This is a genomic window from Acinetobacter sp. CAU_H_60 (assembly GCF_058599385.1).
Genome location: NZ_CM178653.1, coordinates 1,037,384 through 1,498,756 on the forward strand (window position 1 = coordinate 1,037,384; position 461,373 = coordinate 1,498,756).

Annotated in this window: 410 protein-coding genes, 9 tRNA genes, 1 other RNA gene and 5 pseudogenes; 259 read left to right on the top strand and 166 right to left on the bottom strand. The window is 42.0% G+C overall.

Annotated elements, in window-relative coordinates:
• The first annotated feature begins 361 nt into the window (after positions 1-361).
• The 10 genes from uvrB (at position 362) to proB (ending at position 11,738) form a co-directional block, all read left to right on the top strand.
• Positions 362-2,383 carry an excinuclease ABC subunit UvrB gene (gene uvrB, locus AC4MBN_RS04825; RefSeq protein WP_034170047.1) on the top strand — a complete coding sequence of 674 codons (2,022 nt, stop codon included), beginning with the start codon at positions 362-364 and terminating at the stop codon, positions 2,381-2,383.
• Positions 2,384-2,525: 142 nt separating this feature from the next.
• Complete coding sequence (locus tag AC4MBN_RS04830; protein WP_004782725.1) at positions 2,526-3,125, top strand: lipocalin family protein; 600 nt, start codon at positions 2,526-2,528, stop codon at positions 3,123-3,125.
• Positions 3,126-3,292: 167 nt separating this feature from the next.
• A complete protein-coding gene (gene rarD, locus AC4MBN_RS04835) occupies positions 3,293-4,225 on the top strand; it encodes an EamA family transporter RarD (RefSeq protein ID WP_491880758.1) in 933 nt (310 codons plus the stop codon).
• Positions 4,226-4,358: 133 nt separating this feature from the next.
• Positions 4,359-6,125 carry a hypothetical protein gene (locus AC4MBN_RS04840; protein WP_491880759.1) on the top strand — a complete coding sequence of 589 codons (1,767 nt, stop codon included), beginning with the start codon at positions 4,359-4,361 and terminating at the stop codon, positions 6,123-6,125.
• A gap of 239 nt (positions 6,126-6,364) precedes the next feature.
• Positions 6,365-7,822, top strand: a complete 1,458-nt coding sequence (locus AC4MBN_RS04845) for a glyceraldehyde-3-phosphate dehydrogenase (protein ID WP_004782721.1) — start codon at positions 6,365-6,367, stop codon at positions 7,820-7,822.
• Between the two features lie 210 nt (positions 7,823-8,032).
• Positions 8,033-8,407: a winged helix-turn-helix transcriptional regulator gene (locus AC4MBN_RS04850; RefSeq protein ID WP_125278388.1), complete on the top strand. Its 375-nt coding sequence runs from the start codon at positions 8,033-8,035 to the stop codon at positions 8,405-8,407.
• A gap of 29 nt (positions 8,408-8,436) precedes the next feature.
• The gene (locus AC4MBN_RS04855) at positions 8,437-8,667 is read left to right on the top strand and encodes a hypothetical protein (RefSeq protein ID WP_205683241.1); all 231 of its coding nucleotides are present in this window, start codon (positions 8,437-8,439) and stop codon (positions 8,665-8,667) included.
• Between the two features lie 126 nt (positions 8,668-8,793).
• Positions 8,794-9,027, top strand: a complete 234-nt coding sequence (locus AC4MBN_RS04860) for an SPX domain-containing protein (RefSeq protein ID WP_419374437.1) — start codon at positions 8,794-8,796, stop codon at positions 9,025-9,027.
• Positions 9,028-9,371: 344 nt separating this feature from the next.
• Positions 9,372-10,577, top strand: coding sequence for an Obg family GTPase CgtA (gene cgtA / locus AC4MBN_RS04865; RefSeq protein ID WP_004782712.1), 1,206 nt, complete (start codon positions 9,372-9,374; stop codon positions 10,575-10,577).
• Between the two features lie 27 nt (positions 10,578-10,604).
• The gene (proB, locus tag AC4MBN_RS04870) at positions 10,605-11,738 is read left to right on the top strand and encodes a glutamate 5-kinase (protein WP_005234922.1); all 1,134 of its coding nucleotides are present in this window, start codon (positions 10,605-10,607) and stop codon (positions 11,736-11,738) included.
• 62 nt (positions 11,739-11,800) lie between these two features.
• Here the strand turns inward: proB and AC4MBN_RS04875 are convergent, their stop codons facing one another.
• Positions 11,801-12,397 (bottom strand): phosphatase PAP2 family protein, encoded by a 597-nt coding sequence (locus AC4MBN_RS04875; RefSeq protein ID WP_491880760.1) that lies wholly within the window; start codon positions 12,395-12,397, stop codon positions 11,801-11,803.
• A 165-nt stretch (positions 12,398-12,562) separates the two neighbouring features.
• Positions 12,563-13,264, bottom strand: a complete 702-nt coding sequence (locus AC4MBN_RS04880) for an SIMPL domain-containing protein (RefSeq protein WP_004782671.1) — start codon at positions 13,262-13,264, stop codon at positions 12,563-12,565.
• A gap of 476 nt (positions 13,265-13,740) precedes the next feature.
• On the opposite strand from AC4MBN_RS04880, the gene AC4MBN_RS04885 reads away from it, so the two are divergent.
• Positions 13,741-15,114 (top strand): diaminobutyrate--2-oxoglutarate transaminase, encoded by a 1,374-nt coding sequence (locus tag AC4MBN_RS04885; RefSeq protein WP_419363470.1) that lies wholly within the window; start codon positions 13,741-13,743, stop codon positions 15,112-15,114.
• 3 nt (positions 15,115-15,117) lie between these two features.
• Positions 15,118-16,650 (top strand): pyridoxal phosphate-dependent decarboxylase family protein, encoded by a 1,533-nt coding sequence (locus AC4MBN_RS04890; protein WP_419374440.1) that lies wholly within the window; start codon positions 15,118-15,120, stop codon positions 16,648-16,650.
• A gap of 88 nt (positions 16,651-16,738) precedes the next feature.
• On the opposite strand, the gene AC4MBN_RS04895 is transcribed toward AC4MBN_RS04890, so the two are convergent.
• Complete coding sequence (locus AC4MBN_RS04895) at positions 16,739-17,791, bottom strand: Rieske 2Fe-2S domain-containing protein (protein WP_491880761.1); 1,053 nt, start codon at positions 17,789-17,791, stop codon at positions 16,739-16,741.
• A gap of 291 nt (positions 17,792-18,082) precedes the next feature.
• On the opposite strand from AC4MBN_RS04895, the gene AC4MBN_RS04900 reads away from it, so the two are divergent.
• The gene (locus tag AC4MBN_RS04900; RefSeq protein ID WP_491880762.1) at positions 18,083-19,513 is read left to right on the top strand and encodes an aldehyde dehydrogenase family protein; all 1,431 of its coding nucleotides are present in this window, start codon (positions 18,083-18,085) and stop codon (positions 19,511-19,513) included.
• Positions 19,514-19,567: 54 nt separating this feature from the next.
• Here AC4MBN_RS04900 and AC4MBN_RS04905 read toward each other — a convergent pair whose 3' ends face one another.
• Complete coding sequence (locus AC4MBN_RS04905; RefSeq protein WP_034703664.1) at positions 19,568-20,041, bottom strand: Lrp/AsnC family transcriptional regulator; 474 nt, start codon at positions 20,039-20,041, stop codon at positions 19,568-19,570.
• Between the two features lie 139 nt (positions 20,042-20,180).
• On the opposite strand from AC4MBN_RS04905, the gene AC4MBN_RS04910 reads away from it, so the two are divergent.
• The 10 genes from AC4MBN_RS04910 to AC4MBN_RS04955 all read left to right on the top strand — a co-directional run bounded on the left by AC4MBN_RS04910 (position 20,181) and on the right by AC4MBN_RS04955 (position 30,718).
• Positions 20,181-21,896 carry an alpha-keto acid decarboxylase family protein gene (locus AC4MBN_RS04910; protein WP_491880763.1) on the top strand — a complete coding sequence of 572 codons (1,716 nt, stop codon included), beginning with the start codon at positions 20,181-20,183 and terminating at the stop codon, positions 21,894-21,896.
• 44 nt (positions 21,897-21,940) lie between these two features.
• Positions 21,941-23,314 carry an amino acid permease gene (locus AC4MBN_RS04915; protein ID WP_491880764.1) on the top strand — a complete coding sequence of 458 codons (1,374 nt, stop codon included), beginning with the start codon at positions 21,941-21,943 and terminating at the stop codon, positions 23,312-23,314.
• Positions 23,315-23,505: 191 nt separating this feature from the next.
• Positions 23,506-24,534, top strand: coding sequence for a substrate-binding domain-containing protein (locus AC4MBN_RS04920; RefSeq protein WP_166137178.1), 1,029 nt, complete (start codon positions 23,506-23,508; stop codon positions 24,532-24,534).
• A gap of 103 nt (positions 24,535-24,637) precedes the next feature.
• The gene (gene pstC / locus AC4MBN_RS04925; protein WP_491880765.1) at positions 24,638-26,017 is read left to right on the top strand and encodes a phosphate ABC transporter permease subunit PstC; all 1,380 of its coding nucleotides are present in this window, start codon (positions 24,638-24,640) and stop codon (positions 26,015-26,017) included.
• Positions 26,017-27,408, top strand: coding sequence for a phosphate ABC transporter permease PstA (pstA, locus tag AC4MBN_RS04930; RefSeq protein ID WP_166137185.1), 1,392 nt, complete (start codon positions 26,017-26,019; stop codon positions 27,406-27,408). The genes pstC and pstA overlap by 1 nt, the downstream gene beginning before the upstream one ends.
• Before the next feature lie 13 nt (positions 27,409-27,421).
• On the top strand, positions 27,422-28,336 hold the full coding sequence (gene pstB, locus AC4MBN_RS04935; RefSeq protein WP_166137188.1) for a phosphate ABC transporter ATP-binding protein PstB: 915 nt from the start codon (positions 27,422-27,424) through the stop codon (positions 28,334-28,336).
• A 204-nt stretch (positions 28,337-28,540) separates the two neighbouring features.
• The gene (locus tag AC4MBN_RS04940) at positions 28,541-28,783 is read left to right on the top strand and encodes a hypothetical protein (RefSeq protein ID WP_004782654.1); all 243 of its coding nucleotides are present in this window, start codon (positions 28,541-28,543) and stop codon (positions 28,781-28,783) included.
• Between the two features lie 138 nt (positions 28,784-28,921).
• Positions 28,922-29,884 (top strand): protease SohB, encoded by a 963-nt coding sequence (sohB, locus tag AC4MBN_RS04945; RefSeq protein ID WP_104426322.1) that lies wholly within the window; start codon positions 28,922-28,924, stop codon positions 29,882-29,884.
• 109 nt (positions 29,885-29,993) lie between these two features.
• Positions 29,994-30,416, top strand: a complete 423-nt coding sequence (locus AC4MBN_RS04950) for a hypothetical protein (RefSeq protein WP_491880766.1) — start codon at positions 29,994-29,996, stop codon at positions 30,414-30,416.
• Between the two features lie 62 nt (positions 30,417-30,478).
• Entirely contained in the window at positions 30,479-30,718 is a 240-nt protein-coding gene (locus tag AC4MBN_RS04955; RefSeq protein WP_419363485.1) for a hypothetical protein, read from the top strand.
• A gap of 69 nt (positions 30,719-30,787) precedes the next feature.
• Here AC4MBN_RS04955 and AC4MBN_RS04960 read toward each other — a convergent pair whose 3' ends face one another.
• The 5 genes from AC4MBN_RS04960 to AC4MBN_RS04980 all read right to left on the bottom strand — a co-directional run bounded on the left by AC4MBN_RS04960 (position 30,788) and on the right by AC4MBN_RS04980 (position 35,335).
• Positions 30,788-31,429, bottom strand: a complete 642-nt coding sequence (locus AC4MBN_RS04960) for a DUF2238 domain-containing protein (RefSeq protein WP_419363487.1) — start codon at positions 31,427-31,429, stop codon at positions 30,788-30,790.
• A 91-nt stretch (positions 31,430-31,520) separates the two neighbouring features.
• Positions 31,521-32,909, bottom strand: a complete 1,389-nt coding sequence (gene purB / locus AC4MBN_RS04965) for an adenylosuccinate lyase (protein WP_034703634.1) — start codon at positions 32,907-32,909, stop codon at positions 31,521-31,523.
• A gap of 57 nt (positions 32,910-32,966) precedes the next feature.
• The gene (hflD, locus tag AC4MBN_RS04970; RefSeq protein WP_004782648.1) at positions 32,967-33,698 is read right to left on the bottom strand and encodes a high frequency lysogenization protein HflD; all 732 of its coding nucleotides are present in this window, start codon (positions 33,696-33,698) and stop codon (positions 32,967-32,969) included.
• Positions 33,699-33,705: 7 nt separating this feature from the next.
• Complete coding sequence (gene mnmA / locus AC4MBN_RS04975; protein WP_034703632.1) at positions 33,706-34,845, bottom strand: tRNA 2-thiouridine(34) synthase MnmA; 1,140 nt, start codon at positions 34,843-34,845, stop codon at positions 33,706-33,708.
• A gap of 4 nt (positions 34,846-34,849) precedes the next feature.
• Complete coding sequence (locus tag AC4MBN_RS04980; RefSeq protein ID WP_491880767.1) at positions 34,850-35,335, bottom strand: NUDIX hydrolase; 486 nt, start codon at positions 35,333-35,335, stop codon at positions 34,850-34,852.
• Between the two features lie 271 nt (positions 35,336-35,606).
• Here AC4MBN_RS04980 and AC4MBN_RS04985 point away from each other — a divergent pair, with 271 nt between their 5' ends.
• Positions 35,607-37,541 carry an acyltransferase family protein gene (locus tag AC4MBN_RS04985; RefSeq protein ID WP_491880768.1) on the top strand — a complete coding sequence of 645 codons (1,935 nt, stop codon included), beginning with the start codon at positions 35,607-35,609 and terminating at the stop codon, positions 37,539-37,541.
• Positions 37,542-37,597: 56 nt separating this feature from the next.
• On the opposite strand, the gene AC4MBN_RS04990 is transcribed toward AC4MBN_RS04985, so the two are convergent.
• Positions 37,598-39,187, bottom strand: coding sequence for an ATP-binding cassette domain-containing protein (locus tag AC4MBN_RS04990; protein ID WP_491880769.1), 1,590 nt, complete (start codon positions 39,185-39,187; stop codon positions 37,598-37,600).
• 357 nt (positions 39,188-39,544) lie between these two features.
• On the opposite strand from AC4MBN_RS04990, the gene AC4MBN_RS04995 reads away from it, so the two are divergent.
• Positions 39,545-40,060, top strand: coding sequence for a DUF1543 domain-containing protein (locus AC4MBN_RS04995; RefSeq protein ID WP_419374448.1), 516 nt, complete (start codon positions 39,545-39,547; stop codon positions 40,058-40,060).
• Between the two features lie 39 nt (positions 40,061-40,099).
• Here the strand turns inward: AC4MBN_RS04995 and AC4MBN_RS05000 are convergent, their stop codons facing one another.
• The 4 genes from AC4MBN_RS05000 to AC4MBN_RS05015 all read right to left on the bottom strand — a co-directional run bounded on the left by AC4MBN_RS05000 (position 40,100) and on the right by AC4MBN_RS05015 (position 42,922).
• On the bottom strand, positions 40,100-40,630 hold the full coding sequence (locus tag AC4MBN_RS05000; RefSeq protein WP_491880770.1) for a gamma carbonic anhydrase family protein: 531 nt from the start codon (positions 40,628-40,630) through the stop codon (positions 40,100-40,102).
• A 103-nt stretch (positions 40,631-40,733) separates the two neighbouring features.
• Positions 40,734-41,882: a D-alanyl-D-alanine carboxypeptidase PBP5/6 gene (gene dacC, locus AC4MBN_RS05005; RefSeq protein ID WP_004782636.1), complete on the bottom strand. Its 1,149-nt coding sequence runs from the start codon at positions 41,880-41,882 to the stop codon at positions 40,734-40,736.
• A 128-nt stretch (positions 41,883-42,010) separates the two neighbouring features.
• Positions 42,011-42,391, bottom strand: a complete 381-nt coding sequence (locus AC4MBN_RS05010; protein WP_004782633.1) for an MCR_0457 family protein — start codon at positions 42,389-42,391, stop codon at positions 42,011-42,013.
• Positions 42,392-42,550: 159 nt separating this feature from the next.
• A complete protein-coding gene (locus AC4MBN_RS05015; RefSeq protein WP_166138880.1) occupies positions 42,551-42,922 on the bottom strand; it encodes an MCR_0457 family protein in 372 nt (123 codons plus the stop codon).
• A 108-nt stretch (positions 42,923-43,030) separates the two neighbouring features.
• Between AC4MBN_RS05015 and surE the strand changes: the two genes are divergently transcribed.
• The 3 genes from surE (at position 43,031) to AC4MBN_RS05030 (ending at position 45,775) form a co-directional block, all read left to right on the top strand.
• A complete protein-coding gene (gene surE / locus AC4MBN_RS05020; RefSeq protein WP_166138883.1) occupies positions 43,031-43,807 on the top strand; it encodes a 5'/3'-nucleotidase SurE in 777 nt (258 codons plus the stop codon).
• Positions 43,808-43,914: 107 nt separating this feature from the next.
• Positions 43,915-44,754: a peptidoglycan DD-metalloendopeptidase family protein gene (locus tag AC4MBN_RS05025; protein ID WP_166138886.1), complete on the top strand. Its 840-nt coding sequence runs from the start codon at positions 43,915-43,917 to the stop codon at positions 44,752-44,754.
• A 91-nt stretch (positions 44,755-44,845) separates the two neighbouring features.
• Entirely contained in the window at positions 44,846-45,775 is a 930-nt protein-coding gene (locus AC4MBN_RS05030) for a LysR family transcriptional regulator (RefSeq protein ID WP_419363502.1), read from the top strand.
• A 57-nt stretch (positions 45,776-45,832) separates the two neighbouring features.
• Here the strand turns inward: AC4MBN_RS05030 and AC4MBN_RS05035 are convergent, their stop codons facing one another.
• Positions 45,833-47,044, bottom strand: coding sequence for an aspartate aminotransferase family protein (locus AC4MBN_RS05035; RefSeq protein WP_166138891.1), 1,212 nt, complete (start codon positions 47,042-47,044; stop codon positions 45,833-45,835).
• A 160-nt stretch (positions 47,045-47,204) separates the two neighbouring features.
• Here AC4MBN_RS05035 and grxD point away from each other — a divergent pair, with 160 nt between their 5' ends.
• On the top strand, positions 47,205-47,546 hold the full coding sequence (grxD, locus tag AC4MBN_RS05040; protein ID WP_034702064.1) for a Grx4 family monothiol glutaredoxin: 342 nt from the start codon (positions 47,205-47,207) through the stop codon (positions 47,544-47,546).
• Positions 47,547-47,633: 87 nt separating this feature from the next.
• Here grxD and AC4MBN_RS05045 read toward each other — a convergent pair whose 3' ends face one another.
• On the bottom strand, positions 47,634-50,285 hold the full coding sequence (locus AC4MBN_RS05045) for a Lon protease family protein (RefSeq protein WP_419374450.1): 2,652 nt from the start codon (positions 50,283-50,285) through the stop codon (positions 47,634-47,636).
• A 178-nt stretch (positions 50,286-50,463) separates the two neighbouring features.
• On the opposite strand from AC4MBN_RS05045, the gene AC4MBN_RS05050 reads away from it, so the two are divergent.
• The 4 genes from AC4MBN_RS05050 to rpmE all read left to right on the top strand — a co-directional run bounded on the left by AC4MBN_RS05050 (position 50,464) and on the right by rpmE (position 54,589).
• The gene (locus AC4MBN_RS05050; RefSeq protein ID WP_419374451.1) at positions 50,464-52,635 is read left to right on the top strand and encodes an AmpG family muropeptide MFS transporter; all 2,172 of its coding nucleotides are present in this window, start codon (positions 50,464-50,466) and stop codon (positions 52,633-52,635) included.
• A 1-nt stretch (position 52,636) separates the two neighbouring features.
• Positions 52,637-53,038 (top strand): lactoylglutathione lyase, encoded by a 402-nt coding sequence (gene gloA, locus AC4MBN_RS05055; protein ID WP_004782618.1) that lies wholly within the window; start codon positions 52,637-52,639, stop codon positions 53,036-53,038.
• A 145-nt stretch (positions 53,039-53,183) separates the two neighbouring features.
• Positions 53,184-54,161 carry a bile acid:sodium symporter family protein gene (locus AC4MBN_RS05060; RefSeq protein WP_005235005.1) on the top strand — a complete coding sequence of 326 codons (978 nt, stop codon included), beginning with the start codon at positions 53,184-53,186 and terminating at the stop codon, positions 54,159-54,161.
• A gap of 203 nt (positions 54,162-54,364) precedes the next feature.
• Entirely contained in the window at positions 54,365-54,589 is a 225-nt protein-coding gene (gene rpmE, locus AC4MBN_RS05065) for a 50S ribosomal protein L31 (RefSeq protein ID WP_004782616.1), read from the top strand.
• Between the two features lie 97 nt (positions 54,590-54,686).
• On the opposite strand, the gene AC4MBN_RS05070 is transcribed toward rpmE, so the two are convergent.
• From AC4MBN_RS05070 to epmB, 3 genes are read right to left on the bottom strand one after another with little or no spacing between them, the layout of a single operon-like run.
• Positions 54,687-56,852: an EAL domain-containing protein gene (locus tag AC4MBN_RS05070; protein ID WP_491880771.1), complete on the bottom strand. Its 2,166-nt coding sequence runs from the start codon at positions 56,850-56,852 to the stop codon at positions 54,687-54,689.
• Positions 56,834-58,579: a cyclic-di-GMP receptor FimW-related protein gene (locus tag AC4MBN_RS05075; RefSeq protein ID WP_491880772.1), complete on the bottom strand. Its 1,746-nt coding sequence runs from the start codon at positions 58,577-58,579 to the stop codon at positions 56,834-56,836. The genes AC4MBN_RS05070 and AC4MBN_RS05075 overlap by 19 nt, the downstream gene beginning before the upstream one ends.
• 9 nt (positions 58,580-58,588) lie before the next feature.
• A complete protein-coding gene (gene epmB / locus AC4MBN_RS05080; RefSeq protein ID WP_419374454.1) occupies positions 58,589-59,611 on the bottom strand; it encodes an EF-P beta-lysylation protein EpmB in 1,023 nt (340 codons plus the stop codon).
• A gap of 378 nt (positions 59,612-59,989) precedes the next feature.
• Here epmB and efp point away from each other — a divergent pair, with 378 nt between their 5' ends.
• From efp to AC4MBN_RS05095, 3 genes are all read left to right on the top strand, one after another.
• On the top strand, positions 59,990-60,559 hold the full coding sequence (efp, locus tag AC4MBN_RS05085) for an elongation factor P (protein WP_004782608.1): 570 nt from the start codon (positions 59,990-59,992) through the stop codon (positions 60,557-60,559).
• A gap of 170 nt (positions 60,560-60,729) precedes the next feature.
• On the top strand, positions 60,730-62,829 hold the full coding sequence (locus tag AC4MBN_RS05090) for a carbon starvation CstA family protein (protein ID WP_419363516.1): 2,100 nt from the start codon (positions 60,730-60,732) through the stop codon (positions 62,827-62,829).
• Positions 62,830-62,839: 10 nt separating this feature from the next.
• Positions 62,840-63,142 carry a YbdD/YjiX family protein gene (locus tag AC4MBN_RS05095; protein ID WP_004782606.1) on the top strand — a complete coding sequence of 101 codons (303 nt, stop codon included), beginning with the start codon at positions 62,840-62,842 and terminating at the stop codon, positions 63,140-63,142.
• A gap of 321 nt (positions 63,143-63,463) precedes the next feature.
• Here the strand turns inward: AC4MBN_RS05095 and AC4MBN_RS05100 are convergent, their stop codons facing one another.
• Positions 63,464-64,021, bottom strand: a complete 558-nt coding sequence (locus AC4MBN_RS05100; RefSeq protein ID WP_419374455.1) for a hypothetical protein — start codon at positions 64,019-64,021, stop codon at positions 63,464-63,466.
• A gap of 135 nt (positions 64,022-64,156) precedes the next feature.
• On the opposite strand from AC4MBN_RS05100, the gene AC4MBN_RS05105 reads away from it, so the two are divergent.
• From AC4MBN_RS05105 to AC4MBN_RS05120, 4 genes are all read left to right on the top strand, one after another.
• A complete protein-coding gene (locus tag AC4MBN_RS05105; RefSeq protein WP_491880942.1) occupies positions 64,157-65,119 on the top strand; it encodes an AAA family ATPase in 963 nt (320 codons plus the stop codon).
• Positions 65,120-65,131: 12 nt separating this feature from the next.
• Positions 65,132-66,037, top strand: a complete 906-nt coding sequence (locus AC4MBN_RS05110; RefSeq protein ID WP_419375312.1) for a DUF58 domain-containing protein — start codon at positions 65,132-65,134, stop codon at positions 66,035-66,037.
• Positions 66,038-66,048: 11 nt separating this feature from the next.
• The gene (locus AC4MBN_RS05115) at positions 66,049-68,046 is read left to right on the top strand and encodes a transglutaminase TgpA family protein (protein WP_491880773.1); all 1,998 of its coding nucleotides are present in this window, start codon (positions 66,049-66,051) and stop codon (positions 68,044-68,046) included.
• 47 nt (positions 68,047-68,093) lie between these two features.
• Positions 68,094-68,170: transfer RNA gene (locus AC4MBN_RS05120), tRNA-Val, on the top strand.
• A 167-nt stretch (positions 68,171-68,337) separates the two neighbouring features.
• On the opposite strand, the gene AC4MBN_RS05125 is transcribed toward AC4MBN_RS05120, so the two are convergent.
• The 3 genes from AC4MBN_RS05125 to AC4MBN_RS05135 all read right to left on the bottom strand — a co-directional run bounded on the left by AC4MBN_RS05125 (position 68,338) and on the right by AC4MBN_RS05135 (position 73,030).
• On the bottom strand, positions 68,338-69,915 hold the full coding sequence (locus AC4MBN_RS05125; RefSeq protein ID WP_491880774.1) for an aldehyde dehydrogenase (NADP(+)): 1,578 nt from the start codon (positions 69,913-69,915) through the stop codon (positions 68,338-68,340).
• 21 nt (positions 69,916-69,936) lie between these two features.
• The gene (locus tag AC4MBN_RS05130; protein WP_067763270.1) at positions 69,937-71,724 is read right to left on the bottom strand and encodes an IlvD/Edd family dehydratase; all 1,788 of its coding nucleotides are present in this window, start codon (positions 71,722-71,724) and stop codon (positions 69,937-69,939) included.
• A 130-nt stretch (positions 71,725-71,854) separates the two neighbouring features.
• Positions 71,855-73,030, bottom strand: a complete 1,176-nt coding sequence (locus tag AC4MBN_RS05135) for a fumarylacetoacetate hydrolase family protein (RefSeq protein ID WP_491880775.1) — start codon at positions 73,028-73,030, stop codon at positions 71,855-71,857.
• Positions 73,031-73,142: 112 nt separating this feature from the next.
• Here AC4MBN_RS05135 and AC4MBN_RS05140 point away from each other — a divergent pair, with 112 nt between their 5' ends.
• Positions 73,143-74,072: a LysR family transcriptional regulator gene (locus AC4MBN_RS05140; RefSeq protein ID WP_491880776.1), complete on the top strand. Its 930-nt coding sequence runs from the start codon at positions 73,143-73,145 to the stop codon at positions 74,070-74,072.
• Positions 74,073-74,126: 54 nt separating this feature from the next.
• Here the strand turns inward: AC4MBN_RS05140 and AC4MBN_RS05145 are convergent, their stop codons facing one another.
• Entirely contained in the window at positions 74,127-75,005 is an 879-nt protein-coding gene (locus AC4MBN_RS05145) for an SMP-30/gluconolactonase/LRE family protein (RefSeq protein ID WP_491880777.1), read from the bottom strand.
• 351 nt (positions 75,006-75,356) lie between these two features.
• Here AC4MBN_RS05145 and denD point away from each other — a divergent pair, with 351 nt between their 5' ends.
• From denD to AC4MBN_RS05160, 3 genes are read left to right on the top strand one after another with little or no spacing between them, the layout of a single operon-like run.
• The gene (denD, locus tag AC4MBN_RS05150) at positions 75,357-76,349 is read left to right on the top strand and encodes a D-erythronate dehydrogenase (RefSeq protein WP_491880778.1); all 993 of its coding nucleotides are present in this window, start codon (positions 75,357-75,359) and stop codon (positions 76,347-76,349) included.
• A 14-nt stretch (positions 76,350-76,363) separates the two neighbouring features.
• On the top strand, positions 76,364-77,737 hold the full coding sequence (locus AC4MBN_RS05155; RefSeq protein ID WP_067763279.1) for an MFS transporter: 1,374 nt from the start codon (positions 76,364-76,366) through the stop codon (positions 77,735-77,737).
• A 3-nt stretch (positions 77,738-77,740) separates the two neighbouring features.
• The gene (locus AC4MBN_RS05160) at positions 77,741-78,619 is read left to right on the top strand and encodes an NAD(P)-dependent oxidoreductase (RefSeq protein WP_419375298.1); all 879 of its coding nucleotides are present in this window, start codon (positions 77,741-77,743) and stop codon (positions 78,617-78,619) included.
• A gap of 131 nt (positions 78,620-78,750) precedes the next feature.
• Here the strand turns inward: AC4MBN_RS05160 and AC4MBN_RS05165 are convergent, their stop codons facing one another.
• On the bottom strand, positions 78,751-79,221 hold the full coding sequence (locus AC4MBN_RS05165; protein ID WP_005252359.1) for an IS5/IS1182 family transposase: 471 nt from the start codon (positions 79,219-79,221) through the stop codon (positions 78,751-78,753).
• On the bottom strand, positions 79,169-79,564 hold the full coding sequence (locus AC4MBN_RS05170) for a transposase family protein (protein ID WP_080631261.1): 396 nt from the start codon (positions 79,562-79,564) through the stop codon (positions 79,169-79,171). The genes AC4MBN_RS05165 and AC4MBN_RS05170 overlap by 53 nt, the downstream gene beginning before the upstream one ends.
• Positions 79,565-79,849: 285 nt before the next feature.
• Here AC4MBN_RS05170 and AC4MBN_RS05175 point away from each other — a divergent pair, with 285 nt between their 5' ends.
• A complete protein-coding gene (locus AC4MBN_RS05175) occupies positions 79,850-81,169 on the top strand; it encodes an MFS transporter (protein ID WP_491875942.1) in 1,320 nt (439 codons plus the stop codon).
• A 133-nt stretch (positions 81,170-81,302) separates the two neighbouring features.
• Here the strand turns inward: AC4MBN_RS05175 and AC4MBN_RS05180 are convergent, their stop codons facing one another.
• From AC4MBN_RS05180 to AC4MBN_RS05190, 3 genes are all read right to left on the bottom strand, one after another.
• Entirely contained in the window at positions 81,303-82,262 is a 960-nt protein-coding gene (locus tag AC4MBN_RS05180; RefSeq protein ID WP_491880779.1) for an NAD(P)-dependent oxidoreductase, read from the bottom strand.
• Positions 82,263-82,299: 37 nt separating this feature from the next.
• Positions 82,300-83,016: a FadR/GntR family transcriptional regulator gene (locus AC4MBN_RS05185; protein WP_419365883.1), complete on the bottom strand. Its 717-nt coding sequence runs from the start codon at positions 83,014-83,016 to the stop codon at positions 82,300-82,302.
• A gap of 80 nt (positions 83,017-83,096) precedes the next feature.
• Entirely contained in the window at positions 83,097-84,830 is a 1,734-nt protein-coding gene (locus tag AC4MBN_RS05190; protein ID WP_419365882.1) for an IlvD/Edd family dehydratase, read from the bottom strand.
• Between the two features lie 167 nt (positions 84,831-84,997).
• Here AC4MBN_RS05190 and AC4MBN_RS05195 point away from each other — a divergent pair, with 167 nt between their 5' ends.
• From AC4MBN_RS05195 to AC4MBN_RS05220, 6 genes are all read left to right on the top strand, one after another.
• Positions 84,998-86,308, top strand: coding sequence for an MFS transporter (locus AC4MBN_RS05195; RefSeq protein ID WP_216073597.1), 1,311 nt, complete (start codon positions 84,998-85,000; stop codon positions 86,306-86,308).
• A gap of 4 nt (positions 86,309-86,312) precedes the next feature.
• On the top strand, positions 86,313-87,311 hold the full coding sequence (gene araD1, locus AC4MBN_RS05200; protein WP_419365881.1) for an AraD1 family protein: 999 nt from the start codon (positions 86,313-86,315) through the stop codon (positions 87,309-87,311).
• Between the two features lie 11 nt (positions 87,312-87,322).
• The gene (locus tag AC4MBN_RS05205) at positions 87,323-88,897 is read left to right on the top strand and encodes an aldehyde dehydrogenase (NADP(+)) (RefSeq protein ID WP_491875939.1); all 1,575 of its coding nucleotides are present in this window, start codon (positions 87,323-87,325) and stop codon (positions 88,895-88,897) included.
• Positions 88,898-89,076: 179 nt separating this feature from the next.
• Complete coding sequence (locus tag AC4MBN_RS05210; RefSeq protein WP_419365563.1) at positions 89,077-90,420, top strand: OprD family outer membrane porin; 1,344 nt, start codon at positions 89,077-89,079, stop codon at positions 90,418-90,420.
• A 784-nt stretch (positions 90,421-91,204) separates the two neighbouring features.
• Positions 91,205-93,442, top strand: coding sequence for an NADP-dependent isocitrate dehydrogenase (locus tag AC4MBN_RS05215; protein WP_419374907.1), 2,238 nt, complete (start codon positions 91,205-91,207; stop codon positions 93,440-93,442).
• Between the two features lie 247 nt (positions 93,443-93,689).
• Complete coding sequence (locus AC4MBN_RS05220; RefSeq protein WP_491880780.1) at positions 93,690-94,733, top strand: metallophosphoesterase; 1,044 nt, start codon at positions 93,690-93,692, stop codon at positions 94,731-94,733.
• Between the two features lie 44 nt (positions 94,734-94,777).
• Here AC4MBN_RS05220 and AC4MBN_RS05225 read toward each other — a convergent pair whose 3' ends face one another.
• Positions 94,778-95,200 carry an OsmC family protein gene (locus tag AC4MBN_RS05225; RefSeq protein ID WP_419365566.1) on the bottom strand — a complete coding sequence of 141 codons (423 nt, stop codon included), beginning with the start codon at positions 95,198-95,200 and terminating at the stop codon, positions 94,778-94,780.
• Between the two features lie 147 nt (positions 95,201-95,347).
• Between AC4MBN_RS05225 and crp the strand changes: the two genes are divergently transcribed.
• The 4 genes from crp to clpB all read left to right on the top strand — a co-directional run bounded on the left by crp (position 95,348) and on the right by clpB (position 100,641).
• Complete coding sequence (crp, locus tag AC4MBN_RS05230; protein WP_419365567.1) at positions 95,348-96,055, top strand: cAMP-activated global transcriptional regulator CRP; 708 nt, start codon at positions 95,348-95,350, stop codon at positions 96,053-96,055.
• Between the two features lie 193 nt (positions 96,056-96,248).
• Positions 96,249-97,298 (top strand): NADP(H)-dependent aldo-keto reductase, encoded by a 1,050-nt coding sequence (locus tag AC4MBN_RS05235; protein ID WP_491880781.1) that lies wholly within the window; start codon positions 96,249-96,251, stop codon positions 97,296-97,298.
• A gap of 144 nt (positions 97,299-97,442) precedes the next feature.
• The gene (locus AC4MBN_RS05240) at positions 97,443-97,808 is read left to right on the top strand and encodes an antitoxin Xre/MbcA/ParS toxin-binding domain-containing protein (RefSeq protein ID WP_419365569.1); all 366 of its coding nucleotides are present in this window, start codon (positions 97,443-97,445) and stop codon (positions 97,806-97,808) included.
• Positions 97,809-98,061: 253 nt separating this feature from the next.
• Positions 98,062-100,641 carry an ATP-dependent chaperone ClpB gene (gene clpB / locus AC4MBN_RS05245; protein ID WP_491880782.1) on the top strand — a complete coding sequence of 860 codons (2,580 nt, stop codon included), beginning with the start codon at positions 98,062-98,064 and terminating at the stop codon, positions 100,639-100,641.
• A gap of 66 nt (positions 100,642-100,707) precedes the next feature.
• Here clpB and rlmKL read toward each other — a convergent pair whose 3' ends face one another.
• Entirely contained in the window at positions 100,708-102,912 is a 2,205-nt protein-coding gene (gene rlmKL, locus AC4MBN_RS05250; RefSeq protein WP_419374909.1) for a bifunctional 23S rRNA (guanine(2069)-N(7))-methyltransferase RlmK/23S rRNA (guanine(2445)-N(2))-methyltransferase RlmL, read from the bottom strand.
• A gap of 656 nt (positions 102,913-103,568) precedes the next feature.
• Between rlmKL and AC4MBN_RS05255 the strand changes: the two genes are divergently transcribed.
• The 4 genes and pseudogenes from AC4MBN_RS05255 (at position 103,569) to AC4MBN_RS05270 (ending at position 108,078) form a co-directional block, all read left to right on the top strand.
• Complete coding sequence (locus tag AC4MBN_RS05255) at positions 103,569-103,901, top strand: hypothetical protein (RefSeq protein WP_034170006.1); 333 nt, start codon at positions 103,569-103,571, stop codon at positions 103,899-103,901.
• A gap of 223 nt (positions 103,902-104,124) precedes the next feature.
• Complete coding sequence (locus tag AC4MBN_RS05260; protein ID WP_034702102.1) at positions 104,125-105,141, top strand: aspartate carbamoyltransferase catalytic subunit; 1,017 nt, start codon at positions 104,125-104,127, stop codon at positions 105,139-105,141.
• Positions 105,142-105,151: 10 nt separating this feature from the next.
• Positions 105,152-106,390 (top strand): dihydroorotase, encoded by a 1,239-nt coding sequence (locus AC4MBN_RS05265; RefSeq protein WP_491880783.1) that lies wholly within the window; start codon positions 105,152-105,154, stop codon positions 106,388-106,390.
• A gap of 181 nt (positions 106,391-106,571) precedes the next feature.
• Positions 106,572-108,078: pseudogene (locus AC4MBN_RS05270) on the top strand (OmpA family protein).
• A gap of 56 nt (positions 108,079-108,134) precedes the next feature.
• Here the strand turns inward: AC4MBN_RS05270 and AC4MBN_RS05275 are convergent.
• The 8 genes from AC4MBN_RS05275 to AC4MBN_RS05310 form a co-directional block, all read right to left on the bottom strand.
• Positions 108,135-109,547, bottom strand: coding sequence for a short-chain fatty acid transporter (locus AC4MBN_RS05275; protein ID WP_491880784.1), 1,413 nt, complete (start codon positions 109,545-109,547; stop codon positions 108,135-108,137).
• A gap of 97 nt (positions 109,548-109,644) precedes the next feature.
• The gene (locus AC4MBN_RS05280) at positions 109,645-110,283 is read right to left on the bottom strand and encodes a CoA transferase subunit B (protein WP_004782495.1); all 639 of its coding nucleotides are present in this window, start codon (positions 110,281-110,283) and stop codon (positions 109,645-109,647) included.
• A 2-nt stretch (positions 110,284-110,285) separates the two neighbouring features.
• Positions 110,286-110,990, bottom strand: coding sequence for a CoA transferase subunit A (locus AC4MBN_RS05285; RefSeq protein WP_419365574.1), 705 nt, complete (start codon positions 110,988-110,990; stop codon positions 110,286-110,288).
• Positions 110,991-111,090: 100 nt separating this feature from the next.
• Complete coding sequence (locus tag AC4MBN_RS05290) at positions 111,091-111,993, bottom strand: hydroxymethylglutaryl-CoA lyase (protein WP_491880785.1); 903 nt, start codon at positions 111,991-111,993, stop codon at positions 111,091-111,093.
• On the bottom strand, positions 111,990-113,984 hold the full coding sequence (locus AC4MBN_RS05295; RefSeq protein ID WP_491880786.1) for an acetyl/propionyl/methylcrotonyl-CoA carboxylase subunit alpha: 1,995 nt from the start codon (positions 113,982-113,984) through the stop codon (positions 111,990-111,992). The genes AC4MBN_RS05290 and AC4MBN_RS05295 overlap by 4 nt, the downstream gene beginning before the upstream one ends.
• 19 nt (positions 113,985-114,003) lie before the next feature.
• On the bottom strand, positions 114,004-114,798 hold the full coding sequence (locus AC4MBN_RS05300) for an enoyl-CoA hydratase/isomerase family protein (protein WP_491880787.1): 795 nt from the start codon (positions 114,796-114,798) through the stop codon (positions 114,004-114,006).
• 12 nt (positions 114,799-114,810) lie between these two features.
• Positions 114,811-116,412 carry a carboxyl transferase domain-containing protein gene (locus AC4MBN_RS05305; protein WP_491880788.1) on the bottom strand — a complete coding sequence of 534 codons (1,602 nt, stop codon included), beginning with the start codon at positions 116,410-116,412 and terminating at the stop codon, positions 114,811-114,813.
• Positions 116,413-116,447: 35 nt separating this feature from the next.
• Complete coding sequence (locus tag AC4MBN_RS05310) at positions 116,448-117,620, bottom strand: isovaleryl-CoA dehydrogenase (RefSeq protein ID WP_004782484.1); 1,173 nt, start codon at positions 117,618-117,620, stop codon at positions 116,448-116,450.
• A 146-nt stretch (positions 117,621-117,766) separates the two neighbouring features.
• On the opposite strand from AC4MBN_RS05310, the gene AC4MBN_RS05315 reads away from it, so the two are divergent.
• From AC4MBN_RS05315 to AC4MBN_RS05335, 5 genes are all read left to right on the top strand, one after another.
• Positions 117,767-118,402, top strand: a complete 636-nt coding sequence (locus tag AC4MBN_RS05315; RefSeq protein WP_004782481.1) for a TetR/AcrR family transcriptional regulator — start codon at positions 117,767-117,769, stop codon at positions 118,400-118,402.
• Positions 118,403-118,499: 97 nt separating this feature from the next.
• On the top strand, positions 118,500-120,188 hold the full coding sequence (locus AC4MBN_RS05320; RefSeq protein WP_491880789.1) for an AMP-binding protein: 1,689 nt from the start codon (positions 118,500-118,502) through the stop codon (positions 120,186-120,188).
• A 242-nt stretch (positions 120,189-120,430) separates the two neighbouring features.
• On the top strand, positions 120,431-121,102 hold the full coding sequence (locus AC4MBN_RS05325; protein ID WP_491880790.1) for a class I SAM-dependent methyltransferase: 672 nt from the start codon (positions 120,431-120,433) through the stop codon (positions 121,100-121,102).
• 62 nt (positions 121,103-121,164) lie between these two features.
• Positions 121,165-121,962, top strand: a complete 798-nt coding sequence (locus AC4MBN_RS05330) for a thioesterase family protein (RefSeq protein WP_491880791.1) — start codon at positions 121,165-121,167, stop codon at positions 121,960-121,962.
• A gap of 83 nt (positions 121,963-122,045) precedes the next feature.
• Complete coding sequence (locus AC4MBN_RS05335; RefSeq protein WP_491880792.1) at positions 122,046-122,822, top strand: Rossmann-like and DUF2520 domain-containing protein; 777 nt, start codon at positions 122,046-122,048, stop codon at positions 122,820-122,822.
• Between the two features lie 44 nt (positions 122,823-122,866).
• Here AC4MBN_RS05335 and trmB read toward each other — a convergent pair whose 3' ends face one another.
• Positions 122,867-123,583, bottom strand: a complete 717-nt coding sequence (trmB, locus tag AC4MBN_RS05340) for a tRNA (guanosine(46)-N7)-methyltransferase TrmB (RefSeq protein WP_125279238.1) — start codon at positions 123,581-123,583, stop codon at positions 122,867-122,869.
• A gap of 149 nt (positions 123,584-123,732) precedes the next feature.
• Positions 123,733-125,178 (bottom strand): SulP family inorganic anion transporter, encoded by a 1,446-nt coding sequence (locus AC4MBN_RS05345; RefSeq protein WP_419365582.1) that lies wholly within the window; start codon positions 125,176-125,178, stop codon positions 123,733-123,735.
• 216 nt (positions 125,179-125,394) lie between these two features.
• On the opposite strand from AC4MBN_RS05345, the gene AC4MBN_RS05350 reads away from it, so the two are divergent.
• From AC4MBN_RS05350 to AC4MBN_RS05360, 3 genes are all read left to right on the top strand, one after another.
• The gene (locus AC4MBN_RS05350) at positions 125,395-126,006 is read left to right on the top strand and encodes a glutathione binding-like protein (protein WP_004782472.1); all 612 of its coding nucleotides are present in this window, start codon (positions 125,395-125,397) and stop codon (positions 126,004-126,006) included.
• Between the two features lie 157 nt (positions 126,007-126,163).
• On the top strand, positions 126,164-126,745 hold the full coding sequence (locus AC4MBN_RS05355; protein WP_491880793.1) for an NAD(P)H-dependent oxidoreductase: 582 nt from the start codon (positions 126,164-126,166) through the stop codon (positions 126,743-126,745).
• 15 nt (positions 126,746-126,760) lie between these two features.
• On the top strand, positions 126,761-127,072 hold the full coding sequence (locus AC4MBN_RS05360; RefSeq protein WP_419374920.1) for a putative quinol monooxygenase: 312 nt from the start codon (positions 126,761-126,763) through the stop codon (positions 127,070-127,072).
• A 40-nt stretch (positions 127,073-127,112) separates the two neighbouring features.
• Here the strand turns inward: AC4MBN_RS05360 and AC4MBN_RS05365 are convergent, their stop codons facing one another.
• The 6 genes from AC4MBN_RS05365 to AC4MBN_RS05390 all read right to left on the bottom strand — a co-directional run bounded on the left by AC4MBN_RS05365 (position 127,113) and on the right by AC4MBN_RS05390 (position 130,927).
• Complete coding sequence (locus AC4MBN_RS05365; protein WP_491880794.1) at positions 127,113-127,838, bottom strand: hypothetical protein; 726 nt, start codon at positions 127,836-127,838, stop codon at positions 127,113-127,115.
• A 307-nt stretch (positions 127,839-128,145) separates the two neighbouring features.
• Positions 128,146-128,928: a thiazole synthase gene (locus AC4MBN_RS05370; RefSeq protein ID WP_034702140.1), complete on the bottom strand. Its 783-nt coding sequence runs from the start codon at positions 128,926-128,928 to the stop codon at positions 128,146-128,148.
• A gap of 17 nt (positions 128,929-128,945) precedes the next feature.
• Positions 128,946-129,143, bottom strand: a complete 198-nt coding sequence (thiS, locus tag AC4MBN_RS05375) for a sulfur carrier protein ThiS (RefSeq protein WP_005235073.1) — start codon at positions 129,141-129,143, stop codon at positions 128,946-128,948.
• A 39-nt stretch (positions 129,144-129,182) separates the two neighbouring features.
• Positions 129,183-129,548 carry a DUF423 domain-containing protein gene (locus AC4MBN_RS05380; protein ID WP_419374922.1) on the bottom strand — a complete coding sequence of 122 codons (366 nt, stop codon included), beginning with the start codon at positions 129,546-129,548 and terminating at the stop codon, positions 129,183-129,185.
• Positions 129,549-129,682: 134 nt separating this feature from the next.
• Complete coding sequence (gene rpoH, locus AC4MBN_RS05385; protein WP_004782464.1) at positions 129,683-130,552, bottom strand: RNA polymerase sigma factor RpoH; 870 nt, start codon at positions 130,550-130,552, stop codon at positions 129,683-129,685.
• Between the two features lie 141 nt (positions 130,553-130,693).
• Entirely contained in the window at positions 130,694-130,927 is a 234-nt protein-coding gene (locus tag AC4MBN_RS05390) for a sulfurtransferase TusA family protein (protein ID WP_175968201.1), read from the bottom strand.
• A 381-nt stretch (positions 130,928-131,308) separates the two neighbouring features.
• On the opposite strand from AC4MBN_RS05390, the gene AC4MBN_RS05395 reads away from it, so the two are divergent.
• On the top strand, positions 131,309-131,524 hold the full coding sequence (locus AC4MBN_RS05395) for a cold-shock protein (protein ID WP_004782461.1): 216 nt from the start codon (positions 131,309-131,311) through the stop codon (positions 131,522-131,524).
• Positions 131,525-131,620: 96 nt separating this feature from the next.
• Entirely contained in the window at positions 131,621-132,772 is a 1,152-nt protein-coding gene (rhlB, locus tag AC4MBN_RS05400) for an ATP-dependent RNA helicase RhlB (protein WP_004782458.1), read from the top strand.
• Between the two features lie 59 nt (positions 132,773-132,831).
• Here the strand turns inward: rhlB and AC4MBN_RS05405 are convergent, their stop codons facing one another.
• Entirely contained in the window at positions 132,832-133,209 is a 378-nt protein-coding gene (locus tag AC4MBN_RS05405) for a hypothetical protein (RefSeq protein WP_034170065.1), read from the bottom strand.
• A 265-nt stretch (positions 133,210-133,474) separates the two neighbouring features.
• Between AC4MBN_RS05405 and AC4MBN_RS05410 the strand changes: the two genes are divergently transcribed.
• From AC4MBN_RS05410 to AC4MBN_RS05470, 13 genes are all read left to right on the top strand, one after another.
• Entirely contained in the window at positions 133,475-134,053 is a 579-nt protein-coding gene (locus AC4MBN_RS05410) for a nitroreductase family protein (protein ID WP_004782456.1), read from the top strand.
• 33 nt (positions 134,054-134,086) lie between these two features.
• On the top strand, positions 134,087-135,160 hold the full coding sequence (locus tag AC4MBN_RS05415) for an NAD(P)H-dependent glycerol-3-phosphate dehydrogenase (protein WP_419365587.1): 1,074 nt from the start codon (positions 134,087-134,089) through the stop codon (positions 135,158-135,160).
• A gap of 73 nt (positions 135,161-135,233) precedes the next feature.
• A complete protein-coding gene (sixA, locus tag AC4MBN_RS05420) occupies positions 135,234-135,689 on the top strand; it encodes a phosphohistidine phosphatase SixA (RefSeq protein WP_419365588.1) in 456 nt (151 codons plus the stop codon).
• 30 nt (positions 135,690-135,719) lie between these two features.
• Positions 135,720-136,862, top strand: coding sequence for a type II secretion system protein GspL (gene gspL / locus AC4MBN_RS05425; RefSeq protein WP_491880795.1), 1,143 nt, complete (start codon positions 135,720-135,722; stop codon positions 136,860-136,862).
• Positions 136,862-137,341: a type II secretion system protein M gene (locus AC4MBN_RS05430; protein WP_004782448.1), complete on the top strand. Its 480-nt coding sequence runs from the start codon at positions 136,862-136,864 to the stop codon at positions 137,339-137,341. The genes gspL and AC4MBN_RS05430 overlap by 1 nt, the downstream gene beginning before the upstream one ends.
• A gap of 90 nt (positions 137,342-137,431) precedes the next feature.
• Positions 137,432-138,433, top strand: a complete 1,002-nt coding sequence (locus AC4MBN_RS05435; RefSeq protein ID WP_005235085.1) for a quinone-dependent dihydroorotate dehydrogenase — start codon at positions 137,432-137,434, stop codon at positions 138,431-138,433.
• 5 nt (positions 138,434-138,438) lie between these two features.
• Entirely contained in the window at positions 138,439-139,020 is a 582-nt protein-coding gene (locus AC4MBN_RS05440) for a CvpA family protein (protein ID WP_005235088.1), read from the top strand.
• A 24-nt stretch (positions 139,021-139,044) separates the two neighbouring features.
• Positions 139,045-140,580 (top strand): amidophosphoribosyltransferase, encoded by a 1,536-nt coding sequence (gene purF, locus AC4MBN_RS05445; RefSeq protein ID WP_491880796.1) that lies wholly within the window; start codon positions 139,045-139,047, stop codon positions 140,578-140,580.
• Between the two features lie 91 nt (positions 140,581-140,671).
• A complete protein-coding gene (locus tag AC4MBN_RS05450) occupies positions 140,672-142,561 on the top strand; it encodes a M48 family metalloprotease (protein WP_491880797.1) in 1,890 nt (629 codons plus the stop codon).
• 212 nt (positions 142,562-142,773) lie between these two features.
• Positions 142,774-143,418 (top strand): hypothetical protein, encoded by a 645-nt coding sequence (locus AC4MBN_RS05455; protein ID WP_491880798.1) that lies wholly within the window; start codon positions 142,774-142,776, stop codon positions 143,416-143,418.
• 22 nt (positions 143,419-143,440) lie between these two features.
• Positions 143,441-144,421, top strand: coding sequence for a 2-hydroxyacid dehydrogenase (locus AC4MBN_RS05460; protein WP_491880799.1), 981 nt, complete (start codon positions 143,441-143,443; stop codon positions 144,419-144,421).
• Between the two features lie 85 nt (positions 144,422-144,506).
• Complete coding sequence (locus AC4MBN_RS05465) at positions 144,507-145,949, top strand: M48 family metalloprotease (RefSeq protein ID WP_419374926.1); 1,443 nt, start codon at positions 144,507-144,509, stop codon at positions 145,947-145,949.
• A 101-nt stretch (positions 145,950-146,050) separates the two neighbouring features.
• Positions 146,051-146,410, top strand: a complete 360-nt coding sequence (locus AC4MBN_RS05470) for a hypothetical protein (RefSeq protein ID WP_104426261.1) — start codon at positions 146,051-146,053, stop codon at positions 146,408-146,410.
• 80 nt (positions 146,411-146,490) lie between these two features.
• Here AC4MBN_RS05470 and AC4MBN_RS05475 read toward each other — a convergent pair whose 3' ends face one another.
• Positions 146,491-146,937, bottom strand: a complete 447-nt coding sequence (locus AC4MBN_RS05475) for a GatB/YqeY domain-containing protein (protein WP_005235099.1) — start codon at positions 146,935-146,937, stop codon at positions 146,491-146,493.
• Between the two features lie 33 nt (positions 146,938-146,970).
• Positions 146,971-147,186: a 30S ribosomal protein S21 gene (gene rpsU / locus AC4MBN_RS05480; RefSeq protein ID WP_001136722.1), complete on the bottom strand. Its 216-nt coding sequence runs from the start codon at positions 147,184-147,186 to the stop codon at positions 146,971-146,973.
• A gap of 146 nt (positions 147,187-147,332) precedes the next feature.
• On the opposite strand from rpsU, the gene tsaD reads away from it, so the two are divergent.
• A complete protein-coding gene (tsaD, locus tag AC4MBN_RS05485; RefSeq protein WP_004782431.1) occupies positions 147,333-148,349 on the top strand; it encodes a tRNA (adenosine(37)-N6)-threonylcarbamoyltransferase complex transferase subunit TsaD in 1,017 nt (338 codons plus the stop codon).
• 57 nt (positions 148,350-148,406) lie between these two features.
• On the opposite strand, the gene AC4MBN_RS05490 is transcribed toward tsaD, so the two are convergent.
• Complete coding sequence (locus AC4MBN_RS05490; protein ID WP_058951619.1) at positions 148,407-149,558, bottom strand: IS4-like element ISAbe18 family transposase; 1,152 nt, start codon at positions 149,556-149,558, stop codon at positions 148,407-148,409.
• 316 nt (positions 149,559-149,874) lie between these two features.
• Between AC4MBN_RS05490 and AC4MBN_RS05495 the strand changes: the two genes are divergently transcribed.
• The 4 genes from AC4MBN_RS05495 (at position 149,875) to AC4MBN_RS05510 (ending at position 153,270) form a co-directional block, all read left to right on the top strand.
• Positions 149,875-150,270, top strand: a complete 396-nt coding sequence (locus AC4MBN_RS05495; protein ID WP_080631261.1) for a transposase family protein — start codon at positions 149,875-149,877, stop codon at positions 150,268-150,270.
• Positions 150,218-150,688: an IS5/IS1182 family transposase gene (locus tag AC4MBN_RS05500; protein ID WP_005252359.1), complete on the top strand. Its 471-nt coding sequence runs from the start codon at positions 150,218-150,220 to the stop codon at positions 150,686-150,688. Before AC4MBN_RS05495 ends, AC4MBN_RS05500 begins: the two co-directional genes overlap by 53 nt.
• A 68-nt stretch (positions 150,689-150,756) precedes the next feature.
• Positions 150,757-151,695, top strand: a complete 939-nt coding sequence (locus AC4MBN_RS05505) for a sensor domain-containing diguanylate cyclase (protein WP_166138407.1) — start codon at positions 150,757-150,759, stop codon at positions 151,693-151,695.
• A 531-nt stretch (positions 151,696-152,226) separates the two neighbouring features.
• Positions 152,227-153,270, top strand: a complete 1,044-nt coding sequence (locus tag AC4MBN_RS05510) for a hypothetical protein (protein ID WP_419365596.1) — start codon at positions 152,227-152,229, stop codon at positions 153,268-153,270.
• Positions 153,271-153,324: 54 nt separating this feature from the next.
• On the opposite strand, the gene AC4MBN_RS05515 is transcribed toward AC4MBN_RS05510, so the two are convergent.
• Positions 153,325-154,197, bottom strand: coding sequence for an ATP-binding protein (locus AC4MBN_RS05515; RefSeq protein ID WP_419365597.1), 873 nt, complete (start codon positions 154,195-154,197; stop codon positions 153,325-153,327).
• A gap of 189 nt (positions 154,198-154,386) precedes the next feature.
• Between AC4MBN_RS05515 and AC4MBN_RS05520 the strand changes: the two genes are divergently transcribed.
• The 9 genes from AC4MBN_RS05520 (at position 154,387) to AC4MBN_RS05560 (ending at position 158,270) form a co-directional block, all read left to right on the top strand.
• Positions 154,387-155,895, top strand: coding sequence for a DUF3336 domain-containing protein (locus AC4MBN_RS05520; RefSeq protein WP_180053617.1), 1,509 nt, complete (start codon positions 154,387-154,389; stop codon positions 155,893-155,895).
• A complete protein-coding gene (locus tag AC4MBN_RS05525) occupies positions 155,867-156,709 on the top strand; it encodes a protein kinase domain-containing protein (protein ID WP_491880800.1) in 843 nt (280 codons plus the stop codon). The genes AC4MBN_RS05520 and AC4MBN_RS05525 overlap by 29 nt, the downstream gene beginning before the upstream one ends.
• Positions 156,710-156,816: 107 nt before the next feature.
• Positions 156,817-156,901 (top strand) — tRNA-Leu (locus AC4MBN_RS05530).
• 33 nt (positions 156,902-156,934) lie between these two features.
• Positions 156,935-157,008, top strand: a tRNA-Trp gene (locus AC4MBN_RS05535).
• Between the two features lie 39 nt (positions 157,009-157,047).
• Positions 157,048-157,132, top strand: a tRNA-Leu gene (locus tag AC4MBN_RS05540).
• Between the two features lie 384 nt (positions 157,133-157,516).
• Positions 157,517-157,602 (top strand) — tRNA-Leu (locus AC4MBN_RS05545).
• A gap of 352 nt (positions 157,603-157,954) precedes the next feature.
• A tRNA-Leu gene (locus AC4MBN_RS05550) sits at positions 157,955-158,039 on the top strand.
• Between the two features lie 33 nt (positions 158,040-158,072).
• Positions 158,073-158,146 (top strand) — tRNA-Trp (locus tag AC4MBN_RS05555).
• A 39-nt stretch (positions 158,147-158,185) separates the two neighbouring features.
• Positions 158,186-158,270 (top strand) — tRNA-Leu (locus AC4MBN_RS05560).
• A 145-nt stretch (positions 158,271-158,415) separates the two neighbouring features.
• On the opposite strand, the gene AC4MBN_RS05565 is transcribed toward AC4MBN_RS05560, so the two are convergent.
• Complete coding sequence (locus AC4MBN_RS05565; protein WP_004786362.1) at positions 158,416-158,619, bottom strand: hypothetical protein; 204 nt, start codon at positions 158,617-158,619, stop codon at positions 158,416-158,418.
• A 418-nt stretch (positions 158,620-159,037) separates the two neighbouring features.
• Between AC4MBN_RS05565 and AC4MBN_RS05570 the strand changes: the two genes are divergently transcribed.
• Positions 159,038-159,310 carry a hypothetical protein gene (locus AC4MBN_RS05570; protein ID WP_004786360.1) on the top strand — a complete coding sequence of 91 codons (273 nt, stop codon included), beginning with the start codon at positions 159,038-159,040 and terminating at the stop codon, positions 159,308-159,310.
• Positions 159,311-159,321: 11 nt separating this feature from the next.
• Here the strand turns inward: AC4MBN_RS05570 and gloB are convergent, their stop codons facing one another.
• Positions 159,322-160,056, bottom strand: a complete 735-nt coding sequence (gloB, locus tag AC4MBN_RS05575) for a hydroxyacylglutathione hydrolase (RefSeq protein WP_200230476.1) — start codon at positions 160,054-160,056, stop codon at positions 159,322-159,324.
• Between the two features lie 120 nt (positions 160,057-160,176).
• Positions 160,177-160,761 (bottom strand): flavin reductase family protein, encoded by a 585-nt coding sequence (locus tag AC4MBN_RS05580; RefSeq protein WP_419365600.1) that lies wholly within the window; start codon positions 160,759-160,761, stop codon positions 160,177-160,179.
• A gap of 116 nt (positions 160,762-160,877) precedes the next feature.
• Between AC4MBN_RS05580 and AC4MBN_RS05585 the strand changes: the two genes are divergently transcribed.
• Positions 160,878-161,699: a PhzF family phenazine biosynthesis protein gene (locus AC4MBN_RS05585; protein WP_419365601.1), complete on the top strand. Its 822-nt coding sequence runs from the start codon at positions 160,878-160,880 to the stop codon at positions 161,697-161,699.
• Between the two features lie 125 nt (positions 161,700-161,824).
• A complete protein-coding gene (locus tag AC4MBN_RS05590) occupies positions 161,825-164,596 on the top strand; it encodes a M16 family metallopeptidase (RefSeq protein ID WP_491880801.1) in 2,772 nt (923 codons plus the stop codon).
• A gap of 367 nt (positions 164,597-164,963) precedes the next feature.
• On the opposite strand, the gene AC4MBN_RS05595 is transcribed toward AC4MBN_RS05590, so the two are convergent.
• Positions 164,964-166,028 (bottom strand): amidohydrolase family protein, encoded by a 1,065-nt coding sequence (locus AC4MBN_RS05595; RefSeq protein ID WP_491880802.1) that lies wholly within the window; start codon positions 166,026-166,028, stop codon positions 164,964-164,966.
• A 107-nt stretch (positions 166,029-166,135) separates the two neighbouring features.
• Positions 166,136-166,531, bottom strand: coding sequence for a DUF3144 domain-containing protein (locus AC4MBN_RS05600; protein ID WP_004786347.1), 396 nt, complete (start codon positions 166,529-166,531; stop codon positions 166,136-166,138).
• A 110-nt stretch (positions 166,532-166,641) separates the two neighbouring features.
• Here AC4MBN_RS05600 and AC4MBN_RS05605 point away from each other — a divergent pair, with 110 nt between their 5' ends.
• Entirely contained in the window at positions 166,642-167,274 is a 633-nt protein-coding gene (locus tag AC4MBN_RS05605) for a hypothetical protein (RefSeq protein ID WP_491880803.1), read from the top strand.
• A 22-nt stretch (positions 167,275-167,296) separates the two neighbouring features.
• Here AC4MBN_RS05605 and AC4MBN_RS05610 read toward each other — a convergent pair whose 3' ends face one another.
• Both AC4MBN_RS05610 and AC4MBN_RS05615 read right to left on the bottom strand, forming a co-directional pair.
• Entirely contained in the window at positions 167,297-168,748 is a 1,452-nt protein-coding gene (locus tag AC4MBN_RS05610; RefSeq protein ID WP_491880804.1) for a CYTH and CHAD domain-containing protein, read from the bottom strand.
• 121 nt (positions 168,749-168,869) lie between these two features.
• A complete protein-coding gene (locus AC4MBN_RS05615) occupies positions 168,870-170,327 on the bottom strand; it encodes a CYTH domain-containing protein (protein WP_491880805.1) in 1,458 nt (485 codons plus the stop codon).
• 333 nt (positions 170,328-170,660) lie between these two features.
• Here AC4MBN_RS05615 and AC4MBN_RS05620 point away from each other — a divergent pair, with 333 nt between their 5' ends.
• From AC4MBN_RS05620 to AC4MBN_RS05635, 4 genes are all read left to right on the top strand, one after another.
• Positions 170,661-171,044, top strand: coding sequence for an Mpo1-like protein (locus AC4MBN_RS05620; protein WP_034705228.1), 384 nt, complete (start codon positions 170,661-170,663; stop codon positions 171,042-171,044).
• Between the two features lie 836 nt (positions 171,045-171,880).
• Positions 171,881-172,501 (top strand): thiamine phosphate synthase, encoded by a 621-nt coding sequence (gene thiE / locus AC4MBN_RS05625; protein ID WP_419365623.1) that lies wholly within the window; start codon positions 171,881-171,883, stop codon positions 172,499-172,501.
• 39 nt (positions 172,502-172,540) lie between these two features.
• Positions 172,541-173,842, top strand: a complete 1,302-nt coding sequence (hemL, locus tag AC4MBN_RS05630; RefSeq protein ID WP_125279557.1) for a glutamate-1-semialdehyde 2,1-aminomutase — start codon at positions 172,541-172,543, stop codon at positions 173,840-173,842.
• Between the two features lie 129 nt (positions 173,843-173,971).
• On the top strand, positions 173,972-174,388 hold the full coding sequence (locus AC4MBN_RS05635; RefSeq protein WP_491880806.1) for a GlcG/HbpS family heme-binding protein: 417 nt from the start codon (positions 173,972-173,974) through the stop codon (positions 174,386-174,388).
• 245 nt (positions 174,389-174,633) lie between these two features.
• Here the strand turns inward: AC4MBN_RS05635 and AC4MBN_RS05640 are convergent, their stop codons facing one another.
• Positions 174,634-175,434 (bottom strand): glycosyltransferase family 32 protein, encoded by an 801-nt coding sequence (locus tag AC4MBN_RS05640; protein ID WP_491880807.1) that lies wholly within the window; start codon positions 175,432-175,434, stop codon positions 174,634-174,636.
• A 159-nt stretch (positions 175,435-175,593) separates the two neighbouring features.
• On the opposite strand from AC4MBN_RS05640, the gene AC4MBN_RS05645 reads away from it, so the two are divergent.
• The 5 genes from AC4MBN_RS05645 to AC4MBN_RS05665 all read left to right on the top strand — a co-directional run bounded on the left by AC4MBN_RS05645 (position 175,594) and on the right by AC4MBN_RS05665 (position 181,401).
• Positions 175,594-176,304, top strand: a complete 711-nt coding sequence (locus AC4MBN_RS05645; protein ID WP_491880808.1) for a phosphopantetheine-binding protein — start codon at positions 175,594-175,596, stop codon at positions 176,302-176,304.
• A gap of 178 nt (positions 176,305-176,482) precedes the next feature.
• The gene (locus AC4MBN_RS05650) at positions 176,483-177,079 is read left to right on the top strand and encodes an RluA family pseudouridine synthase (RefSeq protein WP_491880943.1); all 597 of its coding nucleotides are present in this window, start codon (positions 176,483-176,485) and stop codon (positions 177,077-177,079) included.
• Positions 177,080-177,222: 143 nt separating this feature from the next.
• A complete protein-coding gene (gene rapA, locus AC4MBN_RS05655; protein ID WP_419365610.1) occupies positions 177,223-180,060 on the top strand; it encodes an RNA polymerase-associated protein RapA in 2,838 nt (945 codons plus the stop codon).
• Positions 180,061-180,205: 145 nt separating this feature from the next.
• On the top strand, positions 180,206-180,472 hold the full coding sequence (locus AC4MBN_RS05660) for a PAAR domain-containing protein (RefSeq protein ID WP_419365611.1): 267 nt from the start codon (positions 180,206-180,208) through the stop codon (positions 180,470-180,472).
• A gap of 128 nt (positions 180,473-180,600) precedes the next feature.
• Entirely contained in the window at positions 180,601-181,401 is an 801-nt protein-coding gene (locus AC4MBN_RS05665; protein WP_491880809.1) for an alpha/beta fold hydrolase, read from the top strand.
• 47 nt (positions 181,402-181,448) lie between these two features.
• On the opposite strand, the gene fabR is transcribed toward AC4MBN_RS05665, so the two are convergent.
• Entirely contained in the window at positions 181,449-182,126 is a 678-nt protein-coding gene (gene fabR / locus AC4MBN_RS05670) for an HTH-type transcriptional repressor FabR (protein WP_004786319.1), read from the bottom strand.
• 153 nt (positions 182,127-182,279) lie between these two features.
• On the opposite strand from fabR, the gene AC4MBN_RS05675 reads away from it, so the two are divergent.
• Both AC4MBN_RS05675 and AC4MBN_RS05680 read left to right on the top strand, forming a co-directional pair.
• Positions 182,280-183,344, top strand: a complete 1,065-nt coding sequence (locus AC4MBN_RS05675; RefSeq protein ID WP_491880810.1) for a ferredoxin reductase — start codon at positions 182,280-182,282, stop codon at positions 183,342-183,344.
• A gap of 14 nt (positions 183,345-183,358) precedes the next feature.
• The gene (locus tag AC4MBN_RS05680; protein ID WP_004786314.1) at positions 183,359-184,453 is read left to right on the top strand and encodes a fatty acid desaturase family protein; all 1,095 of its coding nucleotides are present in this window, start codon (positions 183,359-183,361) and stop codon (positions 184,451-184,453) included.
• A 53-nt stretch (positions 184,454-184,506) separates the two neighbouring features.
• On the opposite strand, the gene AC4MBN_RS05685 is transcribed toward AC4MBN_RS05680, so the two are convergent.
• Both AC4MBN_RS05685 and AC4MBN_RS05690 read right to left on the bottom strand, forming a co-directional pair.
• Positions 184,507-185,172 (bottom strand): HAD-IB family phosphatase, encoded by a 666-nt coding sequence (locus AC4MBN_RS05685; protein WP_419374942.1) that lies wholly within the window; start codon positions 185,170-185,172, stop codon positions 184,507-184,509.
• The gene (locus AC4MBN_RS05690; RefSeq protein ID WP_491880811.1) at positions 185,139-186,344 is read right to left on the bottom strand and encodes a DUF1615 domain-containing protein; all 1,206 of its coding nucleotides are present in this window, start codon (positions 186,342-186,344) and stop codon (positions 185,139-185,141) included. Before AC4MBN_RS05690 ends, AC4MBN_RS05685 begins: the two co-directional genes overlap by 34 nt.
• Before the next feature lie 80 nt (positions 186,345-186,424).
• Between AC4MBN_RS05690 and dusB the strand changes: the two genes are divergently transcribed.
• Both dusB and AC4MBN_RS05700 read left to right on the top strand, forming a co-directional pair.
• Positions 186,425-187,450, top strand: a complete 1,026-nt coding sequence (dusB, locus tag AC4MBN_RS05695) for a tRNA dihydrouridine synthase DusB (protein ID WP_419365616.1) — start codon at positions 186,425-186,427, stop codon at positions 187,448-187,450.
• 244 nt (positions 187,451-187,694) lie between these two features.
• Positions 187,695-188,372, top strand: a complete 678-nt coding sequence (locus tag AC4MBN_RS05700; protein ID WP_491880812.1) for a hypothetical protein — start codon at positions 187,695-187,697, stop codon at positions 188,370-188,372.
• A gap of 65 nt (positions 188,373-188,437) precedes the next feature.
• Here AC4MBN_RS05700 and AC4MBN_RS05705 read toward each other — a convergent pair whose 3' ends face one another.
• Positions 188,438-189,481 carry an NAD(P)H-dependent flavin oxidoreductase gene (locus tag AC4MBN_RS05705; protein ID WP_491880813.1) on the bottom strand — a complete coding sequence of 348 codons (1,044 nt, stop codon included), beginning with the start codon at positions 189,479-189,481 and terminating at the stop codon, positions 188,438-188,440.
• Between the two features lie 208 nt (positions 189,482-189,689).
• Between AC4MBN_RS05705 and AC4MBN_RS05710 the strand changes: the two genes are divergently transcribed.
• The 4 genes from AC4MBN_RS05710 to AC4MBN_RS05725 all read left to right on the top strand — a co-directional run bounded on the left by AC4MBN_RS05710 (position 189,690) and on the right by AC4MBN_RS05725 (position 193,296).
• Positions 189,690-190,949, top strand: coding sequence for a putative DNA modification/repair radical SAM protein (locus AC4MBN_RS05710; RefSeq protein WP_491880814.1), 1,260 nt, complete (start codon positions 189,690-189,692; stop codon positions 190,947-190,949).
• Complete coding sequence (locus AC4MBN_RS05715; protein ID WP_491880815.1) at positions 190,949-191,728, top strand: TIGR03915 family putative DNA repair protein; 780 nt, start codon at positions 190,949-190,951, stop codon at positions 191,726-191,728. Before AC4MBN_RS05710 ends, AC4MBN_RS05715 begins: the two co-directional genes overlap by 1 nt.
• A 62-nt stretch (positions 191,729-191,790) precedes the next feature.
• Positions 191,791-192,300, top strand: a complete 510-nt coding sequence (locus AC4MBN_RS05720) for a hypothetical protein (RefSeq protein WP_419365619.1) — start codon at positions 191,791-191,793, stop codon at positions 192,298-192,300.
• A 63-nt stretch (positions 192,301-192,363) separates the two neighbouring features.
• Positions 192,364-193,296, top strand: coding sequence for an IS5-like element IS17 family transposase (locus tag AC4MBN_RS05725; protein ID WP_419365521.1), 933 nt, complete (start codon positions 192,364-192,366; stop codon positions 193,294-193,296).
• Between the two features lie 211 nt (positions 193,297-193,507).
• Here the strand turns inward: AC4MBN_RS05725 and AC4MBN_RS05730 are convergent, their stop codons facing one another.
• The 3 genes from AC4MBN_RS05730 to metK form a co-directional block, all read right to left on the bottom strand.
• Complete coding sequence (locus AC4MBN_RS05730) at positions 193,508-194,719, bottom strand: YeeE/YedE family protein (protein ID WP_395525918.1); 1,212 nt, start codon at positions 194,717-194,719, stop codon at positions 193,508-193,510.
• A 250-nt stretch (positions 194,720-194,969) separates the two neighbouring features.
• A complete protein-coding gene (locus AC4MBN_RS05735) occupies positions 194,970-195,314 on the bottom strand; it encodes a hypothetical protein (RefSeq protein ID WP_180003928.1) in 345 nt (114 codons plus the stop codon).
• 337 nt (positions 195,315-195,651) lie between these two features.
• On the bottom strand, positions 195,652-196,818 hold the full coding sequence (metK, locus tag AC4MBN_RS05740) for a methionine adenosyltransferase (RefSeq protein WP_004786281.1): 1,167 nt from the start codon (positions 196,816-196,818) through the stop codon (positions 195,652-195,654).
• A 472-nt stretch (positions 196,819-197,290) separates the two neighbouring features.
• Between metK and AC4MBN_RS05745 the strand changes: the two genes are divergently transcribed.
• From AC4MBN_RS05745 to AC4MBN_RS05765, 5 genes and pseudogenes are all read left to right on the top strand, one after another.
• The gene (locus AC4MBN_RS05745; protein ID WP_419365620.1) at positions 197,291-197,674 is read left to right on the top strand and encodes a pilin; all 384 of its coding nucleotides are present in this window, start codon (positions 197,291-197,293) and stop codon (positions 197,672-197,674) included.
• A 440-nt stretch (positions 197,675-198,114) separates the two neighbouring features.
• Positions 198,115-200,103 carry a transketolase gene (gene tkt / locus AC4MBN_RS05750; RefSeq protein ID WP_180013108.1) on the top strand — a complete coding sequence of 663 codons (1,989 nt, stop codon included), beginning with the start codon at positions 198,115-198,117 and terminating at the stop codon, positions 200,101-200,103.
• Between the two features lie 135 nt (positions 200,104-200,238).
• A complete protein-coding gene (locus AC4MBN_RS05755) occupies positions 200,239-200,454 on the top strand; it encodes a hypothetical protein (RefSeq protein ID WP_004786275.1) in 216 nt (71 codons plus the stop codon).
• Positions 200,455-200,637: 183 nt separating this feature from the next.
• Positions 200,638-201,093: pseudogene (locus tag AC4MBN_RS05760) on the top strand (GNAT family N-acetyltransferase).
• Between the two features lie 129 nt (positions 201,094-201,222).
• Positions 201,223-201,810, top strand: a complete 588-nt coding sequence (locus tag AC4MBN_RS05765) for a YceI family protein (protein ID WP_491880816.1) — start codon at positions 201,223-201,225, stop codon at positions 201,808-201,810.
• Between the two features lie 47 nt (positions 201,811-201,857).
• Here the strand turns inward: AC4MBN_RS05765 and AC4MBN_RS05770 are convergent, their stop codons facing one another.
• Positions 201,858-202,574: a glutamine amidotransferase gene (locus AC4MBN_RS05770; RefSeq protein WP_419365869.1), complete on the bottom strand. Its 717-nt coding sequence runs from the start codon at positions 202,572-202,574 to the stop codon at positions 201,858-201,860.
• A 225-nt stretch (positions 202,575-202,799) separates the two neighbouring features.
• On the opposite strand from AC4MBN_RS05770, the gene yfcF reads away from it, so the two are divergent.
• Together yfcF and AC4MBN_RS05780 are read left to right on the top strand one after the other, a co-directional pair.
• Entirely contained in the window at positions 202,800-203,447 is a 648-nt protein-coding gene (gene yfcF / locus AC4MBN_RS05775) for a glutathione transferase (RefSeq protein WP_491880817.1), read from the top strand.
• A gap of 197 nt (positions 203,448-203,644) precedes the next feature.
• Positions 203,645-204,595 carry a cation diffusion facilitator family transporter gene (locus AC4MBN_RS05780; RefSeq protein ID WP_491880818.1) on the top strand — a complete coding sequence of 317 codons (951 nt, stop codon included), beginning with the start codon at positions 203,645-203,647 and terminating at the stop codon, positions 204,593-204,595.
• A 55-nt stretch (positions 204,596-204,650) separates the two neighbouring features.
• Here the strand turns inward: AC4MBN_RS05780 and AC4MBN_RS05785 are convergent, their stop codons facing one another.
• The 5 genes from AC4MBN_RS05785 to AC4MBN_RS05805 form a co-directional block, all read right to left on the bottom strand.
• Positions 204,651-205,628, bottom strand: a complete 978-nt coding sequence (locus AC4MBN_RS05785; protein WP_491880819.1) for a fatty acid desaturase family protein — start codon at positions 205,626-205,628, stop codon at positions 204,651-204,653.
• A gap of 94 nt (positions 205,629-205,722) precedes the next feature.
• On the bottom strand, positions 205,723-206,511 hold the full coding sequence (locus AC4MBN_RS05790; RefSeq protein WP_491880820.1) for a hypothetical protein: 789 nt from the start codon (positions 206,509-206,511) through the stop codon (positions 205,723-205,725).
• Positions 206,512-206,899: 388 nt separating this feature from the next.
• Entirely contained in the window at positions 206,900-208,612 is a 1,713-nt protein-coding gene (locus AC4MBN_RS05795) for an electron transfer flavoprotein-ubiquinone oxidoreductase (protein ID WP_491880821.1), read from the bottom strand.
• A 114-nt stretch (positions 208,613-208,726) separates the two neighbouring features.
• Positions 208,727-209,968: an MFS transporter gene (locus AC4MBN_RS05800; protein ID WP_004786258.1), complete on the bottom strand. Its 1,242-nt coding sequence runs from the start codon at positions 209,966-209,968 to the stop codon at positions 208,727-208,729.
• 57 nt (positions 209,969-210,025) lie between these two features.
• Entirely contained in the window at positions 210,026-211,180 is a 1,155-nt protein-coding gene (locus AC4MBN_RS05805; protein ID WP_166135179.1) for an acyl-CoA dehydrogenase family protein, read from the bottom strand.
• A 307-nt stretch (positions 211,181-211,487) separates the two neighbouring features.
• Here AC4MBN_RS05805 and AC4MBN_RS05810 point away from each other — a divergent pair, with 307 nt between their 5' ends.
• The 20 genes from AC4MBN_RS05810 to AC4MBN_RS05905 all read left to right on the top strand — a co-directional run bounded on the left by AC4MBN_RS05810 (position 211,488) and on the right by AC4MBN_RS05905 (position 243,985).
• Complete coding sequence (locus AC4MBN_RS05810; RefSeq protein WP_004786253.1) at positions 211,488-212,267, top strand: enoyl-CoA hydratase; 780 nt, start codon at positions 211,488-211,490, stop codon at positions 212,265-212,267.
• 3 nt (positions 212,268-212,270) lie between these two features.
• Positions 212,271-213,788, top strand: coding sequence for a 3-hydroxyacyl-CoA dehydrogenase (locus AC4MBN_RS05815; RefSeq protein ID WP_491880822.1), 1,518 nt, complete (start codon positions 212,271-212,273; stop codon positions 213,786-213,788).
• Between the two features lie 12 nt (positions 213,789-213,800).
• The gene (locus tag AC4MBN_RS05820) at positions 213,801-215,003 is read left to right on the top strand and encodes a 3-oxoadipyl-CoA thiolase (RefSeq protein WP_491880823.1); all 1,203 of its coding nucleotides are present in this window, start codon (positions 213,801-213,803) and stop codon (positions 215,001-215,003) included.
• A gap of 15 nt (positions 215,004-215,018) precedes the next feature.
• Positions 215,019-216,236 carry a CaiB/BaiF CoA transferase family protein gene (locus tag AC4MBN_RS05825; RefSeq protein WP_491880824.1) on the top strand — a complete coding sequence of 406 codons (1,218 nt, stop codon included), beginning with the start codon at positions 215,019-215,021 and terminating at the stop codon, positions 216,234-216,236.
• 130 nt (positions 216,237-216,366) lie between these two features.
• On the top strand, positions 216,367-217,218 hold the full coding sequence (locus AC4MBN_RS05830) for an IclR family transcriptional regulator (protein WP_125279305.1): 852 nt from the start codon (positions 216,367-216,369) through the stop codon (positions 217,216-217,218).
• Between the two features lie 676 nt (positions 217,219-217,894).
• A complete protein-coding gene (locus tag AC4MBN_RS05835; protein ID WP_491880825.1) occupies positions 217,895-230,770 on the top strand; it encodes a BapA/Bap/LapF family large adhesin in 12,876 nt (4,291 codons plus the stop codon).
• A 22-nt stretch (positions 230,771-230,792) separates the two neighbouring features.
• The gene (locus AC4MBN_RS05840; protein ID WP_491880826.1) at positions 230,793-231,251 is read left to right on the top strand and encodes a hypothetical protein; all 459 of its coding nucleotides are present in this window, start codon (positions 230,793-230,795) and stop codon (positions 231,249-231,251) included.
• A gap of 148 nt (positions 231,252-231,399) precedes the next feature.
• Positions 231,400-232,821 carry a cysteine--tRNA ligase gene (gene cysS, locus AC4MBN_RS05845; RefSeq protein WP_491880827.1) on the top strand — a complete coding sequence of 474 codons (1,422 nt, stop codon included), beginning with the start codon at positions 231,400-231,402 and terminating at the stop codon, positions 232,819-232,821.
• Between the two features lie 65 nt (positions 232,822-232,886).
• Positions 232,887-232,962 (top strand) — tRNA-Gly (locus AC4MBN_RS05850).
• A gap of 272 nt (positions 232,963-233,234) precedes the next feature.
• The gene (locus AC4MBN_RS05855; protein ID WP_004786235.1) at positions 233,235-234,212 is read left to right on the top strand and encodes a KpsF/GutQ family sugar-phosphate isomerase; all 978 of its coding nucleotides are present in this window, start codon (positions 233,235-233,237) and stop codon (positions 234,210-234,212) included.
• Positions 234,213-234,215: 3 nt separating this feature from the next.
• Positions 234,216-234,755 (top strand): KdsC family phosphatase, encoded by a 540-nt coding sequence (locus AC4MBN_RS05860; protein ID WP_034170294.1) that lies wholly within the window; start codon positions 234,216-234,218, stop codon positions 234,753-234,755.
• Positions 234,756-234,788: 33 nt separating this feature from the next.
• Positions 234,789-235,337 carry an LPS export ABC transporter periplasmic protein LptC gene (lptC, locus tag AC4MBN_RS05865; RefSeq protein WP_175967395.1) on the top strand — a complete coding sequence of 183 codons (549 nt, stop codon included), beginning with the start codon at positions 234,789-234,791 and terminating at the stop codon, positions 235,335-235,337.
• Positions 235,321-235,887 carry a lipopolysaccharide transport periplasmic protein LptA gene (lptA, locus tag AC4MBN_RS05870; RefSeq protein ID WP_004786229.1) on the top strand — a complete coding sequence of 189 codons (567 nt, stop codon included), beginning with the start codon at positions 235,321-235,323 and terminating at the stop codon, positions 235,885-235,887. The genes lptC and lptA overlap by 17 nt, the downstream gene beginning before the upstream one ends.
• On the top strand, positions 235,887-236,630 hold the full coding sequence (lptB, locus tag AC4MBN_RS05875) for an LPS export ABC transporter ATP-binding protein (protein ID WP_004786227.1): 744 nt from the start codon (positions 235,887-235,889) through the stop codon (positions 236,628-236,630). Before lptA ends, lptB begins: the two co-directional genes overlap by 1 nt.
• A gap of 140 nt (positions 236,631-236,770) precedes the next feature.
• On the top strand, positions 236,771-238,312 hold the full coding sequence (locus tag AC4MBN_RS05880) for a TolC family outer membrane protein (RefSeq protein ID WP_491880828.1): 1,542 nt from the start codon (positions 236,771-236,773) through the stop codon (positions 238,310-238,312).
• Positions 238,309-240,447: a type I secretion system permease/ATPase gene (locus AC4MBN_RS05885; RefSeq protein ID WP_491880829.1), complete on the top strand. Its 2,139-nt coding sequence runs from the start codon at positions 238,309-238,311 to the stop codon at positions 240,445-240,447. The genes AC4MBN_RS05880 and AC4MBN_RS05885 overlap by 4 nt, the downstream gene beginning before the upstream one ends.
• Positions 240,444-241,631 (top strand): beta-barrel domain-containing protein, encoded by a 1,188-nt coding sequence (locus AC4MBN_RS05890; RefSeq protein WP_491880830.1) that lies wholly within the window; start codon positions 240,444-240,446, stop codon positions 241,629-241,631. The genes AC4MBN_RS05885 and AC4MBN_RS05890 overlap by 4 nt, the downstream gene beginning before the upstream one ends.
• A gap of 114 nt (positions 241,632-241,745) precedes the next feature.
• Positions 241,746-242,345, top strand: coding sequence for an IMPACT family protein (locus AC4MBN_RS05895; RefSeq protein ID WP_491880944.1), 600 nt, complete (start codon positions 241,746-241,748; stop codon positions 242,343-242,345).
• Positions 242,338-242,955 (top strand): DapH/DapD/GlmU-related protein, encoded by a 618-nt coding sequence (locus tag AC4MBN_RS05900; protein ID WP_491880831.1) that lies wholly within the window; start codon positions 242,338-242,340, stop codon positions 242,953-242,955. Before AC4MBN_RS05895 ends, AC4MBN_RS05900 begins: the two co-directional genes overlap by 8 nt.
• Positions 242,956-243,142: 187 nt before the next feature.
• On the top strand, positions 243,143-243,985 hold the full coding sequence (locus tag AC4MBN_RS05905) for a universal stress protein (RefSeq protein ID WP_034703837.1): 843 nt from the start codon (positions 243,143-243,145) through the stop codon (positions 243,983-243,985).
• Positions 243,986-244,155: 170 nt separating this feature from the next.
• On the opposite strand, the gene AC4MBN_RS05910 is transcribed toward AC4MBN_RS05905, so the two are convergent.
• The 22 genes from AC4MBN_RS05910 to AC4MBN_RS06015 form a co-directional block, all read right to left on the bottom strand.
• On the bottom strand, positions 244,156-244,821 hold the full coding sequence (locus AC4MBN_RS05910) for an O-methyltransferase (protein WP_491880832.1): 666 nt from the start codon (positions 244,819-244,821) through the stop codon (positions 244,156-244,158).
• Between the two features lie 132 nt (positions 244,822-244,953).
• Positions 244,954-245,664 carry a D-Ala-D-Ala carboxypeptidase family metallohydrolase gene (locus tag AC4MBN_RS05915; protein ID WP_340834324.1) on the bottom strand — a complete coding sequence of 237 codons (711 nt, stop codon included), beginning with the start codon at positions 245,662-245,664 and terminating at the stop codon, positions 244,954-244,956.
• 140 nt (positions 245,665-245,804) lie between these two features.
• A complete protein-coding gene (gene fdxA / locus AC4MBN_RS05920; RefSeq protein ID WP_004786212.1) occupies positions 245,805-246,128 on the bottom strand; it encodes a ferredoxin FdxA in 324 nt (107 codons plus the stop codon).
• Positions 246,129-246,332: 204 nt separating this feature from the next.
• The gene (gene mutS / locus AC4MBN_RS05925; RefSeq protein ID WP_491880833.1) at positions 246,333-248,957 is read right to left on the bottom strand and encodes a DNA mismatch repair protein MutS; all 2,625 of its coding nucleotides are present in this window, start codon (positions 248,955-248,957) and stop codon (positions 246,333-246,335) included.
• Positions 248,958-249,246: 289 nt separating this feature from the next.
• Complete coding sequence (locus AC4MBN_RS05930; RefSeq protein ID WP_491880834.1) at positions 249,247-251,253, bottom strand: esterase/lipase family protein; 2,007 nt, start codon at positions 251,251-251,253, stop codon at positions 249,247-249,249.
• Between the two features lie 118 nt (positions 251,254-251,371).
• The gene (locus AC4MBN_RS05935; protein WP_491880835.1) at positions 251,372-252,286 is read right to left on the bottom strand and encodes an ABUW_2363 family tetratricopeptide repeat lipoprotein; all 915 of its coding nucleotides are present in this window, start codon (positions 252,284-252,286) and stop codon (positions 251,372-251,374) included.
• A 122-nt stretch (positions 252,287-252,408) separates the two neighbouring features.
• On the bottom strand, positions 252,409-253,218 hold the full coding sequence (cysE, locus tag AC4MBN_RS05940; protein WP_159122783.1) for a serine O-acetyltransferase: 810 nt from the start codon (positions 253,216-253,218) through the stop codon (positions 252,409-252,411).
• Positions 253,218-254,066, bottom strand: coding sequence for an RNA methyltransferase (locus tag AC4MBN_RS05945; RefSeq protein ID WP_200230540.1), 849 nt, complete (start codon positions 254,064-254,066; stop codon positions 253,218-253,220). The genes cysE and AC4MBN_RS05945 overlap by 1 nt, the downstream gene beginning before the upstream one ends.
• Before the next feature lie 35 nt (positions 254,067-254,101).
• Entirely contained in the window at positions 254,102-257,674 is a 3,573-nt protein-coding gene (gene dnaE, locus AC4MBN_RS05950) for a DNA polymerase III subunit alpha (protein ID WP_491880836.1), read from the bottom strand.
• A gap of 602 nt (positions 257,675-258,276) precedes the next feature.
• The gene (locus AC4MBN_RS05955; RefSeq protein WP_180003144.1) at positions 258,277-258,972 is read right to left on the bottom strand and encodes a methionine ABC transporter permease; all 696 of its coding nucleotides are present in this window, start codon (positions 258,970-258,972) and stop codon (positions 258,277-258,279) included.
• Entirely contained in the window at positions 258,969-259,994 is a 1,026-nt protein-coding gene (locus AC4MBN_RS05960) for a methionine ABC transporter ATP-binding protein (RefSeq protein WP_491880837.1), read from the bottom strand. Before AC4MBN_RS05960 ends, AC4MBN_RS05955 begins: the two co-directional genes overlap by 4 nt.
• A 72-nt stretch (positions 259,995-260,066) precedes the next feature.
• Positions 260,067-260,942, bottom strand: coding sequence for a MetQ/NlpA family ABC transporter substrate-binding protein (locus tag AC4MBN_RS05965; RefSeq protein WP_005235248.1), 876 nt, complete (start codon positions 260,940-260,942; stop codon positions 260,067-260,069).
• Between the two features lie 537 nt (positions 260,943-261,479).
• Entirely contained in the window at positions 261,480-262,028 is a 549-nt protein-coding gene (locus AC4MBN_RS05970; protein ID WP_491880838.1) for a GNAT family N-acetyltransferase, read from the bottom strand.
• A gap of 11 nt (positions 262,029-262,039) precedes the next feature.
• On the bottom strand, positions 262,040-262,879 hold the full coding sequence (locus AC4MBN_RS05975) for a TIGR02391 family protein (RefSeq protein ID WP_491880839.1): 840 nt from the start codon (positions 262,877-262,879) through the stop codon (positions 262,040-262,042).
• Between the two features lie 85 nt (positions 262,880-262,964).
• A complete protein-coding gene (purD, locus tag AC4MBN_RS05980) occupies positions 262,965-264,248 on the bottom strand; it encodes a phosphoribosylamine--glycine ligase (protein ID WP_491880840.1) in 1,284 nt (427 codons plus the stop codon).
• 147 nt (positions 264,249-264,395) lie between these two features.
• The gene (gene purH / locus AC4MBN_RS05985) at positions 264,396-265,970 is read right to left on the bottom strand and encodes a bifunctional phosphoribosylaminoimidazolecarboxamide formyltransferase/IMP cyclohydrolase (RefSeq protein ID WP_419365733.1); all 1,575 of its coding nucleotides are present in this window, start codon (positions 265,968-265,970) and stop codon (positions 264,396-264,398) included.
• A 94-nt stretch (positions 265,971-266,064) separates the two neighbouring features.
• Entirely contained in the window at positions 266,065-266,334 is a 270-nt protein-coding gene (gene fis / locus AC4MBN_RS05990; protein WP_001086304.1) for a DNA-binding transcriptional regulator Fis, read from the bottom strand.
• Between the two features lie 401 nt (positions 266,335-266,735).
• On the bottom strand, positions 266,736-267,596 hold the full coding sequence (locus tag AC4MBN_RS05995) for a DUF3426 domain-containing protein (RefSeq protein ID WP_491880841.1): 861 nt from the start codon (positions 267,594-267,596) through the stop codon (positions 266,736-266,738).
• A gap of 18 nt (positions 267,597-267,614) precedes the next feature.
• On the bottom strand, positions 267,615-268,520 hold the full coding sequence (gene prmA / locus AC4MBN_RS06000) for a 50S ribosomal protein L11 methyltransferase (protein WP_180017652.1): 906 nt from the start codon (positions 268,518-268,520) through the stop codon (positions 267,615-267,617).
• 123 nt (positions 268,521-268,643) lie between these two features.
• Complete coding sequence (locus AC4MBN_RS06005; RefSeq protein WP_180017654.1) at positions 268,644-269,543, bottom strand: bile acid:sodium symporter family protein; 900 nt, start codon at positions 269,541-269,543, stop codon at positions 268,644-268,646.
• 87 nt (positions 269,544-269,630) lie between these two features.
• Complete coding sequence (locus AC4MBN_RS06010) at positions 269,631-270,518, bottom strand: bile acid:sodium symporter family protein (RefSeq protein ID WP_491880842.1); 888 nt, start codon at positions 270,516-270,518, stop codon at positions 269,631-269,633.
• A 146-nt stretch (positions 270,519-270,664) separates the two neighbouring features.
• The gene (locus tag AC4MBN_RS06015) at positions 270,665-271,054 is read right to left on the bottom strand and encodes a hypothetical protein (protein WP_419365729.1); all 390 of its coding nucleotides are present in this window, start codon (positions 271,052-271,054) and stop codon (positions 270,665-270,667) included.
• A gap of 249 nt (positions 271,055-271,303) precedes the next feature.
• Here AC4MBN_RS06015 and mnmG point away from each other — a divergent pair, with 249 nt between their 5' ends.
• Together mnmG and AC4MBN_RS06025 are read left to right on the top strand one after the other, a co-directional pair.
• A complete protein-coding gene (mnmG, locus tag AC4MBN_RS06020; RefSeq protein ID WP_419365747.1) occupies positions 271,304-273,184 on the top strand; it encodes a tRNA uridine-5-carboxymethylaminomethyl(34) synthesis enzyme MnmG in 1,881 nt (626 codons plus the stop codon).
• A gap of 184 nt (positions 273,185-273,368) precedes the next feature.
• Positions 273,369-273,695, top strand: a complete 327-nt coding sequence (locus AC4MBN_RS06025; RefSeq protein ID WP_491880843.1) for a hypothetical protein — start codon at positions 273,369-273,371, stop codon at positions 273,693-273,695.
• 56 nt (positions 273,696-273,751) lie between these two features.
• On the opposite strand, the gene glnG is transcribed toward AC4MBN_RS06025, so the two are convergent.
• Together glnG and glnL are read right to left on the bottom strand one after the other, a co-directional pair.
• On the bottom strand, positions 273,752-275,233 hold the full coding sequence (gene glnG, locus AC4MBN_RS06030) for a nitrogen regulation protein NR(I) (RefSeq protein WP_005235270.1): 1,482 nt from the start codon (positions 275,231-275,233) through the stop codon (positions 273,752-273,754).
• The gene (gene glnL / locus AC4MBN_RS06035; RefSeq protein ID WP_180017658.1) at positions 275,220-276,329 is read right to left on the bottom strand and encodes a nitrogen regulation protein NR(II); all 1,110 of its coding nucleotides are present in this window, start codon (positions 276,327-276,329) and stop codon (positions 275,220-275,222) included. Before glnL ends, glnG begins: the two co-directional genes overlap by 14 nt.
• 350 nt (positions 276,330-276,679) lie before the next feature.
• Here glnL and rimO point away from each other — a divergent pair, with 350 nt between their 5' ends.
• From rimO to lpxA, 12 genes are all read left to right on the top strand, one after another.
• Positions 276,680-278,023, top strand: a complete 1,344-nt coding sequence (gene rimO, locus AC4MBN_RS06040; protein WP_004786172.1) for a 30S ribosomal protein S12 methylthiotransferase RimO — start codon at positions 276,680-276,682, stop codon at positions 278,021-278,023.
• 46 nt (positions 278,024-278,069) lie between these two features.
• Positions 278,070-278,798 (top strand): UMP kinase, encoded by a 729-nt coding sequence (pyrH, locus tag AC4MBN_RS06045; RefSeq protein WP_004786170.1) that lies wholly within the window; start codon positions 278,070-278,072, stop codon positions 278,796-278,798.
• Positions 278,799-278,877: 79 nt separating this feature from the next.
• Positions 278,878-279,432 (top strand): ribosome recycling factor, encoded by a 555-nt coding sequence (gene frr, locus AC4MBN_RS06050; RefSeq protein WP_005235283.1) that lies wholly within the window; start codon positions 278,878-278,880, stop codon positions 279,430-279,432.
• A 7-nt stretch (positions 279,433-279,439) separates the two neighbouring features.
• The gene (uppS, locus tag AC4MBN_RS06055) at positions 279,440-280,192 is read left to right on the top strand and encodes a polyprenyl diphosphate synthase (protein WP_179992307.1); all 753 of its coding nucleotides are present in this window, start codon (positions 279,440-279,442) and stop codon (positions 280,190-280,192) included.
• A gap of 5 nt (positions 280,193-280,197) precedes the next feature.
• The gene (locus tag AC4MBN_RS06060) at positions 280,198-281,022 is read left to right on the top strand and encodes a phosphatidate cytidylyltransferase (protein WP_004786167.1); all 825 of its coding nucleotides are present in this window, start codon (positions 280,198-280,200) and stop codon (positions 281,020-281,022) included.
• Positions 281,023-282,219 (top strand): 1-deoxy-D-xylulose-5-phosphate reductoisomerase, encoded by a 1,197-nt coding sequence (gene ispC, locus AC4MBN_RS06065; RefSeq protein ID WP_491880844.1) that lies wholly within the window; start codon positions 281,023-281,025, stop codon positions 282,217-282,219.
• Between the two features lie 3 nt (positions 282,220-282,222).
• Positions 282,223-283,578 (top strand): RIP metalloprotease RseP, encoded by a 1,356-nt coding sequence (gene rseP, locus AC4MBN_RS06070; RefSeq protein ID WP_104426204.1) that lies wholly within the window; start codon positions 282,223-282,225, stop codon positions 283,576-283,578.
• An 83-nt stretch (positions 283,579-283,661) separates the two neighbouring features.
• Positions 283,662-286,121 carry an outer membrane protein assembly factor BamA gene (gene bamA, locus AC4MBN_RS06075; protein WP_491880945.1) on the top strand — a complete coding sequence of 820 codons (2,460 nt, stop codon included), beginning with the start codon at positions 283,662-283,664 and terminating at the stop codon, positions 286,119-286,121.
• A gap of 80 nt (positions 286,122-286,201) precedes the next feature.
• The gene (locus tag AC4MBN_RS06080) at positions 286,202-286,693 is read left to right on the top strand and encodes an OmpH/Skp family outer membrane protein (protein WP_213064459.1); all 492 of its coding nucleotides are present in this window, start codon (positions 286,202-286,204) and stop codon (positions 286,691-286,693) included.
• Between the two features lie 3 nt (positions 286,694-286,696).
• On the top strand, positions 286,697-287,767 hold the full coding sequence (gene lpxD, locus AC4MBN_RS06085) for a UDP-3-O-(3-hydroxymyristoyl)glucosamine N-acyltransferase (protein WP_491880845.1): 1,071 nt from the start codon (positions 286,697-286,699) through the stop codon (positions 287,765-287,767).
• Positions 287,768-287,772: 5 nt separating this feature from the next.
• Positions 287,773-288,258 carry a 3-hydroxyacyl-ACP dehydratase FabZ gene (fabZ, locus tag AC4MBN_RS06090; protein WP_171064833.1) on the top strand — a complete coding sequence of 162 codons (486 nt, stop codon included), beginning with the start codon at positions 287,773-287,775 and terminating at the stop codon, positions 288,256-288,258.
• Positions 288,255-289,043, top strand: a complete 789-nt coding sequence (gene lpxA, locus AC4MBN_RS06095; protein ID WP_004786156.1) for an acyl-ACP--UDP-N-acetylglucosamine O-acyltransferase — start codon at positions 288,255-288,257, stop codon at positions 289,041-289,043. The genes fabZ and lpxA overlap by 4 nt, the downstream gene beginning before the upstream one ends.
• Positions 289,044-289,113: 70 nt before the next feature.
• On the opposite strand, the gene AC4MBN_RS06100 is transcribed toward lpxA, so the two are convergent.
• Positions 289,114-289,917 (bottom strand): YbgF trimerization domain-containing protein, encoded by an 804-nt coding sequence (locus AC4MBN_RS06100; protein ID WP_491880846.1) that lies wholly within the window; start codon positions 289,915-289,917, stop codon positions 289,114-289,116.
• Between the two features lie 295 nt (positions 289,918-290,212).
• On the opposite strand from AC4MBN_RS06100, the gene ffs reads away from it, so the two are divergent.
• Positions 290,213-290,309: signal recognition particle sRNA small type (ffs, locus tag AC4MBN_RS06105), an RNA gene on the top strand.
• Positions 290,310-290,609: 300 nt separating this feature from the next.
• Here the strand turns inward: ffs and AC4MBN_RS06110 are convergent.
• From AC4MBN_RS06110 to AC4MBN_RS06125, 4 genes are all read right to left on the bottom strand, one after another.
• The gene (locus AC4MBN_RS06110) at positions 290,610-291,224 is read right to left on the bottom strand and encodes a regulatory protein RecX (RefSeq protein ID WP_180017671.1); all 615 of its coding nucleotides are present in this window, start codon (positions 291,222-291,224) and stop codon (positions 290,610-290,612) included.
• A 75-nt stretch (positions 291,225-291,299) separates the two neighbouring features.
• Positions 291,300-292,343: a recombinase RecA gene (recA, locus tag AC4MBN_RS06115; RefSeq protein ID WP_004786150.1), complete on the bottom strand. Its 1,044-nt coding sequence runs from the start codon at positions 292,341-292,343 to the stop codon at positions 291,300-291,302.
• Between the two features lie 145 nt (positions 292,344-292,488).
• Complete coding sequence (locus AC4MBN_RS06120) at positions 292,489-292,929, bottom strand: RNA-binding S4 domain-containing protein (protein WP_004786147.1); 441 nt, start codon at positions 292,927-292,929, stop codon at positions 292,489-292,491.
• Positions 292,922-293,608 carry an HAD-IA family hydrolase gene (locus AC4MBN_RS06125; RefSeq protein WP_491880847.1) on the bottom strand — a complete coding sequence of 229 codons (687 nt, stop codon included), beginning with the start codon at positions 293,606-293,608 and terminating at the stop codon, positions 292,922-292,924. The genes AC4MBN_RS06120 and AC4MBN_RS06125 overlap by 8 nt, the downstream gene beginning before the upstream one ends.
• A 12-nt stretch (positions 293,609-293,620) precedes the next feature.
• Here AC4MBN_RS06125 and AC4MBN_RS06130 point away from each other — a divergent pair, with 12 nt between their 5' ends.
• From AC4MBN_RS06130 to AC4MBN_RS06140, 3 genes are all read left to right on the top strand, one after another.
• The gene (locus AC4MBN_RS06130) at positions 293,621-294,472 is read left to right on the top strand and encodes a 3'(2'),5'-bisphosphate nucleotidase CysQ family protein (RefSeq protein ID WP_491880848.1); all 852 of its coding nucleotides are present in this window, start codon (positions 293,621-293,623) and stop codon (positions 294,470-294,472) included.
• Positions 294,473-294,532: 60 nt separating this feature from the next.
• On the top strand, positions 294,533-295,282 hold the full coding sequence (locus AC4MBN_RS06135) for a histidine phosphatase family protein (protein WP_491880849.1): 750 nt from the start codon (positions 294,533-294,535) through the stop codon (positions 295,280-295,282).
• Positions 295,283-295,403: 121 nt separating this feature from the next.
• Positions 295,404-295,526: a hypothetical protein gene (locus AC4MBN_RS06140; protein WP_004786141.1), complete on the top strand. Its 123-nt coding sequence runs from the start codon at positions 295,404-295,406 to the stop codon at positions 295,524-295,526.
• Between the two features lie 140 nt (positions 295,527-295,666).
• Here AC4MBN_RS06140 and rpsT read toward each other — a convergent pair whose 3' ends face one another.
• On the bottom strand, positions 295,667-295,936 hold the full coding sequence (gene rpsT, locus AC4MBN_RS06145; protein WP_004786139.1) for a 30S ribosomal protein S20: 270 nt from the start codon (positions 295,934-295,936) through the stop codon (positions 295,667-295,669).
• A 213-nt stretch (positions 295,937-296,149) separates the two neighbouring features.
• Between rpsT and AC4MBN_RS06150 the strand changes: the two genes are divergently transcribed.
• The 5 genes from AC4MBN_RS06150 to AC4MBN_RS06170 all read left to right on the top strand — a co-directional run bounded on the left by AC4MBN_RS06150 (position 296,150) and on the right by AC4MBN_RS06170 (position 301,072).
• Positions 296,150-296,815 carry a Rossmann-fold NAD(P)-binding domain-containing protein gene (locus tag AC4MBN_RS06150; protein WP_491880850.1) on the top strand — a complete coding sequence of 222 codons (666 nt, stop codon included), beginning with the start codon at positions 296,150-296,152 and terminating at the stop codon, positions 296,813-296,815.
• Positions 296,816-296,826: 11 nt separating this feature from the next.
• Positions 296,827-297,336, top strand: a complete 510-nt coding sequence (gene rraA, locus AC4MBN_RS06155; protein ID WP_180014160.1) for a ribonuclease E activity regulator RraA — start codon at positions 296,827-296,829, stop codon at positions 297,334-297,336.
• A gap of 108 nt (positions 297,337-297,444) precedes the next feature.
• A complete protein-coding gene (locus AC4MBN_RS06160; protein WP_419365717.1) occupies positions 297,445-298,242 on the top strand; it encodes a glutathione S-transferase N-terminal domain-containing protein in 798 nt (265 codons plus the stop codon).
• Between the two features lie 224 nt (positions 298,243-298,466).
• On the top strand, positions 298,467-299,150 hold the full coding sequence (locus AC4MBN_RS06165) for a response regulator (RefSeq protein WP_180179341.1): 684 nt from the start codon (positions 298,467-298,469) through the stop codon (positions 299,148-299,150).
• A gap of 59 nt (positions 299,151-299,209) precedes the next feature.
• Complete coding sequence (locus AC4MBN_RS06170) at positions 299,210-301,072, top strand: sensor histidine kinase (RefSeq protein ID WP_491880851.1); 1,863 nt, start codon at positions 299,210-299,212, stop codon at positions 301,070-301,072.
• Between the two features lie 81 nt (positions 301,073-301,153).
• On the opposite strand, the gene AC4MBN_RS06175 is transcribed toward AC4MBN_RS06170, so the two are convergent.
• Positions 301,154-302,323 (bottom strand): ribosomal protein uL16 3-hydroxylase, encoded by a 1,170-nt coding sequence (locus AC4MBN_RS06175; RefSeq protein WP_491880852.1) that lies wholly within the window; start codon positions 302,321-302,323, stop codon positions 301,154-301,156.
• A 390-nt stretch (positions 302,324-302,713) separates the two neighbouring features.
• Between AC4MBN_RS06175 and AC4MBN_RS06180 the strand changes: the two genes are divergently transcribed.
• Positions 302,714-306,445 (top strand): BapA/Bap/LapF family prefix-like domain-containing protein, encoded by a 3,732-nt coding sequence (locus tag AC4MBN_RS06180; protein ID WP_491880853.1) that lies wholly within the window; start codon positions 302,714-302,716, stop codon positions 306,443-306,445.
• Between the two features lie 60 nt (positions 306,446-306,505).
• Here AC4MBN_RS06180 and AC4MBN_RS06185 read toward each other — a convergent pair whose 3' ends face one another.
• Together AC4MBN_RS06185 and AC4MBN_RS06190 are read right to left on the bottom strand one after the other, a co-directional pair.
• Positions 306,506-307,099 (bottom strand): Maf family protein, encoded by a 594-nt coding sequence (locus AC4MBN_RS06185; RefSeq protein ID WP_180017681.1) that lies wholly within the window; start codon positions 307,097-307,099, stop codon positions 306,506-306,508.
• Positions 307,099-307,482: a DUF2237 family protein gene (locus tag AC4MBN_RS06190; protein WP_034170328.1), complete on the bottom strand. Its 384-nt coding sequence runs from the start codon at positions 307,480-307,482 to the stop codon at positions 307,099-307,101. Before AC4MBN_RS06190 ends, AC4MBN_RS06185 begins: the two co-directional genes overlap by 1 nt.
• 141 nt (positions 307,483-307,623) lie before the next feature.
• On the opposite strand from AC4MBN_RS06190, the gene AC4MBN_RS06195 reads away from it, so the two are divergent.
• The 4 genes from AC4MBN_RS06195 to AC4MBN_RS06210 all read left to right on the top strand — a co-directional run bounded on the left by AC4MBN_RS06195 (position 307,624) and on the right by AC4MBN_RS06210 (position 311,340).
• Positions 307,624-308,811, top strand: a complete 1,188-nt coding sequence (locus AC4MBN_RS06195; RefSeq protein WP_034702596.1) for a phosphoglycerate kinase — start codon at positions 307,624-307,626, stop codon at positions 308,809-308,811.
• A gap of 150 nt (positions 308,812-308,961) precedes the next feature.
• Positions 308,962-309,240, top strand: a complete 279-nt coding sequence (locus AC4MBN_RS06200; protein WP_491880854.1) for a hypothetical protein — start codon at positions 308,962-308,964, stop codon at positions 309,238-309,240.
• Positions 309,241-309,360: 120 nt separating this feature from the next.
• The gene (gene fba / locus AC4MBN_RS06205) at positions 309,361-310,398 is read left to right on the top strand and encodes a class II fructose-bisphosphate aldolase (protein ID WP_104426189.1); all 1,038 of its coding nucleotides are present in this window, start codon (positions 309,361-309,363) and stop codon (positions 310,396-310,398) included.
• Positions 310,399-310,485: 87 nt separating this feature from the next.
• Entirely contained in the window at positions 310,486-311,340 is an 855-nt protein-coding gene (locus AC4MBN_RS06210) for an EamA family transporter (RefSeq protein ID WP_491880855.1), read from the top strand.
• Here the strand turns inward: AC4MBN_RS06210 and AC4MBN_RS06215 are convergent.
• Positions 311,303-311,530: a hypothetical protein gene (locus tag AC4MBN_RS06215; RefSeq protein WP_004786112.1), complete on the bottom strand. Its 228-nt coding sequence runs from the start codon at positions 311,528-311,530 to the stop codon at positions 311,303-311,305. The two genes, AC4MBN_RS06210 and AC4MBN_RS06215, sit on opposite strands and share 38 nt — an antisense overlap.
• Positions 311,531-311,637: 107 nt before the next feature.
• Positions 311,638-312,291, bottom strand: a complete 654-nt coding sequence (nfsB, locus tag AC4MBN_RS06220) for an oxygen-insensitive NAD(P)H nitroreductase (protein WP_491880856.1) — start codon at positions 312,289-312,291, stop codon at positions 311,638-311,640.
• A 245-nt stretch (positions 312,292-312,536) separates the two neighbouring features.
• Between nfsB and hpaI the strand changes: the two genes are divergently transcribed.
• Positions 312,537-313,331 carry a 4-hydroxy-2-oxoheptanedioate aldolase gene (gene hpaI / locus AC4MBN_RS06225; RefSeq protein ID WP_491880857.1) on the top strand — a complete coding sequence of 265 codons (795 nt, stop codon included), beginning with the start codon at positions 312,537-312,539 and terminating at the stop codon, positions 313,329-313,331.
• Between the two features lie 652 nt (positions 313,332-313,983).
• Entirely contained in the window at positions 313,984-314,202 is a 219-nt protein-coding gene (locus tag AC4MBN_RS06230) for a hypothetical protein (protein ID WP_004786100.1), read from the top strand.
• A gap of 37 nt (positions 314,203-314,239) precedes the next feature.
• On the opposite strand, the gene AC4MBN_RS06235 is transcribed toward AC4MBN_RS06230, so the two are convergent.
• Together AC4MBN_RS06235 and AC4MBN_RS06240 are read right to left on the bottom strand one after the other, a co-directional pair.
• Positions 314,240-314,965, bottom strand: coding sequence for a UDP-2,3-diacylglucosamine diphosphatase (locus AC4MBN_RS06235; protein WP_491880858.1), 726 nt, complete (start codon positions 314,963-314,965; stop codon positions 314,240-314,242).
• Between the two features lie 180 nt (positions 314,966-315,145).
• On the bottom strand, positions 315,146-315,655 hold the full coding sequence (locus AC4MBN_RS06240; protein WP_004786097.1) for a peptidylprolyl isomerase: 510 nt from the start codon (positions 315,653-315,655) through the stop codon (positions 315,146-315,148).
• 431 nt (positions 315,656-316,086) lie between these two features.
• On the opposite strand from AC4MBN_RS06240, the gene AC4MBN_RS06245 reads away from it, so the two are divergent.
• The gene (locus AC4MBN_RS06245; protein ID WP_491880859.1) at positions 316,087-317,814 is read left to right on the top strand and encodes a glutamine--tRNA ligase/YqeY domain fusion protein; all 1,728 of its coding nucleotides are present in this window, start codon (positions 316,087-316,089) and stop codon (positions 317,812-317,814) included.
• 66 nt (positions 317,815-317,880) lie between these two features.
• Positions 317,881-318,792 (top strand): bestrophin family protein, encoded by a 912-nt coding sequence (locus tag AC4MBN_RS06250; RefSeq protein ID WP_491880860.1) that lies wholly within the window; start codon positions 317,881-317,883, stop codon positions 318,790-318,792.
• A gap of 119 nt (positions 318,793-318,911) precedes the next feature.
• On the opposite strand, the gene AC4MBN_RS06255 is transcribed toward AC4MBN_RS06250, so the two are convergent.
• From AC4MBN_RS06255 to putA, 4 genes are all read right to left on the bottom strand, one after another.
• The gene (locus tag AC4MBN_RS06255) at positions 318,912-319,475 is read right to left on the bottom strand and encodes a lecithin retinol acyltransferase family protein (RefSeq protein WP_125278319.1); all 564 of its coding nucleotides are present in this window, start codon (positions 319,473-319,475) and stop codon (positions 318,912-318,914) included.
• Positions 319,476-319,857: 382 nt separating this feature from the next.
• Positions 319,858-320,082 carry a hypothetical protein gene (locus tag AC4MBN_RS06260; protein WP_004786091.1) on the bottom strand — a complete coding sequence of 75 codons (225 nt, stop codon included), beginning with the start codon at positions 320,080-320,082 and terminating at the stop codon, positions 319,858-319,860.
• A 242-nt stretch (positions 320,083-320,324) separates the two neighbouring features.
• Positions 320,325-321,407 carry a tRNA (uridine(54)-C5)-methyltransferase TrmA gene (gene trmA / locus AC4MBN_RS06265; RefSeq protein WP_419374850.1) on the bottom strand — a complete coding sequence of 361 codons (1,083 nt, stop codon included), beginning with the start codon at positions 321,405-321,407 and terminating at the stop codon, positions 320,325-320,327.
• A gap of 180 nt (positions 321,408-321,587) precedes the next feature.
• Complete coding sequence (gene putA, locus AC4MBN_RS06270; protein ID WP_491880861.1) at positions 321,588-325,343, bottom strand: trifunctional transcriptional regulator/proline dehydrogenase/L-glutamate gamma-semialdehyde dehydrogenase; 3,756 nt, start codon at positions 325,341-325,343, stop codon at positions 321,588-321,590.
• 118 nt (positions 325,344-325,461) lie between these two features.
• Between putA and AC4MBN_RS06275 the strand changes: the two genes are divergently transcribed.
• Complete coding sequence (locus tag AC4MBN_RS06275; RefSeq protein ID WP_491880862.1) at positions 325,462-325,959, top strand: Lrp/AsnC ligand binding domain-containing protein; 498 nt, start codon at positions 325,462-325,464, stop codon at positions 325,957-325,959.
• Between the two features lie 54 nt (positions 325,960-326,013).
• Here the strand turns inward: AC4MBN_RS06275 and putP are convergent, their stop codons facing one another.
• Positions 326,014-327,528: a sodium/proline symporter PutP gene (gene putP / locus AC4MBN_RS06280; protein ID WP_491880863.1), complete on the bottom strand. Its 1,515-nt coding sequence runs from the start codon at positions 327,526-327,528 to the stop codon at positions 326,014-326,016.
• Positions 327,529-327,941: 413 nt separating this feature from the next.
• Here putP and aspA point away from each other — a divergent pair, with 413 nt between their 5' ends.
• The 5 genes from aspA (at position 327,942) to AC4MBN_RS06305 (ending at position 335,669) form a co-directional block, all read left to right on the top strand.
• On the top strand, positions 327,942-329,390 hold the full coding sequence (gene aspA / locus AC4MBN_RS06285) for an aspartate ammonia-lyase (protein ID WP_419365301.1): 1,449 nt from the start codon (positions 327,942-327,944) through the stop codon (positions 329,388-329,390).
• Between the two features lie 124 nt (positions 329,391-329,514).
• On the top strand, positions 329,515-329,874 hold the full coding sequence (locus tag AC4MBN_RS06290; protein ID WP_284879946.1) for a hypothetical protein: 360 nt from the start codon (positions 329,515-329,517) through the stop codon (positions 329,872-329,874).
• Positions 329,875-329,998: 124 nt separating this feature from the next.
• Complete coding sequence (mfd, locus tag AC4MBN_RS06295) at positions 329,999-333,460, top strand: transcription-repair coupling factor (protein WP_491880864.1); 3,462 nt, start codon at positions 329,999-330,001, stop codon at positions 333,458-333,460.
• A gap of 226 nt (positions 333,461-333,686) precedes the next feature.
• Complete coding sequence (locus AC4MBN_RS06300) at positions 333,687-334,121, top strand: HIT domain-containing protein (protein WP_004786072.1); 435 nt, start codon at positions 333,687-333,689, stop codon at positions 334,119-334,121.
• 57 nt (positions 334,122-334,178) lie between these two features.
• The gene (locus AC4MBN_RS06305) at positions 334,179-335,669 is read left to right on the top strand and encodes an adenylate/guanylate cyclase domain-containing protein (RefSeq protein WP_159122747.1); all 1,491 of its coding nucleotides are present in this window, start codon (positions 334,179-334,181) and stop codon (positions 335,667-335,669) included.
• Between the two features lie 74 nt (positions 335,670-335,743).
• Here AC4MBN_RS06305 and fdx read toward each other — a convergent pair whose 3' ends face one another.
• The 8 genes from fdx to AC4MBN_RS06345 form a co-directional block, all read right to left on the bottom strand.
• The gene (gene fdx / locus AC4MBN_RS06310; protein ID WP_004786069.1) at positions 335,744-336,082 is read right to left on the bottom strand and encodes an ISC system 2Fe-2S type ferredoxin; all 339 of its coding nucleotides are present in this window, start codon (positions 336,080-336,082) and stop codon (positions 335,744-335,746) included.
• Between the two features lie 15 nt (positions 336,083-336,097).
• Positions 336,098-337,957 (bottom strand): Fe-S protein assembly chaperone HscA, encoded by a 1,860-nt coding sequence (hscA, locus tag AC4MBN_RS06315; RefSeq protein WP_491880865.1) that lies wholly within the window; start codon positions 337,955-337,957, stop codon positions 336,098-336,100.
• Positions 337,958-337,996: 39 nt separating this feature from the next.
• Entirely contained in the window at positions 337,997-338,512 is a 516-nt protein-coding gene (hscB, locus tag AC4MBN_RS06320; RefSeq protein WP_004786065.1) for a Fe-S protein assembly co-chaperone HscB, read from the bottom strand.
• Positions 338,513-338,643: 131 nt separating this feature from the next.
• Positions 338,644-338,964, bottom strand: coding sequence for an iron-sulfur cluster assembly protein IscA (iscA, locus tag AC4MBN_RS06325; protein WP_004786063.1), 321 nt, complete (start codon positions 338,962-338,964; stop codon positions 338,644-338,646).
• A 36-nt stretch (positions 338,965-339,000) separates the two neighbouring features.
• On the bottom strand, positions 339,001-339,387 hold the full coding sequence (gene iscU, locus AC4MBN_RS06330) for a Fe-S cluster assembly scaffold IscU (protein WP_004786061.1): 387 nt from the start codon (positions 339,385-339,387) through the stop codon (positions 339,001-339,003).
• Positions 339,388-339,491: 104 nt separating this feature from the next.
• Entirely contained in the window at positions 339,492-340,709 is a 1,218-nt protein-coding gene (locus tag AC4MBN_RS06335; RefSeq protein ID WP_004786059.1) for an IscS subfamily cysteine desulfurase, read from the bottom strand.
• 1 nt (position 340,710) lies between these two features.
• Positions 340,711-341,184: an Rrf2 family transcriptional regulator gene (locus tag AC4MBN_RS06340; protein ID WP_004786058.1), complete on the bottom strand. Its 474-nt coding sequence runs from the start codon at positions 341,182-341,184 to the stop codon at positions 340,711-340,713.
• A 111-nt stretch (positions 341,185-341,295) separates the two neighbouring features.
• Positions 341,296-341,946, bottom strand: a complete 651-nt coding sequence (locus tag AC4MBN_RS06345; RefSeq protein ID WP_416656551.1) for a hypothetical protein — start codon at positions 341,944-341,946, stop codon at positions 341,296-341,298.
• 205 nt (positions 341,947-342,151) lie between these two features.
• Between AC4MBN_RS06345 and AC4MBN_RS06350 the strand changes: the two genes are divergently transcribed.
• From AC4MBN_RS06350 to AC4MBN_RS06370, 5 genes are all read left to right on the top strand, one after another.
• Positions 342,152-342,631 carry a phasin family protein gene (locus AC4MBN_RS06350; RefSeq protein WP_034170344.1) on the top strand — a complete coding sequence of 160 codons (480 nt, stop codon included), beginning with the start codon at positions 342,152-342,154 and terminating at the stop codon, positions 342,629-342,631.
• A 157-nt stretch (positions 342,632-342,788) separates the two neighbouring features.
• A complete protein-coding gene (locus AC4MBN_RS06355; RefSeq protein ID WP_004786051.1) occupies positions 342,789-343,061 on the top strand; it encodes an HU family DNA-binding protein in 273 nt (90 codons plus the stop codon).
• Positions 343,062-343,191: 130 nt separating this feature from the next.
• Positions 343,192-345,057 (top strand): SurA N-terminal domain-containing protein, encoded by a 1,866-nt coding sequence (locus tag AC4MBN_RS06360; protein ID WP_491880866.1) that lies wholly within the window; start codon positions 343,192-343,194, stop codon positions 345,055-345,057.
• 153 nt (positions 345,058-345,210) lie between these two features.
• Positions 345,211-345,924, top strand: coding sequence for a hypothetical protein (locus AC4MBN_RS06365; protein WP_491880867.1), 714 nt, complete (start codon positions 345,211-345,213; stop codon positions 345,922-345,924).
• Positions 345,908-346,900, top strand: coding sequence for a hypothetical protein (locus AC4MBN_RS06370; RefSeq protein ID WP_491880868.1), 993 nt, complete (start codon positions 345,908-345,910; stop codon positions 346,898-346,900). The genes AC4MBN_RS06365 and AC4MBN_RS06370 overlap by 17 nt, the downstream gene beginning before the upstream one ends.
• 51 nt (positions 346,901-346,951) lie before the next feature.
• Here the strand turns inward: AC4MBN_RS06370 and AC4MBN_RS06375 are convergent, their stop codons facing one another.
• Positions 346,952-347,824, bottom strand: a complete 873-nt coding sequence (locus AC4MBN_RS06375) for a DUF2797 domain-containing protein (RefSeq protein WP_159122743.1) — start codon at positions 347,822-347,824, stop codon at positions 346,952-346,954.
• A gap of 35 nt (positions 347,825-347,859) precedes the next feature.
• Between AC4MBN_RS06375 and AC4MBN_RS06380 the strand changes: the two genes are divergently transcribed.
• The gene (locus tag AC4MBN_RS06380; protein ID WP_004786043.1) at positions 347,860-348,330 is read left to right on the top strand and encodes a DUF6231 family protein; all 471 of its coding nucleotides are present in this window, start codon (positions 347,860-347,862) and stop codon (positions 348,328-348,330) included.
• Between the two features lie 113 nt (positions 348,331-348,443).
• A complete protein-coding gene (locus tag AC4MBN_RS06385) occupies positions 348,444-349,118 on the top strand; it encodes a YidB family protein (protein ID WP_419365291.1) in 675 nt (224 codons plus the stop codon).
• Between the two features lie 65 nt (positions 349,119-349,183).
• Here AC4MBN_RS06385 and AC4MBN_RS06390 read toward each other — a convergent pair whose 3' ends face one another.
• Genes AC4MBN_RS06390 through AC4MBN_RS06400 form a run of 3 tightly spaced genes read right to left on the bottom strand, consistent with a single transcriptional unit; the run spans position 349,184 to position 351,152 of the window.
• Positions 349,184-349,804, bottom strand: coding sequence for an OB-fold-containig protein (locus AC4MBN_RS06390; protein WP_005235372.1), 621 nt, complete (start codon positions 349,802-349,804; stop codon positions 349,184-349,186).
• Positions 349,805-349,824: 20 nt separating this feature from the next.
• A complete protein-coding gene (locus AC4MBN_RS06395; RefSeq protein WP_373684488.1) occupies positions 349,825-350,133 on the bottom strand; it encodes a Rieske (2Fe-2S) protein in 309 nt (102 codons plus the stop codon).
• A gap of 14 nt (positions 350,134-350,147) precedes the next feature.
• Complete coding sequence (locus tag AC4MBN_RS06400; RefSeq protein ID WP_419365289.1) at positions 350,148-351,152, bottom strand: adenosine kinase; 1,005 nt, start codon at positions 351,150-351,152, stop codon at positions 350,148-350,150.
• Between the two features lie 261 nt (positions 351,153-351,413).
• Between AC4MBN_RS06400 and AC4MBN_RS06405 the strand changes: the two genes are divergently transcribed.
• From AC4MBN_RS06405 to AC4MBN_RS06415, 3 genes are all read left to right on the top strand, one after another.
• Positions 351,414-351,863: a GNAT family N-acetyltransferase gene (locus tag AC4MBN_RS06405; RefSeq protein WP_034170350.1), complete on the top strand. Its 450-nt coding sequence runs from the start codon at positions 351,414-351,416 to the stop codon at positions 351,861-351,863.
• 147 nt (positions 351,864-352,010) lie between these two features.
• Positions 352,011-354,950, top strand: coding sequence for an insulinase family protein (locus AC4MBN_RS06410; protein ID WP_491880869.1), 2,940 nt, complete (start codon positions 352,011-352,013; stop codon positions 354,948-354,950).
• Between the two features lie 22 nt (positions 354,951-354,972).
• Complete coding sequence (locus AC4MBN_RS06415) at positions 354,973-356,115, top strand: phospholipase A (protein WP_491880870.1); 1,143 nt, start codon at positions 354,973-354,975, stop codon at positions 356,113-356,115.
• Between the two features lie 65 nt (positions 356,116-356,180).
• Here AC4MBN_RS06415 and AC4MBN_RS06420 read toward each other — a convergent pair whose 3' ends face one another.
• The 3 genes from AC4MBN_RS06420 to ilvA form a co-directional block, all read right to left on the bottom strand.
• Entirely contained in the window at positions 356,181-357,521 is a 1,341-nt protein-coding gene (locus AC4MBN_RS06420) for a TrkH family potassium uptake protein (RefSeq protein WP_491875867.1), read from the bottom strand.
• Positions 357,518-358,174, bottom strand: a complete 657-nt coding sequence (locus AC4MBN_RS06425; protein WP_180017729.1) for a potassium channel family protein — start codon at positions 358,172-358,174, stop codon at positions 357,518-357,520. The genes AC4MBN_RS06420 and AC4MBN_RS06425 overlap by 4 nt, the downstream gene beginning before the upstream one ends.
• A gap of 162 nt (positions 358,175-358,336) precedes the next feature.
• A complete protein-coding gene (ilvA, locus tag AC4MBN_RS06430; RefSeq protein ID WP_491880871.1) occupies positions 358,337-359,875 on the bottom strand; it encodes a threonine ammonia-lyase, biosynthetic in 1,539 nt (512 codons plus the stop codon).
• A gap of 104 nt (positions 359,876-359,979) precedes the next feature.
• On the opposite strand from ilvA, the gene rpiA reads away from it, so the two are divergent.
• The 7 genes from rpiA to AC4MBN_RS06465 all read left to right on the top strand — a co-directional run bounded on the left by rpiA (position 359,980) and on the right by AC4MBN_RS06465 (position 366,728).
• The gene (gene rpiA, locus AC4MBN_RS06435; RefSeq protein ID WP_491880872.1) at positions 359,980-360,651 is read left to right on the top strand and encodes a ribose-5-phosphate isomerase RpiA; all 672 of its coding nucleotides are present in this window, start codon (positions 359,980-359,982) and stop codon (positions 360,649-360,651) included.
• Positions 360,652-360,791: 140 nt separating this feature from the next.
• On the top strand, positions 360,792-361,472 hold the full coding sequence (locus AC4MBN_RS06440; RefSeq protein ID WP_491880873.1) for a M48 family metallopeptidase: 681 nt from the start codon (positions 360,792-360,794) through the stop codon (positions 361,470-361,472).
• A gap of 198 nt (positions 361,473-361,670) precedes the next feature.
• A complete protein-coding gene (gene argC, locus AC4MBN_RS06445; RefSeq protein WP_419365327.1) occupies positions 361,671-362,726 on the top strand; it encodes an N-acetyl-gamma-glutamyl-phosphate reductase in 1,056 nt (351 codons plus the stop codon).
• A gap of 76 nt (positions 362,727-362,802) precedes the next feature.
• The gene (locus AC4MBN_RS06450; RefSeq protein ID WP_004786014.1) at positions 362,803-363,549 is read left to right on the top strand and encodes a DUF6776 family protein; all 747 of its coding nucleotides are present in this window, start codon (positions 362,803-362,805) and stop codon (positions 363,547-363,549) included.
• Positions 363,550-363,567: 18 nt separating this feature from the next.
• A complete protein-coding gene (gene clpS, locus AC4MBN_RS06455) occupies positions 363,568-363,981 on the top strand; it encodes an ATP-dependent Clp protease adapter ClpS (protein ID WP_034170359.1) in 414 nt (137 codons plus the stop codon).
• Between the two features lie 9 nt (positions 363,982-363,990).
• A complete protein-coding gene (clpA, locus tag AC4MBN_RS06460) occupies positions 363,991-366,267 on the top strand; it encodes an ATP-dependent Clp protease ATP-binding subunit ClpA (RefSeq protein WP_034702512.1) in 2,277 nt (758 codons plus the stop codon).
• Positions 366,268-366,374: 107 nt separating this feature from the next.
• Positions 366,375-366,728 carry a YnfA family protein gene (locus AC4MBN_RS06465; RefSeq protein ID WP_491880874.1) on the top strand — a complete coding sequence of 118 codons (354 nt, stop codon included), beginning with the start codon at positions 366,375-366,377 and terminating at the stop codon, positions 366,726-366,728.
• 79 nt (positions 366,729-366,807) lie between these two features.
• Here AC4MBN_RS06465 and AC4MBN_RS06470 read toward each other — a convergent pair whose 3' ends face one another.
• The 3 genes from AC4MBN_RS06470 to AC4MBN_RS06480 form a co-directional block, all read right to left on the bottom strand.
• Positions 366,808-367,281 (bottom strand): hypothetical protein, encoded by a 474-nt coding sequence (locus tag AC4MBN_RS06470; protein WP_491880875.1) that lies wholly within the window; start codon positions 367,279-367,281, stop codon positions 366,808-366,810.
• Between the two features lie 103 nt (positions 367,282-367,384).
• The gene (gene argF, locus AC4MBN_RS06475; protein ID WP_004786004.1) at positions 367,385-368,305 is read right to left on the bottom strand and encodes an ornithine carbamoyltransferase; all 921 of its coding nucleotides are present in this window, start codon (positions 368,303-368,305) and stop codon (positions 367,385-367,387) included.
• Between the two features lie 113 nt (positions 368,306-368,418).
• Positions 368,419-369,069, bottom strand: coding sequence for a TetR/AcrR family transcriptional regulator (locus AC4MBN_RS06480; RefSeq protein ID WP_419365265.1), 651 nt, complete (start codon positions 369,067-369,069; stop codon positions 368,419-368,421).
• Positions 369,070-369,298: 229 nt separating this feature from the next.
• On the opposite strand from AC4MBN_RS06480, the gene prpB reads away from it, so the two are divergent.
• Positions 369,299-370,183, top strand: a complete 885-nt coding sequence (prpB, locus tag AC4MBN_RS06485) for a methylisocitrate lyase (RefSeq protein ID WP_004785998.1) — start codon at positions 369,299-369,301, stop codon at positions 370,181-370,183.
• A 4-nt stretch (positions 370,184-370,187) separates the two neighbouring features.
• Entirely contained in the window at positions 370,188-371,327 is a 1,140-nt protein-coding gene (prpC, locus tag AC4MBN_RS06490; protein ID WP_005235399.1) for a bifunctional 2-methylcitrate synthase/citrate synthase, read from the top strand.
• A 78-nt stretch (positions 371,328-371,405) separates the two neighbouring features.
• Here prpC and AC4MBN_RS06495 read toward each other — a convergent pair whose 3' ends face one another.
• Positions 371,406-372,020, bottom strand: a complete 615-nt coding sequence (locus AC4MBN_RS06495; RefSeq protein ID WP_419365325.1) for an aminotransferase — start codon at positions 372,018-372,020, stop codon at positions 371,406-371,408.
• A 106-nt stretch (positions 372,021-372,126) separates the two neighbouring features.
• Positions 372,127-372,600: a CinA family protein gene (locus AC4MBN_RS06500; RefSeq protein ID WP_034702490.1), complete on the bottom strand. Its 474-nt coding sequence runs from the start codon at positions 372,598-372,600 to the stop codon at positions 372,127-372,129.
• A gap of 254 nt (positions 372,601-372,854) precedes the next feature.
• On the opposite strand from AC4MBN_RS06500, the gene AC4MBN_RS06505 reads away from it, so the two are divergent.
• Positions 372,855-373,085, top strand: coding sequence for a hypothetical protein (locus AC4MBN_RS06505; protein WP_034702487.1), 231 nt, complete (start codon positions 372,855-372,857; stop codon positions 373,083-373,085).
• Positions 373,086-373,710: 625 nt separating this feature from the next.
• Positions 373,711-373,953 carry a hypothetical protein gene (locus AC4MBN_RS06510; RefSeq protein WP_491880876.1) on the top strand — a complete coding sequence of 81 codons (243 nt, stop codon included), beginning with the start codon at positions 373,711-373,713 and terminating at the stop codon, positions 373,951-373,953.
• Between the two features lie 92 nt (positions 373,954-374,045).
• On the opposite strand, the gene AC4MBN_RS06515 is transcribed toward AC4MBN_RS06510, so the two are convergent.
• Positions 374,046-374,387, bottom strand: coding sequence for a hypothetical protein (locus AC4MBN_RS06515; RefSeq protein ID WP_491880877.1), 342 nt, complete (start codon positions 374,385-374,387; stop codon positions 374,046-374,048).
• A 581-nt stretch (positions 374,388-374,968) separates the two neighbouring features.
• Between AC4MBN_RS06515 and AC4MBN_RS06520 the strand changes: the two genes are divergently transcribed.
• The 4 genes from AC4MBN_RS06520 (at position 374,969) to AC4MBN_RS06535 (ending at position 376,728) form a co-directional block, all read left to right on the top strand.
• Positions 374,969-375,115 (top strand): hypothetical protein, encoded by a 147-nt coding sequence (locus tag AC4MBN_RS06520; RefSeq protein WP_491875860.1) that lies wholly within the window; start codon positions 374,969-374,971, stop codon positions 375,113-375,115.
• 551 nt (positions 375,116-375,666) lie between these two features.
• On the top strand, positions 375,667-375,957 hold the full coding sequence (locus AC4MBN_RS06525) for a type II toxin-antitoxin system HigB family toxin (RefSeq protein WP_034706646.1): 291 nt from the start codon (positions 375,667-375,669) through the stop codon (positions 375,955-375,957).
• A 1-nt stretch (position 375,958) separates the two neighbouring features.
• Positions 375,959-376,360, top strand: a complete 402-nt coding sequence (locus AC4MBN_RS06530) for a helix-turn-helix domain-containing protein (protein WP_419365257.1) — start codon at positions 375,959-375,961, stop codon at positions 376,358-376,360.
• A gap of 215 nt (positions 376,361-376,575) precedes the next feature.
• On the top strand, positions 376,576-376,728 hold the full coding sequence (locus AC4MBN_RS06535; RefSeq protein ID WP_004785976.1) for a hypothetical protein: 153 nt from the start codon (positions 376,576-376,578) through the stop codon (positions 376,726-376,728).
• 97 nt (positions 376,729-376,825) lie between these two features.
• Here AC4MBN_RS06535 and AC4MBN_RS06540 read toward each other — a convergent pair whose 3' ends face one another.
• From AC4MBN_RS06540 to AC4MBN_RS06550, 3 genes are all read right to left on the bottom strand, one after another.
• The gene (locus tag AC4MBN_RS06540) at positions 376,826-378,124 is read right to left on the bottom strand and encodes a Y-family DNA polymerase (protein ID WP_491880878.1); all 1,299 of its coding nucleotides are present in this window, start codon (positions 378,122-378,124) and stop codon (positions 376,826-376,828) included.
• Positions 378,121-378,678 (bottom strand): LexA family protein, encoded by a 558-nt coding sequence (locus tag AC4MBN_RS06545; protein ID WP_180179319.1) that lies wholly within the window; start codon positions 378,676-378,678, stop codon positions 378,121-378,123. The genes AC4MBN_RS06540 and AC4MBN_RS06545 overlap by 4 nt, the downstream gene beginning before the upstream one ends.
• Before the next feature lie 119 nt (positions 378,679-378,797).
• Positions 378,798-379,433, bottom strand: coding sequence for an SOS response-associated peptidase (locus AC4MBN_RS06550; RefSeq protein WP_491880879.1), 636 nt, complete (start codon positions 379,431-379,433; stop codon positions 378,798-378,800).
• Positions 379,434-379,754: 321 nt separating this feature from the next.
• On the opposite strand from AC4MBN_RS06550, the gene AC4MBN_RS06555 reads away from it, so the two are divergent.
• From AC4MBN_RS06555 to AC4MBN_RS06570, 4 genes are all read left to right on the top strand, one after another.
• A complete protein-coding gene (locus AC4MBN_RS06555) occupies positions 379,755-379,895 on the top strand; it encodes a hypothetical protein (protein ID WP_175967540.1) in 141 nt (46 codons plus the stop codon).
• 270 nt (positions 379,896-380,165) lie between these two features.
• Positions 380,166-380,507 carry a hypothetical protein gene (locus AC4MBN_RS06560; protein ID WP_419365251.1) on the top strand — a complete coding sequence of 114 codons (342 nt, stop codon included), beginning with the start codon at positions 380,166-380,168 and terminating at the stop codon, positions 380,505-380,507.
• A 1,633-nt stretch (positions 380,508-382,140) separates the two neighbouring features.
• Positions 382,141-383,241, top strand: coding sequence for a protein NO VEIN domain-containing protein (locus AC4MBN_RS06565; RefSeq protein WP_312331940.1), 1,101 nt, complete (start codon positions 382,141-382,143; stop codon positions 383,239-383,241).
• Between the two features lie 278 nt (positions 383,242-383,519).
• Entirely contained in the window at positions 383,520-384,686 is a 1,167-nt protein-coding gene (locus AC4MBN_RS06570) for an MFS transporter (protein WP_491880880.1), read from the top strand.
• Positions 384,687-384,701: 15 nt separating this feature from the next.
• On the opposite strand, the gene AC4MBN_RS06575 is transcribed toward AC4MBN_RS06570, so the two are convergent.
• Positions 384,702-386,192 (bottom strand): amidase, encoded by a 1,491-nt coding sequence (locus AC4MBN_RS06575; protein WP_419365245.1) that lies wholly within the window; start codon positions 386,190-386,192, stop codon positions 384,702-384,704.
• 49 nt (positions 386,193-386,241) lie between these two features.
• On the bottom strand, positions 386,242-387,672 hold the full coding sequence (locus tag AC4MBN_RS06580; RefSeq protein ID WP_180179315.1) for a sensor domain-containing diguanylate cyclase: 1,431 nt from the start codon (positions 387,670-387,672) through the stop codon (positions 386,242-386,244).
• A 326-nt stretch (positions 387,673-387,998) separates the two neighbouring features.
• Here AC4MBN_RS06580 and AC4MBN_RS06585 point away from each other — a divergent pair, with 326 nt between their 5' ends.
• Positions 387,999-388,445 carry a hypothetical protein gene (locus AC4MBN_RS06585; RefSeq protein ID WP_180179365.1) on the top strand — a complete coding sequence of 149 codons (447 nt, stop codon included), beginning with the start codon at positions 387,999-388,001 and terminating at the stop codon, positions 388,443-388,445.
• Between the two features lie 61 nt (positions 388,446-388,506).
• On the opposite strand, the gene accC is transcribed toward AC4MBN_RS06585, so the two are convergent.
• The 3 genes from accC to aroQ are packed head-to-tail and all read right to left on the bottom strand — an operon-like array spanning position 388,507 to position 390,784.
• A complete protein-coding gene (gene accC, locus AC4MBN_RS06590; protein WP_175967543.1) occupies positions 388,507-389,877 on the bottom strand; it encodes an acetyl-CoA carboxylase biotin carboxylase subunit in 1,371 nt (456 codons plus the stop codon).
• A gap of 18 nt (positions 389,878-389,895) precedes the next feature.
• Positions 389,896-390,312 carry an acetyl-CoA carboxylase biotin carboxyl carrier protein gene (gene accB / locus AC4MBN_RS06595; RefSeq protein WP_004785952.1) on the bottom strand — a complete coding sequence of 139 codons (417 nt, stop codon included), beginning with the start codon at positions 390,310-390,312 and terminating at the stop codon, positions 389,896-389,898.
• A 16-nt stretch (positions 390,313-390,328) separates the two neighbouring features.
• The gene (gene aroQ / locus AC4MBN_RS06600) at positions 390,329-390,784 is read right to left on the bottom strand and encodes a type II 3-dehydroquinate dehydratase (RefSeq protein ID WP_004785950.1); all 456 of its coding nucleotides are present in this window, start codon (positions 390,782-390,784) and stop codon (positions 390,329-390,331) included.
• A 1,033-nt stretch (positions 390,785-391,817) separates the two neighbouring features.
• On the opposite strand from aroQ, the gene ybaK reads away from it, so the two are divergent.
• From ybaK to AC4MBN_RS06615, 3 genes are all read left to right on the top strand, one after another.
• Positions 391,818-392,285 carry a Cys-tRNA(Pro) deacylase gene (ybaK, locus tag AC4MBN_RS06605; RefSeq protein WP_180003611.1) on the top strand — a complete coding sequence of 156 codons (468 nt, stop codon included), beginning with the start codon at positions 391,818-391,820 and terminating at the stop codon, positions 392,283-392,285.
• A 209-nt stretch (positions 392,286-392,494) separates the two neighbouring features.
• Positions 392,495-393,748, top strand: coding sequence for a YncE family protein (locus tag AC4MBN_RS06610; protein ID WP_491880881.1), 1,254 nt, complete (start codon positions 392,495-392,497; stop codon positions 393,746-393,748).
• A 64-nt stretch (positions 393,749-393,812) separates the two neighbouring features.
• The gene (locus tag AC4MBN_RS06615; protein ID WP_491880882.1) at positions 393,813-394,295 is read left to right on the top strand and encodes a hypothetical protein; all 483 of its coding nucleotides are present in this window, start codon (positions 393,813-393,815) and stop codon (positions 394,293-394,295) included.
• Between the two features lie 109 nt (positions 394,296-394,404).
• Here AC4MBN_RS06615 and AC4MBN_RS06620 read toward each other — a convergent pair whose 3' ends face one another.
• Genes AC4MBN_RS06620 through tusD form a run of 4 tightly spaced genes read right to left on the bottom strand, consistent with a single transcriptional unit; the run spans position 394,405 to position 395,796 of the window.
• Positions 394,405-394,716 (bottom strand): TusE/DsrC/DsvC family sulfur relay protein, encoded by a 312-nt coding sequence (locus AC4MBN_RS06620; RefSeq protein ID WP_005235445.1) that lies wholly within the window; start codon positions 394,714-394,716, stop codon positions 394,405-394,407.
• Between the two features lie 14 nt (positions 394,717-394,730).
• Positions 394,731-395,015 (bottom strand): hypothetical protein, encoded by a 285-nt coding sequence (locus tag AC4MBN_RS06625; RefSeq protein WP_419365237.1) that lies wholly within the window; start codon positions 395,013-395,015, stop codon positions 394,731-394,733.
• A 17-nt stretch (positions 395,016-395,032) separates the two neighbouring features.
• A complete protein-coding gene (locus AC4MBN_RS06630) occupies positions 395,033-395,383 on the bottom strand; it encodes a hypothetical protein (protein WP_005235449.1) in 351 nt (116 codons plus the stop codon).
• Between the two features lie 44 nt (positions 395,384-395,427).
• Positions 395,428-395,796, bottom strand: a complete 369-nt coding sequence (gene tusD / locus AC4MBN_RS06635) for a sulfurtransferase complex subunit TusD (protein WP_004785936.1) — start codon at positions 395,794-395,796, stop codon at positions 395,428-395,430.
• 69 nt (positions 395,797-395,865) lie between these two features.
• On the opposite strand from tusD, the gene AC4MBN_RS06640 reads away from it, so the two are divergent.
• The 7 genes from AC4MBN_RS06640 to AC4MBN_RS06670 all read left to right on the top strand — a co-directional run bounded on the left by AC4MBN_RS06640 (position 395,866) and on the right by AC4MBN_RS06670 (position 401,549).
• A complete protein-coding gene (locus tag AC4MBN_RS06640; protein WP_491880883.1) occupies positions 395,866-396,876 on the top strand; it encodes an NAD-dependent epimerase/dehydratase family protein in 1,011 nt (336 codons plus the stop codon).
• Positions 396,877-397,015: 139 nt separating this feature from the next.
• Positions 397,016-398,410 (top strand): class II fumarate hydratase, encoded by a 1,395-nt coding sequence (fumC, locus tag AC4MBN_RS06645; RefSeq protein WP_491880884.1) that lies wholly within the window; start codon positions 397,016-397,018, stop codon positions 398,408-398,410.
• 236 nt (positions 398,411-398,646) lie between these two features.
• Positions 398,647-398,820 carry a hypothetical protein gene (locus tag AC4MBN_RS06650; RefSeq protein WP_171431285.1) on the top strand — a complete coding sequence of 58 codons (174 nt, stop codon included), beginning with the start codon at positions 398,647-398,649 and terminating at the stop codon, positions 398,818-398,820.
• Positions 398,821-399,158: 338 nt separating this feature from the next.
• A complete protein-coding gene (locus tag AC4MBN_RS06655; RefSeq protein ID WP_005235543.1) occupies positions 399,159-399,650 on the top strand; it encodes a hypothetical protein in 492 nt (163 codons plus the stop codon).
• A 415-nt stretch (positions 399,651-400,065) separates the two neighbouring features.
• Positions 400,066-400,668, top strand: coding sequence for a nitroreductase family protein (locus AC4MBN_RS06660; protein ID WP_034706681.1), 603 nt, complete (start codon positions 400,066-400,068; stop codon positions 400,666-400,668).
• Positions 400,669-400,799: 131 nt separating this feature from the next.
• Positions 400,800-401,165 (top strand): immunity protein Imm33 domain-containing protein, encoded by a 366-nt coding sequence (locus tag AC4MBN_RS06665; protein ID WP_491880885.1) that lies wholly within the window; start codon positions 400,800-400,802, stop codon positions 401,163-401,165.
• 15 nt (positions 401,166-401,180) lie between these two features.
• Positions 401,181-401,549, top strand: coding sequence for a hypothetical protein (locus AC4MBN_RS06670; protein ID WP_491880886.1), 369 nt, complete (start codon positions 401,181-401,183; stop codon positions 401,547-401,549).
• A gap of 34 nt (positions 401,550-401,583) precedes the next feature.
• Here the strand turns inward: AC4MBN_RS06670 and AC4MBN_RS06675 are convergent, their stop codons facing one another.
• Positions 401,584-401,865 (bottom strand): type II toxin-antitoxin system RelB/DinJ family antitoxin, encoded by a 282-nt coding sequence (locus AC4MBN_RS06675; RefSeq protein ID WP_491880887.1) that lies wholly within the window; start codon positions 401,863-401,865, stop codon positions 401,584-401,586.
• 685 nt (positions 401,866-402,550) lie between these two features.
• Here AC4MBN_RS06675 and AC4MBN_RS06680 point away from each other — a divergent pair.
• The 6 genes from AC4MBN_RS06680 to urtE all read left to right on the top strand — a co-directional run bounded on the left by AC4MBN_RS06680 (position 402,551) and on the right by urtE (position 409,258).
• Entirely contained in the window at positions 402,551-403,318 is a 768-nt protein-coding gene (locus tag AC4MBN_RS06680; RefSeq protein ID WP_491880888.1) for an alpha/beta fold hydrolase, read from the top strand.
• 366 nt (positions 403,319-403,684) lie between these two features.
• The gene (gene urtA / locus AC4MBN_RS06685) at positions 403,685-404,923 is read left to right on the top strand and encodes an urea ABC transporter substrate-binding protein (protein WP_491880946.1); all 1,239 of its coding nucleotides are present in this window, start codon (positions 403,685-403,687) and stop codon (positions 404,921-404,923) included.
• A gap of 94 nt (positions 404,924-405,017) precedes the next feature.
• Positions 405,018-406,655 (top strand): urea ABC transporter permease subunit UrtB, encoded by a 1,638-nt coding sequence (urtB, locus tag AC4MBN_RS06690; RefSeq protein ID WP_491880889.1) that lies wholly within the window; start codon positions 405,018-405,020, stop codon positions 406,653-406,655.
• A 4-nt stretch (positions 406,656-406,659) separates the two neighbouring features.
• Positions 406,660-407,733, top strand: a complete 1,074-nt coding sequence (urtC, locus tag AC4MBN_RS06695) for an urea ABC transporter permease subunit UrtC (protein ID WP_034705328.1) — start codon at positions 406,660-406,662, stop codon at positions 407,731-407,733.
• The gene (gene urtD / locus AC4MBN_RS06700; RefSeq protein ID WP_179992534.1) at positions 407,730-408,548 is read left to right on the top strand and encodes an urea ABC transporter ATP-binding protein UrtD; all 819 of its coding nucleotides are present in this window, start codon (positions 407,730-407,732) and stop codon (positions 408,546-408,548) included. The genes urtC and urtD overlap by 4 nt, the downstream gene beginning before the upstream one ends.
• An 11-nt stretch (positions 408,549-408,559) precedes the next feature.
• The gene (gene urtE / locus AC4MBN_RS06705) at positions 408,560-409,258 is read left to right on the top strand and encodes an urea ABC transporter ATP-binding subunit UrtE (RefSeq protein WP_200228440.1); all 699 of its coding nucleotides are present in this window, start codon (positions 408,560-408,562) and stop codon (positions 409,256-409,258) included.
• An 87-nt stretch (positions 409,259-409,345) separates the two neighbouring features.
• On the opposite strand, the gene AC4MBN_RS06710 is transcribed toward urtE, so the two are convergent.
• Positions 409,346-410,050, bottom strand: coding sequence for a phospholipase D family protein (locus AC4MBN_RS06710; RefSeq protein WP_004785869.1), 705 nt, complete (start codon positions 410,048-410,050; stop codon positions 409,346-409,348).
• 249 nt (positions 410,051-410,299) lie between these two features.
• Between AC4MBN_RS06710 and ureE the strand changes: the two genes are divergently transcribed.
• The 14 genes from ureE to AC4MBN_RS06780 all read left to right on the top strand — a co-directional run bounded on the left by ureE (position 410,300) and on the right by AC4MBN_RS06780 (position 421,488).
• Positions 410,300-410,782: an urease accessory protein UreE gene (gene ureE, locus AC4MBN_RS06715; RefSeq protein ID WP_005235563.1), complete on the top strand. Its 483-nt coding sequence runs from the start codon at positions 410,300-410,302 to the stop codon at positions 410,780-410,782.
• Positions 410,769-411,434: an urease accessory protein UreF gene (locus AC4MBN_RS06720; RefSeq protein ID WP_491880890.1), complete on the top strand. Its 666-nt coding sequence runs from the start codon at positions 410,769-410,771 to the stop codon at positions 411,432-411,434. Before ureE ends, AC4MBN_RS06720 begins: the two co-directional genes overlap by 14 nt.
• Positions 411,435-411,515: 81 nt before the next feature.
• The gene (gene ureG / locus AC4MBN_RS06725; protein WP_004785864.1) at positions 411,516-412,130 is read left to right on the top strand and encodes an urease accessory protein UreG; all 615 of its coding nucleotides are present in this window, start codon (positions 411,516-411,518) and stop codon (positions 412,128-412,130) included.
• Positions 412,131-412,143: 13 nt separating this feature from the next.
• Positions 412,144-412,710 (top strand): HupE/UreJ family protein, encoded by a 567-nt coding sequence (locus AC4MBN_RS06730; RefSeq protein ID WP_491880891.1) that lies wholly within the window; start codon positions 412,144-412,146, stop codon positions 412,708-412,710.
• A gap of 43 nt (positions 412,711-412,753) precedes the next feature.
• On the top strand, positions 412,754-413,629 hold the full coding sequence (locus AC4MBN_RS06735; RefSeq protein ID WP_491880892.1) for an urease accessory protein UreD: 876 nt from the start codon (positions 412,754-412,756) through the stop codon (positions 413,627-413,629).
• A 243-nt stretch (positions 413,630-413,872) separates the two neighbouring features.
• Positions 413,873-414,175 carry an urease subunit gamma gene (ureA, locus tag AC4MBN_RS06740; protein ID WP_395526097.1) on the top strand — a complete coding sequence of 101 codons (303 nt, stop codon included), beginning with the start codon at positions 413,873-413,875 and terminating at the stop codon, positions 414,173-414,175.
• A gap of 9 nt (positions 414,176-414,184) precedes the next feature.
• Complete coding sequence (locus AC4MBN_RS06745) at positions 414,185-414,496, top strand: urease subunit beta (RefSeq protein ID WP_179992540.1); 312 nt, start codon at positions 414,185-414,187, stop codon at positions 414,494-414,496.
• 33 nt (positions 414,497-414,529) lie between these two features.
• Positions 414,530-416,230 carry an urease subunit alpha gene (gene ureC / locus AC4MBN_RS06750; RefSeq protein ID WP_491875856.1) on the top strand — a complete coding sequence of 567 codons (1,701 nt, stop codon included), beginning with the start codon at positions 414,530-414,532 and terminating at the stop codon, positions 416,228-416,230.
• 196 nt (positions 416,231-416,426) lie between these two features.
• On the top strand, positions 416,427-417,248 hold the full coding sequence (locus AC4MBN_RS06755; RefSeq protein WP_491880893.1) for a DUF2971 domain-containing protein: 822 nt from the start codon (positions 416,427-416,429) through the stop codon (positions 417,246-417,248).
• Positions 417,249-417,333: 85 nt separating this feature from the next.
• Positions 417,334-418,299: an allantoinase PuuE gene (gene puuE, locus AC4MBN_RS06760; protein WP_419365209.1), complete on the top strand. Its 966-nt coding sequence runs from the start codon at positions 417,334-417,336 to the stop codon at positions 418,297-418,299.
• Between the two features lie 142 nt (positions 418,300-418,441).
• Complete coding sequence (gene uraD, locus AC4MBN_RS06765; RefSeq protein WP_419365207.1) at positions 418,442-418,945, top strand: 2-oxo-4-hydroxy-4-carboxy-5-ureidoimidazoline decarboxylase; 504 nt, start codon at positions 418,442-418,444, stop codon at positions 418,943-418,945.
• The gene (gene uraH / locus AC4MBN_RS06770) at positions 418,942-419,262 is read left to right on the top strand and encodes a hydroxyisourate hydrolase (RefSeq protein WP_005235589.1); all 321 of its coding nucleotides are present in this window, start codon (positions 418,942-418,944) and stop codon (positions 419,260-419,262) included. Before uraD ends, uraH begins: the two co-directional genes overlap by 4 nt.
• A gap of 34 nt (positions 419,263-419,296) precedes the next feature.
• Positions 419,297-420,652, top strand: a complete 1,356-nt coding sequence (locus tag AC4MBN_RS06775; protein ID WP_491880894.1) for a nucleobase:cation symporter-2 family protein — start codon at positions 419,297-419,299, stop codon at positions 420,650-420,652.
• Positions 420,653-420,774: 122 nt separating this feature from the next.
• Positions 420,775-421,488 carry an outer membrane protein OmpK gene (locus AC4MBN_RS06780; protein ID WP_491875852.1) on the top strand — a complete coding sequence of 238 codons (714 nt, stop codon included), beginning with the start codon at positions 420,775-420,777 and terminating at the stop codon, positions 421,486-421,488.
• Between the two features lie 54 nt (positions 421,489-421,542).
• Here the strand turns inward: AC4MBN_RS06780 and AC4MBN_RS06785 are convergent, their stop codons facing one another.
• Positions 421,543-422,040 (bottom strand): ureidoglycolate lyase, encoded by a 498-nt coding sequence (locus AC4MBN_RS06785; protein WP_419365201.1) that lies wholly within the window; start codon positions 422,038-422,040, stop codon positions 421,543-421,545.
• A gap of 12 nt (positions 422,041-422,052) precedes the next feature.
• Positions 422,053-423,057 carry an allantoicase gene (gene alc / locus AC4MBN_RS06790; protein WP_491880895.1) on the bottom strand — a complete coding sequence of 335 codons (1,005 nt, stop codon included), beginning with the start codon at positions 423,055-423,057 and terminating at the stop codon, positions 422,053-422,055.
• A 213-nt stretch (positions 423,058-423,270) separates the two neighbouring features.
• Between alc and hpxO the strand changes: the two genes are divergently transcribed.
• Positions 423,271-424,428: an FAD-dependent urate hydroxylase HpxO gene (hpxO, locus tag AC4MBN_RS06795; protein ID WP_419365197.1), complete on the top strand. Its 1,158-nt coding sequence runs from the start codon at positions 423,271-423,273 to the stop codon at positions 424,426-424,428.
• 86 nt (positions 424,429-424,514) lie between these two features.
• Here hpxO and AC4MBN_RS06800 read toward each other — a convergent pair whose 3' ends face one another.
• Positions 424,515-425,867 carry an 8-oxoguanine deaminase gene (locus AC4MBN_RS06800; RefSeq protein ID WP_419365195.1) on the bottom strand — a complete coding sequence of 451 codons (1,353 nt, stop codon included), beginning with the start codon at positions 425,865-425,867 and terminating at the stop codon, positions 424,515-424,517.
• Positions 425,868-425,906: 39 nt separating this feature from the next.
• Entirely contained in the window at positions 425,907-426,848 is a 942-nt protein-coding gene (locus tag AC4MBN_RS06805) for a LysR family transcriptional regulator (RefSeq protein WP_419365193.1), read from the bottom strand.
• A gap of 281 nt (positions 426,849-427,129) precedes the next feature.
• Here AC4MBN_RS06805 and AC4MBN_RS06810 point away from each other — a divergent pair, with 281 nt between their 5' ends.
• The 7 genes from AC4MBN_RS06810 (at position 427,130) to AC4MBN_RS06840 (ending at position 435,660) form a co-directional block, all read left to right on the top strand.
• A complete protein-coding gene (locus AC4MBN_RS06810; RefSeq protein WP_419365191.1) occupies positions 427,130-428,185 on the top strand; it encodes a Rieske 2Fe-2S domain-containing protein in 1,056 nt (351 codons plus the stop codon).
• Between the two features lie 123 nt (positions 428,186-428,308).
• The gene (locus tag AC4MBN_RS06815) at positions 428,309-428,794 is read left to right on the top strand and encodes a nucleoside deaminase (RefSeq protein ID WP_491880896.1); all 486 of its coding nucleotides are present in this window, start codon (positions 428,309-428,311) and stop codon (positions 428,792-428,794) included.
• 691 nt (positions 428,795-429,485) lie between these two features.
• Complete coding sequence (locus tag AC4MBN_RS06820) at positions 429,486-430,517, top strand: BMP family ABC transporter substrate-binding protein (RefSeq protein ID WP_491880947.1); 1,032 nt, start codon at positions 429,486-429,488, stop codon at positions 430,515-430,517.
• A 111-nt stretch (positions 430,518-430,628) separates the two neighbouring features.
• A complete protein-coding gene (locus AC4MBN_RS06825) occupies positions 430,629-432,230 on the top strand; it encodes an ABC transporter ATP-binding protein (protein WP_491880897.1) in 1,602 nt (533 codons plus the stop codon).
• A gap of 15 nt (positions 432,231-432,245) precedes the next feature.
• Positions 432,246-433,340, top strand: a complete 1,095-nt coding sequence (locus AC4MBN_RS06830) for an ABC transporter permease (RefSeq protein WP_491880898.1) — start codon at positions 432,246-432,248, stop codon at positions 433,338-433,340.
• Between the two features lie 24 nt (positions 433,341-433,364).
• Positions 433,365-434,285: an ABC transporter permease gene (locus AC4MBN_RS06835; RefSeq protein WP_491880899.1), complete on the top strand. Its 921-nt coding sequence runs from the start codon at positions 433,365-433,367 to the stop codon at positions 434,283-434,285.
• Positions 434,286-434,310: 25 nt separating this feature from the next.
• The gene (locus AC4MBN_RS06840) at positions 434,311-435,660 is read left to right on the top strand and encodes an amidohydrolase family protein (protein WP_491880900.1); all 1,350 of its coding nucleotides are present in this window, start codon (positions 434,311-434,313) and stop codon (positions 435,658-435,660) included.
• Between the two features lie 36 nt (positions 435,661-435,696).
• Here AC4MBN_RS06840 and AC4MBN_RS06845 read toward each other — a convergent pair whose 3' ends face one another.
• Entirely contained in the window at positions 435,697-436,308 is a 612-nt protein-coding gene (locus AC4MBN_RS06845) for a hypothetical protein (protein WP_153561942.1), read from the bottom strand.
• Between the two features lie 797 nt (positions 436,309-437,105).
• Here AC4MBN_RS06845 and AC4MBN_RS06850 point away from each other — a divergent pair.
• The 4 genes and pseudogenes from AC4MBN_RS06850 to AC4MBN_RS06865 all read left to right on the top strand — a co-directional run.
• A complete protein-coding gene (locus AC4MBN_RS06850; RefSeq protein ID WP_491880901.1) occupies positions 437,106-438,377 on the top strand; it encodes a carbohydrate porin in 1,272 nt (423 codons plus the stop codon).
• Between the two features lie 166 nt (positions 438,378-438,543).
• Positions 438,544-440,946: a glucose/quinate/shikimate family membrane-bound PQQ-dependent dehydrogenase gene (locus AC4MBN_RS06855; RefSeq protein ID WP_491880902.1), complete on the top strand. Its 2,403-nt coding sequence runs from the start codon at positions 438,544-438,546 to the stop codon at positions 440,944-440,946.
• 232 nt (positions 440,947-441,178) lie between these two features.
• Entirely contained in the window at positions 441,179-443,329 is a 2,151-nt protein-coding gene (locus AC4MBN_RS06860) for a TonB-dependent receptor domain-containing protein (RefSeq protein WP_491880903.1), read from the top strand.
• Between the two features lie 317 nt (positions 443,330-443,646).
• Positions 443,647-443,982: pseudogene (locus tag AC4MBN_RS06865) on the top strand (site-specific integrase); the annotation flags it as partial.
• A gap of 171 nt (positions 443,983-444,153) precedes the next feature.
• On the opposite strand, the gene AC4MBN_RS06870 reads toward AC4MBN_RS06865, so the two are convergent.
• The 6 genes from AC4MBN_RS06870 to AC4MBN_RS06895 are packed head-to-tail and all read right to left on the bottom strand — an operon-like array spanning position 444,154 to position 450,977.
• A complete protein-coding gene (locus AC4MBN_RS06870; protein ID WP_419365172.1) occupies positions 444,154-445,212 on the bottom strand; it encodes a 2,3-butanediol dehydrogenase in 1,059 nt (352 codons plus the stop codon).
• Between the two features lie 21 nt (positions 445,213-445,233).
• Positions 445,234-446,019 (bottom strand): acetoin reductase, encoded by a 786-nt coding sequence (locus AC4MBN_RS06875; protein WP_491880904.1) that lies wholly within the window; start codon positions 446,017-446,019, stop codon positions 445,234-445,236.
• 11 nt (positions 446,020-446,030) lie between these two features.
• Entirely contained in the window at positions 446,031-447,431 is a 1,401-nt protein-coding gene (lpdA, locus tag AC4MBN_RS06880; protein ID WP_034705948.1) for a dihydrolipoyl dehydrogenase, read from the bottom strand.
• Positions 447,432-447,442: 11 nt separating this feature from the next.
• The gene (locus AC4MBN_RS06885; protein WP_491880905.1) at positions 447,443-448,978 is read right to left on the bottom strand and encodes a dihydrolipoamide acetyltransferase family protein; all 1,536 of its coding nucleotides are present in this window, start codon (positions 448,976-448,978) and stop codon (positions 447,443-447,445) included.
• 1 nt (position 448,979) lies between these two features.
• Complete coding sequence (locus AC4MBN_RS06890; RefSeq protein WP_491880906.1) at positions 448,980-449,999, bottom strand: alpha-ketoacid dehydrogenase subunit beta; 1,020 nt, start codon at positions 449,997-449,999, stop codon at positions 448,980-448,982.
• 15 nt (positions 450,000-450,014) lie between these two features.
• On the bottom strand, positions 450,015-450,977 hold the full coding sequence (locus AC4MBN_RS06895; protein WP_075166713.1) for a thiamine pyrophosphate-dependent dehydrogenase E1 component subunit alpha: 963 nt from the start codon (positions 450,975-450,977) through the stop codon (positions 450,015-450,017).
• A gap of 342 nt (positions 450,978-451,319) precedes the next feature.
• On the opposite strand from AC4MBN_RS06895, the gene lipA reads away from it, so the two are divergent.
• The 3 genes and pseudogenes from lipA (at position 451,320) to AC4MBN_RS06910 (ending at position 454,927) form a co-directional block, all read left to right on the top strand.
• Positions 451,320-452,294, top strand: coding sequence for a lipoyl synthase (lipA, locus tag AC4MBN_RS06900; RefSeq protein WP_491880948.1), 975 nt, complete (start codon positions 451,320-451,322; stop codon positions 452,292-452,294).
• A gap of 256 nt (positions 452,295-452,550) precedes the next feature.
• Positions 452,551-453,642 (top strand): sigma-54-dependent transcriptional regulator family protein, encoded by a 1,092-nt coding sequence (locus AC4MBN_RS06905; protein ID WP_048881925.1) that lies wholly within the window; start codon positions 452,551-452,553, stop codon positions 453,640-453,642.
• Between the two features lie 519 nt (positions 453,643-454,161).
• Positions 454,162-454,927 (top strand): annotated as a pseudogene (locus tag AC4MBN_RS06910) (IS5-like element ISAba31 family transposase).
• A gap of 260 nt (positions 454,928-455,187) precedes the next feature.
• On the opposite strand, the pseudogene AC4MBN_RS06915 reads toward AC4MBN_RS06910, so the two are convergent.
• Positions 455,188-455,566 (bottom strand): annotated as a pseudogene (locus AC4MBN_RS06915) (tautomerase family protein).
• A 190-nt stretch (positions 455,567-455,756) separates the two neighbouring features.
• Between AC4MBN_RS06915 and AC4MBN_RS06920 the strand changes: the two are divergent.
• Both AC4MBN_RS06920 and AC4MBN_RS06925 read left to right on the top strand, forming a co-directional pair.
• A protein-coding gene (locus tag AC4MBN_RS06920) for an IS3 family transposase (protein ID WP_491880371.1) occupies positions 455,757-456,916 on the top strand; the annotation gives its coding sequence in 2 pieces (ribosomal slippage) (positions 455,757-455,991 and positions 455,991-456,916; 1,161 coding nt in all).
• A gap of 73 nt (positions 456,917-456,989) precedes the next feature.
• Positions 456,990-457,280, top strand: a complete 291-nt coding sequence (locus AC4MBN_RS06925; protein ID WP_491880907.1) for a hypothetical protein — start codon at positions 456,990-456,992, stop codon at positions 457,278-457,280.
• Between the two features lie 203 nt (positions 457,281-457,483).
• On the opposite strand, the gene AC4MBN_RS06930 is transcribed toward AC4MBN_RS06925, so the two are convergent.
• From AC4MBN_RS06930 to AC4MBN_RS06945, 4 genes are all read right to left on the bottom strand, one after another.
• Positions 457,484-457,759, bottom strand: coding sequence for a BLUF domain-containing protein (locus AC4MBN_RS06930; RefSeq protein WP_491880908.1), 276 nt, complete (start codon positions 457,757-457,759; stop codon positions 457,484-457,486).
• Between the two features lie 215 nt (positions 457,760-457,974).
• Entirely contained in the window at positions 457,975-458,982 is a 1,008-nt protein-coding gene (locus AC4MBN_RS06935) for an HlyD family secretion protein (RefSeq protein WP_179993018.1), read from the bottom strand.
• A gap of 34 nt (positions 458,983-459,016) precedes the next feature.
• Positions 459,017-459,217, bottom strand: a complete 201-nt coding sequence (locus tag AC4MBN_RS06940) for a DUF1656 domain-containing protein (RefSeq protein WP_034706223.1) — start codon at positions 459,215-459,217, stop codon at positions 459,017-459,019.
• Positions 459,218-459,220: 3 nt separating this feature from the next.
• Positions 459,221-461,296 (bottom strand): FUSC family protein, encoded by a 2,076-nt coding sequence (locus AC4MBN_RS06945; RefSeq protein WP_419364242.1) that lies wholly within the window; start codon positions 461,294-461,296, stop codon positions 459,221-459,223.
• Between the last annotated feature and the right edge of the window lie 77 nt (positions 461,297-461,373).

Below are 461,373 nucleotides of genomic sequence, written 5' to 3' on the forward strand. Positions count from 1 at the left end.
TTATTCAATAAGGCACCAATGACCAAGAACAAATAGAAAAGACCCATACAAAATATGATTGTGCCCATATAGCGGAATTGGTTCTTAGTAGCGATTTCACGATAGTCTTTATCTTTCATGATTTTGCCTGTTTTTTATAATTTTATAGATCTCAATTTTATACTCATTAATGTTATATGTTTCAAAGCAATTTGGATTGTTCTGTCCCTTATTCATCAAATTTGAACTGAGTAAAGCAATATAAAATAATGACAATGATCCTGTTTTATTTTACTAAACAGAAACCTGGATAGGGATTGAGTAATTCAGTTTTACCCCCATAATAAATTGAGTCGATATCCGCAGTGAAATGATTAAAGCTATGAGTGATAAACAACCCTTTGAACTGGTGACCAATTATCAACCTGCTGGCGATCAGCCACAGGCCATTGAAAAGCTGGTCAAGGGTATAGAAAAAGGCTATCACGATCAGCTTTTGCTGGGGGTTACCGGTTCAGGTAAAACCTATACTATGGCCAATGTCATCGCCCGTACCCAGCGTCCGACTATTGTCATGGCCCATAACAAAACGCTGGCTGCACAGCTTTATGGCGAATTTAAAGCATTTTTCCCGAATAATGCGGTTGAATATTTCGTCAGTTATTATGATTACTATCAGCCAGAAGCCTATGTGCCATCTTCAGATACCTTTATCGAGAAAGATGCGGCAATTAATGATCACATTGACCAGATGCGTCTTTCGGCAACCCGTGCACTTTTAGAACGTCGCGACGCGATTATTGTCGCTTCTGTTTCTGCGATTTACGGTCTGGGTGATCCGAATGCCTATATGAGCATGTTGCTGCATGTGGTGGAAGGTGACCGGATTGGCCGTGATGATATTATCCGTCGTTTGGTCGAAATGCAGTATTCCCGTAATGAACTGGAATTCCTGCGCGGTACGTATCGTATTCGTGGTGAGATTATTGATATTTTCCCTGCCGAATCGGATCAGGATGCCATCCGGATTGAGCTGTTTGATGATGAAGTCGACTCCATTCGCTGGTTTGATCCTTTAACCGGGAAAATGATCCGTAAAGTGCCGCGTGTCACGATCTATCCTAAAAGTCACTATGTAACACCGAAAGACAATTTGGCTCGCGCGATTGAAACCATTCGAGATGAGTTAAAAGAACGTCTAGTCTTTTTCCGTGAAAATGACAAGTTGCTGGAAGCTCAGCGGATCGAGCAGCGTACCCGTTATGATCTGGAAATGATGCAGCAGCTCGGTTATACCAACGGTATCGAAAACTATTCACGTCATTTATCGGGTCGTCCGGCAGGCGAAGCACCGCCGACGCTTTTTGATTATGTACCCGATGATGCCTTGCTGATTATCGATGAATCGCACGTGACTGTTCCACAAATTGGAGCCATGTACAAAGGTGACCGTTCCCGTAAAGAAAATCTGGTGAATTACGGTTTCCGCTTGCCAAGTGCACTGGATAACCGTCCAATGAAATTTGAGGAATGGGAACGTATTGTACCGACGACCGTGTACGTCAGTGCCACACCTGCAAGATATGAACTGGAAAAATCTGAACAGGTGGTCGAGCAGGTGGTTCGTCCAACCGGTCTGATTGATCCGGAAATTGAAATCCGTCCAGTCTTGACGCAGGTCGATGATGTATTGTCTGAAATCAATATCCGTAAGGAAATGAATGAACGTGTGCTGGTAACGACATTGACCAAGCGCATGGCAGAAGACCTGACGTCTTATTTAAAAGAATACGGAATCAAGGTTGCCTATTTACACTCCGATATTGATACCGTAGAGCGTGTGAAAATTATTCATGAGCTGCGTACCGGTGTGCATGATGTTCTGGTCGGCATTAACCTGCTGCGTGAAGGTCTGGATATGCCAGAAGTTTCACTGGTTGCGATTCTGGATGCGGATAAAGAAGGTTTTCTGCGTTCAGAGCGTTCACTGATTCAGACTATTGGTCGTGCTGCGCGTAACTTGAAAGGTAAAGCGATTTTATATGCGGATCGCATCACCGATTCTATGCAAAAAGCCATTGATGAGACTGAACGCCGTCGTGCCAAGCAGATTCAGTTCAATGAAGAGCATGGTATTACACCACGTAGTGCAGTACGTCAGGTGATTAAGGAAATTGATACAGGCGAAGTGCTGGATGATGAAACTATTGAGCTGAAAGCTTCCGATCAGGCCCGTGCGATCAGTGCAGATGAACGCCATATCATGGCCGATCCAAAGATGTTCGCGAAGCATATCAATAAACTGGAAAAAGAAATGCTCAAGGCTTCAAAAGAACTACAGTTTGAGCAGGCTGCACGTATACGGGATGAAATTTTACGTTTAAAAGCACAGATGTTAAGTTAGGTCTGTGTGTAAATTACAGATTTAAATTACGTAAAATCAATCACAAACCTAACATAATGCTACAAAGTATGTCTGCTGATGCCGCTATTGTAAGTACGAAATATTCATGTTGAAAATTTTGTCCTGATCAAATAGGTATCGTATGACAACTAAAAATAATCTCCCTCATGCGGGGTTGAAACTTGCAAAAATTGCAGTGGGTGGTGCAGTTCTACTTGGACTCGGGGCTGCAACCATGGCTTATGCCAAGAACGATTCTTTACCCACTGTAGAGAAAGTTGAACTGGACCGCTATTTGGGCACCTGGTATGAAGTGGCTCGTAAACCACTTACATTCCAGAACAAGTGTGATCGTGACGTTACGGCGACGTATACATTAAATGAAAATGGTAACGTTAATGTAGATAACCGCTGTATCCAGAAAAATGGTCAGGTGACCCAATCAGTGGGTGAGGCATACATTCAGAATGCACCTTATAATACCAAGCTCAAAGTAAGTTTCTTGCCAGAGTTTATTCGCTGGTTGCCAGTGGGCCGTGGCGATTATTGGGTATTAAAACTGGATGATAATTATCAAACTGTACTGGTCGGCGAGCCTAAACGTAAATATATGTGGGTATTGTCACGTGATCCTCAACTGGATCAGAACGTGGTGAATGAATACCTGCAATATGCGCAATCTGTGGGTTATGATTTGAGTGATGTGATTCATACCAAACAGACCCAACAGGCAAGAAAATAAAAGGCCAATCGGGTTATGTATAAAAACCATGCTTCGGCATGGTTTTTTAATGCTTCTCTTTTTTGAATTATATATTTTGCCTTGCTATCACCTTTGGTCAGATGAATCTTCAAGCTTTATTTTAGACTAATCGTTATAATACGCTGGAATGATCTTGGGTTTGAAGCATGTATAAAGGCATTGCATTATCGGTATTGGCATCAGTGGTATTTGGTGTTCTTTATATATTCACGCCATTGTTGCAGCCTCTAGATAGTGAACAAACCTTTGCGTGGCGGATGCTGGCAACAATTCCATTTTTGACTGCCTTTATGTGGTGGTCAGGTGACCTCAGCCATATTACTCAAATTTTAAAACGCATTCTCAAACAACCTGCTTTTCTGATCTGGCTGATCATCAGTTCCTTGTTATGTACGACCCAACTGTGGCTCTTTTTATGGGGACCAATTAATGGTCGCGGTTTACAGGTATCCCTAGGATATTTCCTGTTGCCGCTAGTTATGGTTCTAGTCGGATGTGTACTTTATAAGGAAAAGCTGTCGCGCTGGCAGATGGCAGCAGTCGCACTGGCCATATTAGGTGTAGGACATGAAATCTGGCGGATCGGTTTCATTGCCTGGGAAACGGTGTATGTGGCACTGGCATATCCGCTGTATTTCTTTATGCGCCGTAAATTTCAGACGGATCATTTAGGCGGTTTCTGGTGGGACCTCTTCATCATTCTGCCTGTCGCGATTTATCTGGGCTTTATTCATAGCGATTCCATGCAACTGATCCTTAATGCACAGCATCTGATTTTTGCGGTATTGGGTCTAGGCTTTCTAAGTGCGTTAGGATTGGGAAGTTATATTCTGGCGAGCCGTTATTTGCCATTTGTTATTTTTGGGCTATTAAGTTATCTGGAACCAGTACTTTTGGCTTTTGCGTCTATGGCATTAGGGGAGCGGGTTGAAGCCGGCGAATGGCTGACTTATCTCCCGATCTGGCTGGCCGTCGTATTGTTGGTAATTGAAGGTATTTTGCATTTACGTCAGCAAAAGCTGAAACAACGCGAACTTATGCAAAAAGTCGAGAAGCTGGAACAATATAAAGAAAAATGATTTTATAAAATATTAAATTCCAGATCGTGCAGCTTTAATTAGACAATATTTGTAGATTGTCAGTCTAGATAATGTAAAATTCGAGACATACATCACAAAATAACAAGATATCACGATTTATTTGGGGAATTGTATGTCGGAAATCGCTATTCCATATCAGTTACGTGCCCGCCTGTCACAGCTAGAACCAAGTCTGGATCTGGAATGGCAGCGTGAACTCAGAACAGTTCTGGCTGATGTATCTGCCGAGCTTAAAGAAAGTATCGATTTTCAGATTTTAAAACCCAAAAAAATTCTCTGGGATCGTGATGCCAATCAATATCGATACCAGGCTCAACACTCGGTCGAGTTGCTCAGTCAAAAGTTTTTAAATGACCGGATGCGTTATTATGCCAGCACCTTTGCCTTATCCTTGCAAAGCCTGAAGGGCTTAAATGACAGTTTGCAGATTGCGGATTATCTGGAAAATGCACTTGAGCAAATTGATAAAATCGAAGTCGATGAAAACTTTCAGATGCAGCGTGAAAAGCTGGAACTGCGCCGAACCTTTTTGCTAAATGCTGCTGAAATTATCCGTGAACTGACGTTGCAACCTTTAGAAGGGGTGCGCCAGCTGACTGAAGAGCATGTGAAATGCTTTATTACCGAGGTGTTTATCAAGCAGCAACTCCTTGGTTATTGGTACAAACCTCTATTAAAAAAACAAACCGTGGAAATGAAACATCCGCTGTTTCGCTATTTCCTGATCAAAGAACAAGAAATCCGTCATTTTGATATTGTCCGTACTTCGCAATTTTTATTCATTGTTGCGCCAGTGATGGATGTACAACAGAATCCATATTCTATTCGCCGTTTCCTGATTGAAGAAAAGGGTGCACTTGAAGATCAGGTTTACCTGAATGTTCTTGTCCTGGATTTGAAAGAGGATATGGATGAGGAAGTGGTCGAAACGCTGAAATCACAGATGCAACGTATGGTAACCTTGCAAAGCCAGATTCATCTGGACGTGATTGATATTGTGCATGATCTGGAACAGATCTCAGAACAGAAGCTACTGCCTTTACTAGTTGAACCCATTCAGGTGGTAGAAAAAAATGCCGATGTGGTGGCACAGCGACATTTGAAAAACTTTGAGGAAATTCTGACTCGGGAATTGTTATTACCCATGCGTGATGCGATTCGTGATCATCTTTCTCATATTGAAGAATTTTCTTATCTATATTTGCACGTCCATAAAATCTTTTCTGAAATACTGGCCTATTACCGTGATTTCAAATCGCAGCCAGCGTTTATGTTTAACCAATATATCCAGAATTTTGAATATAAATTACTGGGATTTATTCGCCTGCTGGAAAAACGCAAAGGTGAAACCTTTATTCCGACCAACTCGCATGAGTGGCAGGTGATGCACCAGCGTTCCGAGCAGCCGGTCAAGGATATTCAGTCTACAATTGCAGATAATGTACAGCAATATCGGGATTTGAAAAAATATATCAATATGCTGCATCGTCAAAAGAGAGAGCATGAGAAGAAGTCCATTTTCAAGAAACTATGGACTAAGGACACTTCAGATCAGGATATTGAAATCGCACTGAACAGATTGCAGCAGTTAAAGCGCAGCATGTTCCTGGAAATTATTCAGGTTCCACGTACCTATGAAAACAGCAGTGTTTTTCTGGAATTTGAAAGTTTACAGAATCTACAGCAGGTCGAACGCCACTATGCTTTCCCATGTGGAGATAACGGTTTGACCCGCTTACCAATCCTGATTCATTTGCCAGAAACCTATGACGATTTTGATGTAGAAAACTTCAATGCATCCATGAGTCTGGACATGAATTTTTCAGCAGGAACCAAAGTGCAGCTTAATCAGGAAAATGCCATCAGCTATGAACTCTAGTTTTGGCTGAATAAACAACATTTAACAAAAATCTGGTTTTTATAGTTAATAGATGATTTTTCAAATTTTAAATGCAAAATCATCTGACTAATTACAATTATTTTCAAAATTTATAGTGAATATATCGGATTTTCGGCCAGAGTTAATCAGCTTTTGATTCAAACTTGCGGCCAATTCCATTACAATTATCGGGTTTTGAAATTTATGCTTAGATTTACAATTAATTAGAGGACGTATCTGTGAGCAAAGACACTATCGTTGCCCTCCATGCAGAGCACCAAGGTCGTTGGAAAAACCGTGAAGAACTTGCGGAACGTATGATTGCCCTAGTAGGTCAGTTATATCGTGAAAAAAATATCGTAGCTACAGTTTACGGTCGCTCTTTAATTAACCGTTCTGTAATCCAGATCCTTAAAGCGCATCGTCGTACTCGTGTACTGGACGTTGAGCTTTCTGTTGTAGACACTTTCCCAATTCTTGAAGCATTGGCAAAAGTAGAAAACATCGGTACTGCTGAAATTGATCTAGGCAAACTTGCTGTTGAATTCAAAGCAAAAGGTGGTGATGTTAACGCATTCGTTGCTGATGCTGTGAAATCACTTGAAGGCAATGCAACTTCTGTTGAAGGTAAAGACGTTGTACTTTACGGTTTCGGTCGTATCGGTCGTATCCTTGCCCGTTTGATGATCAGCCAGTCAGGTCTAGGCCGTGGCTTGAACCTGAAAGCAATCGTAGTTCGTAAATCATCTGACGGTGACCTTGAAAAACGTGCGTCTTTATTGCGTCGTGACTCAATCCACGGTCCATTCGCGGGTACGATTTCTGTAGATGAAGAAAACGAAGCAATTATTGCAAACGGTCAGTTCATCAAAGTGATCTATGCATCTAATCCATCTGAAGTGGATTACACTGCATACGGTATCGAAAATGCATTAGTGATCGACAACACTGGTAAATGGCGTGATGCTGAAGGTCTTGCTCAACACCTGAAATGCCCAGGCGCTGCTCGCGTAATTCTGACTGCACCTGGTAAAGGTGACATGAAGAACGTTGTATTTGGTGTGAACCAGGCTGACATCCTTGATGAAGATCAAATCATCTCTGCTGCAAGCTGTACAACCAATGCGATCACTCCAACATTGAAAGTGTTAAACGACAAATACACAGTGATCAATGGTCACGTTGAAACAGTTCACTCGTTCACAAACGACCAGAACCTGATCGACAACTACCATAAAGCTGACCGTCGTGGCCGTGCTGCAACATTAAACATGGTTATTACTGAGACTGGTGCTGCTAAAGCAGTTGCGAAAGCACTTCCTGCGCTGAAAGGCAAGTTGACTGGTAATTCTGTACGTGTTCCTACACCAAACGTATCTCTTGCAATCCTGAACCTGACTTTAGACAAAGAAGTTGATCGTGATGAAGTGAATGAATACATTCGTCAAATCTCAATCAATTCTAACCTTCAAGGTCAAATCGGTTATACAAACTCTACTGAAGTTGTATCTTCTGACTTTATCGGTTCTCGTACTGCAGGCGTATTCGACGCTCAAGCGACCATCACTTCAGGCAACCGTTTAACTTGCTACGTTTGGTATGATAACGAAGTGGGTTATAGCTGCCAGGTACTTCGCATTGCTGAACAAATGGGCGGCGTAAGCTATCCAAAAGTTCCTGCTGAAACAAATGCATAATTTGTAGAAGTGATCTAAAAAAGAGCCTCTTTTGAGGCTCTTTTTTATTGTGGAAGATAAAGGTGGCAAATCAGCTTTATAAAACTATTGCATTAATTGATGGAAAATTCACCTTGATGTGCCTATTTGAATCTGTTAGCTTACAAATGGTAAGTACATTGAAAATAGTAAGTAAAAACTAAAAATTGTGATCAAGAAAGGAACTCTTCAATGACCAAGTATGCAATCAGTCCATTACTGGGACAGGTGCTATCTAATGAATGTCCATCCCGTGAAATACTGGAACATCTCACCAATAAATGGTCAGTGCTGGTATTGCGCTGTTTAAGTGAGGGCGTACATCGCTTTAGTGAGCTGAAGCAGCGAATTGAAGGGGTCAGTGAAAAGATGCTGGCACAAACCTTAAAAATGCTGGAGCAAGATGGTTTTATTTTAAGAACGGTTTATCCCGTTGTGCCGCCCAAAGTTGAATATCAATTGACCATTACCGGTTCGCAAGCAGCAGAAAAAATAAACTATTTGATTGGCTGGGTAGAGCGGAGTTTGCCAGAGATTTTGGAAAATAAAGAGCGTGTTACTAAATAAAAATTAAATTGCTTTTGGGGAAGCAATAAATGGATAAGTCAGAAAATCTAGTTGCTCGATTATTGGCAGTGTACGCAATTATCCTAACTTTATGCATCGCTATTTATGCGATCTTTCAGCTTTTAGAAGTTGATCTCACTTTAGCGACTAATCTTTTGCTTTGGTCAGCTTCAATCCTTGCTCCAATAGCAGTATTGATGACTTATACGAGTTGGAGAAAACAAAAAGGTAGTGAGGTTATAGCAGAACAAGCTAAATAGCTTGCAATTTTAACGATTGAAATAGAAGGAATAAATAATAAAATTTTAACAGGATTTTGGGTCAAAAATATAGATTTTAAGAAAGCTAAAAATCTTGTAGATGAGTTCTATAGCTTAAGAATAAATATGCTAAGTTCATTCAAGTTTTTAAAAGAGGCAACTAAAGATCAGGAATTAGAAAAAAAGATCCAGCTGTTTGAACAGAAAACTTTAGGGTTTTATTCACACTATTCAGGTCTTCTTAAGCCGGAGAATATTACAAATATTTATTCCCATATACCCATGCTGAAAAGGGAGTTAGGAGATATTTTTGTTGATTTATGCGAAGAGCTAATGAAATATGCGCTTTATGAAAAATAATATAAAGAAACCTCTTAGTTTACTCATGGTTTTCTGAATATCTGTTGATCAGTTAAAGCAATTCAATTGAAAAAAGTAAAACTATAAAAATAAAGATGCTTAAACTATAAGAAGAATTACCGCAATTCTGAAATAAGTGAAAACATTTTTATAATTCTTATTTTGTATAAGTTCCTCACAATAATTTCTTGATAAATCGTCAATCTGTATCAGCTTTTTGCTTGAATAATATAAAATAATCTTAAATTGGGTCTTCCTCTTGGAAAGCTCAATAAATATAGTCGAGAAATGCTTTAAAATATGGCAGAATAGGCGGTTTTTAAAGTTTTTAGAGGATTGGCATTATGCGCTTTGTTGATGAAGCAGTCATTACCGTAGAGGCTGGCGACGGTGGCAATGGCGTAGCCAGTTTTCGCCGTGAAAAGTTCGTACCATTTGGTGGTCCAGATGGTGGTGATGGTGGTCGTGGCGGCAGCATTTATATTCAGGCTGACGACGACACGAGTACCCTTGTAGATTATCGTTATACCCGTAAATTTCGCGCTGAACGTGGTAAAAACGGTGCTGGCGCAAACTGTGCTGGTCGTGGTGGCGAATCAGTTATTTTAAAAGTTCCTGTGGGAACAACTATCGTCGATTCTGAGTCTGGCGATATTATTGGCGATCTGGTTGAAGATGGCCAGAAAGTATTAGTGGCACATGGTGGCCAAGGTGGTTTGGGTAATACTCACTTCAAATCATCAACCAACCGTTCTCCGCGTAAATGTACGCATGGTACCAAAGGCGAATTCCGTGAAATCCGTCTTGAGCTGAAAGTACTGGCTGATGTTGGCTTGCTCGGCATGCCAAACGCAGGTAAATCAACCTTTATCCGTGCAGTCTCTGCAGCAAAACCAAAAGTTGCAGATTATCCATTTACCACCATGGTACCTAACTTGGGCGTAGTGGATGCGGATCGTCATCGTTCATTTGTAATGGCGGATATTCCAGGTCTGATCGAAGGTGCGGCAGAAGGTGCAGGTCTCGGGATTCGCTTCCTGAAACATTTGGCACGTACCCGTATTCTGCTTCATATTGTAGATGTTCAACCGATTGACGGTTCAGATCCAGCTTACAATGCCAAAGCGATTTTGAATGAGTTGCAAAAATTCTCCCCAACACTTTCAAAATTACCAGTGGTATTGGTTCTGAACAAGGTCGATCAGCTTGCTGTAGATACTCGCGATGAATGGTGTAATCACATTCTTGAAGAATTGCAGTGGGAAGGTCCTGTCTTTAAAACTTCAGGCTTAACGGCTGAAGGCACTAAGGATGTGGTGTATTACCTGATGGATCAAATCGAGCAGCAACGCGAACGCGAAGTTGAAGATCCTGAATACGCAGCAGAGATGAAAGAATTCCGTGATCAGCTTGAAGCTGAAACACGTGAACAAACGATTGCTGCGAAAGAAGCTTATCGTGAAATGCGTCGCGCTCAACGTCTGGGCGGCGATGACTTTGATGATGAAGATGATGACGACAGCGACGTAGAAGTATATTACGTACGTTAATCTTTTAAAGATAAGTCTGAGGACAAGATGATAGAAGTGGTAGATGGGCAACGTCAGCTCAAGGGTTGTAAACGAATCGTTGTTAAAATCGGATCATCTTTACTCACAGCAAACGGGCAAGGTTTAGATTTAGATGCCATCTCGCATTGGGCGGGACAAATCGCGGATCTACACAATGCCGGACACGAGATTATTCTCGTTTCTTCCGGAGCTGTGGCTGAAGGTATGGTTCGAATGAAACTTGAGAATCGACCCACCGATCTACCCAGTCTTCAGGCTTGTGCTGCCATTGGTCAAATGGGTTTAATCCAGACCTGGTCAAGTGTGCTGGAAAAACACAGTATTCAAACCGCTCAGGTATTATTGACTCATGATGACCTGGCAGACCGTCGTCGTTATCTGAATTCTTGTGATGCCTTGCAGCACCTGATTGACTGGCATGTAATTCCGGTTATTAATGAAAATGACACGGTTTCTACTGATGAAATCCGTTTCGGTGATAACGATACCTTAGCTGCGATGGTCGCAGGTCAAGTTCATGCAGATCTGCTCATTATCCTGACTGATCAGGAAGGCATGTTTGACTCGGATCCACGTTCTAATCCGGATGCCAAACTGTTCCATACCGTGCGTGCCATGGATGAAAGCCTGTTTGATATGGCAGGCGGCGGCGGAAAATTTGGTCGTGGCGGTATGCTGACCAAAGTTCGTGCTGCACGTCTGGCTGCGAAATCTGGTTGCCCAACCTTGATCGCGAGTGGTGATAGTGACAATGTTTTATCGCGTCTGATGGCGGGTGAAATGTTGGGTACATTATTTATCACTGATGATGACCGTATGACAGCACATCAGCAATGGTTAGCAGCGCATTTGCAAACTGCAGGTCGTCTGGTGATTGATGATGGTGCGGTTAAAGCGATTAAAGAAAATCACCGTAGCCTGTTGCCGGTCGGTGTTAAAGCGGTAGAAGGACATTTTGACCGTGGTGATGTAGTGGAATGTGTCGATCGACAAGGTCACCGTATTGCTGTAGGACGTGTCAACTTCAGTTCGCGTTCAGCGGAAATCGTCAAAGGTCTGGCATCAGATAAAGTGCATCAGGTCTTGGGTGAAGCGCGTTCTTTAGAGATGATTCATCGAAATCATATGGCGATTTACTAAGTTATCAAGATATAAAAAATCCCGCTTTCGAGCGGGATTTTTTTGTGGCATTTGAATTAATTTTATTTAATCCAGCCCATCCGAATAAAAGGCTTAAACAGGAATTGATGAATGCTGAAAATAAAGTTCATGATTTTATTCTCATATTTCCACCAGAGCGGTAAGCCAGCAAGATTAACTGCCAAAGCAATCAGGAATGCTCCCACCATATCAATCGGAAAATGCACACCTACATAAATCCGTGACCATGCTACCAGCCAGGCAGTCCAGAGCAGGATTCGACCCAAATCACGTTGTGCTGAGAAGTAATAGGCAAAGGCAATTCCACTAAAAATACTCATGTGATTGCTTGGGAATGAACCTGTAGGGGCATGCTCAATCAGGGTTCGACCAACCTCCATGACAAAAGGGCGGGGCGTGTTTAGAACTGCAGATAATACCTCGCTAATTGACAAGGTGATTGCGGTGAAAATCACAGCTTTAATAATCCCTGTTTTGATTTCACGACTGCCGCGCAGCCAGGCAACAGCAAAAATCAGCAGAAATAAATACACCAGATCATGCGCTATCAGTCTGGCATAGTTAATCATCCAGATCGAGGCTTGGTCAGGTACATTGAGAAGATGAAATAGATACAGGTTCAGTTGATCGAGTGACATGAAGAGAGAGGGCTGACACAAATGTCCGTTACTCTAAACCGATCAAAGCTCAATTCATATCTGAGTTTGTATGAATTTGTAGCATTGATTTTTCACAGAATATTCAAGTGATAAAAAACCACCCAAAAGGGTGGTTTTTAAGCGTCTGAATAATTTCATTAAGACTTATTTAAACTGAATAGAACCATTAGCACTGACGGTCATTTTGGATTCACCTGCTGCCATTTCCTGTTCTGGAACTGCTTCGGCATAAGCAGATTTGGCCATCGCCATGCGTGGCACAGGTGGATAACCCGAATTATTGGTGTTGATATTCAGATTCACCAGTTGATAGCCCGGTTTGTTCCAGGCTTGCGCCAGACTTTGCGCACGTTGCTGGAAGTTTTTCGAAGCTTCAAGCATCAGCTCATTTTCTACTTTTTTACGTTTTGCTTCAGATACTGTGAAGTTAATCGATTCAGTCTGGAAGTTCTGTTGTAGCTCAGCAATCAGTTGCGAGGCGGCTTTAAAGTCAGTCGATTCAATCCGTACCTGCGCACGAGCACGCCATTCTCTTAACTTGCGGTTGTCGTTGTCATAGACTGGATAGGTATGCTGTGAACCGGTTTCAATTTTTACCGTAGGATATTTTTTAGCAGTATTAATGGCCTGCGTCATCAACTGATTGATTTGTGCTGCAAGCTCAGCGGGCTGTTTATTGGATTTTTCAACAAATAAATTGGCATTCATCAGGTCATTGGAAATATCGCGACTGGCTTCTGCCGAGATATTCACCACATTATAATTCAAGGTTTCTTCAGGAGCTGCGAAAGCGGCAGAAGATAATGCGCCGAGCAAAGCAAGCGCTGAAAAAGAAGAAAGACGCATTTTGTTGTCCTGTTTTAGTGGAATTGTTGGCCTTGTGCTGATCATAAAATACTAAGGTAGAAATGTGTTGATATTCCGAAATTATTGTCGTTGGATTGTTAAAAATATATTTTATTTATTGTAGATATATCGGAACCAAATGTGATGAAAATTATATACTTATTGAGATAATTGTTTGATAATTACACTGTTGTATTCATGACAACAAAATTGCATAAAATGTTTAGGCTTCCTTGTCATTACTATGCATAAAGTTGATAATTTAGACAGCAACATTTTTTGATATATTTTTTCAATAACAGTCGAGGCAAATTGATACTAAAAGTTGTTTATTTTCCTGAAAAAAACTGTATCATCCGCCTCTCCTAGTTACTGAATAGAAAATTGTCTAACTAGATTATATAAAGCACCGAGTCAAACGACCGCAAGTCACCAGACTTATTTCTTTCAACCCATATCAGAGATGGTAATTCGATATGAGCGTTTCTTCTGTAAATCCTGCCACCAATTCCACAAACGAATACTACTTGACTCGCCAAAGTCAGATGGAATCGAATGTGCGTAGTTATCCACGTAAATTACCGTTAGCGATAGCGAAAGCACAAGGTTGCTGGGTTACCGATGTTGAAGGTACGGAGTACCTTGATTGTTTAGCTGGGGCAGGGACATTGGCATTAGGCCATAATCACCCTGCGGTCATTCAAAGTATCCAGGACACACTTGCAAGCGGTCTTCCATTGCATACGCTGGATCTCACAACTCCTTTAAAAGATGCTTTTACTGAAGCACTTCTTGCTTACCTGCCAGGTGGCAAAGAAGAATACTGCTTACAGTTCTGTGGTCCATCTGGTGCAGATGCAACAGAAGCAGCGATTAAACTAGCCAAAACCTTTACTGGCCGTAGTTCAGTGATCAGCTTCTCTGGTGGCTATCACGGTATGACTCACGGTTCTTTGGCAATGACAGGTAACCTGTCTGCGAAGAACTCGGTGAATGGTTTAATGCCAGGCGTTCAATTCATGCCATATCCGCATGAATACCGTTGCCCATTGGGTCTAGGCGGTGAAGCGGGCGTTGATGCTTTGACTTATTATTTCGAAAACTTCATTGAAGATGTCGAAAGCGGTGTAACCAAGCCAGCAGCTGTAATTCTTGAAGCGATTCAAGGTGAAGGCGGTGTGGTAACTGCACCGGTAAAATGGTTGCAAAAAATCCGTGAAGTGACTGAAAAACACAATATTGTGTTGATTCTTGACGAAGTTCAAGCAGGCTTTGCGCGTTCAGGCAAAATGTTCGCATTCGAACATGCGGGTATCGAACCTGATGTGGTTGTAATGTCTAAAGCCGTTGGTGGTAGCTTGCCACTTGCAGTACTGGGTATTAAACGTAAATTCGATGCATGGCAACCTGCTGGCCACACTGGTACATTCCGTGGTAACCAGTTGGCAATGGGTACAGGTCTTGCGACTTTGCAAACCATTAAAGAACAAAATCTTGCGCAAAATGCACAAGAACGTGGTGATTTCCTGCAAGCTGAAATTAAAAAATTGGCTGCTGAATTCCCATGTATCGGTAACGTTCGTGGCCGCGGTCTGATGATCGGTGTTGAAATTGTTGACGAACGTAAACCAGCGGATCATATGGGTTCTTTCCCTGCTGATGGTCAATTAGCTGCAGCGATTCAAACCGCTTGTTTCAACAACAAACTGTTGCTTGAAAAAGGTGGCCGTAACGGTACAGTGATCCGTTTACTTTGCCCATTGATCATTACTCAAGCTGAGTGTGAAGAAGTTCTGGTTCGCTTCAAGAAAGCGGTTGCTGAAGCTCTAGTCGCAGTTCGAGGCGCATAATTCATGGTAGATTTTGCAGAACACCGTAAAGCGTTACTCTGCAATGATGCTGCATCTATCGCTGACTATGAGTCGGCGATGGATCAGGCGACCAAAGCGGTTGCAGCATGGTTGCAAAACGACAAGATGTATACCGGCGGTAGCATCAAGGAATTGCGTAGCGCAATTGCGTTCAATCCTTCTAAAGAAGGTCTGGGCGTACAAAAGTCTTTAGAGCGTATGGTTGAGCTATTCCTCAACAAGAGCTTGAAAGTACATCACCCGCATTCGCTTGCGCATTTGCATTGCCCGACAATGGTCACTAGCCAGATCGCGGAAGTGTTAATCAATGCAACTAACCAGTCAATGGACTCTTGGGATCAAAGCCCGGCAGGTTCTTTGATGGAAGTGCAGCTGATTGACTGGTTACGCCAAAAAGTCGGCTATGGCTCAGGTCAGGCGGGTGTGTTTACTTCTGGTGGTACACAATCCAACCTGATGGGCGTACTGCTGGCGCGTGATGCCTGCATCGCGAAAAACTGGAAAGACGAAAACGGCAATCCGTGGTCTGTTCAACGTGATGGTATCCCTGCGGATGCAATGCGTAATGTCAAAGTCATCTGTTCTGAAAATGCACACTTCTCTGTGCAAAAGAATATGGCGATGATGGGCATGGGCTTCCAGTCCGTTGTGACTGTACCTGTGAACGAAAATGCGCAGATGGATGTTGATGCTCTGGAAAAAACCATGGCGCATCTTCAATCTGAAGGCAAGATCGTGGCATGTGTAGTCGCAACTGCGGGTACCACGGATGCCGGTGCGATTGATCCACTCAAACAGATTCGTGAAATCACCAATAAATATGGCGCGTGGATGCACATCGACGCAGCATGGGGTGGTGCGCTGATCCTGTCGAATGACTATCGTTCTATGCTAGATGGTATCGAGCTGTCTGATTCTGTGACACTGGATTTCCATAAGCATTACTTCCAGACCATTTCATGTGGTGCATTCTTGCTGAAAGATGAGGCGAATTATCGTTTCATGCACTATGAAGCAGAATACCTGAACTCTGCTTATGATGAAGAGCACGGTGTTCCTAACCTGGTGTCGAAGTCACTACAAACCACTCGTCGTTTCGACGCATTGAAATTGTGGATGACTGTAGAAGCACTGGGCGAAGAGCTCTACGGTTCAATGATCGACCATGGCGTGAAACTGACTCGTGAAGTGGCAGATTACATCAAGGCAACTGATGGTCTGGAACTTCTGGTTGAGCCACAATTTGCATCGGTATTGTTCCGTGTGGTTCCACCAGGCTATTCAGTTGAATTTGTCGATGCCTTGAACCAGAACGTAGCAGATGAACTGTTTGCCCGTGGTGAAGCGAATATTGGCGTCACTAAAGTTGGTCAGGTGCAATCTCTGAAAATGACGACTTTAAGCCCGGTTGCAACGCTTGAAAATGTGAAGAACCTGTTGGCACTTGTGCTTGCAGAAGCGGATCGTATCAAGGATTCAATTGCGGATGGGACTTATACACCGCCAATTGCTTAATCAATTGCAGGTGAAAAAAAGGAGATCGTTAAGATCTCCTTTTTTATTGGAATTTGGCTGACACATAGATAATGATTTTTAAATAAAATTAAGCTGCAAATAAAGGACTAAAGCCTTTTTTCCTTAACAGTTTACGGTACATACTGGAGCTGCGATCTGCCGGGAAATGTGCTTCCAGAGATAAGTCTAGCGGTAAAAACTCAGGCTTCTGGTTTTCGACAATTAGGCGATCTTCTTCAAAAATCTTCAGATTAAAATCATAGGCTTCTTCGACGGGTAAGTCTTTATCATAATTACGACAGATAGGAGCAAACAGTCGGGTCTGACGGGCGGTCATCGGTGAAGCAGCATTCATAATCACCTGTTTGGCATCATTAGGGAAATGGATGGTCAGGGTCGCGGTAAAGGGCAGGCTAATTTCAAAATGTCGTAGCCATTTAAAATCTTCCTGACCGCGCTGATCTAACCCAATCGGATAACGGCCGACACTGCTGATATAGTCGGCACTGAAACCATATTCAGTTTCTGTTGTGGTGTAATTCGGGACTTCAACATCATTCGGATCACCGAAGGTATCTGGATGTACCCAGGCAAAATGGGCGACATCAATAAAGCCTTCTAGCTGTCTGCCAGCAAAACATTTGATGTCGACTTGTGGGCAAACCAGTTGCTGATAATCTGCATCATTCCAATAAGGCATCACTGGAATATTCGGTTCAGCATCTTTGTTAGCTATCAGTGAACACCAGATCAGACCATAACGTTCAACCGCGGCATAGGTCCGTAAATGAAACCGATCTGAAATTTTATGCCGTGGATGGGCAGGGATACGGTTGCATTTACCTTGCGTACCAAAGCGTAGGCCATGATAAGGGCAGACGACGCCTTGACCATCATTTTTTCCCAAACTTAAAGGCACACCACGATGCGGACAGGCATCTTTGGCTACGACCAGTTCATCCTGTATCTTGTAAATGACCAGTGGCATATCTAGCAACCTTGTCCCTAGCGGCTGTTCAGAGACATCACGGGCTAAGGCCACTGGATACCAATATTGAGCTAGGAGATGCCAGTCATGTTCTTCAAATGTCATGTGAATCGGTAAATCGGGATTGAAAACTGGAATGGTTGTGCTGTTCATGGCGCTATCACTGTGATTCTTTATTTCCAATATAGGCCAATGTGATGTTCTACGAAATTTCAAAGATCAGGACATCCTGTTGCATAAATTCGAACAGGATGTAAGGAGGAATGAGCTATAGGCAAAAAAATTAAAGGAAGCAATATTTAAAGTTCCGAAAAATGCTTCTTTTATTTTTCATGCACAAAATGTGTATTTAGGGCTTTATGCCTAATGTGATATGCAAGCTCCGTTCAGATAAAATCAGCTAATGTCAGGGAACAACAAAAATATCTGATTCAGGATGAAGAGATGACTAATTTGCATGTATCCCAACCCGTTGGCTGTATTATTCAAGGAAAAATGGTACAAGGCGGTGGCGAAAGTTTTGTGGTGATCAATCCTGCTGATGAGCAGGTATTGGCACTGTGTTCCTCTCCCTCAGAAGCACAAGTTGAAGACATCATCCGTAGTGCCGAGCAGGCTTTTCACCAATGGAAAAATACGGATGATGCAACGCGACAGTCAATTCTGCATCGTATTGCGGATCGTATTGAAGAACACCGGGAAGAATTAGCGCGTTTAGTGGTGCAGGAGCAGGGCAAACCTTATGCGCTGGCTGAATTTGAAGTCGGTGGGGCCATTGCCTGGACCCGCTATCAGGCAGAACTCAAGATTGAAACTGAAATCTTACAGGATGATGCCAATAAACGGATCGAACTGCATCATCGGCCTTTAGGGATTGTGGCATCGGTCACTCCATGGAACTGGCCTTTGATGATTGCTGTCTGGCATATCATGCCGGCAATTCGCGCTGGCAACGTGGTGATCAATAAGCCTTCAGAATTTACCCCATTGTCGACCCTTCGACTCGGTGAGCTGATTCAGCAAGAAGTTGCACCTGGAGTCGTATCTATACTTACAGGTGGCGGCGAAGTTGGTGCCAAGCTGACCAGTCACCCTGCAATTGCCAAAGTGGTATTTACCGGTTCAACCGCAACTGGTCAAAGAATCATGCAGAACGCAGCTGCGACTTTCAAGCATTTAACACTGGAACTTGGTGGCAATGATGCAGGCATTGTTTTGCCAGATACCGACATTCAGGCAATGGCAGTCCGAATCTTTCATGGAGCTTTTATCAACATGGGCCAGACCTGTGCAGCGTTAAAGCGTCTTTATGTGCATGACAGCCAGTATGATGCACTGGCACAGGAATTAGTAAAAGTCGCACAGCAACAGTCTCTGGGAGATGGTTTAGCCGAGACGACTACTTTTGGTCCAGTGCAAAACATCAAGCAATACCAAAAAGTTCAGACTATGATTCAGGAAGCCCAGGATGAAGGGGCAATAGTCATGACATCTGGTCAGAATCTACCGGATACAGGCTATTTTATTGCACCGACAATCGTAACCAATGTGAGTCCAGATAGCCGTCTGGTTCAGGAAGAGCAGTTTGGTCCGGTATTACCTTTGATCCGTTATCATGATATTGAAGAAGTACTGACTGAAGCCAACAATACGGATTTTGGTTTAGGTGGTTCGATCTGGTCATCCAATCTAGAGCAGGCGCAGCAGTTTGCACAGCGACTGAGTTGTGGTACGGCGTGGATCAATACGCATGGTGAGATTTTCCCGCATGTACCTTTTGGGGGATGGAAGCATTCAGGCATTGGTGCCCAGTTCGGACTGAGTGGTCTGCTCGAAAATACGATTCAGCAGGTTGTTCATATCAATAAAAATTAAATCAAAAAAAAGCTCAAGTTGTACTTGAGCTTTTTTCTTTTACTTTAAGATATATCAACGTAATAAAGGGCGGGCAGCCTGAAAATCAAAATGTAATTGCTTGAATTTATTTAAGACAATATAAGATTTGATATGACCAATAAAATTACAGCTCAGCAATTTTTCAGTCACAAAATTTGCCAGCATTTCCAGATTTTTAGCGCCTACTTTTAACATGAAATCTGCATCACCACTTAAAGAAAAAGCTTCCTGAATAGCTTCTTCTTCTTCAATCAATTGTTGAAAAGCGATCTTCGCTGCTGCGTCATGTGTTTTGAGATTGACCTGAACCATAGCCAAAACTGCAATTCCCAAAGCTTCAGGATGAATGCAGGCGCTATAACCCAAAATAATTCCTTTTTGTTCCAGCAGCTGACGCCGTCTAGAACATTGAGAGGCTGACAAACCGATTAAATCTCCGATTTCCTGATTCGTCAGGCGCCCATTTTTTTGCAAAGCCTGGATGATTTTCCAGTCAAATTTATCCATTGCATCCATTGCATTGAATCCTTATCCGATACACGTTTTATGTGTTTTTGAATCATTGTGACTTGCATTATGCACGAAATCAGAAAATGAAATGCAATATTCTGTAATTGAAGCATGATAAGTGATAGGGAAAATAATAATGTTTATGGAAATTGGTCAGTACCTTAATCAGCGCCTGCAAGAGCTAGGAATTCAGCATATTTTTGGTGTGCCAGGCGACTTTAATCTCTCCTATTTAGAACAGATCGAAATTGATCCGAAACTGGAATTTATTGGTAACTGTAATGAGCTAAATGCAGCTTATGCAGCGGATGGTTATGCCCGTCTGCATGGTGTCGGCGCTTTACTGACCACTTATGGGGTTGGTGATTTGAGCGCGATTAACGGCATTGCAGGTGCATATGCCGAGCAGGTTGCCATGGTGCATATTTCCGGTATCCCGCCTTTGCATGCCGTAGAGCAGGGTGCTTTGTTACACCATACCCTGATTGATGGCGATTATGACAATATCATGAACTGCATGCGCGAATTTACCGTGGCACAGACACGTTTGACTCCAGCCAATGCAGTGAGTGAAATTGACCGGGTATTAAAGCAATGTATATTGATGCGTCGACCGGTTCATATCCAGCTTCCATCGGATATTACCCATCTTCAGATTAAAGTACCTAAGCAGCCTCTGGATCTGAGCCGTCCACAGAGTGATCCAAAACTTCTGCAAGACACTGCGGCACGAATAGCCAAACGCATCAAACAGGCACGTCAGCCAGTCCTGCTCATTGACAATGAAGCAGAAATTTTCCAGCTCACCGATATGCTGCAAAATTGGGCTGAGCGCATGCAGATTCCCTATACCTGCCTGTCTACTGCCAAAAATATCATGAATGAAAGTCACCCCTTATATGCGGGCGTTTATGCAGGTGCAGCAAGCGCAGCATCGACTTGTCAGTTGGTGGAACAGTCGGACTGCCTGATCGCTATTGGACCACGTTTTACCGATGTGGCCACCGCATTTTTCTCACATCGTGTATCCGCACAAAATATGCTGTATCTGGCGGATTCCTGTCTTTGTCTGGATGGGCAGATGATCAGTGGACTGGATTTAGCTCAGTTGATCCAAGCCATCTCAAAACAGACTTTAGATGATCAACCACGTACTTTTAATCCTGCACCGAAACCATTGTTACAAACTCAACAGCTCGAAGAAAATACTGCGCTGAGCCAAACTGCACTCTGGCAGCAGATTTCTGAATTCTTGCAGGAAGATGATGTGATTGTGGCAGAAGTGGGCACTGCCAATGCAGGTTTATCAGGATTGACCTTGCCGGTGACCGCCAAGTATCTGGTTCAACCGATCTGGGGTTCAATCGGCTATACCTTGCCTGCCTTGCTTGGCAGTATGCTTGCTGCACCTCAGCGCCGTCATCTGTTATTTATTGGGGATGGTTCGATTCAGCTGACCATTCAGGAGCTTTCAACCTTATTAAGAGAAGGCTTAAAACCTGTAATTTTTATTTTAAATAATGGCGGCTATACCATTGAACGTTTGATCATGGGTGAAAATGCCAAGTACAACGATATTCAGAACTGGCAATACAGTCAGTTTGCCCAAGTCTTTTCTGCAGATACCCCGCATCAGGCTCATATAGTCAAAACCCCGGCAGAATTAAAGCGTACACTCGCACAGGTTCATCAGGCTGAGGAATTATGTCTGATTGAACTGCAACTTCCACGTATGGATGCTCCACAACGCTTAAAACAGTTTGCTGAAGTCGTGGCACGCTATGACTATGGTGAATATGGTTATAAGCAGCTAGTCGAGCAGAATACACCTCCCTACAAAAAGGCAATCTAGCAAAATGTAGAAATTAAAAAAAATTGTTCACAAGGAGTGACAATATGGATGTTGAAGATCATCAATTAAAAAAACAGCTTTCCAACCGGCATATCCAGTTAATCGCCTTGGGCGGAGCGATCGGTACAGGATTATTTTTAGGTTTATCACATACGATTCAGCTGGCAGGCCCATCAGTGCTTTTGGGCTATGCCATCGCTGGCATCATTGCATTTCTGATCATGCGCCAATTGGGTGAAATGGTAGTGCATGAACCGGTTAGTGGTTCATTCAGTTATTTTGCTAATAAATACTGGGGCAAAAAAGCAGGCTTTATTTCAGGCTGGAACTATTGGGTTCTCTATGTCTTAGTCAGTATGGCTGAGTTGAGTGCAATTGGTACTTTTGTTCAGTTCTGGTGGCCGGAGATTCCGACCTGGCTCACGGCACTGGCATTCTTCCTGCTCATGAACGGCATCAATCTGGTCAATGTCAAATTCTTCGGTGAGAGCGAATTTATATTTTCTATGGTCAAGATCATTGCCATTTTAAGCATGATCGGATTCGGGATCTATCTGCTGTTTAGCGGTTCTGCTGGCAGTCAGGCCAGTGTGACCAACTTGTGGCAGCATGGCGGATTTTTCCCTGAGGGCTGGTCGGGCTTATTGATGGCACTTGCCGTGATTATGTTTGCATTTGGTGGGCTGGAGCTGATTGGTATTGCCGCCAGTGAAACCAAAAATCCAGAAAAGACCATTCCAAAAGCAGTCAATCAGATTGTCTACCGTGTACTGATTTTCTATATTGGTGCCATTGGAGTGTTGCTATGTCTCTATCCATGGAATCTGGTGGCGCAGGGCGGTAGCCCGTTCGTAATGATTTTCCAGTCATTGAACAGCCATGGTGTGGCGAATGTTCTTAATTTTGTAGTTCTGGTCGCTGCACTTTCGGTCTATAACAGTTGTATCTACTGTAATACCCGTATGTTATTGGGTCTGGCCCAGCAAGGTAATGCACCCGCATTTTTAAAGAAAATTAACCGCCGTGGTATCCCGGTAAATGCTGTTCTATTCTCGGCAGCAGTCTCCGGTATCTGTGTATTAATGAATTACCTCATGCCGGGTGAAGCTTTCGGTATTCTGATGCTACTGGTGGTTTCAGCTCTGGTGATTAACTGGCTGATGATTTCATTAACCCATTTAAAATTTAGAAAAAGCATACAGGCGCAGGGGCAGACCACAACTTTCCCGAGTCTGTTTGGTCGCTGGAGCAATTATCTGACCATCACCTTTATTCTGATGATTTTAATGATCATGAGCTTGACGAAAGAGATGCAGATTGCTGTTGCGCTGGTGCCGGTCTGGTTGCTGTTTCTCAGTGTGCTCTATGTGATGAAATATCGTCGAAAACCAGTATTATTGCCCGAATCAAGTCACTAAACTTAAAGACCCTGAACAGGGTCTTTTTTTATGTCCATAAGGTGCTAACTGTCTATTTAATTATCATTAAAACGTCATAAAGCTGTAACCTGTCTGTCATATTCTAAAACCACAATGCATGTATCGAAACAAGTACAAAACTGAATAAAAAGTGGCGTACTCCCAAGTTGTATAAATGAGAGAGATACAGAATGCGCTTTACCAATATTGCCTTAGCTTTAGCTTTAACCGGGGCTGCAGCAACTACAGCAAATGCTGCACGAGATACAATTCAGATTGCAGGGTCTTCAACCGTTCTGCCTTATGCCAGTATTGTGGCTGAAGAGTTTGGCAATACCTTTCCGCAGTTCAAAACTCCGGTTGTCGGTTCTGGCGGTTCTTCAGGTGGTTTAAAACAGTTTTGTAATGGTGTAGGGGATAACACCATTGATATCGCCAATGCTTCACGTCAGATCAAAAGCTCTGAATTGGCAGAATGTAAGAAAAATGGTGTGAACCAGGTTCTCGAAATCAAGATTGGTTATGACGGCATCGTCTTTGCTTCAAATGCCAAAAAAGCGGCATACAAATTACGTCCACAGCATGTTTATGCTGCATTAGCGGCAGAGTTGCCGGCTAAGGGTAAAATGGTACCTAACCCATATACTCGCTGGAACCAAATCGATTCATCATTACCGAATGAGCCGATCACGCTGGTAATTCCGGCTTCGAATCATGGAACGCGCGAAGTCTTCCAGGAGAAGATGGTGGATGCAGGTTGTAAATCGTATGCTGCTATTAAGGCTCTAGCGAAAGATGCACAGAAAAAAGCATGTACCAGCTTCCGTAAAGATGGCCGTGTTGTTGAAATTTCAGGTGACTATACTGAAACCTTGGCACGCTTAAAAACCTCACCGAGCGCTGTTGGCGTATTCGGCTTGGGCTTTTACGATCAAAACCGCGATAAGCTACGTGTAGCAACCGTCAACAACGTTGCTCCTTCTGAAAATACGATTCTGAATGGTTCTTATCCGGTATCTCGTCCATTGTTCTTCTATGTGAAAGGCGAGCACCTGAAATCAATCAAAGGCCTGCAACAATTTACTGAATATTTCCTGAACAAGAAAGTTTCTGGTAAAGGTTCCAAGCTTGAGAGAGCTGGCCTGATTTCAATGTCAGACAAAGAGCGCGCAGCAGTACTGGCTAACTTTAAAGCAGGTAAAGCGGTAGTGGTGAAGTAATTCACCTTGCTTCAATCGCTGATGATGGGGTGACCTGTCATCGGCGTTTCGTGATAAACAGGTTTTTTCGAACCATGAAAATTGAGAAACCAGTGGAGAATACATGAATCTGCTACTCATAGGCGTACTTCTGGCGATTATTGCCATCGCCTATCAAATCGGAATGACTAAAAGTCGTCATCTAGCAGGTAAGGGCAATAATTCCGCAGCACTGCATTCACGTCCAGGTTACTACGGGGCGATGGTAGCACTCTGGTGTGGCATCCCTGCATTTTTAATTTTGATGGTTTGGAATCTGGTGGAACCCAGTATTTTGGAACAGGTGGTACTCAATCATTTACCTGAGCAAATCTCTGCAGGACTTGATCCGGCCAGCCTGGGTGTAGTGGTAGATCGGGTGCAGGCTATTGCATCAGGTTTTGGTGTCAATGATACCCCACAGCCGTATGAACTGGCAGCGGCAGAGCAGTTGGCGCGAGTTGCTGTTATTGGCACCTATGCCAAATTGGCCGTGGTCATTTCAGCTGCATTGGCAGGACTGGTCTGGGCCAAGCAGCGCATCAGTTCCCAGTTAAGAGCACGTAATCAGGTTGAGAAAACCATTAATATTGGCCTGGCACTTTGCTCGGGTGTCGCGATTCTGACTACGCTCGGCATCGTGATGTCAATGTTTGGCGAAGCCATGCGTTTCTTTAGCTTTGTCAGTCCAATTGACTTTTTCTTTGGCACAGTATGGGACCCGGGTTTTAGTACTTCGGGTAATGCGGAGGGCAGTTATGGTTTGCTGCCACTGCTCTGGGGCACACTGATGGTCAGTGGTATTGCCTTGCTGGTTGCAGTTCCGGTCGGCCTGATGATTGCAATTTATCTGGCTGAATATGCCTCGCCAAAATTCCGTTCCTGGGCCAAACCGACCATTGAGGTTCTGGCCGGTATTCCGACCATTGTTTATGGGGTTTTTGCCCTGATGATCATTGGCCCATTTATCAAGTCACTGGGCGCAATGGTCGGTATTCATATTAATGCCACCAGTGCACTGACTGCGGGCTTTGTGATGGGCATCATGATCATTCCTTTTGTGTCTTCATTGTCTGATGACATTATTACCCAGGTGCCGCGTGCCCTGCGTGACGGATCACTCGGTCTGGGCGCAACCAAATCAGAAACCATTCGCCAGGTCGTTATTCCTGCAGCTTTACCGGGCATCATTGGCGCCTTCCTGCTAGCAGCCTCCCGAGCTATTGGCGAAACCATGATTGTGGTACTTGCGGCAGGAAACAGCCCGCAGCTACATGGTAATCCACTCGAAGCTGTGTCTACCGTTACCATTACCATTGTCAATCAGCTAACGGGTGATACTGACTTTGCCAGCCCGCAAGCTCTGGTGGCATTTGCCTTAGGTTTAACCCTGTTTGTAATTACGCTGGGACTGAACATTATTGCACTGATAATTGTGCGTAAATATCGTGAGCAATACGACTAATGACGACTTCAAACACCACACCCCTAGATCAGTCCATTGATCCTGCTGTGGCAGCTGAACAACGTGAGCAGCGCAAACAGACCATTCAGAACTCGCTGGCAAAACGCCATCGCCGGGAAAAGGTTTTTAAGTGGTTTGGTTTTTCAGCGGTACTGGCTGGTTTATTCTTTGTCGTTTTGCTGTTTGGCAGCATTCTGGCCAAAGGTCTACCGGCATTCTGGCAAAGCAGCATGAGCCTGCCGATTCATTTTGATCCGGCCATTGTTGATATCGGAGCAAAACCGGTACAAAGAGAAAGCGAATCTCCGGCGCAGTTTGAAGAGCGTATGATCAGCTGGCAAATGGATGTCGGCATGGTGGACTGGGAAGCGCTGATCGTGAATGGCATGATAGCCCGTGATGCAAAACTGGCAGCACAGCGTGATGAGCTTAGTACGTTATACACCAGTTCAGAAGCTTATCGCCTGCGTGATATGGTCCTGAATGATCCGGCTTTGGTTGGACAGACAAAGCAAGTTAAAATTCTGGCTGATGCCAATGTCGATGTCTGGCTGGCAGGAAACATCGACCGTGATTTACCCGCAGAACAACAGCAGCTCAGTCCTGAAGTCCGCCAACTGGCAGATAAAATGAAAGCTTCTGGCGTGATTGAAAATAGCTTTAATACCAACATATTTGTCAGTCCGGACTCACGTAGCTCCCCAGCCACCTCTGGTCTGGCAGGTGCATTTATGGGCTCGCTGTTCATGATGCTAATTGTGATCTTTATCTCGATCCCGATTGGCGTAGCCTCAGCCATTTATCTGGAAGAGTTTGCACCAAAAAACTGGATTACCGATATTGTAGAAGTCAACATCAATAACCTGGCTGCAGTTCCTTCGATTGTGTTTGGTTTGCTAGGTGCAGCGATCTTTATTGGCTGGATGCATTTACCTCTTTCTGCACCGTTGGTGGGGGGGCTGGTACTGAGCTTAATGACTTTACCTACCGTCATCATTACCACTCGAGCCTCGCTGAAAGCGGTTCCGCCGTCGATTCGTCAGGCAGCTTTGGGCTTAGGTGCTTCGCGTATCCAGACTGTATTCCATCATGTATTACCACTCGCATTACCGGGGATTCTCACCGGTGCCATTATTGGTGTTGCCCAAGCCTTGGGTGAAACAGCACCGCTGCTGTTAATTGGTATGAGTGCCTTTGTTGCCAGCGTGCCTGCAACGCCGTTTGATCAATCAACTGCATTGCCAGTGCAAATCTTCCTGTGGCAGGGCAATGAACTGCGTAACTTCTTTGAAGGGCGTACTGCTGCAGCCATTATTGTTCTTCTTGCGATGATGCTGAGCCTGAACAGTCTGGCTATCTGGTTACGTAAGAAATTTGAAGTCCGTTGGTAAGAGGGGCAAAATCATGAATACAACTGAAATTTTAAATTCCTTAGAAAAGGATCCATCAGTGAATCCACAGCAAATACAATTTACAGCCGATGATGCTGCACAGAAACCAGCGACTTCATTTATCTCTCAATTGGGTCAGCAGGCAGAAGCAGCACAGGCACCCAAGTCTAGCAATGTCAAACTCAGCACCTCCGATGTCCATGTGTATTATGGTGAATCAGAGGCGATTAAAGGCATTGACCTGAACATCTATGAAAATGAAGTGATCGCTTTTATTGGGCCATCAGGTTGTGGTAAATCAACTTTCCTGCGGACCTTAAACCGCATGAATGACACCATTGATAGCTGCCGGGTGACGGGTAAAGTAATGCTGGACCATCAGGATATTTATGACCCTAACCTGGACGTGGTTTTACTGCGTGCCCAAGTTGGCATGGTCTTCCAGAAACCAAATCCATTCCCGAAATCTATTTTTGATAACGTGGCCTATGGTCCAAAACTCCATGGACTGGCCCGGGACAAATATGATCTGGAAGAAATTGTTGAGAATAGTCTGCGTAAAGCAGGACTTTGGGAAGAAGTGAAAGATCGTCTGAATCAGCCGGGTACAGGCCTGTCTGGTGGTCAGCAACAGCGTCTGTGTATCGCACGTACCATTGCTGTATCGCCTGAAGTGATTCTGATGGATGAGCCTTGTTCAGCGTTGGACCCGATTGCTACTGCAAAAGTGGAGGAGCTGATTTCTGAGCTTTCAACGCAATATACGATTGCGATTGTGACCCACTCCATGCAGCAGGCGGCACGTGTTTCAGACCGTACCGCGTACTTCCATCTAGGTGATCTGATTGAGGTGAACTCAACCGAGAAAGTCTTCACCCAGCCGGACCATCAGCTTACTGAAGCCTATATTACCGGGCGTTTTGGTTAAGAAGTTTGATCTAATGAAAGAAGGGCTAAAAAGCTCTTTTTTTATATCTAAAAATAATCAAAGAATAGGAGATATATCAATTGAATCAGTGAAATGTGGAAGAATAAACTGAATCCTATTGTACCCTAAATTCTTATAGAATATGCCGTCTTTGACATGGCAGAGCTGTCAAAAGATAGATGCTAAGAAAAGGTTGCACCCGCTATGGAAATACTCAAAAAGATGTCAGTTTTTCTGATGCTGCTGATTGCCTTAATTTTAAGCATTGGTGGTTTGTGGCATCAATTACAAGGCGGCAGCATGTTTTACACACTGATCGGATTACTGTATGGACTCAGTTTGAATTTCTATCTCAAAAAGCAGGAAAAAGCCTTATATGCGAATTCTGCTGTATTGTTCGGTGTTATTGTCTGGGCATCTTATCAGCATGGCATCAATTTTCTATAGTGTGAATTATTTTTGCCTTACTAAGACCATATGGATACTGCTCCGTTTCAGCAATTAAACAACAATATTCTATTGAAAAAAAATCATTTGACCTTATCTTAAAATGAAACCTATATAAATAATTGAGACCCGATTTTTATGTTATTTCATACCCCCAAATTACCCGCTGAAATCCGTATTAGTCACTTGAATGCGCGCATTAACGAGCAACGAAAAAAAATAGCGCAAACAACTTCATCTAAACTGGAACTTTTGCAATTGAGCCAACAATTGTCAAAAGAAGCGCGTGCGCGTAAGAAAACTAACCAGAAAATCTATGTACTTGATTTTAAAGGTGATATGGCTGCGTCTGCAGTAGAAAGCCTGCGCGAAGAAATTACCTTAATTCTATCTACAGCCAAAGCTGGCCGTGATCGTGTCATTGTACGTTTAGAAAGTCCGGGTGGTATGGTACATGGTTATGGTCTTGCAGCTGCGCAGCTGGTGCGCTTACGTGAAGCGGGTTTTCATGTGACCATCTGTGTCGATAAAGTGGCAGCCAGTGGCGGTTATATGATGGCGTGTATTGCAAATGAAGTGATTTCTGCGCCGTTTGCGATTGTGGGTTCAATTGGGGTAGTGGCACAGGTGCCGAACTTTAACCGTCTGCTGAAAGAAAACAAGATCGATTTTGAACTTTATACTGCGGGTCAATACAAACGTACGGTGACCATGTTTGGTGAAAATACCGAAGAGGGCAAAGCCAAGTTTGAAGAAGAATTGCAACAGACACATGCGTTGTTTAAACACTTCGTGGAAAAATATCGCCCGCAGCTGAATGTTGAAAAAGTGGCAACGGGTGAACACTGGTATGGTCAGGATGCCCTAGATCTGAATCTGGTAGATAAACTGCAAACTTCCGATGAGTATCTGTTAGGCCTCTTACCGCAACATGATGTGTATTTAATCCAGACCCGTAAAAAACCAACGCTGGGTGAAAAACTAGGTTTGCAAGCAGCACAAATTGCAGATTCTTTTATCCCTGCGGTGATGAATAAAGTAGTAGATACGTTAACCAAAGCCAATTCAAATCTGGTTCAGATGCGCGATCCTAAACTTTAATTCATTATTCAGTTATGAATCTAAAAGCTCACTTCGGTGGGCTTTTTTTATGATCTAAAATCAAAAAAATGTGCTATAAATAACTGACTTATAGTGGTTTTTCATTTATGTGCTCACGTTTCTTTTACTATTCGGCTTCTTCAGTATCATTTTTATTCCGATGCTATGTATGTTCTATTCTGAAGCGAAATTAACCACTGACGAATCGAAGAAAATTTTATTTTGGCTCAGCTTTCTTCCCGGCACTTCAATCTTTTTACTCTACGCATTTTTAAAGCCAGATGCTCCACCTGTGATTCCATCAGAGGACTGTGGCGTGATTCAATTTTACCAATTCAATGCTCGTCGGAGTGGTTATTTTGAGCGTGTCAGCATCCGCTTTGATGGTACTCAATATAATCGTCATCTATTTTTTGATAAGCATCTAAAGAAAATTCCTGAAGGTCATAAAGTCTGCTTTGAATATTTAGATAAGTTCAAATATCGGCATTTGGCAGAATCTAAGCTGGTTAAGTGGATTGAACCTTCATAAATATCAGCCATGGTTACTGCTCATCAGCTAAAATGCAGCATATTTCCATTAAGAGCAGAAAGATGGCCGTGGCTAAAGCATTTTTAGCAATCCAAAATTGTTACTTTAACTATGAATTTGAAGAACTGAATTTAGCGGATGATTTTCCTAAAGAGTTGCCTGTTTCTCTACGTGGAATCATGTACAGACATGAGATTCAATATCCTGATGCCACCTATTTTATTTATTACAGCGAAATATTGACGGGTAATGAATTGCAAAAAATGAAAGATGATTTTGTGCGCTATTGTCCGCCTGCATAATGTCATGCGATAAATATCTTCCGGTTCATCATCTGAAAAATTAATTCACTTGTTTTCCAGAATTAAAGCTCACTTGGATGAGCTTTTTTGATGTGATACAAACAACATGAATCCACCCGTAAACATCGCACCGACTGTTGCGAGTAACATGTCTTTATGCGCGTCCCACATATCACCTTGCTGGCCATTATAGCTTTCAGCCTGTTCGGGTGATAAGCCAATGGCGATCAGCCATTCAATCCATTCATAAATCAGACTAGTCGCCATCACGAATTGAATGACTAAAAGAAAAATAGTGAATGGCTTTTGCTGGGGTAACCAGACCTGAAACAGTCGATAAAAAACAGGATAGAGCAACAGGCCAAAAACCAGATGTACAAAACGGTCAAACATGTTGCGAGACCAGCCCATGAGAGTATTTAGGTCAAAGCCAAACAGTGTCTGAATCCAGTCATTATAAGGTACATAAGAATACAGATAATGTGCTGCAACGATATGAATGAATAAAAACAGAATATACAGATTAAAACTAAGGAAACTCAGTCCGATTTTATACAGGCAGAAAGTCAGCATACCGATCATAAATATAGTGCCGGTCTGATGCAGTAAATAGGATTGCATTTCCAGGGGGTGAATGCTGGCAATAATGATCGCAGCTACCAAAATTCCCAGGCTGATAAAATGTTTGCCGCTTAATCGATGATCCATCATCTTGTTATCTATCATTTTGTTTTAAAGTTGAAAATAATTATAAATAAAAAAAGCGAAGCCGGAGCCTCGCTTTTGGTCTTAATTGTCTAAATTAGATTTTAGAAATTAAGTCTTTAATTTGTTTTGCCTGGTCAGCAGCATTACCTGTATAAGTTGCAGGTGTCATTTCAGCCAGACGCGCACGGTCTGCAGCAGGAACAGCTTCCAGCTCATTACCATTCACGAAGCTCACCATCATGTCACGAGTCATGGCTTGACCACGAGTAAGGGCTTTAAGTTTTTCGTATGGCTTTTCAACGTTGTAACGACGCATTACCGTTTGAATAGGTTCAGCCAGAACTTCTTGCGCGTGGTCAAGATCTTCAAGAATACGAGCAGCATTCAGTTCAAGTTTACCGATACCTTTTAAGCATGCTTCAAACGCGATTAAGCTTTGTGCAAAACCAACGCCCATGTTACGCAGAACAGTAGAGTCAGTCAGGTCACGCTGCCAGCGAGATACAGGCAGTTTTTCGCCCAAGTGAGCCAATACAGCATTGGCAATACCCAGGTTACCTTCAGAGTTTTCGAAGTCGATTGGATTCACTTTATGCGGCATGGTTGAAGAACCCACTTCGCCTTCTTTCAGTTTTTGTTTGAAGAAGCCAAGAGAGATATAGCCCCAAACGTCACGGTTAAAGTCGATCAGAATCGTGTTGAAACGACGAAGCGCATCAAACAGTTCCGCCATGTAGTCATGTGGTTCGATCTGAGTCGTATATGGGTTGAAAGTCAGACCTAAAGATTCCACGAAAGCTTGAGAATGAGCAGGCCAGTTGATTTCTGGATAAGCAGAGTAGTGCGCATTGTAGTTACCTACAGCACCGTTGATTTTACCTAGCAGTTCAACATTTTTGAACTGTTTGATTTGACGAGCCAGACGGTAAGCCACGTTCGCCATTTCTTTACCCAAAGTGGTTGGGCTGGCAGTTTGACCGTGGGTACGAGACAGCATCGGCTGTTCAGCGTGAGTCTCAGCCAAAGCCACGATTGAATCGATAATTTGTTGCATAGATGCGATTAAAACATCACGGCCATTTTTCAGCATTAACGCATGAGACAGGTTATTGATGTCTTCAGAGGTACATGCAAAGTGAATGAATTCACCCGCATTTTTTAGCTCTTCAATCCCAGCAATTTTTTCTTTCAGGAAATACTCAACCGCTTTCACGTCGTGGTTTGTAGTACGTTCGATCTCTTTAATGCGGTTGGCATCTTCTTCAGAGAAGTTGGCAACGATGGCATCAAGTGCAGCATTGGTTTCAGATGAGAAAGCTGGCACTTCAGTGATTTCAGGACGGTTGGCAAGCGCTTGTAACCAACGCACTTCAACAGTCACACGAGCATGGATCAGACCAAACTCAGAAAGAAAAGGGCGCAGCGCATCACATTTGCTAGCGTAGCGTCCATCTAATGGAGAAAGTGCAGTTAAAGCGTTCATATCGATTCCCTAGATTTTGGAATTAAACGAAAAACGGTGCGCGTACAACAACATGGTTTAGATCACCTGAAACTGTAAGCGCGCGAGATTTTGGATATCCTGTAGCAGCTTGCGCTTGCCAAAAATCATGCCCCATGAACTGCCGCCAAGCTGACGCCATAAGTGCGCCATCTGCAGTCCAGTAAAGAGTGAAGCACGGATGCGGTTAGTATGACCGGAATCTTTAAAGGCTTCAGCATTGCCACGCACCATGATCCGCGGATTGATCTGGCCGGCGGTATCGACATAGGTTTGAGCGAGATTGGCAATGATGCTGGGGTGCATGTAATTGTTATCGAAGAAGGAGAGCTGTCTGAGGATTTTTTGCTGGGATTGTTCGATGATTTCAACAAACTTGGGATTACTATAGACCTTCTTTTCTAACTGAAGAAGTGCCATGGCATAAGACATTGGAAGCTTGGTCGATGAAAGTTTTGGAAGTCGGGATTTTGGGGAAGTATTAAAAGGTTGGGTAATGCTGCTCTCCAGGGTTTTTAAACCGAGGGAAATATCGGCCAGCTGATTAAAGAAGTCTAAGGTCTGGGCATTTAACTTGCCACTTGGACGGATATTTAAACTGGCTTTAATCAACTGTTCAAAATAGAAATTACCGCTTTCACCAATGCTTTGTTGTCCCGTCAATGCAGTCATATGCGTCAGCTGGGTGGCCTGAAAAACCCCCGCCAGCGCCAACGCACGATTTTGACGAACATTCAACGTTGTGGCTTGTTGAAACGGTAACTCCGTCATGCCGAAATCATCCTTTAATAAAATCAGGTTTAGGCGCATTGGTATGATGAATCACGCCACCACCTAAACAAACTTCACCTGAGTAGAATACAACGCTTTGACCTGGGGTCACAGCACGTTGCGACTCATCAAATTCAACACGAACACCGTTTGGTGTTTCTGGATCCTTGAAAATAGTACACGCTTGGTCAGGCTGACGGTAGCGGGTTTTTGCCGTACAGCGGAAACCTGATTCAGGAATATCCTGTTCACCGGCTACCCAGTCAATCGCTTCAGACCACAATATGGTACTTTGCATCAGTGGATGTTCATGACCTTGACCCACCACCAGACGGTTACCTTCAATATCTTTATGCAGTACAAACCAGGCACCTTCTTCAGCACCTTTCATACCACCAATACCGATCCCGCCGCGTTGACCGAGCGTATAGTACATTAAGCCGTGATGATCACCAACCTCTTTGCCATCTTCCAGCACGATTTTTCCAGGTTGAGCCGGCAAATATTGCTTCAGGAAGTCATTGAAGCGACGTTCACCGATAAAACAGATACCCGTAGAATCTTTTTTCTTGGCTGTAGCTAGACCTAATTCTTCTGCAATTTTACGGACTTGCGGTTTTTCAATTTCACCAACAGGGAACAGGGTCTTATTAATTTCACGACCATGAACTGCATGCAGGAAGTAAGTCTGGTCTTTATTATTGTCATAACCACGCAGTAATTGAGCATATTGCTCACCGCGTGAATTGGTCATGGTTTCGCCGCGACGACAGTAGTGACCGGTGGCAATAAAGTCAGCGCCGAGATTGATCGCATGATCCAGGAAGGCGCGGAATTTGATTTCCTTATTACACAAAATATCCGGGTTTGGGGTGCGGCCAGCAGCATATTCCGCCAGGAAATGCTCGAATACGCGATCCCAGTATTCCATCGCGAAGTTGGCAGTATGCAGTTTGATCCCGATCTTGTCGCAAACGGCTTGTGCATCGGCAAGATCTTCCATTGCCGTACAATATTCTGTGCCGTCATCTTCTTCCCAGTTTTTCATGAAAAGACCTTCAACCTGATAACCCTGTTGAAGGAGGAGAGCTGCAGACACAGATGAATCTACACCACCAGACATACCGACGATGACACGTTGTTGCATAGGATTAGGCATCCAAATTTGAAATTAAGGGAGAATTTTGGTGCTCGTAAATGAGCGATAAAGGATAGCGTTTGCCAGTTTGGGCATCCTGCACGGCTTTAATCACCAATGGGCTACGGGCACGTGCGGTTTCAACCAGTTCATCCAGCGTCATCCAGACTGCACCGACAATACCGGTATCCAGTTCAGCATTTTCATCATGGCTGATGGCTTCTGCTCTCAGGCAGAAACGGAAATAGGTACGATCCGGGAACATCGGTGGGGTATAGGTATAGATGCCGATCAGATCAGTGACATTAACCTGATAGCCGGTTTCTTCCATGGTTTCACGAATGGCTGCTTCGACAATGGTTTCACCTGCCTCAACATGGCCTGCTGGCTGATTAAATACGGTATGAGTGACACCTTCAGTATGTTCTTCAACGAAGAGGAATTTTCCATTATTTTCGACGACAGTTGCGACAGTGACGTGAGCAGTCCAAGCGGTCATAGAGGAGCACCATGGAATAAAAACTGTATTCTACAAAATTTAGGCGGCGGTGGCTATGTCGATACTCGGGATTTTAATTTAGATGATTAACAATAAAAGCATTTGGCGAAAAAGAAAGCGTAGAATATAATGGGTGCATAAAATACTAAAACAGTAATATCTGTATTCTACGCTTTAATATAAGAATTTGATTTAAAATATAATTTAATAAAAACTAGCAGTATTTCATAACAATTAAAATAAATAACACGCTTTATAGGACAGGACTCCAATGAAATTCAGAACAGACATCAATGGCCTCAGAGCAATTGCAGTGATTGCAGTCATGCTATTTCATTTTAATGCGGCCTGGCTGCCTGGCGGTTTTGTTGGGGTAGATGTCTTCTTTGTGATTTCAGGCTTTTTAATGACTGGAATCATATTTAAAGATTTAGAACATGAAAAATTTTCTATTCTGAAATTTTATGTGGCTCGTGCGAATCGGATTATTCCAGCTTTGGCCGTGCTGTGTCTGGTATTAATGATTTTTGGCTGGTTTTATTTGACGCCTTTTGATTACAAGTTATTGGGTAAGCATGCCGCGAGTAGCATGACCTTTTTATCCAATATCAGTTACTGGAAGGAATCCGGTTATTTTGAGGCAGGCACTCACGAAAAGTGGTTATTACATACCTGGTCACTTTCCGTCGAATGGCAATTCTATATGATTTATCCGCTCGTTCTCATTGCCATGCGCAAGTTTATGTCCATCCACACCATGAAATTTGTATTGTTAGCGGGAACGATTTTAGGATTCATTCTATCTGTGATCGCTACCTACAAATGGCCAAATCCGGCTTATTTCCTGTTACCTACCAGAGCCTGGGAAATGATGATCGGGGGAATTGCTTATCTTTACCCTTTGGCCCTGCAGGAAAATAAGAAAAGGTTGCTGGAAGGAACGGGATTGGCACTTATACTGGGTTCTTATTTCTTCATTTCAGCAGAAGATTTATGGCCTGGTTATCTGGCATTTTTTCCTGTTATCGGTACCTTCCTGATGATTCAGGCGCATCGAAATGGCAGCGTTATTACCAATAATATTTTTTTTCAAAAGTTGGGAACCTGGTCTTATTCTATTTACCTCTGGCACTGGCCTTTGGTGGTTCTGATCTATATCTACTCATTGCCTGAGTATTATGTATATGCAGGAATAGCACTTTCTATAGGGTTAGGTTTTCTAAGCTACAAGTATATTGAGCAGATTAAATTACCTTCATATCACCAGTGGAAAGATATTTACCGTATAAAACCGCTTTATTTTTCTCTAGTGCTCATGAACTTAGGAGTTACTTTAAATATATTTAATGGTTTTAATACAGATCTACGCCAAGGTGCAGCTTCAGAACAGGCAAAATTCTTAGATTATTATAATGAGAAATTCAAAAATTTAAGGGATGCATACTGGCTGAAATGTGATACTTACGTGAGCCTGACTGAGCATAATAGTTATGATCCTGACCCGGTCTGTATCACGAAACAAAAGGAAGGCGGGGTGTTCTTATGGGGAGATTCTCATGCTGAGGCACTTTCTTTAGGGCTGAGGACATTACTGAAATCCAATGATATCCCTTTTTATCAGAAAACCTCCTCCATTTGCCGGGCATCGCTAACCGAGATCAACTATCATAAAGGAGCTTATAAAGAAGCCTGTGATTATTCCAATAAACTGGCACTAAAGAGCATCGCAGAGCTGAAACCCAAAATTGTGGTTATCACTCAAGCCCTGAAACACGACGAAACCAATTGGGAAAATATCGGGAAAAGTTTACTTCAGCTTGGCGTATCCAATATCGTCATTGTGGGGCCAATTTCACAATGGAAACCTTCGCTTCCGAAAGTGATGGTGAAACCGAAAAACTGGAATAGTGCTGAAGATTTTATATTTGATGCCGGACTGGACTTAAGAGCAGTTCAGGTAGACGAGAAAATGAAAAAATTACAATATCCTCAGGGAATTACCTATATCTCTCTCATTGATCATCTATGTAAAAAAGATGATGTTCAGCAGCAATACAAATGTCGGATTCGGGCCGCTCAAGGAGAAGACCTGCTTCAGGTAGATTATGGTCACTTAAGTGAATCAGGTTCTTTATTTGTAGGGAATACCATATTGTCAAAATACTTATTAAATTTATATTCGCAGGGTGTGACTATAAATCAATAAGCTTATTTCCTGTGATTGATCAGCCACCTGTTGAGGTGGCTTTTACGTATATAAGTTTAATTAAAACCATTCATATTGAATACTTCAGTGATCCCGCAATCACGCACAAACTGTTCATCGTGTGAAACTAAAATCACAGCGCCTGTATAAGATTGAATTGCACTTGCCAACAAAGCTTTAGACTCAATATCCAGATGATTTTCTGGCTCATCCAATAATAAAAGTTCGGGTTGAGGAGAGACCTGGCTAAGACCTAATAACGCCACTTTCAGCTTTTCACCACCACTTAACTGAGGCAAAGGATAAGTACCTTTATCACCACGAATTCTGAGTTGGCCCAATAAATTACGCCATTCCACTTCCGGAATATCGGGATTCATCTGCCTTAAATTTTCAATCGCACTTAGTGCCTCATTGAGAAAACTAAAATTTTGATCCAGATAAAAACAGCTTCGTGCCAGAAAGATTTGATCTAGAGGTTGCTGCTTTTGTTGGGCGACCAGTTTCAGTAAAGTGGATTTACCAATTCCGTTTCGGCCTACAATATGGATTTTTTCAGCTGCACTTAAAGCAAGATTCACAGGCTGTGGAGTACCAAAAGGAAGCTGTAACTCTTTAACCCGCAGAATTTCACCAGACTGTGGTTTAAAATCTGGAAATTGAAATAGCTGAGGTTTTATCTTTTCAAGTTGCTGCTTTTGAACTTTTAACTCAGATTGTTCATTCAAAATTTGCCGTTGGTGCTGTGCCTGAACTTTACCTATACTTTGACCAGCTTGTTCCTTTTTAAAGTCTAAAAGCACTTTGGCTTGGGAATTCGAATCACGTAATTTGTTTCCGGCACGTTCCCGCTTTTGTGCTTTCATTAAAACGTCATGCTGCTTGTGCTTCATCTGTTTAATATCACGCTGACTCTGCTGAATTGACTGTTCGAGTGAAGTGACATTTTTCTGATACTGTTCAAAAAACTCCGCATAGTTTCCAGTAAAGTGCTGTAATCCATGCTCATTTAAATAATAAATATGATTAACCTGATCTAGTAAAGTCCGGTCATGACTAATGATCAACGCACCAGCAGGATGTAACTTTAAATACTCTATTAACCATGTCCGTGCTTCACGATCCAGATGGTTGCTTGGCTCATCCAGCAATAAATAATATTCAGGCTTTAAGAACAAGCTACATAAAGCAAGTTTGGTCTTTTGGCCCTCACTCAAATATTGCACAGGAAAGTCCAGATCGGTGGGTAATTGTGCTGAGCTCAACAGTTGCTGCCATTCATGCGGCAAGTGCCAACTATCCTCAAGTAGCTCATAATCCTCGAAACTGGCTGTACCATGTTCAACTTTTTTAAAAGCACGATGTAATTGACTTACTTCGAGTGCTTCAGCAATCGTAGCTGCTTTTAACCGATGCAATTGTGGTAGACAGGCATGATGTATTTGCCAGGAAACTTGGCCTGAGAAATGTGGAGAAGAATGCTGAGCCTGATGCAAAAGCTGCATAAGCAAAGACTTACCTTGTCCATTACGGCCAATTAAAGCGCTGACCTGGGCTTTAGGAAGGGTAAAATTTAAATTCTGAAACATGACTTTGGACGGGAATTCTAAAGTCAGAGTGGATATTACACATGCCTGCTGAGTCATAAATAACCTCATAAATACAGGATGCACAAAATAAAAAAGGGATTTTTTCTAGAAAAGATCAAGCCAGACGATCTATTTTGCACATCAATCTAAAAATAATCGTTGATGAGAAAAATAGACTTACTTCATTGGCGTGACTCACTTATAAGAGAAGGGGAATTTGGACCTTATTTTAATACAAATAAGCTTGCTTAAAAATAGATCAAATTAGGATTTTTTCATCCCTTGTATTGAGGCTGATTTAAGTAAATTTCAGGATTTTAAAATATGAGATGATTGACTTGAAGTTGAACGAGTAAGTTTCATTTACACTATGCGGATAAAGTTTTCTCTATTTTACTTTTAAAGGATTTTTTTATGTCTGAACTCAAGCTCTATATTGCTTTATTGGGTGGCAAGCATGAAAAAGCCAATGTAGAAGTACATGATGTAATTCCGGTCATTAGTTCAGATATTAAGACAGCTTTCCCATATTTGAAGCAGCAATGGTTTGGTGTGCAAAAAGGCCTGCATGTCGATGGCTGGATGATGATCAATGGTGTTAGCTATCAGGATCTGAATTATCAGGTTCAGGTGACGGACACACCTGTAAAACAGGATTTAAAATTATTCCTGATCAATCTGGGTGCTTATGTGCCAGATCAGTTTGGTGAAATCCATAAATATCTGGTAGTTGCTGCTAAAAATAAGACTGAAGCTAAAGCACAAGGCAAGCTGGCCATTGAAAAGACCTGGTTTAAACCTCATACCGATGCCGTGATTGATGTAGATGATTGTTTGGAACTAAACGAAATCAACCAAAAATTTGTGCGTCTGGTAGAGGGAGACTTTGAAGCCAATAGTTTTAAGAATGATTATGTGGTTATTCCTTAATTAAGATAAGGCTACGTAAAGTAGCCTTAGTTTGTCGATTTATTTGTAATGGCCTGAGACTTTCACATAGTTTTGTGCTGAATAAGGCAAGAAAGCTATTTCCTTTTCAGTCAGTGGACGCACTTTTTTGACTGGACTGCCTACATACAAGTACCCACTTTCTAATACCTTATTCGGTGGTACCAGTGAACCTGCTCCAATCATCACATCATCTTCAACAATTACATCATCGAGAATAATTGTACCGATGCCCACTAAAACACGATTACCGATGGTACAGCCATGTAATTTTACGTGATGGCCAATCGTGACATCTTCACCAATAATCAGTGGTGAACCTTCAGGTTTATCCGCTTTTTTATGACTCACATGCAACATGGAATGATCCTGTACATTCGAGTTCTTGCCAATACGAATATGATTCACATCACCACGAATGACAGCAAAAGGCCACACAGATACATTTTCGCCTAAAACAACATCACCTACGATCACCGCCATCGGATCGATATAACAGGAGTCAGCGATTTGCGGGCGAGTATCCAGATAAGGGCGAATGTTTTGGCTCATGTCAGTATCATCCTGAAAGTTTATAAGCATTATAAAATAAAAAAGCACACATTCGATGAATGTGTGCTTTGGCTTTAGTCGGAGCTAATATTGATAATAAATATTAGAACAGGTTGCTAAAGAATTGTTTGATATGATCCAGCATACGGGCAAAGAAACCAGCTTCTTCAACTGCTTTCAGCGCAACAAGTGGTTTCTCAGCAATTACTTTACCGTTTAAAGTTGCCACATATTTACCTACGACCTGACCTGGTTGTAAAGGCGCAGTCAGTTTAGGCTGAACGACCAATTGAGTTTTGATGGCATTAGCCTGACCTTTAGGCATAGTCACGTTAAAGTTTTCTGCAAGACCGATCTGAACTTCATTTTCCTTACCAAACCAGACTTTAGATTTGGCTAGAACCTGTTTAGCAGGCTGAACATTTTTGGTTTCAAAGTTCGCATAACCCCAAGCCAGAAGTTCACGTGTTTGCGACGCACGTTCATTCATGGTTGGTGCACCGAAGATCACTGAAATCAGACGAGTCGGACCACGTTTTGAAGAAGTCGTTAAGCAGTAACCGGCTTCATCAGTATGACCAGTTTTCAAACCATCTACACTTGGATCAGTATAGAGCAGGGCATTACGGTTGCCTTGCTTAATCCCGTTAAAAGTAAATTCTTTTTCAGAGTAAATTGGATAGTATTTTGAACTGTCTTTGATGATGTGCTGAGCCAAAGTTGCCATATCTTTCGCTGTCGAATAATGGCCTTCAGCTGGCATACCAGTCGAGTTGATGAAGCTGGTATTGGTCATGCCAATCCGTTTCGCTTCTTGGTTCATCATATGTGCAAAGGTACCCTCGTTCCCTGCAATATGTTCAGCCATCGCCTTAGATGCATCGTTACCGGACTGGATAATAATCCCGCGCAACATTTCTAGTGCAGTCGCCGTACCATTTAAAGGCACATACATACATGATTCTGCACTGCTACCACGGCACCATGCAGATTCATTCATGCGAACCTGTTCATCTTCAGTCAGCTCACCACTTAATAACTTCTGCTCGATGATGTAACTGGTCATCATCTTGGTCATTGAAGCAGGGGCTAATTTTTCATTTTCATTTTTTGATGCGAGAATTTGCCCTGTCTCGTAGTCCATTAGCACATAAGATTTATTATTCAATTCTGGTGGTGCAGATAAGACAGTTGCTGCAAAGCTAAAACTAGGAATTAATAATAATGCAGCAAGGGCAGTTTTTTGGGTCATTTCTAGTGGGTTCCAATATCTTGATGTAAGCACGAAGAGCCTAGCATTTTAGGACAAAGCTAGGCTGACTTCTATGGGAAACCCGGGGTTATTTCAAAAGTATTGTAAGCAATCACTCAAAAAGTGGATTATTTACTGTAGCTCACCAACTCATTGCAAATGGCCTGATTCTTTTTCTTGCCAGCCTTTTTGGCATCGCTCTGTGCTTCAGCCAGAATGTTACGGAAATCTGACTGTTTTACCATCTGGTTCAGGCGTTCTACCGGATTTTTTTGGCCCGGTAGATATTCAGTCACCAACTGATTATAACCCTGATTGAATTTTGCTTTGTCTTTGACCATGCTTGGGCAAATTTCAGAAAGGACATAAATTGCAGCCAATTCTTGCTTGGTGATTTCCTGACTCGGGGTGACTTCAATATTTTCATTTGCTGCATAAACCGAGCTGCCCCAAAGTGTCATACCAGCAACAACAGATAAACTTAAACTTTTAATTAATGTATGTTTCATCAAAAAACTCAAAAATTACATGTAGAACAATAATTTGTTAGCTTAAAGATATTTTTAAAATTGAAAAGAGGGGAAATGTAGTGAAGCTGTAGAATTATGAAGAAATGTGTAAGAGAAAAAAGACGATGCTGGCATCGTCTCATTTCAGTGAGAAAGACTTTATTCCTGATAGGCTAAAACGTCTTCACACGCTGTTTTTTGTTCGTCTTTTGCAGTCTGTTTTGCACCTTGACGCGCTTCTTCAAGCACAGTCTTATATTCACTGTCTGCCTGAAGTTTTTGATAGGTCATCGATTTGTCTGAGTATTCTTTTAGATAAGATTGAATCAGCTGCTGAATCGTTGTATCGAATTTTGCATTCTGACCAATAATGCCTGGGCATACTTCAATCATTACCTGTGCAGACGCAACATCTTCTTTCACGATCATGTCATTTTCTTCAGCTGTCAAATCATTGGCAATAACTGCAGGAGAAACAAAAGTTGCCAAACTTAAAGCCAAAGCACCCCAAAGAGAGAATTTTTTCATCATCTTAAACCATATGTATTAATGGATATCGTGCTACAAATATATATAATTCCTGAACTAATACAATGAAATGTCCTAGCGAGTCATTTTTTAGCTCAACGAGATTTTGCAGTGAATATATTAATTTCCAATGATGATGGCGTTTTTGCACCGGGTATACAGGCACTGGCGCAGGCCTTGAGACCTTTAGGACGCGTTGTGGTGGTAGCCCCAGAAAGTGAACGTAGCGGATTTTCCAGTGCACTGACTTTAGACCGACCATTAAGACCGATCCAGATTTCTCCCGATGTATGGGCAGTGAATGGTACGCCGGCTGACTGTGTCTATCTGGCCATGAATGGCTTATTTGATGTTGAATTCGATCTGGTGGTCAGCGGCATTAACAGTGGCGCCAATCTGGGAGATGATGTGCTGTACTCAGGGACGGTGGGTGCCGCATTTGAAGGTCGGCTGGCCAAACAACCTGCATTAGCAGTTTCTCTATGTGGGCAAAACGTTCGATCTTATACCTCACCAGAAGAGTATCGCATCGCAGCGCAATGGGTGCATGATTTTATTGCGGCAGGTTTGCCAACTTTGCCTGAGCGTCATATTTTTAATGTGAATATTCCTGATGTGGCTGAGCTGAAAGGAGCTAAAGTGACCTTTCAGGGACGCCGTAGCCAGTCCAAGCCGATTACCAGTCATGTAGATCCACGTGGTCGCCAGGTTTACTGGATTGGGCTATCGGGTGAAGCAGTCGCAATGCCAAAACATAAAGGAACTGAAATCGAGTCAGACTTTTTTGCAATTGCCAATGGCTATGTAAGCGTGACGCCAATTCAGATGGATGCTACAAACTATGACACACTTCACACTTTGCAAGCCCAGATTCTAAACAAAATCTAATGAATGTTATAAGTTTGTGAAAAATGAAAGCTTACAAGTATATTGTAGTAAAACTTTGCTAATCTTACTGGGTTTTTGCAACCGTATAGATGTTAGAGAGGAAGATAATGTCCTTGGTGTCACCGAAATACTTCATTCATGCTTCACCATCCAGCTTCATCAAAACTCTGGTTTTGTCCACTGTGGTTGTTTCCACATTGATTATTACTGGTTGTGCCACTAAACCTCAGGTCAATAATATGACCCGCTATGCCGCAGCGCCTGACTTCTATACGGTACGCTCTGGGGATACTTTGAGTGGCATTGCTGCACGTTATGGTCTGAGCTATATCAGTGTGGCAGAGATGAATGATATTGCTCCACCGTATCGTATTTATGTGGGTCAGTCGATTCGCCTGAAAAATAACACTACTGCTCGCCGTACTACAGCGACTCAACCTGTTACCCAAGCTGCGCCGATTCAGCGTCAAACGATTGCGATTCCAGCGCCAACCACTCCCGCTCCAACAACTGTTAAGACTACGCCAAAACCTGCCACCACTACTTCTGCACCGATTACCCCAGTATCGACAGCAGCGGGATTACGTTGGGTCAAGCCATCAAATGGTCCGGTATTACAAAACTATGATCTGGCTGCAAATATCAAAGGTACCCGTTATGGCGGTAATGTCGGAGATCCGGTCTTTGCTGCAGCAGATGGGCAGGTGGTATATGCAGCAGATGGTCTGAAGGAATACGGTAATCTGGTATTAGTTAAACATATTAATGGCTATATCACAGCTTATGCGCATAACAGTAAATTAAGCGTGAAAAGTGGCCAAAATGTAACGGCTGGTCAAAAAATTGCCGAGATGGGAGCGACTGGTACAACCCGTACTATGCTTGAGTTTCAGGTTCGCTTAGACGGAAAACCGATTAATCCAACAGCAGTTTTACCAAATAATTAAATAAATAATGCAAAACGTAAATTTCACCGTATAATACAATGAGTTGCTTTTATCAAAAGATGAAGCATCTCATAAGTTTAGAGGGGAATTTATGTTAGATCAACTTCGAGCAATGGGTGTCTTTGCTTGTGTTGTGGAAAAGAACTCGTTTAGCGGTGCTGCACGTGAGCTAGGGATTACAACCAGCGCCGTGAGTCAACAAATTCGCTCTTTAGAACAGGATATGGAAGTTGTACTTCTAAATCGTTCTACGAGAAAATTAAGTCTGACCGAAGCGGGACAAGCTTTTTTTCACAGCTGCCAGGAAATGTTGTCTGCTGCTGAGCGTGGAAAGGTTCGCATTAACGAGTTACGTGACGATCTTGTTGGTGAACTTCGTATTGTATCCTTACCGGAAGTATGCGCGAATCATGTGATTCCTGCACTTTCTCACTGGATGTCCGCACACCGTGGCCTGACAGTCCACCTGGAAACAAACAATCATGAGGTTGATTTGTTGGAAGGGCGTATTGATATTGCCCTGCGATTTGACCAGAACGATGATGACCACAACCTTCAGGTTGTGCCATTAATGCAGATTGAACAGATTCTTGTTGCTGCGCCAAGCTATATTAACCAGACCGCAATTATCTCGCGTCCTGAAGACCTGAAACACCATGATGTTTTGCCTTTAACGCATATTAAAAATCATCAGAATTTCAGTTTTCAACATGTGCATAGCGCAGAAAAGGTCGACTTTGAACTAAGCTCACGCTTTAGTACCAATAACAGCCTGGTTGCAAAAGCCATGTGCCTGCAAGGCAATGGGGTTGCCAAGATTTTATATCTTGATGTTAAAAAAGATTTATTAAATGGTTCACTGATTGAAGTCTTGCCTGAATGGAAACTTCCGCCAGTCACCCTTTATGCAGTTATGTTTAATCGAGAACAGCAACCGACTAAAGTCCTGCGCTGTCTGGATACATTGAAACAATATTTTAGCCAGATCTCTGGTGGACGTTTGTTACAAGTCGCATCGTAAATTCCCTATAAACAAAAAAGCCGCTTTAAAGCGGCTTTTTTGTTTTTCAAGATAGGTTTAAGCAAGATAAGCTTTGATCATTTTCACTAAACGTTCGATCAGTTGATCAGCCTGTTCCTGAGTAATGTTCAGGGTAGGCAACAGACGAACAACATTACCTGCAGTCACGTTGATAATGGTTTTGTACTCATCGCGTGCAATATCCACCAGCTCACCACAGTCTTTAGGCAACTCAATCCCGATCATCAGGCCGAAACCACGTACAGTCACTTGATGATCTGCAAGCTGGCTACGTAACTGCTCAACAATATATGCACCTTTTTCAGCGGCATTAGCCACGATATTTTCTTTTTGCATAATATCGATGATGGTATAAACCACGCGTGAACCCAGTGCAGTACCGCTATAAGTCGAACCGTGGTTCCCCGCAGTTAAAACACCGACACCACGACCTTGAGTCATCACGGCACCAATCGGGAAGCCATTGCCTAGACCTTTAGCAGTCGTCAATACGTCGGGCACAATATTGGTGTGCTGATAAGCAAAATATTTACCGGTACGGCCATTACCTGTTTGTACTTCATCCAGCATCATCAACCAGTTGTGCTGATTACAGATCTGACGGATTTCTTCCAGGTAACTAAAGCCTTGCGGTGCTGTATTGACACCACCTTCACCCTGGATCGGTTCAACCAGAATAGCCACGATATCCGGATGGTTAATTGCTGCTTCTTCGATAGCTTCAATATCGCCAAAAGGTACACGAATAAAGCCTTCAACCAATGGGCCAAAGCCTTGTTGAACTTTTTTGTTACCCGTTGCAGACAGGGTTGCCAGCGTACGGCCATGGAAAGACTTGTCGGCTACAATAATTTTTGGTGTTGCAATGCCTTGCATATGACCGAATTTACGCGCAATTTTGATCGCACCTTCATTCGATTCTGCACCACTGTTGGAGAAGAAAACTTCTTCCATGCCAGCGACTTCAGCCAGTTTCTGTGCTGCAGCAGTTTGCCAAGGCACTTCAAACAGGTTGCTGGTATGAATCAGGGTTGCAGCCTGTTCCGCAATTGCTTCAGCAATCACTGGATGAGCATGACCCAAACCGCAAACGGCGATCCCTGTTAAGGCATCTAAATACTCTGTACCATCTTCGGTATACAGATATGCACCTCGTCCTCGGACAAAGCTGATCGGTTGACGACCAAAGACTGGCATCAAATGTGAAGGTTGATCAGTTTGTACCGGAGCGAGGGTAATATTATTCATGACTAACTCTTTACTGTTAGGTGGAAAGAAAAACTTATATAAGCAAAAACTTGGTCAGATTTAAAGGGTAATTGTAAATAAAAATGGATTTATTACTTTAGACGTACTGTTTTTCTCTGTTTTGGGTATAATGCGAGACAGATTAGTTGAGGATTTATCAATGACTGAACAAGCACGCGATACCGAAGCGTTAATTCGTGACCAAATTGCCAAGCACGCAGTACTTCTTTATATGAAAGGCACACCACAATTTCCACAATGTGGTTTTTCTGCACGTGCGGTAGAAGCACTCAGTCAAATTGGTCGTCCATTTGCTTATGTTAATATTCTGGAAAACCCAGATATTCGTGCAACTCTGCCACAAATTGCGAACTGGCCGACATTCCCACAACTTTGGATCAATGGTGAATTGATCGGTGGTAGTGACATCATGCTAGAAATGTTCCAAAAAGGTGAGTTACAGCCTTTAGTAGAACAATACAGCCCAGCACCTGAAGCTTAATCTTTAGATTAAACTGATAGATGTAAAAAAGCGCTTCCGAAAGAAGCGCTTTTTTTATGGGTGAATAGTGAGATAGGGGGGGCAGAATTAATCTTCTGCCTGATCCTCAGATTTTTCCAGTTCTTTTGATTCAGCAACCAAGGCCTCAGCTAAGGTATCTGGATCGGTCTGAACTTCCTTTATAGGCGCCTTATCTTTCTTCTTTTTCTTCTTTTTTTTCTTTTTCTTAGGTTCTTCCTCAAACTCGGCACCATCTTCAATGGCTTGCCAGTACTCGAGTTGTTCCATCACAGCAGCAAAGATCGAGTTTTTGCTATAACGGCCTTTCTTGTCCATAGTCCCGACCGGACGTGCCATCAGGATTTCCAAAGCCTGCGCGATATTATCAATGGCATGAATATGGAATTGACCATCTTCGACTGCAGCAATGACATCTTTACGTAACATCAGATGCTGCATATTTTGTCGTGGAATAATCACACCCTGCTTACCTGTCAGGCCTTGCAACTTACAGGCATCGAAGAAACCTTCAATCTTCGCATTGACACCACCAATCGGTTGTACTTGACCAAGCTGGTTCATGGAACCGGTAATCGCCCAGGACTGGTCGATCGGTAACTGGCTAATCGCAGAAATCAGCGCTGAAAGTTCAGCAACTGTCGCGCTGTCACCATCCACCTGACCATAGCTTTGTTCGAAAGCTAAAGCGGCAGAGAAGTGCAGGGTCTGTTCACGACCAAAATGGGCTTTTAGAAAGGAGGCCATCAATAGCACGCCCTTAGCATGCAAAGAACCGCCAAGTTCTACACTACGTTCGATATCCAGAATATCACCGCCACCTTGATATACAGAAGCAGTTAAGCGTGAAGGTAGACCAAATTCAACATCTGCATAATGAATCACAGACAGCGCATTGATTTGGCCTAGACGATGACCGCGAGTTTCAATCAGTTGAGTGCCACGGGTCAGATCTTGCCAGAATAGCTCACGTAAATAGCCTAAGCGATATTTACGATGATCCAGTGCGGTATTGATATGCTTTTCTGACACCATCTTATCACCCGCTTCGAATGCATGATGATGCGCTTCACGAATCAGGTCGCCCAGCGTTAATGCATGTAGTGACAGGGAACTCTGATCTTCAGCCTGACGGCTTGAGTCGGTCAGCAGGGCAGATAATGCAGAACGGTCAAATGGTAATAATTTATCTGATTGCACATAGTCAGCAATGAGCTGCATATAGGCTTGCTCATTTTCATCATTACGTTGCAGGGTGTCGGTAAAATCGGCACGGATTTTAAAGATACTGCCTAGTTCTGGTTCAAGTTCCAGAATTTCATAATAAATTTCTGGCTCTGCCAGCAGCACCACTTTGATATTCAGCGGAATAGAAGCTGGTTCAATGGAAATGCTACCGGTGAGGGTCAGCATATGTTCTAGAGAAGAAAGCTTGAGATGCCCAGATTTTAGGGCACGTTTCAGACCTTGCCATGCATATGGCTGTTCCAGTAACTGTTCAGCTTCAAGCATCAGGAAACCGCCATTGGCATTATGTAAGGAGCCGGGACGGATCAGCGTGAAATCTGTGGTAATCGTACCATTTTGGGTCAACTGTTCCACATGACCCAATAGATTGTAATGCGTCGGGAAATCTTCAAAAATAACGGGTGTACCGCTATTTGGCTTATGGGTGACAATTACATTGGCCTGGAAGCGCGCTGGTACGCGGCTAAACTGGGCAGGGGTAAAATCATCTTCTTCCTGTTCCAGTACAATTTCGACATTATTAATAATGTCTTCAGCATATTGCTTCAGATAGTGTTCCAGACCATCGACATGCTTGAATTTAGTCAGCATCTGCTCAACGCGTGGCATGACTACCTGTTTGGCAATATCACGATTCAATACTTGAACACGGTCACGCGCATCGTCTTCCAGATCACCCAAATGAAGTCCCAGGCGTTCCAGTTTCTTGTCCATGTAACGCATGTTAGAGGCGATTTCGGCACGATCTTTATTGCTTAAAGCATTCAGATCTTCCTGAGACATTTCCTGTACTTTGTCATCTTTTAGATGAATTGGCACAAAACAATGTTCATCATTACGAGAAATCAGTTTCAGATCGAGTTCTTCACCTTCACGGGTCAGTTCGATCAGAGCGAGTTGCTGTTCATCACCCGTTTCCTGGCGAATCATTTCAATCCGGTTGTGATAGCTTTCCGCAGTGAAACGGCGCTCCAGCTGTTTTAGAATGGATTGCCAGCTTTGGTGCAGCATCGCCTGAAACTTAGGCCCCTGACCGGCTGGAAATTCCAGTGCGATAGGCTGACGAGGATTCTGAAAATTATTGACATAAACCCAGTCATTTGGTGTTTGCATGGTTTTGGCATGTTGCTGTAGCAAACGCTTCACCATGGTGCGTTTGCCGAGTCCGGCAGTACCCACGGCAAAGATGTTATAGCCTGAATATGGCAGGGCAATACCGGCTTCAACCGAAGCACGGGCACGGTCCTGGCCCAGAAAGTTATTCAAAGGCTTGATTCGCTTGGTCGATGCCGGGATTTTATCCGGATCGGCAATACGCGTCAGTTGTGCCGGTTTCAGGCATGTCTTTTCAAGGGTTGGTGTAATTTCGCTTTGTTCAAAGGCTGAGATAAGTAGGTCGGAGCTGATATTTTGTTGAGATATAGTTGTATTACTTGAAATTGAAGAATGAATTTGATCGAGTCTCTGAGTCACTGTTGAAAGTCCAAAACGAAATATGACGTGGATAAGGTTTAAGGTATACAGATTTACTTGAAAAATTCAAGCCAACATGTCAGTTTTGCCACAAAATAAAAAATCGGGCATGCGAGAAATATATAAATTTTGTTGAAAGATACGTTATTAAAGGATTGAATAGCAGCAATTGGTTTTCGTGGAAAATAACAAAGCAATGACAACACAAACGACGGGTTGGAAATCCGCATTTACAGCATTTCTGGATCGACGTGCCCTGATCATGCTGTTTCTCGGATTTTCAGCCGGTGTCCCGATTCTTTTGATTTTTTCCAGTTTGTCTTTATGGCTCGGTGAAGCCGGAATCAGTAAAAGTGCGGTGACTTTTTTCAGCTGGGCTGCACTGGGCTATTCATTCAAGTTCGTCTGGGCGCCACTGATCGATGAATTACCTGTCCCGTTTCTGACCAAAGCTTTGGGTCGCCGGCGCGCCTGGCTGCTGATTGCCCAGATTCTAATCGTGACTGCAATTTCAATTATGGCTTTTTCAGATCCGGCATTGGGGCAGGCACATTTACAGCAGATGGCATTGGGTGCAGTCTTGCTTGGGTTTTCGGCGGCAACGCAGGATATTGTCATTGACGCTTACCGTATTGAGCTGGCCGAAACCCAGATGCAGACCGTACTGGCATCGACCTATAATGCGGGTTACCGGATCGGGATGATTGTGGCTGGCGCTGGAGCTCTGTTTCTGGCGGCATATTTAGGTACAGCCAAAGGCAACTATATCTATGATGCCTGGAAATGGACTTATCTGGCGATGGCGGCGGTTATGCTGGTTGGGATTATCACCACATTGGTCATCCGTGAGCCTCAAGTGGATCGGGTACGTAAAGATTATCAGCGCAGTGATTATTTTCGTCTCGTCGGCGTGTTTTTTGTGGCAGTTATCAGCTTTGTTCTGAGCTATGTCTATTCCGGTGACTTGGTATCGAGTATCACTGAACAATGGGCGATTCAGGATACTTTTGCCTTGTTCTGTTTTGAGGCTTTACGCTTTATCGGTTCAGGTGCTGTCGCTTTCGGTGTGGGTACGATTCTGGTCAAAATGGGTGCTGTGAATAAACAGATGGCATTCGAGACCTGGGTCAATCCCGTAGCGGATTTCTTTGATCGCTATGGCTTAAAGCTGGCTTTAGTGTTGTTATTGTTGATCGGTTTTTATCGGGTCTCCGATATTATTGCCGGTGTGATTTCCAATGTGTTCTATCAGGATCTGAATTTCAGCAAGGAGCAGATTGCTGAAGCTGTGAAAGTGTATGGGGTAATTTTCTCCCTGCTTGGCGGTTTCTTAGGTGGCTTGCTGGCCCAGAAAATGAACATCATGAAACTGATGTTTGTAGGCGCGATTCTGGCCTGTTCAACCAATCTGATTTTTATTGGCTTAGTGAAGTCTGGTGAAAAGCTGGGACAGGTCGAAGTTCAGGTAGGCCAGCAAACCTTTCAGGCAGATACAGATGAAGTCGGTTACTGGAAACTGAATGTACCCACTACTGCCTTCAAAGAGGCCGAACAGATTCAGGTCCGTGCACATTATCTGAATCATCCGGCAGATGCAGTACAAGTTAACCTGCCTTATTTGCAACAGAATGCTTCGAAAGCAGCACAATTACAGCTTTTGCCTGTTACCACAGATAACCTGATCAGTGCCAATGAACAGGAAAATAGCATCGTGGTTCGCGGTCAGTATCTAGGGCCGGATTTAACTGCAGAGCAAAAAATTGTATTAGAGCTGAATGGCGATAAATTCGATGCCAAGCTGGATGAAGGGCGTGTCTTTAGTGCTGCTATTCCTGCCGAGAAACTGATTACGGCACCTATGAAGCAAATCAATGCAAGCTTAATGCAACAGGAGCAACCGATGGTTACCCAGCAGCATTCATATGCTGTGGACTTGTCGCAGACTCAGGCCAATCCGATGGATATTGATATTCAACCGATTACAATTGGAACAGGCGAGAATGTTGAAATTCAAGGTAAGGTGATTAAACCGTATAGTTCATGGTGGCTATATTTTGCAATTATTGTCGATAATCTGGCCGCAGGTCTCGCAGGCGCTGCTTTTATTGCCTTCCTGTCCAGTCTGACCAGTGTGTCCTTTACCGCTGTTCAGTATGCTATTTTTAGCTCACTCATGACCTTGACTCCTAAGATTTTAGGTGGATATTCGGGTACTATAGTGACCAATATCGGTTATCCGAATTTCTTCCTGATGACCACTTTAATCGGGATTCCAATCCTGATTCTGGTCGTTTGGGTGGCAAAATTGCTCGGTGAACACCAAAAACAATCTGTAAATAAGGATGATTAATATGCGCATGCTGCATACCATGTTACGTGTAGGCAATCTGGAACAATCACTCAAGTTCTATACTGAAGTTCTTGGTATGACTTTACTTCGTAAGCGTGATTATGAAGAAGGTCGTTTTACCTTGGCTTTTGTGGGTTATGGCGATGAAGAAAATCACACTGTGCTTGAACTGACCCATAACTGGGATACAGAAAGCTATGACCTAGGCAATGGCTACGGTCATATTGCGATTGCGGTAGATGATGCTTATAAAGCATGTGAAGAAATCAAGGCACGTGGTGGCAATGTTGTTCGTGAAGCTGGCCCAATGAAAGGCGGTGTCACTGTCATTGCATTTGTAGAAGATCCAGACGGCTACAAAATCGAGCTAATCCAGCAAGACAACAACGCACGTAATAACTAAGTGTTATAGAGCGAGATATGTGAAATGTATTCATGTATGGATGAAAATATTCCATCAATCTGAATGCATAACATGGACCCGGCATCTGTTAAGATAGCCGGGTATTTTTTTATCGAATAATAAAATTTTGAGGGAAGGACATCAGATGCTTAAACTGCTGGCATTGGACCGCTTTACGATCTTGCTCTTTGTTATGGTGTTACTGGCCAGTGTATTGCCAGTGTCAGGGCAGGCAGCTGAAGTCTTTAGCTGGATCACGACAGCAGCCATTGCGATCCTGTTTTTCCTGCACGGTGCCAAGCTTTCGCGTGAAGCCGTAATTGAAGGCTTGATGCACTGGAAATTACACACTTTGGTCTTTGCCTTGACCTTTGCACTCTTTCCAATTTTAGGCCTGCTGGCAAAGCCAATCCTATTGCCAATGCTGGGGCAGGAATTATATTGGGGATTCCTGTTTATGTGCTTCCTGCCATCAACCGTACAGTCTTCGATCGCCTTTACCTCAGTAGCTCAAGGGAATATTGCCGGTGCGATCTGTAGTGCTTCATTTTCCAATATTATCGGGATGTTTATTACCCCGATGCTGGTGGCATTCTTTATTCTTGGACAATCTCAGCATGGCTTTGATCCGACAGCATCGATTCTACAGATTACGCTGCTGTTATTGGTGCCTTTTATCTTAGGTCAGTTACTGCGTCCCTGGATTTTCCCAAAAATGCAGAAAATGCCCAAGATCGTCAAGGTATTCGATCAAGGTTCAATTCTGATGGTAGTTTATGGGGCATTTAGCAGCGCGGTGGTGGCTGGACTTTGGCGTGAAGTCAGCTTAAGTACTTTGCTCTTGTTACTGCTAGCATGTTCGGTTTTATTGACCATCGTAATGCTGTTGTCGTTATTTATTCCACGCTGGCTGGGCTTTAATCGTGCCGACCAAAAAACGGTGTTCTTTTGTGGTTCTAAAAAAACGCTGGCTAGTGGCGTACCGATGGCACAGATTCTGTTTATTGGTCAGCCACTTGGCATGATTGTTTTACCGATTATGATTTTCCATCAAATCCAGCTGATGGCCTGCGGTGTGATTGCGAATCTTTGGGCCAAACAGGCGGTACATACAGAAGAATAATTCGCTTATTGTATTTGTTTGCCGTATAATACCGCCCAACTTGTTGTGCTTAGCTCTGACGGTATCCGTCTCGGTGGGCCAAAAGAATGGTCTGTTGTGGTGTTGATCTGCCTGAATCCTGATTCTGGCCCTTCCTCAATACTTGAGAGTGATCAATTGCGATGACAGCAAAACCTTCTTTCATCTTAATGGAGTAATCGACGATGCGCGCCGATATTCACCCAAAATACGAAAAACTAGTTGCTACTTGTTCATGTGGTAACGTAATCGAAACTCGTTCAGCTGTTGGTAAAGAAACTCTTTACCTAGACGTATGCTCAGCTTGCCACCCATTCTACACTGGTAAGCAAAAGAACGTTGACACTGGCGGCCGTATCGACAAGTTCAAACAACGTTTTGCTGGTATGTCACGTTCTGTTAAACGTTAATACCCAAAATGAAAAAACGGGCTTTATGCCCGTTTTTTTGTGCCTGCAATTTAGAAAATCATTTCACGTTTCTAGATTGAAAGGCGAGTACAAGACCTTAGTGGTCTTGTACATCAATCAGATGATCCAGTTTTTTCTGGAAATAATCACCCTGAATAAAGCGGGCATCGACGTTCCAGGCATTCGCAAATAAGGTCATGTCATTCAGTTCACGAATCATGATATTCACTGGTTTGATTTCATTGTACGTGGTGATTTTTTCCTGTAGCTGTTCAATTTCAGTATCATTGTTCAGCATCTTGGTCAGTTTGCTATCCAGGCTCAGACCATTGATATCGAACTCACGTAGTAGGGTTTCACTATACATTGAGTGACCAAAGTTACGAATCGCAATCCGCGCGCCATGTTCACGTAAAGTACGTAGATATTTCTGCGCATCCTGCTGGTTCATCAGGATATCTTCTTCAGAGAACTGTAAAGTTAAAGGATGCTCGACTTTACTGCGAATAATCGTAATCAGTTTGGATATAAACTCAGGGAAAGTACGGTCTTTGAATAGTACCGCACGGTTCAGATTGACGATTAAACGGGCATCCGGATACTGGGTAATGAAGTTATGCAACTGCTTGCTTGATTCAACCAGAATCCAGCGATCCAGTTTAATAGACAATTCATCATCTTCATTGAGTTCCATCAAGGAAGAAATATCCTGCCATTTATTTTCAAAGATAAAGCCACTAGTCACCTCATACATGTAGAGGTTGGTATCTTCTTTATCATATAGCTGTTGATATTTCAGATGAATTTCACCACGTTCCAGACATTCACGCAGTGCTTTTAAGACTGGAGAGGTTGTCAGTGGTACAGTGCTGACTGCCGGACTGACCGGTATGGACTCAGACGCTGGAATAACGGGTTCTGAAACCGTGAAGTCAATGCTCGGCATTGAAATCGATTCCTGAGTCGTTGCAGGAATATCCAGAACAAATTCAGACGTTTTTTGTGCTTGTGGTAAAGGAGTAGAGAAGGCCCGATCGACTAATTCATTACAATGGCTTTCATCACGCAACTCACCGTCAAGTAGAGTATAACCGATGCGTAGATTGAGCGGATAAGTTTGCTGATTCACTGTAATAAGCTGTGGTTTGGTCAATGAACCTAACCCAACAAGTTTGGATTCTAGAATGTCTTGCGCATCTGCCTGAATGATCCCCACCAGAACATCATGTTCCAGTTTAAAGAGTGGAATACGAACCTGCTCTTTTAGAAAATTCTCAATTTCATGGAAGTAACCCATGTAGGTTGCCCAATCACCATTCAGGACTTGTGGCTCATACGCAGCAAAGGAGAAGATGATCAACGCATTGGCTTTCGCTGGTTCACGATTAAGTTCACGCTTGAGTGGCTGTAAGGTACTTGGCTTGTTTGCAACCTTTTCAGAAGAGGCACTTGCCTGAGTAGTCGCTGTATCAATCGTAATTTGTAGTGCATCTTCTTCAGCACTAGATGCCAGAAATTCCAGTTTTAATGGATTGGCAGCAGCAACATTTGGATTCGACGAAGTAATATCAAAACGGCCTAAATCAAACTGGCCCTGAGAAATCTTTTTAAAGCGGGTTTTAAAATCATTCAAATCTTGCGGCTGTAACAGGTCTAAAAGCGGCAGACCGATAATATCATCCTCGCTTTTAAGGCCAAACAGTTTGAGATAATCGGCATTAGCCTGAATATGGATGCCTTCCTGAATGGTTGCGACCGCACGGTTACTGTCTTCTACCAATGATTGTGCCTGGTTTTGTGCAGTTTCCAGTTCTTCCATTAAATGGCGCTGGGCTTGCATGGTACGGCTAAAGGAAAGGGCACGTACCAGATTCAGGAAGAAGCGGTCTGGATAATCCAGATTCAGAATGTCAAAAATGCCTTTACGGATATACTGGGCATATTGTTCAGCTTGGTAATCTTCCGGCTTTAACAAAAGAATAGGAAGGTCAGGTTGCTGCGAAAGTTGAACCAGACTTAAGGCCTGTTCATATTTCAGATCATACGCACGACCAAAAATAATTAAGTCCCAGTTAAAGTTTAACTGTTTTTCAAAAGATTGCAGATCATCAAGCAGAACGGCATCGACTTGATATTCATTGCTGGTTAAGAGATCACGGATTTGGTTATATCTAATTTGATTATCATCAATGATCAGTAAACGTGTTTCAGTACGTTTTAACTTTTTAGACAATAATGGATTTCTCACTTCAATGCTTCCCATAAATCGTGATTTCTAGTTTCATTTAATTGCTTATGTATAAAGTTTTCGATGATATCTTCTTCTTGATCATTTAATAATTCATAGTCAAAATGGATAAAACTTTGTGTAATGAGCTGCGCCTTGGTTAGGTAGATTCTGAGTTCTTTTTGGCCAAGACGTAAATGAATGGTCTGTTTTTCCCTAAACATTTGTGAGCCAGAGACAATAATACTGGTTGAGACCTGATCAAGCTGGGTCATCTGTACCAGAATAGCTGGCTGATAATTGATACTGTGTTTGTCGGTACGGGCATAGACTGCGCAAGGGAACAGTTCCTGTGCCAGAATTTCCAGGCCGATTTCCAGACTTTTATCTGCTGACTGTTTGATCCAGCGAATGACACCGCCACGCCACTGGCTTTGAGATTTTTCCTGAACCAGAATAAATTCACCAGTTTTCAGATTGGCAGGGGTAATACCTGTCCATTTAATCCGGTAACCATTAACACTGATATCGAGAACTTCAGCGGTATGAATCTGTTTGGCTTCGCGATCGAGCGCCTTGATACTGCTGAATCCGCTTGGAACGGCATTATGCATTGAGCTGACAAAACTGCTTTCGCTCTGGAAACCATAATTACCTTCCAGTTCCAGCGTTTCATTAAAGTTTTTACCCTTAGACAGATAAAAATGCGCCACCGTTAAGCCAAAGCAGATATTGATCTGTGCGGAATATTCATAACGTTCATGACGGCGTTCGACATTATTCGAAAGCAGGTTATAGATATGAAAATGCAGAGCAGGTGTCAGGAACAGTTTTTCATTACGTGACAGATACTGGGCATTTTTGCTTTGCGTACCGGTCAGGTGTTCCATCAGGTTTTGTGTCGAAATATAGAAGCTCGGCTGGAAATGCTGACCCTGATGAGAATTCAGTAAAGGCGGATGATCTTTGCTGGCATCGACCACATAACGTGACAGTGTGGTTTCTTTTGGCAGAATCTGAACCAGTTTTGCCCAGTCCGCACTGCATAAATATAAACCCTGAATTTCAGCTGGACGGATCTGATGGGTATTGAAAATATCCAGCAAAATCAGTCGTGCATAGGCTTGGGCAATATTCTGGATTTCGTGCTGGGTGCCAAGAACCTGATTGATGTTGGTCTGATAGAAATTATTGTCCATCGCACATTCCAGCAACTGATGTGCCGCCAACCACTGACCGGCGCCAGGTGTGCTATACAGCATATGCTGTTGATAGAGCAGCAGGCTTAACTGTTGCAGGCCATAGTAGATGGACACCATCCGGGCACTTTGCAGACTTTTCTTTTTGCCCAGGGAAAATAGTGAAAACTTTTGATGATTCAGCTGATGATTACAGCGTTTGGCAATATCTATATAGATCTTGGCAAAATAGCTGCGTAACAGCATGGCCAGCTCAATAATCTGGTCATTGCGATCTGTCGTGATCAGACCCTGATTGACGAAATGTTTCTCAAGACTGGCCAAAACATTTTCAAGGGTAGGGTGCAATACCTGAATCAGGTCAAAACGCAAGGTTTCCGCACATTTTAGTTCGGAAATTTCCAGTAAAGCACTGAACAGAGACTTGGATGAATTCCCCAATTGCAGGATTGAAATTCCTGCGACCCATTCCTGCAATGCTTTGGCATTTGTGGGACAAAAACTTAGCTGTTCTATGGTGAGTTCAGCCGTTGTCTGAAAAAAGTCTGCAGTATGCTTACTCATCTTTATTATTTAACTCAAAAATGTTGAAACCCCAAAAAGCGGTGTCTTATTCTTCTCGCCCGCTATTTCTCGAACTAGTTTAGGAACCAGATACCCCGGTAGGTTCGCTAAAACTTCTGTATAAATCTCATTGATGTGCTCAGCAGGTAAATCAAAATGATGCGCACCTTTTACTTTATCAAGTACATGTAAATAATAGGGCATCACGCCAGCATCAAACAAGCGATAGCTTAAATCAATCAAAACTTGAGCAGAATCATTAACCCCTTTTAATAAAACTGCCTGATTGAGTACCGTGATCTGATGCTGAACCAGCTGATTAAGCTGCTTACAGGTCAGGTCATCCAGCTCTGATGCATGGTTCGAGTGTACCACTAGAATAATACGTAGCCTACTGTTTTTTAACATGCTTAGTAGCTCTTCGTCGATCCGATTTGGGATCACAATAGGAACTCGTGAATGTATTCTTAAAAATTTGAGATGTGGTACCGATTCTAGTCGTTCAATCCAGATTTTTAATTTTCGGTTAGATAAGGTCAGTGGATCGCCACCACTCAGAATTACTTCATTAATATCTGGCTGGCTTTCCAGATATTGTTTGATATTAATCCAGTCCTCATTTTTAGGCAGGTTTTCATGATAGGGGAAATGGCGGCGGAAACAGTAACGACAGTGAACTGCACAGGCACCGGTTAAGGTCAGTAGAAAACGTGACTTATATTTATGTAGAACACCAGGCTGCTGGTTGGCCTGTTCTTCACCCAAGGGATCGGTGACAAATCCCGGATGATCTTCCAGTTCCAGATGATGCGGTAACACTTGTAATAAAAGTGGATCTAGAGGATTGCCTGGCTGCATTTTGGAAACAAAAGCTCGCGGCACACGTAATTTAAAGGCTTGAGAGGCCAGCAGAGCACCAGATAACAGCTGATCTGGAGAAAGCTGTAAAATCTGTAGTAGTTCTTGTGGATCAGTGATCAGATCACTCAGTTGCGATTGCCAATTTGCTTCTTGATATAAATACTGTGTCATGCCGGAAGATCAAAAAAAGATGAAGGCGATAGCCAGAAGTGCGCAGTTTAGCAGTTTGTCTACAGATGGGAATGTGAAAGCTGGCTAAAATTTCTCTAAACACGATCAGTTTGCTATGGTATGCAAAAGCATAGAGACATTTATGTGCTTAGAAGACTGGTTGTGCACCAGTATTGGAATAGCTGATGCTAAGTTAAGCAGTGTCAGCAAGTTAAAACCGATTTTTTCGTTGCGGCTTGGTGTATTGCTCATTTAGAATACGCAACATTAAATGAATGTGCATGTGGCAACTCATGTTCGTGTCAGACTTGCTAAATGACATTGCAACAGCCCATAGCATCAATAGCTTAAAGTTAGTAAGTTTGGAGTGAGCCAATCATGGCCTATTATTCTACGAACGATTTCAAGTCTGGCCTGAAGGTTATGCTTGATGGTAACCCATGTTCAATCATGGAAAACGAATACGTTAAACCAGGTAAAGGCCAGGCGTTCAACCGCGTTAAATTACGTAACCTTCGCAGTGGTAAAGTTTTGGAAAAAACTTTTAAATCTGGTGATTCTCTAGAAGCTGCAGACATCGTAGAAGTAGAAATGGAATACTTGTACAACGATGGCGAAATGTGGAACTTTATGGATCCTGTAACCTTCGAACAGATCGCTGCTGATAAAACAGCAATGGGCGATGCTGCAAAATGGTTAAAAGACGATTCAAATGAAAAATGTACTATCATGTTATGGAATGGCGTACCTTTAACAGTAAGCCCACCAAACTTCGTAGTATTAAAAATTGTTGAAACTGATCCAGGCGTTCGTGGCGATACTTCTGGTGGTGGCGGTAAACCAGCGAAACTTGAAACAGGTGCAGTAGTACGTGTTCCATTATTCGTTCAGCAAGAAGAAAGCGTTCGTGTAGACACTCGTACTGGTGACTATTTAGAACGTGCATAATGGTCGGAAAATAGACTATTATCAAAGGGGATGACTAAAATCATCCCTTTTTTTATGCCAAAGTCTTAGAGGAATTCGAAAGGAACAAGCGTAAAGTCGCAAGGGAAAACAGCAGTACCTCGAATAAAAAAATCACGCTGATTTATATGCTTCACAAAATGAGGGATTGAATGGAAACTTTACAACAGAAGTCAACCATGACTTCGAAAATCATCTGGCTCCTGGTAGCCATAGTCGGGGCAGTCTCCTTCGGGATACTTGCACTCAGTCGTGGTGAGCATGTGAATGCAGTCTGGCTGGTACTGGCCGCAGCCTGTGTGTACAGCATCGCTTACCGTTTCTACAGTTTATTTATTGCCAATAAAGTTTTTGAACTGAATGCACGCCGTTTAACACCTGCCCATCGTCTGGGTGATGGTCTGGATTATGTGCCGACCAATAAAAGTGTGTTATTCGGTCACCATTTTGCCGCGATTGCCGGTGCGGGTCCTTTAGTCGGTCCAATCCTTGCAGCGCAGATGGGTTATCTGCCAGGCACGATCTGGCTACTGGTCGGTGTGGTACTGGCAGGTGCGGTACAGGACTTCCTGGTACTGTTTATTTCTACTCGTCGTGACGGTCGTTCACTGGGTGAAATGGCAAAACAGGAACTGGGTACCTTTGCTGGCATTATCGTGATGCTTGGTGCGCTGGGCGTAATGATCATCATCCTTGCAGTATTGGCGCTAGTCGTTGTTAAAGCACTGACTAACAGTCCATGGGGCGTATTCAGTATTGCAGCTACGATTCCGATCGCCATCTTCATGGGGATCTACATGCGATTTATCCGTCCGGGTAAAATTGCAGAAGTTTCGATCATTGGTTTCGTATTGATGATGCTTGGCATTATCTATGGTGAAAACGTTGCACAGCATCCCTACTGGGGACAGCTATTTACCTTAACGGGTACTGAGCTGACTTGGGCACTGATCATTTACGGTTTCATTGCATCGGTATTGCCCGTCTGGTTATTACTTGCGCCGCGTGACTATTTATCTACCTTCCTGAAAATTGGTGTGATTGCCGGTCTGGCGATTGGCATTCTGTTCGCGATGCCGGAAATGAAGTTGCCAGCGATTACCAAATTTGTCGATGGTACAGGCCCAGTATTCGCTGGTTCAATGTTCCCATTCCTGTTTATTACCATTGCCTGCGGTGCGATTTCCGGTTTCCACGCACTGGTTTCTTCAGGTACGACACCGAAACTGGTCAACAACGAACGCGATATCCGGATAATCGGTTATGGCGGTATGTTGATGGAATCATTTGTTGCGATCATGGCTTTGATCTGTGCCGCAATTCTTGATCCAGGTGTGTACTTTGCGATTAACTCACCAGCGGCGCTACTAGGTACCACTGTAGATACTGCGGCTGAAGCAGTGCGTAATCTCGGATTTGTGGTAACACCTGAAGCACTGACATTGCTGGCACAGGAAGTAGGTGAGAACTCGATTCTGTCACGTACGGGTGGTGCACCAACTTTCGCGATTGGTATGGCGCATATCATTACCGAAATCTTTAACAGCCGTGAAATGATGGCTTTCTGGTATCACTTTGCGATTCTGTTCGAAGCCTTATTCATTCTGACAGCGGTAGATGCGGGTACTCGTGCTTGTCGCTTCATGGTTCAGGATACAGTTGGTATCGTGATTCCTGCGGTAAAACAATCTCATAACTTCTTCGGTAATATGCTGGGTACAGCCGTTGCTGTTGCTGGCTGGGGTTTCTTCGTTTATCAAGGCGTCGTTGATCCATTAGGCGGTATTAACAGCTTATGGCCACTGTTCGGTATTGGTAACCAGATTCTGGCTGCAATGGCATTAATTCTGGGTACAGTCATCCTGTTCAAGATGAAGAAAGAGAAATATGTGTGGGTAACAATTGTTCCAACCGTATTCCTGTTTATTACTTCAATGACAGCCGGTTGGCAGAAGATTTTCCATGAAAATCCAAAGATCGGTTTCCTGGCACAGGCAGAGCGTTTCAATACGGCAATTGCGAATAATGAAATTCTGGCACCAGCGAAAACCCTGGCTGAAATGCAGACTGTCGCAATGTCGAATCAGATCAATGCAGCACTTTGTGGTTTCTTTATGATTGTGGCGTTTGTAATGCTATTTGCTGCAATTGGCGTGATCCGTCGTGCCCTGGCGAGCCCTGTACCAACCGTAAATGAAGCAGAAGCAGTGTATCGCGATCCTGAAGACATTCAGCCTGCAAAAGGACATTAAGGAGCAGCGCATGAACTTGAAGTTTGCTAAAGGTGGAAAAGCGGTTATCTATAAAATCATCAAGATGACTGTGATGTCACAAAAAGACCTGATCCTGAACCCGAAAAATTGGTCACGGATTGCGACGTTGTGGCAGCGTTTACAGCAGAGTTTCCGCCTAATGGTGGGTGTGCCGGATTATCAGACTTATCTGGCGCATATGAAAAAGCACCATCCTGATCTGGAAGCGATGGACCCTAAAACATTTTATCGTCACTGTGTAGATTCGCGTTATCCATCTGCCGGTGGAGATATGAAGAAGTGTCCATGCTAATGGATGAGTAAAATGAGCGCCTTTCGGGGCGCTTTTTTTAATGCTTTAAAGATATAAATTTATATCTTAATTAGACTTGTTTGAATTGAGCTACTCGTAGCGGCTCGCTAAATCTATAAAAGATAGGCTTAGGTTGGTGCTCATAGCATATGTTTAATTAATTCAACTAAAATCATAACGAGTTGGATAATTAATTTAGAGAGAATTAAAGAAAAAATTTTTTCTAAAAATTTAAATATAGAGAATTCTGAATGTCTTTTGAAATTAGGATTCATGGGCTATTCCAGAACTAGTTAAGTTATTTATATTCTCTAAATAGAACTAAGTATGAGAAAGGGAATAAATAAATTTAATTTTTCCATTGTTTTTTAATTTTTCATATGCATGCAAAATGGCCTCAGAATTTTTTAGTTCACAAGCATCTGCGATCTTCTTTACGTGCTTGTCGACAGAATCTTCTCTGATCCACGTACGTAAATTATCCTCAAGTTTTTTTATTTTTTCTTCATCAGTATCGTCGGAAGTAACAGTAAATAAATAATTATTAGCTACTAGAAAGCGAGCTTTAGCCTGAACTTTCAAAATTTTTAGAGAGTGGTAATAGTAAAGTAGCATTTCATATCGATATAAGTTGGCTGGTCTGCCTGCACGCATGTTGAAATTCACTTTTTTCTCAGCGTTATTTATAAAGTCATTTCCTACACCTTGTAAAACTGCATATGCAAAGTCAGCTTCTAAGTTTGTTAAAGACTCTTGATTTTTTATTTTCTCAGATATTTTTATTAAGAAATTACCTTGATCAATACTCGTATTAAGTAGTTGTTCTTTATCGAATGCATCTTCGAATACGAAGCCTTCAAAACGCCAATTTTTACTCATAATTTATTTAGTTAAATACTTCAGCTTCAAATATTAAGCAATTTCTTAAAAAATTAGAAACTATTGTTTAATATTTAGAAAATAGCCAAATCAGTGTATGTTAATCCTACAGCATGTTTTATTAGGGAAAATATTGTGATCTGGGGCATGAAACAAAAAGAAAAGCTGGATATTGCGCACAACAATGATGAGCTTGAACAGAAGCTGGCTGATTACGCACCCAAGATTCAAAAGTTTTTCCAAGAAATTAATGCCATTGTCCTGGACAAACATGCACAGACCAGATTAGCACTATGCTGTCTGATTGCAGGCGGGCATGTCTTGTTTGAAGATTTACCCGGTTTAGGGAAGACCACTTTGGCAAGTAGTCTAGCCCATCTCGTAGGACTGAAATTTCAGCGGATTCAGTTTACCAATGACATGCTGGCCAGTGATGTCATCGGTATCAATATGTTTAACCAGAAAGAACATCAGTTCGAGTTTAAACAGGGTCCTATTTTTACTCAGATTTTGCTGGCAGATGAAATTAACCGTTCCAGTCCCAAAACTCAGAGTGCCTTGCTGGAAGCGATGGAAGAAGGCTATGCCACTGTCGATGGGATACGCTATGTATTGCCTAAGCCATTTTGGGTAATCGCGACCCAGAATCCGTTATTTCAAAGTGGTACTTATGCCTTACCTGAATCTCAACTAGACCGTTTTTTAATGCGTCTATCTCTGGGTTATCCATCCCGTCATGCTGAAAAACTGTTATTACAGCAGGAATCCCGTTTTGCCTTGATCGCCAGCTTGGCACATGTGTTTAGCGAAAATGAAGTACTGGAATTACAGCAATTGACCCAGCAGATTTTCATTAGTGAAGCGGTTCAGGAATATATGCTGGATCTTGCGGAAGAAACCCGTAAGAAACGCCAAGGTTTATCAACACGAGGTTTGCTGGCACTCAAGCGTGCAGCACAGGCGAATGCCATCATTCAGCAACGTAGCTTTGTAACTCCGGATGATGTGCAAGCCGTTTTTGTGGCAGTTGCCGCCCATCGTCTGGGGCTGAGCGATGCAGAAACATTAAATGTGATGCAACAGGTTGCAGTCAGTTAAAGGAGTCCACTCTTGGATAAAACCTGGCAAAACTGGCTGGCGAAACGCTTTCAATTTTCACAGCAAAAACGACTTTCCCAAAAGGATGTGCTGGTCTTTATTTATCAGCAGGGTTATCTGTATCTGGTTTTGATTTTTATCACCTTTATTGCTGGCGTGAATTATGCCAATAACCTGATTTTAGGTTTCTGCTTTCTGATTAGTGCAGTGCTATGTGTCAGCTTCTATCTAACCTTTAAACAGTTGCATGATCTGGATATCGAAATGGTTGCTGAAGACGTCGGACAGGTGGGTCATGCACTTAACCTGCATTTTTATTTTCAGCAAGCAACAGCTCGGCCGCGTTATCTGTATATCAAGGCCGGCAATCAGCTGGAGAAAGTTTATCTGACTGAACAAAAGCAGCATTGGGTGCTGCCTTTTTATGCGGAACGTCGCGGTAAATTTGAGTATCCGGTGATTCAGATCTATTCGGTTTATCCCTTTGGTCTGGTTCGAGCCTGGACCTATCTTTATCATCATCAGTTTGCCTGGGTGGCACCCAAAGCTCAAAGCAATACTTCAGCAAACAAGATTTATCAAAATAGCTTTGAACCGGATATGGATGAGTTCCGTGAATTACGTAACTATCAATCTGGAGACTCATTACAGGCGGTTTCCTGGAAGCAGTTTGCACGTGGACAAGGTTTATATGTCAAAGTCTTTGAACAGTATCAGGATGAACATAGCATTGAGATTCATTATGAACATATGCCTAGCCAGTCGCATGAGGAGAAACTGGGCTTAATGATGGGACTGATTGAGCAATGTGAGCAGCAGCAATGTGCATATGCGTTACATTTACCACAGGCAGAATTGCCGCAGGGAGCAGGTGAAGAACAATTGCGTAAGGCCAAACAATTATTGGCTCAGGCATAACGGGTGAATCTATGATTGATGGAAAAATCCGAATTTCGATCGTCTTGACCCTAGGCTTGATCATCCTTGCCCAAGTAGCTTTCATCCCGGTGCTGCTCAGCATTATCTTTGTCATTAGCTTACTGTGTATCTGGATTTTTCTTAAACGGCGAAAGCCATTTCCTAAAATTGGAACTTTTCTACTTACGGTTTTAGCATTAGGTAGTATTTATCTCAGCCACCAAAGTTTTATTGGAGTGGAGGCAGGCGTCGCAGTTCTTTCCACTTTTTTATTTGCCAAATCATTAGAAACAAAAAACCGGCGGGATCTGATTATCCTGTTTAATTTTGCGCTTTTTGTTGCGGCCAGTTCATTTCTATATAGTCAGTCTTTTGGTATGGCTGTTGTGATTATTCTATGCTTATTAAGCTGTCTAATTGGCTTATACCGGATTCAGACCAGTGAGTTTCAGCAGAGTCAGCAATCACCACGTATAGCCTTACAGCAAGATGCTAAATATGTCGGCAGATTTGTGCTTTATGCTCTGCCATTTTTTATTTTGTTATTCATCTTCTTTCCGCGTTTGCCACCGCTTTGGCATATCCCGATTCCAGAAAATAAAGGCGTGACCGGGATCGCAGACAGTATGTCACCGGGAGATATTGCTGAATTATCTCAATCCAATGCTCTAGCTTTCCGGATTATTGGTGATGTGAGTAAACTACCGCCACGTTCAGAGTTATATTGGCGGGCATTAGTTTTAGATGAATATGATGGACAGCGCTGGACCAGTAGCTTTATTAATCAGCAGCCTTTAATCCGTCAGCCTGGAGAAGTTGTTCCAGTATCCACATCAAGGTGGAATTACCAATATCTGGCTGCTGATCCTTCTGTGTTCTGGGTGATGGGCCTGGAAAAATCGATGCCTTTGGAACGCCGTTATTATAACCGTCAGGATTGGAGTATCGTACCAAGGCGTTTAACCCAACGAGTAGAACCGATTCATTTACAATGGCTGGGTAGTCAAAATACCGAAAGTATTTTACCGGAGCAATTTGTTCAGCGACTAAATACCCAGACTCAATCCCATTTGGACTCTCAGGCACAGCAGCTGGCACAGCGCTTATATCTACAAAGTGGGGAGGATCCGCGACGTTATATCCGAACAGTCTTGAACTGGTATCAGCAAAATCATTTTGTATATACCTTGAAACCAGGCGTACTTGGTAAAAACCGGATTGATGAATTTCTATTTAAATCCCGGCAGGGTTTTTGTGAGCACTATGCTTCCAGTTTTGTCATGCTAATGCGATATGTTGGAATCCCGGCACGTGTGGTCACAGGTTATCAAGGTGGACAATTGGCACCCGATGGGAAAAGTTGGGAGGTACGTCAGTTAGATGCTCATGCCTGGACAGAAGTCTGGATTGACCAAAGATGGCAGCGTTTTGATCCTACCGCAATGGTAGCTCCACAACGTATTGATGATGGGATGCAAAATTTAATCTCGCAAGATGAGCGAGTATGGGCAAGTAATTCTGGCTGGACATCACAGCGTAATGTATGGCTGACCAAACTAAGAGTCTGGAGTGATTATGCAAGTTACCAATGGCAAAGTAAGGTCGTGGGCTATAATGCCGAATCTCAACAAGGCTGTTTAGCGAAGCTAGGTCTAAGTTCAGTTTATTCCAGTGTGATCATTCTCATATCCGGTATTGGCATACTTATATTGCTTTATATTTTAAAAATCTATCTTAAAAACCGGCAGTTAAAATCGCCTTTTGATTATTCTATTCAGCAGTTTAATCAGTCTTTGAACAAAGATTTAAAAAGACAATCCGCGGAGACTTTTCATCAATGGATGTTAAGGCTATCTCAGCAAGTTCAGGATAAAGATCAGTCTGTATTTTTTGAAGCAATTAGACTATTTGAAAAATCAATTTATTCTGGCAGGGAATTCTCAGACCAAGATTTGAAACAATTCAAAGATTTGCTTAAAACTTGTGCGCATATATTGAAAATTAAATGAAAAGACTTGTCTTAAGATCGAAAAATTTATAATATGCCAAGCATTCTAGGTGTATAGCTCAGTTGGTTAGAGCGCTACGTTGACATCGTAGAGGTCTCCAGTTCGAATCTGGATATACCTACCAAGATTTTAAAAACCGTAACTATTTATGATAGTTACGGTTTTTTTATGCTTAATCAATAGTCTTTATAACAAAAATTTGATAATACATTTGGACCTCTATGTTTTTTAGAAGCGGGTCACTCAAATGAATAGAGTTCCCCGCCTTCTGATTATGTATGTCTTCTCTTTTTAGATACGATCCCGGGTCATTTCACCATTGACCAGTCTTAACAGATTTAGTGGATTCTCATCTCTCAATGCCTCCGGCAACAGATTTTGCGGATAGTTCTGGTAGCAGACCGGACGAAGATAACGATCAATGGCCAAAGTTCCTACAGACGTCCCTCGTGAATCGGAAGTGGCCGGATAAGGCCCACCATGTACCATGGCATCAGAAACTTCTACCCCGGTCGGATAGCCATTCAATAACAAACGGCCAGCCTTTTCTTCTAATACCGGTACTACTTCCGCGAATTCTTCCAGATCCTGATCTTCTGCAATCAGTGAGGCTGTTAACTGTCCATTCATACTGCTGAGTGCCTGAAGTAACTGTGCCTTGTCTTCCACTTCAATCACAATCGTAGTGGGTCCAAAGATTTCTTCTTGCAGAAGTTGATCACCAGCAAGCAGCAGTTCAACCTCTGCTTTGAAGAGTTGCGGTAATGCCTGCTCCCCTTGTTGCTCCTGACCGGCCAGGTGCTGAATGCCGGAATGCTCGGATAAATGCGATAAGCCAGAAACATAGCTGTTTAATGTCCCTGCATTGAGCATGGTTTGAGCCGGCTTGTTTGCCATGATTTCACTGAGCTGTTCAATGAGCCGTGTATATTCAGGTGATTTAATTCCCAGGATCAATCCTGGATTGGTACAGAATTGGCCACAACCCAGTACTACTGAATCTGCCAGCTCCTGGGCAATCTGATCACCACGGTTTTTTAAAGCTTCAGGCAGCATCAGCATCGGGTTGATACTGCTCATTTCAGCAAAGACCGGAATCGGCTGTGGACGTGCTGCTGCCATATCGCATAGTGCACGGCCACCTTTGAGGGAACCGGTAAAACCGACGGCCTGAATTAATGGATGTTTCACCAGTAAGGCACCGACAGCATTACCATAGATCATGTTAAACACCCCTTTGGGCATGCCTGTTTTCTCAACGGCACGTTCAATGGCCTGAGCCACATAGTCTGCAGTGGCCATATGCCCGCTATGGGCTTTGACCACCACAGAACAACCTGCTGCCAATGCAGAAGCGGTATCACCACCGGCGGTCGAGAATGCTAAAGGGAAGTTACTTGCCCCAAAAACGGCAACTGGCCCTACACCGATTTTAATCTGACGCAGGTCTGGTCGTGGCAAAGGTTGACGCTCTGGCAGTGCGGTATCAATTCGAGCCCCTAGAAAATCACCACGGCGCAAGACTTTAGCGAACAAACGCATTTGCCCGCTGGTACGGCCACGTTCACCTTGCAGCCGGGCAATGGGTAAAGCGGTTTCTTGAGAAATCGTATTGAGGAAGTCTTCACCCAAAGCATCGAGTTCATCTGCGATGGATTCTAAGAATAGAGCCCGCTGTTCAGGGGAAGTATGGCGGTAGGTTTTAAAGGCAGCATGGGCAGCTTCCACGGCCTGGTTGACTTCCTGTTCAGTGGCCTGAAAGAAGTCAAAAGTCAGGGCTTCACCGGTGCTGGCATTCAGGCTTTTCAGGACTTTATCACCTGCAGCGCTACGGGTGCCAGCTATAAAGTTGTGGCCAATTGTATTCATCTGATTAGTCCTAGATTCGATTTAATGAGAATGTCGGGGCAAGTTTTTGTCATTAATGACACGCATATATAAGGTTGCTGGTTCCAGACATCCACCTGTAGAAAGTTGTCCTACTAACTTGCGATACATTTCTTGCCATGGTGTTTGAGATGCAGGGTAGTCAGGTTTCCATTGTTGACGGCGGCGTTCTAATTCCTCATCAGAAACAAGTACATTTACAGAACGTTTATTTAAATCAATTCTTAAGCGGTCATTGGTCTTGAGCAATGCAATCCCACCACCAATAGCTGCCTCAGGTGACATATTTAAAATGGAAGGGCTGGCTGATGTTCCACTTTGACGACCATCACCTAAACAAGGTAAAGAATCGATGCCTTTTTTGATCAGCTCTGTAGGAGGTGCCATGTTTACGACTTCAGCACTACCTGGATAACCGACTGTACCTGCACCACGAATGACTAAGATGCAGTTTTCATCAATATTAAGATCGGGGTCGTTAATACGGGCGTGATAGTCTTCTGGCCCTTCAAAGACAATCGCTCGAGCTTCAAAGCTATTTTCATCCTGTGGATTAGACAAATAGGTTTTCCTAAAAGCCTCTCCCACAACAGACATTTTCATAATCGCACTGTCAAAGAAATTACCACTGAGTACAATAAATCCGGCGCCATGTTTAAGCGGCTCTTGAAAGGGATAAATTACATCAGCGTTTGAAGTTTTAGATTGCTTGGCAATTTCACCTATAGTCTTGCCGCTCACTGTTGCACAATCTTCATGAAGTACGCCTGCTTTTTGTAATTCATACATCACTGCTGGTACACCACCGGCACGGTGAAAACCTTCACCCAGATATTTTCCAGCAGGCATACAGTTCACAAGAAGTGGAATATTTTCACCTACACGTTGCCAATCATCTAATGTAAGTTCTATTCCCATATGACGTGCTATAGCGATTAAATGCGGAGGACAGTTGCTAGAAGCCCCTAAAGCAGAGGCAACAGCAATCGCATTCTCAAAGGATTTTTTGGTCATAATTTTTGAGGGTCTTAAATCCTCAAGAACCATTTCACAGATGCGTTTACCGGTCGCATAAGCCATTTGACCACGCTCACGATAAGGTGCAGGAATACTGGCACACGTCGGTAGAGACATACCTAAGGCTTCAGCCAAGGCATTCATGGAAAGTGCCGTGCCCATGGTATTGCAATGCCCAACTGATGGAGATGCTGAAGTGGTCATTTCCATAAACCCTTCATAATCAATTTCACCAGAAGCCAGTAAATTTCGTGCATGCCAGATCACTGTACCTGATCCGATTAAATCACCTTTATAGTGGCCATCCAGCATAGGTCCACCTGAAAGAACAATAGCCGGTAAATCGGTAGTGGCTGCTGCCATGAGGCAGGCAGGTGTGGTTTTGTCGCAACCAGTGGTCAGGACCACGCCATCAAGCGGGTAGCCATGGAGAATTTCCACTAAACCTAAATAGGCTAAATTGCGGTCAAGCGCGGCAGTAGGACGGCGTGATTGTTCTGCAATTGGATGAACTGGAAATTCCATAGGAATACCACCGGCATCACGAATACCGGCCTTAACGCGTTCTGCTAATTCTTTGTGGTGACGATTACAAGGAGTTAAATCACTGCCTGTCTGTGCAATACCAATAATTGGTCGACCGGACTGAAGCTCATCACGTGTCAAACCATAATTCATATATCGTTCAACATACAAAGCTGTCATATCTGCATGTTCTGGATCATCAAACCATTCCTGGCTACGTAAAAAAATCCGTTTACTTTGATTATTCATTTCCAGATCCTTAACTTTAATATTATGCAAATGAGCAATATGGGAAGCAGTTATTTATTTGAAAGGTAGAGACCAACCCTAAAGCTAATCATTTAGGAATACCATTCAACCTAGGGATAATATGTGAAAACTATAGTAATTCACGCTGCTTTAAATTTTGCATCAATGAGTTGATGCCGAAATTCCAAGGTGATGCTCTGTCGCTGGTCGTTACAATATTGTAAAGAGTGCCTAGTTTAGGAGTATGAATCCGTACGACATCATCAACTTTGTGGGTAAAGCCCGCTCCAGGTTTTTCTCGATCTTGGGTAGGGGCAAATAATGTTCCTAAAAATAGTACAAATCCGTCCGGATACTGATGATTTTCATTTAAAGTCTGTTGAATTAAATCTTCTGGATCACGACTAATTTGAGACATGGAACTCAAACCATTCAAGACAAAATGATCCGTTCCTTCAATTTTGAGTTCTACCTCACATGAGCGGATATCATCCAAACTAAAAGTTTGATCAAATAAGCGGATGAAAGGACCAATTGCGCATGAGGCATTGTTATCCTTAGCTTTGCTCAATAAAAGGGCACTACGTCCCTCGAAATCACGCAGATTGACATCATTACCTAAAGTCGCACCTAAAATTTTACCTTGGCTATTTGCAACCAGAACCACTTCAGGTTCAGGATTATTCCACTCTGATTTTGGATGAATACCAATATTTTGACCTGTTCCTACGGCTGCTAGAACAGGAGCTTTAGTGAATATTTCTGCATCACTGCCAATCCCAACTTCAAGATATTGAGACCACATATTTTGTTCAATTAAGTATTTTTTTAATTCAAGTGCTTTTACAGAGCCAGGCTGAATAGATTTAAGACTGTCTCCAATCACTCCCTGTACGATTTCCCGAATGTGTTGCGATTTATCCGCATCACCTGCAGCCTGTTCTTCAATTACCCGCTCCAGCATACTTGCAGCAAAAGTTACTCCTGCAGCTTTAATCACTTGCAGATCAATAGGTGCTAAAAAATAAGCTTTACTTAGATCTGGCTCAGGCAAAGTATTTGCAAAAATTTCATCAATATTCCCAATCAATTGACCTTCAATTTTAGCAAGAGCCGAGATCGGGGAATCAGTTTCTAACAGTTCAGAGATCGTATTGAAATGACTAGAAATATCAAAAACCTGATTACCTTTCAAAATCACTGGCGATGGACCAGCAACTTTATGTGGTACCCATGCTCGCCCAATTAAGCATCCTTGTGTACCATCCACTGGCAATGAATTGGCTGAATTTAATGTAAATTTCATGTAAAGCAACTCTATTTATAATTGAAATCATCGTAGAATTCCTTTCTAATAAATACCAATGGTAATAATTTAATAATTAATAACCTGTAGTTATTGGTAAAAGGATTTCTAAATGGCAGACTTAAATTATTCGAGTTTCAATAATTGGTTCAAATATAGGCACTTGGTCTTATTAGAGACTTTGGCAAGAACTAAAAATATGCATTTAGCAGCTGAACAGATGAATTTAAGTCAGCCTGCGATCAGTAAAATGCTGAAAGAAATTGAAAATATGCTGGGTTTTACTATTTTTGAACGCTTACCGAGAAGTATGCCTGTAACAGCATTGGGGCAGCATGTGATTTGTTATGCACAGCGGGTCCTGAATGATGCCAAACATTTTGTTGAAGATATTGAAATGCTGAGACTAGGTGGACATGGATTTCTTAAAGTAGGTGGAATTTTTGCTGCAACCGCGTCTGTCATTCCAAATTCTGTGATTGAGATTAAAAAGAAATGGCCATTACTCTCCATTGATGTTGTTGAACAGACCAGTGATCATTTAATGGAAATGCTCAGTGAACATACACTGGATTTAGCGGTTGGCCGATTTACCCAGGCAACACAACAGCAATTTTTTGATTTTAAGCCCTTAGGACCTGAGCCTTTTTGTATTGTGGTTAATCATGAGCATCCCTATGCTCAAAAGAAATTTTGTCAATTAAACGAACTGCTAGATTGGCCTTGGGTGGTTTACCCTAAAGGAACACCAATTCGTGAACGTATGGAAGCGGCATTTATGCGCGCAAATGTTAAAGTCCCTTTGAATACGGTCAATACCATGTCCATGCAAACTTTCCTACAGATTATACAAACTGCTCCCATGGTGGCTATGTTGCCTGAAGCAATGGTCGCTCAACAGGTGAAAGACGGGAAACTTTGCATTATAGAAACCGAGTTGATTTTAGATGCCCAGGATTACGGTATTTTGACGAGGAAAAACGAACCAATTTCAGAAATTGCACAAACATTTATAGAAATTTTATTAGAGAATACTAAATAGAATTAAATAAAATAGCACTTAGCTGGGTGAATCAGCTAAGTGCTTTAATGGCATTTAACCTTTGAAATATGTTTCGGCGACACCTTGGATACCTAATCCATAAATGGCAAATACACTACCGCGCAACTGATTGTCTCCGGGAAAACGTGGTAAAGGAGGCTGAGACATAGAGGTAACAAATAGCACGTCTAAATTTTTTCCTCCAAAAGCCAGACTGGTCACTTTTTTAACTGGCATTTCAATAATTCGATCTATACTGCCATCAGGTGCATAACGTACCAATTGGCCTGAATATACTTTTGCACTCCAGACATAACCTTCACTATCTACAGTTGATCCATCTGCTGATCCACCATCCTGCGTATCGATTTTGCTAAAAACCTGTTTATTGGTTAAAGCAGTATCTGAACTGGCATAATCATATGACCAGATTTCACCTTGCCAGGTATCAGTAAAATAGAACTTATCGCCTTTGGGGTTCCAGCATATTCCATTTGAAGTATTGATATTTTCTTCAAGTTTCTGAACCGTCATATCTGTATTTAAACGATATAAAGAGGCAGTTTTATCCTCCTCCATACGGTTCATTGATCCAAAAACGAAACGGCCTTGTCGATCTACACCTCCATCGTTTAAACGATTAAAAGGCATATCTGGTTCAGGATGATAAATAAAATCTAAATCGCCGGTATCAAAATCTAGACTATGCAGCCCATTTTCTAAGGCAACAATTGCTCCATTATGATTTTCTCGTAGTGCATAAGATCCAATCTTTTGAAGGGTTTCCCAAGCTTTCAGGCCTTTACCTTGCTCATCACAGGAAAATAATCGACCGTCAAATATATCTACCCAGAATAATCGTTGACGAACAGGATCCCATGTCGGTACTTCACCTAAACGTGTCTTAACATCAACAAATACTTTAATTTCCATTTACGTTATCCTGAAAGATTATCTCTATTTTATAGGCATTCAATTTATTGAAAAATAATATACTTTCTAAGTAAATTATAATTTAGTTTAAAAAATTACTAATGATTAAATATCAATCTTTGATAAACAGAAGTTATTAATACTAAAGTAGCGATATTCTGAAATAAAAAATAATAAAAATTAGGTATATAAGTCTTTTGCCAAAAACTTATATCGAATAACTTTTCAATATCGATATTAAAAAGTTATCAATATTGAGGAATAATTCATTGGTAATTATTAATCATCCTACTTAATTTGATGAATACACGATTTGAGTCGTCTAATTCAAAAATTAGGGAAGGATTACCTATGAATATACTCATTACTGGTGGTACGGGCTTTATTGGAAAACAGATAGCTAGAAAAATCTTGGAATTAGGGACTATCACACTAGATGGACAAGCTGCTCAATCCGTAGAAAAAATCATATTATTTGATGCTTTTACAGGAGAGGACATTCCTGAAGACCCGAAAATTCAAGTCGTGATTGGTGATATTACTGACAAAGAACAAGTATCTAAAATTACCAAAAATGTAGATGTCATTTGGCATCTGGCTGCAGTAGTCAGTTCAGCGGCAGAAGCTGATTTTGACTTAGGTATGGAAGTCAATTTATACGGTTTGTTGACCTTGCTTGAATCAGTAAGACAACACGGATCCAAACCTCGATTTATTTTTGCCAGCGGTTGTGCTGTATTTGGAGGTGCCCTGCCAGAAGTAGTTACAGATGACACGGTCGTCACACCTAAATCATCCTATGGCATGCAAAAGGCGGTAGGCGAATTACTTGTTTCAGATTATTCACGTAAAGGCTTTATTGATGGACGAGTATTACGTCTACCAACAATTGTTGTTCGTCCAGGTAAGCCCAATAAAGCTGCTTCAACATTTTTTAGTTCGATCATTCGTGAACCGCTCAAAGGTGAGCCCGCGGTTTGTCCTGTCCAGGCTGATACGCCAGTATTTATCACCTCTCCACGTCGCTGTGTTGACTCAATGATTCATGCAGCGGTTATTTCTCCCGATCAGTTATCCGATCAGCGCATTATTCCATTACCTGGTTTAACGGTGACCGTTCAGCAAATGCTGGAAGCCCTAGAAAAAATTGCAGGAAAATCTGCGGTAAATCTCGTGCAGTGGCAAGAAGATAAAACGATCCAACGCATTGTGCAAAGTTGGCCAGTAAAGGTTAAAGCTGAATACGCTGAATCACTTGGGTTCAAAGCGGATAAGAATTTTGAAAGCATCATCCAGGCACATATTGAAGATACCCAAGAATTAATAGCTGAGATAGCTAATTAAAGTGAGACAGTATTATGGAAGATATTCAAGCTAAATCTGCTCTGGAAGAGCAAACCATTAAACGTATTTCAAAAAGAATTATTCCTTTTCTTATTATTCTATTTGTAATGGCATTTTTAGATAGAACAAATATCGGCTTTGCCGCCTTGCATATGAATGATGCAATTGGAATCACTCAAACTATCTTCGGTTTAGGCGCTGGAATTTTTTTCCTTGGTTATTTTATTGCAGAAGTTCCGAGTAATGTACTTCTGCATCGGTTCGGTGCCAGAATCTGGATCGCACGTATCATGATTACATGGGGAATCATTGCTGCTTTAATGGGCCTGATTCAGAATGGAACCCAGTTTATCGTTCTTCGTTTTTTACTCGGTATTGCTGAAGCTGGCTTTTTTCCGGGCGTAATTTTCTATCTTACTTTATGGTTTCCAGCACGGTATCGTGCGCGTGTATTTGCTACATTTTATTTAGGGTTGCCGATAGCCCAGATTGTTGGTGCACCTATTTCAGTTGGACTCATGCAATGGGGTGATACTATCGGTTATGAAGGCTGGCGCATGATGTATGTGCTTGAGGGTATTCCATCCATCATTCTAGGTATCATTTGCCTTAAATACTTAACCAATACACCCAAAGAAGCTCAATGGCTCACTGCTGATCAACGTCAATGGTTAATGAATACATTAGAAAAAGAAGAGCGTGAAAAAACTGAACATGCAGATGCCCATCTAAGTAAATCAACCGTTATCAAACAAGTCTTTAAAAATCCGTTGGTATGGGTTATGGCAATTGTTTACTTTGGGATTACGTCTGGATCGAATGCAATGTTCTTCTTCTTGCCAAGTGTGCTGGAGTCATTCCGGAATACGTTTGGGATGGAAATCAGCTTAATTCAGAATGGTCTTTTAACTGCAATTCCTTATGCATTTGCTGCTGTAGGCATGATTTTATGGAGCCGTCGCTCGGATCGTAAACAGGAGCGACATAAGCATGGTGCATGTGCAGCACTTATGGCAGCGAGTGCTATTGCAATCGCACTACTTGTGAACCAGCCATGGGCCATTATCGTCGGATTTATTTTCCTGGCAATTGGAGTATTTAGTGCAATCAATATTTTCTGGACGCTCCCAGGCCAAACATTAACAGGCGTAGGTGCTGCTGCTGGTATTGGACTAATTAACTCTGTAGGTAATTTAAGTGGATTTACAGGCCCATATTTAACTGGCTATCTATATACCACTACGGGTACTTATACCATTGCATTTCTAGTTATCGCTGGGTTTGTTGCTATTGGTGGGATCGGATTACTGGTGCTTGCCCATTTAAATGGCAAGCAGGTAGCAAAAGAAAAATTAAACCTCAAAGCCCAACCCAATCAAGGAGTATAAAACATGGCAAGGATTGGATTCGTGGGAACCGGTATTATGGGCACACCTATGGTTATGAATTTAATCAAGGGTGGTCACCAGGTTCAGGTATGGAACAGGACCCTCTCTAAATTGAAAGGATTAGAAGAGGCAGGTGCAAAAGCCTGTCATCAGCTATCGGAAGTAGGTAAAGATGTTGAGCTTCTGATTGTAATGCTGAGTGATGGAAAAACCTGTGATGAAGTTCTGTTTCAACAAGCTGGAGCAGTTTCTGAACTAAAGAAAAATAGTATTGTGATTGTCATGAGTTCAATCCCGGTAGAAACTGCAAAACATCAGAATGAACGATGTTTATCTTTAGGATTAAGGTATCTGGATGCTCCGGTTTCAGGAGGAGAAAAAGGTGCAAAAGATGCAACTCTTGCCATTATGGTGGGGGGCGAAGAAGATACTTTTACTGAAGCTCAAGCAGTTCTCAATTGTATGGGTAGAGCAGTGTTGGTGGGCGCTGCCGGATGTGGAGAGCTAGCTAAACTGGTTAACCAGATGATTGTTGCGAGTACGATAGCCACCGTTGCAGAAGGATTGCTTTTCGCTCAGCAAGGAGGAGCAAATCCACATAAAGTCAAACAAGCATTGACTGGGGGATTTGCTGATTCTCCTATTTTGCAACAGCATGGTGATCGTATATTAAGGCAAAACTTTGAACCAGGAGGGGCTGCGACAACGCAGTTAAAAGATACTCATACCGCTGTAAATTATGCGAAGGAATTAAACCTAAAATTGCCAGTAGCAGAATTGGTAAATCAGCTCTTTTCAGATATGGTCCATAATGGTGATGGAGCCTTAGACCATTCAGGGTTAATTCGTGAAATAAAAAGGCTTAATAATATAGAGATATAGTTATACTTTTATAAAATAAAAAACTGGCTCTTAAATAGCCAGTTTTTTATTTTAAATCTCTTTATTTTAACTATAAAAAATATATTCCATATTTTATATCTATTTCTAAATCATTAGACCTCTTTCATAAATCATTTTTTGCTCAGTTCCAAGTTGTAGATTCCAGCGATTAAATTGAATCTCAAACCAAGCCTTTTACCTCTATTTCGATAACGCTCAGCAAGGATTTTGAAGGTTTTCAGGCTGCCAAATACATGCTCAATTCCGATTCTTCTTTTATTGATTTCTTGATTATAGATTTTCAATTCAGGATCCAATTTACAGTGTCTTTTGGCTTTTAATGGCAACAGGCTATTCGGATACAACACATAAATCCCCTGATAGCCTTTATCTGCAAGAATAAAAGCCCCAAAAGGAATCTGGTTTAAATTGCGTTTGAACAACTCGAAATCATGCACTGCACCGCGACTGGTACATAAACTCAGAATTTTCTGAGTTTTGTAGTGAATCATGGCCTGTACTTTAAAGGTATGGGTCTTTTTCTTGCCGCTATAGCTTTTCTTCTGTTTTTTTAGGCCTTTGGATTGGAATTTCCGTGGCATCCACGATCACAACATGCCAGTCGATGCCTTCGCCCTCGGGTAAATCTTTGGGTAAATTAAACAGATTGGACCGAATCAGGCAGTCTTCAACATGACGGACAATTCTTGAGGCTGTGGGCTCTGAAACCCCGTAACTCGTCGCAACGTGAAATAAGGTTCGGTATTCCCGCCAATAGCTCAGACAGAGCAGAACCTGATCCTCCAGGCTTAACTTGGGCGGTCTGCCTTTGGCAGAGACATGCTTCTGCAATTGCTCAACCATCAAATAGAAAGTTGACCATGAGATGCCTGTGTATCGCTTGAACTGAGGATCAGAAAGCTTGTTTGAATCGATGTATTTCATCCGCAGATTATGCACGAATGCTAAGAAATCCGGAGTGCAAATATTAACCAAAAAGAAGATCGTTTTTTGATTTATGAAAGATATCTATTGGTTTGATGAGAAATAATAATAGTGATAGTGCAGGGTTATCACGTACTGGCAAAATGTAATTGGATTTTAAAAATCTATAGAACTATATTTTTCTATATTTTATTTAATAGAGGGACTTTCTAATAAATAAAATTATTCAGAATAAAAATGGATGGAATTAACCATATTTAAATGGTTAATAAATAGGGAAATAGAATGAGTTTAAAAAAAGTTCATCGGCATTCATGGGTATCGCTTGTAGTCTGTTGGCTAATCTGGTTGGTGATTGCCTATGACCGTGAATTGATTTTTCGTGCAGCTAATATGATTTGTGAAGAGTTCTCTCTTACACCCACAGAGTGGGGCTATACCATTGCTGCTATTACAGTGTCTCTAGCTTTACTTAGTATTCCCGTAAGTGCCTATTGTGATTTAAAAGCACCAGGCTGGAAACGTGCAATATTCCAGTGGCCTTTGATTGTCGGATTTACTTTTCTTTCCTTACTCTCTGGCATCATGTCATTCAGTAATACTTTTTATAAGTTTGTTCTTTTACGGATTCTGGTATCTATTGGTTGTGGTGTAGCTGAACCAATTGGGGTGAGTAATACCGCAGAATGGTGGCCTAAAGAGCACCGAGGTTTTGCAATCGGTGCCCATCATGCCGGTTATCCCGTTGGCGCAATGCTGAGTGGGGTAGTGATGGCATCAATTATTTATTATTTCGGTCCTGAAAACTGGCGTTATGCATTTTATCTCGGCATCATGATTTCAGTGCCAGTATTAACATTCTGGGCTATTTACTCAAACAAGAAACGCTATGATGAATTTCATGATGCATGTATAGATCAAGGTTTTACTCCTCCTACAGAAAATACATGTTTAGAAACTAAAGCTAAAAATCCAACTGAAGTGAAGAAAGGGGCTTTAAAAAAGACATTGAAGTCACGCGGTATTTTATTTACTGCTGGTAGTACATTGATTACTCATGTGGTTTATTTGGGCTTCCTGACTATTTTTCCAGCCTATCTCTACAATATTGTAGGAATGGATCTCGCCAAAGCAGCAGGTTTAAGTGCTGTATTTACGATTACAGGGATTATGGGGCAAATTTTCTGGCCATCTTTGTCTGATAAAATCGGGCGTCGTAAAACTCTAATTCTTTGTGGTATCTGGATGGCCGTTGGTATCGCCAGTTTCTGTTTAACCCAAGGAGTGGTTTCCGTCATTATTATTCAATTAATTTTTGGTTTTTCTGCTAATGCAATCTGGCCAATTTATTATGCTACGGCATCAGATTATGCGGAGCAGGATGCTATGGGGACGGCTAATAGTATTATTACTTTTGCACTGTATGTAGGTGGGGCTATTGCGCCGATTCTGATGGGTTCATTGCTGACAAGTTTTGGTGGTTGGCATAATGCAACCGGTTATACCTTGTGCTTCATCTTAATGTCAGTCTGTGCACTGATTGGTGTGTTGCTGCAAGTTATCTTGGGTTATTTGGATAAGAAAGATCATTTAAAACCTGTTTAATTCTTATAAATCTCAACTGTGGAATATAAGAAAATTAAAGAAGAGATGTATCATTAATGATATTTAGAGGGCTGTTCATTGGGATGAACAGCCTTTTTTGAAGAATAATTTATTTTCTTGGCTAATCTCTGGACTAAACTAGATTCTGATCATGACCTAGAATATTCTGGTTTACATTACTTTCTAAAATAGAAAACAGTCGCTCTTGGGCTTCATTCGTGGCCCAGGCAATGTGTGCTGTGATCATGACATTTTGATGCTTGAGTTTTAACAAAGGATGGTCTGCTGCAGGAGGCTCCTGATCCAGTACATCCGCACCAAAACCTGCAATCTGTTGATTCGTTAATGCTTCTGCCACATCTTCACTATGAATCAAACCGCCACGGCCTACATTAATCAGGATACTGTCTTTTTTCATTTGACTGAGCACACTACGATCAATCATATAGCGTGTTTCGTCATTCAATTCACAGTGCAAGGACAGTACATCAGCAAGCTGAATTGCCTGTGTAAATGGAACATATCCTTCACGACAGGTCGTGGCATGCTTACGCTCACTAAAGATAACCTTCATTCCAAATGCTTGTGCTTTTTCTGCAAGCGATTGACCAATTTCTCCTTTGCCCACAATGACCAGATTTTTATTTTTTAGTTCACGAATGGGCGCTGCAAGATAGAAAGATACCGGACTATCTGACCAGGTTCCATCTTGGACAGCCTTAACTTGGGAGCTGAAATTTTTGATCAGGTTCATCATTAGGACCAATGCATGTTCAGCCACTGCATCGCCAGCATAGCCGCGTATATTGCAAATTTTGATATTTCTGGATTTTAATAATTCAATATCCACATGATCGTAACCTGTCGAACAAAGTGCTAATAACTTTAAGTTAGGATTATGATCGAGAATCTTTTCATCTACTTTCAGGTCACTGATGATAAGTACGTCTTGATCATGAACCTGATCATAAAACTGTTGCTGACTTAATTGCTCATATTCAGTGTATTCAACGGGAAAATTAAATTGAAATGCTTTATTTAGTAATACGCCTTTTTCAACACAAGTAACTTTTACAGTATTTACAGTATTCATAAATATAAATATCTAAACAGAGATGTATGGTCATGACTTATTTCTTAATCAAGTCATACGCCATTTTGGTATCCTCTAACTGCACCAGCGATGCATGGCGTGCAGAAAGAGGGTCTTTATTTTCAATTGCAGTTAAAATCGCTTTATGCCGAGGCAATGAGTGGTTTTGTAAATTCGGTCTTAAACTCGTAACCTGGATAGACTGCTGTAAAGGTAAAACCAGCATTTTTGACATATAAGCAAGTAAATCATTATGAGTGGCTTTGGCAATGGAAAGATGGAAATCAATATCCGGCTGGATAAATTCTTCAATTGTTGAGGCCTGTTCCATTCCTGCATATGCTTTTTTAATATGAGCAATATCTTCTTCTGTGGCTGTACTTGCTGCGATATAAGCCAGTTCTGGTTCTAATACACGACGTACAGTAGATAAAGTTTTAAAAAATTCATTTTCAGGGGTGGATTGAATGAGCCAATATAAAATATCCGGATCAAGCAAATGCCATTCTTCTTTAGGTCGCACAACTGTACCAATTTTAGGCCGAGAATAGGTCAGGCCTTTGGCATTCAGCACACGGATAGCTTCACGAAATACCGGACGACTGACTTGATATTCTTCACACAGTTCTGCCTCTGATGGCAGCTTGGCATTTTCTGGTATTTCACCAGATACGATTTTTAGACCTAATTGCTGAACAATAAGAGCATGTTGGCTTTTACTTGGAACAGGATTTTTATAGTCGGCATTACTCATATTTAACAATTGATCATTGATGACCTCATTATGGTATAGATGACCTCATGATTTCACAAGATCATCTATATTTGAGGCACTTAATGTGAATGTCGGGGTACTTCAGAGCCTCGGCAACCTACCAAAAAGTCAAAGTCACAGCCTTCATCTGCTTGAAGTACATGGTCTACGTAGAGCTGACGGTAGCCCCCGATAAAACTTGGTCTTGGTGGTTCCGGTAAATTGGCCAAACGTTGCTGCAATTCTTCATCTGAAATGTCCAGATGTAGTTTTCCAGCATAAGCGTCGAGTTCAATGTAATCACCATTTTGGACAGCAGCCAAAGGGCCGCCGGCCATAGCTTCCGGTGCTACATGTAAGACTACAGTACCATATGCAGTCCCACTCATTCGCGCATCAGAAATCCGCACCATGTCGGTAATTCCTTTTGCCAGAATTTTTGGAGGTAATCCCATATTGCCGACTTCAGCCATGCCTGGATAACCTTTTGGGCCAGCATTCTTCAGTACAAGGACACAAGTTTCATCTACATCCAGGTCTGGATCAACGATACGTGCTTTATAGTCATCAAAGTTTTCAAAGACTACTGCACGTCCACGATGTTTCATTAATTCAGGAGAGGCCGCAGAGGGTTTTAATACAGCACCTTTTGGCGCCAAATTGCCTTTAAGAATACACATGCCACCATCATTACGAAGTGGATTATCAATTTGACGGATCACTTCATCATTATAGATAGGCGAGTTTTCACAGTTTTCCCAAATACTCTGACCATTAACAGTTAATGCATCTGGATGTGGGAGCAGATTACTTTCGCCCATACGACGTAATACTGCTGGTAGGCCACCACTATAATAAAATTCTTCCATCAGGAAGCGGCCTGAGGGCTGTAAATCAACAATTGTTGGCATACCACGACCTACACGATTCCAGTCATCCAGCTCCAGATCAACCCCGATACGGCCAGCAATCGCTTTCAAGTGAATAACAGCATTGGTTGAACCACCAATTGCCGCATTAACCTTAATAGCATTCTCAAAGGCTTCTTTAGTTAAAATTTTAGAAAGACGAAGGTCTTCTTTCACCATATCTACAATGCGCATGCCAGACAAATGCGCTAATACATAACGACGAGAATCCACTGCTGGGATTGCAGCATTATGTGGTAAAGACGTGCCTAATGCCTCTGCCATACAGGCCATAGTAGAAGCAGTACCCATGGTATTACAGGTTCCTGCGGAACGTGACATACCAGCTTCCGCAGATAAAAACTCATTTAGATCAATTTTTCCGGCTTTTAATTCTTCATGCATTTGCCAGACAATCGTACCGGCGCCAATGTCTTTACCTTTATGCTTGCCATTTAACATGGGGCCACCGGTCACTACAATTGCAGGAACATCACAACTAGCAGCACCCATAAGCAATGCTGGAGTCGTTTTATCACAACCTGTTAGCAGGACAACGCCGTCGATAGGATTACCGCGAATTGCCTCTTCAACATCCATACTCGCCAGATTGCGAGTTAACATGGCAGTTGGACGCAAATTTGATTCCCCATTTGAGAAAACTGGAAACTCAACCGGATAGCCTCCAGCCTCTAAAATACCTTTTTTTACATGTTCAGCTATTTTACGAAAATGGGCATTACAAGGAGTCAGTTCTGACCAGGTATTACAGATGCCAATGATTGGTCGGCCATCAAACTCGTGATCAGGAATTCCTTGATTTTTCATCCAGCTACGATACATAAATCCATTTTTATCAGTGGTCCCAAACCATGCTGCCGAACGAAAAGGCTTTTTGTTAGACATCGCTATATCCCTATATGGTATTACTATTTAAAATATTAAAATTAAAATACAACAAAAAAAATAGTTTTAAAAGGGTTTACAACTTAAATAGTAATACTATATTTTGTCCTTACAGATTTCTCCCTAAGCATGAAGCTAAAACTAAAAATGGAAATATGGAGTCGAAGATGGATTTCGAGAAGGATGTCATTAGGAAGGTAACATTTAAGTTAATACCCGCTTTAGTGATCTTATATTTAGTTGCTTATATTGATCGTGCTGCAGTCGGTTTTGCCCATTTACATATGGGTGCTGATGTAGGAATAGGTGATGCGGCTTATGGATTAGGTGCAGGCTTATTCTTTATTGGTTATTTTCTATTCGAGGTGCCGAGTAATTTATTATTAGACAAATTTGGTGCCAGAAAGTGGTTCGCACGAATTCTGCTGACATGGGGTTTAATCACCATGGCCATGGCACTTATTCAAGGGCCACACAGTTTTTATATTCTCAGATTTTTACTGGGTGTGGCTGAAGCAGGTTTCTTCCCAGGAGTATTGTATCTGATTACCCAATGGTATCCGGTGCGTCATCGTGGAAAAATTATGGGGATGTTTATCCTGTCACAACCGATTGCCATGATGGTAGCAGGGCCTTTAGCAGGTGCATTATTGGGGATGGACGGGATCGCCAATATGCATGGCTGGCAGTGGTTGTTTGTGATGGTCGGTTTACCAGCAGTATTACTGTCTTTACCTACCTTACTTTATCTTCCAGACAATATCAGTGCTGTAAAATGGCTGAGTAATGAACAAAAGAACTGGCTTAAAAATGAATTAGTTAAAGATGAAGCTGAATATGATCAAACACGTCATGGAAATCCGCTTCATGCTTTAAAAGATAAACGTGTACTAACTCTGGCTTTATATTATTTACCGGTCACTTTAAGTATTTATGGTCTAAACCTCTGGTTACCTACCATTATTAAGCAATTTAGTGGTGGTTCAGATCTACAAGTTGGCTTTCTCTCTAGTATCCCTTATATCTTCGGGATCATTGGTCTGCTTATTATCCCTCGCAGTACAGATAAATTAAATGACCGTTATGGACATCTTAGCTTCCTATATGCCTTAGGCGCCTGTGGCATGTTCTTTAGCGCTTGGTTGACTTCGCCTGTAATGCAGCTCATTGCACTTTCTGTTGTAGCGTTCGCTCTATTTTCAACCACGGCTGTGTTCTGGACACTTCCTGGGCGCTTCTTGACAGGTGCCAGTGCAGCAGCAGGGATTGCTCTTATTAACTCTGTTGGAAACCTAGGTGGTTATATCGGCCCGTTTGGTATCGGTTTATTAAAACAATATACCGGCAATATGGCTTCAGGTTTGTACTTTCTAACAATAGTCATGATTTTTGGTTTGATTTTGACATATTTCGTCTATGCAAAATTTGAAACCAAGAAATCTAAAACAATGAACATTAATGAAAATGCTAAAGGATAGCAGCATGAATATTATTCAGTTTGAAGATCATTCTAATCAACGTGCGATAGGTATCGTAGAAAACAATCAGGTACTAAAGGTTAAGGAAATAACTACAGTTCGTGAGCTTGCACTCTTAGCTATTGAAAAAGGTCTGTCACTCGAAAAACAAGTTGAAGCATTGGGTTTTGCAGAACAACGTTATGACTATGTCGAGCTATTAAATAATCACAAAGTATTGCCTCCTTTAGATCATCCTGATGCTGCGCACTGTTTTATATCAGGAACAGGTTTAACACATTTAGGATCAGCATCTACGCGCGACAAAATGCATCAACAGAATCTGAATGATCCAGCTTCTATGACGGATACCATGCGCATGTTCCAGTGGGGAGTAGAAAAAGGTAAACCTGAAGCAGGTCAGGTAGGTGCACAACCAGAATGGTTCTATAAAGGAGATGGCTCAATCGTTGTACGTCCTGGTACAGAATTACCACTGCCTCCTTTTGCCGAGGATGGGGGTGAAGAGCCAGAAATAGCCGGTTTATATGTAATCGGTCCAGATTTAAAACCGTACCGTCTCGGTTTTGCACTAGGCAATGAATACTCAGACCATATTATGGAGCGCCGTAACTATTTATATCTTGCGCATTCAAAATTACGGTTCTGCAGTTATGGTCCGGAATTAAGAACAGGCGATCTGCCTAAGCACCTAGTAGGTAAGAGTCGTTTAAAACGTAATGGGGAAGTGATTTGGGAAAAAGAGTTTCTTTCAGGTGAAGACAATATGTGTCATAGCCTGAGTAATCTTGAATATCACCATTTTAAATACCAACAGTTCCTCAAACCAGGGGATGTTCATATTCATTATTTCGGAACAGCCACACTGTCTTTTGCAGACGGTATGAAAGCTGAAATTGGTGATGAATTTGAAATTGAAATGAAAGAATTTGGACAACCCTTAGTTAATAGATTGGCACCAACTCAACCTGAATTACCAATTGGCTCAGTTATAACTCTTTAAGGATCTTAGATATGAATTTTGGACACAACTTTATAGCAGGTAGTCGTAGTGCAGAAGGTGATAAAATCCTTAAAAGCCTGAATGCCACCACAGGTGAGGCACTGGATTTCGATTTCCATCAGGCCACCGAACAGGAAGTCAACCGTGCAGTAGAAGCTGCCCATGCTGCATTTAAAACCTATCGCCATACTTCTCCTGAACAGCGTGCTGTTTTTCTAGAAACCATCGCAGATGAACTGGATGCACTCGGTGAAGAGTTTTTAAATACCATTTCCCTGGAAACAGCTTTACCTATTGCTCGTCTGCAAGGTGAACGCGGCCGTACCAGCGGGCAAATGCGCCTGTTCGCGAAAGTATTACGTCGCGGTGATTTCCTGGGTGCACGAATTGATACCGCACTGCCAGACCGTCAACCTTTACCACGACCAGACTTACGTCAGGTCAAGATTGGTGTAGGTCCTGTTGCCGTTTTTGGGGCAAGTAACTTTCCTTTAGCTTTCTCCACTGCCGGAGGTGATACCGCTTCTGCATTAGCAGCAGGTTGTTCAGTAGTAGTTAAAGCGCATAGCGGTCATATGGCCACAGCAGACTATGTGGCTCAAGCCATTGAACGTGCCGTTGAAAAGACTGGCATGCCTAAGGGTGTATTTAATATGATCTATGGCAATGCAGTCGGTGCCTTACTGGTCAAACATCCCCTGATTCAGGCTGTAGGATTTACCGGTTCTCTGAAAGGTGGCCGTGCACTATGCGATATGGCAGCAGCCCGTCCGCAGCCTATTCCAGTCTTTGCAGAAATGAGCAGTATCAATCCAATGCTGATGTTACCAGAAGCCTTAAAAAACCGTGGTGATCAGATTGCTCAGGAGTTAGCGGATTCAGTAGTCCTCGGTTGTGGTCAGTTCTGTACCAATCCTGGATTGATTCTCGGAATTAAATCGCCTGAATATACCCAACTGATCGAGCAGCTCAGTGTAATCATGGCGAACAAGCCAGCTCAGACCATGCTCAATGCAGGTACTTTAAAAAGCTATACATCAGGTCTGTCTCATTTAGCCGAGCATGCAGGGATTCAACATTTGGCAGGTCAGGAACAGCAAGGAAACCAGGCATTACCTCAGCTGTTCAAAGCGGATGTGGAGCTACTACTTGCAGGAAATCAGTTACTGCAGGAAGAAATCTTTGGCCCAACCACCATCGTAATTGAAGTGGAAGACAAGGCACAGTTACTTCAGGCACTCAGCAGTATGAATGGACAGTTAACAGCCTCACTGATTGCAGAAGATCAGGATCTGGAAGAATTCGCGGAAGTAGTACCGGTATTAGAAGAAAAGGCTGGCCGTTTGTTGTTAAATGGGTATCCGACTGGGGTAGAAGTCTGTGATGCCATGGTACATGGTGGGCCTTATCCAGCCACTTCCGATTCACGTGGTACCTCTGTAGGAACTTTGGCCATTGATCGTTATCTTCGTCCGGTCTGCTACCAGAACTATCCGCAAAGTTTGTTGCCGGAGGCATTGAGAGATGAGAATCCACTAAATCTGTTAAGACTGGTCAATGGTGAAATGACCCGGGATCGTATCTGAAAGATAAGACATACATAATCAGAAGGCGGGGAACTCTATTCATTTGAGTGACCCGCTTCTAAAACCCATAGAGGTCTATATAGACAAATGCTTGGAATGAGTTAAGTATGAATTTATCTGCTTAGCCTAGATAACCATAATCTCAATAATAAATTAAGAAACATTTAAGGATGAATGTAATGAATACTCTTGTGAAATTTTCACTAGTGGTAGGGACACTTATGCCTTTATCACCTGAGTTATTGGCAAATGAACTATTTGAAGACGGTCAATTTGATGTAGTCAACCGCAATTTTTATTTTTATCGTGATTTTAGAAATGGAGCTTCAAATCCTTCGGGCGCAAACACACAGTTAGCAGAAGAAGATAGAGAAGGCTATCGTAGTGAATGGGCGCATGGTGTCATGGCAAGGTATACGTCTGGTTATACTGATACCGCCTTGCAAATAGGATTTGATGCGTATGGCATGGCAGCTATAAAACTATACAGTGATGAACTTAAGACTGGTACGAATTTAATAGAATTTGATCCTGTAACTGGTAAGACTAAAAGCTTTAATGGAGAAGTTGGAGGTGCCTTAAAAGTCAAATATAAAGACACTGTATTGACCTATGGTAATCAATTTCCCAATGTACCAGTATTAGCGACCAATACATCTCGATTACTCCCATCTGTGAGTACAGGTGTAACTTTACAGAATACATCTATAGATCATTTAGAATTAAATGCCGGTTATTTTTATAGTATGAATCCGGTAGATTCCACAAAGGATTTAAACTTTTTTACCACAGATTATGGCCCAGCTGCAGGTATTAAAGCTGATAGTGTTAGTTTTGCTGGTGGAACCTATAAATTACCAAACACCTCCGTAACTGCTTATGCTTCTGAATTAGAAGATGTTTGGACACAATTCTTTCTAGGTGCAAATTTCCAGCATGCTCTTGAGAATAACCATAAATTTAAAGCAGCCTTTGCCGGATATAGTAATAAAGATACGGGCAAAAAAGTTGCAGGTAATATTGAAGCAAATATTGTGTCTGGATTAGTGGGATATCAGATAGATCAACATACTATTTCTCTGGGATATCAACAGGTATTTGGCAATGAACCTTTTGACTGGGTAGGATACTCCACAATTGGCGGTAATATTTCAATTTTAAATGCAGCGCAGTTTGCCAGTTTTTCTGAAGCAAATGAAAAATCACTCCAGCTTAAATATGAAACAGATCTGAGCACTTATGGACTGCCCGGCCTAAGCTTAATGGGCCGATATATTTATGGCTGGGATGTAGACAATAGTAATAGTGACAATACCTTTTATACTCAAAGATTTATTTACGACCCTAGCAAAGACAATAAGCATTGGGAACGTAATATACAATTAGCTTATAAGGTTGCTTCGGGTTTTGCTAAAGGTATGGATATTAAATTGCGACAAGCTACCCACCGAGCGACTAAAGGCTATCGATATAATGATATTGATGAGCTTCGGGTTATTATTGAATATCCTTTTTCATTTTAAATGACTCAAAAATCTTAAATATTTTCATTTTTAAATTTGAGTAGAGTAAATTTTTCTAGGATGATTCTTTATGAATCATCCTGAAACTATTTTGAATTAAAAAATAATTTACATTGTTTATAGGCTATCCAAGGTCTAAATTACCTAAAGTCTCTTCTTGCGCTTTATAAGTTCGATTAAAAAAATGCACATAATTTAAACTGAAGAAAGAGTAGAAAGGTGATTATTATTTAGGTTGTCTTAAGTCTTCAGGATCAACTATCAATTTATCAGGTGCAGATCATAAATTTCGATAGGAAAGAACAGATCTGTTTCAATTCGCTTTTTAACCCATACTTATGGAAATTACGGCCATTGATAATTTATTTTCATGATACCCAACATGTAGATAAAAATTGATGGCAAAAAACCGAATTAAGCACACTTTAAGTTTATAGGTAAATCTGTCTGATTTTTAATTTAAGTAGTTGAATTATAATGATTAAATTATAATTCTTGGTAAAATTAAGCAAAATCTGAGAATTAACCCTCTAATGCACAAATCGCATGGTTTGGCAATGTGCCGATTCGAAAAAAGGTTCATTTTCACGTAGAATACTGCTGTCGGTGAATCACGCTGACAATTTTTACGAATTTTTCAGGCAAAGTTGAATATGTATTGATATTCCTTTGACTGAGGTGCAACCAGCACCACTACTTTCAAAGTTTATTTAAGTAACCGGTTCGCTGAAATTAGGCCAAAAGCCTGATGATCAGAAACTCAATCCAAAGCAAGGGGCTATATATGGCTGGTGGAAAGTCAACAATTATTTACACACTGACCGACGAGGCGCCATTATTGGCGACTTACTCTCTACTGCCGATCATTGAGACCTTTACTAAGCCGGCGGGCGTTGAGATTGTTAAGACAGACATCTCTGTAGCCGCACGCGTACTTGCAGAATTCGCAGACTATCTAAGCGATGAGCAGAAAGTTTCAGATAACCTGGCAGAATTAGGTCGTCTTACTCAGGACCCAGATACTAATATCATTAAACTCCCTAATATTAGTGCATCTGTTGCTCAGTTGACGTCATGTATTAAAGAACTTCAGTCTAAGGGCTATGCACTGCCTGACTATCCAGAAAACCCGACTACTGAAGAAGAAAAAGCAATTAAAGCGCGTTATAGCAAGTGCCTAGGTTCAGCAGTGAACCCAGTACTTCGTGAAGGTAACTCTGACCGTCGTGCGCCGACAGCAGTGAAAAACTACGCGAAAAAACACCCACATTCTATGGGTGAATGGAAACCTTGGTCACAAACTCACGTTTCTCACATGCAAGAAGGCGACTTCTACCATGGCGAAAAGTCTATGACTTTAGACCGTGCACGTAATGTGAAAATGGAACTGATCACTAAGTCTGGTGAAACTATCGTTCTTAAGCCAAAAGTTGCGCTTCAAGACGGCGAAATCATCGACTCAATGTTCATGAGCAAAAAGGCACTTTGCGACTTCTATGAAAAAGAATTAGAAGATTGTAAAGAAGCTGGCATCCTGTTCTCTTTACACGTTAAAGCGACCATGATGAAAGTATCACACCCGATCGTATTCGGTCACTGTGTGCGTATTTACTACAAAGATGCGTTTGAGAAACACGGTAAATTATTCGACGAGCTCGGCATTAACGTAAACAACGGTATGGCTGGTCTTTACGAAAAAATCGAATCTTTACCGACTTCTTTACGTGAAGAAATCATTGAAGATCTTCATGCATGCCAAGAACACCGTCCAGCACTTGCGATGGTTGATTCTGCAAAAGGTATTACTAACTTCCATTCTCCAAACGACGTGATTGTAGATGCTTCTATGCCTGCAATGATCCGTACTGGCGGTAAAATGTGGGGTGCTGACGGTAAACCTTACGATTGTAAAGCAGTTATGCCTGAATCTACATTCGCACGTATTTACCAGGAAATGATCAACTTCTGTAAATGGAATGGTAACTTCGACCCACGTACTATGGGTACAGTTCCTAACGTTGGTCTAATGGCTCAAAAGGCTGAAGAATACGGTTCTCACGACAAGACTTTCGAAATTCCAGAAGCGGGTGTTGCGAACATCACTGACCTTGAAACAGGTGAAGTGTTGATGTCTCAAAATGTGGAAGAAGGCGATATCTGGCGTATGTGCCAGGTGAAAGACGCACCGATCCGCGACTGGGTGAAACTGGCTGTGACTCGTGCACGTAACTCTGGCATGCCAGCAATCTTCTGGTTAGACCCATACCGTCCACACGAAAATGAATTGATCAAGAAAGTTGAAAAATACTTGAAAGATCATGACACTGACGGCTTAGACATCCAAATCATGTCTCAAGTACGTGCAATGCGTTATACACTTGAACGTGTTGCTCGCGGTCTAGATACCATTTCTGTAACAGGTAACATCTTACGTGACTACCTCACAGACTTGTTCCCAATTATGGAGCTTGGTACTTCTGCGAAAATGTTGTCTATCGTGCCTTTAATGGCAGGTGGCGGTATGTACGAAACTGGTGCTGGTGGTTCTGCACCTAAACACGTACAACAATTGGTAGAAGAAAACCACTTACGTTGGGATTCTCTAGGTGAGTTCTTGGCATTGGCTGTTTCTCTGGAAGAAATGGGCATTAAAGAAAACAATGCACGTGCGAAACTGCTTGCGAAAACACTGGATGCTGCGACTGGTAAATTGCTTGACAATGACAAGTCTCCATCACGTCGTACTGGCGAGCTAGACAACCGTGGCAGCCACTTCTACCTGGCTAAATTCTGGGCTGAAGAACTTGTAGCGCAAGACGAAGATGCAGAATTGAAAGCGAAATTTGCACCGATCGCTCAATCTCTTGCTGAAAATGAAGAGAAGATCGTGAGCGAATTGAATGCAGTTCAAGGCCAATCTGTAGATATCGGTGGTTACTATGCAGTTGATCCTGCAAAAGTAAATGCTGTAATGCGTCCAAGTGCTACATTGAACCAAATCATTGAATCACTAAACGCTTAATCAGGCTGTACTAGCTTTAAAGCTCGTAAAGTGAATAAAACCGGTGCTTAGGCGCCGGTTTTTTATTGTTTTTAGATATACATTTAGATAAGAAATGAAGAAATGAGATTTCAGTTAAGTTTCTGATCTATCGTTATTTGATTGAATAATCGAAATGATTAAAAAATAATTCTGAAATTGTTATATTGATTTAAAGTATAAACGCTATATTAAAAAAAGGTTTTGTTGACCTGGGTAGGGTAGAGCCATGAGTAATCAGATATTCATACGACAGACTTTCGATGGTCCGGTGGATATTGTTGGCGATATTCATGGTGAGATTGATGCGCTACAACAATTATTAGAAGTATTGGGCTACGATCTGCAAGGTCGTCATCCTGAACAGCGTAAACTGATTTTTGTCGGAGATCTGTGTGATCGTGGACCAGACAGTATCGCTGTCATTAGACAGGTCAAAAATTTAATAGAAAATGGCAATGCGCAATGCATTCTGGGTAATCATGAAATCAACTTGTTAACCGATACGCTACGGGAAGGCAATGGCTGGTTTTTTGGTTCACCGCATCAGGATGATCTCAAAACTTTTGATTCAGTTCAGGCTTCAAGTCAGGATCGTGCATGGATTCTGGAATTTCTAAACAGCCTGCCTTTGGCACTAGATGCACCTCATTTAAGAATTGTGCATGCCTGTTGGGATACGCAGGCAATTCAACAATTGAAATCTGTTCCTTTTAATTCAATCAGACAGGCTTATGATCATTTTGTCCTGAAAAATGAGCTTGAGTTGCAGACCTTGGGCTTTGATGAATATATTCAGAGTGAACAGCAGCAATATCAGGGGCAGTTCAAGGATCCAACAGCTAGCATTCCCTTATTAAAATATATCGCTGAGAAAGAGTTACGCGACCAGATGCAAAATCCGATTCGTACCTTAAGCTCAGGCGCAGAAAAAATTGCGCGACGACCAGTCTATGCAGGGGGGCGCTGGCGCATGATTGACCGTTTGCCATGGTGGGAGTGTTATACAGATACGATACCTGTGGTGATTGGCCATTATTGGCGAAACTTTAAAACCACCGAAGAAAAATCCGGTCTGTTTAAGCACATTGATGCCCTGCAATGGTTTGGTCAGCAGCAGAATGTATTTTGTGTCGATTATTCAGTGGGTAGGCGTTATCGTGACCGACAGCAACAGGCTGAGTATGCTCATCATCTTGGGGCTTTAAGATGGCCTGAAAATCTGGTGATTTTTGAAGATGGCCAGCAGTATTTCACTCAAAAAATGACATAAAAAAAGCAGCCACGAAGACTGCTTTTTTTAATGAAATTAGCGGATCATTCTACTTCTATAATTTCAAAATCGTGAGTAATCTCGACACCACCGTCGGACAGCATTTTGCTGGCAGAGCAGTATTTCTCAGCAGAAAGCTCTACCGCTTTAGCGACCTGTTTCTCTTTGATGCCTTTACCGCTGACCACAAAGTGTAGATGGATTTTGGTAAATACCGCAGGAATTGTATCGGCGCGTTCTGCTTTTAATTCACAGTGAACATCAGTAATTTCCTGACGTGCTTTCTTTAAAATCGTCACAATGTCAAAAGAAGCACAACCACCCAGACCGGTTAAAATCAGTTCCATTGGGCGAGGACCACGGTTTTCACCGCCATATTCAGGTGAACCATCCATGATGATACTGTGACCACTTTGAGTTTTTGCTTCAAAAGCAACATTCTCTAGCCAATGAACACTCGTTTGCATTGCAACTACCTAAAAAAAGCTATAAATTTACGAAGTAACTGTACACTAACATAAATTGGGTTGATAAGGAATTTCAATCCCACTGTGTGACAAGTTCACATTAGGTCTTGTGCGATCTATAAATTATCCATATTCGGAACTGTAAGCATGACTTCAAACTTTTCACAATTAAGCACAGACGCACTTTCGCCAGGGCAACTACCTGAATCAGTGAAAGCGTTATTAAAACGTGCATATATCAATCGCTATCCAAAACGTACCACGATCGTGGATGCAGGATCAGAATCTAAATCGCTGTATTTAATTCTGAAGGGGTCTGTATCTATCATTCTTCGTGAAGATGATGAACGTGAGATTGTGGTAGCTTATTTAAATGCGGGAGACTTCTTTGGGGAAATGGGTCTTTTCGAAGCAAATCCACAGCGTACTGCAGAAGTGCGTACTCGTGATGTCTGTGAAATTGCTGAAATTACCTATGAAAACTTTCATGAAATTAGCAAACAATATCCAGATCTAAGCTATGCAGTTTTTGCCCAGCTGGTTCGTCGTCTGAAAAATACCACACGTAAAGTGACTGACCTGGCATTTATTGATGTGTCTGGCCGTATCGCACGTTGTCTGATTGACCTGTCATCTCAGCCAGAAGCGATGATCTTGCCAAATGGTCGTCAAATCCGTATTACCCGTCAGGAAATTGGCCGTATTGTTGGGTGTTCACGTGAAATGGTCGGTCGTGTTCTAAAAACGCTAGAAGAACAGGGTATGATTGAAACCGATGGTAAGGCGATTCTGATTTTTGATGCATCGCTGGAAGAACCTGAAGTAGTAGCTGCTGGCGAGTTCGAGGACGAATAAGTCAAAAGCGTGATAAAAAGCAAATCTTCGGGTTTGCTTTTTTTATTCCTGTTTAAAAATTTCAGCCTGATTCAGAACATAACAAATTGGCACAAGCTTGTTAGAAAAGATGATTTAAGTCCGCCTTATAATTCCGATAGGCTATAGCAGACTTGCTCTTGATAAATAACAGATAAACTTAAAGGATATTTTTATGCAATTCAGACCATTGGCGGATACGGGAATCTTATTGCCAGAAATCTGTTTGGGCACCATGACCTTTGGTGAGCAGAATACTCAGGAAGAGGCTTTTCAGCAATTAGACTATGCCCTGGATCAAGGTTTATATTTCTGGGATACCGCAGAAATGTATCCGGTGCCACCCAAGCCGGAAACTCAAGGTGCAACTGAACGCATTATTGGTAACTGGATTGCTTCACGTGGTGGTCGTGACAAACTGTTTTTAGCTTCGAAAATTGCCGGTCCGTCACAAGGTGGTAGCCATATCCGTGATGGTCAGACCCGATTTGTGGCAGATGAGATTGCATCAGCAATTGATAATTCATTGTCACGTTTGCAAACTGATTATATCGATCTGTACCAATTGCATTGGCCACAGCGTGCGACCAATTTCTTTGGCAAGCTTGGCTATGGCAATGCAGAAGCTGCAGATGATCGTGCTGTCACGAATCTGGAAGAAACCCTGACTGCTTTGCATGACGAAATTAAGAAAGGTCGTATTCGTTATATTGGCCTGTCCAATGAAACACCTTGGGGCACCATGAAGTTCCTGCATCTGGCAGAGAAACTGGGATTGTCTAAATTTGTTAGTGTACAAAATCCGTATAGCTTGCTGAATCGCACTTATGAAATTGGTATGTCGGAAATTTCCAAATATGAAGGTGTAGGTTTGCTGGCTTATTCTCCATTGGCATTTGGTTATCTGACTGGTAAGTTCCGAAATGGTGCACGTCCAGCCAATGCACGTGTGACTTTATTTTCACGTTTTAGCCGTTATAGCAATCCGGAAAGCGAGTGGGCCGTCGAGCAGTATGCACAACTGGCTGAGCAGCATGGCCTGACCTTAACCCAGTTGTCACTGGCTTTCATTAAACAGCAGTTCTTCGTGACCAGTACTATTATTGGTGCGACCAACTTGGATCAGCTCAAGGAAAACATTCAGGCGTTTGACGTGAATCTTTCTGAAGAAGTCCTGCAGGGCATTGAAGCCATTCACCGTCAGCAACCCAATCCGGCACCATAATTGTTCAAGTGTTCTCTTTAAATGCCCTTCAAGTGAGGGCATTTTTGTATCAATAAAGGATCAAATTTAATGATAAACAACATAGCAAGAAAAGGATAAAGGCAGCATAATCAAAACAAGATTCATCAATAGAATTTGACAAAAATGAATAATGAAACGGATATTTCTAAATCCCAAGTATTAGCTATAGCAATATTCAACTTAGCTGAGCATTTGCAATTGCAAGAATCTGAGCTTGCATTAGTTCTGGATCTATCTGAAGCAGAATTATCGTCAATCATAAATCAAAAAGAATTAGAAGCAGATACTACCGCAGGTAAAAGAGCAATAACTTTAATCAATATCTATCAAGCATTATTTGGTCTGAATGGTGGAGACTTGAGCTGGATGCGCCAGTTTATCAATTCGCCTAACAAGCTTTTGGATGAGCAAACGCCAAGATCCTTGATACAAACAGAACATGGTTTGAGTGCAGTATTGCGATTACTAGGACGCTTGCAACCGCACTAAAGGTCTTTCTCTATTTTCTACCCATCCGAAAAATAGCAGAGTAAATTAAATCAGATATTCATTATTGATCTTCACTTTAAAAATTCTACTTTCGCTCACTTGAAATATTTTCATTGAATACCAATATTAATACTGATAACTCTGTCTTTTATTTAATTAAAGTTTTGAAAAATATATAAAAAATTATTTGAAATTTTATTTCCAGCACCCATATATCCATCAAGTAGAAAATTTGTTGTGAGGAATAACAAGAATGCGTTTTGAGAAATTTACCAATCGCTTACAGCAAACCCTTTCCGATGCGCAATCTCTGGCAATGAGCAAAGATCATGCTGCCATTGAAGGGATTCACATCTTGTCCACCTTGATGGAAGAAGCATCGAATGTGAGCTTGCTGCAACAGGCTGGAGCGAACCTGCGTGAACTGCAAAGCAAAGTACAAACTGTGCTAAATAATGTAGCTACGCTCGGCAATCCCTCTGCCGATATCAATATCAGTCAGGAAGCAGCCAAAGCCCTGCATCTTGCGGACAGTTATGCACAGAAAGCAGGAGATGAGTTCCTGTCCACTGACTGGGTATTACTGGCACTTGCAGAAACGGGTGCCACCAAAACCTTATTAAATAGTATTGGCGTAAAAACTGAAAATTTACGACAGGTTATTAATCAAATTCGAGGCGATGAAAAAGTCATGAGCAATAATCATGAAGATCAACGGGACTCACTGAATAAATATACGATTGATTTAACTGAACGTGCCATGGCAGGCAAACTGGACCCGGTGATTGGTCGTGATGATGAAATCCGTCGTACGATTCAGGTGCTGTCACGCCGTACCAAAAACAACCCGGTACTGATCGGTGAACCGGGTGTCGGTAAAACTGCGATTGTCGAAGGTCTAGCACAACGTATTGTCAATGGTGAAGTTCCAGAAGGACTGAAAGGCAAACGTGTCTTATCTCTGGACCTTGGTTCTTTGCTAGCAGGCGCTAAATATCGTGGTGAGTTCGAGGAACGTCTAAAAGCCGTTCTGAAAGATCTGGCTAAACATGAAGGCGAAATTATCCTGTTCATTGACGAGCTGCATACACTGGTGGGTGCCGGTAAAGGCGATGGTGCCATGGATGCGGGTAACATGCTGAAACCAGCATTGGCACGTGGTGAACTACGCTGTGTCGGTGCAACGACTCTGGATGAATATCGTCAATACATTGAAAAAGATGCAGCTTTAGAGCGTCGTTTCCAGAAAGTGCTGGTGGATGAGCCAAGCGTGGAAGATACCATTGCGATTCTGCGTGGTCTGAAAGACCGTTATGCGACTCACCATGGTGTGCAGATTCTGGATTCTGCAATCATTGCTGCGGCGAAAATGTCGCATCGTTACATCACAGATCGTCAATTGCCGGATAAAGCCATTGACCTGATTGATGAAGCAGCATCTCGTATCAAAATGGAGCTGGATTCTAAACCTGAAGCGCTGGATAAACTCGAACGTCGTCTGATTCAGCTGAAGATGCAGCTTGAAGCTGTGAAAAAAGATGCAGACTCTGGTGCACAAGGTGAAGTGAAACACCTGGAAGAGCAGATTGCCACTGTAGAGAAAGAGTACAGCGAATTGGAAGAAATCTGGCGTGCCGATAAAGCGCTGGTAGCAGGCAACAAAGATATTCAGGTGAAACTGGATCAGGCTCGTATTGCCTTAGAAAAAGCCCAGCGTGAAGGTGATCTAGCTGAAGCAGCACGTTATCAATACGGTGTGATTCCTGAACTGCAAAAACAGTTGGAACGTATTGAAGCGGCTGAAGAAAGTGAAGCACCAAAACTGCTACGTGACAAAGTCACTGACAATGAGATCGCTGAAGTAGTAAGTGCTGCGACCGGTATTCCTGTAGCGAAAATGCTGCAAGGTGAGCGTGACAAACTGCTGCATATGGAAGACTTCCTGCATAACCGTGTTGTTGGTCAGGAAGAAGCCGTAGTGGCTGTATCGAATGCTGTGCGCCGTTCACGTGCCGGCTTGTCAGATCCAAACCGTCCAAGTGGTTCATTCCTGTTCTTAGGCCCAACAGGTGTGGGTAAAACCGAGTTGACCAAAGCACTGGCAAACTTCCTGTTCGACAGTGACGATGCCATGATCCGAATCGACATGTCCGAATTTATGGAAAAACATTCGGTGAGCCGCTTGGTCGGTGCACCTCCAGGCTATGTCGGTTATGAAGAAGGTGGTGTGCTGACTGAAGCGGTGCGCCGTAAACCATATAGCGTGGTGTTATTCGATGAGGTCGAAAAAGCGCATCCGGATGTATTTAACATTCTGCTGCAAGTGCTGGACGATGGTCGTTTAACAGACTCGCAAGGCCGTGTGGTGGACTTTAAAAATACCGTGATTGTGATGACTTCGAACCTGGGTTCACAGGATGTCCGTGAACTGGGTGATAAAGCCACTCGTGAAGAAGTCCGTACAGTGGTGATGAATGCGGTATCGGAACATTTCCGTCCAGAGTTTATCAACCGTATTGATGAGCTAGTGGTGTTCCATGCGCTGGAAAAAGACCAGATCCGTGGTATTGCCGATATCCAGTTGAACCGCTTACGTCAACGTCTGGCAGAACGCGATATGCATCTTTCTGTGGATGACACTGCTTTCGATCAGTTAATCGAAGCTGGTTTCGATCCGTTGTATGGTGCGCGTCCATTAAAACGTGCGATCCAGCAACGTATTGAAAATGGTTTGGCACAAAGCATCCTGGCAGGTGAGTTTGGTCCTGGTGATACTATCGTCGTTCGTGGTGAAAGCGGCGAGCTGGTCTTTGAAAAATTGAAACTCAGCTAATACCAGTTTTCCTCGCAACAAAAAACCCAGCCTAGGCTGGGTTTTTCTTTATCTTATATTCACACCTTACATTTTTGGATGAGTAATTTTCCAGGCACGGTGAATTTTTTGATTACGCTTGAAGTCTGGACCAATGGTTTCATGCGTGATTTCTTCTACGTCATATAAACCTTCAATCATTTCATCCATTTCGAAACCACGATAGTTGTTCGAAAAATACAAAGTGCCGTCAGTGGTTAAACGGTTCATGGCACGCTTCAGCAAAGACACATGGTCACGCTGAACGTCGAAAGTCCCGTAGAATTTTTTCGAGTTAGAGAATGTCGGCGGATCGATAAAGATCAGGTCATATTGTTCATGACCTTCTTTCAGCCATTCAAAACAGTCAGAGGCGAAGAACTGATGTTGCTGATCGGCATGGTCTACAGTCAGGCCATTTAGAACAAAGTTCTCTTTTGACCAGTTCAAATAAGTATTAGACAAATCCACGCTGGTGGTACTCGCAGCACCACCTAAAGCTGCATGCAGGCTAGCAGTAGAGGTATAGCTGTACAGATTCAGGAAGTGTTTACCTTTGGCTTCTTTGGCAATACGCAGACGCATCTGACGGTGATCCAGGAACAACCCGGTATCCAGATAGTCGGTCAGGTTGACCAGAATCTTAGCTTGGCCTTCCTGCACGATAAAACGTTTAGACGCTGTACTTTGTTTGGTGTACTGGTTTTTACCTTCCTGACGGGCACGCGTCTTGATAAAGATCGCATCACGGCCCAAACCGGTCACGGCACGAATCGCCTGTAGAGCCAAATTGAAACGTTTTTTGGCTTTTTCAGGGTCGATTTTTTTCGGTGGTGCATATTCCTGAACATGCAGACGTTCGCCGTATAGATCAACTGCTACATTAAAGTCCGGCAGGTCGGCATCATACAAACGCAGGCAGTGAATATTTTCTTTTACTGCCCATTTTTTCAGGGTTTGCATATTCTTGGTTAGACGGTTAGCAAATTCCATCGCACCTTCAATCGGCTCGAATTGTTGCGGTTGCCAGCTTTCCAGGAAAGGACGTGTGACTGCTGCCGGTTTTACTGTACCAAAACGGATATAGATCGGCAGTTTACCGTTCATCAAACGCAGAATTTGTGGATCATTGAACGCCAAGACATCGGCCTGTTCCACCTGAGCAGCAATGACTGCCGCTTTCTGATTCGGGAAATTCTTTTGCAGCAGATTAGACAGACCCAGATACAAAGCACGGTTAGATGCCTTATCACCAAGGCGCTCACCGTACGGTGGGTTGGTGACGAAGAACACTTTCTTGCCTTCAGCCTGGAAATCTGGCCAGTCATTCAAAGTACGCTCTTCGATCTTGATCTGATCGAGGGCTGATTCAAAACCTGCCGCAATAATGTTCTGTTTAGTGGCTTTCACCGCTTCCCAGTCGGCATCAAAGGCATAGAATTTGGGTAATGGGTTTTCTAGCGCAGCTTTATGACGTTCAGCCGCTTCAGCTTTAATACCCATCCATAATTCATGATCATGACCATTCCAGCCATTAAATCCGAAACGACGCACTAGACCTGGGGCACGGTCAGTCAGAATCATTAGTGATTCAATAATAAACGTCCCTGAACCACACATTGGGTCAACTACAATATCTGGGTTGATGTCTTTCAGGCCGCCTTTTTGCAGGATCGCAGCCGCCAGGTTTTCCTTGATTGGTGCTTCAGTCATAAAGCGGCGATAGCCACGTTTATGCAGAGAATCACCGGATAAATCTAAACAATAAGTGTGTTCTTTTTTACCAGCCAGAATGTACATAGTAATTTCTGGCTGTTTGGTATCAATACTTGGGCGCTTGCCCACAGCTTCCATAAAGGAATCGACGACGCCATCTTTGGCACGTAGAGTCGCAAACTGGGTGTTGACCTTAATATCACGTTCAACGTGCAGACGAATTGCAAAGGTGCTTTGTGGTGCAAAAATCAGTGACCAGTCGAAGCTCATCGCACCTTCATAAAGCTCTTCTGCAACATCACGCGCATCGTGGGAGAATTCGATTTCATGCGTATGAATTGGCATCAGGACACGAGAAGCCAGACGAGACCACATACAGATGCGGTAAGCATTTTCAAGCGTGCCTCTGAAGGTCAGACGACCTGGGAAACGTTCAACATCCTGAACACCTAAACCTTTGATTTCTTCTTCTAATAAGGTTTCCAGACCATCGGCACAGGTGACCCAATAATTGCTTAAACGTGAAGAGGTATTCATAAAATAGAGAGACCGGAAAAGAATAAATAAAAAACTGCGTTCAGTTTAGCGTATTTTGCCTGTTAAAGCTTTGGAAATTTTTTAAAATCGAGCATATACAGCCTAGTTTTACTCATCCTAAAAAGTGCTAAATATTAACTTAAAAAGCAAACTGAAAATTTATGAAATAGCTAAGATTACACAATACCAATAGGGGGGATTTTTGATTAAATCTTTTATTTTACAGATGGATATCTGATGAATATTAAACTAATTCACAATGCTAGCTCTTCAAGTGCGACCATGTTGTATGTGTGATTTAAAAAAATAAATAATCGGGTTATTGATGTGATGGATCTGATGCAGGGTTGTTCATATGCACCTCATGGCATCAGCATTACTCTAAAAGTAAAAGCTAAAATTGGGTCACTTATGTCAAGTGATCGAGACTAAGAATTGATTAGCCAGACGAAGATCGAATCTAAAACAAAAAAGACGCTGACCTAATATTGCTCAGGGGTAGATCAGTTTTCATTCATATCAATTTATAACTCACATAACTTATTTATTAATTTTGGTACGTTTATTGCTCTATCTAATATCAATGAAGCTGTAATGCTGAGGGGAATCATTACAGCTTCATCTTTATTCTTAATTATTATTTCGGAGGGGCTTAGATGTTGGATCTTCAATTACGCAGGAATGAGGCATTTTCAATCGCTACCTTGATTTATGCACGTTTAAGACGAGTAACTGGGCGAGTAATTGATGCCATGTATCTTGCAGAAAATATCCACTATGCAAAGCATGTGATTGGGCTGGCAGAGCAGACTGAAGATCCTGAGCTTTTACATCTGGTCAACCGCTTAAAAACCACTCTAGATTTATCGTCATTTTCAGAACTGCAGGCTGAAGAACAGGCGGAAAAGGAACTGATTTCTGTGGAACCAAGCGAAGAAGATATCTACCGCGCACAGGTTTCACATCATTATATTGGCGCATTGCGCTAATTGGGGGATTGGGTGTGGATGCTCCAGACTGAAGCACTCATGTTTAAATGAAAAAACAAGCATGTAGATAAACAGGTTAAATTATCTTATTGAAAAAATACATGGGAATTTAAATTTCCATTCTTATTACCGAGATGGTTTTTGTACAACCGAGCTCTTTATCAACTATAAAGATTCGCTAATCTCTGTATAATACGTTGACTTAACGTATAAGGAATCTCTCATGCACTTGGCGGCATTGCATACACCGAGCCAGATTCAACTCAACAAAGCAGGTAATCTTAAACATTTCCTGACCATCGAAGGTCTTTCTAAAGAAACTCTTACAAAAATACTGGACACTGCGTTGTCCTTTTTTAATGACCAAAATCAGCTGATCACCAATAATTTGCTCGAAGGCAAAACGGTGATGAACCTATTTTTTGAAAATTCTACCCGAACGCGTACTACTTTTGAGGCAGCGGCCAAACGTCTGTCTGCCAACGTGCTGAATATCGATATTGCCCGTTCAAGTACCTCTAAAGGTGAAACTTTACGTGATACCTTGTGGAATCTTGAAGCTATGGCGGCAGATATTTTCGTGGTACGTCATTCATCTTCAGGTGCAGCGCACTTTATTGCCAAAGATGTCTGTCCAAATGTCGCCATCATTAATGCAGGCGATGGCCGTCATGCCCATCCAACTCAAGCGATGCTGGATATGCTGACCATTCGCCGTGAAACCAATAAAAAATTCGAAGATATGTCGATTGCGATTATTGGCGATATCAAGCATTCGCGTGTAGCACGTTCAGATGTGGCGGCGCTGCAAACCTTGGGTTGTAAAGATATTCGCGTGATTGCACCGAATACATTGTTGCCATACGGTTTTGATGATTACAGTGAAGATGTGCGCCTGTTCAATAATATGGAAGATGGCATCAAAGACTGTGATGTGATCATTACCTTGCGTATTCAAAACGAGCGTATTGATTCGCCAGCGCTGTCTTCTCAGGCTGAATTCTACAAAATGTATGGCCTGAATAAAGAACGTCTTGCCCTAGCCAAGCCGGATTGTATCGTGATGCATCCAGGACCAATGAACCGTGGTGTGGAAATTGATTCCAGCATTGCAGACGGTCCGCAATCCGTGATTCTGAAACAGGTCACTAACGGGATTGCAGTACGTATGGCAGTACTGGCTCTTGCAATGCAGGGGCAGTTACAGGAACAGGGTTTGATTGAAGCGATTGCGGTATAAGGAATAAGTCATGTCTATTGTAAAAATTGAAAATGTCCGTGTTCTAGACCCAATCCAAAACACTGATTCAGTCGAAACAGTTTATCTGGAAAATGGTAAACGTATTGCAGAAACTGCTAACGTCTCTGAAACCATTGATGGACAGGGCAAATGGCTGATGCCCACTATGGTGGACTTATGTGCTCGTTTACGTGAACCGGGCCAGCAGCAACACGGGACTTTAAAGTCTGAAGGTAAGGCCGCACGTGAAAACGGGATTCTGCATGTATTTACCCCGCCAGATTCCAAACCGATTGTGCAGGATAATGGTGCGCTGATTCATGGTCTGGTTGAAAAAGCCATGCTGGATGGCGGTATTTATTTGCAGGTGATCGGTGCGCAAACCCAAGGTTTGCAAGGTCAGCAACCAGCCAATATGGCAGGTTTAAAAAAGGGTGGTTGTACTGCGGTTTCTAATGCCAGTGCGCCGTTTGCCAATGATGATGTGGTATTGCGTACACTTGAATATGCAGCGGGCTTGGACCTGACTGTAGTGTTCTATGCAGAAGAACCTCAAATTGCCAAAGATGGTTGTGTGCATGAAGGCTTTATTGCTTCACGCCAAGGCTTGCCAATGATTCCATCGCTAGCTGAAACTGTGGCCATTGCCAAATACCTGCTCATGATTGAAGCAACTAAAGTACGTGCTCATTTTGGCTTGTTATCTTGTGGTGCATCAGTAGAACTGATTCGTATTGCCAAAGAAAAAGGCTTGCCAGTAACTTGTGATGTCGCTATGCACCAATTGCATCTGACTGACCATCTGATTGATGGCTTTAACTCTCTTGCACACGTGCGTCCACCATTACGTTCTGAATCTGACAAAGAATTACTGCGTCAGGGCGTAAAATCTGGGGTGATTGATGCGATCTGTACCCATCATGAACCCCTGAGCAGTTCTGCCAAAATGGCACCGTTCGCAGAGACACAGCCTGGATTTACTGCGTTTGATACCTATGTACCGTTTGGTATCCAACTGGTGAATGAAGGTTTCTTTACACCATTGGAATGGGTGGAGAAAGTAACGGTTGCTCCTGCAAAAGTTGCCAGTATGTTTGAGCGTTGGAAAGCGGAAGCAGGCTGGGTACTGGTTGATCCAGAACAGGAATGGACGCTGAGCAAAGAAACGATCGTTTCTCAAGGTAAAAATACACCACTGCTCAATCAAAAAGTGAAAGGTAAAGTGCTGCAAACTTTTATTGCCGCATAACACTTACATTTTGCGTTTACAAAAAGTCAGCTTCGGCTGACTTTTTTATATCTTAAATAAAATACTAGAAAAGTTAGCCCTACATAAACAGTGAAACTTTATGATATCAGTACAATTATTAACATTCCAAAGAGGGTGGATCGCTAAACTGATTAAATATTAAACATTATAAATCAGAATAATGGTGATCTTGATGAATACAGATTTAATTGAACGTTTAAAGAGTGATGTGACCGCCATTGTGCTGCAAGGTGAAACTGAACATCTATTTGCCAAGGATCAGGCCTTAGCTCAATTCTATCCTGTATTGTTAAGTATTCTTCGTGCAAGACCGGCCTGGATTGAAAGTTTAGGTCAGCAACTTAATCCCAAGATTGATGAATTATTTAATAATAATCCGACCCTAAAACAACAATTCTTGACTCAGTTAGATTCAACTGCGCCTCAAGATGAAATTGAACAGACCCTGAACCGGGCAATTGTTCCAACCATGAATTTCTTGCAGGCAGAAGCGGGTGCACCGACTGCTGAAGCAGTAGGCCATTTGTTAGATACCCATGCAGACTCGATTCAACGGTCACTTCCAGTCTGGGCTGGTCCTATACTGGCATCTTTAGGCGTATCTCCGCTTGCAGGACAAAACCTGAACCGCGCATCAGGTCTGGCTTCTGAACCGGAGGCAGAGCCGATACTGACTGAAGAGAAAAAAAGCAGTGGTGTTCTGGCCATTTATTCTCCTCGTGATTATTGCTGCGATTATCTTATTCTTCTTCCGTGGATGCCTGCGTGATGATGATCCGGATGAATTGCGAAATGCTCAGGCGGTGAGTGAAGCTGCTGCAACGAACCCTGCAATTCTAAAAATCAGTACCGGTAGTCAGGGTGAAATCGTCAACTGTCAGGTACAGATGAATGATCCGAAATATATGCAAATTCTGCAAAATGAAATCAAGCAGATCTTTAATTACAGTATTGGCTGTGGCGCAGTAGCCAATGAAAATTACCACTCAGAATTTATTGATCAAGATACGATTCCTTCAGTACTGAAACTGCTGCAAGGCATTTCAAATGTGAGTTTGACTTGGGCAGGTAATCAGGTATCTGTGCAGGCAGCGAACAGTGCAGATGCACAGCGTTTGGCAGGTCAGATTCGTGGTCTGGCTAAAAATGTAGAAGTCGTGACCCAAAAACCAGTTGATATGGATGAGGCAATCAATACAGCCAATACTGAGGCTAAAAAAGCTTTAGACGAACTTCAGATGGAGAATATTGAGGCACTGGATGTTGCTACTGCCTTAAACTTGCAAATAATTCATTTTGCGACTGGTTCTACCGAAATTCCTGAAGTGAATAAAAGCCTGCTGGATCAGACCGCTGCTTTATTGCAATATGCCAAAGATGTACGTCTAACCGTGATGGGCCATACAGATACGGAAGGCAGCAGCACTCAAAATCAGGAGCTGTCTTTAAAACGTGCCCAAGCCATTGTGAATTATCTGGTGCAAAAAGGGGTGAATCCGGCACAATTACAACCAGTAGGTATGGCGGCGAATCAGCCGGCTCAACCGAATGCAACTTCGAACGGTCAGTATCAAAATCGTCGTGTAACTTTTGAAGTTATGAGTACCGAAGACGGTCGTGTCCATACTGTAGATAATGAAGGCGTGGTTGAGAAGAAAGCCAGCTAAATCATCTTTTATCATAAAAAAGGACAAATCATTCGTCCTTTTTTATTTGTGATGAATTAAGAGAAGACAGGTGGGGTATAAGTCAGGGTTCTTCCTAGGAACCAGAGCAAGAACAGTACCAACGGAAGATGAAAGACCAGTTGGGTCACTGTAAAACCGATCACATCTTTAGCCTTTAACTTCAGGATCCCCAGCATGGGGAGCATAAAGAAAGGATTGATCAGATTAGGCAAGGCTTCGGCTGCATTATAAATCTGGACGGACCAGCCTAGATGTACTTTCAGGTCATGCGCGGCCTGCATCACATAAGGTGCTTCAATAATCCATTTTCCTCCACCAGAAGGAATGAAGAAGCCTAGAATCGCTGAATAAATTCCCATAACGATGGCAAAGGTTTCCTGGGAGGCAATCGACACGAAGAACTCGGCAATATAATGCGACAGAGAAAGATCAGCAGAATTCAGGGCATTGGTCATCATAAAGGCGATGCTGCCATAAAGCGGGAATTGAATCAGTACCCCTGAAATGGCCGGCACGGCTTTGGACACAGCATTGAGAAAATTACGTGGTGTACCATGTAAAGCTACACCTAAAATCAGAAAGATAAAGTTATAGGTGTTTAAGCTAGAGATCGCCAGAATCGGATTGCTTTTAGAAAACTCGTTAAACATCCAGACCAGACCCAGAACCACAATCAGAATACTTAAGATTGGCGAGTTTTCCAGCCAGTCACCCGGACGTTTATGGGTCACGGTTTCAGTCTTTTCTTCTTCAATCTGGATTGGAAAGTGATCAATGGTCTTGATGTGATTGCCTTTGGGTGCAGACCAGTAGGCAATGGCAATCGAGGCGATGATCAAGACTGCTGTCATGATCATGGATTGCGGCAGGAAAATCGTTTCGGTAAATGGAATTACACCGGTCAGATTATACAGAGGTTCTGGCAGGCTGGATTTGTTGGCCTGTAATTGCGCGGCAGATGAACTGATGCCGAGCGCCCAGGTTGCACCCATCCCAATAATCGCTGCTGCGGCAGCTGCACGGTAATCCATATTCAGCTCTTTACGCTGCGTCAGTGCAATCACCAGAAGTGCAGTTAGCACTGTACTCATCGCCCAGTTAATCAGGGAAATCAGTAGACTAACCGTGGCGACGAGAACGATGGCTCCACGTCCGGAATGAGGAATGCGCGCCATTTTCTGAATCAATAATTGCATCGGTTTGGAAACCGAAACTACATAACCGACCACGATCAGCATACACATCTGTAAGGTAAAGGGAATCAGACTCCAGAATCCGTCACCAAATGAAATCGCGACGTCTTGTGCCGGCGCACCAATGCCAATCGCGGCAATCGCAACGATGATGACACCCAGTAGGGCAAAGATATAAGAGTCCGGAAACCATTTTTCAGACCAGTCGCTGACGCGCATGGCAAAGCGCTGCAAGATATTTTGTTGAGTTTGCATGATTAAAATCAATTTATTCTGCATTTGTTATTAAGAAGCGGCTTTCTTCAGCCAAAAAGAAACCCTTAAAATTTTTCATTTTAAGGGCTGGGAAAAATCAGGCTGCTTTACGGAGTAAAGGTACGCCGGTGACTTTCTGAATTTCATCAAAACTGACATCGGGTGCCAGTTCTACAAGTTGAATACCTTCAGGTGTGACATCCAATACACCTAAGTCAGTAATAATCCGGTTCACGACGGCCTGGCCAGTAAGCGGAAGACTACATTGTGAGACAATTTTAGGCGTACCATCTTTAGCGCAGTGTTCCATCAGCACCACAACTTTTTGCACACCTGCGACCAGATCCATGGCACCACCCATGCCTTTGACTTTCTTGCCTGGAATCATCCAGTTGGCTAGATCACCATTTTCTGAGACTTCCATAGCCCCCAGAATGGCGATATTGACATGACCGCCACGGATCATGGCAAAGGAGTCAGCACTGGAAAAGAAAGAAGCACCTTTGCGGGCTGTCACTGTTTGTTTGCCAGCATTGATCAGGTCGGCATCCACAGTATCTGCCGTTGGAAATTCTCCAATACCCAGCAGGCCATTCTCAGACTGTAGCCAGACGTTAATATTCTCTGGAATATAGTTGGCGACTAAGGTTGGCAGACCAATACCCAGATTTACATAGAAACCATCTTCAAGTTCTTGTGCGGCGCGCTGCGCCATTTCATTACGTGTCCAAGCCATGATCAAGCCTCCGCCTTTAAAGTCATCTGTTCAATCCGTTTTTCCGGTTGGGTATTCAGTACAATCCGGTTCACATAAATGCCTGGAAGGTGAATTTCATCTGGATCAAGGGCACCGATCTCGACAATTTCTTCGACTTCAGCAACGGTCACTTTGCCAGCCATGGCACAGACCGGATTGAAGTTCTGGGCAGTTTTACGGAAAATCAGGTTACCGGCTTTATCGGCCTTGTAGGCTTTGACTAAAGCCACATCAGCAGTTAAGGATTCTTCCAGAATATAAGACTTGCCATTGAATTCGCGGACATCTTTACCTTCAGCAATGACGGTACCGACACCAGTCGCGGTATAGAAAGCGGGAATACCTGCACCACCGGCACGTAATTTTTCCGCTAACGTGCCTTGTGGAGTCAATTCTACTTCGAGTTCACCGCTTAAGTATTGGCGTTCAAATTCCTTGTTCTCGCCCACATAGGAAGAGATCATTTTTTTAATCTGTTTAGTTTCCAGTAACAGACCCAAGCCAAAGCCATCGACACCGGCATTATTAGAAATGCAGGTCAGATTTTTGGCACCGGTTTCTTTTAAAGCTGCAATGAGGGCTTCTGGAATACCACATAGACCAAAACCGCCAACCGCCAGAGTATGTCCATCCTGGACCACGCCGTCTAAAGCGGCTTTTGCACTGTCATACACTTTATTTGACATTTTTACCTCGATTTATTCTTCTCTTGCAGATCTCTTTCATCTAAAGATCTGCTGATTTCTATCCATGAGGACTTATAGAGTGTCCGGCTATTTCAAGTTTTTAAGCACAGGCTTTTTGCCAATAGGCATTGGCATAATTGGAGGGATTATTGCGATGTAGAACCTCACTGATATTACGGCTGGCCTGCATCAGGGCATCCAGTTGAATACCAGTTTCAAAGCCCATCTTGGAGAGCAGGTAATACAGGTCTTCAGTTGAAACATTGCCGGAAGCGCCTTTGGCATAAGGACAGCCACCGAGACCGGCAATAGAGGAGTCAAATACCCGAACCCCTTGCAACAATGACTGGTAAATATTGGCAATTGCCATGCCATAAGTATTATGAAAATGGCCAGCCAGCACTTTACTATCAATTTCTGAAAGACAAGCATCCCAGACGTTCTTCACGCGATCCGGAGTTGCCGTACCAATGGTTTCACCTAATGACACTTCATAGCAGCCCATATCCAGCAAGCGCTGCGTGACTTTCACGACCTGCTTTGGATCAATTGCACCTTCATAAGGGCAGTCCACCATGCAGGAGACATAGCCACGAACCTTGACATCATTAGCTTTGGCAGCGGCCATCACATCTGCAAACTTTTCAAAGCTTTCATCAATCGAGCAGTTGATGTTCTTGCGGGTAAAGCTTTCAGAAGCTGCGGTAAATACCGCAACTTCTTTACAACCCACAGCCAGCGCTGATTCAAAACCTTTCATATTTGGCGTCAGCAAACTGAACTGGATATTCGGATCTTTAGGCAAGTTGGCAAATAGCGCGTCGCTATCTGCCATCTGTGGGACCCATTTGGCTGAAACACAGGAACCGACCTCAATCGCTTGCAAACCTGTTTTCATCAGGTCGAGAATCAGGTTTTGACGGTCGTCTAGCGTTAAAGGTGTTTTTTCATTTTGCAGGCCATCACGTGGCCCGACTTCTACGATTTTAACGAAATCTGTCATGCAACTTCCTCCGCTAGAGGCTGGAACTCTACCAGTTCATCACCCGCCTTAACCTGATCACCCTTCTGGAAGTATGAGTTTGCGATAATGCCATCATGCGGAGCACGAATGGTATATTCGATCTTCATTGCTTCCAAAGTCAGCAGTACATCGTCTTTTTTCACTTTGTCATTTGCCGCGACCATAACCTGAGTAATTACACCTGGCATTGGTGCAGTCAGATTGTTTTCAGTACCTTGTTCATCCTGGCTATTAAAATCAGACTTCAGATAATTAAACTTGTAACTTTGACCATTCTGGAACAGGGTAATGCCATGCTGAGTCTGGCTAAATGACAGTTTCTGCTGCTGACCTGCAAGATTTAACTGCAGTAGGTGTTGATCGAGCAGTTCACCCTGGATATTGAGTGTCTGGCCTTCATAATTTGCCAGGAAGCCATTTTCTAGCACTTTAAAGCTCACCACACGTAAAATGTCATTACATTGTAATTTGATTGTGTAGCTACTTTGCTGATTCAGACGCCAAAATGCCTTTTGCTGCCAGACTGGATTATTGCTAGACGGGTTTTGAGTCAGACGAGATAACAGTTCAACCAAGGCTGCAGTGACCACTAATTCTGCGCTGATATCAGCAGATGGTTTGAGTAGGAACTCTTCTTCGCGTTGAATTAGGCCAGTATCGAGATGGGCATTTTTAAATGAGTCACACAGCACTAGGCGATCTAGAAAGGCAATGTTATTCCCAAGGCCATCGACATGGAACTGACCCAAGGCATGATGCATCTGGGTTAAAGCCGCTTCACGGTTTTTGCCCCAAACAATCAGTTTAGCAATCATCGGATCATAATAGGTGCTGATTTCATCACCCTCGACAATGCCACTATCTACACGTACGCTGTCATTTTGTTCTGGATAGTGCAAATAGCTGATCTGACCAATAGCAGGAATAAAGCCTTTTTCTGGTTCTTCGGCATAAACACGGGCTTCGAGTGCATGACCATGAATCTGTAATTCATGTTGCTGTTTCGGTAAAGGCTCACCGAACGCAACACGTAACTGCCATTCCACCAGATCCTGACCAGTGATCATTTCAGTGACCGGATGCTCAACTTGTAGACGGGTATTCATTTCCATGAAGTAAGCAGTACCGTCTTGCTCAACGATGAACTCGACTGTACCGGCACCAACGTAATTTACTGCACGTGCAGCATCAATTGCAGCTTGGCGCATTGCTTCAAGTTTGTCTTCTGGCATTTTAGGTGCAGGTGCTTCTTCCAGAACTTTCTGGTGACGACGCTGCACGGAGCAATCGCGTTCAAACAGATGCACGTAATTGCCATGTGTATCACCAAAGACCTGAACTTCAATATGGCGTGGCTGCACGACATAGCGTTCAATCAGTACATCTTCATTGCCGAAACTAGAACGTGCTTCGCTTTTACAGGAAGCAAGTGAACTGAGGAAATCTTCACTACGTTCAACCAGACGCATGCCTTTACCGCCACCGCCGGCACTAGCCTTGATCAGTACGGGATAGCCGATACTATCGGCTTGCTGTTTCAGGAAATCTGCATCCTGATTAGTACCATGATAGCCTGGGGTTAATGGTACACCGGCTTTTTCCATCAGTGCTTTAGAGGTCGCTTTCAGACCCATTGCTAAGATCGCATCTACTGGCGGACCTATAAAGACAATGTTGTTGTCCTGACAGGCCAGGGCAAACTGGTCATTTTCAGACAGGAAACCATAACCTGGATGAATGGCCTGAGCACCGGTAGTTTTAGCTGCCTGAATAATACGTTCAATCTGTAAATAACTTTGTGCAGCAGGCGATTCACCAATATAGATCGCTTCATCTGCCAGTTTGACATGCTGTGCCTGTGCATCGGCATCGGAATATACGGCAACGGTGGCAATCCCTAACTTTTTCGCTGTACGAATCACACGGCAGGCAATTTCACCACGGTTGGCAATTAAAATCTTTGTAAACATCCTACGATCCTTCTTGTTGTTATGCCGTGGTCTTGATCCAAGCCGGGCTTTGTTTGTTTAAAAATGCATTCAGTCCATTTTTCGCCTCATCTCCCTGGCGAACATGGGCAATATGCTGTGCGGTTTTAAGCAGCAGATCTTCAGTCAGAACCTGCTGATCAACCAGTTGAATCAGCTGTTTTGAAGCGTTTTGCGCTTCTGGCCCACCGAGTAAGAGCGCTTCAACAATCTCATCAATTTTACTGTCGAGCTGTTCTGGTGCAGTCACTTCATGTGCCAGACCAATGGTTTTCGCCTGTTCAGCTGAGATTCGCTCAGCAGTCAGGAAATAACGTGACGCCTGACGGGCGCCAATCGCGCGAATCACATAAGGGCTAATCGTTGAAGGCGCTAGACCTAAACGGACTTCTGAGGTTGCAAACTTGGCATCGGTACTGGCGATACAGATATCACAAGCGGAGGCCAGACCCATACCGCCGCCAAAAGCAATCCCATGGACACGGGCAATCGTCGGTTGTTTTAATGTCGCCAGACTTTGTAGCATTTTTGCCAGTTTAAGGGCATCAGCTTCATTGTCTGCCTGTGAGGCCTGACCGGCCTGTTTCATCCAGTTTAGGTCTGCACCCGCAGAGAAGCTTTTGCCTCGGCCTGCCAGAATCACTACACGTACATCATCACGCTGATTTAAAGACTGAAAGCAAGCATGTAGCTCTTCAATGACTTGGGTATTAAAGGTATTGTGCAATTCAGCGCGATTAATCCAGACTGTTGCTACCTGATTCTGCTGCTCGAGCTGTAAAAATTGATAGTCCATTTTTGTCACCTCTTACATGCGGAATACGCCAAATTTGGTTGGCTGGATTGGTGCATTCATCGCTGTAGCCAGACTTAGGGCCAGGACTTCACGCGATTGCGCTGGATCAATGACACCATCATCCCATAAACGCGCAGAAGCATAATAAGGATGGCCTTGGCGTTCATATTGGTCACGAATCGGCTGTTTAAACTGGTCTTCTTCTTCAGCTGACCAAGTTCCACCTTTTTGCTCAATCTGATCGCGTTTCAAAGTCGACAATACGCTAGAGGCCTGTTCACCGCCCATCACTGAAATACGCGAGTTTGGCCAGGTCCACATAAAGCGTGGCGAGTAAGCACGGCCACACATGCCATAGTTACCGGCACCAAAAGAGCCGCCAATCACCAAAGTCAGTTTAGGCACATTGGCTGTCGCGACGGCCATCACCAGCTTGGCACCATTTTTGGCAATACCTTCATTCTCATACTGACGACCCACCATAAAGCCGGTGATGTTTTGCAGGAAGATCAGCGGAATATTGCGCTGGGTACACAGCTCAATAAAATGCGCGCCTTTTTGTGCAGACTCAGAGAATAAAATCCCATTGTTGGCAATAATTCCAACTGGCATTCCATAGAGCTTGGCAAAGCCAGTGACCAGGGTAGTACCGAAACGTGCCTTGAATTCATCAAAACGTGAGCCATCGACAATACGCGCAATCACTTCACGGATATCAAACGGTTTACGTGCATCACTTGGCACAATGCCGTACAGCTCTGAACTGTCAAAACGCGGTGCTTCGATTTCATCTGCAGTTTTATTTGGCTTTTTGTTCAGGTTCGCCACAATGTTGCGGGCAATGGCAATTGCGTGTTCATCATTTTCTGCCAGATGATCGGCAACACCTGACAATCGAGTGTGTACATCACCACCGCCTAGATCCTCACTAGAAACCACTTCACCGGTAGCTGCTTTTACCAGAGGAGGGCCACCGAGGAAAATAGTACCCTGATTGCGCACAATAATGGTTTCATCTGACATCGCTGGCACATAAGCACCACCGGCTGTACAGCTACCCATTACTACTGCAATCTGGGCAATACCTAGACTCGACATACGTGCCTGATTGTAAAAGATACGGCCGAAGTGATCACGATCCGGGAATACTTCATCCTGTAAAGGTAAATAAGCACCGCCAGAATCGACCAGATAAATACATGGCAAATGATTCTGCTCGGCAATTTCCTGGGCTCGTAAATGCTTTTTCACCGTAAGTGGATAATAAGTCCCGCCTTTGACTGTGGCATCATTGGCCACGATCATGCAGGTCACCCCATTCACCTGACCTACACCCGCGACCACACCTGCTGCAGGAACATCATCCTGATAAACCTGATAGGCAGCCAGTTGACCGATTTCCAGAAAAGCCGTGCCTGGATCAATTAAATGATTAATCCGTTCACGCGGCAGTAATTTGCCGCGATCCAGATGTTTCTGGCGAGCAGTTTCTCCGCCACCCAAGGCAATTTTTTCTACTTTCTGTTTAAGGTCATCCACCAGTTGCAGCATGGCAGCCTGGTTGGTCTTAAACTCTTCACTACGTATATTGATTTTGCTCTGTAACTGATTCATGACGAACATCCTTGTTTTATTCTAAGTGTTCAGGTTTAGGCTGTTTCGTTGAAGAGCTCACGGCCAATGAGCATGCGGCGGATTTCGGAAGTTCCGGCACCAATTTCATAGAGTTTGGCATCGCGCCATAAACGGCCTGCAGCAAATTCATTGATATAACCGTTACCACCTAAAGTCTGAATAGTTTCGCCTGCCATCCAGGTCGCTTTTTCAGCGGCATATAAAATGGCACTGGCAGCGTCTTTACGCAGGCTACGGCTATGATCAGCCTTGTCACATTCAGCACCAACGGCATACACCAGGGCCTTACATGCCAGCCAGGTAGAGTACATGTCAGCAATTTTGCCTTGCATTAACTGGAATTCACCCAGTGCCTGACCAAACTGTTTACGGTCATGAATATAAGGGATCACAGTATCCATGCAGGCATCCATAATGCCTAATGGACCAGCACTGAGAACCGCACGTTCATAGTCCAGACCGCTCATCAGAACTTTAGTCCCATTGCCGACACCGCCAAGCACGTTTTCTTTCGGAACTTCGACATTGTCAAAAAACAGGGGATAGGTATTGGAACCGCGCATACCCAGTTTGTCCAAATGGGTGCCGTGGCTAAAACCTGGCATATTTTTCTCAACCAAAAAGGCAGTCATGCCTTTGGCGCCAGCTTGTAAATCGGTTTTAGCATAGACAACGAGTACATCGGCATCACCGCCGTTAGTGATCCACATCTTGGACCCGTTGAGTAGATAATGATCGCCTTTATCTTCGGCTTTCAGTTTCATGCTGACTACATCTGATCCGGCATTCGGCTCAGACATGGCCAGTGCACCGACATATTCGCCAGAAATCAGTTTTGGCAGGTAGCGCTGCTTCTGTTCTTCATTACCATTTCGCTTAATTTGGTTAACACATAGGTTAGAATGGGCGCCATAGGACAAACCAATGGATGCTGAAGCACGGGAAATTTCTTGCATGGCAATAATATGGGCCAGATACCCCAGATTGGTACCGCCATATTCCTCACTGACCGTTAAACCAAGTAGGCCCATATCACCAAATTTTTTCCAGAGGTGAGCCGGGAATTCATTGTCACGGTCAACTTGCTGGGCAATTGGGGCAATTTCCTTGGCGCAAAATGCGGCCACTGAATCACGAAGCGCAATAAGAGTTTCATCCAAACCGAAATCTAAGCTTTGTAAATTCATTCTTCATCCATCCTGAGATTATATTTGTTGTGTCCAAAAGCATTTTTGTTGTGCTTGTTTTTTTAACATACAACGAAAAATTAAAAAAGTGAACCTATATTCACAAAATGATTTACAATTCATTTTATCTGGTTGAGAATAAGATTATGAGTTATAAAAGATCATCACTGATGCAGGAACGAATGGAACAAAATCGTTTGTCGATTTTACAGTCTGCTCGTGAACTGATTACTCAAGGGGGCTTTAAAGAGGCGTCGATTCAGGCGATTGCAGAACGCGCAGGCGTTTCTACAGGGCTGGTATATCGATATTTTGAAAACAAAAGCCAGATTTTGATTGAGGTTTTGTCGGCAGCGATTCAGCACGAAGTTGGAATTCTTGTTTCCATTGCCGGGTCGGATTTGTCGCCAAAACTGAAATTGCAAAAATCTGTTACAACTTTTGTGAAACGTGCCATGAATAGCCCCCAGTTGGCGTATTCACTTATGTTTGAACCGGTTGATCCGGAAATGGAACATGAGCGTTTTCGCAGTAAACAGCTGCTTAAACAAAGCATTAAGGAAATCCTGGCCGAAGGAAAGGTGAATGGAGAGTTCGAGTTTGAAGATTTAAATACGGCAGCTTTGGGCGTGGTCGGTGCCATGACCTTTGTCGTGATTGAACCTTTGAATCCGTCCCGTAATGTGATGTTTGATCAGAACTACAAGGATCACTTTGTCAAACAGATTGCCGATTTTTGTGTTAACGCAGTACATCGACAGGAGGGAAATTCAGCAGCATAGACGCACAAAAACAGGCACATAGACAAGGTCGTCGTGGTCATAAAACAATTAGTAAAGTTGAAAATCAGAATTACAAAGAATCAAGGAGATCGATTCAATGACACAAGTACGGTTAAGCTATGCCTATGGAACCAGTAGCCAGCCTTTATTGGGCATGACGATTGGTGAAAAATTTGATCAGGCTTGCGAACAATATGCAGATCGCGATGCAGTTGTCAGTATGCATCAGAACATACGCCTGAGTTATCGGCAGCTACAGGATCAGGTCAATGCCTTTGCCTGTCAGCTGCTGAAATTGGGTATGCAAAAAGGTGACCGTCTGGCAATCTGGTCGCCGAACTGTGTGGAATGGACTATTACCCAGTTCGCAGCTTTCAAGGCAGGCATTATTCTGGTTAACCTGAATCCAGCCTATAAAAGCAATGAGCTGGAATATGTCCTGAATAAAGTGTCCTGTAAGGGACTGATCATTGCATCGCAGTTTAAAACCACGGATTATCAGGAAATCCTGACCAAAATTGCGCCTGAATTAAAACAGGCTGAAAATAAATTACTGAATGCAGAGCGTCTCCCACATTTAAAGCATGTCATTAAAATTGATGAGCAGCAGCATACTGGCATTCATCGTTTTCAGGATTTAATGCCTACACCAAGTGCTCAAGAACTGGAACAACTGCAACAGATCTCCACTGATTTGCAGTTCGATGAAACCATTAATATCCAGTTTACGTCAGGCACTACAGGTAACCCTAAGGGTACGATGCTGACCCATAACAATATTTTAAATAATGGTTACTTCGTGGGTGAGGCGATTCACTTAACTCCAGAAGACCGTGTCTGTATTTCTGTTCCACTATTCCACTGCTTTGGCATGGTAATGGGCAATCTGGCCTGTATTACCCATGGTTCAGCCATGATTTATCCGTCTGCCGTATTTAATCCGCTGGAAACCCTAAAAGCCATTCAGCAGGAAAAATGTACGGCAGCTTATGGCGTACCGACCATGTTTATTGCTGTGCTGGAACATGAGCAGTTTGATGAGTTTGATCTGACGAGCCTGCGTACCGGCATTATGGCGGGTAGCCCGTGTCCGCAGGAAATTATGCAGCGCGTGATTGAGCGGATGCATATGTCCGAAATTACCATCTGTTATGGCATGACTGAAACAGCACCAGTGAGTGCCCAAAGTTCAACTGAAGACAGTGTTGAACGTCGTGTCAGTACAGTTGGCCGTGTCCATCCGCATCTGGAAGTCAAAATTGTCGATGAAAATGGCAAGGTGGTGCCGCGCGGTCAACTGGGTGAACTCTGTGTGCGTGGTTATTCCGTGATGCTCGGTTATTGGGAAGATCAGGACAAAACGCAGGAAGTCATTGATGCAGCGCGCTGGATGCATACCGGTGATATTGCCGAAATGGATGATGAAGGCTTTGTCAAAATCAAGGGACGTATCAAGGATGTGGTGATTCGTGGCGGTGAAAACCTGTTCCCGAAAGAAATTGAAGATTTCCTTTATACCCATCCAGCGGTGTCGGATGTGCAGGTGATTGGCGTGCCAGACCATAAATATGGTGAAGAGCTTTGTGCTTGCATCATCTTGCATGAAAATGACCCATGTACCGAAGAAGCCATCCGCCAGTATTGTGCCGAGCATATTTCTCATAATAAAGTGCCACGCTATGTACGTTTCTTCCATGAATTTCCAATGACGGCTTCAGGTAAGGCACAGAAGTTCAAGTTGCGTGAATTTATGCGTGAAGAATTAAATTTAAAAGAGATTGCTTAAATTAATTAAAGCTAAGTTTAAATAGTATTTGATCAGATGACCTGGCGGCATGGATGTCGCCGTTTCATTGTATGGCAAGGATGCCATATCAATGAAACAGAGGGGGTTGGTTACTTTGCCCAGTCAAAGTAACGAAGCACCTGCACAATGGAAGAAGAATCCATCTTGCAAATTGAGGTCATGTATTTAGCAATTTCTTTAAATAGATAAAAATCTATTTCTATATAAATCAGAGTAAACAGATGGCAAAAAACTTTCACAATGAAGTGGTGGTCGCCAGTTATGATGATCATATTCGCAAACTGATTCCTGGCTATGAACTGGTACATCAGCAGATTGAAGCAATACTCAGCATTGAACTTCAAGAAACTGCACATATTTTAGTAGTCGGTTGTGGAACTGGTTATGAGCTATCTTATTTATTGCAGCAGCATCCCAACTGGACATTTACTGCAATTGATCCTTCCGCTGCGATGCTTGAGCAGGCAAGGAAGCATCTGGCTTCTATTGGAGTTGAACAACGAGTTCAGTTTATACAGTGCACCACTCAAGAACTGAATCAGCAGGATACTTTCGATGCTGCACTCGCTATTTTAGTTGCCCATTTTATTCCTGAACCTCAGAAATCTGATTTTTTTCAGGCTATCTATCAGAGTCTTAAAGCTGGCGGGATCGCGTTGACCTATGATCTGATGCAGCCTGAAGGTGAGAATGAATTAAAGGTGATGCAAAAAATGGCACAGCAAACCGGACTTAGTGTGCAGCAAAGCGAAAATATGCTGGCCAGATTGCAGCAGGACTTTTTTCTGATTTCAGCGGAAGATTCAAATGAAATTTTAACAAAAGTCGGATTTAAACAGCACAAAATTTATAGTCAAATCATGAATTATTATGGTTTTTTACTTAGAAAATAAAGATCATGAAACTTTATATGAATTTTAAAGTTTAAGAGAATAATCAAGGAAGTTTAAGAAGAATGTCAGCATATTATAGTTTGATCCAGCGCGAGCAGCATACAGATGGCAGTACTACTGCCTATTATCGTTCCAATATTCATGCTCAAGGTGCGTGGAATCCTCATGAACAGCACATGGCGCCAGCAACCGGTATTCTATGTGTTGAACTAGAACAGTTTCAGCCTAGATCAGAAATGCGCATTGGTCGGGTTGGACTGGATATTTTTGGGCTAATTGCATTTGGTGAATTTTCTATTACTACACGCATGATCCGTCCTGGCAAAACTATTGAACTGATTGAGGCGGAAATGTGTGCCAATGGAAAAACCTGTATCGTTGCTCGTGCCTGGAGGATGCTGACTTCGGATAGCCGGGCCATTGCAGGTATCGAAGATTTTCCGATTGAAAGCCCTGAGTTTTTACCGGTTTGGGAGGGTATGAGTTGCTGGCCGGGCGGTTATATTCAAAGTATTGAAACCCGTGCACATCCTGATCATCGTGCAGGCAAAGGCATTGTCTGGCTCAGAAATTCATTGGATATGGTAGAAGGACAACCGACTACAGATTTTAGTCGTTTACTCGGTATGGTCGATACCGCGAATGGCATTGTGCCACGTCAGGACCCGAATGCGGGCTGGGGATTCCCGAATCTAGATTTACAGATTCATATGTACCGTCTGCCGCAAGGTGAATGGTTGGGGCTGGAAGTAGTGCAACAATATGGTGAAGATGGGATTGGTCTCACCACTGGTGTGCTGCATGATATTCACGGGCCTTTCGGTCGTAGTGAACAGATTTTGACCTTACGTAAATTCTAAATCCGGTTCAAAAGCAAAAGGATGAATTGATTCATCCTTTTTTTATTGGCATGCTGTGCGCAATGATTCAGGAATATTGATGAATGCGGATTAGTATCATTGGGGCAGGACGAGTGGCTTATCATCTTGCCCGTGTATTGTCAGCACAACATGAAATTGTACAGATCTACAGCCGGACTCTGGATAAAGCACAGCAACTGGCTGATCAATTTAAAGTGCAAGCTATCGCTCACCTTGAGAATCTGAATCAGAATATTGATTTGATGATCATTGCCGTGAGTGATCAATCAATTGCTAATGTCATCAAACAAGTCCATCCTTACTCGCAAGATGTACTGATTGTCCATACTTCGGGCAGTACTCACCTGAATGTTCTAGCAGATGTACATGCAAAGTCTGGCGTCTTTTATCCATTACAAACCTTTAGTCTGGAACGTGAAATTGACTGGGAAAATACGCCTTTATTTATTGAAGCATCTGATCCAGAAGATCAAAAAATTCTAATTCATTTAGCAAATAGCCTAAGTAAACGAGTTTATCAATATAGTTCAGAACAACGTTTGAGCTTGCATCTAGCTGCGGTGTTTGCCTGCAATTTTAGCAACTACTGTTATGACATGGCCAAGCAGGTAGTAGATGCACAGCAGGTAGACTTTAGCCTGCTTTATCCATTGATTCTGGAAACAGCCCATAAAGCGACGCAAAATGATCCACGCCAGGGGCAGACTGGACCTGCGATGCGTGGTGATCAGAATATTCTGAATATGCATCAGCAGATGCTAGAGCAGTCTCAGCGACAAGACTTGGCAGATGTATATAAATTATTCAGTCAGCAGATTTTAGAACGCCATCAGACCTAATAAAAAAAGCGCTGAATAATCAGCGCTTTTTAGACTTATAGATATTAAGAAATTTTCTTAAAGATAAAGTCATTAATCTTGTGGCCAGCTTCGATTCCGCGACGTTCAAATTTGGTCTGTGGGCGCCATTCAGGGCGAGGGTAGCTGTTGCCTTTACCTGCCAGGTTTTCTAAACGTGGACGTTCTTCTAGAACTTCCAGCATCCACTCAGCATACGGTTCCCAGTCTGTTGCAGCATGGAAAGTACCGCCAAGTTCCAGTTTTTGCTCAACCAATGGCATGCGGTCATGAGATACAAAACGGCGTTTAAAGTGACGTTTTTTCTGCCATGGATCAGGGAAATACAGCTGAACGGTGTTGATGCTATTGTCTGGCATTTCACGAAGTACCTGAATCGCATCAGCATCCAATACACGTAAGTTCGTCACGCCAGCCATACCTGCTTCATACACGCACTGCGCAATACCCGGTACATGCACTTCGATTCCGACAAAGTTACGCTCTGGATTCGCTTTAGCCATGAGTACCAGAGAGCGGCCCATACCAAAACCGATTTCTACAGTCAGCGGACGTTCAGGATGTTCAAAATACTGACGCAAGTCACCCACCGGATATTCCAAAATTAAGTGACCATATTGTTCAAGCGCAGTACGTTGAGAGGTATTTAATGGCGCTGAGCGGCGCATAAACGTCACAATTTCACGGTGCTCGCTTAAATTGTCCAGCTCCACGACTTGCTGGTCTAATTGATCGTTCGACATAATTTTGGCAAATCTAAAAATTCAGAATGCGGTATTTTAAGTCCTGAGCGGTGCAAGTCAAACTTTTCTCGGTATTTCTCCATAAAATCGAGCCAGAGATCCCAGGCAAAATAAAAGAGCCAGTTGGCTCTTTTACAGATCAAGCTTGATCAGGTACTAAAACGGTCGATTAAAGTGCTACTGGCTTCATTTAAACCAATCACAGTCACGTCTATGCCTTGGGCTTTAAACTTCTGGATCACATTATTGAGCATATTTACTGAAGTCACATCCCAGATATGTGCATGCGTCAGATCCAGCTCAACATGATCCAGTTTTTCTTTAAAATCAAAAAACTGGTAGAACTTTTCTGTACTGCTGAAAAAGATCTGTCCAGAAATTATATAGCTACGTGAATTAGGCTTATGCAAATAAGTCGATATATGTACAGTTCTTTCCAGCTTATTAATAAAGAACAGAGCAGAGAGCAATACACCGACAAATACACCGAGCGCCAGATTATGAGTAGCAAGCACGACAATTATCACAGCAATCATCACGGTATTAAATTCTAGCGGATGCTTGCCAAACTGTTTGATTGCACCCCACTGGAAGGTGGTAAATGATACCATAATCATAATGGCTACCAGTGCTGCCATAGGAATATAAGCCAGCCAGTCTTTCAGGAAGACCACCAGACATAGTAAAAACACCCCAGCCACTAGAGTGGATAAACGGGTACGTGCACCTGAAGAGACATTGATAATCGACTGACCAATCATGGCACAACCGGCCATTCCGCCCATAAAACCGCTGACAATATTGGCCATACCCTGACCACGACATTCCTGATGTCGATTACCTTCAGTTCCAGTAACTTCATCAATCACTGTAGTCGTCATCATACTTTCAAGCAGACCTACAGTGGCTAAAGTAAAGGAATAAGGCAGGATAATCTGCAAAGTTTCCAGATTTAGTGGAATTTCTGGAAGAAGAAAGACGGGTAAGGTATCTGGAAACTGTCCCAGATCGCTCACGGTGCGTATATCCGCACCAAGCAATAACGCAAGTGCACTTAGCACGATGATACAGATCAGAGGTGATGGAATGGCTTTACCGATTTTCGGGATATAAGGAAACAGATAGATGATTACCAAACCTACTGCAATGAATAGATAACCCGTACTGTCCATCCGGTTAATTTCCGGGATTTGTGCCACAAAAATCAGGATCGCGAGGGCATTCAAGAAACCATACACCACAGCCTGCGACACAAAACGCATCAGTTTGGCAACTTTAAAAAAGCCAGCAATCACCTGAATGATTCCAGTCAAAATCGTAGCTGCAAGCAGATATTGCAATCCATGATCCTTGACCAGCGTAATCATCAATAGTGCCATTGCACCAGTCGCCGCAGAAATCATAGCAGGACGACCACCGAAAAAGGCAATGGACACGGCAATACAGAAAGAGGCATATAAGCCGACTTGCGGATCGACACCTGCAATCGCAGAAAAGGCAATAGATTCAGGAATCAGGGCCAGTCCAACCACCAGACCTGCCAGTACATCAGTCCGGATATTGGAAAACCATTCTTCTTTTTTCAGGTTAATCACGAAATATCATCTAAATTTTGAGAACCTGCGTATCTTAAACAGATACAGATAAAAATCTACACAAGATTGACTTGCAAAAGCCTGTAAATTCCTCAATATTGGATATGTAACTGTGCTGAATGACAGTTACGCTTTTTTGCAATTTACAGGTTTGATCACTTGAAAGTTTGTCAGAAGCGATTTAAAACATTGAGAAGTGTATAACAAGGATCAGAAATGAAGCTTTACTATTCGCCAGGCGCGTGCTCTTTGGCAGCTCATATTATCTTAAATGAAATTAATGTCGATTTTGATTTGGAACGTGTTGACTTAAAAACCCATAAAACAGAAAAAGGTGCAGATTATTACGAAATTAACCCAAAGGGTTATGTACCAGCATTAGAAATTAATCCGGGTTTAATTCTTACAGAAAATGTTGCAATTTTACCGTTTCTTGCTCAACACGATCCAAAACAAGATCTAATTCCACCTTCTGGCATGGGACGTGCCAAAGTGCTGGAGTGGTTAGGTTATCTAAACTCAGAACTGCATGATGCTTATGCTGTATTCTTCACTGGAAAATTATCAGATGAAGCCAAAGAAAAAGCCTATGCAGAAATTGACCGTTTATTGAGTTATATCGATAAGGCCATTGGTGAATCGGACAATGATTATCTGGTCGATGATAATTTCGGTCCGGCAGATGCTTACCTGTTTGTTCTGACCAACTGGTCGAACCAGATTGAGCATGATCTGAGTCCATATAAAAATATTATTCATATCCGCAATAAAGTTGCAGAACGTCAGTCTGTACAGATTGCAATGCGTGATGAAGGTTTGATTCCTTAATCTCAAAATTTTGAAAAAGCGCCATAGGGCGCTTTTTTTATTGCTTCCAAAGTGATTATTGATATTTAGTCAATAATGATTTGCAGATTTACTACTTTTTAGCAATAAGCAGAGTCTATATAGTGCCTGCATAAATTTTTGGTTTCAGGTTCTTCCTATGAAAAATATTTTATTAATTAATGGTGCTAAAGCTTTTGCCCATTCGAATGGTCAGTTAAATGATACTTTGGCCGAACTGGCACAAGAAGTATTAACAAAGCTGGGGTATCAGGTTCAGGTGACTCGTGCTGATAGTGAATATGATGCAAAAGCAGAAGTGGAAAAATACCTCTGGGCAGATACGGTCATTTACCAAATGCCAGGCTGGTGGATGGGTGCGCCGTGGTCAGTAAAAAAGTATATTGATGATGTTTTTACCGAAGGGCATGGCAGCCTGTATGCAAATGATGGTCGCTCACGTTCAGATGCTTCAAAAAAATATGGCTCAGGTGGCCTGATTCACGATAAAAACTATATGTTATCTCTTACCTGGAATGCACCCATGGATGCGTTTACGGATACCGAGCAGTTTTTTCATGGCGTGGGTGTAGATGGCGTTTACCTACCTTTTCATAAAGCCAACCAATTCCTGGGGATGCAGGCTTTACCGACATTTATTGTGAATGATGTAATTAAAGCCCCTGAAGTTGAAGCGTATATCGCACAGTATCGTGAACATTTAACTCAAATTTTTGCTTAATCAGGAGATATGACCATGCTAACCGTTATTGCTGAAATCATCTGTCATTCGGAACAAGATATGAAAACAGTGCTGGATTCATTTAACAACATCCGCACACAGGTATTACAAGAGCCAGGCTGTCATCTTTATGATGTCTATATTGATCATCCAGCGGTTGAGAGCCGATTACAGACTAAAGTGCCTTTTTCAATCATGATGTTTGAAAAATGGGAAAGCATTCAGCATCTGGAAACCCACATGCATAGTGTAAATATGCAGCAGCATGCTAAGGCCACTAAAGGTGCGGTTGAGAGCGTAAAGATTCGAATTTTAGAAGCGCTTTAAGCTGTAATTCTCAGTTTGAAAGAGTTTGTGATATTTAATTTTATTCAAACTTTTTCAGCTGGTTGAATTGAACCTGTTCAAGTTTCAGTGCGTAGCGGTGTTTTAAGGTAGACCATTGAACTTTGGCAGGTTGTGTCTGTTCTGCAAATTCATTTTCATCTGTTGTAGTTTTTACCTTGCCTGTTAAAAAGTTAATGCTTCGTGCTGTACTCTCACCCGAGGCACGGTGAAAATCATCTACATCATAGCCAATCAATTTAAAAGCATTATCCTGGTATCGAAAGGTATAAGTATGATTGGTGACATACCATGAACCACAGCTTAGCCAGTAATGTAAATGAACCCGAAGTACACCTTTTTGAATGCTTAAGGCTTCGGATTCACCAAGTGGATCAGTGAGGCAAGGAGACTCTACATCACCTTCGGTTGGCAAAGTAGTATTGCTAGCCGCAAGCTGATAACCATTTTCTTGCTTGAATAAAACCAAGAGTTTTCGTTTGTTGGTATTCAGAACGTGATTGCCTACACCTGCATTTGCAACAAGATTTTCGGGATTAGTATCTTCAATAATCAGCGCGAGATCTGCTTGACCGTCCTGATTTAAATCACCTTGCGCTTTTTCTAGAATTTTCCAGTTTTTCGGAACAAAAGATTGATAGCTTGATTTTAGAGAACTACCTGTCTGAGGTGTTGCACATGCACTTTGTGTAAATGCTATACACAGCAGGGTGTTAAATAGGAAAGGCAGTTTGATCTGATAAAGCATCGGTTTAAATTCCTTTTATTTATAATTTTATTGATGATCAAAGCTGAGTGATAAGTTTAGCAAAATAGGTTAAGTCATCTCTTTGAATATTGGATAGATATTTATGGTGAACTTTAAAGCTTTTTTACAAATTCAGCTATGGATTTGAAGTTCCTATTCAAATTTGTCTAAACCAAGAAGTGAACTTTTAATATTCAATCTTCAAATTTAACCTGGGTATCTAAATTTAAAAGTTCAGGAGTTTGCTGGAAACTCCTGAACAGATCGATATGATTCAAATAATCTTTTGGGCTTCTAGCCCTGATTATTATTTAAAGAAATAACCGGTTTCAGGTGAGCTGGCATTGGCCATGCGTTTGCGTGGCATACGGCCGGCCAGGAATGCTTCACGACCTGCTTCTACCGCTTTACGCATCGCAGAGGCCATCAAGACCGGATTTTGTGCTGCTGCAATCGCCGTATTCATCAGTACGCCGTCACAGCCCAGTTCCATGGCAATTGCTGCATCACTGGCAGTACCGACACCCGCATCAACCAGCACAGGCACTTTGGCATTTTCTTTAATGATCGAAATGGTATGCGGATTCAGAATCCCCAGACCAGAACCGATCAGACTGCCCAAAGGCATGATTGCTACGCAGCCCATACTTTCCAGTTCTTGTGCCACGATCGGATCATCTGAGGTATAGACCATGATTTCAAAACCGTCATCAATCAGGGTACGCGCTGCTTTCAAGGTTTCGGTAATATTTGGATAAAGGGTCTTTTCATCACCCAGAACTTCCAGTTTTACCAGGTTATGACCATCCAAGAGTTCACGTGCCAGCATACAGGTGCGTACTGCACTATTGGCATCAAAACAGCCCGCAGTATTTGGCAAAATGGTGTATTTTTCTGGTGGAACCACTGAAAGCAGGTTCGGTTGGTCCGGATGCTGGCCAATATTCACCCGGCGAATAGCAACCGTTACAATTTCTGCACCGCTGGCCTGAATGGCCTGATCTGTTTCATTTAAATCTTTATATTTGCCTGTGCCTACTAAAAGACGAGACTGGAATTGGCGTGAACCGATCTGTAATAAATCTTGCATAATTGTTCCAAGTGTTATTAGCCGCCACCGACTGCGTGAATAATTTCTATTTTGTCCGCTTCGCAAATGGGCGTTTCACCCAATCTGCTTTTAGAAATAATCATTTCATTGACCTCAACTGCAAAGCGCTTACCCTCAAGCGCCAGACTTTGAACCAGTTCCAGCAGATTCTTGCATTGAGTTTCTTGTTGTTCGCCATTGATATACACCAACATCTTGGCAACCCTCCATGATTATTGATTAAAGCATCAGACCTATTTGAGGTATTTTACGGCATTCCAAGCCAGAATTAACCAGCCAGCAATCATTAAGGCACCACCAATTGGCGTAATTGCACCTAAACCGCGCGGCAGACCCAGTGCCATGACATAGAGTGAGCCACAGAACAGGAAAATTCCCGCCTGAATCAGGAGAAAACTCCATTTGATTGGCAATTCAGGAATCACTCGGCTGATCACTGCCAGAATAAGTAAGCCAAGAGCATGGTAGAAGAAATAATCTGTGGCCGTTTGCCACCAGGCCAACTGTGCTTCAGTCGCTCGAGTCTTTAAACCATGGGCACCAAATGCCCCGAGCATGACTGCAAGCGCAAGATTCAGTGCTGAAATCGCAACCCACATTTGAATTGATCTTCCCAATAAAGTTTGCGCTTAACCTTAGCATAAAAGCCCAGGCTGAAACACGGCATTAAAAGATAAAAAAGCCTTCATATATGAAGGCTTTTCTAAGATTAGTAGCTTATTAATTCAACACGTCAGTTTGAAGACATTGCCACTTTGATTTTTTCCATTGCATTCTTTTCAAGCTGACGGATACGTTCGGCGGAAACATTATATTCAGCTGCCAGTTCATGCAAGGTTGACTTTTCATCATCCAGCCAGCGACGCTGCAAGATATTACGGGAACGGTCATCTAGCTGTTCCATCGCTTCATGCAGGGCAGAGGTGCTTTGTTCCTCATAGTCTTCATTTTCAATCAGACGTGCCGGATCATAACGGTTGTCTTCCAGATATAGCGCTGGAGCAACGTGAGTTGAATTTTCATCATCATCGTCACCTGATGCTTCAAATGCTGCATCATAAGCCGTCAATCGGCCTTCCATTTCCAGTACCTGTTCTGGTGTTACATTCAGGTCATTGGCAATCGACTGAGCTTCTTCAAGCGTTAACTTTTTAGAAGACTTTTTCAGGCTTCGTAAATTGAAGAACAGTTTACGTTGTGCTTTAGTGGTCGCAATTTTGACAATACGCCAGTTACGAATTACATATTCATGAATTTCAGCTTTGATCCAATGCACCGCAAATGACACCAGACGTACGCCCATACTCGGGTCAAAACGTTTAACGGCTTTCATCAAGCCAAGGTTGCCTTCCTGAATCAGGTCACCTTGAGGCAGGCCATAACCTGCATAACTACGTGCAATATGTACCACGAAACGCAAATGAGACATGACCAGCATTTTTGCTGCGTCCAGGTCCTGGTCGTAGTAATAGCGTTCAGCCAACTCTTTTTCTTGTTCGGCCGTTAAAATAGGAATTTGATTGACAGTGCTAATATAAGCACCAAGATTGACACCTGGCGCCGATAATGACAGGGGCATCAATTGATTGCGGCTGTCACTCATGTGTTCTCCTTGAAGTGCGGGGGATTTAACCCTTAACTAGGTTTTATCTTAATCCAAACTCTCCTCAAATAATGGATATTTGGGTAGAGAAATGTAAACTTTTATACGAGTATGGAGAGCATCCAGTTTAATTGAAAATTTTTAAGATTCAATCAGGTAGTGATACTCGGTTGCAGAAATCTGTTGAGATTCGCATTTTAACTGATGCATTTGGCAATACCGTGTAACATCAGTTTGACTATGTGGATCTGATGACTTTAGCAAGAATGTTTTGCCCTGATCTGCTTTTAATGCACGCTTTAACATCAGGAGCGGCATCGGACAGGGTTTACCCATGGCATCAATAATATGCGCTTGACCGTGGTTATCACTCATTTCCGTTTTATTCATATCGCAAAAAAGGCTATAAATATTAGCAAATAGGATGCCAAAACCCAACTATTTGGCTAAAAAGTTACATGAAATAATATATATAATTTTTCTGATATATTTTGTGAAAAAAATAACTAAATCAAAAGGAACAAAGCTAAAAAATATCTATTAATTGTCATAAACCCATGTTAAGCTCGTTGCGTATTTAGGATTTTAGATAAACAAATTGATTGTTTTTCGCCCTATACACAATGGATGTAACCGGGATTTTGTTAATAGTTTTACAGAATGATTACAAGCTTAAAAATAATATTTTCAAACTTGTTTGCTCTGCTGTTTGCAACACCGGGTGGTCCTTTTTTTAGTATCAATGAGGATTAACTTATGACAGCTGCTCGTGAACAAGGCGTAGTTAAATGGTTCAACGACACTAAAGGCTTCGGCTTTATTCAACGCAACGGCGGTGATGACGTATTCGTTCATTTCCGTGCTATTCAAGGCGAAGGCCACCGTTCACTTCGTGACGGCCAACGTGTTGAATTCAGTGTAGTTAAAGGCCAAAAAGGCTTTCAAGCTGAAGAAGTTCAACCATTAGACTAATCTTCGGATTAAGCTAATAAACGCCCCAATATAAATTGGGGCGTTTTTTGTTTATACTATTCCATCTTAGTGATTATCAAATTAGAGCAGCGCTTTATGTCATCTGGTTTTGAAACCTTAAATTTACATCCCCAACTGAAAAAGGCAATTGATGCTTTAGGCTTTACTTCCATGACGCCGATTCAGCAGAAGGTTTTAAAATTCACCTTGGCAGGACATGATGCTATTGGTCGTGCACAAACGGGTACGGGTAAAACTGCCGCATTCCTGATTAGCGTGATTAATGATTTGCTGAATAATCCGGTAAAAGAACAGCGTTATCGTGGTGAACCGCGTGCTTTGATTCTGGCACCGACTCGTGAGCTGGCATTACAGATTGAAAGCGACGCGCATGAGCTGACTAAATTTACGGATCTAAGTGTCGTAACACTTCTGGGTGGTGTAGATTTTGACAAGCAGAAAGCTCAATTGGATAAAGCGCCAGTCGATATCATGGTGGCAACGCCAGGGCGTCTGATTGACTTTGTCGAGCAAAAAGAAGTTTGGCTAGACCAGATTGAATTCCTAGTGATTGATGAAGCCGACCGTTTACTGGATATGGGCTTTATTCCATCAGTAAAACGTATCGTGCGTTTCTCGCCACGCAAAGAGCAGCGTCAGACGCTGATGTTCTCTGCAACCTTTAGCTATGATGTGTTGAATCTGGCACAACAATGGTTATTTGAACCGGTGACTGTTGAAATTGAGCCGGAAAAGAAAACCAATGCCGACGTTGAACAGCGTGTGTATATGGTCGCGAAGGCAGATAAATATAAATTGCTGCAAGACATTCTGCGTGATGAGCCGATTGAAAAGGTCATGATTTTCGCTAACCGTCGTGATCAGGTGCGTAAGCTATATGATCATTTAAAACGTGATGGTTATAAGGTGGTAATGCTGTCAGGTGAAATTGCCCAAGACAAACGCCTGAAAATGTTAGACCAGTTCAAAAATGGTAAACATAACATCATGATTGCGACAGACGTTGCAGGTCGTGGTATCCATGTAGACGGCGTATCTCATGTGATTAACTTTACTTTGCCTGAACAGTCAGATGATTATGTACACCGTATTGGTCGTACTGGTCGTGCGGGAACGCGTGGTGTAAGTATCAGTTTCCTGGCTGAAGATGATGCCTTCTATCTGCCAGAGATTGAAAAAGCGATTGGACAGAAATTACCGCTGACCCGTTTAGAAGGCTATTGCTAATCTAAACCGCAAAAAACCGCTCTTAAAGAGCGGTTTTTTATTACTGTATATATTGAAACTTATTTGGCTTCACAGCGGAACGTTAAAACAGTCTGATAATCATCATTCTGGTTCAATCCGGTATTGGTGCCGGCAATATTGCCTAATACAGTCGCAGCAGCCTGAATCATTTGTCCAGTCTGTTCATCGACTACACCTTTTAGTGCGCCATCATAAGAAGTTTTTTCATCCAGAATAATCGCAGTAGCTTTAGAGCCACAGGTTTTGCTGGCCGCATTTACTGCATTATTTTTAGAGGTCAACTGGTTTTTACCTAATCCTGTTACTTCAAACTGATTATTTTCCTTTTGAACCGCCACTGAAGTCGGGTTAGATGCACAGGCAGTTAAAAGTAGAGCTGAAGCTGCTAATCCGCTGATCGCAATTGTTTTTTTCATCATAAAATCTCGCTTGAAAACAGAACTGGGAATATTGAAACACAGTAAAAAGCACAGAATTAGGAGCTGTTGTATAAGTTTGGCAATTTTTGATGTTGCTCTATGAGAGAAAAGTGAATGAAAGAAACATTTTATTGATTCCACGGAAAATATTGTAATCTTCCTTAAATATTTTCAAGGTAAAGGTCATTGCAAGTTTCTAGAGTATTGCTAGTGGAATATGCTAATCTTGACCGTAGTTTTTAAGTTATAGATCTATAAAGCAATGACGGAATCTGTGGTCGACATCGTTCATCAAAATATTCACCAACGTCAATCAATAGGACATTTGCTGGCACCTGCGCCGAATGCCGAACAGTTAGAATTGGCATTTAAAGCTGCTTTGACAGCACCAGATCATCACCGGTTAAAACCTACTACTTTTGTGATCATCCCGGATGCGCAACGTGAAGCATTTGGTGAATTGTTATCGCAAGCACTGATAGATCTGGGTCAAACTGAATCGGCCCAAATTGAACGGGTCAAGAATCATCCCTTTCGTGCACCTTTGCTGGTACTGGCATTAACCCGTTTGCAGGATCATCCAAAAGTGCCACATTTTGAACAGATTCTGAGTTCAGGTGCTGCTATTCAAAACTTCCTGCTGTCTTTGCAGGCTCAAGGTTTTTCAACCATGTGGCGTAGTGGCGCAGTAGTAGAATCAAAATTTTTCAAGCAGTCGCTCGGTATTGGTAAAGATGATCTGGTTTCTGGCATTATCTATATCGGTACGGCGGCAAAAGCGATTGCACCACGTGCTGAAATCCAGACTCAGAATTATGTAAGTTATTGGAATCAAAACTAAGGCATTTCAAGACACAGGATATTAGAAAATAAGATGTCAGAATTAAATTTTACCGATTTGATTGAACCGGTGGCGGTCAACCAGAATACGGCTTTAAGAATTACAGTTTTAGGCGGTGGTAGTTTTGGTACTGCGATGGCCAATACCGCGGTTCGAAATGGCTGCGATACCATGATCTGGATTCGTGATCCGGAAGTAGCTGAAGATATTAATGCAACACATATCAATAAACGCTATCTACCGGATTTTAAGCTGGAAGAAAATCTGCTTGCTGTGTCCGATCTGGAGAAGGCTGTTCGTGATCGCGATATTATTCTAGTCGCGATTCCAAGCCATTCTTTCCGTGATGTGTTGCAGCAGATCAAGCCTTTTATCACATCTCAAGCGGTGATTTCCCTGACAAAAGGGATTGAAGCCAATACCTTCAGCTTTATGAGTGACATCATTCGTGAAGAATTACCGGAAGTGCCTTATGGTGTGCTGTCTGGTCCAAACCTGGCCAAGGAAATTGTCGCAGGTCAGCCGGCAGGTACGGTGATTGCCAGTAAATCTGAACTGGTACGTTATGCAGTGCAACAGGCACTCCATAGTGCGTTATTTCGTGTCTTTGCCAGTGATGATGTACATGGTGTAGAACTCGGTGGTGCACTGAAAAATATTTATGCGGTCGCGATGGGAATGGCGGCTGCTTATAATGTCGGTGAAAATACCAAGAGTATGATTCTAACCCGTGCGCTAGCTGAAATGAGCCGATTTGCAGTCAAGCTGGGTGCAAACCCGCTGACTTTCCTGGGGCTTTCAGGTGTAGGTGATCTATTTGCGACTTGTAATAGTCCGCTGAGTCGTAACTATCAGGTCGGTTATGCATTAGGTAAGGGTAAAACCTTAGAACAGGCAACGACTGAACTGGGGCAGACTGCGGAAGGGATTAACACGATTGTGCAGGTAAAAGCGCGTTCAGAAGAGCTGGATGTGTATATGCCGATTACAACTGCTTTGTATGAAGTGATCTTTGAAGGAGCACCGCCGCTGACGATCGCTTTATCCTTGATGAAAAATGGTCATCGCAGTGATGTCGAATTTGTCTTGCCACATCATCAAGTCTGATCTATAACACAGGAAGCGCTATGATTATGATGCTGACTGATGATCGTAGCGACCAAATAAATAGGGAAATAAGATGCAACTGACTTTAGTGCGACATGGCGAAGCCGCGCCACCAGTGAATGGGAATGATAGCAAACGTCCCCTAACGGAGCGCGGGCATCAACAGGCGGAACAGACAGCGCAGTATTTAAAGGACATCATTAAACCGGAAGTATTTGTGGTCAGTCCTTTATTGCGTGCGCAGGAAACTCTGGCGCATCTACAGCATTATTTTAAAGATGTGCCTGTGGTGATCTGTAATACGATCAAGCCTGATGATGATGCCAAAGTTGCAGTTGAATGGTTGTCGCAGTTGCCGTATGAGTCCATTGCGGTGGTTTGTCATATGAATGTTGTGGCGCATATTGCCTCTATTCTGCTGACAGAGTCTTTTCATCCGTTTCATTTGTCAGAAGCACGTATTTATGATCAGGCCGTGATTGCACCAGGTCTATCAACACAAGTTAATAGCTTTATTCCAACAGTATAAAAAACCAATTAAAACGGTAGAACACAATCGATGTTGTATTTATGGATGCCGGAAGCCAATGGGGTTTGGCAATGGTCAAAGGGGGAGTTCTGGAACACTGCTGCAACACTCGAGCAGCTGATTCAGGATATTCAGGCCTATCATGGTGAAGAGGTGACGGTCTTTTTTCCAAGTCGTCATGTGCAGATTTTGCAGCAGACCTTGCCTAAGAGCCAATATAAGAAAATGGGCAATGATGGCATCAAATATCTGTTAGAAGAATATGTAGTACTGCCTGTCGATACCATGAAAGTGCTGCATCATTTTCAGCAGCCTGACCAGATCAGTATTCTGGGGATTGCAAATTCTACAGTTGAAACTTTGCAGCATGCCCTGAATTTGATTCCTGTTAAACTCGCTGCATTATTGCCAGACTTTCTGGTTTTGCCAGTGCCTGAACATGCGCAGCAGCGCGTTATTGCACAAATTGGTGGGCATTTGCTGGTACGTGAAGCTGAATATATCGGCCAGTCAGTGGATGATCTGAGCCTTTATCTGGATTTTCAGTCTAAAGATCTGGAATATCAGGTCAGCAATCTCAGCCCTGAACAAATGAGCAGTTTAGAAGCGGTAGCAACACGTGAACAATTAAACTCGTTCCAATATACGTTGCCAATGCTAAAAAAACCGCAACAGCATCCATTTAATATCCTGCCAAAGGGTAAATCGGATCATACTGTTTCCGGTTACTGGAAAGCCTGTGCGGCGGTTTTTCTTGGGATTTTAGTACTACAGTTTACTTATGATGCGGTGCGCTGGTATCAATATAAAAAAGTCGCCAATACCACTGCGATGCAGGCGATTGACCAGTTTAAATATTGGTTCGGACAAAATTATCCGGTCACTGAGCAGAATATTAAAAGTCAGTTTGAAGCCCAGCTTCGTCAAAGTCAGACTGCAGATACTCAGGCTTTGCAGCTCATTAGCCGAGTCGGGCCGGTGTTGATGCAAAACCAGATTGTGGCACAGCGTGTCAATTATGATCCGTCTGGATTGAGTCTGCAGTTACAGTCCAATTCATCTGAAAGTTTAAATACTTTGACCAAGCAACTGGGGCAGCAGGGCTTTAAAGTAGAATTGGGGAATATACAGGCGAATGGAACAGGTGCCGTAGGACTGGTGAAAATACAATAATGAAAGCTATTGAAACCTTACAGAACCGCATGGATCTGCAAATTGAAAAACTGACCGATTATCTGGATCGTTTGTCAGCACGTGAACGCATTCTGGTAATCTTTACCACAATCTTTGTGCTGGTGACCGCTGTTGCGAGTGCACTCTGGGCAATGCATCAGGCAGCAGATACCCAGCAGAAACGTTTAAATGATCTAAAAGATACGCTGGTCTGGATGCAAAGCAATGCTGTTACTATGAAGCCGGCAGGAGACTTGCAATTAGATGCAGCAGAAAAAGTGCAGCGTATTGCTCAGCAACAAGGGCTATCGGTCGCATCACAGCAAATGGATGGAAAAATTCAGTTGATGCTGTCTCATGAAAATTATTCTGTGCTGGCCAACTTCCTGACACAGTTGGCACAAATGGGGCTAAGTATCGAGAAAATGGAACTAAATAATGAAGCAGGGCAGATTAAATTAACAGCGACTGTGCAATAACTGGTAAAAATAAAGATTTGCAAAGCATGGTTTTTTTGTCAGCCTATGCCTATAATATGCCGACTTAAAAAGCAGTAGACTTTTCTAGATATGTTGTATTCTCTAGCCCGTCCTTTGTTGTTTTCTTTAGCACCAGAGCGTGCACATGAGCTGACACTATCACTATTAAAATCATCCCATAAAATGGGCATGATGCGTCAAAATGTTGCTGTGAAACCTGTGACCTGTATGGGAATCGAATTTCCTAATCCGGTCGGTCTTGCAGCAGGGTTAGATAAAAATGGTGCCTATATTGATGCCTTGGCCAGTCAAGGCTTTGGTTTTATTGAAATTGGCACCATTACTCCACGCCCGCAACCTGGTAATCCTCATCCACGTTTATTCCGTCTTCCGAAAGCCAAAGCGATTATTAACCGTATGGGCTTTAATAATGATGGCGTGGACAAACTGATTGAAAACGTTAAAGCTGCAAAATTTAAAGGTGTGCTGGGAATCAATATCGGTAAAAACGCTGATACTCCGGTAGAAAAAGCAGTAGATGATTACCTTATTTGTTTAGAAAAAGTCTATAATTATGCTTCCTATATCACCGTTAATATTTCTTCTCCAAATACCAAGAACCTGCGCAGTTTACAAAGTGGCGATGCACTGACTGAATTGCTGGAAACGCTGAAGAATCGTCAGCTGGAACTGGCTCAGGAACATCAGCATTACGTTCCTCTGGTATTAAAAGTTGCACCGGATCTTGAAGCTGAAGATATTGCCTTTATTGCCAAGCAGTTATTGCAATACAAGATTGATGGTCTGATCGTGACCAATACCACATTGTCACGTGAAGGTGTGGAAGGTCTGGAGCATGCAGAAGAAGCGGGCGGTTTATCCGGTGCGCCAGTCTTTGAGAAAAGCACGGCATGTCTGGCTGCATTTGCAGAGGAATTAAAGGGACAAATTCCATTGATTGGTGTGGGTGGTATTCTTTCAGGTGCGGATGCGCTGGCCAAGAAAAAAGCTGGTGCAAGCCTTGTACAAGTCTATAGTGGCCTCATATATACTGGGCCGGAACTGGTTAAAGACTGTGTAGCCGCGCTTTAAATCCTATGAATGCCATTGATATCTTTCTACTGATTATCTTGCTCATTGGAGGGCTCAACGGTTTGCGCCAAGGATTTATTAAAGCCTTTGCGAACTTAGTGGGATGGATTTTTGCCTTGATTATTGCGGCGAAATATTCAACACTACTTGCGCCCTCAATGGTTGCTCTCAGTACAGATCCAGTGGTACAGAAGATTGCAGCCTTTGCCTTTATCGTTCTAATGATTGTGGTACTCACCTGGATTGTCACCTTTCTGCTCAACCGCATTTTAAAAACCCTGAAACTTGGTCCGCTGAATCGTCTTGCGGGCGGTGTTTTCGGCAGCCTGAAAGGTTTGCTGATTGTCCTGATTACCATGCAGGGTATTGGCCCTTGGGTTGAAAGTTCGCCGCACTGGAAGCAGTCTAAATTTATACAGGTTTTATTGCCATATGCGCCTTGGGCAACAGAGCTCTCCAAAGAAGCCGCAAATGGCGCCCTGCAACATATCAAGTCTGAAGGGGCACAGAAACCTTCAGATTCCTCATCTGAACCGGCATCCAAAGCCAAGAGTTCAGATGCGTCAACGAATAATCCTTTTTATTAATCCTAGCTTGTCTGCGAGGTTGCTATGTGTGGAGTAGTTGGTATAGCTGGTAAATCACCTGTTAACCAAATGTTGTTTGATGCATTAACGATGTTACAACATCGTGGACAAGATGCAGCTGGGATTGTGACTTGTCAGGAAGGCCGCCTGTTCCTGCGTAAAGATGTCGGTATGGTACGTGATGTATTCCATACCCGTCATATGCGTGCTTTACAGGGTAATTATGGTATTGGCCATGTGCGTTACCCAACGGCGGGTACTTCAAGCAGTGCCGAAGCGCAACCATTCTACGTAAACTCACCTTATGGGATTACGCTGGCGCATAACGGTAACCTGACCAATGCTGAAGAAATTCATGATGACCTGTTCAAAACTGATCTGCGTCACATGAATACTGATTCAGATTCAGAAGTGCTACTAAACGTACTGGCGCACGAATTACAAAAACGTGGCAAGCTGGTACCAACATCTGAAGATATTTTCCAGGCTGTAACGCGTGTACATGAGCGTTGTAAAGGTGGTTATGCCGTTGTTGCGATGATTACCGGTCAAGGTCTGGTAGGCTTCCGTGATCCAAATGGTATCCGTCCATTAATTTACGGTTCGCGCGAAACAGAAAATGGTATGGAATATATCATTGCTTCTGAATCTGTAGCGATTACGGCACTAGGCTTCAAGGTTGAACGTGATATCGAACCAGGTGAAGCAGTTTTCATTGATTATGACGGTAACTTCTTTACCCAGCAATGTGCAGCGAATCCAGAATACCGTCCATGTATTTTTGAATATGTGTACTTTGCCCGTCCAGATGCAACCATTGATGGGATCTCTGTATATAAAGCCCGCCTGAAAATGGGTGAGAAACTGGCACAAAAAATCCTGCGCGAGTGGAGTGATGAGCACGACATCGATGTGGTGATTCCAATTCCGGATACTTCGCGTACTTCGGCATTAGAATTAGCCAATATGCTAGGCGTGAAATTCCGTGAAGGTTTCATGAAAAACCGTTATATCGGTCGTACCTTCATCATGCCAGGTCAGCAACTGCGTAAAAAATCAGTACGTCAAAAATTGAACCCGGTTGAGCTTGAGTTCCAAGGCAAAAACGTTCTACTAGTTGATGACTCGATTGTGCGTGGTACGACTTGTAATGAAATTATTCAGATGGCACGTGATGCGGGTGCGAAAAAAGTATTCTTCGCTTCTGCGGCACCTATGGTGAAATATCCAAACGTATACGGTATTGATATGCCGGCGAAATCTGAACTGATCGCTTCTGAACGTAGTGTAGAAGAAATCCGTGAAATTATTGGTGCTGACCGTCTGATTTTCCAGGATCTGGAAGACTTGAAAGATGCAGTACGTACCAAGAAAGTCCCTCATTTGCGTGAATTTGACTGTTCTGTATTCGATGGGGTGTATGTGGCAGGTGGAATCAATGCTGAATACCTTGATCAATTAGAGCAAAAACGCAGTGATGGTGCTAAAAAAGGTGACAAGTTTATTGATGTGAATATTGATGCAGCATCAGTTGACCTGACCGGTGTGCGCGAAGTCTAAGCAATTAAAATCATGATGAAAAAGCGGGAATTTCCCGCTTTTTTGTTTTATGATGAGCCCAAGGAAAGACCAGATCAGTTAGGGTGGTAGATTGAAAAGCGTAGGATATGCTTTGGTCAAAAACAAGAATATGCTATTGCCGGCCAGCTTTTGTCTGATTGCGATACTATTAACAGTTCTGATTATCAATACAGTTGTTGGCCTGTTTGTTTTCTATGCTGATCCTAGTCAGTCGATATGGTGGCATGTCCTTAGTCCTTATCTGGTTGCACTGGTTTTGTTCTTGATGATTATTTCGGTCATCTATGAATTTTATACGTTTCGTGCCGGCGGCTATTCTTTAGCCCAGCAAATGGGCGCGCGTCGACTGAACCAAATGGAAAGTATTCCGGAAGAAAGTGCTGCACTACGGATCAATACTCAACTGGCAGATACGTTCCTGATTGAACCGCCAGCTATGTATGTCCTGCCGAATGAAGTGGGGGTCAATGCATTAACAGCGGGTTTTAGTCCACGTGATACTGCTATTATTCTGACTTGGGGTGCATTACAAACCCTTGATGAAATTGAACTTTATGGCTTGCTCAGTCATGAATTTAACAAGATTCTATCTGGTGAAACAGCTAAAAATACCCGCCTGAAAATTCTATATAGTAGTCTGACTACCTTTAGCCAATGGGGCAGCAAGATTGCAAAGTTGGGGTTTTATCGCAATGATGTGCCTCGAGAAAACAAGTTTGAAACCTTCTATGTCTCAATCGGAGCAGTCATCTGGTTGATTGGCAGCTTGGGTATTTTGATTACACGTTTTATTAAATATATTTCATTGGGCGGACGTACCTATAAAAATGACCAGAAAACTCGCCGTCTGATTCAGAATGATGCCAATATTCAGACTTTATTGCGCATTCATGTGCATCATTCAGGTTCACAGATTTATAGTGAATATGCCGAATCCATTTCGCATATGTGTTTTGCTAATTCTTTAAGTCCACAGAACTGGTTGAATATTCATCCGAATATTAATCAGCGTATTTATGAATTAAATCCTGCCTTGATTCAGGATCTGCAGCTTGAAAATCTGAAGAAATTAAAAAACCAGCCTTTGTTTAGTCTGTTCCGTTCACTCGAAGATGTCGTGCCTGAAAGCACAGCAGTCTGGGAATCCCCACAGCCTTTGCCTTTATTGCGTTTGTCTCCAATTAGCTTCGCCATTAAAGATGCCATCAAGCCATTGAATCCTGAACTACGTGCTAATATGCCGCGTCCGGAGTTGATTGAACGTGCTTTGCAAACCTCGACCGGTTCACGTGAGGTCATGATTGCGATTTTGATGATCCGGCAATATCGTGAGTTTATTCCGACTGAGGCAGAAGTCAGTCGTGCGATTATTGATTCATTATTAAATCTGGATGGACGGGTACATATCTCGATTTTCCAGCAAGCCTGTAAAAATATTGGTGGAATGCCTACTACGGTAGCGCGACAGTTTTTAATGAAGCTGGCAAGGATTATTCAGGAAGATGGTGAAATCGGTTTGCTGGATGCCTTATTGCTAGAGCGGGTGAAGTATGAGCTGAATCTGTTACCGATGCATACGCCAACGTCTTTAGATGAGGTCAAACCACAGATTGTACGTCTGATTGATGCCTTGCTGCATGTGCAACAGATTAATAGCGATAATCAGCTGGAGGTTCGGGAAAAGATTTTAAACCGTATTCTTAGCCCGCGAGAACTTGAGCTGTATAGTGAAATCTCAGATGAGCCGATTGATTTGGCTGAGATTTTAAATGATATTGCCGGATTGTTATTGCGTGATCGTTTGAGCATGTTAGGAATTGCAGAAGTTTGCCTGTGGAGCGACCGGATCATGACTCAGGATGAGCTGGATGTAATGGAACTTCTGTACTGGCGCTTGGGCTTTGAATCTCATGAAATTACCCAGCAAATGCTCAAGAAAAACAGCTTGATGATTATCTAGTATTTTTAAATTAATATAATGTATTTAATTAAGTCCAGTCTTTCAAGAACTGATCTATAAACCAACTTGCAGTAGAAAAAAGTAATCTTATAAATTGATTTCTATTCTGAGTTAAAATGACTCAAGATAGAGAGTGAAAAACTGGAAATAGTTCGGCAAAGAAAAGCGAATCCCGTTAAAATGTTCGACCTGAAATAGGTGATGAAGAAAAGATGATTGGGCATCAGCGTGACATACTGGCAACATTAGGAATCGATATCTGGATTCCCAAGGGCGACGTATGTCAGCAGCATCAGGTTTCGATCTGGCGTGATCAGGCCCCAGCAGAATTGCATAGTGAAATCATCCTGCCACAACCGACTCAGATTGCTCCCGTAGCAAAAGCTCCTTTAGTCGCGCCTGAACCTGTCATTGTTGAAACAAAAGCTGAGGTTAAAAGTGAAGCGCCAGCAGTTGTTGCATCTCAGGAACAGCGGGAAATTCTGTATATTCCGCCATTCAACTTGCAGGCTTTAAGCTTGGAACATTGCACGATTGTCATCGATGCCACAGAAATGACCGAGCAAACCCAGCATTTATGGGCCAACATCCAGCGTGCTCTGCAAAGTGAATTTTATGAACTAAACTGGCCATTTCCATGGATGAATCTACAAGATGGTCGGGGTGTCGAATCTTATATTCAGGGTTTTCTGGACATGATGAGCCTGGAAAAAAATATCATTTCACTTGGCTCTATTCCGCATGTGACACTTAATAAAATGATTCAACTGGCATCTTTACAGGAAATGCTGGATCAGCCCATACTTAAAAAACGCTTATGGCAGTTTATGCAAAACAGGCCAGCGAACTTAGAATAATATTGATGTGGAATAGGAACATATGAAACAAAAAGTGATTGTATTTAGCCAGATCGATCAGGATGTCCAGAAAAAACTCGAACAAAATTTTAATGTAGTGACTTTACAGCCAAAACTGGGCAATGTGCATGAGCAGTTGCTGGAACATGTGCGCGATGCCGATGGCATGATTGGGGCAGGCCGACTGCTCAATCGCGATAATCTGGCACCAGCAACCCAACTTAAAATTATTTCTAGTGTCAGTGTAGGGTATGACAACTATGAAGTTGATTATCTGAATGAAAAAAATATCTATCTGACCAATACTCCACATGTCCTGACTGAAACCACGGCAGATCTGGGATTTACGCTGTTAATGGCAGCTGCACGCAAAGTGGCTTATCTGGATCACTGGACCAAACAGGGACAATGGCACCGCACGACACGTGAAGCACAATTTGGTATGGATATTTTTGGAAAAACGCTGGGGATAATCGGGCTAGGGCATATTGGGACAGCAGTTGCACGCCGTGGGTTTTACGGTTTCAATATGAATATCCTGTACCATAATCGCCATGAAAAACCGGAATTGGCTCAAGGGCTCAGTGCACAGTATTGCTCACTGAATGAGCTTTTGCAGCGCTCAGATTTCGTAGTGGTTACCGTGGATTTAAATGCTGAATCAAAAGCTTTGATTGGAGCAGAACAACTGGCACAAATGCAGCCACATGCGGTGCTGGTGAATATCTCCCGTGGGCCTGTGATTGATGAGAAGGCTTTGATCAAAGCCTTAAAAGCCAACCAAATCTTTGCTGCGGGTCTGGATGTTTATGAGAAAGAGCCTTTAAAAGAATCAGAATTATTTGAGCTGGATAATGTCATTACCTTGCCCCATGTCGGTTCGGCCACAGTGGCGACACGTCGAAAAATGGCTGAGCTGGCTTATCAGAATCTGGTCGATGCACTTGAAGGGCGGGTGCCACGCTATGTGGTGAATCCTCAAGTGATTGGTTCATCTAAGTAATATTAAATAACATTTTCCTGCATCTATGCTCATTTTTCGATGCTATATTCGAGACAGGTTGAAACTGAATTTTAGAGATTTTTCATTGAAACGTTTGTTATTGGCGTGCGGGTTAAGTCTGTGTGCAGCGGCAGGACATAGTGATAGCGATTATTTTAATCAGCCTACTGCACAATTTTCTGTACCGGATATTGGTGCGGGCGTCGGGTTGATCGACCAGCAAAAAGAACAAATGATCGGTGAAAAGGTCTATCGTCAAGTCCAGAAACAAATGCCTGTGATTCAAGATCCATGGCTTGAAGATCAGTTACTTTCCGTATTTTCCCACATTCTCAGTCAGACCAAGTTACAGCAACCGATTGGTTTAATGGTAATCAATGACCCGCAAATTAATGCTTTTGCAGTACCTGGTGGGTTATTTGCCCTGAATGCGGGTCTGATTAATTCTGCCCGAAATACAGATGAAGTGGCGGGGGTGATGGCACATGAAATTGCACATGTCACACAACGTCATTACAGTCGTTCGCAAGAAACCTTTAAAGGACAAGGACTGTTGGCCCTAGCAGGGATTCTGGTGGGTGCATTAGTCGCTTCACAGGCAGATGGTGATGCCGGTGCAGCAGTGATGATGGGTTCTCAGGCAGCACTACTGGATCAGCAATTAACTTATAGCCGTAATCAGGAACGTGAGGCGGACCGAATCGGGATGCAATATATGTATGCTGCTGGATACAGTCCACATAGTATGGCGGATTTCTTTGAGGTGATGCATCGTTCCACTAGCCGTTTAAGCTTTATGCCAGATTTCTGGCTGACGCATCCCTTAACTACTGAGCGTATGAGTGAAGCGCGTTTGCGTGCCAATCAGTTGCCTGCGGTTAAGCGTAATTTAAATGATCAGGATTTTGAAATCATTAAATGGTATACGCGGGTGCTGTCACGTCAGACCACTGAACAGCAGCTCAACTTAATGGTGCAACGCAATGATTTTCCTGGTCAGCTGGCTTTAACGGCTTATCAACTTCAGCAGGGAGATTTTCAGGCGGCACAAACCGCACTGGATCAAGCCAAAAAGCACAATAAAATGCATCCTTTGCAGGTGTTATTTCAAACTGATATTTATCTGGGGCAAAATCAGCTGGATAATGCGCTAAAAAGCATTAGTTCAGCCGCACGGATTATGCCGGAAAACCGTGCTTTAAATTATAAATATGCTGAAACCCTGATTCGTGCCAAACAGCCTGATCAGGCCAGAACGATTGTGCAGCGCTTTTTAAATAGCAATACCCGTGATGTTAGTGGTTGGAGATTAATGCAACTGGCAGCGAATGCAGCACCTGATTCATCGATAAAAGCCGCCAATGTCTTGCGCTATCGTGCAGAAGTAGAGTACTGGTCAGGCTATGAAGAAACTGCGATTAAATCCTTAATACATGCTCAACGCATTAGTAAAAGCAACCAATCTCTGTCAGCAACCATTGGCCAACGTTTAAAACAGATGCAGCAAACGCGACAGTTTAAAATTTAAGTCTATTTTTCTAATGATTTTTAGCTTCAGTAGATATAGCCGAAGTTCACTAAATCACGCTACAATCCGGACAAAGCTAAGTTGTCTATTTTAATTATTTTATGAAAAAAATATTATTGGGTTTATGGATATTGGGGTGTGGCGGAAATGTATTGGCGGCTAGTGCGGCAGAATACGTGCAGTCCGTTGAGCAGATTAATGCTGATTATCAAAAAGAATCACGCCAGTTTTTAAAAGGTTTAAATCCGCAGCAGCAAGGTTTTAGCGCATCACAGAATCAGCAGTTTTGTGCGATTGTGCAGCGTTATGTGGATCGTTTGTATAAGGCGGCAGACCAGAACCGGGCTTATCTAGATCGTCAGTATCAAAATGTAGGCAAACAGGATGTCATACTGCAGGTAAAATCTTCAAAAGAGATGCAGTTGCTGAAACGTTATAATGTGGATTGTAATTTACAGTAAGAATAAATAAGAAAATGCTGAGAACTGTCCGGAATGGAGGCAGTTCAACGCAGATTTAGATTTGAAATAGAATGGGGGAATTAAGCAAGTTTTGCTTTAATTTTTGCTGAAACTTGTGCAGGATCGGCGCGCCCGGCTATGAGCGGACGCAGAGAATTCATCACCTTACCCATATCTTTCATGCTAGTAGCTTGTTGCGCTTCAATTGTTTGCGCAATCAGGGAATCAAGTTCTTCCTCAGTCATAGCTTCTGGTAGAAATTGAGAGAGAACCTCAACTTCGGCTTGTTCCTTACTAGCTAAATCATCTCGACCAGCGCCTTCAAAGGCTTTGATCGATTCTTTACGTTGTTTAATTTGCTTTTCAATGACCGCAAGAACTTGAGCGTCGTCAAGTTCTTTACGCTCATCGACTTCGATTTGCTTAATTGCTGCTTGCAGACTACGAATGACCGTCAACTTTGACATATCTTTGGCACGCATGGTGGCTTTCAATACGTCAGTAATCTGGTTTTTTAAAGTAGTCATTATTTATTCCAAGCAGTCAATCACAAATTAATCTTAGTAAAGGCGAGTAGTACGTACTGATTCACGCGCCAATTTCTTTTGGTAGCGTTTAACAGCAGCAGCTTTTTTACGTTTACGTTCTTGAGTTGGTTTTTCGTAGAATTCACGTTTACGAACGTCAGCAAGAACACCCGCTTTTTCGCATGAACGTTTGAAACGACGGATAGCTACGTCTACTGGTTCGCCTTCTTTCAATTTAACTTGTGGCATGAAGAATCCTCATTAAGTTATGGATAAGATCAGGGCCGAATTGCCCTCGATCACAAGTGAAGGTCAGTATTTTACTCATTTACATCTCATATCACAAGTCTATAATAGTTGCTGCAATAGATTTGATACAGGTTATAGGCAGTTTAATGATCGTTTTAGGCTTGGAAACGTCGTGTGATGAAACAGGACTTGCGCTGTATGACAGCGAGTTGGGTTTGCGCGGACAGGTGCTGTACAGCCAGATTAAACTGCATGCTGAATATGGCGGCGTCGTACCAGAACTGGCTTCGCGCGACCATGTGCGTAAACTCATTCCCTTACTGAATGAACTGCTTGAACAAAGTGGTATCAAAAAATCAGAAATTGATGCGGTGGCCTATACCCGTGGTCCGGGCCTGATGGGCGCATTAATGACGGGTGCACTGTTTGGTCGGACTTTGGCCTTTGCCTTAAATAAACCGGCAATTGGTGTGCACCATATGGAAGGTCATATGCTGGCGCCATTACTTTCTAAAACGCCACCGGAATTTCCATTTGTGGCATTACTGGTGTCTGGTGGTCACTCACAGCTCATGGCTGCTTATGGCATTGGGCAGTATGAATTACTCGGTGAGTCGATTGATGATGCGGCGGGTGAAGCGTTTGACAAAGTTGCGAAAATGATGGGTTTGCCATATCCGGGCGGTCCAAATATTTCCAGACTGGCCGAGCAGGGCGACCCGAATGCCTTTGCTTTCCCACGTCCAATGCTACATCAAGGTTTGGAGTTTTCATTTAGTGGTTTAAAAACTGCAGTTTCTGTTCAAATGAAGAAACTCGGTGAAGAAAGACGTGATGCTGATATCGCTGCGAGCTTCCAGGAAGCTATTGTCGATACTTTAGTGAAAAAATCAGTGAAGGCATTGAAGCAGACTGGCTTAAAACGTTTGGTGATTGCTGGTGGTGTAAGTGCCAATAAGCGTTTACGTGAACGCCTAGAAGCAGACTTGGCGAAAATCAAAGCCACCGTGTACTATGCAGAACCTGCACTGTGTACCGATAATGGTGCAATGATTGCCTTTGCGGGTTATCAACGTCTAAAAGCCGGACAGCAAGATGGCTTGGCTGTAACCACAACTCCACGTTGGCCAATGACAGAATTGACGAATCCAGCCGAAGCTTGATTAAAAGATTCATGATGAAGAAAAGGGGCCTTAAGCCCATTGCTGTCCCACAATTTTTCACAAGAGGAAGCTCAAATGAGCTTCCTCTTGTTTTATGGGTATTTTATCGGGTGAAAATAAAGCTTTTAAAGTTCTTCTTTCAAACAAATTCACTTGAATTATTCTGAGTAAACGTTGAACTGTCCAACCTGTTTTTCCTAAATGTTGAGCGAAACTCACCAATAAATAGGCGATCATCGCAATCCAGATTTGTGTCTGAATTGCGTTCCTGCTGCGGCCTAGAAACGCTTTTAATTTGAGATTCTGCTTAATCGCCTTAAAGAACAGCTCAACTTTCCAACGATCTTTATAAATCGCCGCAATGGTGGAGGCGGCTAAATGAAAGTTATTGCTGAGAAAGCTAAAGTGCTTGCCACTTTGCTGATCTCTATATTCAATTCTTCTTAACACTGGGGCTTTTCTTTTTAGGGCATGTGCGCTATTCAGCTGAATGGTTTCATCTTTTAGAATACCTTTGGATTCAAGCACTGGATGTTGCTGGATCACCTGATACACAGATTTAGGCCTAAAACGTGTGACAAATCCAATGTTTTGAGCAGTCAGATTTGCATACCATTGGTAATCGACATAGCCTTTATCAAAAACTACAATGCTGCCAGCAGGAAACTGGAATTTGCGGCCTTGTACCATGTCATTTTCTTTGCCATTTTCAACTGCAACAAACTCAGGAATATCATTGCTGTGATTCAATCCTATACTGAGTTTCATGCTGGCTTTTGAGTCGTGAACTTTGGCCCATTCACATAAGGAAAGCGACAGGTCAATATGACTGGCATCCAAGGAATACAAGGGATTCTTAAAGCGAAATTTATGAGCGACTTTTGAGTGTTCATAGTATTTAAGCAACTTGTAAAATAGCTGTTGATACAAGGCAGCAGGCTGCTGCTCATTGATTCGTGCCAGCGTGCTTCGGGGAATAGACTTTGCTCCGAGATGACTTAGCTTTTCCTGTTGGCACTCCAAATTGGATTGAATATCTCTCAGACTTTGCCTACAAGAGAATTGAGACATCAATATGGCAATAAACTGATCCCACCGGGAAGCTGCTCTAAATTTCTGTCCAACATGGTGTACTTTAGCAAGTTGTTCAAAATCCTGTCGCACAACAGGTTTAATTAGCTCATGAAATACGGTATTCTGATGTGACAAAACCTGAATCCTGGTCGTTAAAGTGTTTGTTTGCACTCATATTTTAACTGTTAGGACTCAGGTTTTTTTATTTAAAGTAAACTATGGGACAGCAGTGGCCTTAAGCCTCTTTTTTTATTGGATTGTTTTTGTGGAGTAGAAATATTCAACAAATAATATTAATAAATTAATTATTTTAACTCTGCCACAGTAAGTGTTTTCTTATAGATACCGTAAAATAGTTTAATAATAGATATCTTTCATAAATCAAAAAACGATCTTCTTTTTGGTTAATATTTGCACTCCGGATTTCTTAGCATTCGTGCATAATCTGCGGATGAAATACATCGATTCAAACAAGCTTTCTGATCCTCAGTTCAAGCGATACACAGGCATCTCATGGTCAACTTTCTATTTGATGGTTGAGCAATTGCAGAAGCATGTCTCTGCCAAAGGCAGACCGCCCAAGTTAAGCCTGGAGGATCAGGTTCTGCTCTGTCTGAGCTATTGGCGGGAATACCGAACCTTATTTCACGTTGCGACGAGTTACGGGGTTTCAGAGCCCACAGCCTCAAGAATTGTCCGTCATGTTGAAGACTGCCTGATTCGGTCCAATCTGTTTAATTTACCCAAAGATTTACCCGAGGGCGAAGGCATCGACTGGCATGTTGTGATCGTGGATGCCACGGAAATTCCAATCCAAAGGCCTAAAAAAACAGAAGAAAAGCTATAGCGGCAAGAAAAAGACCCATACCTTTAAAGTACAGGCCATGATTCACTACAAAACTCAGAAAATTCTGAGTTTATGTACCAGTCGCGGTGCAGTGCATGATTTCGAGTTGTTCAAACGCAATTTAAACCAGATTCCTTTTGGGGCTTTTATTCTTGCAGATAAAGGCTATCAGGGGATTTATGTGTTGTATCCGAATAGCCTGTTGCCATTAAAAGCCAAAAGACACTGTAAATTGGATCCTGAATTGAAAATCTATAATCAAGAAATCAATAAAAGAAGAATCGGAATTGAGCATGTATTTGGCAGCCTGAAAACCTTCAAAATCCTTGCTGAGCGTTATCGAAATAGAGGTAAAAGGCTTGGTTTGAGATTCAATTTAATCGCTGGAATCTACAACTTGGAACTGAGCAAAAAATGATTTATGAAAGAGGTCTAATATAGAAATCCCACTCTATTATATGCGGAATGATGCAGAGACTATTTTGGATGGATAATATCAGTTTTAAAGGTTTTCAGGATGCGGGACAGGCAGTTTTAAAATATCTGCATCAGCATTTTGGCTTTAATTTATGGATGATCACCCGGGTAGAAGACAATGACTGGATTGTGCTGCAAAGCGAAGATCATGGCTATGCTGTCCAGCCAGGTCAGGTATTTGAATGGGCCAATTCTTTCTGCTGTCATATGGTCACAGGCAAAGGACCAAGAATCGCGCCTCGCTCTGAAGAAATTCCTTTATATGCGACTGCGCCAATTAACCAGCATTTCTGCATCAAATCTTATATTGGTCAACCCCTTTTTAAAGAAGATGGCAGTCTATTTGGAACATTATGTGCAGTTGATCCTGAAGCCAAGTCAGATGCCATCATTCAGGATCTGGCGATGGTCGAGTTATTTAGCAAGCTTTTGAGCTCAATCTTACAAGCTGAGTTGCGTCAGAACGAGCAAATCCGTCAGCAAGAACTGCTACAGCAACAAGCCAGTAAAGATGAATTGACTGGGTTATATAACCGTCGTGCCTGGGAGAAACTGCTACAGGCAGAAGAAGAACGTTGCAAACAGTACGGTCATCCTGCTGCGATCTTATTTATAGACTTGAATGACCTGAAAAAGGTGAATGATAGTCTGGGACACAAGGAAGGCGATCAATTAATTCAACATACTGCACAAGTCCTTCAGGAAAATGTACGTAGCAATGATATTGTGGCGCGTATTGGTGGTGATGAATTCGTAATCCTGAGCATAGAAAATGATAAAGCGGGAGCTGAGCGTTTACTTGATCGTTTAATTGAAGCCTTTGCCGAAGCAAAAATTGAAGCTGCATTTGGTATGGCGATGCGTCATCCAACGACTGGCCTGGTTGAGGCACAGTGGCAAGCAGATAAAAATATGTTTGAGTACAAGCGCTGGAAAAAGTCTATTTAAATATTTTTGATTTTTAATATTTTTAAGGGGGTGCCTGAGAATATTTAGCCATGAGCTGCCAAGTTTTTCCCACAATAAATAGAAGTAATTAATTTCCTTTTATTCTTATTTTTTTAGGTTTTATTCAAAGTTTACTTGTCTAGAAGCAATCTAAGTTCTTCTTTAAACCCAGCTATTCAAAAGATAACTTTTCGACTTTTTAACCGAATGGTTACAAATTTTATAAGTATTGTTGCAAAGAAAATAACCGTTATATAGGTTGATTTCTAAGAGTTAGTTATGAGAGCTAATAAGACCTAGCTCTAAAAGTAACATCTTATTTTCTTATGATCATTGTTGTTTGAAATATACATTAAAATTACAGAGTTAATCCCTGATTTATTAAAAGATAAAGCACGATCAGAGTGTAAGAAATACTGTCCAGAAAAAATATCATCGACAGGTAGTAGGTTTGTGTTGTGCGGTTTTAATACGCCCATCTTTCATTCTCATTGAATAAAAATGCAAAGAAATCCTAGGGAATAAAATTTTATGAAAAAGCAGATATCATTCTTTGGGCTGGTTTTGGTTTCAGGCTTGCTTACCGCATGTGGTGGCAGTGGAGGTAGCTCAGACAATCCTACAGTGACCACACCGCCAAATGTTCCAGAGGAGAGTATTTCTCCTGAACTTTCAGAAGAGTTTATTCCTTTCGAGGACCGCGATATCATCGAGAAAATCCGCGATAAAATTAACAATAGCACCAGCAATGATACGGACTATAACGTTGCGTTAGGTCATATGATTGGTGAGGTGTTTGCGGATTATCCTTATGGCCGCACGGGCCGTATTATCAAGATTTATAATCTGGGTGTGAACAGCATCAAGTATCCAAATCTGATCTGTTCTGAAGTAAATACCAATGGTGCAGTGAAAACCTTTAAATTAAAAACCGATAAAAATAACTGTATTGTTCTGGATAAAACCTATCGCAAAGATTCAACGATTACCCAGACGGTCAACGGTGATACTACGACCTTGACCTTTAGCAATGTACGTTATGGTTCCAATGTTGATTTTAATCTAAAAGATGATTATCTGATTTCAGGTACGATTGTTCATACCAAAAGCAAAAACAATCTAGGTGCATTGGAAAGCTATAAAATTGACCGTCTGGAATTTCAGCGTGTAGCGGAAGACAAGAATGCGGGTAAATCTGGCGCTGAGTATGATGAGCTGAGCAAGGAATACTTACTCGTACGTAATTATAACTATAGCCTTGTAGATGACTATGGTAGTGGCAGTAATGGTATTCGTACCTTAACCAGCAGCGGCAGCATTATTGGTCAGCCAAATCTGGCGGATTACCGTTATAGTTTTGATTTTAATACGACTACACCATTCAAGATGGACGAAACGGTGTTGAATAATTATAAGCATCTGCCAAAAGAGGGTGTGCTTAAAATTACTGATAGTTATGATCAGGTGATTGAGGTCAAACAGAATCAGCCTGAACCCTTAAAAGCAACTGTCTATTTCAATGGCAGTGAGCTGGATGACCTACTGTGGTCTACGATTATTGGCAATAAAAAATAAGAACTGATTTCATAAAAAAGCTCCATCAAGGAGCTTTTTTATTTGGGAAAGAATTTACAGGGAATTTAACTGCTGCGAACCAATCCAATGTTTAGAGAACTGATAGGCTGCACGACCTGAACGTTGGCCACGTGCCTGACACCAGCGTAATGCTTCAGCACGGGCTTCAGCTGTCAGTTGCATATCTGCCTTTTTCAGATAATGCTCGACAATTTCCAGATACAGGTTTTGATCCATCGGGTAGAACGACAGCCATAAACCAAAACGATCCGACAGGGAAATTTTCTCTTCAATCGCTTCCTGTGGATGCAACTCGGTATATTGCGGTACATCTACTTTGGTCACCGGGGTATTTTCATGCATGAATTCCGGTAATAGATGACGACGGTTACTGGTCGCATAGATCACAAAATTACTTGAACCGGATTGTAATGAGCCATCTAGCACACTTTTCAGACTGCGATAGTTTTCATCTTCCGCATTGAAGGCCAGGTCATCACAATAGACAATAAACTTTTCCGGACGACCGGCGATCAGTTGCTGAATTTGTGGAAGATTTGATAAATCATCACGTTCAATTTCGATCAGACGTAAGCCCTGATCTGCATATTCAGTCAACAAGGCACGCACAATCGAAGATTTTCCTGTACCGCGAGAGCCAGTCAGTAAAACATCATTGGCAGGTAATCCTTTTAGAAACTGCAAAGTATTTTGAATGACTTTTTCTTTTTGTCGCTCAATGCCTTTTAAATCTGCCAGTTCAATCTGTTTAAGCTGGTGAATGGGTTTGAGTTCTCCAGCCTGCCATTTATAGGCATAAGCAGAAAAATCAGGACTTTGTTTTAATTCAGGCAGGCTTTGCTGGAGCTGGAGAAGAACAGTAGAAAGAGCATTTAAGATATTGTCAGGTAAATCAATTTTCGCCATGATTTGAGCAGTACATTTACAATTATGGCTAGAATACTATCACTGTAAAATTCACAGTCAAAGTCTGGAAAGTGTGATAATTTGCTTAAAGTGATGAATTTTCGTTATTGTAGTACAAAGAAAATAGATGCCTGTTTTTTGTTCATAGCTGCAGGATGTCTGAAAATTACAATATAGGGAAGAGGGCAGATGCTGTTTAAAGATTTTACTCAGGATATCAATCCACATCAGGCCTATCGTATTAAAAAGCTGAAGCAGCAATTGCAACAGGCTGAAACTTACGAAGAATGGAAATATATTGCCTTAAAGATCGATGAAGAATCTGGGGCACAAGAATGGAAACTGGATAATAGTTCACCGTATTTTGATGCCGAAGTGATTGCGCATCGACTGGGGAAATTAAGACGTTACCGTCAGCAGAAACGTACTCGTGACCTGATGTATATCCTGCGTGAAGGACTGAGTTACGATATTGCCAATATTGCCCATCCTTTATTGTTTACCGTCACTTATGTCGGCACTAAAAAAATTATTGAAGATTATGTGGAAGAAGTCAGTCTGGGCCTGGCTTATATTGCTTCTGCACAATGTACCTGTCTGACTCTAGAAGAAAAAATTGAATATTTTGAGCACTGCCAACGGGCTTATGGTCAGCCAGCTTTAATGTTCTCGGGCGGTGCAACACTCGGCTTATTTCATACCGGTGTATGTAAGGCGCTAATGGAACAGGATCTGTTACCTCGAGTGATGTCGGGTTCCAGTGCTGGTGCAATTATGACCGCGATGTTGGGCGTCTCCAAACCCGCGCAGTATGTAGATATTTTAAAAGGCCATAACTTTTTCCATGAAGCCTTTCATTTCCGTACCATGAGTGAATTAATGAAGGGTAATGGTGGTCTGGCGGATGTCAAATACCTGAAAAAATTCCTGATCGAAAACTTGGGAGATATGACCTTTGAAGAAGCACTAAAAACTTCCGGTCTACATATCAATATTGCAGTCGCACCTTATGATGCGGCGCAAGATGCCCGGATCATGAATGCCTATACCTCTCCAGATGTACTGGTCTGGAGTGCAGTGCTGGCATCTTGTGCCGTGCCAATTCTGTTCCCGCCGGTACGTCTCACCAGTAAACGTCATGATGGACAATATACGCCTTATATGGGGGCGACACGCTGGGTAGATGGCAGTGTCCGTAGCGATTTCCCGCAGGAGAAAATGGCGCGGCTATACAATATCAATTACACCATTGCCAGTCAGGCCAATCCGCACATTGTGCCTTTTATGCAGGATGATATTTCACGCTTCCGTAAAGGGACTTTAAGCTGGCCGAAACGCATTGTACGCCGTCAGAGTGTAGTATTTACCAAAGGGATTATGGATTTTGCCCGTGAGCATGCGGGCAGTTTGCCGCCAGTCCGCCGTTTGCTGGATCATGGTTATGGCGTAGTGGATCAGCGCTATTATGGTGATGTCAATATCGTCGGTAAATATAGCCTGCGTCATTATAGCTATATGCTGCAAAATCCTCGTCCGCATTTATTCAAGGTGTTGCAGCGTGAAGGTGAGCGGGCGACCTGGCCAAAAATCTCTCTGATCGAAACTCAGGAGCGGGTAGGTAAAACTATTCAGCATTGTCTGGAACTGCTAAATTACCAGCATGCTCCAGATGCCAAGCAGGAATACATTGTTACTTAACCTCGCTAATCTGCATCAGCTTAATTTCCAGCTTAAGACCAAAGCCCGAAGTCTGGGTTTTGGTCGCCGTCTTTATCATTTACAAGTTAATCCTGAGACCGGGTCAGCACTTTGGTTAAAAACCCAGAATCTGGATTCAACGGCTATTTCTCAGCATGCCCAGACTGGCTTAAGTCATGAGCTGGATTTTTATGAAGCTTATGGTGAGCAAGAAGGGCGGACTTTCTTGCTTCCGCATCAAATTATTCGAAAGCCTTTTCAGATTGGAAATGAATCTTTTAATCAGGCTTTGATTTTGACTGATGCGCCAGCACATTTTGATGTATGTCCCAAGTTATTATTCCCAATTCAAGAAATTCGACAGCATATGCTACGAGCATTAGAACCGTTGATAAGTTTACAAGAACTGGGGTATCTGCATGCTGATCTCAAACGAGAGCATTTTGTCATGTATCAGAAACGGGTCTGTCTGATTGATTTTGAGCAAGTTCAGCCAATCAATTCTTCAAACCAAGCAATGAACGCAACGCCTCGTTATATGGCACCTGAACTATTTCAAGGGCAAGCCAAGTCGCTACAGAGCGAAGTTTATGCGCTGGGTATCATTTTCTTTGAATGGCTCACAGGGCAGCGCTTGGAAGCGGCAGATTATCAGGATTGGGCATTATTGCATTGTCAGCATTTTAAACCTGAGCTTCCTGCACAATATCAAGCTTTGCAAAGCCTGTTACAAAATATGCTTCGAAAGCACTCACAGGATAGATTGTCTGATTTCAAAGCCGTAAAACAGGCCTTACTTACTGAAATTGCATGAGAAAAATACAATAAATTGTATATTGTTTTTTATTTAATCAAACGAGTGGTTTTTTCTTAAAAAGAGCTTGTCAGGTGAAATTGATCCCTATAGTATACACAGCCATCGGGGACGTGGCGAAATTGGTAGACGCACTGGATTTAGGTTCCAGCGCCGCGAGGTGTGAGAGTTCGAGTCTCTCCGTCCCCACCAATTTACTCAAGAGATTGAGTAAAATGGCCGAGTAGAGGATTGGTGTAATGGTAGCATGACGGTCTCCAAAACCGTTCGTCAAGGTTCGAATCCTTGATCCTCTGCCAAAGTTTGAAAAAAGTCCAACACTAAGTTGGTACCCTGATGGGGACGTGGCGAAATTGGTAGACGCACTGGATTTAGGTTCCAGCGCCGCGAGGTGTGAGAGTTCGAGTCTCTCCGTCCCCACCATCAAAAGAGACAAGGTTGATGCCTTGTTTTTTTTTGCCTGAAATTTAAGGTTAAGCCATCTTTTAATTCCATCCTTATTATTCGCTTACTTTCGATGGGTAGATTTTAAATACTCAAACTAAGTATCAGTGAAGGTGAGAAGAGGGAAGTCCTTTAAAATATCCAATCAATTGGCTGATCTAAACACTATTAAAATTAATATTCAGCACTCTTTCAAATAACTTGATTTTTTAAATTGGAGAAATGAAATTAAGCGGTTTTATTAAAAATAAGCCAGTATTTAATCATCAAAGAATTAACTGATTAATTTTTGATATAAAAACACCGAGTTGATCATAGAATCGCTTGTCAAGCGGATGCGATCGCTATAATATACACAGCCACGGGGATATGGCGGAATTGGTAGACGCACTGTGTTCAGGTCGCAGCGCCTTCTGGGCGTGAGAGTTCGAGTCTCTCTATCCCCACCATATATGAAGAAACAAGGTTAATGCCTTGTTTTTTTTTGCCTGAAATTTAGTGCGACATTTTTATTGGCTCGGCTTTTTATTCTTTGTATTGGATTCATTTATTGTTTAAACAACATGCTCGATCAAGATAAGTGAGGTTCTAGAGGTCTGATCTGCTGAGACTGAGCTAGACAAGCTTAGAGATTAAGTTCAAAGCAGTAGCAAAGAAACCTCATAAGGCCGAGTTTTCTTGTTAAATCTTATAAAAAATAAAAAAATTGCATTAACTGTTTAATTTATAGCGGAATAGGCAGTGATTGCTTGTAAAATCACTTGTCAATGACCTGCTATCTCTATAATATACACAGCCATCGGGGACGTGGCGAAATTGGTAGACGCACTGGATTTAGGTTCCAGCGCCGCGAGGTGTGAGAGTTCGAGTCTCTCCGTCCCCACCAATTTACTTAAGAGATTGAGTAAAATGGCCGAGTAGAGGATTGGTGTAATGGTAGCATGACGGTCTCCAAAACCGTTCGTCAAGGTTCGAATCCTTGATCCTCTGCCAAAGTTTGAAAAAAGTCCAACACTAAGTTGGTACCCTGATGGGGACGTGGCGAAATTGGTAGACGCACTGGATTTAGGTTCCAGCGCCGCGAGGTGTGAGAGTTCGAGTCTCTCCGTCCCCACCATCAAAAGAGACAAGGTTGATGCCTTGTTTTTTTTTGCCTGAAATTTTATAAACGAAAAAAAGCCCATCGAAATGGGCTGATTATAGGAATAAGAGAATTTTACTCAAATAAAAGGGTAAATCATGAGTGCACTGATTAATTTAATTTACGCTTTCAGATGATCTTCAAACTCCTCACCCAGCTGCATGGCCAATGCATTACCTGAAAGATCACAAGTCACCAGACCATATTCTTTTTTAAAACTGAAACTAAAACCACGATTGTCTGCCAGGGTGCGAACCGAATACCCCAATTTTTCTAACCAAAGTCTAAATGCGAGAACGTTTTTTGCTTTAACCACTTTTTTCACGAGATAACTCCTTCATCAGTTAAATCATAGATAAGGGTGAGAATTTTCGTTTTAAAGGGCAAATACCCTTATTTAAATTAATTTAATTGAATTTGCGGATTTAATGAACAAGATAATATAGATGAAATATAAGGTTTTTAATCTAAGTGTATGTTTTTTATTATTTTCAAGATGTTGTAACTAAATATTTTAATTTTAAGTCTAAATAATTTTTCGAATAGTTATTAATATTCAAATATTTAAATCAATAATTGTTTATTTGTTATTCATTTTAAATTAGGAATTAGCGTGGTTTAAAGTTTTAGAGTTTGAGTGAGGCTTAAAAATATACAATCCATCAAAGTTTCCGAGTATTTAGGTCATGGTGTTAGGCTCAACCCTTTATACTGGCATTGATGTAATTTAAATAAGATTGATGATGACTGAATTAAATATTGAACAGTACGTCAAACAGCAAATTGAACTTATGCAGCAGCAAGGGCAGGAGCCTGTTGCTGTGATGCTGGGTCATGAAGACTGGCTGGATTTTTCGGTACAGTCCAAGGTGGCTTATACGCCATTTGGCAGTGCGCGCCGTTATCAACCTGCTTTGGGTGGATTATTGCTGGTCAGGATTGATGAAATGAATGCGGTACGAGTGGTCACCCAGCAAGAACTGGATGACTATGCTCAGAAGCATCAGCTGCTCTAAGCAGCTATAGTTTAAAACGAGTCTTTCATCACGCGTAAATGTTGAAACTCTTCGACACTGTCTGCGCGTAAAAAAGGATTGGTTTCCAGTTCTGCTGCAATAGTACTGGGTAAGGTGCATTGTCCCAGCATGCGCATACGCTCAACCTGTTCGAAACGCTCCAGAATTGCTGGATTATCCGGTTCTACATGTTTGGCAAACTGTGCATTCGACAGCGTATATTCATGCGTGCAATAAACCTGGGTACGTGGCGGTAAGGCAGCCAGACGAGTCAGAGAGTGGTACATCTGCTGATAAGTGCCTTCAAATACCCGCCCACAGCCCATGGCAAACAGGGTATCGCCACAGAACAGTACATCAATGGCATCCAGGAAATACACGATATGGCCTAGGGTATGTCCCGGTACGGCAATAATCTGTACCTCAACACCATGAAAACTGAACTGGTCGTCATGTTCAAGTGGATGGTTAATAAACGGAACTTTTTCCAGCTCAGCTTTTGGGCCATATACCGGTAATGATTGCTTTTGAATTAAATCCGGAACGCCCCCGATATGGTCTTTATGCCAGTGGGTGAGCCAGATCTGACTCAGCTCAAGCCCATGTTCGGTACAATAATCTTGAACTAGCACAGCTTCAGTGGGATCAATGACCGCGACCTGATGCGTCGGTGTATGTTCAAGTAACCAGATATAATTTTGTAATGAGTTTTTGACATCAATACAGTGGATTTTAAACGGCATCATAAGACATCAGACCAAACAGATATTATGGATAAAGTAGCATAAATTCAGGCAGTCTGACTGTGGTCAAAGCTGCCTGTTTGCAAGAATTTTTTATATGATTTGTTTAAAAAGATCAGTTATTTATTCTGCATCTTTGACTGCGACAGCTTCGCCAATGGTATAGAAGTGACCACCGGCGACATGATGAATACTTTTCCATTCTTCGCTGACTTCATGATAGAACCAGTGCCCATCACGGAACACCCGGTCATCAGCATAAGCGGCAATGACCTTACCAATAAACAGGTCATGGGCCTGCTGGTTATGTGGCTCGGAAATTAGCTCACATAAAATCCAGGCAGCACAACCTTCTACAACTGGGATCTCTTGATCTGCGAATTTGAATAACTGCACACCGGACCGCTCCAGTTTGTCTGGGTCATTGTACAGACTCAATATTCCCAGGCTATAGACCATTTCCAGCTGTTTGAGTGTTGGAATCTGCAGGGCAAAGTAGCCAGAATTTTCAATTATTTTTCGGGTCTTGGTGCTTTTATCCAGCACTACGGTGACTTTTGCTGGACTAAATTCCAGTGCACATGCCCAGGCAGCGGCCATGACATCAGTGTCTTGTCCATCATTGGCAGACACCAGTACTGTTGGACCGTGTGTAATCAGGCGATAGGCTTTTTCTAAAGGTACAGTTTGAATATGTGAATTGTTCATAAAGAACCTTAATGAGTGAAAAGGGAGAAAAATAAATCATTTGATTTACAGCATATAAAATTCCCCTTCTGGAAAAAAGCTTTTAAACTAAACACCTACATACAGGAGTAAAGAAAATGAAAATGTACCAGGTGGATGCTTTTACGACGGCTCTATTTAAGGGAAATCCTGCTGCAGTCATCGTGCAGGATGCTTGGCTGGATGATCACCTGATGCAGAATATTGCCTTGGAAAATAATCTGTCTGAGACTGCTTTTGTCAAAGTGCTGGATGCAGAAAATTATGAAATTCGCTGGTTTACACCGACCAAGGAAGTGGATTTTTGTGGACATGCCACATTGGCCAGCAGCTTTGTATTATTCAAGGACTTTAGCTCTGCAAAAACCATTTATTTTCATGTCAAAGATCTGGGTATTTTTACAGTACGCCAGGATGAGGATGGCAAAATCCGGATGAATTTCCCGATCCGTCAGCCTGAACTTATCAGAGATTATCCGGAAGCTTTAAGACAGGCCCTGACGAAACCTTTTAAAAACGTTTATCTGAATACGCAAGGTTATATTATTGAATATGAATCAGTGCAAGATGTATTAGAAGAGCAACCCAATATTGAATTGCTGAAGCAGCTGAATGGAAAAAGAACCGCGATTACAGCGGCGGGTCCATTACTGGATGTCGCGATTACCGCTGGCGATACCCAATATGATTGTATATCACGTTATTTTGCACCGAGTAACGGGATTAATGAGGATCCGGTAACGGGTTCAATTCATACCGGGATTGCACCGATCTGGGCGGAGAAATTAAATAAAACTGAACTGGTGGCTTATCAGGCCTCTCAGCGTGGCGGTGTATTGTATTGCGCATTAAAAGAACAAGGCCGCATTGAGATTTCAGGTTATGCCAAACTGTTTATGCTGGCCGAACTTTATATTTAATTAATATGCTCAATAAAATACCGTGAAATTGCGCGGTATTTTATTTGGCTTCTCATAATAAAGACTTTTCTCTAAGATCAGAGTGACTGTAAATAAAAATTCACACTTAAAAATTTGGATGAACAATGCAAATACGCTTTAAACGTTTAAGCTTGGCGATTTTATTATCTGGCTGGACAGCGGCCAGTTTTGCACAGCCGGTATTGGTGAAAACAGAACAGAATATCGAAGAATATCGACTGGAAAATGGCTTAAGAATTATTCTTGCGCCCAACGTGAAAGAAAATAAAGTGTTTATGAATACGGTTTATCTGACCGGTTCACTGAATGATCCGCAAGGCAAAGGGGGCCTGGCGCATCTGCTTGAACATCTGGCGTTTAAAGGCACGGAAAATGTGAAGGGAGATGAGTTTCAGCGCCGTCTGGATCAATATACCTTAATGACCAATGCCAGTACTGACTATTACTCAACCAAATATACCAATGTGATTCGTCCTGAGCAGACTGCGGTCAATGAAGTGATTTTCCTTGAAGCTGAACGTATGGACAAGCTGGTCCTGCAAGAAAAGTATGTACCGACTGAAATTGATATCGTGAAACGTGAGCGTGAAATCCGTCTGGATCAGCCATTTTCCGTACTGATGGATCAGGTATTTAAATCAGCTTATGGCAATCAATATCTGGGACGATTACCGATTGGCGATTTGAACGAACTGCAATCGATCAAGATGCAGGAGCTGAACCAGTTTTATCGTCACTGGTATGCACCGAATAATGCCCTCATGATTATTTCAGGCAAATTTAATAAAGCAGAAGTGCTGAAGCAGATTGATACCCATTTCAGTCCGATTCAGTCCCGCAAAGTGCCTGAAGCGGTGAAAGTACCTGCGCTAAAACCTGAACAGATCAAACAGCGTGAATTTACCGTGCAAAAGGGTAGTGATCTGGCCAAATTTAATATTTATCTGAACCAGTCAGAAGAAAGTATTAAAACCACGCTGGCCATGTCTCCAATCTTATATACCTTGCAACCTAGCGGACACCTGTATCAGAGTCTGGTCGAGACGGGTAAGACCACTACAGTGCAGTCTATGACCTGGCTGGATAAAGATTTTAATCTGGTGTTTATGGGTGCTATCTATGCACCAAACCATCAAGTCAAGCAGGTTGAGCAGGGTTTGATTCAGGGTGTAGAGCAGAGCCAGCCATTTAACGAAACCGAATTAAACCGGGCTAAAAGTCTGACCCGGAACCAGGCGGACAATGTTAAAAACAGCGCAACCGCTTTAGGTTCGCGTTTGAGTGAATATGTAGTGGCTTATTCAGGTGACTGGAGCCAGTATTTTAAAGATCTGCAAGCCATAGAAAAGCTGGATGTCAATCAGGTCAATCAGGTGTATAAGGCATTCTTTAAGCCGGAATATCGTATTTCTGGCAATATCTTGCCAACACCAGAAGATCAGAAAAAAGCACAGGAGTTGACCCAGACTGAAGTGTCGGCTCAAACTCTGGATCAGCAGGCTGAAGCAGCAGAACCGCTGAAAAATGTCAGTGTCTATCAGGCAGAAGTAAAGCAGTATGTGGCGCAGTCCAAGCAATATTTACAGGCCAAGGACAAACAGATTCAACGTGGCAAACTGAAGAATGGCATTAAATACGCTTTATTCCCGACCCAGACTCAGGATGACAAAGTTTATGCCACTATTGCGCTTAATTTTGGTACGGCACAAAGTTTGTTCAATAAAGGTGAGATTCTGGATCTGACAGCTTACTTATTGCTACGTTCTTCTGAAACTCAGAGCTTGCAACAGATTGCCGATAAAATTATTGAGTCTGGTGGTTCAGCAACGGCCAGTTCCTCTGAAAATGGCATGAGCATTCAGATCAGTGCCAAAAAAGAGAAGTTTGAAGAATTTTTCCAGTATGTGCTGGATGTGCTCAATAAACCGGCCTTTGAGCAGAGTCAGTTTGACCTGATTAAAGGCCAAAGCCTGTCTGCGTTAGACCGTCCTTATACTGAGCCCAATATGGTGGCAGGCCTGACCATGTCTCGCGCGACCGAGATTTATCAGCCGGGTGACCTTCGCTATCATTTTGAACCTGAACTGGCAAAAAAACAGATTCAGGCTGCTACTCGTGAACAGGTCGTAGCGCTGTATCAGCAGTTCTTTAATACCCATCATGCCCAGATCGCAGTGACCGGGGAATTTAATCCGAAGTCCGTGAGCAAAGTACTTAAAAATAACTTTGCGAGCTGGAAAGCAAAGCAGCCTTATGAGCGCTTAAGTGGTCAATATACAGTTTATCCGGCACAGAAAATCCATGCGTTATCTGAACAGCGTGAGTTCGGTCATTATCAGGCTGTCATGACATTCCCTGTCGGTGCAGAACATGTAGATTTGCCAGCCATGCTGGTCTTCCGGCATATTCTGGGTGATTCTCAGTTGTCTTCACGTTTAGCACAGGAGCTGCGTGAGAAAAATGCGCTGGTTTATGGCTTCAGTGCCAATGCTCAGTATGATGAATGGATTGACTCAGGCGCATTAGGCATTCAGGCAAATTATACGCCTGGCCGATCAGCACAAGTGTCTCAAGCTGTGCATAAGGTATTGAATGAGCTTCTGGCCAAAGGGGTAACCGAGCAGGAAGTTGAAGCAGCGAAAGCCACGATTTTGAAACAGCGCGTCACTGCACTGGAAGATGATCGCCGTATTCATAGCATGCTGATTCCACAGTTGGAAAAAGACCGTAATCTGGTTTACCGGGAAAAACGTGATCAGGCGATTGCTAAACTGAGTAAAGCTGATATTGATGCCATGATCAAAAAGTACATCAAGCCGGATCAGCTGGTTGAGGTGATGGCTGATCAATATGGTAAGCAAGTGAAAACATCATAGTGTTAATAAAAAAATCCCCTCGAATGAGGGGATTTTTATTTTTCAATATAAATAAAAGCTCCAATTTAAGTAACTTTTCTGGTAAACAGGATTCCACCTAAAACGCCAGATAGCACAGCGCTGGGTAAGCTCCACCAGAAGGTGGCAAAAAGAAATAGGAAAATACCACCTGATATTAAGATTGCTCCGAAAGCGATATCTTTATTAAAGGGTAAGTGAATAATATGTTGGTAATAGTAGGATGCGATTCCACTAAAACAGATCACCAAGCAAGTATATAAAAGTTTTTCTGACAAGGGACTAGAGATCATTTCTTCCCAGAGCATATGTATTTTCCTCCTTTTTTTAAGGATTCAGACTCTTATTCTTATAATTTATAAAACGCTTTAGCATTTTCATAAAAAATCGGCTTTAACGCGTTTTCATCATAAGCCTGCACAATATCGCTAAAGGCATCAATAATGTTAGTGAGTGAGCTGCTGACACTGTCCATTGGGAAGTTGGATGCAAACATCACGCGCTTAGAACCAAAGCAGTCTAAAGCATGCTGAATCAAGGGAGTTGCACGTTCCACTAATTCCTGTTTACTTGCCAGCCGTTTTTGCGTGTGAAAATCATGTCCCAAGACTGGCATAAACAGGCCAGACATTTTGGTCGATACATTCTGACATTCAGACAGTTCTACCAACTGATCTTTCCAGTCTGCAAATATCTGGGTGCGATCTTGTTTGGTCCGGCCTGTAGCTTTGCCCACCTTGCCAAATAAACCTGCGGGCGTACCAAGATGATCCAGTACGATGGGCGTTTCAGGAAAGGCTTTGGCCAGCGCAGTAACATCTGAAATCTGGGTAGAGTACACCCAGGCATCAAAGCTTAAATCTTGCTGGGCCAGTTCTTCAAAGCCTTTCAGGAAATCTTTGTTACGATAGAGATGCGGTTCATCTGTCCAGGCATGAATTCCTTTATCTGGGTGTACCGCAGCCATTTTACGAATACCGCGTAGTTTCGGCGAAACTTCCTGATGTAATTGCAGTAGCTGTTTAAAGTTTTTTTGACGAGGGTCAGCTGTAGCCACAATGCCGCCTAGCTGAATATTCTGTTCAGCAAAAGGCAGCCCGGCAATAAACCTGGTTTCATTAACCACGCCCGTGCCTTTATGTTCATGCCAGCTTGCTTCTATATGCACAATCTGCTCCACCTGATAATGACCGATGTCACGTTTATAGTTTTCCGGTAGATAAGGCGCGGTCAGATGTTCGGTAAGGCCAATGGTATCAATCACTGCTTTGGGCTTGATCAGCCGTACCATTTTGTCCAGCAGTTTGGGATGTTTGCCAAATAATTTTACGGCAGAGGCTGCGGCATGCGGTGTGGTATAAGGGTCCCACTGATGAATATGCGGATCTATAATCGGAAAGGGCAGTTGCTGCATGATATTTTTGATCGTCGTTTAATTTTTATTCATTTTTTATAGGATAAATGCAGCATTAAAGTCAAATTAAAAATCAAAGATTTAAAAAAAGCCCCGTAGGGCTTTTATTAATGATCGTGGTCGTGTTGATGCTTGTTGGCATGAAACTCTTCATTACGACGGAAACGTAAATAGTTTTCAAACTGCTCACAGTATTCATCATAGTTATCTTCCAGCATCATCTGAAATTGCTGCAAGATATAAGACATGACCTGATCTTTAGCGTCGCGCATCTCGTTACCATCTTTGAAATTGTTGGCAGCGACCCAAGTATTAAAGCGGGCAGTACCAAACAGCATTGCGGCGCTGACTTGACCACGTTTTTCTGCCGGGTTTTCCTGAGAGCCTTTTTCTACACGGCTAAATTCGTTGGCCTGTTTAATAAATTCATCAGCACGTTCAAAGAATGCAGCATTTAACGCTTCTTCTTCGGTTACATCGGTTGCTTCAATCTTTTGAACCATGAATTTTTCCTGATAATAAAATCTTAATCACTAATTATAGGCAAAGCCTTGCAGAAACTAAACCTTTGCCTTAATCTAAAAATAGCCTAAGCAATATAAATGTGAATCTCATGCAAGATGCAATTGCTGTACAGAGTCTGAAAAGTGATATTGCCTTATTGCGCCAGAATATCTGGCCACCAGCCAATTTGGCCAATGTGGAAGGATTGCCAATTTATTATGGCACCAAGTCGCAGGTCGAAGAATATTACAGGCAATGGCTGGGTCTGATTGAAAGGGCACAAGACTTGTTTCAGCCTTTTATGGAAGATGAAGTCCTAGATGCGATTCATTTGCCAAGTCATTTGAATTTGCCTTTATTCTATTTTCATGTAGACCGCATCCGGATTAATAAAACCCGCGCCAAAGAATCCAAAACTTTTCGAGGCATTGCCAGCCTGATTGAAAAATGTGGGCAATTTGAACCGGAACAGATTCAGGCCATGCAACGCTGGCTAGACAGTGATGAGACGGCGGCCTTGGTGGCACATCGTGAATTTGTAGATTTGCGTACTTATGTGTTCCAGCATGGTCAAAGTGAATACACCCGGACTCGATTCTATGTGAATGGCATCGTCCTCAGTATCGAACCACATTTTGAACTGGTCGATGCCCGTGATAAGCCGCGTAAGCAGCGCAGCGATAGCTATAGTGATCCATTAGCCGATAACAATACCTGGAAAGTGTACGGCAAATATCGCTAGAGCAATTTTGCCTATTTATCTCTTACCAGAATGGTTTAGTGTGAGAAAATTTCTGTAATTGCTTAGCGGCCTGTCCTGACAGGTGCTGCTGTTCTGCAGTAAGCCATCCGATGACAAACCATGCCTTGGAGTGTTTTTTGGCATAAGGTCTATACAGGCTTTCTGCGACAAACAGGTCATTATAGTGACCCAAAGTTTCCTGTAAGGGTTTTAGCGCTTTCAGATATCTTTTGACTTCCTTTTCAGGAAACAGGCTTTGCAGAAATTCTACATTATAACGCAAGCGCTTAACCCGCTTGCGGGTTCGGTGGCGCGATTCAATATCCAGTTCCTGATAGTTTTCTGCATCTGCACAGACTTTCTGATGCAGTTTGCTGAGTCCTTTACACAGGATTTTATGTGAGGACTTTTGCTGGTTTTTACTCTGATCCTGACTAAAACGTAGCAGCTCCAGTATTAGCTCCATCGTGGCGGGCTCTCTGAATAATTGGCTAATATCTGCCTGATCCTGTTGGGCAGGAGGTAACTGCAATACTGGTGAACCCGCAGCTTCTAGCTGAAGAAGCAGACTTTCAGCCAAAGCATCGCGATCCCGGGTAGAACCCAATTGCTGGAAAATATTTCGTAACTGATCCTGCCATTCCTCTGGCAAATCCTGATGATAGGGCTGGAAAATTTTTAAGGCACTGCGTAAACGCCGGATAGCGACGCGGGCCTGATGCACATGGTCACTGTTGTAATTCTCTAGCGCAATCGCTGTCGCATTAGGAAACAGATGAGTCAGACAGTTGGTGATAATTTTTTGCAAGATATGATGAATATCGTCTTTAGCTGCGAGCTCTAAGGTTGTCTGATGCTGGACCGGAAGATCAGTTTTATTATTCAGCAGAGCATAACCACGTTCAGATTTGCTGCGTACATCCAGCCATAACTGATAACGTTGAATCCAGGGTTTAACAAAATCAATTAAGTCATCAAGTTTGCCACTTTTGAGCTCAAATTCAACTTCATAAATATCCAAGGTTTGGCCCTTAGAACGAATCTCACCTCTATCCAGTGCAATTTCAATCTGACTTCCTCGGTAATCTTCAATCCAGAGATCTCGCTCTACATCAGTTTCAAATTGTAGAGTCAGAGGTGTATCTAGGGTGTGAAGGGCCTGTTTTAGAATCTTCCGAGCCTGTTTATGCTTGGCATAAGCTTTTAAATCACAGTTGTCTGGTGCGGTATCCAGTCTTTCTTCCAGCTCAAAGCGTTCAAACTGATGCTGGCTCGGTGCTTTTAAGGTCTGAAACCATTGCTGATCTTCCAGACGCTGCCGGAGTGCAATTTTGTGCTGCTGTAACTGCTGATCGGAAGTATCAAAGTATTTGGCACATAAATGATGTCGAGTCGGCCCGTACTGCTGAAAATCTTGTTCGAATTGGTGACGTATACTTTGCGGAATCTGGAATTTGAGTTCGATTTCTGCCATCGGGCCATTCCTTCTCGATAAAGCTCATAACAACCAATATAGACCAAACAACAAAAGTATTGTGATGTGCTTGTGCAACAAAAAAGCACGCCGTAGCGTGCTTTGAAAGTCAGTTAAATACTTATTTAAGGAATTTGCGGCTGACCAGAAACTGTTCTGTCGCTTCCAGTAATTTTTGTGCATAAACTTCCTGTTTTGCGGTCAACCAACCCAGCACAAACCAGTCGCTGGCTTCCAGTTCGGTCTGTTGAATATAAGCTGCAGAAGAGGCTAGTGTCTGATATTCATTTGCTGCCTGCTGTGCATCATTTAACGCCTTGCTGTATTTTTGCAGGTTTTTGACATCATAAATTGTGGTCAAAATCGGGAAGCTGAATTTTAATTCCTGAATGCGAATGGACAGCAGATCCAGACTCTCAAAATTGGTAATATCAGTCTGGTTCATCTGTTCCTGCAAAACTTTGTATTGTTGCTGCAGGGTAGTTTGCGCTGCAGATTTTAATTCCAGCGGCTTAGCTTCATCTGTACTTAAGCTGAAGATCAGCAATTCCAGATAGTGATGCACATTCTGGGTGGATTTCACCAGATTGCCCAGCTTCTCTTTGGCATAGAGAATATCTTTAGTCAGGTTCTCTGCGGTCGTAGGATTTTGCAGGAAGCCAGCCAGAGTGTTTTGCATGTGCTGTAAATGTTGCAGATGTTCAAACTGCTGTTTAAAGGCAGACAGCTGATGAGCCCATTTGTCTGAAACCTGGGTATGCCAATCTTTAAACAAAAGTAAGGTCAGATAGAGATGATCCAAGGCCTGTTGTGCCTGATCAATATGTTCCTGCTCTGCCAATTGCGCGGAGATTGCCGCAATATTGGGCAATAGATGCTGCATTTGCTGGGCCACCAGATGACACAGGTTTTTACCCGCACTATCTTTTTTACTGATCTGGAATTCTTTGGCAAAAGTAGCGGGACTCACGTTCTGATTAGTTGCTAACAGATTCCCGATTTCTGCTTTACTACGTACATCCAGCCACAGCTGATATTTTTTGACCCATTCAAAACTAAAGGCGAGTAAATCCTGAATTGAGCCATGCTTTAACTCGAATTCAACTTCATGCACTTCCTGTTCAGCATGAGGCGTGCGAATGCAGCCGATATCCAGGCTGACTTCGATTGATGTGTTTTCATATTCAATCACGCGCAAGGTACGGGTAATATCGGTTTCAAACTGCAATTGCAGCTGGTCAAACTGATCACCTAAAGCGCGATTAAGCAAGGCTTGCGCTTCAGTAGACGGGTTGTAAATACTCAGGTCCAGCTCAGGCGACTGTTCTAATTCACCCAGATCATGATTATGCTCGAAACGTTCAATGTGGCTTTTGCCTGCCGCTTTTAACGTCTGAACCCAACGACTGCCTTCTAATCGCTGACGTAGGGCAATTCCATGTTGGGCCAGTTGACGGTCTGCAGTATCATAGTATTTGGCTTGAAGCTGGATCTGTTGAGATTTCTTGGGATCAAGTGCCTTAAGCAGGGCAGTACGGCGTGCCGCGGGAATCTGGAACTTGAGTTCAACTTCAACCATGATAATCATCCTGTCTATTCAATTTATTGAAAAATATTAAAAAATAAATTGAATTTTTATTCGCTTGCATGAAATTCCGATATGAAACGGAAGAATTTTTTAGACTTTTGAGCGGCTGATTGTAACGAAAAACCAATCTGATGTAAGACTTGACCGATTGAAAAAAATGGAAATGGAAAAATTAAAATGCTGATTTCATTCGCCGGTTTCTACTGAAAGCATGACAATTCAATATCTAAGCCAACTTCAGGAACAGAATTGCATGAAAATAAAGGTACTTTTAATTGCCTAAATTATGCGCTAAGGTGAAGAAAAAAGATCAGGATGATGATAATGAATGCACAGGTGCAGCCGAGCAATGAGATTGCAGAACTGACTTCTCCACAAATGCCGATTCGTGACTATCATGAATTTTACCGGTTTTATCTGACTGAGCATCGCCATATCATGAGCCGCCGTTTGCATGTCGCAGGCAGCAGTATCGGTTTATATTTTTTTAGCAAAGCCCTTCATCAGCGTAAAGCCAAATATCTAGCCTATGGACTACTCTCAGGTTATGCCTGTGCCTGGATTGGTCATTTCATTTTTGAAAAGAATAAACCGGCCAGCTTTAAACAGCCGCTATACAGTTTTATTTCAGACTGGCGTATGTTTGCCGATGTATTACGTGGTAACCTGAGTCTAGTTGATCGTAAGCACGACAAAATTCCAAGTTAGGGCTTATGACGTTTTATCGGATTTATGCTTAAGTATTGCAATAAAAACGATAAAAACACTTGCAAGTGTAGAGTTATTATTCTATTAATTGTTTTATTGCTTATTCAGTATTTTATCAAAGAGTATAATTCACTGAATAAATCAGTTTTCCAAGCCTGGAGCGACCTTCTCCGGGCTTTTTTTATATTTAAAAAAATAGAAAGATGTGCAGTGCATTATTTTTAATTTATCTGAATGATTTAGAAAATATTCACGAGATGAATGAAGCAAGTTTGAAAGATGAGATGGTCGGTTCTGCTTAGATGGGTCGATCCTTTCTAGCTTTGACACGTCTCCCCATAAACGGTTTACCCAAAGCTAGAAAGGATCTGGTAGATAAAACACAGCTTTTGCTTTTCTATTTATGTGTTGTGTTCGAACTTATTTAAATCCTTTAATGCATGTAGACCTATCCCTGAAATTGGGTATTTTGAAGTTTTCTTTAAGTTTTTGTGATTAATGGTATTTCAGCAATTTTATAAACAGGAATAGTAACATCCGGACATAAAAAAATCGCTTTCAGAATTTTGCAACTTCTCCACTAAGTTATCTGCAAAATCCTAAAAGCGTTTGTCGGAGGGCGTAAGCATTAACACTTTATCATTATTGTTATAAAACCATTAAAACGTAAATTCTCGTAGCCGCCTATCACTGAAAATAGGGATATTGATCAATCACCTGTATAAAAAGTACAAATAATAATCTAATACCTGAATCGGGTATTATTCAGTGTTTAGGATGGGGAAACTCGCCCATTTATGCCTATAATAGCGTATGTATTTTGAATGGCGGCAGTCATGCGCGGTTTGTATTTAATTACCAATGATGATCCTATTGAACTTCTCCTAGCAAAACTTGAAGGTGCAATGGCGACTTATGAAGTTGCGGTACTTCAGTATCGTCGTAAAAAAGTAGCGAAAGAAGATCAGGCTTACGAAATCGAATATATGAAACAAATGTGTGAACAGTACAAAGTTCCATTTGTGATTAATGACGATTTGGGAACTGCAGTAAAATATGGTGTAGGCGTGCATTTGGGTCAGGATGATGGTTCAATCCAGGAAGCTGTTGAACGTTTGCCCAAAAATGTATTGATTGGCCGCAGTTGTAATAATTCACTTGAGCTTGCTGAACAAGCCATTGCTGATGGGGCTAATTATGTGGCCTTTGGCGCGATCTATGCGACTGATACCAAGCCAGAAGCAGGTAATATTGGTTTAGAAACATTGAAGCTGGCTAAAGAAAAATTGAATGTGCCAATCTGTGCCATTGGTGGTTTGACGGTTGAAAACGGTAGAGAAGTTATTGAAGCCGGTGCAGATCTTTGTGCAGTCATTAGTGATGTCTTAGGTCGCTCAATGTCGACTGTCGGTCAACGTGTATATGACTGGTCGGAACTATTTGCTGAACAAGCTTAATTTTTATTTCTTATTGTATTTTTGAGTTGAGTGATTCTCATGAGTTTATCTCCAAAGCAAGAACAACTATTTAAACAAGCCAATAAACATATTCCGGGTGGTGTTAACTCACCTGTACGTGCCTTCAATGGCGTGGGTGGTACGCCTATCTTTATCGAGAAAGCCCAAGGTGCTTATCTGTACGATGTCGATGGCAAGCGCTATGTGGACTATGTCGGTTCATGGGGGCCAATGATTCTGGGTCATGCGCATCCTGCGATCATTAAAGCGGTGCAAGATGCAGCAGTAGATGGTTTAAGCTTTGGTGCACCAACCGTGCATGAAACCACTTTGGCGGATATCATTTGCGACATCATGCCATCTATTGAATTGGTGCGTATGACCAATTCCGGTACTGAAGCAACGATGACTGCGATTCGCTTGGCGCGAGGTTATACTGGCCGTGACAAGATCGTAAAATTTGAAGGTTGTTATCATGGGCACTCTGACTCGCTGCTGGTAAAAGCAGGTTCTGGCCTGTTAACTAAAGGTGAAGGTGAAGCGACTTCTGCGGGTGTACCTGCTGATTTTGCCAAACATACATTAACTCTTCCTTATAACGACATTGCCACTTTAAAAGAATGCTTTGCCAAGTTTGGCTCTGAAATTGCGGGTGTGATTGTTGAGCCAGTAGCAGGGAATATGAATCTGGTGAAACCGATTGATGGTTTCCTGCAAGCGATACGTGATGTCTGTGATGAACATGGTTCAGTATTCATTATTGATGAAGTGATGACCGGTTTCCGTGTCGGTCTGGGTGGTGCTCAGGCACATTATGGCGTGACTCCTGATTTAACGACTTTGGGTAAAATCATTGGTGCAGGTCTGCCAGTTGGTGCTTTTGGTGGTAAACGAGAAGTAATGGAATGCATCGCGCCATTAGGTAACGTGTATCAGGCAGGTACTTTGTCTGGTAACCCACTGGCGATGCGTGCTGGTATCGAGATGTTTAAACATCTGCGTGAACCAGGTTTTTATGAAAAATTGACTGCACAACTTGAAAAACTTCTTGCAGGTTTACAGGCAGCTGCGGATGAAGCAGGTATTCCATTCAAGACCCAGCAAGTGGGCGGTATGTTTGGCCTGTACTTCACGGATCAGGAAGACATCACTAGCTTTGATTCAATGCTGAAGTGTGATGTTGAAGCCTTCAAAAAATTCTTTCATGGCATGTTAAGTCGTGGTGTGAACCTGGCTCCATCTGCATTTGAAGCAGGGTTTATTTCAGCTGCGCATAGTGATGAAGATATTGAATTCACGATCCAGGCGGCTAAAGAAACTTTTGCTGAAATGAAAGCTTAAGTTTTAAATCCTTCCTAACCCTCTCCTAAAAGGAGAGGGAACATAAGCCCGAATTCCTTCGGGCTTATTTTATTCTTTTAATTAGACCGCAAAGATTTGAAATTGATAAATTAGAAATTGGATAGTTGAATGAAAACCAAACATTATTTGACCTTAAGCGATGCTGAGTTTTTATTAAATCAGGCCTATGAATATGCGCTAGAAAATGGCTTTAATGTCAGTATTGCTGTCGTTGATGAAACTGGTAATTTGCTGGCAATGAAGCGTATGGATGGGGCTTCACCGATGACAGCAAACCTGTGTCTGGAAAAAGCACGTTGTTCTGCCATTAGTCACCGTCCATCCAAGCTGTTTGAAGATATTATCAAAGGTGGGCAAATGGGCTTTCTGACCATGGATACTTTCTCGGGTATGTTGGAAGGTGGTGAGCCGATTATGTATCAAGGTCAGGTGGTTGGTGCGATGGGTGTTTCTGGCGTGAAGTCTTTCCAAGATGCTGCGATTGCTCAGCAGGCGATTGAGAAGTTTTTGGCACTACAAAATTAGGTGTTAGTAATTGGAAAATAAAAAATCATCGTGAGTATGAATAAATTTAACAAAGCCCAAGTTGATTCGCTTGGGTTTTTTTGATTTTAAGTAATAAAATTAATGAGAATTATCTTAATATTTTTATAAAATTAAAGTTTTTAATTTAGATAATCTGTTTTTATTTAAAGTATATTTATATCTGTTAATTATTAAATTAAAGACTAACCTAGAAATACTGGAATTTAATTTATTTATAAATATATTTATGTTGTAGGTCGAGAAATCATTCTTGTTATTAAGCTTCTTAAAAGAAAGATATAAATTATAATTTTGTCATTATATTTGTATATTCCATTTCTCATAATAACAGGGCTTTTTAAGTACGAATAATGTGCTTTATCTAAGTCTTGTACAGAATCATGATTTCTGTAAATTATTCCATTTTTACAACTGCTTCCCAGTATTCTTATCGTTTCTTTTTTTTCAATTTGATCAATAGCATTTGTATAAGCAATAGGGCCAGTCGTAAGTAAGACCCCTTTCCACCCATATTTAAATTTTAATACGCTATATTGTTCAATATTTTGGGTTATTATTTCAATAACTTTATAAATATAAGAATTATTAGCTGAGAAAATGATATTCCATTGTTGAAACTCTCTACCTCTTTTAATCTCTTTATGTAGTCCAAAATGCTGATATTGAGAACTCCCACCTTGCCATTCAAAAAGTAAAAGGTCATCTGTGGGTAAAATTAAATGACTAAGGGGTATAGTGGTATAACTTTTAACATCAAAATATGCTCCACCTGACTTATATATGAGTAAATAGCGAAAATAATCAGCTTGGGCAGCCCCGTATTCAGGATTTATACTTAAAAATGCATTTAAATATCTACTTGAATAATTTTGTTTTATAAAATCTAACATATTTTGATAATTATAAAATTGATAGTGCCAATCAGGATTATTTTTCTTTAATAGATCTATAGCTTGTTTTTCTTCATGTGTTAAGGCATTAATGCCTTTAGTATGTATTTGATGTATTATTTTTGGAATTTTCATATGAAGCTCCGAATAAATAATTATTTTTAATTTTTATTATAAAAATTTAATAGATAATATATTAGAAGGTATTATTAATTGTGATTTGAAACTTATCATTCCTATTAATCTAAGCTAGCATAATGAACTTTTGCAATAAGCTAAATAGATAAAACTCCCATGCTCTATACAATGCCCAGAAAAATTCAAATTGCTCCATCTCAAGCCAAATGGCAGCTTGCTGCTACAGATTCAGTCTTGGTCTTGGTTGGGCTGCATAATTTAAGAATGCAGACCGGGATTCAAGAGACTGAGCTGATGAATAATCTGATTCAGATCAGCAATAAAGCTAAAGCACTTGATATTCCCATTGTCGACCTATATGGCGATGATTTAATGCAGGGTATGCAGCAACTTGGAGAATATGCTTCAACTCATCCACAACTGATTTTTGCCGGACAAATCACACCGATGCTGAAACAGATCTTGCCACATCTGCAAAGTGTGACAGAACAAATTTGCATAATTAATGATGCAATTTTGATGCCTAGTCAGGAACAGCATATCCAGTGGATTGAGAATATATCGGCACAAGCTTTGCATCATATGAACAGCTATAGTCTGACCCGATTATGGAACTTAAGTGCGCCGTCAGAATATGTATTGTCAACTAAAGGCATCATGTTGGCAGTAGCTGAACAGCTGGATATGGATGCGCTGGAAATTGATCCTTATGCTGATTTAAAGCAGTATGGACTGGACTCTGTAGCAGTAGTCAGTCTGGTTGGCACATGGCGTGCGCATGGTGCTGATCTGCGTTATGAAGATGTGCTGGAACACCCGTCATTACATGATTTAGTGAGCTTTGTAATGCAATCTGCACGTCGATAATCGCTAATTGGGTAATTTTCTTAAAATAATCGGAAATTTCATCGCCATTTACATAAATGCGCATTGTAATTATCACTCAAGCTTTCTATTATGGCCGCCTTGTTTTTCGCGATCAGCGTGGGATTGAACTTTGAGTAATTTTCTAACCGAACATCTGATACATCGTGATGAAGATTTTATGGTCATCCATAAGCCTGCAGGCTTACTCACAGTGCCCGGTAAAACAGAAGATTTACAAGATTGCCTGATCAATCGCCTCATCAAATTGGAACCTAAAACTTTACTGATCCACCGCCTGGATCGAGACACTTCCGGTATTTTAGTATTTGCCTTAAGCCGTGAAGGGCAAAAATCCATCTCCCGCCAGTTCCAGGAACGCCAAACCGATAAAACCTATCAGGCCATCGTGGCTGGAACATTAGAAGACAAGGGTACAGTTGATGTGCCTGTCATTTACGATCCAAGCCGTCCGCCACTGCATATTGCTGAACCGAATCATAATAAGCCGGCTATTACAGAATGGCAGGCCATCGAACATTTTGAAATTCAGGGGCAAGCTGTGACTCGGGTGAAACTGACTCCGATTACCGGTCGTTCACATCAGCTCCGTGTACATATGCAATATCTCGGGCATCCGATTATTGGCGATACCTTGTATGCAACGCCAGAGCAGCAACAGCTTAGTCCGCGTCTATGCTTACATGCCGAGCGTTTAAGTTTTTATCATCCTAAAACACAACAGTTAGTTGAATTTAATTGTCCGGCTGAATTCTAGGAAATACTTGTTTAATCGACGTGAATTATGCTCACTTTTTAGTGGGCTTTATGTCAAAATACATTGCTTGAAGGTGTGAAATTTTGCTCAAATGACGTTTCGTGATTGAGCCTGATATTCATAATCTTGTACTTAAGATAAAGGTGGAAAAATTGCAGCAATTTGCTATTGGTCAACGTTGGTTATCAGATACTGAAACAGAACTCGGTTTAGGGGTTCTCATTGATGTTGATGAGCGATCGGTCAGCATTTTATTCCCAAAAAGCGATGAAACTCGCGTCTATGCTCGCAGTAACGCACCCTTATCTCGTATCGTATTTAATGCAAATGACGAGCTGCAAGATCAGGAAGGTACGATCTGGACCGTTGAGTCAGTTGAAGACCGAAATGGCGTGGTGCGTTATCACGTGGTTCGTACTCTTGAAGATGGCACAGAAGAACGTAAAGCTTTAAATGAAACCCGTGTAGGCGCAACGATTCAGTTGTCTAAACCTTTAGACCGTTTACTGGCCAGCCAGATTGACTATAAAGAATGGTATGACCTGCGTATTGAAGCCTTGCTGATGCAAGCTAATATGCAAACCAGTCCATTGCGTGGCTTGGTCGGTTCGCGTGTAGGTCTGATTCCACACCAGTTGTATATCGCACATGAAGTCGGTCAGCGTTTTGCACCGCGTGTTTTACTGGCGGATGAAGTTGGCTTGGGTAAAACCATTGAAGCTGGTCTGATCATTCATCAGCAACTTAAAACTGGCCGTTCTGAACGTATCCTGATCTTGGTTCCGGATTCACTGCAATATCAGTGGATGATTGAGATGCGCCGTCGTTTCAATCTTGAATTCTCCCTATTTGATTTGGCGCGTACTGCATCGATCAAAGAGCATGATCCTGAACTAAATCCATTCCTGACCGAACAGCGCATTATTGCTTCTGTGGACTTGATGGTGGATCACGAAGATCTACGCGAACAGGCGATTGAGGCGGGCTTTGACCTGTTGGTGGTCGATGAAGCGCATCACCTGATGTGGTCTGAGGAAGAAGGCGGCAATGACCGTTATGATCTGGTTGAAGAACTGGCAGAGAAAACACCGGGCGTATTGTTATTGACTGCAACACCTGAACAGCTCGGTGTGGAATCTCACTTTGCGCGTTTGCGTCTGCTTGATCCACAACGTTTCAGTTCATTGGACCGTTTCCTGGATGAAGAAGAGCAGTATCAGCATACTGCTAAAATCGCTGAAGTACTGATGTCAGACCTTCCACTGGAAGCAGAGCATTTTACTGCGATTGAAAGCCTGCTTGGTCATGCGATTGAAGATACTCCGGAGCAACGTTTCCGTGCGATTCATGAATTGCTAGACCGTCATGGTACGGGTCGTATCCTGTTCCGTAATACACGTGAAGCAATTCAGGGCTTCCCTGGCCGTGACTGTCAGCCAGCGCCTTTGCCAGCACCAGAAAACTGGTCTAAAGATGGCAAACTACGTGAACAGATGTGGCCGGAAGAATCTCAACTTGATGGCTCGTGGATGGAAACCGATCCGCGTGTAATGTGGTTGATGGAAAAGCTACGTACTGATCTGAAGCATAAAAAAGTATTGCTGATTGCACGTAGTGGTCCAGTGGTTGAAGCACTGGAAAATGTATTACGTCTGCATGCAGGTATCCGTACTGCCATGTTCCATGAAGGTATGAGCCTGCTGGAACGTGACCAGGCAGCGGCTTATTTTGCTGAAGAATCTTATGGTGCACAGATTTTATTGTGCTCTGAAATCGGTTCAGAAGGCCGTAACTTCCAGTTTGCATCTGACTTGATTCTGTTTGACTTGCCAGCCAATCCGGATGTACTGGAACAGCGTATTGGTCGTCTGGATCGTATCGGTCAGGAAAACCGTATCCAGATTCATGTGCCTTATCTGGTGGGTACTGCACAAGAACGTATGTTCCGCTGGTATAACGAAGCGTTGAATATTTTCAGCAACATTTCTCCAACGGCGCAAACGCTGCAAGAAAACTTTATTATTGCCCTGAAAGATTGCTTGCTGGCAGATAAAGGTCAGGAATTTGAAGATCTGCTGGAAGAAGTCAGTGTGCAACGTGAAGCGCTTGAAGCTGAATTGCAGGAAGGTCGTGACCGTCTGCTTGAGTACAATTCTTGCCGCCCCGTCGTGGCACAGGAAATTGTCAATGCACTTGAAGACTATGATGACAATACCACCTTGCCAATGTTCATGAAGCGTTTCATGGCATCGACCAATATCGATTTTGATGAACAAAGCAATGGTACCGTGATCATCAAGCCAACGGATCAGATGCAGGTACAAGGTTTAACCCTGGATGAAGAGGGTATGACAGCCACCTTCTATCGTGATCAGGCTCAGATCCGTGAAGATGCTCAATATCTAACTCTAGAACATCCACTCACTGAAAGTGTGATGGAAATGATCAATACTCAAGGCTTTGGTAGTACCAATGTTGCAGTCTTAAAATCTGCAGCATTACCACAAGGTTCTGTATTGATGGAAGTGTGGTTCAAGGTTGATGTGGTTGCACCAAAAGCACTGAACTTACCGTCAAGCTTGCCACAGCAACTGATCCGTGTATTGCTCAGTGAAAAAGGTCAGGATCTGTCTCAGAAGATTGCGCCTGAAATCCTGAAACCTTATCTACATCATTTAGATGGCAATAGCTGCCGTCAGGTAGTGAAAGCACGGCGTGAAGTAATTGAAGCACGTTATCAACAAGCATTGGAACTGGCTCGTTCAGCATTGCCAAACTTCAAGCAGCAGGCTAAAGAAGTGTATGGAAATAAATGGCAGTATGAAATTGACCGTCTAACTTACCTGAAACAGTTCAACCCAAGTATCCGTGAAGATGAAATCGCACGTTTACAGAAGCTGCAAAAAGAAGGCTTGAGTTTGTTAGAAGGTTTATCCGTAACACCTGAAGCGATTCAGGTAATGGTCGTGGTTAAACCATAAGTCTAATGAATTATAAAAGCAGCTTTCGGGCTGCTTTTATTATGGCTGAAATTTAAAGCTTCATGGAGTGCTTGGTCGGGCCGTGCTAGCTGATATTTTCTGTATTGTTTAGAATCAGCCCACCTAAGAATAAGAAATAAATACCATGTCCAAAGCATTGATCACTATTGGCGCGAAAACCAGCCATGGCGGTATGGTCTCTGAATGTGAGAACTCTTTTTTAATTAATGGCATGGCGGTGCATCTGAATGGCATGAAGCATTACTGTCCTAAGTGCCAAACTACCGTGACAGCCATTGCTAGTGATTTATCTACAATAATCAAAGGCAGGGCTGTAATCATTGCTGGAGATAAAGCCAGTTGTGGAGCCACTTTTTTACCAATGCAAAACCTGACTATTTCTAAAAAATAACGAACCATTTGCCGATTTAAGCTAGGAGTGACTTAAAGGTCATAGATTGGTGAATTTGGTTCTGTAGAATTTTGCATTTCAATATTAAGCTTCTTTCAGACTTTATAAAGAAATGACCAAAGAAAATAATGAAACAGGTTTTGCATTTTACTCATGCCAATGGCATTCCATCGGCAAGCTATCGCAAGTTTTTAAATTATTTTCAGGACGAATATCAGGTCAAGGCGATTCCGCTGATCGGGATGAATCCAGACTATCCAATTACCAAAGACTGGCGTTATCTAGTAAATGAAGTGATACAGGATATCCAGCAGCAATCTCCGGATCAAAAGGTGATTGGGCTGGGACATTCATTTGGTGGTTTGGTAACTTTAATGGCAGCCTATCAACGTCCGGATTTATTTTCCAAACTGGTGATCATGGATCCACCTTTCGTAATTGGGAAAAATAGTGCATTGTTTGAAGTCGTGAAAAAGTTCAACTTAAAAAGTATTGACCGCTTCACTCCGGCAGGTATTACCCTAAAACGTAAGGATTACTGGCCATCTAAACAGGACGCCGTTGCAGCGCTGAGATCGAATCGTCTATTTAAGCATTTTGATGAACAATGTTTTCAGGATTATATTGAAAGTGGGATTGTACCTGATCAAGAGCGTGGAGGAGTAACTTTAGCTATTCCGAAACAGGTTGAGGCAGAAATTTTCCGGACTGTACCGGCCTGGTGGTGGCGTACACCAAGAAAACCACCCCAGGTTCCGATACATTTAATCACAGCAGAGCGCAGCCAGTTTTATCAGCAAGGTTTACCACAAGGCATGCATAAGGTTTACCAAATTCATTATTCGGTGGTGCAGGGCGGACATATGTTTCCACTAGAGCATCCGGAAATGACGGCAAACCATGTTAAAGCCAGATTGAATAAGCTTTAATCTTGGTAATAAAAAAGACTCACTAAGAGTCTTTTTTTACAGCTGGCTTAACGGATCTGAGATTGATCCAGATGACGGGCACCTTCCAGAATCATGCGAATCATGATCATGGTCTGTTCCGCAATTTCCTTACGGTCTTCAGGTGCCATATCGATCACATTGGCACCCATATTAAATACCAGTTGGGTAATCGCTCTGGCCGCAATCTCAGGATGAAATAATTTTTTATTATTTAGTCGTTCCAGACGGATCAGGTCTTCCTGAAGCTCCTGCTGGAAATAATTCAGTTGGCGTTCGACTGCCTGTTTATAGGATTTTGAACCGGTATAACCTTCACGTAATAACAGACTTAAATTACCTTCATCAGCATCCAGCTGGGCAATAAAGACTTCGACAGAACTACGGATAATACTGTTCTGTTTCGATGCCTTTAGGCGGGATTCATTGAGAATCTGACGCAGCACAATCCCAGCACGATCAATCAGCTCAATCGCCAGTTCATCGATATCTTTAAAATGACGATAAAAACTGTTCGGAGCAATTCCAGCCTCACGAGCAACTTCACGCAAGCTTAAAGATGAAATACTTTTTTGTGGTCCGATCAGGTTTAAAGCAGCCTGGAACAGTTCTTCCTTGGTAATGGTCGCTTTACGGCCCACACTACGGACAATAATGGGCTCATCAATGCTTTTCGATGGTAAAGACGCGTCACTGCTTATTTTCATTGAAGGCTCATTCATGAGGTGATTAGTAAAAGGCATTAACACATTATAACGAAGGCAGTCCAGCTTGTGAAATGATTAGAAACAATACAAATGTATATACAAATATATATACAAGTGTATAATAATTAAAAATCCAAGGTGATGTCTAAAACGATGCCTGTACTCGAAAAGCTTAAAACACCATTAAATACGCTGAAAGAGAGTGTGATTGATCCGTATGCAATTAATTTCTGGATGCAGAAATTAAATCCTTTATGGTCGATGAATCAGCCCTTAGGCAAGATTGTGCGCAAAGAACATGCTGCGCAGGATATGTTGAGCCTGACGATTCGTGTCAATCATTTATTCCATTTCGGTCAGGCGGGCCAGCATCATCCTGTATTTGTGGTGGTGAACGGCATTCGTTATGAACGTAGCTATAGTCTGACCCGTATTGATCAGCAGCATATTTTATTGACGGTTAAAAAAGTGAATGCGGGTAAAGTTACTACCTGGTTTGCTGAACAGGCTGAAGTCGGCGATATCATTGAATTCGGTCAGCCTTTCGGTGACATGACTTTGCCAGAACAGGACAGCCCATTGCTTTTGCTTGCTGCGGGTAGTGGTATCACCCCAATGCTGAGTATGCTGGAAGCTTTAAAAGATAAAGCTGAACTGGTTGCACCAGTAACTTTATGGTACTGGGTTAAGAAAAACCAGGATGCTGCTTTCATTGCGCGTTTTGAAGAGCTGGCACAAAAGTTTTCAAACTTTTCTTATCAGGTATTTGCAACTCAGGAACAACCGGCTGCGCCGCGTCTTGATGAATCTTATCTAGATCAATTGCAAGCATTGGAACACAGCACAGTCTATGCATGTGGACCATCAGGTTTTGTTGCGACTGCAGAACGGCTGTTTGCTTCAGCAAAACTGTTCAAAAGTGAAGCTTTCAGCATGAGTCTGAGTGATGAAGCTGATACCGGTTTTGTCAATGTAACCCTGACTCAATCGAAAAAAATCGTCACGATTTCAAAAGGCCAGTCAATTCTGGTAAGCCTGGAACAGCAGAATATCCGACCGACCCATGGCTGTCGTATGGGCATCTGTAATAAATGTGCCTGTAATAAAGCGGAAGGTTCAACCAAGAATCTAGTAAATGGCGCACAAAATACCGAGCCAGGTAATCTTTTAAAAATTTGTGTTAACTCAGCGCAGACTGACCTTGTCATCGACTTATAAGCGAGTTTTATCCTATGAATATGCCAGTAAAATTACAGTATTTTAAAAATCCTAAAAACCGTGAACTGACCCAGTCTGAGCTAGATGAACTTGCACGTGAGCTTGATGCCATCAAACAGGAAGTGCTGGATGATTTAGGTGAAAAAGATGCCAAATATATCCGTCGCGTATATTCGAGTATCCGTTATTCATCGATTGCAGGTCGTGCCTTATTATTCGCAGGCTGGTTCCCGCCAGCATGGTTGTTGGGTACAGGCTTATTAGGCTTTGCCAAAATCATGGAAAATATGGAATTGGGTCATAATGTCATGCACGGTCAATATGACTGGATGAATGATCCGAAGCTCAATGGCCAAACCTACGAGTGGGATATTGTCGGAACTTCAGACAACTGGCGTCAAACCCATAACTTCAAGCATCATACCTATACCAACATTAAAGGCATGGATGACGATATTGGTTATGGCTTGTTGCGTTTGTTCCCTGAGCAACGCTGGAAACCAGGCTATTTATTACAGCCAATTTACAGTATTCCATTTTGCTTGTTATTCCAGTGGGGCGTGGCCATTCAAAACCTTGAACTGGGTAAATACTTCAAAGGCCGTAAAACCAAAGAGCAAACCCTTGAAGAATGGAAGCCAATGCAGCGTAAAATTGGCAAGCAATTATTCAAAGATTATGTATTCTTTCCATTGATTGCAGGTCCTGCAGCATTACCGGTATTGACAGGTAACCTGGTGGCAAATGGCCTTCGTAATATCTGGACTTTTAGTATTATTTTCTGTGGTCACTTTACCAAAGATGTAGAAGTGTTTCCGAAAGCTGTGATGGAAAATGAAAGTCGTGGTCACTGGTATATGCGCCAGATTCGTGGTTCTTCAAACTTGACTGGTTCTGAAGCGTTTCATATTTTGACTGGACATTTAAGCCATCAGATTGAACATCACTTATATCCAGATGTGCCTGCACGCCGTTACCGTCAAATGGCGCCAAAAGTAGAAGCAGTATGTAAAAAATATGGTCTGAACTATAACAATGCCAGTTTGGTAAAACAGTATGGCAGCGTAATTAAACGTATTGTGAAATATGCATTTCCGTTTAAGAAGTAAGATAGATTTCAATAAAAAACCGCTGTTCATAGCGGTTTTTTATTATTCTCAGTTTAATTAATTATTTTAAGCTCAGACTCAGATAAATTCATTTCAAGTAGTGGAAGTACTTTATCTCGACCTTCCAGATAAGCATACTGTGCAAGGCTTAACATTGCCTCATCTTCTTCGCTATTTCCATAAGCATAAATTTCAGCATAATCTTCTAAATTATATTTTTCCAGGATTCTACTTTTCTTCTGATCCTTACTACAATCAGGTGTGTTGTATAAACCTGTCATTTTGCCTGTCAGAATTTCTACTTCACTACAAATCAGGTCAATGCCTAAATAAGTACAAACCGGTTTTAAATATAAATCCAGTGAAGCAGAAACGAGAACGACTTGATGCCCGAGTTGCTGATGTTGTCTAAGTTGCTTTAATAGCTTAGGATTTAATCTTAAAACAAGCTGCTGTGCATATTCTTCGGCAAGCTGCTGAATTTCATGCGCATGACTATTTTTGAACATGGTGTAATACAGCTTTGGGCGCATTGCATGAGCAGGATAGAGCTTAAGATAGTAAGCCTGAATCCAAGGCAGAATACGAATGCCACGTTTTAAAATCTGCCTTTTCTTTAAGGCATAGAAAATGAACCCTGTAAAACTGTCATAAGGATACAGGGTTCCATCAAAATCAAATAAGGCTAGAGTTTTATATTTTTGATGCGGCGCATGCATGTTTGATAACGACCATCGACACGGCTGGCAAACCAGTTAGTATTATACTCACGACTCAATTTTGGGCCTGAGATCACAACTTCTGGCATCATTGCATAAATTGGCTCTTTACCGGTTTTTTCTTGATAAAGTTTACTGATACCACGATAAGTCATGGTATCTTCAAAATCTTTAACTTTTTCTTTTTTTAGATCCGCCCGAATCTGACGTTCAGTAATAATAAAATTATTTTTTGCAAAAACGCTGATGAGCTCTCGTTCAGATTGACTCTTTTGTGAGCGAATCGCGCCATCTTTAGTATATAGTAGTAAATCGCCATCCAGGCTCAATTCAGCTTCGGTTAAGCTATTTAACATGCTCTGGAATGCTGCATTACGGCTGGAATACATCCCGGAGTTATAATCAGCAAAGCGATAAATCGGTTTTTCATAATCCGCAGGGTACATCATCAATCGATGAATCCCGTAATAGAGTCCGCCGTACTGGCTATACAGGTCACTACGCAAATCAGCAATACTGCCACCTTGACGTTTATATTCCTTGGCATAGCTGATATGAACCTGCATAGAACCCAAAGTTGTAATCGGATTCATTTTTTCGCCAATATTTTGTCCAAACAGTTTGGCAGCACCTGTCAGTGCACTTACATGATAATGTTTGGCCATGTAATCAAAGATTTCACGATAAAGTTCATCTAATTGACGTTCGGTTTTGACCCGGCGCATCTGGCTTAGATAATTGTCTTCTGGACTTGGATGATTTTTAAGTACGTCCTGGAAATATCCTGCAACTGTTCCACCGATACTTTCACCAAGTTTATCTTTGAATTTTTCTTCCAGACGTTCCTGAACTTCTTTAACGGCTTTTTCACCAAGACCAGGAACTACCGGATCTGCATTAAAGTTAGATTCCTGATCGACAACTGCCACGATTGAACAGATATTCTCTTTGGTTTGTGGAATACCGAGCTGGTCAGTAATGTCATAAATATCTTGTGCCCATGATTCACGCTGGCTGACACGACCTGGAATGGCTTTGCGAATATGTTCAACTTCAAGAGTTGGTTCATCATTTGACCACCATGAACCATTGCCACACCCTACAAGGCTAATAGATAAAGCAAGTATGGATACGGACTTAAGAGAAAAAACTTGAGCAAAATATTTGTTCATGGTGTCGTAAATAAATTGAAAAGATGAGTGAACAAGGCAGATGCAGTATACTATGCCCATCAGAAAAGTGATGAATTTATATGTATATTGGTCCCTATCAACTGTCAAATAATTTGATTGTCGCTCCTATGGCAGGTGTCACCGATCGTCCATTTAGAACCTTATGCAAGTACTTTGGCGCAGGTCATGCAGTCAGTGAAATGATGACTTCTGACAAGACCTTGCGCATGAGTAAAAAAAGCTTATATCGTGCCAATTTTGATGGTGAGCTGGCACCAATCTCAGCACAGATTGCTGGTTCTGATCCGCATGACTTAGCTGAGGCAGCACGTTATCAGGTCGCAAATGGGGCACAAATTGTTGATATCAATATGGGATGCCCCGCCAAGAAAGTCTGTAATAAGCTGGCCGGTTCTGCCTTGTTAAAGGATGAAGATCTGGTTGCACGTATTTTAGATGCAGTCGTTGCTGCAGTTGATGTTCCTGTGACTTTAAAAACCCGTTTGGGCTATCTCAACGGTCATGAAAATATCCTACGAGTTGCAAAACGTGCTGAAGACGCGGGGATTGCAGCGCTGGCATTACATGGTCGTACTCGTGAAGATATGTACCTCAATACGGCACGTTACTCCTTAATCAAGGAAGTGAAAGGGATGTTGAATATTCCCGTGATTGCGAACGGAGATATTGATAGTCCTGAGAAAGCTAAATATGTTTTGGACTATACAGGTGCAGATGCCATTATGATCGGCCGTGCAGCACAAGGCCGTCCTTGGATTTTTCGTGAAATTGCACATTATTTAAAAACCGGAGAGCATCTGGCTGCGCCAAGTATTGCTGAAGTGAAAGATGTGCTACTAGGGCATTTATCCGAACTTTATGAGTTTTATGGTGAATATTCAGGTTGTCGTATTTCGCGTAAGCATATTGCCTGGTATACCAAAGGACTACGTTCGAGTAATGAATTCCGTCAAAATATGTATCAGGTAGAAAACACCGCCGATCAATATAAAGTGGTGGAAAACTATTTTAATGGATTACTGGAACATGGCCATATCATGAGCGATGTACAAGTAGATCAGGTGAATCTGTTAGAAACCAAATAAAAGAGAGATTTCCTAGTTCTTCTAAAAGGTATTGTAGTAAATACAGTACCTTTTTTATCTTGTAGCTAAAATTTTATATGCTTCCGTTATATTAAAGCCTGTAGTGAACATAGCCGCATATTAAGTTCACTGAAACTGGACAGGATATGGACATTGGTTACGTGAAATTGCTCTAAGCTGAATTTCTAGCATGGCAAGATGTTTATTCAATCTTGTTCATTCTCATGATCAAGGGAGATCTATAATGACAAATACCAATCGTCCAGTTACAGACTTTGGCAATAAAACCTCGACTGAATTACCAGAGGAACGTAGTGACGCATTAAATCAAGATGCAACAGATGCCAGTGCTCGACCAGATTTGAATTCACCTCAAAAAGATAATCCTCGTGTGCCAGATATGAATGAAGGTGAGGATAATGTACTTGCTACCAGTGCAGGTACTTTAGGCGGGGCAGCAGTTGGAGCGATTGCCGGTCTGGTAGGTGGTCCTCCAGGGGCAGTAGTAGGCGGTATCATTGGCGGTGTTGTAGGCGGTATTGCAGGGAATGATATTGCTTCACCTGATCATCCGAAACAAACGGATAACTATGAGCATCCAGAAAATCATCCAGAGGCAGATAATTATCAGCATCCGGACACGATTAAGCAGGAAGATGATTACTGGAGAACTGAGCATACCAACCGTCCGTATTATACCGAATCACGCACTACTTACAGCGATCTCGACTATGATCGTGACTATCGTGGTGCCTATCGGGTGGGTTATGAAAACCGTCCGCTATATGACCGTCAAACTGACTTCGAACATGCCGAACCTGAATTACGAACCAAATGGGAACAGGTAAAAGGTGAATCTCGTTTGAATTGGGAAGAAGCAAAATTTGCGATCAAAGATGCTTGGCATCGTATGACTCGTTAAAAGAACGATATAAAAAAAACCTCTCTTTGGAGAGGTTTTTTTATGTTCTAAAATTAAATTTTGCTTTATTTTTGTTTCATTTCCAGCACTAACTGATTAATTAAATCAGAAGCTTCCATCTCACGAATTTGCGCCACATTTGAACCTGCCCAAAACGCGCCATAACCCTGATCACCATGTTTGGACGCTGCTGCATGTAACTGCTTGGCCAGATCATAAGTATACGGATAGGCAGGAACATCCAGACGATTAGGCGTGTCTACGTCTATGTGCCAGTGATTAATGATGCCACGCGCTGGGCGGCCGGAAATGCTGGCACTAACTTGAGTCAGCGGCTTGGACAGTAGCGCTTTACGATAGGCGTCATTGGCATTGGAAGATTTGCATTGAACAAATGCTGTACCCAATTGTACTGCTTCAGCGCCAAAGTCCATCATCTGACGGGCTTGTTCACCATTCATGATTCCGCCTGCAGCAACCACCGGCAGTGAAAAATGCTGTTTTATTAACTTGACCAGATTGGAGGTTTTGACTGAGGCATCAAATTTGGTACTAAAGATACCCCGGTGACCTCCAGCCTCAATGCCTTGAGCAATGATGATATCAATCCCTGCTGCTTGAATGGCTTTGGCCTCAGCAAAATTGGTTGCAGATACCATCGTCAGAATACCGGCATCTTTTAGAGCCTGAATCTGATGCGGAAGAGGAATACCAAAATGAAAGCTGACCGCACATGGTCTGGTTTCCAGAACCAGATTCAGGAAGTCATCATTGTCTTTAAAACTTGGGTAAATACAGTTCAATTGAGTGGGTGGATTAATTCCGTATTCAGCAAATTTATCTTTAAACTGGTTAATCCAGGCTTGAGCTACGTTTTCATCAAGAGGCTGGCTGTCATGACAGAAAAAGTTAACCTGAAATGGGCAATCTGTAAGTTCCTGAGTTTTTAAAATCTGCTGGCGCGCAGATTCTACGCTGCTGGCTCCTAAGCCGAGCGAACCCAGACCACCTTGATTTGAAACTTCCGCTGCCAGTTCAGGTGTCGAAACGCCTGCCATAGGGGCCAAAAAAATAGGATGTTTTATTCCAAGTTTTTCTAATAAAGACATAGATTTGCTCCCTGTTACTCTATCTACTTTGCCTATAGCCGCAGAATTAAGCAAATCATATTGGTTATTTTATTTTGAAATAATGCTGTATGGATAACGGTTCAATTACATTTCTTACGACATGAAATGTCGCTACAAAGACAGGAAAGCTATAGTGCATCACGGGGAAAATTTATAATAGGTTTTTAGCCAACAACTTGCTGAAATCATGTCTGATCGTATCCGAGAAAAACTACAAATTTTAGCTGATGCCGCCAAATATGATGTGTCCTGTTCATCGAGTGGCAGTAACCGTAAAAATAAAGACAAAGGCTTGGGCAATACCGGAAATGGAATCTGTCATAGCTATACCGAAGATGGTCGCTGTGTCTCATTGCTGAAAATACTGTTTTCTAATGTCTGTATTTTTGACTGTGCCTATTGTATCTCTCGTCGTTCCAATGACGTAAAACGTGCTGCATTTACCGTACAGGAAGTGGTCGATCTGACCATGAATTTTTATCGCCGTAATTATATTGAAGGGCTGTTTTTAAGTTCGGGAATTTTTAAATCAGCAGATTACACCATGGAGCGGATGTTGCAGGTGGTGAAAAAGCTGCGTCTTGAAGAAAATTTTAATGGTTATATTCATCTCAAAACCATTCCCGGAGCATCGCAGGAGATCATTACTGAAGCGGGTTTATATGTCGACCGGATGAGTATCAACCTGGAAATGCCAACCGAAGCAGGCCTGCAAAAGTTTGCCCCAGAGAAAACCCATACAGAAGTGCAAAAAGATCTGGGAATTGTGCGGGATCGCCTAATCCAGTTGAAAGATGAACGTAAGATCATCAAATCCGTTCCCAAATTTGTTCCTGCAGGGCAGACCACGCAAATGGTGGTCGGTGCGCATAGTGAGACAGACAAAGATATTATTTTAATGGCTGATCGGCACTACAAGGAATTTAAGCTGAAACGCGTGTATTTTTCTGGCTATATTCCGATTAACCCCGAAGAAAAAGCCTTACCCGCAATCGGCTCAGCGCCACCCTTATTAAGAGAAAATCGTCTATATCAGTCTGACTGGCTGATGCGTTTTTATGGATTTTCAGCAGATGAAATTGTAGATGACCAGCATCCAAATCTGGATCTGGATATTGATCCAAAGCTGAGCTGGGCTTTACGTCATCCTGAGGCCTTCCCGGTTGATATTAACCGAGCCGACTACAAAATGATTTTACGCGTGCCGGGCATTGGAGTACGTTCTGCCAAAAAGATTGTACAGGCACGCCGTTTTGGTCAGATTCATATTGACCAACTGAAAAGGATGGGCGTGGCGTATAACCGGGCACAGCATTTTATCCGCTGTGCAGATACACCAAAATTTAAAAAGGAGCAGCAATCCCAGCAGATTCGCCAGCAGATTTTACAAGCTGGTCAATCCAAATATCAGCAACAACTGTCACCTCAACTGGGATTCGGTTTCTGATGGCACAGTATTGTTTTGATGGCACCATGACCGGTTTATTAAGCTGTGTATTTCGGGCTTTTGAATTTAAAGAGTTTGATGTCAAAGTGACGGCCAATCCGCAGGCACAAAATGGCTTATTCGATGATTTTATTCATGTGGCTTCGAATGAAAGTCATGGGCAGCGGGTCTGGCAAGGCATAAAACAGAAAGTATCATCCAGTAGTTTAAAAGCCTTTTATTATGCTTTTCTTTCTGAAAAAGAACAGGCATTTCAGAACCTGTTCGATTTTGCAGTTTATGTATTTCAAAACCAACGGCCGGTTGATAAAGATTATGGCCATCATGCAGTCATCGGAATGTCACAATGGATGAAACAGGTCGGGCGTGAAAAGCATCGTATGGAAGCTTTTGTCCGCTTCAAAAAAGCCAAAGATGGATTGTTCCTTAGTCTGATCAAACCGGATTTTAATGTACTGCCGATTATTTCCCGGCATTTTAAGGAACGTTACCAAGATCAGCTTTGGCTAATTTATGATGAGCAGCGCCAGTACGGCATCTATTACGATTTAAATGATGTGCACCAGATAGAGATGAATGCAGAAATGGTTGATCCACAAATCCGGATTGGACATAGTCAGTCTTTTAGTATTGAACTGGATGATGAAGAAGTACTTTATGATCAGCTTTGGAAAGATTATTTTAAAAGCGTGAATATTCAGGCACGACAAAATTTGAAACTGCATATCCAGTATGTACCTAAGCGCTACTGGCGTTATATGAATGAGAAAGTACTTTAAATAAAATCTTCACCCAAGTTTAAGGCATAATGACAGCTAATATTTAGATCGAGTGTATAGATATGAAGGTATGGCTGGCATCATTAGCTATGGTAACTGGATTGGCTGCATGTTCAGCAGAGCAACAGAAAGTAGCAGTAGATCCAGGTAAATATCAGGTTAAAAGTGCACAGGAATTACAGCAACGTTTTGATGATCTAAACAGTAAGTTGGCACAGGACTTTCAGCAATTTAAAAAAGTAGAAAGCATTGCCTTTTCTCATCAATTGCCTTTGGATGTGAATAACCTGCAAACCTTGAATCAGCATCCTGTCAGCCGGACTGCGCTAAAATCCAGTAAAGTAGCCTATTGTGACATGATGAATGGTTATTTTACCGAGATGTATCGCTTGGGACATTATAATCTGAATCTGGTCGACGAGATTCAATTACCTAAAGCCGAGAATGAAGACCTGAAATCCAATTTTGCATCTAGCGATCAGTTCTATACTTTTATTCTGGACCGTTATACGACTTATCGCCAAGTTCAACAGACTATGAATTATGGCTGTAATTTAAAAGCTGCGTTATAAGCATTAAGCGGCTTTGTTGCACAAACCTATCTGTAAAGGCTTTTTCAGCGATATAATTTTCAAATGAAGAAGCCTACACATAAAATCTACCGCACAACCAATTGGCCCGCATATAACCGAGTACTCATGAGTCGCGGAAATATTGCCATTTGGTTTGATCCTGCTACGCAATGGTATGCTCCATCAAAAGGCAAACAAGGGCGAAATCAAACCTACTCCGACGCAGCTATCCAATGCTGCTTAATGATTAAATCCTTATTCCGTCTATCTTTACGTATGGTCACTGGCTTTGTGCAAAGTCTGATTGAACTTTGCGGATTAAATTGGACCGCACCAGATTACAGTACGCTTTGTAGAAGACAAAAGCATATTGATATTGCAATCAGCTACCAAAAAAGTAGCGAGGGGCTGCATCTACTTGTAGACTCTACAGGCATGAAGTTTCTAGGTGAGGGCGAATGGAAACGCAAGAAACATGGAGCTGAATATCGTCGCCAATGGCGTAAACTACATATTGGTATAGATGCCAAAACCCTACAAATACGCGCTATTCAGCTCACAACCAATAATGTCAGTGATTCACAGGTGCTTGGTGATTTACTTAATCAGATTCCACAAGATGAGCAGATTGACTCTGTTTATACCGATGGAGCTTATGACACCAAGCAATGCCGTCAGGTCATTGCAGATCGGCAAGCACATGCGGTGATTCCACCTAGAAAAAATGCGAAACCATGGAAAGATAGAAAGAGTAGCTCGCTAGAGCGAAATGAATTACTTCGAACAGTTAAACGTTTAGGCAGGACATTATGGAAAAAATGGTCAGGCTATCATCGCCGCAGTTTGGTGGAAACCAAGATGCATTGCATCAAATTATTAGGCGATAAATTAATGGCAAGAAGCTTTCCTAGTCAGGTGAATGAAATTCATGCACGTGTAGCAGTCCTCAACCGATTTACGGAATTAGGTCGACCACTTACCCAAATTACGCCTTAAATTTGGCTCAATTAGGGGCGCTTTGCATTTCAAATCTTTGTGCAACAAAGCCGTTTAACTATAATATATCATTTAAAAAATATTGTTTTATTTAAAAAACTGATTTGCTTTTGTAATAAAATTTATTTTAAAAAATAGAATAATTATATTTTATTGAACCTTAATCGCATTAAGCTATAAAAAAGCCCATCGCAAAGATGGGCTTTTTTATTTAGCAGCCAGTCAGTTTTTCTGGTTGAGGTTTCTCACCGGGGAAGAAAATTGGACGAAGTTTTACCCCAAGCCCATTTCCAAGGAATGCGAAGACCAGCCATAACCAGCCATGTACGCTGCCTGAAGCAATACCACTAAAATAGGCACCGATATTACAGCCATAAGCCAGACGAGCGCCGTAGCCAAGCATCAAACCGCCAATAACTGCAGCAACCAATGAACGTTTTGGAATATTGAAGTTTGGAGCAAATTTACCTGCCAGACTGGCGGCCAATAATGCACCAAGCATGATGCCAAAGTTCATCATAGACGTAATATCGAACCAGAGCGATTCAGATAAGGCTTTGGCATTTGCTGGTTGCTGCCAATACGCCCAAGAGGCTACATCAATTCCAACAAAACTTGCAGATTTCGCGGCCCAGACAGCAAGGGCAGAAGTTACCCCCCATGGACGACCAGCCAGCGCCAAAGTAGCAAAGTTAAGCAGGGTTAAAATGATTCCACCCCAGATTAATGGCCACGGACCACGCAAAAAACGTTTCCAGCCCTGATGCTGGCTTTGAGGTTCAACTTCTAAATTGCCATGACGTTTCTTTTCAAAAAAGATAGTTGCAGTAGCAATAACAGCAAAAACGACAAAGCTCAAAACAAGTGCAGGAATAACACCAAAACTTTCTACAATGGAGATGGGTGCGAAATGGGGTAGGTTAAACCACCAGTCAATATGCGAAGTCGCAATCAGTGAGCCAGCACAGAAGAAGAACAGGGTTACCAGCATACGGGCACTACCACCACCCACAGTATAAAGTGTGCCTGATGCACAACCGCCACCGAGTTGCATGCCAATCCCGAAAATAAATGCCCCGATCACCACAGACAGTGAAACCGGACTGACAAAGCCTTGAACTGGATTACCAAACAGTTCACCTGCGCCTAAAGCAGGGAAAAATAGCAATACAGCAAGACCCAGCATGATCATTTGGGCACGTAAGCCACGACCACGACGTTCTTTAATAAAGATGCGCCAGCTGGAGGTGAAACCAAACGAGGCATGATACAAGGTCATACCCAGTGCACCACCCACCAGAAATAATAGAGCTTGGTTCAGGCCTACGATGTGATAGGCACCGACAGTTCCTAATACAAGCAGAATAAAAGCCACCCAGACCGAGAGATTCGATCGCTGGGAAGACACAGCAATAACAGACATGGGAGATCAAGCTTTAAAAATAAAGTCGCGTATATTACGCAATTTCTCACTAAAATGGGTTGATCTAGAGCTTCTAAGAGTCAATTAAACATCCTGATAACTGATAATAATTATGACTTTAAATGATATAAGGTCATGATTATTTCAGAAGATATCAGCTTAAATAGAACAATCGCCCGTCTAATAGTGAAACGTATAAAAAGTTTAAAAGCCTGCAAAGCAGGCTTTTAAAGATTGAAAGCTTTAAAAATTAATTTTCAGCTTTCTCGCGTACTTTACCTGCACCTTCTTCAATAGCACCCGCAGTTGCAGCAGTCGCATTTTTAGCGGCTTCAGCAGTGGCATCGGCTGCTCGAGAAGTCGCAGCTGCAGCTTCATCAGCGGCACGGGAAGCATTTGCTGCCGCATTATCCATGGCTTGGTCAGTTTCTTGAGAAGCCTCATGAGTGGCATCTTCCATATCATGGCCGGCTTGAGTAGCAGCATTTTCTAAATGCTCACCTGTAGTCGCGCCAGTTTCAGGCTGTTTCTCTTTATTACAACCCACCAGTGTTACGGTAGCAACTAAACCCAAAGCAACAAGTAATTTATTCATCGTGTCATATCCTTTGTAGTTGTAAGGTCGAAAACAGTCTAGCGAGTATTTATTTGAATTTATGCTAATAATTAGATCAGAATTTGTTCACTAAATGTAATTTTTATAAAGGCTTATACAATTTTCGCCAAATATAAATCGTCTGATTATTTGAATGTATTTTCTTACAAACCTTATGTAGATTGCTTCTCACTGCTTATAAAGAGTGAGGTTATTCACTTTAAGATATAGTTTTAGATGTAACAAAACACAACTATTTCATCATCAATTTTTATCAGGCTAAAAGCAGGAGCCATAAAAAAAGCCCGCATAAAGCGAGCTTTTAAAACTTGAAAACTTATAGACCAGCAGATGCTTTAAGTGCTTCGACTTTGTCAGTTTTTTCCCAAGTAAATGCAGTATCTGAACCTTCACGACCAAAGTGACCATAAGCCGCAGTCTGTTTATACATTGGCTGGATCAGATTCAACATACGGGTAATACCGTATGGACGCAGGTCAAAGTGCTCACGAACCAATTGAACGATCAATTCATCAGACACTTTGCCTGTATTGAAAGTATTGATTGAAATTGAAGTAGGCTCGGCCACACCAATCGCATAAGACACCTGAATTTCACATTTGTCTGCAAGACCCGCAGCGACAATGTTTTTCGCAACATAACGGCCTGCATAAGCAGCAGAACGGTCAACTTTTGATGGATCTTTACCAGAGAATGCACCACCACCGTGACGGGCCATACCGCCGTAAGTATCTACAATGATTTTACGGCCAGTCAGACCACAGTCACCTACAGGACCACCAATCACAAACATCCCGGTCGGGTTGATGTGGAATTTGGTGTCTGCATGGAACATGTCGGCAGGAATGATTTTTTTCACGATTTCTTCAATCACAGCTTCTTTTAAATGAGCTTGTGAAATTTCAGGATCGTGTTGAGTTGAAAGCACAACAGCATCTAGACGAACAGGCACGCCATTTTCATAAGCGAAAGTCACCTGGCTTTTTGCATCTGGACGTAACCAAGGCAATGTACCGTTACGGCGTAATTCAGCCTGTTTTTCCATTAAGCGGTGCGCATAAGAAATTGGTGCAGGCATTAAAACATCAGTTTCACGGCTGGCATAACCAAACATCAAGCCCTGGTCGCCGGCACCTTGATCTTCAGGTTTCTGACGGTCTACACCCTGAGCAATTTCAGGAGACTGCTTACCGATCATATTGATGATTGCACAAGTCGAACCATCAAAACCAAGGTCAGAATGATGATAACCAATACTGTTAACGGTATGGCGGACAACCGCTTCAAAATCGATGTTCGCAGTTGTTGTGATTTCACCGGCAAGTACAACCGCACCTGTTTTTACAAGCGTTTCACAAGCAACCCGTGCGTATGGGTCTTCTTTTAAGATTGCATCCAAGATGGCATCACTGATTTGGTCAGCCATTTTATCTGGATGGCCTTCGCTTACAGATTCCGAAGTAAATACAGCGTACTCGCGCATAGTCCTATCACAGTTAAATTTAAAGACCCGATATGTTACATCGACTTGTGCTCTAGGACTAGCGCAACTCGACAAAATTGCACGAAATTGTTTCAAATTATTGTGCTTTTATTTGATTATTGGAATTAAAAAAACTGATATGCCTAATTAAACAGCAGGGTGGATTCATTTAATAAAGTTAATAAATAGTCTGTCAATTGATAAGGAGCACTTATTAAGCCGCGAGATTTCCAGATAAATTCGCAGAACCAAATACTAAGAAAAATATAAAAATTAGAGTGTCTAAAATATCAAGGAAAGTGATCATTCTATTAATAAATTAAGGCGGGTGTATTGATCACACGACAGACAGCCTTGCTGCAAATAGTCCGATTCTGCATAGTAGTTTCAAGTCTTCAGAAACCGCCTGTCAGGAAGTGGCGAAATCTTTTGGTATGGACTTGTTTAAAAGACTGTACGGAGATGGAAAAGCATGTATCAAAAGGCGTTTACCTTGATTGAAGTCATGATTGTACTCACGATTATTGCCATTCTGGCGACAGTAGCAGGCATGAGTTATCACAGGTATGTAGTGCGAAGCCAACTAGCGGAGGTTTTTGAGCAGGCAGGTAGCTATCGAACTCAATTTATTGCCTCTGATGGCCATTGTGATGCAGGCCGTCAAATTGGCAGCGGAACCCAATATATTGAAAAAGTCGTGATCAATGCCGCTTGTCGGATTGAATTTAAGCTACGGCAGGATGGGGTAGATACGGCTATTCGTGGGAAATCCATTGCTTTTGATGTCTATAGCGGCAGTTGTTCTTCGAGCGATATCAGTCAGCGTTATTTACCTAAAGATTGCCGAGGACAATGATTTTCTTGGTATCGATTAGCCTGATTTAACTTTAATCTTTATCTTTTATGTCTGAGGATCTTGGGCAGACAATAGATATTCACATATACATTTTTATAGCCTGGAAAAGATCACTTATTTAAATCTGGATCTTCTGTTTTGATCCTTATATGGATGTCTCCTGAAAAGGAATTCAACATATTGTGAAAGTTTAATTTATAAAAAATAGTTAAGAATAATTCCAGATTTATCATCTTATTAGAATCTAACTTAAACTCTAGTCAATCAATGCACCTTAAAAGTGCAGAATATTTATCCGATAGGTAAATACAAGATCAATAAATTGATAAATATTGTAGGCTAGTCTTTACCCCTCGCTGTTTTTTTAAGACAATAGACGGCAGTTTTGAAAGTCTTTTCATCATTTCCTATTTCTTCTGAATTTATTTGGACGCTGATTTATGACAACCCCGCTTAATGAACGTCGTATTGCAAACGCAATTCGTGTATTGGCAATGGATGCTGTGCAAAAAGCAAACTCAGGACATCCAGGTGCTCCAATGGGGATGGCAGATATCGCTGATGTGGTTTGGCGCGAATTCTTAAACCATAACCCAACAAATCCGAATTGGGCTAACCGTGACCGTTTCGTATTGTCGAATGGCCATGGCTCTATGCTTCAATACGCACTTCTTCATTTAACGGGCTATGATCTTTCAATTGAAGATCTTAAAGCATTCCGTCAACTTCATTCTAAAACTCCGGGTCACCCAGAATTGGGCTATGCACCAGGTATTGAAACAACCACTGGTCCTTTAGGCCAAGGTATCGCAAATGCTGTTGGTTTCGCACTGGCTGAAAAAACTTTAGCAGCGCAATTCAACAAAGACGATATTAAAGTTGTTGATCACTACACTTACTGCTTCCTGGGCGATGGCTGTTTGATGGAAGGTGTTTCTCACGAAGCATGTTCTTTGGCAGGTACTTTAGGTCTGGGCAAGCTGATTGCTTACTATGACGACAACGGCATTTCGATTGACGGTGAAGTTGAAGGCTGGTTCTCTGACGATACAGAACAACGCTTCAAGTCTTATGGCTGGCAAGTGATCAAAGTTGACGGTCATGATGCTGATGCAATCCGTCAAGCCACTGTAGAAGCAAAAGCTGAAGCGAACAAACCAACCATCATCATGTGTAAAACAGTGATTGGTTTAGGTTCACCAAACAAACAAGGTAAAGAAGACTGTCACGGTGCTCCTTTGGGTAATGACGAAATCGTACTGACTCGTGAAGCGCTTGGCTGGTCAGACGAAGCATTTGTCATTCCTGAGGATGTATACGCAGCTTGGGATGCCAAAGAAAAAGGTTCACAAGCTGAAGCAGCATGGAACGAAACTTTTGCCGCTTATGCAGCAAAATATCCAACTGAAGCAGCTGAATTAAAACGTCGTCTTTCTGGTGATCTTCCAGCTGACTTTGTTGCAAAAGCGGATGCTTATATCGCTGAAGTAAATGCAAAAGAAGAAACCATTGCGACACGTAAAGCGAGCCAAAATACGTTACAAGCTCTTGTGCCTTCACTACCAGAAGTACTAGGTGGTTCTGCTGACCTTGCAGGTTCTAACCTGACACTTTGGAAAGGCGCGCAAGGCGTACAGGACAATCCAGCAGGTAACTATGTTCACTACGGCGTACGTGAATTTGGTATGACTGCGATTGCCAACGGTGTTGCACTGCATGGCGGTTTCATTCCTTATGTAGCAACATTCCTGATGTTTATGGAATATGCACGTAATGCAGTACGTATGTCTGCACTGATGAAACAACGTGTGATCCATGTATATACTCACGATTCAATCGGTTTGGGTGAAGATGGTCCTACACACCAGCCAATTGAACAAATCGCATCTTTACGTGGTACACCAAACCTGAATACATGGCGTCCATGTGACACTGTTGAAGCAGCAATTTCCTGGAAATCTGCTTTGATGCGTTCAGAAGGTCCAACAGCATTAATTTTCTCTCGTCAAAACCTGCCATTCCAGACTCGTACTCAAGCACAAATTGAGAATGTAGCGAAAGGTGGTTATGTTCTGGCTGAAGAAAAAGGCGAATTGAAAGCGATCATCATTGCGACTGGTTCTGAAGTTTCTCTTGCAATGGAAGCTTATGCACAGCTCGAAGGTGTACGTGTCGTTTCTATGCCATGTGCTGAAGAGTTCGTGAAACAGGATGCTGCGTATCGTGAAGCGGTTCTTCCTTCAAATATTCGTGCGCGTGTAGCGGTTGAAGCTGCACATGTAGATTACTGGTGGAAATTTGTAGGTCTGGATGGTCGTGTGATCGGCATGACCACTTATGGCGAATCTGCACCTGCTAAAGACCTGTTTAAACACTTCGGCATTACAACTGAAGCTGTTGTAGCAGCTGTAAAAGAGATTACTGCTTAATCAACTGATTAAGTCGTTTTTTAAGGGCGCCCCAGTTTTGGGGCGTCTTTTGTTTTTCCGCTTTCTAGCCTTGTTTTCATGTGGCAACCGCTAAAAAGTGTTCTCCCATAATTGAAATGAAAGAGTGAGATAAACATGAGCTTGTATGAACAAATTAGTGATGAAATTACTTTAATGGATGCAGGCGAGCAGAAATGGATCGGGCAGGATCTACCCCTTGAAGCAATGGTTGCGGTTGAGCTATTACTTCAGGAAATGGCTGAAGAAAAAATCATTAAAGTACGTCGCAAGAACCATGAAAAGCATTCTGGTTTGAAACAGGTGGATCGTATTCTGGTTGAAAAACTTTAATAGAAAATACTAAAAGTCCCTGAGCGGGGCTTTTTTTATATCGGATGATTTTCATCTGGCAGTTGCTTATGAACATTAGATAAGATAAATCTAAGTTCGTGCCATCATAAAAACTTAATGACTCATATCGTAAATAATTGACTTAAAGATAATTAAAGACATAAACCAAAGAAGTTACTCAATATGGAAATATCATCCCAGATCCAGATCAAATCTCTAGAGCAAATATCACAGCCGGAATGGCTGTTTTTATGGAAAGGCTATCAAAATTTTTATGAGGCACAAATTTCAGAAGAAATCAGTGAAAATACCTGGGCCAAGCTCACTAGCCCTGGACAGGACAATATGTACGGTTTTTCTGCACTGATTGATGAAAAAGTGGTCGGACTAGTTCATGTGGTTGAGCATGACAGTAGCTGGACCATGCGTCCTTATGCCTATTTGCAGGATTTATTTACCCATCCGGACTATCGCGGATAAGGCGTGGCGCGCAAGCTGATTCAACATGTCTATCAGGTCGCGCAGCAGCGTAATTGCGACCGGGTTTACTGGCTGACTTAGGAATCAAACCATCAGGCACAAGCGTTGTATAACAAAGTCGCCAAGAAAACAGGATTCATTCAGTACCGTATGGATTAAAGCTCAAAAATTAAAAAAATAACTTACAATTTTATCGTTTCATCGCTGCAACAAAACGTTTTATCTTTAGGGCTGTAAACGGTTCCAGATTCTATACACTTAATAACATCCAAAACGTGAGATAAAAACATGAATTTCAAAACATTAGCATTAGGCTTGGCGGTCGCATCTGTAGCAACAGTTTCTATGGCAAAACCAGTGGCCTATACGATTGACCCGACTCATTCAGCAACTGTTTTCTCTTGGAGCCACTTTGGTTTCTCTACGCCATCTGCAAACTTCAGTGACATCCAAGGCACCATTAATGTTGATAATGAAAAACCTGCGAATTCTTCGGTCAATGTGAACATCCCGGTTGCAAGCATTAATACGAATGTGAAAGCACTGGATGACCATATTAAGACAGCAGAATTTTTTGATGCGGCCAAATATCCGAATATTACTTTTAAAAGTACTAAAGTTCAGGCTTTAGGCAAAAACAAATATAAAATCACTGGCAACTTAACCGTGAAAGATGTCACTAAACCTGTGGTACTGGATGCAGTTTTAAATAAACAAGGCGTACATCCAATGACTAAATTACAAACGATTGGTTTCAATGCAACCACTTCATTTAACCGTTCAGCCTTTGGGGTAGGCGGTTATGTTCCAAATGTGGGCGATAAAATTACAGTAAACATTACTACCGAGGCTTCTGTACCTGCTCCGAAAAAGTAAGAGTGACAAATTAAAAAAGCACCCAATTGGGTGCTTTTTTATTACGGTTATTTAAGTTGCAGGTTTTCTAAATAATGCATCAATACCGAACTGGCTGCCTGTTCAAGCGCGGGCGCATAGCGTTGATGATCCGCCCGTAAGGCGGGAATATTGATCTGAGCTTTGCGTAACTCACAGGTATGTCCAATCAGCCATTTTTCCAGGCTATCGCTAGCGACTTCAGGATGAAATTGCAGAGCCAGAATATTTGATCCTAAGCGGAAAGCCTGATTTGGATAGAGATAGGAACTGGCTAATAATTCAGCCTGTTCAGGCAGATCAAAAGTATCGCCATGCCAATGTAGCACTTCAATATCTTCGAGAGCTTGTAGTGGATTATTCTCAGTGGCTGGAAGACTAAGTTTAGACCAGCCAATTTCTTTGCTATGTCCTGCATAAACTTTGGCACCGAGTGCATGAGCAATGAGTTGAGCACCCAGACAAATACCTAAAGTGGGTAAATTCTTTTCTAAACGTACTTTAAGTAAGTCTATTTCTTGTTGTAAGAAAGGGTAGTCCTCCGTTTCATAAACACCAATTGGACCCCCTAAAATAATTGTCAGACCTGTATATTCATACGCTTTACGCAGGTCATCAATACCGGCTTCAAAATAGCGAACACGTAATCCCAGCTGATAAAACACATCTTCCCAGGCACCTAGGTCTTCAAAAGCCAGATGTTGAATGGCATATACGGTATCGGGGAAGTGGTCAAGGTTCAGCATAGCAGTCAGGTCTAAATGTAAAATATTTATTTAACGTTATTCTGCAAAAAATTAGAAGTCTTTTTAATCCGGTGATTTAGCCTTAGGGAGGTGAATAATCCGAATCGGCAATTCTCTGTAAGCCTATGCCTCAGCTTTGTATCAATATGCAGCGATATTTTCCTTTTCTATAAAAAAGGCGTTAGAGTAGAAAGCAGTGGATAATCATAAGAGGCAGGATAAAAAATGCACAATATCTGCTTATATGTCGATAAAAAACGTATCAGTCCTTATGCCATGTCAGTTTATGTGGCTCTAAAAGAGAAAGGACTCAACTTTCAGGAAAAAATGATTGATCTGGATCTGCTGGAACAGCAATCTTCGGCTTATCGTAAAATTTGTCCGAGTGGCAAAGTTCCTTGCCTGATCGTTGATGATTTTCATTTATTTGAATCTTGGGCGATTACCGAATACCTGGAAGATGCTTTTCCGGCACCGGATTATCCTGCTTTATATCCTGCAGAGATGAAAGCCAGAGCAAAATGCCGCGCCGTTCAGGCTTTGATTAAAACTGATTTTTCCTCTATCCGGCAGGATATGCCTTCAACTTCGATCTTTGTTCCACCTAAAAGGCCTTTAATCGCATCGGCTGAAACCATGCAGGATATTCAGCGCTTACTGGCAATCACAGAAAGTCTACTTGAAGAGCTTTGGCTCACCGAACAATGGTCAATTGCAGACTTTGATCTAGCCTTTATGCTGCATCGTCTGCTTAGTCATAATGTTGAGCTTCCCGAAAAAATTCAGGCCTATATCCAGCGTAATTTTCAGCGATCTTCAGTGCAGTCCTGGATTTTGGAAAATGAAAAATTGAGGACTCATGCTGAGTTCTGATTCTATGCTCGGTAGAGAGTTAAATTTAATAATTTAAGTACTAAGTTTGCTTAATGAATAGACATGGATATTTTAAAAGAGAGCCAAGTTATACAAAAAATTGCTTAAATATCAGCAGTGCAGGCATAGTATAGAAAGTATAGGTAATAAGAAGTAGCTAAAACTTAGAATCAGATTCAAATGAAAAGGAGTATAAGGTGGGTGGATCACATCATCATGATCATAGTCATGTAGAAGTTAGTGCGAAGAATGCCAAAAAACTGTCCATCGCCTTAGCCCTGACGACAGCCTTTTTAATTGTAGAAGTCATTGCCGGTTTTATGACTCAGAGTCTGGCCTTGCTTTCTGATGCGGCACATATGTTTACAGATGCAGCCGCACTGGCGATTGCACTGGCTGCAATTAAGATCGGGCAAAAACCCGCAGATGATAAACGTACCTTTGGCTACCAGCGATTTGAAATTCTAGCAGCTTTGTTTAATGCGATTATGCTATTTCTGGTAGCGATGTATATTCTGTTTGAAGCTTACCAGCGTTTGAGTCATCCCCCTGAAATTGAAAGTCTAGGCATGTTGATTGTTGCCATACTTGGACTGGTTATTAACCTGATCTCCATGAAAATTCTGGTTTCTAGCAGTCAGGAAAGCTTGAATATTAAAGGGGCTTATCTGGAAGTACTGAGTGATGCACTAGGTTCGGTGGGTGTCATTATTGGCGCAGTGATCATCTATTTCAGCGGCTGGATGTGGATCGACACCGTGATTGCGGTCATGATCGGATTCTGGGTCATTCCACGGACATGGATTTTGTTGAAACAGAGTATCAATATTCTGCTAGAAGGGGTTCCCGATGAAATCGATATTGAAAAACTGCGCCATGACCTACTGGCGCTAGATGGTGTTGAAGATATTCATCAGCTAAAAGTCTGGGCGATTACTTCCAAGAAAGTCATGCTGACCGTTCATCTGGTTGCGCCAGACGTTGACTATAAAAAGTTGCATCAGGAGGCATTCGAGATGTTACATCATGAACATCACATTACCGAGATGACATTGCAAATTGAAGCAGAAGATTGTCCCCCAGAACAGCATCGGCAATCAGCCCATTCGCATGAGCATCATAGGCATAAAGAAAGCCATCAACATTAAGTTTAAAAAATTTTGCCATCACACTTAATGTATTTTTAAACTTCGATCTTTTATTTTAGCCTTTTAATAATGAAACAATTACATCTTTATAACTCGGTGGCGCTTTCACGTAATCGCGCTCTCGCAACATCTGATGCATTTTGGGCAGATTTTGATGCGGAACAGAGGCCATTAAATGATGTTCAATATGATAATTTACATGAATCGGTGCAACGAAAGCCCGCGCTATCCAGCCTGCACGGGTGGTACGGGTATTAGTCAGTGCAGAATGGCTGGTTTCCAGGCCCGCATGTTCAGCCATTGCCCGTATACGGATAAACAGTGGGAAAGGAGTGATATAAGCTAACGGCCATAATAAATAAAGTTTTGGATGACCGCTGGCCCAAAGTGCGGAAAATAGGGCAGCATTGGAAATCAGCATGCCCGAGCTATTTTTTAACAGATTCTTTGCCAGTTCCAAGTTACTGCGATTACCGCGAGGAATTGGTTTCGGATCATTGGAAACACTCCATTCCAGAAGTTCTAAATCCATCAAGACTCGGCCAGCCAGAAATTTCAGGCCAGATTGACCATTTAGATCTCTAAAGAATTTTCTGAATAATGATTGTTTAGTAATTGGAAAGTTTTTGACCAGACCTAAATCTGGATCATCAGGTTGAGAGGTGCGGGCATGATGTTTCAAATGATAAGGACGATATTTACCGACTTCATTCCAGATCGGACGGGCGCAAAACCAGTCAGTGAAGTGTGTGTTTAGCCACTTGGTTTTAAACAAACTATGGTGTGAGGCGTCGTGCATCAAAATGGCCATAGCGAGTTGGCGACCCGCCAGAATGGCTAATGCCAAGGCACACATCAATATTTTCCCCCAGACTGGTAAATATTCCCAGCTATAAGCGACTGTGCCAAAGGTCAAAACAATCACAGCCCAAGTTGAGCCTACTGCCAGAGCCCCCTGTAAGTCGGATGGGGTGGTCAGCTCTTTGATTTCTTCACGGCTAAATAGCTCTGTGACACTCACTTTACTGTTCATTATTCTGCCTTGATCTAGTTCTTGTATTTCTTGTCACTATATTTGAATTAAAATATTACAGTCAATTTATTTTTGTGAGTGTATAGGAAATAAATTATACGCCTTGCTGCTGAAAATATTGCTGCCATAACTGCTGGCCTTGTTCTTCCATACGCCGTACAGCCAGTTCAAATTTTTGTCGGGCTGGAGCATCTAGCCATTCTTCAGGCAATAGCGGATCTGCACGCAGACTAAATACAGCAGATTTTGCCAGATAAAAGGCAGTTTTAGCTGATTCAGCCAAGGATAACTGTTGATGGTTTTCAAACCATTGTTCAATTTCCTGGCTGATATTCAAATAAGTTTGATGCAGGCCATGAATATCCCAAAGTGCTGATACATGGGTGTGCTGATCGATCTCGCTGACCTGAAAAAATCGTGCGCCTTGATCCAGACCAAACTTGACGGCTGCTGATTTAAGCTCGTTCAAACCAAGTTGCAAATTGTCCGGGCGGATAAACACGTTCTGTTCCAGTTCCTGAAATCCATAATAACGTAAGGCTTTTTCCCGTTTGGATAAGGCCGTACGATTTACCCGCCCCAAAGCACCGGTATAAACCAGAATGTACTTACCATCCCAAGCCGTAGCGGTCTGCATATTGGGATGTTTGTTCAGGCTGATAAAAGAAGTATCAAATTTTTTTTCAATTAACTGATAAATGCCGCGTTCTACTGACTGAATAATCCGATCCTGATTGAGTCGTGCGACCGCAACCCGCAAGCTGTTGTCAGAGATTCCTAATAAATCTGCTGCACATAACATCTGTTTGATGCTAACAGTAGAATTATGTGAGGCATAGAGCAGGTCTAGCACCAGATGTCGGGCATTCAGTTTATAAGTCATGAAACTAGATCGTGATTAGAAAATGAGAAATTGGAAACTTTTTGTACAATAGCATTTTGAATAGGAAGAACCAAAGAGGAATACGACTAAAGTGTTTGTATATTCAGATAATTAATTTTAATTAAAGGTAAGGTTTATAAATAAAAATGACTAGATAAGGTCTTGGTTTTTTACTGGGGCACAATATTTCACAATCAATAAGCTGGTCTAAGCAGCAAGTCAGCGAAAAAGACCTGAATCTGTTTTTATTTTTTTATTCTTGATTATTTTTAATCCCAGCTCCCTAGGGAACTGGGATTACCTAAAAAATTAAAGTGAAGTGTTAGTTATAACTGCTTCAAAATTGGGTATATGAACAAGAAAAGATTTCTTACTCACACAAATTACCCTACATATTCGGGTAATTCGGACCACCGCCACCTTCCGGTGTTACCCAGGTGATATTCTGAGATGGATCTTTGATGTCACAGGTCTTGCAGTGCACACAGTTTGCTGCATTGATCTGGAAGCGTTTCGAGCCGTCATCATTTTCCATAATTTCGTATACACCCGCCGGGCAGTAGCGCTGAGCTGGCTCATCCCATTTCGGCAGGTTCACATCCACCGGAATCGAAGCATCAGTTAACTTTAAGTGCGCTGGCTGGTTTTCTTCATGGACTGTATTCGATACAAACACAGAAGACAGACGGTCAAACGTCAGCTTGCCATCCGGTTTTGGATAGTTCGGCTTGAAGTTCACTGCATCAACCGTTTTCAGAGTTTTAAAGTCTGGCACTAAATCATGGAGCGTGAACGGCACTTTAAATACGTTCTGGTCGATGAAGTTGAACGCTCCACCCATCCATTGACCGAACTTGTGCATTGCTGGGCCAAAGTTACGTGCGCTATACAACTCTTCTTTCAGCCAGCTATTGTTGAACTTGTCTGTATAAGATGTCAGTTCTTTTACAAAGAAGTCTTCACCTTCGGTCACACGCGCAATCGCCAGGTCACCGCCTTTTTCTACACCGGCAGCAATCGCTTCAAAGACTGCTTCACCGCAGAGCATGCCGGATTTCATGGCAGTGTGTGAGCCTTTGATCTTGGCAAAGTTCAGGAATCCTGCATCATCACCAATTAAAGATCCACCCGGGAAGGTAAATTTCGGCAGGGAGTTAAAACCACCTTTAGTTACGGCACGCGCACCATAAGAAATACGCTTACCGCCTTCCAGGTACTGTTTGATCAGTGGATGGGTTTTCCAGCGCTGCATTTCCATGAATGGATACATGTGTGGATTTTCATAAGAAAGATCCACGATCATGCCCAGAGTCACCTGGTTGTTTTCAGCATGGTATAACCACCAGCCACCTGAAGAACCGGTTTCAGATAAAGGCCAGCCCGCACCGTGCATTACCAGACCTGGTTTGTGTTTCGCTGGATCAATTTCCCACAGTTCTTTAATGCCGATACCGTAGTGCTGCGGATCAGCATCTTTGTCCAGGTTGAATTTCTGGATCAGACGTTTACCTAAATGACCGCGACAGCCTTCTGCAAAGATGGTGTATTTGGCATGCAGCTCATAACCTGGTGCAAAATTATGCGTCGGTTCGCCATCTTTGCCAATCCCCATGTCACCGGTTTGGATACCTTTCACCGTACCATCTTCATGATACAGAATTTCTGAAGCAGCAAAGCCCGGAAAGATCGAGACTTCCAGCTCTTCGGCTTTCTGGCCTAACCAGCGCACCACGTTGCCCAGAGAGATGACATAGTTGCCATCATTGTGCATGGTTTTTGGCACCATCCAGTGCGGTGCTTCTTGTGATTTTTCATCTGAAAGAAGGAAGAAAGTTTTGTCTTCTGTCACAGGAACATTTAAAGGCGCACCTTCTTCTTTCCAGTTCGGGAACAGTTCGTTCATGGCACGTGGTTCAAGCACAGCACCTGAAAGAATATGTGCACCGACTTCGGAGCCTTTTTCTACGACACAAACGGACAGATCATTTAAATTGTTTTCAATTGCAAGTTGACGGATCTTGATTGCAGCAGACAGGCCGGCAGGCCCCGCACCTACGATCACAACGTCAAACTCCATCGATTCTCTAGAAATATCTTCCATAATAAGAAATCCTGTTTCGCTTAGCGGTATTTTACCACAGTGAAAAAGTTTTTAAATAGAAAGTTGGGAATTGATTATGAAAAAAGCCTCCTAGGAGGCTTTTTATAAAACGGATTAAGATTTTTGAGGATCGTAGAGTTTTTCTTTGATGAATAGCGCAGGAAGCAAACCACAGATAAAGTATGCCGCACCCATGACTAGGAAGCCTAAACCGATCGAACCGCCAGTTGCCAGATAACCAATGGTTGCTGGGGCAATTGCAGCACCTAAACGACCTACGTTATATGCACCACCAATTGCTGTACCACGTACATTGGTTGGGAAGCTTTCAGTCATATAAGTCGCATTCACACCATATGGAATACCATATAGGAAACCGAAGATCACCAATAAGTACAGGATATTGTCTGGTGAGTTATAGAATACGATCAGTGGCAGGAAGATCGCAGTACCAATTGCACCGAAGGCATAAGTAAAACGACGTCCGAATTTATCTGCCATTAAGCCTGCAAGGATTTTACCGAGGATCATCGCAGTATAAGTACCGACCATGTAGGCAGTCATTTCCTTGAACTTCATACCCAGTTCACTTTCAAGGTATGTTGGCATCCAATTGTTAACGCCATAGTAACCAAACTGAAGGAAACCGGCAGTTAAAGCCCATAAGATAAACATGTTGCGGTTTTTCTTATCCTGGAAAATCAGCTTCCAGGTCGACTCAGCAGGTTTGTCAGTCACTTCAACTTTTTTGAAGCGGTTTTCTTGCCATGCAGCTGGTTCTGGAACCATGATGTGCATCAGGATCGCCATTACGATTGGAATTGCAGCCACATAGAACAGCATGCGCCAGCCGTGATCTGGAATTAACCAGCCCGCAAGCAAAGTCGCAACGATATAGCCAACTGTCCAGCCAGCCTGTAATGTTCCTAAAACAGTTGTACGATATTTAGTTGGCACGTACTCAGCCATTAAAGTATTCGATGCAATATACAAAGAACCTAAGCCAAGAGAAGCGAAGAAACGTAATGCACCAAATTGAGCAAAGCTTTGGGTAAAACCAAGACCACAAGTCAATGCCGAAAATAAAAGGATTGAGACAACGACGGTACGTACACGACCGAATTTATCACAAGCCCACCCTCCGAATATACCTCCAACTGCCATACCTGCAAGGGTAAAGCTTCCGAGCATCCCAGCTTCGACAGAGGTTAGACCAAATTCAGCTTTAATACTGTTTAAGCTGTAGGAAAGCAGCATTAAATCCGCACCATCGACCAGCAGGGCGAGGAATGCAAAGATAAATGCGATTTTCCAGGTATTTGGGCCAATTTTTGAAATTGTATTCGTTATAGCCATCATCCATTACCTATAAAAAAGGCCTGATCGCAAGGAGAGTTGATCAGGCCAAACTTGTTACTGAGTCGCCTCGCGAATCATATTGCGAGCAATAATGACTTGCTGGATTTGCGTGGTTCCTTCATAAAGACGGAATAAACGCACATCGCGGTAGAAGCGCTCAATTGCATATTCACTGATGTAGCCCGCGCCACCATGGATTTGCACACCACGGTCAGCGACACGGCCACACATTTCTGTTGCAAACATTTTTGCGCATGATGCTTCAGTACTTACATTCTGGCCGGCATCACGACGACGCGCTGCATCAAGCACCATGCATTTCGCTGCATAAATTTCAGCTTTAGAATCTGCCAGCATGCCCTGGATCAGCTGGAAGTTGGCAATCGCCTGACCGAACTGCTTACGTTCAACGGCATATTGCAATGAATCTTCCAGCATACGGGTTGCAGCACCTACGCTCAGTGCAGCAATGTGGATACGGCCTTTATCCAGAACTTTCATCGCAGTTTTGAAGCCCACACCTTCCACACCGCCAATCAAAGCTGATGCAGGGATACGGCAGTTTTCAAAGATCACGTCACAGGTATGTGCGCCTTTCTGGCCCATTTTTTTATCACGTTTACCCAGTGAAATACCTGGCAATTTGCTATCAACGATGAACGCTGAAATAGCTGCAGCGCCTTTTAATTCAGGATTGGTACGCGCCATTACCGTGAACACACCTGCATGTGGGGCATTGGTAATGAAACGCTTGGTACCATTCAGAATGTACTCATCGCCATCTTTCACAGCAGTGGTTTTAAGCGATGCTGCATCAGAACCAGAATCCGGTTCAGTCAAACAGAACGAGCCAATGATTTCACCGCTGGCCAGTTTTGGCAGGAAGTGCTGTTTTTGCTCTTCAGTACCGTCGATGATCAGGCCAGATGCGCCGATACCGTTGTTGGTACCGATCAATGAGCGGAAAGCAGGGGAAGTGCGGCCCAGTTCAAAAGCGATATAGACTTCTTCTTCCATGGTCAGGCCAAGACCGTCATATTCTTCAGGAATGGTTAAACCAAATAAGCCCAACTCTTTCATTTGTTGCACGATTTCTGCAGGAATTTCATCCGTTTCTGCAACAATTTCTTCATTTGGGATTAATACGCCTTCTACAAACTGGCGAATCATATCTACCAACTGGTCTAAGGTTTCCTGATCACGAATCATGTCCTAACTCCGTATCTAGGATTTCGTTCTGTCCACATCTTGTCCAATGTGAATAAAAACTCATCACTAAGCTAAATTTATGCGGATACTAATTAAAATTAAAACAAGGATCAATATATACGAAAGTATATTTCGCTGTGCGATATTTATGTTTTGCTATAAAATTAGATTTAAATAATTGATTTAATGTAATTAATGCTATTTTTAAGGCGTTATAAAATATTTTTTGTTCAAATTTGAATAGTTTACTTTGAACGAAATTTATGTATATTGTTAATTAAATACCGCTGTGCGAAATGAGAAGATTATGGAAAGCACTGAAATTTTAAAATTGACTGTACAGGAAGATGGCGTCGCGATTGTTCAAATCCATCGTCCGGAAGCACGTAATGCCTTGAACCTGGAATTACGTCAGCAACTCTCTGAAGCATTTCAATACCTTTCAAAATTAGATGCTGTAAAAGCGATTGTTTTGACCGGCGGTGAAAAAGTATTTGCTGCGGGAGCAGACATTAAAGATTTCACTACTGCAACCACAGCACAAATGTATTTACGCCATACTGAACAGTACTGGCAAAGTATTACTGACTGTCCGAAACCGATTATTGCGGCTGTGAATGGTTATGCACTCGGTGGTGGCTGTGAACTGGCCATGCATGCCGACATCATCATTGCCGGTGAAAATGCCAAATTTGGTCAGCCTGAAGTAAAACTGGGCTTGATGCCGGGTGCAGGTGGAACACAACGTTTACTGCGTGCGATTGGTAAATATCAAACCATGCTTTGGGTACTCACCGGTAAACTGGTGAAAGCTGCTGAAGCTGAGCGTATGGGCTTGGTTTCTGAAGTCGTGGAAGATGAAAACACTATTACGCATGCCATTGAAATTGCTCAAACCATTGCGTCTTTCTCTCCAATTGCAGTGCAGCAAATTAAGGAAGTGACCAATCTTGGCCAAGATCAATCCTTACAAGGTGCATTGGCGCTGGAACGTAAAGCTTTCCAGATTCTATTTGATACCAAAGATCAGAAAGAAGGCGTGAATGCGTTCTTTGAAAAACGTCCTGCACAGTACACTGGAGAATAAGACATGACCATTCAATCTATGGCGCTCATCGGTACTGGTGTAATGGGCATGGGTATTGCGCAAATCGCAGCCCAGGCAGGTCTGGAAGTGCGTTTATTCGATGCCAAAGCAGGTGCAGCAGAAGCAGGTTTGGCTAAACTTAAAGCTACGCTTGAAAAACTTCAAGCCAAAGGAAAATTTACTGAAGAAGTCCTAAATGAAACTTTGGCACGTTTTAAAATTCTAAACAGCATTGAAGAAGTGGCTGGTGTTGATCTGGTGGTTGAAGCCATCATCGAAAACCTGGATATCAAGCAAAGTTTATTTAAACAGCTTGAAAGCATTGTTTCACCAGAAACCATTCTAGCAACCAATACCTCATCATTATCAGTGACTGCGATTGCATCAAACCTTGAGCATCAAGGTCGCATGGCGGGATTCCACTTCTTTAATCCAGTGCCACTGATGAAAATTGTCGAAGTGATTGCAGGCTTGGCGACCGATGAACAGGTGGTTGCAGATCTACTTGAACTGGCACAGCGTATGGGGCACTTTGGAGTACGAACCAAAGACACACCAGGGTTTATTGTTAACCATGCCGGCCGTGCTTATGGTACGGAAGCGCTGAAAATTCTGGGTGAAGGTGTCACTTCCATTTCAGAAATCGACCGTATTCTGCGTGAAGGCGCTGGCTTCCGTATGGGACCGCTGGAATTGTTTGACCTGACTGCACTGGATGTTTCTCATCCAGTGATGGAATCGATTTTTAATCAGTATTATCAGGAAGATCGTTACCGTCCAAGCGCTTTAACCCGTCAAATGCTGGCTGGTAAAAAAGTCGGTCGTAAAGTCGGTGAAGGTTTCTATAAGTATCAGGATGGTCAAAAGACCAATGAAGCTCCGGCTCAGATTGCGCCTGAAGTAACTGAATTCAGCCCGGTCTGGATCAAAGCAGATCTTGAACAGGATGCCAGTATCTTGCGTGACTATATCCGTGAGCAAGGCCTAGTCATCGACAGCGCGGAAACTCCAGCGGCTGACAGTCTGATTCTATTGGCCACTTATGGTGAAGACACCACAACAGCTGCATTACGTTTTGATGTTGATGCGACTCGTGCAATCAGTATCGATATGCTGACTGATTTTGCCAAGCACCGTACCATCATGCCATCAATTTCTACGCAAAAAGCATATATTAATCAGGCACATGCATTATTCGCCAATAATGATCATGGCGTATCGGTAATTGCTGAAAGTATTGGTTTTGTTGCTCAGCGCGTGTTGGCGATGGTCGTGAATCTGGCTTGTGATATTGCCCAGCAGCAAATTGCCACTGCATCCGATATCGATAAAGCAGTAAAACTTGGTCTGGGCTACCCACATGGACCAATTTCATGGGGTGATGTTTTGGGCGCAGAACGTATCCTGTTGATCCTGGAACGTATCCTGGCGAATACTGGTGACCAGCGTTATCGTCCAAGTCCATGGTTACAACGCCGCGCCCGTTTAAAACTATCTCTTCTTCACACTGCAGCAGTTTAAGGAATCAAACTCATGTTAAATGCATATATTTATGATGGATTACGTACGCCATTTGGTCGTCATGCAGGTAGCCTGGCAAAGGTTCGTCCAGATGATCTTGCTGCACATGTGATTAAGGCACTGGTAGAGAAGCATAATTTAGCTGCTGATATTTTTGATGATGTAATTCTGGGTAATACCAATCAGGCGGGTGAAGACAGTCGTAACATTGCACGTCATGCAACGTTATTAGCGGGTCTAGATGTGAAAACGCCAGCACAAACTGTGAACCGTCTATGTGCTTCTGGCTTGGCTGCGGTGATTGATGCTGCTCGTGCAATTACTTGTAATGAAGGAGATATCTTCCTTGCAGGTGGTGTCGAGTCGATGTCTCGTGCACCGTTTGTCTTTGCCAAATCTGAAACACCATTTAGCCGTGATTTTAAAGTATTCGATTCAACCATCGGCGCACGTTTTCCGAACCCTGCCATTGAAAAACAGTTCGGCAATGACACCATGCCGCAAACTGGCGATAATGTAGCAGTAGAATACGGTGTAACCCGTGAAGATGCAGACCAGTTTGCTGCAGCGTCACAAGCCAAATATGAGGCTGCTAAACAGACAGGTTTCTTTGCTGGTGAGATCGTGGGTGTTGAAGTGCCACAAGGCCGTAAATTGCCCCCAAAACTGGTCGATCAAGACGAACATCCACGCCCATCTTCTAATCTAGAAGCTTTACAGAAACTACGCCCATTGTTTGAAGGCGGTGTAGTGACTGCGGGTAATGCTTCTGGTGTCAATGATGGTGCAGCAGCGCTAATCATTGGTTCTGAAGCCGCTCAGGAAAAACTGGGCATCCAGCCAATGGCGAAAATCATCGCTTCAGCGGCTGCGGGTATTGAACCACGTATTATGGGCGCCGGTCCGGTTGATGCGATCAAGCTGGCACTCAAACGTGCCAACTTGACGTTGGATGACATGGATATCATTGAAATCAATGAAGCATTCGCATCACAAGTTTTAGCATGCTTAAAAGGTCTGGGTGTGGCATTTGATGATGCTCGTGTGAACCCGAATGGTGGTGCGATTGCAGTTGGGCATCCACTCGGTGCTTCAGGTGCTCGTTTAGTGCTCAGCACCGCTCGTGAATTGCAGCGCAGCGGCAAAAAATATGCTGTGATTAGTCTGTGTATCGGTGTGGGCCAAGGTCTGGCACTGGTCATCGAACGCGTATAAACAAAGGAAAAACACATGGGTGCATTAGAGGGTATTCGCGTACTGGATTTAAGTCGCGTACTTGCAGGTCCTTGGTGTGGTCAAATCCTCGCGGATTTAGGCGCTGAAGTGATTAAAGTTGAACGTCCTAAAACGGGTGATGATACCCGTATGTGGGGACCACCTTGGATGAAGAATGATCAGGGTGAAAATACACGTGAAGCGGCGTACTACCAGTCAGCCAACCGTAATAAAATGTCAGTTGCGATTGATATTTCAACGCCTGAAGGTCAGGAACTGGTCAAAGCACTGGCTGCTGATTCAGATGTGGTGATTGAAAATTACAAAGCGGGTTCATTGAAAAAATACGGTCTGGATTATGAAAGCCTCAGCGCGATTAATCCGAAACTGGTGTATTGCTCAATTACTGGCTTTGGTCAAACTGGCCCTCGTGCACCTGAACCAGGTTATGACTTTATCATCCAGGGGATGGGCGGTTTAATGTCTGTCACTGGTGAGAAAGATGACTTACCGGGGGGTGGACCACAAAAAGTTGGCGTGGCTTTTGCGGATTTGACGACGGGTTTGTATTCAACCATCGCTATTCAGGCTGCTTTGCTGAATCGTCATGTGACTGGCCTGGGTCAGCATATTGATATGGCACTGTTGGATGTGCAGGTTGCTTTGCTGGCAAACCAAGGGATGAACTACCTGGCTTCAGGTAAAATTCCAGGTCGTTATGGTAATGCGCATGCCAATATTGTGCCTTATCAAGTGTTCCGCGCTGCCGACCAAGACTTCATTATTGCCTGTGGTAATGACAAGCAATTTGTTGCCTTGAGCGCTGCAATTGGTTTGCCTGATTTACCGCAAGATCCACGTTTTGTGACCAATGCACTGCGTATTCAGCATCGTGCAGAAATCACAGAGCTGCTAGCCAAACATTTCTTAAGCAATACTGCGAAGCATTGGGTGCAAGCAATTCATGCAGTGAAAGTTCCGGTAGGCCTGATTAATAACCTTGAACAGGCTTTCCAGGAACCACAAGTGCAAGCGCGTAATATGCTGGTTGAGATCCCCCATCCGTTAAAAGAAAAATTAACGGTGATTGGCTCACCAATTAAATTATCGCGTACACCAGTGGAATATCGTAAAGCACCACCAATGTTAGGTGAGCATACGAATGAAATTCTTTCACGTGTCGTGGATGAGGAAAAACTGGAGGCCCTAAAAGCTCAAGGTATTGTTGGTTAATAAACAAGAAAACCCATAAGTCCAATAAAGAAGCAACTTAATCAAAGTTGCTTCTTTGCTATATACAAGATAATTATTTATAATTTCGCAATGCGAAACACTTATTATGAATTTGAAGGACGGTGAAGACATGTCTGATGATGTACCTGAAACCGATCAGTCGGAAGAAAAATTAATTGCGCCTTTGCGCCATGAGTTATTGCATCCGATCGAAGATATGCAGGATGAAAATGACCGTCAATTTATTACAGCTTTAGCACGTGGTCTGGAGTTACTGCGCTGCTTTAGTCCAAAACATCAGCATCTGGGCAATCAGGAACTGTCACAGATGACAGGTCTACCTAAACCGACGATTACCCGTTTAACCCATACCTTATCCCGTTTAGGATATTTAAAGCAGGTTCCGAATTCGAGCAAGTTTCAGCTCTCAGTCGGCGTACTGTCTTTTGGTTATTCGATGCTGTCGAATTTATCCTTGCGATCGGTTGCTCATCCATTAATGAAAAATCTGGCAGACTATGCTGAGGCAGCCGTTGCAATGGCGACCCGCGACCGTTTGAACATGATTTATCTGGATGTGGTGCAGGGCAAAGGCAATGTCACCATGCGTCGTCAGGTAGGAACCCATTTGCCGATTCATTTAAGTTCAATGGGGCGTGCCTGTCTGGCTGCAATGCCAGAAGATGAGCGTGATTTTCTGCTTGATGCGATTCGCCGTAAACATGTTGAAGAATGGCCACAGATCCAAAAAAATCTGGAGAAGTCATTTAAAGACTATCAGGAATATGGTTTCTGCTTTTCAATCGGTGAATGGCATAAGGATGTGAATTCGGTTGCAGTTCCTTTTGTCCATGAACAGCATGGTCTACTGGTGTTTAACTGCGGCGGTCCAAGTTTTTTGCTGAATGAAGAGAAAATCAAAAATGATATTGCACCACGCTTATTGCATATGGTGAATAATATTAGAAATGAATTGGGTTAAAATCTTATAGTTAGATATTACTGATTTTTTAATTTAAGAGCAGGTTTTGAAATTAAATACCTGCTCTTAATATTTTTATAGAATATAGTGATTTTATTTTCGAGTCGAATAAGTACTTAATATTAATTTTTAGTGATCAGATTCTATAAATATAGAAATAAAGTATAACAATAAAAAATAGTTAAGAAAACCTTAAATGTTGGTTTAAAAATATTAAATAATTCGGGTAAGATTTATTTCAATGAGAGATATCATTCAGAGTGATACTTAATATATTTATTTTAATAAATTAACTGTTTTTCAATGTGAAGTTTACATTAAAAGTCATAAAAATAAATTTTTAGAAATAAATACTTCCCAAATCTAGAAAAGTAAAAAAACATAAATTTTATAAGATTAAATATAATTTATTTGAATGTAATTTTTTAAAAAAAACTAAATATTTTAACTTTATGAGTCTTATTAAACTATGTAAAACAATAACTTAATTTTATTTTATATAAAAATATCAATGAATGATTAGCTATCGTTAAAAAAGTGATAGTTAAATCAGAAATGATTATTATTATTATCTGTAAAATTATATTGTAAAAAAGTAGGGTAATTGCTTGAAAAATGTTTTTAATAAATCTTTAATTAATACCAACTGTTTAAGTAGGTTTTATAGGGGTTTCCTATGCAGGTTCAAGTTATTTCAAAAGCGGGCGGTAATAATCAATTAATAAAAGAGTATCTGGAAAAAATAGAACTCGATAAAGATTCTGTAGTTCTAGTAGATGTAAAAATTGAAGATATAGAAAAAATAGAATATATAAATAACCAAGCAGTAATTACTTTGAAAAGTGGTGAAATAATATTGGTTAATCAATTTAATCCGAAAAAGAGTTCATTGATTTTTAGAAATGAACAGTCGGAAATGTTTTTATATGACTTCGAAACTCTCGACTATAATCCTATCGATAAAATTGAACCATTATTATACGGCCACTCAGAAAGTGCATTTATCAATATTTGGCCAATAGCAGGTTTGGGAATAGCGGGCATAGGGTTAATTGCGGGGATAACTGATAATAAAAATAGTAATACTGAAAGTGCCGAACCTAGTCATCCTATAGACGAGCCTACAGATGAAGATAGTTCAGAAGAACCTCCGGTAGGTAGTAATCCGGGTAACTTGGAACCAGAGGAGCCTAAAGATGAAGGAACAGAAGGAGAAGAGCCAAAAACTCCTGGTGATAGTAATCTTAATGGTAAAGATGGGGTGGATGGTAAGGATGGCGAAAATGGTAAATCCGCACTGGAGCTATTAATAGAAGCGGGTGAGCTAAATGCTGATGCGGATATTAATGATCTGATTGATTATTTGAAAGGTAAAGACGGAAACAACGGTAAATCCGTATTAGAACTTCTTATTGAAGCCAAAGAATTACCAGAGGGTTCTACTGTAAATGATCTGATCGAGTTTCTGAAAGGTAAAGACGGTAGTAATGGTAAAGACGGCACTGTGGTGACGATCGGGACCAATGGCAACTGGTTTATTGATGGTGTAGACAGTCAAGTGGCTGCAGCAGGTAAAGACGGTTCAGTTGTAACGATCAATAAAGACAACAACCACTGGTATATCGATGGCGTTGATACAGGCGTTGTTGCCGTTGCACAAAATGGTAAAGATGGCACTGTGGTGACGATCGGGACCAATGGCAACTGGTTTATTGACGGTGTAGACAGTCAAGTGGCTGCAGCAGGTAAAGACGGTTCAGTTGTAACGATCAATAAAGACAACAACCACTGGTATATCGATGGCGTTGATACAGGCGTTGTTGCCGTTGCACAAAATGGTAAAGACGGCACTGTGGTGACGATCGGGACCAATGGCAACTGGTTTATTGACGGTGTGGACACCAATGTTGCAGCAGCAGGTAAAGACGGTAAGTCAGCATTAGAACTAGCAAAAGAAGCTGGTGTGATTGGAGACAATGGCACGGTTCAAGACCTGTTCACAGCACTGAAAGGCGAGAAAGGTGATACCGGTGCAGCAGGTAAATCAGCACTTGATCTTGCGAAAGATGTTGGCTTTGTTAAGGCGGATGCAACCACGACTGATCTCCTGCTGGCATTAAAAGGCGAGAAAGGCGACAAAGGTGATACGGGTGCAACAGGTAAATCAGCATTAGACCTTGCGAAAGACGCTGGCTTTATCGGCCCGAATGGCACAATCCAAGATCTTCTTGATGCACTTAAAGGCACCAAAGGTGACACTGGTGCAGCAGGTAAAGATGGTAAGTCAGCATTAGAACTAGCAAAAGAAGCTGGTGTGATTGGAGACAATGGCACGGTTCAAGACCTGTTCACAGCACTGAAAGGCGAGAAAGGTGATACCGGTGCAGCAGGTAAATCAGCACTTGATCTTGCGAAAGATGTTGGCTTTGTTAAGGCGGATGCAACCGCGACTGATCTCCTGCTGGCATTAAAAGGCGAGAAAGGTGATACGGGTGCAACAGGTAAATCAGCATTAGACCTTGCGAAAGACGCTGGCTTTATCGGCCCGAATGGCACAATCCAAGATCTTCTTGATGCACTTAAAGGCACCAAAGGTGACACTGGTGCAGCAGGTAAAGATGGTAAGTCAGCATTAGAACTAGCAAAAGAAGCTGGTGTGATTGGAGACAATGGCACGGTTCAAGACCTGTTCACAGCACTGAAAGGCGAGAAAGGTGATACCGGTGCAGCAGGTAAATCAGCACTTGATCTTGCGAAAGATGTTGGCTTTGTTAAGGCGGATGCAACCACGACTGATCTCCTGCTGGCATTAAAAGGCGAGAAAGGCGACAAAGGTGATACGGGTGCAACAGGTAAATCAGCATTAGACCTTGCGAAAGACGCTGGCTTTATCGGCCCGAATGGCACAATCCAGGATCTTCTTGATGCACTTAAAGGCACCAAAGGTGACACTGGTGCAGCAGGTAAAGATGGTAAGTCAGCATTAGAACTAGCAAAAGAAGCTGGTGTGATTGGAGACAATGGCACGGTTCAAGACCTGTTCACAGCACTGAAAGGCGAGAAAGGTGATACCGGTGCAGCAGGTAAATCAGCACTTGATCTTGCGAAAGATGTTGGCTTTGTTAAGGCGGATGCAACCACGACTGATCTCCTGCTGGCATTAAAAGGCGAGAAAGGCGACAAAGGTGATACGGGTGCAACAGGTAAATCAGCATTAGACCTTGCGAAAGACGCTGGCTTTATCGGCCCGAATGGCACAATCCAAGATCTTCTTGATGCACTTAAAGGCACCAAAGGTGACACTGGTGCAGCAGGTAAAGATGGTAAGTCAGCATTAGAACTAGCAAAAGAAGCTGGTGTGATTGGAGACAATGGCACGGTTCAAGACCTGTTCACAGCACTGAAAGGCGAGAAAGGTGATACCGGTGCAGCAGGTAAATCAGCACTTGATCTTGCGAAAGATGTTGGCTTTGTTAAGGCGGATGCAACCACGACTGATCTCCTGCTGGCATTAAAAGGCGAGAAAGGCGACAAAGGTGATACGGGTGCAACAGGTAAATCAGCATTAGACCTTGCGAAAGACGCTGGCTTTATCGGCCCGAATGGCACAATCCAGGATCTTCTTGATGCACTTAAAGGCACCAAAGGTGACACTGGTGCAGCAGGTAAAGATGGTAAGTCAGCATTAGAACTAGCAAAAGAAGCTGGTGTGATTGGAGACAATGGCACGGTTCAAGACCTGTTCACAGCACTGAAAGGCGAGAAAGGTGATACCGGTGCAGCAGGTAAATCAGCACTTGATCTTGCGAAAGATGTTGGCTTTGTTAAGGCGGATGCAACCACGACTGATCTCCTGCTGGCATTAAAAGGCGAGAAAGGCGACAAAGGTGATACGGGTGCAACAGGTAAATCAGCATTAGACCTTGCGAAAGACGCTGGCTTTATCGGCCCGAATGGCACAATCCAAGATCTTCTTGATGCACTTAAAGGCACCAAAGGTGACACTGGTGCAGCAGGTAAAGATGGTAAGTCAGCATTAGAACTAGCAAAAGAAGCTGGTGTGATTGGAGACAATGGCACGGTTCAAGACCTGTTCACAGCACTGAAAGGCGAGAAAGGTGATACCGGTGCAGCAGGTAAATCAGCACTTGATCTTGCGAAAGATGTTGGCTTTGTTAAGGCGGATGCAACCACGACTGATCTCCTGCTGGCATTAAAAGGCGAGAAAGGTGATACGGGTGCAACAGGTAAATCAGCATTAGACCTTGCGAAAGACGCTGGCTTTATCGGCCCGAATGGCACAATCCAAGATCTTCTTGATGCACTTAAAGGCACTAAAGGTGACACTGGTGCAGCAGGTAAAGATGGTAAGTCAGCATTAGAACTAGCAAAAGAAGCTGGTGTGATTGGAGACAATGGCACGGTTCAAGACCTGTTCACAGCACTGAAAGGCGAGAAAGGTGATACCGGTGCAGCAGGTAAATCAGCACTTGATCTTGCGAAAGATGTTGGCTTTGTTAAGGCGGATGCAACCGCGACTGATCTCCTGCTGGCATTAAAAGGCGAGAAAGGTGATACGGGTGCAACAGGTAAATCAGCATTAGACCTTGCGAAAGACGCTGGCTTTATCGGCCCGAATGGCACAATCCAAGATCTTCTTGATGCACTTAAAGGCACTAAAGGTGACACTGGTGCAGCAGGTAAAGATGGTAAGTCAGCATTAGAACTAGCAAAAGAAGCTGGTGTGATTGGAGACAATGGCACGGTTCAAGACCTGTTCACAGCACTGAAAGGCGAGAAAGGTGATACCGGTGCAGCAGGTAAATCAGCACTTGATCTTGCGAAAGATGTTGGCTTTGTTAAGGCGGATGCAACCGCGACTGATCTCCTGCTGGCATTAAAAGGCGAGAAAGGTGATACGGGTGCAACAGGTAAATCAGCATTAGACCTTGCGAAAGACGCTGGCTTTATCGGCCCGAATGGCACAATCCAAGATCTTCTTGATGCACTTAAAGGCACCAAAGGTGACACTGGTGCAGCAGGTAAAGATGGTAAGTCAGCATTAGAACTAGCAAAAGAAGCTGGTGTGATTGGAGACAATGGCACGGTTCAAGACCTGTTCACAGCACTGAAAGGCGAGAAAGGTGATACCGGTGCAGCAGGTAAATCAGCACTTGATCTTGCGAAAGATGTTGGCTTTGTTAAGGCGGATGCAACCGCGACTGATCTCCTGCTGGCATTAAAAGGCGAGAAAGGTGATACGGGTGCAACAGGTAAATCAGCATTAGACCTTGCGAAAGACGCTGGCTTTATCGGCCCGAATGGCACAATCCAAGATCTTCTTGATGCACTTAAAGGCACTAAAGGTGACACTGGTGCAGCAGGTAAAGATGGTAAGTCAGCATTAGAACTAGCAAAAGAAGCTGGTGTGATTGGAGACAATGGCACGGTTCAAGACCTGTTCACAGCACTGAAAGGCGAGAAAGGTGATACCGGTGCAGCAGGTAAATCAGCACTTGATCTTGCGAAAGATGTTGGCTTTGTTAAGGCGGATGCAACCACGACTGATCTCCTGCTGGCATTAAAAGGCGAGAAAGGCGACAAAGGTGATACGGGTGCAACAGGTAAATCAGCATTAGACCTTGCGAAAGACGCTGGCTTTATCGGCCCGAATGGCACAATCCAGGATCTTCTTGATGCACTTAAAGGCACCAAAGGTGACACTGGTGCAGCAGGTAAAGATGGTAAGTCAGCATTAGAACTAGCAAAAGAAGCTGGTGTGATTGGAGACAATGGCACGGTTCAAGACCTGTTCACAGCACTGAAAGGCGAGAAAGGTGATACCGGTGCAGCAGGTAAATCAGCACTTGATCTTGCGAAAGATGTTGGCTTTGTTAAGGCGGATGCAACCACGACTGATCTCCTGCTGGCATTAAAAGGCGAGAAAGGTGATACGGGTGCAACAGGTAAATCAGCATTAGACCTTGCGAAAGACGCTGGCTTTATCGGCCCGAATGGCACAATCCAAGATCTTCTTGATGCACTTAAAGGCACTAAAGGTGACACTGGTGCAGCAGGTAAAGATGGTAAGTCAGCATTAGAACTAGCAAAAGAAGCTGGTGTGATTGGAGACAATGGCACGGTTCAAGACCTGTTCACAGCACTGAAAGGCGAGAAAGGTGATACCGGTGCAGCAGGTAAATCAGCACTTGATCTTGCGAAAGATGTTGGCTTTGTTAAGGCGGATGCAACCGCGACTGATCTCCTGCTGGCATTAAAAGGCGAGAAAGGTGATACGGGTGCAACAGGTAAATCAGCATTAGACCTTGCGAAAGACGCTGGCTTTATCGGCCCGAATGGCACAATCCAAGATCTTCTTGATGCACTTAAAGGCACTAAAGGTGACACTGGTGCAGCAGGTAAAGATGGTAAGTCAGCATTAGAACTAGCAAAAGAAGCTGGTGTGATTGGAGACAATGGCACGGTTCAAGACCTGTTCACAGCACTGAAAGGCGAGAAAGGTGATACCGGTGCAGCAGGTAAATCAGCACTTGATCTTGCGAAAGATGTTGGCTTTGTTAAGGCGGATGCAACCGCGACTGATCTCCTGCTGGCATTAAAAGGCGAGAAAGGTGATACGGGTGCAACAGGTAAATCAGCATTAGACCTTGCGAAAGACGCTGGCTTTATCGGCCCGAATGGCACAATCCAAGATCTTCTTGATGCACTTAAAGGCACTAAAGGTGACACTGGTGCAGCAGGTAAAGATGGTAAGTCAGCATTAGAACTAGCAAAAGAAGCTGGTGTGATTGGAGACAATGGCACGGTTCAAGACCTGTTCACAGCACTGAAAGGCGAGAAAGGTGATACCGGTGCAGCAGGTAAATCAGCACTTGATCTTGCGAAGGAAGTGGGTTTTGTTCATAACAATGCTACGGTGATGGATTTACTTCAAGCATTGAAGGGTCCTAAAGGGGATACTGGTAAGTCTGTATTAGAATTAGCAAGAGAAAACGGGGTTATTGGTCCTAATGGTACTCTTCAAGACTTATTAAACGAATTAAGAGGTAAAGATGGTCTAGATGGGTTATCGGCTTATGAACTCTACCGTGAAGAAGCAGAAACCAAAGCACTGACTGATGCAGGTCTTGCTGACAAAGATGTTTGGTTAGCTGAGAATGAAGGCAAAACTGAAGCTGACTTCGAACAAGCACAAAAAGATGCAATCACAGCTGCTGAAGACGCAAACAAGATTCTTGATCAATCAGAATGGCTTTCAACATTAAAAGGTCAGGATGGTTTAACTCCAACAATCGGTAACAATGGCAACTGGTTCATTGGTGAGACTGATACTGGTGTTAAAGCTGAAGGTCAAGACGGCTTAACGCCATACATTGGTGAGAATGGCAATTGGTTCATTGGTACAGTCGATACTGGTGTTAAAGCGCAGGGTGAAGCTGGTCAATCAGCTTACGATATCTACCATGAACAAGCCGAAGATAAAGTATTGGCTGATGCAGGTCTTGCTGACAAAGATGCTTGGTTAGCTGAGAATGAAGGCAAAACTGAAGCTGACTTCGAACAAGCACAAAAAGATGCAATCACAGCTGCTGAAGACGCAAACAAGATTCTTGATCAATCAGAATGGTTGGCATCATTAAATGGCCAAGACGGTGCATCAGGCTCAGCTGATTTAGTCACTAAGATCGAGTTGCTAAGTGACGAAAACAGTGATGGTAAAATTACAGCTGATGAACTGTCACCAGGTTCTAAGATCAACGTTAAAGTTCATTTAGGAGAAGATGCTAAAGTAGGTGATACCATTAAGGCTAATGGTATTGAATATAAGCTTACAGATGCAGATATTAGTAACAAGTTTGCTACGATTAACAATGTTCCAGTATTGGATGGATTCAACTTTATTAAAGTTGATGCTCAAAATGCCCAAAAGCAAACGGATGTCGAATTTACATTCTTTGACGTAGATAGTTCAGTCATTGGTACAGAGCGTGACATTGTTGAGTCATTAACATTCTTAAATGATATCAACGAAGATGGTTCTCTAAATGCTGCTGAAATGGGCGGAAAATTTTATACGTCGTTAAAAGTAACTCTTGGTGAAGATGCAAAAGTTGGCGATATTGTGTCTGTAAATGGCGATCGTTACGTATTGAATGATGCTGAAATTCAGGCAAAAGCATTGAACGTCTATATGCCAGTACGTGAAGGCCTGAATCCTGTAAAAGTGACTGCAACAGATGAATGGGACAATGTTGATTCTGTTTCTAGTTCAATTATTGTGGGTACATTAGCGCCAAGTGAACCGATGACAGCACCAGAAGCGTGGGATAACGTTGAATCAATTGTTGGTCCAATCAAATCAAATGGTAAAACTAACGATAACCAACCAGAAATCAAAGGTTCTGGTCGTGTAGAAGGTGAGATCATTACCCTGACGATAAATGGTGAAGTTGTTGTTACAGATCAACCAATTATTGTTGGTCGTGACGGTACTTGGAGTTATACACCAACACAACCATTGAATGATGCAGAATATGTCGTGAGCTATACTGTTTCTAACAGTAATGGTGTAACACAAGGTTCATCGCCTGAACTTAAGTTTACTGTTGATACTCAGACTGCATCACAAGACGCGGTTATTCGTATTACAGAGATTGAAGGTGAAGCATTATTTATCCAAGATCAAAAACAAACGATAGTTGTGAATGAAAGCCAGCAAAAAGATGGCAAGATCACAATTCAAGGTGATGTATCTGGTATCGCAACTGCTGCTGGTGATGCATTAAAAGAAGTTGTAGTAAGTATTACCAATAAAGGTGTGACACAGCAAATAACCGTCGTGGCTGATGAAGATGGTAAATGGACAGCTGATGTTTCAACAACCGGTCTAAAACTCGAACATGGTGATCAACCTTCAGTTCAAGCCATTGCTGTTATTGTAGATGATGCAGGTAATACTTTAAAACTTCCAGTTACAGAAGGTTTCACACTTGATATCCAAGTATTAGATCCGGCATCTGATCTTGATGGATTGCATGTAATTACAGAAGTTGAAGGGACTGACTTTAAGGTTGATGCATCTGAAGTTGAAGACGGTTATGTGACTGTTAAAGGTCAAATTGCTGCATTGCCTAGCGATGTGAATGTTACTGATCTCACTGTTTTAATTTTAGTCAATGGCAACGTGATTGAACGTCAGATTGATTTAACAGCATTTGAACAGGATCAATTAAAAGACGGTTTCCTTTGGACAAAAGATGAGGAAGGTAATCTGAATTGGTCGCTTGACCTTGATATAAGCAAGGTTAGCCTTGTTGATGGAGTCGCAAGCATCAATGCTGTCGCAGGTCTTAAAGATACTGAAGGAAATACCCTAGATCTAAATGCCTCTAGAGAATTTAATGTTGATTTGGCGTTAACAGTAAAAGACTTGAAGGAGATTCGATCGAATATAGGTGAAACTAAGACATCACGTTCAGGCTTAACAGATACATTCATTGAAATTGCAGGATCTAATCAAGCACAAATGAATGAACTTGGTGATCAATTATCTGGTTCAATTACAAATCAACAGCAATCAGTACGATTAATGTCTATGGCAACTTTCTCTACAGAGGGAGAGCCTGAAAGTACAGCTACACCAGTGAAAAGCCAAGCAATTGGTCAAATTCGTGCAGAATTTACCAATTTATCATTACTAACAGTTGCGAAGGCTTATGGTCTAAGACTTGAGAAACTAAATGCTCAAGGTGAGTGGGAGTTGGTCATGTCTGCTCCATTGACTGGTAATGGCGTGATTGCTTCCTTAGGTACGCAATATGCACTTGGTGCAGTTGAAAATGGAAGTTATGTCGTAACTTTCAATGGTGTGCCTGAGGGTGATTACCGAGTTATTCCATATAAGTCTGCAAGCGCACTTGCTGAAGCATTAAACAACATTGAGTTAGCGAATTTAGGTGATGATGTATTACTTGGCGAAGAAAATCAGCAACTCCTTTTAGATTTTGTAGCTGATACTTTAGCTAAGGAAAGCCCATCCACAGAAAAACTAACTGATCTTTTAAAAGTGGTATTGGGGGGTGTGAATCTGCTCACAACACCTGTGGCAATGCTTGTAGATGCATTGCTCAGTTTGCCGGTGATTAAAGAGGTAGTGGGCTTAGCTGACGATATCGTCGATAAAGTAGCTGAGTTATTACTGAGTAATACGCTTGGTATACTTGAACGCAGTGAATTAACTGTTGAATATACATCGTATTTCTATGAGGATTCTGAACGTTCAGGTAATGTTTTAGCAAATGACTTTAATAAAGTTCTCGATGAGCTTTCAATTGTGGATGTCTCTAATCAACTTGGTCAAGTCTATCAATTTATCTCTGAAGATAAGGCTGAATCCGTTCAGTTAGTGGGTCAACATGGTATTTTGACGATTGCACAAGATGGTTCGTATACGTACAAATTAAATCCATCAGCTCATGCGAAAGATGCTCAAGGCAACTTAATCGGTAAAACTGACGTCTTTACCTATACTGCGACGAATGGAAAATTAACGCATCAAAATACATTGACGATCGATATTAATGGTGGTGCTGATACAGAGATTAGAGCTTATGATGATGTGAATCATTTAACACTTGCAGTTGATCCAAGTGTAGAAAGTCAACCTCTAGTTTCTAAATCAACATTCAATGTAGCTTATGTTGGTTTAGGAAGTGTGCTTGACTTAGGCGCAATCAATCCTGCAAACCGTTTTGAGATTAATGTTGCAGAAAATACAGAGCGGTTAATCACATTTAAAGCTGAAACAGGTGGTGTACAAGTACTCGCTGATTTTGATCTATTTATTTATAAATACGATGAAATTACCAAGCAATACAAACTCGATGATCAGGTCGAAGGCTGGTTTGGTGCAGCACTGTTAGGGGGTGTATCTGAAGAACTCACCAAGAAATTGGATGCAGGGCAATATATAGTATTGTTAGAGCCATCGCGTGGTATCAATGCATTGTTTGGTTATACTTTAGAAACCACACGAGATTTGTTACTGGATTACGTGAAACCAATTTCAGTGGCTGGTCAAGCAACAGGTAATGTGATCAGTGATGTGAACAAAGACAACAAAGTGGATTTACTCCTCAATCCAGACGTGACCTATGTGATTTCTGCGAAAAGTGTGACACTTGAAAATTCCCAGACAGTCATGATTCAGGATGATCAAAACTTTGTGGGAACTAAAATTGATGGTAAATATGGTGCATTAACTTTATTTACCAATGGTGAATACACCTATACAGCATTTGAAACGAAGAACTTTAACTATGGTGAGATCGATCGTTTCGAATATATCATCTATGATCCAATTTCAGGTCAAATGAGTCAGGCAAACCTTGATATTACGTTGAATCTACACGATGTAGAGTTAGATGTTGATACTGTGATTGCTCATATGAACATTGAGGCTTCTGAATTAACAATTGACTTCTCGAAAACTTATATAACAACAGATCCGCAATATCATGCAAAACAAGAATTATTAGGTGATGCCAAGCCATCAGCAACATCATTTGGCGTTGCAGGTGTTGGATTAGGCAATGTATTGGATGCAAACGTCATTGGTTCAAGCAACGCACTTAACTTAAATGTTGGTGCAGGTAAAGTGATTGAAACTGTATTCTCTGCTACAGGTACTTCTGCAGTTGGGGTGGCAGCAATCTCAGACTTTGCGATCTATAAGTTAAATGAGAAGACGAATCAGTGGGAGCTATACCATTTCCAAGATAAATTCTTGATCGTTCCACTATCTGTACTCGGTATTCCTTTGGGCGGTATTCATAATGATCCGCTCACACTGGCATTAACAGAAGGTCAATATAAAGCATTCCTCACAGATCGTGGTGTGAAAGTTTTGGGTGGCTCAACCCTCAAATTGGATAGTGCAGTTGTGAGTGACTATAATCAGCCTATCGAATATGAAGCCATAGCTAAAGGTCGTTTGATTGAATTGGAAGCGGATCAGATAGAAATAATTCAGGTTGATGGTCAAAAGTTCACTGGTGAAAGTTTAGATATCAAAGGTGAGTTTGGTACATTGACTGTAGCGAAAGATGGTTCATATACATACACAGCTGATACAACTTCGCAGAAGCCAAACTATGGTGCTATCGATACCTTTACATATGTTTATAAAGACTTGTTAACAGGTGAGATAGCTGTTTCTGCAATCAATGTGAAAATTGGTAGTGTAGATGCGCAACGTGATGTCTTAGATATCAATGGTCAGCCTTCATCGACTCAATCGGGTATGATTCTTCGTCATGATGATTTCGTAAACCAGAAAGTAACTTTTGAGCAAACGGATAATGTATTAGCAACAAGTAGCAGTGTAAGGCCTTTTACTTTCGAGTTTACGATTGCTCCTCACTCTCAACATTCATCTAATAATTTGATGTTCAAATTAGAGGCAGAAGCGGTTGTGCAAAAGGTATTAGGTATTAATGTTGATTATGATGTGCGTATTTCATATGAACTAGTAAGAGTGACCGTTGATAGCGATGGCAATCGTAAGCTTACTACTGTTGATCAAAAAGATACGACTGTTGTAGATCGCAATACATTGGTATTTGATCAAAGTGATCTTGAGGCGGGTTACTATTACTTAGATGTGAAATTCTATGGTGTCGTAGGTTCTGAAATCAAATATCAGTATGAAATCAAAGGTACTCAAGACTACCAAGACCGTTGGATGGCTGATCCTGATTACAACTATGCTCATGAAGCTAATGTTGTCAAAGGTAATTTGCTTGATAACGATATCTTTAGTGAAGGCTTAAAAGACCAGACGATTCTGAAAGTCGGTAACAAAGTCCTTTCTTTAGATCCAGTTGTGGGTGCTCAAACGATTACGGTTGAAGGTCTATACGGTACATTCGTTATTGATAAATCAGGTGCTTATACCTACACACCAAATGGTCAAGGTGGCGGTCGTGAGATTATGACTTATGAATTGATTTCTCCAACAGGTGAAACAGATAAATCAACGATTGAAATTGATGTCGCTAAGATCGTCAAAGGTTCAAATATCGTTGAATATGTGTATAGCGATTCGGCGAATGATGTTTATACGATGGGAGACGGTAGTGATACTGTGATCTTCGACTTGCTCAATCAACATGACAAGTTGGGTGGCAATGGTCATGATATCTGGACGGACTTTACCGTAGGCGATACACGTCAGCAGGTCAATGAGGCAGATAATGCATCTTATAATCCAAATGCTGACAAGATTGATATTTCTGCATTGTTAGCAGATCAAAAATCTGAAGGCGGTAGTATTGACCTAGCGAAATTTGTATCTGTTGAAGTCAAAGATGGTCATACGATTATTAGTATTGACCGAGATGGCGAGACAGTTGTTGATGACAGCGGAAAAGCGATCTCAGGTAATCAATATGCAATGACAGAATTGCTGACATTGAATAACGTTGAGACGACACTTGCTGATTTGTTGAAAAACAATCAAATCATCTATTAATTCGTAAATAGGGTGGGAGCATTTGCTTGCACCCTATGCTTCGCCATTTTTAAATATTGAGCAAACTATGAAAAAATTATTCGTGAGCATTGCACTCCTGACTTCAATCAGTGCATTTATACATGCAAATACGGCTGTAGGGGATTCGGTAAAACTAGGTGAACTTCAAGGCCGTTATGCTTTGGATTGTTCAAAAGAGAAAGCCCATAGCTTATCTTATGTTATTGGTGAAAAAAGCATTTTGCGTTTAATTTCTGCTAAGCAAAAGCGTGCTTTATTAAAGTCAATTGAGTCGAAGTCTGAAAAATCTTTTGAAGATTATCAATATATAACTACCGCCGAGTATCAGGGGGCTACGGTAGATTTCTACCAGAAAGATCATCAAAACTATGCGCGTGTTTTAAATACCAGCCTGAGTAATTCATTGGGACCAAAAACCAAACAGATGCTGATACAGTGCAAAACAGAAGCTAAATCCTGATATTTAAAAAAGACCAGCAATAGCTGGTCTTTTTATACAATATAGAAATAACCGCAGAAAAAACCTTGAAAACTTTTCTTAAAACTTTATGAAAAATAATGCTTAGGTTAAGATGAGCCATCATTTGTAAAAGCATTCTAGAAGACCTATGCAACCATTTGTTCTATATAACTCAGAGCAACGTAAAAAAGTAGAATTTGTGCCTCGTAAAGAAGGTCAGATTGATCTGTATGTCTGTGGGATGACGGTCTATGACTACTGTCATATTGGACATGCACGTACCGTGGTTGCATTTGACTATATTATCCGTTTCCTGCGCAGTCAGGGCTGGAAGGTGAAATACGTACGCAATATCACCGACATTGACGACAAGATTATTAAACGTGCCAATGAAAATGGGGAAAGCATTTCATCACTGACCAGCCGTTTTATTGATGCCATGAATGAAGACTTCGCCAAGCTGGGCTGTATTGCACCGGATGAAGCACCAAAAGCCACTGATTACATCAATCAAATGCAAAACATGATTGGTACGCTGGTGGAAAAAGGGACTGCATATCCGGCAAATAATGGCGATGTTTACTTCGAGGTTGAAAAATTTGCCAAATACGGGCGTCTCTCAGGCCGTAAACTGGAAGATATGCAGGCGGGCGCTTCTGAACGTGTAGACGTCGAAGTTGAGAAAAAACACCCGTTTGACTTTGTACTTTGGAAACATGCCAAAGAAAATGAACCGTCTTGGGCTTCACCATGGGGCAATGGTCGTCCAGGCTGGCATATTGAATGTTCAGCCATGTCTACCTGCTGCCTCGGCAATCATTTTGATATTCATGGCGGTGGTGCTGACTTAAGCTTCCCGCATCATGAAAATGAGATAGCACAATCTGAAGCAGCCACTGGTGAACAGTATGTGAACTACTGGATGCATGCTGGCTTCATCAATGTCGATGGTGAAAAGATGTCGAAGTCTTTGGGTAACTTCTTCACTATCCGTGATGTGATTGAAAAATTCCATCCAGAAGTGGTGCGTTACTTTATCGTATCTTCACACTACCGCAGCCCGGTGAACTATTCAGATGTAGCCTTAAAAGAAGCGAAAAATACGCTGATGCGTTTCTATCATTCTTTTAAAGCTTATCAAGCGGTATATGGTGAGCAGGTTGTTGAAACTTTAGATCAAAGCTTTGTTGAGCGTTTCAATACAGCCATGCGTGATGACTTCAATACGCCAGAAGCCATTGCTGTGTTGTTTGAACTGAATAAAGAGCTGAACCGTGCAGTAAAAGACCAGAATCAGGAACAGGCTACAGTTTATTATTCTACTCTGCGTCACCTGACTAATATTCTGGGTCTGGTACAGCACAATATCGATGAATTCCTGAAGTCTGATATTGGTCAGGAAGCTTTAGGCTTGTCTGAAGAGCAGATTGAAGATCTCATCCAGCAACGTAAAGATGCCAAAAAAGAGAAAAATTTTGCTCGTGCCGATGAAATCCGCCAGTCTTTATTAGACCAAGGGGTGGTGCTGGAAGATACCCGTCAAGGAACTGTATGGCGTCGTGCCGATTAATTCGACAGTTGAATCGATAGAGAGTTGACAGTTAGCAGAAACTCTCTATAATTCACTCCCATATTGCGGGAATAGCTCAGTTGGTAGAGCACAACCTTGCCAAGGTTGGGGTCGCGAGTTCGAGTCTCGTTTCCCGCTCCAAAATTCAAAAAACCCTGATCGGAAGATTGGGGTTTTTTATTGCCTACGCAAAATAAAAAGGAAAATCAGAACTGATTTACATAATGAAATTCTGAATATGGAAGAGCTTTCAGTCAGGGAAATTTCTAAACATTCTGTTTAAGTTTTATGAAAAGCTCTACATTTTGAAACCTGCCATTTGCATAGATATGATAAAATTGCGAAAATTATTTTTGCTAGACTGAGTCAACTCTGTATAGAGTTAAGGTAAACCTACTTTGAACCCACCAAATATGCCAAATCAAATAGACTTCCAGAAAGTTGCACTTGAAACCTTGCGTATCGAAGAACAAGCATTACAGATTTTAGCCACGCAGATTGATGAGCGTTTTAGTCAGGCATGTGAAATTATCCTGCAGTGCAAAGGTCGTCTGGTGATTACCGGGATGGGGAAATCCGGGCATATTGGTCGTAAGATGGCGGCAACTTTTGCGTCTACGGGTACGCCTTCATTCTTCATGCACCCGGGCGAGGCAGGGCATGGTGATCTTGGGATGCTGGTACCGGGTGATGTACTGATTGCCATTTCAAACTCAGGCAAAAGCGATGAAATCATGATGCTGATGCCTCTGATCAAGCGTCTGGAAATTCCCTTAATTACCATTAGTGGTGATGCCAAAGGCCCAATGCCACAAAATGCTGATGTGGCTTTAACTCTGGGTCATCTTCAGGAAGCCTGTCCACTTGGCCTGGCACCGACTTCGAGTACAACAGCAACTTTAGCGCTGGGTGATGCACTGGCTGTCGCTCTTTTAGATGCACGTGGTTTTACTGCTGACGATTTTGCATTGTCACATCCAGCGGGTGCCTTGGGTAAACGTTTATTGCTACATGTAAAACACCTCATGCATACAGGTTCGGAATTGCCAAAAGTGTCACCAGATACACCGATGAATCAAGTTTTATACGAGATTTCAAATAAACGCCTAGGTTTAACCACAATTGTGGATCAAAATGACCTTCTGCTGGGTATTTTCACTGATGGTGACTTGCGCCGCCTGATTGACAAACAGCAAGGTTTTGATGTCAATTTACCGATTCAGGAAGTAATGACCAAAAATCCGCTGACGATTTCTCAGGAAGCACGTGCTGTCGTTGCACTGGAAAAAATGAACGAACGTAAAATTAATCAATTTGTAGTGGTTGATGATGCCAATAAAGTCATTGGTGTAATTAGTATGCATGACCTGATTCAGGCTGGGGTAAATTAATAAATGGCATCTTATGTATTATTAGAGCAGGCACGTCATATTGAGGCACTGGTACTTGATGTAGATGGTATTTTAAGCGACGGTTTTGTCACCTTGACCAATACGGGTGATGAAATTAAATCTTTTGATATCCGTGATGGTCTAGGGATGAAGCTGGTACAGCAAGCCGGAATCAAAGTGATCATTATCACTGGACGTCAAAGCAATATCGTACAGAAACGTATGTCGGATTTGGGTGTAGATCTGGTTTATCAGGGCCGCGAAGATAAAGGAACTGCTTTACGTGAAGCTTGTACTCAGCTCAATATCGACCCTGAAGACTGTTTATACATGGGTGATGACTGGCCTGATCTGTCTGCCTTCGCGATTGCAGGCATGAAAGTGACTGTTCCAAACGGGCATGTTGAAGTACGTCGTCGTGCTGATCTGGTAACGCAGGCCTATGGTGGTCGTGGTGCGGTACGCGAGATTTGTGACATGTTACTGATGTCCAAAGGTAAGTACCAAGAGTTACTTGAAAAATATACTCGTGCGCCTTATTAATAAGTCATACATTCTGGATTAAGTACACCGCTTATGGACACTAGAGTTTTATATCTTACGGCTATTATTATTGCCGCAATAAGTGGTGGTTATTACTATTACAGCGGTAAGGGCAACAAGTTGCAGACTGATTCTGCACGTAGCATGACCTATTCTGCAAATAATATTAACTTAACCCAAACTGATGAAAAGGGCATGTTGTCTGTTCGTGCCCAGGTCGACCAGCTTGAACAAAACCTGCAGCTAGAGACTTCGAGTCTCAAAAATCTGCAGGCAACGACCTATAAAGACGGTCAGGTTGATGCAACATTCTTTGCCAAACAGGGCAACGGTTATGATGACAATACAAAAGTTGTACTTTCTCAAGAAGTGCTGGCGACCAAGATCATGCAAAATGGAAAAATGCAGTTCCGCACCGAGGAGCTGACGGCTTTTCCGAAAACACGTGAAATTGAAACCGATAAAACTGTCATTGTTGAATCTCCACAGGCTGAATTTATCAGTCAGGGCCTAAAAGCCAATCTTAATGATGGTCAATACGAATTCTTTAATATTCGAGGAAAGTATGAACCAAATTCCTAGAGCTAAAATGATGAACACTTTCCTTAAGCGCGCTGCGTTGTTAAGTCTGGTTGCATTGGGTTCAGCCACTGCGTTTGCATTGCCATCTGATCGTAACCAGCCGATTACCTTATTAGCTGACCGTGCGACTTTTAATGAGCGTACTGGAGTCACCACTTATTCGGGTAATGTCATCATTGAACAGGGCACCATGAAATTGCAGGCCAATTCAATTGTGGCGAATCTGAATAATAAAAAACAGATTAGCCTGATTACGGCAACAGGTAGCCCGGCTCAATTTCAGCAGAAAGTTGATCCTGCCAAAGGTTTGGCCAAAGGTCAGGCACAGAAAATTGTCTATAATGCGGAAACCGGGATTATTACATTGTCTGGAAATGCCTACTTGCAGCAAGATGGCGCTAGTATCCGTGGTAATACGCTGAAATACAGCATGAATAAAGGCGATATTGAAGCAACAGGTACACCAAATAAAACCGGTTCAGCAGCAGGTCGTGTACAAATCGTGATTCCGCCTTCATCTTCGAAATCCTTCCCGGGAGCACGTGATTAATGGCACAGACGCATCAGGTTCAAACTTTAACCATTAAGCATCTGGCGAAAAATTATAGTAAACGCTGGGTAGTCAAGGACGTTTCCTTCAGTATGGAAAGTGGGCAGATTGTTGGGCTTTTAGGGCCTAATGGTGCAGGTAAAACTACCAGTTTCTATATGGTGGTGGGTCTGGTGCGTATGGACAAGGGTGAAATCCATCTGGATGATCTCGATTTGTCTGACTTGGCGATGCATGAACGTGCGCGTAAAGGTATTGGCTATTTACCTCAGGAAGCTTCTATTTTTAGAAAACTAACCATTTCTGAAAATATTATGGCGATTCTGGAAACCCGTAAGGATTTAAGCAAAGCTCAGCGTCAGCAACGTCTGGCTGAATTACTGGCAGACTTTAAAATTACCCATATTAAAGATTCATTGGGTATGAGTGTATCAGGTGGTGAGCGCCGTCGTGCTGAAATTGCTCGTGCGCTGGCGGCTGATCCGAAATTCATGTTACTGGATGAACCTTTTGCCGGGGTTGACCCGATTTCAGTGGGTGATATTAAAGATATTATTACGACGCTGAAAGATCGTGGAATTGGTGTATTGATTACCGATCATAACGTTCGTGAAACTCTAGCCATCTGTGAACATGCCTATATTGTCAGCGAAGGTTCAGTCATTGCTGAAGGCACGGCACAAGAAATTCTGGCCAATGAAACGGTACGTAAAGTTTATCTGGGTGATGACTTTACTGTATAGAAAATTTTCATTATCAGAAAAACCCGCATTAAGACTTTAGTCGTCAAATGCGGGTTTTTTTTACTTAACTTAAGACGAAAAAGCTATCTTTTTGTATGATTTGATATATTGTTAGGCTAAAACACGAAACATTCATTATTATGCAATTTAGGGTGCAGCACTTAAAAAATGTTCAGGGGATAATAGATAAAAATAAGGGGATATGGATCATTCTTCTTTTCCCTTTATCTGTGCCATTCGTACATGCAGAAAATTCACAGAATTATTTTAATAATATTAAAAGTGGGTTAGGAAAACTGATTGCTCCAGAGCCAACGCGATCAGCGCAGACGATTGATATTAGCTCACTGAGTCAGTACTCACTGGATACCTCAAAAGTAGCCGAACTGCCACAGATTAGTCGGCCGCAGCAGGGACAATCTTCAATTCGACCTATAAATGCTGGTATTCCTGCAAAAATGAGTCTGATTGAGGCGGTTCATACTGCAGTTCAGCGTCGTCCGGAAATTGCCCAGAGTATTTCGTCTTTATCTGCACAGGCCGCCAATATTGATGTGGCCAAAGCAGCGTATTATCCGCAGTTATCTGGCGGTGTGGGTACCGGAGATTTGACCTCAGGTGAACGTGGACGTCAGGTGGTTTCTCTGAATGCAACCCAGATGCTATATGACTTTGGCAAGATTAAAACCAATGTCAGTGTTGAAGAGGCGAGACTGGCAGAAGATCAGGCAAGAGTATTGGTAAGTCTGGATCAGGTCGCACTGGAAGTAGCTGATGCTATTGTCAATGTCAAACGCTATCAGGAAATTACCAAGATTGCCGAACAGCAGATTCAGGGCATCGCACGGATTGCAGAAATTGCCAATTTACGTGCCCGCGCCGGGATTAGCACACAGGCCGATCCGGTTCAGGCGCAGTCGAATCTGGAAGCTGCACAATCTAACCTGATCGTGCAACAGACCCAGTTGAGACAATATCAGCAACGTCTGCGAACTTTATTGGGATTTGATGTCTCTGCAATTCAATGGGAAATTCCAGATCGTATCGTAACCCAGGCCGATCTTTATCAGGATCCTGAATTTACCCAGATTCCAAGCATGATCTTGGCACATTCAGGGGTAGATGTAGCCCGATTGCAAAAAGATCAGGCCCGTTTAAGCCGTTATCCGACCATTAATCTGAAAGGTAGCTTAAGTCAGGCGGTTAATGGTCGAAATCCGAATAATAATGAAGATGATGGCTTTTATAATTCAATTATGATTGAAGCCAGCAGTAATTTTTATCAGGGAGGCGCTGTTCGGTCTCAGGCACGTGCTGCCAGTTATGCCGAAGAAGCGGCACGCGCACAGGTCAATACGGTCTATCTGGATGTGCTGGATCAGGTTCGCTTAATCCGGGAACAGATTGAAAATAAACAAAGACAAATGAATGTCCTGGCTCAGCGCCGTGAAACCACGGTACGAACCAAAGAGCTATATCAAGAACAATATAAATTGGGCACACGGACTGTAGTGGATTTATTGAATGCAGAACAGGCGATTCACAGCGCAGCACAGGAAATTGAATCAGCGCGCTATGACATCTATTCGGCGATTGTGCAATACATTCAGGTGACAGGTCGTACACGGGATATTTACGCGCTTAACCGTATTTCTATTCAAGGGTTTGAAGTTCAGCCATGAGTACTACAATAAATTATCAGCCGTGGCTTCAGGCAGTTTTGAATATTGCCAAGCATTATCGGATTGAACCATCTGAGGAGCGGATTCGTCTGCAACTAGACTGGAACCAGCATCATGACATTGATGAAATGCTCAAGATCGTTAGCCGTCAAATGGGCTTGAATGTCCGCAAAAATAAATTCGATAGCAGTTTGCTGAATCCCTGGCGTTTGCCCTTACTGGTTGAATTTGATAGTGGAGATGTCGGTGTTATTGAACGTATCGACACACAAGGCAATGTCAGTGTACAACTGAGTGGAGATGCCGGTTTATCACAAAGTTTTACCATCGAGCAGTTAGAGGCTGGTGCGAAGCATGTTTATATCCTGCGACCAGAGTCTTCTGTACCGGATGCGCGTGTCGACGAATATATCAAGCCCTTTGAGAAAAACTGGTTCTGGTCAATTGTTTTAAAAGACTGGAAACGCTATATCGATGTAATGTTTGCCTCTTTGATCGCCAATATTCTGGCTTTGGCGACGATTGTATTCTCGATGAACGTTTATGACCGTGTCATTCCTTCACAATCGATTCCTACTTTGTGGGTGTTGGCCGGTGGTGTACTGATTGCGGCTATTTTCGAGTTTGTATTACGAGTCTCCCGTATTTATCTTTCAGACATTATTGGTAAACGGGCTGACCTGAAAATTTCTGACCGGGTATTTGGTCATTCCTTAAGAATTAAAAACAGTGAGCGTTCCAAATCAACCGGAACGTTTATTTCACAGATTCGTGAACTTGAAGGTGTGCGTGAACTGGTCACTTCCACTACCGTGACGGCAATTGCAGATTTACCATTCTTCTTCCTGTTCCTGGGAATCTTCTGGATTATTGGCGGCAACCTGTTCTGGGTCATGCTACTGGTAGTACCACTCATGATTCTTCCGGGAATTCTGGCACAGAAAAAACTGGCCAAGCTGGCACAGTTGGGAATGCGTGAATCTGCAATCCGTAATGCTTTATTAGTTGAAGCCGTACAGGGTATTGAAGATATCAAGCTGTTAAGAGCTGAAACCCGCTTCCAGAACCAATGGAATCATATGAATGAGGTCTCTGCCGATGTCAGCATGCAACAACGTAAAATTGTTGGCTTAATGACAGCATGGACCCAAAAAATTCAGGGTTTAACCTTTGCCATTGTGGTCTTGGTGGGTGCATTTGCAGTGATGGATGGTGAGATGACCACAGGTGCTTTAGTTGCCTGTTCGATTTTATCATCACGGATGCTGGCACCTATTTCACAAATTACCGGTGTCTTGGGCCGTTTACAGCAAGCCAAAGTTGCCAAGGGCGGTCTGGATGAGTTGATGAAAAAATCGGTGGATCAGCCGGACTATTCACATCTGATTCACCGTCCTGTATTGGATGGTCATTATGACTTGAGTGGCGTGGTGTTCAAATATGGCGATGATGATCCCAAACCGAGTCTGGTCATTCCAAAACTCGAAATCAAGCCCGGTGAAAAAATTGCAATTCTGGGTCGTAACGGTGCTGGTAAATCGACGCTGTTGCAACTGTTGTCGGGTATGCAAACCCCAGCACAAGGTAAGGTCAAACTGGATGGTATTGATCTGACCCTGATAGATCCTTCAGATGTACGCCGTGATATGGGCTTGCTCAATCAGAATTCACAACTCTTTTACGGTAGTATTCGTGAAAACCTGACTTTGGGTGCACCGCTCGCTACGGATCAACAGATTCTGGAAGCCTTGCAAATCACCGGTGCACTTAACTTTGTTCAGGAGAAAAAAGAAGGTCTGGATCATATTATTCTGGAAGGTGGAGTGGGCTTCTCGGGTGGACAGCGTCAAGCCTTGTTACTGGCAAGGCTCCTGATCCGCCAGCCGAAAATTTTGTTGCTAGATGAGCCAACTGCAGCGATTGATGATGTTTCAGAAAAACAGTTAATAGATCATCTGAAAGGGTATCTGGCACATCGTACACTGGTGGTAGCAACGCATCGTCGCGCTGTACTAGAGTTAGTTGACCGTATTCTTGTGGTCAATGATGGCAAAATTGTCATGGATGGTCCACGAGATCAAATATTAAATCAGTCACAGGTAGGAACTAAACGGGTCGTGGGAGCAAGCGCATGAGTGAACCACATACATTAACGCGTTCAAACAAAGTGAGCTTTCAGGAACCACCATTACCTAAATCCAGTCTGATTATCTGGATTGTGGGCATTGGTTTGTTAATACTGCTGACGTGGGCCTGGTTATTTAAACTGGAAGAGGTTTCGACCGGTACGGGTAAAGTCATTCCATCTTCCAAAGAACAAGTGATTCAGTCTCTGGAGGGTGGCATTCTAACCAAGTTAAATGTCAAAGAAGGTGAGATTGTAGAACGTGGTCAAGTCTTGGCACAGCTTGATCCAACCCGATTTGAATCTAATGTCGGTGAATCAGAATCCTTGCTGATCGCTTCACGTGCGACTTCCGCCCGTTTACGTGCAGAAGTGAGTGGTACGCCGTTGTCTTTCCCGGAAGAAGTGCTGAAATATCCGAAACTGGTTAAAGAAGAAACCGCACTGTATCAGTCACGTCGTGCCAATCTGGAAGAATCTCTTGCCGGCTTGCAACAGGCATTGGTACTAGTACAACAGGAACTGGAAATGACCGCGCCATTGGTGGCTAAAGGGGCAGCCAGTGAAGTTGAAGTTTTACGGCTGAAGCGTGAAGCCAATGATTTGCGTAACCAGATGAATGATATTCGCAACCAATATTATGTGAAAGCACGGGAAGAATTGTCCAAAGCCAATACTGATGTAGAAACCCAGCAACAGGTGGTACGCGGCAAGTCAGATACCTTGAACCGGACCATTTTTAAATCACCAGTTCGTGGCGTGGTCAAAGAAATTGATGTCATGACTTTGGGTGGTGTGGTTCCGCAAAATGGCAAGCTGATGACCATCGTCCCTCTGGATGAAAAATTACTGGTTGAAGCCCGAATTTCACCACGTGATATTGCCTTTATCCGACCTGATCAGGAAGCACTGGTTAAAATTACGGCCTATGATTACTCGATTTATGGTGGTCTAAAAGGCAAAGTGACCGTGATTTCGCCAGATACCTTGCGAGATGAAGTCAAACAGGATCAGTTCTATTATCGGGTGTATATTCGTACCGATAGTGACAAATTGAGAAACGCCGCCGGGCAGGAGTTCAATATCACACCAGGTATGGTGGCTTCCGTCGATATTCGTACCGGAGCAAAAACGGTAATGGACTATCTCATCAAGCCATTCAATAAAGCTAAAGAAGCATTGCGTGAACGTTAAATTTAAAAGTAATTAATAAAATTAAATTGAATCAAGCCTCTCTATACGAGAGGCTTTTTCTTTGCCACATCAAAACAGGTATACTGCACAGGTGAAATTTGAATGCCTGAAGTTATGCCATTTACTATTGCCAGCCTTGTTAGTTTTGAGGAAGACATCAAAAAAAGCCGATTTCAGGCCTTTGCCACACCTGTAGAAAATGAACAGGATGTGAAGGATTTTCTGGAGGCCTATCGTGATCCGACCACCACTCATCAATGCTGGGCCTGGAAAATCGGTCATCATGTACGTTTTAATGATGATGGTGAGCCATCGGGTACAGCAGGCCGACCGATCCTCGCGACCATTGAAGGCAATGAGCTAACCAATGTACTAGTACTGGTGAATCGCTGGTATGGCGGTATTAAATTAGGCACCGGTGGACTGGTCCGTGCCTATGGTGGCTGTGCTGGACAATGTTTGTTATTAGCTGAAAAAATTGAGCTGATTGAAAAGAAAAAGGTCGAATTTGCTTGCCAGTTTAATGAGTGGGCGATTTTTCAGTATGAGCTGAATCAGCAGCAGATTGATTATCAGGAAGAATATACTTCTGAAGGTGTACAGGTTCAGGCACAAATTCAGAAACATCAGATTGAACCTTTTGCGTTGAAGATTCAGGATGTTACTCGCGGACGTGAACAGTTAAAAATTATAGAAGAAGCCACAGATGACTGAACCAGATCCATTACTGAAATATCGTGAGCAGCATAAGCACCGTCTAAATTATATGCCTTGGCTATATTGGTCCTTAAAACCGAAGAATCGTGGTTGGGCTGAGGCTTGGCAAAAAGAATATCAGACCTATCTGATGGAGATGGAAACAGTCGAAATTGGCGAAAACTGTTTTATTTCGCCGTTGGCACATATCTTCGCTGAGCCGGGACGTAAAATTATTATCGGGGACAATACCTTTATTGCGGCAGATTGTACGCTACATGGTCCTTTGGAGATAGGGAGCGAAGTCGCAATCAATCATCACTGTATTCTGGATGGTGGTCGGGTAGGGATTAAATTGCATGATCAGGTACGCATCGCAGCTTATTGTCATATTTATGCCTTTGATCATGGAATGGAACTGGATCAACCGATTTATCAGCAGCCGGTCAGCTCCAAAGGAATTGAGATTGGCCGGGATGTCTGGCTAGGTGCCCATGTCGGCATTAAAGATGGGGTGAAAATTGCCGATCAGGCGATTATAGGTATGAATAGCATGGTCACGAAGGATATTGAAGCGCGTGCAATTGTCGCCGGAAATCCGGCAAAATTGATTCGATATCGGGATTAAAACAGTGAAATAGAGGCTTGGAAAAAGGATTTATATCAAGTGCTTAATATTCGGTAAGGGTCTTAGAACATCACATAAAAGTTAACATATTTCAATTCAAGCCTTACAGATTTCAGTGCACATTTACTAATGCTTGTGCTAAGTTAAAAATAACTAAGAAATTTTTATTATAAAAGAGAGGCTGAACATGAAACGTGTCATTGCCTGCATAGACTCCTCACCATGCACGAACGCGCTTGCAGATGCGGCTGCATGGATTGCCAAACAGACCGGCCGTGAACTGGTTTTATTACAGGTTCTGGATTATTACCCGGCCAGTTATCATCTTGGGGAAATTAGTGGTGTGATTGGCTTTGAAAGCAATGCCATGTTGCTTAAAGAACTGGCTGAGCTGGAACAGAAGCAAAGTGAAATCGCGCTTAGTTATAGCAATAATCTGCTCCAGCACATTTCGGATCGTATCTTTAAAGATTATGGCATCCGCACCACGCATATTCAGGAAAAGGGTGATTTTCTAGAACAAAGTTTTCAGATTCTAAAACCTGATGATATTGCAGTCATCGGACTACTCGGTGAGCGTTCTGCCGAAAAAAACAAGCCAATCGGCACCAATGTAGAAAACTTTATTCGTGGTGCTAACTGTACAGTGATGACTGTAGGGGAACACTTCAGACCACCGACACGTTTTATCTTTGCTTATGAGTATTCACCGACCTGTGTGAAGATGATGAAACGTATTGCAGAAAGTGATTTATTAAGACAATTACAATGTCATCTGCTTTATATCGGGGATCATGTGGAAATCCTGAATGAGCCTCTGCAATATTTGACAGAAGCAGGACTAGAGGTCGTGCCAGAATACCGTTACGGAGAAGTGGCTGAGAATATCCTGTCTTATCAGCAGGAACATGGGATTCAGTTAATTGTCTTGGGAGCATTCAGTCATAGCAAAATCCACCAGTTCTTCTTGGGTAGTATTGCGACAACGATTTTCCGAAATTCTAAAGTGCCATTATTGGTAGCGAAGTAGAAAGAAGGTGATAAAACCGGCATAGATGTATTTTTTGATAAATTGTTACAGCTTGAATTAAAAATAACCAGAGTTATCCTCATATATTGTGGATAACTCTGTGGTTACATTCTGTAAGATGATGTTATTTATCAGGAATACTTTATTGGCTGATTTTTGTTCTAGTCGTATTATTTGACAATTGCGAGTGCAAAACCATCATGGCCTTTGCTACCGACGGTCTGTAAAGCAGTACAAGACAAGATACGTGGATGATTTTCCAGCGCTTTAAACATGTCACGAATGCCTTCAATACTTGGTTTTTTATTGTCCGGATTGATGATATCACCGGCACGAATCACATTGTCCAAGAAGATAATGGTGCCGGAGTGAGAAAGGTTTAAGCTCAGCTCCAGATATTCAGGATAGCTTTGCTTATCAGCATCAATAAAAATAAAGTCGAAGGCCTCAGTATCTTGAGGCAGGGCACGAAGCACATCTGCAGCACGGCCACATTTCAGCTCAACTTTCTGTTTTAACTGTGCACGATCAATATTTTCCTGTCCCATGGCAGCATGCGTTTCACGGCCTTCAATGGTCAGGATATAACCGTCTTCAGGCAGGGCACGAGCTAGCCACATGGTGCTATATGCAGCAAAAGTTCCTAGTTCCAGTATACGCTTGCACTTATTCATCTGGATCAGCATTTGCAGCAGCATGCCCTGATTCGGCGCAACAGCCAGATGATCTGGAAAACCATGTGCAGCAGTATTTTCAAGAGTCTGATTCAGGATAGGATCTTCAGGAATTAAATGTGAATCAATGTAGCGGTCAATATCTGTCCACATTTGTTGCATAGTACTCGCACCTTTGTTGTGATGCGTGCATTTTAAACTTTTCCAGGCACAGCGCAATTTATTGTTCTATATTCGCTGGTTTTTTAGGCTATACAAAGCCAAAAGCTGGCTTTGTATAGCAAATGAAATGACTTAGTAATTACACATTGATGAGCGACGGCTTAAATCTGGGCCCCAGGTACGATAACCTTGAGTATCAATATGGATTTGGCCAGAGGCATATAAACCGAGCCCCATATTCAGGCTTTGTCCATGCTGTAACCAGAACTGGCACAGTTTGAACTTGGTATTTTCAATCGCTGCATAATCCTGAGCCTGTGGGTACTCAGGTCCGATCCGAAAATCAATTGCCGAGTTAAACAGGTGACGTGAAGAATTGGCTCCACCGGCACACTGGTTCAAAGGCAGGTCACGATAAACCGAAGTGACTTCAAAATCAGTCAGCACATTAGCTGCAACCAGATATTTAAAGACACGTAAAGTAGGCACCTGATTTGACCAGAGCTCACGGCTTGGAATCATGTATTGCGATCGACCACATTTGGCCCAATCCCGTGCAGTACGCATCAGCTCAAAACTTGGGATAATATTTCCGACCCCTTGCTGGGCCAAAAAGTTTTCATATTCACGTACAAGAGACAGGTTATTTAGTGCCGATACCCAGTGAGTATAGACATAAGGAACCGGTTTAGGCTGTGGTTTATGATTGTACTGGACTCGTTCTTCTGGGATATAAATCCTTTTATCTGGAGTTACTTTACCAGACTGTTTTGTGGTGGCACATCCTACAAAGACAAGCGGGATTATACAAACACTCAATAACCCCTTTATTAAATGCTTCATTGATAGCAATTCAGATATTTTAAAATAGCGCTATTTTAGTCCACTTTTACGGAGAAAATCAGGATAAATTGCAATGAAATGTGTGGATGAGGTATAAAAAAAGACCAGTCTATGCTGGTCTTTTTTTAAGATTTGAAAAATTATTTTTCAAGATATTGTAATTTATCAGTTTTACCATTCCACTCTTCACGGTCAGCAGGTTGCTCACCAATTTGAGTGATGTTCGGCCATTTCTGAGACAGTTCAGCATTCAGTTCGATAAAGACTTCTTGGCCTTCCGGTAACTCATCTTCAGAGAAAATTGCATTTGCAGGACATTCAGGCTCACATAACGCGCAGTCGATACACTCGTCCGGGTTAATCACAAGGAAGTTAGGACCTTCATAGAAACAGTCTACAGGGCAAACTTCAACACAGTCTTGATATTTACATTTAATACAATTTTCAGTGACAACGAAGGTCATGGCGACAGCTACCTAAAAAATATGGTTCTAATGACGAATACCGTATTTTAGGCAAAAATAGAGGGAACAAACAATTCCTTTTATTGATATTTGTTATATATAGGGCTGTTAAATTTGAAAAAACTGCGATGATTTGATGAAAGGCTTAGGGAATGAGAATCATCATCAGCTAAGCCCTATACAAGATAGGGCTTAGGAGAGATTTTAACTTGGCTGTTTCATGAGATCTTTGAGCGCATATAGCTGCTGTAATGCTTCACGTGGGCTCAGGTTATCAACATCAATGTCTTCTAATAACTCAAGTGCTGCTGAAGGCTTTTCAATCTCGATGACCTTTTCAATAATTTCCGGCATCGCAAACAGGTCATGCTGTGGACTTTGCGGTTTAGCCTGATGTTGCTTTTCCAGAATCTTCAAACGATGTTGGGCTTCTTTAATTACAGCCGCAGGAATACCTGCCAGTTTAGCCACCTGTAAACCATGACTCTGACTAGCTGGACCATGTTGGACTTTATGCAGCAGAATCAGGTTGCCATTTAGTTCTTTGGCTGTGACATGGTAGTTATCAATGCCTGATTCTTTATCCAGTTCGGTCAGCTCAAAATAATGCGTTGCGAACAGGCATAAACATTGAATGCGTTTAGTCAGATCAAGCACACAAGCCCAAGCCAATGACAGCCCGTCATAGGTACTGGTTCCACGTCCGACTTCATCCATCAGGACTAGCGACTGGCTGGTAGCATGATGCAGAATTTGCGAAGTTTCCGTCATTTCGACCATAAAAGTTGATTTACCAGTCGACAAATCATCTGCAGAGCCAATCCGGGTAAAAATCCGGTCAATTGGCCCCAGTGTTGTCGATTGTGCTGGCACATAACTACCACAATAAGCCAGTAGGGCAATCAGGGCGGTCTGGCGCATAAAGGTGGATTTACCACCCATATTTGGACCGGTAATGATGGCCATACGATGCTGATAATCCAGCTGGGTATCATTTGGAGTAAAGGCAGCCTTGCTTAAGGCTTCCACCACAGGATGACGACCGGCAACGATTTTCACACCAATTTCAGGACTGAATTTTGGTCGTGCCCAATTGCGTAAACGTGCCTGATGCGCAAAGTTTGCCAACAGATCGATCTGGGCAATCGCACTGCTCATCATCTGTAGATTGCCAATATCCTGACGCAGTTCATCCAGCAACATTTCGAACAGCATTTTCTCACGAGCAAGCGCACGGGATTCGCTTGACAGTACTTTATCTTCAAAAGCTTTTAGTTCAGGTGTGATATAACGCTCAGCATTTTTCAGTGTCTGACGACGGATATAATGCTCAGGAGCCTGTTCGGCTTGGGCACGGGTCAATTCGATATAGTACCCACTAACACGGTTGTAGCCGATTTTCAGGGCAGGAATACCGCTTTGCTCACGTTCCTTAATTTCCAGATCAATCAGGAACTGTCCGGCATGATCACGGATTTTACGCAGCTCATCCAGCTCGCTATCGAAACCTTCTGCAATGACATTGCCATCACGTAGCAATACCGGTGGATTTTCAACAATAGCTGACATCAGGCGCTGATGCAGGCCATGAAAATCGCCCAGTTCTTGATTCAGCTGCTGTAATAATTTCGAATTCTGCTGACTTAACAGTGGTTGTAACGCATGGCGTAAAAATGGAATCTGTGCACAGGCCTGACGTAATTGAACCAGATCGCGTGGACGCGCACTGCCGAGAGCAATACGGCTGAGTACACGTTCAATATCACTGATTTCTTTTAAGACCAGACGGACTGGCGATTCATGGAAACCTTCAAGCAATGCCTGTGTCGCATCCAGTCGCTCATCCAGTATGGCAGTATCACGAAGCGGTTGCATCAAGGTTCGGCTAAGCAGACGGCCACCCATAGCGGTCTGGCAGTCATTGATCAACTGGAACAATGAAGTGCCATGTTCAAATAAAGGCTCAATCAATTCGAGGTTGCGACGGGTGACTGGATCTAGTGCAATAAAGTCTGAACTTTGTTCCAGTTGAATGGTTCGGATATGCGGTAAAGCCGTTTTCTGGGTTTCTTTAGCATAATGAATCAATGCAGCCGCAGCAGCTTTGGCCAAGGGCAGATGATCAATTCCGAAACCTGAAAGTGTGCTTACTGCAAACTGGTCGCATAATGTCTTCTGAGCATTGTTCTGGTTGAAGTCAACATTCGGACGTTTACTGATTGGAACATCTAGTTGTTGTTTTAAGTGTTCTATCAGTGCCTGATCTTGCAGATTTTCATCCACCACAATTTCGCTTGGCATCAGGCGTGCCAACTCAATGGCTAACTGACTTAAGTCATAATCGATTTGCTGGACTTTAAATAAACCGGCACTCAGGTCGAGAAGTGCAATTCCGATTTGTTGCTGGTGAACACACAGAGCAACCAAGTTGGAGGTTTGATGCGCACCTAATAAGGCATCATCGGTTAAGGTTCCAGGGGTGATAATTCGGACGACCCCACGTTCAACTGGACCTTTACCAGTCACTTCACCGATCTGCTCGCAGATCACCACCGTTTCGCCTTTTTTCACCAGACGAGCCAGATAGCCTTCAGCGGCATGGAAAGGTACACCGGCCATGGGAATTGGCTGGCCATTGGCTTTACCGCGATGGGTCAGGGTAATGCCTAAAATCTTGGCTGCCTTATGGGCATCTTCAAAGAACAGTTCATAGAAATCACCCATGCGATAAAACATTAATGAGTGTGGATGCTGCATTTTGACCGACATGTACTGCTGCATCATGGGCGTTAAGCTAGAGAGATCAGCCACAAGTTCTGAACTGGTCATTAAGAAAAAATCCTTTAAATATATAAAGCCAAACCTGAATCTTTTTCCGGAACATTATCCTCGGAAAACCTGGAAAATAGCCTAAGCTAAAATCCTGTAAAGACCGGTTTGAATGTCAAAAATAATTGCTCCAAGTCTAACAAATTTAATTTTTAGAAAGAAATATAAATCCGCAGGAATCTGTATTTGGACGGACTTAGTCGATATAAAGCATAAAAGGGTATTGATACATGGGTTGCCCATAAAAAAGCCACCGATTGGCAGCTTTTTTTATATCTTTCATCAAAATTTAATCAGGGTCATACAATCCTAAGTCGACCAGATGTAATCTGAGAAGGCGGCGGAGTTCCAGTACAGCTTCAGGCGTTTCCTGAATCGAATGTCCACCTTTGATGATCTCTTCAGAGAGTGCGCCGTCCAGTCGGGCACTTTGATACGGTACGACATCATCTGTCATGATAGCTTTGTCTTGACTGTCCATAGTATTCCCCATGATGTTATGGAATTTAAAGCCCCGAAATGGCACCACATCACGTGTCAGCGCATTAAACTTGGAGTTTTTAGACAGGTCACTCGGGCCATTTTGAATCATGTCATGGCCAATTTCCTTGAGAAAATCATCCAGTCCGATGTCGCCTTGTAGCGTGTCGGCAAATGCTCCGAGAAAGGCACCAGGCAATTTAATAATTTTACGTGCCGCCAGCGTAAACCAGCGATCAGCATAATCAGTACCGCGATGTGGGGCTGCCAGGAAAATAGCCCGACTGAAATTAGGTACAGGTTTGATATCCAGACGTGCTTTAAATAAGGGATTATTGCGGAAGCGTTCGATACGACGATTATTCAGCAGCTCTTCCGTGCGTGGAATCAGATTGGCATCACTGACCAGAAGACGGGCAATCACACCCCCCATACTGTGTCCGACCAGTACAGCATCTTTCTTGGCGGGATCGTTGGGTTTATTCAATTTGAAAGCTTGCTGAATTAGTGCATTAATCTGATAGCGGCTTTCCAGAATTGGCATATTGGTCGAATAAAATACCTGCCATACCTGGAAGTTTTCGCGCAGTACCGGATCACCCATCACATCGTTGGTTAAACGAATCCAGGCTTCCGGGCTGCTGGCCAGACCATGAATCAGCACAATGACTTTTTTCTTAGGATTATAAGGTTCCAGCATATACAGATGCGGCATGGTCAGGTTGTCATCACGATCAATCAGCACCAAATAAGCTGATCGTCCGAGATTGTTTTCAGCCAGCCACAAGCCATAAGGGGCCGAGAAATTGGCTGCCAGAGAATACTGTTTACCGGCGACAGTAACTTTTTCATGTTTGTACGGGTCGTATAACTTAAGGTGAAATTCCGGGCTGTTAATGATCTGTTCTACACTGTTGCCAGACTTTGGAATGGCAGTAATGGTCGTGGCCAAGTAGCGTGCAGCGTGAATATTCGGATTACGGCCTTCCTGATACTGATATTTGAGAGGATCGACAATATATTTTTTATTCGGCGTAATGCGTTTTTCTTCAGGCAAAATAACCACAAACTCTGAGCCGAAACCATCACGGCGGGTAATCGAACGCAGCCCGGAAAAGTTCATATTATAAGTAGACATGAGCTTTTCAAAAGACTGGTCTTTAATTTCCGGATAATTTTCAAAATCAACTGAGTAAATGCTATTACCGACCTGAATCTTGCGGCTTACCTCTTTAGAGGGATGACGTTCAGAATAGACGTGAATCAGGTGTGCTATCGCAAGGTTATAGAAGTCACGGATCTGGACCTGACGGTTGTCAAAGATACGATCCTGTGGTGCACGCTGGGTCTTGAACAGGTACGCATAGCTATAGCGGATACTCTGATCCAACATGACCAATTGCTGATCCTGACACTTCTCAATATTCTGTTTTTGTAGCTGCTTTTTTTCTTCAGACTGGGTCTTGGTCAGGAGACTGCTTTTACATCCGGCAGAGTTCCCGAGCTGCAAAGACTTGGCAAGATACAGCTCACTGGCGGTAGACAATAATTCTTCATCCAGAATTTCAGGAATTTGCTTCAGTGCATCTACACAGTTTTGCGGTTGTTCGGTACAGATGCGAGCTTCACGGCCTGTCATGGACAGGACATTCAGACTGGCTTCACTCAGCTTGTCACGGGTAAGGATGCTGTCACGTTCATTACTGATGGTGACATTAATGGCCTGTTCTTTAACGCTGACGACCTGACAGCCGCTCAGGACAGCCCCTAGCAGGATTGAACAGAAAAGGAATGCTTTATTCATTTTATGGTGCATATAGATTCTGGAAGCTCAGTCTAATTGTGTATTAATGTTTTGTATTTTACTGATTTTTTCAAAAAAATAGACTGCCTAAGCAGTCTATTTTGTAACTCAAATTCGAGTAATATTTACATTAATTTTTTGGCGTCATCACTTGCCATACATTCCAACGGCCTTGCTTCTCAATTTCCTGGATCAGACGATCTGCAACTTCAGCTTCTTGAGGGTATTTCACCTTGTAGTTTTTCAGGATTTGTACCGCATTTTTTTTGTTTTCCATGGCAATGTAGTTGTTTGCCGCAGACAAATAGGCCTCCTGAACACCGGCTTGCATAGCTTTGTCTAGGTAGGGAATAGCTTCTCGCTGGCCACCACCTTCAGACAGGCCAAAACCGAACCAGAAGTTGGCTTCCGCATCATCCTGGTTAATTTTCAGGATACGCTGTGCGTAGGCCAAAGACTTGGTGGTATAGATAGAACCTAAATCAAGATTACGTGCCATAACGCTGGCCTTAAATGCACGCATTAATACATCAAATGAAGCATTTGGACGTGAAGCTAAAGTATCCAGTTGTTGAGAAACTTCGCGAAGCTTCGCTTCAAAACCACGGCGTTCCTGACGGTCGCTAAAGCGGGGTGGATAATGACGCGCTTTACCTTCTACCATCTGCAAGAAATCATCGATTTCAGTAATGTCGATTTCATTTTCATTGGCAAGTGCTGCATAACGCATACTGCGTGTATTGCTATCCACCATCGGGATAATCAGCTTGTTTACATCTAGGGTTAACTGTTTAGACGGATCTTTAGGATCAGTCACTACCATTTTTGTCACTGGCTGCGCAGCGGCTTTTTGCAAATGTACTTCAAATGGAGGTGGTTCGTTATAGTTAAATGGATTTAAAGCATAAAATGGCGGAGTAATTTCAGGTTCAACAAAAACTATCTGATCAGCTGGTTTCTGTTCTTGTTTGCTTGATGTCGGTGCCATAGAGCACGCCGTCATGGTAAAAGCTAAGCAAGCAATTGCTAAGGGCTTCAAGGTCATAATATCCGTCCATTCATGTTATTTTTTAAAACATCTATTCAAAAAATGCATGATCGTCAGTCTATGAAAAGTGCTGCGATCATGCAAGCAAATGCGTGTTACAAAAGAATTACGATTTATAGTCAGGCCTTGGACTGACTGGTTTGTGCTTCGCACTCACGGCGCGCATCTTCTAGAATTTTAAGTTCTTCCTTGCTAAATGGCTGTTCATTTAACTGGTTTTTCTTAAAAGTCGGGTCAAGCAGAGACAGGCGGTTGCACAGTGTATTCATGCGTTTTTCATTTTGTTGAATACGGTCAAGTAGAACACGCATGCCTTCCAGAATCGGGTCTGTCTGATCCTGTGTTGTTGCATAAGGCTGGAAACCAATGCTTTCTGCATAATCACGACGACGAGCTTCAGCATCCTCTTTTGGCTGGTCTTTGGTGATAAAGCGCGCTGGATTGCCAACCGCTGTGGTATTCGGCGGAACTGCTTTAGTAACTACAGCATTGGAACCGACCTTGGCATTTTTACCTACCGTGAATGGACCCAGGATTTTGGCACCTGCACCAACAACAACGCCATCTTCCAGAGTCGGGTGACGTTTGCCTTTATTCCAGGTTGTACCACCCAAAGTCACACCATGATATAGGGTGACATCATCGCCAATTTCTGCAGTTTCACCAATCACTACACCCATGCCATGGTCAATAAAAAAACGTTTACCAATCTTGGCGCCCGGATGAATTTCGATACCTGTTGCAAAACGGCTAAAAGAGGACAAAACACGCGCTGTACCTTTACAGTCTTTTTTCCATAGCTCATGTGCCATGCGATGCATAATCAGTGCATGGATGCCAGGGTAGGTGGTTAAGACTTCTAAGGTATTGCGTGCTGCAGGATCGCGCGCAAAGACAGCTTGGATATCTTCTTTGAGCTGTTTTAGCATTAGTTTTGATCCTCATCCTGTTGTGATGTATGGGAAGATTTTTTCCAGGTGCCGTTATTCAGTGCCTGAACACGAGTGAAAATACCACGAAGTAAGTGATATTCCATACGATCTAATTGTATACGTCCGAAAAGGCGACGCAAGCGTAAAGGAAGTAATCGTGGGTTTTTTGGATCCATAAATTCAATTTCTGCCAGCATTTTTTCCAGATGCGGGTAGAATTGTTCCATCTGTTCATGGGGCACCAGCGGTTCATCCCACTCCATTTCAATGCCATCAATAACTTGCATGGTGGCTTTGGGATCACGAGGATGTTCTACCTGATCCAGTGCCGCCATACGCAGTTCATAGCAGATCACCTGAATAGCTTGAGCAACATTCAAAACACCATAATCCGTATTCACAGGAATAGTTAGGTGATAATTCGCCATCGCCAGTTCTTCATTGGTCAGACCGCGGTCTTCACGGCCAAACAGAATCGCAATTTCCTGTTTTTCTTGCACCACAGCTGAAAGTGCTTTTTCAGCAGCAGGACGAACGTCTAGTAAAGGCCATGGAATAGTGCGACTACGCGCACTAGTACCAAAGACGATCTGGCAATCTTTAATGGCTTCTTCCAGTGTTTCTACGATTTCAATCTGTTCGATCAGATCAGTTGCACCTGCAGCCAGTGCATCAATATCTGGATGCGGATAAGTTTTAGGTGCAACCAGGACCAGTTTGCACAGGCCCATGGTTTTCATGGCACGTAATGCACTACCAATATTGGCAGGCAGGGTGGTATTAACCATGACAATACGCACATGGGAGAGATGTGCTGAAACAGCAGCATTGTCAATTTGACTCATGATGATTCCAGTTTGGATATATTAAAATGGGAGATTTATGAATACTGCGGTTGAGACTCGGCTTCATACTGTGCCAAGGCATCGTCCATACTCATATCTGAAGGTGGAGGTGGCACTTCAACTGGTTTGGCTTGTTCATAAGATACGGCGCGGGCAGCTTTAGATTTCACCTGATACTCGATATACAGCGCAGTCTTGCCAAAATAGTCACGCAACTTGGCGAGCAGCTCATCCAGCGGCGCAATTTTCCAGCTTAAGCCCAGATGCAGTTCGGCCGTAGCATAGCCATAATCCAGATACAGAATCACTGGAATATGCGTACTCATGTCCACATTGGTATATGGCATTAGAATCTGCTGCAAGTCACGGCTAAGGGTTTTGCTGTAATGTTCAGCTTGCAAGGTAATTTTGATGCTGTTGGCACGTTTCTGACGGATTTCATTCAGGCTAAAGGCTTTGGTCAGACGACCCAGTGGACGATCAAAACCCTCACGCTCGTAAATTTCACCTTCAATCACCACCACTTTATCGACCTGAACGATGTCTTTAAAGCGCTGGAAGCGTTCATGGTTGGTAGAAATTTCGATACGTGCCGTACCATCATCTAATGTCACCATCATCCGGTTCGGGAAGTTAGCGACATCGACTACCAGACCGGCAAATACAGTCGTTACACCACGACGGGTTGGGGTTAATTCATTGATCTGACAAGGAACAAAGGCTTTCAGCTCATTACGATATACATCAATCGGGTGACCCGTTAGATATAGGCCGAGTGTATCTTTTTCACCTTTGAGACGGACTTCATCTGACCACGGTTTCACCGGTTTGGCAGGTTTACGTTGAACTTCTTCAACTTCACCAAACAGGTCCATGATGCCGGTTTCACGGTTTTGACGGGCCTGATCTGCAGCTTGTACGGCTTCAGGCAGTTGTGCCATCAGATCGGCACGTTCAATACCCAGACAATCCAGTGCACCTGCACGAATCAAGGCTTCAAGGGTACGTTTGTTGATTTTCTTCAGGTCGATACGGTGACAGAAGTCAAACAGGTCTTTATATGGACCTTCTTTTTGACGTGATTCAATCACGGATTGCATTGCCGCCTCACCGACGCCTTTGATCGCGCCCAAACCATACACAATGGTTTTTGGATCGCTGGCATGGAACTGGTAAATCGACATATTCACCGATGGAGGCAATACTTCCAGACCATTATGACGGCAGTCATCAATCAGGAACACCACGTTATCAGTGTTCTGCATTTCCGAGGTCATCACCGCTGACATAAATTCAGCCGGGTAATGCGCTTTCAACCAAGCTGTTTGATAAGCTACCAGGGCATAGGCGGCGGCATGCGATTTGTTAAAGCCGTAGCCTGCGAATTTTTCCATATAGTCGAAGATATGGTTGGCGGTGGCTTCATCGATATCTTTTTTCGCAGCACCTTCAATGAAGATCTTACGCTGCTTGACCATTTCCTCAGGTTTTTTCTTACCCATCGCACGACGAAGTAAGTCCGCACCACCCAAGCTATAGCCGGCACAGAACTGTGCAGACTGCATTACCTGTTCTTGGTATACCATGATCCCGTAAGTTGGCTCTAACACCTTTTCCAGCAAGGGATGCAGGTATTCGAATTCACCACCGTGCATACGATGGATAAAGTCAGGAATCAGGTCCATTGGACCTGGACGGTATAGCGATACGAAGGCAATAATTTCTTCGAACTTGCTTGGACGCGCTTCCTTGAGCATCTTCTTCATGCCGACGGATTCAAACTGGAATACTGCAGTGGTATTCGCCGTCGCAAAGATGTTATAGGCAGGCTTGTCATCCAGCGGAATATAGGAAATATTGACTGGCTCAGTGACGTCTGGACGTGCATTAATATGCTTGATCGCATCTTCAATTACAGTCAGGTTACGTAGACCCAAGAAGTCAAATTTTACCAGGCCGGCAGCTTCGACATCGTCTTTATCGAACTGGGCTACACGTGCTGTACCATCAGCATCACACATCACGGCTGAATAGTCAGTCAGCTTGGTTGGGGCAATGACCACACCACCGGCATGTTTACCGGTGTTACGGGTAATACCTTCCAGCTTGAGTGCCATTTCCCAGATTTCTGAGGCATCGTCATAATCGGGATTCGATGGATTGGTGACGATGTCTTTTAGCTGTGGTTCTGCTTCCAGAGATTCTTCCAGACTTAAACCCAAAGGCTTGGTCGGAATTAGTTTGGAAATACGATCGGCCAGACCATAAGATTTACCCAGTACACGGGCTACGTCACGAATCGCACCTTTAGCCGCCATGGTACCGAAAGTCGCAATCTGCGATACCGCATCACGGCCATAAGTCCGTGCGACATAGTCAATCACGCGGTCACGACCAGCGATACAGAAATCGACGTCAAAGTCGGGCATCGAAACACGTTCCGGATTCAAGAAACGTTCGAACAGCAGATCATAGCGCAGAGGATCAAGGTCGGTAATTTTGAGGCTGTAAGCTACGAGGGAACCGGCACCTGAACCACGGCCTGGACCTACCGGCACGCCATTACCTTTGGACCATTGAATGAAGTCCATCACGATCAGGAAGTAACCCGGGAAACCCATGTCCAGAATAATCTTGATCTCAAAGGCCAGACGTTCATCATAAGGCTGACGGATTATAGGCCAATCTTCTTCACGTTTTTCTGGTGGATACAGGAAGTTCAGGCGTTCCTCTAAGCCTTCTTCACACAAATGTGCGAAATAGGTATCAATGGTATGGCCTTCAGGAATTGGGTAATCTGGTAGATCGTTGAAACCTAAACGTAGGGTGACATTACAACGTTTTGCGATATGGAAGGTGTTTTCAATCGCGGTTGGAATATCCGAGAATAGCTCCGCCATTTCTGTTGAGCTTTTAAAATATTGTTCAGGACTATAGGTTTTAGGACGGCGATTATCACCCAGCACATAACCATCTGCGATACAGACACGCGCTTCATGTGCTTCAAAATCTTCACGAGCAATAAAGTGCACATCATTATGTGCAACTACACCAATATTATATTTCTTTGCGAGCTTTACCGCTTCTTCAATGAAAGTATCTTCATTAGCACGGCCAGTGCGGGTGAGGGCTAGATAAACACGGTTGCCAAATTTCTCTACCCATTCTTGTAGTAGCGGTTCAGCTTTATCAGGATTTGAGGTAATCAGCATTTTGCCGACATCGGACTGCATACCGAGCAATACGATCATGTCATCGTGCTGGTTCAAGATCCAATCTTTCTGTACGCAAGGAATATCTAGTTGCTGGCCGCTGATATAACCTTCAGACACCAGTTCGGTCAGGTTGCGCCAGCCTTTATTGGTCATAGAAAGCAGGGTGACACGATGTTCCGCATCATTCAGGCGGATTTCAGAACCGAGAATTGGTTTAATGCCTTTATCCAGACATTTTTTATAGAATTTGACTGCGGCATGTAGATTGGATAAATCAGTCAGCGCAAGTGCTGGCATCTCGTCATTCGCAGCAGCTTTGACCAAGTCAGGTATACGTACGATGGATTCAGTAATCGAAAATTCTGTATGAATACCAAGATGAACAAAGTGCATATATGAGTCCCTGCAAAAACCACTCGATAGTTTAGCACGGGATTTATTGTTTCAGTTTTGAAATTGAGGGGAAATGCTGAACTTTTAGATCTTAATTTAAAGTGGACTTTGGAGTGATTATTTTACTTAAACAAGGATAATTTCCCTGAAATTAAATCTATAGCCCAGCGACATGGATGTCGCCAGTTGATCTGTGGCACAAGGAAGTGCCATCAGATCAACAAAGGGGTTTTGTTACTTTTGCCCCGTCAAAAGTAAGGGGAAACTTTTAAAGGTAAGGTTGGTTATCCTAAGATCAAAAGCAAAATAATATTTAGTAATAATTTTAATAGACAGCTCATAAATTCAGAAGAATTGAAATTTCAAAAATAAATGATTTCTATAATTCATGAGCGAGTACACTAAATCTCTTACTTTACTTTTGAAAGATCAAAAGTAACAAAAATCTTCTGTTGGCTTGATGATATGTCCATATATCACAATCCAACGGGCGACATCCATGTCGCCAACCTCGATAGTTAATAGGTTGATTAGGGTGTTATAGATTTTTATATAAGAATAAAACCCTCAGAAAGAGGGCTTTATTTACTTAGGAATTTAGCTTAACGAAGTCGAGATAACCAGTCACCGACACTTTGTACAATCTGTACCAAGATCAACAAAACAATTACAGTCATGATCACGACTGAGGTATCAAAACGCTGGTAACCATAAGAAATCGCTAAGTCGCCAATACCACCAGCACCAACGGCACCCGCCATCGCCGTTGCACCAATCAAGCTAATGGTGGCAGTGGTCAGATTTAGGATCAGTGAGCTACGTGCTTCTGGCAGAATAAACTTAAAGATAATCTGCATTGGCGTTGCTCCCATCGCTTGTGCAGATTCGATAATGCCTTCATTCACTTCCAGTAGAGAAGTTTCTACCAGACGGCCGATATAAGGACCGACATAAATAGTTAGAGGTACAATCGCTGCCCAAGTACCGATAGAAGTACCGACCAAGAATTTTGTTAAGGGAATAACTGCAATCAGCAGAATAATAAAGGGTAGGGAACGCAGTGCATTCACAATCGGGTTTAGAACGTGGTAAATCACACGGTTTGGCAGAATGCCGTTTGGGCGAGTGACAAGTAAAATGATCGCCTGAATAAAGCCCCAGATACAGCCAAACAGCATTGCGAAGAACACCATGTGAAAGGTTTCTTGCAGTGCAGTAACAAACTGATCCATCGATAGTGAACTTTTCCAGAATGGCGCAGTAATAGTGGTCAACCACTGTACAATTAAGTCTCTCATTCTTGTACTCCTGCTTGATCTACTTGTACGCCGTTATCTCTCAGATATTGCATCGCTGCTGTGATTTGCGCTTGATCGCCTAAAAGTTGGATAAACATCTGGCCAATCACCGACCCATTAATTTCTGTCATATTGGCAAACAGGATATTCAAGCTGATATCAAACTGTTTAATCACACCTTGAATCACGGTTTCCTGCGCTGAGCTGCCCAGGAATTTTAAACAATAAATACTGTGATGATTTTGGTTTTCCAGATTCGCCAGAATATTCACTGGCAAGTTTTGCTGAAGTACAGTCTGAATGAAGTTTTTCGTAGTCGGATGTTGTGGCTGACTAAAGATTTGTAAGGTAGAACCGGTTTCAATCACATCACCTTTTTCCATGACAGCCACATAATCACACACGGTTTCGATCACATCCATTTCATGGGTGACCATAACAATGGTAATGCCTTGTTCCTGATTAATCCGTTTGAGTAGTTGCAGTACAGATTTAGTAGTTTGCGGATCTAGAGCAGAAGTTGCTTCATCACATAACAAAATTTTTGGGTGATTTGCCAATGCACGAGCAATACCAACACGTTGCTTTTGACCACCGGACAGTTCATCCGGGAAAGCATGACGCTTATGTTTCAGATCAATAAAATCCAGCAGTTCTTCGAGACGTTTTTCCCGTTCAGCCCTACTCCAGCCAAGCAACTTCATTGGCATTTCAATATTGGCAGCAACAGTTTTGGTCTGCATTAAGTTAAAATGCTGGAAAATCATGCCGATCTGGGTACGTTCCTGACGCAATGATTTGGCATCCAAAGCAGTAAAGTCCGTGCCATTGATAATCACCTGACCAGAAGTAGGGCGTTCAAGCAGATTAATCAGGCGGATCAGGGTACTTTTACCGGCACCACTATAGCCAATAATGCCAAAGATACTGCCGGTTGGAATCTGTAAATTAATCCGATTCAAGGCACGTAAGGTTTGACCCTTGAGCTCATACTGTTTGGAGATGTCTTTAAATTCAATCATAGTGTCAAATACTGCATCACGAATAAAAAAACAGGCAAGAAATCTTGCCTGTTCTGAATATTGATTATTGTATTACTTTTCTTCGGTTAAATAAGTCACTGGTTTATTTACAGCAACTTTAGTACCACCGAAGTGCTCATCAACATAGGCTTTCACAGCAGGAGTATGATACAACTGGCCAACTTTTTGAAGTACAGGATCATTTTGACGGTCAGCAGCGACAGCTAAAATGTTAACATTCATTTTAGTACTTTGATCAATCGCTTCGTAATAGATCGCATCTTTCAATACGTTCAGACCACCTTCCATTGCCAAAGTATTACCTAGAACAATCGCATCTACTTCATCTTTCACACGGACTGCAGTCGCCATTTGAATTGGCTTGATGACAATCTGTTTCGCATTTTCAGTGATGTCAGCAGGCGTACCTTTTACCAGGTCAAAGTTTGGTTTAAGTTTTACCAGACCCGCAGATTGTAAAAGTAACAATGCACGTGATTCATTCGCGCCATCGTTAGGAATAGCAATTGTCGCACCTTGCTTAAACTCTTCAACTTTTTTCACTTTGCTTGAGTAAATCCCCATTGGCTCAAGATAAGTCGTAGAAAGTGGAGCGATCTTTTGAGTATTGGCGTCGTTATAAGCAACCATATAGGCATAAGACTGGAAGGCGTTGACATCAATTTCTTTGTTGGCAACAGCAGTATTCATCGCCACATAGTCAGTAAAGTTTTTCACATCAAGCTTGATGCCGGCTTGTTTAGTTTCAGGCAAAGTTGAAATGTAGCGCCATACGTCAGCATCTGAACCAGTCGATGCCATAGTAACCGTTTGCAATTCACCTGAATCTTTGTTTTGTGCTGCGTCCGTTGCAGGCGCTTCTTGTTTTCCGCATGCAGTTAAAGTCAGTACAGATGCACTGAGTAAAACGCCAAGTAGCTTTTTCATAAAGATGTCCTAATTTTCGTGTTGCCTAAAGTATATGCATTTTAAGGTCATGTTAAAGTGGAGTTTTATTACACTTTCAGCTGACCTTAGATCGAGTCGCATGTGGCTCCGGCAGGGAAAATGCAAATGTACTGCAACAGTTCACGTTAATTCGATCGAATCAGAGTTCACCAAACCACTATATCGGTTTTCTATTTAGAGAGAGTAAATAGAGATTTTTAAAAGATATAATCGTATTTGGTGCTCTGAATGAGCGCAATCATAGCAATTATTATTTATTCAATATAGTGGATAAAAAGTATTTACTTATCTTTTTAATAGAATATTAATTAGATGAAAATGATCAAAATATTAATGAATACAATATATTATTTTTATTGAAGATAAGGAAAAATTCCAAACCGCTTAAATATTGATCTTTATAAGATTTTATCCAATAGAAATCATAAAAATGAATAAACATGATAAATCCATCAGTTCATTAAGCTACTGAAAGATCTTTTTTAATAAATACTTAGGGAGGGGGTAAGCCGTGTTTTATTTAACTGAGTAATTACTTTGATTGATTTCATACAATACATGCCAACATAAAGGGTGATCCTCTGGCAACTTTGGATGCAGAAATTCTTGAGTTTTTAGCATGCCTATCTTTTTCATCACCGCTTCGGATGGTGTATTGACTGTGGCAGTAAACGACACAACTTTATCTAGGTTTAAAGTATTAAAGGCATAATTCAATACTGCGCGAGCACCTTCAGTCGCATAACCTTGATGCCAATATTTTTTTGCTAGCCGCCAGCCAATTTCAATACAGGGTGAAAACTCAAACAATTTAGGTTGGGGTTGCAGCCCAATAAAACCAATAAATTCTTTAGTCTCTTTTAGCTCAACTGCCCATAAACCCCAACCATGCTGATCAATCTGCCGAGTCACTTTTTCGATAAATTGTAAACTTTGTTCAGGTGTCAGTAGGGCGGGAAAATAACGCATCACATCCTCATCTGCACACATTTGAATAAATGGGGCAGTGTCGGATTCTTGCCATTGGCGGAGGATTAGGCGAGGGGTTTCGAGATGAATAGTCATACAGTATCTGTTTATCGTCTTATTGACTCACTTTCCAGTAGGTAAAGTTCATTGATTAATAAAAACTCTCTATGAAGTTGGGAAATTGACTTATCAACTTCACTATGTGCTCGTTGATTCCGATATGCTTTAAATGTATTTACAAACAGTCGACCAATAGCGGTTGAGGAATCCTCATTTTCTGATTCCCACTTAAAGGGGGATAACTTATTTTTCTTTAAATCAGAACAAAAGGAATCATCCATAAGAGAAGCAGAAAATTTTTTTGAATCAATTTTTGCCCGCACAATGTCTTCTAATCGAGTATAAGCTTTCATAATAGCCGAATCTGCATCATCGCGGAATTTTAAGGCTAAATCCAAAATTCTCGGATCAATTAAATTCAATGGTAATTCTGAAGGATAATAACGATCTATATTCAAAGGTTCTTTGAATATGACTTCTAAATTATTGATATAATTGTATATTGTGTTAGTTCTAATGTTAGGGTTGTTTAAAATTAACTCTATATCACTATCCGTTAAAGCATTTCGATTTATAGTTTCGAATAATTTTTGTGTAATAACCACTTCTTTTATTTCAATTTCATGTCGCCTTAAAAGGTTTAATGCTTTAACAAATCCTTTATATCCCTCAGATATATAATCTGATCGGAATCCAAAACGGATAAGATATAAGTGTCGGTATGCTTTTACTAAAAAACAGTGAGTTTGATCATATGTTAAAACGATTGCACTTTCGATTTGCGCTTCGAATTGAATGATCATAACAATAGCTTCAATACAATCTTGAGTATAAGGCGTTCCTAAATACTGAATTGTGTCAGAAGGTTTATTAAATAAATTCAGCATATATTTTTATTAGGTAAGTAATTTGATTAAATCATATAATAAAAACCCCGCACTAAGCGGGGTTTTTATTTAATCTGAATATAGATTAAGCATTTTCACGAGCAATCGCGCGATAACCAATATCTTTACGGTATTGAACACCATCAAACGTTACTTTTCGGCAAAGTTCTAAAGCTTTGGCTTGCGCTTCACCAATGGTATTACCCAGTGCAGTGACACAAAGAACACGACCACCCGCAGTGACAATTTCACCTTTTTCATTGGCTTTTGTACCTGCATGGAAGACTTTCGCATCAGTCATTTCAGTATCTAAACCTGAAATCACATCGCCATTGCTAGACGTTTCAGGATAGCCTTTAGATGCCAGTACGATACCAACAGTTTTACGCTCATCCCATTCAGCTTCTTTCGGTAAATTACCTTCAAGACCTGCTTGAACCAAATCAACTAAAGATGATTTTAAACGCATCATGATTGGTTGAGTTTCAGGGTCACCAAAACGACAGTTAAACTCGATTACTTTCGGTTGACCTTGGTCGTCAATCATCAAGCCTGCATACAAGAAACCTGTGTATACGTGACCGTCTTTTTTCATGCCTTCCACAGTTGGACGCATCACTTCATTCATTGCTTTTTCAAACACGTCAGCAGTTACAACAGGAGCAGGAGAGTAAGCACCCATACCACCAGTGTTTGGACCTTGGTCACCTTCAAAGATACGTTTATGATCTTGAGACGTAGCCATTGGCAGGATGTTGTCGCCATCGATCATACAAATGAAAGATGCTTCTTCGCCTGCAAGGAATTCTTCAATCACCACACGAGAACCGGCATCACCAAATTTATTTCCTGCCAGCATGTCATCAATCGCATCAAATGCTTCTTGATTGGTCATGGCAACAATTACGCCTTTACCCGCAGCAAGACCGTCAGCTTTGATCACAATTGGCGCGCCATTTTTCTCAACAAAAGCTTTTGCTGCATCTACTTCAGTAAATACATCGTAGAAAGCAGTTGGAATGTTATGGCGTTTTAAGAAGTGCTTAGCGAATGCTTTAGAGCCTTCCAGCTGAGCAGCAAATTGAGTTGGACCCCAAACTTTCACGCCTGCTTCGCGGCAAGCATCAACCACACCATTTACAAGCGGTGCTTCAGGACCCACGATAATCATTTCAACTGCATTATTTTTTGCAAAATCAATGATGGCAGGATTGTCGAGAATGTCCAAAGCGACATTTTCACATTTATTTTCAGTTGCGGTGCCTGCATTGCCCGGTGCAACAAATACTTTTGCCACTTGATCGTCTTGTGCGATTTTCCATGCAAGTGCATGTTCACGGCCGCCACTACCTAAAACTAAAATGTTCATCTTTAGAAAATTCCCTCGAAAATGAAATTCCACAAACCCAATGAGGTTTAAAAATCTTTTAACATCTTATAGCAAGATGTTAAATAATCTACTGATGTAACAAACCCTCCTTACGAAAAGGAGGGTTTGGAATTTAATACTTAAAAATTAGTGGCGGAAATGACGCATGCCAGTGAATACCATTGCAATACCAGCTTCATCCGCTGCTGCAATTGTTTCTTCATCACGCATTGAACCACCTGGTTGGATGATGCATTTGATGCCGGCTTTCGCAGCATTGTCGATACCATCACGGAATGGGAAGAATGCATCAGATGCCATAACTGCACCTTCAACTACCAGACCAGCGTGTTCAGCCTTGATTGCAGCAATACGAGCAGAGTTTACACGGCTCATTTGACCTGCGCCCACACCGATAGTTTGACGGTTTTTCGCATACACAATCGCGTTAGACTTCACGTATTTCGCAACTTTCCAAGCGAAGATCATGTCATCAATTTCTTGTTCAGTTGGAGCACGTTTAGTCACAACTTTCAGGTCATCTTTAGTAATCATGCCCAAGTCTTGATCTTGAACCAGTAAACCACCGTTTACACGTTTGTAGTCAAGTTGTGGAGCACGTTCGTTAATCGCTGGAAGTTCGCCACATACCAGTACGCGTACATTTTTCTTCGCGCCAGTTACTTCAAGTACGCCTTCAGCGATGCTAGGAGCAATGATCACTTCAACGAATTGACGATCCACAATTGCTTGCGCAGTTGCAACGTCTAATTCACGGTTGAATGCAATGATGCCACCGAATGCAGATTCAGGGTCGGTTGCATAAGCAAGATCATAAGCTGCTTTGATGCCATCTAGAGAAACTGCAACACCACATGGGTTCGCATGTTTTACGATCACACAAGCAGGTTTCGCAAATGATTTCACACATTCAAGTGCAGCATCAGTATCCGCGATGTTGTTATAAGAAAGTTCTTTACCTTGTAGCTGCTTAGCAGTCGCAACAGAAGCTTCTTTCGCAGCAGGATCTACATAGAAAGCAGCAGACTGATGCGGGTTTTCACCGTAACGTAAGTCTTGAGCTTTGTTTAATTGAGTATTGAAAGTACGCGCAAATTTGTCTGCCTGACCTTCTTCTTTACCTACGCGAGCGCCTAAGTAAGATGCGATCATACCGTCATATTGAGCAGTATGTTCGAATGCTTTAACCGCAAGGTCAAAACGGGTTGCATAAGATAAAGCACCATCAGCTTTAAGCTCAGCAATTACAGTTGCATAGTCAGCAGCGTTTACCACGATACCCACAGATGCGTGGTTTTTTGCAGCAGCACGAACCATTGTTGGACCACCGATGTCGATGTTTTCAATCGCATCAGCCAGTGAACAGTTTGGTTTTGCTACAGTTGCAGCAAATGGATACAGGTTAACAACGACAAGATCGATCGCATCGATGTTGTGTTCAGCCATCACAGCTTCGTCTAGACCACGACGAGCCAGGATGCCACCATGAATTTTCGGATGTAGCGTTTTTACACGGCCGTCCATCATCTCTGGGAAACCAGTGTGCTCCGAAACTTCTACTACAGCGACATTATTGTCTTTCAACAATTTGTATGTACCACCTGTAGATAAAATTTCTACCCCAAGAGCAGCAAGGTCTTGTGCAAATTCCACAATACCGGTTTTATCGGAAACAGAGATTAAAGCGCGTTTAATAGTCATGATCTTCGTCACAGTTACCAAGGAACAGATTAAATCTAAATAGCTAATTAACAGTCAAAAAAAATGCCTGCGGTAGCCGCAAGCATTTTACCATTTATTCACTCATTAAACCGTGAGCTTTTAACTTTTTACGTAAAGTACCGCGGTTTAGTCCGAGAATCTCGGCAGCGCGTGTCTGATTACCACGCGTATATTCTAGAACGACAGATAATAAAGGCTTCTCCATTTCTGCCAGCACCATGTCGTACACCTGAGAAGGTTGCTCGCCTTGCAGTTGTGCAAAGTAGTGGCGAACTGCGCGATCTACGTGAATACGAAGAGCGACATCAGATTGTGCAGTAAAAATAGGAGATTTGCTATTCATGCGAATTAATCCGAAAAATCAAATATCACTTGGGTAAAGCGATATATAAAAGTGGTCTAGAAATTGAAATGAACTCCATTTTAGATCCTAAAACTGGAGTTCTAAAACTTGGTCATTACATTGAGCTTGTAGCTTGCCACATCTCGACGATTTGGTCGAAAAATAAGCGTAACAATAGTTAAAGTTTTGTTACTGACCAAAATCAAAACAAAAAAATCTGCTCGATACGCAATAAGTTTTATAGCGCATTAGGCAAGACTGTATTTGTTGTGAAAAAGTAGCGAGGAGTTTGCAGCACATAGCTTTCGTGGCGCGTATAATACCATTGTCTCGGGAAAAGTGAGCAAGAAAACTGCATTTTTTTTAACTTTTTTTTCGTTTTTTAATAGTTTTTATCAATATTAAGGTCGAATTATTTCCAAACTGTAATTATCGAAGTCTTTACGGTCGACAGGAAGCACAAATTCAAATTTAAATGGGCTGTTTTGGGGAATACGTTGAATCTTGACCAGACTTTCGATCAGATATTCCTGAGGTTTTAAATTATAAGTCGCCAAGACCACACCCTGATCTTTAAGATGAACTCTCAAGTTTGGCATTTCCAGACTGCGCTTGTGGAAATTGATCAGCTCGCCACTAAACTGGGTTTTATCTGTGGCAATTGCTTTGGCTTTGACCTTATTGGTATTGATCAGATTGTAATGTTCTTCCAGATTGGAACAGTTGAACACTTCACAGATGTTGTTAAAAGCCACACTCATCACATGACTATTCTTAATATAGTGCGGATTGAACCAGAAGAATTGAAATAACAGTAATCCAAATAGGGACAGGTTCAGGCTGGTCCAGCCTAAATAATAAAGCGGGCCTTTATTGTGCTGTTTATCAGCCTGATCATCCCAGTTCATGCTAGGGAGGACTGCAATCGGTTCGGTACTGAAATAATTCAGGTTGTTCAGATAGGTTTTCAGATCAATATTTGAGTTTTCAACTTTTTCATCAAAGATATTCAGTAAATAGTGCTGATCTGAAGAATTAGCTGAAGAAGTAGATTCGGTGAGGCTTCTATTAATATAAGAAACATGACTTGGCGTATGGGTAAGGGCGACCGAATTCTGTGCTTCGGTCACCAGATGCGATAAAGCATTAAAGGTCGTACTACATTTTGGGCAGCAAACCATGCCTTGGGCAATGGTTAATTGCGCAACCGTAACTTTATAGGTTGTAGAGCAGGTCGGGCAGTGGGTTCGCTTGTCACTCATAAATGTTTTATAGACTCTTTAATTCTTATGGCGTTTCCCCGAGATACGGCACCAGTGTTCATCGCGTTTTTCTACTTCTAATATATCAAAATGTTTTGAGTAAATGCTAGTAACATCAGCAACTTGCTCTTCGATAACACCTGCGAGTGCGAACTCTGCCTCAGGTTTGACCAATTCTGCGAACTCAGGCTCAAGCATCATGAGTGGGCCAGCCAGAATATTGGCAACAAACACATCTGCTTTCTGCTCACCAAGTTCTGCATTGAACTTTTCCGGTAAACCAACATAAAGTCGATCCAATACACCATTCAGTTCAGCATTCTGTTTAGTCGCTAAAACAGCTTGTGGGTCAATATCAGTTGCATAGGCATATTTGGCACCGAGTAACAGGGCCGCGACAGCCAGAATGCCTGAACCACAGCCATAATCGATCACGATCTTGTCTTTTACATCGGTTTTACCCAGCCATTGCAAGCAAAGGAAAGTAGAGGCATGGTTACCTGTACCAAAAGCTAAACCTGGATCAAGTTTAATATTCACTGCATCTGCTTCAGGCGCTTCCATCCACTCTGGAACAATCCAGAATTTTTCAGAAATCTGGATTGGCTCGTAGGCATCCATCCAGGTGCGTTCCCAAGCTTGATCTTCCAGGAATTCATGGCGGATCGGTGCTTCAGGTAGTTGTGCGCGAATAAAGGTTTCCAATGCAGCTACATCGATTTCTTCTTCGTCATCTTCTTGAGCATAGATGCCAGTCACGATCACTTTATTCCAGAGCGGTGTTTCACCTGGAAGTGGTTCCAGTAAATCCTGGTTTTCAGCATCATCCAGAGTGACACTTACGGCGCCCAGTGAGCTAAGTAATGTTTCAGTAAAATCTACCTGAGCTTGATCAACTGTAATATGAATTTGTAACCACTTCACAGAAATAACCTTTATACATTTTTTCAAAAAGCTATTGTAACGGAAGTTCAGCTTGAAGGTGTGATCTTCTTGAGACGGAGTCAAATAAAAAGGATGCTTTCGCACCCTTTTTACGAAAACCGGTTAAAACGCATTTTCTTGAGTGGGAGAGATGGTAGGGCGTGCAGCTACTGGAGCAAAGCGATTCAGTAATAATCCAAAAATAGCCGCGAAGATATACATAAAGATTGAATAAACCGCAGCGGGCATAGCAACTACAGTGCTGGACATGACAGTAAGTGCAATAGTCATGGCGAGTGTGCTGTTATGAATACCGATCTCGAAGGCGCTGGCACGTGCCTGAGCGGAATTGATATTCATCAGGCGTGGAACAAAATAGCCAATCATTAAGCTGAAGAGACAGAACAGGGCGGTTGCTAAACCCACCTGAGTCAGATATTCGGCAATATTGGCGCGTTCACTATAAATTGCTCCTGCAATAATCAGCACCAGAAAGAGGACTGCAAAAATGCGGAGAGGCTTGTTTAACTTTACTGTAAGCGCAGGCGCATAATGACGAATCAACATACCAATCGCGACTGGTATAATAATGATACCAAACACTTGCAGAATCTTTCCGAACTGCAAGCTGATCTGCTGACTGTCCTGCATAAAATGCATAATGGAAAAGTTCATAATTAAAGGCAAGGTAAATGCAGCAACCACCGAATTGATCGCAGTCAAGGTAATATTGAGGGCTAGATCGCCTTTAAACAAATAGCTGAACAGATTTGCGGTACTGCCACCTGGCGATGCGGCCAGCAACATCAGACCAACAGCAAGTAAAGGTGGTAAAGCCAGAACTTTACATAGAATGAAAGCAATGCTTACCAGTAGAATTAATTGACAAAACAAGGCAACCAGCACTGCTTTAGGGTGCTGACTGACCCGGGCAAAATCTTTAAGCGTGAGTTCGAGTCCTAATCCCACCATGATGATGGCGAGTGCGAGGGGGAGGAATATTGTTATGATGCCAGAGTCCATCTGTATGCTCCTTATAGAAATTTATTTTAATAGTTTTAAATTTTCTATAAAAAGCATACAGCTTAAGCAGGAAATTGACTTAGAAAGTTACAAATCTGATAAACGACTCTTGCCACTATAGCTAAGTTTCTGCTGACTAATCATAAAGCCAAAAATACCAGCAAAAACGTACATGACAATTGAATAAATACCCGCAGGGATGGCAATGGTGACATTATTCAGGACAGAAATCGCAATCGTCATGGATACAGTCGTATTATGAATGCCGACTTCGAAGGTGCAGGCGCGTGCCATCTTGTCTGGAATATCCATTAATAAAGGCAGGCAATAACCGAGAAACAGGCTGGAAAAACATAATATGGAAGTAGCAATCCCGATACTGGCAAAATATTCGATGATGTTAAAGCGCTCTTGGAAAATGGCATAGATCAAGAGCATGCTTAAAAAAGCGATAGATAGCAGCCGCATTGGCATATGTACAATATCTGAAAGCTTTGGAAATTTTGCCCGAATCAACATGCCGATCACAACCGGAATAATCGTAATCAGAAAAACCTGAGCCATTTTTTCAAGTGGTAAGCCGATGCCGGTATCCTGTCCTATAAAATAGTACAGGGACAGGTTCATAATAAAAGGTAAGGTAAAAATAGAAATAATCGTATTGATGGCGGTTAACGTGATATTAAGTGCCACATCACCTTTATAAAGATAGCTCAGCAGATTGGCAGTAGCACCTCCTGGAGAGGCAGCCAGCAGCATCATGCCTACAGCAAGCAATGGCGGCAGATCCAGTACCAGACAGATTAAAAAGGTTAAACCGGTTAAAATCACCAGTTGTGAGAATAAGACAATGAAAATCACCTTAGGATAACGGCTAACATGTAGAAAATCCTTGATTGTTAACTGTAGTCCTAACCCCATCATCGTAATTGCCAAAGTAATCGGCAAAAATAAGCTAAAAAACCCCGAATCCATGAAGTTTCCTTTTTATTATTCATTTTTTAGGTATATTTTGAGTTTAGCGTAGATGAATAAATAAGCAATATAAAAACGGGTAAAATTTATGCATTTTACCCGTTAAGTTTCTGATTAAAAATATATTTAATTAGCTATATAGTGATTTACATCCCTGATTGAGATGGGGTTTGAGGCTGAGTTTGCATTTGTGACTGTGGACGTGGAGGGGTAAAGCCTAATGCACATTTACCATTGACCTGAGTGCCATTAATGGTTGCAGAAGTTTCGCCGCCTGAACTACAAGATGTATAAAGTTCAGGTTCATCGCCTTTGATATTGGTTGATGATGAAGGGAAGAACTGTTGCTGACAGGTACCATTCCAGATAATACCGCGGTAAGCAAAACTTACAGGAGCACCCTCTGATTTACCTTTACAAACTTGCTGGTATTTTTGGGCATTATAAACCTTTTCGACTTTATCATTTGCTGAGGCTGCAAATGGAGCGAAACATAGACCGCAGAGCGCTGTTGCTAGGAAAATATTCTTATTCATCATGTATACCTTTGTTTGTAATGTGACAACTTTATAGATTAAAAACTAATCAATATTAAACAATATGAGTCGGGTAACTTTTTGAGTTTAGATGTTTAATTTATATAGTAAGTATGCAAAGTTTAATTACATTGCTTTATAGGCGGGCAGGGCAAATTCCGAAGGATAAATTCAAGTGATTTTGTCAACTTTGGAAGGAAGTTTGCTATAATGTTCAGCTATCCTTTTTCTATCTCTCTATTTACCACTATGCACTATCCTAAAGTATACGATGTCATTGTTATCGGTGGCGGTCACGCAGGTACGGAAGCAGCACTGGCTGCAGCACGTATGGGTCGACAGACATTACTCTTAACTCATAACATTGAGACTTTAGGGCAGATGAGCTGTAACCCAGCCATTGGCGGGATCGGTAAATCACATTTAGTGCGTGAAATTGATGCCTTGGGCGGTGCGATGGCACTGGCTGCCGATAAAGGCGGTATTCAATTCCGTATTCTGAATTCACGTAAAGGCGCTGCAGTACGTGCAACTCGTGCGCAGGCTGACCGTGTTCGTTATAAAGCGGCAATTCGTGAGACTTTAGAAAATCAAGCGAACCTGGATATTTTCCAGCAAGCGGCAGACGACCTGATTGTTGAAGGCGATACCGTTAAAGGTGTCGTGACCCAGATGGGTATTCGTTTTGATGCGAAAACTGTAGTGCTGACTGCGGGTACATTCTTGGGTGGCGTGATTCACATTGGTTTAAACAATGCTTCAGGTGGTCGTGCAGGTGATCCTCCTTCAATTTCGTTGGCACATCGTTTACGTGAATTGAACTTGCCAGTAGGTCGTTTAAAAACAGGTACGCCACCACGTATTGATGCGCGTTCAGTTGATTTCTCTGTAATGACACCACAACCGGGTGATTTCCCGTCTCCAACCATGTCATTTATGGGTGATGTGTCTATGCACCCTGAACAGGTAAATTGCTACATTACTCATACCAATGAACGTACTCATGAGATTATTCGGGGCGGTTTAGATCGTTCACCAATGTATACCGGTGTGATTGAAGGTGTAGGTCCACGTTATTGCCCATCGATTGAAGATAAGATTCATAAATTTGCTGATAAAGACTCTCACCAAGTATTCCTTGAGCCTGAAGGCCTGGATACACATGAGCTTTATCCTAACGGTATTTCAACATCTTTACCATTTGATGTTCAGTTTGAATTGGTACGCTCAATCCGTGGTATGGAAAATGCGCACATTCTTCGTCCAGGTTATGCAATCGAATACGATTATTTCAACCCTCAAGCGTTGAAGTTCACTTTGGAAACCAAAGCGATCAATAATCTGTACTTTGCTGGTCAAATCAACGGTACAACAGGTTATGAAGAAGCGGGTGCTCAAGGCTTGCTTGCAGGCTTGAACGCAGCACGTCGCGCTTGGGATCAGGAACAATGGACACCGAAACGTGATGAGGCGTACATGGGTGTACTGGTTGATGACTTGATCACACTAGGTACTAAAGAACCGTACCGTATGTTCACTTCACGTGCGGAATACCGTTTGATGCTACGTGAAGACAATGCGGATCAACGTTTAACACCGATCGGTCGTGAAATGGGTCTGGTAGATGACGAACGTTGGGCAGCTTATTGTGAAAAAATGGAAGCTGTAGAGAAAGAGACAGGTCGTTTGCAACATCTTTGGGCTGCACCAAACAACCCAATGGGTAAAAAATTCGTGGAAATGACAGGTGCTGATCTTTCTAAAGAGTGTTCTGCGATTGATTTGCTGAAACGTCCAAACATCACATTTGCTCAAATTGCAGAGCTCACAGGTTCTGAAGTTTCAGCGCAAGTCGGTGATCAAATTGAAATTGCGGTGAAATACGAAGGTTATATCAACCGTCAGCATCAAGACGTTGCGCAAATGAAACGTTTAGAGGAAACCAAGATTCCTGCTGATTTTGACTATGATGTTGTTTCAGGTCTTTCTCGCGAAATTACCTTGAAGCTGAAAGATATTCGTCCTGAAACACTGGCTCAGGCAAGCCGTATTCCAGGTGTAACACCAGCAGCAGTTCAATTGGTGATGATCACTATTCGTAAGAATGCTCAAGCGAAAAAATTTGCTTAAGATCATGAAGTAATAGAAAACCCGCTAAGTGCGGGTTTTTTATTGTGGAATAGAACTGTTGTTTTAAAATTTACCTCTCCCTGATCCTCTCCTAAAAGGAGAGGGAAAGATCTGTTTATAATAATTAGATTTCATATTCAATCGTTTGTTAAAATAATGAAAGTCCTGATTTTAGATATTAAAGATGCCATATCAACTTGTAGAACTCGACATCCAAGCCACTGACAATATTGCTTGCCCTCATTGCCATCAAGACATCATTAATTGGCAAGAAGAACAATATGTCCAACCTTGCGAACATACGCTCTTTATCGCTATGGATATCGGTTTTGAATACATTACCGATGAATTTGAGCAAACCATGCAAAAAACGGTTGATGAGCTGCATGCTAATGATGATGTTGTAAACATGTTCGAGGAAATCACCACAAGTACTTATCCGAATTATCTGGTTTTAAAGTCAGATTTAGGTGCAGCAGGTTATTCGCGTTATATCGGTTTAACAGTGTAGGAATCTCATTACTATACATAAGCAATAAAAAAGCACCCAAGGGTGCTTTTTTAATTTCAGGCTTGGCCTTCGACTTCTTCGACTTCATCATCGTCCGCACTGTCCATGCCGAGTTCTTTCAACTTACGGGTGAGGGTATTACGTCCCCAACCTAATAGTTCGGCTGCATGACGCTTACGACCACGGGTTTGTTGTAGTGCAGCATTGATGAGTGTGCGTTCAAACATTGGTGTAGCCACATCTAACAGCTTCATTTCGCCGTTTTTCAGTTTCTGGATTGCCCATTGACCCAGTAATTCATCCCAGTGATGCGGCGCAATTTGATTCAGGTTTGGAATTGGAGCACCCGGATCTTGCTGCTGAATTGGAATCTGTTTTAATTCAGGTGGCAGATCTTCTGGATAAACTTCACGGCCTGTGATCATCACGGTTAGCCAGCGACAGGTATTTTCAAGCTGACGCACATTACCTTGCCAAGGCAGCTTCTGCATATATTCCTGAGTTTCAGGACGTAAGATTTTAGGATTTACACCCAGTTCTTTACCTGCACGCGCCAGGAAGTGCTGTGCCAGCATTGGAATATCTTCAGAGCGATGTGCCAATTTAGGAATATGAATACGGATTACGTTTAAACGGTGATACAAGTCTTCACGGAAGCGACCATCATGTACCAGCTTTTCCAGGTCCTGATGGGTTGCAGCCACAATACGTACATCAACTTTAACCGGAATGTGACCACCAACACGATAGAATTCACCATCTGCCAGGACACGTAACAAACGCGTTTGTGTTTCAAAAGGCATGTCGCCAATTTCATCCAGGAACAGCGTACCGCCGTTGGCCTGTTCAAAACGGCCCTGACGTTGCGTATTTGCACCAGTGAATGCACCTTTTTCATGACCGAATAATTCAGTTTCAATCAGGTCTTTTGGAATTGCCGCCATGTTCAGTGCAATAAACGGTTTATTGCTACGCGGTGAATGGCGGTGCAGGGCATGCGCTACCAGTTCTTTACCTGTACCGGATTCACCATTAATCAGCACGGTAATATGTGATTGAGATAAACGGCCAATCGCACGGAACACTTCCTGCATCGCAGGCGATTCACCAATAATCTCAGTTGACTGAATCGTTGGTGCAGATTTGGCAGATTCTTGCTGCTGTAATTTGGTGATATGCAAAATCGCACGATTAACCAGTGCCAATGCTTCATCAATATCAAATGGCTTTGGCAGATATTCAAAAGCACCCGTTTGATAGCTGGATACCGCTGATTCCAGATCCGAATGTGCTGTCATAATAATAACTGGCAGATCAGGATTGGTATTTTTCACCTTGCCTAAAAAGGTCAAACCATCAATACCCGGCATACGGATATCGGTCAGGATCACATCAGGTGCATCTACGCCCAATTGATCAAGTGCTGACTGGGCTTCTTCAAAACTGGTAACGTCGAAACCTTCTTCTTTAAATGTTTTTTCTAGTACCCAACGCATGGCACGATCGTCATCAATCACCCATATTTTATTTCGCGACATGATCTGACTCCCAAGGTAAAAATAAGCTAAATACGGTTTTTCCTGGAACTGACTGGCATTCAATCATTCCGTTATGTTGATGCATAATATTTTGAGCAATGCTGAGACCTAATCCGGTACCTTTGGCACGGCTGGTCACCAGCGGGTAGAACACGGCTTCGATAATATCGTCTGGAACACCAGGACCATTATCTTCAATGTCGATTCGAACCACAGATCGGTGAATCACACCACTAATGGTATAAAGACGCTGAATCCGGGTTCTTAAAATGAGTTCCGGTTGATGCTCGACAAAGAAATCCTTGTTTTCTGTCATCGCCTGAACGGCATTCACGCAGATATTTAGCATGACCTGAATGAGCTGATCACGATCTGCCAGAACTTCCGGTAGGGACAGGTCATAGTCCCGGGTAATTTTAATTTTCTTTTTAGTTTGATTCACGATCAGTGAGCGGACACGTTCTAAAGGCTCATGCACATTGACCATTTCATAGCTTGGTAGCTGGCGTGAACCGAGCATGCTATCTGCCAGATTTCTCAGGCGATCCACTTCACTAATAATAATGTCAGTGAACTCTTTATATTTTGGATCTTCAAGGCTACGTGCCAGAAGCTGGGTTGCACCACGAATGCCACCGAGTGGATTCTTGATCTCATGTGCAACACCGCGAATTAATTGGCGCGCAACTTGATGCTGCTGGATATAGTTTTCTTCACGTGAGATTTTCAGCATACGGTCACGCTGATTCAGCTCGATCAACAATAAAGGATGATTTGGCTTGCCCGCATTGAGCAGGGAAACCGTATAGTCCACATGAATGTCTTTAAAGTTGACGATGATCGTCGCCTCACGGCGAGTATAAGGTTGGCCGGTATACAGCGTGTTATAGAGTGATTCTTCAGTGTTGAATTCATCTGTCGGCGCTTGAAGTATGTTCAATACCGGCGTACCTGATGCGCGTAACAGGCTGACATCAAACATGGCCTCGCAGGCCGTATTTAAGTAATAAATATTCAGATGACTATCAACCAGCATAATGGCAGTGGTCAGGTTGTCCACCAAAAGGCGATAGTCGATGGAAAGAGGCTGATCCATTAGCGGTGGTTTTCCTGTATTAAAATGGCGCAATGACATCTTCATAAAGCAAAATAACAATTTCAAAGTTCAGATTTGAGGCAAATTAAGCAAGATGCACGCCAACTTTAGAACTCTTGTTAAAATTTTGCTGAAAAATGCACGAAATCTGACGGGGATGCCCAATCAAACTCAGGTATAACGGATTAAATTGAGGCTGTAAACCTAAAATGATTCATTTTGGTGCATAAGCTTTTATATTGAATATTTTATGGCGTTATTTTAGTGCGTGATGCAAAGAGTGGCCATTTCAACTATTTTTATGATGCGAAAAGACATACAATACGCGCATTCTAGTGGAGCGCAGATTCATGAAGTCCCCCAAAGTCGGTTTTGTATCTTTAGGTTGTCCTAAGGCATTGGTAGATTCTGAACGAATTTTAACTCAGTTAAAGACTGAAGGTTATGATGTCGCATCGGATTATGACGGTGCTGATTTAGTAGTAGTAAATACCTGTGGTTTTATTGAATCTGCAGTACAAGAGTCTTTAGATGCCATCGGTGAAGCGATGAGCGCGAATGGTCGTGTTATCGTAACAGGTTGTCTAGGAAAAGACGAAGATAAAATTCGCCAAATGCACCCGAATGTCCTGAAAGTGACGGGTGCAGCAGCATATGAAGAAGTGATGGATGCGGTACATGAGTATGTTCCTGAGCCGCCAAAACACAATCCATTTATTGATCTGGTGCCTGAGCAGGGTATCCGTTTAACCCCTAAACATTATGCATACCTGAAAATATCAGAAGGCTGTAACCACCGTTGTACCTTCTGCATCATTCCAAGCATGCGTGGTGATCTGGTTTCCCGTCCAGTCGGTTCTGTGCTTGAAGAAGCTGCGGCACTGAAACGTTCAGGTGTTAAAGAAGTACTCGTGATCTCCCAGGATACTTCTGCTTATGGCGTTGACACCAAATACAAATTGGACTTCTGGAACGGTCAGCCAGTTAAAACCAAATTCTATGACATGTGTGAAGCATTGGGTCAGTTGGGCATCTGGGTGCGTCTGCACTATGTCTATCCATATCCACACGTAGATGCTGTGATTGATTTAATGGCTCAAGGCAAAATCCTGCCTTATCTGGATATTCCATTCCAGCATGCCAGCCCAAGAATCCTGAAGCTGATGAAACGTCCAGCACATAGTGAAAATACACTGGAGCGTTTAAAAGTTTGGCGTGAGAAATGTCCTGACTTGGTCATCCGTTCTACATTTGTGGTAGGTTTCCCGGGCGAAACGGAAGAAGATTTCCAGATGCTTCTGGACTGGCTGAAAGAAGCACAACTGGATCGCGTTGGCTGTTTTACTTACTCACCAGTTGAAGGTGCGACGGCGAATGATCTTCCAGACCATGTGCCGGAAGAGATCAAGCAAGAACGTTATGAACGTTTCATGCAGGTTCAGCAGGAAATTTCAGCAGCGAAGCTACAAAAACGTATTGGCCAGAAAATGACTGTGCTAGTCGATGACCTGGAAGAAGAATTCCCGGTTGCTGTAGCACGCTCATATGCGGATGCGCCTGAAATTGATGGTAATGTTTTTGTTGAAGATATCGACAAAAGTGTGATTAAGGCAGGGGATTTGCTTGAAGTCGAAATCACTGATGCAGATGAATATGATTTATTTGCTAAGCTGATCTCAATCAAGTCTGCTTAAGATTTTGAATTAAAAGAATTTATATTAAATAATTTGGAGTTTGATGATGTTGGATTCTAAAAAGCCACGATTTGGTCGCATCCTGCTAAAGCTATCTGGTGAAGCACTGGCAGGGAACAAAGACATGGGTATCGATGCACAAGTGCTCGATCAGATGTCACTTTCTATTGCGCATCTCGTGGGTTTGGGTGTACAAGTCGGTATCGTGGTGGGCGGTGGTAACCTGTACCGTGGTAGCCAGTTGCAAAAAGACGGTCTGGTAGGTCGTGTAACCGGTGACCAGATGGGTATGCTGGCAACTGTCATGAACGGTCTGGCATTACGCGATGCTTTGGTACGCCGTAATATTAAAACCCGTCTAATGTCTGCATTACCGATTGGTGCAGTGGTTGAATCTTATTCTAGCCGTGATGCGATTCGTCATCTGACTCAAGGTGAAGTGTGCGTATTTGTAGCGGGTACAGGTAATCCGTTCTTTACTACGGATACAGCAGCTTGTTTGCGTGGTATCGAGATTGAATCTGACCTGATCCTGAAAGCGACTAAAGTTGATGGTGTTTACAACAAAGACCCAAGCAAATACGAAGATGCAGTGAAATACGATACATTGACATTTGATCAGGTGCTGGACGAGAAGTTGGGCGTCATGGATTTAACCGCGATCTGCCTATGTCGTGATCATAATGTGCCACTTCAAGTATTTGACATGAACAAATCTGGCGCATTGCTTTCAGTGGTGATGGGTGAAAAAGAAGGAACTCACGTCACCAATTAATGACGCGAGCTACAAAGCCCTTTATACTACCTCCTAATTTAGTAAATACATCTTTTAAGAATTAAGTAAGGAAGATCATATGATTAACGATCTTAAAAAAGACGCAGAAGAGCGTATGAACAAGTCTCTTGACTCGTTAGAACATGGTTTCGCAAAAGTTCGTACCGGACGTGCGCATCCATCAATTTTGAACGGTGTCATGGTTCCTTACTACGGCTCTGATGTGCCATTGAACCAGGTTGCTAACGTAGGCGTGGAAGATTCACGTACATTGCTGGTTCAACCGTTTGAACGTTCAATGGTTGCTGCAATTGATAAGGCGATCCGTGAGTCTGATCTTGGCTTGAACCCGATTACTGCTGACGCGATCCGTGTACCAATGGCCGCATTGACTGAAGAAACTCGTCGTGACATGCAGAAAGTTGCACGTAACGAAGCTGAAAATGCCAAAGTTGCGATCCGTAACATCCGTCGTGATGTATTGGGTGACATCAAAGCATTGTTGAAAGAAAAAGAAATTTCTGAAGATGATGAACGTCGTGCATCTGACGAAATTCAGAAAATCACAGACAAATTTGTTGCTGAAGTAGACAAACGCTTGGCTGCGAAAGAAGCTGAATTGATGAAGGTCTAATTCATCAATGACCGCTTCTGAAGAAAATTCCCGTCTTCCAAAACATGTTGCCATCATCATGGATGGCAACAATCGTTTTGCCAAAAAAAATCAGATGCAGAAAGGCGATGGACACCGTGAAGGAAAAACGGTTCTAGACCCGATTGTTGAACATTGTAGAAAAAGAAATATCCAGGCTTTAACGGTCTTTGCATTCTCCAGCGAAAACTGGAACCGTCCCCAATATGAGGTCGACCTGCTCATGAAGTTGTTGGAAGACACGATTCATGAACAGTTGCCACGTATGCAAAAATTTAATATTGCTTTACGTTTTATTGGTGATCGGTCGCGTTTATCTCCTGAACTGCAAGCATTGATGTTGCAAGCAGAACAAAGGACTGCTAATTTCGATAGTATGACGCTTACCATTGCAATCAGCTATGGTGGAATGTGGGACATGGCACAAGCTGCAAAGCAGATTGCTGCGGATGTTTTAACAAATAAATTAGATCTTGAAGCAATTGATACTGATGTGTTCGGTCAATATGTCAGTTTGAGTGACTTGCCGCCTGTTGATCTGCTGATTCGTACCGGTGGAGATTTCCGCCTGTCCAATTTCCTGCTCTGGCAGGCAGCATATGCAGAGCTGTATTTTACTGAGACCTTATGGCCAGAATTTACCGTAGAGGAATTCGATGACGCACTTGCTGTATTTGGCGGGCGCGAACGTCGTTTCGGTAAAACATCAGAGCAGATTCTTCAAGAAAGACTTGAGAATTAATACACATGTTTGAGCGGATTATAACCGCATTGGTGCTGGTTGCAGTCGTACTAAGCTGTATGTTTGCGACCAAATCACAATATCCAATGTTCGCATTGATGGTTGTGGCTGCCGGGGTGGCAGGCTATGAGTGGTTTAAACTCATGCCGCGAAAATGTAAAAATGTAATCAAGCCAGTGGCGTGGGGCTATGGTCTACTGACTGCAGCCTTATCTGCACTGGCTTTATACTATTGGGATGTGGCCTTATTGTTGTGGTCAGCATCTATTCTGACCTGGTTGCTAAGTATCTACTGGGTTAAAACCTATCCTGATTATGATGGCTGGTACAATGTCAGCTTGCACGGCATCGGGATTGTGCTGGTTTCTGCTGCTGTTACAGCAATCTTCTCGGTTTGGCTAAACTCCCCGTGGTGGTTGATGTACCTGTTCCTGCTGGTTTGGGGTGCAGACAGTGGCGCTTACTTTGTTGGACGCAAGTTCGGCAAGAAAAAACTCGCACCAAATGTCAGCCCAAACAAGTCGGTAGAAGGCCTATATGGCGGTATTCTTACCTCCATGCTCATCGTGGTTGCCGTCGCTTCACTTTATCTGGATATGACCTGGCCAGAGCTATGTCTGTTCTTGATCCTTTCTGTTATTACCGTATTTAGTTCAGTGCTAGGTGACCTGTTTGAATCCATGATCAAGCGTCGTGCTGGAATCAAGGATTCGGGCCGTATTTTGCCGGGTCATGGTGGTGTACTAGATCGTATTGATTCTTTGCTTGCTGCAGCTCCTATCTTTGCAACAGGCATATATGTTTTAAAACTTATTGGCGTAGATTTATAAATGTCACAAGCTGTTTGTATACTGGGTGCTACAGGTTCAATTGGTCAAAGTACTTTAAAAATTTTGCAGCAACATCCTGAAGCTTACTCGGTTTTCGCTGTGACAGCGCAAAGTCGTATTACTGAGCTGGCAGAAATCTGTCAGCAGTACCGTCCTAAAGTGGCTGTAGTGCCTGCAAATAAAGTCGATGAGCTTTCTGAGCTGCTACAAGTGCAGGGCTTATCAGATATCAAAATTCTTCAGGACGAAGCAGGCTTAATTTCAGTTGCAGAGCATGCGGATGTTGATATCGTGATGGCAGCAATTGTCGGGGCGGCGGGCCTGCTTCCTACATTGGCTGCAGTCAAAGCGGGTAAGCGTGTCCTATTGGCCAATAAAGAAGCCTTGGTCATGTCCGGCGACATCATGATGCAAGCTGCGCGAGATTATGGTGCATTATTATTGCCAGTCGACTCTGAACATAATGCGATTTTCCAGTGCCTGCCTCAAAACTACTTTGATGCCGAACGTAATGGTCAACCTAAGCTCGGTGTTCATCAGATTTTACTGACTGCTTCTGGCGGTCCATTCCTGAATCATTCTCTTGAACAATTGCATGATGTGACGCCTGCTCAAGCCTGCAAACATCCAAACTGGTCAATGGGGCAAAAGATTTCTGTAGATTCAGCTACTTTAATGAATAAAGGGCTGGAACTTATCGAAGCGTGTCATTTGTTTGCAGTTCAAGAACAATTTGTTACAGTTGTTGTGCATCCACAGAGTATTATTCATTCCATGGTGCAATATGTGGACGGGTCGACATTGGCACAAATGGGCAACCCGGATATGGGCACGCCAATTGCACATGCTTTGGCATGGCCACAACGGATCAGTACCCATATCCCGGCTCTGGATTTGTTTAAGCATTCACAGCTGAATTTCCAGGAACCGGATGTGGTTCGTTTTCCGGCACTGAAATTAGCGCGTCAAGCCATGAAGAGTGGTGGGATTGCGCCTACAATTTTAAATGCGGCCAATGAAATTGCAGTTGCTGCATTTTTAAATCAGCAAATCAGATTTACCCAAATTCCTCAGGTGGTTGAAACTGTCCTGAACCAGATGGAAAATCAGCCAGCACATGATCTGGATACTATTCTGCATGCAGATCACACAGCACGAGGTTTATCACAGCAATATGTTGTGAATAAAGGAAGTTAAGACATGAACGCCTTGTTTATTATTGCAGCCGCAATCCTATTACTCGGTCCCTTAATTGCGATTCACGAGTTTGGTCACTACATTGTGGCACGTAAACTGGGCGTTAAAGTACTGGTCTATTCCATTGGCTTTGGGCCAACCCTCCTAAAATGGACTTCCAAAAAGTCCGGTATCCAATATCAGCTTTCAGCTTTGCCTTTGGGTGGCTATGTCAAAATGCTAGACGAGCGTGAAGGCAGTGTGGCAGAAGAAGACTTGCCTAAAGCCTTTAACCGTCAGCATCCCTGGAAACGTATTGCCATCGTTGCTGCGGGTCCTCTCATTAATTTGCTTTTAGCCGTTGTCCTGTTTTGGGTGCTTTTTTTACCTGCACAAGAACAGCTTAATACTCGCGTAGGCAAGGTCTTACCAAACACACCGGCAGCCGCAGTACAGATGCAGCCGGGTGACAAGATTGTCGCTGTAGATGGTGCGCAAGTCGAAACTTGGGAAAAACTGAGTTATGCCTTGGTAGATCGTGTGGGTGAGACTGGTGTGGTCTCGATTCAGGCAGACCGTGCGGGTGAAAACAAGATATTCCAGTTACCAATTCAAGACTTTCTTAAAGATCAAAGTCAGTCACCCCTTGATACACTAGGTTTCTTGCCATATCGTCCGGAAATTCCGGCTGTGGTGAGCAAATTGAGTGAAGATGGTGCAGCCATTCGTCAGGGTCTTAAAGAAGGTGACAAGATTCTGGCCATTGATGGTGTACAGATGAAAGACTGGTTCGATGTGGTACAGGTTGTACAGGCATCACCAGAAAAATTACTTAAGATAGATGTATTACGTGGTAATCAGGTCGTGCATCTTCAGGTCATGCCGCAAGGCAAACGTGACAATATGGGGAATGTAACCGGTATGCTCGGAGTTCAAAGTGATCCGGGCAAGGTGACAATTCCTGCTGAATATAAACAGACGATTCACTATACACCTGTTGAGGCGATGGTGATGGCCTTTGACAAGACAGCACATCTGTCTTCAATGATTCTGAACTCGATCGTCAAAATGGTACGTGGTCTGATTGGTCTGGATAATCTTTCCGGTCCGATTACCATTGCCAAAGTGGCGGGACAAAGCGCGGAAATGGGTTGGGAAACTTTTATTTCCTTTATGGCGCTAATGAGTGTAAGTTTAGGGATATTAAACTTATTGCCAATCCCAATGCTTGATGGCGGACATCTGGTTTATTATTTTATCGAATTAATTCGTGGTAAACCTGTTTCTGAACAAATACAATTGGTTGGATTAAAAATTGGTATGGTACTGCTCGGCAGTATGATGCTTTTGGCATTATTTAATGACTTTATGCGTTTATAATAACGTAAATGGAATAATTAACAGCGGAAAAGACTGGCATGCAGCACACACATTTATTTATGCCTTTGGCACTCGTTAGTGCAATGGCAGTAGCACAACAAGTATATGCGGCAGAAGACTTCATTGTACAAGATATAAAATTTGATGGATTGGTACGTTTAACTCCAGAAAATGTGTACGGCTTGGTGCCAATCAACAGTGGTGACCGGGTGAATGATCCGATCATTGCCAATGCGATTCGTAGCCTGTATGCATCTGGGCTATTTGATGACATTAAAGCCGTTCAACAAGGCAATACCTTGGTATTCCAGGTCGTAGAACGTCCGGTAATTTCGAAAATTGAGCTGAAAGGCAATAAGCTGATTCCAAAGGAAGCGCTTGAAGAAGGCCTGAAAAAAATGGGTCTGGCTGAAGGTGAGGTGCTGAAGAAATCTGCACTGCAAACAGTCGAAACCGAGCTGGAACAGCAATATATGCAGCAAGGTCGTTATGATGCCGATATTACGGTAACAACGACACCTCGACCAAACAACCGCGTTGAAGTGCTGATCGATTTTGTTGAAGGTAAAGCGGCTAAAGTTTTTGATATCAATATTATCGGTAATACTGTTTTTAAAGAATCAGATATCAAGCAAGCCTTTGCTGTTAAAGAAAGTGGCTGGAGTTCTGTCATTTCGCGTAATGACCGTTATGCACGTGAAAAAATGGCTGCGAGCCTGGAAGCTTTACGTGCGATGTATCTGAACCGCGGTTACATCAACTTCAATATTACCAATTCAAGTCTGAACCTGAGTGAAGATAAAAAGAATGTCTTTATTGAGGTTTCAGTCAATGAAGGCGAACAGTTTAAGTTTGGACAAACCAAATTCCTGGGTGATGCGCTTTATAAACCTGAAGAGCTGCAAGCTTTGCAGTTGTATAAAGAAGGCGACACATACTCTCAGGAACGAGTGAATTCGGTCAAGCAGCTATTGCTACGTAAATATGGTAATGCTGGTTATTACTATGCTGAAGTAAATGTTGTACCTCAGATTAATAATGAAACTAAACAGGTTGACCTGAACTATTATATTAACCCAGGTCAGCAAGTGACTGTACGTCGGATCAACTTCACCGGTAATTCTAAAACTGCCGATGAAGTATTACGTCGTGAAATGCGCCAGATGGAAAGTGCGCTGGCAAGCAATGAGAAGATTGACCTGTCTAAAGTACGTTTAGAACGTACTGGTTTCTTTAAAACAGTTGATATCAAGCCTGTTCGTATTCCAGGATCACCGGATCAAATTGATTTGAATGTGGCAGTTGAAGAACAGCATTCAGGTACAAGTACTCTAGCTGTTGGTTTCTCTCAAAGTGGTGGTGTAACGTTCCAGGCTGGATTAAGTCAGACTAACTTCCTGGGTACAGGGAACAGCGTTTCGATTGATCTGTCACGTTCTGAAACTCAAGATTACTATAACTTGAGTGTAATGGACCCGTACTTCACGATTGATGGTGTACGTCGCGGTTATAATCTTTACTACCGTAAAACAAAGTTGGATGATGACTATAACGTAAACAACTATGTTACAGACAGCTTGGGTGGTGGTATTAACTTCGGTTATCCAATTGATGAGAACCAGAGTGTAAGCCTGGGTCTGAATATAGACCAGACCGAAGTTACCACAGGGCCATACGTATCTACATATGTGGCTGACTATCTGGAACGTAATGGCGGTAAAGAAACCAAGCGTGGTGACTTCTGTCCAGGTCAGGTTGAATCTGCAACAGGCAACTGTGTAGATGCAAATGGCGCTCCACTTGATACCATCTCATATGGTCAAGAGTTTAAAGGTGATTTCTTGACCTATAACCTGAATCTGGGTTGGTCTTATAATACCTTGAACCGTCCAATGTTCCCGACGACAGGTATGTCACATCGTGTCAATGCAGAAATTGCCTTGCCAGGTAGTGATGTGGAATATCAAAAGCTCACTTATGACGCTCAGGCTTTCTTCCCATTAGGTAAAGACTTTGTTCTGCGTGGTTATGGCCGTTTAGGCTATGGTAATGACCTGCCTTTCTATAAGAACTTCTATGCCGGTGGTTATGGTTCAGTACGTGGTTATGAAAACAGTACCTTAGGTCCTAAATATCCAGGCGTATATTTCTCTGACATCGGCCGAACTGACCCATCCCCGGAAGAAGTGGGTGGTAATGCTTTAGTTCAGTTTGGTACTGAGTTAGTTCTGCCTGTTCCATTTAAGGGAGATTGGGCGCGTCAGGTTCGTCCGGTACTCTTTGCTGAAGGTGCTCAAGTATTTGATACTCAGTGTGATGTATCTAATGATAATATTTTCGTGAATGGCAGCTCGATTAGTGGTAAACAGTACTGTAAAGATAACTTTGGTTTCGATGCAGGCAATATGCGTTATAGCGTAGGTGCTGGTTTCACCTGGATTACCATGATTGGTCCATTATCACTGAGCTATGCATACCCGTTGAATGATAAAGACGGTGATGAAACTCAAAATGTTCAGTTTGAAATTGGACGTACTTTCTAAGAAGACTTTGATCTTAAATACAGATTTTGCTCATAAAGCCATCAGGTTTTGTGAGCAAAATTTTTTGAATGGGTAAAAATATGAAAAAAATGATGATGGCAATGGGTATTGCTTTAGCGGGTTTAACTTCATTGTCACATGCAGATGATTACGGAATCGTTGATCTGGAAAAAGTAGTACAAAACAGTACCTATTTAAAGCAGCAAAATGCTACTCTGGAAAATGAAATCAAGCCGCAAACCGCACAGATTGCACAGTTTCAAAAAGACCTTGCTGCAATCAAGCAAAAAGGTCAGGCTGCAAAAACACCAGCAGAACGTGAAAAAATAGCCAAAGAATTTGAAGGCAAAGCGACTCAACTGGCAGGGGTGCAGCAACAGGTACAGGCAACCGTGCAAACGCGTATGCAAAGTGTAAATAAAGCTTTTGAAGGAAATCTGAAGCGTGCTGCTGAACAATTACGCCAAGAAAACAAGCTAGATGTGGTTTTAAATAAAAATTCCGTACTTGCTTATGACGCGAAGTATGATTTAACTGATAAAATGATTCAAAAGGTTAATGCAATTAAATAATCGATGAATCATCAAAAACTTCAGTTAGCTGACCTCGCTCGTCTTGTCCAAGGTGAGTATGTAGGTCAGGCAGATTTATGTTTGAGAGGTTTGGCAAGTCTTGAAAATGCAACCTCTCATGACCTTGCATTTGTCAATGCAGATAAATATCTGGAACAGGCAGCTCAGAGTAAGGCGGGCGCTTTAATTGTGACTGCTGAATTAAAAGAGCAGCTAACTTCCCAGCAAAACTTCATTGTTGTGGCCAACCCTTATCTGGCTTTTGCAATTCTGACTCACGTTTTTGAGAAAAAACATACGACTCAGGGAATTGAAAGTACCGCACAAATTCATCCATCTGCCATCATTGCTGACAGTGCCTATATTGGCCACTATGCCGTAATTGGTGAGAGTTGTGTGGTGGGTGAAAATACCATTATCCAGTCACACGTTCAGATTGACGACCAGGTTGAAATTGGCCGGGACTGTTTTATTGATGCACATGTGACTTTAACAGGTGCTACAAAAATCGGTAATCGTGTTCGGATCCATGCTAATACCGTGATTGGTAGTGAAGGTTTTGGTTTCGCACCTTATCAAGGGAAATGGCATCGAATTGCCCAGTTGGGTTCAGTCCGTATTGCAGATGATGTCCGGATCGGCTCAAACTGTAGTATTGACCGAGGGGCACTGGATGACACAATTCTGGAACAAGGTGTCATTATTGATAATCTTGTGCAAATCGCCCATAACGTCAAGATTGGTGAAAATACTGCGATTGCAGCCAAATGCGGGATTGCCGGTAGTACCACGATTGGCAAAAACTGTATTCTCGCGGGGGCTTGTGGGGTAGCAGGACACCTACATATCACCGATAATGTGACCTTGACAGGAATGTCAATGGTGACAAATAACATTACTGAGGAAGGCACTTATTCTTCAGGCATGGGATTGTTGCCAAATCAGCAATGGAAACGCACAGTGGTTCGCTTAAGACAATTAGCAGATGTGCCATTGACCCAGTTGGTAAAACGATTGGATCATATGCAATCTCAAATTGAGTCCATTGAATCAACATTTAAGTTGCGTAAATAATTATGATGACAGAGTCGAATTTGCCTACATTCACGAAGCCTGAATTGCCAATGAATATTCAAAAGATTCGTGAATATTTGCCCCATCGCTATCCATTTCTGCTGGTAGATCGCGTTGTTGATATTACCGAAAATGGCATTGTTGGTTATAAAAACGTCTCAATTAATGAAGAGTTTCTGCAAGGCCATTTTCCGAATTATCCGATCATGCCAGGTGTATTGATTGTAGAGGCATTAGCACAGATCTCAGGTATCCTTGGTTTTGTCATGAATAATGAAACTCCAAAAGAAGGTTCATTATTCCTTTTTGCTGGAGCTGAAAAGGTTCGATTTAAAAAACAAGTGGTTGCTGGTGACCAATTAGTACTTAAATCTGAATTAGTGATGCAAAAACGTGGCATTTATAAATATAATTGCATTGCCACAGTAGATGGCATTGTCGCAACAACCGCGGAAATTATGGTTTCCCATCTGAAAGTCGAGCAGGCATGAGCAATAATCCCCTAATTCATCCAACTGCCATCATTGACGCATCTGCAGTAATTGCTGCAGATGTACAGATTGGCCCTTACTGTATTATTGGGCCAAATGTCACGATTGGTGCTGGTACCAAACTGCATTCACATGTCGTGGTGGGTGGTTTCACACGTATTGGTGAACATAATGAAATTTTTCAGTTCGCCAGCGTCGGTGAAGTCTGCCAGGATCTGAAATATGCAGGTGAGGAAACCTGGCTGGAAATTGGTGATTATAACAAGATTCGTGAACACTGCAGTCTGCACCGTGGTACGGTTCAGGACAAAGGTATTACCAAGATTGGCAGTCATAACCTGTTAATGGTAAATACCCATATTGCACATGACTGTATGGTTGGTGATCATAATATTTTCGCAAATAATGTCGGTGTGGCGGGTCACGTACACGTAGGCGATTATGTCGTGATTGGTGGTAACTCAGGTATTCACCAGTTCTGTAAAATTGACTCTTATAGCATGATTGGTGGTGCTTCACTGATTCTGAAAGATGTTCCTGCCTATGTGATGGTATCGGGTAACCCGGCCCATGCATTTGCCATGAATGTTGAAGGCATGCGTCGTAAAGGCTGGTCAAAAGACGTGATTAATGGTTTGCGTGAATCCTTTAAGCTAATTTATAAATCTGGCTTAACGACTCAGGAAGCCATCGAGAAAATCCGTAACGAGATTCTTCCAGAAGTGTCTGAAGCCCAACGTCTGATTGATTCACTTGAACAATCCAAGCGTGGCATTGTGCGTTAAGTTATAGAAGCGAAGTTGGAATTAAAAAAGACACCTGCGTGGTGTCTTTTTTATTTTGAGGCTTTATATTTTACTTAAGAAATTTAACTTCTTCAGCTTTCGGATAGTTCTTGAGTAGTTTCGCTTTATATTGCGAAGCAAGAGTAGCGTTCTTTTCTACATCCTTACTAATATTATAAAGCTGATAAAGGGCAGTAGAGGCTTTTGCAGAATTCGGATAGCGGTCAACCACGATCAGATAATTCTTCTTTGCTTCATTAAAATTCGGCGGATCAATCGACAGGTTAAATTCGGCTAACCAGAAGTGAGCATTGCTGATATAGACGCTATTCGGATTATTCTTGATAAAATTTTGCATGGGTGCAATGGCTTTAGCTGCACCACCATTTTTATAGGCATCCAGTGCAATGGTATAAGCCACTTTTTCCTGCTCACTCGGCTGTTGCGTTGTAGGTACCTGATGAGTGGCTACTGGAGCATTAGAACTTAAACTGGGAGAAATATCCTGTTGGTTATCCTCCGCGGAGGTATCTTCAGCAGGTTCAATTTTTTGCTGCAACAGTTCCAGACGTTGATCCAGATCGGCATAGCGGTTGGTTAATTCGCTCTTTAATCTCTCGATCTCATTTTCTTGTTCTTCGATTTTTCCACGTAAACTGCGTAGATCATTTTCAAGCTGCTGGTTTTTTTGCATGAGCTGCCAGCTGGTATTGGTCTGAGGCGCATCTGCACCTGTAGTAATAGCAGATTGAGTGCTGATATTATTTGATTGAGCACCTTGGCTGAGTCCACGTGATTCGATAGGAATCGCAGCAAAAAGAGAGGTTGTACAGAGTGCAGTGAGGGCACACAATACCTGTTTCTTAAACATCATATAAGTTCCATGATTCTTGGCGAGATTATGTATCCGCAGCTCATTTATTCTAAAAGAGATAACTCGTTTATAGCTTCACATTTAAAACGGCATTTTTAGAAATTGCAACAAGGTTTTACAAAGATCATGTGAATTTCGATATTCATGAATTAATTGTGAAGAATATTAAAAAACCAACATATTGGAGCATATTGTTTTTAAAATAATCAAACGGATAGCATATGCTGAAAATTTGAAATACAGCCCTTGCAACTTCAATAAAAATCTCTATACTCTGTTCCTGTAATGGTAGCCCTGCCGGTTACTTCGCAATTGTACTCTATGAACCCCGCCAGGACCGGAAGGTAGCAACGGTAGTAGATCTATGATGTGCCGGAGCTTTGCTGGTAGGGTTGCCACCAGATTTATAATTATAAAATTTCTCTATTCTCGCTTTATTTTTCAATCTTAATTTTTATTGTATTTCATTCCTTTAATATTTACTTTCAAATTTCTATCCAGAGCTGCTTTCGTGGATGCCTATATTGTTTGGAATATTGAAATTCAATCATAAAAATAAACTATCTTAATTTGAGCTTTTGAAAGCTTTTTGTTGTTTGGGATTAATTGTAATAAGGGAAACTATTTAAGTAGGATGGCAAAGAGGAAAATAATAAAATAGCCTAAGCGTAATTTTCACAAATACAAAAGAATTAATCTTCGGCCTTGCGGCTAATCGCTTTCATGATCGCATCCATTTCAAAACCACGATACATCAGAAAACGGATCTGTTTAGCTTTAAGTTTTGGATCTTTTGTTACTTCTGGACCATATTTTCTAAGTTTCAGTTCATAAGCCTGTTGTACCCAGTCCGTTTCTTTGAGTTCTTCACTGATCAGGGCAGTATCAATTTTTTTGCTTTTCAGCTTCATTTTAATCTGATTGGGACCTTTGCCTTTACGCTTTTGGCTCGACAACATGATTTCAGCGACACGTTGATCACTTTGATAATTTTCTCTAGATAGCTCTTCCACCAAAGTGACCACTTCATTACGATCTTCTGCATAAAGCGCCAGTTTTTCGATCAGTTCAGCTTTGGAATATTCCTTGCGAGTTAGTACAGCAAAAGCATAAGAACGCAAACGGGTGCCGGTTAGACCGGGTTTATTCTGCTCTTTATCGGAGTTACCAAATAAGCTGTCTTCCGGATCAAATTCTGGCAAAGCCTGTGACTTAACAGGTGCAGGAGTGACTGAATCTTCAGCATCACCAAACTGCTGTTTAATCGCGTCATAGTCCAAAAGTTTGCTGAATTTTGCGTCTGACATATTGATCTCGATTAAAATATCCATTCCATAATAACAAAAACGCCCCGTAGGGCGCTCTGTTATGACGTTCAAGGATTATGCATCCAGAAAGTCTGCTGGTTCTTCTTCGTCTTTATCTTCGACTACTTTGCCTGTAGTAAGCAGTTGCTCACGGATCAGTTTTTCAATAGTATCCGCCAGTTCTTTGTGTTCTTCAAGATAACGGATGGTATTGTTCTTACCTTGGCCAATCTTGTCGCCTTGATATGAATACCATGCACCCGCTTTTTGAACGATTTCTTGCTGTACTGCAAGATCAATCAGTTCACCAAGATGGTTAACACCTTTACCATACAGAATCTGGAACAGAGCTTCTCTGAATGGAGGTGCCATTTTGTTTTTCACAACTTTGACTTTGGTTTCAGAACCTACAATCTCGTCGCCTTCTTTCACCTGACCGATACGGCGAATATCCAGACGTACAGAAGCGTAGAATTTAAGTGCATTACCACCAGTTGTGGTTTCCGGGCTACCGAACATTACACCAATCTTCATACGGATCTGGTTAATGAAAATCACCATACAGTTTGAACGCTTGGCATTACCGGTAATTTTACGCAGTGCCTGGCTCATCAAACGTGCTTGCAGACCCATATGTGAGTCACCCATTTCGCCTTCAATCTCGGCGCGAGGCGTCAATGCAGCAACAGAGTCGACTACGATCAGGTCAATCGCACCAGAACGTACCAGCATGTCAGCGATTTCAAGTGCCTGTTCACCGTTGTCTGGCTGAGAAACCAGCAGGTTATCAATATCTACACCGAGTTTACGGGCATATTGAGGATCAAGCGCGTGCTCGGCATCTATGAATGCACATGTACCGCCAGCTTTTTGACATTCAGCAATCGCTTGCAATGTCATTGTGGTCTTACCTGAAGATTCAGGACCATAAATCTCGATAATACGGCCTTTCGGTAAACCACCAATACCGAGTGCGATATCAAGCGTTAAAGAACCTGTAGATACAGCTTCAACTGCTTGCACGGTATTGTCACCAAGACGCATCACTGTGTTTTTACCAAACTGTTTTTCAATCTGGCTTAAGGCAGCGTTGAGCGCCTTGTTTTTATTCTCATCCATCTTACAACCTCAATACGATGTCACAAACTTAGTACTCAAGTGGATGTCTTACATTAGAGCTTCGTTCCACAGGAATATAGTGACAGAAATTTCCCTTGTATTCTATAAAATCCAGCAGTGTTACGACACATGCTGACGCTTGAATTTAATCATCATTATATGACCAATGTTGATCAAAGTTCTGACTATTTTCATTCTTGAATCGACTGATGTCTCGACGATCTTTTTTGCTTGGTCGATGATCGGGACGCGCTAGATTATGCAACTTTCTTTGCGATGCAATCAATTCCCGGCGAGCGATACTGACTTCAGTTTCTTCATACAGTTTCTGTGCCACTGGTGCAGGACCACGAACATCAGAAAGTTCTTTTACAACCACGGTTTTTTTGTCGATACCTTGCTGAATCGTCAACTCCATACCCACACGGACTTCGCGAGATACTTTTACACGCTCACCATTATGATGGACTTTACCGCCCTCAATAGCATTCTTGGCAATGGAACGGGTTTTAAAAAAACGTGCCGCCCACAGCCATTTATCTATACGCATGCCTACCGCATCTTCGGGTAAAGACGATTTACGCATATTGCTTGTTTACCTCAGACTGATTTAAATGAGTGATTAAATCTGTTAATTGGTGCAGCATCGGGTAATTGCAAGTCTGGCGCGCAACTTTACTGGAAGATGGTTGCTGGATGCAGAACAGGTTCTGGATGCCATAAGCCTTGGCGCCATTCAGGACTTTTTCGGTATCATCAATAAAATAGACCTGCTCAGGATCAAAGGGGTACAAAGCATTCAGACCTTGCCAGAATTCTACAAATTCTTTGGCATGTCCAATGCTTTCCGAGCTGACAATGACATCGAAATAATCTTTGAGATTCAGATGATCCAGTTTAAAGGCCAGGCCGGCACAGTCGGCATTGGTTGCAAGCCAGATCGGATAGCCATTATTTTTAAGATAATCGAGTAATTCCAGGCAATAAGGGCGTAAGCTAACCCTATCTTTATGCTCGATTTGCATGGCCAGAACGTCGACTTCGACTTTAGCCGTCCAGAAGCGAGAAGAGTACCAGTTTAGGGTATGATTATGTTGCTGATAGAATGCATAAAGCGTTTCGCGGCTTTGTTCCAGACTACAGCCATGTGTTTCGGCATAACGGACCGGTAATAACTCGTTCCAGATGAAGTCATCGTAAGCAAGATCAAGTAAAGTTCCGTCCATATCAAAAATTATAGGCGGTTTTTCTGAGCAATTCGACATATAAGGTTTTCTATGTTTAAAGCGACAATAGCACCACAAGATCCGATGATTTTGCAGTTTGTGCCCATTTTGACACATGCCTGTGAAATTTTGCGAGAAGAATATCAGCGTTATTGTTCGGGTGCTGCGTTTGATATTGTCAAGAAAAGTGATGATTCTCCTGTAACGCAGGCAGACTATCGGGTGAATAGTTATTTAACCCAAGCTTTGGCGGAAATCTCGGAATTACCTTTATTGTCAGAAGAGGGGCAGCAGGATCAGCGTCATGCCTGGACAGACTTCTGGTTGCTTGACCCTCTGGATGGCACCAAAGAGTTTCTGCACCAGCGTCCAGAATTCACGATTAACCTGAGTCTGGTCAGAGGTAGTCTGACAACTTTTGCGATTCTGGCGATTCCTGCACAGCAGCTAATTTATTTCTGTCCTGAACAGGGCATGCCGATTAAATACGATATTCAGAATCAGGCATGGTTTGGTTATGAAGCAGCTATAAATCATCAGGATGTCTTTGTCGGTCTGAGTCAGAGCAGTCAGCAGAAACCAAAATATGTCGAATATCTGCAAAGCCTAGCTAAACTTAGTACGTACACCGAGTTCAAGGCGGGAAGTGCTTATAAATTCTGCATGATCCTTGAAGACCGAGTAGATATTTATCCTCGTTTCCATCCAACCTCGGAATGGGATACCAGTGCCGGTCAATGCATGCTTGAGCGGATTGGTGGAGGGTTGGTTGATCTGGAAGGTCGGCCATTCATCTACAATCAGCGCAAGACCTTACTGAATGGCGGGTTTATCGCCTATAAGAATAAAGCTATGAAAGTACTAGCCTTACAGGCACTGGCGGACATGCAAGACAATGATTGAGCTCATAGCCGTTCATGGTATAGTGAGGAAGATTCCGTTGATAGATCAGTTGGCAAGATTGTGGCATTAAAACTGCTTCCACCAAGTATGCTCAGTGCAATAGATTTATTGCCTGATACCAAGACACCTGTGACTCTGTTTACGCGGCATTCTCTGCGTGAAGATGTCGCTGGTCAGGGACTGGCAGGTTATGATTTGCAGTTGACGCCGCAAGGACGTGATCTGGCGCAGGAATGGGGCACTTATCTGGTCAATCAGACAGATCGGCATATCCAGCATTGTATATCGAGTCCGATTCAGCGCTGTGTAGATACCGCAGCATTGATGATCGAAGGGGCTGATGCAACGGATAAAGCACCGCATACCCATAAGATTGAAATCGTGGAACAGGGTTTGCTGGTTGAGCCAGGCAGCTTTGTACTGGATATTCAAAAAGCAGGGCCATATTTCAAAAAACAGGGGGCATTGGGCTTTATTAATAGCTTCGTCAATAATGCCTTGCCCGGAATGAAACATCCCATTAATGGCGTAGTGGATGTATTAGAATTAATTTACAACACTCATCCGAAAACGCCGTATGGACTCAGTCTGGCGGTCAGTCATGACACCATTCTGGCAGCGATGATTGCAGTCATGTCTGGGCATCAGGAAGTCAGCCGTGAAGACTGGCCGAAAATGATGGAAGGTTTGTTTGTTTGGTTTGAAGGCGATGTATTTGAGGAATCTAAACTAAAATGGATCTGGCGTGGCAAAGTGCATGAGCTGGATATTTCCCAATTTCAGAATGCCGAATTAAAGGTAAATAAATAATTCAAAGGCTCAATCATTTAGGTTGAGCTTTTTTACATTTATCGTATGAAAGTGAAATAGAGTAACGATGAAATATCACTATGCTGATATTTAAACCAATTTTGGAAGCATAGGAGTCATCATGAAAATAATCACGATTTTAAGTCTGGTCGTTATGTTAGGATTAACTGCCTGTCAGCGTGATACAGACAATGCGCAGCAAGATCAGACCACAACACCTCATTCTATGGATAAGGATGAATAATTTATTCTATTTTTATTTGAATAGAAGATTTCTATAACTAGGATTAGATAACTTTCTGGTATTCATCATTCTTTATTGTTGATTTGATATTAAATTTCAGGCACAAAAAAAGCCCTAAAAGGGCTTCTTTTGATTTGCGATTAGTTAGAAGCTAATGCTTTAACTTGCGCGTTCAAACGGCTCTTATGACGAGCTGCTTTATTTTTATGGATGATACCTTTGTCAGCCATACGGTCGATTACTGGAACAGCTTTTTTGTAAGCTTCAGTAGCAACAGCATAGTCGCCAGCAGCAATAGCCGCTACTGTACGTTTAAGATATGTACGAACCATAGAACGCAAGCTTGCGTTGTGTTTGCGTGCTTTAACGTTTTGACGAGCACGTTTTTTTGCTTGAGCAGAGTTTGCCACTCGTGCACTCCTTGAAATAGATTGGTCTGGGCGGGCTGAAACTCAACTGAAAACCACATCAGAAGAACTATCACCAGCCCGTAAACAAGTGCCATATTTTGAGGAAACTATGGGCTTAAGTCAAGTCTTGACATGCTTTGACAACATTTTAGTTGCAGAAAAATTCTAAAGAAAACGTTAGATTAGTATCTAAGCAGGGAGATCGTACAAAAAATGACTAAAACCATTACATATCCTATCGTGATTGGCGCTACAGGCTTGGTCGGAAAGACTTTGGTGCAACAGCTGGTAAATGAACCAAGTTGTAAGCGTATTAGCGTCATCGTGCGTAAACATCAACCAGAATTTGAACAATGGTACAAGGTCAAGCAGGTGGTCGTTGAGGATTTCTTAATGCTCAATGATCAGGATGTCAGTGGCCATACCCATGCCTTTAGCTGTCTGGGTACCACGCTAAAGAAAGCAGGTTCGAAAGAAGCTTTTTATAATACTGATTACACCATCAATGCCCATTTTGCCGAACTGGTGCAGCAAACAGATGCCCATTATCTGTTGATTAGTGCGATGGGTGCCAATTCAAAATCCAGACTGTTCTATAATCGAGTAAAGGGTGAATTAGAGGATTATATCCAGACCTTGTCTCTAGAGCGTATCAGCTTGTTCCGTCCGTCTTTATTGATTGGTGAGCGGGATCATCAGCGTTTACTGGAAGACGCGGCACAGAACCTGTTTGATAAGTTTTCGCATTTCATCTCCGATTCTTTTAAATACAAGCCAGTGACAGCAGAGCAGGTGGCTCATACTATGGTATATGCAGCACTGAATCAGACTGTGAAATTTGAAATTTATGATAATTTAGCCATACAAAAAATGAAATGAGGGTAAAAAACGTGTCCAGCGTACCATTTGTAACTTGTGACCTGCTTGATGATAATCCGGATAAAGACCTGCAGGTAGTCACTCCATGCCTGGATGGCAAATTCTTTAGAAGTTATGGCGCACGTAAAAGCTTTGGCGGCCAGATTGTGACCGTAAAATGCTTTGAAGATAACTCTCGCGTTAAAGAGTTATTGGCGACAGATGGTACAGGCAAAGTCTTAGTCGTTGATGGTGGTGCTTCGATGCGCTGTGCATTAATGGGTGATCTGATTGCTGAATCTGCGGTGAAAAACCACTGGAATGGTGTGATTATTTACGGCTGTGTGCGTGACGTCGATGCGATTGCTGAACTTGATCTTGGTGTACATGCCTTGGCTTCTATTCCTCAAAAGAGCAACCGCAAGGGAATTGGTGAAGTTGATGTGCCGCTTTATTTTGGTGGAGTCACGTTTAAATCGGGCGAGTATGTCTATGCCGATAACAACGGCATTGTACTTTCGCAGGAAAAACTAGTCGATTAATCAGCTATCTGTTTAAATTGACAGAAAGTAATAAAAATCAGCAATACCGTGAAAGTTACTCAAATAGCATACTTTCACGGTTCTTAAAACAAAAAAAGGATAACAATAATGCTCCCACATCAAATCAAGGTTGCTCAAGCACTGGCATCGTCATTTACCCAAGGCGGTCGAGGTATGGTGGGCACGCCGTTTCCAAATCAGCCTGAAAAGCCAATCAAGCTATATGAATTTGAAGGTTCACCATTTTGTCGTCGTGTCCGTGAGGTATTAACCTTGCTCAATCTGGATTATGAAGTTTATCCATGTCCTAAGGGTGGCACCAAATATCGTCCGATTGTAAAACAGTTGGGAGGCAGAACCCGCTTTCCATTTTTAGTAGATGAAAATACGGGTGATCAGATGTATGAGTCACAAGATATTATTCATCACCTGTTCAAGCATTATGGCAAAAATGGCAAGATACCGAGTAAATACGCGCAATATCCTAAAATTCCAGTGGCCGCTTTTGCCGGAACCATCGTGAATGGAGCCCGCGGTGTATGGATCAACAAACAGATTATTGATCGTCCAGCACCTAAACAGTTATTAGAATTATGGGGCTTTGAAGCGAGTCCGTTTACTCGAGTAGTACGTGCTGTTCTAAGCGAGCTGGAAATACCATTCATTTTTCATAACGTCGCGAAGGAACGCTGGCAAGATTATGGACCAGCAAAACTGCGTTTAAAGCCAGGTAAATATGAACCCTTATCGGGGGGTAAACGTGAACAGATACTAAAAGTAATGGGGAACAATATCCAAGTTCCTTATCTGGTTGATCCGAATACCAATACAAAAATGTTTGAGTCTAAAGATATTGTGGAGTATTTGAAGCAGCAATATGGTCCTGAGAAGAAAAGTAAAAAATAAACTGCTACCTAATATTTGGAACATACAAAAATTGCCATCTTAAAATAGATGGCATTTTTATGGTTTATAAATTTGAATTTTCCAAGAACAAGAACTCTGCTTTCAAAATTATTCATACTTAGAGCTACTCACAATAAAGTTAAAAAAACTCATGATTTTTCTTCTTTTTTTGTTTATATTTTAATTTCAATGGGGTGATAAGAATAACGATAAGGGGTGTGCTTATGACAGCACAAGACGCCGTACTACCGGTACCTGTATTAATTGTTGAAGACGAATATGTCATTCAGTGCCGTTTAAAAAATATTTTGAAGGATCTAGGGTATAGCGATGAAGTATTGCTGTTCGCCAATAATGTCAGGGAAGCCGAATATCTTCTGCAACAAGAACCGTTCTGTTTAGCACTGATTGATCTTGGACTGCCAGATGGAAATGGCATTTCCATTATTGAAAAAATACATGAGCTCGGTTCACAAACTTTGATACTCGTCGTATCCGCTTGGAGTACTCAGGACAGCCTGTTAAAAGCAATTAAGGCAGGAGCAACCGGTTATGTACTCAAGGAACGCGATGATACAGAAGTGAGTCTGGCAATTCGTAGTATTTTGCGGGGCGGCGCACCCATTGATCCTTTTATTGCGCGTGAAATTCTCAAGCAGATTTCCAGTTCAGAGCCATCTTCCTCTTTGGAACAGGTCGTACCTGATCCTGAACAGGAAAGCCTGACCCAACGGGAAAAAGAAATTCTTTCATTGGTGGCACAGGGACTTAGCAATCGTGAAATTGCCGATGAACTCTGTGTGTCACGCTATACCGTAGAGAGTCATATTAAGCATATTTACCGCAAACTCTCTGTCAGCAAGCGGACTAAAGCAGTGAGCACCGCCCGGCATTTAGGTATTCTTTAGTGCGAATGCTATCCGTTAGCAAGATGTTTAGACAAGGACTAAGGCTCTTCGCTCTATTGATGATAGGGAGCTGGCTGAGCCTATTCTCTTGCATCAGTCTGGCACAGAATAATTTTCAGATTAATGAGCTTTGTCAGGTGAACATTGAACAGCAACAAAAAGTTCAAGTCCCAAGTCATCTCGAAATTCCGGATGCGGGCTGGCAACCTGTGACATTACCGGATAACTGGAAAAATAACTGGCCGAAATATAATGGGGATGCCTGGTATAAAATTCGCTGGGGTTGGTCTTGTCAGGACAATATACGTCTGGCTGAACCCATTGTTTTTGGGATTGATTATCTGAACTCTGCTGGAGCTGTTTTTCTGAATGATGATCTGCTGTGGTCGGATCAAAATCTGCAAGAACCTTTATCTAAAAGCTGGAATGTACCACGTTACTGGATTTTGCCCATTGCAGGCTTGAAGCAGACAGACAATGAACTACTGATTTATGTACGGGGTTACAGTTTCCAAGGTGCAGGACTTGGCAGGATTGAATTTCATAATGTCATGGCCAACGACCAGCATTATTCAAAAAAGATCTGGGATCGCCGTACGCTCTTTCAGATCAATATGATTCTATCCGGTACGATTGGAGTCATTAGCCTGATTATCTGGCTATTCCGACGTTCTGAAACCACTTTTGGCTGGCTGGCGCTGAGTTCATTATTGTGGATTTTGTTTATCTCCAATGTATTAACCACAGAGAATTTTCCTTTTCCCTCCAGTATATGGGCCAGTAAAGCCAATCTGATTTTCTTTATCCTTTATATGCACTTCTTCTGCCTGTATTTGATTCGGTTCTTGAAGCAGAAATTTCAGCGTTTGGAGCGGGGACTTATCGGGGTTACTGCTTTATTTAGTGTATTCATCATAGCCAGTTCTTTAGAGCATTTAGAAGCGGTGCTCAGTGTCGCTTTTGTCTCATATGTGCTGCTTTATATTAGTTGCGTCATCTATGTCAGCTACTGGGCCATTAAAACCCGCAATGGGGAATATCTGTTTCTGATGCTTTGTCTGTGGGGAATTTTGCTGTGTGTCATTATAGATCTGATCATTCTGGGTCAAACGGCGGTTAGTGAATTCTCACCTTTATCACCTTATACATCACCGATTATTATTCTGTTTGTTGTGCTAATTATGGGGACACGACTGAATCGTAATATCAAAAAGATCGAAAAATTTAATACGCAGTTAGAATCAAAAGTACGGCAAGTCAGTGCTGATCTAAATAAAAGCTTGAGTGATCAGCATAAGCTGGAACTGGATAATGTGCGTTTGCAGGAACGGATTAATCTGTCACATGAACTGCATGATGGACTGGGTGGCTCGATTGTGCGTTCCATGATTCTGGTGGATCAAAGTACCGAAAACATTTCCAATCGACAGTTTTTATCTATGCTGAAGCTGCTTAGGGATGACCTGCGTCAAATCATCGATAGCGGTTCTTCTATTGACAATAAAGTGCCTGAAACGCCAGTGATCTGGATTGCACCAGTACGTTACCGATTTACTCAATTGCTGGAAGAAATGGATATCACCGTAGAATGGTCTTTTCCCAAAGTCTGGCAGCGTGAACCTACGGCTTTGCAATGTCTGACCCTGATTCGTGTAGTAGAAGAAAGCCTGACCAATATTATCAAGCATAGTCAGGCGACAAAGGTGAGTGTGAGTATGGAATACACACAGCCACATCAACTGACTTTAAAAATTCAGGACAATGGGGTCGGCTTTAATCCAGAGATGGTGCAGAAAAATGGTATGAGTATTGGCATGCGCAGTATGAAAATGCGCATTGAACGCATGGGTGGAATGCTGGATATTCAGTCTGCGAAAGGTGATACCTGCGTACACGTGGTGATGGAACTCTATCAGCCTTAATCATCTCAAAATTATCCAGACATAAAAAGAGGATCATATGATCCTCTTTTTTATAGATTTAAATGACCAAGATATAAAAACTTATTCTTCTTCAGCCCGTGGCACTAGCATCAGTACAGAATCATTCAATAGCTCAGCAACATCCTCCAGCATATCTTCGTCAGCGAAATCTTCATCCAATAAGACACGCGCACCATCAGCAATCTGCTTCAGTTTTGAAGTAAATGCTTCAGAAATACAGATTCCCTCACCATTGGCCCAGAATAAGGTTTCACCATCTTCTTCTGTATAGAGTAAGCGTGAAGCGGGTTCAAGCATCAGGCTATAGCCCTGATCAAGTGCTTCTTCCAGATCACCTGTACCAATTTCTTCAGCTTCCGGAATATTCTCTTCATATTTCGGTTCTGACATCAAGCTCATGATGGCGTCTTCAAGCACATTGGAGTTATGCAACTGCTCCATGATTTTGCCTTTCAGATATTCAAGTTCATTGCCTGTGACTTCACCCGCAGCGCTAATTTGATCACGAATAATGTCAGTCAATGGATTGCGTAAGACCTCATTTTCCGAAAATTTATCGCCTACACGGTCCATCATGTCACTGACATTTGGCATACGGAAACCAAAAGAGAAAGTCAGACAGTCATCTTCTGCTACGCCGTAGTGGGAAAGGCCGGGTGGAACATACAGCAAATCACCGGGTGCAAGGACTTCATCAAAATTCACATCCATTTCTGGCAATAATTTTAATGGCTGCCCCGGTACAAGTTCGGTCTCGGCATCACACATTTGCCCCAGTTGCCAGCGGCGATGACCATAGCCTTGAACTAGAAAAACATCATAAAAGTCGAAATGTTGACCGACTGAACCACCTTGAGGCGCATAAGACACCATGATGTCATCACGACGCCATTGAGGGATAAAAGCAAACTTTTTCCAGAGTTCAGACAGGTCGAACGAATAGTGATCCACAGCCTGAACCAGCAAAGTCCAGAGCTTAGGCATCTTCTGGAAGTCAGCTTTTAATAAAGGGGATGTCTTGACCGACCACTGATTTGGATCACGATCTTTCTGCTTGATCAGACGTGCAGTGACATTTTCTTCAAGTGCCAGCTCCATTACATCATCAGGCTCTAGCAGGCCTGCGATTTCAGGCATGGCATTACGTACCAGCAGCGGTTTTTTCTGCCAGTATTCGGCAAGGAATTGTTCAGCGGTAATACCGCCTAAAACGTCTAGAGGTAGGGACATTATTAAGACTGCATAAAAATTTGCAGGTATTTTCTCTTGAGTAAGCTTATGGTGCAAGCTGGATCATGAGAAATAGATTTTTATTGCACCTTAAGAGATGAAATCTAAGCCGTAAGACTCTGTCTAAGGGAAATATTATTACAACTTTTGTTACAAATTGGGGAAGTGTGATATATCCCTTAAAAATTAAATTCAAGATTTGAGTTTTTATTTCTGAAAAGAGTTAATCAAAAGGTCTCTGTAAAAATATATTTTTTTAATAAAGTGAAAAAGAATGTAATTAAAAAGTGTGAACTGCATCAATAAATAGGTGAAAAGAATAGTGTGTTTGACATAAAAACAACAATCGTACAATTTTGCAACATTGGGGAAATATAGATTGGAAAAATAATGCAAACACTTCAAATTATTAATAAGTTAAGCCGAGAACAAACAAAATTAGAGGCAACTAATGTTCAGCTTGATGCTATTTCAATTGTAAAAGCCAAAATTAATAAGCTCGATGTTGTCGAGTTATTACAAGAGGGCAATACCCTAATTGTGGTCCTTACAAATGGCGAAAGACTGGTCATTGAAAACTTTTATGTCAGTAATGAAGATGGACTCACATCTGACATTGTATTTGAAGAAGACGATGGAGGATTGTACTGGTTTGATCAGGTCGCGAAACAGTACAAGCAGATTCCAGACATCGAAGTATTATTACCTTCATCTTCCGATAGTATGGGGCTTTTACCCTGGATTGCGGGTGGCGCAGCGCTAGTAGGTGGAATTGCAGCTGCCGCTAGCGGTGGCTCTAGTGGTGGAAGCCCATCTAATCCTGGTTCAGAACTTGAATCAAATGTTCCTGTGACTCCGACTGATCCTGTTGATCCTGTTGATCCTGTTGATCCTGTTGATCCTGTTGATCCTGTTGATCCTGTTGATCCTGTTGATCCTGTTGATCCTGTTGATCCTGTAGATCCTGTAGATCCTGTAGATCCTGTAGATCCTGTAGATCCTGTAGATCCTGTAGATCCTGTAGATCCTGTAGATCCTGTAGATCCTGTAGATCCTGTAGATCCTGTAGATCCTGTAGATCCTGTAGATCCTGTAGATCCTGTAGATCCTGTAGATCCTGTAGATCCTGTAGATCCTGTAGATCCTGTAGATCCTGTAGATCCTGTAGATCCTGTAGATCCTGTAGATCCTGTTGATCCTGTTGATCCTGTAGATCCTGTTGATCCGGTCGATCCAGTAGATCCGGTTGATCCGGTTGATCCAGTTAACCCGGTCGATCCTATTGACCCGGTTGATCCAATTGATCCTGTAGATCCTGTAGATCCTGTAGATCCTGTAGATCCTGTAGATCCTGTAGATCCTGTAGATCCTGTAGATCCTGTTGATCCTGTAGATCCTGTAGATCCTGTAGATCCTATCGATCCAGTAGATCCTGTTGACCCTGTTGACCCTGTTGACCCGGTCGATCCTGTAGATCCTGTAGATCCCGTTGATCCGATTGATCTAAGTTTAGAGATTTGCCTTTCATTAGAAAGTGGGTATCAACAGCGTCCAGTTATTACTGGTCAAACCAATGCCCAAGATGGAAGTGAAATTGTTATTGTTATCAGGGATTCAGCAGATTCAGTACAAATTTTAATAACAACAGCTCAAAACGGTGTGTTTGAAGCACAAGTGCCAGATATTCTTGCAGATGGCCAGTATTGTGTTGAAGCCAGCGTGACAGAAATTGAAAGTGTACGTACTGCCAGTACAAAATCAGCAGCCGAAGTTTATGCTGTAAGTGTAAAGTTGAATCCCTTAGAGGATGACTTTGATCAATATCCGGCTATCAGTGGTACTACTTCATTAGCTGATGGCACCCCAATTACAGTTGTAGTGACAGATGCTGATAAAAATGTGCAAACACTTGAAGCGATAGCAAATAATGGTTGTTTTGCAGTAGTGGTACCGGTTGCATTGGCAGATGGGCAATATAGCGTACAAGTCAGCGTGACTGAACCTAGTAGTAACCGTACTAGTTGCTCATATACAGAAGCCATTGTAGATAACTTAAATGTATGCCTTGAAGAGCCGGAAAAAAGCGCTGAGCAATACCCGATTTTAAGTGGCTATTCAAATGCGTTAGCCGGTAGTGTAGTTACACTTAAAATAAGTGATGGATCTGGAAATATTCAGAGTCTCACCACGTGTGTGGATGAAGCTGGTCATTTCTGTATTCAGGTTCCGCAAGCACTTAATATTGGTCAATATATAGTACTCGCTACAGTGGTAGATCACAAAACTCAGCGTCAGGCGGATACCCTAACATCGGCAACCATTTGGGTATTACCGTTAGCAGAAGTTTCAATTGAGCCTATTGCTTTGCTGAAAGATCCAGAAATTACGACTTCAGTAAAAATTAAAGGAAGTATTTCGGGTTCCGCAGGTAGTGAACCTGTCAAAGTTGAAGTGAAAGTCGCTGGGAAAATCTATGAAGCTGTTATTGATGAGGCAGATAATTCATGGAGTGTGGATGTTACAGCAGGACATTTGCGTATGGATACGCAGGTGGAAGTGATTGGTATCGTTAAAGATATTCAGTCTCAATTAGAAAGCCTGCCGTCTTATCCTGTAATTGGAACCATTCCTGTTGAAATTACCTCGGCACAGATTGTGGTTGGTGGTGATGGAGATGATGATATTGTCGGAGGAAGTTCTGAAGATATCCTGGTGGGTGATTTAGGTGGGGTACAAACTTATACTGAAGCCGGTAAAAACTACAATATCGCCATGTTAATTGACCTGTCTGGCAGTATGGCAGATACCATTAGATATAATGGAAAATACATTACCTATGCACAAATGGTGCAAGAAGTGCTCAAACATTTTAGTTCCATTTTAGCCAAGCATGATGGTCTGATTAATTTCAAGATCATGACCTTTAGTTCTACAGATTCTAGGGGGAATAACTATTCAGGCAATCGAAAATCTATCGAAATTTCTGCTCAGAATTTAAAAGATCCGAGCTTATTGCCTAATTTAGAGCTTTGGATAAAGAATCAAATTGTTGCAACGTCAGGGACATTCTTCACTCCATCATCAGGTGGTACAGACTATAATGAAGCGTTCAAGCAGGCAACGGACTGGTTTAATAGCGCAAATATCAAAAATTCAGGCTATGAAAACCAGACTTATTTTATTACGGATGGTGATCCAACAGACAACGTACAAAATAATAAAGCAAACTTTGCAAAGTTAGATCAACTCTCAAAAGTGTTTGCAGCAGGTATTCTTCATCCGAAAGAAGAAACACTTAAGCTATATGACAATACCAATGAACAAGGGGAGAAAGTTGCTATCGGTGAAGGCTCGGTTGCTGTACTGAAAACTCCGCAAGAATTGATGGCTTATATTATTGGAGAGCAACTAGTTACTCAGCTCAATCCGATGGGTCATGACAATATTCATGCAGGTGCAGGTGCTGATGTCATCTTTGCGGACACGATCAATACGGATCACCTAACTTGGGATGAACGTATTTCTCCGCAAGGTTCTGGTTATATTGTGATTGAAGAATACCTGAAATCACAAAAACCTGTAGGTGAGGTATTAACCCAGCAAGAAGTCTATACCTACCTCAAAAAACACTTTAGAGACTTTATCAAGGAAAATGATACCCATGGCGGTAATGATATTATCAAGGCGGGCAGTGGTGATGACATTATTATCGCGGGTGCGGGGAATGACACCATTTATGCTGATCAGGGTAATGACCTGATTTCTTCAGGCTTAGGTGTGGATACTCTGGTCTACGAAGTACTAGATGCAGCGGATGCAACTGCCGGTCATGGTGTAGATACCTGGATCGATTTTAATTTAGCAGGTTCAGGGCAAGACTCTAACTTGCTGGATGTTGATGTTATCCAGTTTGATAAAGAGTTCTTTGATGGTTTGCTGTCTGACCTAAGTAATATCAATGATTATATTACAGTTGAGGATATAGACGGTCATGCAGTGATTCGTGTTGACCGAGATGGATCAGAATCAGAATTTCAGTGCACAGATTTACTGATTCTGGAAAATCAGCAAGGACTCACTTTGCAGCAGCTTTTGTCTGAAAATCAGCTAATTATTGGTTAAGTATTATCATGATTTAAAAAAGCAGTCTTGGGACTGCTTTTTTATTACTTCTTTAAAGGATTAAGGAACTAAAATCTTTAGCTCACGCAGAATATTGCATAGCTGAATCATCGGCATACCCATCAGGGTAGTTTGATCCTGCCCGATCATGGTTTCAAACAGGCTAATCCCAAGACTTTCGCATTTAAAACTACCGGCACAATGCAAGGGCTGTTCGATTTCTACATAACGCTCAATTTCCGCTTGAGACAGTTTGCGGAATTTGACTTTATAATGTTCTACCAGCGTACGTTCAAAACCGGTAGATTTCTGTTGAACGCTGAGCGCCGTACTGAAATACACAATCTTGTCCGAATTGGCCTGCAGCTGGCGAATGGCCTTTTCTATTGTTAAAGGCTTACCCATAAAGATATCTGGTGCGCCTTCACGCCAGGCTACCTGATCAGAACCGATCACAATTGCATCAGGATGTTGCTCAGCGACATGACGAGATTTTTCAAAAGCCAGGCGTTTGGCTAATTCATCCGCATGATTTTCACCTTGGGGTGATTCATCTATGTCCGGGACGACCGATACGTAATCAAGACGTAGACGGTTCATCAGTTCTTTACGGGTCTGGCTTGAAGAAGCCAAGATGATTTTTGCGGTATTCATTAGACAGCGTATTCTTCTAAAATATGGAGAGGAACATAAGCAAGGACAGCTTTGTGACAGGCTTGCAGCTTGATCGGTGGCGCTTGTCCAGCTTCATAAGCTTCTACCCAGCGTGTCACGCAGATACACCAGAAATCACCAGGTTGCAGTCCAGGAAATCCCAGTTCTGGTAATGGTGTAATCAGGTCATTGCCCACTTTCTGGGAAAAATTCAGAAATTCAGAGGTCATCTGTGCACAGACAGTGTGCTGTCCCAGATCGGTAGGTGCGGTATGGCAAAAGCCATTACGGAAATACCCAGTAATGGGATCAAAACAACAGCTTGCCAAAGGCTCGCCCAGAACATTGAGACGGTTAAGATTAGGATCAGGATGTATCGACATAGGTACTGAATCTGGAAGAAGCTTTTTTCTATCATAACAAAACTTTGGCATTCATAATGTTTTCTGCAAAAGATGCTAACCTTTTTCTGCATAATCATTTAAAATCGCCTCGTTTTTAATATCTATAAAGAGAGCTCTACAATGAACTTTCAGCGTATGACTGACCTTGACCTGACGGGTAAACGTGTTCTGATCCGTGAAGATTTAAATGTACCGGTTAAAAATGGTGTAATCACTAGCGATGCGCGTCTACGTGCTGCATTACCAACAATTAAAGCTGCAGTAGAAAAGGGCGCGGCTGTCATGGTGTATTCACACCTTGGTCGTCCAGTTGAAGGTGAGCCGAAGGCTGAACAGTCTCTTGCACCTGTAGCAGCTTATCTGACTGAAGCATTGGGTCAGGAAGTAAAACTTTTCACAGACTATCTAGATGGTGTTGAAGTTCAGCCGGGTCAAGTGGTTTTACTGGAAAACTGCCGTTTCAACGTAGGGGAAAAGAAAAACAATCCTGAACTTGCAGCAAAATATGCAGCCCTTTGTGACGTATTCGTGATGGATGCGTTCGGTACTGCACACCGTGCAGAAGCATCAACTGAAGGTGTCGCTCGTTTAGCTAAAGTAGCAGCAGCAGGTCCTTTATTGGCGGCTGAACTGGATGCATTGGGCCGTGCATTGAAAACACCTGAAAAACCAATGGTTGCGATCGTTGCGGGTTCTAAAGTTTCTACCAAGCTTGATGTTTTGACTTCATTGTCTGACATCTGTGATCAATTGATTGTTGGTGGTGGTATCGCAAATACGTTCCTTGCAGCTGCTGGTTACAATGTAGGTAAATCACTGTGTGAAAATGACCTGATCGATACAGCGAAAGCCATTGCCGCAAAAGTTTCAGTTCCACTTCCTACTGATGTTGTGGTTGCTGATGCATCTGAAATCAACTTTGATGACTTCCTGGGTTCATTAGCTGCGGCTAAAGCGACTGTGAAGAAAGTTGAAGACGTTGCTGACAATGACATGATCCTTGACGTTGGTCCAGAAACTGCAAAAGCATTTGCTGAAATCCTGAAAACCTCTAAAACAATTCTTTGGAATGGTCCAGTCGGCGTATTCGAAGTAGATCAGTTCGGTGAAGGTACTAAAGCATTGTCTTTAGCGATTGCTGAATCTGAAGGCTTCTCGATTGCAGGTGGTGGCGATACTTTAGCTGCGATCGATAAATACGAAGTTGCTGACAAAATTGGCTATATCTCTACAGGTGGCGGTGCATTCCTTGAATTCGTTGAAGGCAAAACACTTCCTGCAGTTGCGGTATTGTTAGAGCGTGCTTAATCGCATGTCCTAATGTAAAAAGCTGGCTTGATGCCAGCTTTTTTTATTTTTATAGCTTATTTATTCCAGATCTGTTCATCAATGATTCATTAAAGTGCAATAAAGCTGTCATAAGATGCAGACAATAGAGTATGAAGATGAGATCTTTAGATGAAACAGCACCTCACTTTAGCTGCATTGCTGGCAGCATCTTTTATGTTTACTGCCTGTACCCCACAGAAAAATACACCGGCAGATGACCTAGAAAATACAACAGTGGTAAATGAAGAGACTATTAGTCCGGAGCAACAAGCCGCAATTGATGCGATTGATAAACCGGTTCTGGATGAAAAAAATACAGATGTTCCGGCTGAAATTGCCAATGCACCTGCAGATGCCGCGACTGTAGATGAATCTGTATCAGGTGCTTCCGAGCCTATGACACCATAACTCAGACTATGCAAGTAAAAATCACTGCTTTTGCAGGGATTTTTTATAAAATATTGTATTTTTTGGCTGTATTGCAATAGTTGAACATGTAGAATATGGCCCATTACCTGGGAGGATATTATGGCTCTTATTTCGATGCGCCAGCTCTTGGATCACGCCGGCGAACATGCTTACGGCGTACCAGCGTTTAACGTAAACAACTTAGAACAAATGCGCGCAATCATGCTCGCAGCAGATGCAACGAATTCACCTGTAATCGTGCAGGCATCTGCAGGTGCTCGCAAATATGCAGGTGCACCATTCTTACGTCACCTTATCTTGGCTGCAGTTGAAGAATGGCCACATATTCCAGTGGTAATGCACCAAGATCATGGTACTAGCCCTGACGTATGTCAACGTTCAATCCAGTTAGGCTTTACTTCAGTCATGATGGACGGTTCACTGGGTGAAGATGGTAAAACACCAACTTCATACGAATACAACGTTGATGTGACTCGCCGTACTGTACAAATGGCACATGCATGCGGCGTTTCAGTAGAAGGTGAGATCGGCTGTCTGGGTAGCCTTGAAACAGGTATGGCAGGCGAAGAAGATGGTGTAGGCGCTGAAGGCGTACTTGATCATTCTCAACTGCTAACTTCAGTTGAAGAAGCTCGTCAATTCGTTGCAGATACCAATGTTGACGCATTAGCCATTGCAGTGGGTACTTCACACGGTGCGTACAAGTTTACTCGTCCACCTACAGGCGATATTCTTGCAATTGACCGCATTAAAGAAATTCATGAAGCTCTGCCAAATACTCACCTTGTAATGCATGGTTCTAGCTCTGTGCCGCAAGAATGGCTGGCTGTGATTAATCAGTATGGCGGCGACATCAAAGAAACTTATGGTGTTCCTGTTGAGCAACTGGTTGAAGCGATCAAACACGGTGTTCGTAAAATCAACATCGATACTGACTTGCGTTTAGCTTCTACAGGTGCAATGCGCCGTATGATGGCTGAAAAACCAAGCGAATTCGATCCACGTAAATTCTTCAGCGCAACTGTAGATGCAATGAAGCAAATCTGTATCGACCGTTACGAAGCATTTGGTACTGCAGGCAATGCAGACAAGATTCGTCCAATCTCTTTAGAGAAAATGGTTGAGCGTTATAAATAATTCCTTGTGAATAATTTATAAGAAGAGCCCACAGCGAATGTGGGCTTTTTTATATATATAAATAAAGATGAAGAATAAGAGCAGCATATGGAACTGATTTTTATTGCCGCATTATGTAGTGTTGCAGTCTCGATACTCTTAAAAATTGCTAAAAATAGAGGCTTGAGCCCTATCCACATGATTAGCTGGAATTATGTTACAGCCAGCATATTGTGTTTTTTCTGGTTCAAGCCAAACATCCAGCATATTTCCATGAGTCAGACTCCATGGCTACTGATTCTGGCCCTCGGTGTTTTATTGCCTAGTGTTTTTCTGTTTCTGGCCAAGTCATTACAAACAGCAGGGATCTTAAAAACTGAAATTGCCCAGCGATTATCGGTTGTACTATCACTGGCTGCTGCTTATTTCATTTTTCAGGAACAATTTAACCAGCTCAAGATGCTGGGTATTGTCTTAGGCATAAGTTCCGTACTGTGCATTCTATTCTCACACCGTCAGACATCACAAAGCTCCAGGCAGGGAATGTTTTTTCTGGGCCTAGTGTGGTTTGGTTATGCGCTGATTGATGTCTTGCTGAAATATACCACCAGCCTTGGTCTACAATTTGCTGTGGCACTGAACTTGATGTTTATCTGTGCCATGATTCTGTCGATGATCTATCTGCTGCTGCAATATCGTCATCTGGGTTCTGGCAAGGATATTGGTTTCGGTCTGTTATTGGGTGCGTTGAACTTTGCCAATATCGCTTTTTACGTCAAAGCCCACATGATGCTCAAAGATACGCCAGCGATTGTATTCGCGGGCATGAATATTCTGGTGGTGATTTTTGGTGTGATTGCAGGTTTGCTCATCTTTAAAGAACGACTCAAACCTGCAAGTACGATCGGGCTGATTCTAGGCGTGATTAGTGTTGTTTGCCTAGCATATGCAATGTCTGTTTAACATAGGAAGATGCAAATTCAAGCGGATAACGTAACAGGTCTTCTTTTTCAGCCCGTCCAAGCAATAAGCCTGCCTGTTTGCAGTCCGGACAATGCGGATAACGATGCTGGGCATTAGCATAGTGATGTAAATAGATCTTATCGCAGTGTTTGCATTCAAATTTTAAAGAGCTGGATGGTAAAACAGACATGGGTACCTCTAATTGTTATTCTAGTTGGATGTTTGGAGAATAAAGCAAAAATTAGGCCCAAATTGACAAGAAAAGGGGCACTAGGCCCCTTTTATAACATAAAATGCTTACAGTTTGGTGAAAATATCTTCAGCTTGCAGACGGGATTTCGGCAGTTTGGCATTGAAATCATTTTCACTGCGATAACCTAAAGTAAGCAGTACCGATGGAATCAGGCCTTGTTCAGCTAACTGTAATTCCTCACTCAGAATGTCTTCATCAAAACCACCAATCGGTGTGGCATCAATACCTTCACTTCCTGCAGCCAGTAAGATCTGTCCCAATGCAATAAAGGTCTGGTTTTCTGCCCAGCGCTGAATATCGCCTTTTTCATTACGATAATAATGTACATAGCCGGTACGGGTATTCTTTTGACCTTCTTTGGCGCTCTCATCTTTAAAACGACCACTGAGATCATCACGATTTAACAGGTTGTTTAGATGTAACTCGTCAATATCGGCTTTGGTACAAAATAAAATGGTATGTGAAGAATCCAGCACTTTGGGTGCATTGTAGGCATAAGTTCCAATTAGTGCTTTGGCAATACGCTGTTTAGCGGCATCATTGTCAGCAATAAAAAAATGCCAGGGCTGAATGTTAATCGAAGATGGCGTCAGGCGTAAGATTTCTAATAAACGTTCAAATTGTTCTGCTGGAACCTTCTTGTTAGGGTCATAAGCTTTAGTGGTATAACGGGTTTGAGCGATCTTAAGTAAATCCATTGATGGACTCCAATCTTTTGATAAGGCGTTTAGAAATATGCTTTAGGCATCTAGATTTTTCTGATCAAAAGATTATTACAATAAAAACATCATCGGCAAAGTCTATATTTATATAATCTTGAGTGAAATTTTATGAAAAACTAAGAGTTAAATCAGATAAAAAGCGAGCTTTTGTATATTGGCAGTTTCTGGTAACAGGAGTTTAATAAGAACTTCAGGCAATAGCATGCAAGATAGGTGGGCCGATGCAATATACCAATTACTTTAAACGTAAATTAAAGACGCAGCAGCAAATTGGCTTATGGGTCGGACTAGCTGATGCGTATGGGACAGAAATTGCGGCAAATGTAGGCTATGACTGGCTCTTGATTGATGGCGAGCATGCCCCAAGCGACTTGAGAACGACGCTCTCTCAATTACAGAGTATCGCTGCTTATCCATCTCAAGCTGTAGTACGCCCACCAATTGGCAGTGTACAATTGATCAAGCAGTTACTCGATATTGGCGCACAGACCTTATTGATTCCTATGGTAGAAACTGTGGAGCAGGCCGAATTAATGGTCAAAGCAGTCCGCTATCCCCCAGAAGGAATTCGTGGCGTGGGCGCTGCACTGGCACGTGCGACTCGCTGGAACAGTATCCCGAATTATTACCAGACTGCTCATGAAAATATCTGTTTGTTAATTCAGATTGAATCGGTGACAGGTCTGGAAAATCTGGATGAAATCCTCAAGATTGAGGGGATTGATGGTGTATTTATTGGAGCGGTAGATCTTTCAGCGACTATGGGCTATCAGGGGAATCCGAACCATCCTGAAGTACAAAAAGCAGTAGTAGACGCCATTCAGCGGATTCGTGCATCTGGTAAGGCTGCTGGGATTTTATCGACTCAGCATGAAGCTACCCAGAAATATTTGGACCTTGGAACTGAGTTTGTTGCAGTAGGCGTCGATACCAGTGTTCTGATGAATTCGCTTCGTGAACTTTTGGTAAAATATAAACCTGATGCTGAAGTCATCAAGTCAGAAGGCGGTTATTGATTATAAAAATATCAGAGAGTCGTAAATTGTGGTTTCTCAATATTGATTACTTACATAGAAGTTATTTTATAAAAGCTCTGATTTGTCAGAGCTTTTTTATTTACTTTAGCTATAGTAGTTTAAAAAATAAGATGGGTGGGATTGTAAAATGAAACCAGAAGAAATTGATGTATTTTTTGAGCAGCAAAAACAGATCCATGAGCAAAAAAACAACAACGTTATCATTTAGGGCAACGTATCTTATTCGTCTTTAATGCTGACTTATACATTGATTAGTGGATATCTGGCAGTTTTAAACTTTCTTGATTCAGGTGATTTGATCTCTGGCTTTAGTATCATGATGTTGATCGGTTTGTTTTATATGTTGAAATACTTCTTTACTGGACATTCAGATAGGCGAAAAAGCATCTGAAAAATACTACTCTTGACATATGTCATTACAATGTAATTTTGCTATTTGGTCAAAAAAGAGTTATAAGATAATTACTTTAAAGCGAATACTGTTTTCGCTGGTTTATTTTTAGCTGATTGTGATACACGAAAGACAGGTTTTCCTGTTAAAAAAACTCTAGCAAACCCAGAAATAAGATTTATTTTTAGTCTATAGCTCTCCTTGTTTAATCACAAAAAGCTCATATTATGAGTGAATATTTTGAAAAATTTAAATACATGGTCTATCGCGACCGCCATTAATGGTTGTGAAATTCAAGTCAAAGTTGTACCAATGCAACGTCAGCAAAATACCATCAATGGTATGATTATGGTCAATGTGGGCAAGATGATTGAACTTGAAAATGGTGAACAATATCCATTTAATCTGGATGGTAAAAGTTTCTATACTGGTTTTAACCAGTTATACCGTTTAAGTTAAATAAAATATAAAAAGCAACTGCTCGCAGTTGCTTTTTTTATGGGTAATACCAGATTTTTAGCTGAATGTTATGAATATCAATATCCGAGCTGCCCAGCTCTAAAATCTCAGCATAATCAGCTTTCCAATCTCCTAAAACAATTCTTTTTTTACCATTTACATCATGTATTGCAGCGCGATGAGTATGTCCATGAATCAGCACATCTGCCTCTTTGAGTGCTGCTTCTACCGCAGATGGGTTTACATCCATAACTTCATAGCTTTTCAATTGCTGTGCTTCATGGCTTTTCTTGCGGAAACCATTAGCGATTCTGGCACGGAAACTTAAAGGCATTTTTCTTAAAAAGCCTAAAATCCAGGCATGACGGATGACTTTTCTGAAACGTTGATAGGACACATCATCGGTACAGAGTGCATCGCCATGTTCAATCCGGTATCGTGTAGAACCAATATTTAAACTGGTCATTTCAGGTAAAAGCTGTCCGGAAAATTGATCCAGAAAATCTTGGCCTAAGGCAAAGTCACGGTTACCGATGAGAAAAAAGATCTGATTACCGGCCTGGTTAAACTGTTTTAAAGCAGTGATAATTTCATCCAGCCAGGGAGCCGAGTAGTCATCTCCAATCCAGGCATTGAACCAGTCGCCCAAAATATACAGTTGAGTATTTTTATGCTGATAAGCTGCCAATAAATCTAAAAACCCCCGAACAAGTCGAGGGTGATCAGGTGACAAATGTAAATCTGAGATAAACAGATAGGTCACGAATCTTTTCCTTATTTTTGAATCTCCCTAAATCCCTCTTTGATAAAGAGGGAGTTTTCCTCCCTTTCTTGCGCTTCGTTTTAAAAGCAGTGCTTTAAAACTTACTCAGGGAAGAGAAAAACCATCTTTAAAAATGGTGGTTCCCTCCTTTATTAAAGGAGGGTTGGGGAGGATTTAAAATTACTCAGAAATGATTTTTGCAGATTCGATCACAACGTTCTCTAGAGGAACGTCAGCGTGGTAGCCACGGTTGCCAGTACGAACGCCTTTGATTGCATCAACAACATCCATACCTTCAACCACTTTACCAAATACGGCATAACCCCAACCTTGTGCAGTTTTACCAGTATGGTTAAGGAAAGAGTTGTTTTTCACGTTAATGAAGAACTGAGCAGAAGCAGAGTGAGGCGCTTGAGTACGTGCCATTGCAATGGTACCTACATCGTTGCTTAAACCGTTGTCAGCTTCGTTTTCAATCGCATCACGTGTTGCTTTTTCTTTGAAGTTTTCATCCATGCCGCCGCCCTGGATCATGAAACCATCAATAACGCGGTGGAAAATTACGCCGTCATAAAAACCGTCACGTACATATTGCAAGAAGTTAGCTACTGTTTTAGGTGCTTTTTCAGCGTTTAATTCAAGAACAATACGACCTTTATTGGTGTTTAATTCGACTTGAGGAAAACTCATTGTGTAATCTCCTAATCATGGACTAATGCCATGGTTTTTTCTGAATGAAGGAAGCATAAGCAAACTACAATCGACAAGGCAAGCAAAAACATAATTTTCTTTGTTAAAAACATAAAAATCGTATCTTATTTATGCATTGATTTACAAAGTCATTTCTTCTAGATCATGCGTCTTCATAAAGCTTGTCTGACCCTAAGAGCATGCACTGATCTGCTGGCTCAGTCAAAAGCGGATATTTTACGATTTGGTAAGCTATTGTATTTTCCAATTTGAAAAATGAACGAATTGAAATCAAATACCTAAGTTAACGGTTGAGAGATCATTCACCTATAGTTAAACTAAAGAACCTTTATTTAGTGAATACAGTTAGACCGCGTGAGCTACTGCATATTCATTAATCCCTTTTTAACTTTAGAAGTGAATGATTAATCATGAAGCCAAATGATGTTGTGACGTCTCTGCCCGACAACCCGACCCAAAATAAGAATGCAGTCGATTCAGCGCAGCAGCAGGAACAACAACCAGGCTTAGACTTTGTACGTCAGGTGATTACTGACGATCTAGCAGCTGGCCGTACCCAGCAAGTGGTCACCCGTTTCCCGCCTGAACCAAATGGTTATTTGCATATTGGTCATGTTAAAGCGATCTGCCTGAACTTCGGTATTGCTGAAGAATTTGGTGGCCTGTGCAATCTGCGTTTTGATGATACCAACCCGGATGCAGAAGAGCAGGAATATGTGGATGGTATTGCCAATGATGTGAAATGGCTGGGCTTCCAGTGGAATGGTGAACCCCGCTATGCATCAAGCTATTTTGATCAGTTATATGCATGGGCAATTCAACTGATTGAACAGGGCGATGCCTATGTGGATCTGCAAACTCCGGAAGAGATCAAGCTGAACCGTGGTAACTTCGTAGAGCCAGGTAAAAACTCGCCACAACGCGATGCGACTGTGGAAGAAAACCTTGAGCGTTTCGAGAAAATGCGCACTGGTGAATATGCTGAAGGCGAAGCGGTATTGCGTGCCAAGATAGATATGAACTCGCCAAATGTGCATATGCGTGATCCAATCCTGTATCGTATTCTGCATTCTGCACATCACCAGACTGGCGATAAATGGAAAATTTATCCAATGTACGACTATGCGCATCCATTATCAGATGCGATTGAAGGCATTACGCATTCACTTTGTACACTGGAATTCCAGGATCACCGTCCATTCTATGACTGGGTGGTGGAAAAAGTTAAATCGCCATCTGTGCCACGTCAGTACGAATCTAGCCGTCTGAATGTTGATTACACCATCACTTCTAAACGTAAGCTGCGCAAGCTGGTTGAAGGCGGTTATGTTAACGGGTGGGATGATCCACGTATGCCGACTGTTGTAGGCATGCGCCGTCGCGGTTTCACGCCTGAAGGTCTACGTGATTTCTGTAAGCGTGTAGGTGTGTCTAAAGTCGATGGCAGTATCGTTGATGTAGCAATGCTTGAATATTGCATCCGTCAATCTTTAGAAAATACTGCAGCTCGCGGTATGGCAGTATTGAATCCACTGAAAGTGACTTTAACCAATCTGCCAGCGGATATGGATCTGACTCATTCACGTCATCCAAACGTGGATATGGGCGAACGTATTATTCCGTTCACTTCAGAAATCTATATCGACCGTAAAGACTTTGAAGAAGAGCCACCTAAAGGCTTCAAACGTCTGATTCCAGGCGGTGAAGTGCGTCTGCGTCATGCTTATGTCATCAAATGTGATGAAGTGATTAAAGATGCGAACGGTGAAGTGGTTGAACTGAAGTGCTCAATCGATCCTGAGACTTTAGGTAAAAATCCTGAAGGCCGTAAGGTAAAAGGTGTGGTTCACTGGGTATCTGCAACCAAAGGTATTCCTGCCGAAGTTCGCATTTACGATCGTCTGTTCACTGAATCAGATCCTGAAACTGGGGATGACTTCCTGGCGAATCTGAACCCTGAATCATTGAAAGTGGTTCAAGCAGTTATTGAGCCTGCACTGGCTCAGGCAAAACCGGAAGATCGTTTCCAATTTGAACGTGAAGGTTATTTTGTAGCGGATCAATATGATCATACAAGCGACAAACCAGTATTCAACCGTATTCTGGATTTGAAAGACAGCTTTAAACCTGGCAAATAATTTAAGCGAAATCCCTAAAAAGCCCAACTCCGGTTGGGCTTTTTCAATCGTGGCAGGAAAGAATGAATGATTGTTCGTGATAAAAGTAATAGCTTTAGTCTGCTGTTTGCATGGCATGGCACAATTTTGCCTAAAGTTCTGCCTGCCTTGGGGCTGGTAATTTTTCTTTCAGGCTTGCTGGTCTATCTGCGTCAGGCGCATTTTTTTAGCTTTCCTGCAGTGCCGGCCATTGGCTTTACCATCTTCGGGGTGATTCTGTCGATTTTTCTCAGCTTTCGTAACACCGCCTGTTATGACCGTTGGTGGGAAGGGCGCAAGCTGTGGGGAGCGCTGATTGCTACCACACGCCATTTATGTCGTGATAGTTACGTCCTTGATGATCAGTCACGTAAAATCCTGCTGTATCGTATGATGCTGTTTACTCACTTATTACGTGACCGTTTAAGACAGCAACAGCAAAGTATTCAGCATTACCAGGCGCACACTGGTTTTGATGCTGCTGCATTTGAACAATTGTCCACGCATATCAATGCATCACAATGGGTACTGGAACAGATCCAGAAAGATTTGGTTTTGCTCTATAAACAGGGCAAAATCACAGACATTATTTATAACAATTTGAATCAGCATACAGTGGCTTTGGGTGATATACAGGCGGGTTGTGACCGGATCTTGTCGACGCCGTTACCATTTTCCTATTCAGTGCTATTGCATCGTGCTGTTTATTCTTTCTGTTTTATCCTGCCATTTAGTCTGGAAGCCAGTCTTGGTTTATGGACACCGATTCTAGTTGGCCTGATTGCCTATATGTTGTTAGGGCTAGATGAACTGAGTGCGGAACTGGAAGAGCCTTTCGGATTTCAGGATAATGATCTGCCTTTAGATTCTATTGTGAGACTGATCGAACGTGAAACCCTGAGTTCTTTAGGACAAGAATTACCTGAAGCGATTAAAGCTAAAAAATCTTATTTAACTTAGGTTTAAACTGATTTTATTAAAAAGCTAATCATTAAATAAATCAAATGATAGAAATTTTATTTTTTTAAATATTTTTTGAATAGCGGGCTTAAAAATTTTAATAGCAAGAAACTAAAACCTTAACGATGTTTTAAATGATTGCCAAGATCTGGGCTATTGTTTTTAACCTGCTCATGTAGCTCACGATATTGCTCTAAACGTTGTTTGGCCTTGTCACGTAGCTTTTTCTTGATATAGAGGGCCAGGGCGAAACAGGTGGTCGTCAAGGTCAGGAAAAGGCTATTCATAAAGCTCATCATGGAGCTGATATAACCGATCGTCGTTAGGCGATTCATCATCTGAATGACTTGTGGGCTGCTTTCTACACCAGTGATTGCCCAAGTACAGAGATGTTCACAATTATTGATAATCAAGTGATAGTTATTTTCATGCATTCTGGAACGCATACGACGAACCACTTTACGGCCTTTGTATTTTGCTGAAGCATAGTACTGGATCTGAATCGGTTTACCGTTACTGAATTTCTCAATTGAGGTAATTTCAATTGGATGCTTCTTAAATAAATGTGCAAAACCGGAGTAGTGGATGACACGACCACGCCCGGCATAAATCCCGTGATGAGTATAACCGAAATGTTTAACCATAAGATGCGCACCTATGGGAAACCGTTTAGTTCGCTGCATGTAAAGATTAAGCCATTTAATAACAAGTGTATTTTAAACAGCAAGTGTACTGTTTTTTTGTGAATTAATCGATGTTTTAGGGTTCAATTCTATCCAGAATTCGTTGTCTAGACAGTCATCCTTAAATTTTTCGAACTTTATAAATGCTGTATGTGAACTGATTGAGGCAGATATTAAACTATAATGTCTAAATAGCCTAAGCTAATATGAAAAGTCATTTATCCGCATGTTTGAAGAGAAATGAAGATATAGAAACCCAAGTTCAGATAGAAAGATTAGGTTCCATCTGATTAAGAGGAAATAAGGGTTGGCAAAAATCCAAATGATAGATATAAAAAAAGCATTTGCGTATGCAAATGCTTTTTATCAAGACCTAAGCTGCTTATTGCAGCGGCAGGTGCTGAAGTTCATTGAGTTCTTTACGGCTGTAACCGCGAGAAGCTAGAACTTTTTTGATTCCGATAATGATATCTTCATCAGTTGCTTTAGACAGTGCTTCAAGGAGCTGTTCATTTGTCTTGCAAGAGCAATCATTTTCAACACAAGCAATCTGGTTCTTGTGTTCATTTTGTTGTTCATCTGAAAACAACTTCTGCCAGAAACTCATAGAGCCTTCATACACAACCTAACATAGGGTGAAATATATCCAATTTAATAAATAAAGCAATAGGCCCTATGTGATAAAAGCAGCAGTCAGTATTTTAAATTTTCGATTGTAGAAGAGATTTTGAACGATATTATTTGATTGAAACAAGATAATTCATGGATAAGTTACTAATTTTATGTATAAAAAATGGAGCTAACAAAAGCTCCATTTATGTAACAAAAAAATAAATTGAAACAATATTTTTAGCGTTTTTCCAGCAGTACGCCTGACTCTACATGGTGGGTATAAGGAAACTGATCGAACAGGGCAAACTTGGTAATTTTATGGGTTTGGGACAGTTGTTTCAGATTGTCGTGTAATGTGTCCGGATTGCAAGAAATGTAGATGATTTGTTCAAAGCGCTGTAGCAGTTTCAGTGTTTCATCATCGATCCCTGCACGTGGTGGATCGACAAATACCGTATCAAAGTCATAAGTTGACAGATCAATATTGGCTTCTTGCAGACGGCGGAAAGTACGTTCACCATTAAAAGCTTGCGTAAATTCTTCAGCAGATAGACGTGCTACCTGAATATTTTCGATACCGTTCTGCTCGATATTCCATTCAGCCGCATACACAGATGACTTGGCCAATTCAGTTGCCAATGCACGACGGAAACGGGTAGATAATGGCAGGGTAAAGTTACCATTGCCACAATACAGCTCTAACAGATCTTTATCAGACTGCTGCGCGGCATTACATGCCCATTCCAGCATTTTCTGGCAGACTTGCGCATTCGGTTGGGTGAAGCTACTTTCAATCTGTTTGTACTGATATTTGCGGTCAAATACACTGAGTTCTTCTACGACAAACTCATCGCTCAAGACAAATTTCTGGCCACGGCTACGACCAATCAGCTTGATCTTCAATTTTTCAGCCAGTGCTTTAGCTGCAGGTTCCCAGCTTTCATCCAGTTTACGGTGATAGATCAGGGAAACCAGTACTTCACCTTTTAGTGTTGCCAGGAAATGCACTTCAAATAGGCGGTGGCCCAGAGTTGCATTGGCTTTGAAGGCTTCTAGCAATTGCGGCATTAAGTCATTAATACTGCGGTCAGCCACAGGGAATTCATCAATACGGATCACTTTCTTGTTATTGTTCTCATCACGCTCAAACATGGCATAGAACAGGTCATCTTCAGTATGCCAGATCCGGAATTCAGCACGCATGCGATAGTACTGTTCAGGTGACTCAAATACTTCAAGGGCAGGTGGTTGATATTCGGCAAATTGTGCGCTAATGCGTTCAACTTTGGCATCCAGTTGTTGCTGATAAGATGAGGTCATATGCAGTAAAAAAATCGCAAATATTTTGAAAGCCAAGATGGTAGCAAAAATTTGCTGCTCTGCCTAAGACTATTCAGGGAAACCAGCTTGAAAAGCAGTTAAAAAAAAGCCAAACCTGCAAAGGGGAGAGATTTGGCCATAAGAGGAAAGGAATTAAAATAATTTAAGTACTAAAGCTTTTTACAGGCCTGACATGGTCATGAGACTGGCATTGCCACCTGCAGCTGCGGTATTGATACTGATTGCACGTTCAATCACGAAACGCTCCACTGGAATATCATAATTACTGGAACTTAAGTGGGTGATGCCAATAATTGGGCCTTGTCGTTTTGCGATACGTTGCTGCAAGTCCATCAAGGCAGAGGTCTCGCCATGATGCAGTACAGCCTCAAATTCACCCGATTCAATATCCTTGATGACTTTAATGGCCTTCACCACACTCGAGGGCATATTTTGCAGATACTTGAGTATAAAAGTATTGTCTGCCAGTACAGCCGGGCGGCTACCGACCGATAAGATTGCCAAGATTTGCTGAATCTGATCCACATCATTGTCGGCTAGAGAGAGCACACTCTCACGCGGCAAGATCTTGTACTGGTTTTCCTCACCCGTTGGACCTTGCAGGCTAAAGTTATGTCCTGTGGCAATCTGAGTGGGAGCTTGCAAAGAAACTTTTGGGAAAGTTTTGTTTACCCAGGCCTTAAAGTCCTGCATTACCGGATTTTCAAGTGGTGCCTGAGCAGACTGCATTGCATAAGGCTGAGCCAGCTTCTTCTCAGACACCTGATGCATTAAACGGTAGATATAAAGTGGACCACCGGCTTTCGGACCAGTCCCAGACAGACCTTCACCACCAAAGGGCTGTACACCCACCACAGCACCGACAATATTGCGGTTGATATACAAGTTCCCGACATGCGCTTTTGAAATTACAGTCTGCATGGTTTCATCGATCCGGGTATGTAAACCCATGGTCAGGCCATATCCTTTGCTGTTGATCTGATCTAGAAGCTGTGATAGTTCCCCGGCTTTATAACTAATCAGATGTAGCACTGGACCAAAGACTTCACGCTCAAGATCATTCAAATTCGGCAGTTCAATCAAGGTCGGTGGAATAAAAGTACCTTGAGCCAGATCGGAAGCATCCTGATTAAACATCAGTTGATGAACTTTATGACCCTTACTGCGCATCTGATCAATATGTTTCTGGATATTCTGTTGAGCTTCGGCATCAATCACCGGTCCAATATCGGTTTTGAGTAGAACCGGATTGCCGACACGTAGCTGCTGCATGGCTCCTTGTAGCATCTTACGCACAGTATCTAGATTGTCTTCTTGCACACAGAGTACACGTAGGGCAGAACAGCGTTGACCGGCACTGTCAAAGGCTGAGTTGACTACATCTAACACCACCTGTTCGGTGAGCGCTGATGAATCTACAATCATGGCATTCTGACCACCAGTTTCGGCAATTAAAGTGACACTTTCACCAAACTGATTCAGGCGTATTGCGACAGTTTTTTGCAAAATCTTGGCGACTTCGGTAGAACCAGTAAACATGATGCCCTGGATACGGGAATCTTGGCTGATTTGAGCACCAATGGTTTCACCACGACCCGGCAATAGTTGAAGGACATCCTGCGGAATACCCGCTTCCCAGAGAATCTGTACGGCTTGAGCGGCAATTAATGGGGTTTGTTCAGCCGGTTTGGCAATGACGGTATTACCTGCTACCAGTGCTGCAGAAATCTGTCCGGTAAAGATCGCTAAAGGGAAGTTCCAAGGACTGATACACAGCACGGTTCCTAAAGGTTGAATAGTAACGTTTTTAGATAGATCCAGTATCTGACCGGCATAGTAGCGCAGGAAGTCAATTGCTTCACGGACTTCAGCAATCGCATTGGCATAGGTTTTACCGGCTTCACGAGACAGTAGGACCATCAGTGGCAGCAAACGTTGTTGCATCAGGTCAGCGGCTTTATTGAGACAGGCTGCACGTTCATCTTTTGGCAAATTGCTCCAGAAACTTTGTGCATTCACTGCCTGAGTCAGGGCAATTTCTGCCTGTTCAGTGGTAGCTTCATAGACGGTACCGACCACATCCTGATGCTGTGCTGGATTGATAATCTGTACTGGATGACTACTATCGATTTCTGAGAAAACAGTACCCATTGCAGCAGCCTGAAATTGGCTACTCGCCAAGTCTGTCGCAACTGCATTTAAGGCTTGCAGGTCTGCGTCATTAGCCAGATCTAATCCGGACGAATTTGATCGTAAGGTACCGTATAAATCTTTTGGATAAGGGATTTGCGGATGTTTAGTACCTAAGGCATTTTCCTGTTGAGCTGCTTTTAAAATGGTTTGACGCGGATTCTCAATCAGGTCTTCGACTTTTAAATTCTTGTCAGCAATTCGATTGACGAAAGAAGTATTCGCACCATTTTCCAACAGGCGACGGACCAAATAGGCCAGTAGGGTTTCATGGTTACCGACCGGTGCATAGATCCGGCAAGGAATACCAAGCTTTCCAGCAGCTTTATCACCCACCACATTTTCATACAGCGGTTCACCCATGCCATGCAGACACTGGAATTCGTATTGACCGGCATAATAGCGGTCTGGATTAGCGAGCTGATAAATCGTGGCAACGGTCTGCGCATTATGTGTCGCAAATTGCGGGTAGATATAGTCCGGTTCTGCCAGCAGTTTTCGTGCACAGGCGATATAGGATAGGTCAGTATGCACCTTGCGGGTAAATACTGGATAATCCGACATACCTTCGATTTGAGCTTTTTTGATCTCGCTATCCCAATACGCACCTTTGACCAGACGAATCATCAGGCGTTTTTGGCTGCGTTTAGCTAGATCAATGATGTAATCCACGACATAGAAGCAGCGTTTCTGGTAGGCCTGAATCACAAAACCAATGCCTTTCCAGTTATTGAGTTCCGGTTCAAAACAAAGACGTTCTAAAAGCTCTAGGGAAATTTCCAGACGGTCAGTTTCTTCAGCATCAATATTCAGGCCGATATTATAGTTTTTCGCCAGAACTGCCAGATTCAGAACTTTGCTATACAGTTCATCATTCACGCGATCCATTTGCGAGCGCTGATAACGTGGATGCAGTGCAGACAGTTTGATGGAAATACCGGGACCGTTATAAACATCCTTATCTGTTGATGCCTTGCCGATGGCATGAATTGCATCCTGATAATCTTCATAATAGCGTTCTGCATCCGGATCAGTCAGAGCCGCTTCGCCGAGCATGTCATAAGAATATTGGAACCCTTTTTCTTCTAGACGTTCAGCATTTTTCAGGGCTTCATCAATGGTTTCGCCAGTCACAAACTGTTCGCCCATCATGCGCATCGCGACATCAACTGCTTTGCGGATAATGCCACGACCACTACGTGCCAAAAGACCAGTTAATAAACTCGACAGACTTTTCTGCTGAGGAGTTTCCATCAGTTTGCCGGTGAGCATCAATCCCCAAGCCGCTGCATTCACGAACATCAGTTGGCTTTGACCCAAATGTTCTTTCCAGTTGCCCTGATTGATCTTGTCGCGGATCAGCAGATCACGGGTTGCTGTATCTGGAATACGTAGCAAAGCTTCTGCCAGACACATCAAGGCAATTCCTTCCTGAGAAGAGAGCGAAAATTCCTGAAGCAATCCTTGTACGATACCGGCTTTACCACCAGAGCCTTTACGCTCGCGCAGGGAATGTGCCAGATCAAACGCCAGTCGCTGAATTTTATCTGTCAGTTCTGAAGAAATTTCACTATGTTCCAGCAGCGTTTCCACGCACTCAGACTCAGCGCGTCGCCATGCGGTATTGATGCGCTGCTCGTATTGGTTTTTATCCTTAAATTCAGCAATGTAATTCGATTGCTTCACTGCATTCGAGTGCGAATTCGGGCGTAATGTGGTGGACATAGTGACTTCCTGTACTGCGTCAATCGGTTCTTTGAGTTGAATGAGTTTTAATCTATAATCCCAAAATAATTGACGAATATCTCACTATAGTTTGTATCATTTTTAGAGAATAATTCTAATGAATAGCCCTTTTTTAAGCCTTGACCGAATAGATATTCGCATCCTTGATTTGCTGCAGTCTGAATCGAAAATTTCCAATATTAAACTGGCGGAAATGGTAAATCTTTCACCGACCGCGGTACTGGCTCGTGTGCAGAAACTGACCAAGGAAGGATTTATTCTCGGTTATGAAGCGCGGCTTAATCCGATCATGCTGAATAATGGTTTTGTGGTCTTTGTCGAAATTTTGCTGGATAAAACCACACCGAATGTACTGGAAGAATTTTCCGAGGCGGTACAGCATATTCCCGATATCGTGGAATGCCATATGATCAGTGGAGGCTTTGATTTTGTAGTGAAAATTCGCTGTGCCAATATGGATGAATTCCGCAAAATCTCCGGTGATATTTTGTGGCAATTACCAGGGGTAAAGGAAACCCGTAGTTATCCGGTCATGGAAGTGATTAAGGAAACCCAGCAGATCAAGCTGAAAATGCCAGCTAAAGCCAAGGTATAAATTCAGACAAAACAAAAGGGACATAAAGTCCCTTTTTAATTTGAAATAGAAAGATTATTTATTCATTTCAGCCATTTCTTTCTGATATTCAGCTTTCGCCAGTTCAAAACGATTAACGACATCGTGACTTGGTGCTTTATCCAATAGACTCACAATCACAATACTTAGCGCTGCCAGAATAAAGCCCGGGATAATCTCGTACAGACCGGTATCACCCATATAATTTTTCCAGGCAATTACGGTTACAGCACCAACTACCATTCCGACAATCGCGCCGTTGAGGGTCATGCGTTTCCAGAACAATGAGAAAATGATCAGTGGACCAAAGGCAGCACCAAAGCCAGCCCAGGCATAAGCCACCAGACCCAGAACTTTACTGTTTGGATTGATGGCCAAGGAGATTGCAATCAAGGCAATCACAATCACCATGCCACGACCCACCCAGATTAGTTCTTTCTGTGAGGGATTTTTACGTAGGAAGCCTTTGTATAAATCTTCAGTCAGGGTAGTCGAGCAAACCAGTAACTGACAGCTCAATGTACTCATAATAGCAGCCAGAATTGCCGCCAATATAATACCTGCAATCCAGGGATTAAACAGAATCTTGGTCAGTTCCATAAACACGGTTTCAGGATTCCGGTTGACAATTGCAGCAGCAGGAAGGTCAGGATTTGCCGCAAAATAAGCAATCCCGATATAGCCCGCCGACATTGCCCCCACTAGACATAGAATCATCCAGGTCATGCCGATCCGGCGTGCAGCAGGGATAGTTTTAACCGAATCTGCCGCCATAAAGCGCACCAGAATATGTGGCTGACCAAAATAGCCTAAGCCCCATGCTAGACTGGAAATAATCGCCACAAAACTCAGACCTTCCAGCATATTGGATGCATGTGGACGGGCTGTTTCCAGTAGGGTGCCCACCTGTTGAGCGTTATCACCCAATGCCAAATAGGTAATGATGGGTGTAATGAGCAGGGCAAAAATCATTAAGCCTGCCTGGAAAGTATCGGTCCAACTGATTGCCAGGAAGCCCCCAATACACACATACAGAATCGTGGCTACTGCACCGAGCCAAAGTGCTGTCGTGTAATCCCAGCCAAACAAACTTTCGAATAAACGTGCACCTGCGACCATGCCGGAGGCACAGTAAATTGCAAAGAACACCAGAATCACAATGGCTGATAGTAAGCGTAAGATTCGTTTCTTATCCGCAAAACGGCTGGTGAAATAATCAGGCAAAGTTAGGGCATTGTTCTGAAATTCAGTATGGGCACGCAGACGGCCAGCCACCAGTAGCCAGTTGAACCAGGCGCCAATAATCAGACCAATCGCAATCCAGACTTCAGACAGGCCAGAAAAATAGATGGCACCGGGTAGACCCATCAGTAGCCAGCCACTCATGTCAGAGGCACCTGCAGAAAGTGCAGTCACGACACTGCCCAGACTTCGCCCACCTAGAATATATTCATCAAAATTGGACGTCGCACGATAGGCATATAAACCGATCCCAATCATGGCGACGATATAAAACATAAAAGTAATCAGTGTCGGATTAAGCGAGCTCATAGGCAGAGTATCCTTAAATTTTAAACATCATCATCCGGGATGATTTTTGAACTACGTTCACAGGGCAGTGATTCAAACATGTTTTAAAAATTACACTCTGTAACAGTTAATCAGCTTTTATGTATATTTTGTGTAAATTAAGAATTTTCTAATAAAAATGAACAATTAGGAGAGGGTTGTAAAATGCAAAGTTACACGTGGTTTTGAAGAAAAATAGGTAATTTTAATAAACAGTTAAATTCATTGAACTTTTGTATTTTAATTACACAACTTTACAAAACTAACAACAAGCTCGAATTAGTCATATTTTGTTTCAAATCCTGTTTAAATCACTTCTATTTGTTTTTAGGGCCTCTCTTCATAGTGAAGGAACGCCATTCTGAATGGTGCATCATTGCTAAGAGTAATATGACATGGACAATATGTTGCAAATAGAATCAAGCCGAATTGAACAGGATTTATTGGGTAAGAAGCAGATTCCCCAGCACAGCTATTATGGTATTCATACTTTGCGTGCGATTGAGAATTTTCAGATTTCAGGTCTGGTGGTAGGCCAGCAAGCACACTTTATTCGCGCACTGGCGCAAGTTAAAAAAGCAGCAGCACAAACGAATTTACATTTTCAGAAAATATCAGAACAACAAAGTACTGCTATTCAACAAGCCTGTGATGAATTGATTCATCAACCTCAGGACTGGCAGGAAGCATTTCCGCTTGATCCTTATCAGGGTGGAGCCGGTACTTCTATTAATATGAATGCGAATGAGGTCATTGCAAATCGGGCGCTAGAATTGCTCGGGCATCGTAAAGGCGATTACCATATCTTGCATCCAAATGATCATGTGAATACTTCGCAATCGACTAATGATGTCTATCCCACGGCACTACGTCTAGCGACTTATACACGTCTGGATGAACTGCTTCATGTACAAAAATCGTTGATTGATACTTTATATAGCAAAGCATCAGAGCTTCAATATGTGATCAAGATGGGGCGTACCCAGTTACAGGATGCAGTTCCAATGACTCTGGAACAGGAATTCCGTGCTTTCGCAACCTTATTAAAAGAAGACCTGAAGCTGATTGAGCAAATGCGTCAGTTATTGCTGGAAGTGAATCTGGGTGCGACTGCCATTGGAACCGGCGTGAATACTCCAGATGGTTATGCCAAACATGCAGTACAAACTTTAGCGAAAATTACTGGCCTACCTTTAAAAGGCGCGGAAGATTATGTCGAAGCGACCAGCGATTGCGGCGTGTTTATTATTCTATCCAGTAGTCTGAAACGTCTGGCTGTTAAATTATCCAAGATCTGTAATGACTTGCGTCTTTTGAGTTCTGGCCCGCGTACCGGTCTGGCGGAAATCCGTTTGCCAGAATTGCAGGCAGGTTCCTCTATCATGCCAGCCAAGGTCAATCCGGTCATTCCAGAAGTAGTCAATCAGATTGCGTTCCGTGTGATTGGTAATGACCTGACTATAACGATGGCAGCAGAAGCAGGACAATTACAGCTCAATGTCATGGAGCCGGTCATTGCAGTATCTCTGAATGAATCCATCCAATTATTAACTCAAGGTATGCAGACCCTACAACAAAAATGTATTGCCGGGATTCAGGCCAACGAACAAAACTGTTTAAATGCAGTGATGCGCAGTATCGGGATTATTACCTTACTGGAACCACTTTTAGGTCATGCCACTTGTGATGAAATTGGCAAGCAATGTATTCGTGAAAATAAAACTGTACCTGAAGTGGTGCTGGAGCTGGGTTTATTGAGTGAAATTCAGCTGGATGAAATCTTTGCCTTTGAAAATCTGGTTTCAGAAGTCCCAATGATGAATCAATGGGAACGGGTATCCTGAAAGTTTAAGGATGAGTCCAATATAGACTCGTACTGATTTTAACCATTTGCCTCAAATCCTGTCTGTGGGTTTGGGGCATTTTCATCTAGACTATATCGATGACACAATGAATTGAGTGCATAGCATGTTTGATAAAATCAGTAACTTATTTAAATCAAATAAACCTGACCCGGCTCAGCTTTTTCTGGAAGAGAATCATATCCAATATGTAGAAGGGACTGGCTATATTGTGGATGGGATTAATTTAAATCAGGAGCTGGGCGAGCGGCTGGAATACTTGTCTAACCGACGCATGAAAACTTTTGATGATTTAAAAGCGCTATATTCAACTGCAATGATCATTAATGAAAAAATTGATCTGGAAATTGCCAATCAGCGTTTTAATGCAAGATTAGGAAATACTGAAGAAAACCTGCTGCAATTTAAAATAATTGTGAAAAAGTTAAATGACTATTATCGTAACTTTTTACGCGACAAAAAATAGATGAATCATAGGCTGATTTTATCCTGTGCAGTCAATCTGTAACGACTGCATAAAAATAACGAAATAGCACCAGATCATCGTGATAGTATAAGCTTCATGTTGTTTAGACTTTAAAGCTATATACATGTTCCAACAAGAAATTTCCCAACTTAATTTACCCAAGCTCAAGGCAGGCGAGAAACGCTGGTTAGGCAATCTGCAAGGCTCGTCTACTGCATTATTGCTGAAAGAAATTATCAAGCAGCAGCAATCGCGCCTATTTGTCATTGTTGCACGTAATAACCAGCATTTGGGTCAACTGGAAAGTGAACTGGAATTTTATGGGATTAAACCGACCATATTTCCAGACTGGGAAATTTTGCCTTACGACCGTCTGTCTCCGCATCAGGACATCGTCTCTGAACGTCTGGCAATTTTATCTAATATGCCCCAAAGCGGCGTATTGTTGCTGGCAGCTTCTACATTGGCACAGCGTATTGCACCTACTTCATGGGTGCTGGGTGAACACTTCGATATTCGAGTCGGGCAAAAGCTGGATCTGGAACAGCAAAAGAAAAAACTGATTCAGGCTGGTTATCATCTGGTCGATACCGTTTATGACCATGGCGAATTTGCAGTTCGCGGTAGTATTATCGATATATATGCTTCAGGTCAGGATGCCCCGATCCGGATTGACCTGTTCGATGATGAAATTGAAACCCTGAAATTTTTTGATCCGGAAACCCAGCGAACTACGCAAACTTTAGAACAATTTACGGTATTACCTGCACAAGAATTTCCCCTTAAGGAAGGCCGTGCTACTTTCCGTGACCGTTATGCAGAATTTTTCCCGACAGCTAATCCAAAGAAAAATCCAATTTATCAGGATGTGATGGATGGCATTGCTTCACCGGGAATCGAGTTCTACCTGCCTTTATTCTTTAGTCATGAAGCGATGCAAGGGCAAAGTACCTTAATTTCGTATTTACCAAAGAATGGCATTGTCATTACAGATAGGGCGTTGGAGCAGAGTTTAGAGCAGTTCTGGCAGGATGTAACACGCCGTTATGAAGATCGCCGTCATAATATTGATCAGCCGATTCTGCCGCCTGAAACACTGTTCTGTCCGACCAATCAGCTTTTAGAACAGCTGAATCAGTTTAGTCGCATCATTGCGGCACAAGAAGCTTTTGATGAGAAAGCCGGCGTGATTAATCTGGATACCCAGTTACCACCACGGTTGCCTGTTGATCCAAAACGTGAAAAACCTTTTACCGAAGTCAAAAAATATATTGATGCGGCCAATCATCCGGTTTTACTGGTTGCTGAAAGTGCCGGTCGTCGTGAAACCTTAAAAGATGCGCTGCGCCCAAGTCTGGGCGATATTCCGACCGTAGAAAACTTTGATGCTTTTGTCGAATCTCTGCATGCGATTGCGATTACCAGTGCCCCATTGGAACGTGGTCTTGTTCTGACAAATCGGATCAGTGTGATCTCGGAAAATCAGCTTTACGAGCATCGTGTGGTCCAACGTCGTCGCAAGCGTCAGCAGGAAGTATCAGAAGAATTCCTGATCCGCAGTCTGACTGAGCTGAGCATTGGTGCACCAGTGGTACACATGGATTACGGTGTGGGACGTTATGCAGGCTTAATTACTTTAAGTATCGATGATCAGGATCATGAATTTCTGCAACTGGACTATGCTGAAGGTGCTAAAGTCTATGTGCCGGTGACTAACCTGCATCTGATCAGCCGCTATAGTGGCGGTGATCCAGATCTGGCACCGTTACATAAACTGGGTACGGATGCCTGGAATAAAGCCAAACGTAAGGCTTTGGAACAGATTCATGATGTCGCAGCCGAGTTATTACATATTCAGGCACGTCGTTCATCTAAACCGGGGATCAGTTTTGAGGTTGATCAAAGTCTTTATATGCAGTTTGCCAGCGGCTTTGCCTATGAAGAAACACCGGATCAGGCCAATGCGATCGAAGCCACGTTATATGATATGCAGCTGGCCAAACCAATGGACCGTCTGGTCTGTGGTGATGTTGGCTTTGGTAAGACCGAAGTCGCCATGCGGGCAGCCTTTGTCGCAGTACAGAATAATCGTCAAGTCGCGGTATTAGTACCCACCACTTTGCTCGCACAGCAACATTATGAATCTTTTAAAGATCGTTTTGCGGATTGGCCTGTACGCATTGAAGTACTTTCCCGTTTCGGTTCTTCTAAAGCGCATACCAAAACGATTGAGGATTTAGCGGATGGCAAAGTTGATATTGTTATCGGCACCCATAAGCTTTTACAGGAAAATGTCCAGTTCCATAATCTGGGGCTGATGATTGTTGATGAAGAACATCGTTTCGGAGTGCGTGATAAAGAACGTATTAAGGCCTTGCGTGCCGATGTGGATATGCTGACTCTTACCGCAACGCCAATTCCACGTACCTTGAATATGGCCTTTAGCGGAATGCGTGATCTGTCGATTATTGCCACGCCACCAGCACGCCGTCTGGCTGTAAAAACCTTTGTGCAGGAGCATACCAGCGATACCATTCGAGAAGCAATTCTGCGTGAATTATTGCGTGGTGGTCAGGTCTATTTTCTGCATAATGAAGTCGATACCATTGACCGAGCTGCAGAAAATATCCGGAATCTGGTGCCTGAAGCGCGTGTGATTGTGGCACATGGTCAGATGCGAGAACGCGAGCTTGAGCAGGTGATGCAACAGTTCTACCACAAAGAATACAATGTTCTGGTGTGCTCGACCATTATTGAGACCGGGATTGATGTGCCGAATGCCAATACCATTATTATTGAGCGCGCAGACAAGCTCGGTCTTGCACAGTTACACCAGTTGCGTGGCCGGGTTGGGCGTTCGCATCACCAGGCCTATGCCTATCTGTTAGTGCCATATCTAAAAGCCTTAAAAGGTGATGCAGAAAAACGGCTAGAAGCGATTCAACGTGCTTCGACTCTGGGCGCAGGCTTTATGCTGGCCACCGAAGATCTGGAAATTCGCGGTGCAGGTGAACTTTTAGGTGAGCAGCAAAGTGGTTCGATGCAGGCGATCGGTTATAGCCTGTATATGGAAATGCTGGAAAAGGCAACTAAAGCGATTCAAAAAGGTAAAACACCGAATTTTGATGCACCACTGTCTTTAACTGCAGAAATCAACCTGCATATGCCAGCCCTGATTCCGGACGATTATCTGGGTGATGTACATCAGCGGCTGCTGTTCTATAAACGCATCAGTAATACCGATACTCAGGAAAAACTCGATAATATCCGTATGGAACTGATTGACCGCTTTGGCATTCCGCCGCAACCGGTGAAACAGTTATTTGCGGTGCATCAGCTACGTCTTAAAGCCGAGCAATTAGGCATCACTAAAATTGACATTGGTGGGCAGGGCGGCCATATCGAATTTGCACCAGATACACCGGTTCAGGCCATGAGTATTATCCAGATGATGCAGAAACATCCGACCTATTTCAGAATGGAGGGTGGTCAACGTCTGAAAGTGATGGTGATGCTGGAAGACTATCAGAAACGAATCCAGTTCATCAGTGATTTATTGGATAGCCTATTAAAAGAGCTAAATTAATATTTTTAGATTTCATGGAACATGACTATTCACGCTATATTTCTTTTTTATAAATATAGTGTGAATATCAGCTTGTTTTCATATGAAATTATTTAAGCTAATAGTTTGCCGTTTTGTCCTTCACAATTCATACAAAATTGCTCTAAAGCGCCCGCTTACAATACTCAGCCGCAATTGTATATGGTAGTATTAGCCATCATTCTAATTTTGCATCATTTATAAAGATATGTTTAGTTTGCATCCACAACTTGCTCAAGATACGTTTTTTGTAGGCGACTTTCCTTTATCAACATGTCGTTTGATGAATGATATGCAATTTCCGTGGTTGATTCTGGTTCCGCGTGTACCAGGCATTACCGAATTATATGAATTGAGCCAAGCTGACCAAGAGCAGTTTTTACGTGAGTCAAGCTGGTTATCTAGCCAGTTAGCGCGTGTATTCCGTGCCGACAAAATGAATGTCGCAGCTTTGGGCAATATGGTGCCACAACTGCATTTTCACCATGTGGTTCGTTATCAAAACGATGTGGCATGGCCTAAGCCGGTATGGGGTACACCAGCAGTTCCTTATAGCAGTGAAGTATTGGCACATATGCGTCAAACCTTGATGCTGGCTTTACGCGGTCAAGGGGATATGCCATTTGACTGGCGTATGGACTAAGCGTTGACATACATTTTATGGTCCATTCAAGATTTTGGACTTTAAGAGAGTAATTGAGTGCAATTAGACGACTGGATTCATCAGGAACCGAAACAGTTTGAATATTTCCATCGGATGATGGGATATATCATGCTGTCTCTGGTTCTGATCGTCTATCACTACACGGAACCGGATACCAATTACCAGATTTTCGTTCCGTTGTTTCTGGCACTGGTCTTGGTGATCACACCGAAATTATCCCGGTGGATGATTTATAAATACGACTATAATTTAAAACGTAATTTCTTCTTTGTTCTAGATGTGATTATTGTTTCGGTTGTACTTGCAGCTGTACATCTGGATCTGGTGTTGTCCCTGCTGGCAGTGGTCACATTGCTGTATACAGCCATTAATAACAAGATTTCATTCATGATGGTGTCACTGGCTGGCCTGATTGGCACCATGATCTTTTATCTGTCTACCATTGGCATTTTTGGGTTTACCAGCTATTTCAGTCCTACCAGTACCGAACTCACCGTACTAGGTTTCATCTGTCTGATTACCTATTTTGGTGTTGGAAATTTCTATCAAAGCGGTCGTATGCAATATATGACTCAAAAGAAAAACCATTATTTTGACCAGATGAACCGTTATATGGAATTTGCCAATCAGCTCAGCCGCTATGCGCCAGTGCAGTTGTGGCAATCCATCATGAAAGGCGAGTCTGAAGCTAAGATCGAATACAAACGTAAAAAACTCACGATTTTCTTCTCAGATATTCAGGGATTTACAGAGCTTTCTGAAACTCTGATCCCAGATGACTTGGCTTTCCTGCTGAATGACTATTTAAGTCATATGACTGAAATCGCCAAGAAATATGAAGCAACAGTCGATAAGTTTATGGGTGATGCCATCCTGATCTTCTTTGGCGATCCGCATTCAGATGGTGTAGAGCAGGATGCTAAAAACTGTCTGGAAATGGCGATTTCAATGCGTCAGCAAATGAAATTGTTACGCGAGCGCTGGATTAAAATGGGTTATCCGCCATTGCATATCCGTATGGGAATTTCTACCGGTTATTGCCACGTGGGGAACTATGGTGCGAATCACCGTATGGCCTATACCATTGTTGGTCGTGATGCCAATCTGGCTGCACGCTTACAAAGCGCTGCGGAAGTTGATGAAATCCTGATTTCTGAAGATACCCATAACCTGATCAAAAATGATTATCTATGTGCACCTAAAAAGCCAATTTTCCTGAAAGGGATTAAGGCGCCGGTACGCACCTGGCAAGTGATGGAAAAATATGCCTTCCAGAAAGTTGAATATCAGCGCTGGTTTGATTATGAATATAAAGGTTTCCATTTACTGTTAAATCTGGATGAAGTGCAAAACTATGATTATCCAGAGTTGCTGCATGTGCTGGAGAAAATGATTAAACGCATTCAAACCCAACAGCAACTGACCAACTCTCAAGGAATTGTGAAATTAAAACTTGAAGATGAAGTCATTGAACCTTTGTCTGCTGAAGAAGCATTTCGAGCAGCTGAACGATCAAAAGTCATCTAATTTTTATGATTTAAATAAATGATAAAGACCATAAAAAAAACCACGCCTAAGCGTGGTTTTTTGATTGCAGAATCTTAGTGATTTTCTGAAGCATGGTTGATGGTATATTTTGGAATTTCAACTTCCAGATCTTCATCCACAATCTTCACTTGGCAAGACAGACGAGAGTCGGGTTCTAAACCCCAAGCACGATCGAGCAGATCAGCTTCGACATCATTCATGTCTTCAAGGCTGTCGAAACCGCGACGAACAATTACGTGGCAAGTGGTACATGCACATGACATATCACACGCATGTTCAATCTTGATTCCGTTTTTCAGCATGCTTTCACATAGATTGGCATCTTGTTCAACTTCAAACTCAGCGCCTTCAGGGCAAATTTGCGCATGTGGAAGAACTTTAATACGTGGCATAGTCTTTACCTTAAATTAGTTTGAGTTTGACCAATCGTCGAGTTTAGTGCCTTTAAGGGCAGCATCAATATGTTGATTCATGCGCAGAGCAGCAAATGCATCACTATGTATTTTAAGCTGTTCTACTGCAGATTCAATGGCTTTGATATCTGTACCTTGTAGCTCGGACTCAAGTCGTGCTTGCGCAGCAGTCAGTTCTGCCAATTGCTGTTCATTCATCAATTGAGCATCTACTTTCAATGCCTGAACCAGTGCTTCAAGTTCACGTTGTGCTTCCACCTTGGTTTCCTGCAAATGACGAAGATTCTTATCTTCTTCAGCAAACTGATAACCTTCTAACAGCAGACGTTCAGTATCTTCACTCGACAAGCCATAAGATGGTTTGATATCGATTTGTGCAGTCACACCTGAAGTCATTTCTTTAGCAGAAACGTTCAACAAGCCATCTGCATCCACTTGGAAAGTTACTTCAATACGTGCCTGACCTGCAGTCATTGGAGGAATACCATGCAGGACAAAACGGCCCAAGCTGCGGCAATGTTCTACCAGATCACGTTCACCTTGTACCACATGAATCAGCATAGCAGTTTGGCCATCCTGATACGTCGTAAATTCCTGGCGACGTGCGACTGGAATCGCGGTATTACGTGAAATCAGACGCTCAACCAGACCGCCCATGGTTTCCAGACCAAGAGAAAGTGGAGTCACATCTAATAATAATGATCCATCTTTGCTGTTACCAATGAGCTGATTCGCTGTAATTGAAGCACCAATCGCAACCACTTCATCCGGGTTAATGGTGCATAGAGGCTCTTGGTTAAACACATCACGTACTGCTTTTTGCACGGCGTACGAGCGGGTAGAACCACCTACAAGCACCACATTCTGAATGTCATCAAGTTCCAGCTTGGCATCACGCATGACACGCTTACATACGCTGATGGTTTTATCCAAAGCAACCTTGATGATTTCTTCAAAAGTCGGACGATCTAAAGTCAGGCTTTGGTCAAGCAGCTTTAATTCAACTGAGTCAGCATGAGATAATGTTTCTTTAGCTTTACGCGCAGCAGTAATAAAATGCGCATATTCAGCATCATCTAGGGTTTCGATATTAAGCTGTTTTTTAGCCCATTTTAAAATCAGACGATCAAGATCATCACCACCAAGAGCAGTATGGCCGCCAGTCGCCAATACTTCGAATACGCCTTGAGAGAAACGTAGAATTGAAACGTCAAAGGTACCGCCACCCAAGTCATAAATCACATAGTTGCGATCTGTGCTCAAGTTGGTTTCCTGATCCAGTCCATAAGCTACCGCAGCAGCCGTTGGTTCATTCAATAAACGCAGAACATTTAAACCAGCCAGTTGCGCAGCATCGCGTGTTGACTGACGCTGTGCTTCATCAAAGTATGCAGGAACCGTAATCACGGCACCGTTAATCTTATTTTTTAAGCTGGCTTCAGCACGTTCTTTAAGCTGCTTTAAAATTTCCGCAGAAATCTCAACTGGCGTTTTACGACCTTGTGCAGTTTCAAATGCCGGCATTTCATTCGCTTCGCCCACCAAGGCATAAGGATGCTGGAATTTAATATCTGCTTGGGAGCGCCCCATAAAACGTTTTACGGATACAATCGTATTTTTAGGATCGGTCGTAATAAAAGGTTTGGCATCATTGCCATATTCGGTGCTTTGTGCTGCATAATGAACGATAGAAGGAAGTAACACACGACCTTGTTCATCTTTGAGTACTTTGGCTTGACCTGAAAGAACCGTGGCGACCAAAGAGTGGGTGGTGCCTAAATCGATACCAATCGCAATGCGGTGTTCATGTGGTGCACTTGATTGACCTGGTTCTGCAATCTGCAAGAGAGCCATAGTGTTACATCCTTTGCACGTTAAAATTAAATAGAAAAATTAAAATTCGTCATCAAGATCAAAGCTGTCATCATCCAGGAAACGGTCTTCCGCTTTGTCGATGTCCGCCATGACTTTAACAAAGAAACGCAGTTTACGCACGGTATCGCGAGCTTCACCCCAGTCTTCATCTTCATAGTCAATTTTGAACTCACGAACCAGACCATCAATCCATTGCTGAACTTCAACTTTCAGAGAAGAAAGATCTTCAGCCGATGAAGCTTCATCTAATTGTTCGCGAATTTCCAGCGCATCCTGAAGAAATTCAAAATCGCTAATAGACTGATCCAGATGATAGTCCTGTTTTTTTAAAGACAGTAAATAAGCTGCACGGCTATCAACCGCTGATAAAGCCTTGAATGCCTGGTTGATCTCGCTTGATTTAATCAAAGCCTGATCTTTATCTTCAGCTTTATCGGGGTGATATTGTTGCTGCAACTTTAAAAACTCTGCTTTTAAAGTGGCTAAATCAATATCGAGTGCTACAGGAAGATTGAACAACTCAAAATGATTCATGGGAGATAGAGTCCGCGATTAATATGCAAAAATGATTAAGCTTGATGACAATTAAAATAACTGCCTAAATGCAATTAAAACAGTGTATTTCACACTGTTTTAATGCTGAAAAAAGAGAATTATTGTCGCAATCAGACAGTGAATGACTCACCACAACCACATTCGCCTTTTTTATTTGGGTTATTAAATTCGAAGCCTTCGTTCAAGCCGTTTTTCACGTAGTCCATTTCTAGACCTTCGAGATAAACCAGACTTTTTGGGTCTACGAAAACTTTAACACCAAACTGTTCAAAGACCTGGTCATGAGTATCGACTTCGTCGACAAACTCAAGAACATAAGCAAGACCAGAACAGCCTGAAGTTTTCACACCAACACGAATGCCTTCACCCTTACCGCGACTTTTGAGGTAATTGCTGATATGAGTTGCTGCATTTTCAGTTAAGTGGATCATGAAAACTCCGTGAATCTTTCTTCAAAAAACGAATGATTAAGCTTTAGACTTCTTGTTACGGTAGTCTTCAACAGCCGCTTTAATTGCATCTTCAGCCAGTACAGAGCAGTGCACTTTTACTGGTGGAAGAGCCAATTCATTTGCGATATCAATGTTTTTGATCGCTTGTGCTTGGTCTAAGGTTTTACCTTTTAACCATTCAGTCACTAATGAACTTGATGCAATTGCAGAACCGCAACCATAAGTTTTAAAACGTGCTTCTTCAATCACGCCTTCATCATTTACCTGGATCTGTAAACGCATTACGTCACCACAAGCAGGTGCACCGACCATACCAGTACCAACGTTTTCTGCATTTTTGTCTAAAACACCAACGTTACGTGGGTTTTCGTAATGATCAATTACTTTTTCGCTATAAGCCATGTTGCTTCTCCAAAACTCGGGGTCAGCCTTAATATAAATATGGGGATTAAAAATTTTTTATCAATGAGATAGCGGTATAAATACAGCTATCTCAGGGTCAAAAATTAGTGCTCAGCCCATTCAACTGTAGAAAGGTCGATACCTTCTTTGTACATATCCCAAAGCGGAGAAAGTTCACGTAATTTCTCAACAGCAGCTTTAGTGATATTTAAAACGTGATCGATATCTTCTTCAGTGGTGTACTTACCAAAGCTGAAGCGGATCGAACTGTGTGCAAGCTCATCAGAAAGACCTAATGCACGAAGTACATAAGATGGTTCAAGTGTTGCAGATGTACATGCTGAACCTGAAGATACCGCTGCATCTTTCAGTGCCATCATCAATGATTCACCTTCAACAAAATTGAAACTTACGTTTAAGTAGTTTGCAACGTTTTGAGTTGGGTGACCGTTCAGGAATACCTGTTCAAGACCTTGTAAGCCATTCCAAAGCTTGTCACGAAGGACACGTAAACGAGTTTGTTCAGACTGTAAATTTTTGCCTGCAAGTTCAAATGCTTCACCCATACCAACGATCTGGTGAGTCGCAAGAGTACCAGAACGCATACCACGTTCATGACCGCCACCATGCATTTGTGCTTTTAGACGTACACGTGGTGAACGACGTACGAACAGGGCACCAATACCTTTAGGGCCATAGATTTTATGTGCAGAGAAGCTCATCAAATCGACTTTCAATTGAGAAAGATCAATTTCAACTTTACCCGCAGCCTGTGCAGCATCAACGTGGAAGAAAATCTTTTTCGCACGGGTGATTTCACCAATCGCAGCAACATCAGTAGTCGTACCGATTTCGTTGTTTACCATCATTAGGGAAACAAGAATGGTGTCTGGACGGATTGCTGCTTCAACCATTTCTGGAGTAATTAAGCCAGTTTTTGGTTGCGGCTCAAGATAAGTAATCTCAAAACCTTCAGACTCAAGCTCACGACATGTATCCAAAATTGCTTTATGTTCAATTTTAGAAGTGATGATGTGTTTGCCTTTAGATGCATAGAACTGAGCCACACCTTTTAATGCAAGGTTGTCAGATTCAGTTGCACCTGAAGTCCATACGATTTCACGCGGATCAGCTTTTACTAAATTCGCCACTTGTTCACGGGCGTATTCAACTTTTTCTTCCGCTTGCCAGCCATAAGCATGTGAACGAGATGCTGCATTACCGAAGGTGCCTTCGAAAGTTAAGCATTCCATCATACGTTCTGCAACTTGAGGATCTACCGGAGTTGTTGCTGCATAGTCAAGATAAATCGGACGTTTCATGTCAAATACCTGTAACCGATAAAAGGGCTGAATCAATGTTTGCTGAATTTTGGCGTAATGACACGGTTTGCACGTTGTCACGAGCTACAAGGTCAGCAAGGGTGATTTTTGCGAGATAATCGGCAATGTGGTGGGAGAGTTCTTGCCATAAATCATGAGTCAAGCACATCGCGCCATTTTGGCAGTTGCCTTTATGGTCACAGCGAGTCGCATCAACTGTTTCGTTTACAGCTTCAATAATTGCTAACACAGTAATTTCATCTGCGCTGCGTGCTAAATGGTATCCACCATTGGCACCGCGAACACTCGAAACTAGACCATGACGTTTTAGTTTCGCAAATAACTGCTCGAGATAGGCAACAGAAATAGTTTGACGTGCTGCAATTTCAGCAAGCGTGATCGTTTGTTCAGATGGCTGCAAAGCTAAATCAAGTAGAGCAGTCACTGCGTAGCGACCGCGAGTGGTTAGGCGCATGATTCGATACACATGGTTAGACTAGATGTGTAGATTTTATGAATCCCGACTAAATTAGTCAAGTTATTTTTGTGAATGGCGAGCGTATTTAATTTTCTGAAAATGAAAGAATTACACGCTGATCCAATTATACACTAATAACGCAATCAAAAGTACTGTGATTATACTAAAGGCCATATTGATCCGCTTTTGACGGCGTTCCATACGTTTAATGCGGTTGCGATACTGTTTAACTTCAACTTGCAGGCTATTAATTTTGGAACGCTGATCTTCAATTTTCTTTAATAAAGGCGCAATACGTTTTCTTGATGAAACAATATCGGTCTCATCTGCCGGTGGTTCAGATAACCAGTGTTTCCAGTCAGACAATACTTTAGGTAAGGCAAATAAAGTCAGTAAATCACGGAACTCGTCTTTTAAAACCTGATTACCGTCAATACGCATCGCACGAATGCTTCTGCGATTGCCAAAGATAAAAATTTTAATCAGATCCATTAAAGTGGTGCGAACATCCAGATCAATAATTCTGCCTGGTGCTTTATAGTCAAATAACAGCCCGTCTTTGGTAAACTGAACATAGAAATCAAAATATGGAATATAACTATTGATTTTTATTGTAATATTCTCATCTACAAACTTCTTCGCCTGAAGAGCAACAACACGGTCATGTTTGAGAATGAACGTGAAAATTGTTTCTAAAACGATCAAAGTCATCGTAAGCAACAAATGTGGTTGATTTTGACTTTGTTGCGATTCACTCATATATACAACCAATCCTTACCTGAAAATTAAAATGAAAAAGCATCCTGCTGAGTAAAAGATTTCAGGGTTAAATCAAATTAGACTTGAAATAAAGTGCTTTGTAGAACAGTTTAGCAAATCTATCAAGCCCTAAATTTGCTATTATGCGGTGATTTTGTAGATAATTTTATGATATTTGCATAGAAAATAAGCAGGAGTCGTGTACATGGATAAAACAAAAACGACACAAGATACAGATCAGGAATTGATTGAAAAACCAGTGAAGAGTAAGTCAAAGTCTGCCTCAGAGCGACGTTCGATGCTGGACTTTCGTAAATATACCAAGCAGATCTGGTTAGCTGGCCTTGGGGCATTTTCCCGCGCAGAGGAAGAAGGCAATAAACTGTTTGACTCGCTGGTCAAGGTCGGAGAAGAGCTGGAATCCAAAACAGTCGATATTGCAGATCAAACTGTGGAAAAAGTCTCCGAGAAAGCACGCGAATCTGTGACAGATACCAAAGATAAGGTTGAAAAACTGATCGACAACTCTGTTCATCATTCCTTGAATCGTATAGGATTAGTGACATTGAAGGATGTACAACATCTGGAGCGTTTAATTCTTCAGTTGCATGCCAAGGTTGATGAATTGACCTTGCAGCAAGAAAAAATACAGAAAGAATTATCGGAAAAAATACACACAAAATGATTTTCTTCATAATTCAATGTTTTTTTCGCATATATTTTGAAAAAAAAGAGGTTTATAAGTATTGCGTTTATACCTAAAGCATTGCTATAAAGGCGTTATGGTAGTTTAAACAAATTCTTGGACCTTAAATAAACGATATTAAGAGGACGTAGTTTTCATGAATAAATCAGAATTAATTGATGCAATTGCAGAGAAAGGGGGATTATCTAAGGCTGACGCAGGTAAAGCTTTAGATGCTACAATTGCTTCTGTTACTGAAGCTTTAAAAGCGGGTGATACAGTAACTCTAGTTGGTTTCGGTACTTTCGGCGTTAAAGAGCGTGCTGCACGTACTGGCCGTAATCCACAAACTGGTGCTACTCTTGAAATTAAAGCAAGCAAAGTACCTAGCTTCAAAGCAGGTAAAGGCTTAAAAGACGCTGTTGCTTAAGCTGCTTCAATCCTAAAACGCGCCTTCTTTGGCGCGTTTTTTATTGATAGATTTAATTGTTTTGATTAACACATTCATTCAATGGGTTTTTTCGGTTAAAATCCTCTGCAAATAAAATATTGGAATACTTATGGAATCTTTTCGTAAAGTTATTAAGGGTTGGTTGGGCAAGGTCTTGCTCGTTCTGTTTTTAACCCCTTTAGCGCTTGTAGGTATTGAAGGATATTTTAGCGGCGGGAATTCTGATGCAGCAAAATCAGTCAATGGAACTGATATCTCTAAACAAGAATTAGAGTCACTGACAAAATCATTCAAACAACAATATTTAAGTTATGCCAAGGGTGATGAAACCTTATTAAATCAAAGCTTCATCGATCAAAAAGCGATGGATACCCTGGTTGCGCGTACCTTGCTCTTGCAACAGGCTGAAAAACTGGGGATTAGCCTGAGCGACCAGCAGATCGCACAAATGATTTCACAGCAGCCTTCTTTTCAGGAGAATGGCAAATTTTCTAATGCTTTATATGAAAATTACCTGAAATCAATTGGCATGACCAACAATGCTTTAGTAGAAAGTTTACGTAAAGACCATGCACTGAAAATGCTGTCTTCTACTTTTATGGATTATCCTCTGGTCAGTCCGGTTGAGATGCAGCAAATTGCAGATCTGCAAACTGAACAGCGTCATATTCATATCGCTAGCGTGAATCTGGACAGCTATAAAAAAGCAGTAAAAGTATCAGAAGCTGATATTGCAGCATATTATGAAAAGCACAAATCCCAATTCAAGCAACCAACTAGCGTTGATGTGGATTATGTGGTGATCAAGCCGAGCAATATTGATACTGCCAATGTAGCGGTCACTGATGCAGAATTGCAGGAAGCCTATAATAAATTTGTGGCTGACCAGAAGCAGAATGTAAAACCAGAGGTTAAACATATTCTGGTGACTGCTGATAGTCGTAGTGATGCTGAAGCCAAAAAACTGGCAAGCGAAATTGCAGCTAAAATCAAAGCCGGTACCACTTTTGCACAAGCAGCAGCTCAATACTCTGAGGATCCTGAATCTAAATCTAAAGGCGGTGCTATTGCTGTCTATGAAAAAGGCGTGTTCGGTACTACATTTGATCAGACTGTTGCATCTTTAAAATCTGGTCAAGTTTCAGCGCCTGTTAAAACAGATTATGGCTACCATATTATTTCAGTCCAATTGCCTGATGTAGCAGTTCCATCTTTTGAATCTCAAAAAGCACGTTTATCTGAAGAAGTATTGGCAGCGAAAAAATCTAATGCATTCTCTGATACGGTAAACAGTCTGAATGACATGGTCGTAAGTGCGGACTCGCTAGATGTTGTTGCTCAGGAAGTGAAGGGTATTCAGGTTCAGAAAGCAAATAGTGTGACACTTGCGACACGTGATCCATTGCTAAGTGATGCAGCTGTCAAAATTAAACTGTTTAATGATGACGTGAAAAATGGCGACCGTAATGCATCTTCAAGCATTCAGTTAGCCAATGGTGATGTGGCTTGGGTAAAAGTTCGCAATTATCATGCAGCGGGTGAGCAGACACTGGCAGAAGCTAAAACAGCAGTAAAAGCGAAACTGATTCAAGATAAAGCATTTGCTGCGGCTAAAGCTGAAGTTCAAACTGCATTGAATGAGTTTAAAACCAAGCCTGCAGCATCAGTTGCGAAAGGTAAACTGGTATTTGAAGATGCAGGCATCTATACACGCGCAGAAGGTCTGCTTAAGCGTGATGTACAACGTGCAGCATTTAGCGTACCAGCGCCTAAAGCAGGTCACTGGTCAGTAACGACAGCAAATATGCCAAATGAATTGGTTGTTGTGGCAGTTTCTGAAGTGAAGAAAAATCCGATCGATGTTTTAAGTGCAGAGCAACGCAGTGAGCTGGTGAAACTGTATCAACAGCTTCGTGGTCAGCAAGAATTTGATGACTATACGCGTTATTTAAAATCTCACGCTAAAATTAAATAAGATTCGCTTGTAAAAAAACCAGCCTGAGGGCTGGTTTTTTATTTTTAAAATTTATATTCGTATGAATAATAAAATTAAACATTTGATATATAATTGATTAAGGTTCTTAAGCCTATATAAATCTTTCATAAATAATAAATGAAAAGGCATATAATGAAAAAAACATCACATTTTAATCTTGTTCCGCAACATGCGCAGGCTATTAAATCACCTCAGTCTCACCCACAACCAAACAATCCGGGAAAAGGAAATGAACCTAATAAACCGGGAAAAGGTTATGGTCGTGATGAAGATGAAACGGTAATTATTCTTCAACCTTCTACGCCTGAAGTCACAGAATTTGAGGCTCAGATTATTGGTACGGCAGATCCATTTGTAACCATCATTGCTACGTATAATGACCAGCAATATCAAACCACTGCTGATGCACCAGGAAACTGGTCACTCCTTAATCCAATTTCAGGAACAGGACTTGTTACTATTGTTGCTGTAAATGCAGAAGGAATTGCATCTTCAGAAATTAGCTTGGGGAGAATTTCATTCACGAAACCCAATGTTCCTGAGGTCACAGAATTTGAAGCTCAGATAAGTGGTGTTGCAGACCCCTTCGTTACAATTGTTGTTACTCATGAGGGGCAGCAATATCAAACCACAGCTGATGCACAAGGAAACTGGTCGCTTCTTAATCCAATTTTGGGGACAGGGTCTGTCACTATTGTTGCTATAAATGCAGAGGGTATTTCTTCCCAGCAAATTGGTTTAGCACAAATTGCCCCCCCCACCTCCAAGCATACCTGTATTTTCTCAAGAGGAAGGCTATCTAGTCGGTACAGCAGATCCGCATATAACGGTGGTTGTACGGCATAATGGGATTGAATATAGTATTGAAGCTGATGCAGATGGACAATGGATGCTTCTAAATCCACTAGTGCCGGGTACTACAATGGAAGTATTTTCCCGTAATGAGTTTGGAGAAGAATCTCCATCTATCATTTCAGGTATGGCGCCACTTCCTGAAATTCCAATATTTCCAGGTTGGACACCCATTACCCCAGTGATTTTGGATCAAGGTGAATATCTATCAGGTAAAGCAACACCTTATACACAGATTATTGTGACGGCAAATGGTCATGAATATACAGCGAGTGTTGATCACGAAGGCAATTGGTCAATGCTTAATCCAATTGCACAAGGGGGAACTTTAGAGTTGTATGCAGTAAATAGTTTAGGTCTTAGATCTGAGATAATTGCATTGGCGATTCCTATGGTATTTCCTGAGCCACAACCGCCTATTGAAGAGCCGGAACAACCAATTTATATAGTGTTTGAACCTGTTGTACCAACAGTTTTAGAAAATGATGAGCAGCTTGCAGGTCAAGCGATGCCATATGGAAAAATTGTGATTTTTGCTTATGGCCTGGAATATGTTACTTATGCAAATGCAAACGGTGAATGGAGTATTGAGAATCCGATTGCTCAAGGTGGGTTTATAACTTTGTATTCGGAAAATGCTGCAGGCGACCGTAGTGATAGTATTTCTGTGGCTAAGCTTAATTTTCCAGTAATAGAAGAGCAACAGGTTTCACTTGAAGAGCTTCTTACTGTGGCAATTGAGCAGCAAGAACCAACTGAAAGCAGTGGGCAGGAAATTCCGGAAACATATATTAATTTGGCTTTATTCTTGGAAAATATTCAAACACTGCCTAGAGAGACTGTAATTAATCCTTTATTAGAAGAGCCTGCATTACTCGGTGATCAATCTGTTCAAAGCAGTCCGATCTTCTATTCAATTCAAGATTTTCAGCAATTACCACTTACTGAACAGAACTATATTATAGGCTAGTGACTCATACTGGATAAAAGAGCGAGATTTTATATCTCGCTCTTTTTAAAGTTATTCTGCTCTAAAAATTAGCTCATAACCTGTATATTTGCGGATATTAATCACGCCAGTATCCAAAATCAGATATTGGCCTTTAATCCCTTGTAGTTTGCCTCGGATCACTGGAGTTTTGTCCAGATTGTGAGATTTGATTTTCTCTGGATATTGCTCTACCGGATAGATGAACTCGCGCGGTAATTCCTTGTCCAAAACTTCAATATTTTCATTAAACTGCAAATTCTGATTAAACTCTTCACGGATAGTTTGGATTTTCGGTGCAAATTCTTCAATCAGCTGATCGCGAACTTCAATCAGATTTAACGGTTCCGCTTCGCCTTTGAGTAATTTACGCCAGTCGGTTTTATCTGCGACCTGAGTACCAAACATCACTTCCAGTTTACCGGAAAGACGGCGAGAACCCACTTTCATGATAGGAAGGGCTTGAGTTGCACCTTGATCCAGCCAACGAGTCGGCATTTGATTGATCCGGGTAATTCCGACTTTCAATGCACTAGAATTGGCTAGATAAACAATATGTGGCTGGAAGCAGACATTCTGTGCAAACTCATCTTCCCGGCAAGTGCCTAAATGATAATGGCAGGTTTCCGGTTTCATGATACACATATCACATGAAGCTTTAGTTTTAAAACATTTAAAACAGTGGCCTTGTGAGAATGATTTAGAAGTTTTTTTGCCGCAAGAAACACAATAGATATTTCCTGTCCATTCAATCTCGATTTCCTGACCTAACTGGAATGGAAGGTTAATTTCTGATCCATCTAATATTAATTTATATTCAACATTTGCCCGCTGGGTATTTTGATCAGTTACACTAAGGTCTGTAAGACCGACGTGCATTTTATGGCAAATGCCCTGAAGTTCCATAAAAAATTACTCACTTAAATCATAAGGATGCAGTCATGGCTGAACAGAATGTCATCACTTCAATGCTAGACGATTTCGCCAAAGAACAGCCAATTCATACTGCTATTTGTATCGGGCAGGATTTAACCCAATCTCAATTTCAGCAATCTATTCAATGGCACTATTTTAACGTATCTGAGGTTTTAAATCTGCCTTTTCAACAGCGTTATGACCTAGCAGTAGTGATGCTGGACACTCCTGAAACCTTAGCATTGTCAGAACAGCAGAAGAGTCAAATTCTGGTTAAAATGCGTGATTTATTTGCAAAACGTCTGGTAGTAGTGAGTCGCTTGCAGGATGAAAAACTGCTCAGGTCTCTAGGTCTGACCCAGCTGATTGACAAGACGGTTCATGGGGCGGATTTTGCACTCTGGCAATTCAATATTTTGACTTATAAACATGTGCCAGACTGGTTTAACTCTAAATTCTGGGCTAACCCTGAAAACTGGGATAAATATCGCTGGTAAAACTGGAAAGCTAGGAAGGACTTATATCAGTATTGCAAATATTAACAAAATCCTGCATGGAAAATATGAGTTCAGACTCTATTCTGTAGAGAAGGCGTATACAGGAATGAGTTATGACCAATCTTAGTAGTATTGTAGAAATGTTGGCCAAGCAAGCTTTAGGAAATAACCAAGCTCAATCCCAGCAGCGTTCATCCCAGCAAGGGGGATTGGCAGATATTCTTGGATCAGTATTGGGTCATATCAATAATGCCAATCAGCAAAACCAGAATCAAAATCAGCAGCATCAAAACTCACAACAGCAAAACAAGCAAAATGGCCTAGGTGCAATTTTAGGTGCTGTACTCAGCCAGCTCGGCGGTGGGAGTCAGTCTTCCGCTCGACCAAGTTCTGGACTAGGTGGCAGTTCAACGACAAAGACTTTATTGATTGCTGTCTTGCCATTGGTCTTGGCCTGGATTCAGAAACAGGGCGGTTTGCAAGGAGCATTGGATAAACTCAAAGGACAAGGTTTAAATAGCCAGGTTGATGACTGGGTCTCTACTGGCCCGGGTGAAAATGCCAATGTTGATCCGCAGCAGGTGCAAAACCTGTTTGATGATCAGGAAGTGGAACAGGTCGCAGAACAGACCCATGTGCCTAAGCAGGATGTCTATAGCGCCATTTCTCAGGTCTTGCCGCAGATTATTGATTCACTGACACCACAAGGTGAGCAGACCAGCAAGCAGGAAGCCAATAATGATATTCAGAATGTATTGAATATGGTCTCAGGCTTGTTTAAAAAATAAATCTATCTATCCAATAAAAAATCCCGACGTTTGGCCGGGATTTTTTCTATTGAATTACATGAACTTTAAGCTTCTTCCAGATTCAGGCTAAAGAGTCGGTTAGATTTACAGATTTTCTTGGCCACATAATGCGATTTTCTAAGACGGATTAAAATAATCTGAGACTGAAATTCCAGTTCGCCAAATTCAGGTTCGACCTGAACATAGTGTAACTGACCATACTCATCCCGAACTCGCGCTTGTGCAGAAAACCCGGGACGGGCATTGCCACTTGAAATCGTGGCTAAACGGCCTAACAGGTTTACATCATTCTTTTTATATTTAGGTGGAATGACCTGATCCAGACAATGAATCATAAATACGGTAAAGAAAATCGCAATGATCAATGCCGGTAGAATGATGTAATAGGCAGGTAAGAAATGATATTCCTGTGAATAGATCAGAAACTGAAGCAAATAGCCGGCAAAGCTAAAATTCATCAGAAAGAAAAAAACAATCAGGGTTTTGGAAAATTTGACATTTAGCCATTCAACATTCTGAAAGTCATACGGAGAAATGCGTTTCAGGAGTTGACTGGGTTTAAGCTTAAAATAGAAGGCAACTGTTTTTGCCATGCCAAGCAGAATGATGAACAATAAACTGAGATGAAATGGCATCAGGTTATAGTCAAGTAAAAACTCAGGCATGACAAAATCCGTTTTAGCTATTATTCTGAAAGATAAATTCCGCCATCAGAATGCACGGTAATATCAACTTTTTCAAGTGATTGACCTTGGCAAGGTCCAGAAATACATTCACCGCTTTCTACTACGAATAGCGCACCATGAGTAGAGCATTCAATAAATTCCTGATCACGGTCCAGAAACTGGTTTTCCAGAAATTCCAGTTCTACCTGTAAATGTGGACAAATATTCTGGTAAGCATAAAACGAACCATCACGCTGGGTGATAAAAATTGTATCCCCATTTGGAAGTTCAAAAGAGCGTGCTTCACGCTCTGGAATATCGTCAGTCATGCAAATTTTAAACATTAAGCACATTCCTTAAGAACATCTTTTAATAATGCTGCGTATTCTGAAACAGCCAGACGTGGACCAAATTGCGCTACCACTTGACTAGACACTAAAATTGCCAGTTCTGCTGCTGTTTTTAAGCCAAGACCTGCATTAAGTGCATATAAAAAAGCACCCGCAAACGCATCGCCAGCACCATTGGCATCCACTGCAGTTACAGCACGGCCCGGTACAGTGAAGGTTTCACCATTATTGGAAATAAGCGCACCCTCAGCTGACATTGTAATGACAACGTATTGACTTAATTCTTTAAGTTTAGCCAGAGCGGCTTCGATGGTATCTGTTTCGGTATACATCAATGCTTCTTGCTGGTTGCAGAACAAGAGATCTACACCATCTGCAATCATTTCATCCAGACCGGCACGGGCATATTGCACCATCGCAGGATCAGAAAGGGTAAATGCGATTTTAACCCCATTGGCTTTGGCAATTTCACGCGCCTGTTTTACGGCCTGACGTGCTGTTTCTGATGTGGATAGATAACCTTCGATATAGAGCCATTTAGCAGTTGTTAAAGGCTGGAAGTCAATCTGTTCATTTGTCAGTTCAGCAGTAATACCTAAATAGGTATGCATGGTACGTTCAGAATCTGGACTGACCAGAACCATACAGGTGCCGGTTACGCCTTCACTGATCGATTGAGTTGTAGTATTAATGCCAGCTTCATTTAAGCCATGCAGATAGATGTGACCAAGATCATCATTACCGACACGGCAGGCATAGAATGCAGAGCCGCCCAAAGCTGCAAATGCAACTGTAGTATTGGCTGCTGAACCGCCTGAAGCCTGACCTTTATAAGTTTGAGTTGCTTTTAAGTTTTGATACAGAGTAGCCTGAGCTTCACCATCCGCAAGTTGCATGGTGCCTTTTTGCAAGTGATGTGCAGTTAAAAACTCATCAGAAACTTTAAATTCCTGGTCAATCAGCGCATTGCCAATCGCAAAAAGGTCAACAGTAGACATATCTAAATATCACATTAAAAATGAAAGTGCTAAGTTTACACGATTGCTCGGGTTTGCTGTAGTTCACTGAAACATTTTCAGAATACTTTAAAAGATTCTGTAACTTATTCAGCTTGAATCTTTGGTCTAAGAATTGGTTTATTTTTAAACGGTAGCGAGTGCAGCCATTGATTTAAAGGTTGGATTTTATTTATAAGATTAGAGTACCAAGCAGTTATACTGGTGCGACATTTGAACAATCATCTAAAACAGTGTGGGTATATGGATATTAAGATTGTAACAGCCGAGCAGCTCCCTGATCAGATTGACACTCTAGCGACACTGGCGCGTAAAGAAGGTTATGACCTGATTGATAAGTTAATTGAAGAATACCGCACTGGAAAAAACTGTTTCAGTCAAAATAATGAATTTCTGGCCTGTGCCTATGATGGCAATAAACTGATTGCCTGTGGTGGTTTAAACCAGCAATGGGGCGATAACGGCATTGAAGAACGGATTGGACGGGTACGTCGTTTCTATGTGCATCCAAAATATCGTCAACATGGTGTAGGTAAGCAGCTTCTGGCTTATCTGGAGCAGTTGGCACGACCATTTTATTCAGCACTTTGTTTACAGACCGATACCAAACTGGCAGCCAGTTTTTATCAAAAACAGAACTATGTCTTTGTTGAAAACCACCCGAGTTATAACTATTTCAAGTATATGATCTAGAGATCATTGCCCGACCTGATCATTTAAAAATCAGATGATCAGGTTTACTTAATTCGATCAAAATCCTCGGTTTTCTGCGTGAATAATTCAAACAACTACAGCTATAATGCGAATAATAATTTTTTAATTTAAGCATTAGGAGATCGCATGACTGTAGATGTCACTGAAACCATTTCTCAAACTGTACATCCTGCGTTTCAGTTGGTACGTCAACAACATGTTGAAGCTTTAGACATTTTAGTGTCTGAATATAAGCATAAAGTGACTGGCGCCACCCATTATCATCTGGCGACCAATCACGATGAAAATGTTTTTCTGGTTGCGTTTCGCACTCAGCCAATGGATTCAAAAGGTGAAGCGCACATTCTGGAACATACTGCACTGTGCGGCTCAGAAAAATTCCCGGTACGTGATCCGTTCTTCCTGATGATTCGCCGTTCGCTTAATACTTTTATGAATGCCTTTACAGCGGCAGACTGGACGGCTTATCCATTCGCAACTCAAAATGATAAAGACTTCCAGAACTTATTAGAAGTTTATATGGATGCGGCCTTTGCTGCGAACCTGAATCCGCTGGATTTTGCTCAGGAAGGTATCCGTATTGAGCTGGAAAATGGCGAGCCAGTGTATAAAGGCGTGGTATTTAATGAAATGAAAGGGGCAATGAGTTCACCTTCAGATCAGCTTTATCATACTTTGGCGCATCACTTATTCCCGGACACCACTTATCACTATAATTCAGGCGGCGATCCTAAAGATATTCCAGACCTGACTTATGAAGAGCTGGTGAACTTTTATAAAACGCATTATCACCCAAGTAATGCAGTATTTATGACCTTTGGTAATAAATCTGCTGCTGAGTTACAGGAACAGTTTGAAAATCTGGCGCTGTCTAAATTTGAAAAAGGTGAAACACTTTATTCAACTCCGGAAACTCGTTTAACTGCGCCACTCAATGTGACAGAAACCTATGCAGTGGATGGGGAAGATCTGAAGGACAAGACTTATCACGTATTATCATGGTTATTGCCAGAAGCGAGTGATATCAAGTTACGTTTAGGCTTGCGTCTGGTAGAAGGGATTTTGCTGGAAGATTCAGCATCTCCACTGCGTCATTATCTGGAAACCTGTGGTTATGCACAGTCAACTGGCCCATTCATGGGCGTAGATGATTCTAACTTTGAAATGACTTTCTACTGTGCGGTTCAAGGTTCAAATCCTGAACATGCTGAAGAATTCAAAAACGGAGTTTTTAAAGTTCTGGAAGATGTGGCCTCTAAACCGGTTGATCAACAGGCAGTGGATGCAATCCTGCATCAGATTGAGCTGCATCAGCGTGAAATCAATGGTGATGGTACACCGTATGGTCTAAGCCTGATCTTGAGCGGCTTAAGCAGTGCAATTCACCATCGTGATCCAGTTGAAGTCTGGGATGTGGATTCTGCGATTGCTTCAGTAAAAGAAGAATTGCAAGATCCAATGTGGCTGTCGAATCTGATCAAAGAACATCTTTTAGATAACTCGCACCGTGTTCAACTGACTTTAGTTCCAGATGCAAGCAAATCTACCAAGGAAGCTGAAGAAGAAAAAGCACGTCTAGCTGAAATTGGTAAAGCTTTAACTGAAGAACAAAAAGCCGAGATCAATGCCCAAACTGAAGCGTTAAAGATCCGCCAAGATACCCCAGACGATTTGAATCTGTTACCTAAGGTCGGTCTGGAAGATGTGCCTGCGGAATTGCAGATTGTGCAAGGTCAGTTGCGTGAGATTATCTGTAACCGCGTGGATACGCCGTTGAATCTGTATCATGCGGGTACCAATGGAATTTATTACCAACAGGTATTGGTGAAAATTCCCGATGAAGTGGTGCAATCATCGTATTTCAACCTGTTGTCTATTTTAATGGGTGAAGTCGGTGCAGGTGAATACGATTACCTGCAATTCCAGCAACTGCAAACAGCGGTCAGCGGTGGCTTGGGTATGGGTGCTTCATTGCGCTCTAAAGTGGATGACAAAAACAAGATTAGTGCGTGGTTAACTTTAACGACTAAATCTTTGGCTAGCCATCTGGATGCGATCCGTCTGTTAAAAATCGGTTTTGAGCAGCTACGCTTTGATGAAAAAGGCCGTATTATTGAATTGTTGCAACAACGTAAAACTCGCTGGCAATCACGTATTTCCGGTTCTGGTCATAGCTATGCGATGCAAGTGGCATCACGTCAGCATAGTGCTCTAGCCTTGCGTGATTATCATAATACCGGTCTGGGTGCCTTGAACTGGTTAATTAACTTGGTCAATCAGGCTGAAAAAGATCCAGCAGCTTATGACGCCATGATTGATGAATTAAAACGCATTCATGCAGTCTTGCTACAAGCGCCAAAACAATTCTTGTTGGTGTGTGAAGAGCAGCAGTCTGAGCGTTTGATTGAAGAAATTCAAAACGTGTGGGACAAACTGGAAGTGAATACCGCACCTGCAGAATTGACTCAGGTTGAAAAAGTTAATCATAGCAATGATGAAGCCTGGTTGATTCAGACTAATGTGCAGTTCTGTGCAGCAGCTTATCCTGCGGTAGAAGTTTCACATCCTGATGCTGCTGCCTTGATGGTATTGGCAGGCTACTTACGTAATGGTTATCTGCATAGCGCAATCCGTGAAAAAGGCGGTGCTTATGGGGGCGGCGCAAGCTATGACGGCAATGCATGTTCATTCCGCTTCTATAGTTACCGCGATCCACGCTTAGCAGAAACTTTCCAGGACTTTGATGCAAGTATTCAATGGTTGCTTAACGCACCTCAACAACCGCATCAGCTGGAAGAAGCTATCTTAGGCTTAATTGCTAGTATGGATAAACCGGGTTCACCAGCAGGTGAAGCAATTACCGCCTGTTATGCCTACCTGCATCAACGTACACCAGCGTTCCGTAAACAGCTTCGGGAACGTTTGTTGCATGTCACTTTAGATGACTTGAAACGTGTTGCACAGACTTATCTGGTTGAACAGCAAGCTTCAAAAGCGGTTGTTGCACCATTTGCCAAACGAGAAACTTTAGAACAACTCGGCTTTACAATTCAGCAAGTTCAATAAATAAAAACAATGAGGATAGAGGATGGCGCTTAATTCTATTAAGCGCTCAACTTTGCAGCTGGGCGTTTTGCTTGGCTGTGTAGTTGGGACGCAAGTTAATGCGGAAGATAAAACTGTAGCGAGTAGTCCGATGCCGGCAACGGCGGAGGCTTGCTCTGCGGTTGAAACCAATTCAGAACGCTTGGCCTGTTATGATGCGGTATTTAAAATACCGGCCGATAGTAAGCCTGAGATTGTTTCTGAACGGCGTGCAGCCATAGAAATTGCGCCTGAACCTGATAACCTCAAAGCGAAAATTGAACAGACCGTTTCCAATATCTATGCTTCAGAAGGATCAAAGCTGACTCCGGCTTTATCCTTGCTGGATAGTCGTTGGGAATTGTCGCCGGAAAGTAAACTGGGTACCTGGAATATCCGTTCCTATCAGCCGATTTATCTGATGCCAGGGTTCTGGACTTCCAAGAAAAACGAGTTTCCGCAAAGTGAAAACCCAAATAACACGGTTGAAGAAGACCAGAATTTGACCTCGATTGAGGGGAAATTCCAGTTATCTTTAAAAACCAAGGCGGTTGAAAATATTCTGGGTGATAACGGGGATCTCTGGCTGGGCTATACCCAGTCTTCACGCTGGCAGGTATATAACTCGGCAGAGTCCCGACCATTTCGTGAAACCAATTATGAGCCCGAAGCCAGCCTGATCTTCCGTACCAATTATGATCTGTTTGGTTTGAACTGGCGTATGCTGGGACTAACCCTGAATCATCAATCTAATGGCCGTTCCGATCCATTATCTCGTAGCTGGAACCGGGTAATGCTGAATCTCGGTTTCGAAAAAGACAACTTCGCCATGATGCTGCGCCCTTGGTATCGTATCGAAGAAGATCGTGCAGATGACAATAATCCCGAGATTAAAAACTATATCGGGCGTGGGGATTTAACTGCATTTTATCGTCATAATGCCCACGATTTTTCCCTGATGTTGCGTCATACGCTAAAAGGTGGAGATGATAACCGTGGTGCGGTACAGTTCGACTGGTCATTTCCGATCAGTGGGCGTCTACGCGGTCAATTCCAGCTCTTTGATGGTTATGGTGAAAGTCTGATTGATTACAATCACCGTGCGACCTATGTGGGTCTAGGTGTGTCCTTAATGAATTGGTACTAATCTGTTTCATGTAAAAAACTACGCTTAGGCGTGGTTTTTTTTGCTTATGGGTATTCATTTAAATCTTAACCAATCTGAATTTCTGAAGGCGGATGTTTAAGACGGCTCTTTTTCGGTGTTGCAATTAAATAAGCAAGAGTTAAAGGTCCTAGACGACCCGCATACATCATTAGCATCAGAATGATTAAACTCGCTGGTTGCAATTCTCCAGTGACACCACGTGTTAATCCAACTGTACAGGCGGCAGAAACCGCCTCAAACAGCAAATCTAAAAAATCATGATCGGGTTCTAGAATGAGTAAACTCATAAAACCGGTCATGACCAGACCTGCGGTAATACACACAACCGCTAAAGCCTTAAAAGTGGTTTTTTCAGAAATAGAATGATTGAACAAGCGGATTTCATCTTCACGGCGTAAAAAACTGATTACGCTGATGACCACAATAATAAACGTGCCAACTTTAATTCCACCCGCCGTACTTAAGGAACCGCCACCAATAAACATTAAAAAAATGGTGACTAGACTTGAGGCATCGCTCATCTGGTCCATAGGCAGACTATAAAAACCTGAAGAGCGGGGAACAGTGGCATGGAACCAGGCGTTGAGTGCCTGATCACCTACGCTCATCAGCGCTAATGTTTGTGGATTAGAGGCTTCTAATAGCCAGAGTACAATAAAAGCACTCAGGTTAAGACCCATAATCGTAGTCAGAATCAGCTTGCTATTCGGACTGAGTTTGCGCCAGCTTTTATTCTGTTTTACATCCATCAGAACCAGAAAACCGATCCCGCCAATGATATATAGCATGCTGATCGTGAAGGTCACGAAATACTGGCCGGAAAAGCTCATCAAGCTATTGGGGAAAAGAGAAAACCCGCCATTATTAAACGCAGAAACACTATAGAAAGCTGCATAAAACAGCGCTTCACCAAAAGGATAATCTTCCAGCCAAGCCAAGGTTAAAATCAGGGTGCCAATCGCTTCGAAAAACAGGGAGTATAGGAATACCGCTTTAATGGTAAAACTGACTTTCTTCAAACTGGTCTGGCCAATAGATTCCTGTGCCATCACTTGCTGTCTTAAACCAAGTTTAGGTGACAGGCTCATAAAAGCGAGTATGGCAAAGGTCATAAAACCGAGGCCACCACATTGCAGCAGGAACATAATCACGACCTGCCCAAAGGGTGTATAAGCTTCACCAACATTGACCACAGATAGCCCGGTAATTGTCACTGCAGAAGTTGCTGTAAAAATCGCTTCTAACCAGCTGATTTCAGTTTGATGCGCAAAGGGCAGCATCAGTAATAAAGAACCAATAAAAATCAGCCCGAGAAAACCTAAGGCCAGCAGACTCGGTGGACTGAGATTGATAATCCTGTTCTGGTTTAAATTTGAGCTTTTCATATGGCCTTAAAATGCTTTGACAAACGGCGTAGAGGGTCCAGTAATCCTTCGACCACCAAAATATCACCTTCCTTAAGTAATAGTTCAAGATCTACGATATGCTGTATTTCAGTGCCACGTTTATGCAAAAGAACTTTAATTTCGGGAACCTGACTCATTAACTGGTGTAAGGGAGTGTCATGATGATCGGCATGAATCTCGATCTTGACAATATAATGATCATCTTCAAGTGACATATAACGGCTAACCATGGGGTAGCTGAGTGATTGTGCCACACGAACGCCCATATCTTCTTCTGGATGAATAATTTTTTCGACATTCAGATGAGTCAAAATCATATGGTGGGCTTTGGATTTGGCTTTGGCCCAGATTTTCTTTACGCCCATATTTTTTAGATGTAGTACACATAGAATGCTGGCTTCAATATCTTCACCAATCGCGACCACGACTGCTTCACAGCGCTGGATATCCAGTTCATCCAGGACATGCTCATCGGTTGCATCGGCAATGACCGCATGGGTAAGCTGATCGGAAATATTTTCCACATATTTTTTATCGAGATCGATTCCAATCACATCATGTTTCAGGCTGATCAGTTGAGTCGCCACTGTTGCACCGAAGCTGCCCAGCCCAATGACTGCAAATAATGCCATGCATATTTCCCTAAATCTTTTTATTTCAAATCAGTTCATGTCTAAGTACGTATCTTAAAGATTTTTATAGTTTTCAGCTATCTGGCCTTACATAAATACTTCATACATTTTTTTAGCCGGACATAAAAAAACCGCCTCGAAAGGCGGTTTGCATCAAACTGATTATTTCAAGAAACGCTGATAACCCAGATTATTGGTAATTTCTTCATATGGATAAGTAATGCTTTCCAATGTCTCAATCAAACCATCTGGATTCTGCTGGGCATCTTCTGCCTCCAGACCGACCAGTACGCGACCTTCTGCAGCGCCGTGGTTACGGTAATGGAACAGGGTGATGTTATGCGTTGGGCCAAGACGTTCCAGGAACATTAGCAGGGCACCTGGACGTTCCGGGAATTCCACGCGGAACAGACGCTCATTTTCAATATCGGCATGACCGCCAATCAGATAACGGATATGCAGTTTTGCAACTTCGTCATCAGACAGATCATCAACGTCGTAGTCAAATTTCAGGTTTTCATAGATTTCCTGACGTTCTTTCTCGCCATTTTTCAGACTGATGCCGACAAAGACCTGAGCTGCAGAAGCATCACTTGAGCGGTAATTAAACTCTGTGATATTACGGCCTTGTAGTGCACGACAGAATTTCAGGAATGAGCCTTTTTCTTCTGGAATAGTTACGGCAAAGATGGCTTCTTTGCGTTCGCCCAGCTCGGTGCGTTCAGCAATGTAACGTAGACGGTCGAAGTTCATGTTCGCACCGCAAACAATCGATACGATGTTTTTGCCTTCAATGCCGTGTTTTGCTACATATTTTTTGATACCCGCTAATGCCATTGCACCTGACGGTTCTACGATACTACGGCATTCATCATAAGTATCTTTAATTGCTGCACAGACTTCATCAGTATTGACCAGTACGACTTCTGGTTCTACGATCGGGCCGGAGTTGTCTGATTTTTGTAGACGGATCACGTCAAATGGCTTTTCACCGATTTGTGCCACAGCAGTACCATCGGCAAATAAACCGACTGATGGCAGAATCACGCGGTCATTTGCATCAAAAGCTGCTTTTAAACATGCAGATTCTTCGTATTCCACCGGAATCACTTTGACATGTGGTGCAACATCACCTAAGTAAGCTGCAACACCTGCAATCAGGCCGCCACCGCCAACTGCAACAAAAACATATTCTACATCACGCCATTGGCGCAGGATTTCATTGGCAATCGTACCTTGACCTGCCATCACCAGTTCGTCGTCATAAGGCGGAATGAAAGTCATGCCATCTTCTTGAGCACGCTGAATGGCATATTTATTGGCAACGTCAAATGAATCGCCATGTAAAACCACTTCACCACCTAAACGTTTTACCGCTTGGACTTTAATGTCGGGTGTGGTCTTTGGCATCACAATAATCGCGCGAATACCCAGCTTTTTCCCTGACAGTGCCACGCCTTGTGCATGGTTGCCTGCTGAAGCTGTGATAACGCCACGTTCGAGTTGTGATTTCGGTAATTGACTAATACGGTTATAGGCACCGCGTAGCTTAAATGAAAAGACCGGTTGTAAATCTTCACGTTTAAAGCGAATGTTATTATTTAAGCGTTCGCTAATTCGTGGCGCTGCTTCGAGTGGGGTTTCGATTGCAACATCGTAGACCGTTGCTTGTAAAATTTGTCGAACCAAACGAGACAGCATGTTAATTTTCCATCTAACAGTTTAAAATAAGAATCTATTGTAACAAACCACACGGCTTTGCGGTTTAAAATTACTGCAAAAGTCCAAATTAGTTGAGTGATGTCATGAGTCTATATGCAACCCAAGATGAGAAAAAACAAGCAGCAGCCAAAGCTGCTTTAAAGCACTTACCGAAAGGTGGCATTTTAGGCGTAGGTACAGGCAGTACCGTTAACTTTCTCATTGACCTTTTACCTGAACTTCAGTTAGAAGCTGCTGTTGCAAGTTCTGAAGCGACTGCACAGCGTCTAAAGAAATTAGGCATTGAAGTGGTTGATATGAATAGCGTCGGTGGACTGGATGCTTATGTAGATGGCGCAGACGAAATCGACCGTCATATGCACATGATCAAAGGCGGTGGTGCTGCGCTGACACGTGAAAAAATCGTGGCTTCTATCGCGAAAAAATTCGTGTGTATCGTCGATGATTCGAAATGGGTAGAGCAGTTGGGTCGTGATTTCCCGCTTCCAGTTGAAGTGATTCCAATGGCACGTTCAGCAGTTGCACGTAAGCTGGTGGCGCTGGGTGGTGATCCTGCTTACCGTGAAGGTGTAATAACAGATAATGGCAATGTGATTTTAGACGTTCATAACCTGAACATTCTGAGTGCGCTTGAGCTAGAAAAAACCATTAACGACATCCCAGGCGTCGTATGTAACGGTATTTTCGCGATCAACAAAGCAGATATCGCAATTGTTGCGACTAATAATGGTATTGAAGAGCGTACAGCGATTTAAGAAATCCTCCCTGACCCTCCTTTTTCAAAGGAGGGAAAAGTCTTTAATTTGATAAAGCACCTCGAAACTTCTATAAGTTTGAACTTCCCCCTTTATTAAAGGGGGATCGAGGGGGATTAAAATAATGATTAAATATAAAAATGACCCTAAACGACCTACCTGAAATTCAAATCACCCGAAATGTTCGCTCAACGCGTCTCAAACTGCGTGTAGAGGGTGATCAAATTCGTCTAACTGCACCAGTATTTTGTACTAAAAAACAGATTCAGAATTTTATTGATCAAGCTGAAAGCTGGCTACTGAAAACATGGAAATTGCAGCAGGAAAAAAATCAAAGTATTGATAGATCTTTACCAGCAGAATTGCAGCTTTTCAATCAGGCTCAGTCAATCCAGATCATGTATCAAAGTCAAAAGCAGAACTTTGTTTTTGATGCTAAATTATTACAGCTATCGATCAGTGACCGTCATCCTGAAACCTATTTAAAAGCCTTTGCCATTTCTTATGCTAAAGAACAGTTGCCTGTTTATCTGGATAAAGTAAGCCAAGAAACAGGATTATCATTTAACATTTGTAATGTTCGCCAACCGAAAACACGATGGGGCAGTTGTTCTGCCAAACATGACATCATGCTAAATAGTGGCATCATTCTGTTTCCTGAAAATATCGTGCGCTATTTATGTGTGCATGAATTGGCCCATACCCGGCATTTTGACCATAGTCCTCGTTTCTGGGCGGAAGTGGCAAAGCATGATCCAAACTATTTAACTCACCGCAAAATTCTGAAAAATACTGTCATGCCATATTGGTGGACAGCTTAAGAATATCTTTAGAGGAACTCGGATAGTATTTATTCACTTCCAAATAGCCTAAGCAATAGACATAATTCTCTTAAAGTTTTTAAAAACACTCAAAATAAAAGGGTAAATAAAAAACCATCAATCCCTAGTGAAACAGTTTAGAAAACCTCAAGTTCCTGTCATACTACAGTCCATAAAGGAAACATCTAGTTTGAGGTAATCATCGTGATTTCAGTGGGTATTGTGGGTGGTACAGGTTATACAGGCGTTGAACTTTTACGTCTATTACTGCGACATCCGAATGTAGAAGTTAAAGCACTGACATCACGTACTGAAGCAGGCCGTCGCGTTGACGATATGTTCCCGAGTCTGCGTGGACATACGGATCTTCAGTTTTCTGACCTCAGCCTTGATCTTTTAAAATCATGTGATGTGGTATTTTTCGCGACACCACATGGGGTTGCCATGAAACATGCTGAAGAACTTGTCGCAGCCAATACCAAGGTAATTGACCTTGCAGCGGATTTCCGTTTGCAAAATCTGGCACAGTTCGAAAAATGGTATGGCATGGAACATGCTTGCCCAGAAGTATTAAAAGATTCTGTTTATGGTTTGTCTGAACTTAATCGTGAACAGATCAAACAGGCGAGTGTGATTGGTAATCCGGGCTGTTATCCAACGACGGTTCAGCTAGGTTTGGCACCAGTTTTAAAAGCGGCAGAAGCTCTGGTAAAACCAGAAAGCATTATCATTGATGCGAAATCAGGTGTATCAGGTGCAGGTCGTAAAGCAAGCCTGGGCATGATCTATTCTGAAAATGCTGATAACTTTAAGGCTTATGGCGTTGCAGGCCATCGTCACCATCCTGAAATCGTAGAAGCACTGGAAAACATTTCAGGTCAAAAAGGCGTGTTTGACCATATCCTGTTTGTGCCGCATCTAGTGCCGATGATTCGTGGGATGTTATCAACGATTTATATCGATTTAACTGAAGCAGGTCAGGCAGCCGACTTGCAGTCACTGTACGAGCAGTTCTATGCCAATGAACAGTTTGTTGATGTGATGCCAGCAGGCAGTTCGCCAGAAACCCGTTCGGTACGCGGTGCCAACCAGTTGCGTATCGCACTGTATAAGCCACAACCAGCCAAGCTGGTGATTCTGGTGGCTCAGGATAATCTGGTCAAAGGTGCAGCTGGTCAGGCAGTACAGAACATGAACCTGATGTTTGGCTTTGCAGAAAATGCAGGCTTGAATAATATTGGTTTATTACCATAAAAAACGTATTAGAACTTCACACACATTTAGATTTGGATTTAAATGTGTGTCTTGAACAAAGTATACAGAGATCAAAATGCCGAATAATGAGTCAAACATGACGATCCAGGAACCCTCTACAAAGAAACCATTGATGAAAGGCAATACACCTTTAGTAATCGGTGCTGCTGTGTTGATCCTGGGTAGTGGCTTGCTGGGCTATACGGTCGGGCATCGGCAAGGTTTGACTGCGGTAGGTTTTGAAGCGGATGCAGAGCAGCTGGTTGAAGTGGTACAAAAACAGAAAACCAGTCTGGAAACACTGAATAAATCTCTGAATACAGCGGTACAGGAACGTGATCTGGCCGTTAGCAATGCCAATGATCTCTATCTGGCTGCGAATAAGGCACGTGATGCCCAGGAGCAGGCTGAAAGCGTTGGTACGATCTATCGTGAGATTTTGCGTCAACGCGGTGGTCTAGCGCTGACAGTTCAACATCTGGGGATTAAAGCCTTACCTGATAATGCCTTCGAATACCAGATTGATCTGGTTCAAGTTAGTCCAGGCAAAAATCGCGCTTCTGGTACAGTAGAGTTACGTTTGATTAAGGGCACTGAAATCCTGGTTGTGCCGCTTGAAGATAAAAACTTTAATTTCGACAATTACGAACGTTTAACTGGTCGCTGGACCATGCCTAAAGGCTTTAAACCAGAATTTATTGAAGTGCGCCTCTCAGGGGCTAAGCCTGTGATTCGCCGTTTTAGCTGGGATCAGGGGAAAGCTGTTGAAAGCCAGTCAACAGTCCTGTCAGAGATTCCAAAAACTGAAGCAAATGCAAATTAAGTGTGAAATAGAAATCGTATGCCAAGCAATAAACGTCCAAAATGTTTAAGTGAGATCAAAAATTCTTTTTACGAGTCCGGCATGGTTGATTGGCATATTAGCCCGCGTTTAACAGACGAGCCTTTTCACGATGATGACGCTGATCTTGCAGTTCAGACTGCACCTCCTGAACTGAAGCGTCCACCGATGTATGCAGTGGTATTATTGAATGACGACTACACTCCCATGGAGTTTGTAATTGAAATTTTACAACAATACTTTGCAATGAATCTTGACCAAGCTACACAAGTAATGCTAACTGTACATTATGAAGGAAAAGGTGTAGCTGGGGTCTATCCTCGAGACATTGCGGAAACCAAAGCGAACCAAGTCAATAATTACGCTCGATCTCAAGGTCATCCTTTACTTTGCCAGATTGAGCCGAAAGATTAAGGGGGTTGCATGCTCAGTCGTCAATTAGAAGTATCACTACGTTTGGCTGTCAGCATGGCTCGTCAAAAGAGACATGAGTTCCTGACCGTAGAACATTTATTATTAGCTTTACTCGACAATGATTCTGCCGTGAATGCCTTAAAAGCATGTGGCGCAGATATTATCGTTTTGCGTAAAGAATTAGAAGAGTACGTAGAACAACATACCCCTAAACTCGGTGAAAATAGTGATCAGGCACCTCATCCTACAGAAAGTTTTGACCGGATTTTGCAACGTGCAATTTTCCATGTTCAATCCAGTGGCGGTGATCGTACTGTAGAAGGTGCCGATATTCTGGTTGCGATGTATTCTGAGCGTGATTCTTTTGCGGTTTATCTGCTTAAACGTCATCAGATTAACCGTCTGACTTTAACTCAGTACCTTTCTCATGGTACACGTAAAGACGAAGTACAGTCTGAAGAAGAAATTGAAGAACTGGACGGTGAATCGGCTTCTTCCAATAATTCTGGTCCGCTAGAGTTATATACGACAAACCTGAATCAGGAAGCTCAACGCGGCAAGACAGATCCATTGATTGGTCGTGAGAAAGAAATTGAGCGGGCAGCGCAAATTTTATGCCGCCGTCGTAAAAATAATCCCTTACTTGTCGGTGATCCAGGTGTAGGTAAAACGTCGATTGCTGAAGGTCTGGCTTGGTTAATTGTGAATGGCAAGGCACCTAAGCCACTGGAAAATGCTGAAATTTATAGCCTAGACATCGGTGCACTGGTGGCGGGAACTAAATACCGTGGTGATTTCGAAAAGCGTTTAAAACAACTATTAAATGCCTTGAAGAAAAAACCAGATGCCGTGCTGTTTATTGATGAAATTCATATGATCATCGGTGCAGGTTCAAGTATGGGCAGCACCATGGATGCATCGAACCTGATCAAACCAGCATTGGCGAACGGATCTTTACGTTGCATCGGTTCAACCACGTTCCAGGAATACCGTCAGGTCTTTGAAAAAGATCATGCCTTGTCACGTCGGTTCCAAAAAATAGATGTGAATGAGCCTTCGATTACAGAAACAATTGATATCTTGCGTGGCCTGAAATCTAAATTTGAAGATTTCCACCATGTACAGTATGACGATCAGGCCCTGGTTTCTGCGGTTGAGCTGTCAGCGAAATTTATTAATGACCGTTTCTTGCCAGATAAAGCGATTGATGTGATTGATGAAGCCGGTGCACAACGTCGTCTGAAAGCTGAGCAAGATGACAGCTTAATTACGGTTGAAAACATCGAAGACATTGTGTCCAAGATTGCCCGTATTCCACCGAAAACCGTCTCTAAAGATGACAAGTCTGTGCTAGAAAACCTTGAGCGTGATCTGAAACGTGTGGTCTTCGGCCAAGATGAAGCAATTGAAGCTTTAGCTTCTGCGATCAAACTGTCTCGTGCAGGTTTGAAATCGCCTGATAAGCCAGTGGGTAGTTTTGTCTTTGCCGGTCCAACAGGTGTAGGTAAAACTGAAGTCACCAAGCAATTGGCGAAAATTCTGGGTGTAGAGTTAGTACGTTTTGACATGTCCGAATACATGGAACGTCACGCAGTCTCTCGTCTGATCGGTGCGCCTCCAGGTTATGTTGGTTTTGATCAAGGTGGTTTACTGACCGATGCGATTCACAAAAATCCGCATTGTGTATTACTTCTAGATGAGATTGAAAAAGCGCATCCAGATGTATTCAACCTGTTATTACAAATCATGGATCATGGTTCCTTAACGGATAATAATGGTCGTAAGTCCGATTTCCGTAATGTGGTACTGGTTCTAACGACTAATATTGGTGCGGAAAGTATTTCCCGTGTCAGTATTGGTTTCATGGAGCAGGACAATAGTAATGACAATCAGGAAGCGATGAAGAAAGCGTTCTCGCCAGAATTCCGTAATCGTCTGGACGGCGTGATTCAGTTTAAGGCGTTACCAAATACCATTATTGAAAATGTCGTGGATAAATTCCTGACTGAACTTCAGGCACAACTGGATGAGAAGAAAGTAGTGCTGGAGGTGGATCAAAGCGCACGTGAGTGGATGGCTGAAAATGGCTATGATCGCTTGATGGGTGCTCGACCAATGCAACGTCTGATTCAGGAACATCTGAAAAAACCACTGGCTGAAATGATTCTGTTTGGTGAACTGGCCGAAAATGGTGGTAACGTTTCAGTTTCTGTGAAGAAAGAAAATGGTAAGTCTGTCGGTCTGAAACTTGAAGTCTTCGAAGACCAGACTGCTGAACCAGCTTAATCATTGAATAGATCATCATCAGACCCGTGTTCGCACGGGTTTTGTTGTTTTATTTACCCTTAATTTATGTGCTCTTGGTTTAAAGAGTTTCTGATTTAGCGAAATATATGGATATCCAGATTAGCAAGCTTTTAACCACGTTTTTTCTGTTTTTATTGACGGCATTGATGGAAATTTTAGGCTGTTATTTTCCCTACCTGATTTTAAATCAGGCGAAGAGCCAGTGGTTATGGGTTCCGACGGCATTAGCCTTAGCTGCATTCGTCTGGCTTTTGACTTTGCATCCAGCCGCTTCTGGGCGTATTTATGCCGCCTATGGAGGAATTTATATTTTTTCAGCGCTGATGTGGCTGAGGTTTGTTGATCAGGTCAGCCTTTCACGTTGGGATTTGCTGGGTGGAATGGTGGTCATTCTAGGTGCATTAATTATTATTTTACAGCCGCAAGGTTTGATTCGTTGATCATCTGGTTATGTTTCCCAATTAGAATTTATTTAAAAATAAAGGCAGCTAAAGCTGCCTTTATTGAGTCTAGACAAGATTATTTTACATTACAGTCTTTCTGGGAGATGTCTACATTATAAGTGTGTGTTTGGGAGCTGAGGCTAAGTTCAATTTTATAGGGGTTGACGATTTGATAACGATGTTCAAAAAAGATCTGACAGTTATTTAGAAGATTATTACGAATTACTTTAAGAACTTCTTTACGGCCTAGATCCTTCTCAAACTGGCTAAAGTCGGGTGTAGTGATCATGCCTTTAAGTGTGGTTTTATTGGCAGTAAGTTGTAACTGCTCTATGATTGTATTCTGATCGATCTGTAGCGGTAAAGTCTTGGAATCTTCCGCACTTAGCACGGTAAGCAGTTCATTCAGTTCTGCTTTTTTCTCAATTTTAAACTTGCTGTCTAGAATGCCTTTTCCTTGGAGATACTGGTCGAATTCAGAAGCATACACCGGTAAAGCAGCACTACTAAAACCTGCCAGGAGTGCCAAAGTCCAATATTTTTTTTGCATTGTATCGCATCACTTTTTATGTCGTTTCAATTCTGATTATAAGAGCTGAAACAAAAAAAGCACCAGAGATTGGTGCTTAATTTGTGAAGATTTTTTGAAGGAATCAGTCTTTTTTCAGGTTTTCATTCAACAGGAATTCAACCAGTGCTTTTTGTGCATGAAGGCGGTTTTCTGCTTCATCCCAAACCACAGCATTTTTGTGATCTAGCATATTTTCAGAAATTTCTTCACCACGATGCGCAGGTAAGCAATGCATGAACAGGCAGTCTGGGTGTGCAAGATCCATTAGGCGTTCATTCACCTGATAATCTGCAAAAGCTTTTTCACGGATTTTCTGTTCTTCTTCCTGGCCCATACTTGCCCAAACGTCAGTGACGATCAGATCGGCATTGACTGCTGCATCTTCAGCAGTATCCACCAGTTCTACACAGTGTGCGAATTCAGACAGGAACTGTTCTTGAGGCTCATAGCCTTTTGGTGCTGCAACTTTTAACTTGAAGCCCCACATGTGCGCTGCTTCGATATAAGAGTTACACATATTATTACCATCGCCGATCCAGGCAACGGTTTTACCTTCGATTGAACCACGATGTTCCAGATATGTCTGCATGTCAGCAAGTAACTGGCAAGGGTGATGATCATCAGTCAAAGCATTGATCACTGGAACTTTTGAATAAGAAGCAAAACGTTCTACGATATCGTGACCGAAAGTACGGATCATCACAATATCCAGCATGCTGGAAATCACACGTGCAGAATCTTCAATTGGCTCACCGCGACCCAGCTGGGTATCACGTGAAGACAGGAAGATGGCGCTACCACCGAATTGGCTCATGCCTGCTTCAAACGAAACACGCGTACGGGTACTCGATTTTTCGAAAATCATGCCCATGACTTTACCAACAAATGGTTGGAACACTTCATTGTTATGCTGTTTGCGCTTAAGCTCAATTGCGCGTTGCAAAATCTGGTTAAGTTCTAAAGTTGATAAATCGCGTAAGGTGAGAAAGTGACGGAGAGCCATTCGTTACTCCACAATAATTGCCGAAAAACTCGATCAACAATCAGTTGTTGGTTAGTTTAAGAAAAAATACGGAATCGGCTAATATACTATAAGCAATGAAAAATGCAAAAAAACTAGACTTTTTGATGACCGTCTAAAAATCGATCCACACAATAACTGATGTATTTGTCGATTTCCTGATCATCTTCCTGTACCGGAATTCCCATCAGAATCCGCCATTCCAGATTACGCAAGATGCCAAAATATAGCTGCGCCGAATATTGCGGATTCTCGCAATGCAATAAACCTTGCGCATCTGCTTGTTCTAAAGCCGTGGCAATCGCACTTTGTACATGTACTGGGCCTCGTTCATGAATATGCTGCGCGAGTTCCGGATTACGCTGACTCTGTTCCAGCACCAGACGCATAAAGGCTGCATTTTCCGGCTGCATGATCTGATGATAAAAATTAAGCAGCGTATGTACCAGATAACTACGAAAATCCAGCGCCATCAGCTCGATCGGAATACTGATATCTTCAAAAAACTTGATACGACGATAATCGCAAATGGCCTTAAACAAGCCTTCTTTGTTGCCAAAGTACTTGTAAATAGAAGCCTTGGAACCGCCTGCATGCTGGACAATATCATCAAGAGAAACTGCATCATAACCATGTTCCAGAAACAGTTCGGTCGCAGAGACCAGCAGCGCAACGCAGCGCTCATGACCACGTTTGGTTTGTGGCAGATCTTTGGCGAGTGGTTCCAGATGAACAAGGTTTTGCATAGAGGATGGTATATCAACAGGTTATATAAACTTGGTAGTTCATCATAACAAATATATCCGCAGATTTCACAATCGGACCGGATGAAGGCGGAATTTATTCAATGAATCAAGTAAAACTTAAAAGTTTGACTAAAGTTTTAGAGTTTTTATTCTATTGGCTTATAGCATCATGGTTTCAAATCGGTATACTCAAATCTCAATAATTATAGCCAAGACTGTGGAAGGGAAGATGACAGAACAAATGTCTGCAGGTTTAAAGTTTAGACAAGCGCTTGAAGTCGAAAAACCATTACAAATTATGGGCACAGTGAATGCCTATGCTGCCATGATGGCCAAACAGGTCGGTTATAAAGCCATTTATCTCTCTGGTGCCGGTGTTGCCAACTATTCTTACGGTCTACCTGATCTAGGCATGACCAGTCTGGATAATGTTCTGGAAGATGTGCGTCGCATTACTGAACGTGTAGATACACCCTTACTGGTCGATATCGATACAGGCTGGGGCGGTGCATTTAACATCGCACGTAGCATCAAGCAGATGATTGCTGCTGGCGCTGCAGCTGTGCATATCGAAGACCAGGTTGCGCAAAAGCGTTGTGGTCATCGTCCGAATAAGGAAATTGTGACCCAACAGGAAATGGTTGACCGGATCAAGGCGGCAGTCGATGCTAAAACCGATTCAAACTTTGTGGTGATGGCACGTACCGATGCATTACAGAAAGAAGGTCTGCAGGCAGTGATTGACCGTGCTTGTGCCTGTGTCGAAGCAGGTGCAGATGCCATTTTTGCTGAGGCAATGACGGATATTACGATGTATCGCACCGTATGTGATGCAGTTGGTGTCCCAGTATTGGCCAATATTACCGAATTTGGTGATACCCCATATTACACCACTGAAGAACTGGCTGAGCAGGGTATTCGCATGGTACTTTACCCGCTATCAGCCACCCGTGCGATGCAAAAAGCGGCACTGGAAGTGATGCGCTCAGTGCGTGAAAATGGTACACAGGTGCATGTTCTGGATAAAATGCAACCGCGTAAAGAATTATACGAATTTTTAGATTATCACAGCTTCGAAAACACATTAGATAAACTGTTCAAGCAGGAGAATTAAAACAATGGCTGAAGGAAAAGTACTCACTGGCGCAGGATTGCGCGGACAAGTCGCAGGCAAAACTGCACTTTCAACAGTAGGCAAAAGTGGTGCAGGCCTGACCTATCGCGGCTATGACGTACAGGATCTGGCAGAAAACTGTCAGTTTGAAGAAGTCGCTTACCTGATTTTCTTTGGTGAATTACCAACTTCAGAACAGTTGGCAGCCTATAAAGCAAAACTGAAATCTTTGCGTGTACTGCCACAAGCATTAAAAGAAGTACTTGAGCGCATTCCAGCGGACTCACATCCAATGGATGTGATGCGCACTGGCGTATCGATGCTGGGCAACCTTGAAACTGAACAGTCTTTTGATCAGCAACAGGATGTTGCAGACCGTATTCTGGCGACGCTACCAGCAATTATCTGCTATTGGTATCGCTATAGCCATGACGGCGTACGCATTGATGAAAATACCGATGATGATTCAATCGGTGCTCAGTTCCTTCATTTGCTACATGGCAAGAAGCCAAATCAGCTGCATGAACAGGTGATGAATGTATCCCTGATTCTGTATGCAGAGCATGAATTTAATGCTTCAACCTTCACAGCGCGTGTTTGTGCATCAACTTTGTCTGACCTGCATTCATGTATTACCGGCGCAATTGGTTCACTACGGGGTCCATTACACGGCGGTGCCAACGAAGCGGCAATGGACATGATTGAAAACTGGAAATCTCCAGAAGAAGCAGAGCGCGAAATGCTGGGCATGCTGGAGCGTAAAGAAAAGATCATGGGCTTTGGTCATGCGATCTATAAGGACAATGATCCGCGTAATGGCATTATCAAGCAGTGGTCAGAGAAACTGGCAAAAGATGTGGGCGATACTGTGCTCTACCCAGTATCAGTACGTTGTGAAGAAGTGATGTGGCGCGAGAAAAAACTGTTCTGTAATGCAGACTTTTTCCATGCTTCTGCTTATCACTTTATGGGTATTCCAACCAAACTGTTTACGCCAATCTTCGTGATGTCACGCGTCACAGGTTGGGCAGCGCACGTGATGGAACAACGTGCAGATAACCGGATTATCCGTCCGAGCGCGGATTATACCGGTCCAGAATTGCGTAAAGTGGTTCCAATTGCTGAGCGTACTTCTGCTGCATAAGCCAGAAATATTCTAAACATAAAAAATAAGGTCTCTATGAGGCCTTATTTTTTTTGCTGACTCTTTATTGACGTTAGTTTAACGACTTAATAATGCCGGATCTTCAATGTGATAACCGGTTTCAAATGGGATGCCTAAGTATTTTACCGTCACCAGTATTTTATTCTGTTTCGGAACTTGATAAGTCTGGCTTAATCTTAAATCTGCTTTATAGCTGACTGCTTGTTGAACAGGACTTTTATACTGGCCAGATTGCACCTGATATTGATAAGTCCATTTCGGAACTTTCTGTTTAGGGTCATGCCATGCAGGGGCAGTACCTTTGCTGGTCTTTAATAGCTTGAGCTGAATGTTTTGCTTTTGCAGAGGTACTAATGGAATCAGACGCTTTTTAATTTTGGCAATTTCCTGATCAAACTTATGGCTGTCCTGATCGTAGTCAATCTGCTTGGTTTTTGGATTGATATACAGGGAGTTCACCTGAATTAACTGATTCGGAGTTTTGGATTTAAAATTATAATAATACAGTTGAGGTAGGCGTCCGCGACCATCGAGATAATGGCGCAACAGATAAAGTTTCTGGTCTTTGACTTCATAACCCAAAACTTCAATATTCTGTGGGCCACCAACAGTGGCGAAAGCGGATACAGGAATACCAAGGGCGAGCAAAAGAGCCGCAATTCTTATTTTCATCACTGATCAGGCCTCATTAAAAACGTGCTTTTATGGAAGTAATTTAACTATAAATACAGTAGAAATAATGAAGTTTGATCAGCACTCAATATAAACAGTTTTGGCTTTAGGTGTTGAGTAGATTAATCATGTCATGTGCGATGACGGCTGCCAGTTTATTGAGACGTTCCTGTGGTGTGCCTTTAATATAATACTGGAACTGGTGAGTTTGAAGACCATCATAAACAGCGGCAAAGAAAGTACCTTCCGGCTTATCTGGGGTCGCGCTACCGCCTGGTTTAAGCAAGCCTGTACAAGCAATAATCCAGTCAGCTTCCTGAAACATTTTTTTGCCTGCCTCAGCCAGAGCAACCGTTACAGGCATGGATTCAGCTGAATGGGTACTAATCAGATTCGGAGAAATTCCCAAAACATTAATCTTCACGGACGGATCGTAGCACACTAGACCACCCAGCAAGATTTCAGCACCTTCATTTTTGCAAATTGAAAACTGACTGGTTAAATAGCCAGAACTGGCACTTTCGATAAAAGCAATCTTGATGTTTCTTTGTTCCAGCAGGCCACAACATGTTTTAATCATAATGTCTATTATGTCTTAGAAGGTAATCTTTATTCAAATGTAGTCCCATTTTGCTTTTGTATCAACTGTGAGATTATTTCTTTATTATGATGAAAGGTAAAATATTTTTGTAATTTTAGTATTCCAAACGTAAGTTTGGCAGTTATTGAACTGATTGCTTAATGCTTGGACAATATTTGAAATTAATGGTTTTAACTTGCTCTAATCAGTGGTAAAAATAAAAATAAAGTGCGTAAGGAAAGTAGGTTGTAAGAATGAAAACCACAGTAAAGTATTCCGTATTAAAAAGTCTAGATTATCAACTGGGTACTCCTTTATTTCAGGAAGAAATTGAGGCAGATGGTCAATATTTTGATCAGATCCCAAGCATCATTCATTACCAGAACTTAAAGTTTAAAGTCAAAAGCAAAGAATTAAAGCGTTTATATCTAGCCGAAGAGCAAGAAGAAAGCCAAACCATTATTGTAAAAGTGGTCGCAATCTAAAAATAACTTATTAAAAATAAGCCTCTTAAAATAAGAGGCTTATTTATTGGATAAAGGTCGTTAAAATAAAATTTGATTAGATTTAATAAAAAAAATCTAATAATAATTTTAAAAGTATAAAGTCAAGGTAAATTGGCAACTGAAAAGGCCTTATTTGTGATTCTATGTAATATATTCTGCTATTTAAAAATGGTTTTTTCGTTTTTATATTTAATGATCTAATTTTTAGAAAATTAGATTAAACATGTATAAGAAATTATAATTTTAAATAATTAATAAAATTCAATATCTTATAAATATAATCATATTTTATATAAGTAGCAAAATGTATTTCTAAATTTTATTTTAAATTTAAGTTTATATACAATTTTTTGATTAAGTTATGACTTTAATTGAAAAATAAAATTTATTAAAGACAGAAGGCTTTCAATATGTGTTCATTCTATTATTAAAAGTAATTTATGTTTCTTATAAATCCAGACTTCAATTACTTAACCTACCTTTTTTTACATTGAATTAATATGTAACAGGTAATAACTTGGCGAATTTTTAAAAATAGGTAGAGTAAATATTAAGTCGAAACCTAATCATCGGCGATTTAAAGCAAATAGTAAGGAGTTACACCATGCCTAATAATCAACAGCATAATCAGCAAGACCAACAGAATCAACAACAACAGCAACAGCAAGACCAACAACGTCAGCAAAACCAGAATCAAAATCAGCAACAGCCGAACCAGCAGCAACAACAGCCGCAGGGACAGCAAAACCAACAGCGTCAGCAGGGCCAACAGGACCAGCAACGCAATCAGCAACAACAGCAACAGCCACAACAAGATAACCAGCAGCAAAATTTGCGTAATCAATAAGATTAGTTAAAGCTACAGCGTTTATATCTAAGCTGTGTAATCTCTACAAAAAACCGCCTTCTTTAAGGCGGTTTTTTCTTGTTCAGAATAAATCAGCATTGAATATTGGCTTTTACTTTATAAAAATCGAGCGCATTTTTCAGATCTTTCAGTAGTTCCTGCTCATCATATTCTTGTGGCATCAGTTTTATTAGGGTCGGCATATAATAAGTTTTATATTCTTTAGGATAATCCTCACATAAAATATGTGTTCTTTCCTCAAGGCTAATAGTAGAAGAATCTAATTTATCTAAATAAGCACTCAATCGGGCATCGGATTGTTCAAACTGAGCTTTCACTGCCGGATCAGGTTCAGCTGATACATCTGCCTGTTGTTTTTGGCAGCCTGTGATGGCCAATGCCAATAGGGCAATTATGAATAATGATATTTTCATGGCAACAATATATTGTTATCAGTCGTTGGAAAAATTATAAAGAGAAATGAGTGAAAGAGCACCTACCTTTAAACTCATTGACAGCTGAGAAAATAAAAAATGAAAAGGACTTTGATAAAATAAATAAAATATCTACCAATATGTATAAGTTGCATCTCTGCTTTTATGACTCACTTGATTGAATGAAAATCACATGAACCAAAGTTTTTTGTATTTAATTGCATCTAAGTTGATGAAAAATAGTCAATAAAATATAAAACATAACCTATATTCAACATTTGGTAAAAAAGCCTCTATATTTCATATACATATTAGATGCATGACAAGTGGTACTTTATCACCACTACAACAAAGCAGATAAAATAATTTAAAATCAGCAAGTTAAAAAGCCCTGCTTAATCCAGATAGTTAAGCAGGGCTCATTTTTTAGATCATAAATATGCCAAAAACTAATGATTCTTCGACATTTATCCTTCACATAAGTTTTCATATACAACATAAAACCTGAAAATACGTTCAAGTGTGAAACATGAATAGATGTTATTTATATATCTCTTTTCATGAAAAGACAGGGTAGAGCTATGATGAGATTTATCTGTGCATTTGGTATGGGTGTCATGGTGGGATGTTGCTTTAAATCTTGCAAAGAAAAAATGTGCCGGATGATGAGCAAGGATCACGGTACCAAAGACCAAGCGCCAAAACATGAAGAGAGTGTACAAATTTAGAGGCTATAGCTTGCCTGTGCAATCGCAGTACAGGTAAGTGATTCAATCGTTTCAAGGTAAATAAATCGTGGAGCTGTAAGCCATTATCTTTAAAGCAACAAAGCTCGATCTATGATCGAGCTGTTCACAGTCAGGAGAAATACATGTTCCAATTTATATGTTGTTTATTTGGTCTTCATGGTGCGACTGAAATTGATTACACAGTCGATGATTTCGAAGTCAAAAAGTGTCGTGATTGCTTGAAAGATTTAAATTAACTCTCTAGGCCTTCGTGGTGTAGATGGATGTTGAACCCCCGTTTGATATAGATCGACGGGGTTTTCATTTTTTTATCATTGCTATTTGAACATAGAACCAACATATCAGCGCTATATTTTTATAAATTATTGACAGTTAATTAATAAAGATTATTAAAAATAAGAATTTACTTATTTTTAGCTTATTATTTGATCCTACTAATATCCATCTCAACTAAATTCATGCTTTAAGTGTTATTGCAATATGCGATATTTAGGTTATACTTTCAATATAGCAAAATGCGATAAATTATTATGCATGTGATCACTCACGCTCGGATTCTGGAAGCAATGCAAAAGTGGCCACACGCTGAAACTGCATTGGATGGTTGGTATCGAATTATCAAGGCCAATGATCCTAAGGATTTTGCCGACATGAAGCGATTATTTCCCGCAGTCGATAAAGTCGGGAAATTTCATGTCTTTGATATTGGTGGCAACAAGATCAGGTTGATCGCAGTTGTGATGTATCAAGCAAAACGTGTCTATATTCGCCATGTCTTATCCCATCAGGAATACGATAAAGGTCATTGGAAGGAGGCTTAATATGAATGCAATGATTAAACAGGCCGTTGATCACTGGCGTTATGTTGCACCATTGCTCAGCAAGCCAGAAACTGAAGAAGACTTTAATACCCTTACTGAAGCTTTAGATGAACTTCTGGATATTGTAGGTGATGATGAGTCGCATCCCTTAATGGGACTGATTCTTCAACTGGGTGATTTAGTCTCAGCTTATGAACATGAGCATTTGCCAATGCCAGAAGGCGATGGTCGTACTGCACTCGCTTTCCTGATGGAACAGCATGGCCTCAGCCAATCAGACCTATCTGATATAGCTACCCAGTCGATCATTTCTGAAATCCTGAATGGTAAACGTCAGCTCAATATCCGCCATATTAAAGCTTTGTCTGAACGTTTTAACGTTTCTGCAGATACTTTCTTTTAAGTAATAAGAAACCAAATTTTAAATTGATCTATGAGCTGTGCTTTCTGGAAGCAGGTTGCACAGCCAGACAGATTTTGATTAGAACAAGAAGTCTATATAAGCTCTGATTAGAAGAATATATGTTTATTAAAATGTATGGAAAACATAAATATTATTGATGTTTAACCTTATATGTCCTAATAATTTTCTAAGCATCTAGAGGAAAGGGAATATATATGACAACTCATGCAGACCACCAAACAGAGCAAGAAGATAATCCGCAAAAAGAATCTAATGATGATAAAGGCAATCAAGCAACCTATAAGGGTGTAAAACCTGAGAAAAAGCCTAATGCCGAGCCAGAGCATCCACTGAGGGAGCAAAAGTAAGATATTAATATCAGAAAGCCCTAATTAAATTTAGGGCTTTTTAGATTTTGATTTAAGTTTCGGAAAATTTCTGCTTTACCTTACTGGGAAGATGAAATTAACGATCAATCTTTAACAGTCCATCCCAACTAAAATAATTCTGACTTAGGTGCTGTTGAGACATGGTCCAAGTCCGGTTAGGAATTTTAGCTGCTCCAATCGCCAGCTTTTGATCGCCAAATCTTTCTTTTACTTTCTCTAGCGCTTGTTGAAGCTTCTCATTTTTCTCGATCTGAGCATGGTCCGAGAGCAAGTCATAGACATAGGCCGATTTAGGTTCAAGCGCCGTCAAAATAACCCCGCATTTTTTAAACTCTACACCTTCTGAAAATAGCTCATGCACCTGTTGCATCAATGCCCGGTTCATTACAACAGCGGAATCAGTGGGTTCAGGAAAGGCGATATTGATAGATTTATGATAAAAGGGTCTGTTCTTGTCAAAAGGATTGGATTGAGCGAAAGCAATGATGCAACCACATAAGGATTGATCCTCTCTCAAGCGTTTGACGGCATTTTGCAGGTAATCACTCATAGCCTCCGTTAAAGCTTCAAGATCCGTCACTCGAGAACCAGATGAGCGTGAAGAAATAATCTGCTTCTTAGGCTGGCACGCCTGTTCCAGTTCAATACAGGAAATTCCCTGTAATTCCATCACAGTTCTTTGCATAACAACTGAAAATAATTTTCCGATTCGATGACAATCGGCCTGAGCTAAATCAAGAACGGTATGTATGCCTAAGTTCTTTAACTTTTTACTCTGCTGGCGCCCAACCCCCCAGACTTCAGCAACATCAATCAAGCTCCAGAAGTAATCTCTATGTTGTGGATGCATTGAAGAAAGGTCGCAAACCCCATTGAAGCGTTTGGCTTTCTTGGCCATATGGTTAGCTAATTTAGCTTCGGTTTTGGAATGGCCAATGCCGACACAAACGGGTAAGCCAATCCATTGCAAAATACGCTGTCGCATATCCTGACCATATTCTGTTAAATCATGATTTTTTGCATAAGCTGTAATTTTCAGAAAGCATTCATCTATGGAGTAAACCTCCTGTTCATCAGGTGCTACATATTCAGACAGAATGGAATGAAAGCGTTTGGACATTTCTGCATATAGGGCATAGTTGCTGGATAGCACCTGAACTTGATGCTGTTCGACGATATCGCGAATCTGGAAGAGTGGAACAGCCATTTTAATGCCGAGATCTTTTGCTTCCTGCGAACGTGAGACTACACAGCCATCGTTATTTGATAGCACGATCACAGGTACATGATTTAGTTTCGGATTGAATATGCGCTCACAACTGACATAGCAGTTATTGACGTCAATCAGCGCATAGATTTCCTGCTGATATTTCATCTGAATTTTTTAATGACGTTGGTGACCACACCCCAGATTTCAAATTGCTGACCTTCTACAGGATGAATATCGGGATAATCGTCATTCTCAGCTTTTAGCCAGCAACCCTTTACATCGACAATCAGCCGTTTGACCGTAAATTCGTTATCTACACAGGCAATCACAATATCTCGATGTTGCGCTTCAATACTACGATCTACAATCAATGCGTCATTGATATCAATGCCTGCATTCAGCATCGACAGCGAATTGGCACGAACGATAAAAGTAGCATTAGCGTTATTGATCAGGAATTCATTCAGGTCGAGTTTTTTATCAATATAGTCTTGTGCGGGTGAGGGAAAACCAGCCTGAACGCGTTCAGTGACCAAAGGAATTTCCATTTGAGTAACGGGATCAAACTGGCGAATATCACTGATTTCACTTTCTTTTTTAAGTGATTTTAAGTATGCTTTGATATCCAGGACTTTAGATTCAGGTACACGAATTACTTTAGTTTCTTCGGCCTTTTTTCTGCCTGCACCAATTCTAAAGCCCCCATGCGAATTTGTCATAAATCTGCTACTTCTTGATTGTTGTTACATTAATCAAGATTGTAATGATTGCTTTATTTTTATACAAATAAAATAAATGATTTAAAATCAGATATTAATAATTAAACTGCTTTTATATTTCAGTTTTCCGACAAACGGGGATCTCTTGGCTTTGCAATAAATTCATCCCGCATTTCGAAGAAAAACTCACTTGCTTCCTCATGATCGCAGTGCAGCCAGTCCTGTCTTGACTCTTCAGGTATCACAATAATCGAGCGTTTTTCATCATTCGGATTATGGAACTGTTTCATAAAGGGATGCTGATTTGCATTAATCGTAAGCATTGAAAAAGACCGAACTTTTTCACCATCAATAATTGCATCATCATAAATGGCTGCAACAGTAAAAGGATCGTCGTCTTCACGAGAAATAGCATACCAATGAGATTTGCCATCAATATATTTGGGTTCATAGAACGTATCTACAGGTACCAAAGCAAACTGATTGTTTTTCCAGGCATGCCGAAAACTTGCTTTTGAGGCGACTGTTTCAGTCCGGGCATTATAAGTATGCCGGCCAAACTTTAATTCTTTGGCCCAGGAAGGAATAAGCCCAAACCGTGCAATATCCAGTTCAAACTCGTCAGCACCACGCATAATGATGGGAGCGGTAGCCAAAGGATATACATGTGTTTTCATATCCAGTTCGAGCTGTTCTTCATGAATATCTAATAAAGAGAGACGGCTTTTTGAGGGAAATTCATAGTTTGAACACATGGGCGAACGCTCTCATTATGATCTATCATGAGAATTAAAATATAAGAGAGATAAGTGCAAAACAATTTGAATATCGTAAGTTGGATTTTAATCAGCAAGCAGGATTTTTTATTTTATAAGTATATATTTAGAGCCTAAAAATATTTAACTCAATAATATTTTAAGTAAATTTAATATTATGAAAGGATTAAAATTTTATTTAATCTATACAGATATACATAATTTAACTTTTTATTTAAAAAAACACTCTAAATGGCTTTGGAAAGCTACAAATATAGATGTTAGTTATATAGGCTTGCATTTATGAGCATGAGGTGAAAGATGAAGTTATTAACGTTAATTGGTGCAGGGGTACTTGCGGGTTATTGTTATAAGAAAATGAAATACAAAAAGGACGGTTCAAACAATCCTGCTCCTCAGAATGAACAGGTAGATAGCCAAGCACCAAATCCTGTTGAATAATTCCTTTAAAGGACCTCACCACTAGCAAGAGAAGGTTGTGAGGTCTCTCATTCTTTCAGTAAAGTCATCTTTGACAAGTCTTATATAATTTTCAGAACTTTGCTATTTTCAGAGAAACAGCAAACTCTTTTTAGCTATTTTTCCTTTTCATCTGTTCTAAATTTTCCTGATTAAATTTATTGATAAAGTTGAATGGTTTACAAAACTATTCATTTTAATAATAGCCATACTTTAAAAATAATGTGATCCTCTTTCTCAGGAGGACAGCTTATGAAAAAACTAATTATCTTGCCTCTTGTAGCTTTAATACTTCTGGGGTGTAGTCAACCAAATACACAGCAAGAAGCTGACTCTAAGATCCTACAGGATGAGGATTTAAAAAAAATTAGGGAGATGGTAAGGAATGCTTTACCCAATTCAGATCTGGTTCAATTTCATCAACAAGAGGGAGAATGTGGTGAGGTTAGTTTCAGAGATAAATCTACGAATGAAATGAAGCATCGGAGGTTTATTGTAGTAAATAAAAATATTGTGCTGATTGAAAGACGGCAGGTAGATCAGGAATATTTTGATCTTTCATGGAGGAATGCATGTCGAGATTATTTCGGGTAAAGAATGAATATTTATTAAAATTCTTATTTGAAAATAATGACCGCTATAATTGAATATCAATTAAAATATTTGATCATTGAGCCACTCTTTAGAGTGGCTTTTTAATGTCTGGATTTCTGAATTTTGCTCGAAATATGGTTACTGAGTAGATCCGTATTTCATACTCTAGCTTCGTACCCATAAATAGAATATTGATCAATTTATATAGATAATAAATATAAAAATTATTTAAAAAGGAATAAATATTGCTTCTTGAAAGCATAGCTTTTGCTTTAGGTTCTGGATATGTATCTCTTTAAAATATGCGGCATTATTTTCCTCGTCATCCTTGCTGTTTCTCTCATGGTTTTAGGTCTTATTTATCAGGATCCTTTATTTGCTTTGATAGGGCTATTGTTCGCGGTTTGCGCAGTATTATTATTTTCCATGATCAAGAAAAGTCTTGCTGACTTTTAGATCGCTTATTTCATGTAAAAGTTTAAAGATTTGGACTAGAGATCAAGGTGAATAGTAGGGTGATAGCGATCAATATTATGCACCGAGATGGAATCAACAATTTAAAAAAGTAATCTTGTTAAAGAGTTTTTAGATCAACAAGCGGAATAAGGAAGACTTATATGGGCAACTAGTCATGGGGATTAGATTGATCAGATGATCTGATAACACACTTATTACTAGGTGTTATTTTGCAGAAGTTCATCGAAAGATGGGCTTTTTTGTTGCCTAAAATAAAGCTTTATCAAGTTCAAACTAGAAATTATTGACTCCAAAGATCACAATTTAGACTTTTTATGTATGGATAGATATTTAATTTCTATATATATTTATATTTGTCATGAATTGGCTATTGTTTGACCGTTGTACATTTCGTCAACAATCCTGAATCAGCGCAAAATGATAAAGGGGAAGAGCCCACAGCAATGTGGGCTTTTTTATTGCCTAAAGAAAAGTTTAGCTTAATTTCTTACTATGTATCTGGCTTGAATAGCCTAGCTAAGCTAAGTAATAGATCTGGTCAAAGAGACTGAGATTAACTAGAAATTTGAATAAGTGACTTATTTCTATTTTATCGGTCGATATGATTGTTAATCATCGACTTAATATCAAAGTGTGATTGACTGCATGCAATATTTTTACTATATTTTACCATATGTTCAAAAATCTCCACGTTTTGAATTTAGAGTTCTGCCCACATCGTCCCCAATGATGTGGGTTTTTTTTGAGTAAAATTAAGAATGCCTGTTCAAATTAATAAGAATATACAAGTTAATTTCATAGAATAGGTAAGAATGTTACATTGATAGATGTTATAACAGTTAAAGCATAGGTTTAATAAGACTTATAATCTTACAGTGCTAAGCTGTCTAAATATTAGAATCTCAAATAAGCTAAATTAATGCTCAATTAAGTCTATGGATATTGATAATATCATGAGGATTAAGCTTAAAGAGTCATAGCCTGAATAGGTACTGAAAGATATAGTCAAAGGATGCAGATATGTATCTGAATTATGGAAAGGTGGCATTGAGTAGTCAGATAGGTTTATTTACTTCAAACTGATTTAGCAAATTAATAATTATTAAAATAGAAAACCTATGACTATAATGTATTTAAAATTAAGGGAATATAAAGAATGCAAAAAGTATTATTTGCTCGTATTGGAAATATGGGTTATTACCAAGGAGCAGCTGATGAAAGACCTGTTGGTGGAGGAAAATATAATGAAGATAATATTGGTTTTGAAGCATGTAATTTTTTGAGTGTTGAAAACTATATTTATGGTTACTTTCAGCCTGGAGGATATAAACCAGATGGAGTGAATTTTGGAAGTATTAACTTACAACGTATTGATCCCAAAATAAGAAAGTCTGAAACTAAAGTAGATAATGTACTCGTGATATTTTTTACAACTGACCCTGAGTTAGAGGTTAATGCTAGAGGCCCAGTAACGCGTGCAGTGATAGTTGGTTGGTATAAAAATGCAACGGTATATAGAGAAAGACAATATATTTCAAGACCAGGTATTAATTCAGAACTTAATGGATATTTCTTAAAAGTTAAAGCTAGTGATGCTTTTCTTTTACCTAAAAAAAATAGAGCTTATCGTATAGGGCATTCAATTTATGGGGAGAGAAAAGGAAATCCTGGCCAATCTAATAGTTTTTATTTGTATGAACAAGACAAAACTTTAAAGAACTTCAATACAGTTATTTATGAATGGATACCAAAAGCAATTGAATATGTAAATATGTATGAAGGAATAGTTCTTCAAAGTAATACTGATATTATTATGGAAAAAGAGAATACAAAAAATCAGAAGATTGAAGGATTAGGGTTTGAGGAAAATGAAAAGATAAGAAAATCTATTGAAAAGTACTCTACTGTAGTAACTATAAAATATTTAGAAAATGAAGGATTTAAGGTAAAAGAATATAACGAGCAAAAGCAAAAAGTCTGCGCATATAAACCCTATGACCTCCTAGCATATAAAAATGGTAAAGAATTTTATGTAGAAGTAAAAGGTACTCGGTCATTAGGTGCTCAAGTAATTTTTACTAAAAATGAAGTCGAACTTTATCAAGGAAACAGTAACATTATTTTAAGTGTTGTCCATTCAATTCAAGTATCAGACGACTTAACAATTGTAGAGAATTCCGGAGAGATATCTGTATATAATCCTTGGAAGATAGATCAAAATAAACTTACACCAATTTCATATTTTTATAAGTTTTAATTTTCTTCACAGCTTTCTATACCGCTTTCATGCATGACCCATAAGCCTTGTAAAACAGCTATAGGCTCTTTAATTCTTTTAATGAAACTGTCTATGCCTAGGTATTTCTATGATTCAAGTCAAGTAACCTAGTATTTATTTCGAAGATTTAAGAGCCTTTTAAAATTCCATGAATATAAATCTATAGTTAATTTAAATATGACCGAGACCCAATCAATGCAACTCAGCGCAACTTATATTTATTTTAAGTTATTAGAAATAGAAGAGAATCTAGTCTGATGCAATCTCTAGCTATTCATTACAGACTCAGTTTTTTCTACTTTTTTTATTATGCGATTGTGGGCGCATTCATGCCTTTCTGGAGTCTGTATCTGGAAGATCAAGGCTTTAATTATCAGGAAATTGGGATTTTATCTTCGATTGCGATTGTCACCCGATTTTTTGCGCCATTTATTTGGGGGTGGATTGCAGACAAATCCGGGAAACGCATGTTGCTGGTGCGTATAGCTACCTGGATGGAAGCCTGTATCTGGTTCATGATTTTTATCATTCCAAATAGCTTCCAGTCAGTCGCTTTGCTTATGCTGATTTTCAGTTTCTTTCAGAATGCAATTTTGGCTCAGTTTGAAGGCGTGACTTTATTCTGGTTAGGTGAGAAAAGGGCAGAGCTCTATGGCAAAGTGCGTAAGTGGGGATCTATTGGATTTATTATTGGCGTATTTGGTTTAGGGGCAATTTTTGAAATTATCAGCATCAGTATGCTACCAATCTTATTGCTCTGTATTTCATTTCTGGCTTTTCTCTGGTCATTTACCATCAAAGAACCTACAGCAGCACCGACAGCTCAGAAAAAACTCGAAGCCTTATGGCCGATCTTCAAGCGTCCAGTGGTATACAGTTTTTTCCTGATTGAATTGATCATGCTGTTTTCACATGCGCCGTTTTATAGTTTTTATAGTAACTATCTCAGCCAGAATGGATTTAGTACCAGTCAGATCGGATTGCTTTGGTCGGTTGGGGTCATTGCTGAAATCATTATATTCGCCTACGCTACATTTTTTCTGACACGCTGGTCATGGCGTCATCTGGTGATGCTATGCCTGTTAATGACCGGTTTAAGATGGCTGACGGTAGGCTTATTTCCATCGTCATTTCTGGCACAGTTTTTTGCTCAGACCATTCATGCCCTGAGTTTTGGCTTATTTCACATGATTGCCATGCGGGTTATTTTCCAGAACTTCTCGGCTGGGCAACAAGGCCGTGGACAGGCACTGTATAGCACCATGTGGGGCTTAGGCGTAGCGAGTGGCAGCATTCTAGCTGGTCGTTATTGGGATCAGGTCGGTGGAACATCAATCTTTATTGCTGCTGCGCTCTCGACCTTGCTGGGCCTATTGCTGGTATTTGGCTTACCCAACAAAGTCGAACTGCAAAAGCAGGTTTAAGATACGATTGAATAATTAAATGCGGATTTTGGAATATTGATCAAACCAGGGCTGAGCCTGTTCTAATTGAGCGGCCAGTTGCAACAGTAAATCTTCACGGGCAAATGGTGCAATAAACTGTGAACCTAAAGGTAAGTTATTTTCATTCCAGTAAAGCGGTATAGACATTGCTGGGAGGCCGGTAATATTGGCTAGCTGCGTGAATGGCACCCATTTCAGGTTTTCTTTTACAATCTGATCGACCAGCTTACCTTGTGCCAATAAATGTGCCTTATTCATTTTTAATAGAGCTTTAAGAATCGGCTTCTGCCAGTTTGGTGTTTTGACTTCGCCATTTTTGGGTGCAACAGTGGCTGTGGCTGGTGTCAGGTAGAGATCATAATCATCAAAGAAATGATTCATCTGGGTTACATATTGTCCCCAATTAGTCAGATTCTGGATATATTCAATCGCCGTTGTTTTGGCACCAAAAGCAGCTAGCGCCAGAGAATCCAGTTCAAAATCGCCTGATCTGGATGGATAGCCTTTCTGGATTTCGTCCAGCATATAAGAAAACTGGCTAAACCACGTCGTAATAAAATCTTTAGCCAGTTGCATGCCATCAATCTGCGGTTGATCCTCAACGACTTCATGACCTAAAGATTCCAGTAAACGGGCAGTTTGTTCTACCGCTTTAATAGCATCTTGAGAAACAGGCGTATCGATGCTGGAACGGGTATTAAATGCGATTTTTAATTTTTTTGGTGGTTGCTGAATCACTTCCAGATAATGTGTATGCGGACGTTGAATGGTAAACAGTGAACTGCGATCTTCACCATGGGTGGCATCCAGCATTGCTGCACTATCCCGAACAGTTTTAGTGAGTACATGTTGAATGGCAGCACCATGCATTGCTTCACTCATTTGCGGCCCCCACGGTGTACGTCCACGGCTTGGTTTTAAACCAAACAGACCACAGTAGGAAGCCGGAATACGAATTGAGCCACCACCATCACCTGCACCAGCAATTGGCACAATGCCGGCTGCCACAGCAGAAGCAGAACCACCTGATGAGCCACCGCTGTTATGTCTTAAATTCCACGGATTTTTACAGCTACCCCAGGCATCTGGCTCGGTAATGCCTTTAATTCCGAATTCAGGGGTGTTGGTACGGCCAAAGGTCACGATACCTGCCTGTTCCCAACGGTTAACAATTTCAGCATTAGTCTCGGCGATATAACCGATGCGCTTTAAACCCTGACACCCATAAGATGTTGGATAACCTGCATATTCCTGAAACAGGTCTTTGACCAGAAATGGAACACCGGCAAACGGACCAGACAGATCTTGCTGGGTACGTTGCAAGGCATGCTCATGCATGGGAATAATAATGGCATTGATTTCAGGATTAATATTTGCACTGCGTTCTAAGGCAACTGATAAAAGTTCACTTGAATGCACCTGTTTATTTTTAACCAGTTCAGCCAGTCCTAATCCATCGTATTGTAAGTATTCTTCAAATTTCATCTGCATTCCCTAGCGTTGATATTGTTATAAGGTTGTAGAGGGTTTCAGTTCAGGATGCAAGCACCACCTGATTACGTCCCAAGTGTTTGGCTTGATATAAGGCCTGATCCGCGGTATTGATCAGTTGCTGTAAATCCTGAGAAAGCGGGGCATGTTGATGCGTAATCCCGAGACTCACAGTAATCGATAACGGTGATCCATCAGGTTGATACATTGGCGTTTTAGCTACCAGTTCACGAATACGCTCGGCAATAAACTGGGCCTTAGATGGTTTGGTATCCCAAAGCAAAATCACAAATTCCTCACCACCAATACGCGCAAACAGATCCTGAGAACGTAAATTAGAACGGATGATTTCAGCAAAGTGTTGCAGCACTTTATCGCCCACATGATGGCCAAAATGATCGTTTAAACGTTTGAAATGATCAATATCCAGCATAATCAGGGAAAACTGCACACTCTTGGAATGTTGTAGTAAATATTCACCTTTCTGAAAGAAAAAATGCCGGTTCATGGTACGCGTCAGACTGTCATGATTGGCCAAATACAATACCCGTTTAAACAGATCATTGCGGTTCTGACTGATGATACACAGGATCAGCGGTGATAATGCCAGCATAAATAGTCCGATCCTTAATGAGATATAAATGGTCGAGTCTGCCAACGTATCATGTGTAGTGGCATAGAACTGGGTCAGGCTGTAATACATCAAAATGATTACAAAGGCATTAATAATTGCAATTGTGAAGATGCGATAGGTCAGTGCTGCCCAGATTAAAGCTGCCAACGGATAAAGCAGGGCACCTGGACCGACAAAAATATTACTCAGGATAATACACAGGATTACCGTACCTGCTGGCAGCAGATAGCTAAAAGAGTTCTGCTTCTTTCTGCGGTTTTTAAATAAATACTTGAGATCTTTGGTTCTAGGAAAGGCTAGAAAAAGCGGCAGGACAATAATGTAATTTACCATTTCACCTGTCCACCACAGCCCAAAATCTATCCATAAATTTTCCTTGGTCATAAAGGAATGAGGAAGATTGGGTAAGGTAGCCACGGCAAAAGCTGCACTGGCCAAGCATCCTGCGAATGCGCAGATGCCAAACATATGCACGAAAGTGAAACCAGTATTGTAGTACTTATAATTGATCTGGAAATATCGGATAAAAAATAGCGATACAATCGTACTAATCAGGTTAGCAAGTGTTAGAAACAGGCTTTGTAATAGATTATTACCTGTCGCCAGATCAGCAAACATAAATGCACAGAAAGCACCTAGCCACCCGCCCATATTGTTTAAATGCGGGAAGCGTAAGAACATGGCTAGCAAGGCAGCGTTAGCAGGCCAGAGTATGGCTAAGTAATCCTGTGTCCTGGTCATAATGCCAATCAAACAAGTCACTAAAATAATGAAAAGAATGACCAAGTAGGCATATGTTTCAGGATTCAAGTTCTGGTCTGTGATTCGAGGTATTCGCAAATCTAAGTCCTGTATCTAATTTTTATTTGTGAAATATCACTTTGTTTGGGAAATGCTTTTTACCCAAAAGTACAACTTTATTCTTGGAATAATCTGTTTTTTACTTACGTTATCAATATACGTTTGTATACGAAATATATACAAAAAAATTAAAAAAGGAAATCCATGTTTTTAAACTATAATGATAAAAATTTGTTTTATTTCGGTATTTAAACTGATGCAGAGCAGAATATGATCCCGAAAAATATGATAAGTTAAAATTAATTATTAGGATTGAAACGAAGCCTGTGAATATGAAAAAAACCTGTCTTAGCCTTGTCTTGCTCATGAACTCATCTTGGCTAATGGCAACAGAAAACAATAATCAAGCTGCAAGTAGTATTACGAAACCTATCGAAGTTCCGAATACCTTTACTATTAATACCCGTCCTGAAATTGTTGGGCTATGGGGAATGGAAATTCCAGATAATAAGAAATGTGTTGAATACTATAATTTTAAAGGCAATAACAACGTCGTGATTAAAAGCGGTTCAGAATGGACCACAGGGCTGTATGACTATCAGCCTTCACAAGATCCGGCTGCACAGATTCCAGCGCTGATTATGCAGGTGAAATACGACAATAATGAAAAAGACTGTTCCGGCAATCAGGTGGATCAGTCAGGCGAGATTTCGCAGTATTTTGTGAAGTGGCAGAACTCAAATACCATTAATTTCTGTGCCAATGAAAAAGCAGAGCAATGTTTTGCTGTACTTCGACGCATTTTGCCTTGATTGAAGGCTAGATATAAAAACCGCTGAATTCAGCGGTTTTTTTATTAGATCAAGTCTCGGATCAAGCTTTTTCTTTGTCTTCAGCACCTTCAAGCTGCTTCAACAAATGTTTTTCCAGATAGTGAATATCCATTGCCTGTTCACAGAAATTTTCATCCTGAAGAATCAGATCTTTGTGTAATGGGATATTGGTCTTCACACCTGTCAGAATCATTTCATCCAAGGCCTGCTTCATGCGTGCTATTGCAGTTTTACGGTCTTTACCATGGGCAATTAGCTTGGCAATCATAGAATCATAATATGGCGGGATGCTGTAACCTGGATAGATATGAGAGTCTAAACGGATACCTGCACCACCTGGCGCATAGAAGGTCTCGATTTTGCCTGGAGATGGCATAAAGTTCGATGGATCTTCTGCGTTGATACGACATTCGATCGCATGACCTTGTACGCGTACATCTTCTTGCTGGATATCCAGACCTAAGCCAGCCGCAATACGTAACTGCTGCTCAATGATGTCGATACCGGTGACCATTTCAGTCACAGGATGTTCTACCTGAACACGGGTATTCATTTCAATAAAGAAGAATTCACCTTCTTCAAACAGAAACTCGAATGTACCGGCACCACGATATTGCATCAATTTACAAGCATTGACACAGGCTTCAAGAATGTCAGCACGAGCCTGTTCTGGCAGGTTAGGCGCTGGCGCTTCTTCAAGCACTTTCTGGTGACGACGCTGTAAAGAACAGTCACGGTCATATAGATGGATCGCATGACCATTACCGTCGCCTAGAACCTGTACTTCGACGTGACGCGGCTTTTGCAGGAAACGTTCCATATAAACCGTGTCATCGCCAAACCACATTTCTGCATCACGCTGTGCGGCTTGTACTGATTCAAGCAGGGTATCTACACGTTCTACAATACGCATACCACGACCACCACCACCGGAAGCCGCTTTCACGATGAGCGGGAAACCAATTTCTTTGGCTTCAGCAAGCGCATTGTGAATCGTCACGGCATGATCGCAACCAGGTACAGTGGGTACACCCGCTTTTTTCATGGCAATAATCGCAGAAACCTTATTCCCCATTAGGCGAATATGTTCCGGACGTGGACCAATGAAGATAAAACCAGAACTTTCTACGATTTCAGCAAATTCAGCATTTTCAGATAAAAAGCCATAACCAGGGTGGATGGCATCTGCACTGGTGATTTCAGCGGCTGTAATCAGGGCTGGAATATTCAGGTAACTGTCGCTGCTCGCACCAGGACCAATACACACGGCTTCGTCACAGAAGCGTAAGTGCATCAGGTCTTTGTCAGCGTCTGAATAGACACCGACTGTTTTAATTCCTAAAGTTTTGCAAGCTCGGGCGATGCGCAGGGCAATCTCACCTCGGTTTGCAATTAAAACTTTTTGCAACATTATGAATCCCCGAAGTGATTAGGCGCGGTAACGGAAAAGTGGCTGACCAAACTGAATCACTTCACCATTTTTCACCAGAATTTCTTCAATCACGCCGCTTTGAGTTGCTTCAATCGGGTTCATGATTTTCATTGCTTCAATGATACCCAGTGTTTCGCCAGCAGAAACAGTTTGACCAATTTTTACAAAAGGTGCTTCGCCTGGACTTGGAGCTGCATAGAACACGCCAACCATTGGAGATTTTTCAACTGCACCACGAGGAGATTTAGCTGCAGGGACGTCAGCTGCAGGTGCAGGCATTGCAGGAACAGCTGCTGCAACTACTGGATTACGACGAGTCAGAGCGATCGACTGATCACCTTCCTTAACTTCAATCGCCTGTAAGTCAGATTCAATCATCAAATCGATGAGCTTCTTGATTTTACGGATATCCATGAGACAGTATTCCTAATTAAGATTGTTTAGAAGATTGTATTTTTTCAATGACATAGTCGAGTGCGGCAGCATAGCCTTTTGCACCTAGACCACAGATCACGCCAATAGCTTTATCGGATAGATATGAATGATGTCGGAATGCCTCACGTGCATGGACGTTAGACAGGTGGACTTCAATAAACGGGATTGCCACGCCAAGAAGTGCATCACGAACTGCAACTGAGGTATGCGTCAAGGCAGCAGGATTAATAATGATATATTGCACGCCGTCTTGTTGGGCTTGATGAATTCGGTCAACAATTGCGCCTTCCCAGTTGCTCTGGAAAGTGTCAAGTTGTAAAGTAGCTTTTTCAGCCTGAGCAGTGAGCTGTTGATTAATATCTTCTAGAGTTAAATAACCATAAACTTCGGGTTCGCGCTTTCCTAGCAAATTTAAATTCGGTCCATGAATAACCAAAATGGTCGAAGTCATCTATGGTGCTCCAGTTAAAAAGTTTCAGGATAGGTTTGCAAGATGTCTACAAACTTCGCCTATTATGGCATGAATTCCTACATTATTTTTATAATTTCTTTGAATTGACATAGAAAAGCATGTACCACGCAGTGGCCATATAATGAAAACTTTGCAAGCATTTAGCAATGTTCAAAACTACCAAATCTTCGTCTTTTACATCATTTTTATATTTTAGATGAATTGGCTGAATTGTTACATTTATGCTGTGTAAGTTAGACCTCAATGTTTATTCATAATTCTTTTAAATTGGGTGTTTATTCGGCAATGGCTTGTCAAAAATAAAAATTATTAGTCGAAGTCTCTGCTCATATCAAAAATTATGGTGATCAGTAAAAGACCGGGTTTTCATTATATTTTTGGATGAATCAAAATTTTATTCTATTCATTATTATGCAAACTAAAATATCAAACTTGGAATAAAAATCAAAAAGTTATTTGATAAATGGTATGAACTGAAGTTTAGTATTAAATGGATTTTATGTCGCTAGTAAAGCAAATAACACATTATTTTTCTGCAAAAAAAGATAGACTCATTGCTACTAAACATTGGCTAAATGATACTGATCACAAGCGTAAAATTAAAAACTTATGATTCTTCATTAATCTTTTATTGGCCTCGTCTAATATTGACGAATGTGCTCAATTTTCTAAAGCTTACCTTTATTTTTTATTCTTTATGTTCGCTCAATAACATTGGCAAAATGGCACTTCATGTATAGGCGTTGTTATTCATCTGAATATTGCCTAAGTTTTTAAATGATGAATTTTTAAGCTTAATACCAGGATGGTATGAGGAATTAGAAGGATAAATGAGATAGCTAAGTTCGGTTAAAGTGCGATATGAATAGATATGCCGGATTAAAAGGTGATGGTATCTGATTGTATTTTGAACATATATTGATTGTATAGACTATGGAGAATCACAGAATAAAACCCAAGCAGAATTGATAAGCTATAATGAAGATTCCGTCAAAATACTATCGAAGCTGTTATGACACCTGCATGCAAATTATTAAAATCTCAAAAAATTGAATATAGCATTCACGAATATGAACATGATGCTAATGCCAAAAGCTTTGGTCTGGAAGCGGCAGAAAAGTTAGGATTAGCAGTAGAAGAAGTATTCAAAACTTTATTAGTCACGGATGAGAAGCAGTATTTTGTGGCAGTTCTTCCAGTCAACCATCAGTTAAACCTGAAAAAAGTAGCATCAGCTTTTGGTTGTAAAAAGCTACAAATGGCTGATCCGAAACAGGCAGAACGTCTAACGGGTTATCTTGTCGGTGGGATTAGTCCGGTTGGGCAGAAAAAACGCCTGAAAACTGTCATTGATGCATCTGCAGAACAGCTGAATAAAATCTATGTCAGTGGGGGTAAACGTGGGCTGGATATTGGTTTAAAACCTTTGGATCTGGCTAAGGTCCTAGATGCAAAATTTGTGGATGTATTGGATATCTAAAATTTTAAGTATTCTTCAATAAAACTGCCTCATTTAGAAGCGTTCATATCAATGGATGCTTCAACTTTTCTGGATTCTCATATTTCTATTCTGTCGGAAAATTCAGCATGGTTTTTTCTTCATTGTATAGTGGATGATTGAGATCCACGGCCTGACTGTGGATTGAACAAAGATAAAAACAATAAAATAGAAAATATGGAGAATACCGCATGGAAATCCAGAAAAAACGATTATCACGGTTCTGTATGAGCTTGTCCGCGATGGCCATGCTCTCAGTCTTTTCAACTGCACAGGCAGATTCGTCTACCTTGCCTCAACCGCCCAATTCCCAGCAAGTTTTCTTTGTAGGTAATAACTGGGATGGAACAGTTACAGTGATTCGATCTTCAGGTGACTTTGGCAAGGTTGGTGTGATCAACATGATTCCTGATCGTAAGGAGCGTCTGAAAGAGATTCACCTCAATCCCATTAAACTGATTGCCTATACCTATATTCAAGCTACTGCGGGTGAAGGTAATGATCAGCTGGTCGACGATATGTACTCCACGCCAGATGGACAGTCAGTGGTCGCATCCCGTCCAAGTTTTGCCGATGTGGTCTCTATCAACATCAAGACAGGCAAGATTAACTGGCGTACTCCAGTTGAAGGCCTCCGCGCGGATCATATGGCAGTTTCACCAGATGGCCAGCGTGTCGCGGTTTCCGCATCTTCCGGAAATGTGGTGCATGTACTGGATATTCATACTGGTAAGGAACTTGGTCGATTTGCGACGGGTGATAAACCGCATGAAAATATCTACTTTGATAATGGCAGAAAAATTCTGAACTCGGCCATTGGTAATGTAGAAACCTCTCTTGATGCGCAGTGGCAGGATTTCACCAAGGGTAAACGCTATATCACCATTGCAGATGCCAATACCCATCAGGTGCTTAAGAAAATTGACTTTAGACCGGCATTGGATGCGTTTGGTCGAAAAGATTTATCTAATTCAGTGCGGCCGATGGTCTTTAGCAAGGATGAAAGTAAACTCTATGCTCAGGTATCATTTTTTAATGGTTTGATTGAGTATGACTTAAACCAGAATAAAGTGACCCGTATTGGGCAGTTGCCAGGTAGCGATAGCATTCCCAAAGATCGTACCAAATGGGTGAATGATTCCCGCCATCATGGTTTATCGATCAGTGCTGATGGTGAGAAGCTCTGTGTTGCGGGCACGATGGATAATTACGCCACCATTGTCGACCGTCAGAGTCTGACTGCCGGAAAATTGATTCCTGCAGGTAAGCCATACTGGGCTACCCGAAGTCCGGATGGCCGTAGCTGTATCATTTCAGAAAGTGAAACGGATGTGGTGACCGTAATTGATTTCGCGACAGGCAATAAAGTGACCAGTGTACCTGTAGGCAATCATCCACAGCGTGTCCGGATCGGTTATGCCCCAGCAGACTGGTCTACACCGTAGCAAATAATGGCTTAAAAAGAGCAATGTGTTATGAACGTTGCTCTAAGCATTGTAGGTGGCATATATGAGGAACAAAACACTTACTTTATATCTGCTGGCGGGAATGTTATTGACCGGTATTCTGGTTGGGATTGCTTATCAGGTTCATAAGGATATCTATAAGGCAGAGTTCAATATACTGAAACCTGATGATCAGATGACTTTTCCAGCAAAGTCACTGATTACTTCGAATTTAAATCCTAAAACAGCTGTACCGGCAAGAACGGCTAGACACTCGGAAGTGGATTCTGAACAGCAGGTCTTATTACAACAGAGAGACCAGCTTTATCTGGATTTTACCCAAATGATGAATGGCTTAAGTCAAGGTGAAAAGCCAGACTATCGCCAGCTAGATCATTTGCTGGTACAGCAGCAGAATCTGGTGAATGCCCGGGTCGTTGCTCCGGAAGAGGCGAGAGCTCAAATAGAATTTTTGCAGAAAGTTCTGCCTGAAATCTCTTCACAGCTGGATCAAGCCTTAAATGCATTGGATCAGAAAAGTTTTTAATCTTCCGGTTTAAAGCTTTATTTAGTTGTGAATACAGATCATAGATAAGCTTAATAAGAAAAAGCCCGTAGAAACGGGCTTTTTCTTCATTCATGTTTTAGAGTAAAACTTATAAGCAGTTCGCGGGTTTCGGGATGCCAGCCAGTCGGCTTAAATGACGTGCCACTAAACCCGTATTAAACTTTTCCTGTAATAAGGCATTGTTAATTTCCGGGCTGACTGTCTTCATCAAAAACTTAATCAACGGACGGGTTGCAGGAGAATGCCCAAACTGCTGATAAAACTGACGGACTGCCTGTAGCACTTCAAAATGCCAAGGAGTAAGTTGAAGTTCTAGTGTATCTGCCAGTACTTGGGCAACGTCTTCATTCCAGATGGTGTAATCGACTAAATGACCATCTTGGTCCAGTTCTAGATTCATATTTGACTCATGGATTATTTCATTGAGATGCAACGATTAAACTTCAGACATAGATCTGCAAATTCGGAGTAGTCGAGTAAAGCAACATTTTCCGATAAAGGTGAGATCAGAATTTCTGCATCATTTTTTAGGATATAAACTTGCGGTAGTTGCTGTACGAAGGCATGGTCCAGATACAGCATAGATTCTCCCATCAGGACCACCTGATCATCTAAAGCATGGAGCTGTGCTAACTGATCAAGGACTGACGCCGTCGCTGCATAATCTGACTGGATCAGGTAAAGGGTTTGATCTGACATTTATTTATCCTTCGTCCTTACCAATACAATACGTGATCAAATTTTTGAACGAATTCTGAATTGAGTTCAATCAACTCAATCTCCTGTTCGCTTTGCTTTACAAAAGGAGAATCCTGATTTTTCTGTTCAACCAGAATTGGGGTTAGGTCATAAAATTCGAAACTATCCACCAGATTTGAAGCCAGTTTAAAGGCATGTTTCAGCTGATCAAATTGCAGCTCAGAACGTAAAAGGCTCAAGGCCGCGCCTTGGAGTAATACTTTAACTTCAGCCCCGAAGGTCGCCAGTACCATCGTGGCAGACAGGCTTTCATGCACCTGCAAACTGTTTAGGTTGGCTTGGGTTAATATAACAAGTACAGATTTCACACAAGATTCCTTTTAAAAGCAACACATCCTGAAAAATGAAGCATCTAGAATTGAATTAGACGTTGTGAGGACTGAACAGCATCAGCAAGCTCACCTAGACCGACCAATTCAAAACCATCAGCAAGATTATGTTGCTGAATATTGTGACGTTGAGCATTTTCCTGATCTGTAATCCCACGCGCTAAGGCTGCACTGACACAAACGGGTAAGCGGATATTCAGATCCTGCCAGGAACGTGTGAGATGACGCTGGTCGTCGGGCACCCATTGCAATGCATTTGCGACCGACACGCCATCTTGATAGAAAAATACACGGAAAGCTTCCTGTTTATGTTGTAAAGCTTGGGCGAGTCCAAGCGCATGCCAGGCATAAATAGAAGTCGGTGCGGAGGTAACAAGAATTAAGGTGCTCATCGAAATTCACTACAGGCTTGATCAACGCGGGATGATGATCTTGGCTACAAAGAAAGTAGGTAGTATACAATGATTTTAGTGACGGGTGGTTTAGGCTTTTTAGGCTCACATATTGCTTTAAGTCTGATGGCACAAGGACTAGAGGTCATTGTGGTCGATAATCTGGCCAATGCCAGTCTACAGACCTTAGAACGCCTTGAATTTATTTCCGGCCGCTATGTGCCTTTTGTCAAAATTGATATCCGTAACACTCCAGCATTAAATAAAGTTTTTGAACAGAATTCGGTACAGGCTGTCATTCATACTGCAAGCTTTAAATCATTGGAAGAATCAGTTTTAAAACCACTTGAATACTATAATGATAATGTCAGTTGCATCATGAGCCTGATGCGTGCCATGCAGCGTACCGGGGTGCGAAATCTGGTGCATTTATCTTCATTGGCTGTATATGGCCATTCCGGAACGGATTTAAAAGAAGATCAGGCTTTCAATTATACTTATCCAAACCCTTATATTAAATCACAGCAGATGGTGGAAGAAATCATCTGGGATACTGCCAAGACGGATAATGAATGGCGTATTGCGATGTTACGTCTTTCCAATGTTGCGGGTGCTTTTGAAAATGGCATTTTAGGTGAATGGGTACCACCTCTACCAAAGAATATTGTGCCTCTGGCCATGCAGGTGGGTGCGAAGCAGCGTGAATATCTGGAATTGCGCCGTCAGGCCAAGACCGAAGACTATACGGTAGAACGCAGCTTTTTGCATGTGATGGATGTCTGTGATGCGGTATTCAAGTCGCTACATTGGCTGTCGCAGCAGCAACAATGGACTTGTGAAGCCTTTAATATTGCTGGAGAGCTAATTTCAATGCAGACTTTGCTGGATCAGGTTGCAGAAGTCACCCAATCCGCTGTTCCTACAGTAGATGCTTTGCCATATCCGCATGCCGAAATGGATCAACTGGGCGCTAATACAGATAAAGCCCAACAGTTATTACATTGGCAACCACGCTATACCTTAAGGAAAATGTTAGAGGATGAATGGCTGTTCTATCAGAATACGTTAAGAGGGCAGTGATTAAGAATCCTATAAGTTAATTATTGATAATAATTATCATTTGCAAAAGTAATCAAACTCATTAAGATGAATGAATTGAGTACAGCATTGAAGCTGCTGTCTAAATGAGTAAAACATGGAATAACAATTGAGGTTGAGCATGCAAACACGTATTGAACATGACACGATGGGAGAAGTCGCTGTACCGAGTGAAGCACTTTGGGGCGCACAAACTCAGCGTAGTCTACAGAACTTCAAGATTGGCAATGAGCATTTGCCACGCGCCATGATTCGTGCCATGGGCTTGGTCAAGAAAGCAGCTGCGATCACCAATGCCGAGTTAAACCAGATTCCTCATGAGTTATCGACCTATATCATCGGTGCTGCGGATGAAGTGATCAGCGGTCAATGGGATAGCCAGTTCCCGCTAGTGGTATGGCAAACCGGTTCGGGCACGCAAAGTAACATGAACTGTAATGAGGTTATTGCCAATATTGCTAACCAGAAGCTGGGTAATCCTTTAGGTGCACAAAAGCCTGTGCATCCAAATGATCATGTCAACCGCGCTCAATCGACCAATGACTCTTTTCCGACTGCGATTCATGTAGCAGCTAGCTTACAGATCAATGAACTGCTAATACCGGCAGTGACACGTTTACGTGATACCTTGCATGCCAAATCTCAGGAATTTACCGAGATTGTAAAAATCGGTCGTACCCATCTTCAGGATGCCACACCTTTAACTTTAGGTCAGGAATTCAGTGGATATGTCTCTCAACTGGATCATGCCTTGATTCGACTGTATCAGGCTTTGCAAGGGTTATATGAACTGCCATTAGGCGGAACCGCCGTCGGTACAGGCTTGAATGCCCATCCAGATTACGCCGTTAAAGCCGCGGATACTCTGGCTAAATTAACAGACTTGCCTTTTGTCACTGCTCCTAACAAGTTCGAAGCTTTGGCCGGCCGTGATGCAGCAGTTTTTGCTTCAGGTGCTTTAAAGACTTTAGCCGTTAGCCTGAATAAAATTGCCAACGATATTCGCTGGTTGGCAAGTGGACCACGTTGTGGTTTTGGTGAATTACGAATTCCTGAAAATGAACCGGGTTCAAGTATTATGCCGGGTAAGGTGAATCCAACTCAAAGTGAAGCCCTGACCATGGTAGTCGCCCAAGTCTTAGGAAATGACACGACGATTAATGTGGCCGGTGCATCAGGGAATTTTGAGCTGAATGTCTTTATGCCAGTGATTGCTTATAACCTGTTGCAGTCAATCCAACTGCTTGGCGATGCATGTAACAGCTTTAACGATAACTGTGCAGTCGGAATCGAACCTAATCGTGACAAGATTGAACACTTACTGCATGATTCATTAATGCTGGTCACTGCATTAAATCCAGTGATTGGTTATGAGAATGCAGCTAAAGTGGCCAAGACTGCCTATAAAGAAGGTAAAACCTTAAAACAGGTCGCAGTAGCACTTGGATTGGTGACTGCAGAACAGTTTGATCAGGTGGTTCGTCCTGAAAATATGGTGGCTCCAAACGTAAAATAAGTCTTCTAATTATGGTTAAATAATAAAGCCCTCTAAATGAGGGCTTTATAATATCTAAGGATTATTCATACAAATTTTAATAAAATCAATTGCACATGTTTTTTCTGGAAAATTCTCATTCAATTAAGCTTGCTTATTAAATGCTATGAACCATCTATCGTTCAGGTTTTGACAGATATGCAATGAAGGATTACTAATAGAAATTCCCTGATAACTAGAAAAATGAGGTAAGGGTGATGACTGACTTTGATGATGATTTTGATTTGGACGAATCCTATCCAGATGAGGATTTATATCCAGATTATACAAAAAAGAAGTGTAGCAGCTGTAGCGGTACCGGCTATAACGTTGTGGAAGCCAAACAGTGTGTCAAATGTATGGGAACCGGAAAAACTGGTGAGATAGATTAACTCAAATTATAATTGTTTATTAAGCCTGCTCTGTGAGTGGGCTTTTTTATTCTCCTCATCAGGAGTTCTTAAGTTTATAGATTCATGAGCAAATAAAAGAAAGAATCTAAAATTACGGGTGAAATCGTATTAGAAGGATATTTAGAGATAATTATTGAAATTTTTTTAGTGCTAAAGCCTATCCTCATGGCTTCTCATACCGAATTAACATTGAATAAGCGTATATAGCTGCTAAAATGCAGTTCGTTTTTACTGCTGTTTTGTCGTTTATTCCGCATGAGTTTCTATGGCTTATGAATAAACATCCATAAAATGGCAGGTTGTTTAAGGAAAATTTAATGCTTGATATTTATTTAACAGATGTTCAAAAAAAGGTTCAATTCAAGGATTATCCAGGTGAGCATCCTGTTAAATTTATTCTGAATTTTAAAAAGATTTTTCCAAGTGTAATGGAACTTCTTTTACCTGTTCTCCCGGAAAATGAAAATCTTGATGAAATGACCTGGGAATCAACCACTCAGGACTTTGAGACATTTCAGATGTTATTAACAGGGTGGGGCATTATTGAATTGCGTTTAAATGCGATCACCCAGTATAAAGATAAGACATTTGCAGATCAGTTGGTGAAAGAGGCGCAGCAAAAACGCAGAGAATATCAGAAGAAACATCTTAAGCTTTCTAGTGTGGATCTGGATTATCTATTTATGCATGATGTGCATGGCTTGATTGATGCTGAACTGGTAGAACTAGGTGAAAAATTCTATTTACCAACCTTACGTGATCTTTGGAAAAATAAAGTCTCTGCTCAAGTGCTTAATGCTAAATTCTAAGAAAATTTAAGCTGATTCATTCAATTTCATCCTCCAAATTGGGGGATGATTTTATATAGCGATTTCTTAGGATTGACATTTCCCTCATAATAAATAGCCTAAGCAATTTTCTATATTTATCATCAAAACAATTTTCTGCTACATCATTGAACATGGTGACTTATTTTAAAACATAAATTGGCTCAGAAAAGGGCATTTATTTTATCGTTTGATAAAAAATAAATTAAAAAACTATTCTTTATCAAAAGAATATATAAAGATATTACTTTAAGAATATAGCTATTCCAGTCATATTTTTTTAAGCTATCAGTACTTGTGAGTAAATGAATCATAGAATTCTTATTCATTAGAATTCCTTCATAAAAATAAGTGAAGGTTCCAGTTTTCCCGAAGATATATCCAAGGATTTAACCGAATGTCGAATCAGTTTTTAGATTTAATTACAAAACGCCGTACTATTTATGCCATTGGTAAAAATGTAGAACAGTCTCCTGAATATTTAACTGATTTGATTCAAAATGCGATCAAGCAAAGTCCGTCATCTTTTAACTCGCAATCATCTCGCGCCGTTATTTTATTCAATGGCGAACATGAAAAATTCTGGGGCTTTGTCGCTGATAAATTAAAAAGCTATGCCAAAGATGAAGAAAGTGCTGCAAAAACGACTGCAAAAATGGCAACCTTTGCTGCTGGTACGGGTACAGTTTTATTCTTTGAAGATCAAAATGTAGTAAAAGGCTTGCAAGAGCAATTCCCATCTTATGCCGAGAATTTCCCAATCTGGGCAGAACATTCAACTGCTATTGCTCAGTTCTCTACCTGGACAGCGTTGCATACTGAAGGCCTGGGTGCATCTTTACAACACTATAATCCGATTGTAGATGAGCAGGTTCATGCAGAGTGGGATATTCCAGAAAACTGGAAACTTCGTGCTCAACTGGTATTTGGTTCAGTTGAAGGCGAAGCGCGTGCGAAAGATTATCTTGAAGATGATCAACGCTTCAAAGTTTTCCAATAAGCTTTATTTCCGATCTGTCTTTAATCCTTTTTAAGGACAGATCTTCAGGTAGTTTATAAAAATACGCATTAGATTTTTTAAAACTAGGCTAAACTAAAGCGGTATTTAAAGAATTTAATGAGTCAAACCGAATGTCGAAAAACACGCAAAAATTATCACCATTACAGGAACTGATTGCAGAGCAGAAATTGCTGTGTGAAGAGGTCGGTTCTGCCTATATAGAAGTAAGTGGTGATGATGTTGTTGCAGTGGCTGTACATACCTTGAAGCAGGATCCAATTGTCGGAATCCGTAGAAAGCCTGAGACAGACGAAAATATTAGCTGGTATATTTATGGTGGTGAACTGGCTTCAAATGAAGATGCTTTTGAAACCATGACTGTGCGTGAGTTACAGGATATTGCCCCTGAAGTTTTACCTTATCTGGCTTTAGAGCAGGGCTACCGCTTCATGATTGATGCAGATGATTATGAAGATGTCTGGAAAGAAGAAAACTAAAAGAAGACCTTCGAAATGATCAAATCCTCATCTTTAATATGTACTTTCTTTATTTGCATGCAATTGAACAATATGGCTTTTGCCGAAAAGCTTTCACAAGCGGATTATGATCAGTTTATTGCTGCGCAAACAAAAATAGTCAATGAAACCAAACATATTTTAGATGAGCCAGATCAAAATGCAGATGCACAAAGTCAACGTCAGGCATTCTGCCAGCGTTTAACGGCTTATGAAGAGATTCAAAAAGTCTCTGAAGAAAATCATGAACTCAATATGGCGCCCACAATGGCGATGATTGCAAAAAGTTTTCTGGATCGACAAGCACAGAGTATGAATCATTCTGGTATGACCACCGCAGTATTTTGTAAGAGTAGGGAAGTGTAATTAAGCTATAAAAGCAAGAGCATTGTCTCGAGTTTTAATAGCCACCATCATCATTTAAAAATGCATCCTTCTGTTCAGGAGAGGAAACTTTGACAGTTGGAATAGGCGAACTCGCTGCTGTTAATGAAGCTATATTAAAATCCTTAGTTCCTACTTGAGGAATAATAGGTATTTGACCTGTTCGAACAATTTTACTATAAACTATCGTGATCAATTCTGCTGGAGTTAAACCCGCTTCTGCTATTACACATTCTGCTGATTCAACAACATCTTGTTCCACTAAGAATTCAATGCTTTTTTTAACTAAATTGTTCATAAGATAGTCTTAGAGAATACATTTTATACACTACTTTAAACTATCAGATATGAAGCATATACAAGCTAATGAAATTAAATTTTCATATCTTATTAGGGATGTTGGCCTTAATGAAGGTATATGAATCAAAAGGGTAGGGCCAAAAAATTAGCTCGTTTTTTCGACTCTCAGCTTGCTTATAAAATGCATAAATACTCTGATACGTAGCATATGGATTTCAGTGCTTTTTAAATTACTCATTAAATAAACTTTATAATAATCTATTTATATACAAATTTTACCGGGTATATATCAGCTACTTTTGAAATTTATTAAGAAATATTAAATATTTATGTGTTTCTTTTTACTCAAACGAAGGGCGGTAAAATCATTGCACGCTAAAATAGCCTAAGCAATTTTCTACTTTATATTTATTCTTGCAAAATTCTATATTCCATAATTAAAAAGTTAATACTCAAATAAACTCTAAAACCCGGATATTTTCCAAAAGATTTTTAAAATATTTTCTTCTATTAATGATCCGATGTGACGCTGAAGTATAAGCAGATCTTACAATTTAGCCTAAGCAGATTTTATTTCAATCAAAATAGCCTAAGAAAATTTTAATTTTTGTCATTAGCAATTGATTAACTTCCAATATAACTCCACTATTAACACATAACATAGGAAATCACGGAATTCTCAAATGATCCTGAATTATCAAATACAAACCCATGAAACATCAACTTTAGCACCAATAGTATTCATTCACGGTTTATTTGGTAGTTTAAGTAATTTAGGTATGTTAGCCCGATATTTTTCAGAGCAGACAACTACGGTTCAAATTGATGTCAGAAATCATGGTTTATCTGGCCATTCCGATGAAGTAAATTATCAAATCATGGCCGAAGATATTTTAGAAACTTTAGCCAGTTTAGATATTAAAAAATTTATTGCCGTCGGACATTCGATGGGTGGAAAAATTACCATGAAGCTGGCAGACCTAGCGCCTGATCAGGTTGAAAAACTGGTTGTATTAGATATCACGCCAATTCAATATCAAGAAAACCATCATTCTGAAATATTTAAAGCCTTGTTTGCAGTCCAGCAGGCGCAAGTTGCTTCACGGAATGAAGCAGTAAAAATTATGCGTGAATATATTCAAGAGGAAATGGTCATCCAGTTTCTTTTAAAATCATTCAATAAAGGGCAGTGGTTGTTTAATGTGCAAGCACTATTTGATCATTATGAAGATATTACTGCTTGGGAGAAGATAGAAAAAAATGAACTTCCAGTATTATTCTTAAGAGGTGGAAATTCATCGTATATCTCTAAACCTGAACATTTTGAAGCCATCAATCAGCAGTTTATTCATGCGCAGGTTGAAGTAATTGAAAATGCAGGGCACTGGCTACATGGTGAAAAGACGGCGGAAGTTTTGCAGCATATGCAAAATTTTATTGATGAAAAATAAATTATATTGATGAGCAGATGTATTTTCTGCTCATTTTATTTATGCATCCTTAGTAAGCATTCTTAATATTTTGATTTAAAAGCCTGCGCTATTTTGATGAGTTTTTAGGCTAATTAATTGATTTTCAGCCTCAGACTTTATTTTCTATTTTAGGGCAACATGTATTTATTGGTGCAAAATTTAATCTCTATTTTTATTCAAAATAGATAATCATAATGAAATTCAGTGGCTTAAAATTGTAAACTAAAAGTGGCACAGTATTTGAATAGCTTCTCTCAAATTTTCTAAAAAAGCCTAACTAGGATTGGAGAGAAGTACATGAAAGTCGAACAAAAAAAGTTTTCTAAAAATTTAATTGTTGCTGCGATGTTGGGGACACTGACTTTAACAGGTTGTTCGAAGTCGCCTGAAGATAAAACGGCTGCTACCTCTGAGCCGAAAGCAGCTGCAACTAGTGGGGAAACGATTAAAGTTGGTATTTTGCATTCTTTATCTGGCACGATGGCCATTTCTGAAACTTCATTAAAAGACACCGCAATGATGGCGATTAATGAAATCAATGCCAATGGGGGGGTCTTAGGTAAAAAGCTTGAACCGGTTATCGTTGATCCAGCATCTGACTGGCCACTATTTGCTGAAAAAGCACGTCAGCTCATCACTCAGGATAAAGTTGCGGTCATCTTTGGTTGCTGGACTTCAGTATCACGTAAATCGGTATTGCCAGTGGTTGAAGAGTTAAATGGCTTATTGTTCTATCCAGTCCAATACGAAGGTCAGGAACAGTCTAAAAATATTTTCTATACCGGTGCTGCGCCTAACCAGCAAGCGATTCCAGCAGTTGAATATCTGATGAGTGAAGAAGGCGGTAAAGCTGAACGCTTTGTATTACTAGGTACAGACTATGTTTATCCGCGTACCACCAACAAAATTCTTCGTGCTTTCCTAAAATCTAAAGGCGTCGCTGATGCTGACATCATGGAAGAGTACACACCATTTGGTCATAGTAACTATCAAACCATTGTCGGCAATGTGAAAAAATTTGCTGCAGGCAAAAAGACTGCGGTGATCTCAACCATCAACGGCGATTCAAACGTACCGTTCTACCGTGAATTGGGTAACCAGGGCATAAAAGCTTCTGATATTCCGGTTATGGCATTCTCTGTAGGTGAAGAAGAGCTTCGTGGTATTGATACCAAGCCATTGGTCGGCCATTTAGCGGCGTGGAACTACTTCATGTCCGTAAAAAATCCGAAAAATACTGAATTCAGCGGCAAGATGAAACAGTATGCCGTGGAATACAAACTGCCTAATGCAGAAAAGTTTGTGACCAATGACCCGATGGAAGCGACTTATGTCGGTATCAATATGTGGAAACAGGCGGTAGAAAAAGCCGGTTCTACTGAGGTAGATAAAGTTCGTGAAGCAATGGCAGGTCAGACCTTTGATGCACCATCTGGCTATCAGTTACAAATGGATGCTAACAACCATCATTTACATAAACCGGTGATGATTGGTCAGATTCGTGGCGATGGTCAGTTTGATGTGGTTTATAAAACTCCGAAAACCATTGCTGCTGAGCCATGGAGCCCATACATTCCTAAATAATTTCCTCCAAAGCCTGCTGCTTCGGCAGTAGGCCTTTCTTATTTTTCATCTCCCGGACGGGATAGCGTTAAATATATAAATAGGGAGGACACTCATGTCCACTCGCCTAAATCTCGCGGCCATTTTTGTAATTTTGAGTCAGTGTTTGTGTCTCAATATGGTGCATGCAGAAACTCAATCTAGCGAAACAACCGTATCGCAATCATCTCAACAGTCACTTGATGCCATTCAGCAGTTTGTTCGTGGGGACTTTGCCACTCGTCGTGCTTTATTAAACCAGTGGCCTTCCAGTGTTGAACAACTTGATCAACTAGCAGAGTTTGTTGAAAAAGATCAGCTTTATACTGACAGTGCAGGTAATACTTATATTCTGGAAGCAGAAGACAAACTAGTCAGCTATCCTGATGGAAAAGCTGTTGAAACCTGGCCATCTGATTTGTCGCAAATTACATTGGTAAATACTTTAAATAAAGCACTGACCTTCGGTTTAGCAAAAAAGAAATTAAATTCAGACGAAGCCTCTCAGCGCCTTGAGGCGATTGATATTCTAGAAAATAACTTGTCTGAACTTGATACTCAAGCTATCAATCAGATGTATTTAAATGAAAAAAATAATACGGTTAAATCACGTTTTGCCCAGTTAAAAGCACGTCTGGATTATCAATCTGAAAATGTCCTGACCAAAATAGAAGCGGCAAAAGTTTTAAAAGATTCCAACAGACCAGACGTTCTTGCACTGGTTCAAAATGAACTGGCTCAGCCAAATCTGCATCCTGATTTAAAAGCAGCGCTGGTCGATGCCAGAAGTAGTATCAAAACCCGAATTCAGGCCAGTGAGTGGGCTGGACATGTATTTTCCGGTTTAAGTACTGCCAGTATTTTATTGCTTGCGGCTTTAGGATTAGCCATTACATATGGCTTGCTTGGTGTCATTAATATGGCGCATGGCGAGCTGATCATGATCGGGGCGTATACCACTTATGTAGTGCAAAGTTTCTTTAAATCGCATTTTAGTGGTTTGGTAGATTGGTATCTGATCGCAGCGATTCCTGCGGCATTTATTGTCAGTGCAGCGATTGGCATGCTGATCGAACGTACCGTGATTCGTCCTTTATATGGCCGTCAACTGGAAACCTTATTGGCAACCTTTGGGGTGAGCCTGATTTTGATGCAGTTGGTACGAATGATCTTTGGTGCACAAAACGTCGAAGTTTCTAACATTTCATGGCTTTCAGGCGGGATCTCGATTACTCCAAGCCTGATGCTGCCTTATAACCGTATTGCAATTATTGTCTTTACTGTAGCTGTCTTGCTGCTACTTGTTTATCTACTGAATAAAACCCGTTTTGGTTTATTTGTCCGTGCCGTAACGCAAAACCGTCAAATGGCTCGTGCTGTCGGTATCCGATCCAGCCGGATTGACATGATGGCATTTGGTCTGGGTTCAGGTCTTGCCGGTCTTGCCGGCTGTGCCTTGGCTCAAGTGGGTAACGTTGGGCCAGATTTGGGCCAGAACTACATTATCGATGCTTTCCTTGTGGTTGTTGTCGGTGGTGTTGGTCAGGTATGGGGTGCAGTTCTTGCCGCTTTGGGACTGGGTGTCAGTGGTACCGTACTGGAAATTGGTATGGGTGCAGTATTGGCAAAAATTATTCTCTTGGTTCTTGTGATTTTGTTTATTCAGAAACGTCCACAAGGTTTGTTTGCCATTAAAGGACGCTTTGTGGAGTAAGCCTATGAAAATCACATCATTACTTTCAGATAAACCTTATAGCGCACTCGCAATTGCGATCTGTTTTGTTATTTTACTGGCCTTGCCATGGCTGCATTTATTGCCAGCAGATTCGAGCCTGCATCTGTCTGCTTATTGGGTAACTTTGATCGGTAAGATCATGTGCCTGGCGTTGGTGGCTTTAGCACTTGATCTGGTCTGGGGCTATGCCGGTATTTTAAGTTTAGGTCATGGCCTGTACTTTGCCTTGGGTGGTTATGCCTTTGGGATGTATCTAATGCGTCAATCAGCAGGTGATGGTTTGCCTGACTTTATGCGTTTTCTGAGCTGGACTGAATTACCCTGGTTTTGGGTGGGGACTAATCATTTCTGGTGGGCCATGATACTTGTGGTCTTGGTACCAGGACTAATTGCCTTTATTTTCGGCTTCTTTGCTTTCCGCTCAAAAATCAAAGGCGTTTACTTCTCGATTATTACTCAGGCGATGACTTTTGCGGCAGCACTTTTATTCTTCCGCAATGAAACAGGCTTTGGCGGGAATAACGGTTTTACCGGTTTCAAAACCATTTTAGGCATGGACATCACATCAGCACCGATGCGTGCCAGCCTATGTTTTATCACGGCTCTGGTGTTATTGCTGTGCTTTGTTGGTCTACGCCATTTAATGAATAAACCTTATGGTCGTGTGCTTGGCGCGATTCGTGATAGTGAAAACCGTCTGCAATATTTAGGTTACCGCACCTTATGGTACAAGCTTTCAGCCTGGGTATTATCTGCTGTGATTGCAGGTATCGCTGGTGCACTGTATGTACCACAAGCCGGGATTATTAATCCGAGTGAAATGAATCCGGTGAATTCGATTGAGATGGCAGTCTGGGTGGCGGCTGGTGGCCGTGGTACTTTGATCGGTCCGATCCTGGGTGCAGGCTTAATTAATGCAGTTAAAACTTACTTTACTGTCGCTTATCCAGAAGCCTGGTTATTAATTCTGGGGGCATTATTTATTGTGGTCACCATCTTCCTGCCTAAAGGCGTGATTGGATTATTTGACCGTTTTAAAAAGGAGCGTAGCGAATGAGTGAAATTTTACAACCTCATGGCGGCCATGCTTCTGAAGGCTATGGCCGACCAAAAGAGCAAGGGCCAGATTTTAGCCATGGGATCGCACTTTATCTGGAAAAAGTCAGTGTCTGGTTTGATGCTTTCCGTGCCTTAAATGATTTATCGCTGTATATCGAAGAAGGTGAGCTGCGCTGCATCATTGGGCCAAACGGCGCGGGTAAAACCACGTTGATGGATGTCATTACCGGGAAAACCCGTCCTACTGAAGGTTCTGCATTTTTTGGCCAAACCTATAATCTGGCGAAAATGAGTACTGAAGAAATTGCAGAAGCTGGCATCGGGCGTAAATTCCAGAAACCAACGGTGTTTGAAAATTTCACCGTGATGGAAAATTTGCTCTTGGCTGCACCTAAAGATAAACGTGTTAAAAAAAGCTTTTTCAGCAAGCTCGATCCGGATGCACAAAATGCCTTGGATGAATCCTTACAGCAAATCCGCTTGCAGGAATTTATTCACAAACCTGCAGGCTTATTATCACACGGTCAGAAACAATGGCTGGAAATTGGCATGCTGCTGATGCAACGTCCAAAACTGATTTTACTGGATGAACCTGTGGCTGGGATGACCGATGCTGAAACTGAACGGACTGCTGAACTGTGTCTGGAACTGAAAAAAAATCATACGCTGGTAGTGGTCGAACATGATATGAGCTTCATCGATACTATTAGTGAAAAAGTAACGGTGCTGGCACAAGGGGCGATTCTGGCTGAGGGCACATTGGCAGAAGTACAGGCCAATGAAGAGGTCATTGAAAAGTATCTTGGACGTTAAGGGGCTGACTGATGCTAGAAGTTAAAGATGTAAATCAGTTTTATGGCGGTAGTCACATTTTACGTGATGTGTCTTTCAATGCGCCTGTCGGTGAGTGCTCTGTCGTACTGGGTCGTAACGGCGTTGGTAAAACGACACTGCTGAAATGTCTGATGGGGATTTTGCCCATCAAATCAGGTCAGATTCTTTTAGATGGCAAAGATATTGCCAAACTGAGTCCTGAACAGCGGGTTCGGGCAGGTTTGGCTTATGTGCCACAAGGACGAGATATCTTTTCAACCCTAACAGTAGAAGAAAATATTTTGATTGGCATGGCGAAATTTAAAGGAGCCAAAACCCGTAAAGTTCCGGAACATCTTTATGAGATTTTTCCGGTATTAGAAGAAATGAAGTATCGACGCGGCGGTGACTTATCCGGTGGCCAGCAACAACAACTGGCGATTGCCCGAGCACTGGCATCTGAACCGCGTGTGCTCATTTTGGATGAACCGACTGAGGGGATTCAGCCATCTATCATTAAAGATATTGGTCGGGTAATTCGTAAGCTGGCTGATGGCGGTGAAATGGCAATTGTTCTGGTGGAACAGTTCTATGACTTTGCTGAAGAACTGGCAGATGGTTATACCGTCATGGCACGTGGGCAAGTGATTGCTCAAGGTGTCGGAAGCGAAATGCCGGAAAAAGGTATTCGGGATCTGGTGGCAATTTAAATTCCCTCTCCCTGACCCTCTCCCAAAGGGAGAGGGAAAGACGCCTCTCTTTATAAAAGGGAGGTTTGGAGGGATTTATAAATATAATTAAATCTCTGTATTCTCACTCCATAAAAAATACATGCCATATTGTCCAGTCCGGAATTCTCCACCTGCAGATTTACCTTCATCTGTTAAAAAATGCTTTCCATTTTCATTGAGTGTTAGATAACCTTTGGCAATCAATTTCTCAAAAGTGTCTGCTGTTTTTAAGCCTAGTTTTGCTGCAAGCTTCGCTGTGGTCAGCTTCGTGAACGCTGTATTTTCTTCTGATTTATTCTCTTCAGTTGGGATGGTCTCTGCTTTTACCTCATCTAAAGTAATGCGGACTTCATCACTAATTCGAATAATCCGTTGTGCTTCTTCATAAGCTTCTTTAAATACATCATTATCTTCGTACTTGCGGATTAGAATCCCCATTTCATTGTTATTCACTTGGCTAAATTCATAGAGATTCAAGCTTGAAATGATGCACTCTGATTCATTCAAATAGCATTTTGCATGTAGATTTTTACAAAAACTTAGACGCACATAATCCAGTTTTTGCATCCATTTAATTTCATCAGGATGCAGATCACTTTTACCGTAAACAATACGGATATCAATTTTTAGCCGATCTTTGTCTTCCAATAGCTCTTTAATACGATCATTGAGACGCAAATATGGACTAATTAAAATTAAACGCTCTTTGGCATTTTTAATAAGTTCTTCTAGAAAGAAATTTGTTCCGCTTGTGTTTAAAAATTTTGCCATTTATTTCCCATATTCTTATTTAATCATTGTAGAGATATTAGCTTAAATTTTTGAATCAAGAAAATAATTTAACTTACGGATTGGCTCAACAAAAAAATTTGAGATTTTATCTTTCATTCAATTTTAGATCTTTTAACAAACCAAGTTGGCACGATAACTGCTTTATTTTGATGCAAATTTTAAATGCTAAAAATTATTTGGTTTCAATTTGGAACAAATACAGGATTTATCAGCATCAGTAGGGTAGTTATGAAAATTTATACGCAACGTTTGGAAAACATTGCACCAGAAAGTGATTTTGAGTCTCTTGAACTCACATTCGATACACGACAAAAGAGCCGTTTTCGTGCAACTTTAAAAAATGGTGTCGATATTGGTGCAGATTTACCACGTACAGGAATTTTGCGTAGTGGTTCTTTTATAGCAACTGAACAGGGTGACATTCTTCGGGTCGATGCGAAGCCTGAAAAATTGATGCAGGTGACTACAAACAATAGCTTTGACTTATTAAAAGCAGCTTATCATCTAGGGAATCGTCATGTTCCTCTCATGTTAACACCTACTGCATTGTACTTTGAACCAGATCATGTTTTGGCTGAAATGGTACAAGGTTTAGGTCTTGAAGTTCAGGAAGTCATGCACCCATTTGAACCTGAAAGTGGTGCTTATGCACAGCATCAGCATGACCACCGCTTAAGCCCAATCAAGGCTTTACATCATGTCCATCACTAATGCGTCTCAACTGCTCAGCTTGCTGACTTTATCTTCAACGGCATTGCCGATTGGAGCGTACTGTTATTCGCAAGGAGTGGAGAGCGCCATCGAAAAAGGCATGGTGCATGATGAAGTCTCCTGTGTGAGCTATTTTCAGGAAGTATTGGAAATGCTACTAGTGCGTTTTGAGCTTCCAGTACTCAAGCGTCTGGTAGAGACTTTTGATGATGCAGAACAGTTTCAGTATTGGGCAGAACTGTATCGGGCCAGCCGAGAATCCAAAGAATTACTGGCTGAATCACAACAATTGGCATTTTCTTTGAATGCATGGATTAGAGATGTTTTAAAACAACCACCGAGCTTAAAAAAGCAATTAGGGTTTGTGCCGGTGTATGCACATTTATGTGGTGAGCTGGGTTTAGATCTTGCCGATGTCTTAACTGCTTATAGCTTTACAGTTTTGGAAAATCAGGTGCTGGCAGCAGTAAAAACCATTCCACTCGGGCAAATGAGTGGGCAGCGGATTATATGGCAACTACATCAGGAAATTCCTGAAGCTGTACAGGCAGCATTAGCTTTATATGATCATGAAATCAGCAGCGCATTACCGCAATATGCCATGTTAAGCATGTCGCATGAAACCCAGTATTCACGCTTATTCCGGTCGTAATCTTCAGACCAGAGCAGTAGTAAAAAGATTGAAAAGCATCATTAAAACTGGTGCCCAGAAAATGTAATAAAGGAAATCAACATGTCAGAACGTAGTCCATTACGCGTTGGAATTGGTGGTCCGGTTGGATCAGGTAAAACTGCTTTAACCCTGAATTTATGTCTTGCACTGCGTGAAAAATACAATATGGCAGTGGTGACCAATGACATCTACACCAAAGAAGACTCGAACTTTTTAACCCGTCATGAAGCGATGTCGCCAGACCGTATTGTCGGTGTAGAAACAGGCGGCTGCCCACATACTGCGATTCGTGAAGATGCGTCCATTAACCTGGCTGCGATTGATGATTTGTGTGAAAAGTTTGATGGACTAGAACTTATCATTATTGAAAGTGGTGGCGATAACCTTGCGGCAACCTTTAGCCCGGAATTATCTGATCTCACTTTATACGTGATTGATGTGGCTGGTGGCGAGAAAATTCCACGTAAAGGCGGTCCCGGTATTACCAAGTCGGATCTGCTAATTATCAATAAAACGGATTTGGCGCCAATGGTCGGTGCCAGCCTGGAGGTGATGGATCAGGATGCGAAGCGGATGCGTGGCGATAAACCATTTTTATTTTCTAATATGAAAACACAAGATGGCTTGAACGAAATTATCAGCTTTATCGAAAAACAAGGTTTATTTAAGTCTTAAGGGGAAATTCATCATGCGTCTATTCAAACAGTTACTGGTTGCAAGCGTGGCAGCTTTACCGATGTTGGCAATGGCTCACGCGGGACATGACCATCACAGTGGATTCTGGTCTGGCTTTGTCCATCCTTTTACCGGTTTAGATCACCTGATGATGGCGATTGCCTTTGGTGTATTGATGTGGACTGCAAATCAACGCTGGAAAATCACGGGTCTCATCGGTCTTGCAGTAGCGATGGTTGCAGGCTTTGTGCTCGGTAGCAAGGGTCTGCTTTCAACTTCACTGGCTGAGTCAGGCATCATCGCTTCACTGGTTATTTTAGCTGTTGCGCTATGGACTAAATCGAATAAGGTTTTGCCTGTCGCTGCAATTTTATTGGCCAGCTTCCACGGCGTAGCGCATGGAAGTGAACTGGGTCAAGGTGGACATGTATCGCTATTAATTGTCGGTATGGTTTCAGCAATGGCTTTGATTTATGGTGCAGGCTTGGCTCTAGGTGCATTCGTGAAAAAATATGTGCCTTATGGCAAGCAGATCGTTGGTGGTCTAGCTGCAGTTGTTGCTGTCATTGGTTTGGCTTAATGCCTGGAAAATCATTTTCAGATGATATTGGATTGATTTGTTGATGTACGAACTGACAGAAAAAAGCACGCAGCAGAACTTATGGTATGCACGTCTGGAAATGGGATTTCAGGCGCAGCAACAGACTGTGCGAACCATTTTGCAACATCGCAAGCATCATGGACCGGTACGCATCCAGAAAATGTTATGGCCAGAAGCCAATGGGATTTGCCATGCCATTATCGTGCATCCGCCAGCAGGGATCGCCGGTGGAGATCATCTCACTTTTGATATGCAGGTGGATGCCAATGCTCATGCTTTGGTGACCACACCGGGTGCGGGTAAATGGTACAGAACCAATGGCAAGCAGGCTTTTCAGCACATTCATATCCGTTTAAATGACAATGCGATTTTTGAATGGCTACCTCAAGAAACCATGCTGTTTGATGGGGCTAATGCCAGTTCCGAAACAATCGTCCATTTAGATGCGGCAGCCAGTTTTATTGGTTGGGATATGCTGGTGATCGGCCGTCAGGCACGAGATGAGCAGTTTGCACAGGGGGCTTATCAAAACCGGTTTCAGCTTTGGCGTAAAGACAAATTGCTGGTTGTAGATACCTTGAATTTTAAAGGCAATGACCGCTGGCTCAGTTCATGTCTAGGGATGAATGGACATGCGGTGATGGGTAGCTTCTGGGCTGTACCGCCTGAAAAATACCGCGCGAGTTTTTATCTGGAACAACATCTCGATTTAATTCGTGAGCTTATTATGCGGATGGATGTACCGATTACCTTGACTTTGCTTGGCGATGTAATTAGTGCACGTTTTCTGGGAGATGATGTCCGTCAATGCCATGATGGTTTTGCTGCAATTCGCGCTCGATTAAGACGTTACTGGTTCGGTCTGGATGAGGCATTTCCGAGGATTTGGCGGACGTAAAAGTCTTCATAATCGTCTTAAAAAATGTCCTCTTTTAAAGATGAGTGAGAAGCGTTGCTCCGCAAAAAAAATTAAGGATTCCTTTGACTGGAAGAAGGCTAAGAGCAGGTCAAATCCCTCCCGACCTCCCTTTGATAAAGGGAGGAGAAAAGCTCATCTCTTTTATAAAGTTGAAATGGGAAAGATTTTAAATCTTGCACATATTTTGCTTAGAAATACATATATATCAATGAGGAACCAGTTATGGAACTCAATCCTACAGAAAAAGATAAACTGCTGATTTTTACTGCGGGTCTGGTGGCAGAGCGTCGTAAAGCCCGAGGTTTAAAGCTGAATTATCCAGAAGCCATTGCCTATATTTCTGCGGCACTGCTTGAAGGTGCGCGTGATGGCATGACGGTGAGTGAATTGATGCATTACGGTACGACTTTACTGACACGTGATGATGTCATGGAAGGCATTCCGGAAATGATTGCAGAAGTGCAGGTCGAGGCAACCTTTCCAGATGGATCAAAGCTGGTCACTGTCCATCAACCGATCATATAGGAGCAGCACATGATTCCAGGGGAAATTTTTACACCTGAGAGCGATATTGAAATGAATGTCGGTCGGGAAATTTTGAAGGTGACTGTCGCTAATATTGGTGATCGACCGATTCAGGTCGGATCACATTTCCATTTTGCCGAAGCAAATGATGCCTTGCAGTTTGATCGTGAGCTGGCCAAAGGCTTTCGCTTAAATATTGCTGCCGGTACGGCGATTCGTTTTGAGCCAGGGCAGAAACGTGATGTGGAACTGGTCGCACTGGCTGGGAAACGTGAAGTTTATGGTTTCGCCGGGCGGGTCATGGGCAAGCTCGATTCATAAAAATTGCAGCAGAATTATAAAGGTTTATAAATCATGAAAATGTCACGTCGTGCTTATGCCGAAATGTTTGGACCGACAGTCGGGGATCGTGTTCGTCTAGCTGATACTGAATTATTCATTGAAGTCGAACAGGATTTCACCACTTATGGTGAAGAAGTTAAATTTGGTGGCGGCAAGGTCATTCGTGATGGTATGGGACAATCACAACTTTTGTCATCCGATGTAGCTGACACTGTCATTACAAATGTGCTGATTGTTGACTGGTGGGGTATTGTAAAGGCCGATGTAGGCCTAAAAAATGGTCGAATCTGGAAAATCGGTAAAGCCGGTAACCCGGATATCCAGCCAAATATTACCATTCCACTCGGTGCAGCTACAGAAGTCATTGCTGGCGAAGGACAAATATTAACAGCTGGCGGAATTGATACCCATATTCACTGGATCTGCCCGCAGCAAGTTGAAACGGCACTGATGTCTGGTACAACCACGATGGTCGGTGGCGGTACGGGTCCGGCAGCTGGAACTTCTGCGACCACAGTAACTCCAGGACCTTGGCATATTGCCACTATGTTGCAAGCGATTGATGATTTACCGATGAATATTGGTTTATTAGGTAAGGGTAACTTAAGCCAGCCAGAGCCAATTGCAGAACAAATTAAAGCAGGTGTAGTGGGTTTAAAATTACATGAAGATTGGGGTTCTACACCTGCAGCGATTGATAACTGTCTGACTGTAGCCGACCAGTATGATGTACAAGTCGCCATCCACACTGACACACTAAACGAAAGTGGCTTTCTAGAAGAAACTTTGGCAGCTTTTAAAAATCGAACCATTCATACTTATCATACTGAAGGTGCAGGTGGCGGACATGCGCCGGACATTTTAAAAGCCATTGGTCAACCGAACGTATTACCATCTTCAACAAATCCAACCCGTCCATATACCGTCAATACCATTGATGAACATCTGGACATGTTGATGGTTTGTCATCATCTCGATCCAGCGATTGCAGAAGATGTGGCATTTGCAGAAAGTCGTATCCGCCGTGAAACCATTGCTGCAGAAGATATATTGCAGGATATGGGCGCAATTGCCATGATGTCTTCTGACTCTCAGGCAATGGGACGTGTCGGTGAAGTAATCTTACGGACTTGGCAAACGGCGCACAAAATGAAAGTGCAACGTGGGCCTTTAGAAGGTGATACAGCCTATAAAGACAATAACCGGGTCAAACGTTATATCGCTAAATATACGATTAATCCTGCAATTACTCATGGTTTGAGCCACGAAATTGGTTCGGTGGAAGAAGGTAAATTGGCCGATCTAGTGCTGTGGAAGCCTGCATTCTTTGGAGTCAAACCATCCATGATTATTAAGGGCGGCATGATTGCAGCAGCGCCGATGGGTGATATTAATGCTTCTATTCCAACGCCACAGCCTGTGCATTATCGTCCAATGTTTGGGGCTTATCCGCGTGGTGTGCATAACACCTGTATTACGTTCCTGTCACAAGTTGCAATTGATGATGGCGTACATGAAAAATTAGGTCTGAAAAAGTTGATTTCACCATGTAAGGCGACACGCCAGGTAACTAAACAGGACATGAAACATAATAGTTACTGTCCTGTCATAGAAGTACATCCAGAAACTTATGAGGTTCGTGCCGATGGTATGCATCTGACCTGTGAGCCAGCAGAAGTGTTGCCGATGGCTCAACGTTATTTCTTGTTTTAATTACCTCTCCCTGACCCTCTCCTTAAAGGAGAGGGAATTTCCACTATTTAAATAAACTCTTGGAAAGTTTCTTCTCCCTTTGGGAGAAGGTTAGGATGAGGGGTATTTTCTTATTTTTTGATCTTGATGAGTATATTTAAAAAATATATAGATTACTAATTCAATAGATTAGATAGAGTTTGCTAATTTGCTCAATATGTCAGAATACCCATTCATTTATCAAGATGAAAATTATATATATTTATATAAACATCAGCCCATCACTGATAGTCGACTAAAGCTTCTTACAGAAGGGACTATAAGTTTTACAAATCCTAAAAATTTTAATGACCCTTTGGACTGTGTAGGAAATATTGATGAGAGTCATCATTATTCAGCAGAAGAAATAAAGAAAATATTTAAAGATAGGGGGGCAAAGATAAGTCGAAAAAAGGCAGAAAAAAAGGCTAAGAAATATAAGGATTCTGAAAAAAGAAAGATACATGATCTAAGCTATTTCAAAGAAATGAATGATCGCATGGGAATCTGCTGCTTAAACCACAACCCACTTAATATTCTTATGTGGTCTCATTATGCAGATTTTCATAAAGGCTTTTTAACAGAATTTAAATTTCTGAAAAGAGATTTACTAAAATCGAATTCAGTTTATGCGAAGTTTTTTCCTATTCCTGTAAATTATTCAAATAAAATGCCATTAGTTACATTAAAAGATCGTTTAAAATCAGACGAAAAAATATTAGAGATCTATACAACGAAATCTGAAGAATGGAGCTATGAAAAAGAGTTCAGAATTTTAAGACCTTATACAAATGAACCGATCCAAAAAATTCCTTATACAGATTTAATTTGTACTGTAATTGGTGGAATTAAAATTTCATCCAAAGATGAGGAAAAACTTAAAAAGATATGTAGTAAAAATAAAATTCCCTATTTTAGAGTAGAAAGAATATTCAATAATTATGGTCTAACAGTTCCTAATCATCCTAGATTAGATCGAACTATTAATGAAACTTCATGAAAATTTAATGATCCTTTTTGGCGCATAAATTGCTTGTCACGCTTATTCAATTTTACTGTTTGATATAACACATCAGGGATTAAACGTGACCAGCACATATCTACGCGGACAAGAACTCATAGATCAAATTCGAAACCAGCCTTATTCACGTGATTTGATTGGCTATCATGGCGATGTACCAAAAGTAGAATGGCCTAATCAGGCCCGTGTCGCAGTTCAATTTGTACTGAATTATGAGGAAGGTGGTGAAAACCACGTAGAACACGGTGATGCCGGTTCAGAACAGTTTCTATCTGACATTATTGGCGCAGCCAGCTTTCCAGACAAACACATGTCGATGGATTCTATGTATGAATATGGCTCACGTGCAGGTTTCTGGCGTATTCATAACGAGTTTAAAAAGCGTAATCTGCCGATGACCATATTCGGGGTTGGGATGGCTTTAATTCGTAATCCTTATATAGTCGAAGCGATTAAAGAAGCCAATTATGATGTAGTTTCACATGGTCAGCGCTGGGTGCATTATCAGGACATGCCAATTGAACTTGAACGCCAGTATATGGATCAGGCGATTAGCGTACTGGAAACCCTGTTCGGCAAATCACCGATTGGCTGGTATACCGGTCGGGATAGTCCAAATACCCGTCAATTACTGGCTGAATTTCCTCAGATTCAATATGACTGCGACAACTATGGCGATGACTTGCCATTTTGGAGCACATTGACCAATCAGGCAGGTGAAACACGCCCTCATTTGATCATCCCCTATACTTTAGAAAGCAATGATATGAAATTTAGTTCACCGGGCGGCTTTAATAGCGGGGAACAATTCTATCAATATTTAAAAGATGCCTTCGATGTGCTCTATGCTGAAGGTGAAACTGAACCAAAAATGCTATCGATCGGGATGCATTGTCGTATTTTAGGGCGGCCGGGACGCTTTAAAGCCCTACAAAAGTTCCTCGATTATGTTCAAGGTCATGAAAAAGTCTGGATTTGCCGCCGAGGTGATATTGCAGCGCATTGGTATAAATATCACGTACTAAAATGAGAAAAATATATTAAAAAAGAGAACCTTGAGTTCTCTTTTTTTGCTTTATACATCATATAAAAATATAAGATCAAGACGATTTGGCACTGTTATTGCAAAACCTGTACTGAACAAAAAATGAATATCATCAGGCGATTTAATAGTGCAACTCGTTGAATTTAATCAGGCATCTCTAGAAGAGGCCATTACCTTTTTAAAGCACTGTGTGCAAATACCGAGCTGGTCGACCCAGATTGAAGCAAAGCGTCCTTATATATCTGTTGAAGATGTATTGAATATAGCCAGACAACAGGCTGCAACCTGGACCTGGGATGAAATCAAAGCAGCTTTGGATAATCATCCACGTATTGGTGAAAAAAAGGCACAGGCTGAATTAAGCGAAGTTGAAAAAAACTTTTCCAATCGTGAACAGGCTGCGATAACTCAGGACGAAGCAACTCAGCAAGCTTTGCTAGAAGGCAATATCGCTTATGAAAAAAAATACGGTTATATCTTCCTGATTAAAGCGGCTGGTCTAAATAGCCAAGAAGTGCTGAATGCCTTGAAAGATCGTTTAGCTAATGATCCGGAAACTGAAAAAGGTATTGTTCATACGCAACTGGCGGAAATCGCTTTATTAAGACTGTCACAGGAGCTGCAAGCATGATCAGCACTCATATTTTAGATACGCATCTCGGCAAACCTGCAGCACATGTTTTAATCAAACTCTTTGATGAAGAAGGTGAATTACTCGGAAAAGCATTTACCAATGCAGATGGTCGAGTCACAGATTTTGGTTTAACCGAATTTGAGGAAGGTAAATACAGTCTTGAATTTGCTACTTCTGATTATTTTGAAGGCTTAGGTCTAGAAACTTTCTTTCCTAAAGCAGTCATTCATTTTCAGGTGAAAGATGCCTCTCAGCACTTTCATATTCCTTTACTGATCAGCCCATTCGCGTACTCCACATATCGCGGAAGCTGATTTTTTTATTCAAGCTTTCAGGGAGAGAAAAAGAATGACAGAACAAAGCACAAACATTTCACCAGAACATGAATATCTGGGCGCAGGCAAAAGTGCAGCCTATGGCTTGCAACATGTATTGACCATGTACGGTGGTATTATCGCACCACCACTCATTGTGGGTACTGCCGCAGGTTTGGAAGCTACACAAATCGGTTTATTGATTGCGGCTGCATTGTTTGTTGGCGGTCTGGCTACGATTTTACAAACCATTGGAGTGAAATATATCGGGGCTAAATTGCCACTGGTACAAGGGGTTTCCTTTGCGGGTGTGGCGACGATGGTGGCGATTGTAACTACAGGTGGCGGCTTATCAGCTGTTTATGGTGCAGTCATCATAGCTTCATTAATTGGTTTCTTCCTTGCGCCTTATTTTTCTAGAATTATCCGTTTTTTCCCGCCAGTCGTGACCGGCTGTGTGATCACGATTATCGGTTTATCACTTTTACCCGTAGCCGTTCGCTGGATGATGGGGGGTAATAAAAATGCACCTGAATGGGGAGGTGTTGAAAATATCAGCCTGGCCGTGATGACCTTGGCTATTGTGATCTGTCTAAACTTGAGCAGAAATGCCTCGATTCGTCGCTTATCTATTTTATTGGCGATCGTAATGGGTTCAGTGCTGGCTTATCTGTTTGGTTTTGGCGATTTTAGTAAAGTCGGCCATGGTGCATGGGTACAATTTCCGAGTTTCTTTGCTTTTGGCATGCCGACCTTTGAACTCAGTGCAATCATTTCCATGCTGATTGTGACGTTGGTGATTATGACTGAAACGACGGCTGATATTATTGCTGTAGGTGAGATTGTTGGAACCAAAGTAGATTCAGAACGTATTTCGAATGGTCTGCGTGCAGATATGTTCTCAAGTGCAGTTGCACCGATTTTTGGTTCATTCATGCAAAGTGCTTTTGCGCAAAACGTCGGGCTGGTTGCCATTACCGGGATTAAAAGCCGTTTTGTGGTCGCTGCTGGCGGTATGATTTTAGTGGTTTTGGGATTACTTCCAATTATGGGCCGACTAATCGCCGCAATTCCGGTTCCGGTACTTGGTGGTGCAGGATTGGTGCTATTTGGTACAGTAGCTGCGAGTGGTATCCGCACCTTGGCGAAAATAGATTATAACGAGCAGAAAAATCTGATCATTGTTGCAACTTCAATTGCAGCCGGCATGATCCCGATTATTGACTATTCTTTCTATGCCAATTTCCCAAAATGGTTCCAAACCCTGTTCCATTCTGGCATCAGTTCAACCTGTTTAATGGCGATCCTTTTAAATATTCTGTTTAATCATCTGCCTATGTTTAAGTCGAAAACAGAGGTTCCGGAAAAGGTCGCAGAAACGCTGCATTAAAGTTTGATTTCCTCCATATGCCCATGCCAGTCATGGGCTTTTTTTATCAAAAATTAAAAAAGTTGGCTTTGTTCTTGCTTAATCCAGAATGAGATTTTTAATTCCATTGGGGAACCTTATTTATGAAATTTACTCAAGTTTCTGCTGCAACATTACTTGCATTGGGTGCAGCATCTGCACAGGCAAAACCAGTCTGGCAGGATTTTAGCGTTACTGGGCTTTATGGGGAAAACTATGAAGTTGTAGATGAAAAACAGGCAACCCTAACTGTTGAATACGCTGCAAAAGTTAAATATGCAGATGTTTTCTTTTTCATTGACCGTATGCGTGGTTCCGACGATATTAAATCAAGCTATTTTGAATTTTCACCACGTTTAAGTCTGGGTGAAGTTTCAGGTCAAAAGCTGGCATTTGGTCCAGTGAAAGATGTGCTAGTGGCAACGACTTGGGAAGGTGGTGAAGGTTTTGATAACTTCCTGTACGGTGTAGGTTTCGACCTGGCTATTCCAAAATTCAATTATGCCAGCGTGAATCTTTATCGTGTAAATAATGAAAATATGGAAGACGACTATCAGCTCACCTTGACCTATGGTGTGCCATTTAAACTGGGTACTGAAGAGTTCCTGGTAGATGGCTTCCTGGACTGGTCAACTGCTGAAGATGATCATGCGAGCGAGATGAACTGGACGACTCAGTGGAAATGGAATGTCGGCAAGCACATTTCTCCTGATACCAATTTATATCTTGGTATTGAGCATTCGGTTTGGAATAACAAATACGGTATTCCGGATGCAGATGAAAACAACGTGAGTGCTTTAGTGAAATATCATTTCTAAATACAACAAATAAGAAATTAAAAAGCCCTTATTAATAAGGGCTTTTTAATGGGCTTAATTTTCGATAAAAATCTTTTCAGGAAAAGTATAAACATCACAGTTTGGACCAGTGCCGATACGATCGATCACCACGAAATCACTCGGAGCTTCAAAGGTCAGCAAAGGATGATGCCAGGTGCCGGCACGATAATTTACGCCTTGTGTACCATTACTGATAAAAGCCTGAATTTGACTGAGATCAGGTTTTTCATGATCCAGATTAGGTGCAACCACAATTAAAAATTTCTGGCCTTGCATCGGGATGAACGCTTGTGAACCGACAGGATGACGTTCCAGCATTTCGATTTCAAAGGGAATGGCAGTGGTCTGAATATTTCTAAAAATACTTAGACCAACTTTTGCATCTGTTTCAGCCACAGCCAGAGCATGATAACGCTCAGTCTGCTGATCATTAATATGGAAAAAATCATTGCCTTCGCAGGCAATGACCTCGCCATAAGGCAAGAAACTTTCAGCAGTTAAGGGCTGTATTTTTATGCTTTGCATGCTCATAGTTGTAATTACTCAGACAACTTTTCCCCATAGACGAATCCGGCTAATGCCGCCATCCGGAATCATATTCACCCGAATATGAGAAATTTTTTCCTGTTTTAAGATTTCCTTAACAAAGCTATGAATATGATCCATCTGCATATCTTGTGCTTCAAGCAGGAATGGCCAGAACATACTTTGCGGAATTAACTGCTGATCAGTCGCATCTTCAATATAAATCGCTTGGATAGAGACTTGAGCAGGGAAGTTGCCTTTAAAATGTGCGGTATCAATCTCAATTTTTTCAATCTGGCCACTCTGACCCAAGGCCAGAATACACCAGTCAAAACCGGGTGCACGACGGCGTTTAGTTTCCCAGCCATCCCCCATATTGATGCCACGGCCTGGATTAATCAGATTACGTGGATGACCAAAGTGTGCATCACTATAGGCAATGACACGACCGCCATTTTCCAGAGCGACCAGATCAATCACCTGATTGCTGTCCTGAACCTGAATTTTTACTTCACCATAGACTTTAAAGCGCGCCACACCCCCGTCAGGGAAAATATTTAGACGTACATGCGTAAAGACTTCGTCTGAAGCAATATTGAAAATATGATGCTGGCTCGGACCTAATATACTGTTTGGTAAAATTGAGTGCCAGGTTGCAGTGCTTAAGTCACCATTTGGTGCATAGCAGGCTTCGACTGCGGCAGAGGCAGGGTAATTTCCGGTAAAAAACGTGGTATCAATATCTAGTGCTTTGATGGTTCCAGCTACGCCCAGTTTGACAATGGCCCAGTCATAGCCGGCATGGCGCTTGCGGCGGGTTTCCCAGCCATCCATCCATTTGCCATGATCATCAAATTTATCTTCAACAAAAATTGGTGCATCAAATTGCAACATTCGTTTTGCTTCAGCAAAAAAATCATCTGAACATTCAAGAATTTCTGCACCAATCCGGCTATCAGCCAAGTTGGTAAGCTGCTGGATATGGGCAGGGATCTCGAAAATGGGTGCAAATAATCTTGCCATAACTATGTTCCATTCAAATTATGTTTAACGTGAATCTAATTTTTTATAAAAGCCTGTAATTCTGCTGAAAGACCTTATAAAAACAGGTTTTTAATGAATAGATGAATGCACGGCTTGTGCCAACTTTTGAGAAAAATCAGTGCATTATTTTCGAAATGGCACGCTTTTAGCTACACAGGGAGGAAGAAACACAATTTTGAGAGGAGCAAATAGATGGAGATTACAATTATTGGTGCAGGGATGGGGGGATTGACCACAGGAATTGCACTAAAAAAGTTTGGGCATAAAGTCACCATCTATGAACAGGCAGAAAAGATTTTACCGGTGGGCGCAGCAATTTCACTTTGGTCAAATGGGGTAAAATGTTTGAATTATCTGGGCTTAACTGAACAGGTCGCCAATCTTGGCGGCCAGATGGATCAGCTGGCCTATATTGATGGCTTGACGGGCGATACCATGACGCAGTTCAGTTTATTGCCGTTAATTGAAGAAGTGGGACAACGTCCATATCCGGTGGCACGTGCAGATTTACAAAACATGCTGATGGACGATTTTGGCCATGAAGATATTCAGCTTGGCAAGAAAATGATCGAGCTGCAAGAACAAGAAGATGGTGTCCTGGTTAAATTTGCGGATGGTACAGAAATCAAAACGGATCTACTGATTGGCGCAGATGGAACTCATTCCATTACCCGTGCCTATGTACTGGGTGAACAGGTTTCTCGTCGCTATGCCGGTTATGTCAACTGGAATGGTCTGGTAGAAATTTCAGAAAATCTCACTCCGGCAGATCAATGGACCACATTTGTCGGGCAAGGTAAGCGCGTTTCGCTGATGCCTGTAGCAGACGGAAAATTCTATTTCTTCTTTGATGTGCCGTTGCCAGCCGGTTTAGAGAATAATCGGGCAGAATATAAAACCTTGTTGAAACAGTACTTTGAAGGTTGGTGTGCGCCGGTTCAGCATCTGATTGATGCGCTGGATGAACAGAAAACCAATCGGGTTGAAATTCATGATATTGAACCGTTTGCTCAGTTCTATAAAGGTCGTGTCGTAATTGTTGGTGATGCCGCACATAGCACCACACCGGATATTGGTCAGGGTGGTTGTCAGGCCATGGAAGATGCGATCTATCTGGCTCGGTCTTTACAGATTAATACCCTTGGGCTGGAAGATGCCTTGAAACGCTATCAGAACAAACGCAATGAGCGTGCCAATGAGCTGGTATTGCGTGCACGTAAACGCTGTGATGTCACGCATATGAAAGATGAAGCCGTGACCAAAGAATGGTATGAAGAACTGCGTAAAGAGCAGGGACCACATATCATGAAAGGCATTATCAGTAATATTATTGGCAATCCTTTAGATTAATTCTGCCTTTACACTCTTGGCAAAAAGCCCTTCAATGATGAAGGGTTTTTTTATATTTAAATATGAGGGATTCGCTAATAGATTTTTTAGGCCGCAAGTAAAGCTTTCGCTGCCTGCCGATGTGCAGCCTGAACCGCTTCAAGATCCAGATTCAGGATTTCCCGGTTTTTAACGACCCATTGTCCATTCACCATGACATGTTCGGCACGGTCTGCACCGCACAGCAACAGGCCGGCAATCGGGTCATGAATCCCTGAAAAACGCACATCATCCAGACTATAAAAAGCTAAATCTGCCTGAAAATCTGCTGCGATTTGTCCTAGATGCTTTTCACGTCCCAGTAACTGTGCCGAGCCTTGTGTGGCCCAGGTTAAAGCACGTTCAGGCGTAATCACTTCTGCACCATATTTTAAGCGCTGTAAATACATCGCCTGCCGAGCTTCCAGAATCAGATTGGACGCATCACCCGAAGCAGAGCCATCCACACCCAGACCAATGACTGCACCCGCTTCCAGTAAATCCATGGTTGGACAAATCCCTGAAGCCAGACGCATATTGGAATGCGGACAATGACAGATACCGACCTGAGCCTGTCCTAAGCGTTGGATCTCATCGGCATTAAAATGAATGCCATGCGCCAGCCAAGTTCTAGAATTGAGCCAGCCTACACTTTCCAGATAATCGACGGTACGCATGCCAAATTTGGACAGGCAAAATTGTTCTTCATCCAGTGTTTCGGCCAGATGGGTATGCAGACGTACATCCAGTTTTTCTGCCAGTGCCGCACTTTCTCGCATAATCTCTTGGGTGACTGAAAATGGTGAACATGGTGCAAGCGCAATATTGACCATCGCATCAGCACTACGCTGGTGAAATTTCTGCACCAACCGTTCTGAGTCCAGCAGAATGGTGTCCATATCCTGTACGGTATGCTGCGGTGGCAAGCCACCAGAATCTTCACCCAGACTCATGGAACCTCGGGTCAGCATGACCCGAATCCCTAATTGTTCTGATGCTTCAACCTGAACACCAATGGCATCGGACAGCTGCTGTGGAAACAGATAATGGTGATCCGCCGCAAAGGTACAACCGGAAAGCAGTAATTCAGACAATGCAATTTGAGTGGCTAGATAATGCTGTTCAGTATTCAATTTGGCCCAGACCGGATATAAGGTTTTTAGCCATGGAAATAGCGGAGCATTGACCACGGGAGCCCAAGCACGGGTCAAGGTCTGATAAAAATGATGATGGCTATTAATCAGTCCCGGTGTAATCACCAAATTCTGGGCATCAAAGAACTGGTCATAAGGCGATGCTGGGGTTTGTCCCAAAGCCACCAGTTCAATAATTTTGCCATCGCGAATGACCAAGCCACCACGGGCATCCAGACCATTCGAGGTAAATACAGCAAGAGGATTTTTAATCCATAAGGTTGTCATATCTTTTTTCCAATAAGTTTTATTTGTACTGTTGCTAAATCAGGCAGCACATGAGGCATTGAGCTGTTGTAATTTAATTTTTAAATCTTCCATCCGGTCGATCAGATGGTTCATCATGATTTGTGAGATACGGGAAATTTGCCGTTTCGGTGCCACACAAAGGGCAAGGGTCAGCGGATGCATCCCTTTTTCAATGATCGGTTTAAACACCAGTTCATCGCGTTCTAAATAAGGCAAGGCGTCGATATAGGAAAGTACCCCAATTCCTAAGTTGCGCTCTGCCAGAGAAGTAATCATGCGAATGTCATTACATTCCAGCTTTTGCTGTGGCATAAATTGGTGATGTTTATACAGGCTATAAACATAGTCATGAATGATTAAAGGGGCGCAGGGAATGAGATGCTTGAAGTTTAAAGTGTCGGAAAAATAGATTTTTTCTGCCTGAGCCAAAGGATGAGATTTGGCCATCACAAATCCAACCGGGATTTCCACAAAAGACATGACTTCGAGCTGATTATGACTTTTAGGATTGAGCAGAATGCCAAAATCAACTTCAGCATCCATAATCATTTTAGAGACAGTATCACTTTCCTGAATCTGGATATTGAAATTGATCCAGGGATAGTTTTCATACATATATTGTAGAGAATCTAAAACGAAACCGTCACTGAGTGCCGCAATGAGCCCGAGTTCAATGCTGCCGCGCGATAAACCCTGAATTTCATCAAAACGTACACAGGTCTGTTGGAATTCTTTTTGCCATTTGAGTAGGTCGGCATAGAGCAATTCACCCGCTAATGTCAGCTTCAGGCCACTCGGCAACCGTTCAAAAAGCACGATGCCAAATTCTTCTTCTGCCAGAGCGATCTGACGATGAATCGCGGAGACGGAAATATAAAGCTGATCAGCTGCTTTTCTGAGGCTGCCTGTTTTGGCTACGGCAATAAAATATTCTGAAAATCTTGAAAAAGTAATATTCATAAAATCACATCAACCCACCTGCACATCGTTTTAATCACATAATTTTCAGCTGGAAACTAAGTGATTCTGGTTCTATGCAAGTGGACAAGCGATTTCTGTGCCAATTTTCAAAGAAATGGAACGGTAAAAGTTTTGTGTTCTATTTATTGGAACATGGGCTACGAAACATTCTAATAGACAGCAGAACAGGCATTTGGCTAATTTTATTAAAGAACAACTAGGCAGCTTAATGAGATAAAAATTTAAGCCGTTGTCATGCGATAAATATTTGTGAGTGAACTATGAATGCGATCCCGGTGCTTAATTTATTCAGTCAACCGCACTGTAGCGGCTTTGACCCATCAGACTGGAATATCCTGGCTCAGCATTGGTATCCAGTTGCCCGTATTCAGGATGTGAGTACTACGCCACAGCAGGTACAACTTCTGGATGTGAAGATGGCCCTATATCAAACTGAGAGTGGCAGCATTCATCTGGTTCGTGATATCTGTCCGCATCGTGGTGTACCATTAACCAAAGGCTGGGTAAAGGGTGAAGAAATTATTTGTCCTTATCATGGCTTGCATTACAACACGCAAGGAAAATGCACTAAAATACCGGCTCAACCAGAACTAACCAACATTTCGGATCGTTTTACCTTAACCAAGTTTCCAGTGGTCTTGAAATATGGTCTGGTCTGGACCAGCCTGTTTAGCCGGGATGAATCAGAAGCTAATTTCCCTGATCTGGATACCTGGGACAGTGAAGAGCACCAATCCATCTTACCGCCATTTGTTGATATCGGTGGTTCAAGTGGCCGGCAGCTGGAAGGCTTTATTGATGTGGCGCATTTTGCCTGGGTGCATCATGAATCGTTTGCTTCACGTGATAATCCGATCGTGCAAAAGTATTCCACTGTGCGCACTCCTTATGGCTTGCATACAGAATATGTCAGCGATGTCAGCAACTATCCACATGGCTTGCAGCATCTGGCACCCGAAGGATTCTTGTGGAAACGTGTGTTTGATGTCTATCCACCATTTTCAGCGATTTTAACAGTGCATTTTCCGGAAAATGGCATCCTGAAAATTCTGAATGCCTGCTGTCCGGTATCTCACAATAAAACCCGTTTATTTGTGCCATTGACCCGTAATTTTGATACGACTGGTGATCTGCAAGCGGTTTATGACTTTAACGCACAGATTTTTGCTGAAGATCAGGACATGGTCGAAAGCCAGAAACCAGAAGAATTACCTTTGGATATTACGATGGAAGCACATTTTGAAGCTGACCGGTCTTCGACAACTTATCGCCGCATTCTGGCGGAATGGGGTCTAAGCAAGCGCTATATTGTTTAAATTAAATTTCCTCCTTTATGCACCCTGGTCTGTTGGGGTGCTTTTTTTATTCCATGCCATCTGTTCAAAGTCCTATTTTATAAGCACATATGACCTTTGAACTTTCGATTGTTAGAGTAATTTATGCCACAGCCTAGCCATGAGCAAATGCTATCTTTTTTAAGATTATCCAATAAGGTTGCCAAGCGGGCAATGTCTTTAGGCCATCATCCTTTTGGTGCGGTGCTGGTTGCACCTGATCATGAAACGGTTTTACTGACCCAATGTAATATTGATACGGTCAACCATGCAGAAAGTACTTTAGCCCGGATCGCAGCCAGCAATTTTACGCCGGATTATCTGGCTGAATGCACCTTATATACGGCAGTTGAACCTTGCTGCATGTGTTCTGGAACGATTTATTGGGCCAATATCGGGCGGGTGGTCTATGCCATGACCGAAGAAAAATTATTGCAATGTACTGGAAACCATAATGAGAATCCGACTATGAGTGTTTCTGCTGAGTATATTTTTGCTCATGGTCAGAAGAATATTGAGCTGATTGGACCAATCATGGAACTTGAACAGGAAACGGTTCAATTGCAAAAAGACTTCTGGTCATCTCGATGAACATTTGAAATTATTCTTTTTATAATCCTGCTTCATTTTTATTTATAAGATCATAAAAACAGATTTTCCGGATTGTAAGCTCAATTTAAAATGCTGCAATCCAGTTTCTGTATTTTCTTCAACTTACTTTGCTAAATTTAATTTTCTATTTTTAAAAATCCATTTTTATCTATTCAGTATATTGCTAACTATACGCCATTTATTAGCGCACACGATTTAGAGCTAACGCACTTATCTAGCGCAGATCAAAAGAAAATCACAAGAATTTTTAAATATTCAATCTTGTTAATTTTCCACTCTTCAGCTGAGTCTGGTTTTCTAGCAGCTTTGCTCATTGACTTAGATTGAAATCTATATTTCTCGGCTTATATTCTTAACTGTTCAACTTTTTTATACTCAATACTTGGTAGTAAATAATTGTAATTTATAAAAATAAATAAAAGAACAGATCATTCTAAAAATTATAAGTGTCTTGCAATCCACCTGTTCTATTTTTTGAACCGAATTGGAATAGAAGTTGCTAATTAATAGAAATATAGCAATCAGTAAAATTTTTGATGTCGATTCAGATCTTTTAAAGCCGCTATTTATAAAACTCAAATGGCATTCACGGAGGCAATTTATGCTGAATATGTCCAAACATAAAAAGATAATGAAAAAATTTTCACTGCCTGTAATTGCGGCTGCAATTATGGGTTTGGGGATCAGCAGTCAGAGCTTTGCAGTCGATAAAGCTGCATTTGTCTATATTGGACCAACCAGTGACCATGGCTGGACATATTCACATGATCAGGGGCGTATTAAAGCTGAAAAAGCTCTGGGCGGAAAATTCAAAACGACTTATATCGAAAATGTACCTGAAACGGCCGATGCTGAACGTGTGATTCGTAATCTGGCACAGCAGGGCAATAAAGTGATTTTTGCGACCTCTTTTGGTTATATGAACCAGATGGAAAAAGTCGCGAAACAGTTCCCAAATACCGTATTCATGCACGCGACCGGTTATAAGCAGGGGAAAAACCTAGGCATCTATGATGTACGTACCTATGAAGGGGCTTACATGCTGGGTGTAGTGGCAGGGCAAACCACCAAAACTAATACCTTGGGTGTCGTAGCCTCATTCCCGATCCCGGAAGTGGTTCGTAATATTAATGCCTATACCTTGGGTGCACAAAGCGTCAATCCTAAAGTCAAAACCAAAGTCATCTGGGTGAACTCATGGTTTAACCCGGGTAAAGAACGTGATGCGGCTTTGGCGCTGATTTCTCAAAAAGCTGATGTGCTGATGCAAAACACAGATTCGCCAGCAGTTGTGCAAGCCGCGCAGCAAAAAGGGGTGTATGCCTTCGGCTGGGATTCAGACATGAGCAAATTTGGTCCTAAAGCACATCTGGCTGCTTCAGTATTGCACTGGGAAAAAATTTATACCCCAGCCATGCAGCAAGTGGCTAATAAAACCTGGAAACCTGCCGCTCTCTGGTATGGCGTAAAACAGGATGCAGTGAAAATTGAAAACTTCGGGCCTGCTGTTCCTGCCAAGGTGAAACAGTCCGCTCTAAATGCACAAAGTGCGATTCATAAAGGCACATTACATCCATTCCAGGGCCCAATCTATAAACAGGATGGAACTTTGGTGATTGCCAAAGGCAGCAAAATGACAGATGAAGCGCTTGGAAAAATGAACTTCTATGTGAAAGGGGTTGAAGGTTCATTACCTAAATAATTCTTTCACTATGTGTATGACTTAAAAATAAAAGAAAGTAAATCCTGAAAAATCATTCCCCAGTCCATGAATCACTTTATGGACTGGGCCAAAATGAGTGGAGACTGAGTTATGAGCGATCTGCCTCACATGTCAAATGACATCGAAACGTCATCGCTCAATGAGCAGCAAATTCCACGACTGGAGCTGATTAATATCAGCAAAAGCTATAACTCATTGAAAGCAAATGACAGTATTAATCTAAAAGTCCAACCTGGGCAAATTCATGCCATCCTGGGTGAAAACGGTGCTGGTAAAAGTACCTTGATGAAAATCATCTACGGCGCGACCAAAGCGGATAGCGGTCATATCGTCTGGAATGGCAAAGAAGTACAGATAGAAAGTCCGTCGATGGCCAGAAAACTGGGCATCGGCATGGTGTACCAGCATTTTTCCCTATTTGAAACCATGACCGTGGCTGAAAATATTTTATTAGGTCTGGATGAGAAAATAGACCTAAAAAGCTTAGCGGCTAAAATTACCGAAGTATCAGAACAATATGGCTTGCCGGTAGATCCACGGCGTGAAGTTTTTTCTTTATCGGTTGGTGAGCGACAACGGGTCGAAATTATCCGCTGTCTACTCCAAAATCCGTCCTTACTCATTTTAGATGAACCGACTTCAGTCTTAACTCCACAAGCGGTACGTCAGTTATTTAAAACTTTGCGACTGGTGGCTTCGCAAGGTGTCTCAATTCTTTATATCAGCCATAAATTGCATGAAATCAAAGAACTCTGTGATGAAGCGACGATTCTGCGTAATGGTAGAGTCACCGGCTATGTACTGCCTTCTGAAAACAGTACCAGTGAACTGGCCAAATTAATGATTGGCCGGGAATTGCCGACTTATGCGCATGCTGAATATACAGGCGAACATCGCACGCTGTTTCTGGTGAAAAACCTGAATTACGAAACTGATGATCCTTTTGGCGTGTCCTTATCCAATATTCAACTCAACCTGAATTCGGGTGAAATTCTGGGCATTGCCGGTATTTCGGGTAATGGTCAATCTGAATTACTGGTACTGCTTTCAGGTGAGCAAACGGCGAAAAGAGGTCAGGTTTTTCTACTAGATCATGATATTTCTGAACTCAGTGCAGGCCAGCGACGTGATCTAGGCTTGGGCTTTGTTCCGGAAGAGCGTTTAGGTCGGGGTGCTGTGCCGAATATGACATTGGCACAAAACACTTTATTGACTGCTTTTCGTCAGGGTTTAAACAAATGGGGCTTTATCCAGTTTGAGAAAACTGTCGCTTTTGCCCAGCAATGTATCGAAAAATTCGGGGTAAAAGCTGCAGGACCACAAGCTGAAGCCCGCAGCCTTTCGGGTGGGAATCTGCAAAAATTTATTGTAGGGCGTGAAATCCTGCAACAGCCCAAAGTGCTGATTATTTCCCAGCCAACCTGGGGCGTTGATGTCGGCGCATCGATGTTTATCCGTCAAACCCTGATTGATCTTTCTCGTCAAGGTGTTGCGATTTTAGTGATTTCAGAAGAGCTGGAAGAACTGTTTGAAATTAGCGACCAGATTTGTGTTCTGGCTGGTGGAAAGCTGTCAGCACCTGTTCCGGCTAAAAATACCAATGCAGAACAGATTGGCCTGCTCATGTCAGGTATTCAGGCAGATCCAGCAATATTAGCTGAGTCCGAGCCTGTCCATGAAGTACATGCGTAGAGAAGAGGTGTAAATATGCATTTATTAGAACCTAGAGAACATCCTTCTCAATTGATGAAATGGCTTTCACCCGTGCTTGCATTACTCGCCATGCTGGTAGTAGGTAGCCTATTGTTTTTAATGCTTGGGGTGAATCCTGCTCAGGCTTTATATATCTTTTTTATTGAGCCATTGACTTCAGTCTATAATCTGAGTGAACTGATAATTAAAGCCAGTCCGCTGATTTTAATTGCCTTGGGTCTGGCTGTTGGGTTTCGTGCCCGTCTGTTTAATATTGGTGCCGAGGGGCAGTTGGCTATGGGGGCCATCTTTGGCGGTGGTATTGCCATCCTGTTTCATGAGCAGATCGGCTGGTGGATTTTACCTTTAATGGTGATTATGGGTGCGATTGGTGGTGCAATTTGGGGTCTGATTCCAGCGCTGCTAAAAACCCATTTTAATGCACAAGAAACCCTGACCACCTTAATGATGAACTATGTGGCATTTTTTCTACTGATGTATCTGGTTAATGGCCCATGGCGTGATCCAGATGGCATGAACTTTCCACAATCCGTAATGTTCTCGGAAAGCGCGACCCTGCCGCTGATTATGGAAGGCACACGGATTAACGCCTCCATTTTTATCACAATCATCGCAGTGGTGCTGTTCTGGGTTTTTATCCGTAAGAGTCTGATGGCTTATAAACTGGAAGTCAGTGGTCAGGCACCTTTGGCAGCTCAATATGCAGGATTTTCAGCTAAAAAAGCTATCTGGTTAAGTTTGGGAATTTCAGGCCTGATGGCGGGGATTGCCGGAATCTGTGAAGTAGCAGGTCCAATCGGCCAGCTCAATCCGAATATCTCACCAGGTTATGGTTATGCAGCCATTATTGTGGCTTATCTTGGCCGATTAAATCCAATTGGAATCGTACTTTCAGGTTTCCTGATGGCGCTGATCTATTTAGGTGGTGAACTGGCACAAATGCAGTTGCAGCTCCCAGTCGCCATTACCGGAATTTTCCAGGGCCTGCTTTTATTTTTCCTGCTGGCTTCAGATGCCCTGATTGAAAACCGCTACCGTTTTGCCAAAAAGAAAGTCAAAAAAACCATGACCACTGCGCAAGCAGCCTGAACCAGACAGAAGAAGGATAACAACATGAGTATTGAATTAACCGCAATTGTTGCCGGAACTGTCGCTGCGGCAACGCCATTGATCTTTGCCGGGCTGGGTGAGCTGGTAGCAGAGCGTACCGGTGTCATCAATCTTGGGGTAGAAGGCATGATGCTGGTCGGTGCCATTGCTGGATTTGCTTTCGCTAGCCAGTATGAAGCCAGTGTCGCCAGCGCCTTATTTATGGGCGGATTGGCAGGCACATTGATGGCACTGATTTTTGCATTTTTTACCTTATCTTTAAGCACCAATCAATCCGCCTGTGGTCTGGCACTCACTATTTTTGGGATCGGGATTTCAGCCTTTCTAGGACAGAATTATGTCAGTACGGCCTTACCGGGTCTGGAAAACCTAAAAATTCCGGGACTCGCTGATATTCCATTCATAGGGCCAGTCCTGTTCCAGCAAAACTATGTGGTGTATCTGTCCATTCTTGCTTTTGTGCTGGTGTGGTGGGTACTGAGTAAAACCCGTTTAGGCCTGTTACTGAAAGCTGTTGGGGAATCTCCAGAAAGTGCACATGCCATGGGCTATAACGTGCTAGCGATTCGCTATGGTGCAGTCATGTTTGGCGGTGCGATGGCAGGTATTGGTGGTGCTTTTTTATCTACGGTTTATACGCCGATGTGGATTGAAAATATGGTCGCAGGACGTGGCTGGATTGCAATTGCTTTAGTCGTTTTTGCTGCATGGAAACCAACGCGTTTGATGTTGGGTGCCTATCTGTTTGGTGGTGTAACGATTTTACAGTTTCATGCCCAGGCTCTGGGTCTAGAAGTACCGAATGAACTGTTATCGGCATTGCCATACATTGCAACGATTGTCGTCTTAGTCCTCATTTCACGTGACAAGAAGTTATTGAAACTCAATTTACCAGCATCACTCGGCAAAACCTTTAGCCTTTAATCGGACAAATCTCAGGAATTACTTTATGAAAATTATAAGCGCAGATTATGTCCTGACCATGAATTCCAACCTGGACTGTATTAAAGATGGTGCTCTCATTAAACAGGTAGGAACATTACAGGAATTAACTCAGCAATATCCTGAAGCTGCAGTTACTCAGTATCCCAAAAGTTTATTGATGCCGGGTTTGATTAATACCCACTGCCACTCAGGCCTGCTACGCGGTACAGCCGAGGGTCTGCCAGTCTGGGACTGGTTGCAACAGTTTATTGACCCGATGCATCGGGTAGTGACTCCGGAAGATGCCAAAATTGCCTCTTATCTCTGCTATGCCGAAGCGCTGCTATCCGGCACGACTACCATTGTGGATATGTGGCGTTATATGGAGGGTAGTGCCGAGGCAGCACAGCAACTCGGTATACGTGCAGTGCTGGTGCCCTATGTGGCTGAACATCCAGATCACAACTATTTTGAAACCCTCAACAGCAATGAAGCTTTAATTCAAAAATGGCATCAAGCTGCAAATGGGCGAATTCATGTTTGGGTTGGGCTGGAACATCTGTTTTATGCTGAAGAAAAGGCCTTGGTACGTATTCAGAAAATGTGTCATGAATATCAGACTGGCTTTCACACGCATAGCAATGAAAGCAAGTTTGATGTCGAAGAAAACCTTCGACGTTATGGCGTGCGCCCGATCCAGACGCTGGAGCAAATGGGTATGCTGGATGTGCCTCAATGCCTGTTAGCGCATTGTGTCTGGACCAATTCAGCAGAGATCGAAATCTTAAAACACTATAATGTTGGTGTCGCACATAATCCGATCTCGAATATGAAACTCGCCTCTGGGGCTGCACCCATTACGAAAATGCTTAAACATGGCATTGCTGTAGGATTGGGTACTGATGGAGAGAAAGAAAATAATAATTTAGACATGTTTGAAGAAATGAAAACTGCTTCTTTACTGGCGAAGTTTTCCGGTTTGGATGCCGCAGCACTCGATTCATGGTCAGTCTGTCAGATGGCAACTCGGACAGGTGCCAAAGCCTTAGGTATGCAGGATCAGATTGGTTCGTTAGAAGCTGGAAAACTTGCCGATATTATTGCAGTAAATATTGCAACTCCAAGAATGACCCCCTTGATCGATCAAGGCCCGTTATTTAATTTACATACCAACCTAGTGCATGCAGTACAAGGGCAGGATGTACATATGACGATGGTGAATGGCCAAGTGGTAGTAGAAAACCGGAAACTGGTACGTGCTGATCTGCAAATCTTAATTGATCAGGTCAATCAGGCTGCTCCAGCCTTGTTCCAGCGACGCACGAAATGGCTCGCAGAACAGGGAAGTGCGGTCAATGAATTACAGCGCCTGTAAATAAAGTTTAAAAACCAACCCTAACTTTAAACAGACTTATCTATGCTCCAGAATGGATAAAAAGGCTTCGATAAAGTTAGGCAGTCTTTTATGATGGATCTGACCGACCTTGATCACTTCATAGGTCAGACCATCAGCCTGAAGGTTGTTACTTTCAGCTTTTAATTTTTGCAGTGTCAACTGCAAGCCTTTTAACCATTCTTCAAGCGCCTTGATCGGGATATCATTTTTAAGATCTCCACCTTGCATGGCAGTTTTAAAATGACTCAAGGTCGTACTATCCTTAAAGCAGGCTTCCACCTGATGTTCAGTATTTTCAAACAGGTCATGCTTAATCACAAATAAAAATTTTCCAATCGCTGGCTTAAGCGCGCTGAGATAAATATTTTTTTCATTCAGGGTATATCTTTTATTTCTGGTATTAATAAATTCTGAATTCCAGCCTTGAGATTCTAGAAAATGATCCATTTCAGCGAAGATGAGATCAGTGACTTGTTCCTCAATGCGTTCTGCGAGTTCCTTCAGTTCATGACTGAGCACGATCAGATTATTTTCCAGCTTTGAGCGCTGGGATTTTTCTTCATCATGCTGCTTGGATTGGGCCAAAATGGCCTGGAAGCGTTGTTCAGGCGTCATGATTTTACTCACTTGATATGCAGCCTTGATCACTTAATCATGTGACTGAAAAGCTTTAATTGCAAGTAGGAATAAAGGAAGATATTTCGGTAGATTCTAAAATAAATAATATATTTATATTGATACAAATTATTGTTTTTAAATTTAATAATTATTATTAGAATATTTTTTATTTGGTTTTAAACTCGAATCATTACATATTTTGTAGCGATTCAATTAAGTTATTTATAATGACTCATTTTACTTACAATTAACTCATCAAAAGATGAAGCCAATATAAAGTGGTTAACGAGAATATTGATAGAAAGGATTAAGAAAATATACATCTATAATCAACTATAAAGAGCCAATAATTTTAATTTTTACATATATTTAAACTTTATTTATTTAGTATAGATCACTCTTTATCTCATTTAATGATTATAGATACCTTTATAAAACCAGATTTTTTCAATTTTCCTCGCTAAGAAACTCAAGAATAGAAAGGCGATGACCATCAAGTTTCAGTATGAAAAATGCACAAAAGACTAAATGTTTTTTTGTTACGCAATTCGAATTGGTAATTTTTTGTACAAAAGAACTGATGTAGAAGAATTATTTATAGGTGGTATTATTTTTATTAATATTATATTTATTTTCTCTTAAATTATTGAATTTAAAATTTAAAATTTTCTTAAATTAAAATTAACAAAAGGATTAGATTAGCTAAACTTCATAACATTATTAATACTTTTCCTTCATTATTTGAAACTAAAAAATTAAATTAGTGTACTATATTTAGTAAAAACGTGATTAAGGTGAAGCATTTAATGTCTATTTCTCCCTTATCTAAGGCTGTCTATACATCCTTAGTTGGATTGCTATTGGCAAATACAACTACCCAGGCCGCTGATGCATTTAGTGCAGAAAGTCCGTGGATGTTGGGTGACTGGAATGGTCAACGTATCCAGCTTCAAGAGCAGGGCTATGATTTTAGCTTTGGATATACAGGTGAAATGGCGACTTTACTTGACGCGAAACGCTCAAATAGCCATGGCACAGAATATACCGGTCAGTTAAACCTGGGTGCTCATCTAGACTTGGAAAAAATTGCCGGCTGGAAGGACACTGAAGCTCAAATTACCGTGACGCATCGCGATGGCCGTAACCTTTCCAATACTTCTGAAGCATTAAATGGTCAGTCACTTGATCAAGCAAATGGTCATTTAAGTTCAGTACAGGAAGTATGGGGCCGTGGTCAAACCTGGCGTCTTACAGATTTCTGGATCAAGAAACAATTCCTGGATCAAAAACTCGATGTGAAAGTCGGTCGTTTTGGTGAAGGTGAAGACTTTAACAGTTTCGATTGTGATTTCCAGAATCTGGCATTGTGTGGTTCACAAGTGGGTAACTGGGTAGGAGATCAATGGTATAACTGGCCAGTTTCTCAATGGGCTGCGCGGGTTAAATATAACGTTACCCCGGAAGTTTATACTCAGGTAGGGGTTTATGAATACAATCCTGAAAATGCTGAGAATCGTGGCAAAGGCTTTAACCTGAGCACAGACGGCTCTAAAGGCGCGATCATTCCTGCAGAAGTGGTCTGGACACCGAAACTGGGTGAGCAAAAACTGCCAGGTGAATATCGTGCTGGTTATTACTACAGCACCGCTGATGTAGATGTCATTGATACAAATTCAGATGCTAAAGGTCATCATCACGGGGGCTGGATTGTAGCTAAGCAACAGCTGACTTCACATCAAGGGGATACATCACGTGGTTTAAGCGGTTTCGTGAACGTCACTGTTCATGACTCTAAAACCAACCAAGTTAGTGATATGCAAAATATCGGTCTTGTCTACAAAGGTGCGATGGATGCCCGTCCACAGGATGAAATCGCTTTGGGTGTTGCCCGTATCAATATGAACAATGATGTATTGGGTAACCGTAGTGAAGAAGTCGATGCGGAAATCTATTACGGCATTCATGCAACTAACTGGCTGACCATCCGTCCAAACCTGCAATATGTCCATCATGTCGGTGCATATAAAGACGGTGAAAATGTCTGGGTGGGTGGAATTAAGTTTAATACGTCGTTCTAATCGGAGTTTTTAGTTGCAAATACACAATTGATTCTTCCATTACTTTGGGGCATTGATGAACTGATACTCCAAGTATTCATGTATTTATAACTAAGAACTTAACAATATGGTGTCTATGCCGCTTAAGTGCTTAGACGTTCAAGAAATCAAAAAAAAGGTGTTCAATATGAATACTTCGTCTTCAGGTTCAGTACTGAAAACGATTCTGGCAGCTATTGCTGCCATTTTCGGTTTGGTTCTGCTATTTGGAGGAATATATCTGGCAACACTTGGTGGGTCTTGGTACTACATCATTGCCGGTCTGTTCTTCCTGGCGACAGCCGTGTTATTACAAAAACGTAAAAGCACAGCCCTTATTGTTTATGCAGTATTGGTCCTTGGTACAGTGGTATGGGGTCTTTGGGAAGTGGGTTCAGACTTCTTTGCACTGGCACCACGTCTAGATATTTTAGGCCTGTTTGGTCTGGCTCTGCTGATTCCTGCAGTGACTCGCGGTTTTGGTGACAGCAAAGCGGCAAAAATGGCGCTGACAGGCTCTCTGGCAATTACGATTGCTGTCATGATTTATTCTGTATTTAATGACCCGCAAGAAATCCGTGGCGAATTAAAATCACAACAACCTGCAGTCCATCAAGCCATTCCGGGTATTGCCGATGAAGACTGGCCTGCTTATGGTCGTACTCAGTCAGGTTTACGTTATTCTCCATTAAAACAGATCAATTCTGAAAACGTAAAAGATCTTGAACTGGCTTGGGAATTCCGTACTGGCGATACTAAAACAGATAAAGACTCTGGTGAAACGACCAATCAGGTGACTCCAATTAAAGTGGGGAACAACCTGTTCATGTGTTCAACTCACCAATATCTGATTGCACTCGATCCTGCAACTGGTAAGGAAAAATGGCGTTTCGACCCTAAACTGAAAGCGGACAATACCTTCCAGCATTTAACTTGTCGTGGCGTATCTTATTATGATGCGAACAATACTGCAGGTTTTGAAAGCAGTCTGGCTGCACGCTCAACAACTTCTGCTGAATGTCCTCAAAAAGTGATCTTACCAGTCAATGATGGACGCCTGGTTGCAGTGAATGCGACTACGGGTAAAGTATGTTCTGACTTTGGTAACAATGGTGAAGTTGATCTGCAAAAAGATATGCCATTCCCATATCCAGGCGGTTATAACCCGACTTCACCTCCAGTAATTACAGGTACAACCATCATTATCGCGGGTTCAACCACTGATAATTACTCAACTGAAGAACCTTCAGGTGTGATCCGTGGTTATGACGTAAATACCGGTGAATTATTATGGGTATTTGATACTGGCGCAGAAGATCCAAACGCGATTCCAGCTCCAGGACAAAAATTTGTAAACAATTCGCCAAATGCATGGGCACCATTGGCTTATGATGCACAGTTGGATATTGTCTATGTACCAACAGGTGTAGGTACACCGGATATCTACGGTGGTCACCGTACTGAGCTAGATGAGCGTTATGCGAACTCAATGCTGGCACTGAATGCGTCAACTGGTAAATTGATCTGGAACTTCCAGACGACCCATCATGACCTTTGGGATATGGATGTACCAGCTCAACCGACATTAACTGATATCAAAGACAAAAACGGGAACATGGTTCCAGCGATCTATGTGCTGACCAAAACCGGTAATGCCTTTGTGTTAGACCGTCGTACAGGTGAAGCGATCGTTCCGATTACTGAAAAACCAGTACCTCAGTCAGTAAAACGTGGTCCGCAAACTAAGGGCGAGTGGTATTCAAAAACTCAACCATTCTCTGACTTTAACCTGGCACCTAAAGATAAATTGACGGATAAAGACATGTGGGGTGCCACTATGTTTGACCAGTTGATGTGTCGTGTATCGTTCAAGAAATTAAACTATGATGGTATTTATACACCTCCATCTGAAAATGGCACGTTAGTATTCCCAGGTAACCTCGGTGTATTCGAATGGGGCGGCATGTCAGTCAACCCAGACCGTCAAATTGCATTGACCAATCCGATTGGTTTGCCATTTGTGACTCGCTTGATTCCTGCGGATCCTAACCGTGAGAAAACTGCCAAAGGTGCAGGAACTGAAGCGGGCGTACAACCAATGTATGGCGTGCCTTATGGTGTTGAAATCAGTGCCTTCCTGTCTCCATTCGGCTTGCCATGTAAGCAACCTGCATGGGGTTATGTCGCTGGTGTTGATCTGACCAATCATGAAATCGCTTGGAAACGTCGTATCGGTACGATTCGTGACAGTATGCCGGGCATTCCATTGCCTCCATTTAAAATGGGTGTACCAATGTTAGGTGGTCCAATCTCGACTGCAGGTAATGTGATGTTTGTCGGTGCAACTCAAGACAATTACATCCGTGCGATCAACGTGACTAATGGTGATGAGCTGTGGAAAGGTCGTCTACCTGCAGGTGGTCAAGCGACGCCAATGACTTATGAAGCCAATGGTAAGCAGTATGTTGTGATTATGGCGGGTGGCCATGGTTCCTTCGGTACCAAAATGGGTGACTCTTTGGTTGCCTATGCACTACCTGACAATAAATAATGAAGTTTTATAGTTAAGTAAAAAAGCCTGATTCGTCAGGCTTTTTTATGCAAAATACAGGCTGTTATGACAATAAAGCTTGATTATAAAATCATGAACCTTTAGCTCGGCTTTCCTGCAAGTATTCAGTTTGATCTTTTGCAGATGCTGAGTCTTCAAAATTAATAAGACACTTTTAAAACGTTTGAACTCCCATGGCATGAGTGAATGCCAGATATCAGGAATATTAGCTATGCATCTTCATACCACGCGGTTGCCGATGAAATCGACTTTATCCTGTCTGATTGCTTGTATCAGTCAAGGAATTTATGCGGAAGAACCGGTTACAGAGGTACAGCGACTGGCTCCCATTGTGGTTGAAGCAACCCGTACAGATCGTGCCATTCTGGAAACCCCGGCATCTGCCTATTATCTGAATCAGGAACAACAAAATAGCTTAAATGTAAACCTGTCTGAAACCTTAAAAGGTGTGCCAGGTTTGCAGCTGAATAACCGGGAAAACTATGCCCAGGATCTGCAAATTTCCATGCGCGGTTTTGGCGCTCGATCGACTTTTGGTGTGCGCGGGGTACGTTTATATGTGGATGGTATTCCTGCCACCATGCCAGATGGACAAGGACAGACCTCCAATATTGACCTGAATAGTTTGGATCATATTGAAGTATTGAGCGGGCCATTTTCATCGCTATATGGCAATTCCTCTGGTGGAACCATCTTGACTCAAAGCCGAGAAGGGCAAGGTCCGGATTCAGTCACTTTTGGATATTCAGGTGGCAGTCAGAATAAAGGGCAAGCCAATCTGGTGTTACAAGGTGGCTCAGACAATGCTTCTGAGCCTAGCTATGTCATCAGTTCATCTTATTTTGATACTGATGGCTACCGAGACCACAGTAGTGCGCATAAAGTCCTGAATAATGCCAAGCTAACTTGGGACCTGGATGATGGTTCTAAAATTAACTGGGTGAGTAACTATGTCAAAATTGATGCAGATGATCCGGGTGGTTTGACTCGTCCACAATGGGAAGCCAATCCGAAGCAAGTGGTTGGTAATGTCACCAAATACAATGCTCGTAAAGAAATTGAGCAGGTGCAAACTGGCTTAACATGGAATAAGCCGATCAATGATCAGCATGAACTGTACGCTATGGCATATGCTGGACAGCGTTCTGTAATCCAGTATCAATCAACGCCTAAATGTGCTTACGTTGATGACACAGATGTTTGTATACCTAATACAATTCAGCTAGGTAAAAAGCATGCGGGTGGTGTGATTGATTTTGATCGTAATTTTTACGGTACTGACGTTCGTTGGACAGGCAAAAAAGTACTACCAAACTTAAAATTAATTGCCGGTGTTGAGATCGATGCCATGACCGAAGAACGTAAAGGTTTTCAAAATTTTATCGGTGACACGCAATATGGGGTTAAGGGCGAGCTACGCCGTGATGAAGATAACACTTTGTGGAATCTAGATCCTTATCTGCAAGCCTCTTATGCCGTCACTGATACTGTAAATATAGACGCAGGCTTACGTTATAGTAATGTGCATTTCAAATCTGAAGACCGTTACCTAAGCAATGGCGATAATTCAGGTAAAACGACTTATGAGAAATTACTGCCTTCAGTTGCATTCAGTTGGAAAATTCTTCCTGATTTAATGACTTATGCAAGCTATGCACAAGGTTTTGAAACACCTACATTTACCGAAATGGCTTATCCGGCTGATGGTAGCAACGATGTATTAAGCTTAAAAGCGGCTGAAAGTGAAACTTATGAGCTAGGATTAAAATCTGCGAATCGCTTTGGTGATATGACCTTAGCAGCATTTCAGACTCAAACCAAAAATGACATTGTTTCTGCGGGAAGTGATGGCGGGCGCTCAACGTTTCGTAATGCAGATAAAACTCTAAGAAAAGGATTAGAGCTATCTTGGAATAAAGATCTTTGGCGTGATCTAACAGCTCAAGCCAGCTATAGCTATATTGATGCAACATTTGATGCCGATATTCCAGCAATTGGTACAGTAGCTGCAGTTTCGTCAGGTAACTATATTCCTGGAATTGCTAAGAATCAGGCATTCTTTAGTTTGGGATGGAAACCTGAAAATGGTTTACATGGTGGAATAGATGTACGTTACTCAGACCGAATTTATGTTAACGACATTAACTCACAATATGCACCAAGTTATACAGTGGCTGGGGCTAATGTAGGCTATAACTGGAATGTCAAAGATTTGTCTGTAAAAACGTTTGCACGCGTAGATAATCTGTTTGATAAGGATTATTCAGGCTCAGTCATTGTCAATGAAAGCAATGGTCGTTTCTATGAACCTGCAGAAGGTCGTAACTGGAGTGCTGGATTAAGCGTGACAAAAGAGTTTTAATTTAAATGTGACTTAAGCTTTCTCAATTTATTCAAGATCCATGTTCACATGTGTATGTCCGCCAAGATCAGCAATAAGTGCGAATCTAAGGCGGACATTTTTACTTTGGAGAAACCGGACATTTCTACTTGGGGCTTACAAGTGTATTTCGTATAATGTATATTATGTTAAATTAAGTGCATACTACTTTTACTTCATAACTCCCTGTGTTTATAGATAAAAAATATATAAAACAACAACTTATTTTAAAGATAATCCTATGCTAATTTTATTTAAGTCTATATAGTGTTTACTTCATTTAGTTCTTCAATTGTGTAATGTTCTTCTTAAAGACAATCAAACTCTCAAAAAAGCATTCAACTCAAAATCGAATTGTTGTGCTGTTCAATGCTTCGACTACAACTCCTTGTCTTTATCCATTGCTCTATTCTTTATCTGTTTTGAGATTTCAAAGTGTCGCTACCCAACAATCAGATATGCTCGCACTTAAATTTTGGTATGAATTCTGGTTCCAGAAGTTTTCAACATCGTTTTGTGAGTCATTCCTTTCTTTGAGCTATGATCCTGAAATCTATTTACAAGAAATCGATAATTTTATGTTTTTCTTAGAAAATAATAAAAAAATAGAAACCAATCTAATTCGTTTGAGATCTAATCTTGATGTTTACTAGGCTGTATGATCAAAATCATACTGGCACTCAACACTGTAAATTTGAGAATGAATCTGTAAGTACAGAGTCACTCCCTATCGCTAAAGATATTAGAAATAGCTACATAAAGTTTATTTCTAGCTTATTCAAATTTGTCGTTAAAATTAGGTTTTACTACGGATGAACAATAATTTTTACTGCAGACTCATTATTATGAATCAGCGTTTCAAAGCCTTTAGAAACAAGATCATCTAATGCAATACGTTGGGTAATAAAAGATTCTAGATTAATCTTACCTTGCTCGACTAAGCGGATGGTTTCCTGATGGTCATTTACATAAGCAATCGTGCCACGAATATCTAGCTCTTTCATAACCACACTATGCACATTAATTGTGGCAGGATGGCTCCAAATCGAAACGATAACGACCACACCAGTTGGTTTCATCGCCGCCACCAGTGTATCCATGACTTTATTAACACTACTACATTCAAAAGCGACATCAACACCACGGTCTTCCGTAATTTTCATCACTTCAGCGACCACATCAACCTTAGATGGATCTAGCACATAATCTGCAACACCCGCTTCTATCGCTTTTTCTTTACGCTTTGCACTCAATTCAGTAATGATGACCGTGAGACCTTTAGCCTTTAAAATGGCTGATAAAAGTAAGCCTATAGGGCCTGCTCCACCAACCAGTGCTATATCGCCAGCTTTTGCACCACTTCTGACATAGGCATGATGACCGACAGATAAAGGTTCTATCAATGCTGCTTGGTCTAAAGGAATATCATTTGAAATAGGATGTACCCAACGCCGCTGAACTGCAATTTTTTCAGAAAGACCACCACCGCGTCCGCCTAAACCAATAAAGTTCATATTTTTTGATAAATGATACTTATCATTGGGGCCAGTCGGGACATCATCCGCAATAATATAGGGTTCAACTACGACATGTTGTCCAATTTGGATATCGTCTACACCCTCACCAACTGCATAAACTACGCCTGAAAATTCATGTCCCATTGTTACAGGTGCAGATTCTCCCGAAATTGGATGTGGATGACCACAAGGTGGAATAAAAATAGGGCCTTCCATGAATTCATGTAAATCTGTACCGCAAATACCGCACCATGCAACTTGAATTCCAACTGTGCCTGGAAGTACTTTCGGTTCAGGGATATCTTCAATTCGAATATCCCCTCGGTCATAAAAACGAGCTGCTTTCATTGTGTATTCCTTATGTTGATATTAACGGTAAACCATTCCACCATCTGTCAAAATAGACTGACCTGTAATATAGTTTGCATCCTCGCTGGCTAAAAATGCAACTAATGCAGCCACGTCATCTGGTGTTTCAGCACGTCCTAAAGCAATACCATCTACATATTTTTTATACGTTTGACCAATTAGTGCACCTGTAATTTCAGAGAACCGCTGATCTATTTCGACCCACATGTCTGTACCAACAACACCCGGACAATAACTATTTACAGTAATTTTAGCACTGGCATATTCTTTAGCCGCAGCTTGCGTCAATGCACGAACTGCAAATTTAGTTGCCGAATAAACACCGAGCAAAGCAAAACCTTCATGACCTGCTATTGAGCATGCATTAATAATTTTTCCAGCCTGTTGGCGTTGTTTAAATTTATTTGCTGCGGCTTGAATCCCCCAAAGTACACCACCGACATTGATGTTCATAATTTGGGTAAATTCACTCGGCGTTACTTCTGCCAAAGCTTTGACTTGTGCAATACCTGCATTATTAATCATGATATCAAAACCATTAAGTGTCGATTCTGCATGATTAATAGCGTCACTGATTTGTATTGGATCTGAAATATCCGCAATAAATGTGGTGGCTTTTACGCCAAAGGCTTCAACCTCTTTTTGAACAGTATTTAACTTTTCTTGATGAAGATCGACCAAGGCAATATGAACACCTTCTTGTGCTAAACGTAAGGCAATACCACGTCCAATGCCTTGTGCCGCACCCGTAATTAAAGCAACTTTGTTGTTTAAACCTCTAGGCATGTTGCGACTCCTTAAATATGGATTGCACGTTGCATCGCCGACAAGACCGACTCATGCATCGCCTCAGACAAAGTAGGATGAGGGAAAATGACCTGCGCTAAGCTTTCATCTGTAGCTTCTAGGTATTTCGCGATGGCAAAACCTTGAATGTGTTCGGTGACTTCATGTCCAACCATGTGAGCACCCAACAATTCACCCGTTTCCTGACTAAAAATGGTTTTAATAAATCCTGCGCTATCGCCCAAAGCCAATGCTTTACCATTCGCTTGTAAAGGAAACTTACCCACATTGATATTCAAGCCCGTAGCTTTCGCTTTCTGTTCTGTCAAACCAATACTGGCCACTTGTGGATGGGTAAAGATACAGCCCGGAATTTGTGTACGATCTAAAGCATGTACATGACTTAGGCCTGCAATTTTCTCCACACAAAGAATGGCTTCATGACTGGCTTTGTGTGCCAAACACGGTGCACCTGCGACATCACCAATTGCATAAATGCCCACTACATTGGTTTTACACCATGAGTCGACTTTAATAAAACCATTCTCAAATTCAACTCCCAAAGCTTCTAGGCCAAGATTTTCAGCATTCGGTTTCACGCCAATAGCTGAAAGCACCTTTTCAACAGTAATGATTTGCACACCTGTGGCAGTTTCAATATGACAATGTACTTGAGCCTGATCAGTTTCTATTTTTTTTACAGTCGCTTCGGTTAAAACCTGCATACCCTGCTGTTCAAATTGCTTTTGTACATACTTCGCAACTTCAATGTCTTCGCTAGGGAGAATCTGCTTTGCAATATCAACCAAGGTAACTTGGCAGCCTAAGTCTTGGTATAGGCTTGCAAACTCACTGCCTATAGCCCCCGAACCAATGACCAGTAAAGATTTTGGTAATTGTTCCGGAACTAAAGCCTCTTTATAACTCCAGACCTGATGGCCATCTACAGGAATATGAGGCAAATTGGCCGCACGTGCACCTGTTGCGACAATAATATGCGGTGCAGAAATCTGCTGTTTTTGACCATTCGCATCTGTAAGCTCTAATTGCTCTTTGGCAATAAACTGGGCTGCCGCGTTAAAAACAGTGATTTGATTTTTTTTCAATAATTGACCGATACCTTGCACGAGTTGCTCAGAAACCTGTCTGCTATGATGGACCAGTTTTTGAATGTCAAAATCAATCGCGTTAAGCGTAAAGCCAAACTGCCCTGCATGTTTGAACTGCTGTGCAAGCGCAGCCCCGCTCAATAATGCCTTGGTTGGAATGCATCCCCAATTAAGACACACTCCGCCTAAGTGTTGTTTTTCAACGATTGCAGTTTTTAATCCCAGTTGCGCTGCGCGAATCGCAGCGACATATCCTCCAGGACCAGCACCAATAACCACAAGATCAAATTGTGTATCTGACATGACTATTCCTCCTACACCAAAATTAATGCAGGATTTTCGACAAACTGCTTAAATGCCGATAAGAATTGAGCACCCAACGCACCATCAATGACACGATGATCACAAGACAATGTTGCGGTCACCATTTCACGAACAACAATCTCATCATTTTCAACGACAGCACGTTTCTCTGCTGCACCTAAGGCTAGAATTGCACCTTGAGGCGGGTTAATAATGGCATCAAACTGTTGAATACCAAGCATGCCCAAATTGGAAATACTGAAACTGCCCCCTTGAAACTCATCAGGTGCCAATTTTCCAGTTTTGGCACGTGTCGCCAGATCACGCATATTATTGGAAATTTGCGCCAAAGATTTACGGTTCGCTGCTTTAATAATTGGCGTGATCAGTCCATTTTCGATGGCTACAGCAACCGAAATATCAGCCTGTTCAAACTGTAAAATCTGCTGATTCTCTTCATCAAACTGAACATTAACTTTTGGAACTTTAATCAGTGCAGCAGCAGCAGCTTTAATCAGCATATCGTTAATGGACAGTTTGACTTGCGGTACAGTACTGTTAATTTGCTGACGCAAAGCCTGAACCGACTCAACATTTAAGTCTATTGTTAAGCGAAAATGTGGTGCATTGCATTTTGCCGCTTGTAGCCGTGCAGCGATTGCTTTACGCATACCATTCATAGCTACGGTGGTGAATTTTGCAGACTCTGTTGGATGTGCATGCTCAGTATGTTGAGCTTGTACAGGATTTTCCCGTTGATATACAGCTTCAACATCTTCCTTACAGACTCGTCCACGTGAACCTGATGCACGACAATCATGCAAATTAATGCCCCATTGTTTTGCCAAACGGCGGGCAACAGGTGTCGCTAGAACATAACTGTCATCTGCTTTAGATTTCGCGGCTTTCGTGCTGGCTTGATGACGTACATCTGGCCAAGAACCACCAGCAGCTTGAACTGCGGCCTGAATATCTTGAACACTGATACGGCCTTCACGTCCAGAACCCGTAATCTGAGCCAAGTTTACATTATGCTTTTCAGCCAATTTCAAGGCATGTGGCGTTGCAAAAATATCATCGCTTTGTTGGTAGCCTTGTAACTCATCAGGAATAGAATATCCGCCCTGAGTCACCGCTTTTGATCCATTACCAACACTGTTCTGTTTAGGAGCAGCTTGTACTTTGGTTTCAACTTGAGCCACATCGACTTTTTCAGGAACCGCTGCTACCGCTTTATTTTCAGTTACAGCAGGTGTTCCACCTAAGGACTGTGCAAATGCTTCAACTTCTGCATCGGAAACTTGGGCGTCTGCACAAATTGCAATGACTCCTCCTACGACAAGGGTATCACCATCTTTAGCAATAATTTTTCGTAGCAAGCCATCGAAAGGCGCTTCTAGAACATTGACGATTTTTGTGGTTTCAATTTCACAAATTTCCTGTCCTTTACTAAATTGCGTACCTTCCTGAATCAGCCATTGGGCAATCGTGCCCTCTTCCATGGACAAACCCCATTTTGGGATTTCTAAAGTTTTAATTTCGCTCATCCTAAGCCTCCAACGTCTTGCGTACAGCCTGTTCGATGCGTTCTACACTTGGTAGCCATTCTTTTTCTAATACTGGTGAAAATGGTACGGGTGAGTGTGGTGGAGTGACTAACTCGATTGGTGCTTTAAGATAATGAAAGCCCTTCTGTGCAATGAGGGCAGCCACATCATGTCCGAAACCACAACGCGCTGCTGATTCATCCACAATAACTACGCGACCTGTTGAAGCCACTGACTCTAAAATGCCATCTTCGTCTAATGGAGAAATGGTTCGAGGGTCAACCACTTCAACCGAAATGCCTTCTTTTGCGAGCTTGTCAGCAACTTCATTGGCACGATGCACCATCAGGCTTAAGGCAATAATGGTGATATCAGTACCTTCACGTGTGTAATTTGCGACACCAAAAGGAATAGTGTAGGCCTCATCTGGTACTTCGCCCTTAATGTCGTACAATAACTTGTGTTCACAAAAGACTACTGGGTCATCATCTCGAATGGCTTGAATCAATAACCCTTTCACATCATAGGCGCTCGAAGGCACCACCACTTTTAAACCAGGCACTGAGGCAAACACGTTATATGGCGACTGAGAATGCTGCGCTGCTGCGGAAAAACCTGCACCAATCATGCCACGTACAACGAGTGGCGCTTTGGCTTTGCCGCCAAACATGTAGCGAAATTTAGCTGCTTGGTTATACAGCATGTCATAACACACGCCGTAAAAATCCATAAACATTAAATCTGCCACAGGTCTTAAACCCGTTGCAGCAGCACCTGCCGCCATACCAATAATCGCTGATTCTGTAATTGGAGTATCAATGACTCGATCAGAACCAAATTCAGTCCATAAGCCTTTGGTTACACCAAGTACACCGCCAAAACCTTCCAGCTTATTATCATCGGTATTTTTACCACCATGTCCACCACGAACATCTTCACCGACCACAATGACACTTGGGTCTCGGCGCATTTCTAATTCAATTGCTTCTTTAATCGCGTTTCGATAACTTTTATTTGGCATTTTTCTACTATTCCTTTAGTAAGAGACGTATACATCGGTAAGTAACTGAGAAACTTCTGGGTACTTAGCTGCACGTGCCTTTGCAACGGCATCGTCTACATTGGCTTTAGACTGAGCGTCAATCGCATCGAGCTTGGCTTCGTCAATTTTGTCTTTGACTTTTTCGCGGAATATTTTCAATGGATCTTTATGTTCTTTGACATAATCCAGTTCTTCTTTAGAACGGATAAGCCCTGGATCACCTTCAAAATGTCCATAAAATCGGTTGGTTACCGTTTCAATCACACTCGGACCTTCACCACGGCGGGCACGTTCAATGGCTTTTTGTGCAACTTCATACACAGCAAAAAAGTCTGTTCCATCTACTTTTTCAGCGGGTAAGCCAAAACCTGCTGCTCGGCCTGCAATATCTTTACTGCCTACGGCATAATCATGTGCAGTACCTTCACCAAAACCGTTATTTTCAAAAACAAAAATGACAGGAAGCTTTAACACAACAGCCATATTAATGGCTTCAAAAGTTAAGCCCTGATTTGAACCGCCATCACCGGTAAAAGATAGACCAATCCCACCATTTTTGAGTGTTTTAGCACTTAAAGCTGCCCCAATAGCCAAAGGTGGACCACCACCCACAATACCGTTTGCACCGAGCATGCCTTTATCTAAGTCCGCAATGTGCATTGAGCCGCCTTTACCACGACACAAACCATCATCTTTGCCAAAAATTTCTAGCATCATGGCGTGAATGTCACAGCCCTTTGCAATACAATGTCCGTGACCACGATGTGTTGAGGTAATGAAGTCCTTATCTGTTAAATTTTCACAGATCCCTACGGCAACAGCTTCCTCACCGCTATAAAGATGGATGAAACCTGGGATATCACCTGTATTGTTTTCATCGTGAAGTCGATCCTCAAATTCACGAATGTCGCGCATTCTTTTGTATGCTGCTAGCAATTGCTCTTCCGTTAATTGCATATATTTATTCCTTATTAACTACGCTTAAAAGAAAATCCCAAATTGAATAACTGGATTTTTAAATCGTATATTTATATAAGAATATTTTTATTTAATTTCATATTAGACTAAAAAAATATAATGCATAAAAACATAAGATAAACATTAAAAACAATGGTTTATAGAATTAAGAAATTTGTAAATTTTTTAATATTATTCAGCTATATACAAAAACAAACCTTTAACCAACCTTTGTTTTATATGATAAGTTTTTTGCCCTGTTTTAATATTATTAATGCATTTAAAGCAGCTTATTTAATATCAGGCTCAATATTAATTATTTTAAACGACGGAGTGTTTGAAATGGATTTAAATAACCCAGTATTAACTGGAAAGAAGCTACGTGGCGCTAAAAAAATGGCGCGTATTCCAATTAAAGTTGTTCCAACGGAAACGATACCGAAAAAGCCAGAATGGATCCGGACTAAAATTAGTCGACCTGAGGAAGTCCAAATCATTAAGGATTTATTAAGACAACAAAAACTACATACCGTTTGCGAAGAAGCAGCTTGTCCTAACTTGCCGCAATGTTTCGGTAGTGGAACAGCAACATTCATGATTATGGGAGATATCTGTACTCGACGCTGTCCATTCTGTGATGTCTCGCATGGCCGTCCTAATGCCTTAGATATTAACGAGCCACTGCATTTGGCTGAAACAGTGAAGAATCTAAACTTAAAGTATGTTGTGATTACTTCCGTTGACCGAGATGATTTAAAAGATGGCGGTGCACAGCATTTTGCAGATTGCATTCGAGAAATTCGTCAAACTAGTCCAGACACTTTGATTGAAGTTTTGGTTCCTGATTTTCGTGGTCGCGCAGATATTGCACTTAAAATTCTGAGCAAAAATCCACCTGATGTCTTTAATCACAATATTGAAACCGTGCCACGCCTGTATAAAGCCATGCGACCAGGCGCTGACTATCAGAATTCATTGAATTTACTTAAGAAATTTAAACACTACTGCCCTGATATCCCAACGAAATGTGGTTTGATGGTGGGTTTAGGAGAGATTGAAGCTGAGGTTATTGCGTTATTAAATGATTTGAAAGATTATCAAATTGATTATGTCACAATCGGCCAATACCTACAGCCATCCAAATCACATGCGCCAATTCATCGTTTTGTTACATTGCAAGAGTTTAAACATTATCAAACTCATGGAGAGCACTTAGAGTTTAAGAATATTTGGAGTGCACCATTAGTGCGATCGAGTTATTTTGCTGACCGCCAGTATTATGGTGAGGCTGTACCTGTGCCCTACGTGCGTGAATGACATTTTCATCATTTAAAGGATCCTATTTATCAACATAATGGTTACTTTTATTAACACTTCAGATAAAAATAGTCATTTCCAGTCCATAACAACACTTTTAAAGTAGCTAAAAGGCTGGTAAAACCCAAAAAAGGTTATTTAACGAATCCAAGAAAAAATGATTTGGTACACGTAAGAAAAGATTGAATGAGTATAGATCTGGAAATTGATTTCTGAAGTTTAAAGATATTACAGTCTAATCATAAAGGAATATGATATGAACCTGTTCAATACAGCACCAGCAAAAAAGCTGCAAACAACACATTTAATTAATCAGCATATTGTTCAGGCTGCACCCGTTTTGGCTTTGCCTCAAGAAGATCAGACTTCCCTATTCCGCCGCTCTATTCAGCATAATTATGCCGATTTATTAAGAATTGCTGATGATTCCGATATGGCAATTGGTCTTACAGATCACCATGGTACTCTGTTATGGACCTGGAGTAGTTCCGCGATGCTTTCTTCTGCTGAACAGGTACATTTTATTGAAGGTGGCCATTGGTCAACGCAGGCGGTTGGGACCAATGCGATTGGTATGACATTAAATAGTCAAACATCAAGTTGTGTATATTCTCATGAAAACCAAATGGACAGCGTTCGTGATTGGGTTTGTTATGCAGCACCTATCTGGGATCCGACTTCAGGTCAATTTCATGGCATTATCAATCTTTCCACAAAATATAAAAAACATACCCCTCTAGGCATTCTTGCTGTGGAACGCTGTGCAGACTTAATACAGCGAGCAATAAAATTTGAACAGAAAAATTTTTTATACATTAAAGCGCTAGGTTCGCCCTGGGTTCAATTTAATGGGCATACTTTGAACTTGACTCACCGTCAAATTGAAATACTTTGCATTTTAGCTTTGTATCCGTACGGGATTGGTTTAGAAGAGTTACACTATGCCCTTTATGGTGAGCGTAATGTCAGCCTAAAAACCCTAAAGGCTGAGCTTTCACAACTTCGTAGCCTATTACCTCATTCAATTGAGGCTCGGATTTATAGGCTTACCTGTGAAGTCCAATGTGATTTTTTACGTGCTGAACAATCATTAAATGCAAATCTTATTTCGAGTACATTCTCGCTATATAAAGGTAGCTTTTTATCTAAATCAGAAAGCCCTTTACTCAGTACTTGGAGACATTGTTTTGATGCCCGTTTAAGCCAGTTGATTTATCAAATAAAGGATACCGATCAATTATTACGGATTATTGGGCAAACACATGATCGTATTGATGCGGTACAGCGTTTATTAGAATTATTACCACAGGACAGCAACTACCGTAATTATTTTTCAAATCTGATTTAAATTTGATTTGTTGCTTCAACTCTAAAGTTTTATTGTGTAGAAGATTGAAAAGGAAGTATGACTTTCATACTTCCTTTAATAAAATTTAAAATTGAGAACTAACTACAGTGAAGTCTAGTAATTCACTTACCTAGCTTTGACACCCAGTTTGTCGCTGGATGGTGTACCCATGCCATTACTACAGCTCTAATAGTTAAAGCCACCAAATCTTCTAAGTCTAAGTTATGTAAGTGTGACTTACCATAAGCGCACGTCTATGCCGTGATGGTGACGATAAATATTTAAGAATGCTGACAAGCTTCATCCACCGTTGGTGATATAGAGGATCGGCATCCCCTTTCTTAAAGGGGTTTCAATGAGGTGTGAATAGCCCCCACTCTTCTAGACAAATTTAGTCTATTCTTAAGACCTTTTTAGTAGGAAAATATCTATTCATAGCTAGGGTGTGTTGACACTTTTAGCTTAAAAAAATAGCGAAGTAGTAAAATCAAATCACCAAACCCAATTTTACTATTCGCTATGCCTCGTACCATGCTGACAGATCAACACTGGCAAAAGTTGAAAGTTATTCTGCGTAATTTATCCATTCACCACAACTCAAATTTACGCAATTTTATTGAAGCTATTCTCTATAGAATTAGAACAGGCTGTCCGTGGCGAGATATTCCTTCTTGTTTTGGTCATTCCAATTCTATTTTCAAACGTTTTAATCGTTGGTCAAGCAGCGGTAAGTTACTTAGATTATTCAAATTACTAGCCTCATGCCCCGATATGGAGTGGATTTTTATTGATGGCTCTCATGTACGTGCTCATCAACATTCTGCCGGCATAGCGAATCAATCTATTTCTAAAAGTGTAGGAGGAAACTCCTCAAAAATACATTTGATTGTTGATGCACATGGCAATCCTATTGATTTCATGATTACCGATGGAACCACACATGATGTTAAAGTTGCGCCTGATTTAATATCAACATTAGATTTAAAAGAGACAAAAGTGGTATGTGCAGATAAAGGCTATGATTCAGAACCACTGCGTGAACAGATCAGGAAAACAGGGACTAAAGCGAATATACCAAAGAAAACGAATAGCCAATCGAACAATGACCATATGGACTGGTATTTATATAAAATCAGGCATTTAGTTGAAAATATGTTTTGTAGATTAAAGCAATTTAGAGGAATAGCTACTCGATATGACAAGCTCAAAAGAAATTATCAAAGTTCTGTTGCCTTAGTCTGTATATTTTTATGGCTACCGTTATAGGGTTAATTATGAACAGTAAGTGTCAACAGACCCTAGGTTCATGAACCAAATATTTTACCAGTTATAACTTTAGTACTCTAAGTAATTAAATTTGTTGTTTATTAAAGATAAATTTAATTGTGAACTATATTATAGGTGAACATAAGTTAACTAAGATATTATGCATATAGCCTATTCCTGTATGTAGCACTCACCAATTAGTTAATATGTCTTTTTCATCCTAGTCATGTTAAACGTAGATATTAAGATTAGTTTGAAGGTTGTCTTTATATAAATCACTTAAATATTTACCTCATAACCTAGAAGAAGCTCATCCGCAATTTTCCCTCGAATACTCCAGTTTTCTTTTGGAGTTTCAAATCAAATATAGTTATTTCAATATCATTAGATTTAATCCCACATAAATGACTTATATTTTTAAATGTTTTCTTGGTCTCTTTTGTTCTTCCTTCAAACACTAAAATCTCGATAATGATCTAAGATCTAGATCGATCCTTTGGTAAATAACATTTTCAGACTCTAACGGTATAAATCGTTGAAAAATCTTTTCCTCGGCATCACTTAGCTCTTTGACTAAAGCTTGATGAATAGCTTTACTCAGTTCTATTCTATGTAGTTCGATTGTTTTATTTAAAGCATAAATTTTTATTTGAGACATTGTTTTCTACGCTCTTATAGTTACAGTTTTAATTATAGTGTGCGCGTTAATCTGGCTAGCGTTGTTGTTCAGCATCATTCATAAAAAGTTCAATTATTTATACAAAACAACTAAATGTGATCCTAGACAAAATAATGGACAGCACGTCCCTCTAAAGATAACGTAACTTTAATCTTTGGAGATTCAAGAAATGGCTAAACGTTTTAGTCCTGAATTTAAACAGCAAGCAATTGATTATGCACTTTCAAACTCGCACGAATCTTTAGCTGCAATCGCCCAGAAATTAGGTGTTGGTTATTCAACATTGGATAAATGGATTCGTGAAATCAATCCGGCGGGTTCAAGCAAACGCCAACTTTCACCAGAACAACAGCGGATTTTAGAATTAGAGAAAGAAGTCAAACAGCTCAGGGAAGCCAATGACATCTTAAAAAAAGCGCATGTGTACTTTCTGACAGATCATGCCAAGAAAAGTACACGGTAATTCAAGATCTGGATGTGAATGAAGTCACTGTATCTTCTGCCTGTAAATGCCTGGGTGTCAGCACTTCAGGCTATTATGCCTGGCGAAAACGCCAGGCCAATCCAGCGCAGAAATATAATGATTTAAAAGCCGTATATTGGCAGCATCATGCACGATTGGGTGCACCTTCATTAGTACATGACATGCATGATTTAGGGTACACCATGAGCGAACGAACCGTTGGAAGAATGTTAAAAAAACTTGGTCTACGGAGCAAGATTGCACGTAAATACAAGCATACGACTGATTCAAAGCATCGTTTGCCTACAGCACCAAACTTGTTAGATCGCCAATTTACAGTCATGCAGCCTAACAAGGTTTGGACAACGGATATTACCTATATCCGTACCAAGCAAGGTTGGCTGTATTTATGTGTGATGCTGGATCTATTTAGTCGTCGTATCGTGGGATGGCAAACCAGCCATCGAATAGACCGCCAATTGGTGTGTGATGCGTTTCATTATTCAATGGCTCGTCAGGGCTATCCAACAGGTGTTATGGTTCATTCGGACCAAGGCAGTCAGTACTGTAGTCGTGATTTTAGAGCACTCTTGCTGACAAATGATTGTATTCAAAGTATGTCTAGACGAGGAAACTGTTGGGATAATGCCGTGACTGAAAGCTTCTTTCATACATTGAAAGGCCAAGTGGTGCATGGCAGTGTGTTTGTCACTCGAAAAGAGGCGAATGCGGTCTTGTTTGACTATATTGAGATTTATTACAATCGGGTCAGAAGGCATTCTGCAAACGGTTGGTTAAGTCCAGAAGCCTTTGAACAGAAATATATTAAAAGTTTAGAGGGATCGATTGTCCACGATACTGTCTAGGATCAATGCTGCCCTGTCTAAATTGATAAAATTCTGGTCCTCTATAAAAACTTGAAGATTGATAAGGACTAAAGTGAACAGACAACATGATTTACCTGAACTAAGTAAATATAGTGAGCTAAGTAGCGATGAACAAGTAGCTATTCATCAAATGCTTATATCTTACGTACGCTCAGATCACTTTTATAATATTATCTTGACTCACGATGTTGAACCCTATGACTTGGTTAAGCTTGTAAGTATTAGTTTTGAGAATAGAGATGCAGCTATCTGGGTTCATTTCGAAACAATAACGGCTGAAAGACTAACTATGCCTCTCGATTTTATTTCAAGAATAGAAATATGTAATCAGGAAATATTTTAAATACTGAGACTTGAAGTGTTGAAATTTATTTAAGTTGCCTCGGAATTTTAAATCTATTAAAAAATAGAGAGGGTTAACCATCTCTATTTTTTAAACTGAAAACTTAATTATTTTATAAATTTCAATAATTTAAAATTATAAATATAACATGTAATATAGCAATTTCTTTAAATTAACATATCACATGTTACATCTTAAGCTGACTAAGCCATCACCTGGGCTTTGTATAAATCATCTTCGTGCTGTCTGAGTAATTCTATAAAAGCAGGAATAGTATCTGGATCCAGGAGATAAGGATTAAATCCATCTTCAGTGCCTTCCAAACACTGGACAAAATAATTATTACCGAAATAGAGTGTGCCAAAGATTTTGTGTAACTCATTAAATTCTAAGGCTTCTGTTAAAATATTATAAAGTTCAGAAGTAGAGTATCTCTCATCTTTGAACTTACTTACATATAAAAGCCTTACGTCATTCATAATAAAAAATTCCTCCTGCTTAAAAAAAGTCCATATGAAAATATAAAAATTTGAACGAATGGTCAATAAAAATGTAATGACAAGGTAATTCGGTGATCGAATTATATACCTCTTATTATTGGGGTTTTCATATAGCTATTTGATCTTTTAAATCAGGATTCATAACAAGGTTCTCTTTTCGTCAAGAACCTTATGTTATTGGATTACAGGTCAGTTTATTTTTCTTGCTTTTCTATATGCACTGTTGCTGTTCGCCCTGCAACGAAGGCAAGTTCATTCTTTGGTAACTCATCCAGAATAATCTTAACAGGGACACGTTGGGCTAAACGTACCCAGCTAAAGGTTGGATTCACATTCGCTAAAAGTCCTGAACCAGCAGTACGTTCGCGATCTTCAATCCCCGAGGCAATACCTTGCACATGGCCCTTAAGTTTTTGCGAATCACCCATCAGCTGAATGATGGCAGGTGCTCCCACGTAAATTTTATCCAGTTTGGTTTCTTCAAAATAACCCACTACATAGAGCTGCTTACGATCTAGTAATGCTGCAACCGCTTGGCCAACTTTGACATAATTCCCTTCTTTTAATTCAAAATTTGATAATGTCCCATTTGCCGGAGCAACAACTTCTGAACGATGTAAATTAAGTTGCGCAAGATTAAGGTTATTTTCAGCGACTTGTATTAATGCCTTTTGCTGTTCGATATTCGCTTTGGCCTGTTCGATTGCAGCTAAGGACTGCTCATGCTCGGCATGTGATTCATCTCGTGCAGCAAAAATCTGATCCTGTTCCTGTTTTGAAATAGCACCATCCATTAAACTTGAATAACGGCTCGCATTCTTGTCTGCCAGATGAATACTTGCCTGGGATTTCACGACATTGGCTTTAGCATTTGCCAGTTCAGCCTCAGCTTGCGCTAAACCTGCTTTTGCTTTCGCAAGATCCGCACGAGCCTCTTCAACATCCAGTTCTTGACGTTCAACATCAATTTTAAATAGAGGCTGCCCTTTCTTGATGGTCTGGTTATCTTGCACCAGCACCTCTGTGACCAGGCCTGAAATATCTGATGACACCTGAATTACATCACCACGTACACGCCCGTCTCTCGTCCATGGCTCAGAATTATAATAATTCCAGATATGTCGAATCACTAAAATGGCGAGAACAGCCACTACCGTCAAAAGTACAGGTCGCAAATATTTGCGTAAATTGACAGATGTCATATACGGTTTTCCTCAATCATTTTAATATCAGACCTCATAGTAATAAGCCTGCCCAATGGACGGCGCCCAGCAAAAGTACGTAAGTGCATAAATAGAAAATATTCGGCATGATGATCCAGTCATTTGCGACTAGTTTATCTAGCCACTTCATCAAGATTCTGAGCAGTACATAGGCAATCACAGCTTGAATCAATAAAATCGGCACATACACACCATAAATATTCAGTTCTCCCATGTATTAATCTCCTGCGCCTGCATATCTTGGCGGTGTCTTGATATGACATAAGCTGCTACGAATATTGTTGAGTGAAATATGCAGCCGTTCTACAACATCTGTATGTTCCTGCATGATGAGATCTGCTTCCAAAGCCTGTATTTTGTTAATTAACTGTGTGAAGGCAGCATCATAATTTTGTCCAATTTCTTTGGCACGAAAATATTCATCCAGCTGTATTTGAAGATCTTCGAGTTGCTGGGTCAAAGGCTGCTGTTCAGGTAACTTGAGTATGAGTTCCTGTAACCGTGCCAGATCCACGATGGCGCTGGATTCAATGAGTGCTTGATTGATTTTATTTTTCAGATCTTCTGATTCTACTGCTTTAGTGTTCAATACCCCGATGCGGTCAATCATCATACGTAAATGGCTACGGAACCGTACCCCATAAGGGATATAAAGTGCCTGACGAATGGCTCGGTTATGAATGGCCAAAATGCGCTGTACGGTTATATCTGGCGACATTGCACGGATCATATGGATAATAAATACAGCGATGATTGGCCCAATGACTGTACCAATCGCTGCATCGAAGAAAGAAATTTGATCCAGGGTATAACGGTTCTGAAAATTCAGCCCCATGATCGTCCCCATCAACAAAGGCAAACCAATTCCAACTAAGGGTGGATGCAAAAAAAGCATCAGGCAATATATGCAGAATGGTGCAAGTACAAGTGCTAACTGCCAGAATTCTATAATATTTGGAAAAATTCCATAGGCATATATGAAGATCACGATCGAAGCATATAAGCTACTACGAATAAACAGCTTCAATGCAGGCACCGGATTATCCAGCGCCGTTAAGATACATGCACTGATTGCCGCCATTTCAGCCAGCATAAATCCAGCTTTCCAGCCGCTTAAGATCCAAAAGGCAGTAGCAATAAAAACAGTGAGGCATGCAGAAACCCCGCCCCGCACTGCTACGCCATGATCACGATGCAGAGTTGGATAGTTTGTAGTAAGTGGAACAATCATTTCAGGCAGTGAAGTATCCCCTTGCTGAATTCGCTGCCAGATCAACTTAATCGCATGGATATTCTGAATGAAATGGCGGATATCCATTTTCAAGCTTTTCAATATCACAATTTGATCATCTTTTGAATGTTCAAAAATTTTCAGGAAAGCTGTTTCAAAATCAGTGGGAAGCTGATTGAGTTCAGACTCTTTCAATAGATGTTCATCTGTTAGATATGTATTAATTTTGGAATGTAAATCTGCCAGTGGCCAACGATAATCTGTGTCAATGAAGTCTAACTGTTGCATGCGTTCAGACATCGCCACCAAATTACTCACCAGCATTGTGATCTGGTTCAGCATTTCCTGCAGTGGTTTGGTCATTCCCTGTAGAGCTGACTTTTCATAGCTTAAATGCACAGCCATGACATGAATGTCTGCAATATCTGCAGCCAACTGGCTTAAAGCTTTTGTATAGTTCTGGTCTTGACGTGGTTCTAATAGAATTTTATTAAAAATCTGCTGAGTATCCGCTAAGGTTTTACTGACACGACTTTTCACTGCGGGGCCAATATGCATTGGAAATATGGTCGTTGTCACAATCGCGCTGCAAACAACGCCAATAGTAATTTCCAGAAAGCGTCCTACCGCCATATCAAATAATGAAGCAGTATCAATAAAGTAAATGATATTGAAGCAGATGATGACTGTCGTATATCCAGCCAACATCAATATATAACTGCGCGGTGTACGATCTAGCAGAGAGAAATATAAGCAAAGACCAACCCAACAGGATAAAAACAACGTAAACAACCACGGTGTATTGATTAGCCAAGGAGTAACTGCAACTGCCACAATTGCGCCTAATAAAGTACCTAGTACACGATAGATACTTTTTGAAGCGGTCATCCCCGTATAAGGATTGGCAATAACGAAAACTGTGCCAATTGCCCAAATCGGATAAGCAAGATCCAAACTCAACGCAACGTAGAGCGCCAAAATACCAGCCACAAATGTTTTAGTCGCAAAAATCCAGTCCATTTTATTTGGACGAAATGCGAGTAAAGATTTTATAAGCAGCATCGTTTCTCTCTAAGAGCTTATTTTATTTTCTAAAGCAAATAACCTGCTCACCAAGCCCAAAGAACTCAGTGACAAAA

Bases quoted from the DNA above. Each gene is read 5' to 3' on its own strand.
- AC4MBN_RS06500 (WP_034702490.1), bottom strand. From the start codon at position 372,600: ATGATTAAAACATGTTGTGGCCTGCTGGAACAAAGAAACATCAAGATT.
- AC4MBN_RS05710 (WP_491880814.1), top strand. From the start codon at position 189,690: ATGTCTGATCGTATCCGAGAAAAACTACAAATTTTAGCTGATGCCGCC.
- rlmKL (WP_419374909.1), bottom strand. From the start codon at position 102,912: ATGAATACCTCTTCACGTTTAAGCAATTATTGGGTCACCTGTGCCGAT.
- rarD (WP_491880758.1), top strand. From the start codon at position 3,293: ATGTATAAAGGCATTGCATTATCGGTATTGGCATCAGTGGTATTTGGT.
- AC4MBN_RS06620 (WP_005235445.1), bottom strand. From the start codon at position 394,716: ATGAATCTAGAACTGGACCAAGATGGTCATTTAGTCGATTACACCATC.
- AC4MBN_RS05650 (WP_491880943.1), top strand. From the start codon at position 176,483: ATGGTCATCCATAAGCCTGCAGGCTTACTCACAGTGCCCGGTAAAACA.
- AC4MBN_RS06110 (WP_180017671.1), bottom strand. From the start codon at position 291,224: ATGTCAGACGCAAAATTCAGCAAACTTTTGGACTATGACGCGATTAAA.
- araD1 (WP_419365881.1), top strand. From the start codon at position 86,313: ATGAATATTATTCAGTTTGAAGATCATTCTAATCAACGTGCGATAGGT.
- AC4MBN_RS05460 (WP_491880799.1), top strand. From the start codon at position 143,441: ATGAAACAAAAAGTGATTGTATTTAGCCAGATCGATCAGGATGTCCAG.
- AC4MBN_RS05175 (WP_491875942.1), top strand. From the start codon at position 79,850: ATGAGTTTAAAAAAAGTTCATCGGCATTCATGGGTATCGCTTGTAGTC.
- tsaD (WP_004782431.1), top strand. From the start codon at position 147,333: ATGATCGTTTTAGGCTTGGAAACGTCGTGTGATGAAACAGGACTTGCG.
- AC4MBN_RS05855 (WP_004786235.1), top strand. From the start codon at position 233,235: ATGCCAAATCAAATAGACTTCCAGAAAGTTGCACTTGAAACCTTGCGT.
- AC4MBN_RS05210 (WP_419365563.1), top strand. From the start codon at position 89,077: ATGAATACTCTTGTGAAATTTTCACTAGTGGTAGGGACACTTATGCCT.
- AC4MBN_RS05510 (WP_419365596.1), top strand. From the start codon at position 152,227: ATGAAAAAGCAGATATCATTCTTTGGGCTGGTTTTGGTTTCAGGCTTG.
- AC4MBN_RS05965 (WP_005235248.1), bottom strand. From the start codon at position 260,942: ATGAAAAAGCTACTTGGCGTTTTACTCAGTGCATCTGTACTGACTTTA.
- AC4MBN_RS05435 (WP_005235085.1), top strand. From the start codon at position 137,432: ATGTTGTATTCTCTAGCCCGTCCTTTGTTGTTTTCTTTAGCACCAGAG.
- AC4MBN_RS05525 (WP_491880800.1), top strand. From the start codon at position 155,867: ATGCCAAGCAGGAATACATTGTTACTTAACCTCGCTAATCTGCATCAG.
- frr (WP_005235283.1), top strand. From the start codon at position 278,878: ATGATTAACGATCTTAAAAAAGACGCAGAAGAGCGTATGAACAAGTCT.
- AC4MBN_RS06720 (WP_491880890.1), top strand. From the start codon at position 410,769: ATGTCCATCACTAATGCGTCTCAACTGCTCAGCTTGCTGACTTTATCT.
- ureG (WP_004785864.1), top strand. From the start codon at position 411,516: ATGTCAGAACGTAGTCCATTACGCGTTGGAATTGGTGGTCCGGTTGGA.
- AC4MBN_RS06710 (WP_004785869.1), bottom strand. From the start codon at position 410,050: ATGGCAAAATTTTTAAACACAAGCGGAACAAATTTCTTTCTAGAAGAA.
- AC4MBN_RS05090 (WP_419363516.1), top strand. From the start codon at position 60,730: ATGGAAACTTTACAACAGAAGTCAACCATGACTTCGAAAATCATCTGG.
- AC4MBN_RS05095 (WP_004782606.1), top strand. From the start codon at position 62,840: ATGAACTTGAAGTTTGCTAAAGGTGGAAAAGCGGTTATCTATAAAATC.
- AC4MBN_RS06930 (WP_491880908.1), bottom strand. From the start codon at position 457,759: ATGAATGACGTAAGGCTTTTATATGTAAGTAAGTTCAAAGATGAGAGA.
- ispC (WP_491880844.1), top strand. From the start codon at position 281,023: ATGTCACAAGCTGTTTGTATACTGGGTGCTACAGGTTCAATTGGTCAA.
- AC4MBN_RS05285 (WP_419365574.1), bottom strand. From the start codon at position 110,990: ATGTCAAATAAAGTGTATGACAGTGCAAAAGCCGCTTTAGACGGCGTG.
- pstA (WP_166137185.1), top strand. From the start codon at position 26,017: ATGACGACTTCAAACACCACACCCCTAGATCAGTCCATTGATCCTGCT.
- AC4MBN_RS04875 (WP_491880760.1), bottom strand. From the start codon at position 12,397: ATGTCACTCGATCAACTGAACCTGTATCTATTTCATCTTCTCAATGTA.
- ureC (WP_491875856.1), top strand. From the start codon at position 414,530: ATGAAAATGTCACGTCGTGCTTATGCCGAAATGTTTGGACCGACAGTC.
- AC4MBN_RS05605 (WP_491880803.1), top strand. From the start codon at position 166,642: ATGCAAGATGCAATTGCTGTACAGAGTCTGAAAAGTGATATTGCCTTA.
- AC4MBN_RS06675 (WP_491880887.1), bottom strand. From the start codon at position 401,865: ATGAACAATTTAGTTAAAAAAAGCATTGAATTCTTAGTGGAACAAGAT.
- AC4MBN_RS06190 (WP_034170328.1), bottom strand. From the start codon at position 307,482: ATGTCGATACATCCTGATCCTAATCTTAACCGTCTCAATGTTCTGGGC.
- rhlB (WP_004782458.1), top strand. From the start codon at position 131,621: ATGTCATCTGGTTTTGAAACCTTAAATTTACATCCCCAACTGAAAAAG.
- AC4MBN_RS05255 (WP_034170006.1), top strand. From the start codon at position 103,569: ATGTTGGATCTTCAATTACGCAGGAATGAGGCATTTTCAATCGCTACC.
- rpiA (WP_491880872.1), top strand. From the start codon at position 359,980: ATGAGTCTATATGCAACCCAAGATGAGAAAAAACAAGCAGCAGCCAAA.
- fabR (WP_004786319.1), bottom strand. From the start codon at position 182,126: ATGAAAATAAGCAGTGACGCGTCTTTACCATCGAAAAGCATTGATGAG.
- AC4MBN_RS06530 (WP_419365257.1), top strand. From the start codon at position 375,959: ATGAATGCAATGATTAAACAGGCCGTTGATCACTGGCGTTATGTTGCA.
- AC4MBN_RS05350 (WP_004782472.1), top strand. From the start codon at position 125,395: ATGAAGCTTTACTATTCGCCAGGCGCGTGCTCTTTGGCAGCTCATATT.
- fis (WP_001086304.1), bottom strand. From the start codon at position 266,334: ATGAATAGCAAATCTCCTATTTTTACTGCACAATCTGATGTCGCTCTT.
- AC4MBN_RS05405 (WP_034170065.1), bottom strand. From the start codon at position 133,209: ATGAAAAAAACAATTGCGATCAGCGGATTAGCAGCTTCAGCTCTACTT.
- AC4MBN_RS05715 (WP_491880815.1), top strand. From the start codon at position 190,949: ATGGCACAGTATTGTTTTGATGGCACCATGACCGGTTTATTAAGCTGT.
- AC4MBN_RS04860 (WP_419374437.1), top strand. From the start codon at position 8,794: ATGCTAAGTTCATTCAAGTTTTTAAAAGAGGCAACTAAAGATCAGGAA.
- AC4MBN_RS06670 (WP_491880886.1), top strand. From the start codon at position 401,181: ATGATCAAATCCTCATCTTTAATATGTACTTTCTTTATTTGCATGCAA.
- AC4MBN_RS06650 (WP_171431285.1), top strand. From the start codon at position 398,647: ATGACTGACTTTGATGATGATTTTGATTTGGACGAATCCTATCCAGAT.
- rseP (WP_104426204.1), top strand. From the start codon at position 282,223: ATGAACGCCTTGTTTATTATTGCAGCCGCAATCCTATTACTCGGTCCC.
- AC4MBN_RS05290 (WP_491880785.1), bottom strand. From the start codon at position 111,993: ATGACAGATTTCGTTAAAATCGTAGAAGTCGGGCCACGTGATGGCCTG.
- epmB (WP_419374454.1), bottom strand. From the start codon at position 59,611: ATGACACAGTATTTATATCAAGAAGCAAATTGGCAATCGCAACTGAGT.
- AC4MBN_RS06420 (WP_491875867.1), bottom strand. From the start codon at position 357,521: ATGAAAAGCTCAAATTTAAACCAGAACAGGATTATCAATCTCAGTCCA.
- AC4MBN_RS05890 (WP_491880830.1), top strand. From the start codon at position 240,444: ATGAGTGAACCACATACATTAACGCGTTCAAACAAAGTGAGCTTTCAG.
- AC4MBN_RS06470 (WP_491880875.1), bottom strand. From the start codon at position 367,281: ATGCAAAAAAAATATTGGACTTTGGCACTCCTGGCAGGTTTTAGTAGT.
- AC4MBN_RS06380 (WP_004786043.1), top strand. From the start codon at position 347,860: ATGGCTGAACAGAATGTCATCACTTCAATGCTAGACGATTTCGCCAAA.
- trmA (WP_419374850.1), bottom strand. From the start codon at position 321,407: ATGACCTCATCTTATCAGCAACAACTGGATGCCAAAGTTGAACGCATT.
- AC4MBN_RS06340 (WP_004786058.1), bottom strand. From the start codon at position 341,184: ATGCGCCTAACCACTCGCGGTCGCTACGCAGTGACTGCTCTACTTGAT.
- AC4MBN_RS04910 (WP_491880763.1), top strand. From the start codon at position 20,181: ATGTTTATGGAAATTGGTCAGTACCTTAATCAGCGCCTGCAAGAGCTA.
- AC4MBN_RS06125 (WP_491880847.1), bottom strand. From the start codon at position 293,608: ATGTCGAATTGCTCAGAAAAACCGCCTATAATTTTTGATATGGACGGA.
- AC4MBN_RS05205 (WP_491875939.1), top strand. From the start codon at position 87,323: ATGAATTTTGGACACAACTTTATAGCAGGTAGTCGTAGTGCAGAAGGT.
- cgtA (WP_004782712.1), top strand. From the start codon at position 9,372: ATGCGCTTTGTTGATGAAGCAGTCATTACCGTAGAGGCTGGCGACGGT.
- AC4MBN_RS06560 (WP_419365251.1), top strand. From the start codon at position 380,166: ATGAAAAAACTAATTATCTTGCCTCTTGTAGCTTTAATACTTCTGGGG.
- AC4MBN_RS06185 (WP_180017681.1), bottom strand. From the start codon at position 307,099: ATGAATACCGCAAAAATCATCTTGGCTTCTTCAAGCCAGACCCGTAAA.
- prpC (WP_005235399.1), top strand. From the start codon at position 370,188: ATGGCTGAAGGAAAAGTACTCACTGGCGCAGGATTGCGCGGACAAGTC.
- iscU (WP_004786061.1), bottom strand. From the start codon at position 339,387: ATGGCTTATAGCGAAAAAGTAATTGATCATTACGAAAACCCACGTAAC.
- AC4MBN_RS04905 (WP_034703664.1), bottom strand. From the start codon at position 20,041: ATGGATAAATTTGACTGGAAAATCATCCAGGCTTTGCAAAAAAATGGG.
- AC4MBN_RS05960 (WP_491880837.1), bottom strand. From the start codon at position 259,994: ATGATTGAATTTAAAGACATCTCCAAACAGTATGAGCTCAAGGGTCAA.
- AC4MBN_RS05275 (WP_491880784.1), bottom strand. From the start codon at position 109,547: ATGCAAACTCAACAAAATATCTTGCAGCGCTTTGCCATGCGCGTCAGC.
- AC4MBN_RS05765 (WP_491880816.1), top strand. From the start codon at position 201,223: ATGAATTTCAAAACATTAGCATTAGGCTTGGCGGTCGCATCTGTAGCA.
- AC4MBN_RS05955 (WP_180003144.1), bottom strand. From the start codon at position 258,972: ATGAGAGACTTAATTGTACAGTGGTTGACCACTATTACTGCGCCATTC.
- AC4MBN_RS05745 (WP_419365620.1), top strand. From the start codon at position 197,291: ATGTATCAAAAGGCGTTTACCTTGATTGAAGTCATGATTGTACTCACG.
- AC4MBN_RS06355 (WP_004786051.1), top strand. From the start codon at position 342,789: ATGAATAAATCAGAATTAATTGATGCAATTGCAGAGAAAGGGGGATTA.
- clpB (WP_491880782.1), top strand. From the start codon at position 98,062: ATGCGTTTTGAGAAATTTACCAATCGCTTACAGCAAACCCTTTCCGAT.
- mfd (WP_491880864.1), top strand. From the start codon at position 329,999: ATGTTCCAACAAGAAATTTCCCAACTTAATTTACCCAAGCTCAAGGCA.
- AC4MBN_RS06140 (WP_004786141.1), top strand. From the start codon at position 295,404: ATGAAAATAATCACGATTTTAAGTCTGGTCGTTATGTTAGGATTAACT.
- lpxD (WP_491880845.1), top strand. From the start codon at position 286,697: ATGAATCATCAAAAACTTCAGTTAGCTGACCTCGCTCGTCTTGTCCAA.
- AC4MBN_RS06465 (WP_491880874.1), top strand. From the start codon at position 366,375: ATGGATATCCAGATTAGCAAGCTTTTAACCACGTTTTTTCTGTTTTTA.
- AC4MBN_RS05025 (WP_166138886.1), top strand. From the start codon at position 43,915: ATGTCCTTGGTGTCACCGAAATACTTCATTCATGCTTCACCATCCAGC.
- AC4MBN_RS06610 (WP_491880881.1), top strand. From the start codon at position 392,495: ATGGAAATCCAGAAAAAACGATTATCACGGTTCTGTATGAGCTTGTCC.
- AC4MBN_RS06425 (WP_180017729.1), bottom strand. From the start codon at position 358,174: ATGGCATTATTTGCAGTCATTGGGCTGGGCAGCTTCGGTGCAACAGTG.
- AC4MBN_RS06025 (WP_491880843.1), top strand. From the start codon at position 273,369: ATGCCATATCAACTTGTAGAACTCGACATCCAAGCCACTGACAATATT.
- AC4MBN_RS05300 (WP_491880787.1), bottom strand. From the start codon at position 114,798: ATGGACTATCAATTTTTACAGCTCGAGCAGCAGAATCAGGTAGCAACA.
- AC4MBN_RS05160 (WP_419375298.1), top strand. From the start codon at position 77,741: ATGGCAAGGATTGGATTCGTGGGAACCGGTATTATGGGCACACCTATG.
- putP (WP_491880863.1), bottom strand. From the start codon at position 327,528: ATGAGCTCGCTTAATCCGACACTGATTACTTTTATGTTTTATATCGTC.
- AC4MBN_RS05995 (WP_491880841.1), bottom strand. From the start codon at position 267,596: ATGAGTGACAAGCGAACCCACTGCCCGACCTGCTCTACAACCTATAAA.
- AC4MBN_RS05125 (WP_491880774.1), bottom strand. From the start codon at position 69,915: ATGAATACAATTGGCCACAACTTTATAGCTGGCACCCGTAGCGCTGCA.
- AC4MBN_RS05220 (WP_491880780.1), top strand. From the start codon at position 93,690: ATGAGTAATCAGATATTCATACGACAGACTTTCGATGGTCCGGTGGAT.
- AC4MBN_RS05155 (WP_067763279.1), top strand. From the start codon at position 76,364: ATGGAAGATATTCAAGCTAAATCTGCTCTGGAAGAGCAAACCATTAAA.
- AC4MBN_RS06680 (WP_491880888.1), top strand. From the start codon at position 402,551: ATGATCCTGAATTATCAAATACAAACCCATGAAACATCAACTTTAGCA.
- AC4MBN_RS05935 (WP_491880835.1), bottom strand. From the start codon at position 252,286: ATGACCTTGAAGCCCTTAGCAATTGCTTGCTTAGCTTTTACCATGACG.
- AC4MBN_RS06130 (WP_491880848.1), top strand. From the start codon at position 293,621: ATGTTTAAAGCGACAATAGCACCACAAGATCCGATGATTTTGCAGTTT.
- AC4MBN_RS05140 (WP_491880776.1), top strand. From the start codon at position 73,143: ATGGCAGACTTAAATTATTCGAGTTTCAATAATTGGTTCAAATATAGG.
- AC4MBN_RS05195 (WP_216073597.1), top strand. From the start codon at position 84,998: ATGGATTTCGAGAAGGATGTCATTAGGAAGGTAACATTTAAGTTAATA.
- AC4MBN_RS05665 (WP_491880809.1), top strand. From the start codon at position 180,601: ATGAAACAGGTTTTGCATTTTACTCATGCCAATGGCATTCCATCGGCA.
- AC4MBN_RS06440 (WP_491880873.1), top strand. From the start codon at position 360,792: ATGACCCTAAACGACCTACCTGAAATTCAAATCACCCGAAATGTTCGC.
- AC4MBN_RS06585 (WP_180179365.1), top strand. From the start codon at position 387,999: ATGAACTCATCTTGGCTAATGGCAACAGAAAACAATAATCAAGCTGCA.
- AC4MBN_RS05310 (WP_004782484.1), bottom strand. From the start codon at position 117,620: ATGAATTTACAAAGCTTAGATTTCGGTTTGGATGAAACTCTTATTGCG.
- AC4MBN_RS06385 (WP_419365291.1), top strand. From the start codon at position 348,444: ATGACCAATCTTAGTAGTATTGTAGAAATGTTGGCCAAGCAAGCTTTA.
- AC4MBN_RS04885 (WP_419363470.1), top strand. From the start codon at position 13,741: ATGAGCGTTTCTTCTGTAAATCCTGCCACCAATTCCACAAACGAATAC.
- AC4MBN_RS06005 (WP_180017654.1), bottom strand. From the start codon at position 269,543: ATGGACTCTGGCATCATAACAATATTCCTCCCCCTCGCACTCGCCATC.
- AC4MBN_RS05115 (WP_491880773.1), top strand. From the start codon at position 66,049: ATGATTGATGGAAAAATCCGAATTTCGATCGTCTTGACCCTAGGCTTG.
- AC4MBN_RS05190 (WP_419365882.1), bottom strand. From the start codon at position 84,830: ATGTCTAACAAAAAGCCTTTTCGTTCGGCAGCATGGTTTGGGACCACT.
- AC4MBN_RS06410 (WP_491880869.1), top strand. From the start codon at position 352,011: ATGACTGTAGATGTCACTGAAACCATTTCTCAAACTGTACATCCTGCG.
- alc (WP_491880895.1), bottom strand. From the start codon at position 423,057: ATGGCAAGATTATTTGCACCCATTTTCGAGATCCCTGCCCATATCCAG.
- gloB (WP_200230476.1), bottom strand. From the start codon at position 160,056: ATGATGCCGTTTAAAATCCACTGTATTGATGTCAAAAACTCATTACAA.
- AC4MBN_RS05905 (WP_034703837.1), top strand. From the start codon at position 243,143: ATGAAACGTGTCATTGCCTGCATAGACTCCTCACCATGCACGAACGCG.
- AC4MBN_RS06100 (WP_491880846.1), bottom strand. From the start codon at position 289,917: ATGATGTTTAAGAAACAGGTATTGTGTGCCCTCACTGCACTCTGTACA.
- AC4MBN_RS05145 (WP_491880777.1), bottom strand. From the start codon at position 75,005: ATGGAAATTAAAGTATTTGTTGATGTTAAGACACGTTTAGGTGAAGTA.
- efp (WP_004782608.1), top strand. From the start codon at position 59,990: ATGGCCTATTATTCTACGAACGATTTCAAGTCTGGCCTGAAGGTTATG.
- AC4MBN_RS05280 (WP_004782495.1), bottom strand. From the start codon at position 110,283: ATGGCTTGGACACGTAATGAAATGGCGCAGCGCGCCGCACAAGAACTT.
- bamA (WP_491880945.1), top strand. From the start codon at position 283,662: ATGGCAGTAGCACAACAAGTATATGCGGCAGAAGACTTCATTGTACAA.
- AC4MBN_RS05100 (WP_419374455.1), bottom strand. From the start codon at position 64,021: ATGAGTAAAAATTGGCGTTTTGAAGGCTTCGTATTCGAAGATGCATTC.
- AC4MBN_RS06895 (WP_075166713.1), bottom strand. From the start codon at position 450,977: ATGCAATTAACGGAAGAGCAATTGCTAGCAGCATACAAAAGAATGCGC.
- prpB (WP_004785998.1), top strand. From the start codon at position 369,299: ATGACAGAACAAATGTCTGCAGGTTTAAAGTTTAGACAAGCGCTTGAA.
- AC4MBN_RS06540 (WP_491880878.1), bottom strand. From the start codon at position 378,124: ATGAAATATCAGCAGGAAATCTATGCGCTGATTGACGTCAATAACTGC.
- AC4MBN_RS06405 (WP_034170350.1), top strand. From the start codon at position 351,414: ATGGATATTAAGATTGTAACAGCCGAGCAGCTCCCTGATCAGATTGAC.
- yfcF (WP_491880817.1), top strand. From the start codon at position 202,800: ATGCACAATATCTGCTTATATGTCGATAAAAAACGTATCAGTCCTTAT.
- fabZ (WP_171064833.1), top strand. From the start codon at position 287,773: ATGACAGAGTCGAATTTGCCTACATTCACGAAGCCTGAATTGCCAATG.
- AC4MBN_RS05785 (WP_491880819.1), bottom strand. From the start codon at position 205,628: ATGAACAGTAAAGTGAGTGTCACAGAGCTATTTAGCCGTGAAGAAATC.
- AC4MBN_RS06480 (WP_419365265.1), bottom strand. From the start codon at position 369,069: ATGCAAAACCTTGTTCATCTGGAACCACTCGCCAAAGATCTGCCACAA.
- AC4MBN_RS04960 (WP_419363487.1), bottom strand. From the start codon at position 31,429: ATGATGGATCATCGATTAAGCGGCAAACATTTTATCAGCCTGGGAATT.
- AC4MBN_RS05820 (WP_491880823.1), top strand. From the start codon at position 213,801: ATGTTAAATGCATATATTTATGATGGATTACGTACGCCATTTGGTCGT.
- AC4MBN_RS05755 (WP_004786275.1), top strand. From the start codon at position 200,239: ATGAGCTTGTATGAACAAATTAGTGATGAAATTACTTTAATGGATGCA.
- denD (WP_491880778.1), top strand. From the start codon at position 75,357: ATGAATATACTCATTACTGGTGGTACGGGCTTTATTGGAAAACAGATA.
- AC4MBN_RS04840 (WP_491880759.1), top strand. From the start codon at position 4,359: ATGTCGGAAATCGCTATTCCATATCAGTTACGTGCCCGCCTGTCACAG.
- AC4MBN_RS06375 (WP_159122743.1), bottom strand. From the start codon at position 347,824: ATGGAACTTCAGGGCATTTGCCATAAAATGCACGTCGGTCTTACAGAC.
- AC4MBN_RS05635 (WP_491880806.1), top strand. From the start codon at position 173,972: ATGAAAACCAAACATTATTTGACCTTAAGCGATGCTGAGTTTTTATTA.
- hscA (WP_491880865.1), bottom strand. From the start codon at position 337,957: ATGGCTCTCTTGCAGATTGCAGAACCAGGTCAATCAAGTGCACCACAT.
- AC4MBN_RS05885 (WP_491880829.1), top strand. From the start codon at position 238,309: ATGAGTACTACAATAAATTATCAGCCGTGGCTTCAGGCAGTTTTGAAT.
- AC4MBN_RS06345 (WP_416656551.1), bottom strand. From the start codon at position 341,946: ATGAGTGAATCGCAACAAAGTCAAAATCAACCACATTTGTTGCTTACG.
- AC4MBN_RS06660 (WP_034706681.1), top strand. From the start codon at position 400,066: ATGTCGAATCAGTTTTTAGATTTAATTACAAAACGCCGTACTATTTAT.
- AC4MBN_RS05730 (WP_395525918.1), bottom strand. From the start codon at position 194,719: ATGTCTGTTATTGCTGTGTCTTCCCAGCGATCGAATCTCTCGGTCTGG.
- pstC (WP_491880765.1), top strand. From the start codon at position 24,638: ATGAATCTGCTACTCATAGGCGTACTTCTGGCGATTATTGCCATCGCC.
- AC4MBN_RS04900 (WP_491880762.1), top strand. From the start codon at position 18,083: ATGACTAATTTGCATGTATCCCAACCCGTTGGCTGTATTATTCAAGGA.
- AC4MBN_RS05640 (WP_491880807.1), bottom strand. From the start codon at position 175,434: ATGAAAATTCCAAAAATAATACATCAAATACATACTAAAGGCATTAAT.
- AC4MBN_RS05895 (WP_491880944.1), top strand. From the start codon at position 241,746: ATGCCATTTACTATTGCCAGCCTTGTTAGTTTTGAGGAAGACATCAAA.
- lptB (WP_004786227.1), top strand. From the start codon at position 235,887: ATGGCACAGACGCATCAGGTTCAAACTTTAACCATTAAGCATCTGGCG.
- AC4MBN_RS06015 (WP_419365729.1), bottom strand. From the start codon at position 271,054: ATGAATAAGAATATTTTCCTAGCAACAGCGCTCTGCGGTCTATGTTTC.
- AC4MBN_RS05880 (WP_491880828.1), top strand. From the start codon at position 236,771: ATGCAATTTAGGGTGCAGCACTTAAAAAATGTTCAGGGGATAATAGAT.
- cysE (WP_159122783.1), bottom strand. From the start codon at position 253,218: ATGCTAAAACAGCTCAAAGAAGATATCCAAGCTGTCTTTGCGCGCGAT.
- putA (WP_491880861.1), bottom strand. From the start codon at position 325,343: ATGTCCACCACATTACGCCCGAATTCGCACTCGAATGCAGTGAAGCAA.
- AC4MBN_RS06290 (WP_284879946.1), top strand. From the start codon at position 329,515: ATGTTTGATAAAATCAGTAACTTATTTAAATCAAATAAACCTGACCCG.
- AC4MBN_RS06905 (WP_048881925.1), top strand. From the start codon at position 452,551: ATGAACCTGTTCAATACAGCACCAGCAAAAAAGCTGCAAACAACACAT.
- trmB (WP_125279238.1), bottom strand. From the start codon at position 123,583: ATGTCGAACGATCAATTAGACCAGCAAGTCGTGGAGCTGGACAATTTA.
- AC4MBN_RS05380 (WP_419374922.1), bottom strand. From the start codon at position 129,548: ATGTGGGTTGCGATTTCAGCACTGAATCTTGCGCTTGCAGTCATGCTC.
- AC4MBN_RS05015 (WP_166138880.1), bottom strand. From the start codon at position 42,922: ATGATGAAAAAATTCTCTCTTTGGGGTGCTTTGGCTTTAAGTTTGGCA.
- AC4MBN_RS06810 (WP_419365191.1), top strand. From the start codon at position 427,130: ATGAATGCGATCCCGGTGCTTAATTTATTCAGTCAACCGCACTGTAGC.
- AC4MBN_RS06250 (WP_491880860.1), top strand. From the start codon at position 317,881: ATGATTGTTCGTGATAAAAGTAATAGCTTTAGTCTGCTGTTTGCATGG.
- crp (WP_419365567.1), top strand. From the start codon at position 95,348: ATGACTTCAAACTTTTCACAATTAAGCACAGACGCACTTTCGCCAGGG.
- AC4MBN_RS05815 (WP_491880822.1), top strand. From the start codon at position 212,271: ATGACCATTCAATCTATGGCGCTCATCGGTACTGGTGTAATGGGCATG.
- AC4MBN_RS05770 (WP_419365869.1), bottom strand. From the start codon at position 202,574: ATGCTGAACCTTGACCACTTCCCCGATACCGTATATGCCATTCAACAT.
- AC4MBN_RS05130 (WP_067763270.1), bottom strand. From the start codon at position 71,724: ATGAATAATCAAAGTAAACGGATTTTTTTACGTAGCCAGGAATGGTTT.
- rpsU (WP_001136722.1), bottom strand. From the start codon at position 147,186: ATGCCACAAGTTAAATTGAAAGAAGGCGAACCAGTAGACGTAGCTATC.
- AC4MBN_RS06175 (WP_491880852.1), bottom strand. From the start codon at position 302,323: ATGTCCCTACCTCTAGACGTTTTAGGCGGTATTACCGCTGAACAATTC.
- AC4MBN_RS05495 (WP_080631261.1), top strand. From the start codon at position 149,875: ATGAAATACATCGATTCAAACAAGCTTTCTGATCCTCAGTTCAAGCGA.
- AC4MBN_RS06365 (WP_491880867.1), top strand. From the start codon at position 345,211: ATGAAAAAAACATCACATTTTAATCTTGTTCCGCAACATGCGCAGGCT.
- AC4MBN_RS05790 (WP_491880820.1), bottom strand. From the start codon at position 206,511: ATGACTTATAAACTGAATGCCCGACATCTGGTGCTAGACCTGCTCTAT.
- AC4MBN_RS05415 (WP_419365587.1), top strand. From the start codon at position 134,087: ATGTCAGAATTAAATTTTACCGATTTGATTGAACCGGTGGCGGTCAAC.
- AC4MBN_RS06195 (WP_034702596.1), top strand. From the start codon at position 307,624: ATGAACTTTCAGCGTATGACTGACCTTGACCTGACGGGTAAACGTGTT.
- AC4MBN_RS05725 (WP_419365521.1), top strand. From the start codon at position 192,364: ATGAAGAAGCCTACACATAAAATCTACCGCACAACCAATTGGCCCGCA.
- AC4MBN_RS06655 (WP_005235543.1), top strand. From the start codon at position 399,159: ATGCTTGATATTTATTTAACAGATGTTCAAAAAAAGGTTCAATTCAAG.
- dacC (WP_004782636.1), bottom strand. From the start codon at position 41,882: ATGACCCAAAAAACTGCCCTTGCTGCATTATTATTAATTCCTAGTTTT.
- mutS (WP_491880833.1), bottom strand. From the start codon at position 248,957: ATGACCAGTTCAGAACTTGTGGCTGATCTCTCTAGCTTAACGCCCATG.
- AC4MBN_RS06510 (WP_491880876.1), top strand. From the start codon at position 373,711: ATGCCTAATAATCAACAGCATAATCAGCAAGACCAACAGAATCAACAA.
- purH (WP_419365733.1), bottom strand. From the start codon at position 265,970: ATGACTATTAAACGCGCTTTAATCTCTGTTTCCGATAAAACCGGTATT.
- AC4MBN_RS04980 (WP_491880767.1), bottom strand. From the start codon at position 35,335: ATGACCGCTTGGACTGCTCACGTCACTGTCGCAACTGTCGTCGAAAAT.
- AC4MBN_RS06830 (WP_491880898.1), top strand. From the start codon at position 432,246: ATGCATTTATTAGAACCTAGAGAACATCCTTCTCAATTGATGAAATGG.
- thiS (WP_005235073.1), bottom strand. From the start codon at position 129,143: ATGTTGGTGTATATCAATGGCGAACAACAAGAAACTCAATGCAAGAAT.
- hflD (WP_004782648.1), bottom strand. From the start codon at position 33,698: ATGACGGAGTTACCGTTTCAACAAGCCACAACGTTGAATGTTCGTCAA.
- AC4MBN_RS05390 (WP_175968201.1), bottom strand. From the start codon at position 130,927: ATGAGTGATAACCACGGTCAAGCGCATATTATTGATGCCATGGGTAAA.
- lipA (WP_491880948.1), top strand. From the start codon at position 451,320: ATGGATTTAAATAACCCAGTATTAACTGGAAAGAAGCTACGTGGCGCT.
- urtC (WP_034705328.1), top strand. From the start codon at position 406,660: ATGAAAATCACATCATTACTTTCAGATAAACCTTATAGCGCACTCGCA.
- AC4MBN_RS05315 (WP_004782481.1), top strand. From the start codon at position 117,767: ATGAGTTATAAAAGATCATCACTGATGCAGGAACGAATGGAACAAAAT.
- AC4MBN_RS06210 (WP_491880855.1), top strand. From the start codon at position 310,486: ATGGAACTGATTTTTATTGCCGCATTATGTAGTGTTGCAGTCTCGATA.
- AC4MBN_RS04855 (WP_205683241.1), top strand. From the start codon at position 8,437: ATGGATAAGTCAGAAAATCTAGTTGCTCGATTATTGGCAGTGTACGCA.
- AC4MBN_RS05705 (WP_491880813.1), bottom strand. From the start codon at position 189,481: ATGTCTTTATTAGAAAAACTTGGAATAAAACATCCTATTTTTTTGGCC.
- AC4MBN_RS06665 (WP_491880885.1), top strand. From the start codon at position 400,800: ATGTCGAAAAACACGCAAAAATTATCACCATTACAGGAACTGATTGCA.
- AC4MBN_RS05365 (WP_491880794.1), bottom strand. From the start codon at position 127,838: ATGCTTTATCAGATCAAACTGCCTTTCCTATTTAACACCCTGCTGTGT.
- AC4MBN_RS05330 (WP_491880791.1), top strand. From the start codon at position 121,165: ATGTCAGCATATTATAGTTTGATCCAGCGCGAGCAGCATACAGATGGC.
- AC4MBN_RS06150 (WP_491880850.1), top strand. From the start codon at position 296,150: ATGACTAAAACCATTACATATCCTATCGTGATTGGCGCTACAGGCTTG.
- AC4MBN_RS05355 (WP_491880793.1), top strand. From the start codon at position 126,164: ATGAAAAATATTTTATTAATTAATGGTGCTAAAGCTTTTGCCCATTCG.
- purF (WP_491880796.1), top strand. From the start codon at position 139,045: ATGTGTGGAGTAGTTGGTATAGCTGGTAAATCACCTGTTAACCAAATG.
- AC4MBN_RS05860 (WP_034170294.1), top strand. From the start codon at position 234,216: ATGGCATCTTATGTATTATTAGAGCAGGCACGTCATATTGAGGCACTG.
- AC4MBN_RS05800 (WP_004786258.1), bottom strand. From the start codon at position 209,968: ATGGCTATAACGAATACAATTTCAAAAATTGGCCCAAATACCTGGAAA.
- fdx (WP_004786069.1), bottom strand. From the start codon at position 336,082: ATGCCACGTATTAAAGTTCTTCCACATGCGCAAATTTGCCCTGAAGGC.
- AC4MBN_RS04955 (WP_419363485.1), top strand. From the start codon at position 30,479: ATGGCCGTGGCTAAAGCATTTTTAGCAATCCAAAATTGTTACTTTAAC.
- AC4MBN_RS05225 (WP_419365566.1), bottom strand. From the start codon at position 95,200: ATGCAAACGAGTGTTCATTGGCTAGAGAATGTTGCTTTTGAAGCAAAA.
- urtB (WP_491880889.1), top strand. From the start codon at position 405,018: ATGTCCACTCGCCTAAATCTCGCGGCCATTTTTGTAATTTTGAGTCAG.
- AC4MBN_RS05660 (WP_419365611.1), top strand. From the start codon at position 180,206: ATGTCCAAAGCATTGATCACTATTGGCGCGAAAACCAGCCATGGCGGT.
- AC4MBN_RS05135 (WP_491880775.1), bottom strand. From the start codon at position 73,030: ATGAAATTTACATTAAATTCAGCCAATTCATTGCCAGTGGATGGTACA.
- AC4MBN_RS05370 (WP_034702140.1), bottom strand. From the start codon at position 128,928: ATGCAAGATTTATTACAGATCGGTTCACGCCAATTCCAGTCTCGTCTT.
- AC4MBN_RS05910 (WP_491880832.1), bottom strand. From the start codon at position 244,821: ATGCAACAAATGTGGACAGATATTGACCGCTACATTGATTCACATTTA.
- AC4MBN_RS06335 (WP_004786059.1), bottom strand. From the start codon at position 340,709: ATGAAACGTCCGATTTATCTTGACTATGCAGCAACAACTCCGGTAGAT.
- AC4MBN_RS06080 (WP_213064459.1), top strand. From the start codon at position 286,202: ATGAAAAAAATGATGATGGCAATGGGTATTGCTTTAGCGGGTTTAACT.
- AC4MBN_RS06885 (WP_491880905.1), bottom strand. From the start codon at position 448,978: ATGAGCGAAATTAAAACTTTAGAAATCCCAAAATGGGGTTTGTCCATG.
- AC4MBN_RS05610 (WP_491880804.1), bottom strand. From the start codon at position 168,748: ATGGCAGAAATCGAACTCAAATTCCAGATTCCGCAAAGTATACGTCAC.
- AC4MBN_RS05645 (WP_491880808.1), top strand. From the start codon at position 175,594: ATGCTCTATACAATGCCCAGAAAAATTCAAATTGCTCCATCTCAAGCC.
- AC4MBN_RS06875 (WP_491880904.1), bottom strand. From the start codon at position 446,019: ATGCCTAGAGGTTTAAACAACAAAGTTGCTTTAATTACGGGTGCGGCA.
- AC4MBN_RS05240 (WP_419365569.1), top strand. From the start codon at position 97,443: ATGAATAATGAAACGGATATTTCTAAATCCCAAGTATTAGCTATAGCA.
- rpoH (WP_004782464.1), bottom strand. From the start codon at position 130,552: ATGAGTGACAGCCGCAATCAATTGATGCCCCTGTCATTATCGGCGCCA.
- ureE (WP_005235563.1), top strand. From the start codon at position 410,300: ATGAAAATTTATACGCAACGTTTGGAAAACATTGCACCAGAAAGTGAT.
- AC4MBN_RS06060 (WP_004786167.1), top strand. From the start codon at position 280,198: ATGTTTGAGCGGATTATAACCGCATTGGTGCTGGTTGCAGTCGTACTA.
- AC4MBN_RS06640 (WP_491880883.1), top strand. From the start codon at position 395,866: ATGATTTTAGTGACGGGTGGTTTAGGCTTTTTAGGCTCACATATTGCT.
- AC4MBN_RS04880 (WP_004782671.1), bottom strand. From the start codon at position 13,264: ATGCGTCTTTCTTCTTTTTCAGCGCTTGCTTTGCTCGGCGCATTATCT.
- AC4MBN_RS06800 (WP_419365195.1), bottom strand. From the start codon at position 425,867: ATGACAACCTTATGGATTAAAAATCCTCTTGCTGTATTTACCTCGAAT.
- sixA (WP_419365588.1), top strand. From the start codon at position 135,234: ATGCAACTGACTTTAGTGCGACATGGCGAAGCCGCGCCACCAGTGAAT.
- clpS (WP_034170359.1), top strand. From the start codon at position 363,568: ATGCCAAGCAATAAACGTCCAAAATGTTTAAGTGAGATCAAAAATTCT.
- AC4MBN_RS05515 (WP_419365597.1), bottom strand. From the start codon at position 154,197: ATGGCGAAAATTGATTTACCTGACAATATCTTAAATGCTCTTTCTACT.
- dusB (WP_419365616.1), top strand. From the start codon at position 186,425: ATGTATATTGGTCCCTATCAACTGTCAAATAATTTGATTGTCGCTCCT.
- rimO (WP_004786172.1), top strand. From the start codon at position 276,680: ATGAAGTCCCCCAAAGTCGGTTTTGTATCTTTAGGTTGTCCTAAGGCA.
- AC4MBN_RS05500 (WP_005252359.1), top strand. From the start codon at position 150,218: ATGCCACGGAAATTCCAATCCAAAGGCCTAAAAAAACAGAAGAAAAGC.
- AC4MBN_RS06260 (WP_004786091.1), bottom strand. From the start codon at position 320,082: ATGAGTTTCTGGCAGAAGTTGTTTTCAGATGAACAACAAAATGAACAC.
- AC4MBN_RS04990 (WP_491880769.1), bottom strand. From the start codon at position 39,187: ATGACTCAGCAGGCATGTGTAATATCCACTCTGACTTTAGAATTCCCG.
- AC4MBN_RS06215 (WP_004786112.1), bottom strand. From the start codon at position 311,530: ATGTCTGTTTTACCATCCAGCTCTTTAAAATTTGAATGCAAACACTGC.
- AC4MBN_RS06515 (WP_491880877.1), bottom strand. From the start codon at position 374,387: ATGAAAATATCATTATTCATAATTGCCCTATTGGCATTGGCCATCACA.
- AC4MBN_RS06010 (WP_491880842.1), bottom strand. From the start codon at position 270,518: ATGGATTCGGGGTTTTTTAGCTTATTTTTGCCGATTACTTTGGCAATT.
- uppS (WP_179992307.1), top strand. From the start codon at position 279,440: ATGACCGCTTCTGAAGAAAATTCCCGTCTTCCAAAACATGTTGCCATC.
- AC4MBN_RS04920 (WP_166137178.1), top strand. From the start codon at position 23,506: ATGCGCTTTACCAATATTGCCTTAGCTTTAGCTTTAACCGGGGCTGCA.
- sohB (WP_104426322.1), top strand. From the start codon at position 28,922: ATGTTATTTCATACCCCCAAATTACCCGCTGAAATCCGTATTAGTCAC.
- AC4MBN_RS06780 (WP_491875852.1), top strand. From the start codon at position 420,775: ATGAAATTTACTCAAGTTTCTGCTGCAACATTACTTGCATTGGGTGCA.
- AC4MBN_RS06520 (WP_491875860.1), top strand. From the start codon at position 374,969: ATGATGAGATTTATCTGTGCATTTGGTATGGGTGTCATGGTGGGATGT.
- AC4MBN_RS06870 (WP_419365172.1), bottom strand. From the start codon at position 445,212: ATGAAAGCAGCTCGTTTTTATGACCGAGGGGATATTCGAATTGAAGAT.
- AC4MBN_RS06450 (WP_004786014.1), top strand. From the start codon at position 362,803: ATGCCGAATAATGAGTCAAACATGACGATCCAGGAACCCTCTACAAAG.
- AC4MBN_RS05395 (WP_004782461.1), top strand. From the start codon at position 131,309: ATGACAGCTGCTCGTGAACAAGGCGTAGTTAAATGGTTCAACGACACT.
- AC4MBN_RS05595 (WP_491880802.1), bottom strand. From the start codon at position 166,028: ATGCAGCAACTGCCCTTTCCGATTATAGATCCGCATATTCATCAGTGG.
- AC4MBN_RS05265 (WP_491880783.1), top strand. From the start codon at position 105,152: ATGTCTATTGTAAAAATTGAAAATGTCCGTGTTCTAGACCCAATCCAA.
- AC4MBN_RS05000 (WP_491880770.1), bottom strand. From the start codon at position 40,630: ATGAGCCAAAACATTCGCCCTTATCTGGATACTCGCCCGCAAATCGCT.
- AC4MBN_RS06825 (WP_491880897.1), top strand. From the start codon at position 430,629: ATGAGCGATCTGCCTCACATGTCAAATGACATCGAAACGTCATCGCTC.
- AC4MBN_RS05690 (WP_491880811.1), bottom strand. From the start codon at position 186,344: ATGAACAAATATTTTGCTCAAGTTTTTTCTCTTAAGTCCGTATCCATA.
- AC4MBN_RS05305 (WP_491880788.1), bottom strand. From the start codon at position 116,412: ATGAATCAGTTACAGAGCAAAATCAATATACGTAGTGAAGAGTTTAAG.
- urtA (WP_491880946.1), top strand. From the start codon at position 403,685: ATGTTGGGGACACTGACTTTAACAGGTTGTTCGAAGTCGCCTGAAGAT.
- uvrB (WP_034170047.1), top strand. From the start codon at position 362: ATGAGTGATAAACAACCCTTTGAACTGGTGACCAATTATCAACCTGCT.
- accC (WP_175967543.1), bottom strand. From the start codon at position 389,877: ATGTTGCAAAAAGTTTTAATTGCAAACCGAGGTGAGATTGCCCTGCGC.
- AC4MBN_RS06545 (WP_180179319.1), bottom strand. From the start codon at position 378,678: ATGACAAATTCGCATGGGGGCTTTAGAATTGGTGCAGGCAGAAAAAAG.
- AC4MBN_RS05620 (WP_034705228.1), top strand. From the start codon at position 170,661: ATGAATGCACAGGTGCAGCCGAGCAATGAGATTGCAGAACTGACTTCT.
- argF (WP_004786004.1), bottom strand. From the start codon at position 368,305: ATGGCTCTCCGTCACTTTCTCACCTTACGCGATTTATCAACTTTAGAA.
- purD (WP_491880840.1), bottom strand. From the start codon at position 264,248: ATGAACATTTTAGTTTTAGGTAGTGGCGGCCGTGAACATGCACTTGCA.
- AC4MBN_RS05930 (WP_491880834.1), bottom strand. From the start codon at position 251,253: ATGCACCATAAAATGAATAAAGCATTCCTTTTCTGTTCAATCCTGCTA.
- AC4MBN_RS06300 (WP_004786072.1), top strand. From the start codon at position 333,687: ATGTTTAGTTTGCATCCACAACTTGCTCAAGATACGTTTTTTGTAGGC.
- hscB (WP_004786065.1), bottom strand. From the start codon at position 338,512: ATGAATCATTTTGAGTTGTTCAATCTTCCTGTAGCACTCGATATTGAT.
- AC4MBN_RS06180 (WP_491880853.1), top strand. From the start codon at position 302,714: ATGCAAACACTTCAAATTATTAATAAGTTAAGCCGAGAACAAACAAAA.
- AC4MBN_RS05215 (WP_419374907.1), top strand. From the start codon at position 91,205: ATGGCTGGTGGAAAGTCAACAATTATTTACACACTGACCGACGAGGCG.
- AC4MBN_RS05185 (WP_419365883.1), bottom strand. From the start codon at position 83,016: ATGAGTAATGCCGACTATAAAAATCCTGTTCCAAGTAAAAGCCAACAT.
- ybaK (WP_180003611.1), top strand. From the start codon at position 391,818: ATGACACCTGCATGCAAATTATTAAAATCTCAAAAAATTGAATATAGC.
- AC4MBN_RS05060 (WP_005235005.1), top strand. From the start codon at position 53,184: ATGCTTAAACTGCTGGCATTGGACCGCTTTACGATCTTGCTCTTTGTT.
- AC4MBN_RS05795 (WP_491880821.1), bottom strand. From the start codon at position 208,612: ATGGAAGATATTTCTAGAGAATCGATGGAGTTTGACGTTGTGATCGTA.
- metK (WP_004786281.1), bottom strand. From the start codon at position 196,818: ATGCGCGAGTACGCTGTATTTACTTCGGAATCTGTAAGCGAAGGCCAT.
- AC4MBN_RS06165 (WP_180179341.1), top strand. From the start codon at position 298,467: ATGACAGCACAAGACGCCGTACTACCGGTACCTGTATTAATTGTTGAA.
- lptC (WP_175967395.1), top strand. From the start codon at position 234,789: ATGGACACTAGAGTTTTATATCTTACGGCTATTATTATTGCCGCAATA.
- AC4MBN_RS04985 (WP_491880768.1), top strand. From the start codon at position 35,607: ATGAAATTCAGAACAGACATCAATGGCCTCAGAGCAATTGCAGTGATT.
- AC4MBN_RS06245 (WP_491880859.1), top strand. From the start codon at position 316,087: ATGAAGCCAAATGATGTTGTGACGTCTCTGCCCGACAACCCGACCCAA.
- AC4MBN_RS04940 (WP_004782654.1), top strand. From the start codon at position 28,541: ATGGAAATACTCAAAAAGATGTCAGTTTTTCTGATGCTGCTGATTGCC.
- recA (WP_004786150.1), bottom strand. From the start codon at position 292,343: ATGGATGAGAATAAAAACAAGGCGCTCAACGCTGCCTTAAGCCAGATT.
- AC4MBN_RS05825 (WP_491880824.1), top strand. From the start codon at position 215,019: ATGGGTGCATTAGAGGGTATTCGCGTACTGGATTTAAGTCGCGTACTT.
- AC4MBN_RS05520 (WP_180053617.1), top strand. From the start codon at position 154,387: ATGCTGTTTAAAGATTTTACTCAGGATATCAATCCACATCAGGCCTAT.
- ureA (WP_395526097.1), top strand. From the start codon at position 413,873: ATGGAACTCAATCCTACAGAAAAAGATAAACTGCTGATTTTTACTGCG.
- AC4MBN_RS05165 (WP_005252359.1), bottom strand. From the start codon at position 79,221: ATGCCACGGAAATTCCAATCCAAAGGCCTAAAAAAACAGAAGAAAAGC.
- AC4MBN_RS05070 (WP_491880771.1), bottom strand. From the start codon at position 56,852: ATGGGAAGCATTGAAGTGAGAAATCCATTATTGTCTAAAAAGTTAAAA.
- AC4MBN_RS06615 (WP_491880882.1), top strand. From the start codon at position 393,813: ATGAGGAACAAAACACTTACTTTATATCTGCTGGCGGGAATGTTATTG.
- AC4MBN_RS06275 (WP_491880862.1), top strand. From the start codon at position 325,462: ATGAATAGCCCTTTTTTAAGCCTTGACCGAATAGATATTCGCATCCTT.
- AC4MBN_RS06255 (WP_125278319.1), bottom strand. From the start codon at position 319,475: ATGCAGCGAACTAAACGGTTTCCCATAGGTGCGCATCTTATGGTTAAA.
- AC4MBN_RS05835 (WP_491880825.1), top strand. From the start codon at position 217,895: ATGCAGGTTCAAGTTATTTCAAAAGCGGGCGGTAATAATCAATTAATA.
- AC4MBN_RS06505 (WP_034702487.1), top strand. From the start codon at position 372,855: ATGAAAACCACAGTAAAGTATTCCGTATTAAAAAGTCTAGATTATCAA.
- AC4MBN_RS06240 (WP_004786097.1), bottom strand. From the start codon at position 315,655: ATGAGTTTTCCTCAAGTCGAATTAAACACCAATAAAGGTCGTATTGTT.
- AC4MBN_RS05010 (WP_004782633.1), bottom strand. From the start codon at position 42,391: ATGAAACATACATTAATTAAAAGTTTAAGTTTATCTGTTGTTGCTGGT.
- AC4MBN_RS05035 (WP_166138891.1), bottom strand. From the start codon at position 47,044: ATGAATAATATTACCCTCGCTCCGGTACAAACTGATCAACCTTCACAT.
- AC4MBN_RS06170 (WP_491880851.1), top strand. From the start codon at position 299,210: ATGATAGGGAGCTGGCTGAGCCTATTCTCTTGCATCAGTCTGGCACAG.
- AC4MBN_RS05735 (WP_180003928.1), bottom strand. From the start codon at position 195,314: ATGAATAAATTACTTGTTGCTTTGGGTTTAGTTGCTACCGTAACACTG.
- AC4MBN_RS06555 (WP_175967540.1), top strand. From the start codon at position 379,755: ATGAAGTTATTAACGTTAATTGGTGCAGGGGTACTTGCGGGTTATTGT.
- AC4MBN_RS05685 (WP_419374942.1), bottom strand. From the start codon at position 185,172: ATGCATGCGCCGCATCAAAAATATAAAACTCTAGCCTTATTTGATTTT.
- AC4MBN_RS05260 (WP_034702102.1), top strand. From the start codon at position 104,125: ATGCACTTGGCGGCATTGCATACACCGAGCCAGATTCAACTCAACAAA.
- AC4MBN_RS06730 (WP_491880891.1), top strand. From the start codon at position 412,144: ATGCGTCTATTCAAACAGTTACTGGTTGCAAGCGTGGCAGCTTTACCG.
- AC4MBN_RS05075 (WP_491880772.1), bottom strand. From the start codon at position 58,579: ATGAGTAAGCATACTGCAGACTTTTTTCAGACAACGGCTGAACTCACC.
- cysS (WP_491880827.1), top strand. From the start codon at position 231,400: ATGCAACCATTTGTTCTATATAACTCAGAGCAACGTAAAAAAGTAGAA.
- urtD (WP_179992534.1), top strand. From the start codon at position 407,730: ATGAGTGAAATTTTACAACCTCATGGCGGCCATGCTTCTGAAGGCTAT.
- AC4MBN_RS06855 (WP_491880902.1), top strand. From the start codon at position 438,544: ATGAATACTTCGTCTTCAGGTTCAGTACTGAAAACGATTCTGGCAGCT.
- AC4MBN_RS05675 (WP_491880810.1), top strand. From the start codon at position 182,280: ATGCCTGTACTCGAAAAGCTTAAAACACCATTAAATACGCTGAAAGAG.
- urtE (WP_200228440.1), top strand. From the start codon at position 408,560: ATGCTAGAAGTTAAAGATGTAAATCAGTTTTATGGCGGTAGTCACATT.
- AC4MBN_RS05180 (WP_491880779.1), bottom strand. From the start codon at position 82,262: ATGAATACTGTAAATACTGTAAAAGTTACTTGTGTTGAAAAAGGCGTA.
- AC4MBN_RS05830 (WP_125279305.1), top strand. From the start codon at position 216,367: ATGTCTGATGATGTACCTGAAACCGATCAGTCGGAAGAAAAATTAATT.
- hpaI (WP_491880857.1), top strand. From the start codon at position 312,537: ATGCAATATACCAATTACTTTAAACGTAAATTAAAGACGCAGCAGCAA.
- AC4MBN_RS06400 (WP_419365289.1), bottom strand. From the start codon at position 351,152: ATGTCTACTGTTGACCTTTTTGCGATTGGCAATGCGCTGATTGACCAG.
- fumC (WP_491880884.1), top strand. From the start codon at position 397,016: ATGCAAACACGTATTGAACATGACACGATGGGAGAAGTCGCTGTACCG.
- AC4MBN_RS06415 (WP_491880870.1), top strand. From the start codon at position 354,973: ATGGCGCTTAATTCTATTAAGCGCTCAACTTTGCAGCTGGGCGTTTTG.
- AC4MBN_RS06850 (WP_491880901.1), top strand. From the start codon at position 437,106: ATGTCTATTTCTCCCTTATCTAAGGCTGTCTATACATCCTTAGTTGGA.
- AC4MBN_RS05720 (WP_419365619.1), top strand. From the start codon at position 191,791: ATGAAGGTATGGCTGGCATCATTAGCTATGGTAACTGGATTGGCTGCA.
- AC4MBN_RS06350 (WP_034170344.1), top strand. From the start codon at position 342,152: ATGGATAAAACAAAAACGACACAAGATACAGATCAGGAATTGATTGAA.
- AC4MBN_RS06565 (WP_312331940.1), top strand. From the start codon at position 382,141: ATGCAAAAAGTATTATTTGCTCGTATTGGAAATATGGGTTATTACCAA.
- AC4MBN_RS04830 (WP_004782725.1), top strand. From the start codon at position 2,526: ATGACAACTAAAAATAATCTCCCTCATGCGGGGTTGAAACTTGCAAAA.
- AC4MBN_RS06805 (WP_419365193.1), bottom strand. From the start codon at position 426,848: ATGAATATTACTTTTTCAAGATTTTCAGAATATTTTATTGCCGTAGCC.
- AC4MBN_RS05975 (WP_491880839.1), bottom strand. From the start codon at position 262,879: ATGCTGAATTTATTTAATAAACCTTCTGACACAATTCAGTATTTAGGA.
- AC4MBN_RS05615 (WP_491880805.1), bottom strand. From the start codon at position 170,327: ATGGTTGAAGTTGAACTCAAGTTCCAGATTCCCGCGGCACGCCGTACT.
- AC4MBN_RS06840 (WP_491880900.1), top strand. From the start codon at position 434,311: ATGAAAATTATAAGCGCAGATTATGTCCTGACCATGAATTCCAACCTG.
- AC4MBN_RS06945 (WP_419364242.1), bottom strand. From the start codon at position 461,296: ATGCTGCTTATAAAATCTTTACTCGCATTTCGTCCAAATAAAATGGAC.
- tusD (WP_004785936.1), bottom strand. From the start codon at position 395,796: ATGAGCACCTTAATTCTTGTTACCTCCGCACCGACTTCTATTTATGCC.
- mnmA (WP_034703632.1), bottom strand. From the start codon at position 34,845: ATGCAACAACGTGTCATCGTCGGTATGTCTGGTGGTGTAGATTCATCT.
- AC4MBN_RS04850 (WP_125278388.1), top strand. From the start codon at position 8,033: ATGACCAAGTATGCAATCAGTCCATTACTGGGACAGGTGCTATCTAAT.
- mnmG (WP_419365747.1), top strand. From the start codon at position 271,304: ATGCACTATCCTAAAGTATACGATGTCATTGTTATCGGTGGCGGTCAC.
- AC4MBN_RS06755 (WP_491880893.1), top strand. From the start codon at position 416,427: ATGTCAGAATACCCATTCATTTATCAAGATGAAAATTATATATATTTA.
- AC4MBN_RS06495 (WP_419365325.1), bottom strand. From the start codon at position 372,020: ATGAAAATAAGAATTGCGGCTCTTTTGCTCGCCCTTGGTATTCCTGTA.
- grxD (WP_034702064.1), top strand. From the start codon at position 47,205: ATGACTGAACAAGCACGCGATACCGAAGCGTTAATTCGTGACCAAATT.
- AC4MBN_RS06625 (WP_419365237.1), bottom strand. From the start codon at position 395,015: ATGTCAGATCAAACCCTTTACCTGATCCAGTCAGATTATGCAGCGACG.
- AC4MBN_RS06785 (WP_419365201.1), bottom strand. From the start codon at position 422,040: ATGAGCATGCAAAGCATAAAAATACAGCCCTTAACTGCTGAAAGTTTC.
- AC4MBN_RS06120 (WP_004786147.1), bottom strand. From the start codon at position 292,929: ATGCGTAAATCGTCTTTACCCGAAGATGCGGTAGGCATGCGTATAGAT.
- thiE (WP_419365623.1), top strand. From the start codon at position 171,881: ATGCGCGGTTTGTATTTAATTACCAATGATGATCCTATTGAACTTCTC.
- AC4MBN_RS05430 (WP_004782448.1), top strand. From the start codon at position 136,862: ATGAAAGCTATTGAAACCTTACAGAACCGCATGGATCTGCAAATTGAA.
- hpxO (WP_419365197.1), top strand. From the start codon at position 423,271: ATGGAGATTACAATTATTGGTGCAGGGATGGGGGGATTGACCACAGGA.
- purB (WP_034703634.1), bottom strand. From the start codon at position 32,909: ATGAACGCTTTAACTGCACTTTCTCCATTAGATGGACGCTACGCTAGC.
- clpA (WP_034702512.1), top strand. From the start codon at position 363,991: ATGCTCAGTCGTCAATTAGAAGTATCACTACGTTTGGCTGTCAGCATG.
- AC4MBN_RS06820 (WP_491880947.1), top strand. From the start codon at position 429,486: ATGGGTTTGGGGATCAGCAGTCAGAGCTTTGCAGTCGATAAAGCTGCA.
- AC4MBN_RS05030 (WP_419363502.1), top strand. From the start codon at position 44,846: ATGTTAGATCAACTTCGAGCAATGGGTGTCTTTGCTTGTGTTGTGGAA.
- AC4MBN_RS06815 (WP_491880896.1), top strand. From the start codon at position 428,309: ATGCCACAGCCTAGCCATGAGCAAATGCTATCTTTTTTAAGATTATCC.
- AC4MBN_RS05700 (WP_491880812.1), top strand. From the start codon at position 187,695: ATGACAAATACCAATCGTCCAGTTACAGACTTTGGCAATAAAACCTCG.
- glnL (WP_180017658.1), bottom strand. From the start codon at position 276,329: ATGGATCAGCCTCTTTCCATCGACTATCGCCTTTTGGTGGACAACCTG.
- AC4MBN_RS05810 (WP_004786253.1), top strand. From the start codon at position 211,488: ATGGAAAGCACTGAAATTTTAAAATTGACTGTACAGGAAGATGGCGTC.
- AC4MBN_RS05900 (WP_491880831.1), top strand. From the start codon at position 242,338: ATGACTGAACCAGATCCATTACTGAAATATCGTGAGCAGCATAAGCAC.
- AC4MBN_RS05970 (WP_491880838.1), bottom strand. From the start codon at position 262,028: ATGACTATTCATCTCGAAACCCCTCGCCTAATCCTCCGCCAATGGCAA.
- dnaE (WP_491880836.1), bottom strand. From the start codon at position 257,674: ATGCACTTTGTTCATCTTGGTATTCATACAGAATTTTCGATTACTGAA.
- AC4MBN_RS06550 (WP_491880879.1), bottom strand. From the start codon at position 379,433: ATGTGTTCAAACTATGAATTTCCCTCAAAAAGCCGTCTCTCTTTATTA.
- AC4MBN_RS06835 (WP_491880899.1), top strand. From the start codon at position 433,365: ATGAGTATTGAATTAACCGCAATTGTTGCCGGAACTGTCGCTGCGGCA.
- tkt (WP_180013108.1), top strand. From the start codon at position 198,115: ATGACAACCCCGCTTAATGAACGTCGTATTGCAAACGCAATTCGTGTA.
- AC4MBN_RS06200 (WP_491880854.1), top strand. From the start codon at position 308,962: ATGAAACAGCACCTCACTTTAGCTGCATTGCTGGCAGCATCTTTTATG.
- AC4MBN_RS04915 (WP_491880764.1), top strand. From the start codon at position 21,941: ATGGATGTTGAAGATCATCAATTAAAAAAACAGCTTTCCAACCGGCAT.
- AC4MBN_RS04895 (WP_491880761.1), bottom strand. From the start codon at position 17,791: ATGAACAGCACAACCATTCCAGTTTTCAATCCCGATTTACCGATTCAC.
- AC4MBN_RS05590 (WP_491880801.1), top strand. From the start codon at position 161,825: ATGCAAATACGCTTTAAACGTTTAAGCTTGGCGATTTTATTATCTGGC.
- AC4MBN_RS05320 (WP_491880789.1), top strand. From the start codon at position 118,500: ATGACACAAGTACGGTTAAGCTATGCCTATGGAACCAGTAGCCAGCCT.
- AC4MBN_RS05235 (WP_491880781.1), top strand. From the start codon at position 96,249: ATGCAATTCAGACCATTGGCGGATACGGGAATCTTATTGCCAGAAATC.
- proB (WP_005234922.1), top strand. From the start codon at position 10,605: ATGATAGAAGTGGTAGATGGGCAACGTCAGCTCAAGGGTTGTAAACGA.
- hemL (WP_125279557.1), top strand. From the start codon at position 172,541: ATGAGTTTATCTCCAAAGCAAGAACAACTATTTAAACAAGCCAATAAA.
- AC4MBN_RS05585 (WP_419365601.1), top strand. From the start codon at position 160,878: ATGAAAATGTACCAGGTGGATGCTTTTACGACGGCTCTATTTAAGGGA.
- AC4MBN_RS05295 (WP_491880786.1), bottom strand. From the start codon at position 113,984: ATGTTTACAAAGATTTTAATTGCCAACCGTGGTGAAATTGCCTGCCGT.
- AC4MBN_RS05475 (WP_005235099.1), bottom strand. From the start codon at position 146,937: ATGACTACTTTAAAAAACCAGATTACTGACGTATTGAAAGCCACCATG.
- AC4MBN_RS06360 (WP_491880866.1), top strand. From the start codon at position 343,192: ATGGAATCTTTTCGTAAAGTTATTAAGGGTTGGTTGGGCAAGGTCTTG.
- fdxA (WP_004786212.1), bottom strand. From the start codon at position 246,128: ATGACCTTCGTTGTCACTGAAAATTGTATTAAATGTAAATATCAAGAC.
- AC4MBN_RS06860 (WP_491880903.1), top strand. From the start codon at position 441,179: ATGCATCTTCATACCACGCGGTTGCCGATGAAATCGACTTTATCCTGT.
- glnG (WP_005235270.1), bottom strand. From the start codon at position 275,233: ATGTCGCGAAATAAAATATGGGTGATTGATGACGATCGTGCCATGCGT.
- AC4MBN_RS05680 (WP_004786314.1), top strand. From the start codon at position 183,359: ATGAATATGCCAGTAAAATTACAGTATTTTAAAAATCCTAAAAACCGT.
- AC4MBN_RS05440 (WP_005235088.1), top strand. From the start codon at position 138,439: ATGAATGCCATTGATATCTTTCTACTGATTATCTTGCTCATTGGAGGG.
- AC4MBN_RS06575 (WP_419365245.1), bottom strand. From the start codon at position 386,192: ATGAAATTTGAAGAATACTTACAATACGATGGATTAGGACTGGCTGAA.
- AC4MBN_RS06570 (WP_491880880.1), top strand. From the start codon at position 383,520: ATGCAATCTCTAGCTATTCATTACAGACTCAGTTTTTTCTACTTTTTT.
- AC4MBN_RS05580 (WP_419365600.1), bottom strand. From the start codon at position 160,761: ATGAACAATTCACATATTCAAACTGTACCTTTAGAAAAAGCCTATCGC.
- gspL (WP_491880795.1), top strand. From the start codon at position 135,720: ATGTTGTATTTATGGATGCCGGAAGCCAATGGGGTTTGGCAATGGTCA.
- accB (WP_004785952.1), bottom strand. From the start codon at position 390,312: ATGGATATCCGTAAAATCAAGAAGCTCATCGATTTGATGATTGAATCT.
- aspA (WP_419365301.1), top strand. From the start codon at position 327,942: ATGGACAATATGTTGCAAATAGAATCAAGCCGAATTGAACAGGATTTA.
- AC4MBN_RS06735 (WP_491880892.1), top strand. From the start codon at position 412,754: ATGTACGAACTGACAGAAAAAAGCACGCAGCAGAACTTATGGTATGCA.
- AC4MBN_RS05455 (WP_491880798.1), top strand. From the start codon at position 142,774: ATGATTGGGCATCAGCGTGACATACTGGCAACATTAGGAATCGATATC.
- AC4MBN_RS06395 (WP_373684488.1), bottom strand. From the start codon at position 350,133: ATGACTGACGATATTCCAGAGCGTGAAGCACGCTCTTTTGAACTTCCA.
- AC4MBN_RS05410 (WP_004782456.1), top strand. From the start codon at position 133,475: ATGACGGAATCTGTGGTCGACATCGTTCATCAAAATATTCACCAACGT.
- AC4MBN_RS04890 (WP_419374440.1), top strand. From the start codon at position 15,118: ATGGTAGATTTTGCAGAACACCGTAAAGCGTTACTCTGCAATGATGCT.
- AC4MBN_RS06525 (WP_034706646.1), top strand. From the start codon at position 375,667: ATGCATGTGATCACTCACGCTCGGATTCTGGAAGCAATGCAAAAGTGG.
- AC4MBN_RS06390 (WP_005235372.1), bottom strand. From the start codon at position 349,804: ATGCCTGAGTTTTTACTTGACTATAACCTGATGCCATTTCATCTCAGT.
- AC4MBN_RS05335 (WP_491880792.1), top strand. From the start codon at position 122,046: ATGCGGATTAGTATCATTGGGGCAGGACGAGTGGCTTATCATCTTGCC.
- iscA (WP_004786063.1), bottom strand. From the start codon at position 338,964: ATGATCCACTTAACTGAAAATGCAGCAACTCATATCAGCAATTACCTC.
- lptA (WP_004786229.1), top strand. From the start codon at position 235,321: ATGAACCAAATTCCTAGAGCTAAAATGATGAACACTTTCCTTAAGCGC.
- pstB (WP_166137188.1), top strand. From the start codon at position 27,422: ATGAATACAACTGAAATTTTAAATTCCTTAGAAAAGGATCCATCAGTG.
- AC4MBN_RS06935 (WP_179993018.1), bottom strand. From the start codon at position 458,982: ATGACATCTGTCAATTTACGCAAATATTTGCGACCTGTACTTTTGACG.
- AC4MBN_RS06940 (WP_034706223.1), bottom strand. From the start codon at position 459,217: ATGGGAGAACTGAATATTTATGGTGTGTATGTGCCGATTTTATTGATT.
- lpdA (WP_034705948.1), bottom strand. From the start codon at position 447,431: ATGTCAGATACACAATTTGATCTTGTGGTTATTGGTGCTGGTCCTGGA.
- AC4MBN_RS06890 (WP_491880906.1), bottom strand. From the start codon at position 449,999: ATGCCAAATAAAAGTTATCGAAACGCGATTAAAGAAGCAATTGAATTA.
- AC4MBN_RS05945 (WP_200230540.1), bottom strand. From the start codon at position 254,066: ATGAGTCAAATTGACAATGCTGCTGTTTCAGCACATCTCTCCCATGTG.
- fba (WP_104426189.1), top strand. From the start codon at position 309,361: ATGGCTCTTATTTCGATGCGCCAGCTCTTGGATCACGCCGGCGAACAT.
- nfsB (WP_491880856.1), bottom strand. From the start codon at position 312,291: ATGGATTTACTTAAGATCGCTCAAACCCGTTATACCACTAAAGCTTAT.
- AC4MBN_RS05360 (WP_419374920.1), top strand. From the start codon at position 126,761: ATGCTAACCGTTATTGCTGAAATCATCTGTCATTCGGAACAAGATATG.
- AC4MBN_RS05325 (WP_491880790.1), top strand. From the start codon at position 120,431: ATGGCAAAAAACTTTCACAATGAAGTGGTGGTCGCCAGTTATGATGAT.
- AC4MBN_RS05600 (WP_004786347.1), bottom strand. From the start codon at position 166,531: ATGGTTCAAAAGATTGAAGCAACCGATGTAACCGAAGAAGAAGCGTTA.
- aroQ (WP_004785950.1), bottom strand. From the start codon at position 390,784: ATGACTTCGACCATTTTGGTTATTCATGGACCGAATTTAAATTTGCTA.
- lpxA (WP_004786156.1), top strand. From the start codon at position 288,255: ATGAGCAATAATCCCCTAATTCATCCAACTGCCATCATTGACGCATCT.
- AC4MBN_RS05805 (WP_166135179.1), bottom strand. From the start codon at position 211,180: ATGATTCGTGATCAGGAAACCTTAGACCAGTTGGTAGATATGATTCGC.
- ilvA (WP_491880871.1), bottom strand. From the start codon at position 359,875: ATGCTGTCTCGTTTGGTTCGACAAATTTTACAAGCAACGGTCTACGAT.
- uraH (WP_005235589.1), top strand. From the start codon at position 418,942: ATGATCAGCACTCATATTTTAGATACGCATCTCGGCAAACCTGCAGCA.
- AC4MBN_RS05170 (WP_080631261.1), bottom strand. From the start codon at position 79,564: ATGAAATACATCGATTCAAACAAGCTTTCTGATCCTCAGTTCAAGCGA.
- AC4MBN_RS06535 (WP_004785976.1), top strand. From the start codon at position 376,576: ATGACAACTCATGCAGACCACCAAACAGAGCAAGAAGATAATCCGCAA.
- AC4MBN_RS05470 (WP_104426261.1), top strand. From the start codon at position 146,051: ATGAAAAAAATATTATTGGGTTTATGGATATTGGGGTGTGGCGGAAAT.
- AC4MBN_RS05505 (WP_166138407.1), top strand. From the start codon at position 150,757: ATGGATAATATCAGTTTTAAAGGTTTTCAGGATGCGGGACAGGCAGTT.
- AC4MBN_RS06775 (WP_491880894.1), top strand. From the start codon at position 419,297: ATGACAGAACAAAGCACAAACATTTCACCAGAACATGAATATCTGGGC.
- pyrH (WP_004786170.1), top strand. From the start codon at position 278,070: ATGTTGGATTCTAAAAAGCCACGATTTGGTCGCATCCTGCTAAAGCTA.
- AC4MBN_RS05915 (WP_340834324.1), bottom strand. From the start codon at position 245,664: ATGAAGCATTTAATAAAGGGGTTATTGAGTGTTTGTATAATCCCGCTT.
- AC4MBN_RS05570 (WP_004786360.1), top strand. From the start codon at position 159,038: ATGACTGAATTAAATATTGAACAGTACGTCAAACAGCAAATTGAACTT.
- gloA (WP_004782618.1), top strand. From the start codon at position 52,637: ATGCGCATGCTGCATACCATGTTACGTGTAGGCAATCTGGAACAATCA.
- AC4MBN_RS04995 (WP_419374448.1), top strand. From the start codon at position 39,545: ATGTCTGAACTCAAGCTCTATATTGCTTTATTGGGTGGCAAGCATGAA.
- AC4MBN_RS06745 (WP_179992540.1), top strand. From the start codon at position 414,185: ATGATTCCAGGGGAAATTTTTACACCTGAGAGCGATATTGAAATGAAT.
- AC4MBN_RS06160 (WP_419365717.1), top strand. From the start codon at position 297,445: ATGCTCCCACATCAAATCAAGGTTGCTCAAGCACTGGCATCGTCATTT.
- rpmE (WP_004782616.1), top strand. From the start codon at position 54,365: ATGCGCGCCGATATTCACCCAAAATACGAAAAACTAGTTGCTACTTGT.